The sequence below is a fragment of the Pseudomonas sp. HS-18 genome (assembly GCF_020401845.1).
Taxonomy (GTDB): domain Bacteria; phylum Pseudomonadota; class Gammaproteobacteria; order Pseudomonadales; family Pseudomonadaceae; genus Pseudomonas; species Pseudomonas nitroreducens.
This window is the reverse complement of record NZ_CP084413.1, coordinates 675,268-1,130,881: the sequence shown is the minus strand read 5'-3', so window position 1 is coordinate 1,130,881 and position 455,614 is coordinate 675,268. Positions and strand designations below refer to the sequence as shown.

The following is a 455,614-nucleotide window of genomic DNA, read 5'->3' as shown; positions in this document are numbered from 1 at the left end:
CGGCGATGATCGCCACGCTCAAGCGCTACAAGCCCCAGCGCCAGGGCATCGTCCACGCCTTCGCCGGCAGCCGCGAAGAGGCTCGCGAATACCTCAAGCTGGGTTTCCGCCTGGGCCTGGGCGGCGCGCCAACCTGGCCGCAGGCCAACCGCCTGCGCAAGGTGGTGCCGGAGATTCCGCTGGAGTCCATCGTGCTGGAGACCGACTCGCCGGACATGGAGCCGTCGATGTACCCCGGCGTACGCAACAGCCCGGAACATCTGCCGGAGATCTGCGTGGCACTGGCGGAGTTGAAGGGCATCAGCCCGGAAGAGCTGGCCAGCGCCAGCACGCGCAATGCGATGGAGTTGTTCGGCTGGAGTTGAGCGGTTGCCCTTCGTAGGAGCGAGGGGGACGCCCAGTTCTTGCTCGCGCACCGCGCGACGATGGAGTGACCTGCCGAATCTGATCGCGAGCAAGCTCGCACCTGCAGGCCAATACCGAATTCACCGACAAACCGATGCCCGTGAGATGGGGTGCATCCGTGCGACCCACGGACATCGGTCTGCTGGCGAAAACCCGGTGTGGGGCGGACCGCAGCGTCCGCCCCGGGTCCTGAGGATCAGACGCGGAACGCGCCGATCAGTCGTTTCAGCTCCACCACCTGCCCGGCCAGTTCGCGGCTGGCGCGCTCGGTCTCGCTGGCGCCTTCGGAAGTGCGCTCGCCGGCCTGGTTGATCTCGACGATGTTCTGGTCGATGTCATGGGCCACGGCGGTCTGCTGCTCGGCCGCGGCGGCGATCTGCTGGTTCTGGTCGACGATAGCGCCGACCGCGCTGAGGATATTCTCCAGCGCCTGCTGCACCTGGGCCGACTGGCTGACAGTGCCATCGGCGGTCTGGTGGCTGCTGCCCATGGCCTTCACCGCGGCGCCCACGCCGTTCTGCAGGCGCGCGATCATCTGCTCGATCTCTTCGGTGGACTGCTGGGTGCGCTTGGCCAGGGTCCGTACTTCGTCGGCCACGACGGCGAAGCCCCTGCCCTGCTCGCCAGCGCGCGCGGCCTCGATGGCGGCGTTGAGCGCCAGCAGGTTGGTCTGTTCGGCGATGCCCTTGATCACGTCCAGCACGCGGCTGATGGAAGCGCTGTCGGCGGCCAGCTGGTTGATCACCGCCACCGATTCGTCGATCTCGCCGGCCAGGCGCTGGATGCTGCCCACCTGGGACTCCACCAGGGCACGGCCACTGGTGGTTTCCTGGTTCACGTTGCGCGCGCTGCCCACCGCCACGGCGGCGCTGCGCGCGACCTCCTGGGCGGTCGCGGCCATCTGGTTCATGGCCGTGGCGACCTGTTCGATCTGGTTGCGCTGGCCGGCCACCGCCTGGTTGCTCTCGGCGGACACCGACTCCACGCGCACGGTCTGCCGCTCCACTTCGCTGACGGTGCGGCCGACCTGCTCGATCAGGTCGTGGATCTTCGACACGGTCTGGTTGAAGGCATCGCCCAGCTCGCCCAGTTCGTCGCGGCTCTGGGCCTGGAAGTTGACGGTCATGTCGCCGGACGCGACGCGTTCCATCATCTTGCCCAGGCTCTTCAGCGTGGTGCGGGTGGAAACGTAGAAGCCGCCGTAGAGGTAGACGATGCCGAGGAACACCACCAGCAGCGCCACGACCAGCAGCACCATCTGCCGCTGCTTGCTGGCCAGGCGCCCCTGCAACTCTCCATCGACGAACTGCAGGACGTGGTCATCCAGCCGGTAGGTCTGTTCCATCGCCTTGCTGACCTGGTCGAAGAATTCCGCCCAAGGCATGTCGAGGGTGTCGGCCATCACCACCTTGTCCTCGAACAGCTTGCCCATGCTCTTGATGGTGTCGCGGCTGGCCTGGGCATCGGCGGACAAGGCGCTCTGCGCGGCCGGGCTGGCGCCCAGCGCGTCCTGCAACTTGAGGCCGTACTCGGCGTGGAGCTTCTCCAGGTCCTGCAGCAGGTCATCCAGCTTGCCGCTGGTGGAGGAGTTGAGGAACCCCTGCCCCAGCGCGCCGGCGCCCATGGTGCGGCCCTGGCTGAGGGTCTGGGTGACATGCGGGGTGCCGGCGGTGATCAGCTCGGCGAGCTGGCGCAGGTCGCGGGCGTCGTCCTGGCTCAGGCCGGACTGGGACACCAGCAGCTTGATGAACACCTGCACTTCGCTGAGCAGGCGCCCGGCCATGGCCGACTTGCTTTGCAGCGAACCTTCGGCGTCGACGCCCTTCAGGCTGGCCAGCAGCTCATCGCGCTTGGCGTTGAATTCGGCGATCTGCTCGGCATCCTGGGTAACGGGTTGCAGCGCACCGATGCGCGCCTGCAGGTCCTTGTGCAATTGACCGATGCGCGCGTCGATGCCAGCGGATTTACTCGACTGGCCGAGAATCCCGTTGATCTGCAACAGGTCGTTGTAGGACTCGAGGTGACGGCGCACCTGCAGACCGTCGCCGATCAGCTGCAGGCTCTGCAGTTCGGCGCGGGTGCTGACGAACTGCCCGTAGGAGTCGCGCACGAGGTAGAAGTTGGTGATCAGCATCGGCAGAAAGAACAGCACGCTGATCAGGCTGAACTTCATACCGAAGCTCAGACGGTTCATCAGCGCGATGGCCGGATAGAGCACGGTCCTCACAAAGACGTCTCCTGTTCCCGTTATTGTTATGTCGCTTGTCGGGGATGGTGCGGCGCGCCCCTGGACGGGTCGTCGCCCTGCGCGCTCAGCGGCGCGGCCACTGTCGGGTAGCAGCCGTCGCCTTGCACTTCAGGTTCGATGTGTACCTGATATCGGCGGGGAGTTCTGTAACTTAAGGTTAAAATGCCATCATCGGACCGGCGGTCGCCGGCCCGATCGTCTGCCTCAGAGCAGCAGCGTCCAGATGGCGAAGACGGCGTACCAGAGCACCGCGGAGCGCACCAGCAGCTGCCAGAGCGCGTCGAGGCTGGCGACGCCCTTGGCGCCGAGGCCGCCTTCGTTGAAGTCTTCGGCGACGTAGCCGGCACGGGCCAGCAGACGAGCGGCAGGCACGTCCCAGGCCAGCAGGTCGTGCAGCAGCATGCGCGTCACCGCGACGAAGTTGCCGACCAGGGCGAAGCTCAGCACCAGCGCACGCGAGGGCAGCCAGTCGAAGGCATGCCGCAGCTGCGCGGCACGCTCGCGCAGTTCCGGCTGGCGGCTCTGTTCGGCAGCGATGGCCAGCAGCCGATAAGCCAGCGCAGCCACCGGGCCGAGCAGCGCGTACCAGAAGATCACCGCGAAGAAGGCCTGGTAGGCCTCCCACACCAGCGTGCCCTGCACCACGGCGAGCAGGTCGTCGTCGCCATCGGCCTGCACCTGCACGCCCAGGTCGCGCTCGGCGACGTGATAGGCGGCCTGCGCGTCCTCGCGGCGCCAAGCGTCGCGGAAGGGCCCGATGGCGCGCAGCACGTCGCCGCGCCCCAGGCTCCAGACCACCACCAGCAGTTGCACCGGCAGCGCCAGCAGGCCGTAGGCCACCGGTTCCAGCACGGTCAGCAACAGCGCCAGCAGCAGCAACGGCGGCAGGATCGCCATCAGCAGGCCGAGCCAGGGCTGCGCCACCAGCGACTTGATGCCGCCCACGGTATCCAGCCAGCCCAGCCACCAACCATCACGCTGCACCTTGGCACGCCAGCTGGAAAACTTCTCGACCAGCAGGACCAGCAACAGCACCAGGAAACTCATGTCGACTCCTTCTTCACGCCGGCGCCAATATCGGCCAGGTAGCGCGCCCAGTCGAAGGCCTCGCCGGGGTCGGTCTTGCGCTCGGGGGCGATGTCGCAGTGACCCTGGATGCGCTCAGCGGTGATCGCCGGGTACACCTTGCGCAATTGCCCGGTCAGCTCCGCCAGCACTTCATACTGCCGCTCGCTGTAGGGTTCGGTATCGGTACCCTCCAGCTCGATACCGATGGAGAAATCATTGCAGTTTTCGCGCCCGTCGAAGCGCGACACACCGGCATGCCAGGCGCGCGCGTTGCACGAGACGAACTGGAACAGCGAGCCGTCGCGCTCGATGAGGAAATGCGCGGACACCGTCAGGCTGCAGATGCTGGCGAAGTAGGGATGCTCGTCGGCGTCCAGGCGGTTCTGGAAGAACTCCTGCACCTTGCACGTGCCGAACTGGCCGGGCGGCAGGCTGATGTTGTGGATGACCAGCAGCGAGACTTCCTCGCCCTCGGGGCGGGCGTTGAAGTTCGGCGAGGGACAGCGCTGGGCGTCGAGGCACCAGCCGGATTCGGGGTCGATCTGCATGGAAGCTCCTTGGCAGAGCCCCACTCTAAAGCAGGCGACGGGGGAAATGAACTCGCTGGCGAGCAGCCAGCGGGCTCAGCATCGGCTTAGGATTTCGCGAGCTAGCGCAGAACCAGGCGAAATCGGATGAGGCAGCAGCGTCTACGCGCAGCGGATCGCAAGCAGGTTCTCAGGCGTTCTTCAGGCGTCTGAGGTTGCCGATCACCGACTCCAGCGCGCGGTCGAACAGCAGCGCGTCGTCCAGCAGGCGCACGGCGTTGCGACGGAACTCCACGGCCAGGCTCATGCGGGTCTTTTCCAGCACCTTCATGCCGGTGCGGTTGACGAAGATGTAGCGGCCGCTGGGGCGGATCACCGCGGCCAGCTTGCAGCGCAGCTTGTGCTCTTCGTCTTCCTGGATTTCCACCCAGCTGCCGACGCGCAGTTCATCGACCTTGCGCAGCGACTCGTCATCCTCGGCGAAGACCTCTTCGGGCTCCACGGCGCGGCCCTGCTCCGGCGAGGCGAGGACGATTTCCTCGACCACCGCGACCATGGCCGGCTGCGCGGCCGCCGGGGCCACGGCCGCCGGCGCATCCAGCGGATCGTCCAGCAGCGGCAGCTCGTCGTCCGGGTCGAGCAGCGGAGCTTCCTCGACCTGCTTGTAGCGCTGGAAGGCCTGCACATGCAGCCCTTCCAGGCGGCTGAAGAATTCGCCGGTGGAGAACGGATCGAAGGCGGCGGAGGCCAGGCCTTCGCGCAGCGACTTGAGCAGTTGCGGCACCATTTCCAGCAGGCGCAGGCGGGAGTCCGGGTCCTCGTGGGGTTCCACGCTCCAGATCAGATCGTCCATGGTCGCCAGGGCGGCTTCCCACTCGGCGGAGTGCGTGCCGTGCTTCAGGCAGGTGAGCAGCAGGACCTGGCTCCAGGCCTCCTGCAGCAGGCGCACCACCACTTCGGGCAGGGTGCGGCCGAGCAGGCGCTCGTTGAGCACGCCTTCCACGTCCTGGCGGGCCAGTTCGGCGCGGGCGCGGCCTTCCTCGGCATCGCGGGTGCGCTGTTCCAGCAGGTCGCTGCGACGGCGCTCGTCACCGGTGAAGGCGATGAATTCGTCGAGCAGCTCGGAGAAGATCGCCGGATCGTCGACGAAGTCGTTCAGCAGGCGCATCACCACCTGCTCGATCTTCTGGTACAGGTGGTCGCGCTGGCCGTCGGACTGCTCGGCCCAGCCGAGGGCGGCCGAGGCGATCTCGTTGAGCAGGCGACGCGCCGGGTGGCTGCCGCGGCTGAAGAAGGTCTTGTCGAGCACCGCAACCTTGAGCATCGGGATCTGCATGCGGCCGATCAGGGCCTTGAGCGAATCCGGCAGGGTGCGGTCATCGAGGATGAATTCGAAGAGCATGGACACGAGGTTGATGACGTCCTCGTCCACCTGGCCGACCACGCGGGAACGGCCGCTCTTGCTGCTGACGCGGGTCAGCAGGTGATCCAGGTGCTGGCGCACGTCGATCTCGTCGATGCTCTGCGCCGGCAGGTGCGACTGCAGGTGGGAAAGCAGGCGCATAAGATCATTGCTGGAAATCGGTACCGCGTCGGCCGGCAGGGTGCGGGCCGGGGCGGCACTGCCGCGCACCTGCGAGAGCAGATCGCGCAGGGCGGCGAAGGCAGCCTGGCTGTCGGCGTCCATGTACTGGCCGCCGCTCTGCTCGCCGACGTCGGCGGTGGTTGCGGCCGGGGCCGTGTCCTGGCTGGCGGCGACGGTGCGTTGCGGCGAGCGGCGCAGCGGAACGGATTTGAGCTCCGGCAGCACGCCCAGGGCGATCAGGGTCTGGTTGGCTTCCGCGTAGAGGTGCTCGGCGTCGGCCAGCACATACTTTTCGAACAGCTTGAGGATGATCAGCTTGACCTTGATCTCCACGCCCAGGCCACGGCAGGCCTCGAGGAAGGCGTCGCACAGCTGGCGCGGACCGAGCGGGTTGCTCTTGTCCTCGACCTTCTTGCTGACCAGGGTGTTGAAACGGGTGGTGAGGTGCGTGAGGGCAACGCCGTCGCGGCTCATCACCTTGGCGACCATGGCGTCCAGGGCGACGGCTTCTTCCAGCTCGTCGTTCTGCACCAGGGTCAGATTCTCGTAGGAGACCGTGTCCAGCGCCGGCGCACGGCCGATTTCATACTGGTTCAGGTTGGCGAAGTTCTCGAAGACCTTCTGCAGGAAGCCGCGCTCGATGCCCTTGCGCTTGAGGCGCAGGTCGCGCATGGCTTCGAAGTAGGCGCTCTGCTCGGCGTTGTTGGCGGCGCGATCGGCCATCTCGAACAGGGTGTCGTCGGCGTTGTCGAACAGGGCCTGCATGGCATGACGCAGTTGGACGGCGACCTTGTCGCGGACAGCGACGAGCCCCGCCGGAACGCGTCCAGCGAACGAAGTCTGCGAGGTTTGCGTGGCCGACTTGTTCAGCGGCACTACGTTCGCGTCGTTCTGCATCGCAAGTCTCCTGCCGACAGACCCAAGCTGGCGGCACCAACAGTCATCGAGGCGTCATCCGTAACGTCAATTTAGTGGCGTCAAAAAGTAGAAAGGTTCAACGTCATTATAGGGAAGCTTCTTACACAACCAAGAGACATTTCACGCATTCTTGAAGAAATTCACAGCGAAGTACCCGCCGTCCGTCCGACAAAGCGCACGGCAGTCCAAAAAACTGCCACGCCTCCCCGCCTCGCCTCCCCGCCCGTATAATCGCGCCACTGCGAACAGGAGCTTTCCATGCCCAACCTCACCCTCGCCGAGCTTTCCGGGGAAATCCAGGCCAACGTCCGCGCCGCGCTGGCCGAAGACGTCGGCAGCGGCGACATCACCGCCCAACTGATCCCCGCCGAGCGCGTCGCCAGCGCCCGCATCATCACCCGTGAGAACGCCACGCTCGCCGGCACCGCCTGGGTCGACGAAGTGTTCCGCCAGGTCGATCCGCGCGTGCAGGTGAAATGGCAGGTGCGCGACGGCGAGCAGGTCAGCGCCGACCAGACCCTGTTCACCCTGGAAGGCCCGGCCCGCGCCCTGCTGACCGGCGAGCGCAGCGCGCTGAACTTCCTGCAGCTGCTATCCGGCACCGCCACCCGTGCCCGTCAGTACGCCGACCTGGTGGACGGCACCGGGGTGAAGCTGCTCGACACCCGCAAGACCCTGCCCGGCTTGCGCCTGGCGCAGAAATACGCCATCACCTGCGGCGGCTGCCATAACCACCGCATCGGCCTGTACGACGCCTTCCTCATCAAGGAAAACCACATCGCCGCCTGCGGCGGTATCGCCCAGGCCATCGCCGCCGCCCACCAGATCGCCCCTGGCAAGCCGGTGGAGATCGAGGTAGAAGACCTCGACGAGCTGCGCCAGGCCCTGGACGCCGGCGCCGACATCGTCATGCTCGACGAGCTGAGCCTGGACGACATGCGCACCGCCGTCGCCCTCACCGCCGGCCGCGCCAAGCTGGAAGCCTCGGGCGGCATCACCGAGGCCACCCTGCGCACCATCGCAGAGACCGGCGTGGACTACATCTCCATCGGCACCCTGACCAAGGACGTCAAGGCGCTGGACCTGTCGATGCGGCTGAGCCTGTAGTCGCCCTGACAGGCGCGCCTGCCCTCCCTCGCCTACGCTTCAGCCAAGCGCCTGAATTCCCTTAGGCGCTTTCCTACAGCTGGCGAAAGGAGGCACTGGCGCGATGGCGGGCAAGATTCTGCTGACCGGGGGCTGCGGCTATATCGGCTCCCACATCTGTCTGGAACTGATCGAGCAGGGGTATCACCCCGTCGTGCTCGATAACCTGAGCAACAGCTCGCCCATCCCGCTGCAGCGCATCGAGCAGCTCACCGGCCAGCGCATTCCCTTCGTCAAGGGCGACGTCCGCGACGAAGCCATCCTCGACCGGCTGTTCTGCGAGTACCGCATCGACGCGGCGATCCACCTCGCCGGCGTCAAGTCCGTCGCCGAATCGGTGGCCGATCCCATCGCCTACTACCAGACCAACTTCGCCGGCACCGTCACCCTCTGCCAGGTCATGCAGCACCATGGCGTGAAGCGCTTCATCTATAGCTCCTCGGCGACCGTCTACGGCCTGGCGGCACAGAGCCCGATCCGCGAAGACGCCCCCACCGGCCCGGCCAGCCCCTACGGCCAGTCCAAGCTGATGGCAGAAATCGCCCTGCGCGACATCGCCCAGGCCGACCCGCAGTGGACCATGGCCATCCTGCGCTACTTCAACCCCGTGGGCGCCCACACCAGCGGCCGCATCGGCGAAGACCCCAACGGCATCCCCAACAACCTGATGCCGTACGTGTCGCAGGTCGCCACCGGCAAGCAGCCGTTCATCCGCGTATTCGGCAACGACTACCCCACCCCGGACGGCACCGGCGTGCGCGACTACCTGCACGTCGTCGACCTGGCCAACGCCCACCTCAGCGCTCTGCGCTGGCTCGACGGCGCCAGCGGCGCGAAGACCTTCAACATCGGCACCGGCCGCGGCTACAGCGTGCTGGAAATCATCCGCGCCTATGAAAAGGCCTGCGGCCGCGAACTGCCCTTCCAGTTCCTCCCCCGCCGCGACGGCGACATCGCCAGCTACCACGCCGACCCGAGCCTGGCCGGCCAGGAACTGCACTGGACCGCCACCCGCGACATCGAAGACATGTGCCGCGACGCCTGGAACTGGCAGAGCCAGAACCCTGGCGGCTATGCCTGATTTTCCCCTGATTCGGAAAACAAAAAGCCCCGCTCGAAAGCGGGGCTTTTTGCTGAAGATGGTGCCGGTAAGAGGAATCGAACCCCCGACCTTCTCATTACGAATGAGCTGCTCTACCGACTGAGCTACACCGGCGGCGGGCGTAAACTACCATCCCCCCGACCGCTAGGCAATTGCTCCGCTCGGGCAGGTCATGGGCGAGAGTTCAGTCACATATTGTCTCACCTGCGTTTCCGATAATTCCCACCACTGGAAAAACTCGCCAGAATGGACGGATTCATTTCTCTCTGAGCATTTTCATGAGCGCACTGGACCAGCTTCATACCAAGATTTCCGACGGAAGTGCCGTCGTTGGCATTTACGGTCTTGGCTACGTGGGGCTTCCCCTTGCATTGCGCTTTGCCGAGGTGGGAATTCGGGTGATCGGCTTCGACATCGATGACAGCAAGGTGCAAGCGCTGAATGCCGGACGCAGTTATATCGAGCGTCTGGGGAACGACCTGATCGTCGCCGCCCGGGAAGCCGGCTTCGAGGCCACCGGTGACTTTGCCCGCAGCACCGAAGCGGACGTGCTGATCATCTGCGTCCCCACACCGCTCAATACCCATCACGAGCCCGATCTGAGCTTCGTCATCGATACCACGGAAGCGATCCTGCCGTATTTCCGCGAAGGCCAGTTGCTGAGTCTGGAAAGTACTACCTGGCCAGGCACCACTGAAGAGGAGCTGGCTCCTCGCCTTGAAAGCCACGGCTTCAAGGCTGGCAGCAACTGCGCCCTGGTGTTTTCGCCAGAGCGCGAGGATCCGGGCAACGCCCACTTCGATACGCGGACCATTCCCAAGGTCATCGGCGGCATGACGCCTCGTTGCCTGGAACTGGGTCAGGCCATCTATGGCCACGCCATCAATACGATGGTCCCGGTCAGTAGCCCGCGCGCGGCCGAGATGACCAAGCTGCTGGAAAACATCCACCGCGCAGTGAACATCGGCCTGGTCAACGAGATGAAGATCGTCTCCGACAAGATGGGCATCGACATTCACGAGGTGATCCGTGCGGCAGCGACCAAGCCCTTCGGGTTTGTTCCCTATACGCCAGGACCGGGCCTTGGTGGACACTGCATCCCGATCGATCCCTTCTACCTGACGTGGAAGGCCAAGGAATACGGGGTTAACACCCGCTTCATCGAGCTGGCTGGCGAGATCAACCACTACATGCCGCATTGGGTGGTTCAGAAGGTTGCAGATGCACTGAACAGTCGGAAGAAGGCGGTGAATGGCAGTCGAGTACTGATCCTCGGCCTGGCCTACAAGAAGAACATCGATGACACCCGCGAGTCGCCGGCGGTCGAGATCATGTCCCTGCTGGATCAGCGCGGCGCCGAAGTCCAGTACTCCGACCCGCACGTCCCCCGTTTTCCGAACAAGCGCGACTACAGCTTCGACCTAGAATCGGTCAGCCTGACATCCGCCAGTCTGGACGAGTTCGACTGTGTGGTACTGGCGACCGACCACGATGCCTTTGACTATGCACTGTTGGCAGAACACGCACGCATTCTGGTGGACACGCGCGGTCGGTTCGACAAGCGTCCGAACGTAGTTTGCGCATGACCTCGACAAACAGTGATCGCTGCAAGCCTCGCGTACTGGTAGTGACCCGCAACCTGCCGCCCCTTCTGGGGGGCATGGAGCGCCTCAACTGGCACATGATCGATGAGCTGGGCCGTGACGCCGAAGTGCATGTCGTGGGGCCGGACGAAGCCGGCGGCCAGGCGCCGAAAGCGGCCCACTATCATCCAGCACGCTTGCGCCCGACCTGGCGCTTTCTGATCGAGGCGACACTCTCGGCCGCACGGATCGCTCGCCGATACCGCCCACAGGTCGTACTAGCCGGCAGCGGCCTGACCGCCCCCATCGCATTGCTTGCCGCCAGGCTTTGCGGCGCCCGAGCGGTCACGTATATACACGGGCTGGATATCACCACCCACAACCCGGTCTATCGGGCGATCTGGTTGCCGGCGATCCGACGTATGGATGCAGTCATCGCCAACAGCCGCTCGACGCGCGAGTTTGCCGTCGAAGCAGGAGTTCAGCCAGACCGGCTGTTCCTGGTCTTCCCCGGTGCCAAAACGCCCATCGCCGATTTCCCCAGTGATAGACTGCGGGCTTTACGCGACAGGCTCCAGCTGGGCGAACGACGCATACTCATCTCCGTCGGCCGGCTGACAGCGCGCAAGGGCCTGCTGGAGTTCGTCCGCGAGGCCCTGCCCAGGGTGGTCGCGCGCTACCCCGATACGCTGCTGTTAATCGTGGGAGATGCTCCGAAAGACGCACTGCATGCCCACGCCCATGCGCAGACGCCTGAAAGCATCCAGGCCGCCGCAGAGGGCGCCGGCATTGCCGAGGCGGTACGCTTCATCGGCCCGATCACCGACCTCGAAGAGCTTTGCGTGGCCTATCAAGTCGCGGAAGCCCACTTGTTCCCAGTGCGCAGTATTCCGGGCGACTCGGAAGGCTTTGGCATGGTCGCCATCGAGGCGGCGGTCAACGGCACCCCGACCGTCGCCTTCGCCACCGGCGGTATCGTTGACGCAGTAGCGGATGGTGCGTCTGGCTATCTGGTTCAGCCCCACGATTACGAAAGACTGGCAGACTCGATCGTGCGCGTCCTGGAAACCCCTGGCGAGTTGCGCGACACCTGCCGGCAGCACGGCCAGAAGTTTTCCTGGAGACGCTTCGGCCGCGAAGTGCATCAAGCGCTTTTCCCTACTGACGCCCCTCACGACGCGCCCAGCGTGAAGCGAACACCTTGAAAGCGCTGGCCAGCGGCTATAAACCCGGTCGCCTCGCACGCTCCGCGATCATCACGCTGTTCTGGCAACTGGTCAGGATCGGTCTGCTGGCCCTGTGGATGGTCGTCACCGCTCGACTACTGGGACCTGCTGGTTACGGGGAGTACAGCGGCCTTGCGAGCTTGGCAATTACGCTCGGCGCTTTCACCGGGCTCGGACTCGGGTTGGTCATGTACCAGGGCTCCGTGCATACCCCGGAGAAGTTCAGCCAGTACTGGAGCAATTCGCTGGCCTGCATTGTGGGTAGCGGCACGTTGATCACCATACTCTTTGTGGCCCTGGGGAGTTGGTTGAGCCCTGATTCACACCTTGGAACACTGATCGCCATCGGCATCTCCGAAGCGATGCTATTCCCCGTGGTCACGAATTCCGCGTTCGCGTTTTCCGCCCATGAGCGGATGGGCTGGGCAACCGTGCTGCCTGCGCTGACCGCGCTATTGCGGCTATTGGGCAATCTGGCCTTCTACCTTTTCAGCGAAAGTCGCAGCCTTGATCAATATGTCTGGTTTCACGCCTGCGCCACTCTTTTGGCGGCTCTCGCCGCAGCCACGTTGACACAGCGCTGTCTCCTCCCAACACGGATGCCGTTGCGGCTCGACCGCGCACAACTGCTCGAGGGCATAGGTTTCGCCTTCAGTTGGACTGGCAGCAATGCCCTCACTTCACTGGACAAGACCTTCGCGCTCAGATTCGGAAGCGCCGAAATCGCCGGCCTCTACAGTATTGCCTACCGATTCATCTCCATACTGACCCAACCGGTGGATGCCCTGGTTTCCGCGGCGCTTCCGAGGCTCTTCGCCCTTGGGACCGATCAGAGCAGGCACCCTAGCCTGATCGTTACCCTCGTGGCCGTCATCATTACCTACGGCGTGTTGGCGGGGCTTTTCGTCTGGTCGATTGCCGCCATCATTCCACTGATCCTGGGCGCGGAGTTCACCCCCGCAGTCCAGCTCATCCAGCTGCTGGCTATCGTTATTCCCTTCTATGGATTCAGGGCCATGGTTAGCCAGGTATTGGTTGGCCGGCGCCAGAAAAAGACCAAGAGTCTCATCGAGCTGGCCGCGATAGCGCTCATGGCAATGCTCTCGATGATTCTGATACCCAGGCATGGCGCAGAAGGCGCAGCGTACGCCTACGTCGCGGTGGAAGCGTTCCTTGCCGTCGCTGTCGCCCTTGCCTTTCTGCTCACCCGAGCCGCTACCTCTGGCAATACACACGGCAGGTCCGCTTGATGATGACAACAATGGTCTTGGGCAAGATCCGGCACTTCGCCAACAGATTTCCGCTGGGACGCCGCAACAGCCTGCTGCCCAGAGTGATGCGCAGACTCTTCCGTACTGCCTCCGGGCAGGCGGTAGTCGATGACTTCGATGGCGCGTTTCAAATGCGCCTGGATCTCGCCGAACACATGCAGCGGCGAATATTCTGGACTGGTTATTACAACCGGGAGATCGTCGCACTCCTGGACAAGCTGATCGAGCCGGGCATGGTTGTCCTCGATATCGGCGCCAACATCGGAGAAATCACCCTGGTAGCGGCCAAGCGCACTACGGAGCGCGGACAGGTCATTGCCTTCGAACCGATGAGCGCCATAGCCGACCAGTTGGAAGAGCATGTGCAAAGCAACTCGCTCGAGTGGGTAACGGTAGTCCGGGCGGGACTCTCTGATCATTGCGGAGAAGCCGCCATCTACAATGCCTGTGCGCAATGGGACGATAGCGAGCCTAACCGCGGGCTCGGCAGCCTCTACGCCGACCAGCCCAACGCCAAACCCGTACAGAGCATTGCGTTGCTGACGCTGGATGATTACCTGCAGAAGGCACCGATCAAGCGACTGGATATCATCAAGATCGACATCGAAGGGGCGGAGCTTCCCTGCCTGAAAGGTGCCCTGGACACGCTACGCCGGTTCAGGCCGATGCTCATCATCGAACTGCAAGCGGAAACTTCGAAGAACGCAGGGTACGAGCAAACCGACATCCTCGACCTGCTGGCGGGGCTGGGGTACGAGTTCCAGAGCATCGGCCAGAACGGTCGGCTGGAGAGACTGGCGCGCAACGATCTCCGGGATTTCCAGAACGTCCTCTGCACCCACACGGCTGGAGCTGCCCGGCCTTGAAAGTCTGGATACTGGCGGGGAGGTTCAAGGCAGGAGGCCTTGAACAGGTACTGTCGACGCTGGCCGCCTTTCTAACGGACCAGGGCATCGATACCACGCTGGTAGCCAGAGCCTTCGATCAGTCGCCGCCACAACCGGGACTGCGTCCCTATGCTACCCGGACGCTTCCCGGCAGCAGCCTCGTCGGCTTCGTCGCGGCCCTCGCCAAGACTATCCGCCTGGACCGCCCAACGCATATCATCACAAGCGCAAATGACATCGCCTGCCTGACGGTACTGTTGAGGCTCCTGTTCCTGCGGCGTTCCCGCGTCATCGTCACCCAGCACCTGACGGTTTCACCTGAAGTGTCCCGGGCCAGTGGCATGCGCAAGCTGAAGCTAAAGCTGATTCGCCATGCCATGCGTGCTCTGTATCCCCGAGCCGATCGCGTGATTGCCGTTTCCGATGGCGTCGCGGAGGACTTGGCACAGCAGCTCAACCTTCCCCGAGCCGCCATCGCCACCATCTACAACCCCGTCGTCGATGCGCAAATGGCGCGCCGAATCGAAGCGCCGCTTCCGACAGGCTTTCCCTGGGCATCGCGGACAGCGCCACTGGTCGCCTTCGCTGGCCGGCTGGAGCCGGTCAAGCGCGTGGATCTCCTGCTGGAAGCCTTTGCTCAGGTGCACTCGCAAACCGGGGCACGCTTACTGATTCTCGGCGAGGGTTCCCTTCTGGATGAGCTCAAGCGCCATGCCGCGCGATTGCAGGTGACAGAAGACGTGCTCTTCTTCGGGCACGCCCCGAACATCCTGCCGCTACTCAAGAGCTCCGACGTCCTGGTTCTGCCGTCGGACTACGAAGGCTTTGGCAATGTCCTAGTGGAGGCCATGGCCTGCGGCACCCAGGTCATTGCCACCGACTGCCCAAGCGGACCAGCGGAAATCCTGGAGCACGGCCGCTACGGCCAATTGATTCCAACCAACTCCGCGCCCGCACTGATCGAAGCTTTGAGCAAGACCCTTGGCAAGGAATTCGAAGTGCCCGCCGACACGCTTCGCTGGCGCGCAGGGCACTTCTCGGTCGAGCGTGCCGGGAAGGCCTACTTGGAGATACTCAGGGAAACGCAAAGCTGATGCGGATACTCGTTCTGACCAAGCGGCAGTACACCGGCCGCGACCTGCTGGATGATCGCTTCGGCCGACTCTTCGAGATCCCCGAGAAACTGGCCGCCATGGGACATGAGGTCCGCGGGCTGACCTGCAGTTACCGCCCGCGACCAGAGGGGATCACCCAGCACGGCCGGGTAACCTGGCGCTCCTTCAACGCGACGCTACTGAGAGGCGGTACGCTTCGCCATTTGCGGGAGATTCGCCAGGAGATAAGGGTCTTTCAACCGGATCTGGTCTGGGCCAGCTCGGACATGTGGCACGCCATCGCCTGTCGTCGCGTCTGCCAAGAGATGGGCGTTCCCTATGTTCTGGATCTTTACGATAACTACGAAAGCTTCCTACTCTCGAAAATTCCTGGTGTCCGCCACTGTTTCAAAAAGGCCTGTCGCGAGGCAGATGGGGTCACCTCGATCAGCACGCCGCTCAGTACCTATCTGGAGCGGGATTACGGCGTGTCAGTCAATCGGATATTGACTCTGGGTAACGCCACCAACCCCAACGAGTTCTTTCCCGCTGACCGCCAGACCGCGAGAAAAAAACTGAATCTCGAGGGAAGTGAATTCCTGATCGGAACTGCCGGAGCCCTGGGTCGGAGCCGCGGGACTTCGGTGCTGCTGCGTGCTCTGCCGTTGATCCGTCAGCGCTTTCCGCAGCTACAGCTTGTCCTTGCCGGCCCCCACGATGGCAGCCTGCCGCTCACCTCGACGCAAGGTTTGCGTTATCTGGGAGTACTACCGCCTGACGCCGTTCCGGCCTTCTACAACGCGATGGACGTATCCCTCATCTGTAATCGCCCATCGAGTTTTGGCAGCTATTGCTACCCGCAGAAACTGAACGAAATCCTGGCTTGCGAAACCCGACTGCTGGCGGCCAACGTCGGGGGGCTCGGCGAACAACTCGCCGACCAGCCCAGCCACCTCTTCTCACCCGATGATGAAGTCGACTTGGCCGCCAAACTGTGCGACCTCATTACCCGCCCCTGCCGCCGGCCGATTCAACCGATCTACTGGCAGCAACGGGCCAACGAACTCTCGAGTTTTATCGACAGCCGGCTGAGCGCCGCGCGGGTAATATGACGCAAGGATCAACTATCGGAGCTGTCCTTGTACATCAGCGCGGTGATCTGCTCAGATATCAGCCCCATGAGGAAAATCATGACACCGGCGCTGTAGAGCAATGCACTCATGTTGGTGAAGCGCCCGAAGCTCGCGAAGGTATAGCTGTACCAGGCGGTGGCCAGGAAGACGGCAAGCATCGCGATGGGAGCGAAAAGCTTGAGCGGCGAGTAGAGCGTGCCGATCTTGAAGATGATCAGCAGGAAGCGCAGCCCATCCTTCAGCGGTTTGATGTGGCTTTGGCCGATGCGCTTGGCCGCATGGATCGGCACATAGCAAACTGAGTATCCCGCCCTGAAGAAAGCCATGGTACTGGTCGTGGGATAAGAAAAACCATTGGGCAGCAAGTAAAGGAACTCCCTGAACTTAACAGACCGCACGGCCCGGAATCCGGAGGTCAGATCCTCTACGCGATGGCCCGTCATATAGCTGGCCAGCCCATTGTAAAAACCATTTGCTACTCCACGGCCAAGGCTTGCCTGTGAGCCCTTTTGCCGGGCCCCCACAACCATGTCATGTCCCTTGTCCAAGGCCTCAAGAAGGGCCTTGATATCCTGCGGATCGTGTTGCCCATCCGCGTCCATGAACACAATCACGTCCCCCGTCGCCGCTCGAGCACCTGACTTTATTGCAGCACCATTCCCCCGGGAATACAGGTGAGTAACCACTCGGGCGCCCGCAGCCTCAGCCACGACCGCTGTGTTATCGCTTGACCCGTCATTCACTACAATGACCTCAAATTCAGGATGCAGGGCGATGATCTTGCGGATAGTAGCACCGACTGCGGCGGCTTCATTTTTTGCTGGGAGAACGACACTCACCTTCATTGGGTTACCTTGAACATTTCTGCCGGAGCGATTGGCGGAGGGCCATCATGGGATGCTTGGGGTTTCGCCGAGTGATTCACCGAATCACGCAGCACGTTCCTGAGCCTGTGAAACTCCGAATCGTACACGTCTGCTGAGCGGCGCAATGTTTTTGCAGGCTGCTGCCGGTACAGCAACTCGGCACGATCCAGGAGCTGAAGCGCCTCCCGCGGATGCCCGTCGATGGCCATTTCGGTGACCATCGCCAGTGACGCATCCGTCTCCCTGTAAAGCCCCATCGCCTGGAAGTAAAAGGCCAGCGCCTGATCCGTCTTTCCTTGCGCCAGATACAGCTGGGCATTCATGTAAGGCATGATTCGGATAAACAACGGGACGGACTTGTAGTTTTCGTTCGCCTGAGCCTTGGTCAGCAAGTCTTGCATCCACTGCAGATACTCCCGCTTATCTTTCGCCGAGATGACAAAATCATTGAGCGTACGCAGCCCCTTCACGGCCTGGGCGTCGAATGGCTGCTTTGCCAATTGGTCACCTGCCAAACGGAAGTCCTCGTGACTGGCGGCAGAGGTGTATACCTTCTGCAACAGCAACCGAATAGTAAGCAGCGAACTGTCGGGCAAGTGTTGGGCCGCCTGTTCAATGACTCGATTAGCCTCTTCAATCCGGCCCTGGTTAATCAGATAAGCAGCGACAGTGTTCTGGGCGCGAGGAGAATCAGGACTCGATTGAGCCCAATAGAGTTCCAGACGTTGAGAGTCTGCCCAGAGGCTGGAGCGCTGCCAAGTAAGGAACGACAGAAAAGCCACGATCATACAGGCGATGAAAACCACGACTGTCGGGGCGATCCGTTCAGTAAGCGACACCAGAGCAGCTGCCAGCGGAAGGAACAAGTACAGAGCCGATAGATAATTGCGATGCTCGAAATAAAGCTCCAGACCAATAACAGTCGACTCCATCAGGTGAGCTACCAGGAAAAACAGCACAGCCACTGAAAAGAGTGGCAAGCGCTTGCGAACGAGCAGCGCGCCTAGAAGCAGAAGTAACAGGCCCAAATGAGAGGGCAGCGTGGTGACTGGACTGAGCCAGCCCAACGACTTCGCATAACCATCCTGGAACAGCCCCCGCCCCTCTATCTGCGGTATGAATAGCGAAGACAGATACTCCCACATGATGCGCCCCTCACTAAGCAGGCGTTCAGACTGGTTGAAGGAGCGGGTCAGCCAGGCGGCATTGGTCCAATCGATGTAATACACGAGTGCCGCCACTACGCTCAATGATGGCAGCCAAAGGAACAGAAGTAACCATTGCCAAGCCGGTTTCGGCTCGTTCCTCGGGCGGCAGAACTCGATGACGAGCAGCAGGAGGGGCAATAATGCGCCGTTCTCCTTGCTCAACGTTGCAAGCAGAGTTCCCAGACTCACGGACAGCGTCATAAGGGCGTAGCTGGAGAACGGACGCTTATCGAGTAGAAGGCGCCCCTTCAGATAACCAATCATACCCAGCAGGGAAAAGAAGGTGGTCAGCTGGGCCATCCGCTGCACGATATACAACGTGGTTGAAACAAAATAAGGATGCAAAACCCAGAATGCAGTGGATAGCAGCGCTATCCAGAGTACCTTGCGCTCATCGATTGCATAAAAGCGCAAAAGTAAAAGCGTCGCCCAGAAAAGCGAAAGCCCGCAGGCAACATGAATCAGCAGGTTGGTGAGTTTGAAGTAGGCAGCATGACTCGGCCATGTGTTGTCGTTGAGCAGAAAACTCAACAACGAAATGGGCCGACCGGTGGGCCCCGAAGTACCATTGAAGACAAAGGCCTTGAGCGTTTCCCAGCTCACTACGCCGCCGTAATTCCCCATTTCTTCTAAATTGGGGTAATCATCGAACAGGAAGCCTCCATGCAGGCCCGGTAGATAAACAAGTCCAACCAGGCACATCAGTAAGGCGAGGCAAGCGATGGGTAAAAGTGTTGTTCTAATCATCGAGAATTATGTCAAGCCAAAGAAAACTGCCCGCAAAAGCGGGCAGTTTTTGAAGCTTCCGCTCAAGAATTAGCGGCAGGAGCTCGGGTAGTACTTCGCAGTGGCGGCCGCAGCACTGCCGCTACCTTTGCACTTCCAGCTCAGCGAGCCGTTGTTGGTGACGGGGCTCAGAATAAGGGTCAGGCCTTCTACGCCTTTGGCGACACCAGAGGAAGCCATGGTCGCGGTAATGACACCAGCGGATTGCGCCACTTGGGTCACGTATTTGCCTTTGATGTCAGTGGCAACAGCCAAACCAGCGGACTGGTTGTTGGTAGGGAAATGACCATTGTTGGAGTAGTACTCAGCAACGGAAGTCTTGGCACCGCTAGCCAGAGTCATGGCTTCGGTCATTTGCGAACGCCCCATGTAGTCTTGGTAGGCGGGAAGCGCAATGGCAGCCAGAATGCCGATAATAGCGACCACGATCATAAGTTCGATCAGAGTAAAGCCTTTTTGAGCCTTCATGATTCTCTCCAGGTTTGTAATAGCGGTCGTAGGACCTGCTGCTTCCACAAGCAGAAAGTATGCCAACACAGTGCACAGCATATTCCACGCCATAAGACAGAAATACCGGACAGCATCGCGCGAATATACGCAAGAAGTGACACTTTTTGGCAGTGCACTCGACGCAATTTGGCTCCTCGCAGCATCTGCGTTATAAGGCACTGATCTCCTACCTCGCCGAAAGCCTTCCATGAACGATCAAGTCGTCCTCTCCGGCCTCGCCCGACAACTGGTGCTTTCCGAGCTGCTCGACGAGAAAAGCGCCCAGCAAGCCCAACTGCAGGCCCAGCGCAACAAGCTGTCGCTGGTGACCTACCTGGTTCAGAACAAGCTGGTCAAAAGCCGGCCACTGACTGAACTGGCCGCAGAGCAATTCGGGGTCGCATTCTGCGACCTAGGCAGCCTTGACCGCGAGAGTTTCCCTAAAGAGCTGGTGACGGAAAAACTGATTCGCCAGCATCGGGTTCTGCCGCTTTGGCGTCGGGGCAACAAACTCTTCGTAGGTCTCTCCGATCCGACCAATCATCAGGCCATTACCGATGTGCAGTTCAGTACCGGCCTGACCACCGAGGCCATCCTGGTCGAGGATGACAAGCTCGGCGACGCCATTGAAAAGCTGTTTGAGAGCTCTACCGGAGGACTGGACGATCTGGGTGATATCGACCTGGACGGCCTGGATATCGAGAGTGGCAATACCGAACAAAAGGATGATGCGATTGGAGGGGATGCCGACGACGCTCCCGTGGTGCGCTTCGTCAACAAGATGCTGCTGGACGCCATCAAGGGCGGTTCATCCGACCTGCACTTCGAGCCGTACGAGAAAATCTACCGCGTACGCTTCCGTACCGACGGCATGCTGCATGAGGTCGCTAAACCGCCGATCCAGCTGGCCAGCCGTATTTCAGCACGCCTGAAGGTCATGGCGGGGCTGGATATCTCAGAGCGCCGCAAACCTCAGGACGGCCGCATCAAGATGCGGGTTTCCAAGACCAAGTCCATCGACTTCCGCGTCAACACTCTGCCTACGCTATGGGGAGAGAAGATCGTGATGCGGATTCTCGACTCGTCCAGTGCACAGATGGGGATCGATGCGCTGGGTTATGAAGAGGCACAAAAACAGCTCTATCTGGAAGCCTTGAAGCAACCGCAAGGCATGATTCTGGTGACTGGCCCGACCGGTTCGGGCAAGACGGTTTCACTCTACACCGGCATCAATATTCTCAACACTCCGGATATCAATATCTCCACAGCAGAAGACCCCGTGGAGATCAACCTGGAAGGCATCAACCAGGTGAACGTCAACCCACGCCAGGGCATGGACTTCGCCCAGGCTCTGCGGGCCTTCCTGCGTCAGGATCCGGACGTGATCATGGTGGGCGAGATCCGCGATCTGGAAACTGCCGAGATCGCTATCAAGGCGGCCCAGACTGGCCACATGGTGATGTCCACCCTGCACACCAACAGCGCTGCCGAAACCCTGACGCGCTTGCTGAACATGGGCGTCGCCGCCTTCAACCTGGCCACGTCCACCAACCTCATCATTGCCCAGCGCCTGGCTCGCAAACTCTGCCCGCACTGCAAGAAGGAACACGAGGTTCCGCGGGAAGCCCTGCTCCATGAAGGTTTTCCCGCAGAAAAAATCGGCAGCTTCAAGCTTTATTCGCCGGTGGGATGTGAAAACTGCAAGAACGGCTACAAAGGCCGTGTGGGTATTTATGAAGTAGTTAAAATCACGCCTGCCCTGCAGCGGATTATCATGGAAGAAGGCAACTCAATTCAGATATCCGAACAGGCTCGAAAAGAAGGCTTCAACGATCTACGCACTTCGGGTCTGCTCAAAGCCATGCAAGGCATAACCAGCCTCGAGGAAGTCAACCGCGTGACCAAGGATTAATCCATGGCGGACAAAGCATTGAAGACCAGTGTCTTTACCTGGGAAGGCACTGATCGCAAGGGCGGGAAAATCAAAGGGGAGCTTTCTGGGCCCAATACCGCTCTGGTAAAGGCCCAGTTGCGCAAGCAGGGGATCAACCCGACCAAAGTGCGCAAGAAAGGTATCTCACTGCTGGGCCAGGGTAAGAAGATCAAGCCCCTAGATATCGCGCTCTTCACTCGCCAATTGTCGACCATGATGGGATCCGGTGTACCGCTGCTGCAGTCCTTCGACATCATTAGCGAGGGATTCGACAACCCAAACATGCGTAAGCTGGTGGACGAAATCAAGCAGGAGGTTGCTGCTGGTAATAGCTTGGCGAACTCTCTACGTAAGAAGCCCCAGTATTTTGATGACCTCTACTGCAACTTGGTAGATGCTGGCGAACAATCCGGCGCCTTGGAAACCTTGCTCGATCGTGTCGCGACCTACAAGGAAAAAACTGAGGCCTTGAAGGCCAAGATCAAGAAGGCTATGACATACCCGATCGCGGTCGTCGTGGTCGCGGTAGTAGTTTCCGCAATCCTCCTGATCAAGGTTGTCCCACAGTTCAAGTCAGTGTTCGAAGGCTTTGGTGCAGAGCTGCCAGCCTTCACCCAAATGGTTATCAACTTGTCGGAGGCCATGCAGAAGTGGTGGTTCTTCCTTCTGATAGCGCTATTCGCTTTCGCATTTACCCTGCGAGAGGCACTCAAACGCTCGGAGAAATTCCGTGATTTGGTGGATCGCAGCCTTCTCAAAACCCCGATTGTTGGTGACATCCTCTACAAATCTGCAGTAGCCCGCTATTCACGCACCTTGTCGACCACCTTCGCCGCAGGCGTGCCACTAGTAGAGGCTCTGGATTCAGTTTCGGGGGCAACCGGTAACGTGGTATTCCGCAATGCCGTGACCAAGATCAAGCAGGATGTTTCGTCTGGTACTCAACTGAACTTTTCGATGCGTACTACGGGAGTATTCCCCAGTATGGCCGTACAAATGGCGGCTATTGGTGAAGAGTCTGGCTCACTCGACGCGATGCTGGATAAAGTAGCCAACTACTATGAAGAAGAAGTGGATAATGCGGTAGATAACCTAACCACTCTCATGGAGCCGCTGATCATGGTCGTTCTGGGCGTGCTGGTTGGCGGTCTGATCATCGCTATGTACCTGCCTATTTTCCAACTGGGCTCCGTTGTCTAACCCATGCCTGTTCTCGACTATCTGGCCAGCACCCCGCTGGCCTTTGTTTTATGCGTCACCCTCCTCGGCCTGCTAGTGGGCAGCTTCCTCAACGTGGTGATCCATCGCCTGCCGCGGATGATGCAGCTCGATTGGCAGCAGCAGGCGCGGGAAACATTGGGGCTGCCGGAGGGCGAGAAGCAGCCGACGTACAACCTGATTTTGCCGAACTCCCAGTGCCCTCACTGTGCCCATGAGATCAAGCCGTGGGAGAACATCCCGCTGGTCAGTTGGCTGGCGCTGGGTGGCAAGTGTTCGGCCTGCAGAGCGCCGATCAGCAAGCGTTATCCGCTGGTCGAGCTGGCGTGCGCCGCGCTGTCGGCCTTCATTGCCTGGCATTACGGCTTTGGCTGGCAGGCGGGGGCGATGCTGTTGCTGACCTGGGGTTTGCTGGCAATGAGCATGATCGATGTCGATCATCAGCTGCTACCGGACGATCTGGTGTTGCCGTTGCTGTGGCTCGGTCTCATCGTCAACCACTTCGGCCTCTTCACGAACCTGGGCGACGCGCTCTGGGGCGCGGTGTTCGGGTATCTGAGCCTGTGGTCGGTGTACTGGCTGTTCAAGCTGATCACCGGCAAGGAAGGCATGGGTTACGGCGACTTCAAGCTGCTGGCCATGCTCGGCGCCTGGGGTGGCTGGCAGGTGTTGCCGGTGACCATCCTGCTGTCGTCTCTGGTGGGTGCGGTGCTGGGCGTGATCATGCTGCGCCTGCGCAACGCGGAAACCAGTACGCCCATCCCCTTCGGCCCCTATCTGGCCATCGCCGGCTGGATTGCATTGCTCTGGGGTGATCAAATAACCGCGACCTATCTGCAGTTCGCCGGTTTCCGCTAGCCTTCTCCTGCGCCGAGTTTCGTCGGCGCTTCTGGACGGCCACCGGGCCGGCTGAAGGAGAATGATGAAACCCTGGATTCTGGGCCTCACCGGCGGCATCGGCAGCGGCAAGAGCGCCGCCGCCGAGCATTTCGCCTCGCTGGGCATCCACACGGTCGACGCCGACCACGCCGCGCGCTGGGTGGTGGAACCCGGCCGCCCTGCCCTGGCGAAGATCGTCGAGCGCTTCGGCGACGCCATGCTGCTGCCGGGCGGCCAGCTCAACCGCGCCGCCCTGCGCGAGCGCATCTTCAAGGCCGAGGACGAGCGCCGCTGGCTGGAGCAACTGCTGCACCCGCTCATCGGCCAGGAAATCGCCAGCAACCTGGCGCAGGCGCAATCGCCCTACGCCATCCTGGTCTCGCCGCTGCTGGTGGAGTCCGGCCAGCACCGCATGACCCAGCGCGTACTGGTGGTGGATACCCCCGAACACCTGCAACTGGAGCGCACCATGAGCCGCGACCAGGTGTCGGAAGATCACGTCCGTTCGATTCTCAAGGCCCAGGCCTTGCGCGACGACCGGCTCAAGCACGCGGACGACGTGCTGCTCAACGATGGCGACCTCGGCCACCTGCACCAGCAGGTCGAGCGTCTGCATCAGTTCTATCTCGGCCTGCGTGGAGGACAACCATGAGCCAACCCCTGACCGTGGAATGCCCCACCTGCGGCGCGCCCGTGGAGTGGAGCGCCAAGAGCGAGTACCGCCCCTTCTGCTCGCACCGCTGCAAGCTGATCGACCTGGGCGCCTGGGCGGCGGAAGAGCACGCCATTCCCGGCGACAATCTGGAAGACGAGCTGTTCTCCGGTGATCTGGAAAAGCCGCGCGGGCATTGAGCTCGACAAAAGCCGCCCCTCGAGGTGGCTTTTTTCCAGCTTTTCGTAGGAGCGAGCTTGCTCGCGAAGCGCCCGGTCGAGGCCATCGACGATAAAGCGTTCGCGAGCAAGCTCGCTCCTACAGAAGAGGAAAGGCCCGCAGATGCGGGCCTTTTTCGTTCAGGGACGCATGAAGGTGTAGTCCCGGTCCTCGTCCAGGTTATCGGCGAGGAAGTGCAGTTCGTGCTCGAGGTCCTCCTGCGTGCGCACTTGCGCATTGGCCCGCACCACCGCGCTGAGCAGCGCGCGCACGACCAGTTGCGGGTCCTGCCCGCCGGCTTCGGCTTCGATCAGCAGCTCTGAAAGACGCTGCTCGGCCCAGCTGTGAATGCTCATTGGCAATCTCCTGCGAATGGGGGAGAAAGCTTCCCTGATCGCCCGAGCTTCGCGAACTGACCTGGATCAATCGACGGCGGCGATGCGCCTGGACGATGTACGAACATCAACGCGGCTCATCGTCGTCCTTCCACGGCGCCTGCAGGTAGCGCGTGCGGTTGAAGGTTTCCAGCCAGTCCGGGTAGAAGACCACCAGCCCGGTGACGATGGTGCCGTTGATGAAGGCCTCGGGGAACATGATCAGCCAGAGGTAGCCGATGAAATCCTCGATCCACGGCGGCATCGGGAACAGCCCGTCCATCCACAGCAGGCCGAGGCCCAGCAGCAGGCTGCACACGGCCGCCAGCGCCGCCGGGAAGAAGCCCGAGCAGAAGATGTAGACGAACAGGTTTCGAGGCTGGCGGCGCTCGACGAAGATCGCCGCCAGTTCGGTGATGACCACCGGAATCAGCACCAGCAGGATGCCGTTGACGCCGAGGGCGGCCCAGTCCTGTCGGCCGATGGCGCACAGGCCGAGCTGCGCCACGAGGCCGACCAGAATTGCCAGCGGCCAGTCCAGCAGCAAGGTGACGGCGGTCATGCCGATGAAGTGGAAGGACACGCCAGAGGCGAAGTCCCGCCGCACCAGCCACAGCAGGAACAACCCGAGCATGGTACCGAATACCAGGTGCTGGCGGCGGAAGTCGCTGACCAGTTCCAGCCACGGCGCGCGCCAGATGGCCCAGGCGACGATGGGCAGGTAGATCGCCCAGCCGATCTCCAGGGTTTCGGCCGACAGCAGCTGTGCGGCGATCACGGCGTGCCCCGCTCCAACGCCTGGCGCAGGGCCTGCACCGAGTCGAACTGATGGGTCGAGACGACCTTGCCCTGGTCCAGCCGCATCAATGTCACCGCCTCGGCCTGGCCGGGGAAGCGGCTGGCCACGCGCGGCTCGCGGTCGAGCAGCACGCGGTAGGGGTAGTCGCGCATGGCGGGGATGGCGAACAGCTTGGAGATGGCGGCCGGCATGCGGCTGATGTCGGCGACGAAGGCCGCGTGCCGCGCTTCGAGATAGCCCTGCGGACGATCGGCCAGCGCCGCCTTGACCAGCTTGGAGCCGGCCATGTCGTGGGCGACCAGCAGGACGTTCAGGTCAGCGCCTGCGGTGTAGGGTTTGTCGAACTGGTCCAGCAGCGTCCAGCCGATGGCGGGCGATTCCTGCGCCACCGCCGCGCTTGCCAGCACCATCAACAGCCATCCGCCCAGCAATCGTTTCACGCGTCCCCCTTGCCCGGAACCGACAATGATTGGCAACAGTCTACACCGCCATCGGCGCTCGCCTGCGGCCGCCAGCAACTATGCTTGAGTCATGAACGAGACCGACTATCTGCGCCTGCTGACGCGCCAGGCAGAACAAGCCAATGACTTCCTCTCCAACGCCCGCAAATGGGAGCGAGAGTGCTGGGCCTGCCAGCGGCTGCTGCAGGCGCTGAAGGTGCCGTATCGCCAGGAAGACTTCATCGCGCCCACGCAGCAGCCACCGGATGTGCTGTTCCGCGATGCCGCCTTCGAGGTCTTCTTCGTGCTCGACCAGGGGCGCCGGCTCAACGAGGAATGGAAGGAGGAGCTGCTGCGCCGGCGCATGGCCCAGAGCCTCAACCAGTTGATCCGCCGTGAGCAGCGACCGCGACGGATTCCCTGCGCGGAACTGCAGGCGCGCCTGGCGCCGACGCTGCGCAAGAAAGCGCACAACTACACCGAGCGCGGCATCGACCCGCGCGAGCTGGACCTGCTGGCGTTCGTCAGCCTCAAGCGCGAGACGCCGGACTTCAATACGCCCTTCCCGCCCCCCACCGAATACCTGCGCCAGGGGTGGCGCTCGTTGTCGGTGGTCGGCCCGACCTTCGCCCGCGTGCTCTTCGCCCACAGTGACGCGCCGGACTTCCTGCGCGGCAGCCTGGGCCGCAGCGTCCTCTTCGACATGGGCGTCGGCCTGTAAATAGGCGCCGGCGCAAAGCGGCATTGATCGGCGGCGCATTGAGAGGCCGCCCGAGCCCTACTAGAATGCAGGACATTATAAACGGAGGCCGCCCATGCCCAGTCGCCTGAGCCCCGAAGACCAGCAGAAGGTCGATCAGTACCTCAGCTCCCCCGTCCACCAGGTCCAGCGTGCGCCGTTCAAGCCCTGGCTGATGATGGGTGGCTTGCTCGCTGTGGTCATCGCCCTGGGTTTGCTGAGCCGCCTCCTGGCCTACCTTGCGTGAGCGCCGTGCCGCCACGGGCCGATACAGGATTCCTTAAGCTATGAGAATGCACCATGTCCCATCGTATCGTGATCGTCGGCGGCGGCGCCGGCGGGCTGGAGCTCGCGACCCGTCTCGGCCGCACCCTGGGTAAACAAGGCAAGGCGCGCATTACGCTCGTCGACGCCAACCTCACCCACATCTGGAAACCCCTGCTGCACGAAGTGGCCGCCGGCTCGCTCAACTCTTACGAGGATGAGCTGAACTATGTCGCCCAGGCGAAATGGAACCACTTCGAATTCCAGCTCGGCCGTCTCACCGGCCTGGACCGCGCGAGCCAGCGCATCCAGCTCGCCGCCACGCTCGACGAGCAGGGCGAGGAGCTGGTGCCGGCGCGCGCGCTGGACTACGACACGCTGGTCCTGGCCATCGGCAGCACCACCAATGACTTCGGTACCCAGGGCGCCGCGGACCACTGCATCTTCCTGGATACCCGCGAGCAGGCCGAGCGTTTCCACAAGCTGCTGCTCACTCACTACCTGCGCGCCCACGCCGGGCAGGACAAGGACGACCAGATCAGCGTCGCCATCGTTGGCGCCGGCGCCACCGGGGTCGAGCTGTCCGCCGAGCTGCACCATGCGGCGCAGGAACTGGCGGCCTATGGCCTCACCGGCATCCAGCCGCAGAACATGCGTATCACCCTGATCGAGGCTGGTCCGCGCGTGCTGCCGGCGCTGCCCGAACGCATCAGCCAACCGGTCCATCAGACACTGGAGAAACTCGGCGTGCGCGTGGCGACCGGTTCGGCGGTACAGGAAGTGACGGCCGACGGCCTGCGGACTTCGGCGGGCGAGTTCATTCCGGCGAGCCTGAAGGTCTGGGCGGCGGGCATCCGCGCGCCGAGCCTGCTCAAGGAGATCGACGGCCTGGAGACCAACCGCATCAACCAACTGGTGGTTCGCCCTACGCTGCAGACGACCCGCGATGACAACATCTTCGCCTTCGGCGATTGCGCGGCCTGCCCGATGGGCGATGGTAGCGAACGTACCGTGCCGCCACGCGCGCAGGCCGCGCACCAGCAGGCTTCGCTGCTGGCCAAGGCACTGGTGGCGAAGCTCGATGGCAAGCCACTGCCGGAGTACCGCTACACCGACTACGGTTCGCTGATCTCGCTGTCGCGCTTCAGCGCCGTGGGCAACCTGATGGGTAACCTGATGGGCAGCGTCAAGCTCGAAGGCTGGCTGGCGCGGATGTTCTACGTGTCGCTGTACCGCATGCACCAGATGGCGCTTTACGGGCCGTTCCGTACCGCGCTGCTGATGATCGCGGATCGCATCGGACGCAGCACCGAGCCGCGCTTGAAGCTGCACTGATCGGGTAGCGATCGCGGGCGCAGTCCGCTCCTGCAGGACCCGAAGCACCCTGTAGGAGCGAGCTTGCTCGCGAACCGCCCCAGCTCTGGATCTGCCGGCAAAGAGCGTTCGCGAGCAAGCTCGCTCCTACAAAAGCCACATCGCCAGGAAATACCAGGCACAAAAAAGCCGCCCCGAGGGGCGGCTTTTTCGTTGCAGCAGAGCAGCCTTACAGCGCCGCCAGCATCGACTGGGCCGGAATGGCCTGGAAGTCGATGGACATCATCAGGCTCAGCACGCTGATCGCGATGATGGAGAAGGCGAACAACTGGCGGGCCCAGCGGCGGTCGTCTTCGGCACTGAAGCCTTTCACCGCGATGAACAGCCACCAGGCACTGACAGCCAGCGCCACCACCAGGTAACCGTAGCCAGCAAAGCCGGTCACGGTCAGCAGCAGGGTCGCCAGGCCGAAGGCCACGACGTAGTAGAGGATCTGCTTCTTGGTCGCTTCGATGCCCCGCTCCACCGGCAGCACGGGAATCCCGGCGGCGCGGTAGTCGTTGAGGCGGAAGATCGCGATGGCGTAGCTGTGCGGCATCTGCCAGAGGCAGAAGATCAGCAGCAGCACCGCCGCGCCCATGTCGAAGTGACCGCTCGCGGCGCAGTAGCCCACCACCGGCGGCATGGCTCCGGAGAGACTGCCGACCAGCGTGCCGTAGACCGAGCTGCGCTTGAGCCAGAGGCTGTAGAGCACGACGTAGACGAAGAAGCCGAACGCAGCGAGCAGAGTTGCTTGCACGTTGGTCTTCCACGCCAGCAGGCCGAAGCCCGCCGCACCGAGGACCACGCCGTGGGCCAGGGCGGCCTTCAGCGAGATCTGCCCGGTCACGGTGACACGACTGCGGGTACGCTCCATGAAGCGATCGATGTCGCGGTCGATGCAGTTGTTGAACACACAACCGCTGGCAACGACCAGGGACAGGCCGATCACGGTGGCCAGCAGCAGCATCGGGTCAACGCTGCCGCGAGCGGCGAGGAAGTATCCCCCCGCCACCGCGATCAGGTTTCCGAAGATGATGCCCGGCTTGGCGACCAGGAGATAACGCTTGAGTTTCACGGCATCGGCCCTCAGGGCATCGGCATCATCAGGGTGTCTGCGGTGTAGATGATCCACAGCGACAGACCGACCACCAGCAGGATGATGATGGCGGTGAAGATGAATGCCATGACGTTCCAGCGGCCTTCGGAGCTGAAGTTCATGTGCAGGAAGCAGATCAGGTGCACGACGACCTGAACCAGGCCCAGGATCACCATGGTCAGCAGGGTGGCGTGACGCGAGAAGCCGCCGTCGATAACCATGTAGAACGGGATCGCGGTCAGGATCACCGAGAGCACGAAGCCGATGGCGTACGAACCCAGGCTGCCGTGGCTGGCACCGTGGGAATCGTGGCCGTGGGCGCCGTGGGAGTCGTGATGATGTGCAGCAGCGGACATTACAGAGCCCCCATCAGGTAGACGACGGTGAAGACGCAGATCCAGACGATGTCCAGGAAGTGCCAGAACAGGCTCAGGCACATCATGCGGGTGTTGTTCTGCGCGGTCAGGCCACGGGTGCCGATCTGCGCCATCAGCACCAGCATCCACAGCAGGCCTGCGGATACGTGCAGGCCGTGCATGCCGACCAGGGTGAAGAAGGACGACAGGAAGGCGCTGCGGCTCGGGCCGAAGCCTTCGACGATCAGGTGATGGAACTCGTTGAGTTCCATGCCGATGAACGCGGCACCGCAGAGGAAGGTCACGCCGAGCCAGGCGATGGCCTTGCCCTTGGCACCCTTGTGCGCGGCCAGCATGGCCAGGCCGTAGGTGCAGGAGGAGATCAGCAGGATCGCGGTTTCGACGGCCACGTAGGGCAGTTCGAAGATGTCCTTGCCGCTCGGGCCGCCCGCCGTGTGGTTGACCAGCACGGCGTAGGTGGCGAAGACGCTCGCGAACAGGATGCAGTCGGTCATCAGGTACAGCCAGAAGCCGAATACCGTCATACCGCCGCTGTCGTGAGCATGGTCATGGTCGTGCGCCGCTTCGTGCGTATCGACCAGGTGTTGATCAAGTACTGCCGTCGACATGGTTTATACCTGCTGTGCGGAGGCGAGTTGCTGGAAGTTGGCGTTCTCGATGCGCTCGATCTCATCCGGCTGGACGTAGTAGTCCACGTCGGTGATGTAGCTGCGCACGATGACCGAGGCGATCATGCCGACGAAGCCAACACCCACCAGCCACCAGATGTGCCAGATGGCAGCGAAGCCGAAGAGGAAGGCGAACACGGCGATGGAGAAGCCAGCGGCGGTGTTCTTCGGCATGTGGATCGGCGCGTAGGCCGGCAGCTTGCGGTATGCGGTACCGGTCTGCTTCATGTCGTGGAACGCGTCGATGTCGTTGACCTTCGGCAGTTCGGCGAAGTTGTAGTACGGCGGCGGCGAGGAAGTGGACCATTCCAGGGTACGGCCACCCCACGGGTCGCCAGTCAGGTCGGCCAGTTGCTTGCGGTTCTTGATCGAGACCAGCAGCTGGATCAGTTGGCAGGCGATACCGAAGAAGATCAGCACGGCGCCGAAGAAGGCCACCACCAGGTACGGCTTCCACATCGGGTTGTCGTAGTGGTTCAGGCGACGGGTCATGCCCATGAAGCCGAGGATGTACAGCGGCATGAAGGCCATGTAGAAGCCGACCAGCCAGCACCAGAAGGAGCGCTTGCCCCACTTCTCGTCCAGCTTGAAGCCGAAGGCTTTCGGGAACCAGAAGACGAAGCCGGCCAGGTAACCGAACACCGCACCACCGATGATGGTGTTGTGGAAGTGGGCGATCAGGAACAGGCTGTTGTGCAGCAGGTAGTCAGCGCCCGGGATGGCCAGCAGAACGCCGGTCATGCCACCGATGGTGAAGGTGACGATGAAGCCCAGGGTCCACAGGATCGGGGTGTCGAAGCGCAGGCGGCCACGGTAGATGGTGAACAGCCAGTTGAACAGCTTCACCCCGGTCGGGATGGAGATCAGCATGGTCGCCACGCCGAAGAAGCCGTTGACGTCGCCGCCCGAACCCATGGTGAAGAAGTGGTGCAGCCACACGGTGAAGCCGAGGAAGGTGATCGCGGCGCTCGCCCACACCATCGAGGTGTAGCCGAACATGCGCTTGCCAGCGAAGGTCGCGGTGACTTCGGAGAAGATACCGAAAGCCGGCAGGATCAGGATGTACACCTCAGGATGGCCCCAGGCCCAGAAGAGGTTGATGTACATCATGGCGTTGCCGCCCAGCTCGTTGGTGAAGAAGTGCATGTCGAAGTAACGGTCCAGCGACAGCAGGCCCAGGGCCGCGGTCAGGATCGGGAACGACGCAACGATCAGGATGTTGGCGAAGGTGCAGGTCCAGGTGAAGATCGGCATCTGCATCAGCTTCATGCCGGGGGTACGCATCTTGAACACGGTCACCAGGAAGTTGATACCCGTGAGCAAGGTACCCATACCCGATATCTGTAGTGCCCAGATGTAGTAGTCCACACCCACGCCCGGGCTGTAGGCCAGCTCGGACAGCGGCGGGTAGGCGACCCAGCCGGTACGGGCGAATTCACCCAGGCCCAGGGATACGTTCACCAGCATGGCGCTGACGACCAGCAGCCAGAAGCTCAGGGAGTTCAGGAACGGGAACGCCACGTCGCGCGCGCCGATCTGCAGCGGCACGGCCAGGTTCATCAGGCCGGTCATGAAGGGCATGGCCATGAAGATGATCATGATCACGCCATGGGCGGTGAAGATCTGGTCGTAGTGTTCCGGCGGCAGGTAGCCGTGGTTGGCGCCTTCAGCCAGTGCGAGCTGGCCGCGCATCATGATGGCGTCGGCAAAGCCGCGCAGGAGCATGATCAGGGCGACGATGATGTACATCACGCCGATTTTCTTGTGGTCGATGGACGTCAGCCATTCGGTCCACAGGTAGGTCCACTTGCGGTAGTAGGTGATCGCGCCGAACACACCGAGGCCCAACAGGGCGACGATGGCCAGCGTGATGACGATGATCGGCTCGTGATACGGCACGGCCGACAGTGTCAGTTTCCCGAACATCTGTGCTTACTCCTGGCTCGGATTCATTTGCATGCCCGGCATGTTGCTCATGTCGTGGCCCGCCATGGCGGCCTCTTCATGCGCTTCGCCGTGCTCGCCCTTCTCGGCCTGCTCTTTGGCTTCGTGGGCCTTGGCCATGGCGTGGCCGGCGTGTTCCCACTTGTTCAGCACGTGGGAGAACAGCTCGGGGCTGACGGTGGCGAAGTAGGTCGCCGGGACGTTCTCGGTCGGCTTCACCAGCTCCGGGTACTGATCAAGGTTCAGGGTCTGCTGCGAGGCCTTGACCTTCGCGACCCACTCCTGGAAGCCCTGCTCGGAGGTGGAGATGGCCTTGAACTTCATGCCCGAGAAGCCGCCGCCGCTGTAGTTCGCGGAGATGCCGTCGAACACGCCTTTTTCGTTGGCGATCAGGTGCAGCTTGGTCAGCATCCCGGCCATGGAGTAGATCTGGCTACCCAGCTGCGGGATGAAGAACGAGTTCATCACCGAATCCGAGGTGATCTGGAAGTTCACCGGGGTGTCTTTCGGGAAGGCGATCTCGTTGACGGTGGCGATACCCTGTTCCGGGTAGATGAACAGCCACTTCCAGTCCAGCGAGATGGCCTGGATGGTCACCGGCTTGACCTCGGAGTCCAGCGGACGGTAAGGGTCCAGCTTGTGGGTGCTCTCCCAGGTGATCCAGCCGAGCACGGCGATGATCAGGCAGGGAACCAGCCACACCACCAGCTCGATCCTGGTCGAGTGGGACCAGTCCGGCATGTAGGTGGCCTTGGTGTTCGAAGCCCGGTATTTCCAGGCGAACGCAAAGGTCATCAGGATGACCGGCACCACCACGATCAGCATCAGCAGGGTTGCCGTGATGATCAGGGACTTCTCGTCAGCGCCGACCTGCCCTTTCGGGTCGAACAGCGCCATGTTGCAACCACCGAGCATCAGCATCGGCAGCCACGCCAGTCTCTTCAAAATTCCTGTGTACTGCTCTTTTTTCATCTTGCGGCCTTAGTGGATGAAAATCGCTTCACCGCCCATGAGCCTTCGCCACGCATTGCTCGACGACTCGTTACCCGCGACTTTTCCAAGCCGCCTGCCAGGGCTGTCATGGATTCACGAACGCGGCCGCAAGGATTCCAGGCAAAGGGAGGTCGCCCGGTCTTCGCGATGCGAAACCGATTTCGTCAGCTGATTCGTTCCGTGTTATTCAGCGTGTGGTGTCTGGACTGGCGGCTCGTTGAAGCGCGCGCGTCGCACACCGGATGCACGAGCGGATTGCCCGACTCGTCGTATGACAGGAGCCCACCGATGGCAGCCCCCTATTGTTATGCCGCTGCACCGAAGGGTGAGCACTGGCCTTGATCTACGTCAGTGCGACTCAGCGATTTGGGGGTAGGAAATGGACGGCGGGTATTACAAAGCATTTCAGAAACCCCTTTCAAGGCCCCGGCCTTTCATTTTTAACAAGATATTTTCTCACCCCATGAAACAGTCCCGACTCGAATCGTTCAGAAAACACCCAATTAACACATGAGAGAAAGGGGCTTTCCCTCCCTGCCAAGTCTCGGCTCCGGTCTCCACGAAAATACGTCGGCCCCATGAACCACGGGCGTTTCAGCCCTTCAAGAAAGACCTTCCGCGAGCCGCTAAAGCATCTGGCAAAGACCTTGCCATGACGGCGATCAAGAACCTTCTCAAAAGCTCGAAAATGGCTCCGCGCATCCTGCGACACATCGACGCATCAGGCTTTTTGCAAGGGCTAATATGCGACCAATTGTGACGATCGTTCCGAGTGCAAAGCACGAAACGATCGTCACAAAGGAGTGCGGATGAATGTTCTACGACAGGATCTGGAAGAGGCGATTGTTGCGGAAAAAGAAAAAGCCCGCAGTCTCTATGAGATTGCGGGCTTTTCTTGGCTCTTGCGAGCCTGATATGGTGGGTCGTGTAGGATTCGAACCTACGACCAATTGGTTAAAAGCCAACTGCTCTACCGACTGAGCTAACGACCCTGAATTTGGTCGGGGTAGGGGGATTCGAACTCCCGACATCTTGCTCCCAAAGCAAGCGCGCTACCGGACTGCGCTATACCCCGTTTGAAAGTTGGCTCCGCGACCTGGACTCGAACCAGGGACCCAATGATTAACAGTCATTTGCTCTACCGACTGAGCTATCGCGGAACGACGAACCTTTCAATCTCTTCCACTTCGCTTCCGGCTTCACCGGAATCCCGTATCAGAGGCGCGCCATTTTACGTATATCGAAACGTCTGTCAACACTCTGATCCAAAAAGTTTTTCTGTGCTTTGCAGGGGGCCAGGCTGATTGCTATATCTGCATGGAAAAACTCGAGTGATCCACCGCGAGTGTAAACGGAACGATCACGCACAGGATGGCCATGAGCAACAAGGACACCCCACCGCCCTCCCCCATCGCCAGCCGGGTGATCCAGCCCCGCTTCGGCGAGTTGGTGCAGGCTTGCCGCCAGTTGGCGATGAATCACCTTGCCGAGCTCCTGGGCAATGTCTTCGCCCAGGTGGACGACGCGCTCTTCGAATGCGCCGAGAAAGCCGAGAACAACCAGGTCCAGGCCCTGTTCTTCGACGCCATGCGCGAAGTCCGCCGCGAGCGGCCGAACCTCGAGCGCTTCTACCACCAGCGCATCGCCCAGGGCCTGAGCGACTTCCTCGAAGGCAAACTGCCTCTCACGGAGCCGCTTGAAGAGCTGGACATGGACCAGCTGACCCTGGTCGGCAACGACGAATATGAAGAAACGCTGCTGGTGACCAACATGGTCAACCAGGTGCGCGCGCACTGTGCACAGCAGCTGTTCGCGCTGGATCAGCGCCTGGCACTGCTCAACAACGGCAGCAAGCTGGGCGAGGACCGTAATCCCTTCGGCCCGCAGGCCATTGCCCAGGCGTTCCGCGACACCCTGGCGCGCAGTGTCTTCCCGCTGCGGATCAAGACCATCCTTTATGTGCTGTTCGACCAACAGGTCATGCAGCATCTGCAACCTATATATGAACAGCTGAACAAGCGCCTGGCCGACGGCGGGGTCCTGCCCAACCTGAAATACCGCCCGCAAGGCCAGCGCCCGGCGTCCTCCCACACACCACGCCCGGCGAAGATTGCGGAGAAAAGCACCACGATGCCGGACGACGGGGCACCAGTGCTGCCGCCCTACAGCGCCAGTGACCTGCCGGACATGCCACCCGGCGACCGCAATGCCCTGTTCGGGGGCCTCGCCGTGCTGCTCGCCGAACGCCGTCGGCGCGGCGACAAGGCCACGTTGTTCGGCAACACCCAGAGTATCGTCAGCTTCGGCCCCACCACCGCCACGACGACCTATAGCGCCAATGAGCTGCTGGAAGCATTGAACCGCCTGCAGCGCGAATCGGCCCACGAGCTGGCCCAGCGCCTGCGCCAGCCGCAACCGGTCGATGCCTTGAAAGCCGATCTGCAGCGCCACCTGGAAGCCGGCAGCGCGCAACCGAAGAACACCCGGCTGACCGACCAGGAGGCCGATGTCATCGACCTGGTAGGCATGGTCTTCGACTTCATCCTCGACGACGAGAACCTGCCGGACAGCTGCAAGACCACCCTCTCCCACCTGCATACGCCCTTCCTCAAGGTCGCCCTGCTGGACAAGCAACTGTTCACCCAGCATCACCATCCGGCACGCAAGCTACTCAATGCCATGGCCCAGGCCGGCGTGCTGTATGGCGGCGAGGGCGAGGAGCGCGCTCTGCTGGCGAAGATGCACTGGGTAGTCGAGCGGGTGATCCAGGGCTTCGTCGGCGACCTGTCGCTGTTCGACAGCCTGCTGGGCGACTTCAACGAATACGTCAGCAACCTGCGACAGAAGGTCGAGCTGCGCGAGCGTCGAGCCATGGAGGCCGCCCGCGGCCGCGACCGTCTACTGGCCGCCCGCGAGCAAGCGCTGGACGCCATCGCCAAGGTGACGCAGGACCGCGACTTGCCGGAACTGGTGCGCAACTTCCTGGAAATGAGCTGGTGCGATGCTCTTACCTTCATTGTGCTGCGCAGCGGTGAGCACAGCGACGAATGGAAACGCGCCTGCGAAGTCGGTGAACAACTCGCCTGGAGCGTGACGCCTCTGGATGCCGCTGGCCGCGATCATCTGCAGGCCATCCGCTTGGCCCTCCTGGAAGAGCTGCGCAAGGGTCTGGAAGTGCTGGGGGGTTACCACGAGGACGGCATCCGCCGGCTGCTGCAGGATCTGGTTGCCTGCCAGCACGCGATCCAGGCACAGCAACCGCAGATCGCCGCGCAACTCAAGCAGGAGCTGCCGGAGAGTCCGCTGGGCGCCATGCTTGGCGCCGAGGGCCATACCCTGGTCAAGCCCGATGGCGCGGCGCTCTCCGAACGCGTGCGGGTATTGATCAAGGAGTTGAGCCAGCAGGAGTTCGGCACCTGGTTCGAATTCAGCGACACCACGCCGCCGCGCCGGCTCAAGCTCTCGTGGTTCAGCCCGACCACTCGCAACTACATGTTCGTCGACCACACAGGGCAACGGGTGGCGGTCAAACCGATAGTGCAGTTGGCGCAGGATATGGAGGCGGGCAGGGTCCGCCTGGTACCGCTGGAACAGTCCGCCCCGCTGATGGATCGTGCGCTGAATGCCATCTACCGGGTCCTGCAACGCTTTACTTCCGGGCGCAGCCCGGCACAGACCTGAGGGAGCAGTCGATGAGTGAACGTCGCCAGCATAGCCGGCAGCAGACCGGGCTGACCGTGGAAGTCTTCGACCGCCACACCAGGCGCAGCCTGGGCCGGCTCGCCGACCTGTCCGCCGAAGGGTTCATGCTCTGCGGCGTGGACGTGCCGGAGGCCGACTCGGTCTGGGAGTGTCATCTGGTACCGGCTCCGCCACTGGACGAAATCGGCGAGATCCAGCTCGGCGCCGATTGCCTGTGGAGTCGCGCCGGCACCGACGGCCAATTGGGCTGGGCGGGTTTTCACATCATCGATATCGCCGAGGATCAGGCGGAGCGGATCGAGCAACTGCTGATCCTGCTCGGTGGGGCCCGCGAGACAGGCTGAATACCAACGGGAGCCGGCCATGCGCGCGATCACGGAACGGGCCCGCGCCGGCCGGACAGGAAAAAGCCCGCCAATTGGCGGGCTTTTTCATGGAGCACTGATCAGGAGAAGACGATCTCGTCGTTTTCGACCTTGGCGTGGATCTGCGTACCAGGGTTGAACTTGCCGGCCAGGATCAGTTGCGCCAGCGGGTTCTCGATCCAGCGCTGGATTGCGCGCTTGAGCGGCCGTGCGCCATACACCGGATCGAAACCGACGGCGATCAGCTTGTCCATGGCGTCGTCGCTCAGCTCGAGGCTCAGCTCGCGCTCGGCCAGGCGCTTGCGCAGGCGGCCCATCTGGATCTGGGCGATGCCGGCGATCTGCTCGCGAGCCAACGGTTCGAAGACCACCACTTCGTCGATCCGGTTGATGAATTCCGGACGGAAGTGCGAATTCACCGCATCCATGACTGCTGCATGCTGGGCTTCACGGTCGCCGACCAGTTCCTGGATCTGCGCAGAGCCCAGGTTCGAGGTCATCACCACCACGGTATTGCGGAAGTCCACGGTGCGGCCGTGGCTATCGGTCAGGCGGCCGTCTTCGAGCACCTGCAGCAAGACGTTGAAGACGTCCGGGTGGGCCTTCTCGACTTCGTCCAGCAGCACCACGGAGTACGGCTTGCGTCGCACGGCCTCGGTCAGGTAACCACCTTCTTCATAGCCGACGTAGCCCGGCGGTGCGCCGATCAGACGGGCCACGGAGTGTTTCTCCATGAATTCGGACATGTCGATGCGCACCAGCGCTTCCTCGGTGTCAAAGAGGAATTCGGCCAGCGCCTTGCACAGCTCAGTCTTGCCCACCCCGGTCGGGCCGAGGAAGAGGAACGAGCCGCTGGGGCGATTCGGGTCCGCCAGCCCCGCACGGGAACGGCGCACGGCGTTGGCCACGGCCACCACGGCCTCATGCTGGCCGATGACGCGCTTGTGCAGCTCGTCTTCCATGCGCAGCAGCTTCTCGCGCTCGCCTTCGAGCATCTTGGAGACCGGGATGCCGGTCCACTTGGCGACCACTTCGGCGATTTCCTCGTCGGTCACCTTGTTGCGCAGCAGCTGCTTCTCGGTCTGGCCATGCTGGTCGACCATCTGCAGGCTGCGCTCCAGGTCCGGAATGGTCTGGTACTGGATGCGCGCCATGGTTTCCAGGTCGCCCTTGCGCCGCGCGGTCTCCATTTCCTGCTTGGCCTGCTCGATCTTCTGCTGGATCTGCGCGGAACCCTGGACCTCGGCTTTCTCCGACTTCCAGATTTCCTCGAGGTCGGCGTACTCGCGCTCGAGCTTGGCGATGTCTTCTTCCAGCTTGGCGAGGCGCTTCCTGGTGGCCTCGTCGTCTTCCTTCTTCAGCGCCTCGCGTTCGATCTTCAACTGGATCAGGCGGCGATCCAGGCGATCAAGTTCCTCCGGCTTGGAGTCGATCTCCATGCGGATGCGGCTGGCGGCCTCGTCGATCAGGTCGATGGCCTTGTCCGGCAGCTGGCGGTCGGTGATGTAGCGATGGCTGAGCTTGGCCGCGGCGATGATCGCGCCATCGGTAATGGTCACGCCGTGGTGCACCTCGTAGCGCTCTTTCAGGCCACGCAGGATGGCGATGGTGTCCTCCTCGCTCGGCTCATCCACCAGCACTTTCTGGAAGCGGCGCTCCAGGGCGGCATCCTTCTCGATGTACTGGCGGTATTCGTCCAGGGTGGTAGCACCCACGCAGTGCAACTCGCCACGGGCCAGGGCCGGCTTGAGCATGTTGCCGGCATCCATGGCGCCTTCGGCCTTGCCGGCACCGACCATGGTGTGCAGTTCGTCGATGAACAGGATGATCCGCCCTTCCTGCTTGGACAGTTCGTTGAGCACGGCTTTCAGGCGCTCCTCGAACTCGCCGCGGAACTTGGCGCCGGCGATCAGCGAGCCCATGTCCAGCGCCAGCAGGCGCTTGTCCTTCAGGCCGTCGGGTACTTCGCCGTTGACGATGCGCTGGGCCAGGCCTTCGACGATAGCGGTCTTGCCGACGCCGGGTTCGCCGATCAGCACGGGGTTGTTCTTGGTGCGGCGCTGCAGGACCTGGATGGTCCGGCGGATTTCGTCGTCACGGCCGATCACCGGGTCGAGCTTGCCGTCCTCGGCACGCTTGGTCATGTCGACGGTGTACTTGTCCAGCGCCTGGCGCGAATCCTCGGCGTTCGGGTCGTTGACCGCCTCGCCACCCCGCAGGTTGGCCACAGCATTCTCCAGGGCCTTCTTGGAGACGCCCTGGCTGGTCAGCAGCTTGCCAAGCTTGGTGCTGTCGTCCATGGCGGCGAGCAGCACGAGTTCGCTGGAGATGAACTGGTCGCCCTTCTGCTGGGCCAGGCGGTCGGCCTGGTTGAGCAGGCGCGCCAGGTCCTGCGACAGGTTCACATCGCCGGTGGGGTTCTGGATCTTCGGCAGCGTGTCCATCTCCTTATTGAGAGAGGAGCGTAGCGCCGGAATATCGAAGCCGACCTGCATCAGCAGGGGCTTGATGGAGCCGCCCTGCTGATCGATCAGCGCGGACAGCAGGTGCACCGGCTCGATGGCCGGGTGGTCATGTCCAACGGCCAGGGACTGGGCATCGGAGAGTGCAAGCTGGAGCTTGCTGGTCAAACGGTCGATTCGCATGAGGGTCGTCCTTCCTTTCTATGGCGGGCCGGAGCGATGAGTGCCCCTGGTCACGACTAACCCGCCGGGATGCCAGATAGATAAGGGCTATTTTGGTCGGTTCAAGCCATTTAGCCATGACACCGGTCAGGTCGTGGTATTGGCATGGCGTCCGGCGCAATTTGACGAGAGCGTTCCTAACAGCGAATCTTTTTCTCGAAGCTTACAGAGGGTCCGGTTGTCGCAAACAAGATCCACTCCAAGAGCAGGACACCCTCCAGAGAAACATCCGCCCATACGGGGCTCACCCTAAGAAAGCATATTGAGACCGAAGACTCACGTCACGAGTGCTCCATTGAGGCCGGAATGGTCGGTCGACCTGAGCCCCTGAAGCCTCGATGAAGCGAGAGAGCTTTCGCCTATGTAGACCAGCCATCCTGTCGTGATGTCGGAGGCCATCACCTGGATTCAAAGAAATTTCAGACCTGTATTACTCAAGGGAAGACGGGCACGTATGGCCCTCTTCAGCCCTTTTCGTTGAACAGGAGTCTGAAAAATGTCGATTTACTGCCCTTCCTGTAATTCTGAGCACATTCGTACCCGTAATTTCGCCCGCAAAGTCGGCGGCGCAGCCGGAGCGCTCGGTGGCGCCGCGACCGGTGCCGCCAGCGCGGTCACCGGCGCCCAAAGTGGCGCTGCTATAGGCGCCGTTGCGGGTCCCATTGGCGCCGTACTCGGCGGTGTAGCCGGCGCCATTCTGGGCGGGCTGGCCGGTGGCGCCGTGGGCAGCCTGGCCGGTGCCCGCATGGGCGAAGAAATCGATGCCCAGGTGCTCGACAACTTCGAGTGCCAGGCCTGCGGCCAGGTGTTTTCGGTCAGCGAAAACTAGCCCCTCCCTGTCATACCGCGCTCCCACGCGCCGCCTTTCCTCTCATTTTCCGCACGTCGATGCTCGCTGCTGAAACCGAGCATTGGCGCTCGCCAGTGTCCTCTGGCAAGGAGATCTTTATGGCTCATCTCATCGAACAAATGGCTTATGTCGGTGCCACGCCGTGGCATGGCCTGGGCAATCAACTCACCCAGCAACAACCCATCGAAGTCTGGCAACGTGAGGCCGGCATGGACTGGGAAATTCTCGAAAGTCCGGTTCACTTCAAGTCCGACGCCATCGGCCATCTGGGCACCATCCACTCCTTCCCCGAGCAGAAGGTGCTCTATCGCTCGGACAGCAAAGCGCCGCTATCGGTGGTTTCCCAGCGCTACCACACCGTACAGCCACGCGAGGTGCTGGAATTCTACCGCGATCTCACCGAGGTCTCTGGCTATGAGCTGGAGACTGCTGGCGTGCTCAAGGGCGGACGAAAGTTCTGGGCGCTGGCACGCACGGGGCAAGGCACAGCCCTGAAGGGCAATGACCAGGTGAATGGCTATCTGCTGCTGGCCACCTCCTGCGACGGCACCCTGGCCACCACGGCGACGCCGACCACGGTGCGCGTAGTGTGCAACAACACCCTGACCATCGCCCTGGACGGTACTAGCCGGGCAATCAAGGTGCCGCACAACACCCGCTTCGATCCGCAGTTGGTGAAGAAGCAACTCGGTATCGCCGTCTCGCAGTGGGATGAGTTTATGTATCGCATGCGGACGTTGGCTGAGCGAAAAGTGAAATCCAAGGAGGCGTTGAGCTTCATCACCACCGTACTCGGCGACAGTTTGCCTACCAGTCAGCAAGGCAAGACTGTGCCGAACATTCGCGCCATGCAAAAGGTGGAAAGCCTGTACCAAGGACACGGCCGAGGCAGTCAGCTGGACTCGGCGCGCGGCACCGCCTGGGGACTGCTCAATGCCATCACCGAATTCGTCGATCACGAGCGTCGTGCGCGCAGCAACGAGTACCGCATGGACTCGGCCTGGTTCGGCCGGGGCGCCCAGATCAAGCAACGCGCCCTGGATGCCGCACTGCGCCTCGTCGCCTAACCCGTTCGCCCATCAATCCTCTCGCCCGATCAGCACGAAGCTGATCGGGCGTTTTTATGTCTGCAGGTGAATACGATGAAAGCAACTTCATTGCATGGCAGCCCCCGCCCGGCCCTGCGTCTGGTCAGCACCAAGGATCTGTCTCGTGACGAGTGGCTGTCAGTGCGTAAACACGGTATTGGCAGCTCGGATGCCGCCGCCGCAGTCGGCCTCAATCCCTACCAGTCGCAACTGGAGTTGTGGCTGGAGAAGACCGGCCGCGATGCCCTGCTGCCCAAGAGCGATCCCCACGATGAAGACAGCCCCACCTACTGGGGCAACATCCTAGAACCTATCGTGGCCACCCATTACACCCAACGCACCAGCAATCGAGTACGCCGAATCAATGCCGTGCTGCAGCATCCCGATCCCACACTGAGTTGGATGCTCGCCAATATCGACCGCGAGGTAATCGGCGCCAGCGATGTCCAGATTCTCGAATGCAAGACCGCGGGCCTCAATGGCGCTCGACTGTGGAAGGACGGCGTACCGGTGTATGTGCAACTGCAGGTCATGCACCAGTTGGCAGTGACCGGTAAACGGGCCGCCGATGTGGCTGTACTGCTCGGTGGTCAGCACCTGGAGATCCACCGCATTGAGCGCGACGACGAACTCATTGCGCGGCTGATTGAGTTGGAGCGGGACTTCTGGAGCTACGTACAACGTGACACGCCGCCACCGGCGGATGGCTCCGACTCCGCGGAGCAGGCCTTGCGCTGTCTGTACCCACAGGACAGTGGCAGCACTCTGGACTTCACCCAGAACCCGCTCCTGTCGGGCGCCTTCGATGAACTGCAATCGGTTCGTGCCAACCTGGAAGCCCAGGGCAAACGCGAAGCCGAACTGAAGCAGCAACTGCAGCAGGCCATGGGGGATGCCAGCCGGGCGCAGTTCGCCAACGGCGTGGTCTCCTGGCGCAAAGCCAAGGACAGTGTGGTGCTCGATGTACCGCGGCTGCTCAAGGAAAAGCCCTACCTGTTGGCACGCTATCCCAGCACCAAGACCGGCAGCCGCCGCTTCCTGATCCTCTGATCTCGTTTCCCCCATTGGCCACTCCGGCGCTCCTACGTCGGGGTGGTCTTTTTTATTCTTCCACTGGAGAACCACCATGCTCAAAGGCTTGGCCATTACCCCGCCGGTGCTCGGGCGGATTTCCATCGGCAAGGTCGTCGAAAAGAACGGCAAGCGCCTGCCGGAGAAGGACGACCAATTCACCATTACCTCGCAGGTGCAACTGCGCGATGGGTGGATCAATCATCCCCTGGACGAAGCATTGCGCACAGCCCAGGGCGGCAAGATCCGCTGCATCCCGATTCGACTGATGTTCAACGCACCGGAGCTGAATTTTCGCGCCGAATATTGCCTGTTCGACCGACAGTCAGGGCGCCCGGTATGTGTTGGCAATGGCGAAACCTGCAAGCGTCGTGGCCAGGACGGTATCGAGTCGCTGCCCTGCCCTTCCCCCGATGCCTGTCCGCTGGCCAAGGGTGGAGCTTGCAAGCCCTACGGTCGACTCAATGTGATCATCGGCGATGAGGATGCGCTAGGTAGCTTCGTCTTTCGCACGACCGGCTTCAACAGCATCCGCACCCTGGCGGCGCGACTGCAGTACCTGCAGGCCATCTCCGGTAATCGCCTGGCCTGTCTCGCCCTGGAGCTGCGCCTGCGCGGCAAGTCCACCCGTCAAAGCCATGGTTCGCCGATCTTCTACGTCGACATCACCGTACGTAACGGCGTTGCCCTAGAGCTGGCATTGCAGCAGGCGCGCGAGCTCGATGAACTACGCCAGGCTTCGGGGTTTGATCAGACAGCCCTGGATGCCACCGCTCGCTTGGGCTTTGCCAATGGCGCCTTCGAGGACAGCGAGGACGAAGGCAACGCCATCGTCGATGAGTTCTTCCCTGCACCGTCTACCGATACGCCAGCCCAAGCGTTATCGCAGCCCAAGCACTCGGCGCCCCTGCCAACGACTGGCAAATCCCGCTCCACGCTTGCCAGCTTACTGAAAGAACGTGCCGAAGCGCGCTCGCTCGAGAACCCACCAGCCTGAGACGGCATAAACAGGAGCCCCTTTGGGCTCCTGCCGTCAATCACATCTATTCACTGTCACCGGATGCCGACCTGCATCCGTTCGGAGGCCCCATGACTCTCAATCCCTTTCTCCGCGGTTACGACAAACTGTCCATCCAACTGCTCGTACAGGATCTGCAACCAGGTGGCTCGCTGCAAGCGTTGTCCTACGTGATCCACGCAATGGACCGGAATCACACGCTGGTCCTGAGTGTACAGCCCACACTGGAGCAGGCGCAGCAAATCGTTGAACGGCTGACCTTCGCGACGGGGCATTTCAGCCGCTGCTGGGAAATCAGCACTGCGCATCTGCCAGAAACCGTCGTGGATAACTTGTTCAGCCTCGCCTATGCCGATAAACCACTGCACTTACGTGAACTACACATCGAGTTCTTCGAGATGTCAGGACACAGTGTCGTCGGCTGCAAGCTGAGAAATACCCCCTGGACGGAGGATAACCTGGAACTATTCAGTACCCGCCCCGCCGATTTGCGCCAGCGGCAACTACACTACGGCTTGCCCGTGGAATTCGTCGACATCCTGCACTTGGCTGGCCAAGCCAATGTGCGCTTTCTGTTGCTCGATCCAGATGCGCCGACGCTGGCGGGATTACCGTGCTTCGCGAACATGGCCTAATTCAGCGGGCCTTTCCCTGCTTGCGGCTAAGCCGCCCGCTCAACTGCTCCACGATGCCCATCACCAACTGACGATCCGTTTCGCTTAGTCCACCCAATAGCTGGCTGATTCGGCTCGCCTGATCGGTCACGCGCGAACTCGACTCATTGAGCAGCTCGGCGGCTTCGCAATCGAATACCGAGGCCAGTTCGAGCAAGCGCAGCACCGTCGGAATGACCACCCCACGCTCGATGCGCGATACCGCCTCGCTCCCCACTCCGAGGCGCTCGGCAACCTCCTCCTGGGTCATGCCACAGCGCACCCGCTGCTTGGCAATCGCTCGGCCCACAACTTCAGCCAAATGTTTCTGATCAATCTCGGACATGACGCCTCCCATCTCAACCTTGATGGTTGGCTACCGCCCCATTGACATGAAGGACACAAAGCGATGATTCTCAACCTATTAGGTTGTATCCCTACTCAGAAACCACTTTCCTCTCAGCTCTATCAACAAAAGGACGTGTCCTCATGAAAAGGAATCTACTGGTCGCAGCTTTTTTGACAGCGGTTGCCGTCTCCGCAGCCAGCGCTGGCACTTACGAATGGACTAGCGGTTACGCCCAAGGGGTCCAAGAACACTTGGTCGACGATGGCAATGGCAACGAACTGAATATCTCCTGCCCGGACGATGGTGAAAGTGCCGTCAGCGCCTACGCCTCGATTGCAGGCAAGCAGTACTCGTCCAACGACGACATTGGCTTCGATGTCATCGTCGACGGCACTACCTACAGCAATCCCTTCTTCACCGACTGCCATGCCTGTGGCTCCAATTTCCCTGGATTCTGGGCGGCGCTGCGCAAGGCCAACAACCTGCAGATCAGTGCAGAGGGCAAGACAGTGAAGCTTCCGACCAAGAATCTTTCACAGGTTCTCCAACCTCTGAACAGCAATAAAAACCTCTGTCGTTCCGCTTGGTAGTTCAGCCCGGAGCGACAACTTATATCCTTCAAAGGACTCAATCGATGAAGAAATACTTGACGATCGCATTTGTAGCAGCCGCCATTACAGGTTGTGACTCAAAGCCCCCCGTTGAAGTGGAACTGGGAAGCAACTCCTTTTGGGGAACACCGCAAGTACGAATCACCGCAAAACAAGACAGTGTAACGGTCAAAAAAGTGCAAGTGAATCGAGGTAACTGCACAGCTGCTGCCCAGCAGGTTTTGCCGTCTAAAATACCATTTGGCGAAGTGTTGAAGATTGACGTTTCCTCCTGCAGGAAAGTGGTTGAAGTTTCCATTTTCACCAGTGCAGGTGATTACGACTTTAGTTTTGACCGTTCATAACTTCCTACTCTCTGCAGAAAACTCGAGCAACCGAAGAGCTACTACGCCAGAATCGGGAATTCCTCTTCAGGGTTTCCGTAGCCAACAATACCGGGCTCTTTCGGCCTCTCCCTACTAGATCACGACAGCATATCTCGACGCCCATCCCATCTAACAGCCTGACCCGACAACGGGTCAGGCTTTTTTATGCCCGCAAAAAGCCCATGGAGTTCATTCAATGACAACCAAGTTCAAGGCCGGAGAAACCACCGGCACCTACATTGCGAATGCCCCGCTCACGGAGCACGACATCCTAACAATGGCCAAACAACTGGCCAGCCAACGGCTGCGAAAAGGTCATGCCTTACACCACCCCACAGAGGTGTTCAGCTACCTACAGATTCTCCTGCAGGAGTACGAGCACGAGGTATTCGCCGTACTGCTGCTCGACAACAAACACCGTGTCATCCGATTTCAGGAACTATTTCGCGGCACACTGGATGGCGCCAGCGTCTATCCCCGGGAAGTCGTCAAGCTCGCCCTCGCCCATAACGCCGCAGCGATCATATTGGTACACAATCATCCTTCGGGCGATCCGGCCCCAAGCCAGGCAGACCACGCACTAACCACCAAACTCAAGCAGGCTCTGGAGATGGTCAGCATACGCACGCTTGATCACATCATTGTCGGTAGTGAGGGTTGCGCGTCGCTGGCAGAGCTGGGCTACCTCTGAAGCGTAGGTACGGGGCTGCGCTAACCCGCATATGCAGCTCTAACGGCGCGGGTCGTAGACTCGTTGCAGCGCTGCTGCCCGCTAGACCATTACACACTGGACAAAAAACAGCAGACAGGCAACTCGAGTGCGGGAGGCCACTGGCATGTACGGACAGCCCAAGGGCTGTCCGTACAGCTATAGGCCCCTATTATTTTTTTGCTTTGGCAGCAGCCCTGCATGGCGTCTCGTTGGCCGGAATATGGGGAGTCGGGATGGCCTTGCAATAAGACAGCGCAATGACTATTCAGGGATCAGCGAGGGGGATGTCCATCCTGCTCTTCGCCCGGTGCCAGAATCCGCTCCCAGACCTCGGACTCCCAACGCCCCAGACATCCTCTACGCGCCATCGGTGCCGCCCCCTCGCCGCCATGATCAAGCGCCGCTGTTAGGCTCAAGTGGTAGCCCAAGGAGTGCCGGTTGAATGCCGGTGTAGCTGACTCATACCGAAATTGCGCTGACCATCGCCATCCGGCTTAGTGTCGAGTTTGGCGAAATAGCTCAGACGGTAGAAGACCCCAGCGAACTGTTGCAGGTAGTTCGCGTGCCGCAGCAGTAACGGCGATACCGGCCGCTCCGGGAAATACACACCGCGTCCTGCAACACGCCAATCCATCCCCAGCGCGGCACCCCAGGCTTTACAGATGCGCCCAGCGAGCATTGTCTCGTAAGAGCACACGTCAGACTGCAACTGGCTGTAGTCACCCAAGGAGAAATAAGCATCTCGATTGAGCAATAGCGCGACGTGGTAGTGCGGGAAATCAGCATCCTGCCATTCCCTCACCCAGAGATAGCGAAGCATTGGGTCATAACCTCGCTTCCCAGCGGCCCGCTTGACAGCTTGTGCATGCATCAACTGACTCTTCATCGACTCGATAAAATCGGTCATGGCCCTGAGGGGCAAGCTTTCCCCATCAGGCACCCTGAGATCGATGCGGAACACACTCCAGCGGGGATGTGATTTCAGACAATCCATTAGCAAGGCATGTGTGCGTTGCAGATAATGCGGAATGAGCTCATGCAGTGGCCGCTGAACTGGTAGGCCCTGCCATTCAGGCGAGTCATTAGGTGGCTGTATGAACATGGAAAGCTCCTATGATGAGTTACATAAAAGCTCTCCATGTTGTAAGCGCTTACAGCATCACTTTGATACAACCCAAAACCAGGCTGGTATTTCTATTAGCATCGCCAGGATTAATAATATTAACTAACCAACAGCAAAACAGCGCTCAATACTACGCACCAGCCTGAAGCTGCTCAGGTAGATCAAGGCCACCATGCTTACTTTCAGAAAGCAAATACGCTCCGAACTTAGCAGCGGCAAACTCATCATCGGTCACAAGATCAATACGCACCTGCTGAGAGCCATCGACTGCCACCGGATAGCAGCTCAACCTCCTCCCCCTACCAAGCTCTTGTGGAGATAGGAACACAGGAAATATCTGCTTGAGCGCCTCCACCAATAACACCGAGAGTTTTTCAGCAAACAAACACAATGCCCGCCATTCACTAGAAAATTTTTCAAGGTCAAGCTCCTCAATCGCGAGCTGATGTACATCAGCGTCCGCAATCGGAAAACCTAAAACCCTTAGTAACGCCCATTGAATTTTCACATAGAGAACACGGGTATACCATATAAAACTCCTCGTATCCGAAAATGCATGAGAGAGCGCAGCACAACACTGCGTTAACACGTAGCTCCCGCTTCCAGGAGCATCCAAAAATCCTGGCAATTTATACCGAACAATCTGCCATTCATTACTAGCTCTAGCGCCGGAAAAACTCTCTATAATCGCTAGCAACTCCTCGCCGCTGTGCTGACCACTACCGCTCGAAAACCAACGCAACACTGCCTTTTCCCCTTCCTTCGCCCCTGCATCCAAACATACATGCCAGGTATACGCATGGGACCAACAACTCACAACCGCCGGCCCCAGTAGAAAATACGTTTTCGTCTTATTGGATTTCCCATCAGCAGTAAAATCTGCGCCGGAAGACACCAGCATACCTTTCTGGTGTAGCTGCTGGGTGAGTGCGTAAAACGTGGACGAGCAGATACCAGCCCTCCTGGCTAGCTTAGAGACACTCTGGCCATCCAACACACATACCCTAGGATTCTTAACTTGGCCCCAGAGAAACGCCAGCAGAGATCGTTCTGATATGGATAGAGTACTAAATGGAGGCTCATCAGATATCAGAACTCTAGACAACCAGGGAGCCAAAAGCGTCATTGACCAACGATGCAACAGCTTTTGCTGCATTGTCCTATTGAGTCGATAGATAGCCTTTGGCCGACCCTGAGTCGCCTTTTGCTCTCGCACTAGCACTCCCAGATCAACCAAGATCCTTAGATTTCTACTTACCCCATCCTTGCTAAATCCAGTGTCCTTGGCCAGACGCTGTACTCCACCTACTGTTGTATGTTCAGGCTGCCCCAGTGAATAGAGGCGCACCAACTGAAAGAGAAGGTAACGCGCCCTCAGCGAAAGACGCGCCCCCAACAGAAAACACCTGCACGGAACAACCGCCCAATGGGCTTTATCCTGATTTTCCAAAATATTTATCCTGATTTTCAACCCCCTAACACTAAACCTTTAGAGATACTCTGAAAAGCCCCCAATCGAAAAATCAGACCCAGTAACCATGCGACTTACAGGCCAGTAGCCTCATAAAATTCGGGCTTTTTCAGAATATCCTTAAAGCGGAAGATGACTGCCGTGGAGTTCTGGCCGCAGCTAAAAACACAGAAATTAGCGGCTGATCTGATAGTTTTTTATCAATGGGTCGCTTTCAAAATCGGTAGGCGCTGAAGTCGGATAGAAATTCATAGTTACTTCAGACCTGGACTTGCTCCCTGAAAGACCGGATAGCGTATCATCCGCAACTTAAGGGATAAGCATACAGTTGTGTTTATGACTAACACCAAGCCCCTAGGGGCAGAAATTCTCGAGATTGAGCGCAGACGCCGTTGGAGCGCGGAAAAGAAGCTGGCCATTGCCTTGGAGCACTACAACAACGGGCATCCCACAGCGCACTGAATTATCGATCTCCTCGTGAATGCAGAGGACTTCGGACCACATCAACTTAACGGTGGTGCAGTGCCCGGCTGACGGGGAAAAATCCACCACTACCAGCCCGCTAACGCCACGCACTGTTTAACACCTCCCTAATCCGCTATTTATAGTTCAAAAATAATAATCGCACGCGCCCACTAAGTATAGATCCAACCCAATTAGAAGTTTACTTTATCCTTCTATTCTCTCAGACCAGATAAACACAGAGGAAGAGTTCATGCGCGTAAAAAGGTATTCTGGCGCGCAGAAAACATGGAGCTCATGTTTTTATGTGAAGCTCAACGTGATTAGCTCGAATGACGCTTGCTCAAGCAAGCTCATGGTTTGAAATCAGAGAGCCCGGATGGGACTTTTGAATTTAGCGGAATTTCGCTGCTTTGGACCTTTTGATCTGATAGCAGCCCCGCATAAGGAATCTCGTCGTTATCACACAAGCGTATTCAAATTATTTTTCCATACCTTTCGATGATGACCCCGCCCTGCTCGCTTGCACCATCCTCCTGGTAAGTCGGATTTATAACTTCCGTGAAACTGTATAACTTGCACCCTCTGTAACAAGCCTGAGAAAAGTCAAGATTCCTCGCGAACCATATCCGAGTCTATTCCCTCTTGCATATTCTGCAGGAGACATAGGTTTTGAGGGGAACTCCAACTCCAAAGCCTGATGAGTGCCAAAGCGATATCTCAGTTCGCCAAACTTTGATTCTATTGTGATCTTCGCGCAAACCGCCATCTCTTTTCCACGAAATTGGCAGGAGAACATTATGCGCTCTCCGGGGCTGCAGAGCGCATAATTTATTATACTGTCAAATTACATAGAAACTTGTGTGCTTAATGGCGCTCCCGCCACACATTAACTTAGCGATAACATAAAGAGTAAAAGCGTCTTTTCCTCCAAACACCATGAGATAATATTCCCCTTGGATGGCGCCTTGATTTTATAAGTCGGCGATTTCAGAGACCGAGCGCAACACCCTGTCATTGAGTTACGGATGGACTCTCATGATGCTTGGCTGTCATCGCCGTCATCATTTCGATGGGACACTTGTAATTGAAATGCTGACGCGGGCGGATATTCCACTCGTAGGCAATAGCATCCAGTTGCTCCTGGCTGTGGCCAGACAAGTCCGTGTCTTTGAGCAGGTACTGGCGAATCAGGCCGTTGATGTTTTCGTTACTGCCGCGCTGCCAAGGGCTATGCGGCTCACAGAAGTAAACAGCCACTCCAGTACGCTGGGTGATCTCGGCATGACGCACCATTTCCCGGCCCTGGTCGTAGGTCAACGTTTTACGCGCAGCCCGCGGCATGCGGTTCAACGCGGCAATGAAACCCTCGACAGCCGAGGTGGCGGTTGCGTCGTTCATCTTCACCAGCATCAGATAACCCGTGCTGAGTTCTACCAGTCTTCCCACCGCAGAAGCATTGGCTTTGCCCTTGATCAAGTCACCTTCCCAGTGACCCGGCGTCAGGCGATCCTCCACCTCCGGTGGTCGCACATGAATACTGACCAAGTCGGGGATTTAGTCACGACGGTCAACCTCGCCCGCGCGGGGGCGGCGACTGGTTTTGCCTTGGCGCAGGCAGATGATCAGCGCCTTGCGAAGCTCACCGACGGGCAGCGCGTAAATGGCGTTGTAGATTGTATCGCGACAGACGTACACGTCTTCAAAATTTGGGAATTTCATATCTCGAAGCTTGCCGGCAATTTGCTGAGGAGAAAAGCGCTTTCGCGGCAGATGTACCACCAGGTCGAACAACTCACTGTCCGGCAGCAGCTTGCGCTGAGGACGGCAGGCGGTGCGACGCTGGCGCATGTGCTGTTGAGCTTGGCTCGCCCTGTAATAGTTGGCCTCGGAGCTGTTGCGACGAAGCTCGCGGCTGATGGTCGAGGGACTTCGATCAAGCATTCTGGCGATGGCTCGCTGGCTCAAACCCTGAAGCTGGCCAAGCTAGATCGTGATGCGTTCTTCGATACTGAGTTCTTAGTAGGTCATGGCAACACCGTACCGGATTGGTCAGGTGTTGCACTCAGCTTTTGCCGCCGTCAGGATTTTTCGTTTTCCTACGCGGGCTGTTGACGCTGATAGACCCGCAATACTCCAAGACGGGCAACGGCTGTTTGCCGTATCCACTGGAGACCATGCCTTGCCCCCACCCGCCGCAAAACTGATTCGCCCTGCTTCACCGAAGGAGTCGAACGGTGAGGTTATGCTAACCAGACCAGACTGGCCAGGCGGCCGGTGCAGGCATTGCGGCGGTAAGAATAGAAGTCCTCGGTGTCAGTGAATGTGCAGAAGTCCCCACCGTAGACGGCAGTTACACCCTTCACCGCGAGGCGGATACGCGCCAGTTCATAGATGTCGGCCATGTACTTGCCCGCATTGGCACTGGGCAGGAAGGCGTGCTCGGCTTCGGCGTGGCCCTTCAGGAAGGCTTCACGCACTTCCGGGCCGACTTCAAAGGCCTGCGGGCCGATGGACGGCCCCAGCCAGACCAGCAGCTCAACCGGCGCGAGGCCCATGGCGTCCACGGTTGCCTCCAGAACGCCGCCCGCCAACCCGCGCCAGCCGGCGTGGGCTGCACCGACACGAGTACCCGCGCGGTCGCAGAACAGCGCCGGCAGGCAATCAGCAGTCATGATGGTGCAGGCAATACCACGCGTGGCGCTCCAGCTGGCATCCGCAGTGGAGACAACAGACGGATCCGCCTCGACCACATCGATACCGTGAACCTGGCTCAGCCAGGCAGGCTGGCAGCCCAGCTCGGCGGTCAGGCGGCGGCGGTTCTCGGCCACGGCAACCGGGTCGTCACCGACATGGTCACCGAGGTTGAAACTGTCGAAAGGCTCGAGGCTGACGCCGCCGGCGCGGGTCGTCACGCAGGCGCGGACGTTCGCTGGAATCGGCCAGTCGGGCGTCAGCCACGGGCTCATACGAAGGACTCGTTGTCCTGCCGCAGCAGGCTCAGCAGCCAGGTGAAGTCATCCGGCAGCGGCGACTCCCACTTCATACGCACGTTGGTGGCCGGGTGATCCAACTCCAGGAAGCGCGCATGCAAGGCCTGACGCGGGAAATCGCGCAGGGACTCGATCAGCGACGGGCTGGCCCCCGGCGGAATGCGGAAACGTCCGCCGTAGGTGGGGTCGCCCACCAGCGGATGGCCAATGTGCGTCATATGGACGCGGATCTGGTGGGTACGTCCGGTTTCCAGCTTCACCCGCGTGTGGGTATGCGCACGGAAGCGCTCCAGCACGCGGTAATGGCTGATGGCGACCTTGCCGGTCTCGATCACCGCCATCTTCTGGCGCTGTACACCATGACGGCCGATGGGCGCGTCGACGGTGCCGCCAGCGACGATCACGCCGGTGACGATGGCCTCATAGATGCGGCTGACGCTGCGCGCCTGGAGCTGGGCAACCAGATTGGTGTGCGCTTCCAGGGTCTTGGCCACCACCATCAAGCCGGTGGTGTCCTTGTCCAGGCGGTGCACGATGCCGGCGCGCGGCACATTGGCCAGATGCGGCACGTGGTGCAGCAGCGCATTGAGCAGGGTGCCGTCCTGGTGGCCGGCGGCGGGGTGAACCACCAGGCCGGTCGGCTTGTCGATGACCAGGATATGGTCATCTTCATAGACGATGTCCAGCTCGATGTCCTGGGCGACCCATTCACCCTGGGCCTCCAGCGCGACGTCCAGTTCCAGGCGCGAGCCGGCGTGGACAATGTCGCGCGGACGCAGCACGGCGCCATCGACCTTGAGACGGCCGTCCTTGATCCAGCCAGCCAGGCGGGAACGGGAGTGATCGGAGAAGAGCTGGGCGGCGACCTGGTCGAGACGCTGACCACCGAGGTCGAACGGCACTTCTGCCGCGAGTTGGATGATATCGGACATGACTGGACACGAAGGGCGCGCGGCCTTTTGGTTCGGCTGCGCGCTGTGGTTAAATACGGGGCCTTTGTCCCAGGGGTACCCCTGGGGCGCCAATCATAACAGACGGTTGCGGCCGCGACAGCCGACCGTCCAGGGACGCAAGCCGCCATGCAAGTGAAACACCTGCTGCTGATCGCCACCCTCGCCTTCGTCACCGCCTGCTCCTCCAAGGGCGAGAAGGTGGATGAGAACCTGAGCGAAAGCCAGCTGTACCAGCAGGCACAGGAAGACCTCAACAACAAGAGCTACACCAACGCCGTCGCCAAGCTGAAGGCGCTGGAGTCCCGCTATCCGTTCGGCCGCTATGCCGAGCAGGCCCAGTTGGAGCTGATCTACGCCAACTACAAGAACATGGAGCCCGAGGCCGCCCGCGCCTCCGCCGAGCGCTTCATCCGCCTGCACCCGCAACACCCGAACGTCGACTACGCCTACTACCTCAAGGGCCTGGCTTCCTTCGACCAGGACCGTGGCCTGCTGGCGCGCTTCCTGCCGCTGGACATGACCAAGCGCGACCCGGGTGCGGCCCGCGACTCCTTCAACGAGTTCGCCCAGCTGGTCAGTCGCTACCCCAACAGCCGCTACGCCCCGGACGCCAAGGCGCGCATGATCTACCTGCGCAACCTGCTGGCGGCCTACGAAGTGCACGTTGGCCACTACTACCTCAAGCGCCAGGCCTATGTCGCCGCCGCCAACCGTGGCCGTTACGTGGTCGAGAACTTCCAGGAAACCCCGGCCGTCGGCGATGGCCTGGCGATCATGGTCGAAGCCTACCAGCGCCTGGGCCTCAATGACCTCGCCGATTCCAGCCTGGAAACCCTGAAGGCCAACTATCCGGACAACGCCAGCCTCAAGGATGGCCAGTTCGTGCCGCGCGAAGACGAAGCTGACAACCGCTCCTGGCTGGCCAAGGCCACCCTGGGTCTGATCGAGACCAACGATGCCCCGCCGCACATGGAAACCCAGGCCTCCAAGGACGTGATCAAGCAGTACGAAGACGCCGAGCAACAGATTCCCGCCGAGCTCAAGCCTGAGAACCAGAGCGACGTGGAAGAAGAACAGCACGAGTCCGAAGGCAACGCCGGCAGCAGCGACCGCTCCTGGTTCAGCTACATGACCTTCGGTATCTTCGACTGATACCGACGGGTTCGAGAAAAAGGGAGGCTTCGGCCTCCCTTTTTCGTTTGGGCCAAGCATGGGCGCTTTTCGTCCATGGCCTGGCAGGTGCGCGCACGGGCTCACTGTGCGGCACCGCGTGGCTTGGATAAACTGCCGCTCTTTAAGCACAAGGGATTGCCATGACCCGTCTGCTGTTCTGGATCGCCCTCTTCGCCCTCGGCTGGTGGTTGTGGCGCAAAGCTACCCGACCAGCCCGCCCTGTCGAGAAGCCCAAGGGGGACGACTCGGCCGCGCCCATGGTCCGCTGCGCGCAGTGCGGCGTGCATGTACCGCAGACCCATGCCCTGCAGGACGAGAGCAAGTGGTACTGCAGCCGCGCGCACCTCGAACAGGACCGCACCGACCGTGGTCGCTGAAGGGATTTCCCTCACAGGACAGGGCCTGCGGGTACTGCGCCTGTACCACCTGTACCGCCTGACCATCGGGCTGGTGCTGGTACTGCTGATCTCCAGCAGCCTGGACGATGAGCTCCTGAAACTGTCCCACCCCGAGCTGTTCCACGTCGGCTGCTGGATCTACCTGGTCCTCAACATCCTGATCGCGGTGTTGATGCCGACCCCACGGCATTTGCTGCCGCTGTTCATTCTGGCGGCACTGGACATTCTCCTGCTCAGCGCCCTGTTCTACACGGCAGGCGGCATTCCCAGCGGCATCGGCAACCTGATGGTGGTCGCCGTGGCCATTGCCAACATCCTGCTGCGCGGGCGGGTCGGGCTGCTCATCGCTGCAATCGCCGCGATCGGCCTGATCTACCTGACCTTTTACCTGAGCCTCAGCCAGCCCACCGCCATCAACCACTACGTGCAGGCAGGCGGGTTGGGCGCCCTGAGCTTCGCCTCGGCCCTGCTGATCCAGGCCCTGGCACGGCGCCAGCAGATCGTCGAAAGCATCGCCGAGCAGCGCGCCACCACGGTGGCCAATCTGGAAGAGCTCAATGCACTGATCCTGCAGCGCATGCGCACTGGCATCCTTGTCCTGGGTGATCGTCACCGGGTTCTGCTGGCCAACCAGAGCGCCACCACCCTGCTGGGCGGCCATGACCTGCCCGGCCACTCACTGGCCGAGCACAGCCCGCAACTGGTCGCCAGCCTGCAGCAATGGCAGCAGAACCCTGCCCTGCGCCCGCCCAGCCTGCAGCCCATGGAGTCCGGCCCGACCGTGCAACCGAGCTTCATCCCCCTGCGCCGGGGTAACGAACAGCACATCCTGATGTTCCTCGAGGACATTTCACAGATCGCCCAGCAGGCCCAACAGCTCAAGCTTGCCGCCCTGGGCCGACTCACCGCGGGCATTGCCCATGAAATCCGCAACCCGCTGGGCGCGATCAGCCATGCGGCGCAGCTGCTGCTTGAGTCCGAAGAACTGGACAAGCCCGACCGACGCCTCACGCAGATCATCCAGGACCAGTCGCGGCGCATGAACCTGGTCATCGAGAACGTCCTGCAACTGTCGCGCCGCCGCCAGTCAGAGCCCCAACTGCTCGATCTGAAGTACTGGCTGCACCGCTACGCCGGCGAGATGCGCGAGAGCCTGCGCGAGGGCCAGCAGATCCACGTGGAAACCGGCCAGGGCACCGTGCAGACCCGCATGGATCCGCACCAGTTGACGCAGGTACTGACCAACCTTGTGCAGAATGGGTTACGGTACAGCACTCAGAAGAACGGCACCGGCCAGGTGTGGCTGCGGCTGTTCCGCGACAGCGAAACCGATCTGCCCGTGCTGGAAGTACTCGATGACGGGCCCGGAATCGCTGCCGGGCAGCAGGGGAAACTGTTCGAACCGTTCTTCACCACCGAAAGCAAGGGCACGGGCCTTGGCCTGTACATCTCCCGCGAGCTGTGCGAAAGCAACCAGGCTCGACTGGATTACAAGACGCGTGACGAAGGCGGCACCTGCTTCCGCATCACCTTCGCCCACCCGCGCAAACAAAGCTAAGAAGACGCAATGACCATGAGCCGTCAAAAAGCCCTGATCGTCGACGACGAACCCGACATCCGCGAGCTGCTGGAGATCACCCTCGGCCGCATGAAGCTCGATACCCGCAGCGCCCGCAACGTCAAGGAGGCCCGCGACTTCCTCGCCCGCGAACCCTTCGACTTCTGCCTGACCGATATGCGCCTGCCCGATGGCACCGGCCTGGACCTGGTGCAGTACATCCAGCAGCGCCATCCGCAGATGCCGGTAGCGATGATCACCGCCTTCGGCAGCCTCGACACCGCCGTGCAGGCGCTCAAGGCCGGTGCCTTCGATTTCCTGACCAAGCCTGTGGACCTCGCTCGGCTCCGAGAGCTGGTGAACACAGCCCTGCGCCTGCGCTCCCCGGATGCCGAGGAGGCACCGGTGGACAGCCGCCTGCTCGGCGACTCGCCGCCGATGCGCACCCTGCGCAACCAGGTGGCGAAGCTCGCGCGAAGCCAGGCGCCGGTGTACATCAGCGGCGAGTCCGGCAGCGGCAAGGAGCTGGTGGCCCGGCTGATCCATGAGCAGGGCCCGCGCGAGAGCCAGACCTTCGTGCCGGTCAACTGCGGCGCCATCCCCTCCGAGCTGATGGAAAGCGAATTCTTCGGCCACAAGAAAGGCAGCTTCACCGGTGCGGTGGAAGACAAGCTCGGCCTGTTCCAGGCAGCGAACGGCGGCACCCTGTTCCTCGACGAAGTGGCCGACCTGCCATTGCCGATGCAGGTCAAACTGCTGCGCGTGATCCAGGAAAAAGCCGTGCGCGCCGTGGGCGGCCAGCAGGAGGTCGCAGTGGATGTGCGAATCCTCTGCGCGACCCATAAGGACCTGGCCGCCGAAGTGGCCGCCGGCCGCTTCCGCCAGGACCTCTACTACCGTCTGAATGTCATCGAGCTGCGCGTTCCGCCGCTGCGCGAGCGCCGCGAAGACATCCCACTGCTGACCGACCGCGTGCTCAAGCGCCTGGCCGGGGACAGCGGCCTGGCGGCCGCCTCGCTGAGCGCCGATGCACTGGAGAAGCTCAAGAACTACCGCTTTCCCGGCAACGTGCGGGAACTGGAGAACATGCTGGAGCGCGCCTACACGCTCTGCGAAAACGACGTCATCCAGCCCCACGACCTGCGCCTGGCCGAGACCAGCACCGCGGACAGCGGCGGCGAGGCGAGCCTCGCGCAGATCGACAACCTCGAGGACTACCTCGAGGACATCGAGCGCAAGCTGATCATGCAGGCGTTGGAAGAGACGCGCTGGAACCGTACTGCGGCAGCGCAGCGCCTGGGCCTGACCTTCCGCTCCATGCGCTACCGGCTGAAGAAACTGGGTATCGACTGATCCCCGGCAGGCCTCAGCCGATGGGCGTCGCCACCAGACGCCCTTCCGGTGAGTAGGGTGCCGCCTCGATGATGGGCTGACGCTTCTGCATCAGGTCCACCAGCAACTGGCAGGACGCCGGCGCCAGCACCAGACCGTTGCGGTAATGGCCGGTGTTCAACCATAGCCCCTGATGACCGGGCACCTCGCCAATGAAGGGGATGCCCTGCGGCGCCCCCGGACGCAGCCCCGCCCAGTGGTTCACCGGCTGCATGCCCGCCAGCGCGGGAATCAACTCCTGCGCCGACGCGCGCAGGCTGCTCAGAGCCTCGTTCGATGGAGTCTTGTCGAAACCGGCAAACTCCAGCGTGCTGCCCACCAGGATATGGCCGTCACGGCGAGGTATTGCGTAGCGACCTTTCGCCAGCACCATGCTGGAGAGGAAATCAGGAGCGCAGCGATACAGGATCATCTGTCCCTTTACCGGCTCGACCGGCAACTCCAGGCCCAGCCTGGCCAATAGCTGGCCACTCCAGGCGCCAGCCGCCAGTACTACCGAGCCGGCAGTGAAATCGCCCTGCTCAGTGCGCACGCCTGTCACGCGCTCGCCCTTCTGCAGGAAGCCGGTCACCTCCACCTGTTCCTGTACGCTGACGTTTGGCAGCCGCACCAGCGCCTCGCGCAGGGACTTGGCCAGGCGCGGGTTGCGCACGTTGGCCACGCCGGACATGTACACGGCGCGCTCGAAGCCCTGTCCCAGCACGGGCACCGCCTCATGCACGGCGTCGATGTCCACTTCCGAAAGCAGGCGCCCATGGGCCTTGGCCCACGCCAGGGCTTCGGCCTGGTCGTCCAAGTCCAGCCAGTAGAGACCAGTGACATGCACCTCGGGGTCGAGCCCGGTATCGGCGAGCAGACGCTCGCCCAGTTGCGGATAGAAGTCCTGTGACCAGTGGGCCAGATTGGCGACTGCTGCGCTGTAGCGCCACGGATAGAGCGGCGAAACGATGCCGCCACCGGCCCAGGACGCCTCTCGCCCGGTCTCGCCACGCTCCAGCAGGACCACCTCGGCACCCGCTTGCCCCAGAGTCCAGGCAGTCAGCATCCCGACTACCCCACCGCCCACCACGATCATGTCCGGCATAGCACGCCCCACATCACAGGAAAACCAACGGCCCATCGCCGGCCGCACACTATACCGGGCATGGACCGCTGACGGAGCAAGACGGAAGTCGGTGCGTCATCGGACCGCTCCTACAACATCCATCCAACTCGTCGCCGGGCGCGCCGTGGCTTGCCGCCAATACTTTCCACTCCGAAAGACTCGAAGGATCCGACCATGTCCAGGGAACGGGGCTTTACCCTCGTCGAATTGCTGTTCGCCCTCGCAATCGTCACCATCGCGCTGTCCGTCGCCACGCCCTCCTTCACCGAGCTACTGCGCAACCAACGCGCACGCACGGCAACCCATGAGCTACGCCAGGCCATCGATTTCACCCGGGAAAGCGCCGTCCATAGCGGGCGCCCCATCAGCATCGTGGCCATCGCGGGCAACTGGGCCAATGGCTGGGAGGTCATGGTGGACGCGGACAATACCGGCACTCGCAGCGAGCACAAGCCACTACTCGCCAGCCACGCAACGCTGAATGGCATCCGAGTCCTCGCCGACAGCACCTCCAGCCGCTACCTCCACTTCACGCCACGCGGCAACGGCATCCAGCCCAACGGCGCCTTCCACTCCGGCACGCTGACCATCTGCGGCGAGGGATCGAGCCACTATCGCATCGTGATCAACAAGGCCGGGCGCATTCGCGAAGAGGTGGGAGATACCAGCAATAGCTGCTCCCGCTGACTCGTTTCACAACCACATCGAGACACGGCTCACAGAAGATCAGCGCCGATGACCGGACATCGCCATAACGAGAACGGTCATCCATAGAAAAAAGACATTTCCTACGAGACTAGGCAGCATTGCCACTATCCAAAAAGTGAGGAATGCGCTCATGTCGCGCCGCAAGGGGTCAGCTGGATTCACGCTGATCGAACTATTGATTGTCGTGACCCTGCTGGCTGTCTTCGCGTCCATCGCGTTGCCCAGCTTCCAGTCCTTGATACGCAACAATCGCACGCAAAGCACGGCGAACGAGCTGTTCGCATTGTTGCAGTACGCACGTAGCGAAGCGGTGACACGCAATCTATCCATCACTGCAACGACAGCCAGCGGTAGCTGGGTCATCGCTCAGGGCAGCACTTCCATGCGCTCGATGAGCGTCCCCCCTACACCGATGAGCGTCAGGCCTGCCAGTGCAACGCTAACCTTCTATTCCAACGGCACGGCCTCGGCCAATACTGATGTCTATGTGTGCCAGGACGGCAACGCATCCAATGGTTTTCTCATTTCGGTCAAGGCCAGCGGCATGATCAAGCTGTGGCCGCGGGGCAAAAGTAGTGCCACCGAGGCGCTGGGGAGTTGCGGATCATGAGTCGGCGTCCAATCCATCAATCCGGCTTCAGCATGATCGAGGTGCTGGTCGCCCTGCTGCTCATCTGTATCGGCGTGTTGGGCATGGTCGCCATGCAGGGGCGCACCATTCAGTACAACGTGGACTCCACTCAGCGCAGCAACGCCGCCATGCTGGCCAACGAGTTGCTGGAGACCATGCGCAGCAATCGGGACAAGGTCTACAACGCCGCTAACAGCATCAACGGTAGTTCGCCGTATTTCAAATTGGGTACTACCGCCTACCCGACAGCTCTGGCCGCCAACGAATGCCAGCCCCTGCCACCAAACTCCAATGCCGCCAAGCAGCTCAGTTGCTGGCTGACGCGTGTTCGACAGGTGCTTCCCGACGCAGCCGCGCTGGGTAGCGAGGTACATGTTTGCCAGGCTGGCGACTCCATCGGCACCTGTGGCTCCACTGGCCGAGGCGTGGAAATCCAGCTCGCCTGGCGGGTGAAGGATGGCGAATGCATGGATACCACCAGCGCCTCGGGTACCGATGGGACCATTTGCCACTACCGGATACGGGCGGAGATCTGACATGCGCACTTTCAGCAACGCCCAGACAGGCTTGTCGTTGATCGAGTTGTTGGTGGCATTGGCCATTAGCAGCTTCCTGGTCCTAGGCATCACCCAGCTCTATGTGGACAACAAGAACAGTTTTCTCTTCAATTCAGCGCAGATCGAGAACCAGGAAAACAGCCGCTACACCTTCATGATCCTGGACCAGGAGTTGAGCAAGGTCGGCTACCGTCGCCGCCCGGACCAGTCCTTCGAAACAGCTTTCCCCGCCACGAGTACCGGCGCGCCGTCAGACTGCAGCTTCAGTGCCGGCCAGGCCGTTGCCTTGCCCAGCAGCGGTGGCGGCTTGTGCATCCGCTACCAGCCGCGTGATCGCAATGATCGTGACTGCCTGGGCAACCTGCCGACCAGCAGTGCCGTCCCCAATACGCCTTATACCGACGCCAGTGTGGTGATCATGGAGAAGTTCACCGTCAACGCCGACGGGGACCTGCTGTGCGCCGTGGGAACCAACGATGCGCTGCCCGTACTCAGCGGCCTGTCGGACATCCAGTTCGAATACGGCGTCGGCCCCGCGACGACCGACCGCCTGGTAGACACCTACACGGCGACCCCCGCCTCCCTGCCCATCCGTGCGATTCGCTACTCGGCACTGATGGCCAGCAGCCTCAACGTGCGCAAGGGCGGCGATAGTCTGACGCTGTCGCAATGGAAGACCCGCTACCCATCGTCCACGCCCAACACCAGCACCTCGTTCGACAGCGGCCAGTTGTTCCAGGTCGCCCAGGGCACCATTACGCTCAGGAATCTGCTGCAATGAAAGCATCCCGCCAAGCACAACAGGGCGCGATCCTGTTCGTCTCGCTGATCATCCTGCTGATCGTCTCGCTATTGGCGATATCCAGCGTTCGCCAGTCGACCCTGGAGTCGCGCATCACCGGCAGCGTGATCGAGGAGAAGCGCCTGTTCAACAGCGCCGAGTCCGGCCTGCGCAATACCGAGGCGACCATTGCCACCTCCATGCTGCCGCCCGACCAATGCCCTTCCCCTGCGGTGCTCCCTTGCCTGTGGAACAAGACCCCGGTGTATACCCAGGACTTCAGTGACGGCCTGACATACACCGGCAAAGGGCTGTATCCAGCTGCCACCGACGGTATCACCACCGCGGTCACCCGCTACATGATTTCCGCGCCCACCGGCGGCTCTTCCGGCCAGACCCTGAACCCGGAGTACGGCAACATGATGCTGGGTACCGGCACCTTCATGTACGAAGTGAATAGCCGCGCCACCAGTAATGGACGCGAAGTTCCGGTGCGCTCGGTGATGGCGCGCGTATTCAACAACTGACTCCAGGCCCAGATATGAAGAACCCGACCTGTTTTTCGGCCAACGCGCGTTCGGCCGCCCTGCTCGGCCTGTTGCTCGCTTGCGGCGTAGTACATGCGGACGTCGACATTTCCAACACACCGGTGTTCGTCAACGACTCGGTGCCGCCCTTGAACATGCTGGTGATGGGACGTGATCACAAGCTCTACTACGAGGCTTACAACGATGCTTCCGACCTCAATGGCGACGGTATCCTCGACGTGGGATACAAGGGCTATCTGAGCAAGGCCAATGGCGGCATCGATTACTACGGGTATTTCAACTCGTATGCCTGCTACGACTATTCAGACGGCAAGTTCGTCCCCTCGGTGGCGACCACCAACAAGCAGTGCACCGGCAAGTGGAGTGGCGACTTCCTCAACTATCTGGCCACCTCCCGCATGGACGCACTGCGCAAGGTGCTCTACGGCGGTTTCCGGGTGGAAGACACCACGAGTTCCACCGTACTGCAGGCGTCCTACATCCCGCAGGATGCGCACACCTGGGGTAAGGAGTACCTGAACCAGGCGCACGATGGCTACCTGATCAGCAGCTATACACCGCTCTCCCAACCCGCTCCCGGTTACCGCCACCTGTTCGCCGTGACCTCGCTGACGCAGGACACCGGCATTCCCCAGTTGCGGACCCTGACCAACACGACCTTCCGCATCTGGAACTGGGTTTCCAAAGAGCGTCCGGTAGCGGGCACGGATTGCGTGAACAGCTCAGGCGCTACCGTAACCTGTACCAGCGGAGGGCCCAGCAACTCCTGGGCACTGGTACCCGCCGATCAGCTTTCCAATCTCACCTGGAGCATCTGGAAGGACAGTACCGCCACGTCCACCAACAAATCCCAGATGGACACGCTGTTCAACGCCACCAATAGCGGCAGCAGCACACTTTGTGGCAGCGGCACCCTGCCCTTCAGCAACTTCAATACCGGACAGAACTTCACCAACCCCTGGACCGGCAGGAACAACAACAACTGCACTCAGGATGCATTCCACACCCAGATCACAGGCACGCTGACGCCATCGATGACCGGAACCTACGAATTCTCGGTCGATGGTGATGACGCAGTGGAATTCCAACTCAACGGCACCGTGATCGCCTCCGCCTATGGCGACCACGGTGCCACCGGCGCTGGCGGCAACGGCACCACCGGCTCGATTTACCTGACAGCAGGCCAGGCCTACACCATCAAATATCGTCATGAGGAAAACGGTGGCGATGCCAGCTTCTATCTCTACTGGAAGACTCCGGCATCCGGCACCAGCGCCATGACCGATCGCAACATCAAGGTCGTGGCCTGCCCCTCCGACGCCACGCTGCGCGAAAGCAACTGCACCGCCTACGGCCAGAGCGGCGTCAAACCCACCGGCATCCTTCATGACTACGGTGCCAGCAACAAGATGTACTTTGGCCTGCTCACCGGCTCGTTCCAGAAGAACATCAGCGGTGGCGTGCTACGCAGCAAGATCCAGAGCTTCGTCAAGGAATACAACGCCAGCACCGGCCAGTTCTGTTCCTCGGGCACCAACATCTGCACCAACACCGACGCCGTGACCAACGGTATCGTGGCGACCATCAACAAACTGCGCATCATCGATTTCAACTACAACAGCCAATCGTATGGTTGCGGCTGGATCACCACGCGGCCCATCACCCAGAACGATACCTGCTACATGTGGGGTAACCCGATTGGCGAGATGATGTACGAGACGTTGCGCTACTTCTCCGGCGCCACCGCTCCAACCAGCACCTACGATTACGGCACCGGCAGCAGCAAGGACGCCGATCTCGGCCTACCGCGCGTCGGCACCTGGACGCCGCCCTACCGCTCCTCCGCCAGCGCCACCGATGGCTATCCGCTGTGTTCGGTGCCGGCGATGACCGTCATCAGCGACATCAACCCCTCCTATGACTTCAAACTGCCGGGCAGCAACTTCTCCACCGAGGTCAGCGCACCCAGCAGCGGCCCGTTGTCGGGGCTGAACGTTTCCACCGAAGCGGACGCCATCTGGACCAAGGAGGGTGGCGGCACCCGCAACATCTTCATCGGTGAGTCCAATGGCGTTGCAGACAGTGCGCCCACCCCCAAGGCCGTGAGCAACCTTTCAACCGTCCGCGGCCTGGCACCGGAAGAGCCGAGCAAGCAAGGTACCTACTACTCGGCCGCAGTCGCTCATTACGGCGCTCGCACCGCCATTGGCGGCACCAAGAAAGTCCTGACCTACACCGTGGCGCTCGCCTCTCCGCTGCCCACCATCAAGTTCCCGGTCACCGTCTCGGGCACGACCAGCACCATCACGGTGGTGCCTTTTGCCAAATCGGTAGGCGGCAGCAGCATCGACCCCAACGGCGCCTTCCAGCCCACCGACCAGATCGTCGACTACTACGTCGAAACCTTCGCCAACACCGCACCGGCTTGTAACGGCGGCGCGCCCAGCGTCGTGACCGACTGCGATGCAAACGTCAACGGTGGCCGTCCGTACGCCAAGTTCCGCATCAACTACGAGGATGTGGAACAAGGTGCCGACCATGACATGGATGCCATCTCCGTCTACGAACTGCTGGTCAATGCTCAGGGCAAGCTGGTCATCAACATGACTTCCGAGTATGCGGCCGGCGGCATCGACCAACACATGGGGTATGTCATCTCGGGCACCACCCACGACGGCATCTATCTGGAAGTCAAAGACCAGAGCGGTTTGAACGTCGCTTATAAGCTCGATACGCCCGCCAACCAGATTCCGGGCTACTGCAACGTCAGTGGCACCAAGCCGGCGGCTTGTACTCTGACGGCGCTGAACTCCAGCCGCACCTTCGACATTTCCGGCAATCCGGCGGCGACCTTCCTGCAGAACCCGCTGTGGTATGCGGCGAAATACGGTACCACGGCAGCCAACCCCGACGCCGATGGCGACGGCGTGCCGGACAACTACTTCCTCGTCACCAACGCCCTGACGCTGAAAGACCAGCTCAACAAGGCCTTCAACGATATCTATCAACGCAACAGCTCCGTCTCGGCTCCCACGGTGGATCGCATGCAGGCCGGCGCGTCAGTGTCCGACGACCGTTCCGTCTATCGCACCAACTTCAAGGTTGAAGACTGGTCCGGCGACCTCATCAAGGAAACCGTGAGTCCGGTGGACGGCAACCGCACGGTCAACTGGCACGCCAGCGTACCTTCCAGCCGCACCATCAAGTTCAAGGGAAGTTCAGGGTCGCTGGTTGACCTGACCTATGCCAACCTGGCAGGTCTCTCCTATAACGGCACGTCGCTGCAAAGCACCCTGACGCAGGGCCAGCTCAACTATGTACTGGGTTCGCGCACCGGTGAAGGAACCGATTATCGTCGCCGCGACTCGTTGCTCGGCGATATCGTCAACTCCAGCGTTGCGGTGGTTTCCGGCGCGCAGTACCTGGCCTATCTCGCCGGCGCCATCGATGGCGGTAACGCGAAGTACCAGGCTTTCATTGCGGCCAAGAAGGACCGCGCGAAGCGCATCTATGTGGGCGCCAACGACGGCATGCTCCACGTCTTCGATGACAACGGCAGTGAAGTCTTCGCCTACGTCCCACGCGCCGTCATACCCAACCTGCAGTATCTGAGCAGCCGCGATTACACGGCCTCGCAACACCGCTGGTACGTGGACGGCGCCCTTACCGTACGCGACGTGTACTTTGACGACGACTGGCACACCGTGCTGATCGGCAACCTGGGAGCCGGCGGCAGATCGGTATTCGCTCTGGACATCACCGATCCGGCGAACATCTCGCTGCTCTGGGAGTTCAGCGAAGAAACCGCGGCGACCAAGGACACCACCAACACCACGCTGAGCAACATGGGGTTCAGCATCCCGACGCCGGTGGTTGCCCGGCTGCACAGCGGCCAATGGGGCGTACTGATCCCCAACGGCTATAACAGCGCCAACAACGGTAGCGGCAAGGCGGTCATGTTCGTCCTGAACATCAAGACCGGCGCCGTGCTAAGCACCCTGGTCGCGCAAGGTGCGGCAGGCACCAACGGCCTGTCGAGCATCCGCGGCGCAGACAACAACGGCGACGGCATCATCGACTACGCCTACGCCGGCGACATGCAAGGTAACCTGTGGCGCTTCGACCTGCTCGATACCAGCTCCAGCACGCCGTTCGCCAGCACCAACGTCAACGCCTCCACGTTCAAGGTATCGTTCGGCGGCTCGCCGCTCTACAGCGCCAAGGACGGGACCACCAGTGCCGCGCTGGGCCAGCCGATCACGGCAGCTCCGTCACTGGTACGTCATCCGTCCATGACCGGCTATCTGGTCATGTTCGGCACCGGCCGCTACCTGGGAAGCACGGACAAGGTATCGCCCTTCCAGGTGCAGTCGCTGTATGGCATCTGGGACAAGCAGACGGCTGGCGAGGCCGCCGCCAACACACCATCGCTGAACCGCGGCAATCTGCAGGCGCAAACCTTCACTTCGCAGGTCAACGGTGCCAGCTTCAGCAACCCGGATACCTCGGGCTCGGTCAGCCAGGACATTCGCCTGCTGAGCCAGGAAGCCGTGAACTGGACCACCAAGAGCGGTTGGTACCTGGATTGGCGCGTCGGAACGTCCAGTTCGGCACTGGTGGGTGAACGGGTAGTGGATGAAATGGCCGCCCGTGGCCAGGTACTCTTCGTCAATACCCGCACACCGAACCTGGACGTTTGTCAGGCGGGGGTGGAAGGCTGGTCCTACGGTATCGATCCGTACACCGGCGGCCGCTCCAGCTTCAACGTGTTCGACTTCAACCAGAACTCGAAGATCGACAGTGGTGACGCCTATGTCAACGGAACCAACAGCAGCGTCGTCAGTGGCTACAAGACACCGGCCGGCGGCTCGGCGCTATCGGGCGACCTGCGCTTCACGTCGGATGGAGCCCCCATGAAAGTCAACTTCGGCCCCGAATCCACGGGACGCCAATCCTGGCGCGTGATTCCGCAGAGCAATTGATAAGAGGCAGTATTCATGAGAGTGCAACGTGGCTTCACGCTGATCGAGATGATGATCACCGTGGCGATCATCGCGGTCCTGGCGGCGATCGCCTACCCCAGTTATCAGCAATACGTCCTGCGCGGAAACCGCACCGAGGCACAGGCGCTTCTCAATGACGCGGCCACCCGCCAGGAGCGCTACTTCGCGCAGAACAATGCCTATACCGATGACCTGAGCAAACTCAATATGCGTAACAGCAGCGGAACCGGTACTTCAGCCAGCGTGCAGTCCGATACCGGGCTCTACACCTTGACCCTCAGCACCACCGCTTCCAACAGCGGTGGCTACCTGCTGACCGCAACCCCTCGGCGCGCACCGCAGACTTCAGACAGTCAGTGCACGACCCTCACTCTCAATGCCTTGGGCGTCAAGGGATCTAGCGGATCGGCTGCCGCTGCCGAATGCTGGCGCTAATTTTCACCAGTTGAAAAAAAGCCCGATCAGTTGATCGGGCTTTTTCTTGTCCGGACTTTGGCCCTGGCTCAGAGCGCCTTGACGCGCAACTCCTTGGGCATCGAGAAGGTAATGTTCTCCTCCCGCCCATCCAGCTCCACCTCGGGCTCCGCGCCCCAGTCGCGCAGTTGCTGGATCACGCCGCGTACCAGCACTTCCGGAGCCGAGGCGCCGGCGGTGATGCCGATGCGTTGCACGCCGTCGAACCATTCCCTCTGCATGTCCTCGGCGCCGTCGATCAGGTAACCGGGGGTACCCATGCGCTCGGCCAGCTCACGCAGGCGGTTGGAGTTGGAGCTGTTCGGGCTGCCGACCACCAGCACCAGGTCGCACTGGTCGGCCAGTTCCTTCACCGCGTCCTGGCGGTTCTGGGTGGCGTAGCAGATGTCGTTCTTGCGTGGGCCCTGGATGTGCGGGAATTTCGCGCGCAGGGCATCGATGACCTTGGAGGTGTCGTCCATCGATAGGGTGGTCTGGGTGACGAAATGCAGCGCTTCGGGATTGCGCACTTCCAGCGCGGCGACGTCTTCCTCGTCTTCCACCAGGTAGATGGCGCCACCATTGGAGGCGTCGTACTGGCCCATGGTGCCTTCGACTTCAGGGTGGCCTTCGTGGCCGATCAGGATGCACTCGTGGCCGTCACGGCTGTAGCGCACGACTTCCATGTGCACCTTGGTCACCAGCGGACAGGTCGCGTCGAAGACCTTCAGACCGCGGTTCTCGGCCTCCTTGCGCACGGCCTGGGAAACGCCGTGGGCACTGAAGATGACGATGGTGTCGTCCGGTACCTGGTCCAGCTCCTCGACGAACACCGCGCCGCGGTTGCGCAGGTTCTCCACCACGAACTTGTTGTGCACCACTTCATGGCGCACGTAGATCGGCGGGCCGAAGACGTCGAGGGCGCGGTTGACGATCTCGATCGCCCGGTCGACGCCGGCGCAGAAGCCGCGGGGATTGGCGAGTTTGATTTGCATGGTGGCCTCGGGTGCTACGCAAGCCGGCCCACGAGGGGCCGGTAGGAATACATCGCCTGATGCGAAACGGCCCACTGAATCCGGGCCGGCCGCACGATCAGGCTGATTTCACATCAATGATATCGACTTCGAAGGCGAGCGTTTTGCCAGCCAGCGGATGGTTGAAGTCGATGGTGACGTGTTGCTCGTCGAACTCTTTGACGACGCCCGGCAGCTCGGTCTTGGCGGCATCGTTGAAGATCACCAGCAGGCCTTCGGCCAGTTCCATGCCCTGGAACTGGTCGCGCGGCATCACCTGCACATTGGCCGGGTTCGGCTGGCCGAAGCCCGCTTCCGGTTCGATGGTCAGGGTGCGCTTATCGCCGGCCTTGAGGCCGAACAGCGCCTGCTCGAAGCCCGGCAGCAGGTTGCCGTCACCGACCTTGAAGGTGGCCGGTTGCTTGTCGAAGGTGCTGTCGACGACGTTGCCGTCTTCGAGTTTCAGGGCGAAATGCAGGGTGACTTGGGAATCACCACCAATACGGACATCAACCATTGGCGGTCTCTCCGGAATTTTTCGATTTGAACATGTCCAGCGCCAGCATGATGGCGCCGACGGTGATGGCGCTGTCGGCCAGGTTGAAGGCCGGGAAGCGCCAGCGGTCCTGCCAGTGGACGAGGATGAAGTCCACCACGTGGCCCAGGACCATGCGGTCGTACAGGTTGCCCAGCGCGCCGCCCAGTACCAGGGCCAGGGCGATGGCCAGCCAGGTCTCGCCGCGCTTGAGGCGTTTGAGCCAGACCACCAGCACGACGCTGACCACGATGGCGATCAGGGCAAACAGCCAGCGCTGCCAGCCGGAGCTGTCGGCGAGGAAGCTGAACGCGGCGCCGGTGTTGTAGGCCAGGGTCCAGCTGAACAGGTCGGGGATGACCACGATCTGCTGGTACATGGTCAGCTCAGCCTGGAAGAAGGCCTTGGAGACCTGATCCAGGACGAACACCAGCACGGTGATCCACAGCCAGGGCAGGCGACCGAAGCGATCGGCGTTAGGCATAGTGACGCACCTCGCCCGCGCCTTCGATGTTCTCGACGCAGCGGCCGCACAGTTCCGGGTGAGCGGCATTGCTGCCGACATCCGCGCGGAAGTGCCAGCAACGGCCGCACTTGGCGTGGGAGGACTTCACCACCTGCAGCTTCAGGCCCGGCAGTTCACTCGCTACCGCATCGGCGGGCGCGGCGGACAGCGGCGCGACGGTGGCGGCGGAGGTAATCAGCACGAAGCGCAGCTCGTTGCCCAGCTTCTCCAGGCGCTTGGCCAGGGAGTCTTCGGCGTAGAGGGTGATCTCGGCCTGCAGGTTGCCGCCGATGGTCTTGGCGCTGCGCAGGTTCTCCAGTTCCTTGTTCACGGCGGCCTTGGCAGCCATGACTTCATCCCAGTAGGCGCGATCCAGCTCGGCGTCGGCCGGCAGTTCCGCGAGACCGTCGTACCAGGTGGTCAGCATCACCGACTCGGCGCGCTCGCCCGGCATGAAGCTCCAGATTTCCTCGGCCGTGAAGGCCATGATCGGCGCGATCCAGCGCACCAGGGCCTCGGCGATGTGGAACAGCGCGGTCTGGCAGGAACGGCGGGCAACGCTGTTGGCCTGGGTGGTGTACTGGCGGTCCTTGATGATGTCCAGGTAGAAGCCGCCCAGCTCCTGCACGCAGAAGTTGTGCACCTTGGAGTAGACGTTCCAGAAGCGGTAGTCGCGGTAGGCCTCTTCCAGCTCGCGCTGCAGCTGCAGCGCGCGGTCGATGGCCCAGCGGTCCAGGGCCAGCAGCTGGTCGTTGGGCAGCAGGTCCTTGGCCGGGTCGAAGCCGGACAGGTTGGACAGCAGGAAGCGCGTGGTATTGCGGATACGACGGTAGGCGTCGGCGCTACGCTGGAGGATCTGCTGGGAAACGGCGATCTCACCGGAGTAGTCGGTGGACGCAACCCACAGGCGCAGGATGTCGGCGCCCATGCTGTCGATCACGGTCTGCGGCACCACGGTGTTGCCCAGGGACTTGGACATCTTGCGGCCGGACTCGTCCACGGTGAAGCCGTGGGTCAGCAGTTGGCGGTACGGCGCATGGCCGTCGATCGCGCAGCCGGTCAGCAGCGACGAGTGGAACCAGCCGCGGTGCTGGTCGGAACCTTCCAGGTAGAGATCGGCGGCCGGACCGCTGGCATGGCCCAGCTCGGCGTGGGAGCCGCGCAGCACGTGCCAGTGGGTGGTGCCGGAGTCGAACCAGACGTCCAGGGTGTCGTTGATCTTGTCGTACTGCGCGGCTTCATCGCCCAGCAGTTCGGCGGCGTCGAGCTTGAACCAGGCTTCGATGCCCTCTTTCTCGACGCGCAGGGCCACTTCTTCCATCAGTTCGACGGTGCGCGGGTGCAGCTCGCCGGTGGCCTTGTGCAGGAAGAACGGAATCGGTACGCCCCAGTTGCGCTGGCGCGAGATGCACCAGTCCGGACGGCCGGCGATCATGCCGTGCAGGCGCGCCTGGCCCCAGTTGGGCACGAATTCGGTCTGGGTGATGGCTTCCAGCGCGCGCTCGCGCAGGGTGGCGCCGGTCTGCGGCTGCTTGTCCATGCCGACGAACCACTGCGCGGTGGCGCGGTAGATCAGCGGGGTCTTGTGGCGCCAGCAGTGCATGTAGCTGTGGTTGATGGCCGCGTGCTTGAGCAGCGCGCCAACTTCGTCGAGCTTGGCGACGATATTCGGGTTGGCCTTCCAGATGAACTGGCCGCCGAAGAACGGCAGGTCGGCCACGTACACGCCGTTGCTCTGCACCGGGCTGAGGATGTCGTCGTTGACCATGCCGTACTGCTTGCAGGTACGGAAGTCGTCCTCACCGTAGGCCGGGGCGGAGTGAACCACGCCGGTGCCGGCGCCCAGTTCGACGTACTCGGCCAGGTAGACCGGCGACAGGCGCTCGTAGAACGGATGACGGAAACGGATCAGGTCCAGCGCTTCGCCTTGTGCGGTAGCGATGACCTTGCCTTCCAGGCCATAACGCTGCAGGCAGGACTCGACCAGCTCCTCGGCCAGCACCAGCAGGCGCTCGCCGGTATCGACCAGGGCGTAGGTGAATTCAGGGTGAACGTTCAGCGCCTGGTTGGCCGGAATGGTCCAGGGGGTGGTGGTCCAGATGACGATGGCGGCCGGCTTGGGCAGGCTGGCCAGGCCGAAGGCGGCAGCCAGCTTGCCTTCGTCTTCCACCGGGAAGGCGACGTCGATGGCGTCGGACTTCTTGTCGGCATACTCGACTTCCGCCTCGGCCAGGGCCGAACCGCAGTCGAAGCACCAGTTCACCGGCTTCAGGCCCTTGAACACGAAGCCCTGCTTGACCATCTCGGCGAGGGCGCGGATTTCGCCAGCCTCGTTGGAGAAGTTCATGGTTTTGTAGGGGTTGTCCCAGTCACCCAGCACACCCAGACGGATGAAGTCGGCCTTCTGCCCTTCGATCTGCTCGGCGGCGTATTCACGGCACAGTTCGCGGGTCTTGTCCGCCGGCAGGTTCTTGCCGTGGGTGGTCTCGACCTTGTGCTCGATCGGCAGGCCGTGGCAATCCCAGCCCGGCACATAAGGGGCGTCGTAGCCGGCCAGGGTCTTGGAGCGGACGATGATGTCCTTGAGGATCTTGTTGACCGCGTGACCGATGTGGATGCTGCCGTTGGCGTAGGGCGGGCCATCGTGCAGGATGAATTTCGGGCGACCTTCGCCAATCTTCCGCAGCTTCTGGTACAGGCCAATGTCGTTCCAGAGCTTCAGGGTCTGCGGCTCGCGCTGCGGCAGGCCGGCTTTCATCGGGAAGTCGGTTTCGGGAAGGTTCAGAGTGGCTTTGTAATCGGTCATCTCAGGGCCTGTTCAGGATCTTCAATCAAGCGGTTGGCCCAGCCAGTAGGCTCGGGCGGCGGCGATGTCGGCGAGGATGGCCGCCTTGAGTGCCTCGAGCGAGGCAAAACGCTGCTCATCACGCAGCTTCTGGTGGAACGTGATATCCAGGTGCTGGCCGTACAGATCGCCGGCGAAATCCAGCAGATGCACTTCCAGATGGGGCCGACCGTCGCCATTCACGGACGGCCGGGTGCCGATGTTGGCAACCCCGTTCTGGCGCTGACCAGCCACCATCGTGCTGACCAGGTAAACGCCATTGAGCGGCGCCTTGCGGCGCTTGAGCTGGATGTTCGCGGTGGGCGAACCCAGCGTGCGCCCCAGCTTCTGCCCGTGCAGCACGCGGCCGCTCAGGCGATACGGGCGCCCCAGCAGGCGCTCGACCATGTGCAGGTCGCCGTCGGCCAGGTCCTTGCGGATACGCGAGCTGCTCACACGCATGCCGTCGACTTCCACGGTGGTCGCGGCTTCGACGGTGAAGCCCTGCTCCGCACTGGCGTTGACCAGGAAGGCGAAGTCGCCGGAACGGTCGCAGCCGAAGCGGAAATCATCGCCCACTTCCAGATGGCGAACGCGCAGGCCCTCCACCAGCACCTGGCGAACGAACTCGGCGGCCGACAGCTCGCGCAGACGGCGGTTGAACGCCAGGCAGAGGACAAAGTCGACGCCGTACTGGCGCAGCAGTTCGAGCTTCTCGCGCAGGCGGCTCAGGCGCACCGGCGCGGCATCGGGCGCGAAATATTCGCGCGGCTGCGGCTCGAAGATCACCACGCAGCTGGGCACGCCCAGCTCCAGCGAACGCTCGCGCAGACGCCCCAGGATCGCCTGGTGGCCGAGATGGACGCCGTCGAAATTACCGATGGTGGCGACACAGCCCCCGGACAGGGGCCGCAGGTTGTGAAGGCCTCGAAGCAGCTGCATAGCGCGCGTATTGCTCAGAAAGTGGTCGATTATACCCGCACCCGCCGCCGCGCGACAGGCAAAATGCCGTCGCCGCAAACGGATGCAATGCTTTGCCCGGCGAAGGCTACAGCACCGCGCGGCGGGAGAAGTCCCGCAGGCGGAAGCCGAGAAGCGCCAGCATACCGAAATAGGCGACCACACCGGCCACCACCAGCGCACCCAGGCGCACCAGGCGAATCGGCATGCCGCCCTGATCCCAGGCCGGCATGAAGTGCATCATGCCAATCAGCACCGCGCACATCACCAGTACAGCTACGACTAATTTACCGATGAACTTGCCCCAGCCCGACTGCGGCTCGAACAGTTGCTGCTTGCGCAACTGCCAGAACAGCAGCCCGGCATTCAGGCAGGCCGCCAGGCTGATGGCCAGTGCCAGGCCCGCATGCTTGAGCGGGCCAATGAACACCAGGTTCATCAGTTGGGTGGAAACCAGGGTGAACAGAGCGATTTTCACCGGTGTCTTGATGTTCTGCCGCGCATAAAAGCCCGGCGCCAGCACCTTCACCAGGATGATGCCGAGCAGGCCGACCGCATAAGCGATCAGCGCGTGCTGGGTCATCAGGGCGTCGTGGGCGCTGAACTTGCCGTACTGGAACAGCGCGACGGTCAGCGGCTCGGCGATCACGGCCAGTGCCAGGGAGCACGGCAACACCAGCAGGAAGCACAGGCGCAAGCCCCAGTCCATCAGCCGCGAATACTCGTGACGGTCATCGCTGGCGTAGGTCTTGGCCAGCGACGGCAGCAGGATGGTGCCCAGCGCCACGCCGAGCACGCCGGACGGCAGCTCCATCAGACGATCCGCGTAGTACATCCAGGACACGGAACCGGCAACCAGGAACGAGGCGAAGATAGTGTTGATGATCAGCGAAATCTGGCTGACCGAGACACCGAGGATCGCCGGCCCCATCTGTTTCATCACGCGCCAGACGCCGGAATCGCGCAGGTTGATGCGCGGCAGCACCAGCATGCCGATCTTCTTCAGGTGCGGCAGCTGATAAAGAAGCTGCGCCAGGCCGCCAGCCAGTACCGCCCAGCCCAGCGCCATGATCGGCGGGTCGAAGTACGGCGTCAGGAACAGCGCGAAGAGGATCATGCTGACGTTCAGCAGGGTCGGCACGAAGGCCGGCACCGAGAAGCGGTTCCAGGTATTGAGGATCGCCCCCGCCAGGGAGGCCAGCGAGATCAGCAGGATATAAGGGAAGGTCACCCGCAGCAGGGAGCTGGTGAGTTCGAACTTCTCCGGCGAATCGACGAAGCCGGGCGCCGTCACCCAGATCACCCAGGGCGCAGCGAGCATTCCCAGTGCGGTGACCAGCGCCAGAATCAGCGTCAGCAGACCGGACACATAGGCGATGAAGGTGCGCGTCGCCTCCTCGCCCTGCTGGGTTTTGTACTCCGCCAGGATCGGCACGAAAGCCTGGGAGAAGGCGCCCTCGGCGAATATGCGGCGCAGCAGGTTGGGCAGCTTGAAGGCGACGAAGAAGGCGTCGGTGGCCATGCCGGCGCCGAACATGCGCGCGACGATCGTGTCACGCACGAAGCCGAGCACCCGCGAGATCATGGTCATCGAGCTGACCGCGGCCAGCGATTTGAGTAGGTTCATAGCGTCCAAAACAGGTAGAATGGCCGCCCCTGCCGGGCGCGGCACTGGCTTCGAGCGACTGCTCGAGCGCCAGGCGAAGCGCAGCAGTGTAGGGCCGTGGTGCGAATAAATCACCCCGTCCACCGGCCAGTGTGCGCCCGTCGCACCGCTCGTCGGAGGTTGCCCATACCCTTGACAAGGCCTTGATGCAACGGCATTATTCGCGGCCTTAATTTATTCGCAACATCCCAAGTTTTTTTCGAGGAGCTCGACGGTGGCCAACACACCTTCCGCCAAAAAACGCGCCAAACAGGCTGAGAAGCGTCGCAGCCACAACGCCAGCCTGCGTTCCATGGTTCGTACCTACATCAAGAACGTAGTCAAAGCAGTCGACGCCAAGGACCTGCCGAAGGCCCAGGCCGCTCTGGTTGCTGCCGTACCGGTCATCGACCGCATGGCTGACAAAGGCATCATCCACAAGAACAAGGCCGCTCGCCACAAGAGCCGCCTGAACGCCCACGTGAAGGCCCTGGCCACTGCGTAAGCGTTCCGTTCTTGAAAAACCGGCCCCAGGGCCGGTTTTTTATTGCCTGCGATTTGCTTGCCGGACACTTATCCACAGGGCTGTTTTTCTGCAGGCAAAAAGAAAGGGCGGTCAACCCAAGCCGTTCGCTTAAGGTGTTGAAATTTTGGAGCGCATAGCCTTATCTGAGGCTATGCGCTTCATCATTTCGGGTATGCACCTTGCAGAAGATATCTTCCGATGGCCATGAGGCTTCCCTCAGGCAGGTAGGCAGTGGGCATGAGGAGTCCCCTTCCCGCGCAGCCAAGCAGCGGTCGCCAGCCAGCTATGGCGGGATTCAGGTCAATTTCTGCAAAAGCCCGGTTTGCACAAATTTCGGCGTAACCATAGCAGAAAAGCCCAAGGCGAACAGCGATACGCCAAACCCCTATCGTCTTTCAGGGGCAGGAAGGAATTTTCCAGTCGCTAAATGCAATGCATGCGGAGAGAGCTTCCCCCTCAAGAGCAACAAAGGGGTTTTCGAAGAATTATCCCGGATGCTGGCTGCCCTTGACCCTCCCGCCGTTGCTTCCTGCCCAGTAGCCAATTGCTCCAATCACCAAATCCCTGTTTCCGAAGGTAAGCGGTTCTATTCGGCGTATGGCCTCACGCGGTCTGGAAGCCAGCGCTATCTCTGTAAGGGCTCGGTGGATGGCCGTGCTTGCGGGAAGACCTTCGCAGTAGCTACCAAGTCCACCATCCGCCAGCGCCTGACGCACAAGAACAAGGTGATCTTCGCTGCCCTGGTGAACAAGGTTCCTCTGCGGAGGATCGCCGAGTTCGTTGGCATCAGCGGGCAGACCGTTTACGACAAGATCAACTTCCTCCACCGGCAGTGTGTGGCGTTTTCGAGCAGCCGGGAGGCCCTGATTCGGGAGAAGGATTTCGAGCGCCTGTACCTGAGCGTGGATCGGCAGGAGTACCTGACCAACTGGATTCGCAGGGCGGACAAGCGCAACACGGTGGTTGCTGCCGTCACCACGGCGGACAACGCTTCGGGCTACGTCTTCGCCAGCCACCTAAATTTCGATCCGAGCCTTGATCCTGCTGCGGTCGAAGAGGACGCCAAGCAAGTCGGTGATGATTCACTGCCGTTCCCGTACCGCAAGTACGCGCGACTCTGGATGGAAGCCGACTACATTGCGGCGATGGCCTCCACTGCGCGCTCTCGCAGCTCGGGAAACCTGGAGAAGGACATTGAGATTACCTATGCCAGCTCCGAGCAGCGGCAGGATGTGGAAAGCCCTGACCAGCCCGAGTTGTCGGAGAAACTCCCGGAGCGGGGAATGCAGGTGCATGCCGAATACACCCTGTATGCCCACTTCATGTACCTGCACCACCTGTTCGGTAAAGTAGGCAAGATCCGCTTCTTCCTAGATCAGGACTCAGGGATACGGGCAGCTTGCTTGGCAGCCTTCCAGGATGAAATCCGGAACCGTACCGCTGATGCGTTCTACGTCAGGATCAGCAAAACGACGACCGTTGATGAGAAGCGCAGGCTGAAACATCAATCCGACAAGGCCGTTGCTAAGACCATAGCGGAGCATCCAGGCATCGACCGACATCAGGCGACGCTGATCCTGATGCGACAACGGATTGAAGCTGCACAGGCCATTGGCAAGTGGAAGGATCGTTGGGTGACCCACCCTATCTCTACCATGAACGAGCCGGAGAAGGCGCTCTGCCATCTGACTGATTTCGGGGATTACGCCCCGGATCACGCTGCGGCGTTATACAACAAGGCCAGCCTGCAAGGCGTTGACTCCTTCTTCAATCGGGTACGGCGACGGGTGGCAATGCTTGAGCGAGGCATTAAGTCCCAATCGAATGCTGGCCGGGTCTGGTATGGGTATGCGCCTTACAACCCTGTTCAAGTCCAGAAGCTGCTGGACATCTTCAGGACAGTCCACAACTACGTGCTTCTGGGCTCAAAGGACAAGAAATCGCCCGCAATGAGGCTTGGTTTGGCAAAGGGAACCGTTTCTTTCGAAGACATCATTTACTTCAAAAGAGATGGCCAGGAGTAACTTGCTGATTTTAATGAGAAAAACAAAGAAAAATCCCGGCACTAATGGCCGGGATCTTTCAACACCTTAAGCGAACGGCTTGCGGTCAACCCGCCCTTTTCTTTCTTACTTCTCAGGCCACGGCATGATCGGGATCGCCGTCACCGCATTCTGCGGACTGCCCTCGATCACCCGGTCGCTGTAGACCAGATAGACCAGCGCATTGCGCTTCTTGTCGAAGAAACGCACCACCTGCATGGTCTTGAACACCAGAGAGGTACGCTGCTGGAACACCACCTCGCCGTCCTTGAGCTCACCCGCAAAGCGGATCGGCCCCACCTGGCGACAGGAGATCGATGCCTCGGCACGATCTTCCGCCAGTCCCAGACCACCCTTCACACCGCCAGTCTTGGCTCGCGACAGGTAGCAACTGACACCCTCCACCTTGGGATCATCGAAAGCCTCAACGACGATCTTGTCGTTAGGCCCGACCCATTTGAAAACAGTGGACACCTCACCGACCACATCGGCGCGGGCCAATGCCGGCAGCAACAGCAGTGCAGCGATCAATCCCTTGCGCATGCGAACGCTCCTCAGACCAGAACCAGGTTGTCGCGGTGCACCAGCTCCGGACCATCGACATAACCCAACAGACCTTCGATCGCGTCGGTCGGCTGGCCGATGATCTTTTGCGCCTCGAGCGCACTGTAGTTGGCCAGCCCACGGGCGATCTCGCGCCCCTGCTGATCCACGCAAACCACCATCTCACCGCGCCGGAAACTGCCCTGCACAGCCTTCACACCGACCGGCAGCAGGCTTTTGTGATCCTGCGACAGCGCCTTCACCGCACCATCGTCGAGCACCAGGGTGCCGCGCATCTGCAGGTGGCCGGCCAGCCACTGCTTGCGCGCGGCCTTGCGACTCTGCTCGGGAGTCAGCAGCGTACCGAGACGCTCACCCACACGCAGGCGATCCAGCACGCGCTCGATACGACCACCAACGATGACCGTATGTGCACCGGAACGCGCCGCGAGACGGGCCGCGCGCAACTTGGTCTGCATGCCGCCGCGCCCCAGCGCGCCGCCCGTACCACCAGCCACGGCATCCAGCGCCGCATCATCGGCACGAGCCTCGAAGATCAGCTGGGCATCGGGGTTATTGCGCGGATCGGCATCGAACATGCCATCGCGATCCGTGAGGATCACCAGCAGGTCAGCCTCGACCAGGTTGGCCACCAGCGCCGCCAGGGTGTCGTTGTCGCCGAAGCGGATCTCGTCGGTGACCACGGTGTCGTTCTCGTTGATCACCGGGATCACACCGAGATCCACCAGCGTGCGCAAGGTGTTGCGCCCGTTCAGGTAGCGCTTGCGATCGGACAGGTCATCATGGGTCAGCAGCACCTGAGCGGTCTGCAAGCCATGCACGCCGAAGCTCGACTCCCAGGCCTGCACCAGGCCCATCTGCCCCACCGCGGCGGCCGCCTGCAGCTCGTGCATGTCACTAGGTCGGGCAACCCAACCCAGGCGACTCATGCCCGCCGCCACAGCACCGGAAGACACCAGCACCAGCTCGACGCCCGCGCAATGCAGCGCGACCATCTGCTCGACCCAGACCGCCATGGCGTCGCGATCCAGACCGCGACCATCGGCGGTCAGCAACGCACTGCCAATCTTGACTACCCAGCGCTTGGCGCCAGTGACCTTCTCACGCATAGCCTCAACCTTAACAATCAGGCGGTTCGGTTCATCCCCGCATCCACGGGGAACACTGGAGGACCCGGCAGCCTGGGCCGCCGGGCTACACGCTACAAACAGAGAACTGACCACGCGCCCTATCAGGGCACGTAGAAGATTTCCGGACCGTCGCCGTCGTCTTCGTCATCCTCGAAATCATCGTCATCCGCATCGTCGGCATTCTTCAGGCCGGCGCGACGCAGGGCGCGAGCATCATCCAGCGCCTGCAGACGGGCGCGGGCCTCATCTTCGATGCGCTGATCCAGCGCCGCCAGGGCCTCGCCATAGGCCGGATCTTCTTCGATGCGCAGGGTGCGCTCGTCGAGGTATTTCATGATGTCCTGGCTCAGGGCCTCGGTGCCCTCGCGCTCCAGGGCGGAAATCACGTAGACCGGACCTTCCCAGCCCAGGCGATCCACCACTTCCTGCTTGCGGCGCTCCTGCTCCTCGGGCTCGAGGATCTGGTCCATCTTGTTCAGCACCAGCCAGCGATCGCGCTCGGTCAGCGCCGGGCTGAACTTCTCCAGCTCGTGGACGATGGTTTCCGCGGCATCGGCCGGGTCGCTCTCATCCAGCGGCGCCATGTCGACGATGTGCAGCAGCAGGCGGGTGCGCGCCAGGTGCTTGAGGAAGCGAATACCCAGGCCGGCGCCTTCGGCGGCACCTTCGATCAGGCCGGGGATATCGGCGACCACGAAGCTCTTGAAGCGACCGACACTGACCACACCCAGGTTCGGCACCAGGGTGGTGAAGGGGTAGTCGGCCACCTTCGGCTTGGCGGCGGACACCGCGCGGATGAAGGTGCTCTTGCCGGCGTTCGGCAGCCCCAGCAGACCGACGTCCGCCAGCACTTTCAGCTCCAGCTTGAGGTCGCGCGCCTCGCCCGGCTTGCCCGGCGTGGTCTGGCGCGGTGCACGGTTGGTGCTGGATTTGAAGCGGGTATTACCCAGGCCGTGCCAGCCGCCCTGGGCCACCATGATGCGCTGACCGGCAGTGGTCAGGTCGCCGATGATTTCCTGGGTGTTGGCATCGATGATGGTGGTACCGACCGGCACCGGCAGGACGAGGTCCTCGCCCTTGGCGCCGGTGCAGTCCTTGCTGCCGCCGTTCTCGCCGCGCTGGGCGTCGAAACGGCGGGTGTAGCGGTAGTCCACCAGGGTATTGAGGTTCTCGTCGGCCTCGAGGAACACCGAGCCGCCGTCGCCACCGTCACCGCCGTTGGGACCGCCTTTCTCGATGAACTTCTCGCGGCGGAAGCTCATGAGGCCGTTGCCGCCGTCACCGGCTTTCACGTGGATGGATACTTCGTCGACGAATTTCATTGCGAACGCCTCCCGCCGAGCCGGCGGGTTGAAAATAAGAAAAGGAGCATAGGATACAGCCAAGTCCGCGCAAACGCCCGAACCGACGGCACCTCGCCTGGAAACGCCAGAAACAAAAAAGCCCCGTCGCGAGACAGGGCTTTTTCAGTGAGAGCTCGCTTAGGCAGCGACGACGCTTACATAGCGACGGCCAAAGGCGCCTTTCACTTCGAACTTGATCACGCCGTCGACTTTAGCGAACAGGGTGTGATCCTTGCCCATGCCAACGCCGTAGCCAGCGTGGAACTGGGTGCCGCGCTGACGCACGATGATGTTGCCTGCTTTGACAGCCTGGCTACCGAACAGCTTCACGCCAAGGCGTTTGCTTTCTGAGTCGCGGCCGTTGCGGGTACTACCGCCAGCTTTTTTGTGTGCCATGAGTCAATTCTCCTAAAAGGAATTAGGCCTGGATGCCGGTGATTTTGATTTCAGTGAACCACTGGCGGTGGCCCTGGCGCTTCATGTGGTGCTTGCGGCGGCGGAACTTGATGATGCGCACTTTGTCGTGACGACCGTGGGAAACCACTTCTGCGGTCACTTTCGCGCCTTCTACCACCGGCAGGCCGATCTTGACGTCATCGCCGTTGGCGACCAGCAGAACGCGATCCAGATTGATCGCTTCGCCGGTGGCGACGTCGAGTTTCTCGACCTTGAGGAATTCGCCTTCGGTGACTTTGTATTGCTTGCCACCAGTAACAATTACTGCGTACATCTGGATGTCTCCGTTAGACCTGCTCACCCGACGCTTTATAGAAAGAGGAATCGGTCGGCATGGCTGCATGGGGCCGGAAAGGACGCCCGTGCAATTGCGTAAGGCAGGATATGCCAGGGAAGTTCGGGGCCGCGATTGTACGCAAAGCCCAGGTGCGGATCAAGCCCCATGGGGCCTTGCCTTGACAGCCCAAACAGCGGCACCTAGCATGCCGCGGCAATCTACGAGGAGCGCTGTCTTTAATGCAACCCCAGGCTTTCTATCGCGTGGTGGCGGACGACTTCACCGCCGTCGACGGCATCATCCGTCGCCAACTCACTTCCCGCGTTCCCCTGGTGGAAAAGATCGGCGACTACATCATCTCCGCGGGGGGAAAGCGCCTGCGCCCGCTGCTGGTGCTCCTGTCCGGCAAGGCCCTGGGCTATTCGGGCGACGACCTGAAGCTGCTGGCCGCCACCATCGAATTCCTGCACACCTCCACCCTGCTGCACGACGACGTGGTCGACGCCTCCGGCCTGCGCCGCGGCCGTGCCACCGCCAATGCCCAGTGGGGTAACGCGCCGAGCGTGCTGGTGGGCGACTTCCTTTATGCGCGCTCCTTCGAAATGATGGTCGAGCTGGGCTCCATGCCGGTCATGCGCATCATTTCCCAGGCCACCCGCGTGATCGCCGAAGGCGAAGTGCTGCAGCTGTCCAAGGTCCGTGACGCCAGCACCACCGAAGAAACCTACATGGAAGTCATCCGCGGCAAGACCGCGATGCTCTTCGAGGCCTCCACCCACAGCGCCGCCGCGCTGGCCAACGCCCAGCCGGAACAATCCGAGGCGCTGCGCCTGTTCGGTGACGCCCTGGGGATCGCCTTCCAACTGGTGGACGACCTGCTCGACTACCGTGGCGACGCCGCCAGCCTGGGCAAGAACGTCGGCGACGACCTCGCCGAAGGCAAGCCCACCCTGCCGCTGATCGCCACCATGCGCGATGGCACCCCGGAACAGGCCGCGCTGGTGCGCAAGGCCATCCAGCAGGGCGGCAGCCAGGACCTGGAAGGCATCCGCGCCGCCGTGGAAGCCGCCGGCGCCCTGGACTACACCGCCAACCTGGCACGCGAGTATGCCGCCCGCGCCATCGAGCACCTCAAGGCACTGCCGGACAACGAGTATCGCGCCGCACTGATCGAGCTCGCGGAATTCTCGGTCGCCCGCACGCACTGATCCGCCGTTTCACAAAGGCCCGCCCCGGTTCGCCGCGGCGGGCTTTTTGTTGCCTGCCCGTTGATCGGGAACAATAGATCGTCACCGGCGCGAAATTTTTTCCAATTCAGGCTTGCTATTGAGATAATAAGAATTATTCTCATTAAACGGTCTGCACGGAGGAACATGCCATGACCTACATGATCGACGCCTGGCTGGATCGCCCGCACCCCTATCTGCGCATCCTGCATCGGGACACCCGGGAAGTCTGCGCAGTGCTGGAGGAAGAGGCCCTGGATGAGCTGCGCGAACAGGGCGGCCTGGAGCTGTCCGAGCTCAGCACCAGCGAACCGCTGGTGCTCAAGGAACTGGTGCGCAACCTGTTCCTGTTCTGTTACGCCCGCGCACTGCGCTAGGCAAAAGCCTGTGAGAGCGAGCGTGCTCGCAAAGAGCTCCGCACCAACGTCACCAGGTTCGCGAGCAAGGTCGCTCCTACAAAAACGCGGGTGCACCTGAACGATTGTGGCGGCGCAGGACGCGTCGCCAGTGCTCCGTCGCCCGGGAGGCGGATGCACAAAGGGGCGCCGGAGCGCCCCTTTTCCTGCGGAGCGGCCAGGGATGGCACTCCGCAGTGAACCCTCGTGGGATCAGAGGATTTCCAGCAGCTCGACGTCGAACACCAGCACGCTGTGCGGCGGGATGCTGCCGACGGCCTGGCCGCCATAGGCCAGCTCGCTCGGCACATGCAGGCGCCATTTGCTGCCGGCGTTCATCAGTTGCAGGGCCTCGACCCAGCCGGCAATCACGCCGCCCACCGGGAATTCGGCCGGCTGGCCGCGCTCGTAGGAGCTGTCGAAGACGGTGCCATCGACCAGGGTGCCGTGGTAGTGGGTACGCACGGTGTCTTCGCGGGACGGCTTGGCGCCGTCGCCGCTGACCAGCACTTCGTACTGCAGGCCGGACGGCAGGACAGTGATGCCTTCGCGCTTGGCGTTTTCCACCAGGTACTCGCGGCCAACGGCGGCGGCGGCTTCGGCTTTAGCCTGGGCTTCGGCCTGCATGCGCTCGCGGATTACCTGGAAGCTGGCGGACAGGGCTTCGCCCGGAACACGGCTTTCGGCGCCGGCGTAGGCGTCGGACAGGCCAGCGAGGATGGCGTCGAGGGTCATGCCCGGGACCGGGTTCTCGCGCAGCTGGTCGCCCAGCTGACGGCCGATACCGTAGCTGACGCGGGCTTCGTCGGTGGAAAGATTGAGTTCGCTCATGGCGGCGCTCCGCTGGGGGTTCAAAAAAGGGCCGCCAGCCTAGCACAGATGCACCGCCGCCCCCACCGTGCGAGCCTCGCGTAGCGGGACGGGCCCAGCGCCCGGGACCTAATGCAACGGGATGGTCACGCCCGCGCCGATGTCGCGCTCATCGTCCATGCCGCACATCTCGTCGTGCACCACGGCATGTACCAGATGGAAGGGGACACTGGGTAGCGCCCGGAGCACTTCACGCGCGTGGGCAACGGAGCGCACGCTGATGACGTGCCCGGCCTCGTCCTGAACCGGATAGAAACGGGCTCCCATGCGTGCTTCCAGCACGTAGATATCCCCCTCCAGCGACACCAGGTTGATCTCGTCGATGTCGCCGGCGACGGAGCGGCTGGTCAGTTCCTGCAGATTCATGTGCTGCACCTCCTGCGGATTGATCCACGCGGAAAGTCTTGACCAGCAGGCGCTCACCGCAAGGTGAAAACGCAACCGCCCGTCCGTTTTGCAACGGCCGGGCGGCGTGGATGGCGCAGCAGGGCTTCAGTGGTCGTGGCGCGTGGCCTTGTCCAGGTAGCCCATGGCGAAAGCCGAGAGGACGAAGGTGAGGTGCATGATCACGTACCACATCAGCTTGTTGTCTTCGATGTTCTTGGCGTCCATGAAGATGCGCAGCAGGTGGATCGAGGAGATCGCCACAATGGAAGCCGCCACCTTGTTCTTTAGCGAACTGGCGTCCATCTTGCCCAGCCAGCTGAGCTTTTCCTTGCCTTCGTCGATATCCAGCTGCGACACGAAGTTCTCATAGCCGGAGAACATCACCATCACCAGCAGGCCACCGACCAGCGCCATGTCGATCAACGACAGCAGCACCAGGATCAGGTCCGCCTCGGCGATGCTGAAGATGCTCGGCAGGATGTGGAAGATTTCCTGGAAGAATTTGATGGTCAGCGCCAGCAGGGCCAGCGACAGGCCGATGTAGATCGGCGCCAGCAGCCAGCGCGCGGCATACAGGGAGTTTTCGACGAAGCGTTCCATGGTTCTCGCAGGAATGGTCGTTGGGAAAGGGGCGGCCGCAGTATAGCGGATGACCTTTGCGAGTTATCCCGGCTTTCTATAGATAAATATGTCTGTGGATAAATAGGTAGGCGGCCGCGGTATGAAACCGTAGCGCCCAGGCGCCCCGCGGCTTTCAGTGGATCGTGCAGGGACTGCACAGCTCCTCTCCCGGCCTTGAAAGCCTCAACCCTCGGGGCGGAACTGGAAGTTGCCGACATGGCGCGAGCGCTCGCCGTTCAGGCGGCGCAGTTCGCCTTGCAGGTGCAACTGCCAGATGGGGGGATCGTCCGCCACGATGTAGCCCTGCTGGGCCAGGCAGTCGGAGATCGCCTCGAGCACACCTTCGGCCACGAAAGGCCCGCAGAACGGGCCCTGCGCCTTGATGGCGGTGGGCTGCGCACCGGACATGCCGGCGGCGCACAACAAAGTCCAGAGTCCATTCTCTCCGGCCAGCGGCCTGATCTCGCACTCAATGCGCGTGGTCAGCCCCAGACAGGGGCGGATAAGGCAGAGGTTACGCGGCATGGCGGCACCCTCGCGGTTGTCCTGAGATTGAGACTACACCCAGGTTCTGACACGCGAAAGTGCGGATTTATCCGGCCATCTTGCGGGCAACGGCGTGAAAATGGCGCCGGTGGAATGTCCCGGCCGGCGCCCTGCCCTGGCCGTCCTCAGTCGGCGTCTTTCTTCTTGCGGGCGCGCTCTTTCTCTACGGGGGCTTTGTCCACCGGCACCTTCTCCACCTTCGGCTTGCTGACCAGCTTGGCGGCGACTGCCTCCTTCGCCGGCTTCTCCTTCTCGTCCTCATCCATGCCCAGCTCGGAAATTTCCTTCAGGCGTTCCACGACGCGGGCGTTGACGCTGCCCTTGGGGAAGTGGCCCTTGGCATCCGGCGCCCCCGCGGGCTCGCCGACCAGCAGGCTCAGCGCCTCGTCGGCCTGGCGCACGGCATAGATATGGAACTGACCGTTGCGCACCGCCTGCAGCACACGCTCGTCGAGCATCAGGGTGGCGACGTTGGCGCGCGGGATGATCACGCCTTGTTCGCCCGTCAGGCCGCGGGCCTCGCAGAGGCGGAAGAAGCCTTCGATCTTCTCGTTGACCCCGCCGACCGCCTGTACTTCGCCGAACTGGTTGATCGATCCGGTGATAGCGAAACACTGGCGCAGCGGCGTGCGCGACAGGGCAGAGATCAGCGTGCAGACCTCGCCCAGGGAGGCGCTGTCGCCGTCCACATAGCCGTAGGACTGCTCCAGCGCGATGCTCGCGGAAATCTCCAGGGGGAACTCCTGGGCGTAGCGGCTGCCAAGGTAGCCAGTAAGGATCATCACGCCCTTGGAGTGGATCGGCTGGCCGAGGTTGACCTCGCGCTCGATGTCGACGATGCCGCTGCCGCCCGGATAGACGGTGGCGGAAATGCGCGCCGGCATGCCGAAGGCCGAGTCGCCGACTTCCAGTACGGTCAGGCCGTTGCACTTGCCCACCGCGGCGCCTTCGCTGTCAATCAGGATGATGCCGGCGAGGATGTCGTCGAGAATCCGCGCCGAGACGCGACCAGTGCGGGTTTCCTTGGCTTTCAGGGCACGCTCGATGTGGCCCAGGTCGGTCACTTCCTGGCCGGCCAGCTGGCGGATGAAGTCCGCTTCGCTGACCAGTTGGAACAGGTCGCCGATGCGCGCGGAAAGGCGGCCCTGGTGTTCGGCCAGGCGGGCGCTGTAGGTGGCCAGGCGGGCCACGGCCTCACGGGTGAGCGGCGCCAGGCCCTCCTCCGAAGTGCGGGTCTTGAGCAACTGGGCGAACTGTTCGAGGCTGTCCTCGGCCAGCGGGATGTCCTCGTCGAAATCCACCAGTACGCGGAACATCTCCTGGAAATCCGGATCCAGGTCCTGCAGCGTGTAGTAGATCTGCCGCGAACCGATGATGATCACCTTGATGTGCAGCGGGATCACCTGCGGCGTCAGGCTCATGGCGGTCAGGCGGCCCAGTTCGGCCAGGGGCGACTCCATCTTCAGCTGTCGCGATTGTAGCGCGCGCTTGAGGGCATCCCAGACGAATGGCTCACTGAGCAGCTTCTCCGCCTCCAGCACCAGGAAACCGCCGTTGGCGCGGTGCAGCGCACCGGGGCGCAGCTGGCGGTAGCTGGTGTAGAGCGCGCCCTGGTCAGAGGCGTACTCGATACGGCCGAACAGGTTGTCGTAGGTCGGGTGAGACTCGAACACCACCGGCGCGCCACCGGTGGCATGGTGGGCGATCGCCTGGTTAGGCGCGTACTGCTCTTCCAGGCTCTGCTTGCGCTGCGGGTCGGTACGTTCGGAGTCCACCAGTTGGTCGACCACGGTCTTCAGCAGGTTGAGCTGCATGGCCTGCAGGTAGGCGCTGACCCCGGAGTTGTTGTTGTACTTCTCCACCAGCGGCGCCAGCAGCGGCTGCAGCGCGAGGGTGATGGTCTCCTCGTTGAGCTGGCGCAACTGGTTGCTGGACTCGCGCTTCCACTGCGGCAGGCTGGAGAGCTCCTCGTTGAGGTGTTCCTCCAGGTCGGCGATGTCGGCGTGGAAGCGCTCGCGCTCCTCTTCCGGCAGTTGGGCGAACTCGGCCTCATCCAGCGCCTTGCCGTCCTTCATCGGGGTGAACGCGATGTTGGCGCTGTCGCGGTACAGGGCGACTTCCTTCTCCAGCGCCAGGCGCTCGACGGTATCCAGGGCCTTGTCGTAGCGCTGGTTGAAGGCGCGATCGATGGCGCTCTTCTTCTGCTGGTAGGCCGGGTTCTCGAACACCGAGGGGAAGGTGGACAGCAGGTTGTCGATCAGGTGATCGATATCGGCGCCGAACTCGGCGGCACTGCCCGGTGGCAGCTCGATCACGCGCGGTTCGCGGGAGTCGTCGAAGTTGTTGACGTAGACCCAGTCGGCCGGGGTCGGCAGGCGCTTGCCCTCGGCCTTCAGGTAGCGCTGCACGAAGGAGAAGCGGCCCGTTCCGGGCTCGCCCATGACGAACACGTTGTAACCCGGACGCGGCATCGCCACGCCGAACTGCAGCGCCTCGACCGCGCGCTCCTGTCCGAGCACGCCCAGGAAAGGCTCCAGTTCTTCGGTGGTCTTGAAGGGAAACTGTTCGGGAGTGAAGGGACGGGTCAGTTCATCGGGCGCCAGGCGCAGGCCGGCAGCAACGGAATCGGGCATTGGAGGTCCTTGCTTCGAGCGGCGCGAGGCCGCGGAGATTCGTCCGCATTCTCGCGCCGCCCGCGCGCCACTGGCAAGGCAGTATTGGTGACAGTGTCAGTCCACTGCGTCGGCGCAGCGCAGGCAGTGCTCAGCGGCAGGAAGGGCACGCAGGCGCCGCTCCTCGATAGCCTCGCCGCAGCGCGCGCACTCGCCATAGGTGCCGTCGGCCAGGCGCAGGCGCGCCATGCCCACCAGGCGCATGCCCGCCTCCGCCTCGGCCAGCAGGGCGCGCAGGACATCGTCGTTCTGCCGCTGCTGGGCCTGCTCGGCGAAGTCAGGCGAGTGGCTGCGACCCAGGTCGCGGCGAATGGCTTCGGCACGCTTGGAATACTCGGCCGCCAACTGGTCCAGTGCTGGCCGCGGATCGAAATCGACCATGACTACATCCTCGCAAGGGGAACTGATTCAAGTGTGGTCGGTTCCAAGACTTCCGCCGCTGATGCCGATCAACAGCAAGCCATCCGAGCCCTTCAACCGGCCCCGGCCATACTGACTGCAGCAGCGGTTGCCTTGACACCCGCAAGGCATTGGAGAAAAGCTCTGGCAGGCGCTGTTTCGCTGTCAGCGACTGTTCAATGGTCCCCGACCTCAAAAAGAGAGAAAAACGATGAAAAGGATTCTGCTCGGTACCCTCCTCGCCACCGCCTCCCTGAGCGCTCTCGCCGATGCCCCCGGCAGCGACGGCTGCGGCTGGGGGAACATGCTGTTCAAGGGCCAGCGCGGCACTGCGACCCACGTCCTCGCCGCCACCACCAACGGCACCAGCGGCAACAACACCTTCGGCATGACCACCGGCACCAACGGCTGCCACACCAACGGCGCGCTGACCTATGGCGGCAAGCCGATGATCGTGCTCAGCAGCATGATGGACGAGCTGTCCGAAGACATGGCCAAGGGTGACGGCGAAGCGCTGACCACCTACGCCGTGGTACTGGGCGTGAAGCCCGAGGACCGTGCGCACTTCGCCCAGGTCACCCACGAGCACTTCGCACAGATCTTCAACAAGTCCGACGTCACCGCCGAGGACGTCTACGCCAACACCCAGGCCGTCCTGAAACAGGACAGCACCCTGGCCAAGTACGCCGAACAGGCCTGATGGCCAACACGAGCCCGCCCGCTCCGGGCGGGCTCACCCTTCCCTTCCAGTAGCCCATTCGATGCCCAAACGCCTGTTGCCCTGGATGGCGCTGTGCGCCTGCACCCCACTGCTGGCTTCGCCGGCGATCGACTCACAACGCCTGCAGACGCTGGCTGACGAACCCTACTGGCTGGCCCTGGGTCACTACGAACACGCCAAGCTCGGCGGTTGGCGCAGCTTCGTCGACGACCCGAAGTTCTTCCTCGCCAAGGACGGTGATCGCCATCCGCAATCGGAACTGGCCGCCACCGTGAAGGCCCTCTACGCCCCGGCCAGCCTCGGCGACAAGCATGCCCAGTGCGTCTACCCGGCGCGCACCCGCTGGCTGCGCCAGCAGTTGCAGCTCGATGACCTGCCGGCGGTCGAGTGCGAGGAATTCACCACCTGGTACCACGACATCAACCCGCACAGCGCCGTGCTGGTGTTCCCGGCCGCCTACCTGAACAGCCCCTCCTCGATGTTCGGCCACACCCTGCTGCGCATCGACCAGGCCGATGTCGACTCCGACAACACCGCCCTGCTCAGCTACGCGCTCAACTTCGGCGCCTACATCGAGGGCATGGACAACAGCATCCTCTACGCCTGGAAGGGCCTGATGGGCGGCTACCCCGGCCTGTTCGCCCTGGTGCCCTACCGCGAGAAGCTCTCCGAGTACAGCCGCCTGGAGAACCGCGACCTCTGGGAATACCGCCTGAACCTGACGCCGGAAGAAACCGCGCGCATGGTCGAGCACGTCTGGGAGCTGAAGCAGATCCGCTTCAAGTACTACTTCTTCGACGAGAACTGCTCCTTCCGCCTGCTGGAGCTGCTGGAGATCGCCCGCCCCGGCACCGAACTGACCGACCACTTCCCGCTCACCGCCATCCCCACCGACACCGTGCGCGCGGTGAAGGACGCAGGGTTGATCGACCGGGTGGACTATCGCCCCTCCCGCGAACGCGAGCTGCTGGCCCGCGGCGAACCGCTGAGCCACGACGAGAAAGTGCTGGCCCGCCACATCGCCGACGACGACAGCCAGCTGCAGAGCCCCGAGTTCGCCGCCCTGCCCCCTGAACGCCAGGCCCTGGTGCAGGACACCGCCTTCCGCCTGGTGCGCTACCGCGCCACCGGCCAGGAGCGCGACCAGTCCACCGCCTCGCGCAGCTACAACCTGCTCAAGGCAATCAACCGCAACCCGCCGCCCGCGCTGAACGTTGAACGCCCCGGCCAACCGGAGAACGGCCACGAGTCGCGCACCTGGCAGATCGGCGCCGGCAGCCGCGACGGCGAAGCCTTCGCCCAGTACGGCCTGCGCATGGCCTACCACGATCTCGACGACAACGCCTACGGCTTCCCGCTGGGCGCACAGATCGAGATCGGCCAGCTCAAGCTGCGCCAGTACGAAGGCAACCGCTGGCAACTGCAGCAACTGGACCTGGTCACCATCCGCTCGATGACGCCACGCAATGAGCTGCTGAAACCGCTGTCCTGGCAGGTCGCCGGCGGCTGGGAGCGGGTGATCGGCAAGCACAGCGACAACGACCACGACACCCTGGTCGGCCACCTCAACGGCGGCGCCGGCGGCAGCTGGAAACTGACCGACGATCTGCAGGCCTACGCCCTCGGCACTGCACGCATCGAGAACAACCCGGACTTCGCCGCCACCATCGCCCCGGCCATGGGCTTCGACACCGGCGTGCTGTGGAGCAACCCGCTGGGCAACCTCAGCCTCGAAGGCAAGGGCGACTTCTTCCACAACGGCGAAGTGCGCCGCACCCTGAGCTTCGGCCAGCAGGTGGAACTGGGCCGCAACCTGGGGCTGCGCCTGTCCGCCCAGCGCGAGTTCAGCCACGAGGCCAGCCCGCGCAACGAGGTGATGCTGGAGCTGCGCTGGTACCACTACTGAGGCGCATTGCGCCTCAGCCCCTCAACGACGCCCAATCCAGGCCGAAGCGCGCCAGGTACTTGCGCAGGCGATCGGCATCGTTGGGGTTCTGCTTTTCCTGGCGCGAGATGGCGAACAGCTGACGACCGGCGTCGGACAGGCTGCGTGCCTGCCGGCAGACGCCGATTACCGCTTCCAGTTGCAGGCGGTCGAACAGGTCCAGCGCCTCGGCGCCCTCCCCCAGCAAAGGCTGCAGCAGGCTTTCCGCCTGGGTGGCGCCCCAGGAGCGGCGTAGCCGGCCGATCTCTTCCTCGACCAGCGCCTCGTCGACCCGCCCGCTGTCGGCCAGGGTCGCCATGCGCGTGATGGACGCCGACAGCTCGCGGAAGTTGCCGCTCCACGGCGCCTGCGGCGAATTGGCGAAGGCCAGGTAGCGCATGCGCGCTTCGCGGTTGAAGCGCACCAGCCGGCCCTGCTCGCGAGCATGGCGCTCCAGCTCGAAATCGATGTTCGGCTCGATGTCCTCGCGGCGCCCGGCCAGGCCCGGCAGGTCGAAGGTCCAGAGATTGATGCGGGCGAACAGGTCCTCACGGAACAGCCCTTCGGCGACGCGTTCGCGCAGGTCGCGGTGGGTACCGGCGATCAGCTGGAAATCGCTGCCCACCTCGCGGTCCGAGCCCAGCGGGAAGAAACGCTTCTCCTCGATGGCCTTGAGCAGCATGGCCTGCTCGTCCAGACCCAGCTCACCGATCTCGTCGAGGAACAGCATGCCGCCGTCCGCCGCACGCAACAGCCCTTCGCGGGCGTTCTGCGCGCCGGTAAAGGCGCCTTTGGTATGACCGAACAGCGCCGACATCGCGCCATCACCGCGCAACGTCGCGCAATTCACCTCGACGAAACGCCCCTGGAACTGGTGCCGCGCGCGCTTGAGTTCGTAGATGCGGCGGGCGAGGAAGGACTTGCCGGCGCCGGTCGGGCCGATCAGCAGCATCGGCGCACGGGAGCGCCCGGCAACCCGCTCGATCTGTTCGATGGAGCGGTTGAATTCGGCGTTGCGCGTGGCGATACCGGACTTGAGGAACGCCAGGCTCTCCTCCTGCTCTCGGCGGAAGCGCGTGGCAATGCGGTCGTACCGCGACAGGTCGAGGTCGATCACCGCGACCGTCCCTTCCGGCTGCCGCGCCTCGTCCTTGCGCCGTGACGGCGAGGCCTGCACCAGCCGCGCAGGCAGGTAGCGCGCCTCGGTGAGGAGGAACCAGCAGATCTGCGCGACGTGGGTCCCGGTGGTGATGTGCACCAGGTAGTCCTCGTGCTCGGTATCGAAGGCATAGCCGCCGACGAAATCATGCAGCGCGCCGTAGACCTCCTCGAAGTCCCACGGGTTGCGTAGCGCCATCGGCTGCAGGCGCACCTCGGTTTCCGGAGAGATATGCCGCACGTCGGCGGCGATGTGCTCGGCCAGGCTGACATCCCGCGCATCCAACCCGTGGATCAGTTCCAGGCGGTCGATCAGCAGGTCCTGCTGCTGGCACAGCCCGACCGTGGGCCGCCACTTCTGCCAGCGCGCCGCACCCTTGCCGACGCGGTCCAGGGTTGAACCGAGGAAGCCGATGGCGACCGTTTTCTTGGCTTTCATCTTTTATCCATCAAGATAAACAACGATCTCAGAATATCCATAAATATCCATATCGACCAACCAGAGAAATCAGAAACACATGTGATAAAAATAAATAAATCGTTATTTATCAAAAAGTTATAAAAATACATCGCCCACCAAAAGCAAACCTGGCACGCCCCTCGCTATATCTCCCTCGACCGCATCGCTGATGCAGCCCACGGGCAGGGACTTTCACTCCCGCCGGTGCCCGAGCCCACCCCTGGTGTCGGCTTCGTGCATGCCGCTGCAGCAGTCACGGTCGATGGCGCGGTAGCTCAGCCTGGTAGAGCACTCCCTTTCGAGGGAACCGTCGCAGGTTCGAATCCTGCCCGCGCCGTTCGATAGCTCAGTCCGGTAGAGCAGCCATCGAAGGAATGGCCTGTCGCGGGTTCGACTCCCGCTCGAACACTGCCCTGTTAAGGCAGCTACTCATGAAGGCAACACCCCGCCGGTGGGCGACGGGACAGGCGCAAAGCGGCCAGGAAGGCCGGATATGCCAGGGCCCCGAAGCCACCGCCGGCCCGCCCGGTACGAGGACCGGGCCTGCGACAAGACACGTGCTGGCCGATGGATTCGGCGCAATGGACAGGAAGTCCGCAGTACCTGGCTCTCGCAGGCTCCCTCCTCGCCACCCGACGGGCCGGCGAACACCGGCACCCAAGGGCAAAGAAAAGAAGGAAGAGAACGAGATGAAACTGCTGAAGCGCTTTACCGTGAAGAAGAACGAACGTGGCCTGCTGTACTCCGAAGGCGATTTCCTGGCGATCCTCGAGCCGGGTATCCACCGCCACCTGGACCTGTACAACCGCCTGAGCGTGGAAACCTTCAGCCTGAACACCCCGTTGTTCGAGCACCGCCTGGCCGGCTACCTGCGCCAGTCCGAACCTGCGCTGGTCGAACGCTATTTCACCCGCATGGACCTGGCCGAGAACGAGGCCGGCCTGCGTTTCGAGGACGGCGTGCTGGTGGAGATCCTCGCACCCGGCAGCCGCCAACTGTACTGGAAAGGCCAGACCGAGCAGCGCCTGGAACGCATCGACCTGAGCCAGGAGTACCGCGTCGCACCGTCGCTGCTGCAGCAGATGCAGGGCAACCTGCGCGGCCGCAGCGTGATCGGCGCCGAGGCGCTGCTGGTAACCCTGGTGCCGGCCTACCAGGTCGGCGTGCTGAAGGTCGATGGCGCGGTGATCGAGTTGCTGCCGGCCGGCCAGTATGGTTTCTGGCGTTACAACCGCCAGGTGAGCGTGGAGCTGATCGATACACGCATCCAGGCGCTGGAGGTCAGCGGGCAGGAAATCCTCACCCGTGACAAGGTGAGCCTGCGCCTGAATCTGGCCGCCAACTGGCGTTACAGCGATGTGCTGAAGGCGTTTTCCAGCCTGTCCAAGCCGCTGGAGCACCTCTACCGCGAGCTGCAATTCGGCCTGCGGGCGGCGGTGGGAACACGCACGCTGGATGAACTGCTGGAAAACAAGCAGGTGATCGACGAGTCGGTCGGCGCCTACTTGAAGGAGCGGCTGCAAGGCACCGGCATCGAGGTCAACGGCCTGGGCGTGCGCGACATCATCCTGCCGGGCGAGATGAAGACCCTGCTGGCCCAGGTGGTGGAAGCGGAGAAAGCCGCGCAGGCCAACGTGATCCGTCGCCGCGAAGAAACCTCGGCGACCCGCTCGCTGCTGAACACGGCCAAGGTGATGGAAGACAACCCCACCGCCCTGCGCCTGAAGGAGTTGGAAACCCTGGAACGGGTGGCCGAACGAATCGACCGCATCTCGGTATTCGGCGGCCTGGATCAGGTATTGAATGGACTGGTAACGCTGAAGCAGGCCTGACAAGGGCCTGCTCGGCAACGAAGGAAACGGACATGAAAGAGAAAACCTTCCAACTGCTGGAAGTCGCCAACGGCAAACCGATCAAGCTCTGGACCCAGGGCGTGCCGGTGGAAGAAGACGCCAAGCAGCAACTGATGAACACCGCGAAGATGCCCTTCATCTTCAAGCACATGGCGGTCATGCCGGACGTGCACCTGGGCAAGGGTTCGACCATCGGCAGCGTGATTCCCACCAAAGGCGCCATCATCCCGGCCGCCGTGGGCGTGGACATCGGCTGCGGCATGATCGCCGCGCGCACCTCGCTGATAGCCGCGGACCTGCCGGATAACCTGCACGGCCTGCGCAGCGCCATCGAGAAGGCCGTGCCCCACGGCAAGACCTTCGGCCGCCGCGACCAGGGCGCCTGGGAAGACGTGCCCGAGCACGCCGACGATGCGTGGAAGGCACTGGCCGGGCGCTTCAAGGCGATCACCGACAAGTACCCGAAGCTGGAGAAGACCAACAACCGCAAGCACCTGGGAACCCTGGGCACCGGTAACCACTTCATCGAGGTCTGCCTCGACGAGGCCAACCGCGTCTGGTTCATGCTGCACAGCGGATCGCGCGGTGTGGGTAACGCCATCGGCAACCTGTTCATCGAACTGGCCCAGGCCGATATGCGCCAGCACATCGCCAACCTGCCCGACCGTGACCTGGCTTACTTCGAGGAAGGTAGCCAGCACTTCGACGACTACGTGGAAGCCGTCGGTTGGGCTCAGGACTTCGCCCGGCAGAACCGCGAGCTGATGATGCGCGCGGTGATCGCAGCGGCGCGGCAGGTGATCCGCAAGCCGTTCGAGGCCAGCCTGGAAGCGGTGAACTGCCACCACAACTACGTGCAGAAGGAACGTCACTTCGGTGAAGAGGTACTGGTAACGCGTAAAGGGGCGGTGTCCGCGCAGAAGGGCCAGCTCGGCATCATTCCGGGGTCGATGGGCGCCAAGAGCTTCATCGTCCGCGGCCTGGGTAACGAGGAAGCCTTCTGCTCCTGCAGCCACGGCGCCGGCCGGACCATGAGCCGCACCAAGGCGAAGAAGCTGTTCAGCGTGGAAGACCAGGTGCGTGCCACCGCCCACGTCGAATGCCGCAAGGACAAGGACGTGATCGATGAGATCCCGATGGCCTACAAGGACATCGACGCCGTGATGGACGCCCAGCGCGAGCTGGTGGAAGTGCTGCACACCCTGCGTCAGGTGGTGTGTGTGAAGGGATAAAGCGAGTCGGGCGCAAACCGCCCACCTCGACTGCAAGACAAGGAACAAGGACATGAACAAGGAAGACCGCCATCCACTACCCGACGCCATGCGCGAGCGAGTACTGGAGGAACTGACAAGACTGGAACAGGAGCACGACGTCACCGTGCTCTACGCCTGCGAATCAGGCAGCCGCGCCTGGGGCTTCGCCTCTCCGGACAGCGATTACGACGTACGCTTCGTCTATGTGCAGCAACCGGACTGGTACCTGCGTGTGGACGAGCCGCGCGACGTTCTGGAGCGCCCGCTGACCGACGAGCTGGACCTCAGCGGTTGGGAATTGCGCAAGGCGCTGCGCCTGCTGCGCAAATCCAACCCGACGCTGCTGGAGTGGCTGGACTCACCGCTGGTGTATCGCAGCGAATCGACGGCAGCCGAGGGCCTGCGCCGACTGGCGCAAGACTTCTACTCGCCCGCCGCTGCACGGGCGCACTACCTGTCGATGGCGAAGAAGAACTTCCGTGGCTATCTGCAAGGTGCGGAGGTTCGCTACAAGAAGTACCTCTACGTGTTGCGCCCGCTGCTGGCGGTGCGCTGGATCGACCAGGGCCTCGGCATGCCGCCGATGGTCTTCGAGACGCTGATGGAGGCAACGCTCGACGATGCCGCGCAGCGTGCCGAAGTCGAAGAGCTGCTGGTGCTCAAGCGCCAGACGGTCGAGGCCGAATACGGCCCGGCGCGCCCGGCCCTGCACCGGCTGATCGAGCAAGAGCTGCAGCGCGCGGAAAACCTCGGCGCGCCCCGCGGCGGTTGCCACAACACTGAACACCTGGATCGCTTCCTGCGCGAGCAAGTAAGGAAACACGAAAGATGAAAAGCGACCTGATCGAACTCGACGGCGCCGAAGGCGGCGGGCAGATCCTGCGCAGCGCGCTGAGCCTGTCGATGATCACCGGCAAGGCGCTGCGCATCGTCAATATCCGTGGCCGGCGCTCGCGGCCGGGACTGCTGCGCCAGCACCTGACGGCGGTGCGCGCGGCGGCGGAAATCTGCGGCGCGGCTGTGGAAGGCCACGAATTGGGCTCGCGCAGCCTGACCTTCCGACCCGGCGCGATTCGCGGCGGCGACTACCGCTTCGCCATCGGCAGCGCGGGCAGTGCCGTGCTGGTGCTGCAGACGCTGCTGCCCGCCCTGCTGTTCGCCGATGGCCCGAGCAGCCTGGCGATCAGCGGCGGCACGCACAACCCGCTGGCGCCACCGGCGGACTTCATCCAGCGCAGCTGGCTGCCGCTGCTGCGGCGCATGGGGGCGAAGGTGGACTTCGAACTGCTGCGCCATGGTTTCATGCCGGCGGGCGCTGGTGAACTGGCGGTGCGCGTGATGCCAGGTGAACTGCAACCGCTGCATCTGCCGGATGCGGGGGCCGAACGCTCACGCTCGGCCCGTGCAGTGCTGGCCGCCATCCCCGGCCACGTGGCGGACCGCGAACTGGAGAAGGTGAAGCGGCATCAGGATTGGCACGCCGCTTCCGTTCAGGTCGTCCGCCTGCCGGAGGATCAGGGGCCGGGCAATGCGCTGCTTTTGGAAATCGAGTGCGAGCATCTGAGCCTGGTGTTCTGCGCCTTCGGCCAGTCCGGCGTCAGCGCCGAGCGCGTCGCCAGCCAGGCGCTGCGCCAAGCCGATGACTGGCGCCGCAGCGGCACCAGCGTCGAGGAACATCTCGCCGACCAGCTGCTACTGCCCATGGCATTGGCCGGCGGTGGCAGTTTCACCACGCCGCTGCTGAGCGATCACCTGCTGAGCAATCGCGCGGTGATGGAGGTGTTCCTACCGGTGCGCATCGACTGCGAAGCACGAAAGGCCGGCGGCCAGCACATCCGCATCACGCCGGCTTGACGCTTTCCTGACTAAACGCCGGATAGAGTGCCGCCCAATCATCCAATCCGGTGCGTGTGCCCGCCCCTCTCGGCACACGGGAGTTGCCATGGCACAACGCGCCGCCCTCGTTTTGCTCTGCGTCGGCCTGCTTGCCGGCTGCGAAACCACCCACGAAACCCTTATCGCCCAGGGCTATCCGCCCGCCTACGCCGACGGCTATGACGACGGCTGCGGCAGCGGTCGCCAGGCGGCTGGGGCGATTACTGGTGAGTACCGCAAGAACGTGCCGCGCTACCTGGACGAACCCAAATACGCGCTGGGCTGGAACGACGGCTTCCAGCAATGCCAGGCCATGCGCATGAGCCAGGAACGCCAGCAGTACGAAGAACAGCGCAACAGCGACCGGGACCGCGATTGGGAGCAACAGAAGGACCGCGCGCTCGGCCGAGCCCTGCGGGAAAACTGAGACTGCGGCAACATTCCACAGACGGCATGAACGCCCGTTTGATTTCGGTCAAGCCGGCGGCTGGCGCGCTGACCTCTCCTTGGACTCGGAAAACACCGAAGCCTGAGAAAAGGAGACTCCACATGCAGCCCATCAAACTGACCCTGGGCAGCCTGCTGCTGGCGGTAAGCACGGCGGCAGCCCATGCCGATGCCGACCCCCTGCGCGACCAGGCCAACAGCATCTTCAAACCGATCCCCGAACAGCCCAGCGACAAGCTCGACCCGAACCAGGTCGAGCTGGGCCGGCAGTTGTTCTTCGAGCCGCGGCTGTCCGCCAGCCATGTGATCAGCTGCAACACCTGCCACAACATCGGTACCGGTGGCGCCGACAACGTGCCCACCTCCAAAGGCCATGCCTGGCAAAAGGGCGCACGCAACTCGCCCACCGTATTCAATGCGGTCTTCAACGTCGCGCAGTTCTGGGATGGTCGCGCCAAGGACCTGGAAGAACAGGCCAAGGGCCCGGTGCAGAACCCGGTGGAAATGCACAACTCGCCGAAAAATGTCGAGGCCACGCTACGCAGCATGCCGGAGTACGTCGCCTCCTTCGAAAAAGCCTTCCCTGGCGAGAAGCAGGCGGTCAGCTTCGACAACATGGCCCGCGCGCTGCAGGCCTTCGAGTCGACCCTGATCACCCCGGACTCGCGCTTCGATCTCTATCTCAAGGGCGACGAAACCGCCCTCGACGCGAAGGAGAAGAAAGGCCTGCAGACCTTCATGAGCGCCGGCTGCATCAGCTGCCATAACGGCGTGAACCTGGGCGGTCAGGCGTACTTCCCATTCGGGCTGGTGAAGAAGCCCGACGGCAAGATCCTGCCCACCGGCGACCTGGGTCGCTTCGAGGTGACCAAGACGCAGAATGACCAGTACGTATTCCGCGCTGCGCCGCTGCGTAACATCGCCCTGACCGCGCCGTACTTCCACAGCGGGCAGGTCTGGGACCTGGAGGAAGCTGTAGCGATCATGGGCACCGCTCAGCTCGGCAAGCAGCTCAACGCGGAAGAAATCGGCGACATCGTCGCCTTCCTCAAGACCGCCACCGGCAAACAGCCGAAGGTGGAATACCCACTGCTACCGACAAGCACGGCAACTACCCCGAAGCCAGAGGATTGAGCGCGAGCGTCAAGACCTCCTTGAGACCAACGGCCCCTCACCCTGAAGGAGATGACCGGGGTGAGGGTGATGCATAGGCACGGAGCTCATCTTCGGCCACCATGAGACCGAAAAGAAAAACGGGCCCATAGGGCCCGTTCTTCCTGCTGGTTGAGCGGTCAGACGACGCCCTGGGCCAGCATCGCGTCGGCCACCTTGACGAAGCCGGCGATGTTGGCGCCCTTCACGTAGTTGATCCGGCCATTCTCCTCGCCGTAGGCGACGCAGGCATGGTGGATGTTCTGCATGATGCCGTGCAGGCGCTGGTCCACCTCACCGGCGGTCCAGGCCAGGCGCATGGCGTTCTGGCTCATCTCCAGGCCGCTGGTGGCGACGCCGCCGGCGTTGGAAGCCTTGCCCGGCGCGTAGAGGATGCCGGCCTCGAGGAAGATATCCACAGCCTCCAGGGTGGACGGCATGTTCGCGCCTTCGGCCACGCAGATGCAGCCGTTGGCTAGCAGCGTGCGCGCGTCGTTGGCGTCCAGCTCGTTCTGGGTGGCGCAGGGCAGCGCGATGTCGCAAGCGAGCGACCACGGACGTTCACCGGCAATGAAGCGCAAGCCGGGGCCGGTCATCTCGCTGAGGCGGCCGCGACGGACGTTCTTCAGCTCCATGACTTCTTCCCACTGCTCCAGGGTCAGGCCAGCTTCAAAGAACAGCGTGCCTTCGGAATCGGACAGCGAGATCACCTTGCCGCCCAGCTCCATGACCTTCTGCGCGGCGTACTGGGCCACGTTGCCGGAACCGGAGATGGCCACGCGCTGGCCGTCGAAGCCGCTCTCGCGGGCCTTGAGCATTTCCTGGGCGAAGTACACGCAGCCGTAGCCGGTGGCTTCCGGGCGGATCAGGCTGCCGCCGTAGGACATACCCTTGCCGGTCAACACCGAGGTGAACTCGTTGGACAGGCGCTTGTACTGGCCGAACAGGTAGCCGATCTCGCGGGCGCCGACGCCGATGTCACCGGCCGGTACGTCGAGGTCCGCGCCAACGTGACGGAACAGCTCGCTCATGAACGACTGGCAGAAGCGCATGACTTCGGCGTCGCTCTTGCCCTTCGGATCGAAGTCCGAGCCGCCCTTGCCGCCGCCCATGGGCAGCGAGGTCAGGGAGTTCTTGAAGACCTGCTCGAAGGCCAGGAACTTCAGTACGCCAAGGTTGACCGAAGGGTGGAAGCGCAGGCCGCCCTTGTATGGGCCGATGGCGCTGCTCATCTGGATGCGGAAACCGCGGTTGACCCGCACTCGCCCGGCGTCGTCCACCCACGGCACGCGGAACAGGATCGCGCGTTCGGGCTCGACGATGCGTTCGACGATGCCGGCCTGCAGGTAATGCGGGTTGGCTTCGAGGAAGGGCCAGAGGGAGCGCAGCACCTCTTCCACCGCCTGGTGGAACTCGGGCTGATCGGGGTCGCGCCGCTTGAGGCGCTCGAGGAACGAGTCAACGGATTGCGTCATGTCTACACCGGTACTTTTCTGGTTATGTGATGCTTTTTGCCGGCAGACTCTAACAACCCACGCCGCACTCAGATAGTGCAGCGTGACGCCTTTATGAATCTTTATGGTGCAAAAATATAAATCCCACTTCTGCCGGACCAGCAGAAAACCAGATTTTTGTATACAAAATCAATAAGCATTTGCACTCAAACAACGCAACCCCTCCAGGATGATTCCGATGCACGCACGCCCCTTCGCGCTCCTCGCCGCTCTCACCTGTGCCTTCGCCCTGCCCGCCCAGGCGGCCATGAAACTGGGCAACTTCACCGAGTCCGGCGCCCTGGTGGTAGCGGATACATTCGATAGCGAAGTGATCCACAAGTCGAACTTCAGCACCGACGACCTGCAACGCATGTCGCGGCAGTTGGAGGAGCAGCAGCGCACAATGCAGGACCAGGCGCGGCAAATCGACACACTGCAGCGCCAGTTGGAGGAGCAACGGCGCACCCTGGACGATCTCAAGCGCAATCGCTGAATAAGGCACAGAAATGAAAACGGGGCCCGAAGGCCCCGTTTTCATGGCGAAGTGGCTTACGCCAGCTTCTTGTAGCGCACGCGGTGCGGCTGCGAGGCTGCGTCGCCCAGGCGCTTCTTGCGATCGGCTTCGAACTCGGTGTAGTTGCCTTCGAAGAAGGTCACCTTGCCGTCGTCCTCGTAGGAGAGAATGTGGGTCGCGATGCGGTCCAGGAACCAGCGATCGTGGGAAATCACGATGGCGGCGCCGGGGAAGTCCAGCAGCGCTTCTTCCAGCGCACGCAGGGTTTCCACGTCGAGGTCGTTGGACGGTTCGTCGAGCAGCAACACGTTGCCGCCCTGCTTCAGGGTCAGGGCCAGGTGCAGACGGCCACGCTCACCACCGGAGAGGTCCTTGACGAACTTCTGCTGGTCGCCGCCCTTGAAGTTGAAGCGGCCGACGTAGCTGCGCGACGGGACTTCGTAGTTGCCGATCTTGATCTGCTCGAAGCCGTCGGACACCTGTTCCCATACGGTCTTGTTGCCTTCGAGGATTTCACGGCTCTGGTCGACGCTGGCGATCTGCACGGTCTCGCCGATCTCGATGGTGCCCGAGTCCGGTTGCTCCTTGCCGGTCAGCATGCGGAACAGGGTGGATTTGCCCGCGCCGTTGCCGCCGATCACGCCGACGATGGCACCCTTGGGGATGCTCAGCGACAGGTTGTCGATCAGCACGCGCTCGCCGTAGCCCTTGGTGACGTTGTGCAGTTCGATGACCTTGTCGCCCAGGCGCGGACCGGCCGGGATGTAGATCTCGTTGGTCTCGCTGCGCTTCTGGAATTCCTGCGACTGCAGTTCCTCGAAGCGTTGCAGGCGGGCCTTGGACTTGGCCTGGCGGCCCTTGGCGCCCTGGCGCACCCATTCCAGTTCGGCCTTCATGGCCTTGGCGTGGGAGGCTTCCTGCTTGGCTTCCTGGGCCAGGCGGTTGGCCTTGGATTCCAGCCAGCCGGAGTAGTTGCCTTCGAATGGAATGCCGTGGCCACGGTCCAGTTCGAGGATCCAGCCGGCGACGTTGTCGAGGAAGTAGCGGTCGTGGGTGATCGCCACCACGGTGCCGGGGAAGTCGTGGAGGAAGTGTTCCAGCCAGGCGACAGAGTCGGCGTCCAGGTGGTTGGTCGGTTCGTCCAGCAGCAGCATGTCCGGCGCGGACAGCAGCAGGCGGCATAGCGCCACGCGGCGCTTCTCACCACCGGAGAGGTGTTCGATCTTGGCGTCCCACGGCGGCAGGCGCAGGGCGTCGGCGGCGACTTCCAGCTGGCGCTCCAGGTTGTGGCCGTCGGAAGCCTGGAGAATGGCTTCCAGCTTGGCCTGCTCGGCGGCCAGGGCGTCGAAGTCGGCATCCGGCTCGGCGTAGGCGGCGTAGACCTCGTCCAGGCGAGCCTGGGCGGCCTTGATCTGGCCGACGGCCTCCTCGACGATCTCGCGCACGGTGGCCTGCGGGTCGAGCTTGGGCTCCTGCGGCAGGTAGCCGACATTGATGCCCGGCATCGGGCGGGCTTCGCCTTCGATCTCGGTGTCGACGCCGGCCATGATGCGCAGCAGGGTGGATTTACCCGCGCCGTTCAGGCCGAGCACGCCGATCTTGGCGCCGGGGAAGAACGACAGGGAGATGTCCTTGAGGATTTCACGCTTGGGCGGCACGACCTTGCCGACCCGGTGCATGGTGTAGACGTATTGAGCCATGGATACCTGACTTCTGGGATGAATTGACGATCGGGATGGCCGGAACGGACGACGGCAGCGCCGGCACTTCGCGCCGGAACGGTGGCACCGTGGGCCACCGGAGGGCGCGAACGGCCGATGGACGGCCCTTCGCGCGGGACTCTGCGGGGATGTACTTTATGCCCCGAACTCTGGCCGTACATCACGCGCGCGTGCGGCAAAGCTACCGGAATGAGTCGGGAAGGGCAAACGACGCTCGTCGGCCATACTGGCACTTAGCCGCCTTTCCGGGCATCCTAGCCTGCGCCGAATTCAGCCGTATCGCCCCAGGTCCCTCAGTCCGTGTCTATTTCTCCCCGTACCCTTCCGGACGCATTGGTCAGGCCTGGCCGCGTGGCGACCCGGACAGCCCTGGTGCTGCTGGTGCTGTTCATGCTCGGTCTGCTGGGCTGGCAGTTGCACCAGGAGCTCCGCAGCCAGGAGCGCTTCGAGCGCGAGCGGGTGGTATTGCACGGCGAACAGATGGCCCAGCGGATCTCCCTGACCCTGGAGCTCAAGGCAGTGGCGGCCCAGGCCCTGCTGCAGCAGGAGCTCTCCCGCGACCACGGCGACATCCGTGCCACGCTGATCACCGGACTCAAACACATCTATCCGTCCTTCCACAGCCTGGTGAGGCTGGATGCCGGTGGCGCCCCCCTGAGCGACTCCGCCAGCAGCATCAAGGACACGGCATTCATCGAAGCCCTGCGTCAGCGCAGTGCACAGCAGCCTTATCACTATGCATTCAGCGAGGAGAACGGCGGGCATTTCTATGTCTGGCTGAAGGCCACCGAGCCCGGTGAAGAAGACAGCGTCATCCGCCTCGACGAAAAAATCGCCCGGCGCGGCTGGGCGGCACAGATCCGCCCCGAGCCGCCGGACTGGATACTGGTTGACAGCGTCCAGCAGAAGGTCCTCGGCCGCTCCAGCGGCTACCGTCCCGGCCCGCTGTCCGCCGCCTCGCCGCTGGAGCAGGCGCAGAGCCTGGACGGCCTGGAGATCCAGAACACCGACTGGCAACTGCGCCCGCAGTTCGACGAACGGCAGATGCGCACCACCCTGCTGCCGCGCCTGGGGGGAGAGCTGGCGCTGCTGCTGGTGCTGGCCGGCATCGCCGGCGCCGCCCTGCTGCGCCTGCAACGCGAACAACAGAACCTGCGAGCGCTGACCGTAGAGTCGCAACAGAGCCTGCGCCAGGCCGCACAGGCCCTTGGCGCCATCGACGAGCGGGTGCTGGTGACCCGCGCCGACGGTCGCCTTGCCTACCTCAATCCACAGGCCGAGCAACTGTTCGGCATCGCCGCCGGCAAAGCCGGCGAGCACCACCTGCTGGAACTGCTACCCGGTCTTGGCGGCCTGCTGGCCAGCAGCGACACCTCGGCGGACAACGGCTCCGAGCTGGTTCGCGTCAATGATGCCGGCCAGGCACGCCTGTTCGCCGTCAGCCATCACTCGCTGGACGACAGCCCGCTGGCCGCGGAGCAGACCTGGGTCCTGCGTGGCAACCTGCCCCAGGGCGGACAGGTCTGGGTACTGCGCGACGTCACCGAGGAACAGCAGGCGCTGCACATCCTCGAGGAAACCCGCCGACGCTACCAGGACATCTTCGACGGCGTCGGCGTCGCCCTCTGCGTGCTCGACCTTTCCGCCCTGCGCCAGAGCCTGGTGGATCTCAACCTGCGCCGGCAGAGCGACCTGCGCGACTGGATCGCCTCGCAGCCCGAACGCCTGCCCTGGCTGCTGCGCCAAGTGCGCATCACCGAGATCAACAATGTCGCCAAACGCCTGATGCGCGTCACCAACACCGAACAGGCCTGGCAGGTGTTGATCGGCAGCGCCGGGATGCGCCCGGACGGCGTGCGCAGTAAAGTGCTCGAAGCCGTGCTGCACGGCCAGGGCATGGTCGAACTGGAAGCCTGCATCACCACCCGCCAGGGCGAGCAGCGCCATCTGTGGCTGCAACTGCGCGTTCCGGAGATGATCCAGGACTTCCACGCCGTCACCCTGAGCCTGTCGGACATCACCAGCCGCAAGCAGGTCGAGCTGTCGCTGATCGAGCGCGAAAAGTTCTGGTCCGATGCCGTGCGCGCGGTGCCCGACACCCTGTACATCCACGACATCGCCGCCCGCCGGGTGATCTTCACCAACCACAACCTCGGTTACCAGTTGGGCTACAGCGGCGACGAGCTGCGCGACATGGGCGAGCGCTTCTGGGAAAAAGTGCTGCACCCGGACGATGTCGAGTACTACTGGCGCGTGCGCAACCTGCAGCAGGTGGTGGGCGATGGCCTGCTGCTGGACAGCCAGCTGCGCTGGCGCCACCGCGACGGTTCCTGGCACTGGTTCGACATCCGTGAGCAGGCCCTGACCCGCGACGACACCGGCCGCGTGGCCCGCCTGATCGGCGTGGCCAAGGACATCACCGATACCGTCGAAGCACACAACTCCCTTCGTGAGAGCGGGCGCCGCTACCGCATGCTCGCCGAGAGCATCAGCGACGTCATCCTCTCCACCGACGCCCAGGTGAAGCTCAACTACATCAGCCCATCGATCCAGCAGGTGTTCGGCTACAGCCCGGAATGGGTGCTGGCCAACGGCTTCCAGCAGGTGGCCGCCAACCCGGCGCAGCTGGAGCGCCTGGAGGAGCTGCTGCACCGCGTACAGGGCGCCATCGGCGAGCCCAAGCGCCTGGCCGAATTACGCGAAAGCGCCGAACCGCAGCTGTTCAGCCTCGACTGCCTGCACGCCGACGGCCACAAGATCCCGGTGGAACTTCGCATCGCCCTGATGTGGGACGACCATGGCCGCTTCGAGGGGCTGCTCGGCGTCGCCCGCGACGTCAGCCAGCAGCGCCGCGCCGAGCGCGAGATGCGCATGGCGGCCACGGTATTCGAGCACTCCACCGCGGCGATCATGGTCACCGACCCCGCCGGCTACATCGTGCAGATCAACGACTCCTTCAGCCGCCTTACCGGCTATTCCGCCGAAGAGGTGCTGGACCAGTTGCCGCGCCTGCTCACCGCCGACCGTCAGGAGGCCAACCAGCTCAAGCACGTGCTGGAAAGCCTGCGCAAGAGCGGCAGCTGGGAAGGCGAAATCCTGCAGAAGCGCAAGAGCGGCGAGCTGTACCCGAGCTGGGTCGGCATCACCGCCGTGCACGACGATGAGGGCGATCTGGTCAGCTTCGTCTGCTTCTTCAGCGACATCAGCGAGCGCAAGGCCAGCGAGCGGCGCATCCACCGCCTGGCGTACTACGACGCCCTGACCCACCTGCCCAACCGCACGCTGTTCCAGGACCGCCTGCACACCGCCCTGCTGCAGGCCGAACGGCACCAGCAGTGGGTCGTGCTGATGTTCCTCGACCTGGACCGCTTCAAGCCGATCAACGACTCCCTCGGCCACGCCGCGGGCGACCGCATGCTCAAGGAAGTGGCCGAGCGCCTGAGCCATTGCGTCAGCGACGACGACACCGTGGCGCGCATGGGCGGCGACGAGTTCACCTTGCTGTTGCCCGGCCAGAAGGACCGCGAGAAGGCGCTCCGGCAGGCGATCCAGGTGGCCGAGCAGATTCTTTCCAGCCTTGCCCGCCCCTTCACCCTGGAAGGCCGCGAGTTCTTCGTCACCGCCAGCATCGGCGTGGCGCTCTCGCCGCAGGACGGCGCCGAGCTCAGCCAGTTGATGAAGAACGCCGACACCGCGATGTACCACGCCAAGGAGATGGGCAAGAACAACTTCCAGTTCTACCAGGCCGAGATGAACGCCCGCGCCCTGGAGCGCCTGGAACTGGAAAGCGACCTGCGCCGGGCCATCGAGCAGGAAGAATTCATTCTCCACTACCAGCCACAGTTCACCGGCGACGGCCGCCGCCTGACCGGCGCCGAGGCGCTACTGCGCTGGCAGCATCCCAAGCGCGGGCTGATTCCGCCGACGGAGTTCATCCCGGTGCTGGAAGAGCTGGGCCTGGTTGCCCAGGTCGGCGACTGGCTGCTGGAGCAGGCGTGCCTGCAACTGCGAGCCTGGCACCGCGACAAGGTGCGGGTGCCGAAGATTTCCGTGAACCTCTCGGCCCGGCAGTTCGCCGACGGCCAGTTGGGCGAACGCATCGCCAGCATCCTCGCCGACACCGGCATCGCCCCGGCCTGCCTGGAGCTGGAGCTGACTGAAAGCATCCTGATGAGCGATGTTTCCCAGGCGATGCAGATACTTCAGGGCCTGAAACGTCTGGGCCTGGCGATCGCGGTCGACGATTTCGGCACCGGTTACTCCTCGCTCAATTACCTCAAGCAGTTCCCCATCGACGTACTGAAGATCGACCGCAGCTTCGTCGACGGCCTTCCCCACGGCGAACAGGACGCGCAGATCGCCCGCGCCATCATCGCCATGGCCCACAGCCTGAACCTGATGGTGATCGCCGAGGGCGTGGAGAGCCATGAGCAACTGGAGTTCCTGCGCGAACACGGCTGCGACGAGGTGCAGGGCTTCCTCTTCGGCCGCCCGGTGCCGGCGGACCAGTTCGCCGCGCTGTTCGCCAGCAACGCATTGTTCCTGCTCGGCTGACCGCACGGCGCAGCAGGCGAGCGCCCTTGTAGGATGGCGTATTCATCCTGCACCTTCGACAAGCGGCTATCCACCCCACTCTGCCGCTCGTCTCTCCCGCGATCCTGGCCTTGAACCCCGCTTGTCAGCCACATGACCGCCTTTCATGTGCCAGCACCGGCGCCTTGGGTTAGAATGCGCGCCTTTCCCCAGCACCCGATCCTTAAGAGGACCGCCATGTTCAGCCGTGATTTGACCCTCGCCCGCTACGATGCCGAACTCTTCGCCGCGATGGAGCAGGAAGCCCAGCGCCAGGAAGAGCACATCGAGCTCATCGCCTCCGAGAACTACACCAGCCCGGCGGTGATGGAAGCCCAGGGTTCGGTGCTGACCAACAAGTACGCCGAAGGCTACCCGGGCAAGCGCTACTACGGTGGTTGCGAGTACGTCGACGTCGTCGAGCAGCTGGCCATCGACCGCGCCAAGGAGCTGTTCGGCGCCGACTACGCCAACGTCCAGCCGCACGCCGGTTCCCAGGCCAATGCGGCCGTCTACCTGGCCCTGCTGTCGGCCGGTGACACCATCCTAGGCATGAGCCTGGCCCACGGTGGTCACCTGACCCACGGCGCAAGCGTTTCCTCGTCCGGCAAGCTGTACAACGCCGTGCAGTACGGCATCACCGACGCCGGCCTGATCGACTACGACGAAGTCGAGCGCCTGGCCGTCGAGCACAAGCCGAAGATGATCGTCGCCGGCTTCTCCGCCTACTCCCAGGTGCTGGACTTCGCCCGCTTCCGCGCCATCGCCGACAAGGTCGGTGCCTACCTGTTCGTCGACATGGCCCACGTGGCCGGTCTGGTCGCCGCTGGCGTCTACCCGAACCCGGTGCCGTTCGCCGACGTGGTCACCACCACCACCCACAAGACCCTGCGCGGCCCGCGCGGCGGCCTGATCCTCGCTCGCAAGAACGAAGAGATCGAGAAGAAGCTGAACTCCGCTGTCTTCCCGGGCGCCCAGGGTGGCCCGCTGGAGCACGTGATCGCCGCCAAGGCCGTGTGCTTCAAGGAAGCCCTGCAGCCCGAGTTCAAGGCCTACCAGCAACAGGTCCTGAAGAACGCCCAGACCATGGCCAGCGTGTTCATCGAGCGCGGCTTCGACGTGGTTTCCGGCGGCACCCAGAACCACCTGTTCCTGCTGTCCCTGATCAAGCAGGACATCACCGGTAAGGACGCCGACGCCGCCCTGGGTCGCGCCTTCATCACCGTGAACAAGAACAGCGTGCCGAACGACCCACGTTCCCCGTTCGTCACCTCCGGCCTGCGCATCGGCACCCCCGCTGTCACCACTCGTGGTTTCAAGGAAGCCGAGTGCCGCGAGCTGGCTGGCTGGATCTGCGACATCCTCACCAACATGGGCGACGAGTCCGTGGTGGACGGCGTGCGCGAGAAGGTCAAGGCCATCTGCGCCAAGTTCCCGGTCTACGGCGCCTAAGCCGAACCCGCGAACCGCACGACGAAAAAGCCCAGCAGATGCCGGGCTTTTTCATGTCTGTCGCTCACAGGGCTCAGGCTCGCTCCTACGAAAAATCCACTACGCGCCGGTAACAGTAATAAAGCTTCGTAGGGCGCATAACGCGCCAGCGTTATCCGCCTCCACGCAGCCGGCGAATAACCAGTTCCAGGTTATTCGTCCCACTCAGGGATACGCCCCATAAAGGATGGGCTAGGGCTGCCCACCTGATTTCTGCTCCGGCTGCACCGGCACATCCCGCAAGTCGTTGAGTCGCCGCACCAGCGTCTCCGCCTCCGCCTGGCTGGCAAACCCCTTGAGCATCACCTGGCCGTCCGTCACCACCCGCGTCACCTGGGGTAGCAGTCGCAGCTGCCCGTCGATCACCACCGCCAGGGCCTTGCCCTGCTCATCCTCGGTCAGCCTGGCCAAGCGCAGGCTGGCCCCGGGGGTGAACAGCACCCGCACCGCCGGCTTGCCGTCAGCCACGCTGGCCAGCTCGGCGCGCTGCACATCGTGCTGGGTCAACACCGGATGGGTTTCCAGCAGCACCGCCTTGCCCTGCGGGTCGGCCAGGGTGCGGGTACTGGCCGTGGGCTTCTCGGCCAGGGCGTGGACATCGAAGGTGTGCTGCGGCGCCGACGGCGGTGCACCGGCGCAGGCGCCCAACAATGAGGCGAGGAGGATCGGAATAGAGCGTTTCATCGACTGCGAATCGGACCGAGCGGCCCGGTCGGGCCAGGGTTATGAAGGATCAGACCACCGTCAGCGCACAAGTTGCACTCCCTTGGTCGGCACCCGCGACTAAGCTTGCAGACGAACGGATGCTGGCGGTCCGGTCAGAAATTCTCCGGCTCAGGGCAAGCTGGTATCATGCGCGCCTTTTGCCGGCCACAAGAAAAGGCGCAGGGCCCACTTGGGCATGTACCTTGCTTTTCCCGGCCAGAACGATAACGGCGCGAGAGCGTCACGGGGAGCCAAACATGCTGGAAAAGCTGTTCCAACTCAAGGCACACAACACCAATGTGCGCACCGAGATCCTGGCGGGTATCACTACCTTCCTGACCATGGCCTACATCCTTTTCGTCAACCCGAGCATCCTCGGCGAGACGGGCATGGACAAGGGCGCGATCTTCGTCGCCACCTGCCTCGCCGCCGCCATCGGCTCGGCGGTGATGGGCCTGATCGCCAACTACCCGATCGCCCTGGCTCCCGGCATGGGCCTGAACGCCTTCTTCACCTACACCGTGGTCCTGCACATGGGCCACACCTGGCAAGTGGCGCTCGGTGCGGTGTTCCTCTCCGCGTGCATGTTCTTCATCATTTCGATCTTCCGCATCCGCGAGTGGATCATCAACAGCATCCCGCTGGCCCTGCGCTCGGCCATCGCCGCCGGCATCGGCCTGTTCCTCGCGCTGATCGCGCTGAAGGAATCGGGCATCGTCGTCGCCAACCAGGCCACCCTGGTGGGCATGGGTGATCTCGCCAAGCCCGCACCGCTGCTGGCAATCCTCGGCTTCATCCTGATCGTCGCCCTGGAAGCGCGCCGCGTGACCGGCGCGGTGATGATCGGCATCCTGGTCGTCACCTTCATCTCCATCGCCATCGGCGTCTCCCAGTTCGGCGGCGTGGTATCGATGCCGCCGTCGCTGGCGCCGACCTTCCTCCAGTTGGATATCAAGGGCGCGCTGGACATCGGCCTGTTCAGCGTGATCTTCGCCTTCCTCTTCGTCGACCTGTTCGACAACTCCGGCACCCTGATCGGCGTGGCCAAGCGCGCCGGCCTGATGGGCAAGGACGGGCACATGCCGAAGATGGGCCGCGCGCTGATCGCCGACAGCTCCGCCGCCATGGTCGGCTCGCTGCTGGGCACCTCCACCACCACCAGCTACATCGAGTCGGCGGCGGGCGTTTCCGCCGGTGGCCGCACCGGCCTGACCGCCATCGTGGTCGCCGTGCTGTTCCTGCTGGCGCTGTTCTTCGCTCCGCTGGCGGGCAATGTGCCGGCCTTCGCCACCGCGCCTGCGCTGTTCTTCGTCGCCGTGCTGATGGCCTCCGGCCTGGCCGAGATCGACTGGGACGACCTGACCGTCGCCGCCCCCGTGGTAGTGACCGCCCTGGCCATGCCGCTGACCTTCTCCATTGCCAACGGCATTGCCTTCGGCTTCATCACCTGGACCGCCTGCAAGCTGCTGTCCGGCCGCTTCCGCGAACTGAACCCGGCGCTGGTGATCCTGTCGATTCTCTTCGTGATCAAGCTGGGCTGGTTCAACGCTTGAGTGAAGGGGGCTGCTGCGCGTCGGCCATACTGCGTTGCCAGGTCAATCCGGAATGCTCATTTACAGCCGTAAACTCCGCTTCCGAATCGGCCTGGCGCCTTGTCTGACCTAGCTCGCGAGCCCCGACAGTTTCGAGTTGTCCTTAATGAAAAGCGGCCCAGCGAGTCCGGGCCCCTTGAAGAGCGTTCCCCATGAGCAGTCCGCGTTTCGATCCCTCCCACTACGACAGCCAACTGGCCGATAAGGCCGCACGCCTGCGCGAGCTGCTGGCTCCCTTCGCCGCGCCGGAGCCGGAGGTGTTCGACTCGCCCCGTGAGCATTACCGCCTGCGCGCCGAGTTCCGCCTGTGGCGCGAGGGCGAGGCCCGCCACTACGCGATGTTCGAGCAGGGCGACAAGCACACGCCGATCCTGATCGAGGAATTCCCCATCGCCAGCCAGCGCATCAACGAGCTGATGCCGCGCCTGAAGGCCGCCTGGGCCGAGCCGACGCTGGGCCACAAGCTGTTCCAGGTGGAGTTCCTCACCACCCTGGCGGGCGACGCGCTGATCACCCTCTGCTACCACCGTCCGGTGGACGCCGCCTGGCAGGCCGCCGCCGAGAAGCTGGCCGCCGAACTGGGCGTGAGCATCGTTGGCCGCTCGCGCGGCAAGCGTCTGGTGGTGGGACGTGATTACGTCAGCGAGGAGCTGACCGTTGCCGGCCGCACCTTCCGTTACCGCCAGCCGGAGGGCGCCTTCACCCAGCCCAACGGCGAGGTGTGCCAGAAGATGCTCAACTGGGCGTACGAAGCCCTGGGCCAGCGCGACGACGACCTGCTGGAGCTGTACTGCGGCAACGGCAACTTCACCCTGCCGCTCGCCACCCGCGTGCGCAAGGTGCTGGCCACCGAGATCAGCAAGACATCGGTGCACGCCGCACTGGCCAACCTGGCCGACAACGCCGTGGACAATGTCACCCTGGTGCGCCTCTCCGCCGAGGAGCTGACCCAGGCGCTCAACGAGGTTCGCCCGTTCCGCCGCCTGGCTGACGTCGACCTGAAGTCCTACGAGTTCGGCAGCGTGTTCGTCGACCCGCCGCGTGCCGGCATGGACCCGGACACCTGCGAGCTGACCCGCCGCTTCGACAACATCCTCTATATCTCCTGCAACCCGGAGACCCTGGCGCAGAACATCGCCCAGCTGCACGACACCCACCAGGTCAGCCGCTGCGCCCTGTTCGACCAGTTCCCCTACACGCACCACATGGAAGCCGGCGTGCTGCTGACCCGCCGCTGAGCCCCCGCTACCACGACGGGCCGCCCAACCTAGGGTTGGGCGGCGCCTCCGGGTTCTGCAGCTAGTCTTGCGGAACAACGACAAGAGGCACGCCCATGTCCCGCCTGATCCTTCCCTTGCTGTTCCTGCTGCTGAGCGCCTGTGCCGGCAGCGACCCCGCCGATATCAGCGTCTCCCCCGCCGCCAATGGCCGACAAAGCACCTTCTTCATCCAGGCCGTGCGCGCGCAAGGCCACCGCGAGGATCTGGAGGATCGCTTCGATCTCGCCGTACGCCGCGCGCTGGAAGCCAAGGGCTATGAATTCAAGGAAGGCTCGGGAGAGCTACGGGTGATCTATGCCGTCGGCCTGGACAGCCAGACCGGTATCGTCCAGCGACCGGTGGCGACCAGCGCGGGCGTGATGACCCAGACCCAGTTCACCGATCAGGAACAGGCGCGCCTGGCGCTGAGGATTCTCGACGAGGCTACCGGGCAGGTGCTGTACCAGGCACAAGTGGCGCGCCAGCTGCACGACCCGAAGATCACCCAGCAGGCCGTGGACGAAGGCATCGCCCGCCTGCTGAAGGATTTCCCCGCACAGGCGGGGAACTGAGGATCAGCTGAAGTTCGACGGCGACTTGCGCACGAACTTGATGCTGTACTTGAAGTCGGCCTTGCGCGTGACGCTGATGGCGCGGCGGGTGACGGTGTCGATGGTGATGTTCCAGTTGCCGGTGCTGGGCACCTTGATCTTGGCCGGGAACCGGTCGAAGGCGCCGCCGTGGTACGAATGGCGGCCACCGTTCTTGAAGCTGCGGAAGTTCGCATCGGTCATCAGGCGGATGTTGCAGGTCATGGAACACTCGATGACGACCAGATCGCCTTCGTTGAGGTGTTCACGTTGATGGACGAACTTCATGCTGGCTCCGCTGCTACTACCGCAAAATCAATACGATAGCACGGAGCGGGGTCGGCCCGGCAGCGCCGCTGCTTGCTGGCGACGCCACTCATCCGAACTCACAACCCCTCGAAGTCGGCCTTGCGCTCCTCGGGCTCCGGCTCTTCGCGCACCACCACCTGGCGATTACGCGACTGCCGCTCCAACCAGTAGAGAGCGAAGATCGCCAGCGCCGAAATCACTCCGCGGTAGACCACGCCGGCCAGCTGTGCGTCCCACTCCATGCCCCCTTCGGTCCAGGCGATCAGCAGGCGCGACAATGTCAGGGTCAGTTGCACCAGGATCACCAGGATCAGCGCCGGCCGCACCAGCAGGCGGCGACGCAGGGCAAAGACAAGGAACAGCGCGAGGGCGAACTGATGGCCGCCATAGAACACGCGAGCGTCGCTCACCGACGACGGCTCCATCAGCAACATGCCGCTGAGGTTGGCCATCTCATAGGGACGAATCCAGTAGAGCAATCCCAGGCCACCCCAGACCAGAGCCTGGACCAGCAGGACGAGACGGGCGAAGAGCATCCGATTTCTCCTTGGCCATGCAGCCATTGCCGAGCGTCCAGACCTGCGACCGGGAGTCGCGGACGCACCACCGATCAGCTAAAGACCCCGCACGGCGCGGCAAGTTCGGGCAAGCGCGTCATATGGGGAAACAAACACCGGGTGGGGGCCGGGTACACTGGGGAGTATGCTCAATCGCGTTCGAATTTCGAGGTTCCAACCATGCGCACCCTGCTTCTGCTAACCGCCCTCGTCGCCGGCGCCGCCCAGGCTGCCGAGCCGCTGTCCATCGACGTGCACCGCGATGCCAACTGCGGCTGCTGCAAGGACTGGATCAAGCACCTGGAAAGCAACGGCTTCACCGTCAACGACCACGTCGAGGCGGACATGAGTGCAGTGAAGACCAAACTCGGCGTCCCGCACAGCATGGGCTCGTGCCACACCGGCGTGATCGACGGCAAATTCGTCGAGGGCCACGTGCCGGCAGCCGATGTGCTGAAGCTGCGTGAGCGTGCCGACCTGATCGGTGCCGCCGTGCCGGGCATGCCGATGGGCTCGCCGGGCATGGAAATGGGTGATCGCCACGACGCTTACCAGGTGGTCGGGCTGACCAGGAGCGGTCAGCGCGAAGTGATCGCCGACTACCCGACACACTGACGCCAGGGCTATCCCTCACCCCTGAGCGCTGGCGGAGGTGGGATGGGGCTTCCGGCGCGCGGGGCACTCTCCAGGTTCCCGCGCGGCAATGCTCCGCGAGCAGGATGGGGTGGGGGACTCCAAACAAAAAGGGCGACCATTGGGTCGCCCTTTTTTCATTCACTCGTCATTCGGCTTTGGCCGGCAACAGCCCGTCGGCACGGAACATCGCCTTGATCCCCCGCACGGCCTGACGCAGGCGATCACGGTTCTCGATCAGGGCGAAGCGCACATGGTCATCGCCGTAGTCGCCGAAGCCGATGCCGGGCGATACGGAGACCTTGGCGTCCTTGAGCAGCTTCTTGGCGAACTCCAGCGAGCCCAGGTGCGCATAGGGCTCGGGGATCTTCGCCCAGATGTACATGGAGGCCTTGGGGTTCTCCACCATCCAACCGGCTTCGTGCAGACCTTTCACCAGCACATCGCGGCGCTTCTGGTACTGGTCGGCGATGTCGCGCACGCACTGCTGGTCGCCTTCCAGCGCAGCGATGGCCGCCACCTGCAGCGGGGTGAAGGTGCCGTAGTCGTGGTAGCTCTTGATCCGCGCCAGGGCCGAGACCAGCTCCGGGTTGCCGACCATGAAGCCGATGCGCCAGCCCGCCATGTTGTAGCTCTTGGACAGGGTGAAGAACTCCACCGCGATGTCCTTGGCGCCCGGCACCTGCATGATCGACGGCGCCTTCCAGCCATCGAAAGTGATATCTGCGTAAGCCAGGTCATGCACCACCAGCACGTCGTAGCGCTTGGCGAGGTCCACCACGCGCTCGAAGAAATCCAGCTCCACGCACTGCGCGGTGGGGTTGGAGGGGAAGCCGAGGATCATCATCTTCGGCTTGGGGATCGATTCGCGGATCGCCCGCTCCAGCTCGTTGAAGAAGTCGATCCCCGGCACCAGCGGCACCGAACGCACCTGCGCGCCGGCAATCACCGCGCCGTAGATGTGGATCGGATAGCTGGGGTTGGGCACAAGAATGGTATCGCCGTGGTCCAGGGTGGCGAGCATCAGGTGCGCCAGGCCTTCCTTGGAGCCGATGGTGACGATGGCTTCGGTTTCCGGGTCGATCTCGACCTCGTAGCGGTCGCGGTACCAGTGCGAGATGGCGCGGCGCAGGCGCGGAATGCCACGGGAAGTGGAGTAGCCGTGGGTGTCTTCGCGCTGGGCGACCTGGCAGAGTTTCTCGACGATGTGCGGCGGCGTGGCCCCGTCCGGGTTGCCCATGGACAGGTCGATGATGTCCTCGCCACGGCGGCGGGCGGCCATCTTCAGTTCGGCGGTGATGTTGAAGACGTAGGGGGGCAGGCGATCGATGCGCACAAAGCGACGAGCTGAACGGGGTTCAGTCATGGTGTCCTCTGATTAACGTAGGCGCCCGGAACCGTCCGAGCGACGCCGGCCACTGCGGTGGCCTGGAAAGCGCGGCGCTGTGACCTGCGCTTTCTTGTCGGCGAACATATAGCTCGCTAGGCTGGCTGTCGAGTTTTTCTTTACGCCGCTCAAGAGCGGCATCTGGAGGCCCATGTCCGCGCAACAGTACTGGCAGCTCGACGTCTTCGCCGACCAACCGCTCACCGGCAACGGCCTGGTGGTGTTCCCCGACGCCCGCGGCATACCCGCCCAGACCCTGCTGGCGCTGACCCAGGAACTGCGCCAGTTCGAGTCGATATTCCTGTTCCCCTCGGCCACGCTGGACACCTATTCGGCGCGCATCTTCACCGTCGACGAGGAACTGCCGTTTGCTGGCCACCCGGTCCTGGGAGCCGCTGCTCTGCTTCACCACCTGCACCAGCGCGGAGAGGAAGAACACTGGACGCTGGAGCTGCCGGCGAAAGCCGTGAAGGTTGCCACCCGCCGCCGGGGCACAGGCTTCCACGCCGAGATGAACCAGGGCGCGGCTGATTTCGGCACCGTGCTGGATGACGAGGCGCGCCGCTGGTTCGCCGAAGCCTTCTCGCTGAACGCCGCGGACCTGGCCGACTATCCGGCGGCCGTGGTCAGCACCGGCCTGCCCTACCTGCTGCTGCCGGTGCGCAGCGAAGCAATGGGCCGCGTGCGCCAGCGCACGGATCTGACGGCCGAGCTGGCAAAACTCAACGCCGCCTTCGTCTTCGTACTGGATGTGGATAATCGCGAGGGCCGCACCTGGGACGGCGCCGGGATCATCGAGGACGTTGCCACCGGCAGTGCTGCCGGCCCTGTCGCGGCCTACCTGGTGGAGCTGGGCAAGGCGCGCCGCGGCGAGTTGTTCCAGCTGTCCCAGGGCCGCTTCGTGGGCCGCCCCAGCCGTCTCGACGTGCAGGTCGGCCAGGACGACGAAGTCCGCGTCGGCGGTGATGTCCAGTTGCTTGCCCGCGCCGAACTGCTGCATCGATTCGCCTGACCACTGGATAGATCGGCAGTACAGAGAGACAAACCTGGAACATCATCCCAGGAATCGTCTGATCAATATTGAGGAATCGCCTTCCTCTAAGAGTCCGATCAGGTCCGGATAATCGCGCTGACTATTTCGGAGCGCCTCGCGGCGCACCTTCCAGCAGATTTTCAGGACGCCTTTCATGTTGAATCTTTCCAATTACCGCCGCGTCGCCGTTGTTGGCGGAGGAAGCGCTGGATGGTTCGCCGCGCTCGAGCTCAGGAAACTCTTTCTCGATCAGGTCGAGGTTGTCCTGGTCGAGTCCGAGACACTGGGCATCATCGGTGCAGGCGAGGGCAGCCTGCCCAATTTCAATCGCGCACTCGATCGCTATGAGATCGACCGTGCCGAGTTCATGCGCGAGACCCGTTCGACCTACAAGCTGGGACTGACGCTGGAAGGCTGGCGTACCGGGAAAAAGGACGACATCTTCTTCCACCCTTTCTCGTTCCACAGCGATGGCGTGGACCTGAATGCCTGGATCGAGCCAAACGGCAGTTATCCACTGGCCTCCATCCTCCTCAACCAGGACCTGCAGCTTCATCACTTCCCCGATGCGTGGCGCCTCTACCGTGAAGGGGCCAGTCAGCAGCAGGCCGAAGCTTATCTGCAGGAGCAACTGAAGCTCTATGCCGTGCCACCGATGGCCTTCCATTTCGACGCGCGGAAACTGGCGGAATACTTGCGTGAGGTTGCCCTCAAGCGCGGGGTGAAGAGGGTTAACGCGCGGGTGGAGTCAGTGCGCCTGAACGAGCGTCGGCATGTAACCCACCTGATTCTGGAGAATGGGGAGTTCGAGGTCGACTTCGTCATCGACGCCTCCGGCCTGCACCGCTTGATCATCGACAAGGCCCTGCACTCGCCCTGGGAGTCCTACTCCGATCACCTGCTGCTGAACCAGGCATTGCCTTTCTTCATCCCCGCACAAGGCGCGCACCCTTCGCTGGTCACTCGCGCAATTGCGATGAAGAATGGCTGGATGTGGTGCATCCCGACCCAGGACCGACTTGGCGTCGGCTATGTCTACAGCAACCAGCACACCGACAAGGAAGGCGCCCTGCGCGAAGCCCAGGCGTACTGGGGGACGGAGATCGAGCCAGTCAACCACTTCGCCTTCTCAGCGGGCCACTTCAAGGAGGTATGGATCGGCAACGTCATGGCCGTCGGACTATCCTCCGGCTTTGTCGAGCCCCTGGAAGCCACGTCCATCGGCCAGACACTCGTCCAGCTTGCCCGGTTCAACCAAGTGGTCAGCGCCTGCGATGGCCTCATTCCGCAGCAGCTGATTGATCAATTCAACCGTGACATCACCCGCCACTGGGACGGCATTCGCGATTTCCTTTTCCTCCATTACGACACGCCACGCCAGGATACCGAGTTCTGGCAGGCGGCAAGCAGTGCGACGCCCCCTTCCACCTACGCAGAGCTCAAGCGGACGTTCGCTCTTCGTCCACCTCGCGACGTGGATCTCGAGCCCTATCGCGGCGGTACCTTCAGCCTTTTCGGACCTACCAGCTGGATGTCTGTGGCTGCGCCACTAGGCGTTCTGACCCGAAAGGCAACAGCTGCGGACCTGGTGCCACTGTCGAAGGAGCAACGATGGAACATCGGTGAGTTCCTCGCCAAGGTAGAGCCGCGCATGACCGCGGAAGCTGCCATGTCGATCTAAGGACCAGCCCCGCGATACCGGCTCCTCCAGGATTAGCATGGAGCCGCCGAGCCACTCTGCTGTGCCGTCGCAGAGTGGCAGCGCGAATTATCTTTGCACTTCTTGCGGCGCTCTTATGAGAAATCCACGCCCCACGCTGATTCATGCCGGAACTACCGAGCCGCGCGCGCGCAGAATCCCACGCCACTCAATATCGACAGGGAAATTGCTTCCGGCAGCGCACCGGAGCACGTCTTGATCCGGCTGACAGATCGGAGCCCATGCCATGGCCAATATGTATCTCTCCCAGGCACCTTTTGTGGATAACGCGGCACCTTGCCAAACGACTGGAGACAGCATGCAACCGCTTCGGCACGCCGAACCGGAGCGTCGCACTCCCCGCCGACGAACTAGCTAAACCGGACTAGTTCTCCGTCCACTCGCAAGCAACTTCGGGCAGCACGACACGTACACATTGTCCCGAATTAATTCCTATAAATATCAAGAGCTTTTCATCACTTAAATTCCGGAAAGTCCTACACGCACTGTAAGCGCCCTGCTCTCTTCATTTCCGCGTCGAATACGGATGATTGCGGGGTACCCGGAGTGCCGCACCGCACTCCATCCAGTAGCACTCCAGGAAGCCAATGATGTTGAATTTATCCAACTGCCGCCGAGTCGCCGTAGTGGGCGGAGGAAGCGCCGGGTGGTTCGCCGCACTCGAACTAAGGAAGCTCTTTCTCCACAAAGTGGAAGTCGTCCTGGTTGAGGCAGAATCGCTGGGCATCATTGGTGCCGGCGAAGGCAGCCTGCCTAATTTCAACCGCGCGCTGGAACATTACGGGCTCGACCGTACCGAATTCATGCGCGAAACCCACTCCACGCACAAGTTGGGACTGGCCTTGGAAGGCTGGCGCAGCGGCGCTCCAGATGACGTTTTCCTGCATCAGTTTTCCTACAGCCATGACGGTGTCGACCTGACGTCATGGGTCGAGCCCAACGGCAGCTACCCCCTGGCCTCGATACTGATCAACCAGGGCTACCAGCTACAGCACTACCCGGCCACCTGGAAGATGTGGCAAGAAGGAGCCAGTCAGGCCACCGCGGAGGCCTTTCTCCAGAGTCTCCCCGCCAAGACGCCCATGGCCTACCACTTCGACGCCCGCAAGCTGGCCTCCTATCTGCGAGATATCGCGATCAAGCGAGGGGTACAGCACATCAACGCAACCGTCGAAAGTGTGCGCCTTGACGAAAAAAGGCATGTCACCGCACTGGTATTGCCTGATCGCGAGATCGAAGTCGATTTCGTCTTCGATGCCTCTGGTCTGCATCGACTGATCATCGGCAAGACGCTGAATGCGTCCTGGCAGTCCTATGCAGACCATTTGCTGTTGAACCGGGCCCTCCCCTTCTTTATCCCCTCACAGACGGAACACCCACCGCTGGTCACCCGCGCTATCGCCATGAGACATGGCTGGATGTGGTGTATTCCAACCCTTGAGCGCCTGGGGGTGGGTTACGTGTATTGCGACCGGTATACCGACAGGGAGGCGGCAATAAAAGAAGTCCAGGACTACTGGGGGATGGACATCGAGCCGGCCAACGACTTCGCCTTTGAGCCCGGACACTACGAACAGGTGTGGCTGGGCAATGTCATGGCCGTCGGCCTCTCCTCCGGATTCGTCGAGCCGCTGGAGGCAACCTCAATTGGACAGACACTGGACCAGCTCGCGCGCTTCGGCGAATTGATCGTCGCCTGCGACGGCATCATTCCGCAACAACTGATCGACCAGTTCAATCATGAGATCGGACGCTACTGGGATGGCATTCGAGACTTCCTGTTCCTGCACTATGACACCACGCGCAACGACACCGAGTTCTGGCGTGCGGCGAGCAATGCAGCGGCACCCAGCACATACAAAGAGCTCAAGCGAACCCTTGCCCATCGCCCGCCCCGGCTGATGGATATGGAGCAATACCAGGGTGGCCCGTTCCGTATGTTCGGCGTGCCCAACTGGATGTCGGTGGCAGCTCCGCTGGGCATTTTGTCCCGCGAAGCGACGGCCTTGGATCTGCGCTCCCTGTCGCAGGAAAAGCGACAGCGCCTGGGCAGCTTCCTCACCAAGGTGGAAAGCCGCATGAAGGCAGAGAGCGGCGCCTCCAACTAAGCCGGACGGACGCCACACTCGCCAGCACCAGAACGTTGGACGTTGCCTGTCTTGCAGGGACGTCCAACGTACTGAGCGATCACCTGCCCGCTCACGCCACCCCAGCAATGCCTGAGATCGAGCGCAATGCCTCATTCGCCATTTCTTCTCCAACTGCTAGTCATACTGGCCGTTTCCCGCTTGTGCGGCCTGTTGTTAGGGATGCTGAAACAACCCATCGTGATCGGTGAAATGGCCGCTGGAATAGTGCTGGGGCCGATCGTGTTCGGTGCGCTGTTCCCGGCGCAGCACGCCGAGTTGTTCGAGCCCCATTCGCTTTCGGCGCTGTCCTCCCTGTCACAACTGGGGCTGGTACTGTTCATGTTCGTCGTCGGCGCCGAACTGCGCACGCCCGATGGTGCACGTGCCCAACTCAAGTCAGCCAGCCTGGTGGGTATCCTCAGCGTCCTGGTACCAATGGTTCTCGGCTTTTTCGCGTCCGCCCTGCTCCATTCCTCCCTGGCCCCGACCGGAGTAGGTTTCTGGCCCTTCGCGCTGTTCATGGCGGCAGCCATGTCGATTACCGCCTTTCCTGTCATGGCGCGCATCCTGAAAGAGCGCGGCATGACCCAGACACCCATGGGGCGCCTGTCGATGGCATCGGCGGCTATCGCTGACGTGCTTGCCTGGATCATGCTCGCCGCGGTCGTCGCACTGACCGGAATCGATGGCTCTACCGCCATCGTAAAGACGACACTCGGCCTGGTCGTTCTCGTGGCCGTCATCTTTATCCTGTTCAAGCCATTGTGCGCATGGCTGCTGCGGACCTACGTGAAGGACGGTTGCCCTGGATTGATGATGCTTTCGGTCCTGGCCGGCGGTGCGATAGGCTGCGCCGCTTTGACCCAGTGGCTGGGCGTCCACGCTGTGTTCGGCGCCTTCCTGTTCGGGGCCTGCCTGCCGCGGGATGATCGCCTGCTGAAAACGCTGGTCGAACGCCTGGAGTTTCCTGCGCTGGTCCTGTTGATGCCCGTGTTCTTCGCGATTGCCGGACTCAGCACCACCACCGACGCATTCACCCCGACTCATATCGGAGCCCTGATACTGGTTATCCTGGTTGCAGTCGCCGGCAAGGTACTGGGTGGCGCTGCGGGAGCTCGCGCTGGCGGACTCGCCTGGCGGGACAGCTTTGCAGTTGGCTCGTTGATGAACGCCCGTGGCCTGATGGAACTGATCGTCATGAAAGTTGGGCTCGACGCAGGCCTGATCGGCCCCGAGATGTTCACCATGTTGTTGGTGATGGCGATTCTGACCACTGCCATGACCGCCCCGTTACTCAGCCTGTTCAGTGCATCCGCCCGACTTCCCTGAACACAGAGCCGACTGGAGTGCCGCAGGGCAGATCGGGCTCAGGCGAATCGCGCAGACTTGGCATCGGCCACACGACTGAGCGATATCAGTGCATCCTGAGCTCAGTCCAACGCCTCGCCTGACGATCGGGCTGGCGGCAAACGCCTCCCAAGACAACACTCAACCCACTTATTCGATGGAGATGCCGCCATGCTCTGGCGCAAAGGACGACGCAGCGACAACGTAGTGGATGCCCGCGATGAAACCGGCGGAGGCATGGGCGGTGGCGGAGGCATGCGCATCGGCGGGCGTGGACTGAGTCTGGGCGGCGTGGCTATCGTCGTGGTGATCGGCCTGCTCTCCGGACAGGACCCGATGACCATCCTCGGCTCGCTGCTCGGTCAGATGGATGTTTCCCAGCGACAGGCACCGAGCCGCCCAGTGCAGGGCAAGCCGGCCACCGGCGCCGACCCGCAGGTGGAATTCGTCCAGTCGATCCTCGGCGATACCGAAGACACCTGGGGCGAGATCTTTGCCCGCAGCAACCAGCAGTACGAGCAACCCAAGCTGATCCTGTTCAACGGCGGGGTGAACTCGGCCTGCGGCTTCGCTTCCTCGGCGGTCGGCCCCTTCTACTGCCCCGGCGACCACCGGGTTTACCTCGACCTCGGATTCTTCCGCGAGATGGAGCAGAAGTTCTCCGCCGCCGGCGACTTCGCCCAAGCCTACGTGATCGCCCACGAAGTCGGGCACCACGTGCAGAACCTGCTGGGTATCTCCGCCAAGATCAACGCCGCACGCCAACGCGGCGCGCGCATGGAGGGAGCCAACGGCCTCTCGGTGCGCCAGGAGTTGCAGGCCGACTGCTTTGCCGGCGTCTGGGCCAACCATGCCCAGCAGCGCCTGAACTGGCTGGAGCCGGGCGACGTGGAAGAAGCGCTGAATGCTGCCAATGCCATCGGCGACGACCACCTGCAACGCCAGGCGCGCGGCACAGTGATGCCCGACTCCTTCACCCACGGTTCGTCCGCGCAGCGTGTTCGCTGGTTCAAGCTCGGCTTCGAAAGCGGCTCGCCGGGCAAGTGCGATACCTTCAAGGCGCAGACGCTGTAAGGCACCGAGACGTATCGGCTTGGAGTCTGCGCCTAGAAACTGCGGCTTAACGCGCTCACGAACAGCACTGGATCCACAGGTTTAGGCAGGAAGTCCAGCACGTTCAGGGGCGGCTCCAAGCGCGATTCACCGAGCGGCATCGGCGCGGACAGGACGATGATGGGCAGAAAGCTGCCGCTCCGGTTCAGTTCGCGAATGAACGCAAGTCCGGGGCCATCGGGCTCCAGGCCCAGGCCGCTGACCAGCAGGTCGAGGGCCGACTCATCGCGGAGAATGCGGCGCAATGCCTCCGCTGCACTGCTGGCCGTCACGCAGCGCATTCCAGCGCCCTCCACCAGCCGGCGAAGCCGGGCCAGCGCGGCGCGATCATTGTCCACCACCAGGATCACCGGCTTGCGCGGTGCCACGGAGGCGATATCGCGCAGCGCTTCGAGTTCGTCATCATCGAGTGAATGGCGGTTGATCATGGCGCGATACGACCAGTAGAGGCACGGTGCCATTATCTTAGATGGCAACACGTCTTTATTCCTGCCGGACCAAGGTTGGGGCGATGTATGGGCAAGCCGGGCGGACAAAAAAAGGGCCGCAACGCGTGCGGCCCTGGAAATACGCCGGTCATGCCGGCGTCGTGGGATTTCAGCCGGCCTTCGCCAAGCCTGCCTGGCCCAGGCGCTCGGCGATCTCGCCGAGGATGGCTGGATCATCGATGGTCGAAGGCGGCACGTAGCTTTCGCCGTCGGCGATCTTGCGCAGTACGGCACGGAGGATCTTGCCCGAGCGGGTCTTCGGCAGCCGCTTCACCACCACCGCACGCTGGAAGCAGGCCAGTGCGCCGAGGCGCTCGCGCACCAGCGCCACCAGCTCACGCTGCAGGTGGCCCTCGGTGACCTGTGCGCCGTCCTTGAGCACCACCAGTCCCACCGGTACATGGCCCTTGAGGTCGTCCTGCACGGCGATCACCGCGCACTCGGCGACAGCATCGTGCAGCGCCAGCAACTCCTCCATCTCACCGGTGGACAGGCGGTGACCGGAGACGTTAATCACGTCGTCGGTGCGCCCCATGATGTAGACGAAACCTTCCTCGTCCACGTAGCCACCGTCGCCGGTGTGGTAGTAGCCGGGATAGGTCTTCAGGTAGGCCTGCAGGTAGCGCGGATGATCGTTCCAAAGCGTCTGCGCGCAACCGGGGGGCAACGGCAGGGCGATGACGATGGAGCCCTGTTCGTTCGGTCCCAGCAGTCGGCCTTCGTCGTCCACGACCTTCACGTCGTAGCCGGGCACCGCGCGGTTGGTGGAGCCGGCGCGCAGGTCGTGGTCGCCATGGCCCGTGCAAGGCGCGGTCACCGGCCAGCCGGTCTCGGTCTGCCACCAGTGGTCGTGCACCGGTTTGCCGGTCAGCTCCTCGAGCCAGTGCTGGGTGGTGCTGTCGAGCTTCTCGCCGGCTAGGAACAGGTGCCGCAGCGAGCTCAGGTCATGGCGCTTGAGCAGCTCGCCCTGCGGGTCTTCCTTGCGGATCGCGCGGATCGCCGTGGGCGCGCAGAACAGGCTGTTGACCTTGTGCTCCTCGATCACCCACCAGTAGCTGCCGGCGTCCGGCGTGCGTACCGGTTTGCCCTCGTAGAACACCGTGGTGCAGCCGTTCATCAAGGGGCCGTAGACGATCAGCGAGTGGCCGACCACCCAGCCGACGTCGGAAACGCCCCACCAGACATCCCCCGGCTGCAGACCGAAGATGGTCGGCAGCGCATAGCTCAGCGCCACGGCGTGGCCGCCGTTGTCACGCACGATGCCCTTGGGTTTTCCCGTGGTGCCGGAGGTGTACATGATGTACAGCGGGTCGCCGCTGGCCACTTCCACCGGGTCAGCCGGCTGCGCGTGGACCAGTGTCTCGCGCCAGTCCAGGTCTCGGCCGGCGCGCAGCTCGGCCATCGCCTGCGGACGCTGCAGCACCAGCACGTGCGCCGGTTGATGGGTGGCCAGCTCCAGCGCTTTGTCCACCAGTGGCTTGTATTCGATGACCCGCTCGAACTCCAGCCCGCAGGAGGCGGTGAGCACCAGCTTGGGCCTCGCGTCATCGATACGCAGCGCCAGTTCGTGCGGCGCGAAGCCACCGAATACCACCGAATGCACAGCGCCCAGCCGGGCGCAGGCCAACATCGCCATGGCCGCCTGGGGCACCATCGGCATGTAGATGATCACCCCGTCGCCTTTCTCCACGCCGAGCGCGCGCAAGGCGCCGGCCAGGCGTGCGACCTCATCGCGCAACTCCAGGTAGCTGAAGCGCTGCTGGGTCTGGGTCACAGGGGAGTCGTAGATCAGCGCGGCCTGGTGGCCGCGGCCCAGTTCGATCTGCCGATCGAGGGCGAGGTAGCAGGTGTTCAGGCGGCCATCGGCGAACCAGCGGTGGCTGCCGTCGGGCAGGGCTTGCAGGGTATCCCGCGGCGCGCGGTACCAGGCCACGCGGCCGGCCTGCTCGGCCCAGAAGGCGGAGGGATCCGCGATGGAACGGTCATGGGACTGCCGGTAACTCATCGTCACTGCCTCTTATTGTTGTTATCGAGGTCGAACAACGAGTATGGACGGGGATCGCGGCCCCACCATCAACCTTTGGTCGTAGTTCCGTCGTCGCCCTGGTAGCAGATCCGGCGCCATTGCTTTTCAGGATTTTTCAGCGAAACGGCACGTCGGCGGCCGAGGCTGTCTACCACGGGGCTGAAGGAAGAATCGGGCACGGCGCCACCGCATGTCGGCGACCACAGGTCGCATCTGCTACCGCCATATGACAGGACTACACTGAGGGTCCCTTTTCACCTGACTGCACAGGGGTGAGCACCATGAACATCCTCGTCCGTCCGTCCAGCCTCCGCAAAGACCAGCCGTGGGAAGTCTGCCTCGACCAGCAGGCGGTACGCTTCCGCAGCGAGCTCGAGGCGCGAAGTTTCGTCGCTACCCTCGAGGCGCGCCTGAAGGCGCCGCACCAGTTGCCCGAGTTGGTGCAACGCGCCAGTTGATCAGGCGGCGCGCTCGCTGATCTGCCCGCTCAGCCACCCCAGCACCGCAGCCACCAGGCTGCAGGTGGTGATGACGACCGCCATGGGCAGCGCGGTGCCGTCGTGCAGCGCACCGACCAGCGCCGAGGCGCCGGCCGCTACGGTGAACTGCAGGCTGCCCATCAGCGCCGAGGCGCTGCCCGCGTGGCGGCCCTGGCTGGCCATGGCGCAGGCCGAGGAGTTGGGCATCAGGAAGCCCAGGCTGGCAATGGCGCCGAAGAGCGGAATCAGCAACGGCCACAGGTGCTCGGGCCGGAACAGGGTGATCACCAGCAGTGCGGCCCCGCAACCGAAGTACACCCACACCGCCCGGCGCAGCCAGAATCCCGGCCCGCGATAGCGCAGCAGCCGTGCGTTGACCTGTGCCATCAGGATGAAGCCGGCGGCATTGCTGCCGAAGATCCAGCCATAGTGCTCGGCCGGCACGCCGTAGAGTTGGATGAAGATGAAAGGCGACCCGGCGATGTAGGAGAACATCCCAGCGATGGCCACCCCGCCGGTGAGTGCGTAGGTAATGAAGGAACGGTCGCGGAACAGCGCCCGATACTGCCCCAGCGCGCCCCGCAACGGAGCGCGCGGCCCGGCCGGAATCGTCTCCGGCAGCCACAGCGCGATGGCGCCACCAGCGAGGGCGCTGAACAGCGTGAGCGTCAGGAAGATCGATTGCCAACCGGACAAGCTGAGCAGCAATCCGCCTCCCAATGGCGCCAGGATCGGCGCCAGCCCCATCACCAGCATCAGTTGCGAGAAGGCCTTGGCGGCGGCGACCGGGTCGCACAGGTCACGCACCACCGCCCGCGAGATCACCATCCCCGCGCAGCCGCCCAGTGCCTGGACGAAGCGCGCGCCGATCAGCCATTCCAGATTCGGCGCGACGGCGCAGGCAACGGACGCCAGGGTAAAGATGCTCACCCCCAGCAGCAGCGGGATGCGCCGGCCGACGCGGTCGGCCAGCGGGCCGTAGAGCAATTGGCCGATGGCGAGGCCGGCGAAGTAGGCGGACAGGCTCAACTGCACATGCTCGACGTCGGTACCGAAAGCCTGCGCCAGCGTGGGGAAACTGGGCAGGTAGAAGTCGATGGCCATGGGCCCGAAGGCGCTCAGGGCGCCGAGGATCAGCAGGATGCGGAGGTTCATGGATCACCTGATCACGCCGGGTCGCCGAATGGCGCTGCGCAGCGCGGGCAGTTCGGTGTGGATAACGGGTTGGCGCGCACGGATGGCACAGCGAAGCCATGCATTGTGGCGAGCGCCGGAAAATTAGCAAGCTCCCTAAGCAACTCCCGAAACAAAGGGAGGGACAGGCCCGGCTGGCGCAGCCGGACCTGTCGGCACCTCAGGCCTCGTGCGCCCCCTCTGCGGCGGGCTTGGCCTTGTTCTTGCGGCCGCTGAGTTTGTCGGCAGCCGACTCCACCAGCATGTAGAACATCGGGATGAGGAAGGTGGCCAGCAGGGTCGCGGCCAGCATTCCGCCGATCACCCCGGTACCGATGGAGTGGCGGCTGGCCGAACCGGCCCCGGTGCTGATGGCCAGCGGCACGCAACCGAGGATGAACGCCAGCGAGGTCATGACGATCGGGCGGAAGCGCAGCTTGGCCGCCTCCAGTGCCGCTTCCATCGGGCCCATGCCCTGCTCTTCGCGGCACAGCACGGCGAACTCGATGATCAGGATGGCGTTCTTCGCCGCCAGGCCGATCAGGGTTACCAGGCCGACCTGGAAGTACACGTCGTTGTCCAGACCACGGATCCAGATCGCCAGGATCGCCCCGAATACCGCGAAGGGCACCGCGGTGACCACTGCCAGCGGCAGGGTCCAGCGCTCGTATTGCGCCGCCAGGATGAGGAACACCAGGATCAGGCCGAAGATGAACGCGGTACTGCCCGAGCCCTGGGTCGCCAGCTCCTGGTAGGCCGAGCCGATCCACGCCAGCGAGTAGTCCTCGCCCAGCACCTGGTCCGCCACCTCCTGCATCGCCGCCAGCGCCTGGCCCGAGCTGTAGCCCGGCGCCGGGCCGCCAAGCAGCTTGGCCGCCGGGAACACGTTGAAGCGCGCGTAGGAATCAGGACCAAGGACGCGCTTGACCGAGACCAGCGTCGACAGCGGCACCAGATCGCCGGTGGAGGCACGCACGAAGACCTGGCTCAGGTCCTCCGGCTTACGGCGGAACTCCGGCTCCGACTCCAGGGTGACCTGCCAGGTCCGCCCGTAGAGGGTGAAGTCGTTGACGTAATAGCTGCCGAAGGTGGACTGCATGGCGGTGAACACGTCGTTGATCGCCACGCCCAGCGAACGCGCCTTGGTGCGGTCCAGATCGATGTAGTACTGCGGCACGTTGGCGTTGAAGGTGGTATTGACCCCCGCCAGCTCCGGGCGCTTGGCCGCGGCGGCGAGGAACTTCATGGTCACCTCCTCGAGCTGCTCGGAGGTGCCGCCGCTGCGGTCCTGGATGTAGGCCTCGAAGCCGCCGGTGGTGCTCATGCCAGTGATGGGCGGCGGGTTGAACGACATGACGACGCCGTCTTCCTGCGAAGCCCCCATCTTCATGAATTCATGGGTCAGGTTGCGCGCGTCGGTTTCCGGCGTGGTGCGCTCTTTCCAGTCCTTGAGCGGAACGAAAGAGACCCCGGCGTTGCTGCGGGTGCCGAAGGTCAGGATGTCGAAACCAGCGAAGGTCACCACGTCCTGCACCGCAGGATTCTTCATCAGTTGCTGGGTCACGTCGCCGGTGAGCTTCTCGGTGCGGCTCAGCGAGGCGGCCGGCGGCAGGAAGTAGGCGTTGATCACGTAGCCCTGGTCTTCATCGGGGACGAGCGAGCCCGGTACGCGGCCGAAAAGGACCACCAGCAACGCCACCATTCCGGCGAACAGTACCAGGCCGAGGATGGCGCGCTTGAGGAAGAACTGCACGCCCGCACCGTAACCGTTGGTGGCCCGCTCGAACACCCGGTTGAACCAGCGGAACGGCGCGGCAGGCTCCTTGTGCTCCGGCTTGAGGATCAGCGCGCAGAGCGCGGGCGACAGCGTCAGAGCGACGATGCCGGAAATCACCACGGAAACCGCGATGGTGATCGCGAACTGCTGGTACATCTGTCCGGCCAGACCGCCGAGGAAGCCGACAGGAATGAATACCGCACAGAGCACCAGCACGATGGCGACGATCGGTCCGGTCACTTCCTCCATCGCCTTGATCGCCGCCTCCTTAGGTCCGAGCTTCTCGGTGCGCATGACCCGCTCGACGTTCTCCAGCACCACGATGGCATCGTCCACCACGATGCCGATGGCCAGCACCATGCCGAACAACGACAGCAGGTTGATGGAGAAGCCCAGCAGGTACATGCCGGCGAAGGTGCCGATCAGGGACACGGGAATCGCCAGCACCGGGATCAGTGTGGCGCGGAAGCTCTGCAGGAACACGTAGACGACGATCATCACGAGGATCAGCGCTTCGATGAAGGTGTGGATCACTTCCTCGATGGAGACCTTCACGAAGGTAGTGGTGTCGTAGGGAATCTTGAAGGTGATGCCCTCGGGAAAGCGCTTGGCCAGCGCCGCCATGTGATCACGCACGGCCTGGGCGGTGTCCAGCGCGTTGGCGCCCGGTTGCAGGTAGATGCCGAAGGCAGCGTTCTGCTGACCATTGAGCGAGGTCACCAGGGAGTAGTCCTGCGCCCCCAGCTCCACCCTCGCCACGTCCTTGAGCAACAGGCTGGCGCCGGTCTGGTCGCTGCGCAGGATGACGTTCTCGAACTCCTTGGGGTCGGTGAAACGCCCCTGGGCCGTGGCCATGTAGGTGAAGTCCTGCGGCTCCTTCATCGGCTGCTGGCCGAAGCTGCCGGCGGCGAACTGCGAGTTCTGCTCGCGGATCGCATTCACTACATCCGTGGGCGTCATATTGTACTGCGCCAGCTTGTCCGGCCGCAGCCAGATGCGCATGGAGTAGTCCTTGGAGCCAAACTGGCTGACATCGCCGACGCCGGGGATCCGCTTGAGGTCGTCGATGACGTTGATCAGCGCGTAGTTGCTGATGAAGATCGGGTCGCGGGAGTTGTCCGGCGAATACAGGGTCACCACCTGCAGGATGTCGGAGGACTTCTTCTCCACCTGCACGCCCTGCCGGCGCACTTCCTCGGGCAGCTTGGCCAGCGCGGCCTGCACCTTGTTGTTGACGTCGATGGTGGCCTGGTCGGGATCGGTGCCGACCTCGAAGTACACGGTCAGACTCATGGCGCCGCTGCTGTCGGAGTTCGACAGCTGGTAGATCATGCCTTCCACGCCGTTGATTTCCTGCTCCAGCGGCGCGGCCACGGTTTCGGCGATTACCTGGGAGCTGGCGCCGGGATAGGCCGCGGTCACCGAGACCTGCGGTGGCACGATTTCCGGGTACTGGGCGATGGGCAATGCGCGCATGGCGACAAGGCCGGCGAGCAGGATCACGATGGAAATCACCATCGCGAACACGGGACGTTCAATGAAGAAGCGCGAGATCACGATGAGCGCTCCTTAGGACTGTGCCTGGGCGGGTTGCGGCGCGGGTGCCTGCGGTGCTGCCTCGCTGGCCTTGACCGGCTGGTCGGGCCGCACTTTCGGAATGCCCTCGACGATGACGTGGTCACCGTCATCCACGCCGGCATCGATGATCCAGCGACCGTTCACGGTCTGGTTGGTGGTCACCTGGCGCACACGGGCGAAGCCGTCCTTGTCCACGACATAGACGAAGGTGCCGCGTGGCCCCTGGGCCAGGGCGCGCTCGGGAACGGTCACGGCGGCCTTGCGGGTGATGCCCTTGATCAGCACGCGGACGAACTGGCCGGGAATCAGCTGGTTATCCGGATTGGGCACCACGGCGCGGGCATTTACCGTGCCGGTGCCGGTGTTGACGAAGCTATCGGTGAAGTCGACCACGCCGTCGATGGGGTATTTGCTGCCGTCGCCGAAGCGCAGCTCAGCCGCCAGCTTGCCCCCACTCGGCAGAGTCAGCTTGCCGCTCTGCACCCCGTCGCGCAGGCGCGCGGCCTCGGTGTCCGGGTAGGCGAAGTTGACATAGACCGGATCGAGCTGGGTGAGCTTGGTCAGCAGGCTGGAATTGGGGTCGGCGGCGGCCACCAGGCTGCCTTCGGAGCGCACTTCCTTGCTCGCCATGCCGGAGATCGGCGCGGTCACGGTGGTGTAGTTGAGGTCGATCTGCTTGGCCTGCACGTTGGCGCGGGCGGCTTCGACATCGGCCTTGGCCTGCTCGAAGTTGGAGATGTAGCGATCCAGTTCGCTCTCGCTGGCGAAGCCCTTCTTCTGCAATTCACGGATGCGCCGCAGGTCGCGGTCGGTCTGGCGGTAACGCGCCTGGGCCTGGGCCAGCGAGCCCTGGGCCTGGCCGAGCGCCGCCTGGTATGGGCGTGGATCGATACGGAACAGTACTTGCCCCGCCTTCACCGGCCGACCTTCCTCGTAGGTACGCCGCTGCAGGATGCCGCTGACCTGCGCCCGCACTTCCACCTCGCGATAGCCGGCGGTACGTGCCGAATATTCCAATGTCATCGGCACCGGCGCGCTCTTCGCCACTTCGATGGTCACCGCGGGAGGGGGTGGTGCCGCTGCTGCGGGCTTGTCGTCCGCCCGTACTCCGCTGGCGAACAGGACTGGCAACCCAACGACAACAAGCGCGACGGGCAAACGGCGGGCAAACGGCATGTAACCTCTCCATGGAATTGACTGACGGCGGAACTCAGAAGATCGACGATTGCACGACGTTTACCTACGCCAGTGTCTGTAAAGCACTGTTCGCGCTATAAAATCAGTAAACTGCCCGTCACTCAGTGATCCTAGCCTGTATACCAACAAGCGCCATGAGAAGAACTAAAGAAGATTCGGAACGTACACGCCAGACGATTCTTGACTCGGCTGAGGGCCTTTTTTTCGAGAAAGGCGTCTCCAATACCAGCCTGGAAGAGATCGCTCGCGCCGCCGGAGCTACCCGCGGAGCGGTGTACTGGCATTTCCAGAACAAGGCGCATCTGTTCAACGACATGCTCAACCAGGTTCGCCTGCCACCGGAGCAACTCGCCCAGCGGTTGTCCGGTTGCGATGGCCACGATCCGATCGAGTCGTTGTTCCAGCTCAGCGTGGAGGTCGTCGAGAACCTCGCCCGCGACGAGCAGCGTCGGCGTATCCTCACCATCCTCCTGCAACGCTGCGAGTTCACCGACGAGCTGCGCGACGCGGAAGAGCGCCACAATCATTTCGTTCGCCAGTTCATCGAACTCTGCGAGCAACTGTTCAGCCGCGAGGATTGCCGCACGCGGCTGATGTCGGGCGTGACGCCCAAGATAGCCTCGCGCGCGGTGCACGCCATGATCTTCGGCCTGCTCAGCGATTGGCTGCGCGACCCAGCCCTGTTCGACCCACTGCAGGAAACCCGCGAACTGTTCGACGCCGTGTTCCGTGGCCTGGTGCGCGACTGGCACCCGGCGCTGGCATAAGGGCCGGCAGGACGCCGGCCCGGAAAGGATAAAGACTCAGGCCGCCTCGGCCTCGTAGCCCTCCTCGCGGATCGCCGCGAGGATCGCGCTATCGTCCAGCCGGCTGGCCACCCGAACCTCGCCGGCGCCCAGGTCGACCTGCACGTCCGCCGCAGCGTCCAGCGCCTGTACCGCCTGGGTGATAGCCCTGACGCAGTGACCGCAGCTCATGCCTTTGACAGTGAAGGTATGCATGGAATGTCTCCTCTGATGGGTTGAAGCACTGGATGCAGTCTCGACCTTGCCACGGTGGCAAGGTCAAGCCTTTCTCGTCGACGTCGTCTTGTACTTGTCCTACGTCAGGCTCTAAGCCAAGCTGCGGAAAAAGCTGACACATCGGAGAACGCCCATGCGCCGTTCCCTTCTGCTCGCAACCGCTTTCGTCGCCACCCTGCCCTGGTTCGCCTGCGCCGATGGCATGCCCGACGAACCCGCCGCGCCCGCAACACCCTCGGCTCCGCCAGCGAGCACGCCCGGCTCCTGGCCGGTACCCGACGCCCAGCCGGTGGCCTACGCCGTGCTGATCGTCAGCCGTGAACGGCTGGATACCGGTACCGCCTGCGACATCGACCTCTACGTGCAGGACGAAAAGGTCTCGCGCCTGCAGCCTGAAGGCGAAGTCGCCCTCAACCTGCCACCGGGCGAAGTCTCCCTGCGCCTGCAGACAGCCAACTCCGGCCTCTGCCGCAGCGGCATCCAGCCGCTGCGCGCACAATCCGTCCAACTGCATGCCGGCGAAGTGCGCAAGTTCCGCATCGCCAACAGCGAAAGTGGCCTTTACCTGATGCCGGTCTCCAGCGGCAGTTGATAAAGGGGCAGCTGAAATGCGGCCGCGGATTTGACCTGCGGCAAGATGACAGCGAACGAGGGTTGACCTTACCCTCGTGTCAAGGTTGATGCTATCGGGGAACTTCAGGGAGAAAGCCCCATGAGCAGCGCCAACCCCATCGAACTCGACCTGCCCGTCTCCGGGATGACCTGCGCCAGCTGCGCCGGTCGGGTCGAGCGCGCCCTGCGCAAAGTACCCGGCGTGCAGGAAGCCAGCGTCAATCTCGCCAGCGAACAGGCCCGCGTCCAACTGGCCTCGCCGTCCAGCGATGCAACACTGCCGGCGCTGGTCGCCGCGGTCGAGCAGGCCGGTTATCAGGTGCCGTCCCACGGACTGGAGTTGGCTATCGAGGGCATGACCTGCGCCAGTTGCGTCGGTCGTGTCGAACGTGCGTTGAACAAGGTTCCTGGCGTGCGCTCGGCCAGCGTCAACCTGGCCAGCGAACGCGCCCACGTCGAGTTGCTCGGCGCCGTGGATACCGCCACCCTGATCAGCGCCGTCGACAAGGCCGGCTACAAGGCCCGTCCGATCGAACCCGACCAGCCTGCTGTGGACCCCGCCATAGCCCGCCTGGCGCGCGAGCGCTGGTGGCTGGCCGCGGCCATCCTGTTGTCGCTGCCGCTGGTGCTGCCGATGGTGGGCGACTGGTTCGGCCAGCACTGGATGCTCCCCGCCTGGGCGCAATTCCTCCTCGCCACACCCGTGCAGTTCCTCATCGGCGCGCGCTTTTATGTCTCGGCCTACAAGGCAGTGCGCGCCCGCAGCGGCAACATGGACCTGCTGGTCGCCCTCGGCACCAGCGCCGGCTACGGCCTGAGCCTGTACCTCTGGTACGCCGCCGCTCCGGGGCAGATGCCGCACCTGTACTTCGAAGCCAGCGCCGTGGTGATCACCCTGATCCTGCTCGGCAAGTACCTGGAAAGCCGCGCCAAGCGCCAGACCGCCGCCGCTATCCGAGCACTGGAAGCCCTGCGCCCCGAGCGTGCGACCCGTGTGCGAGACGGCATGGAAGAAGACGTCGCCATCGCCGAGCTGCGCCTGGGCGACGAAGTGCTGGTACGCCCCGGTGAGCGCTTCCCGGTGGACGGCGAAGTCCTCGCCGGCCAGAGCCATGCGGATGAAGCCTTGATCACCGGCGAGAGCCTGCCGGTGCCCAAGGACATCGGCGACCCGGTCACCGGCGGCGCCATCAACGGCGAAGGCGTGCTGCGCGTGAAGACCACCGCACTGGGCGGCGAAACCGTGCTCGCGCGGATCATCCGCCTGGTGGAGGACGCCCAGGCCGCCAAGGCGCCGATCCAGAAGCTGGTGGACAAGGTCAGCAACGTGTTCGTCCCGGTGGTGATCGGCATTGCGCTGGTCACCCTGGTCGGCTGGCTGATCGCCGGCGCCGGCTGGGAACACGCACTGATCAACGCCGTGGCCGTGCTGGTCATCGCCTGCCCCTGTGCCCTCGGCCTTGCCACACCGACCGCGATCATGGCCGGCACCGGCGTGGCGGCCAAGCACGGCATCCTGATCAAGGATGCCGAGGCCCTGGAGGTCGCCCACGCGGTGACTGCCGTGGCCTTCGACAAGACCGGTACTCTCACCTCAGGTCAGCCGCGCATCACCAATCTCGCGGCGCCAGGCGACGAAGCCGAAGCCCTGGCCCTCGCGGGCGCCCTGCAACGCGGCAGCGAGCATCCGCTGGCCAAGGCCGTGCTGGATGAGTGTGCCGAGCGCGGGCTCAACCCCGCTGCTGCCGAGGCTGCCCAGGCGCTCACCGGGCGCGGCATCCAGGGACGAGTGGGAGACCGCCTGCTCGCCCTGGGCAACCGGCGGATGCTCGACGAAGCGCAGTTGCCACCCGGCGCGCAGGCCGACTCCGCCGCGCAATGGGAAGCAGAGGGCCGCACCTTGTCCTGGCTGATCGAGCGCGAGCCGCAAGCCCGCGTGCTTGCCCTGTTCGCCTTCGGCGACAGCCTCAAGGAAGGCGCCAAAACCGCCATCGATGCCCTGCGCGAACGCGGTATCGACAGCCACCTGATCACCGGCGACAACCGTGGCAGCGCCAAGGTCGTCGCCGACGCCCTGGGCCTGGACGATGTGCACGCCGAAGTACTGCCCGGCGACAAGGCTGCCGTGGTCGGCGCGCTGCGCAAGGAAGGGAAAGTCGTGGCGATGGTCGGCGACGGCATCAACGACGCCCCGGCACTGGCCGCGGCGGACGTCGGCATCGCCATGGGCGGCGGCACCGACGTGGCCATGCATGCCGCCGGCATCACCCTGATGCGCGGCGACCCGCGCCTGGTCCCGGCGGCGCTGGACATCTCCCGGCGTACCTACGCGAAGATCCGCCAGAACCTGTTCTGGGCCTTCATCTACAACCTGGTGGGCATCCCGCTGGCCGCCTTCGGCCTGCTCAACCCCATGGTCGCCGGCGCGGCGATGGCCGCCTCCAGCGTCAGCGTGGTGAGCAACGCTCTGCTGCTCAAGCGCTGGAAACCACAGGATCAGAAATGACCTTGCCGCCCCCGAACCATCGGGGGCGGCCGTTCAAGAGGAATCGGCATGAACATCGGCGAAGCGGCGAAGAAGAGCGGCCTGACCGCGAAGATGATCCGCTACTACGAATCCACCGGCCTGCTCGCCCCCGCCGGCCGCAGCGCCAGCGGCTACCGGCACTACAGCGAGCAGGACCTGCACACCCTGGCCTTCATCCGCCGCTCGCGGGACTTTGGCTTCTCCCTGGAGGAGGTCGGCCAACTGCTCGCCCTCTGGCAGGACCGCCAGCGCGCCAGCGCTGACGTCAAGGCCCTGGCCGCCCGGCACATCGATGAGCTGAACCGCAAGATCGCCGAGCTGAGCAGCCTGCGCGATACGTTGCAGGAGCTGAGCGACCACTGCCAGGGCGACCATCGCCCGGACTGCCCGATCCTCAAGGACCTGGAGTCGGGAGCGTGCTGTCACTGACTATGATTTCAAACGAGCCTCGAGTGCCGCAACGGCACTTTTTGCACCTTCGCAATCTCGCTCCATAGCCAATCGCAGGTAACGCAACCGCTCCTCCTGCCCTCTGCGACTTACGGCCTTTGTGCGACGCGCTAGCTCAAAGTAGGCCTCCGCTTCGAATTCCGCTTGGGTCAGTTCGGGGAGTGGGAAGGCAGCACGCTGATTGTGCACACAAAGGCGGTAGGCAGGAGATTGCATCGGATAATACGCAGCGTGGCGCGGTGCCTGCTCAATGGCTTGCTTCAGGCCCCCCTGCATATCCTGCGGCGCCATCTGTTCCTGGCAGATACTCGGGCCAACCAAGGCCGCTGGCAGGAAATTCTGCTTCGCGCTGCGCATCAGTAGATCGCAGACAGCTTCCTGCTTCTCCGACGGCCCCACCGAGGGAATCCTGAGCGTCATCGCCAGCAAGTACTGGCCAGCCGCATTGCCCGCGTCAGCAGAGCGTCGCAATGCAGGCAACGCTTCCCTGGCGAAAGTCACATAGTTGACGAACTGGGTCTGCAAGGCCGGATCCGTCCCTCCCTGCATCGTCAGGAGGTCGTAGTCCTTGATCGAACTCTGCGACAGGGCCAGTAACTCGCGCGCCTGCGCCAGGTCGCTGTCACCTGGTGCGGCATGCGCGGCCAACGGCAGCAATGAGAGGAGCCAAGCCGCCGCGGCGAATTTCGAACGCATATCCAGATATCCCTTCCAGAAGATCAAGTCGCGAGTGTGTACCAGGCGCTCGCCCCCGGCAATTCAACCGCTCCGCTTACGCGCTGGCCACCGCCCGGCGACGCCAGATCGATGCCGGCAGCACCGTCACGGCGAGGCCGATGAAGACCAGCACGCAGGCCATCCAGTCCTGGGCGGTGAGGTCTTCACCCAGGAACAGCCAGCCCGACAACAGCCCGGACACCGGCACGGCCAGCGCAAAGGGCGTGACCTGGCTGGCCGGGTAGCGGCGCAGCAGGAAGCTCCACAGGCCGAAGCCGACGGTAGTGGCGAGAAAGGCGATGTAGAGCAGCGCACCTACCCCGTTCAAGCTGATGTTCACGACGGCGTGCTCGATGGCCTCGGGGCCTTCGAAGATCCACGACAGCACCAGCAGTGGCAGCGGCGGGATCAGGCTCACCCAACTGATCAGGCGCAGCATGTCGCTGGCGCCGGAGCGCTTGGTGGCGATGTTGGAGAAGGCCCAGGCAAGTGCGGCGGCGATCACCAGCAGGAAGGCCACCAGGCTGTCGCCCATGGGACGCTCCAGGCCAATCAGCAGCAGGCCGCCGGCGGCCAGCGCCAGGCCGATCAGAGCGCGCGCGCTGGGACGCTCGCCGAGGAAGGCGGCGGCGATCAGCACGGTGAAGAACACCTGGCTCTGCAGCACCAGCGACGACAGGCCCGCCGGCATACCGATATGCATGCCGACGAACAGCAGGCCGAACTTGACCACGCCGAGCAGCACACCGATCTGCACGATGCGCCAGAACGGTGCCGGCAGCGGACCGCGCAGGAAGATCAGCGGCAACGCCGCCAGGGCGAAGCGCAGGGCGCAGAACAGCAGAGGCGGGAAGTCATGCAGGCCGACCTTGATCACGACGAAGTTGACGCCCCAGATCAAGGTGACCAGCAAGGCGAGGAGAACGTGGCGAAGGGGCATGGCAGAGCGCTCGGGGTGGGATAAAGGAAAACTACCAGCCCACGCCTGAAATGTATGGATACAGTTGCGGCCTTACAGTTTTCCGAGATGATCTTCGTGGGATCTTTCATCCCGCCACGCGCACCGGAACGCCAGAGCTCGCGAGCAAGCCCGCTCCTACAAGGGCTCGATACGTAGTTTCGGCCAGCGCGCCGGCCAGTTCTTGGCGGCGAGGCGTGCGCGGTAGATGTCCGGCTTGCCGCGGAAGTGCTCGGTGGGCCTGACGCGCAGTTCCCAGATGTCATCGATGCCCAGCGGCGCCAGTAGCTGCAGGGACTCGTCGCTCAGCCGAACGGCCACAACGGTGCAGACTTCCGGCCAATGGATCATGGCGTCGGCGCAATCTCGGTAGGGCGAGTCGCCGTTGCGCAGATGCATCCGCGCCTGGTTACGCACGGACCAGGGTACATCCGTGCAGACGCCCAGCAGACGACGCTCCCAGGCGTAATCCGCTTCGGGCTCCAGGCAGTCGGCAGAGAAATACAGCACATCGATATCGCTCAACGGCGTGGGTTCGCCATAGCCATGCAAGGCGTCCCACACCGCGTTGCGCACGAAGCCCGCCGCAATCCAGGCGCCCGCGGGGCCGTGATCCCGCACGACGCGCAGCAGGTGCATGCGTTCAGGTTGCCCGGCGATCAGCGCGAGAAGCTCCCTCTCGCCGGGCGGTGGCATCAGGCCTGCTCCCAAGGCGGGGGCGGTGGCTCGTCGTTCTTCTGCGGGGAATCCTGGGCAGCGCGGCCAGCTTCGCGACGTTCCTGCTCGCGCATGGCGTCGGCGATCTCCCGCAGCACGGAGTCCACATCCGCCTCGTCTTCCGGGTCGTCGAAATGCCCGGTCAACTCGGTATCCGGCAGCAACTTGCCGTCCTCGTAGAGCGCCCACATTTCCTTGGCGTAGTGCGTGTACCTGAGCTCCGGGGCGAAGCGGCCGAAGTAGGCAGCCATGTTGCCCACGTCGCGCTCCAGCATACGGAAGGCGTGGTTGTTGCCGGCGGCATCGACGGCCTGCGGCAGGTCGATGATCACCGGGCCATCCGGGCCGACCAGTACGTTGAACTCCGACAGGTCGCCGTGCACCAGGCCCGCGCAGAGCATCATGACGATCTGGCGGATGAGGAATTCGTGGAAGTCGCGGGCCAGCTCCGGCTCCATCACCACGTCGTTCAGACGCGGCGCGGCGTCACCGTCTTCGTCGGCAACCATCTCCATCAGCAGTACGCCGTCAAGGAAGTCGTAGGGCTTGGGCACCCGCACTCCGGCGTTGGCCAGGCGGAACAGCGCAGCCACCTCGGCGTTCTGCCAGGCGTCTTCCTGCTCCTTGCGACCATACTTGGTGCCCTTGGCCATGGCGCGCGCCTGGCGGCTGTTGCGCACCTTGCGGCCTTCCTGGTACTCGGCGGCCTGGCGGAAGCTGCGCTTGTTCGCTTCCTTGTAGACCTTGGCGCAGCGCAGCTCTTCACCGCAGCGCACTACATAGACCGCTGCTTCCTTGCCGCTCATCAGCGGCCGCAATACTTCGTCGATCAGGCCGTCTTCGATCAACGGCTCTAGGCGTTTCGGGGTCTTCATCGGGCTTCCTGGCGTACCTCTCTGGGGCGCTGCGCTCCTTATACGGCAATCATCGACAACCGCCCAGTACGATCAGGGCTCAGGCGGCGTCAACTCGATACTTTCGGTCACGGCATCTTCCAGGCGCTGCAGTTCCAGCCCCAGCGCTTCATCACTGTCGGCGTAACGCTGGGCAATGTTGGCAAAGCCTTCGGCGACTTCCCCGAAAGCCTCCACCACGCGCGGGTCGAACTGGCTGCCGGCGCCGGCCTTGATGCGCTCGGCGGCTTCGTCCGGGGTCAGCGAGGTGCGATAGGCATGGCGGCAAGTGAATTCGTCATAGCAATCGATCAGCGAGAGCATCCGCGCGCCCAGGGGAATCTGCTCGCCAGCCAGGCCCGCCGGGAAGCCGCTGCCATCCCAGTGCTCGTGGTGGCTGTAGGCGATTTCCTTGGCGAAACGCAGGAAATCCGCCGGGGAGCCCAGCTTGCGCTCGGCCGCCGCCAGGGCATCTCGACCAACGGTGGTGTGGCTTTCGAGAATCAACCGGTCGGCCTCTTCCAACTGGCCGGGGCTGTGCAGGATTCGGTCGGGCACGGCGACCTTGCCGATGTCGTGCAGCTGCGCCGAGCGCACCAGCAACTCGATGTTCTCCACTGACAGCTCGGCGGCGAACTCGCTGTGCAGCGACAGCGCGCTGCCCAGCAGGCGCATGTAGTGCTCGATGCGCACCAGGTGGTTGCTGTGGGGGTTGTCGCGCAGGTCGCAGAGGGTCGCCATGGCTTCCAGGGTGGCGTCCTGGATGGCCTGCAGTTCGCGGGCGCGGCGACGCACCTCGAGTTCCAGGTACTCGCTCTTGTCGCGCAGGAAATCGGAATTGGCTTTCAGATTCAGGTGCGCGCGGATGCGCGCCAGGGTCACCGGCGGGCTGATCGGCTTGGTCAGGTAGTCCACCGCCCCCAGGTCCAGGCCCTTCTGCTCGTCGGCGGGGCTGACCATGCCGGTAAGGAAGATCACCGGGATGTCGCGGGTCAGCGGGTCGGCCTTGAGCTGGCGGCAGACTTCGTAGCCGTCCATCTCCGGCATCATGATGTCGAGCAACACCAGGTCCGGGCGCGGATCGCTCTGCATCAGGCGCAGCGCCTTCGGCCCGCTGGCGGCGACGCGCACCTGGTAGCGGTCCATCAGCAGTTCGCTCATGAGCATCAGATTGTCCGGCTGATCATCCACCACCAGGATCATCTCCTGCTCCGGCCGGTCCAGCATGCTATCCATCGCAACTCCTCGCATCGGTCAGATTCGTGACATGCCATGGGGGATCGGACCACCGCCCTGTCCGCGTGTTCCTGTCCCGCATTTCTCTATCTGCCACTTCATATACGGATATCGCGCTCCCTCGCGAGATTCACCAGACTCTCCAGGGCCCGCTCGAACTCGAAGCGCCGCACGCTCGTGGCGATGCCCTCATAGCCCTCATTGAAGACGCTGCGCAGCAGGCTTGCACGTTCGCCGAGCAACCTCCCTGCGCGCGGGTCGTCGGCGGCCAGCAGGTGCGCCAGGCGCCGGCAGACCTGTTCGACCTCGGCGTCGTTGCCGCTCTCCAGCAGCGCAGGCGCCGCCGCCGCGGCCGGCAGCATGGGCACCGGCAGCGGTTCGTGGCTGATGTTCTGCAGACTCAGGCTGGCCGAGTCGTCGACCCGCCCCATGGGCAGCCGGCACCAGAACAGGCTGCCACGGTTCGGCTCGCTCTCCACGCCGACGCTGCCGCCCATCGCCTCTGCCAGTTTCCTGCAGATCGCCAGGCCCAGGCCGGAGCCGCCGTAACGGCGGGTGATCGAGCTGTCCGCCTGCTGGAAGGATTCGAACAGGCGCTCCTGCTGCGGCTCGGAGATGCCGATGCCGGTATCGCGGAAGGCGAAGTAGAGCTGCAGGCTGTCTTCGTCCTCGTCCTCCAGGCGGACGATCAGCACCACCTCGCCCTGCTCGGTGAATTTCAGTGCGTTGTTGCCGTAGTTCATCAGGATCTGCCGCAGGCGCAACGAATCCCCCACCACCTGGGCGGGCACCCGCGGGTCGATCTCGCAGCGCACCGCCAGGCCCTTGCTCGCGGCGCGGATGTTGAACAGGTCGAACAGCTCGCCGAGCAGACGCTCCAGGTCGAAGGGGATGTGCTCGAACTCCAGCTTGCCCGCTTCCACGCGCGACAGGTCGAGGATGTCGCTGATCAGCTCCAGCAGGTACTGGCCCGAGCCCTGGATCTTGCCCAGGTAGTCCACCTGTTGCGGGTCCAGGGTGGTCTCCTGGAGCAGGTGCGCCAGGCCGATGATGATGTTCAGCGGCGTGCGTATCTCATGGCTCATGTTGGCCAGGAAGTCACTCTTGAGCTGCGCCGCCTCTTCCGCCAGGTCGCGGGCCTCGGCCAGCGCCAGTTCGGTGGCCTTGCGCGCGGTGACGTCGCGGCTGACGCCGACCAGGCCGAGCAGCCGCCCGTGGTCGTCGTGGAAGGCACTGCGCAGGGTATCGAAGAGCACCCGCCGGCCATCCGGATAGACCACCCAGCCTTCGCTGGCATAGGGCTCGCTCTCGTTGAGCGCCTGGCGGTCGCGCTCCTGCCGGCCGGCGCCGGCCGCGCGGCTGAACATCTGCTGGTCGCTGCGCCCGACGATGTCCTCCGGCGCGCGCCCCAGGCAGTCGGCGAAGGCCTGGTTGACCCCCAGGTAACGGCCCTGGGTGTCCTTGAACCAGATCGGGTCGGGGATCGAGTTGATCAGCGCCAGCAGAGTGCTGCGCTGGCGCCGCTCCTCTGCTTCGGCGCGCGCGCGCTCGGCCACCTGGATCGACAGCCGGCGGTTCCACACCAGCACAAAGGTCAGCAGGGCCAGCACGCCCACAACCCAGGGCCAGGCGATCTGCAGCAGGTGCATCCAGTCGAAGACGTCCAGCGACGGCAACCAGCGCGTCTGGATCGCCTCCTGCTCATTGCGGGTGATGTTGTTCAGTGCGCGGTCCAGCAGCGGCACCAGCGGCTCCAGCTCCTTGCGCGTGGCGAAGCGCACCTGGCTATTGCCCAGCCCGCTATCGCCGCGCACTTCCATGTTGGACAGGCCGAGCTGCTCGATCAGGAAGGTCGAGGTGATGAGGTTGCCCACATAGGCATCGGCACGCCCGATGGAGACGGCCTTGAGCGCGCTGGGCGAATCCTCCGCCAGCACGAAGTCGATCCCCGGCACCGCCTTGGCCAGCAGCTCATGGACGGCATAGCCCTGCTCCACCGCGACCCGGCGGCCGGACAGGTCGTCCAGCGTGCGGATGGTGCTGTCGCGCCGGGCGAAGATCAGGCTGCTGGTGGTGACGTAGGGCTGGGTAAAGCTCAGGAAGCGCTGGCGCTCGTCGGTGGCCGCCATGGACGGCAGCAGGTCCACCTCGCCTGCCTTCACCGCGGCCAGCACCTCTTCCCAGGTGTTGTACAGCACCGGCTGGACCGTCATGCCCAGGCGCTCGGAGATCAGCTGCAGGTAGTCGGCGCTGATGCCATGGAACTGGTCGAACTCGTCGATCACCTCGAACGGCGGCCAGCCGGCGCGGAACAGGCCGACACGGATCGGCTCATGGGCCGTGACGAAGGCACGCTCCTCATCGGACAGCGCCAGGCTTGCTGCTCGGGCCTGGGCGCACAGCGCAACGAGCAGCAGAAGGCAGCACAGGCAGAATCGGCGCAAGGGCATGGAGGTCTCTCTGGGAATACCCTGCAAGCGTAGCCCGGCCGGCGACAACGAGTTTGAAAACGCGATGCGGATTGCTGCTCCGCCAGGCCCGACGGAGAATCGCCCCAACGGCCATTGCCCCGGAGACAGCCATGACGACCACCCGACTTGACCCCGAGCGCTGCTGGCAGGCGGTCTGCGAGCGCGATGCGCGTTACGAGGGACGTTTCGTCTTCAGCGTGCGCTCCACCGGCGTCTACTGCCGGCCGAACTGCCCGGCACGCCGGCCATCACGGGAGAACGTGGCCTTCTATAGCGCCGCCGAGGCGGCCGAAGCTGCCGGTTTCCGCCCCTGCAAGCGCTGCTCGCCGCGCGGCCCGAGCCCGCGCGAGCAACTCGATGCGCTGGTTGCTGCGGCCTGCGAGCTGCTCGACAAGGCCGATAAGCCCCCGACCCTGGACGAACTGGCCAGCCGTATCGGTCTCTCCGCCTCGCACCTGGCCCGCGCCTTCAAGGCCCGCACCGGCCTCACGCCCCGAGCCTGGGCGGAATCCCGCCGCGAGCAGCGCCTGGCTGCCGCCCTGCCGCAATCGCGCTCGGTGCTCGACGCCGCGCTGGAGGCCGGCTACTCCGGCACCCGTGCCCTGTACGAAAGCGCCACGCCACTGAGCCCGGCACAACGCCGGCAGAAAGGCGCGGGTGAACGACTGCGCTATGCCATCGCGCCCTGCCCGCTCGGGCTGGTGCTGCTGGCGGCCACCGACAAGGGCGTCTGCGCCCTGCTCTTCGCCGACAACGCCAGCGAGCTGGAACGCCAGTTGGCCGATCGCTTCGCCGCCGCCGAGCGAACCCGCGACGACACGGGGCTGGGCGACTGGCTGCGCGAGGTGATCATCCAGCTGGAAGAGCCCGAACAGGCCGCCCACCTGCCGCTGGACCTGCACGGCAGCGCCTTCCAGCTGCGCGTCTGGCGCGCCCTCACGCGCATTCCCAGCGGCGAGACGCGGCGTTACGGCGAGCTGGCCGAGGAGCTGGGCACGCATCCGCGCGCCATCGCCCGCGCCTGCGCCAGCAACAACGTCGGCCTGCTGGTGCCGTGTCATCGCGTGGTCGGCGGCACCGGCGAAGGCGGCTATCGCTGGGGCTTGCCGCGCAAGCGCGAACTGCTGCGACGCGAGGGCGGCTCAGGCGACGCCGGCGAACTCCGCCACCGAGCCGATCAGGATCAGCACCCAGAGTAGGCCGCCGAGGATCAGGAAGGGCACGTTGTAGCGGGTCAGCGAGGCGTTGCCCTGGCCCAGCGGATCGCCGCTGGCCTCGTTGGCGCGGCGCTGGATGTTCGTCAGCGGAATGAGTGGCACCAGACCGAGGATGAGGAACGGCAGGCTGTAGTGGCTGAGTTCGGGAATCCGGCTGGTGAGCTTGTCGGCGACATTGGAGAGGATCAGCAGCACCACCGCCCAGGTGGCGTCGCTGCCATAACGCCAGGCCCTGCGCTGTTCCTCCGGCAGCGCTTCGTGCACGCGTCGGGCGAGGGAATGGATATAGAAGATCATGAACAGGCTGCGCAGCGGCGGGTTGATCTTGCGCGGCATGTGCGGCTTCTGGATCGACCAGTGCTTGTACATCCAGTAGAGGTTGAACAGTCCCAGCGTCGCCACATACAGCACGACCATCTTGGTAATGGAGATGACGAAGAACCGGCTGGCCTGTTCGGCGCCAGCATGCGTCTCGACCAATGGGGCTTCGGGGGCGCGGTAGGGATTTTCCATTTCCATGGCGAACATTCCTTTGAACTGAAGGCGCCATTGTGGGCCAGGGCTGGCGCCGGGGCCAAGCTGGCGCATGCGCACAGGCTCGCATCCCGTCGCACGGCTCTCGGGGACGGCACCGGGCTGTGCTAACGTTGCCCGCCTCAGCCCCGCCTTCCCATGCCCATGTCCTTCTGGCCAATGATTACCCGCCTCGGCGACAGCTCCCTGCTGGCGCCGGCCGCCGTGCTCGTCTTCTGCTGGCTGCTGTATCGCCGCCAGACCGCAAAGGCCGGGCTTTGGCTGCTGCTGTTCGGATTCTCGACCGCGCTGGTGGTGGGTTCGAAGCTGGCGTTCATGGGCTGGGGAATCGGAATTCCGAACCTGAACTTCACCGGCTTCTCCGGGCACAGCATGCTGGCTGGTGCCGTGCTGCCGACGCTGGCCGCGCAGCTCTTCACCACGCGCCGTGCCGGCCTGGCCGCCGCCGCGCTGGCGGCAGTGATCGCCGTGCTGGTCGGTCTCTCGCGGCTGGCGATCAATGTTCACTCGCCCTCCGAGGTCTACGCCGGCCTGGCGTTGGGCCTGGGCACCAGCGCGGCCTTCCTCGCCGCCACCCGTGCGCAGTTGCCGGCCTTCCATCCGGCCGCCCTGCTGCTGATACTCGCGCTGGCTCTCGGGCAGACCGTCACTGGCGTACGCGCTCCGACGCACCAATTGCTCGAGCGCATCGCCGCGCACCTGGCCGATCGCGATCAGCCGTTCCAGCGCGGGCAATGGGGCGGTCAGCCGGACGTCTGACCCTGTTTGTCGTTCGGTTTTCCGAACGAGGATTCCGGAAAAATCCGGATATCCGAATGACGGGGGACTTTTCGATCACCGCCATTCGAAAAATAACTGTTTAAATTCAAATAGTTAAATAAAAAATACAGCCTTGGCACGGAGCCTGCTCTGCTCCTCCTCGAACATGCGACCGGCCTGGAGTGAGCCTCGCCGGCGCAGGACTGAATAACAAACACAACCAGTCGAGGTAGTCTCCATGCGTTTCGCACCCCGTGCGTTGGGCGTCGCCATTGTCGCGGCCCTGCTCGCCACTCCCGTCGTCGCCGAAGAACTGACCGGTACCCTGAAGAAGATCAAGGACTCCGGCACCATCGTCCTCGGCCACCGTGACGCCTCCATCCCCTTCTCCTACCTCGGCAGCGATCCGCGTCAGCCGGAAGGTTATTCCCACGACCTGCAGATCAAGGTCGTCGAGGCCCTGAAGAAAGAGCTGAATGCTCCCGACCTGAAGGTTCGCTACAACCTGGTGACCTCCCAGACCCGTATCCCGCTGGTGCAGAACGGCACCGTGGACATCGAGTGCGGCTCCACCACCAACAACCTCGAGCGCCAGAAGCAGGTCGACTTCTCCGTCGGCATCTTCGAGGTCGGCACCCGCCTGCTGACCAAGACCAGCTCGGGCATCAACGACTTCCCGGATCTGAAGGGCAAGAACGTGGTGACCACCGCCGGCACCACTTCGGAGCGCCTGCTCAAGCAGATGAACGCCGATCAGAAGATGGGCATGAACATCATCTCGGCCAAGGACCACGGCGAGTCCTTCCTGATGCTCGAATCCGGCCGCGCCGTGGCCTTCATGATGGACGACGCGCTGCTCTATGGTGAAATGGCCAAGGCCAAGAAGCCCGACGACTGGCACGTGGTCGGCAAGCCGCAGTCTTACGAGATCTATGCGTGCATGGTCCGCAAGGGCGACGCACCGTTCAAGCAAGTGGTCGACAAGGCCATCTCCGACACCTTCGCCTCGGGTGAGGTCAACAAGATCTACGACAAGTGGTTCATGCAGCCCATTCCGCCGAAGAACCTGAACCTCAACTTCCCGATGAGTGATGAGCTCAAGAAGCTGATCGCCAATCCGACCGACAAGTCTGCCGAGCAGATGTAACGGTCGCGCCGGGTGCTGCCCACAAGGCGGCACCCGGCGGGGGATCGGGAGCGCACGCCATGCGCTCCCGGCCCACCTTTCCTGATGACGATGCCGGAACACCCGCTACCCGCGGGTGGCGGGCGGCCTTGCGCCCGCGTCCGGCCCCGTGCCGTACAAAGCCACCGTGAAACGCAATCGAGGGGAAACCCGTCATGGATTACAACTGGGACTGGGGCGTGTTCTTCAAGTCCACCGGGATTGGCGACGAGCGCTACCTGGACTGGTACATCACCGGCCTGGGCTGGACCATCGCCGTCTCGCTCGCGGCCTGGGTCATCGCCCTGGCGCTCGGCTCGCTGCTGGGCGTGATGCGCACCCTGCCCAACCGCTGGTTGTCGGGCATCGCCACCGCCTACGTGGAGCTGTTCCGCAACGTGCCGCTGCTGGTGCAGTTGTTCATCTGGTATTTCCTGGTGCCGGACTACCTGCCGCAGCCGATCCAGGACTGGTTCAAGCTGGGCATCGCCCCGGAAACCTCGGCCTTCATCAGCGTCGTCGTGTGCCTGGGCCTGTTCACCGCCGCGCGGGTCTGCGAGCAGGTGCGCACCGGCATCCAGGCGCTGCCCAAGGGCCAGCTCGCCGCCGCCAGTGCCGTGGGCTTCCGCCTGCCGGCGATCTACCGCCACGTGCTGCTGCCGCAGGCCTTCCGGATCATCATTCCGCCGCTGACCTCGGAATTCCTCAACGTCTTCAAGAACTCCTCGGTGGCCTCGCTGATCGGCCTGATGGAGCTGCTGGCGCAGACCAAGCAGACCGCCGAATTCAGCGCCAACCTGTTCGAGGCCTTCACCCTCGCCACCGCGATCTACTTCACCCTGAACATGAGCCTGATGCTGATCATGCGCATGGTCGAGAAGAAGGTCGCCGTGCCGGGCCTGATCTCCGTGGGAGGTAAATGATGGACTTCAGCCAGATCGTCCCCGCCCTCCCCGGCCTCTGGGAAGGCATGCTCACCACCCTGCAGCTGATGGTGCTGGGTGTGCTGGGCGGCGTGGTGCTGGGCACCATTCTCGCGCTGATGCGGCTGTCCAACAGCAAGCTGCTGTCGAACATCGCCGGCTTCTACGTGAACTACTTCCGCTCGATCCCGCTGCTGCTGGTGATCACCTGGTTCTACTTCGCGGTTCCGTTCATCCTGCGCTGGATCACCGGCCAGGACACCCCCGTGGGCGCGTTCACCTCGTGCCTGGTGGCCTTCATGATGTTCGAGGCGGCGTACTACTGCGAGATCGTCCGCGCCGGCATCCAGGCCATTCCGAAGGGCCAGATTGGCGCGTCCTACGCACTGGGCATGACCTACGGCCAGTCCATGCGCCTGATCATCCTCCCGCAGGCGTTCCGCAAGATGACCCCGCTGCTGCTGCAGCAGAGCATCATCCTGTTCCAGGACACCTCGCTGGTGTACTCGGTGGGCCTGATGGACTTCCTCAACGCCGCCCGCTCGCGTGGCGACATCATCGGCCAGCCCCATGAGTTCCTGATCTTCGCCGGTCTCGTCTACTTCGTCATCAGCTTCGCCGCGTCCCTCTGCGTGAAGCGCCTGCAGAAAAGGTTAACCGTATGATCTCCATCGATAACGTCAGCAAGTGGTACGGCGACTTCCAGGTTCTCACCGACTGCAACACCAAGGTCGCCAAGGGTGAAGTGGTGGTGGTCTGCGGGCCGTCCGGCTCGGGCAAGTCGACCCTGATCAAGTGCGTCAATGCGCTGGAACCCTTCCAGAAGGGCGACATCACCGTCGACGGCACCTCCATCGCCAACCCCAAGACCGACCTGCCGAAACTGCGCTCCCGGGTCGGCATGGTGTTCCAGCACTTCGAGCTGTTCCCGCACCTGACCATCACCGAAAACCTCACCATCGCCCAGCGCAAGGTGCTGGGACGGAGCAAGGAAGAGGCGATGGACAAGGGCCTGGCGCTGCTCGACCGCGTCGGCCTCAAGGCCCATGCGCACAAGCACCCCGGCCAGCTCTCCGGCGGCCAGCAGCAGCGCGTGGCGATCGCCCGCGCGCTGGCCATGGACCCGATCGTCATGCTGTTCGACGAGCCGACCTCGGCGCTCGACCCGGAGATGGTCAACGAGGTGCTCGACGTGATGGTCCAGCTCGCCCACGAAGGCATGACCATGATGTGCGTGACCCACGAGATGGGCTTCGCCCGCAAGGTCGCCGACCGGGTGATCTTCATGGACCGCGGGCAGATCGTCGAGGACTGCCCGAAGGAAGAATTCTTCGGCGACCTGCAGAACCGCGCCGAGCGCACCCAGCAGTTCCTCGCCAAGATCCTGCCGCACTGATCCCGCTGTTGTTCTACCCGAGTGCCCTGGCTCGCCTGGGCACTCAACCTCACCGCAAGCACAAGAATAAATAAGGAAGTCCCATGCGCGTGTTCCACTTCAGCAAGCTGCCCCTGGGCGTCGCGATCCTCGCGGCGAGTTCGTCGGTCTTCGCCGTCACCCTCGACGGCGGCGCGGTCGCAGCGCCGGATCAGTACGGCGCGAAAGTCGCCGCCGAGATCCTCAAGAAGGGCGGCAACGCCGTCGACGCCGCGGTCGCCACCGCCTTCACCCTCGCAGTCACCTACCCCGAAGCCGGCAACATCGGCGGCGGTGGTTTCATGACCCTCTACGTCGACGGCAAGCCGTACTTCCTCGACTACCGCGAGATCGCGCCGAAGGCCGCGACCAAGACCATGTACCTGAACGAGAAAGGCGAGGTGATCGAGAACCTCAGCCTGGTCGGCGCCAAGGCCGCCGGCGTGCCGGGTACCGTGATGGGCCTGTGGGAAGCGCACCAGCGCTTCGGCAAGCTGAAGTGGAGCGAGCTGCTGACCCCGGCCATCGGCTACGCGCAGACCGGCTTCAAGGTCGCCGACCAGCAGTACCAGTACCGCCAGGACGCCATCGCGCTGTTCAACGGCAAGACCAATTTCGGCGACTACTTCGGCACCATGAAACCGGGCGAAGTGTTCAAGCAGCCGGAACTGGCCAAGACCCTGGAGCGCATCGCCGACAAGGGCCCGGACGATTTCTACAAGGGCGAGACAGCCAAGCTGCTCATCGCGCAGATGAAGCAGGATGGCGGCCTGATCACTTCCGACGACCTGGTCGACTACAAGGCCAAGTGGCGCGAGCCGATGCGCATCGACTGGCAGGGCAACACCCTCTACACCGCACCGCTGCCCAGCTCCGGCGGCATCGCCCTGGCCCAGCTGATCGGCATCAAGGAACAGCGCGCCGCCGACTTCAAGGGCGTGGAGCTGAACTCCGCGAAGTACATCCACCTGCTCTCGGAGATCGAGAAGCGCGTGTTCGCCGACCGCGCCGACTACCTGGGCGACCCGGCGTTCTCCAAGGTCCCGGTGCAGCAACTCACCGATCCCAAGTACATCGCCAAGCGCGCGAAGGAAGTGAACCCGGACGCCATCTCGGCCACCGAGAAAGTCCGCCCCGGCCTCGAACCGCACCAGACCACGCACTTCTCCATCGTCGACAAGGACGGCAACGCCGTCAGCAACACCTACACCCTCAACTGGGACTTCGGCAGCGGCGTGGTGGTCAAGGGCGCCGGCTTCCTGCTCAACGACGAGATGGATGACTTCAGCTCCAAGCCGGGCGTGGCCAACGCCTTCGGCGTCGTGGGCAGCGACGCCAACGCCATCGAGCCGGGCAAGCGCATGCTCTCCTCCATGAGCCCGAGCATCGTCACCCGCGACGGCCACGTCAGCCTGGTGCTGGGCACGCCCGGCGGTTCGCGGATCTTCACCTCGATCTTCCAGGTGCTGAACAACGTCTACGACTTCCACCTGCCCCTGGAGAAGGCCGTGGCCGCGCAGCGTGTGCATCACCAACTGCTGCCGAAAGACACCATCTATTACGACGCGTACGCACCGCTCACCGGCAAGGTCGCCGATGAGCTCAAGGCCATGGGCTACACCCTGGAAGACCAGGGCTGGAACATGGGTGACATCCAGGCCATCCGTGTGAACGGCAAGGCACTGGAAACCGCCTCCGATCCGCGCGGCCGCGGCGTCGGGATGGTGGTCAAACCCTAAGCCCCGGCAGACGCACCGTGTGGTACCCGAGCCAGTCCATCGCCGCCCCCCGGCGTTGGGCTGGCTCGGCCCCGGCGACTGTGCTGCAATGCGCTTCCAGCCCATTGCCGCCGCCGCTCACCGTGAAGCCACGCCTCGTGCGCAACTACCTGCTGCCCTTCCTGCTGCTCCTGCTCACCCTGGGCTTCGGCTACGGCGGCTACCTGATCAGCGAAGGCGCCGGCACCCGCAGCCTGATCGAGTCCGGCGAGCGCCAGCTGGAACTGCACGCCCGTGGCGTGGAAAGCGAGATCAGCCGCTACACCTACCTGCCCAGCCTGCTGGAACTCGAAGGCAGCGTCAGCCGCCTGCTGGTGGACCCCACGCCGCTGCACCGCGACCGCGTCAATCATTACCTGGAAGGCCTCAACCGCCGCGCCGGCAGCCGCGCCGTCTACCTGCTGGACACCTCCGGCCGCGTGCTGGCCACCAGCAACTGGCAGGACGTCGACAGCTACCTGGGGGAGGACCTGTCCTTCCGCGCCTATTTCCAGGAAGCCGTACAGGGCCGCCCCGGCCGCTTCTACGGCATTGGCAGCACCACCGGCGAACCCGGCTACTACCTCGCCCACGGCCTGATCCACGGCGGCAGGATCGTCGGCGTGGCGGTGGTCAAGGTGAAGATGGAATCCCTGGAAGAGCGCTGGGAGAAGGCTCGACTACAGGCCTTCGTCAGCGACGAGAACGGCATCATCATCCTTTCCAGCGACCCGACCCTGCGCCTGAAGGCCGTGCGCCCGCTCAGCGATGCGGACAAGGAACGCCTGGCCCGCAGCCTGCAGTACTACTGGTGGGCGCTCAATGAATGGCAGCCGCTGGCGCGCCGACCGCTGGGCGAAGGCGTCGAGGAAATCAGCTTCGCGCCGGGCGAGCACGCCGACAGCCACAAGCCGCTCAGCTACCTGATGCAGACGCGCCAGCTCAGCGACACGCCGTGGAACTTCACCCTGCTCACCCCGCTGGCCGACCTGCGCCGCGAGGCGATGATCCACGGCATGCTCGCCGCCGCCGGCTTCGCCCTGTTCGCCTTCCTGCTGATTGCCTGGAACGAGCGGCGCAAGGTCATCGCCACCCGCCTCGCCGCCCGCGAAGCGCTGGAGCAGGCCAACAATGCGCTGGAGCGCCGCATCGCCGAGCGTACCGCCGACCTGCGCGCCAGCAACCAGCACCTGCGCGAACAGATCCGCGAGCGCCGCCAGGCCGAGGACACCTTGCGCAAGGCCCAGGACCGCCTCGTACAGGCCGGCAAGCTGGCGGTGATCGGGCAGATGTCCACCAGCATCGCCCATGAACTCAACCAGCCGCTGGCAGCACTGCGCACTCTGTCGAGCAACAGCGTGCGCTTCCTCGAACGCGGCAAGCTGGACGTCGCCAGCAGCAACCTCGAAGCCATCGCCGAGATGGTCGACCGCATGGGCCGCATCACCGCCAGCCTGCGCGCCTTCGCCCGGCGCGCCGACGACCACGGCCAGGCGACCTTGAGCAAGGCGGTGGACGCCGCCGTGATGGTGCTGCAGGGGCGGCTTTCCGAAGTGCCGGTAACCCTGCACCGCGATTACCCCGATGCGCACCTGGCCATCGACCAGACGCGCCTGGAACAGATACTGGTCAACCTGATCGCCAACGCCCTCGACGCCATGAGCGGCCAGAGCGACCGCCAGCTCTGGCTGGAAGGGCGTATCGAAGGTGACAACCACTACCGCCTCGTGGTGCGCGACAACGGTCCCGGCATTCCGCCGGACGCCCGCGTGCACCTGTTCGAGCCCTTCTTCACCACCAAGCCCGGCGAACTCGGCCTGGGCCTGGGCCTGACCCTTTCCGCCAGCCTCGCCACCGCCGCCGGCGGTTCCCTGGGCGTGGCCTACCCGGAAACCGGCGGCACCGCGTTCGAGCTGCACCTGCCGCTGCTGCCCGCCCTGGAGACACCCGCATGAGCGATCCATCCCTGCGCGTCCTGATCGTCGAGGACGACCCGCACGTACGGCTCGGCTGCCAGCAGGCGCTGGCCCTGGAGGACATCGAGACCGACAGCGTGGGCAGCGCCGAGGAAGCGCTGAAGAAAGTCGGCGCCGACTTCCCCGGCATCGTCGTCAGCGACATTCGCATGCCCGGCATGGACGGCCTGCAATTGCTGGAGAAGCTCAAGGAACGCGACCCCAGCCTGCCGGTGGTGCTGATCACCGGCCATGGCGACATCGCCATGGCGGTCAAGGCCATGCGCGACGGCGCCTACGACTTCATGGAAAAGCCCTTCTCCCCCGAGAAGCTGGTGGACACCGCGCGCCGTGCCCTGGCCCAGCGCGCCCTGACCCGCGAAGTCAGCCAACTGCGCCGCCAGCTCGCCGGCAAGCAGGCCCTGGAAAGCCGGCTGATCGGCCGCTCGCCGGCCATGCAGGCGCTGCGCGAGCTGATCGCCAACGTCGCCGACACCTCCGCCAACGTGCTCATCGAAGGCGAGACCGGCACCGGCAAGGAACTGGTCGCACGCTGCCTGCACGACTCCAGCCGGCGCCAGCCCAAACCCTTTGTCGCGCTCAACTGCGGCGGCCTGCCGGAAAGCCTGATCGACAGCGAAATCTTCGGCCACGAGGCCCACGCCTTCACCGGCGCCGGCAAGCGGCGGATCGGCAAGATCGAGCACGCCGACGGCGGCAGCCTGTTCCTCGACGAGATCGAGAGTATGCCGCTGAACCTGCAGATCAAGCTGCTGCGCGTGCTGCAGGAACAGCAGCTGGAACGCCTGGGCTCCAACGAACTGATCCGCGTGGATTGCCGGGTGATCGCCGCGACTAAGTCCGACCTCGCCGCCATGGGCCGTGAAGGCACTTTCCGCAGCGACCTCTACTACCGCCTCAACGTCATCACCCTGAACCTGCCGCCGTTGCGCGAACGCCGCGAAGACATCCTGATGCTCTTCGAGCACTTCCTGCAGCAATCCTCGCTGCGCTTCGACCGCCCCGCGCCGGCCATCGACAACGCAACCGCCGCCACCCTGATGGCCCACGACTGGCCGGGCAACGTGCGCGAACTGCGCAACGTCGCCGAACGCTTCGCCCTTGGCCTGCCGGTGCTGGCCGGCGGCAACCTCGGCCCGGACGCCGGCGAGCCGCGCTTCGCCGAAGCCGTGGAAGCCTTCGAGAAGAGCCTGCTGTCCACCGCCCTGGAACGCCACGCCGGCAACCTCAGCCAGGCGGCGCATGCATTGGGGATGGCCAAGACCACGCTGTTCGACAAGGTGAAGAAGTACGGCCTCAAGGGCGAGTGATACGGCGCGCGCACCACAATCCCACGCCGGTTCCCGTTGTGCTTCATCGCACACCCGAGCCGGTACCCAAGCGACGCGCAGGCCACTAGTATTGTGGCCTCGGAGCCGTCCATCGGTCGCTTGCAGTCCGCCATGAAAATTCAGCCGCTTCCTCCGCTCAATAGCCTGCTCGCCTTCGAGGCGGCCGCACGCCATCTGAGCTTCACCCTTGCCGCCAAGGAGCTGAACGTCACCCAGGGGGCGATCAGCCGTCAGGTGCGCTTGCTGGAGGACTACCTGGGCAAGACGCTGTTCCAGCGGACCACGCGCACCATCAACCTGACCCCGGCCGGCGTCCAGTACCACGAGACGGTTCGCGACTGTCTGCAGCATCTCGCCCGCGCCACCGGCGAGGTTCGCCAATGGCGCGGCGACCAGCAGGTGACGGTGGCCACCAGCACCGCGATGGCGTCGCTCTGGTTGCTGCCACGGGTGGCGGAGTTCCAGAGCCTGCACGAGGACATCGACCTGCGCATCATCGCCCATGACCACGTGAAGGACTTTTCGCGTCTGGAGAGCGACCTGGCGTTGTACTACTGCAGCACGCCGCCCAAGGGTATGGACGTGACGCCGTTGTTTTCCGAGGAAATCTTCCTGGTCTGCAGCCCGGCCTACCTGGCGAAGCATCCGCAGCTGGCCTCGCTCGACGGACTTTCTTCCTGCACCTGGCTGTGGCTGGAGGACTCGCAACGCGACTGGATCGGCTGGCCCGAATGGTTCGCTCGGGTGGGCCACCCGCCCTTGATCCCGAAGCATCGGATCAACATCAACAGCTACAGCATGCTGATTCAGTCGGCCGTCGCCGGGCAGGGCGTGGCGCTGGCCTGGAACAATCTGGTCGATGCCCCGCTGGCCAGTGGCGCGCTGGTCAGACCTAACGACACGATGTTGCAGACCGACGCGAAGTTCTGCCTGCTCGAAGCCGTGGATGGACGCGGACCACGGCACAGTGTGCGGCTGTTCCGCGACTGGTTGATGACCCAGTTGTCCGTGGCGGATTAAACCCTGAAACGACCGAAGCCGACCGCTTGTGACGGTCGGCTTCGGTGCTGTCAGGTGGCGCGATGGCCAATGCCAGCGGACGTCACACGGCGGGCACCAGCCCCCTGGCCATCCCGCCCAGTACCGGCTCGCGACTCGGCGAGGCACCCTGCTGGGAATACTCCTGGGCGGGCGCACGGTCGTCCCGGGGTGACCGGGGCGCACCGTCGAGCGACTCCTGGCGCAGGCTGCGGATCAGGGTGTAGCTCATCGCGGTCATCAGGAGTGCGATCGGCAGGCCGACGACGATGCTCGCCATCTGGATCGCCTTGAGTCCGCCCGCCAGCAGCAGCCCCGCGGCCACCGCCCCTTCCAGGATGCACCAGAGCAGCCTGATCCAGTTGGGCGGGGTGATGCTGCCCATGGCGTTCAAGGTGCACAGCACCTGGGTGCCGGCATCCGCCGTGGTGACGAAGTGCACCGCCAGCAGCAGGCAGACCAGCACGCAAAGCAGGGCGCCGACGGTCGGCCCCTTCAGCGAACCGAGCAGGGTGAAGGTGGCCGCCGTGGTTTCCTTCTGGGTCGCTTGCAGCACGCTGCCGCCTTCGAATTTCACCGGCTCGCGGACTTGCTCGGCACTGGCGACCGGCGGCTGGAACTGCTGGCGCGCGGTCAGTTCGCTCTTCAACGCCGCGCCGCCGAACACCGACATCCACAGGATGGTCACCATGGTAGGCACCACCAACGCACCGATCACCAGCTCACGAATGGTCCGGCCCTTGGAAATGCGCGCGATGAACAGGCCCACGAACGGTCCCCAGGTCATCCACCAGGGCCAGTAGAAGGCGGTCCACCAATTCTGCCAGCCGCTGTCCTTCTGGGTATCCATCCACAGGCTCAGGCCGACCAGGTTCTGCAGGTAGTCACCGGTGGACTCGAACATCAGGTTGAGGATGTAGCGGGTCGGCCCGATGGCCAGCACGATCAGCATCAGCGCGAACGACAGGTACATGTTGAGTGTCGAGAGCCGCTTCATGCCCCTGGAGAGGCCGGCGAGCAGCGACACGCAGGCGATGATGGTCACCGCCAGGATGATGGCGAGCTGGAAGCCGACACTGATGGGCAGCCCGAATACCTGATGCAGCCCGGTATTGATCTGTGCGACGCCCAGGCCCAGGGATTGCGAGACACCGAAGGCGGTGATGGCCACGCCGAGGATGTCCACCACATGGCCGATCCAGCCGTAGATGCGCTCGCCGATCAGCGGGTAGAGCAGCGAGCGCAGCGCCAGCGGCAAGCCTTTGCGGTAGGCGAAATAGGCCAGGCACAGGCCGATCAGGCTGAAGATCGCCCAGGGATGCAGACCCCAGTGATAGAGGGTGATCCGCATGGCCACGGTCGCCGCTTCGTCGCTCAGGCCCGCCGAGAAGGGATTGCCGGCGTAATGCAGCATCGGCTCGGCCACCGACCAGAAGATCAGGCCGATACCCATGCCAGCGCTGAACAGCATGGCGATCCAGGCGGCGAAGCTGAATTCGGGCTGGTCGTGTTCCGCCCCCAGTTTCAGCGCGCCGAAGCGGCTGATGCTGACGTAGAGCAGCAGGCACAGTGCACCGCTCACCAGCGCCAGGTAATACCACTTGAAGTTGTCGAGGATGAAGGTGGAGGCTGATTCGAACGTCTTCGCCGCCTGTTCGTTCTGGATCGCGCAGAACAGCACGAACAGGATCACGGTGGCGATGGACGTCAGGGTGACACTCGGATTGAGGCCTTTGAGCAGGCCCGACTCTGCACGCATGGTTATCCCCTATTATTTTTGTTCAAGGGTTGAGGATCTCGCGGCGGGTTCGCGGCTCAGGTATCCGCTCCTGGCAGCCATTACGGCACGCCTGCCACAAGATGATCGCCAGCCTGTCGCGGCCGGAGAACGTGACTACACCATGGTGGAGGCAGGTCGTTCGGACAACTCATTTATCCTCATCGACTCATTACCTGAACGCATCAATCGAGAAACCCGGCTTTCTCTGCCAACGCCTCTTGCTTCGCGCTCATCCCTTCGCTTCCGATCAACAAATTAATGATAAAAACTAATAAATAGAGGCGAAAAAATCGTTTGTCCGCCGCGTCATCTCTTGCCGACACTCGCCGCCAGGCCGTGGGAACACCCACCGAGCCCTTCCTTTCCGTGCCAGCAAGAGAAAACAACAATGACGACGACAACCGCCCCTTGCCTGATTGCCACCCATAACCTGGAAACCGTACTGGCGCCCATTCATCAAGCCCACGGCCTGACCAACGAGTACTACACCGAACAACGCCACTTCGAACTGGAGCGCGATCAACTGCTCGGGCGCAACTGGGCCTGCGTGGGTTTTGCCAGCGACCTGCCGAACAACAGCTACGTGAAACCGGTGGACTTCATGGGCCTGCCGTTGCTGCTGATGCGCAACCGCGAAGGCCTGGTGCAGGTGTTCCACAACGTGTGCAGCCACCGCGGCGTAAAGCTGGTGCAGGAAGCCGGTGACGTGCAGGGGGTGATCCGCTGCCCCTACCACTCCTGGACCTACGACCTGAACGGCGGCCTGAAAGGCACGCCGCACATTGGCGGCATCAACCAGCACAAGGACGAGCGCTTCGCCTGCGAGAAGCACGGCCTGAAGGCGCTGCGCAGCGCGATCTGGATGGACATGGTGTTCGTCAACCTGTCCGGCGATGCCCCGGCGCTGGAAGAACAGCTCGCCCCGCTGACCGAGCGCTGGACGCAATTCCTCGGCAACGACGGCCTGTCGCTGCTGCGTCGCGAAGCGAACAGCGGCGCCCTGAACATCAACGTGGCGTGCAACTGGAAGCTGGCGGTGGAGAACTACTGCGAGGCCTATCACCTGCCGTGGGTGCACCCGAGCCTGAACAGCTACTCGCGCCTGGAAGACCACTACAACATCCTGTTCGACCAGTTCGCCGGCCAGGGCAGCCATGCCTACAACCTGTCCGACGTCGCCGGCACCCACCTGCCGATGTTCCCGTCCTGGCCGAAGGACCGTCTGCGCACCGCCGAATACGTGGCGTTCTTCCCCAACGTGCTGCTGGGCATTCAGGCCGACCACGCCTTCGCCATGATGCTGGAGCCGGTCGCACCCGGTAAGACCGTCGAGCACCTGCGGGTGTTCTATGTCGGCGACGAGGCGCTCGACGACAGCTACGAAACCGCGCGCAACGCGGTCCTGGAATCCTGGCGCGTGGTGTTCGCCGAAGACATCGCCTCGGTCGAGGGCATGCAGCAGGGTCGCCATTCCCCTGGCTACAGCGGCGGCGCCTTCTCCCCGGAGATGGACCTGCCCACGCACTACTTCCACCAGTGGGCCGCGCGCCAGTTGCTCGATTACGCGCAGAAAGCCTGAGGGGCTCGCCATGCAGAAGATCCCCCCGCACTGGCTGAACTTCATCGACGGCCAGTGGTGCGACAGTGAGCAGCGCCTGGTCGTCAACAACCCCGGCACCGGCGAGCCGGTGGCCAGCATCGCCCAGGCCGGCGTGGCCGATGCCCAGCGCGCGCTGCAATCGGCGCGGCGCTGCGTCGACAGCGGCGAGTTGACCCGCCCGCGTCCGGCGCAACGGGTCGCCTGGCTGCTGGCAATCGCCGCGCAGATTCGCGCGGTGATCGACGACGGCGCCTGGGTGCTGTGCCAGGAGAACGGCAAGGCCCTGCGCGATGCGCGCGACGAGTTCATCGAGGCGGCGCGCTACTTCGAGTACTACGCCGGCATGGCCGACAAGATCGAGGGCACCTCGATTCCGCTGGGCAACGGCTACATGGACTTCACCGTCTACGAACCGATGGGCGTGTCGTTGCAGATCGTGCCGTGGAACTTCCCGGTGTCGATCTGCGCCCGCTCGCTGGCACCGGCCCTGGCGGCCGGCAACGCGGTAGTGATCAAGTCGCCGGAGTTGTCGCCGCTGGGCCTCTGCGTGCTGCTGCAAGCCATCGAACGCGCCGGTCTGCCGCACGGCGCGGTCAACCTGCTGTGCGGTCGTGGGCGGGAAATCGGCGCATACCTGGCGGGGCATCGCGACGTCGACCAGATCGTCTTCACCGGCTCGGTCCCCACGGGCCAGAGCATCCTCCGTGGCGCCGCCGAGCGGGCCATTCCCAGCGTCATGGAATTGGGCGGCAAATCGGCCGCGCTGGTGTTCGCCGATGCCGACCGCGCGCAACTGCTGAGCAGTGTGCGCAACGGCATCTTCTTCAATGCCGGCCAGGTGTGCTCAGCCATGTCGCGCTTGCTGGTGCAGCGCTCGGTGTACGAGGAGGTCATCGCGGACGTGGTGGCCATGGCCGAAGGCCTGAGCGTCGGCCTGGGCCAGGACAATCCCGACCACACGCCGGTGATCTCGGCGAGTCAGTTGCAGGGCATCCAGGCCCTGTGCCGACGCGCCCAGGAACAGGGGGCGGTGGTCGCCACCGGCGGCGAGGCGCTCAGTGGCCGGCGCGGGCACTACATGGCGCCGACGGTGTTGCGCGACGTGCGCCCGGAGATGGAAATCGCCCAGACCGAGGTGTTCGGCCCGGTGCTCGCGGTCATGCCGTTCGATACCGAGGAGGAAGCCCTCGCCATCGCCAACGGCACCGACTTCGGCCTGGTCGCCGGGGTCTTCACCCAGGACCTGAACCGGGCGTTGCGCTGCGCGCGGCGCCTGCGCGCCGGCCAGGTGTTCGTCAACGAATGGTACGCCGGCGGCATCGAAACGCCTTTCGGCGGCGTCGGGCTCTCCGGTTTCGGCCGGGAGAAAGGCCAGGAAGCGCTCTACAGCTACGTGCGGACCAAGAACCTGGCCGTGCGCATCCAGGGCGAGTGAGGAGATGCCGCGATGAAGAAATGGCTCTGTGTTATCTGTGGCCTGATCTACGACGAGGCCCTGGGCTGGCCGGACGACGGCATCGTCGCCGGCACCCGCTGGGAGGACGTGCCCGAGGATTGGCTGTGCCCCGAGTGCAAGGTCGGCAAGGCCGATTTCGAGATGATCGAGATCAGTGAGCCGGTGAAGGCCGTGGCTGCTTCAGCGGTCATTAGCACGCAGCCGTCGAAGGCCACACCGACCACGCAACCGACCGCTCAGCCCATCGTCATCATCGGCAGCGGGCATGCCGGTTACGGCCTGGCCCAGGCGCTGCGCAAGGCCGATCCGCACCTGGACATCCGCGTGCTGACCGAGGAGTCCGGGCACCTGTACGCCAAGCCGGCGCTGTCCATCGCGCTGGCGCAACAACGCGACGCGGCCGCCCTGGCGACGGAAAGCCCGCTGGCGCTGGAGCGCCGCCTGGGCATCCGCATCTACCCGCACTGCCGGGTCGAGCGCATCGACGCCCAGGCCCGTCGCCTGCACACCAGCCTCGGTGACATCGACTACGGCCAATTGGTGCTGGCCACCGGCGCCTCGCCGCTGCGCCTGCCCATCGAGGGCTGTGCCGAGGCACTGCTGAGCGTCAACAGCCTGCGCGACTACCAGACCTTCCGCGCACGCCTGGACCGCGGCGCGCAGCGCATCGCGATCCTCGGCGACGGATTGATCGGCTGCGAGTTCGCCAATGACCTGGCGAGCAACGGGTATGCCGTGCGGGTGATCGGCCTCGGCGCCTGGCCGATGGAACGCCTGCTGCCCGAAACGGCGGGTCGGCACCTCCAGCAGGCACTCGCCGAACTGGGCGTGCAGTGGCACTTGCGCACGACCTTGCAGCGCATCGAGACCACCGCCAACGGCTATCGATTGAACCTGGCCGATGGCCAGAGCGTCGAGGCCGACCTGGTGCTGTCGGCGGTGGGCCTGCGCCCCAACCTGGAACTGGCACAAACCGCTGGCCTCGACTGCGGCCGCGGAATCAAGGTCGACGCCCATCTGCGCAGTTCGCAGCCGGGCATCTTCGCCCTGGGCGACTGCATCGAAATCGACGGTCAACTGCTGCCTTACCTCGCGCCGATCAACGAGGGCATCCGCGCCCTGGCCAGGACCCTGCTGGGCCAGCCCACACCGGTCAGCTACCCGCTGATGCCGGTGACGGTGAAGACCCCGGCGGCGCCGCTGTGCCTGTTGCCGCCCGCACCGGATTGCCCCGGCGACTGGCACTGCGAGAGCACCGGCGATGGCCTGAGCGCGGCCTTCCACGACAGCGCGGGCGCGCTGCGCGGCTTCGTCCTCCTCGGGCGCCAGGCGCAATTGAACCGAAATGCCTGGCTGCAGAACTGCCAGGCCACCCAACAGCACGTGGCGTGAGAGCCGACCCATGAACAGTTTCGTCAACCTGCCCCACGATGATCAGAGTTGCGGCTGGTACGCCGCCTTGCCCGCTCCCCTGCCCTGCCAACGCCTGAGCGGCGAGCAGAACGCCGACGCGGTGGTGATCGGCGCCGGCTTCGCCGGGCTGGCCGCCGCACGGCGCCTGGCCGAGCTCCAGCCGCAGTCGCGCATCCTGCTGGTGGATGCCCAGCGCGTCGGCTACGGCGCCTCCGGGCGCAACTCCGGCTTCGTCATCGACCTGCCGCACAAGTTCGCCCTGGAACATCCCGATCCCCAACACAAGCAACGCCTGCTGGGCCTCAACCGCGCCGCCATCGCGCAACTGCAAACCCTGATTGGCCGCCACGGCATCGACTGCCAGTGGTCCCACGCCGGCAAGTACCAGGGCGCGGTAGGCGCGCGCGGGCTTGCCTATCTCGAGCATTTCCAGAAGCTGATGAGCGAACTGGGCGAGCCCTATCGCCTGGTGGAACGTGACGAACTGGCCGGCGTGCTGGGCAGCCCGTACTACAGCCGCGCCATCTTCACCCCCGGCTGCTACCTTATGCAGCCGGCGGCACTGGTACGCGGCCTGGGCAGTTCACTGCCGGGCAACGTCGAGTTGCTGGAAGAATCACCCATCCGCCGCCTGGAGCGCGACGCCAGCGGACGCTGGCTACTGCACGGCGACACCGGGCTGATCCGCACGCCGCAGGTATTGCTGGGCACCAGCATCTTCACCCAGGAGTTCGGCTTCCTGCGCAATCGCCTGCTGCCGGTGATGACCTTCGCCAGTTGGACACGCCCGCTGAGCGACGCCGAAATGGCCAGCAGCGGTATCCAGGCCGACTGGGGCCTGACCCCCGCCGACCACGCCGGCACCACGGTACGGATGACCCAGGACCGCCGGCTGATCATCCGCAACACCTACAAGCACGTGCCGCGCTACGGCCGCAGCATTGGCGACGGCACCCGCGAAAAAATCCGCGCGGACCACCGCAAGGCCTTCCTGGCGCGTTACCCGCAACTCGCCCAGGTGCCCTTCACCCACACCTGGGGCGGGGTCTATGCCATCTCGCGCAACTTCACCAACTTCTTCGGCCAACTGGACGACGGGCTCTTCGCCACTGCCTGCGACAACGGCGTCGGCGCCGCCTGGGGCACCATCTCCGGCACGCTGCTGGCCGACCTGGCGGCGGGCGTGCAGTCCACTCAGCTCGACGACATTCGCGCGGTCACCGGCATGCCCTCGCTGAACCCGCCGGAGCCGTTCCTCGGCCTGGGCGTGCGCACGCGCATCCGCTGGGCGGCGTGGAACAGCCGGAGCGAACTATGAGCCAGGCAACCAGCGGGCGCGGGCCGGTGCTATTGGTCGATCACCGCGATCTGGCATTCACCCCGCGCGGCGGCCCTCCCGGTGCCGCCAGCGTGGCCCGCGCCATCAGCAACGAGGTGTCGCCGAACCTGGGCATCGGCTTCGCCCGCTGGGAAGGCGCGGAGGTCGCCTGGAGCCTGCTCTACGACGAAGTGATCTTCGTCATCGAGGGCTGCTTCGAGCTGCGCGCGAACGGCGAGTTGTACCGGGTGCAGCCCGGGCAACTGCTGTGGATTCCCGAGGGCACCGAGCTGGTCTACGGCGGCCATGCACTGTTCGGCTACGTCGTCCACCCCGGCGACTGGAAGCAGCGCCACGGTCTCGACTGAAGAACGCGCGCGTCGATCAACCTGGAGCCCTCCCTTGCTCACACTCACCCGAACCTTCGGTACGCTCTACCTGGCGACCTTGCTGATGCAACTGGGCTCCAGCCTGCTGATGACCTACTTGGCCCTGCACCTGGATGCCGGCGGTGTCGCCGCGCGCTGGGGTGGCGCGCTGATGGCCGCCAATGCGCTGGGAATGGTCCTGGGTGGTCGTGTCGGTTACTGGCTGATTGGCCGCGTCGCCCATGTCCGGGCATTCGTGGCCGGCGCCGGGGTGATCGTCAGCGCCGCGCTCTGCCACCAGCTCAGCGACTGGCTGCCGCTGTGGCTGCTGCTGCGCTTCATCGTCGGCGCGGCGATGATGTGCCAGTTGATGGTCATCGAAAGCTGGCTCAATGGCTGCGCCCCCGGCGAGCGCCGGGGCGGCGCCCTCTCGCTGTACATGGTGGCCAGCTATGTCGGGATGATGCTGGGGCAACTGCTGCTCAGCCTCGGCGACGGGCTCGATGCACGGACCTTGAGTGGCGTGGCCATCGCCTTCGCCATCGGGCTGCTGCCGATGGCCCTGCATCGCGGCGCGCAGCCCAGCGCCCTGCAACAGGCCAGGGTCTCGCCGCTGCTCTACCTGCGGCGCCTGCCGCAGGCGCTCGGCACGGTATTCGCCTCGGGCCTGCTCAATGGCTGCTTCTACGGCCTGACGCCGATCTTCGCCGCGCACCTGGGCTTCACGCCCGCCCAGGTCGGCCAGTTCATGGCGCTGACCATCGCCGCCGGGCTGCTCGCCCAACTGCCGCTGGGCAAACTGTCGGACCGGGTTTCCCGCGTCACCCTGGTACGCCTGATCGCCCTCTTGCTGGTGGTGGTCTTCCTGCCGCTGGCCTTGCTGAAGACGCCCGCGCACAGCGTCGTGCTGCTCGCCGGAGCGCTCATCGGCTTCCTGCAGTTCTGTCTCTACCCGCTGGGCATTGCCCATGCCAACCACAGCCTGGAGCCGCAACTGCGCGTCTCGGTCTCGGGCGTGCTGCTGGCCACCTTCGGCATCGGCGCCACGCTCGGCCCGCTGCTCGCCGGGCTGCTGATGGAGCATGCCGGCCCGCAGGCGCTCTATCTGTTCGGCATCGCCGTGGCCGCGAGCGTCGCCTGCCTGGTCAGGCAGCGGCGCAGCGGCAGCGACTCGGAGATCACCTACAGCCAGTGCGGTGAAAAACGATGGTGGTCCGGGACGCCCGTCGACTTATCTGCTGGCTCGCCCCAAGTCCTTGAGTCAACCTCCCGATTAATGCCCCCTGCCACTCCGGTCGTTAGCATCGGCAGCCACGGTCAATGAAGACCTGTCCCATTGATCTCCCTCGCCGGCTCCCCGAAACTATCACCCTTTGAACCGGCCGCACGAGCGGGAGCCACCATGTCCACCCAAGCCGAAACCCTCTGGAACCAGCTCTGCGCCGACGCCGGCGTCGACCCGCAGCAGCGCATGGCCGCGCGTCGCGCCATCCTCGCCGACAGCAACGCGCTGGACGCCACCGTCTACCGTCCTGACGACAACGACCCTGACGCCGAAGAACTGGACATGGGCGACGCCAAGGTGCTGTTCATCGGCCCCTTCGAGGCGCCCACCGAGTGGGACGCCGCCGAGCGCGAGGGCTTCTTCGACGACGCCGACCCGGCGCTGTTCTTCAGCGTCCGCATCGAGTGCGAAGCCGAGCCGGGCACCTCGGGATTCTTCGTTCCAGAAGTGGGCGACTACCTGGCGGTGATGGACGCCGGCAAGATCCAGATGTACTTCCTCCACGACTGGCGCGAAGACGAGGACGGCTGCACCTGCGTGCTGATCCGCGACGATATCCAGCTCTGACGCGCACCCCCTTCACGCCCGGAAATGAAAAAGCCCGTTCAATCGAACGGGCTTTTTATTGGCGCGCGGAACGCTATCAATTAACCGACAGCTGGTCCTGCTTCATCTTGCTGGTGTCCAGGTGCAGCAGGCCGAACGCGGTGCCGTAGAAGATGTTGCCCTTGGTATCGACCTTGATCGGTGCGTACATGCCGTTGTAGATCGGATCGCTACCCTCGCGGATGGTCAGCACGGTCTTGCCGGTGTCCAGGTCCATGCCGATGTGATGGCGATCGTTCCAGGCGTTGTTGAAGTACCCATCGACAAGGGCCATGTGGCCTTCGCCGGAAATCATCGGCACCACGGAAATCGACGATACGTCGTTGCGTCCCCACAGTTGCTTCCACTCATGGGTCTGGCTGTTCCAGCGGAAGCTCGCTGCACCCAACGGTCCCGGGCGCGTCGCGCCGAGCAGGGTGCTGACGTAGTAGGGGCTCGGATCGAGGGTCTTCTCGTCGGCGCTGCGGATGTTGTTCACCACGAAGGCGTAGTCGCCGTAGACCGCCACCGACTGCTCTGACTGCACCGTGTCGGTACCGGGGATTTCCACCTTGCGCTGGTCGGCGATACGCGGGCTGGCGGTGCCCGGCTTCTGCTTCCAGCCGGCGGGAATCTGGTCGCGCCAGAAGGCGACCATGCTCATGTTCTTCGCGCCGTCGGTGATCACCACCAGCTTGTCTTCATCGGGCCCGAAGCCCATCAGCGTCGGCGTGGCGCCGGTGCCATCGGCCAGCTTGGGCGCCGGCATGCGGATGCCGCGCTCGTACCCGGCCTTCCAGGCGCCGCTGGCTTCGTCGTCGTGGATCTTGCCATCCTTGTCCACCACCAGTCGGTACATGGTGGTGTTCGAGGCGACATAGATGGCGCCTCCGTTCGCTTCCGGGCCAGTGGCGAAACTGTTGAGGAAGAGTTCGTCATCGCCGGCGACGGTGTAGCTGTCGATCACCTCCAGCGTGTCGCGGTTGAGCGTGATGATCTTGCCGCCCAGGGTGTTGACCACGACGAAGCCGTTGTAGCTCATGCTCATGCCGAACAGCATGTCGCCGGGGAAGCGGGTACCGCGCTTGACCTTCTCGTTGTCGAACAGGCCTACCGGAATCGCGCTGACCTTGCCTAGCTTCATCACCGAATCGGCCCGCTTGGGGTCGGCCTGGTCGATGCGGAATATCTGCCGGCCGTTGCAGCCGACGAAGGCATCTTCCCGGGTCAGCAGCGCATAAACAGAGCCGTTGAGCGCCTGGTCCGAGGCAGCGGTGAGCATGCGGTTCGGCTGCGCCTTCATGTAGTCGAGCAGGCCCTTCTCGTCCTTCGCATCGAGGAACTTCTGCACCGCCCTGGACTGCTCGACGCGCTGCTGGGCAGTAACGGGCGTGTAGTTGGGCAGCTTGACCGGAATATCGGCACGCGCCAGCTCGGTGAGCTTGCCGCCCTCCAGGCTGACCTTGCGCAACGCAAAGCCCGACCACCAGAAATACACCGGCTTGCCGTCCACGGTGTCGGAGAAGATCGGCAGGCCCACGCCTTCGCCGGGCAGGAACTGCACCGACTCAGGGGTAACGTCGTACGCACCGCGGGCCACCGGGAAGCCGACGCTGTCGGTGGCGCCATCGTTCCAGTGCGTCTGGTTGTTGTAGGACTGGGCGAGGTACGGATTCTGCGCGGGCCACGCCGGCTCGGCGGCGTGGGCCAGCCCGCCGCACAGGGCGAGCGCAACGGAAAACGGAAGCAGACGAAGGGAAGGCATGCAACGACGGGACATCGACGGACTCCTGCGAATGAGCGGCGCCATGGATCACTTCGGGAGAGCGAGCGCCGACGGACCGAATCACCGTACGGGTGCCGCAAACGGGTAGTGACCACCCGAATCAGGGAGCAGAACGGAAAACGACGCGTCCGGTCGCGCGGAGACATTCGTCCGTCAGACGGCTGCCTTCATAAGGCTCGCGAAGCAGCACGCCTCACACTGCCGGGAGCAATCCCGATGCAGCGCTTGAACGCCCGGCTGAACGCCGCTTCGGACTGGTAACCCAGGCGCTCGGCCAATTCCGCCACCGCGATCTCGCGCTCCTGCAGCCAGCTCAGCGCCACATGCATGCGCCAGCGGGTGACGTACTGCATGGGCGGCATGCCGACCCGCTCGGCAAAGCGTGCGGCAAAGGCGGAGCGCGACATGGCCGCCGCATCCGCCAGCGCCGGCAGGTTCCAGTCCCGCGCCGGCTCGCGGTGGATCAGGCTCAGTGCGCGGCCTAATTGGCGATCCTGCAGGGCGCCGAGCCAGCCGGACTGGGCGGCGGGGTCCTGCTCGATCCAGGCGCGAATGGCCTGGATCACCAGGATGTCAGCCAGGCGGGTGATCACCGTCTCGCCGCCGGGGCGCATGGCCCGAGCCTCGTTCTCCATCAACTGCAGGGTGCTCATCAGCCAGTCGCGCTGGCCGGGGTCACGCACCTGCGCTTCCAGCACGCGCGGCAGCAGGCGCACCAGCTGCAACGCAGCGGGGTGGTCGAAGCGCACCGCGCCACAGATCATCGCGGTCGGCTCGCCACCGCCGCCCTGGCGCAGCACTTCGTAACGGTCACTGGCGTAGGCGCGTGTCAGGTCGAACAACCCCGCCGCAGGCTCACCCGGCGCGCTCACCAACCGGTGGCCCTCACCGTGGGGCACCAGCACCAGGTCGCCCGGCGCCAGACAACGTGGCTCATCTCCCTCGGCTTCCAGCCAGCATTCGCCGACGGTCAGCACATGGAACATCAGGCACTGCGGCATCGCCGGCAGATCCAGCCCCCAGGGCGCAGTGAACTCCGAGCGGCAATAGAAGGTGCCGCTCATGCGCAGGAAATGCAGAGCCTCGCCCAGGGGATCGGTGGAGGCCCAGGCGTCGGTGAGGTCCGGTATGGCGGTAGGAGCGTTCATGGCCGTGAGACTGCTACGGCAGTTGGGCGGCGTCCAGCAGGTCTGGACGAATGAGCATGAAGCGTCGATTTTCAGGCATTAACCGTCCAGCAATTCAGCGAGAGACTGAACCCAGGCCAACGATCCCACGGCGGGCGCCGCGGGACGGCCAAAGCGAGGACACTGCCATGATCACCGTAATGGGAGCCACCGGCCGCACCGGTTCGAGAATCTGCCAGAACCTGCTGGATGCCGGCGTGCCGGTTCTTGCCCTCGGCCGCAACGCCGAACGCCTGGAGGCAATGGCCGCCGCCGGGGCCCGGATTGCCGTGGGCGAGCCGCATGACGCCGCCTTTCTCACCAAGGCCTTCCACGGCGCCGACGCGGTCTACACCCTGCTCGCCTACGGGCCCGACACCGAGGACTACCGCCACCAGCAGGCTGCCCAGGGGGAAGCGATACTCCAGGCCATTCGCTCCAGCGCTGTGCGCCGGGTGGTCTTCCTCAGCAGCGTGGGTGCCGAGGTGGCTTCCGGTACCGGGCCGATCATCAGCATGCACGACCAGGAGCAGCGCCTGCGCCAGTTGCCCCGGCAAGTGAATGTACTGATGCTGCGCTCCGGCGCGCTGTTCGAGAACCTGTACGGCGCGCTGGAAATCGTCCGCGCCTACGACTGCTACAGCGACGCGGTGGCAGCGGATGTGCCAGTCCCGATGGTCGCCACGCAGGATGTCGCCGATGCCGCCAGCCATGCCCTGCTGGACCGCAGTTGGCAGGGGGTGCTGACCCGCGAAGTACTCGGCCAGCGCGATATCAGCTACGCCGAGGCGACCCGCCTGCTGGGGGCAGCCATCGGCCGTCCGGAGCTGCCCTACGTAGCGGTGTCGCCGCAGGAACTGAGCGGCGCCCTGCAGGAGGCCGGCTATTCCCCCAGCGTCGCCGCGTGCTACGCCGAACTGGGCGAGGCGATCAGCAGCGGACGGGTACGGGCGCAGGAAGCACGCTCGCCGGCCAATACGACGGCGACCCGCTTCGAGGACTTCGCCCAGGCCTGGGCCAAAGCTTACCGGGCCTTGCCCTGAGGCGATGCCTTCGGTCAGAGCAACATAATTTCCTACAAATATCTCGGAAGACCCTGATGAATTTGGCGCTGGTCCGCTGTCTAGAGTACTCGCCCATTTGCAAACGGCCGGACCACCGCCATGAACCACGCTCCCGACAGTCTCTGGGTCGATGTGCAGACCTGGTCTCCCTACCACCCGCAACGCATCCTTCACGGCCGCATCAGCCGCGAGGATTACCTGGCCCTGCGCAACGGTCGCGCGCCCTTGGAGGTACGCCTGGGCGACTGCCAGAGCCGTCACTGCCCGACCGGCCCGGTGCAGGACCTGTTCCTCAGCGGCTCGCACATCCTCAATGTCACCCCGGCCGAACGGGTGGCCTGAACGACGAGGGACAGTCGCACCGCTCAATCAGAAGAACCTGACAGAGGCAGCGCGGAGCGAACGCTATGGTTCGCCACCTCTTTTCACCTTCCTTCGAGCGCCGTGGCAATGAACGAACATCTCAAGGTCGAAGTCGTGGTTCGCGCGCACAACCGCGAATCCTCAGTGCTCCAGGGCTGGATCAGCCAAGGCGACTATATCGCCCTGTGTGATGGCCACGCCCCCACCGTGGTGCGGCTGAACGACTGCCAGTCCGACTCGGGGCTGGTGCAGCATACGGAAGACCTGTTCCTGCGCAGCGCCTACATCCTGAGCATCGAGCTGCTCGAGCGTCTGCCGCGCTATCAGTCGGCCATGCCTCGATAGACGTAGGTCATCGGCCGCGGCCCCGGAAGGTAATCCTGGCTCAGTTCGCGTAGCTGGAAGCCGCCGGACTCGATCAGCGCCGGCATGTCGCGATCCAGGTGACAGCCTCCGGCCAGCGGCCTCCAGACCGGCGTCAACCGGTGCTGCCAGGCGCGGACACCGGCATCCGGCGCCAGGCCATGTTCGCAGAAGAGGAACTCGCCGCCGGGCTTGAGAACCCGGCGCATCTCCCGCAGTGCGGCCAGCGCATCGGGGATGCTGCACAGGGTGAACGTGCAGACGATGCTGTCGAAGCTGCCTGCGTCGGCGCGGATCTGCCCGAGTTCCAGCGCCACCATTTCCACCGGAATTTGAATCGCTTCGGCACGGCTGCCGGCGAGCTTCTGCATTTGCGCCGCGGGGTCGACGCCGACGATTGTCGACACTTTCGCCGGATCGTAGAACGACAGGTTCAGCCCGGTGCCCATGCCGATCTCCAGCACGCGGCCGCGGGCGCGGGGCACCAGCAGCGAGCGCTGCTTCATCACATCGCCCATGCCGCAGGCGAAATCGATCAAGCGGGGCAGAGCATGGCGGTCATACAAGGTTCGGATCATGTCGCGTCCTCAGGCTTGGCAGGCTCCAGGCCAGCAGGTTCAGCAAGGTCGCCAGCGACAGAGGCCAGGCACATACCACCGCCACTTCCATCACCAGCTCCGCCAGAGTGTAGGTACTCCAGCCGGCCACGCGGCTTTCATAAAGGCACAGGTCTACCCAGAACCAGCCCGCCAGGGACGCAAGGGATGCAAGGGACGACAATGACGCACGCCAGGTCGGGGCAATCCAGCGGGCCCTGGCCAGCACCGCGATGAGCGGCACCCAGACCAGCAGCAGCGGCAACATCTCGCCCGTCAGGCCGACATCGCGCATATCGGCCGGCAGGGTGTCCCGGTAGGAATTCAGCCCCCATGACGCCTGGCCCCAGCCCAGCAGCAGAAACCCAGTCATGCTGGCCGCTGCCGGGCCTGTTCGTCCTTTCAATATCACGTCCTTCTCCCTGATGCGCCAGGCGACATCCTCTCACGTCCGGCTGGGTTCGCGGCAGAGACAACCGCACGGCAAATATCAGCCTCCCACTAGACGATTGTCGACAATTCATCAGATCTCGATTGACCCATAGGGTTTACAGGGGTAGCTTTCGCCGCACACCCAGAAGATTGTCGACACCATGAGCGATAGCCTGATTCTGCCCACTCCCGCCAGCGACGACAGCGAGACCCTGTCGGAACACGTGTTCCGCAAGATCCAGTCGGCCATCGTCAAGGGCGAGATCGCCCCCGGCAGCAAGATTTCCGAGCCGGAACTGGCGCGTACCTATGGCATCAGCCGTGGGCCGCTGCGGGAGGCGATCCACCGCCTGGAAGGTCAGAAGCTGCTGGTACGCGTACCGCACGTCGGCGCGCGCGTGGTCTCGCTCAGCCATGAGGAGTTGCTGGAGCTCTACGAGATCCGCGAATCCCTCGAAGGCATGGCCTGCCGCCTGGCCGCCGAGCGCATGACGCCGGCCGAGATCGACGAACTGCGCCGGGTGCTCGACACCCACGAGCGCGACGAAGCCTTCCAGGCCGGCCGTGGCTACTACCAGCAGGAAGGCGACTACGACTTCCACTACCGGATCATTCAGGGCAGCGGCAACCGCACCCTCACCCGCATGCTCTGCGGCGAGCTGTACCAACTGGTGCGCATGTACCGCCTGCAGTTCTCGGCGACGCCTAACCGCCCGCGCCAGGCCTTCGCCGAGCACCACCGGATTCTCGATGCCATCGCCGACCGTGACGGCGAACTGGCCGAGTTGCTGATGCGCCGTCACATCGGCGCGTCGAAACGCAATATGGAGCGCCATTACCTGGACGCCCACGCCAAGACAGCCAACGAACGAGGTGAACAATGAGCTACAAGACCGCCGGCCAACGTTTCCGCGAAGCCCTTGCCGAAGAAAAGCCGCTGCAGGTGATCGGCGCGATCAACGCCAACCACGCGCTGCTGGCCAAGCGCGCCGGCTTCAAGGCCATCTACCTCTCCGGTGGCGGCGTGGCGGCGGGTTCCCTCGGCCTGCCGGACCTGGGCATCAACACCCTGGATGACGTACTCACCGACGTGCGCCGTATCACCGACGTCTGCGACCTGCCACTGCTGGTGGACATCGACACCGGCTTCGGCCCCAGCGCCTTCAACATCGAGCGCACCGTGAAGAGCCTGATCAAGGCCGGCGCCGCCGCCGCCCACATCGAGGACCAGGTCGGCGCCAAACGCTGCGGTCACCGTCCAGGCAAGGAAATCGTCTCCACCCAGGAGATGGTCGACCGCGTGAAGTCGGCCGCCAATGCCAAGACCGACCCGAACTTCTTCCTGATCGCCCGCACCGACGCCATCCAGGCCGAAGGCGTGGACGCCGCCATCGAGCGCTGCCAGCGCTACGTCGAGGCCGGCGCCGATGCGATCTTCGCCGAAGCCGCCTACGACCTGCCGACCTACAAGCGCTTCGTCGATGCGCTGAACGTGCCGATCCTGGCCAACATCACCGAGTTCGGCGCCACCCCGCTGTTCACCCGCGACGAGCTGGCCTCGGTCGGCGTGGCCATCCAGCTGTATCCGCTGTCCGCCTTCCGCGCCGCCAACAAGGCCGCTGAAGCCGTGTACACCGCGATCCGCCAGGAAGGCCACCAGCAGAACGTGATCGAGCTGATGCAGACCCGCGCCGAGCTGTACGACCGCATCGGCTACCACGCCTTCGAGCAGAAGCTCGACGCGCTGTTCGCTGCCGGCAAGAAGTGACCTGAGGCGAAAGCGGCGGATAACGCTTCGCGTTATTCGCTCTACGCCAGACCTGATACACCGTAGGGCGCATAACGCCACAGGCGTTATCCGCCGACCAGATTCGAACCGAAATCCCGGCCCGCGCCGGGGGACAAGAACAAGCAACCGGATTTGATGAGGAGACACGCGATGAGCGCTACCGCAGAAACCACCACCGGCTTCAAGCCGAAGAAGTCCGTGGCCCTGAGTGGCACCGCCGCTGGCAACACCGCCCTGTGCACCGTCGGCCGTACCGGCAACGACCTGCACTACCGTGGCTATGACGTACTGGATTTCGCCAACCGCTGCGACTTCGAGGAAATCGCCCACCTGCTGGTCCACGGCAAGCTGCCCAACGTCGCCGAACTGGCCGGCTACAAGGCCAAGCTCAAAGCCCTGCGCGGCTTGCCGGCCGGCGTGAAAGCCGCCCTGGAAACCCTGCCGCCGTCGGCCCACCCGATGGACGTGATGCGCACCGCCGTGTCCGTGCTCGGCTGCCTGTCGCCGGAGAAGGACGACCACAACCACCCCGGCGCCCGCGACATCGCCGACAAGCTGATGGCTTCGCTCGGTTCCGCCCTGCTCTACTGGTACCACTTCAGCCATAACGGCAAGCGTATCGAGGTCGAGACCGATGACGACTCCATCGGCGGCCACTTCCTGCACCTGCTGCACGGGCAGAAACCACGCGAGTCCTGGGTGCGCGCCATGCACACCTCGCTGAACCTGTACGCCGAGCACGAGTTCAACGCCTCCACCTTCACCTCCCGGGTGATCGCCGGCACCGGCTCGGACATCTACTCCTGCATCGCCGGCGCCATCGGCGCGCTGCGCGGTCCGAAACACGGCGGCGCCAACGAGGTGGCCTTCGAGATCCAGAAGCGCTACGACAACCCGGACGAAGCCGAGGCGGACATCCGTGCCCGCGTCGAGCGCAAGGAAGTGGTGATCGGCTTCGGCCACCCGGTCTATACCGTGTCCGACCCGCGCAACAAGGTGATCAAGGAAGTCGCCCACCAGCTGTCGAACGAGCAGTCCAACACCAAGATGTACGACATCGCCGAGCGCCTGGAAACCATCATGTGGGACATCAAGAAGATGTTCCCCAACCTCGATTGGTTCAGCGCCGTGAGCTACCACATGATGGGCGTGCCCACCGCGATGTTCACCCCGCTGTTCGTCATCGCCCGCACCGCCGGCTGGTCCGCCCACGTCATCGAGCAACGCATCGACGGCAAGATCATCCGCCCGAGCGCCAACTACACAGGCCCTGAAGACCTGAAGTTCGTGCCGCTCAAGGACCGCAAATAACCATGACTACTACCGTGAACAGCCAATACCGCAAGCGCCTGCCCGGCACCGCGCTGGATTACTTCGACGCCCGCGAGGCAGTCGAGGCGATCCAGGCCGGCGCCTGGGACAAACTCCCCTACACCTCCCGCGTACTGGCCGAACAACTGGTGCGCCGCTGCGACCCACAGGACCTGACGGCTTCGCTGGAGCAGCTGGTCTACCGCAAGCGCGACCTCGACTTCCCCTGGTACCCGGCGCGCGTGGTCTGCCACGACATCCTCGGCCAGACCGCGCTGGTCGACCTCGCCGGCCTGCGTGACGCCATCGCCGAGAAAGGCGGCGACCCGTCCAAGGTCAACCCGGTGGTGCCGACCCAACTGATCGTCGACCACTCGCTGGCCGTGGAAGCCGCCGGCTTCGACCCGGACGCGTTCGAGAAGAACCGCGCCATCGAGGACCGCCGCAACGAGGATCGCTTCCACTTCATCGACTGGACCAAGACCGCGTTCAAGAACGTCGATGTGATCCCGGCCGGCAACGGCATCATGCACCAGATCAACCTGGAGAAAATGAGCCCGGTGATCCAGGCACGCGGCGGCATCGCGTTCCCCGACACCTGCGTCGGCACCGACTCGCACACCCCGCACGTGGATGCCCTGGGCGTGATCGCCATCGGCGTCGGCGGCCTCGAAGCCGAGACCGTGATGCTCGGCCACCCGTCGATGATGCGCCTGCCCGACATCGTCGGCGTGAAGCTGACCGGCAAGCGCAAGCCGGGTATCACCGCCACCGACATCGTGCTGGCGATTACCGAGTTCCTGCGCAAGGAGCGCGTGGTCGGCGCCTACGTCGAGTTCTTCGGCGAGGGGGCGGACAGCCTGTCCATCGGCGACCGCGCGACCATCTCCAACATGTGCCCGGAATACGGCGCCACCGCCTCGATGTTCTACATCGACGGCCAGACCATCGACTACCTCAAGCTCACCGGCCGCGAGCCCGAGCAGGTGGAATTGGTGGAGAACTACGCGAAGACCCTCGGCCTGTGGAGCACCGCGCTGGAAACCGCCGAGTACGAGCGCGTGCTGGAGTTCGACCTGGGCAGCGTGGTACGCAACATGGCCGGCCCGTCCAACCCGCACCGCCGCCTGCCGACCTCGGCACTGGCCGAGCGCGGCATCGCCGACGAAGCCAAGCTTGCGTCCGGCCGCGTCGAGGAAGCCGAAGGTCTGATGCCCGATGGCGCGGTGATCATCGCCGCCATCACCAGTTGCACCAACACCTCCAACCCGCGCAACGTCATCGCCGCCGGCCTGGTGGCGAAGAAGGCCAACGCGCTGGGCATGGTCCGCAAGCCGTGGGTGAAGACGTCGTTCGCGCCCGGCTCGAAAGTCGCCAAGCTGTACCTGGAAGAAGCCGGCCTGCTGCCGGAATTGGAGAAGCTCGGCTTCGGCATCGTCGCCTATGCCTGCACCACCTGCAACGGCATGTCCGGCGCGCTGGACCCGGCGATCCAGAAAGAGATCATCGACCGCGACCTGTACGCCACCGCCGTGCTCTCGGGCAACCGCAACTTCGACGGTCGTATCCACCCCTACGCCAAACAGGCCTTCCTCGCCTCGCCGCCGCTGGTGGTCGCCTACGCCATCGCCGGCACCGTGCGCTTCGACATCGAGCAGGACCCGCTGGGCACCGACAGTCAAGGCAACCCGGTCACCCTGAAGGACCTCTGGCCGTCCGATGAAGAGATCGACGCCATCGTCGCCGCCAGCGTCAAGCCCGAGCAGTTCAAGCAGGTCTACATCCCGATGTTCGACCTGGGCAGTGTGCAGGAAGCCGAGAGCCCGCTGTACGACTGGCGCCCGATGTCCACCTACATCCGCCGCCCGCCGTACTGGGAAGGCGCACTGGCCGGCGAGCGCACGCTCAAGGGCATGCTGCCGCTGGCGATCCTGCCGGACAACATCACCACCGATCACCTGTCGCCATCCAACGCCATCCTGCTGGACAGCGCGGCCGGCGAATACCTGGCAAAAATGGGCCTGCCGGAGGAGGACTTCAACTCCTACGCCACCCACCGCGGCGACCACCTGACCGCCCAGCGCGCCACCTTCGCCAACCCGCAACTGATCAACGAAATGGCCGTGGTCAACGGTGAAGTGAAGAAAGGTTCGCTGGCCCGCGTAGAGCCCGAAGGCAAGGTGATGCGCATGTGGGAAGCCATCGAAACCTACATGAACCGCAAGCAGAACCTGATCATCGTCGCCGGCGCCGACTACGGCCAGGGCTCATCCCGTGACTGGGCGGCCAAAGGCGTTCGCCTGGCGGGCGTGGAAGTGATAGTCGCCGAAGGCTTCGAGCGCATCCACCGCACCAACCTGGTGGGCATGGGCGTGCTGCCGGTGGAGTTCAAGACAGGCACCACGCGGCTGACCCTGGGACTGGACGGCACCGAGACCTACGACATCAGGGGCGACGTCTCGCCGCGCTGCGACCTGACCCTGGTGGTCAATCGCCGCAACGGCGAAGTCGTCGAAGTCCCGGTCACCTGCCGCCTGGACACCGCCGCCGAAGTGAAGGTGTACAACGCCGGCGGCGTGCTACAGCGCTTCGCCAAGGACTTCCTGGAAGGCGCGGTAGCGTGATGTAACAGCCGACCCGCCTGCACGGCGGGTCGGCACTAATCCTGTAGGAGCGAGCTTGCTCGCGAACCAAAGCCCGCAGCGAGGCCGTTCGCGAGCAAGCTCGCTCCTACGAAAAGCAAACAGGATCGAGTCCCATGCCCCACGTACCCCAAGTGAAGATCCCCGCCACCTACATCCGCGGCGGCACCAGCAAGGGCGTGTTCTTCCGCCTGCAGGACCTGCCCGAGCGTTGCCAGGTGCCCGGCGCGGCCCGCGACCAGCTGTTCATGCGCGTGATCGGCAGCCCCGATCCCTACAGCGCACACATCGACGGCATGGGCGGCGCGACCTCCAGCACCAGCAAGTGCGTGATCCTGTCGAAAAGCACCCAGCCCGACCACGACGTCGACTACCTCTACGGGCAAATCTCCATCGACAAGGCCTTCGTCGACTGGAGCGGCAACTGCGGCAACCTCTCCACCGCCGCCGGATCCTTCGCCATCCACGCCGGCCTGGTCGATCCGACGCGCATCCCGGACAACGGCACCTGCGTGGTGCGCATCTGGCAGGCGAACATCCAGAAGACCATCATCGCCCACGTGCCGATCACCAACGGCCAGGTCCAGGAAACCGGTGACTTCGAACTGGACGGCGTGACCTTCCCCGCCGCCGAGATCATGCTGGAGTTCCTCGACCCGTCCGACGATGGCGACGAAGGCGGCTCAATGTTCCCCACCGGCAACCTGGTGGACGACCTGGAGGTCCCCGGCATCGGCACCTTCAAGGCGACCATGATCACCGCCGGCATCCCGACCATCTTCGTCAACGCCCAGGACATCGGCTACACCGGCGCCGAGCTGCGCGAAGCGATCAATGGCGACCCCGAGCAACTGGCGCGCTTCGAGAAATTCCGCATCGCCGGCGCCCTGCGCATGGGCCTGATCAAGACCGCCGAAGAAGCCGCCACCCGCCAGCACACACCGAAGATCGCCTTCGTCGCGCCAGCCAAGGACTACGTCACCTCCAGCGGCAAGCAAGTGCAGGCCGGCGACATCGACCTGCTGGTGCGCGCGCTGTCCATGGGCAAGCTGCACCACGCCATGATGGGCACCGCCGCCGTGGCCATCGGCACTGCCGCCGCCATCCCCGGCACCCTGGTGAACCTCGCCGCCGGCGGTGGCGAACGCAGCGCCGTGCGCTTCGGCCACCCCTCCGGCACCCTGCGCGTGGGCGCCGAGGCGAAGCAGGTGAACGGCGAGTGGACCGTGACCAAGGCCATCATGAGCCGCAGCTCGCGCATCCTCATGGAAGGCTGGGTGCGGGTGCCGGGGGATTCGTTCTGATATCCGCTCTTAGCAACAGAAAAGGGCCTCTTCCGAGGCCCTTTTCTGTTGTGTCTTCGAAGCACCATACAGCTATGACGAGAACAGCCAGCTAAGCAGCAGGAGCTAGTCTTGCTGCTTGGATTGCTTTTAGGGAAGCCGGGGTTCCCCGATGTGGTCTTCTTTGACAATTCCGATCAGTGAACGTGCCCCGGCTCACCGGCATCATTGATAACCGGGACGTCATCACAAGGCGGCAAGCTGGCAGCGCGCAGACTGGGATCACCGCGCACCTTTTCCACCAGATAGTCGACCACCGCCCTGACCTTCAACGGCAGATAATGCGTGGGCTGGTAGAGCAGCCACGCGCTGCCGTGGCTATGAGTACCGATGAACTCCCAGTCCGGCAGTAAATGCGCAATGCGCTTACGCTCGAGTTCAGCCTGCGCAATGAATAAAGGCAGGTAGGTGATGCAGGCATTCTGCATCACTGCATCCAGTCGTCCTTCCGAGAGATTGATGGAGTACCGGCTAGGCACCTGAACCTTGAGCAACTCCGCGCCCCGCTTGAGTTGCCATCGACTGCCCTGAGACAGATCGCCCTCACTGATGCAAAAGTGCCGCTCCAGCTCCAATGGATGCATGGGTACACCGTGCTCGGCCAGGTAGTCAGGCGACGCACAGAGAATCTGCTTGATTGGAAACAAGCAACGCCCCACCAGGCCAGGTGCCGGATGGTCGGTAACCTGCACCGCCAGATCCAGATTGCTGTCGATCAGGTCGCCATGGTGATCGCCCAACAGCAATTGCACATCGACCTTAGGGTAAAGCCGGAGAAATTCGGGGATCAGTGGGTGGATGACGAAGCGGCCCAACGCCTTCGGCGCACTGATGCGCACCAGCCCTTCAGGCTCGTGGGAGTACTTCGCGCTCATGCCCAACACGGTTTTCGCCGAGCTCACCATGCTGCGGCAGCACTTGTAGATTTCCTCACCACTCTCACTTAGTCGCAGCTTGCGTGTGGTGCGTTGCAACAGCTGCACCGACAGCCCCTTCTCCAGCCGTGACACACCACGGCTCGCCGCAGAGGGCGATATTCCCAAGCGTCTAGCGGCTTCAGAAAAGCTCCCACTCTCCACCACCCTGACAAATATCACCATTTCTTCCAGCAACATCATCGTCGGATTCATGCTCACAGCGAAAATCTCCTTTGAACCTCGACCGGCTTATCATTGCCATTTCGGGGGAATAAACTCACCACAACTCAGAACCCCTACTCTTTATTAACAAGCCTTGTACTGGAAACCTACTCCGAGCCCTCCATAGGCAAGAAAAAAATCGAATCAAACAGGCATCTCAGAACAACACGTAGCGTTAAAAATTAAAGCGAACAGCAAATGACCATGCAAGACAAGAAACAACTCAAAAATACATAAGAAAATTCATATAAACTCGCAATCCCGATCAGCACTTACTAAATACAAGGAGAAATTTTCCGCAAACCAAAACCAACCCCTGCCGATCTTCCTATACCATTCATACAGGGCGGAATAGCCAGAACCAAACGAAATCCAGGAAATCTGACAGAGACACTAAAAACTTTGGAAAAATCCACCGTAGACTTGCACGCACACGGCGCGCCATCAGGAGTATAGCCGCCTGAAGCCCCTCTTTATTTAGAGGAAATAGTTTCAAAGCCGCCCAATAGAGTTCCACAAGGAAAGACCCACTCTTAAAAGAAACACCCCCAACGCAAGATAAAGCATTCCAAACCGAGAAAATAAATTGAATTCCGAACCCTCCTTCAACCATCAGAACAATCTTCATCCTGCCTTGGAGAACAGCTTAATTCTGGCGGATGAACTCAATTATTGGTTGTCGGGACAAAAAATCGGAACACAACTGGATAGCAACATCCACATGGGGAACTCTCATGTTGGCTGAACAGGTTCAGGCGCTACTGTCCCCCCTCGAGTACACCTCGGCTTGCGGTGCAGAAATCGAATACGACCCCGAATATATCGAGCTCCAGGTGGCCGCTGCGGAAAAAGTTGAGCAACAGTTCGGCACCACTATCATCCCGGCACAACAGCCAAACTGGAGTGACGTCGCCCAACGCGCTGGCGACCTACTGCGCAGAACCAAGGATCTGCGCGTACTGGCTTATGTCGCGCGCGCGAGTGCAGAAATCGACGGGCTGCCGGGCTATGCCAATGTGCTGGAGTTGGCGCTGCGCTGGCTCGAGCTCTATTGGAAAGAGCTTTATCCGCGCATTCAGATCGATGGTGAGGAAGATCCTCTTCCACGCATCAACGCGATCTCCTCCTTGATGGAAATAGAAGGTGTTGGCCGTGCCTTGCGCCGCGCACCTCTGGCCCAAGGCGACTTCGGGCGCATCAGCTTGCGCGAAGTCGAGCTCTACCTCGACAAAAACTCATACCTATCAGGAATTCCTGGCGATGCCCAGCTACGCCAGAAACTCATCAGCGGCGACACCCCTGAAATAAACGCGGTCCGACGTATCAATACAACCGCACTCGCATTGACACATCTGATCGAAAGTCATCTTGGCACCTCTTGGACGCCGGATTTCTCAGGGATGACCAAACCATTCGAGCAGATAGTCCGCGCACTGGATGAGTTGAGTGGGACTCATGCTATTTCAGAGTCCCCAGCAACAGCCTCCGAGTATCCCACCGAGCAATCGGCTCCAGCTCCGCAGGCCTCCGGCACGACTCTGGAGCGACGGGAGCAGGCGATGCAACAAATGGAAAGCATATGCCGCTACTTCGAACGCTACGAACCCGGGCATCCAGCCGCGCTGCTCATACGCCGAGCGCAACGGCTGATGCCGCTGAATTTCATGGAGATCATTCAGGATCTGGCTCCAGAGAGCGGCCAGACATTCGAACACATCGTCGGCTGCAATGCGGCCTCGAACAGCGAGTAAAGAATCAAAGGCAAAGGGTGATCGCCGACGGCGAGCACAAAAGACTATCGAATCGGCAGAGGTAGTTATGGCTAGACCAGCTCAACAAAGCGGCCAGAAGTTCGTGGCACGCAACAGGGCTCCGCGAGTGCAGATCGAGTACGACGTCGAAATCTACGGTTCGGAGAAGAAAATCCAGCTGCCTTTCGTTATGGGGGTCATGGCGGATCTGCTGGGCAAGCCCCTGGAAGCGCCCACGGCGCTGGCTGATCGGCGTTTCCTCGAGATCGATATCGACAATTTCGACGAACGAATGAAGTCGCTCAAGCCGCGCGCAGCCTTTCAGGTAGAGAACACCCTGAATGCCGACGGCAGTCGGCTCAGTGTCGACCTCACGTTCCAGAGCATCGACGACTTCGAGCCTGGCGCGCTAGCTCGCAAAGTCGAACCACTCAACCAATTGCTGCAGGCACGCACCGAGCTCTCCAACCTGCTCTCCTACATGGACGGCAAGAGCGGGGTAGAGGAACTACTGGCTAAAGCGCTGGAGAATCCCGCCCTACTCAAGTCCCTCGTGGCGTCGAGCAAACCCGCCGCGGACGCGGACTGATCCCATTGCCTAGCGGAGAACAATGATGAGCGCGGCCAATCAAGTTCAGACAGCCAGTACCGAGCAACAGGTCCTCGACCGGGACATGTTCGCCTCGCTGTTGACCAAGGAGTTCAAACCCAAGACCGACCAAGCGCGCGAGGCAGTCGAACATGCGGTGAAAACTCTGGCAGAGCAGGCACTGGAAAATGCCGTAGTCGTCTCCGGCGACTCCTATCGCTCGATCCAGGCCATCATTGCCGAGATCGACCGCAAGTTGTCCGAGCAAATAAATCAGATCATCCATCACGCCGACTTTCAGGAGCTGGAAAGCGCTTGGCGCGGCCTCCACTATCTGGTGAACAATACCGAAACCGACGAGATGCTGAAGATCCGTTTCATGCCCTTGTCGAAGAAAGAACTCAATCGCGAGCTGAAGCGCCACAAAGGCGCCGGCTTCGATCAGAGCGCGATTTTCAAGAAAATCTACGAAGAAGAGTACGGTCAGTTCGGCGGTGAGCCGCTAGGCTGCCTGGTCGGCGACTACTACTTCGACCACAGCCCACAGGATGTGGAAACACTGCGTGAAATGGCCAAGATTGCCGCAGCCGCGCACTCGCCCTTTATTGCGGCCGTGGCTCCGTCAGTAATGCAGATGGAGTCCTGGCAGGAGCTGGCCAATCCACGCGACCTCACCAAGATATTCCAGAACACCGAATATGCCGCCTGGCGCAGCCTGAGGGAGTCGGAGGATGCACGCTATCTCGGTCTGGCCATGCCGCGCTTCCTGGCCAGGCTTCCCTATGGCGCCGCCACCAGCCCCGTGGATGATTTCGCCTTTGAGGAAGATACCGCCGGTAGTGCCCACGAACGCTACACTTGGTGTAACTCCGCGTATGCAATGGCAGTGAACATCAACCGTTCGTTCAAGCAGTTCGGCTGGTGTACCTCGATTCGCGGCGTGGAGTCCGGTGGCGCGGTGGAAAACCTGTTCTGCCACACCTTCCCCACCGATGATGGTGGCGTCGATTTGAAGTGCCCAACGGAAATCGCCATCAGTGATCGTCGTGAGGCAGAACTCGCCAAGAACGGCCTGATGCCTTTGGTGCATCGCAAGAATTCTGACTTCGCGGCGTTCATTGGTGCTCAATCCCTGCAACAACCGGCGGCTTACTACAACGCCGATGCCACGGCCAATGCCAACCTTGCTGCACGTTTGCCATACATGTTTGCGTGCTGCCGCTTTGCGCATTACCTCAAGTGCATTGTTCGAGACAAGATCGGCTCATTCCGCGAGCGCGATGAAATGGAGAGATGGCTCAACAGCTGGATCCTGAGCTACGTCGATGGTGACCCACTCAATTCTTCCCAGGAAACTAAGGCGAAGAAACCTCTGGCAGCTGCCGAAGTGCAAGTCGAAGAAATTGAGGACAACCCAGGTTATTACACTGCCAAGTTCTTCCTACGCCCGCACTATCAACTGGAAGGATTGACCGTATCCTTGCGCTTGGTCTCGAAGCTTCCGTCGTTGAAGCAAGATGAAGGCTAACCGAAAAAACTGAAAAAACGCAAAAATAGAAAACTCAAAAAAGACTAACAGGGACTTTCAACAAGTCTCCATGGATGGCTTTACTCTTACGATATTAAAAATCAATTTCGCCCCGCACCAGGAGTGTGTCGAGCGAAATCAAGAAGACGGTTATCCACGCCCAACTAATGGAGTTCGTGGGATGTTGACCGCAGCGTAGAAGCAGCACATTTAAAGACTAAACAGGAGTTTATCATGTCTGTAGATATGTATCTGAAGGTTGATGGCGCTGTTGGCGAGTCCAAGGATGCCAACCACAAGGAGTGGAGCGATCTCATATCGTTGGATTGGGGAGCGTCCCAGCCCGGTAGCATGACCACCGGAGGCGGCGGTGGTATCGGCAAAGTCAGTTTCAATGACCTCAACGTCGTGGCACGCCTCGACAAAGCCGCACCAGCCATCATGAAGTACTGCGCCAGCGGAAAGCATATTGGCACGGTCGAAATTTCCGTCTGCAAGGCCGGCGGCACGCAGATGGAGTACTCCAAGTTCACCCTCGAAGATGTATTGGTGACATCGGTTAGTTATACCGCTGCGCAAGACGGTGACGCTCTGCTGGTGAACTATTCGTTCCAGGCAGGAAAAGTCAAGCAGCAGTACTGGGAGCAGACCGCCCAAGGTGGAAAAGGGGCCGAAAACCTGGTCGCCTGGAACATAAAAGAAAATCGGGAGGCGTAATAGCCAGGCTGGTCACTTGAAGCTTATTTGACATGCAAAAAGTTCCGGGTGACCGGCCAAATCTATCGCCATCCAGTACTTTAAAGAGCAATCAGTCCATGCATTTTCAATTCGCCAACATCAACAGTCTGGAAAATCTCCTGGCGGAACAGCAAGAGCGCGTGCGTCGGGCTCCTACTGCAGCCACCGAGCGCTTTCGTTTATTCCAGGTGATGTCACTACTTGGCGACTGGAACAGTGCCGACCGGCAATTACGGCATGCGCTGGACTATGACGCCTCACTGCTACCGATGATTCGCAGCTACCAGCTTATCGTCGAGGCGGAACTACAGCGCGCCCGGAACTGGAAAGGCGAACAACCGGTGAAGTTGGATAACCCTTCCCATGAGGAATGGGCGCAGCGCCTGGCAGCGGATAGCGCGCTCATCGATGCCCCTGAACGTCTGGCGCAAAGCCTCGCCGAAGCGCCCGCATTACGAGGCGAAATTGACATTGCCGTGGAAGGCAAGCAGCAACTACGCACCGAAGCCTTCCAGTGGATAGCCGACGGTGATTGTCGACTCGGTCCAATGCTGGAACTGATTGGTCAGCATGGCTACTACCGAATGCCATTGACCGACATGCGTGAGGTCGAGATTTCCGCGCCTCAAAGTGGCTGTGATCGACTTTGGGCACGCGTCGCCATTACCCGCAACAGCGGCGATCGGTTGCGCGCAACGATCCCGGTGCGTTACGCCGGCGACTATGGAACACAATCCACTGCCCTCTTATTGGGCCGAGCAACCAGCTGGTTCGCCCTGGGGGACGAAACGCTGCAGCTCTTCGGAGGGGAAGGACAGCGCATGTGGATTACCGAATCCGGCGAGTACGCATTGCTCGACGTTCGGGCCATCCGGTTGTTCGGAAACGCCAAATGATCCTCCTGGGCCCCCGCGACATCAGCCAGGTCGATACCGGCGTGAATGCTCCAGCACGCGAGCGGTTAAGGCCTGCTCTGCTGGATCGCCTGACTGACGAGGCTCCGGAACAGCGCTGGGAAGCGGCGGGACAATTTCTGGCCAACGAGCGCCTGTACCGAGACTCGGTGCTACGTGATCTGCGCTGGTTGTTCAATACCAGCAGCACCGCGCCGCTGCCCAGCGGCAATCGAATGCGGGCTCTGCAGAGCTCCGTGCTCAACTATGGCATTCAACCGATGGCGGGCCGGCGCATGTCGGAGATCGAGTGGCACAGCCTGGAGCACGAAATCCGCCGGGCGATCAGCCTTTTTGAACCACGAATCATCGCCAACAGCCTGGAAGTACGCTGTGTGCACGGCAATGACGCTCTAGCCCATCACAACCGCCTGGCCCTGCAGATTCGCGGATTGCTCTGGTCGGCCCCCTATCCACTGGAATTCCTCCTGCGCAGTGAAATAGACCTCGAAAGCGGGCAGGTTAACTTGCTGCCCGAGGGCTCGTGATGGACAAGCTGCTGGAGCTCTACAACCTCGAGCTGAACTATCTACGCGAGTTGGGTGCTGAGTTCGCCCGTAACTATCCCAAGGTTGCGGGTCGCCTGGGACTTCAGGACAACGAGGTCACTGACCCCTACGTCGAGCGCCTGCTGGAAGGCTTCAGTTTCCTTTCAGCGCGTATCCAACTGAAGATTCAAGCGCAGTTTCCGCGCTTCACCCAGCAGTTGCTGGATGCAGTCTGTCCGAATTACATGGCACCCCTGCCCGCCATGACGGTGGTGCAGTTCGAACCCAACTACACCGAAGGTAGCCTGCTTTCCGGCTTCCGCTTGCCCGCCGGCACCGCCTTGCGCTCACACTTGATCCGCAACGAGCAGACTGCGTGCGAATTTCGCACCGGCCATGATTGCAACCTGTGGCCACTACGCATTATCGAAACCGAGCTCAGCGCCGGTATGCCCGATCTGCCCCTCGCCGTACCGACACAACAGCGCGTGCAAGCCTCTTTGCGCATCCGTCTGCAAGCCTGCGGAGGCGCGAGGTTCGCCAATCTGCCACTGGACCGTCTGGAGTTCTTCGTTGGCGGCGATCTCGTGCAATCCACGCGGCTACTGGAGCTGCTCCTGGCCGGCAATAGCAGCGTGGTATGCCTCGACCCCCATCAACCAACGCTTGCTGGCCATACGCTCACCGGTACGCCCCTGCGTCATGAAGGCTTCGCCCCCGAGCAGGCCCTGTTGCCCTACGGACCACGAGCATTCCAGGGGCATCGACTGTTGCACGAGTACTTCGCCCTGCCCGCACGTTTCCACTTCTTCAGCATTGGCGGCCTGGCCAAGATTCTGCCGAAGGTCAGCGGTGACGTGCTGGATATCATTGTGCTACTGGATCGCCATACTCCGCAGTTGGAAGCTCTGGTCGACCGCAATAGCCTCAAACTGTTCTGTACTCCCGCCATCAACCTGTTTCCCAAGCGCGCTGATCGCGTACCGGTCTCACCGGGCAGCCACGAGTATCACGTCGTGCTGGATCGCACCCGGCATCTGGATTACGAGGTTTACGCCATCGAGCGAGTGCAAGGGCACCTCAGCTCCAACGGGGAGCCCCAGGAATTCCGCCCGTTGTTCTGCTCCTACAGCAGCGACACCGCCGGAAACTTCGGCGCGTACTTCACTCAGCGCCGTGAACCTCGCCTGCTGTCCAGCACGGCACAACGCCATGGCAAACGCACCAACTACCACGGCAGCGAAGTGTTCCTGTCATTAGTGGACCAGCGGCAGGCGCCATTCGCCGATGACCTGCAGCAACTCAGCGTCGACACACTCTGCAGCAACCGCGATCTGCCCCTGCTGATGGCGCAGAACGTCGAGAGCGACTTTTCGCTGAAGGTCTCCGCGCCAGTGAAGACCACACGCATGCTCGTTGGCCCATCCCGCCCTTATCCAGCACTGGCGGAAGAAGACTCTGCCTGGCGGCTGATCAATCACCTGGGAATGAACTACCTGCACCTGACCGACTGCGACAACGAGCAGGGGGCCGCCGCTCTACGTGAGCTGCTGTCGATCTACGGCGAATTGGGCGACCCGCTCGTGGCTCGGCAGACTCAGGGGTTACGCAGCTCGGCACTGTCGCCCATTTACAGGCGCCTGCCGCAAAGCGGTCCAATCGTTTACGGCCGTGGTCTGCAGGTGCAGCTGACCGTCGATGAGGCCGCTTTCTCCGGTGCCAGCCCGTTCGTTTTCGGCGCCCTGCTCGAACAATTCCTTGCCCGCCACGTCGGTATCAACAGCTTCATCGAACTAGCCTTGTGCAGCCTGCAGCGAGGCGACATCGCCACCTGGCAACCACGTATCGGCAGGAGGCCGACGGTATGAGCCAGCCAGCGAGCAACACCCTGCATGAGCGCAGCGCTCGCCTCTGGCGAGAGCTCGAGGCCGCACCGCAGAAGCATGACCTGTTTCAACTGCTACGCCGGGTCGATGCCCTGAGCGACGAAGCCCCGTTAGGCAGCGCTGCCCGCCCGCGAGAAGAACCTCTACGCATCGGCCAGGAACCGAGCCTGGCGTTCGCTCCGGGCGAGATCGTCGACGCCCATGCCGATGGCGAACGTCCGCGCCTATCGATCCTCAGCTTCGGCCTGTTCGGTCCGAATGGGCCGCTGCCACTGCACCTCACCGAGTATGCCCGCGAACGCAAGTACCACCACAAGGACGCGACCTTCACCGCCTTCGCCGACCTATTCCATCATCGGCTGACTTTGTTGTTCTACCGTTCCTGGGCTCAAGCACAGGCGGTGGTCGGGCTCGACCGCGGGGAAAACAGCTTCGCGCATTATCTGGCGTGCCTGTTGCAGCTTGGCGGCAAGCCCCTGCACAAGCGTGACTCGTTGGCAGGCCACGCCAAGCTCGCGGTGGCCGGACACCTGCTGCGGCAGACGCGCAATGCAGAAGGGCTCGTACAGATCCTGCGGGGATATTTCGGGATTCCGGTCGCTCTGCGGGAAAACGTCGAAGTCTGGTCCAGATTGGACGAACACAGCCAGATGCGTATCGGCCGCCACGCCAGCCAACTGGGTGCTGGCCAGTTGCTAGGGCGCGGAGCACGTGATGCGCAAACCCGATTTCGGATCATCCTGGGACCTCTGCCCTGGGCGCGTTACCGCGACTTTCTTCCTGGCGCTATCGCCAGTCGCCAGCTACGCGACTGGGTCCGGCAATACGTAGGGTTCGAATACGACTGGGATCTGCAAGTGCTCCTCCAGCGGGACGCGATCCCCAGTGTACGCCTGGCCGGCCAAAGCCAGATTGGCTACGGCTCCTGGCTGGGCCAAAGGCCCAGCTCCGAAGACGCCGCCGACCTGCTCTACGACCCCGAACGCTATTGGCGTGCTCAGGACACTACTGCCCATTATCCGGAGAGCCCTCAATGAGCGACATCAGTCGTCTTTCCCTATTCGGCCGCCTGAGCCCACTACTGTATCGCTCGCTGGAAGGTGCTACGGCCTTCTGCAAGCTAAGGGGCAACCCCTATGTGGAGTTGTCACACTGGTTGCAGCAAGTGCTGGAAGAGCCCGGTAGCGATCTGCGCTGCGCTATCACCCACTTCGACCTCGACGAAGGGCGTCTGCGTCTAGACCTGCAGCACGCGCTGGATGCCCTGCCCCGAGGCGCCAGTTCGGTTTCCGACTTTGCCGAAATGATCGACCTGAGCGTCGAGCGAAGCTGGGTCTATTGCAGTCTGCTCTTCGAGGCTCCGCGTGTGCGCAGCAGCCACCTGCTGCTCGCCTGCCTTCGCCAGAGTAGCCTGCGTTCGGTGCTGCTGGGCATCTCCGGGCAATTCGGCAAGATCCTTCCGGACCTGCTTATCCAGTCACATGACTCGATCTTCGCCAACTCGCCAGAGCAGCCGGCCCCGGATGATCTGCCGCAAGTGCCGTCCGGCACCGAGGCTGGAAGTGCCCTGCAACGTTTTGCCGTCGACCTGACCGAGCGTGCTCGACGCGGCGAACTGGACCCTGTTTACGGACGTGATGAAGAAGTCCGGCAGATGATCGACATCCTCATGCGCCGGCGACAGAACAATCCCTTGCTCACAGGGGAGGCCGGTGTCGGCAAGACGGCCATCGTCGAAGGCCTGGCCATACGACTGGCCCGGGGGGACGCACCGAAAAAACTTCAAGGGGTGCGCCTGCAGGTACTCGACCCGGTATTGCTGCAGGCCGGGGCCGGTGTAAAAGGCGAATTTGAGCAACGCCTGAAGCAGGTAATCGACGAAGTAGAGAACAGTTCCACCCCGATCATTCTGTTCATCGACGAGGTACACACCCTTGTCGGTGCCGGTGGCACTGCAGGCACCGGCGATGCCGCCAATATGCTCAAGCCGGCGCTGGCCCGTGGGCGCTTGCGCACCATCGGCGCGACAACCTGGAGCGAGTACAAGAAGTACATCGAGAAGGATCCAGCACTGTCGCGTCGCTTCCAGGCCATCCAGGTCGCGGAGCCCGAAGAAGACTCTGCCATCGAAATGTTGCGCAGCCTGGTCCCGGCGCTGGAAAGTCACCACGGCGTACTGATTGAGGACGCCGCGCTGCAGGCTGCCGTACGTCTATCGCACCGCTATATCCCGGCCCGGCAATTGCCGGATAAAGCAGTCAGCCTTCTGGATACCGCCTGCGCGCGGATTGCCATGACCCTGGCCAGCGATCCGGTAGAGTTGGAGCACTGCCTGCGCCAGCTCGAACTCTTGGAGATGGAGCGGCAGATTGCCGAACGTGAAGCGAACTTGTGCCTGGGCGACACTCAGCGCCCCTCGCAGATCTCCGAGCGACTCGCTGAACTGCGCCTGAAAGCCGACGTCCTGCAACAGCGCTGCGCAGAGGAGCGGCTCCGCGTACAGCGAATTCTCCAATTGCGCGAAGTTCTGAGCACGTCCGATATCGAGCCAGGCGAGCGCGCCGATCGACAATTCGAGTTGACCAGCCTGCAAGCCGCAGAGCACCGCAACGAGCCAGTCCTGCTGCGTTCCCAGGTCGACCCACAGACAGTAGCTACGGTGATCTCCGACTGGACCGGCATCCCCCTGGGCAACATGGTCCAGGACGAAGCCGAAGCCGTCCTGACCCTGTCGGACACTCTGCGCCGACGCATCATCGGCCAGGACGCCGGCCTCGAAGCCATCAGCCGGCGCGTACGCACCGCACGCGCACGTCTGGACGATCCGAACAAACCGATCGGCGTATTCCTCCTCTGCGGTCCTTCCGGCGTCGGCAAGACCGAGACGGCATTGGCGCTGGCCGAGTCCTTGTATGGTGGCGAGCAGAACCTGATCACCCTGAACATGAGTGAGTTTCAGGAATCCCATACAGTCTCCACGCTGAAGGGTTCGCCACCCGGCTACGTCGGCTACGGCGAGGGCGGCGTGCTGACCGAGGCGGTGCGCCGGCGCCCGTACAGCGTGGTGCTGCTCGATGAAATCGAGAAAGCCCATAACGACGTTCACGAGCTGTTCCTGCAGGTCTTCGACAAAGGCTGGATGGAAGACGGCGAAGGTCGGTATATCGACTTCAAGAGCACCATCATCCTGCTCACCACCAACGTCGGCAGCGAGCGCATCGTCGGCCTCTGCGAAGACCCCGAGCTGACACCCGCCACCGAGGCACTGGCCAATGCCATCTACCCGGACCTGCGCAAGGTCTTCCCTGCTGAGTTGCTTGGCCGCCTGGTTCTGGTGCCTTACCTGCCGCTCGACGGCGCGAGCCTTGGGCGGATCATCCGCCTGCAACTGGCGCGCATCGGCAAGCGCCTGCAACAGCAGCACGGCCTGGAGTTCGACTACACCGAAGCCTGCATCGAGCTGATCGCCCAGCGCTGCACGCGCCTCGAAGCAGGGGGCCGGATGATCGAGGCAATCCTCAGCCATGACGTGCTGCCTGAACTCAGCCAGCTCGTGCTGACCAGCAAAGCGGACGAAAGACAGCGAACCATCCACCTCACCGCCGAGGCCGGAAATTTTCATTTCGGCCTCGGAATACCGAAGCAGCCTTACGCCATGGAATCCGATGAATTGATTCCATCAGAGGTATCGATATGAACCGTATCGTCACGCTTCAAGGCACATTCAGCGACAGCGATGTGCGTTTCCGCTCTCTGCGCGGCAAGGAGTCGCTGTCCGCGCTCTATGAGTTCGAACTGGAAGTCCTGAGCGCCAACTACAGCCTGGACATCAAGCAGACCCTAGGCAAGCCGTTGAGCCTCTCCATCGCCCTGGACAAAGGCACCCCACGTCAACTCGCCGGACAGGTCAGCCGCATGGAGCTGATCGGGCGCGAAAGCAACACCTCTCGCGACTACGTCTATCGCCTCAGCGTACGTCCCTGGCTGTGGTTCCTGACCTGTACCTCGGACTGCAAGATCTTCCAGAAGAAGAGCGTGGTGGAGATCCTCGACGAGGTCTTCAGCGACTACGACTATCCCGTGGAGAAGCGCCTGACCTCGACCTACCGTCAGTGGGAGTATTGCGTCCAGTATCAGGAGACCGACTTCAACTTCGTCAGCCGCCTGATGGAACAAGAAGGCATCTACTACTTCTTCGAACACAACGAAGCCGGTGAAACCCTGGTGCTGGCCGACGACATCAGCACCCTGACACCAATGCCCGGATATGCCGAGCTGGCGTACCTGCCGCCCGATCGTCTGGTTAACACCAGCGAAGTCGGCGTCACCCACTGGCAGGTCAGCGAGGAGGTACGCCCGGGCAGCTACATGGTCGGCGACTACGACTTTTCCAAGCCCAAGGCCGACATGCGCCAGCTGCAGATCAATCCGCAGCAGCACAGCAACGACCAGTTCGAGATGTACGACTGGATGGGCGGCTTCATCGACCAGGCGCATGCCGAAAGCTACTCGCGCATTCGCCTCGAAGAGGCCCAGGCCCTGCGCGAGCAGACCCGCGCGCAGAGCCAACTGCCCGCCATCATGCCCGGCTTCACCTTTACCCTGGATGGCCACCCGCGCAACAGCGAAAACCGCGACTACCTGGTGGTGAGTGCCGACTACGACTTCCATGAAGCGGGTTATGCCTCCGGCAGCGAGGAGGCGCGCTACGACACCCGTTTCATCGTTCAGCCCACCACGCAACCCTACCGGGCGCCACGCCTCACACCCCTGCCGCTTACCCATGGCCCGCAGACTGCCAGGGTGGTAGGCCCGGCCGGCGAAGAAATCTGGACCGACCAGTACGGCCGGGTAAAGGTGCAGTTCCACTGGGACCGCTATGGCCAGAGCAACGAGAACAGCTCGTGCTGGGTGCGGGTGTCCAGCAGTTGGGCCGGCTCGAACTTCGGTGGCTTGCAGATCCCCCGTATCGGCCAGGAAGTCGTGGTGAACTTCATCAACGGCATGCCCGATCGTCCGCTGATCGTCGGCTGCGTCTACAACGCCGACCAGATGCCGCCCTTCAACCTGCCCGCGGCCAGCACCCAGAGCGGCATCGTCACCCGTTCCCTGCAGCAGGGCACGACGGAGAACGCCAGCATGCTGCGTTTCGACGACAAGCGCGGCGCCGAGCAGGTCAGGCTGCACGCCGAACGCAACCTCGACACCTCCGTGGAGAACGACGAGACCCATAAGGTCAACAAGCACCGCACCAAGCACGTCCAAGGCAACGAAGCCAGCACCATCGGCGGCCACCAGCATCGCGAGGTGCACGGCAACATCAACACCCGCTCCCACCAGTGCATCAACATGGAAGCGCTGAAGAAGCTGTGCATGGAAGCCTGCGAAGAGATGAACCAGACCAGCCCCAGCCTAAACGAGCTGCTCGGCCAACTATTCAGCATGGTCGGCGCGCACATAAGCCTGACCGGCGCAAGCATCGCACTGACCGGCGCGGAGCTCGAGTGCACCGGGCTCCACGCCGGAGCAACGCTGATGAGGCTGCACGGCACCGGCTGCCATATCGGCAATCACGGCGCCAAGATCCAAAACATCGGCGCCGGCATCAACACCTATGGCGCACTGATCAGCATTGCCGGCTTCGCGCTCAACAACTACTCGACCCAGGTGAAAACCTGCAAATACAAGGTGACTTGCTAAGGGGCCCACGTCATGAAACTGATCAAGCCACTGCGCATGAGCCTGCTGCATCAGGTCTATCGCCGAGATCGCCGCTATCACATGGGTATCGCCGCGCTGGCCCTGGTGCCTCTGCGGGGCCAGGCCTGCCTGCTCACCGAGATGGAACTGTGGAAGCTGGCAGAGGAGCAACTACCAGGTGTCACGCTTGACGCAGCGATTCCCAAAGCATGCCCGGAGTTCCTCGTCAGCGGCAATGCCTACGGACATTACTGTGCGTCGGGAAAGGCGGTGTGCGAGGTGGCAGTCAGTGTCGGCGGGCTCGAAAAGCGCCTTCGCGTCACTGGCAATCGGTACTGGAGCGGTAATGCTCCCACGGCAGCACAACCCTTCGAGGAGCTGTCACTCGACTGGGCGCAGACATACGGAGGTGCAGAGTTTGCTGAGAATCCGTTGGGCAAGGGTATCGCGCGCGCGGACGAAACCCAGCCTCTGCCCAATCTGGAGCCACTCGATCAGTGTCTGCGCACGCCTGACGAGCCGGGCGTGCCAATCAACCTGGGTATGGTCGACAGCAACTGGCCTCAGCGTTACCGGCTGGCCGACGACTACGACCAGCGCTGGCTGGAGGAGGACTACCCAGGATTCTCGCGAAACATCGACTGGCACTACTTCAACGGCGCGCAACCGGACCAATGGTTCGAAGGGCTCAACGAGTTCCCGGGCGGAGCACACTATCGGCTTCAGAACCTGCATCCAGAACATGCCGACCTGAGTGGTCATCTGCCGGCGGTGCGGGCTCGATGCTTCCTGCGTCGCAACATGCTGGACAACCGGAATACCGAGGAAGTGCCATTACGCCTGACCACCGTCTGGTTCATTCCCCACTGCGAACGGGCGATCCTGATCTTCAATGGAAGCGTTCCCTGTAGCAGCTTCGACGGCAATGATATCGCCTGCCTGCTACTGGCCGCCGATGATCTCGAAGCGCCGCGCGACATGGAGTATTTCCACGGAGTACTCGAACGACGCCTGGAGCCACAGTACAGCGTCGAAAACGCCCTGAACGATGCAGAGCTCATCCCTGCCCCACTGATTGGCTCGGGCCTCGAGGCATTCGCCCCGCAAAACTTACCCAGCAATGCGCTGATGGAGCGCCTGAACCTACGTGCCGCAGCCGAGCGCGAAAAGCTCATCGCCCACTTGGCAACGCTCCCAAAGACCGCCGCTACGCCAGTCGTGCAGCTACCCGAGCCCGTCGTACTGACGGCTACCGCACCTCCTGCGCCGGAGAACATCTCGACTTTCATCAAGGCCCACGAACAAATCCGCAAGGACGCCGAAACCAGGCTACAGACGGCGATAGACGACCTTCGTGTTCGAGAGGCCAAAGCAAAGGCACTCAACCCTCCGCAAATCGACGAAAGTGCCAAGCCCAACCCACGAAAACCCAGACAAGTGGTGGAGAAGCTACGTCAAGAGTTGCGCGATGAGCGCGCCAGCCAACGCATTCCAGCCGAACAGCGTCAGCAGATGGAGGCCGTCCTCGACAGCGGAGGCGCACAGCTGCAGAGCACTCTCACCCTCGCAGGCCATTTGCTGGACGCCCAGCCACAGCTCGACGCATTGACGTCGCAGAACCTGCGCCAGCTGATTCAAGACTACCTGCGACAAGGGTTGCCGCTGGCGGCGCTGGAGCTGGCCGGCGCCAATCTCGCCGGTATGGATCTACGCGGAGCCGACCTCTCCGGTGCGGACCTGGACTCGGCCAACCTGACCGCTTGCAACCTGGCGGCAGCCAATCTGCAAGGTACCTTGTTGACGCGAGCCAACCTGACGCATGCCAACCTCGAGGAGTGCAAGCTCGCCGATGCCAACCTGGGCCTGGCACAAGCCCGCCAAGCCTCGTTGCGCGGCGCGGACCTTAGCCGCGTTTGCCTGGAGCAGAGCAATCTGAGCGATTGCGATCTGAGCAAGACGACGCTGCGCGATGTGCGCTTGAAGGACGCCAAGCTCATCAACCTCAATCTTACCCAGGCCAAGGTCGAGAATCTTTTCCTGGAGGGGGCTGAGCTTGAGCAACTGTGCCTGCACCAGGCACAGATAGACAACCTGGCGTTCTATGGTTGCACGCTGCGCGATGTCGATTTCAGCCAGGCCCATATTCGAGGGCTGACGCTCATCGAGACCGATGCCAGCCACGGCATCAGTTTTCAGGCGGCGCAGATCAGGAAGTCCAGTTTCATCGGTGCCAGCAACCTTTCATTTGCGGATTTTTCGGCCTGCGAGATGGAGGAAGTCTGCCTGCGCAATACAAGGCTGGAAGGCGCCGACTTCACCTTCAGCCATTTGCGCCAGACCGATCTCAGCGATACCGACTTGCGTAGCAGCCGGCTGGACCATGCCGATCTGGATGGCAACCTGTTGATTCGCAGCGACCTTCGCGGCGCCAGCATACGCAACGCCAGTCTGGTATCGAGCATCCTCCAGGGCGCCTTGCTGGCAGAGGCCGATCTGTCCAACAGCAACCTGTTCCGCGCCGATTTTGGCGAAGTATTGCTGGACAGCACTACCCGGCTCGAGGGCTGCTATCAGGAGCGGATCAAATGGTTGCCCCGCCGCCTCCCGGACTTCGCTGAGGGGCAAGCATGAGCATCGCCGAATTCCGCCGGCGCCTGGAACACGGCGAAGAGCTTAGAAATCTGGACTGCAGCGGTCTACGCGAGGAGAACGCATCCTGGGCGGGACAAATGTTCGACAACGTCGCGCTGGAGAGTGCCTGGCTACCCGGTGCCAATCTGGCCGACTGTGTATTCATCAACTGCCAGTTGAGCCACGCCGAGCTGAGCGGCAGCGACCTCTCCCGCGCACACTTCATCGAGTGCTCGCTGAGCGCCGCCAGCCTTCGACGCACCCGTCTGGACGGTACCAGTTTTCTTAACTGCAACCTCAGCGAATGCCGCTTCGACGCTACTCACACGACCGAAAGCCGCTTTGTCGGAGGCACGCTGGAGAAAGCCAGCTTCGTCGCGGCCCAGATAGAGCAGACACTGTTCGACGCGCCACTGGCGCAAGCTGACTTCTCTGCGACCCAGATGCAGAGCACAGTCTTCCACGAGTTGGACCTCAAGCAGTTCAGGCTGGCCGGAGCACGCCTGCACAAGGCGGTATTCCTTGCCTGCGATCTACAGGGACAGGTACTGCGGAATCTGGACATCGAAGGTTGCCAGTTCGTCGACTGCCAGATGCAGAACATCGACTTGCAGAATGCCCAGTTGCGCCAATGCAACTTCAGCAACGCCACTCTGCAAGGTGCTCGACTGGATAGTGTCCAAGCTCCCCTGGCAATTTTCCTGCGAGCCGACCTGAGCGGGGCCTCGTGCACGCAAGCGGAGCTTTCCAGCTCACTGTGGGTGGAAGCGCAGCTCACCCAGGTCAATTTCGAAGACAGCAAACTCAATCAGGCAATTTTCCAACGCGCCCGAATCCACTCGAGCAGTTTCCGCCGTTGTCAATTGCATTACGCCGACTTCACCTACGCCAACCTGCAGAGCACCGATTTTCGCGACGCGCACTTTCAGCACAGCCAGTTCCACGCCGCCCAACTCGAGGACGTGCACTGGGGTAATCAGGCCGGAGTGTTGTTCGAGGATCCAGAACTCACCGCAGCCGAACGCTGGTCAGCCGAGAGCAAGCAGCAGAGCCGGGCTTTCCGTCAGGCATTACAACAGGTCCTTCCGGAGCAAGGAGACACACCATGAATACCTCGCGAACTCTTCTGAAAAAGCCGCTACCGCCTACTTACGAGCCTACCGGCCGGATCATCGAAACTGCCGGTGAACGTGGTTTTCTGGTCGCCCGTGGTCAATTACGGCAGATCTGTACCCAGGCATTCGGTTGCCTCGTGCGGCCCAACGCTGGTGATCGGGTGCTGCTCGCCGATGTCGACGGCGACACCTTCATCCTCAGCGTGCTCGAACGCCCTGGCACCGAGCGCCCCACATTGCGCCTGCCCTACGGCCTGGATATCGAAAGCGGCGCAAAAGTGCGCATCACCGGCACAGCAGTCGAGCTGGCACCGGAAACCCTGCGCCTGCGCGCTAGAGAACTGGATTGCCAGGCCGCCACCCTGACCTACAGCTGCGGTGAAGCCCGTGGTTTCATCGGCATCGGAAAGCTGGTCGGACGGACCCTCGAACTGCTCGCCGACAAGTGGGTACAGATCAGCAAGCAGAGTTTCCGCATCAGCGAACAGCTGGAATGCGTTCGCGCTGGCGAGTTGGACTGCGAAGCGACACAGAGCCTGCGCCTGCATGGCAAAAACACGCTGATCAGCGCCGACCAGTTGAGCAAGCTGGACGCACGTCAGATCCACATCGGATGAGGAGATCGCCATGTTCGCTAACTCTCAAGTAGGCGGTACCGATGTCGCCAGCCCGGACGTCTGCCTCACGCCACCACTGCCAGCAGCCATCGCCTACACCAACTCCGCAGCGGGCAATAGAGCGATTCCCAATGTTCAGAACGTACTGCTCTGCGGCGGCCCGGCGCACAACATGGGCACCGTCGTCCCCCAGACCAGCGGCGATGGTCCCGGTGTCGTCGGTGGTGTCGGCTCCGGCACCGTGATGTCGTCATCGCGCCATGTCACCGGCGCCAATACCGTCATCCTGCAAGGCATGCCGGTCACCCGAATGACCAGCACCTCCAAACAGAACTCCGGCAATGCCAGCGGTTCGCGCACCGAGCCAAGCCAGAGCAAGGTTGTGGTGCTTTCCGCGTGATCCCGCGACCCAGCAACTGCCATTGAGCCCGGCGCAGACGAAGTAACCGAACGATGAAACTCACCGTCACCGAATACGCCGGCGAGCCTCTAGCTCAGAGCCTATCGGCGCAGTTCCATGCCCCAGGCGGGATTGTCGGTCGCAGCACCGGGTGCCACCTCGTGTTGAGCGATCCCGACCGGCGCATTTCGCGTTTGCAGGCGGTAGTCAGTCATCGCCACGACTGCTGGTATCTGCGCAACACCAGCCCAACGACAGTGATCGAGGTCAATCAGCAACGCCTTGAGCTCAACCAGGAGTGCCAATTGCTGGGTGGCGAGCACCTGCGGATCGGCCCCTACCTACTACGCAGCGAGGCCAACAACGACATGCCGTTCCCTGATCGCCCCCATGCCGTGGAACCCACAAGTCTTAACCATCTCTTATCACCGCCCTCATCCGACGCGGCCAGTGAAACCAAAGAGCCTGACAGGACGAATCCATTTGCCGATCTGCTCGACACTGTCTCGTTACCGCCATCTCCTCAGGTAGATGTGTCGCCTTTCGATCTACGGAATCCAAGTGCTGCGAGCCTGGAGCGGCCGTGGGCCGCGCCGTCGCTCTTCGGTCAGATGCCAGAGCACGACAACTCTCTGCTCAGCACCCAGGCGTCGGTCTTTCCTGGCGAGCCACCTTCCGTCGTGCCGGATCCTCTTCGCGATTCTTCGCTCGATCCGTTGGCGCTGTTCGAACAGCCAGCACACCCCGTCGACTTGCTGGAGAACCTTGGGCCGTCCGTCCTCGCCAATTACGCGCAGACACCGACCGTGACATTCGAATCCCCGCGCGAGGTGTTCAACCAGGGCACGACCATGGACAGGGCCGATATCGGTCGGATCTCTCTGCGACTGGGCCAGGTTCCCGAGCCTAAGCCTATTAAACCGGACACCTCCCCCCCGCTGACAGAGCTCATAGATGCTCCGGCCAGCTACCCGCCAAGCGACGCGATAATGCCGGGATTCACCGACCTGCTGGACAACCCCGGAGCACTCCCTCTCGCCGAGCCACTGGAGCCCATCCCTTCTGCGCCGGTAAACGAGCTGCAGGTAAAGGCAATCACCCGCAGTGACATCGGCGAACTGTTCCATCGGGCTCAGACGGGACAGCTCTACACCTCCGGACCCGGCCGAGCCAGAGCGGCGACAATGCCGCCGGCATCACGCAGACCCCTCGACGAGCCAACAACCAGGACGCGCAGCACTCCTGCAGATCCGTCCGGGAGACTGCGGTTGCCCACGCATAGCGAACCCGCCCAGGCAGATCCGCAGGACGACGCCGGCAAGACCGAGTTCAGCGTGGTTGGCAGTAGGTCCCTGGTCGCACCGCAGCTGGCCCCACTCCAGGAGCCAAAGACTTCTCCAGACGACTCGTCCCCCGAAATGGCGCCGGCCCGGCAGGACGAGATGCAGTTGGAAGGTGCGCGCGCCATCGCAAGCTTCATGAAAGCTGCTGGCATAGAACAGGCCAAACCCTCGGCCATGCCACTGGAAGAGCGCATGGCGCAGCTGGGTCGACTGCTCAAACTGTTTACCGACGGCACCGTACGCCTGATGTCCTCCCGCACGCTGATCAAGCACGAAGTCCACGCAGAGCTCACTCGGGTCATGGAGTCGGCGAACAACCCATTCAAGATTCTGCCCTCGGGGCAAGCCGTACTGATTCAGATGTTCGGCCAGCACCTGCCCGGTTTCCTTCCACCTGAACAGGCAATCGATGAAGCGCTGGCCAATCTGCAGCACCACCAGTTGGGCGTTCTGGCGGGGACCCGCACAGCCTTGTTCGAGTTGATCAGTGAACTCAATCCAGAACGCAGCGAAATAAACAACGGTCCGCGCGGCCTGCTCGACCGGCTGCTTCCCTCTCGCATGGAGGCTCGCCGCTGGCGGCATTACCACGAACACTACCAGGCAGTGCTGGCCCAGTTGGAAAACGAAGATTTCTACCGCCTGTTTGGTGAAACCTTCCGCCGCGCCTATGAGGATGAGATTGATCGTTGCTCAACGGCCAACAGCCGCCAAACGGAGATATCGGTGTGAACCTCAGCCGTAGAGTCCTTTGCCCTGCAGTTTCCGGAAAAAGGCGATCCTCAAAGGGCCCCAAACTGTTTAGTTGCTGCTTGCTGGCCGGTTTGTCCACTGTCATCTCCGGCTGCTCGCTGTGGAGGAGTGACCAGCCCAGCCCTCCGTCTGCAGAGATGCTTAAGGACTTCCACTACACACTTTCGCTCAAGGCCGACGAGGACATCAATCGCGATGGATCCGGCCGGGCAATGCCCGTGCTGCTCAACATCTTCGAGCTGCGCAGCCCGGGAAACTTCGAGATGACCGACTACTTCGATCTGCGTAACAACGCTCAGATGCGCCTGGGCCAGGACCTGCTGCGTAGCGATCAACTGATGGTCTGGCCGGGTACCAGTGACCAGCGCAAGTACTCCAGCTCCTCGCCACCTGCATTGCTTGGAGTGGTCGCCGGATACCAGCAACTGGAGGGGCGCACATGGCGCGTCCTGATCCCCATTTCCTCCGCTGTGCCGGCCAAATCCGTCGAGAGCGACGACACGGCCACGGACAAGGCGCAATCGCCGGACCACGACATCAGTATTGACGTGGTGATCAGCCAGGACGGACTGCACGTCCTGACGCCCACCCAGCAGGAATGACTAAGGACAGACGCATGAGCAGATCCGATTCGTTATCCAGCGCTCAGGCTCATACCCTGGGCCCACTGTGGACCGAGGGCATGTACTTGCGCCCACAACACTTCCAGCAGTGGGAACGCTACATGGAGCACTATCTGGAGCGCCGTTGCCGCGGTCTCGGAGGAGCGTTCTGGGGCTTCCTCGAGCTGGAGCTGGATTCGCAGATGCTCGAGCTGGGCAAGGTGGCGCTCCATCGCGCCCGCGGGGTGATGCCCGACGGTACACCGTTCACCTTCAGCACCCCCGGCGACTGCCCGCAAGCGTTGGACTTCCCTCCTACCGCAAAGGGGGCCGAGGTAGTGCTCGGGTTGCCACTGCGACGCCCCGGCAGCGAAGAGGTGCTGTTCGAGGACATCGAAGGTTCGCCCGCTCGCTACTGCGCAGCGGAAGCCGAGATGGCTGACTCCAATGCGATTGCCCTGGGGCCGGCACAACTGCAACTGGCCCGCCCAAGATTTCGCCTGGCGCTGCGGGAGGATCTGAGCGACGCCTACCAGGCCATTGGCGTGGTGCGCGTAGCCGAGCGAGGTGCTGACCAGCGTCTGCGGCTGGATGAGAACTACATTCCACCGCTGCTGGATTGCATGGCACACAACACACTCAGCGGATTCGTCAAGGAAGTTCACAGCCTGCTTCAACAGCGCTCCCATGCTCTTGGCCAACGCCTCTCGCAGCCTGGGCGAGGCGGCGTGGGCGAAGTTGCCGACTTCATGCTGCTGGAGCTGGCGAACCGCTCCCTGGCCAGCACCTGGATGGCCCAACAGGAACTGCAACGTCACCCCGGCGAGCTATTCCACGACTGGCTGAAGCTGGCCTTCGACCTGGCCACGTTCACCGCTGCCAACCGCCAGCCGCCGCTATGGCCTCGCTATGTCCACGACGATCTTCAGCAGAGTTTCGAGCCGTTGATGAAGAACCTGCGCCAGGCCCTATCCACCGTACTGGAGCAAAGTGCCATCTCCATCGCCCTGCAGGATCGCGGACACGGTGTGCGGGTGGGTGCTATTCCCAGCCCGGACCTGCTGCGCGAGGCAGGCTTCATCCTCGCCGTACACGCCGAGCTGCCTGGTGAAGTGGTCCGCACGCGCTTCCCGGCGCAGGTCAAGCTCGGCACCGTGGATCGCATCCGCGACCTAGTGCAACTGCAATTGCCCGGCATCGGTGTTCACGCCCTGCCGTTGGTGCCCCGCCAGATTCCCTACAACGCCGGCTATCTCTACTTCGAGATCGAGAAGCGAGGCGAGATGTGGCAGCAGTTGCAGCGAACCGGCGTATTGGCCCTGCACCTCGCGGGGGAATTCCCCGGTCTTGAAATAGAACTCTGGGCCGTGCGCGGCTGATATCCAGGAGTAGTCCCATGCATTGCAATAGCACGGACAAGAGAGGCAGCGCATGGAGCTGAGCCTCTCGCGAAACCCATTCGGCAATCCAAACGAGCCCCGCATTACTGCCAGCCCCGAGCCACAGCATGGCAGCCAGGCCGCGCTGCAAGCCGAACTCAACCAGGGCACGGCAGGTAATGTCCTGCTCGCCGCCGCCAATCCGCTGCTCAACCTGGCGCCGCAGATCCGCACCCTGACGCAACACAAGGACCCCGATGCACTGCATCGGCATCTGGTAGAGGAAATTCGCCGTTTCGAACGCCAGGCGCAATTACTCAGGATTCCCAACGAGACGATCATCGCCGCGCGTTATTGCCTGTGCACGGTGCTCGACGAAGCGGCTGCGCTGACTCCCTGGGGAGGAGGTACCTGGGCCACCCGTAGCCTGCTGGTGACTTTCCACAATGAAGCCTGGGGCGGTGAAAAATTCTTCGTGCTGCTGTCGCGACTGGCAGCTTCGCCGCAACAGCACAGCAACCTGCTGGAGCTGCAGTACTACTGCCTGAGCCTGGGTTTTGAAGGCCAGTACCGCATCATGGAGAACGGCCGGAGTGCGCTCGAGCTACTCAAGCAACGGCTGCTGGCAATACTCAGCGGCAAAGGAGGAGCAGGCGACCTGCTATCGCCCCACTGGCGCAGTGAGGTGGAGAACACTGGCAGCCTTCGCCAATCTATTCCGTTCTGGGTCTACGCCTCGCTAGGCGTGTTACTTCTCGCACTGTTCTTCAGCGGCCTGCTGCTGGCACTACAGGGCCCGGTCGATCGCCTGGCGCTAGCCATCGGCGGAGTGCGTCTGGCGAAGCTGGACTTCAATATGCCCAGTGTCACTCCGCTGGCCGACTTTCTCGCTCCGGAAATTTCCCAGCACCTTTTGTCGGTGCGCGAGGAGAACGACCGCAGCGTCATCGTGATCCGAGGCAACGGCGTCTTTGCCTCGGGCGCCAGTCAGGTAAAACCCTCCTATCTGTCGGTGATCAAGCGCATCGGCATGGCCCTGCAGAGCCGCAAGGGGCGCGTGGAGGTGCTCGGTTACACCGACAACCAGCCGATCCGCATCAACCTCGGTCTCCGCTCCAACCTCGAACTTTCCGCCACTCGCGCCTCGGCTGTACGCGATCTGCTGAGCGAAGACCTCGGGGCGAACCGCGTCGGCTTCAAAGGCATGGGTGAAGACCATCCCCTCACCAGCAACGACACCGCCGAAGGCCGAGCGCTCAATCGTCGAGTCGAAATTGTTCTGTACAAGCCGGGAATATCCCAGGAGAGAACCCGATGAGCCGGTGGTTCCGTTGGTTGTGGAGCCCACTGACGTGGGCCCTGCTGGGGCTGATCGCCCTGTCCTTGCTGATCTGGCTGGTAGGTCCGGAAGTGGCTATCGGCCGTCATCGACCACTGTACAGCGAGACTTCGCGGATCGTCCTGATCAGCCTGCTGTTCGCGCTGTACCTCCTGCTCTTCGGATGGCGACGTCTCCGTACGGCGTACACCAATAGCCAACTGCTCGAACATCTGCGCAGACGCAACAAGAACGGCAGCCTCGCTGATGCACAGCTGGCGGAGCGCTTCGACGCCGCCATCGAAACCCTCAAGCAGGCACGCTTTGACAAGGGTGGCTTGAGCGGTTCGCTGCAGCGCCTGTCGCGTCAGTATCTCTACCAGTTGCCTTGGTACATTTTCGTCGGTGCACCCGGCTCCGGTAAAACCACCGCACTGCTCAACTCCGACCTTGAGTTTCCGCTTGCCGGCAGCCTCGGCAAGGCTGCCGTCGAAGGCGTCGGAGGCACCCGTCAATGCGACTGGTGGTTCACCAATGAAGCGGTGCTGATCGATACCGCCGGCCGCTACAGCACCCAGGACAGCGACCAGGCCGTCGACAGCGCCGAGTGGAACAGCTTCCTCGGCTTGCTGAAGAAGTACCGGCCACGGCAACCCATCAATGGTGTCATCCTCACCTTGTCGGTCGCCGACCTGCTCGACAGCAGTGCCCAGGAACAGGCACGCCACGCCCGCGAGCTGCGCAAGCGCTTGCAGGAGTTGAACCGGCAACTGGGGATTACCTTCCCTGTCTACGTGCTGGTCACCAAGCTTGACCTGTTGGCAGGCTTCAACCAGTACTTCGCATCGCTCAGCCGCCAGGAGCGCAGCCAGGTCTGGGGCTTCACCCTGCCCTTGGCGGAGCAAAGCGGCAGAAACCCGGACCTCGCCGGCCAGCTGACCCGGGAGTACGGCCTGCTGTACCACCAGTTGCGCCTCGCCACACCGGCGCGACTGGCAGAAAGCCGTATCCTCGAAGACAACGCCAGGGCCTATTTGCTTCCGCAGGAGTTTGCTGTCCTCGAAGAACCCCTACGGCGCTTCCTGCTGGAAGTGTTCAACACCTCGAAGTTCGAATTCCCGGTCTTGCTGCGCGGCCTGTATTTCAGCAGCGGTACCCAGGAAGGCACGGTGTTCGACCGGGTGATGGGCGCGATCAAGCGCAATCTCGGTCTGCCGGACATCCCGCAAACCTCGCAAAGCAATGAAGGAGGGGGGCGTGGGTTCTTCCTCAAGGATCTGATGCAGAGCGTGATCTTTCGCGAGACCAGCCTGGCTGGCCGCAACCTGGTCTGGGATCGCCGTCGCCGCTGGCTCCGGAGTGGGGCTGGCATAGCGTTGGTCCTGTTGCTGGCCCTGGGTGGTTGGGCGCTCTGGAACGCCTATGAGCTGAACCGCAACTACCTCGTCGAAGTCAGCGAAAAACTGCCGCAACTGCAGCTGAACGGCCAGACCATCCAGAGCGAGGCAGGAGATATTCTGCAGGTACTCCCCTGGCTCGACAGCCTGGACGTACTGCCAAGCAGCGCGCGCTTCGATGTTCTCGACCCGCCTTGGCGCTATCGCCTGGGGCTATACCAGGGGCGAATCGTTCAGCAGAGCGCCAATCTGCTCTACCAGCACGGCCTGCGCGATATGCTGTTGCCGCAGGTCGCCAACTATATCCAGCAGCGCCTGCGGCGTGACGCTCTGAACAACAACTACACCTATGAAGCGCTGAAGGCTTACCTGATGCTCTACGAGCCAACGCATTACGACGGTGCGTTCCTGCGCGACTGGCTGTACATCAACCTCAAACATGAATTGCCCGACGGCTTCACCGAAGCCGAAGGCGAGCGCCTTGAACATCACCTGCAAAGCCTGCTGGAGCACGGCCCAGTGCGCTCGCCCTACCCGATCGACGACGACCTGGTCGCGCGCACCCGACTGGAGCTGGCGCGCCTGCCCCTGGTGCAGCGCGCCTACCAGCGCGTGCGCTATCAGTTGCTGCTGGACGAACCCGCCAACGCCTTCACCATTGCCTCGGCAGCAGGACCAGAGGCAGTCCAGTCGTTGCGCCGCAAAAGCGGCTTGCCATTGACTGACGGCATTCCCACGCTGTTCACCTATGTCGGTTATCACCAGTTGTTCATGCCGAATGCCCTGACGCTGCTGGTACAGTTGCAGAGCGATGATGCCTGGGTGCTGAACCTGCCGCTGCAGGCGAACGAACTACTGCCTGGCAACCAGGCAGGCCTGTTCCGCCAGGTCCAGGTGCTCTACCTCAATGAGTACGTGCAGGTTTGGGACAGCTACCTGAACGATCTCACTCTGGTACCGCTCGGCTCGCTGATTCAGGCAGCACAAGTCTCGCGTGCACTGTCAGCAGCAGACTCACCGCTGGAGCGTTTCATCCGCGCGGCAGCGCAGGAAACCACCTTGCTGCGGCCGCTGGACAAGCACACCAAAACCCTCGTCGCGCGAGCTGACAGCAGCCTTGCCAGTACCCGCTCGCGCCTGCAACGACTGGTTGGCACACTCGACCCGGACGACAAGCCAAAGGCCCAGGCCAAACCGGAAGCCCCCGAGCACATCGTCGACGACCACTTCCTGCCTCTGCGCCTGATGACCCAGCAAACGGCGCCAGGACAAGTCGGACCGCTGCAGAACCTGCAGCAGTTACTCAATGAACTGTACGTCTACTTGACCGCGACCGAGTCAGCCTTGCGAACCGGCAATCCACCGCCAGCCTCCGACATCCTCAGCAAGCTGCAGGCTGACGCCGGACGTTCGCCGCTCAACATTGGCGAGATGCTCGGCTCCTTGTCCGAGGTCACCCAGAAGCAAACCAAAGCAGTCGAGCGCAACAAGCTGCAACGCGACATGGGTGGGTCGATAGGAGTGTTCTGTCGGCGCGCAGTGCAAGGGCGCTATCCCTTCCGAGCCAACGCAGCACAGGAGGTAGCGGTCGGCGACTTCTCCCGCCTGTTCGCTCCCAATGGTCTGTTCGACAGTTTCTTCCAGAGCAACCTCGCCAGCAAAGTGAACATGGCCACTTCGCCGTGGAGCTTCAACCCAGGGTTCTCCGGGCAGGCTGGCGACCTGCGCGCCTTCGAGCGCGCGAGCATGCTGCGCTCGGTATTTTTTGCCAGCGGCAACAATCTGTCGATCGACCTGCGCGTGCGCGTTCTAAGCATGGACCCGGAAATATCACGGCTGAGTTTCGATGCTGGCGGAAGGACCCTGGAATACATGCACGGCCCACAACTCCCGCTAAGCGTGAGTTGGCCAACCCCACAAGGAAACGACCACGTACAGCTCAGCATCGATACTCGCGATGGCCATAGCGCGAACCTGACCAGACAAGGTCTGTGGGCACTGCACCGGCTATTCGATGTGGCCCGCATAACCCCCGGCAGTTCGCCCGACGTATTCGTCGCACACTACACTCTCGACGGCCACGATCTGGCCCTGGAAGTACGCACCAGCAGTATTGACAATCCGTTCAAGCTTGCCGCCTTGCGTGACTTCCGTTGCCCGGGCCTGAGCGCCACTCTATGAACGATCTACGGCAGCCCCCTGGCTGGTATGGCAAGTTGCCCGGCACGGGAGACTTCGCTTCCCGTCGCCTGAGCCCGGAAGTGGTCCGCTGGTGGGCCAACTGGTTGCAACGCAGCCTGCAATCTCAGAACGAGCGCTACGCTGGCTGGCAACAACGCTACGTACGAGCACCGCTGTGGAACTTCATAGTCCCAGGCTCGACGGAGCTCCCCGGATTGCAGTTGGGCTGCATTGCCCCGAGTTGCGACCGGGTCGGGCGCTACTACCCGCTGTGTCTGCTGCTGCCAATAGACACCACGGGCATTATCGAGCCCGAGGTGCTGTGCAGCGCAACCCAGGAGCTGACCTATCTGGGCTACCGCATCCTCGAGGGCATTCGTCGAAGCTTCTCGCCGGAAGCCCTTGACCAGGTCCTGGCCGAGGCCTGCCCTCTCGATCCCCTGCCTTATCCTCCCTTCTGGCCCGAACTCGCCCTTTACGCGAACAGCGCCGAGACGAGCAGCTACTGGTGGACCAACCCTGCTTCCGGCGGCCCGATGCGTCGCCATGTCCACCATGGGCCGCTAAACAACCTGCTGTTCAATCACCTGTTCGACGGCCGTTACGGCGAAAGCTGATCCATGCATGCCTCAGGCTCGCGACTCCACGGGCAGGCCCTGCCAGTCGGCTATCGGCTGGACGGCTTCGACATCCTCGGGACTATCGGTTACGGTGGCTTCGGCAACGTCTATGCCGCTGTCGAACTCGCCTCGCGCCGGACGGTGGCGATCAAGGAATACCTGCCCCGCCAGCACGTAGTACGCGGCGGCCATGGGCAGCTCTGCCCGCAAACGGCGGCCGCCGGGGAGTGCTTCCGGATAGGTTTGCAGCATTTCCTGGACGATGCGCGCGTTCTCGCTGACCTGCGGCACCCAGCACTGTTACCTGTCGAACGCGTGTGGCAACAAAACGGCACCGCCTACTTCAGCATGCCCTGCTACGCCGGAGTGACCCTGCAACAGCTTGCCGAAGACCCCAGGCGTCAGCTGGACGCTACGTGGCTAGAACCTACCCTGGGTCGCCTACTGGGAGCCCTGGAGTCGCTCCACCGCCGGGGCTACCAGCACCGGGACATTTCCCCGGACAACATCATCCTCGATGCCAAGGGTCTGCCAGTGCTGCTCGACTTTAGCGGCGCTCGGCAGCACAGGGAAAGGACCACCGGCCCTGGCGCACTACCGACCAAGCCTGGCTACTCCCCACTCGAGCAGTATGTCGGGGAGGGCCATGACCACGGAGCCTGGAGCGATCTGTATGCCCTGGGTGCAGTCATGTATTGCCTGATCGCCCGCAGGACACCTCCGTCGTCACTGGCGCGCAGTGTGCAGGACACATTGGTCCCTCTCAGTTCAATGGGGCTGGCGGCGTACTCGGCTCGCACTCTTGCCGCGATAGATCGGGTGCTGTCCCTGCACCGGCAGGATCGTCCGCAATCGGTGGCCGAGTTCGCCGCCGATCTGGCCTTGAAACGGCGGGGCGATATTTACCTGCCTGGCACTGCCAGCCAGCGCTCCGCAGGGTCCGTAGGCTCTTCCCCGTTGCAACTCGACATCGGACATGAGCGACACCTCTGGACGCTTCCAGCCGCCACATTGCTGGCGGCGCTTGCCCTGTTCTGCTGCCTGGGCCTGGCCCTCGACGCCACGAAGCCACACCGCTCGCTTGTCATTAAAAATCGCCTGGCCGATCAGGCGAAAGCACTTCCTGTTCTGCAGGCTGCACAAGAACTGAAATGACTACGCGACGAAATCGCCCTGGAGTTGTTCCAGCAATACCTGGATACGCGCCAGGCGCACGGTGGGATCGCTCATCTCCAGCAGCACCTGCTTCTGGTCTCGCTCGAAAGGCAGCAGATAGGCGAGCTGGCAGGCCAGTTCCTGCTGGCCATTGACCTCGCCGCCCATCTCCAGCGCCGACACCATGGGGTGCATGGACAGCGCTTCGAGCAGCGCGGCGAGATCGTCGTGTTCCTTGGTCAGCGGCTGGTTCGGCTGCTCGTCCAGCCACTCCACCTCAGCCACCGTCAGCTGGTCCGTCTGCACGTTGGCGGAGAGCACGCGGAAGCGCCGGCCCCCCTCAACACGGATGCCCAGCAAGCCGTTGGACTGCTGCTTCCAGTCCTTGATATGCGCTTCGCAGCCGACCAGGCTGTAGCGCTCCGGTGCATCGCCGACTTCCTCGCCCTCGACGATGGCCACCACGCCGAATCCGCCGTTCTGCTTCATGCAGCGGCCGATCATGTCCAGGTAGCGCGCCTCGAAGATCTGCAGGTCGAGGCGGCACCCGGGGAACAGCACGGTATTGAGGGGGAAGAGCGGAAAACTCATGGGTACTCCCATTTTCGATCAGAGCCTGTTAACGATCGTGCGATCTAGAGCCGTAGTAGGCGGCAAGCGCCTGAAGAGCGGAGTTTACTGCTGTAAATGAGCATCTGAGGGCGTTTGCCAACGCCCTACAGCCGACGCGCAGCAGATCGTCAACAGGCTCTCAGGCGATCAGCGCTACCGCCAACGGTAGCAGCACAGCGGTGGCCACGCCCATCAGGCTCATCGCCAGGGCGGCGAAGGCGCCGCATTCCTCGCCCTCCTGCAAGGCGCGGGAGGTGCCCACGGCATGGGCGGTCATGCCCAGCGCCATGCCTTGCGCAGCCGGATGGTGGACGCCGAAGCGGCGCAGCAGTTCCGGGCCGAGGATGGCGCCGAGCACGCCGGTAATCAGCACGAACACCGCCGCCAGCGCCGCCACGCCGCCGATCTGGCTGGCCACCAGCATGGCGATGGGCGAGGTCACCGACTTGGGCGCCAGGCTCATCAGCAATTCGTGGTCGACGCCGAACAGCCAGCCCAGGCCGATGCCCAGCGCGGTGGCGAACAGGCCGCCGACCAGCAGGGTAATCAGCGTCGGCCAGAACAGTTGGCGGATGCGCTTGAGGTTGAGGAACAGCGGCACGGCGAGGGCGACGGTCGCGGGGCCGAGGAGGATGGTCAGCACCTTGGCACTGTTGCTGTACTCGCTGTAGTCGATGCCGCACGCCAGCAGCACCGCGATAACGATCAGCATCGACACCAGCACCGGCTGCAGGAATACCCAGCGTGTACGCTCATAGGCGGCCAGCGCCAACTGATAAGCGCCCAGGGTGACGCCAACGCAGAACAGCGGATGGTGGATAACGGAGTCCACCGCGCCTTGCCAGTCGAACATCAGGCGTTCTCCTTCTGCTTGCGCTGGCGGTCGATGAGCTTCTGCATCAGCCAGCCGGCGAACACGAAGGACACCAGCAGCGACAACGCCAGTGCGCCGGCGATCGCCCAGAAGTCCGCGGCGATCTGCTTCGCGTAGGCCATAACACCGACCGCCGCCGGCACCAGCAACAGCGGCAGGTAGCGCAGCAGCGAGGCAGCCGCCTCGTTGACCGGCTTGCTCACCTCGCCGTTCCACACCAGGAAGGCGAACAGCAGCACCAGCCCAATGATCGGGCCGGGGATCATGTGCAGGATGAGAGCATTCAGGCCCGTGCCGAGCAGTTGGAACAGCACCAGCCAGGTCAGGCCGCGTAGCAACATCAGAAAGATCTCCAGCGCAATATGCCGACATTATGCCCGCCCAGCGCCCGCTATGGCGCGGCATTCGCCCAAAGCATGAATGCTTGACCGCTCCTGGGCGCCATGCTGATCTACAGGCGGATTTCACGTAGGCCGTACTAGAAGAACAACGCATTCCCCGGAGGAAACATGGCATTCGTACCCGTAAGCGCACTGAAGGACTACATCGGCAAGGACCTGGGCCATTCGCAGTGGATCACCATCGATCAACAGCGCATCAACCAGTTCGCCGAGTGCACCGAGGACCACCAGTTCATCCACGTCGACCCGGAAAAGGCGAAGAAGACGCCCTTCGGCGGCACCATCGCCCATGGCTTCCTGTCGCTGTCGCTGATCCCGAAACTCTGCGAGGGCCTGCTGGTCCTGCCGGAAAACCCAAAGATGGTGGTCAACTACGGCCTGGACAGCGTGCGTTTCATCCAGCCGGTACCGGTGGATTCGCGCGTGCGCCTGCAGGTGACCATCACCGACATCACCGAGAAGAACCCCGGCCAGTGGTTGATCAAGGCGCGCTGCACCCTGGAGATCGAAGGCCTGCCCAAGCCGGCCTACATCGCCGAATCCCTGAGCCTGTGCTTCGTCTGACGGCCCGCTCGCAGCGATGAGAAAAAAGCCCGCGACCGCGGGCTTTTTTGCGTCACACTGCCAGTGCGCCCCTCCGCCGATTCGAGCCTCCCGATGCCACGCCACCTACTTCCCCTGAGCCTCGTCCTGTTCCTCGCTGCCTGCGGCGAGGGCGAACCACTGACGCCACCGGACGCCCGCCTGCCCGACGGCGCGCGCTACCGCGGCGAGCTGGTGAACGGTCAACTGCAGGGGCCGGGGCGGCTCGATTACAGCAACGGCGCCTGGTACGAGGGCGGCTTCGACAAGGGCCTGCAGAGCGGCCAGGGCAAATGGAACGACGGCAACGGTACAAGCTACGAAGGTGAGTTCCGCAACGGAATATTCGAAGGGCGCGGCCGCCTGCAATATGCCGACGGCAGCGTCTACGAAGGCCAGTTCAAGCGCGGCGAGTTCGACGGCGAAGGCCGCCTTGCGCAGGGCGGCACTACCTACAGCGGCGGTTTCCGCAAGGGTCGCTACGAAGGCCTGGGCAGCCTCGAACAGCCCGACGGCACCCGCCACCAGGGTGCCTTCGCCAAGGGCGAGGCCAACGGCGAAGGCGCCCGTCGGGACAGCCTGGGCAACCAGTACAGCGGCACCTTCAGGAACGGCGTGCTGGAGGGCAAGGGCATCTTCCGCGACGACGCGGGCGACCAGTACAGCGGCGAGTTCCGCAACGACCAGTTCGAGGGGACCGGGCGCTTCCAGAATGCCGACGGCGATGTCTGGTTCGGCCGCTTCAAGGCTGGCGCGATGAGCGGGCCGGGCGAGTTCATCGGCACCGACGGCAGCCGCTACCAGGGCGAGTTCCGCTTCTGGCGCTTCGACGGCAAGGGCACGCTGACGCGCTCCGATGGCCAGGTCTACAGCGGCGGCTTCGCCCGCGGCGAATACTCGGGCGAAGGCACCCTCACCCGCAGCGACGGCAGTCTGCAGAAAGGCGTCTGGAATGCTGGGCAACTGCGCCAGGATGCCACCGGCAAGCGGCTGCCCAATCCACTGGAAGTCGGCTTGCTGGAACAGGGCGCGTTGCTGGAGAAGGAACTGGCCGCCATCCCGCCATCCACTCCGGCGATCGAACTCTATGGCGTCAGCCTCGGCGGCGACGGCAAGCAGAGCGTGTTCCTGCGCGAGGCCGACTACGTCGCCAACCTGCTCGGCGAACGCTTCGGCGCGCGCGGCGTGGTACGTCTGGTGAACCATCGCGACCACCTTGCCGACCGCCCCATGGCCACCCGAGAAACCCTGGCCCGCACCCTGCGCACCATCGCCGAACGCAGCGGCCCGGAAGACCTGGTGTTCATCTACCTGACCAGCCATGGCTCCCATGACCACCAGCTGGTGCTGGACATGCCGGGGCTCAAGCTCGACGACCTGCCGGCCAGCGAACTGGCCAGCCTGCTCGCCCCGCTCAAGGACCGCGACAAGGTGCTGGTGATTTCCGCCTGCTACAGCGGTGGCTTCATCCCCGCGCTCAAGGACGACAAGACCCTGATCATGACCGCCGCACGCAGCGACCGGGTGTCCTTCGGCTGCTCCGAGGAGGCCGACTTCACCTACTTCGGCGATGCGCTCTTTGCCAAGGCCCTCCGGCAGACCGACGACCTCAAGCAAGCCTTCACGCTGGCCAGCGCTACCGTGGCCAAGCGCGAGAAGGAGGAAGAGTTCGAACCATCGGAGCCGCAACTCTGGGCGCCGAAGGCGGTCATTACTCGCTGGCAGGCCCTGCGCGCGCAGCAGTCGCACGGAGAGCTGGCGCTCGGCAATACCGATGCGCAGGCAAAACGACAGGGTGGCAACTAAGCTGGAAAGTGTGTCAGAGGGGAAACACAGATGTACTCGAAACCGACGAATATCCTGCTAGCGGGCGCCACCGGCCTGACCGGTGAACATCTGCTCGACCGCATGCTCAACGAGCCCACGGTCAAGCGCGTCATCGCTCCGGCCCGAAGGAAGCTGGCGGAGCACCCACGCCTGGAAAACCCCATCGGCCCGCTGGCCGAGCTCATCCCGCACCTGGTCCAGCCGGTGGACACGGTGTTCTGCTGCCTGGGCACCACGCTCAAGGAAGCCGGCTCCGAGGAGGCCTTCCGCAGTGTCGACTTCGACCTGCCGCTGGCCCTAGGCGAGCGTGGCCTGGCACTCGGCGCGCGGCACTATATCGTGGTCAGCGCACTGGGCGCGGACAGCAAGTCGTCGATCTTCTACAGCCGGGTCAAGGGCGAGTTGGAGGATGCCCTGCGCCAGCAAGGCTGGCCGCAGCTGACCATCGCACGGCCATCGCTGCTACTGGGTCAGCGTGAGGAAATCCGCCTCGCCGAACTGCTCGCCGCGCCCTTCTCGCGCATCCTGCCGGGCAAGCTGCACGGCATCGAAGCCATCGCCCTGGCCCGCGCGCTCTGGCGCCTGGCGCTGGAAACCGGCAAGGGTAGCCGCGTCGTCGAATCGGACGAGTTGCGCAAGCTGGGCAAGTGACCTTCCTGGCCGGTAGGGCAATGGTCTTCTTCTGGAAAAACGATGCCCAGGCCTTCCCCTCACCCCAACCCTCTCCCAATGGGAGAGGGAGCAGTCCTCCGCGACAAGTAACGGCCACAGTTCTCCTGATGTTTCAGGGAGCGATGCGCTGCCCGGACAGCACCGATCAGTCCCCTCTCCCTTTGGGAGAGGGTTAGGGTGAGGGCCGGCCACCGCACCAAACCCCGTTCGCGAGCAAGCTCGCTCCTACAGGATCGGGCTCAGTTCCCGCCCCATACCTGCAGGCCAACCCCCAGTTCCGCGGCGATCGACAGAGGCAGCAGCAAGGTGTCGAGCAGCGCGCTGCCGGGCAGGTCGAGGCCGGGATAGGCCGGCGCGTCGGTGCCGAAATGATCCTTCGGGCAGCAGCCGCCATTCAGCGAATACCAGTCCAGCCGGGTGCCGGCGTAGATCAGCGGATCGCCGGGGCGGCTGTCGTTGAGGGTCTTCACTGTGGCGCAACCGCCCAGTTGCAGCAGCAGCAGGGCGGCGAGGAGCTTATTCGTCACTGACAAGATGGTGTTCGCCCCAGCGCGGCAGCATGTCCTGGGGGATGCCCAGTTGATTGAGGATGCGCGCGACGACGAAGTCGATCAGGTCGTCCACCGTCTGCGGCTGGTGATAGAAGCCCGGAGCGGCCGGCAGGATCACCGCGCCCATATTGGACAGCTTGAGCATGTTCTCCAGGTGGATGCTGGAGAACGGTGCCTCACGCGGCACCAGGATCAGCTGGCGGCGCTCCTTCAGTGCCACGTCGGCGGCGCGTTCGATCAGGTTGTTGCAGGCGCCGGTGGCGATGGCCGAGAGCGTCCCCGTCGAGCAGGGCACCACCACCATCGCGCTGGGCGCGCCGGAGCCGGAAGCCACCGGGGCCATCCAGTCTTCCTTGCCGTAGACGCGAATCTGCCCCGGCGCGGCGCCGGTGTACTCGCTGAGAAAGGCCTGTATCGCCTGCGGCTTGCTCGGCAGGGTCACGTCGGTCTCGGTGGCCACCACCAGTTGCGCGGCCTTGGAGATGAGGAAGTGCACCTCGCGGTCTTCCTGCACCAGGCAGTCGAGCAGGCGCAGGCCGTACTGGGCACCGGAGGCACCGGTCATGGCAAGAGTGACGCGTTCGGCTCCCCCCATGCTCAGCCCTCCAGCGCCTGGGCCAGCTTGCCGTGCAGGCCGCCGAAACCGCCGTTGCTCATGACCACCACCTGGGTGCCCGGCGTGGCGATGGCCTTCACGCCCTCGATGATGGCCTCCAGCGAATCGCACACTTGGGTGGGCACGGTGGAGCCGGCGACGGTGCCGGCCAGGTCCCAGCCGAGGTTCGGCGGGGCGTACCAGAACACGTTGTCGGCCTGCACCACGGACTCCGGCAGGCCGTCGCGGTGGGCGCCGAGCTTCATGGAATTGGAGCGCGGCTCGACCACGGCAATGACCTTGGCATCACCGACGCGCTTGCGCAGGCCATCGAGGGTGGTGGCGATGGCAGTCGGGTGGTGGGCGAAGTCGTCGTAGATAGTCACGCCGTTGACCTCGGCGACCTTCTCCATGCGCCGCTTGACGCTCTTGAAGGCCGACAGCGCAGCACAGCCCAGCTCCGGCACCACACCGACATGACGGGCCGCCGCGAGGCAGGCCAGCGCGTTGGCGACGTTGTGCTGGCCGGTCAGTTCCCAGTCCACGGTGCCCTGGGGTTTGCCGTCGAACAGGACTTCGAAGTGCGAGCCGTCTTCGCTGAGCAGGCGCGCCTGCCACTGGCCGCCTTCGCCGGTGGTCTGCACCGGCGTCCAGCAACCCATGTCGATCACCCGCTTGAGCGCGGTTTCGGAGGTGGGGTGGATGACCAGGCCTTCACCGGGAATGGTCCGCACCAGGTGGTGGAACTGCCGCTCGATGGCGGCGAGGTCGGGGAAGATGTCCGCGTGGTCGAATTCCAGGTTGTTCAGGATCGCCGTGCGCGGGTGGTAGTGGACGAACTTCGAGCGCTTGTCGAAGAAGGCGCTGTCGTACTCGTCGGCCTCGACCACGAAGAACGGCGTGCCGCCCAGGCGCGCGGAGACGCCGAAGTTCTGCGGCACACCGCCGATCAGGAAGCCCGGGCTCATGCCCGCATGTTCCAGCACCCAGGCCAGCATGCTGCTGGTGGTGGTCTTGCCGTGAGTGCCGGCGGCGGCCAGGACCCAGCGGCCCTGCAGCACGTGGTCGGCCAGCCACTGCGGGCCGGAGACGTAGGGCAGGCCCTTGTTCAGCACGTATTCTACGGCGGGGTTGCCGCGCGACAGCGCGTTGCCGACCACCACCAGGTCCGGAGCCGGCTCCAGGTGCGCGGGGTCGTAGCCCTGCATCAGCTCGATGCCCTGGGCTTGCAGCTGGGTGCTCATGGGCGGGTAGACGTTGGCGTCGGAACCGGTCACGCGGTGGCCCAGCTCCTTGGCCAGGACGGCCAGCGAGCCCATGAAGGTGCCGCAGATGCCGAGGATGTGGATATGCATGCAGACTCCTGCAATCAAGCCTTTCCAGGCGCTTCGAATGGGCGGCAGAGTAGCACAGCGCGCCCCCGCGCGGCCCGCCGCCGGGGCATCAGACGACGAGGTGGGGAGGCGGTTCCCGGTGAGCAGCGAAAGCCGTCACAGGCGAGGACCGCAGGATGGGTGGAGCGAAGCGATACCCATGCTGTTTCGGCCGCGCTGCCTTGATGGGTATCGCTGCGCTTCACGCCATCCTACGAAAGAGTTCTCCGGTTCAGGCCGTGGCGATTGAGCTTGCGGTACAGCGTGTTACGGCTGATGCCCAGCTGCTGCGCGGCGCGGCTGACGTGCCAGCGCTGCGCTTCCAGCACTGCCAGCAGTGCGTCGCGCTCGGCGGCGCCGAGGGTGTCGCCGCCCTCCTCGCTCACCGGTACCGCAACAAGAACGGGAGCCGAAGTACGTCGCAGGTCCGCCGGCAAGTCGGTCATATGGATGCGTCCGCCCTCGCACAGCGCACAGAGCGTGCGCAGCACGTTGCGCAGCTGGCGCACGTTGCCCGGCCAGGGGAAATCGAGCAGGTGTCGGCGCACGTCGTCGTCCAGTCGCACCGAGCGGCCCTTGCTCTCCTCGGCCAGCAGGTGATCGAGCAACGCACCACGGTCTTCGCGCTCGCGCAGCGGCGGCAATGCGACGACCAAACCATTGAGGCGATAGTAGAGGTCTTCACGGAACTGCCCGGCGGCCACCAGCGCTTCCAGGTCACGGTGGCTGGCGCTGATCAGGCGGATGTCGACGTCCTGTGGCTCGCCGCCGATGGGCACTACCTGGCGCTCCTCCAGCACGCGCAGCAGGCGCGTCTGCAACGCCAGCGGCATGTCACCGATCTCGTCGAGGAACAGCGTGCCGCCGTCGGCCTGCTGCAACTTGCCGCGCATGCCTTCCTTGCGCGCGCCGGTGAAGCTGCCGCCGCGGTAGCCGAACAGCTCGCTCTCGATCAGGGTCTCGGGGATCGCCGCGCAGTTCAGCGCGACGAAAGCCTTGCCGGCACGTTCGCCACCCAGGTGCACGGCGCGGGCGAAAGCTTCCTTGCCGGTGCCGGTCTCGCCCTGCAGTAACAGCGGCACGTCGTGGGCGTAGACCTTCAGCGCCCGGCGGAAATCATGGGCCAGTTGCGGATCGTCGATGCACAGCCCTTTCGCCAGCGGCGCACGCGGCAGCACCGGCGCGGCGGCGATGGGGCGCCGGCCGCGCAGCAGCGCATAGAGAGTGCGCCCGGCGTGGGTGCGCAACGGCCAACTGGCATTGGGCTGCGGGTCGGCGCGGCTGAACAGGTCGTCCAGCCGGCAATCGAAGAACTGTTCCAGCGAGCGGCCGATCAGGCTGTCCCGGCGGCTGCCGAGCAGGTTGATCGCGCTCTGGTTCGCCGCGCGGATTCGCCCGTCAGCGCCGAAAGCCAGCAGGCCTTCGCTGAACAGGCCGAGGCCGTCCGGCTGCAGGTGGAAGCGCAGCAGCCACTGGTCCTCGAAATGCCGCAGGAAGTAGCAGCTCTCGATGGCCTTGGCCGACAGGTTGACCAGCGCCATGGTGTGGAACTGGCTCTGCCGCGACACGTCGCGGCGCGCGGAGGAAACGTCGAGAACCGCCAGCAGCTCGCCCTGCGGGTCGAACACCGGGCTGGCCGAGCAGGTCAGCCCGGTGTGGCGGCTGCGGAAATGTTCGTCCTGGTGAATGGTCAGCGCCTGACGCTCTACCAGGCAGGTCCCGATACCGTTGGTGCCCTCGCGCGCTTCGCTCCAGTCGGCGCCGAGCCACAGCCCGGCCTGCTCGAACGTGCGGCGCTCGGCGGCTTCGCTCACGCAATTGAGAATGACGCCACGGGAATCGGTGAGCAGCACCGCATGGCCGGCGCCGGAGAGCTGCTGGTGCAGGCTGTTCATCTCGCCGCTGGCGATTTCCAGCACCTGGCGATGGTGCTCGCGGACTTCGAGCATGCGCGCATGTTCCAGCACCGTCGGCGCCATGGGTTGCGCCGGGTCGAGGTGGTACTGCTCCAGGCAGCGCATCCAGGAGCGGGCGATGGACGGGTCCGCACCGGGCGCTCCGGCGCGGGCCTTGCCCTCGGCCACGGTCATGACCTGGCGGGCGTGGCGGCTCAAATCGTTGGCGCGCATTCTTGTTGTTCTCCGCTTGGGGGACGGGGAGGCAGCCCCGGATTCCAGCGACTGTTTGTCAGACAATTCGGCGGAACGCAGAACAGCATCCCCCACGCGTCAAACCAATGCAACGCCTGTCCGACCGTCAGGTCACGACTGTCACGAATACGGGACAAAGTGTCACCCAGCCGTGTGCCAGGGGCGTTACAGGGCGATTTCCGGCGCCCGGCTCTATTCGCCGCAACCCAAGCGGCGCGGGGCTTTCACTGGCATGGCCCGGCCCTTGCTCTACGCTTGATCAACGTCCTCCCCAACAAGCACAAGACCCAGGAGATCCGACCATGCGTTATGCCCATCCCGGTAGCGAAGGCGCCATCGTTTCGTTCAAGGCGCGCTACGGCAACTACATCGGCGGCGAATTCGTCCCGCCGGTGAAGGGTCAGTACTTCACCAACACCTCGCCGGTGAATGGCCAGCCCATCGCCGAATTCCCCCGCTCCACCGCCGAGGATATCGACAAGGCGCTGGACGCCGCCCATGCCGCCGCCGACGCCTGGGGCCGCACCTCGGTGCAGGACCGCTCGCTGGTGCTGCTGAAGATCGCCGACCGCATCGAACAGAACCTGGAACTGCTGGCTGTCACCGAGACCTGGGACAACGGCAAGCCGGTCCGCGAAACCCTCAACGCCGACATCCCGCTGGCCGCCGACCACTTCCGCTACTTCGCCGGTTGCATCCGTGCGCAGGAAGGCAGCGCCGCCGAGATCAACGACACCACCGTGGCCTACCACATCCACGAACCGCTGGGCGTGGTCGGGCAGATCATCCCGTGGAACTTCCCGCTGCTGATGGCCGCCTGGAAGCTCGCCCCGGCCCTGGCTGCCGGCAACTGCATCGTGCTCAAGCCGGCCGAGCAGACCCCGCTGGGCATCTGCGTGCTGATGGAGCTGATCGGCGACCTGCTGCCCAAGGGCGTGCTCAACGTCGTCCAGGGCTTCGGCAAGGAGGCCGGTGAAGCGCTGGCCACCAGCAAGCGCATCGCCAAGATCGCCTTCACCGGCTCGACCCCGGTGGGCTCGCACATCCTCAAGTGCGCCGCCGAGAACATCATTCCGTCCACCGTGGAGCTGGGCGGCAAGAGCCCGAACATCTACTTCGAAGACATCATGCAGGCCGAGCCGACCTTCATCGAGAAGGCTGCCGAGGGCCTGGTGCTGGCCTTCTTCAACCAGGGCGAGGTGTGCACCTGCCCGTCCCGCGCGCTGGTGCAGGAGTCCATCTACCCGCAGTTCATGGACGTGGTGATGAAGAAGGTGAAGGCCATCAAGCGCGGCGACCCGCTGGACACCGACACCATGGTCGGCGCCCAGGCCTCGCAGCAGCAGTACGAGAAGATCCTCTCCTACCTCGACATCGCCCAGCAGGAAGGCGCGCAGATCCTCACTGGCGGCAAGGTCGAGAAGCTCGAAGGCAGTCTCTCCACCGGCTATTACATCCAGCCGACGCTGCTCAAGGGCAGCAACCAGATGCGCGTGTTCCAGGAGGAAATCTTCGGGCCGGTGGTAGGCGTCACCACCTTCAAGGACGAGGCCGAAGCGCTGGCGATTGCCAACGACACCGAGTACGGCCTGGGCGCCGGCGTGTGGACCCGCGACATCAACCGCGCGTACCGCATGGGCCGTGGCATCAAGGCTGGCCGTGTGTGGACCAACTGCTACCACCTGTACCCGGCGCACGCCGCCTTCGGTGGCTACAAGAAATCCGGCGTGGGCCGCGAGACCCACAAGATGATGCTCGACCACTATCAGCAGACCAAGAACCTGCTGGTCAGCTACGACATCAACCCGCTGGGCTTCTTCTGATTGCGCGCTGCTGATTGACCCCGCCCGGCTCGCCGGGCGGTCTCCCCCGAATCGATCTTTGCGCGGCTTTCGAGCCGCGCTTTTTTATTCCTGAGGGAAATCTGTGGCTGATCATCGCAGACGGTGCCCGCTCCAGAGCAGGATGCTGAACCTGCAAGAACAACGATCTCCTTCTGGTTAGTCCGAGTGAACACCTCCCCCTCACCCCAACCCTCTCCCTCAGGGAGAGGGGGCAGCTCGAGTCGACTGACGCTATGGTTTCATCCTGCTCCGAACGGTCCCCTCTCCCCCTGGGAGAGGGTAATCCCGAGCGCAGATTTCACCTCTAGAGCGGGGAATATCAGCCCACATCACTCCGCCACTGCCGAGGACTCACGCCGAACCAGCGGCGAAAGGCGCGGGAGAAGGCACTGGTCTCGGAATAACCCAGCAACGGCGCCAACTCGGAAATCGGTCGCTGCGGCTGACGAAGGTAATGCAGTGCCAATTCGCGGCGGGTGTTTTCCACCAGTTGGCTGAAGCTCAGCCCAGCCTCGCGCAGGCGGCGCTGCAGGCCGGCGCTGGTGAGTTCCAGTTGCTCGGCGATCAGTTCCAGCGAAGGCTCGCCATCGGCCAGCGCCAGGCGAATCTGCGTGCCGGCGTCCTCGACCAGGTTGGGCGCGCCACTTTGTTCGCCCAGACGACGAATCACGTCCTGCACCAGGAACAACAAGTTGGCATCGCGCTCGGGCATCTGCTGGCCGTAAAGATCGCGCTTGGGAATCAGCATCGAGTTGCAGCCGCGCTGGAACAGCACCGGCGCGTCGAACACCCGGCCATGTTCCTGCCAGCCTTCGGGCCGTGCATGCTCGAAGCTCACCGCGCGGGGCGCCCACTCGGGGCCGAGCGCATGGCGCATCAGGTTCAGCGCCATGCCCAGGGTCAGCTCGGCGTCCTGGCGGCGGTCGAGAATCGCGCCGTGGCGGACCTGGTAGTCGAAGCGGTAGCACTCGCCGCAATCCACCAGGCGGATCAGCGTGTCGTGCTGGTGATAGGGAAAAGCGGCGGCGAAGTTCTTCAGCGCGTCTTCCAGCGTCTCGGAACACAGCCCGACGTAGCCCAGCAGGCCCAGTTCGCGCGGGCGGAACTGCTCGCCGTAGCGCAGCCCGAAGTTGTCACAGCCCGACTGTCGCGCGGCTTCTTCCAGCACCTGGCAATAGTTGGTCAGCGCCAGGCTCAGGGTGGGATGCAGCAGGCGTTCCGGGTCAATGCCGGCGCGGCCGAAGACGCGGTCGATATCACCGCCCTGGTCGCCGATGAAGCGGCCCAGGCCGCTGGCGGCGGCGGACAGCACGCCGATATTGCTGGCCAGGGGCAGGCTAAGGCCGGACGGAGAAAACAGAGGCTGGCTCATGTCGGTTACCGATCTTGTTTTGAGACGCGCAAGGCACATGTCTCCCGGAAAGTAGGGAACGAATAAACAAAGCAATTCCCGTGCCTCGCCATGCATTACCGATCAGCCGGACACGGCGCCACGCCTGGCCTGCAGCTGCCACCGCAGAGGGCAGATGCGAGGAATTGGGCACCAGAAACGGGCACCGGGCGCCGTGTGGGGCAATGGGTAACAGCCAGTTGACCCTGCGCGGCGAAAGCCGATTCCAGCGGTCAAGTCTTGCGCGGCAGTGCGCCACTACCATCGAGGCTCAGGTATCCGTCCACGCCCCTGCGGCCCGCCATCTGCGGCCTACCCCTTGCGGAGAGAGGAACAACAATGAGCGCATCACAACTCAAACCAACGCTGGGCACCCTGCACCTCTGGGGGCTCGCCGTGGGCCTGGTGATCTCCGGCGAATACTTCGGCTGGAGCTACGGCTGGGCCGCCGCCGGCACCCTGGGCTTCCTCGTCACCACGCTGATGGTCGCGGTGATGTACACCTGCTTCATCTTCAGCTACACCGAGCTGACCACCGCCATCCCCCACGCTGGCGGGCCGTTCGCCTACAGCCTGCGGGCGTTCGGCAAGACTGGCGGAATGATCGCCGGCATCGCCACCCTGATCGAATTCGTCTTCGCTCCGCCGGCCATCGCCATGGCCATCGGTGCCTACCTCAACGTGCAGTTCCCCGGCCTCGATCCGAAGTGGGCGGCGACCGGCGCCTACGTGATCTTCATGACCCTGAACATCCTCGGCGTGAGCATCGCCGCCACCTTCGAACTGGTGGTGACAGTGCTGGCAGTGGCCGAGCTGCTGGTGTTCATGGGCGTGGTGGCGCCGGGCTTCAGCTTCAGCAACTTCGTGCTCAACGGCTGGGCCGGCTCGGACGTGTTCGGCGCCCCGGCCATGGCCGGCATCTTCGCGGCGATTCCCTTCGCGATCTGGTTCTTCCTCGCCATCGAGGGTGCGGCCATGGCTGCCGAAGAGGCGAAAGACCCGAAACGCACCATCCCGCGCGCCTACATCGCCGGCATCCTGACCCTGGTGACGCTGGCCATCGGCGTGATGATCTTCGCCGGCGGCGTGGGCGACTGGCGCGCGCTGTCGAACATCAACGACCCGCTGCCGCAGGCGATGAAGGCCGTGGTCGGCAACAACTCCACCTGGATGCACATGCTGGTGTGGATCGGCCTGTTCGGCCTGGTGGCGAGCTTCCACGGCATCATCCTCGGTTACTCGCGGCAGTTCTTCGCCCTGGCTCGCGCGGGCTTCCTGCCACGTAGTCTGGCCAAACTCTCGCGCTTCCAGACCCCGCACCGCGCCATCCTCGCTGGCGGCGTCGTGGGTATCGCAGCGATCTTCAGCGACAGCCTGATCAGCCTGCAGGGCATGACCCTGACCGCGGCGATGATCACCATGAGCGTGTTCGGCGCCATCGTCATGTACATCATGAGCATGTTCAGCCTGTTCAAGCTGCGCCGCAGCGAGCCGGACCTGGAGCGCAGCTTCCGCGCGCCGGGCTACCCGGTGGTCCCGGCCATCGCCCTGGTGCTGGCGCTGGTCTGCCTGGCCGCGATGCTATGGTTCAATAGCGTCATCGCCTCAGTGTTCCTGGTGCTGATGATCGGCGGCTGCTCCTGCTGCAGCATCGTCATCAGCCTCAACCGCGGCACCGAAGCATCCTTCGCCAGCCAGGGCTGAGAGAGGTCAGCATGTCCGGATTCGCCCACAGCATCGGTGGCCAGACCTGGCGCTTCGACAGCCTGCGCGAGGTGATGGCCAAGGCCAGCCCGGCGCGCTCCGGCGACCGCCTCGCCGGGGTCGCCGCCGGCAGCGACGCCGAGCGCGTGGCCGCGCAGATGGCGCTGGCCGATATCCCGCTCAAGCACTTCCTCGACGAGGCGCTGATCCCCTACGAGAGCGACGAAGTCACCCGGCTGATCATCGACAGCCATGATCGCGAAGCCTTCGCGCCGGTCAGCCACCTCACGGTGGGCGGCCTGCGCGACTGGCTGCTCGGCGATGCCGCCGACGAAACCAGCCTGCGCGCCCTGGCGCCGGGGCTGACGCCGGAAATGGCAGCCGCGGTATCGAAGATCATGCGCGTGCAGGATCTGGTGCTGGTGGCGCAAAAAATCCGCGTGGTCACCCGTTTCCGCAACACCATGGGGCTGCGCGGGCGCATGTCGACGCGGCTGCAACCCAACCACCCCACGGATGACCCGGCGGGCATCGCCGCCAGCGTGCTCGACGGCCTGCTCTACGGCAATGGCGATGCCATGCTCGGCATCAACCCGGCCACCGACAGCCTGCAGTCGATCTGCACGCTGCTGGAGATGCTCGACGCGATCATCCAGCGCTACGAGATTCCCACCCAGTCCTGCGTGCTCACCCACGTCACCAGTTCCATCGAGGCGATCAACCGTGGCGCGCCGCTGGACCTGGTGTTCCAGTCCATCGCCGGTACCGAAGCGGCCAACGCCAGCTTCGGCGTGAGCCTGTCGATCCTCCAGGAAGGCTACGAGGCCGGGCTGTCGCAGAAGCGCGGCACCCTGGGCGACAACCTGATGTACTTCGAGACCGGCCAGGGCAGCGCGCTGTCGGCCAACGCCCACCACGGCGTCGACCAGCAGACCTGCGAGACCCGCGCCTACGCGGTGGCGCGGCACTTCAAGCCGTTCCTGGTGAACACCGTGGTCGGCTTCATCGGCCCGGAATACCTGTACAACGGCAAGCAGATCATCCGCGCCGGGTTGGAGGATCACTTCTGCGCCAAGCTGCTCGGCGTGCCCATGGGTTGCGACATCTGCTACACCAACCACGCCGAGGCCGACCAGGACGACATGGATATGCTCCTGACCCTGCTGGGCGTGGCCGGCATCAACTTCATCATGGGCATCCCCGGCTCCGACGACGTGATGCTCAACTACCAGACCACCTCCTTCCACGACGCACTCTACGCGCGCCAGACGCTGGGCCTGCGGCCGGCGCCGGAGTTCGAGGCGTGGCTTGCGCGCATGGAAATCCTCCGCCAGCAGGACGGCCGCGTGCACATGGCCAGCCAGCTTCCCGGCGCCTTCCGCCATGCGCTCGCGCAACTGTCCTGAGGACATCGCTTGAGGAGTCTTCGATGAGCGACAGCTTCACCCCCAATCCCTGGCAGGAGCTGCGCCGGCTGACCTCCGCGCGCATCGCCCTGGGCCGCGCCGGCACCAGCCTGCCGACCAGTGCGCAGCTGGATTTCCAGTTCGCCCATGCCCAGGCGCGCGACGCCGTGCACCTGCCGTTCGACCGCGACGGGCTCGCCGCGCAACTGTCTGAACGCGGTCGCGAGACGTTGCTGCTGCACAGCGCCGCCGCCGACCGCGACACCTATCTGCAACGCCCCGATCTCGGCCGCCGCCTGAACGAAGATTCGGCAGCGATCCTGCGCCGCCATGCCGAGCGCCATCCACAAGGCTACGACCTCGCCGTGGTGATCGCCGACGGGCTTTCCTCGCTGGCCGTGCAGCGCCACAGCCTGCCCTTCCTCGAACGCATGGAAGAACAGGCGCGCAACGAAGGCTGGAGCCTGTCGCCGGTCGCCCTGGTGCAACAGGGCCGGGTCGCCGTCGCCGATGAAGTGGCCGAGTTGCTGCGGGCGAAGATGGTGGTGATCCTGATCGGCGAGCGCCCCGGCCTGTCATCACCGGACAGCCTCGGCCTGTACTTCACCTGGGCGCCGAAGGTCGGCCTGAACGACGCCTACCGCAACTGCATCTCCAACGTGCGCCTGGAGGGTTTGAGCTACGGCCTGGCCACGCACCGCCTGCTCTACCTGATGCGCGAGGCGTGCCGCCGGCAGCTGTCGGGAGTGAACCTGAAGGACGAGGCGCAGCTACCCGCGCTGGAAGGAGACGACGGGCCGTCACGGGGTAATTTCCTGCTCGGTGGCTGAGCAGGAAGGCCCTGCCGTGAACGCGACCACATGCCGCGCAGGTGATCGCCGTCTTTAAGAATCGTCTTAAATCGCCCCTCCCGCTCATCGCGATAAAAACCTCGCCATCAAGGACCGTGCACTGGCACGGAAGGCTGCGCCGCCCGGCGCACCCCAGTCGATGGCGAGAACATGGATTCACCCCCTAGCGCTACCTTCACCCGGCTTGCGAGCCAACGCGGCATCACCCTGGTCGAGACCCTGGTGACCATCGCGATCCTGGCGATCCTGCTGGGTATCGCAGTGCCCTCCTTCGACCTGCTGATCAACCGCAACCGCGCCCAGAGCGGCGGCAAGCAACTGATCGGCCTGCTGCAATATGCCCGCGCGCAGGCGCAGATCAGCCACCAGGAAATCAGTGTCACACCGCAGGCATCCGGTGACTGGGCTTCGATGCTAGTGGTGTCCCAGCGGCGTGGCGGCGACCTGGCTGGCAGCCAGGCCATCGAACTGCGCCGCACCCAGCTGGACGACTCGGCCAAGGTGCAGGTCCAGACCAGCACCAGCGCCGCAAGGGTAGTCTTCGACGGCAACGGTATCGCCGAATCCGGCCTCGACTACCCGCTGGTCTTCACCCTCGTGTCCGGCAGCTACAGCAGCCAGGTCTGCCTGCAACGCAGCGGAGCGGCATGGGTATGCGAATGAGGCCGATGCCCAGCGAGCGGGGCTTCTACCTGATCGAGGTCATGGTCGCGGTGATGCTCACCAGCGTTGGGCTGCTGGGCATGCTGGCCCTGCAGGCGCGCAGCATCAGCTACGCACACGACAGCCAGCAGCGGCAGAACGCGATCCTTCTGGCGGCCGATCTCGCCCGCAGCATGCAGGCCAACCGCGAGGGGCTGGTCCGTGAGGGCAAGCTCAGGGACGATGCGGCATTCCTGGTGGCCAAGGGCAGCGCGTTCCCCAGCCTGGGCAGCGGTGCGTCCTGCGTCACCAGCGGGCTCGGCGCGAGCGACAGGATCCGTCGCGAGCTGGCCTGCTGGACGGCGCAGGTGCAGCGCCGACTCGTCACCGACGACGAACTGCTCAAGGACTCCACCTTCATCTGCGCCACCCGCGACGGTAAATCCTGCGCCAGCGGTTCGAAACAGCCCCTGCTGCTGATCCAGCTGGCCTGGCACAGCCGCAACTGCCGCAACGGCAGCCCGACCGTTGCCGAGGACGCCGACTCCGCCTGCCTGAGCGCGGACGCTGACGGTGGCGTCGAGCGCTATCGACTGAGTTTCCAACCATGAACGCCAGCACACAGAAAGGCCTGTCACTGATCGAGCTCATGGTCGCGCTGGCGCTCGGCACCCTGGTGCTGTTCACCGTGCTGCAGATCTACCTGTCGGGCAGCGACCACGCTGCCTTCAACAATGCCCAGCAACAGAACCAAAGCCGCGCGCGCTTCCTCCTCGACCTGCTGCAGAACGAGGCCGGGCATGCCGGTTACGTCGCCTGGCAACGCCATGCCGTGGCCCAGGACGCCACGCAATTCGACTTCATCCTCGACCGCGACGGCCCCTTCCCTTCGCTGACCGACAGCCGTACCGGCTGCAGCTTTGGCGCTGGCAAGGTCAGTTCCGTCGACGCCAACGGCAAGGGCCTGTGTCTGCGCTACCAGCGTTCGCAGCGGGTCGACGCACAGTTCCAGCAGGACTGCAGTGGCGGCGCCCTCTACAGCGATACCGACAGCGGCACGCCGCTGGTACTGGTAAGCCACCTGTACTTCTCGAACGGCGAGCTGCGCTGCAAGACCAACAACAGCGCTTCCGCCGGCGAGGCGGTGCTCGCCACGGGCATCCACGACCTGCGTTTCCTCGCCGCCTCGGTCAACCAGGTCCGCGTCGGCCTGGTGCTGACTTCGACCCGCCCGCTGCTGCCGGAGAACTGCACCTATCCCGACCCGCTCGGCGACCAGCAGAAGGACACCGGTACGCGCGGGCTGTGCGGCGCCTTCGCGCAGACGCTCTACCTGAGGAACCAGCCATGACCCGGCAACGCGGCCAGACCCTGCTGATCGCCCTGATCCTGCTGCTCGGCTTGAGCATCCTGACCCTGGGCAATCTGCGCAACGGCCTGCTACTGGACAACAGCCTCGCCGACGCCCGCGACTATCAGGCGGCGCTGGGCGGCGCCACCTCGGCCATCAACGAGGCGCTGTACCGCAGTCGACATAGCCCGAGCATGGCGGTGGGCACCGTCGACGACTGCATCGATACCGCGCAGGACCAGCAGCAGGTGCTGCTCTGCGACCGTCTCTGGCTGAACCCTTCCGACCCGGCCAGCAGCGCCCTCATCACGAAAGCGCGCACCTACCGCGGCAACGACCTCGCCAGTCCGGGCGAGCTGGACGAACTCAGCCGCGCGCCACGCTGGTATGTGGCCGCCCAGTGCGAAAGCCGCTCCTCCAGCGCCATGGCCGACTGCCTGGCCGGCAGCGGCACCCTGCTGCTGCAGGTGAACGCCCTTGCCACCGGCATCACCGACCAGGCCCAGGTACGCCTGCAGGAGTACGCCCGTGTGCAACGCTGAAACCCTCCTGCGTGGCGCACTGCTGGGAGCCGCTGTGCTCGCCGGCGGCAACGCTGCGGCCGCCACGCCGAGCCAGGCGCCGCTGTTCCTGGTCGAGGGCGTCTCGCCGAACCTGATCGTCACCCTCGACGACTCCGGCAGCATGACCAGCGCCTACACGCCCGACGGCATGAGTTCCTACACCATCGCCAACCGCTCCGCGTCGTACAACCCGATGTACTACAACCCGGCGATCACCTACGAAGCGCCGTGGAAGGTCACCTTCAGCGGTGGGCGCCTCATCAGCGAGCGCTACACCACCCAGTTCGACAAGGCGTACTACGACGGCTTCCTCACCCTCCAGACCGGGACGTTGGACCTGAACAGGTACACCGGCAACGGCTACGGGCAGAACTCGATCCAGACTGTCAACACCACCGACAGCTACAAGCAATACGCCCACTACTACCAGTTCGACGCCGCCTGTCCGCATGCCCGCAACGTTGCCACCAATGCGCTCAGCGCCGTACAGAACTGCGCAACCGACTACTCGTACACCAATGCAAACGCCTGCACCAAGAGCTGCTTCGCGCCTCGCTGGGTCACGACGGCAGAGGAAAAACAGAACTACGCCAACTGGTTTTCCTTCTACCGTACTCGCCAGCTCGCGACGCGCACCGCCGCCAACCTGGCATTGTTCGAGCTGCCCGATCATATCCGCGTGACCTGGCAGGGGCTGAACAGCTGCTACAACACCAACTTCAACCTGTCCTCCACAACCTGCGGCAACCAGACCCTGGCGGCCTTCGCCGACCAGCACAAGGCTGACTTCTTCACCTTCACCAGCCGCCTGGTCGCCAGTGGCGGTACCCCGCTGGGCGCCGCGCAGAACCGGGTCAACAGCTACCTCTCCAGCACGTCCGCGTACAACCCCTATGCTCGCGCGCCGGGCGCCACGCGCGACGTGAAGACCGAGTACGCCTGCCGCCCCACCTACCACCTGCTGATGACCGATGGCTTCGGTGACGGCTCCGGTGGCAACAATGCCGACGGCACCACGCGCACCCTGCCCGACGGAAAGGCCTTCGCCGCCAGCGCGCCTTTCTACGACAAGTGGTCCAATACCCTGGCCGACAACATCTTCCTCGGTTGGGCGACCGATGCGCGCGCCGATCTGGAGAACAAGGTCCCGCCGCGCTACCGCGACGGCAACGACTACTGGAATCCGAAGAACGATCCGGCCACCTGGCAGCACGTCACCACCTACACCGTGGGATTGGGCCTCGGCCCGACACTGAAGTACCTGCAGTGGGGAGGTGACACCTACTCGGGTTCCTACCCGCAACTGCTCGACGGCAGCAAGAGCTGGCCCAACCCCAGCGGCAGCACGGTGCTGGACGGCATGACGGTAACCGCCAACGAAGGCAAGGTGGCGGCGCTCTGGCATGGTGCGCTGAACGCCCGTGGCGAGTTCTTCAGCGCCGACTCCACCAGCGAACTGGTACAGGCCTTCCAGGCCATCGTCAGCAGCATTTCCACCAACCAGCTGGCGGTCGCCGCGGCAGGCGCCAGCTCGACCTCGCTGAGCACCGACACCTACCTCTACCGCGCCAGCTACCAGCCCAACGACTGGAGCGGCGACATCCTGCAATACCGCCTCGATGCCGACGGCAACGCCCAGGCCAATACCGCGCTGTCCTTCCGCAACCAGCTCGACCAGCGCTCGCCTGGGAGCCGCAACCTCTACTTCAACTCACGCCCCGACCGTCCAAGTGGGAGCCTCCAGGCCTTCGCCTGGGACAACCTCGCGACCTCACAGCAGGACCTGCTCGACAAGGCGCCCGGCACCCAGACTCGCGACCATCTCGGCCAGCGTCGCCTTGCCTGGCTGCGTGGCGACCGCAGTGACGAAGACGCCACGTTCCGTGCGCGCAACCATCTGCTCGGCGACATCATCTACTCCTCGCCGGTCGTAGTCGGTGCCCCCTCCAGCGTCACCTACTACCTGGAGAAAGCCGCCCGCACCACGGGCTACGAAACCTTCCGCCAGGACCACGCGGACCGCGAACGGCGCATTTACGTCGGTGCCAACGACGGCATGCTGCATGCCTTCGACGAAACGGGCCGAGAACGCTGGGCCTTCATCCCTGCCGCCGTGGTCGACAAGCTCAACTACCTGCCGGCGAAAAACTACGCGGGGCGCTCGGAGGAGGAGAACACCAACAACCTGCACCGCTTCTTCGTCGACGGCACTGCCGTCACCCAGGATGTCTATTTCGACGGTGCCTGGCGCACTGTCCTGGTGATGGCGCCGGGACGCGGCGGGCGCGGGCTGTTCGCCCTGGACATCACCGATCCGGACTCGCCCGCGCTGCTCTGGGAGCACACCGCCCGCGCAACCAGCCGCGACGGCAAGACCATCGACTTCGGCTACCTGCTGGAGCGCCCGGTCATCACCTCCTTCGATGGCGAGCCCTACATCCTCACTGGCAATGGCTACGACGCGGGCAAGGGCTATTCGCTGTCGATCCGCCTGGCCGACGGCCGGATCGATGCCGCCAGCCACGCCACCGGCGGCGACGGTGACGTCGCCAGCACGGTCGCCTGGACCCAGGCCGCCAGCCCCGGGGAACTCGCCCAGCGCTATTACGGCAGCCTTCAGGGCAACCTGTATCGCCAAGGCGGCATCGATGCCAAGGCAAGCCTGCTGGCCAGCCTCGCCAGCGCACGGGGCCAGGCCGTGAGCGCGGCACCGGAAGTCACCCAGCATCCGCGCGGCGGGCAACTGGTGCTGGCCGGCACGGGCAAGTACTTCGAAGGCAGCGACAAGGAAGGCCCGGCCACCGCGCAATCGCTCTATGGGTTCTGGGACCAGACCGACTACCTCGCCCACGTCGATGGCGCCGGCGATCCCGCCACCCTGACCAGACTGGACGACCTGCAGAAGCAGACGCTCACCGAGGAAACCGTCAGCCACAGCGGCGGCAGCACCCTGGTCCGGCAACTGAGCAGCGCCAGCGTGAGCTGGGACAGCAGCGGCAAGCGTGGCGTCGGCATCCGAGGCTGGTACTTCGATCTGGCCGACAGCGAGATGATCCTCGACCAGCCCTTCATGCTCGGCGACGTTCTTTTCGTCACCGTCAGCAAGCCCAACGCCGACCCCTGCAGTGCCGGGATCACCTACTGGCTGCTCGCCGTCAACCCGAAGACCGGAGGGGCGCTGAACTTCAACGTCTTCGACCTGGCAGGAGACGGCTCCTTCAGTGAACGCGCCAGCGGCATCCAGATCGAAGGCCCGGTGACACGCATCGGCGGCAACCTCTATACCCCCGACGGCAGCCGCCTGCCCGTGCAGCCCTTCGACCCGGTCAACCAGGGCCGCTTCAACTGGCAGATCCTGAATTTCAACCTGCCCACGGGGTACCCCTGATGTCCATCCGTATGCCCGCGAGCCAGGTGCAAGGCTTCACGCTGATCGAGCTGATGGTAGTGGTCTGCATCCTCGCGCTGCTGGCCGGCATCGCCATCCCCAGCTATCGCCAGTACGTCCTGCGCGCCAATCGCAGCGAGGCCCAGACACTGCTGCGCGACGCCGCGGCGCAGCAGGAGCGCTACCTGGCGCAATACAGCAAGTACACCGATGCCGCGACCCGGCTGGCCTTCGGTTACCCGCTGGTCGATGGCAAACGCCTGTCGCCGCACCAGCTTTATGAACTGCAGGCCGAGTTCATCGGCGGCAACACCCGCAGCTACCGCCTGACCGCCCTGCGCCGGGGCGCCCAGGCCGGCGACAGCGAATGCGGCGACTTCACCCTCGACCACCAGGGCCAGCGCGGCACCAGCGCCGGCAGCGTGGATAGCTGCTGGCGCTGATCAAACGCTCGCTTGGATTGCGCTTTCCACAAATTCTGGTGCAGCATCGGACCAATGGCTATTCGCTGGCATAGCCCCTGCATTGCCATACCAGCCCACCCACCTCCCGCCGAGGCCCGCTTATGCGCATCGTGCAAGCCACGCTCGACCACCTCGATCTGCTCGCTCCGTTGTTCGTCAAATATCGCGAGTTCTACGGGATGCTCCCCTACCCCGAGTCCTCGCGGAAATTCCTCGAGAAGCGCCTGCGCCGCAAGGAGTCGGTGATCTACCTGGCCCTGCCGGACGACGACGACAACAAGCTGCTGGGCTTCTGCCAGCTCTACCCGAGCTTCTCCTCGCTCTCGCTCAAGCGCGTGTGGATCCTCAACGACATCTACGTCGCCGAAGAAGCCCGCCGCCAACTGGTCGCCGACCACCTGCTGCAGACCGCCCGACAGATGGCCCGCGAGACCCAGGCCGTGCGCATGCGCGTGTCCACCAGCGTCAACAACGAAGTGGCGCAGAAGGTCTACGAGTCCATCGGCTTCCGCGAGGACAGCGAGTTCAAGAACTACATCCTGCCGATCAGCGACGACCTCAACTGAGGCACGCAACGGCCCGCTGGCGGCGGCGGGCCGGGCACACTAAAGTGCCATCATCGGAATTGCCGCGGCCTCCGCATGAAGGGATCCCATGCGTATTTCCCTGCTCGTCCTGCGCACCGCCTGCTTCTGCCTGGGCCTTGCGGGCGCCATCGCCCAGGCCCAGACGTTGCGTGTCGCCACCCTGGAATGGGCGCCCTACGTCGGTAGCGACCTGCCGGGCAACGGGCTGGCCAGCCGCATCCTCAACGAAGCCCTGGCGCTCAATGGCGACAAGGCCGAACTGGTGTTCCTGCCCTGGCAGCGGGCGCTCAACGAAACCCGCGAGGGCCGCTTCGACGCGCTGATGCCGGCGTACCTGTCGCCCGACCGCCGCCAGGATTTCTACACCTCGATGCCGCTGCTGGACTCCCAGCTCGGCTTCTTCCGCCGTCGCGACCGCGCCCTGCCGATCAACCCCCGCGACCTCGATACCCTGCGCCCCTACCGCATCGGCGTGGTGCGCGGCTACGTCAACCAGGAGCGCTTCGACAGCGCCGACTTCCTCAACAAGGACGTGGTCAGCAGCGACTGGCAGAACCTGGAAAAACTCCTGCGCGGGCGCATCGACCTGGCCGTGGTGGACCGTTACACCGGCTACCAGTTGCTCAGCCAGAACGCCCCGGCGCTGCGCGAGCAGCTGGAGTTCGTCGACCCGCCGCTGGAGGTCAAGCCGCTCTACGTGCTGGTGCCGAAGAAGCGCGCCGAAGGCGAAGCCCTCGCCGCCAGCCTCGACCGCGGCCTGCGCACTCTGCGCCGCAGCGGCCGACTGCAGCAGCTGATTGCCGAGGCACGCCTGGAAACCGCGATGAATACCCGTGAAGTCGCCGCACACCCGCTGGCCGAACAATTGCCAGCCGCCGGCGAGCAGCACGGTGCGGCATCGGCACCCAAGGTGGCGCCCGCCCTGTTGAGCTGGCAGGCGAGCCTGCTCTGACGCAGCGTCCAGCGCTTCTGCGGTTTTTGTCACAAGGCGTTGCCGCGCTTGCAGCGACAGGATTTTCACGCAGAAGCTGTAATATCCTCCCGCGGCTCTCCGTCGCAGGATTCGACGGAGAGCGCCCCCGGCAGTCAGGTCGCGCCTTATAATGGTCGGCCCGGCCGTTCACCTCGTTGTCAAACAGGCTTCTCATGGAATTCAACCCGATCGACCTGATTCTCCACCTCGACAGCTACCTGTCGCTGGCGGTAGCCAACTATGGCACATGGATCTACGCCATCCTCTTCCTGGTGATCTTCTGCGAGACCGGCCTGGTGGTGACGCCCTTCCTGCCGGGCGACTCGCTGCTCTTCATCGCCGGTGCCATCTGCGCCGCCGGCGGCATGGACCCCTGGCTGCTCGGCGGCCTGCTGCTGCTCGCGGCGATCAGCGGCGACAGTACCAACTACGTGATCGGCCGAACCCTGGGCAAGCGCCTGTTCAGCAACCCGAACTCGAAGGTCTTCCGCCGCGACTACCTGGACCAGACCCACGCCTTCTACGAGCGCCACGGCGGCAAGACCGTGACCCTGGCGCGCTTCCTGCCCATCGTGCGCACCTTCGCGCCCTTCGTCGCCGGCATGGCCTACATGCCCTACGCGCGCTTCCTGTTCTTCAGCGTGGCCGGCAGCATCGCCTGGGTCGGCGGCCTGGTGACCCTGGGCTACTTCTTCGGCAACGTGCCCTTCATCAAGCAGAACCTCTCGGTGATGATCATCGCCATCATCGCCTTCTCCCTGGTACCCATGCTGATCGGCTTCATCCGCCACAAGATGCGCCCATCGGCCAAGGCCCAGCCAGGCGAGCACTGATCCGCCCATGTGGTCGTTCAGCGCCTGGCGCCGCCGGCGCTTCCTCGCCCGCTATCCGCTCGACGCCCAGCTCTGGGAGCAGGTGCGGCGGCAGCTGCCGATCCTCGACGGCCTGAGCGAAGAGGAACTGCGCCGGCTCGGCGAGCGGGCGCTGCTGTTCCTGCGCGACAAGCGCCTCTCGCCGCTGCCCGGCATCGAACTGGACGACTACCGCCGCCTGCTGCTCGCCACCCAGGCCGAGCTGCCGCTGCTGCACCTGCCGGACCTGAACTGGTACAGCGGCTTCCATGAGCTGGTGCTCTACCCCGACGACTTCGTCAGCCCGCAGAAACACCGCGACCCCGCTGGCGTCATGCACGAATTCGACGACGAGCGCGCCGGCGAAACCTCCCTGCAAGGCCCGGTGATCCTTGCCTGGCCCGGCGTGGAGAGCGGCGGTGGCTGGGACGCCTACAACCTGGTGATCCACGAGCTGGCGCACAAGCTCGATATGCTCAACGGCGACGCCAACGGCCTGCCGCCACTGCACCGCGACATGCGCGTCACCGACTGGGCTGCCGCCATGCAGGCCGCCTACGACGACATGAACCGCAAGCTCGACCGCGATCCGCAGGCGCACACCGCCATCGACCCTTACGCGGCCGAGAATCCTGCCGAGTTCTTCGCCGTCACCAGCGAGTACTTCTTTACCGCTCCGGACCTCCTTCAGGCGGCCTATCCCAAAGTCTATGAGCAGCTTTCGCTGTTCTACCGGCAAGATCCGCTCTCGCGCCTGCACCGGCTGCAAGCCGAGCACCCCGAATATCAGGAAACTCGGGCGCACTAGGCGATGTCTGTGGCTTGGACACGGCAATCTGCCTATAATCCGCCGCACTTTTTCGGCCCGACCACTATCTGGAGTCGTCCATGAGCTACAGCAGCATCCCGGCTGGCAAAGACCTGCCGAACGACATTTACGTCGCCATCGAGATCCCGGCCAACCACGCGCCGATCAAGTACGAGATCGACAAGGACACCGACTGCCTGTTCGTCGACCGTTTCATGGCCACCCCGATGTTCTACCCGGCCAACTACGGCTTCATCCCGAACACCCTGGCCGACGACGGTGACCCGCTGGACGTGCTGGTCGTGACCCCGTATCCGGTCGCTCCGGGCTCCGTGATCCGCGCCCGTCCGGTTGGCGTGCTGAACATGAGCGACGAAGCCGGCGGCGACGCCAAGCTGATCGCCGTACCGCACGACAAGCTGACCGTCCTGTACAAGGACGTGAAGGAATACACCGACCTGCCGGCCCTGCTGCTGGAGCAGATCAAGCACTTCTTCGAGAACTACAAGGATCTCGAGAAGGGCAAGTGGGTGAAGGTCGAAGGCTGGGGCGACGCCGCCCAGGCCCACGACTACATCACCAAGGCCGTCGCCGCCTTCCAGGCCAAGTGATGGTCGCGGGGTAGCCCCCGCCGCGAAGAAGCCCCGCCACTGCGGGGCTTTTTTGTGACCGGGATTAGGCTTTTCGTCCCGACTTTGCTACCATGCGCGCCCCGCACGCAGTCCCCTGCGTTGCCACAGAATCAAGGCGGCCCGCCCTACCAGAAGTAAGGTTGGACCACCCCCTGAAAGCCGGCCACAAGCCGGCTTTTTTAATGCCTGCGAAAAAGCCTCAGCCCATGTCAGACCGCTCGCCAGCCAATGCGCCGCTGTCACCAGGCAGGCATAAGATCAAGCTATCCCCTCGCCGGTTGCACCGACATGACACGCCTCTCGCCACTTTACGTTGCCTTGCTCATGGCAGCGCCACTGCTGACATGCAACCCGGCCTGGGCGCAGGCGCAAGACTGGAAACTGGCGAGGAACGAAGATGGCGTGCAGGTTTACCTTCGCGACGTGCCCGGCTCCCGCTACAAGAGTTTCCGCGGGGTGACCCTGGTGAAATCCGACGTCGCCACCCTCGGCCACCTGCAGGAGAACCTGCGCGTCTCCTGCGCCTGGCTCTACGCCTGCGCGCAGATGCGCCTGCTCAAGTACAGTGACGAGGCGATCTGGGTCTACCTCGACACCAAGCTCCCGTGGCCCGCCGCCCCGCGGGACCTGGTGCTGAAGGTGAGCACCGAGGAAACCGCGGACGGCGGCATGATCCGCCACCTGCAGGCTGCGCCGGACTATCTTCCTCCGGTGAAGGACCGCATACGCGTACCCAATGTTTCCGGCACCTGGCAGATGGTCCCCAAGGGCCCGAAGCTCACCGAAGTCACCTACGAAATGCGCGGCGAACCCGGCGGCAGCGTGCCGTCCTGGCTGGCGAACCAGTTCGTGGTCGATGCTCCATTCGAGTCGCTGCGCATGCTCAGGGTGGTGGCGGAGCATCAGGGCGTCCGCGACGGCGGCTATTAGAAACCGGTCCGAAAGCGCCGCCGGCAACGGTTGTGCAGTCGCCGGCGGCCTGACCGAAGATTTGCCCGCAAAGCCCGTCTCTGCTAGTGTCGCGAGGTTTCCGAATACCCCCGCCGAGATGTCCGCATGGCCCGCAAGAAAGCTTCCCTCGACTTCGAACAGTCCCTCGCCGAGCTGCAAACGCTGGTGGAGCGCCTGGAAAGCGGCGAGTTGTCGCTGGAGGACTCGCTGGGGGCCTTCGAGCAGGGCATCCGCCTGACGCGCGACTGCCAGGCGGCGCTGACCCAGGCGGAGCAGAAGGTGCAGATCCTGCTGGAACGCGATGGCGAACTGAGCGAAGCGCCCTTCGATCCGGAAGGCGAAGACGCATGATCGCCGGGTACCAGGCGCGCTGTACGGCGCGTGTCGACGCTGCGCTGGAAAAACTCTTCGTCGCCCCCCGTGAAGAACTCACCCGCATCTACGCCGCCATGCGCTACAGCGTGGTCAACGGTGGCAAGCGCGTGCGCCCGCTGTTGGCCTACGCGGCCTGCGAAGCACTGGGCGGCGACGCCGAGCGGGCGGACGGCGCTGCTTGCGCAGTGGAGCTGATCCACGCCTATTCCCTGGTGCACGACGATCTGCCGGCGATGGACGACGACGACCTGCGTCGCGGCCAGCCGACCACCCACATTGCCTACGACGAGGCCTGCGCGATTCTCGCCGGTGACGGCCTGCAGGCACTGGCATTCGAGGTGATCGGTAACGCACAGCTCAATCCGCAGGATGCCCAGACCCGCTTGGACATGCTGACGATCCTCGCCCGCGCCGCCGGTTCGGCCGGGATGGTTGGCGGGCAGGCGATCGACCTGGAGTCCGTGGGCCGCAAGATCGACCAGGCCGCACTGGAAACCATGCACCGGCACAAGACCGGCGCGCTGATCGAGGCCAGCGTGCAGCTCGGCGCCCTCGCCAGCGGCCGCGCCAACACCGATGCGCTGCAAGCCCTGCGCCGCTACGCCGAGGCGGTGGGCCTGGCGTTCCAGGTGCAGGACGACATCCTCGACGTGGAAAGCGACACCGCCACCCTCGGCAAGACCCAGGGCAAGGACCAGGCCCACCACAAGCCGACCTACCCCGCGCTGCTCGGCCTCGACGAAGCGAAGGCCTACGCCCTCGCCCTGCGCGACCAGGCGCTGGCGGCGCTGGAAGGCTTTGGCGATAGCGCCGAACCGCTGCGCGCCCTCGCCCGCTATATCGTCGAACGCCGCAACTGATTCCCCGGCACGCGCATTGCGTGTGCAAATCCCCTGATTCATCCATTGCGATGACCGCTCGCCGGTGCTTCACTGCATTACAGGGATTTCGTATACCATATCCGACAACAGCCACCTGACCGGACTGCATCGTGCCGCTACGCAACGCCCCCAACCTGGGTATCGTCCCCTCCGCCTCGGAGACCATCGCCAAGCACCTGCGCGAGGCGATCATTTCCGGCCAGATGGCAGAGCACGAGCCGATCCGCCAGGACGATATCGCGCAGATCTTCAACGTCAGCAAGATTCCCGTGCGCGAGGCGCTCAAGCGCCTGGAGGCCGAGGGGCTGGTGGAGTTCCAGCGCAACAAGGGGGCGCTGGTGACGAAGATATCCGAGCCGGAACTGGCGCAGATGTTCGAGGTACGGGTCGTTCTCGAAGCCCAGGCGATCCGCCTGGCGGTGCCGAACATGACCGCCGAGACCTTCGAGCGCGCCGAGCGCATCTGTGCCGAGTTCGTCGGCGAGGACGATGTCGGCCGCTGGGCGGAACTGAACTGGGAGCTGCATGCCTGTCTCTATGAACCGGCACAGCGGCCCTACCTGGTTGGCCTGATCCGCTCCATCCATGACAAGCTCGAACGCTACCTGCGCATGCAGATGAGCCTGTCCTCCGGCAAGGATCGCGCGGATCACGAGCACCACGACATCCTCGACGCCTGCCGCGCCGGCGATGGCGAGCTGGCCGCGCGCCTGCTGGAAGAACACATCAACGGTGTCTGCCGCACGCTCTACGAGCACCTGCCGAATCGGCCGACACCGAGCTGATCGAAAAGACCCGCTGTGCCGATTTCATCATCGGCCCGGCGGAAAACCCTCAAGCTCCCATCCCCGCTCCGCGCCACCCTAGGGTCAACCACAAGACCACCTCAGGGGGCAGCATGAAACGCATCCAGGTTCTCGATTCCCACACCGGCGGCGAACCCACGCGCCTGGTGCTCGACGGCTTTCCCGAACTGGGCAAGGGCAGCATGGCCGAACGCCGTGCGCTGCTGGCCAGGGAGCACGACAGCTGGCGCGCCGCGACCGTGCTGGAGCCGCGCGGCAGCGATGTGCTGGTCGGCGCACTGCTCTGCGAGCCGGTGGACCCGAGCGCCTGCGCCGGGGTGATCTTCTTCAACAACACCGGTTACCTGGGCATGTGCGGCCACGGCACCATCGGCCTGGTCGTCTCGCTGGCGCACCTGGGGCGTATCGGCCCCGGCACGCACAAGATCGAGACGCCGGTGGGCACCGTCGAAGCAACCCTGCACGACGACCGCTCGGTGAGCGTGCGCAACGTCCCTTCCTATCGCTACCGCAAGCAAGTGCCGGTGCAAGTGCCCGGCCATGGCCTGGTGCACGGCGACATCGCCTGGGGCGGCAACTGGTTCTTCCTGATCGCCGATCACGGCCTGCGCGTCGCCGGCGACAACCTGGACGAACTGACTGCCTACACCGTCGCCGTGCAGAAGGCGCTGGAAGACCAGGGCATCCGCGGCGAAGACGGTGGCCTGATCGATCACATCGAGCTGTTCGCCGACGATCCCGATGCGGACAGCCGCAACTACGTGCTCTGCCCCGGCAAGGCCTACGACCGCTCGCCCTGCGGCACCGGCACCAGCGCCAAGCTGGCGTGCCTGGCCGCTGACGGCAAGCTCGCCGCCGGCGACGCCTGGCGCCAGGCCAGCGTGATCGGCAGCCAGTTCGAGGGCCGCTTCGAGTGGGTCGGTGAGCCTGCCGAGGGGCGCATCATCCCGACCATCCGCGGGCGCGCCAACATCAGCGCGGAAGCCACCCTGCTGCTGGAAGAAGACGACCCGTTCGCCTGGGGCATCCGTTCGTGAGCGATGCGGACATCATCGTCATCGGCGCCGGCATCGTCGGCGCCGCCTGCGCCCACGCCCTCGCCCGCCGCGGCCTGGACGTGCTGGTGCTGGATGCGCGCCTGCCCGGCGCCACCGCCGTCGGCATGGGCCACCTGCTGGTGCTCGACGACAATGCCGCCGAACTGGCGCTGAGCAACTACTCGCTGCAGCGCTGGCGCGAGTGGGGCCACGACATGCCCGCCGAATGCGCGTACCGCAGCAACGGCACGATGTGGCTGGCGGCCAATGACGAAGAGATGGCCGAAGCCGAACGCAAGTTCGCCGTGCTGCGCGAGCACGGCATCGCCGCAAGACTGCTGAACAGCGCGGAGCTGCAGCAGGAAGAACCCGAGCTGCGCAGCGACCTGCACGGCGGGCTGGAGATCACCGGTGACGGCATTCTCTACGCGCCGCGCGCCGCCGCGTGGCTGCTGGAGTCGGCGCTGAAACCGATCCGCCAGCGCCAGGCCAAGGTGGTGGAAATCGACGAACCCCGCGTGCGCCTGGACGACGGCCAGTGGCTGAGCGCCAAGGCCATCGTCCTGGCCAATGGCATCCAGGCCACGCAGCTCTGCGCCGACCTGCCCATCGAGCCGAAAAAAGGTCATCTGCTGATCACCGACCGCTACCCCGGCAAGGTGCGCCGCACGCTGGTGGAGCTGGGCTACGTGACCAGCGCGCACAACGCCAGTGGCCCATCGGTGGCCTGCAACATCCAGCCGCGCCCGACCGGCCAGTTGTTCATCGGCGCCTCGCGGCAGTTCGGCACCACCGACCCGCAGGTGGAAGGCTGGATGCTGGCGAAGATGCTGCGCCGCGCTGTGGACTACATGCCCGGCCTGGCCAACCTCAACGTGATCCGCAGCTGGGCCGGCTTCCGCGCCGCCAGCCCGGACGGCATGCCGCTGGTGGGCGAACATCCGCAGCGCCCCGGCCTGTGGCTCGCTGTCGGCCACGAAGGCCTGGGCGTAACCACAGCGCCGGGCACCGCCGACCTGCTCGCCGCGCAGCTGTGCGGCGAACCGTTGCCGCTGCCGACCGAACCCTATTCCCCGCGCCGCTTCCTCGGAGCCACCACCCATGCCTGACCTGACTCTTGACGGCCGCCCACTGCGTGTCGTCGCCGGCACCACGGTGGCCGCCGCGCTTGCCCTGGGCGGCGACGGCACCACACGCACCTCGGTCAGCGGCCAGCGCCGTGCGCCGCTATGCGGCATGGGCATCTGCCAGGAGTGCCGGGTCATCATCGACGGCCAGCGCCGCCTGGCCTGCCAGACCCTGTGCCGCGAGGGCATGCAGGTGGAGACGCGCCCATGAGCGAGTCCGTCGATATCCTCATCATCGGTGCCGGGCCGGCGGGCCTGTCCGCCGCTCTCGCCGCCGCCCCCAGCGGCGCGAGCACCGTCATCCTCGACGACAACCCGCTGCCTGGCGGGCAGATCTGGCGCGACGGGCCCAATGCGCACCTGCCGCGCGCCGCTCTGCAGCTGCGCGAAAAAGTCGCCGCCTGCGCCAACATCAGGATTCACAGCGCCACCCGCGTGGTGGCCCTGGCCGGCGAACGCGGCCTGCTGCTGGAAGACTTCCAACGTGGCTGGCGGCTGGATTACCGCAAGCTGATCCTCTGCACCGGTGCCCGCGAACTGCTGCTGCCCTTCCCCGGCTGGACGCTGCCCGGCGTCACCGGTGCAGGCGGACTGCAGGCACTGGTGAAAGGCGGCGTACCGGTGGACGGCCAGCGCGTAGTGATCGCCGGCAGCGGCCCGCTGCTGCTCGCCAGCGCCGCGACCGCCCGCGCCAACGGCGCGAAGATCCAGCGCATCGCCGAACAGGCCTCGTGGTCTGCGTTGGCCAGCTTCGCCCTGAAGCTGCCACGCTGGCCGAACAAGCTGCTGCAGTCGTTCGGCCTGTACGACCCGGCCTACCGTGCCGACAGCCATATCGTCGCCGCACTGGGGACAGATCACCTGGAAGGCGTGCGAATCAGCCAGGGTGGCAAGCTGAAGGAAATCGAATGCGACCGGCTGGCCTGCGGCTTCGGCCTTATCCCCAATGTGCAGCTCGGTCAGGCGCTGGGCTGCGCGGTGGACGACGGTGCGATCCACGTCGACGCCTGGCAGGCGAGCAGTCGCGACGGCATCTACGCCGCGGGCGAATGCACCGGCTTCGGCGGCTCGGAGAAGGCCCTGGTGGAGGGCAGCATCGCCGGCCACGCCGCCGCGGGTGAACACGACCGAGCCCGCGAGCTCTGGTCGCAGCGCCAGCGTTGGCAGGGCTTCGCCGCCGCACTGAAGAAGGACTTTGCCCTCGACCCGCGCCTGAACCAGCTCGCCCAACCGGACACCCTGGTCTGCCGCTGCGAAGACGTGCCCTACTCGGCACTGGCGGGCAAACCGGACTGGACCGCCGCCAAGCTCGCCAGCCGCTGCGGCATGGGCGCCTGCCAAGGCCGTGTGTGCGGTGCGGCAGCCAAACAGCTGTTCGGCTGGCAACCGCCGGCGCCGCGTCCTCCCTTCAGCCCGACGCGGGTGGAAACCTTGCTGCAGCTCGCCGAAGACTGAGCTCCAACCGGATCACTCGTAGGGCGGATAAAGCGGCACGCTTTATCCGCCACGCCCACCTGCGTACGTGGCGGCCGGCGGATAACGCCCGAGGCGTTATTCGCCCTACGAGTTGACAGCGTCCCGCCATCTCGCCACCTTGCAGCGTACCTTCCGCCATGTTCCGACAGCCGACTCGCCTCCCGATGCACGACCTGATTCCCCAGGGCGCCCGCGACCTGGATAGCCTGCTGCAGACCCTTGCGCAGATTTCCCCGCTGCTCGATGCCATGCCCGGCGTGGTGTTCTTCATCAAGGACACCGCGGCGCGCTACGTGCTGGTCAACCAGACCCTGGCGCGGCGCTGCGGTGTGAAGGATGCCCGCGAGCTGCTCGGGCGCACCGCCGAGGAGGTCTTCCCGTCGCGCTTCGGCCCGATCTACACCGAGCAGGATCGCCGCGTACTGGAAACCGGCGGCCAGCTCAGCGATCAGCTGGAGCTGCACCTCTACCCCGGCCGGCTGCCAGGCTGGTGCCTGACCCACAAGCTGGCGCTGCGCGATGCGCAAGGCGCCGTGATCGGCATGGCGGGAATTTCCAGCGACCTGCAGGCGGCGCAATCCACGCATCCCGCTTACCAGCGCCTGGCGGCAGTGGACGCCTATATCCGCGAACACTTCGACAAGCCGATCAACCTTGCCGAGCTGACCGAGCTGGCCGGCCTCTCCGTCGCCCAGCTGGAGCGCCACTGCAAGCGCATCTTCCAGCTCACGCCACGGCAGATGATCCACAAGGCGCGCCTGGGTGCCGCCACGCGCCTGCTCGGCGAGGACCTGCCGATCACCGAGATCGCCCTGCGTTGCGGCTACACAGACCACAGCGCCTTCAGCCGGCAGTTCCGCGCACTGACCGGGCTGTCGCCGACGCAATATCGCGAGTCGCAGGTCGCGCCCAACTGACGAAACCTGTAGTGCCCCATGCGCGCCATCGCTGGCATGGGCTGAGGGGCTCCTCCTCTACAAGTGCCCCCTCACCCTAACCCTCTCCCGCAAGCAGGAGAGGGGACCGTTCTGAGCAGCATGAGACCCCAGCGTCAGCCGGCACGATCTGCCCCCTCTCCCTCAGGAGCGGGGCGCGTAGCCAGGGCTGGGGAGAGGGGAAAGCAGGCACGAACTTTCCCGCAGAAGACAGTTGCTCCCACAACGAACATCAACGCGCACAGCTTCCCGAGTGCTCCCATACGGGGCAGCGAAACACGCTCCTGCTTCATTTGGTAACAGCGCTCGGAACGCACCTACAGCCAATTCGAAGCACCCTGTAGCCCTGATCCCACCAATAACAGGCCTCGCGACTGATCGGTCATGCCCGGGCCATTTCTGGCACATGCCTTGCTCTAAGAAATATCGTATACGAAATCCATAATACAAAATCGCTGCACAACACTGACTCAGAGAGGCCCCCATGAAATTCTCCCGAATTGCGCTAGCCCTCACCGCTGTGTTTCTCGTCGGCCAGGCCCAGGCCGACAAGCTCGACGACATCATTGAATCCGGCAAGCTGCGCTGCGCCGTCACCCTGGACTTCCCGCCGATGGGTTCGCGCGATGCGCAGAACAACCCGGTCGGCTTCGACGTGGACTACTGCAACGACCTGGCGAAAGTCCTCGGTGTTACCGCCGAAGTCGTCGAGACGCCCTTCCCGGATCGTATCCCCGCGCTGGTATCCGGCCGCGCCGACGTGATCGTCGCTTCCACCTCCGACACCCTGGAGCGCGCCAAGACGGTCGCCATGACCATCCCCTACTTCGCCTTCCAGATGGTGGTGCTGACCCGCGAGGACACCGGCATCACCCAGTACGAGGACATCAAGGACCGCCCGGTGGGCAACACCAGCGGTACCTATGAAGCCATCGCTCTGGAGAAGGACGTGAAGAAATGGGGCGGCAAGGGCTCCTTCCGCGCCTACCAGAGCCAGAACGACACCATCCTCGCCGTCGCTCAGGGTCACATCGACGCCACCGTGGTGACCAACACCGTCGCCGCCTCCACCCTGAAATCCGGCAAGTACAAGGGCCTGAAGGTCGTCGGCAACGCGCCCTACGTGATCGACTACGTGTCGCTGGCCGCCGCGCGCAACGAGTACGGCCTGATCCACTACCTCAACCTCTTCGTCAACCAGCAGGTCCGCACCGGCCGTTACGCCGAGCTGTACGAGAAGTGGGTCGGCGGCACCCCGGTCGACCTCACCGTTCCCCACGTGTACTACTGACGGCGGGCGCAACATGTCTTCGATTCAGGCTTCAAGGGTGCGGGACTTACGCCTAACAGGGCGGGTCCTGATGGGGGGTAGCGCCGAAGGGGCGCTACTCCATGCCGACACCGGGCTGAGCTTCTGGGGAGGCGTCGAGCCTTTCACGGGCGAGGTCATCGACCGCCACCATCCGCTCTCCGGCAGCTTCCTGCCCGGGCGGGTGCTGGCGATTCCCAGCGGACGCGGCTCCTGTACCGGCAGCAGCGTGATGCTGGAAATACTGCTCAACGGCCATGCGCCGGCAGCCCTGCTGCTGGCCGAGCCGGACGAGATCCTCACCCTCGGCGTGCTGGTGGCGCAGGCGTTGTTCGGCCGCTCCATACCGGTGCTGTGCCTGGGCCACGAGGCTTTCGAGCAGTTGTCCACGGGCGGCTGGGCCCGTATCGAAGACGGACAGGTAACACTCACCGCCGAGCGCCCTGCCGATAGCTGGCAGGGCGTGATGGCCAGCGATGCCGGCCCCTTGCCGGAAGGCCTGGCGCTCACCGCCGGCGACCATGAACTGCTCGATGGCCTGCACGGCAAGGCCGCCCAGGCCGCCATGCAGATCGTCCTGCGCATGGCCGCGCTGCAAGGCGCGAAAGACCTGCTCGACGTCGCCCAGGCGCACATCGACGGCTGCATCTATACCGGCCCCGCCAGCCTGCGCTTCGCCCGCCAACTGGCGGACTGGGGCGGCAAGGTGAAGGTGCCGACCACCCTGAACTCCATCTCCGTGGATCACCGCCGCTGGCGCGAGCTGGGCGTCGACAAGGCCTTCGGCGAGCCCGCCGCCGCGCTGGGCGATGCCTACATGGAGATGGGCGCGCAGATGAGCTACACCTGCGCGCCCTACCTGCTGGACAGCAAGCCGAGCCTCGGCGAACAGGTCGTGTGGGCCGAGTCCAACGCCGTGGTCTACGCCAACAGCGTGCTCGGCGCGCGCACCCTGAAATACCCGGATTACCTCGACATCTGCATCGCCCTCACCGGCCGTGCGCCGAACGTCGGCAGCCACCGCGACGAGGGTCGGCTGGCGACCCTGCGGATCGACGTCGAGCTGCCGGCCGACCACGACGAATCGATCTTCCCGCTGCTCGGCTATCACATCGGCGAGCTGTGCGGCACGCGCATCCCGGTGGTCGACGGCCTGCAGCCGCTGGCGCCGGACAGCGATGCGCTGAAAGCCTTCGGCGCAGCCTTCGCCACTACCTCCGCCGCACCGATGTTCCACATCGCCGGCGTTACGCCGGAAGCGCCGGACGTCACCACCGCACTGGGCGGCAAAGCCCCGCTGCAACACCTGCGCGTCACGCCGGCGGATCTGATCGCCTCCTGGCGCGAGCTGGACCACGCGGCAGAACCCAGCGTGCAACTGGTGTCGCTGGGCAACCCACACTTCTCCGCCAGCGAGTGTGCCGAGCTGGCCAGGCTGGTCGCCGGGCGCCGCAAGCATCCGGGCGTCGCGCTGGTCGTCGCCCTCGGCCGCGTCGTGCAGGAAAAGGCCCGCGCCGCCGGCGACGTGAAGGTGCTGGAAGACTTCGGCGCGCAACTGCTCAACGACACCTGCTGGTGCATGATCGGCGAGCCGGTGATTCCGCCGTCCTGCACCACGCTGATCACCAATTCGGCGAAATACGCCCACTACGGTCCGGGCCTGGCCGGGCGCCAGGTGCATTTCGGCAGCCTTGCCGCCTGCGTCGAGGCAGCCTGCAGCGGGCGCGGTGACGGTGGCGTCCCGAGCTGGCTGAGCGAGGGGGTGCGCTGATGTTCAACTACAGCTTCCACTGGCGCTCCGCCTTCAAGGCCCTGCCGGACATGCTCGGCGGCGCCTGGGTAACCCTCGAAACCGCCGCGTTGTCGATGATCCTCGGCGTGCTCATCGCGCTGCTGCTGACCGTCATGCGGCAGATGAAGAACCCACTGATCAAGGGCTTCGCCGACACCTGGGTATCGATCGCGCGCAACACCCCGTCGCTGTTCCAGATCTACATCCTGTACTTCGGCCTGGGCTCCTTCGGCCTGCACGTCAGCTCCTGGGTGGCGCTGCTGGCGGGGATCACCTTCAACAACGCCGGCTACCTCGCGGAGAACTTCCGCGGCGGCCTCAAGGCCGTGCCGGACACCCAGATGCGCGCCGCACGCTCGCTGGGCATGAGCGCCTTCCAGGCGTACCGGATGATCATCGTTCCGCAGCTGCTGCGCATCGTCTATTACCCGCTGACGAACCAGATGGTCTGGGCGGTGCTGATGACGTCGCTGGGCGTGGTGGTGGGCCTGAACAACGACCTCACCGGCGTGACCCAGGACTTCAACGTGCGCACCTTCCGCACCTTCGAGTACTTCGCCCTGGCCGCGGTGCTCTATTACCTCATCGCCAAGGTCATCGTGGTGGTCGCCCGCCTGCTGAGCTGGCGACTGTTCCGCTACTAGGAGAAGCACGCATGTTTTCCACGAGCTTCACCGTCAATGACCTGATGTTCCTGCTGCAAGGGGCCTGGGTCACCGTCAAGCTGACCGTCGGCGCCATGCTCATCGGCACCCTCGCTGGCGTCGTGCTGGGCTGGCTGCGCGCCACCCTGCCGCGCGCCACGATGCCGGTCGGCTGGTTCCTCGACATCTTCCGCAGCGTGCCGCTGCTGATCCAGTTCGTGCTGTTCAACTCGCTGAAAAGCATCGTCGGCCTGAACTGGAGCGCCTTCACCGTCGGCTGCCTGGTGCTGGGCGTGTACGCGGCGGCGTTCTGCACCGAGATCATCCGCAGCGGCATCCTCGCCGTCGGCCCGAACATCCGCCGCGCCAGCCGCTCGCTGGGCCTCAGCTACTGGCAGGACCTGCGCTACATCGTGCTGCCGCTGGCCGCGCGGGTGGCCTTCCCCGGCTGGCTGAACCTGGTGCTGGGGGTGATGAAGGACACCGCGCTGGTCATGTGGATCGGCATCGTCGAACTGCTCCGCGCCTCGCAGACCATCGTGACGCGCATCCAGGAACCCCTGCTGGTGCTGTGCATCGCCGGGGTCATCTATTACCTCATGAGTTGGGTCGTGGCGCGCCTCGGCGCCCGGCTGGAACAAAGGTGGCAGGAAAATGATTGAAATCGACAACGTGCACAAAGCCTACGGCGATCTGGAAGTGGTCAAGGGCGTCAGCCTGACCGTGAAGAAAGGCGAGGTGGTCTCGATCATCGGCGGCTCGGGTTCGGGCAAGTCCACCCTGCTGATGTGCATCAACGGCCTGGAGCCGATCCAGCGCGGCAAGATCCGCGTCGACGGCATCGAGGTCCACGCCAAGACCACCGACCTGAACAAGCTGCGGCAGAAGATCGGCATCGTCTTCCAGCAGTGGAACGCCTTCCCGCATCTGACCGTGCTGGAGAACGTCATGCTCGCCCCGCGCAAGGTGCTCGGCCTGTCCAAGGAAGAGGCCGAGGCGATGGCGGTGAAGCAGCTCAAGCACGTCGGCCTGGGCGACAAGCTCAAGGTGTTCCCGCAGAAGCTCTCGGGCGGGCAGCAGCAGCGCATGGCGATCGCCCGCGCGCTGGCCATGTCGCCCGACTACATGCTGTTCGACGAAGCCACCTCGGCACTCGACCCGCAACTGGTGGGCGAGGTGCTCGACACCATGCGCCTGCTCGCCGAAGAGGGCATGACCATGGTGCTGGTGACCCATGAGATCCGCTTCGCCCGCGATGTGTCCGACCGCGTGGCGTTCTTCCGCGAGGGGCTGGTACATGAGATCGGCACGCCGGAGCAGGTGATCGGCAATCCGCAGCGGGCGGAGACGGCGGAGTTCCTCCGTTCGGTGAACTGACAAGAGCCCCTCACCCTGACCCTGGCTGCGCGCCCCGCTCCTCAAGCGGGAGAGGGGACTGATCGGTGCAGGATGAAACCACAGCATCAGCCGGCACGGCCTGCCCCCTCTCCCTCTGGGAGAGGGCTGGGGTGAGGGAGGCCGGGCTCCACAACGTAGGGAGAAAGACAATGCGTTCGAGCAAGATCATCCACGTCGTCAGCTGCCACGCCGAAGGCGAGGTCGGCGACGTCATCGTCGGCGGCGTCGCCCCGCCGCCGGGCGATACCGTGTGGGCACAGTCGCGCTTCATCGCCAGCGACAACACCCTGCGCAACTTCGTCCTCAACGAACCGCGCGGCGGCGTGTTCCGTCACGTGAACCTGCTGGTCCCGCCGAAGGACCCGCGGGCGCAGATGGCCTGGATCATCATGGAGCCGGCGGACGTGCCGCCCATGTCCGGCTCCAACTCGCTGTGCGTCAGCACCGTGCTGCTGGACAGCGGCATCCTGCCGATGCAGGAACCGCAGACGCGCCTGACCCTGGAAGCGCCGGGCGGCCTGATCGAAGCCGTGGCCGACTGCAAGGACGGCAAGGTGCAGCGCGTGGAAGTGCGCAACCTGCCCTCCTTCGCCGACCAGCTCGATGCCTGGATCGAAGTGGAAGGCCTCGGTTCGCTGCAGGTGGATACCGCCTACGGCGGCGACAGCTTCGTACTGGCCGACGCGCACGCGCTGGGCTTCACCCTGCACGCCTCGGAGGCCGCCGACCTGGTTGCCACCGGCCTGAAGATCACCCAGGCGGCAAACCAGCAACTGGGCTTCAAGCACCCGGAAAACCACGACTGGGCGCACATCTCCTTCTGCCAGCTGACCGCGCCGGTGGAGCGCATCGACGGCGTGCTGCACGGCCGTAACGCCGTGGTCATCCGCCCCGGCAAGATCGACCGCTCACCCTGCGGCACTGGCTGCTCGGCACGCATGGCGGTGCTGCATGCCAAGGGCCAGTTGAAGGACGGCGAGCGCTTCGTCGGCCATTCGATCATCGATTCCAAGTTCCACTGCCGCATCGACGGCCTCACCAGCGTCGGCGGCAAACCGGCGATCCACCCGTGCATTTCCGGCCGCGCCTGGATCACCGGCACCCACCAGCACCTGCTCGACCCGAGCGATCCCTGGCCCGAAGGCTATCGGCTCTCGGATACCTGGCCCAACGGTTACTGATTTCCCCTTTCAACCCTGATTCGCCGCGTAGCGGCACCCGACGACGAAATGCTGCGGGATTTCCTTCAGACGTTTCGTATACGAAATACGACAATTGGAGAGCAACATGAGCAAGAAGGTCAATTGGAGTGGCGTGTTCCCCGCGGTGACCACTCAGTTCAACGATGATTTCTCGGTCAACCTGGAAGCCACCCACAAGGTGATCTCCAACCTGGTGCGCGACGGCGTCTCGGGCCTGGTGGTGTGCGGCAGCGTGGGCGAGAACACCTCGCTGACCATCGAGGAGAAGATGGCCGTCACCGAAGTCGCCAAGGACGCCTCCGGCGGCCGCGTACCGGTGATCTGCGGCATCGCCGAGTTCACCAGCCACGGTGCCTCGCAGGTGGCCAAGGCGGTGCAGAAGGTCGGCGTCGACGGCATCATGGTGATGCCCGCGCTGGTCTACTCCTCCAAGCCCCATGAAACCGCCGCGCACTTCCGCAGCGTGGCCACCAGCACCGACCTGCCGGTGATGGTCTACAACAACCCGCCGATCTACAAGAACGACGTCACCCCGGACATCCTCATCTCCCTGGCCGACTGCGAGAACATCGTCTGCTTCAAGGACAGCTCCGGAGACACCCGCCGCTTCATCGACGTGCGCAACGAAGTGGGCAACCGCTTCATCCTGTTCGCCGGGCTCGACGACGTGGTGCTGGAAAGCATCGCGGTGGGCGCCGAAGGCTGGATTTCCGGCATGTCCAACGTCTTCCCGCAGGAAGGCGAAACGATCTTCCGCCTGTGCAAGGCCGGTCGTTACGAAGAGGCCATGCCGATCTACGAATGGCTGATGCCGATCCTCCACCTCGACGCCCGCCCGGATCTGGTGCAGTGCATCAAGCTCTGCGAAGAAATCGCCGGCCGCGGCACCGCCCTCACCCGCCCGCCGCGCCTGGCGCTGCAAGGCGCGGACCGCGAGCACGTGGAGACAATCATGGCCAAGGCACTGGCGAATCGGCCGAAGTTGCCGGATGTCGGACTCTGAGTGGAGATTGAACCACCCTCACCCTAACCCTCTCCCAAGGGGAGAGGGGACCGTGCGTACCCGCTAGAACTCCCGTGTTCGCCGGTACGCTCACGGTTTCCGAGCACCGTGCCAGCCGGCCAACTCCAGCGTCACCGGTCGCACGATCTGCCCCCTCTCCCTTCGGGAGAGGGCTGGGGTGAGGGGCTTTCGTTCCTCGCCTGCACTTTTCCACCAGAGAGCCCGCCCATGACCGCCCAGAACTTCATCGCCGGCCAACGCATCGGCACCGGCAGCATCCGCCTGCAGAGCCTTGACGCCAGCACCGGCGAAGCACTACCGCGCGAATTCCTCCAGGCCACCGAGGCCGAAGTCGACGCCGCCGCCCGCGCCGCCGAAGCCGCCTTCCCGGCCTACAACGCGCTGCCGGCGGAGCGCCGCGCGCAGTTCCTCGACGCCATCGCCAGCGAACTGGAAGCCCTCGGCGACGACTTCATCGCCATCATCTGCCGCGAGACGGCCCTGCCCGCCGCGCGCATCCAGGGCGAACGGGGCCGCACCGCCAACCAGATGCGCCTGTTCGCCAAGGTGTTGCGTCGGGGCGACTTCCTCGGCGCGCGCATCGACCGCGCCCTGCCGGAGCGCAAGCCGCTGCCACGCCCGGACCTGCGCCAGTACCGCACCGGCGTCGGCCCGGTGGCCGTGTTCGGCGCCAGCAACTTCCCGCTGGCCTTCTCCACCGCCGGTGGCGACACCGCTGCCGCGCTGGCTGCTGGCTGCCCTGTCGTGGTGAAAGCCCACAGCGGCCACATGGCCACTGCCGAATGGGTCGGCGAGGCGATCACCCGCGCAGCCGAATCCACCGGCATGCCGGCCGGCGTATTCAACATGATCTACGGCGCCGGCGTCGGCGAGCCGCTGGTCAAGCACCCGGCGATCCAGGCGGTCGGCTTCACCGGCTCGCTCAAGGGCGGCCGCGCACTGTGCGACCTGGCCGCCGCGCGCCCGCAGCCGATCCCGGTATTCGCCGAGATGAGTAGCATCAACCCGGTCCTCGTGCTGCCCGCCGCCCTGGAAGCGCGCGGCGAGAAAATCGCCCGCGAACTGGTGGACTCAGTAGTCATGGGCTGCGGCCAGTTCTGCACTAATCCCGGCCTGGTGATCGGCATCGCCTCGCCGGCGTTCAGCCTGTTCACCGCCAACCTGATCGCCGAGATCGGCCAGCGCCCAGCGCAGACCATGCTCAACGCCGGCACTCTGAAAAGCTACGAGAAGGGCATCGCCAAGCTGCTCACCCACCCCGGCCTGCGCCACCTCGCCGGGCACCCGCAGGAGGGCCGGCAGGCGTTCCCGCAACTGTTCCAGGCCAAGGCCAGCCTGCTGCTGGAAGGTGAAGAGCTGCTGCAGGAAGAAGTCTTCGGCCCGACCACCCTCGTTGTCGAAGTGGCTGACGAGGCCGAACTGCGCCTCGCGCTGGACGGCCTGCACGGCCAGCTCACCGCCACGCTGATCGCCGAGCCGGGCGACCTCACACACTTCGCCGCCCTGGTGCCGGTGCTGGAGCGCAAGGCCGGGCGCCTGCTGATCAATGGCTACCCGACCGGTGTGGAAGTCTGCGACGCGATGGTCCATGGCGGGCCATATCCGGCGACCTCCGACGCGCGCGGCACATCAGTCGGCAGCCTTGCCATCGACCGCTTCCTGCGCCCGGTGTGCTACCAGAACTACCCGGATGCGCTGCTGCCAGACGCATTGAAGGACGCCAACCCGCTGGGCATCGCGCGGCTGGTGGATGGCGAGACGACACGCAACGCCGTGACTCGCTGAGGGTTCGTCGGCGCGGGAGTGAACTGTCGGCCAGTCCCGCACCGATGCTCAGCCCCGGCCTTGCGCCGGGGCTTTTTTATGCGCGCCTACAGGGAAGTGCCGTTACTCCAGCAGCTTGCGCAAGTCGGCATACAGCGAATCGCTGATCTCTACGCCCTCTTTCAGGCTGCGTTCGCGCGCTGCAAAGCGCCGCTGCGACGGCAGGCGCGCGCCCATGTCGACGATGGACTCGAACAGCGTCTCGGCCCGCGCCAGGTGCTGCGGCGCTTCGGCGCCGAGGAAGCGCGCCGGGTCGATGGCGATCAGCAATTCGCCGTGGTACGGCGAGGACTTCGTCCCTTCGTCGAACACCGTGGACTCGGCACTGGTCAGGTCGCCGATCAGCGGGCCGGCGATCAGCTCGACCATGGTCGCCAGCGCCGAGCCCTTGTGCCCGCCAAAGGTGAGCATGGCGCCGTCGAGCACGGCGCTTGCGTCAGTGCTGGGGTTGCCCTGCGCATCGATCCCCCAGCCCAGCGGAATCGACTTGCCCTCGCGCTCGTGCAGCTGGATTTCCCCCCGAGCCACGACCGTGGTGGCGAAGTCGAAGACATAGGGGTTCTGCCCGGCGCGCGGCCAGCCGAAGGCGATGGGATTGGTGCCGAACAATGGCCTCTTCCCGCCGGCCGGCGCCACGTAAGCCTGGGCCGGCGTAACGGCCAGGGCCACGAGGCCGTGGGCGACGATCCGCTCGATCTCCACCCACAGCGCCGAAAAGTGCACGCAGTGGTTCACCGCCATCGCGGCGATACCCTGGCTGCGCGCCTTCTCCACCAGTTTCGGCAGCCCCAGATCGAAGGCGCACTGCGAGAAGCCACCCTTGGCGTCCACCCGCACCAGCGCCGGGGCCGGTTCCGACAGCTCCGGCACGGCATCGAGCGAGACCTTGCCGGCGCGCGCCGTATGGATGCAACCGAGCAGGCGCCAAACACCGTGGGACGTACAGCCATCACGCTCGCCGGCCAGCACAGTCTCGGTCACGCCCTGCACATGGGGCTCGCTGAAGCCATGGCGACGCAGGATCGCCTCGGACAATTCGCGCAGTTCTTCCAGACTCAGTCGGGTCACGCCATGCTCCTCGATTGCTACAAAAGGCTGCGGCAAACCGCCGCCGGTCGGTCATCGTGCCTACAGTGGCGCCTGGCGCCGGGGCTGGCTTGCCTGCAATCGGCAGGGGCGACGACGATTTCGGCACAGCCGGCGGCCGAATCCCGACCATCCGGTCGTCCTAAGGATTGGCCCCACGTTGCTTGGGCCAATCCGGAGCTTCGGGTAAACTTCCGCATCTTTGCCTCTCATAACGATCAGCCTGATGCCCACGACGTTCCACGAGATTCCCCGCGAGCGCCCCGCCACGCCTCTGCTCGACCGCGCCAGCACGCCGGTCGAGCTGCGCCGGCTGGGGGAAGCGGAGCTGCTGACCCTCGCTGACGAACTGCGCCAGTACCTGCTGTACAGCGTCGGCCAGACCGGCGGCCATTTCGGCGCTGGCCTGGGCGTCATCGAGCTGACGGTCGCCCTGCACTACGTCTTCGACACCCCGGACGACCGCCTGGTGTGGGACGTCGGCCACCAGGCCTACCCGCACAAGATCCTCACCGGTCGCCGCGAGCGCATGGGCAGCCTGCGCCAGAAGGACGGCCTGGCCGCCTTCCCGCGCCGCTCGGAGAGCGAGTACGACACCTTCGGCGTCGGCCACTCCAGCACCTCCATCAGCGCCGCCTTAGGCATGGCCATCGCCGCGCGCATGCAGGGCTCCAACCGCAAGTCGGTGGCGGTAATCGGTGACGGCGCGCTGACCGCCGGCATGGCCTTCGAGGCGCTCAACCACGCGTCGGAAGTGAAGGCCGACATGCTGGTGATCCTCAACGACAACGACATGTCGATCTCCAACAATGTCGGCGGCCTGTCCAACTACCTGGCCAAGATCCTCTCCAGCCGCACCTACAGCAGCATGCGCGAAGGCAGCAAGAAGGTGCTCTCGCGCCTGCCCGGCGCCTGGGAGATCGCCCGCCGCACCGAGGAATACGCCAAGGGCATGCTGGTCCCCGGCACGCTCTTCGAGGAGCTGGGCTGGAACTACATCGGCCCCATCGACGGCCACGACCTGCCGACCCTGATCGCCACCCTGCGCAACATGCGCGACCTCAAGGGCCCGCAGTTCCTCCACGTGGTGACCAAGAAGGGCAAGGGCTTCGGCCCGGCCGAGATCGACCCGATCGGCTACCACGCCATCACCAAGCTCGAACCCGAGGGCGCCCCCGCCCACGCCGTGCCGAAGAAGGCCGGCGGGCCGAAGTACTCCAGCGTGTTCGGCCAGTGGCTGTGCGACATGGCTGCCCAGGACCCGCGCCTGGTCGGCATCACCCCGGCGATGAAGGAAGGCTCCGACCTGGTGGCCTTCGCCGACAAGTTCCCGGATCGCTACTTCGACGTCGCCATCGCCGAACAGCACGCCGTGACCCTGGCGGCCGGCATGGCCTGCGACGGCGCCAAGCCGGTGGTGGCGATCTACTCCACCTTCCTGCAGCGCGGCTACGACCAGCTGATCCACGACGTCGCGGTGCAGAACCTCGACGTGCTGTTCGCCATCGACCGTGCCGGCCTGGTGGGCGAAGACGGCCCGACCCACGCCGGCAGCTTCGACCTCTCCTACCTGCGCTGCATCCCCGGCATGCTGGTGATGACCCCCAGCGACGAGAACGAACTGCGCAAGCTGCTCACCACCGGCCATCACTTCGAAGGCCCGGCGGCGGTACGCTACCCGCGCGGCACCGGCCCGAATGCCGCCATCGAAGCCGAGCTGGCTCCGGTGGAAATCGGCAAGGGCGTGGTGCGCCGTGAAGGCAAGGCCGGCAAGGTCGCCTTCCTGGTATTCGGCGTGCAACTGGCCGAGGCACTGAAAGTCGCCGAGCAGTTCGACGCCACGGTCGCCGACATGCGCTTCGTCAAGCCGCTGGACGAGGAACTGGTGCGCCAGCTGGCCGCCAGCCACGAGCTGCTGGTGACCATCGAGGAGAACTCGGTGATGGGCGGCGCCGGCGCCGCCGTCAGCGAATTCCTCGCCCGCGAGAATATCCAGCAGCCGATCCTGCACCTGGGCCTGCCGGACTACTATGTCGAGCATGCCAAGCCTGCGCAGATGCTGGCGGAGTGCGGTCTGGACGCCGCCGGCATCGAAGCCGCGGTACGTGCGCGCCTGCACGTCCTCGGCGACCGCTGAGCACATCCCTCGTCCTGAGTATTGCCAGCCACGGGCGCACCTACTAAGGTGCGCCCGTTTTCGTTCGAGGTAACGGGAAGCAGGTGAAAGACCTGCGCTGCCCCCGCAACGGTAACCGACACGTTCCCGAACCGGATCCTGATCTCGCGAGCTAGAGCAGAACAAGGCGAAAGCAGAAGTGGAAGCGGAGTTTGCTACAGCAAATGAGCATTTCGCTTCTGCTTTCAACGCCGTTATGCCGACGCGCAGCAGATCAGGGCCGGTTCGATTCGTAGCATCGCCATGGCCACTGCAGATTGTGGGAAGGCGGCGATGTGACGTCGGCAGCCCGGAGACCGCCCTCGACACGCCCCGACAGGTGTTGCGGAGGGCCGCACCGTCAAGTGCGGCCTGCCGCCCTTGCCACGCCCTCCTCGAAAGTCATCCGCCCGCTTTTGAGGACGCTCCATGAAACTGACCCGACTCGCCCTGGCCACCAGCCTGCTGCCCGGCCTGGCCTTCGCCGCCGACGACATCTACCGGCTCTCCGACCAGGTGATCACCTCCGCGCGCCAGGCCCAGCCGCGCGCCGAAGCCACCTCGGCCAACAGCGTGTTCACCCGCGCCGACATCGAGCGCCTGCAGGTACGCAGCGTCCCTGACCTGCTCGCCCGTGTGCCCGGCGTGCAGATGGGTAGCTCCGGTGGCGTGGTCTCCTACTCCGTGCGCGGCACCAGCACCGCGCAGACCCTGGTGCTGGTGGACGGCCAGCGCATCGCCTCGGCCAGCAGCGGCATTGCCCGCCTGGACTACCTGAGCATCGACAGCATCGAGCGCGTCGAAGTGACCCGTGGCCCGCGTTCCGCGCTGTACGGCGCCGACGCCATCGGCGGCGTCATCCAGATCTTCACCCGCCGCGGCGAAGCCGGCCTGCACCCGGAAGTGCGCCTGGCCGCCGGCAGCCACGGCACCTTCGAGCGCAGCCTGAGCCTCTCCGGCGGCGACGAGCAGACCCGCTACAATCTCGGCGGCAGCCTGGACGAAAGCCAGGGCTGGGACCGCACCAGCGACAACGTCGGCGCCGACAACGACCACGACGCCCAGCGCAACAAGGCCGTGCACCTGAACCTGGACCATCGCTTCAGCGAGGACTGGAAGGCCGGCCTGAACCTCAACGACCAGCGCGGCAAAAACGAATACGACGACGCCTACAACTTCGAGCCGGGCTCGCCCCGCGACGAATTCCGCGTCAGCAGCTACAGCGCCTACCTCGACGGCCAGATCACCAGCATGTGGAACAGCCGCCTGGAACTGGGCCGCAGCTTCGACCGCAACAAGGCCGTGGGCGCGGCCGACAGCTGGAACAACGGCACGCTGGAAACCACCCGCCACTCGGCGAGCTGGATCAACCGCCTGCAACTGGACGAGGCCAATCAGCTGGCCCTGGGCGCCGACTGGTACGAGGACAAGGTCGACGGCAGCACCGACTTCGCCGAGGACCAGCGCAGCAACCGCGCCTTCTTCGCCCAGCACAGCTTCAAGGGCGACGACTTCGGCACCGAGCTGGGCATCCGCCACGACAACAACCAGGCCTACGGCAGCCAGAACAGCTGGAACGCCGCCTTCAACCTGCCGGTCGGCGACAACCAGACCTGGATCGCCAGCTACGGCGAAGGCTTCCGCGCACCGACTTTCAGCGACCTCTACTACCCCGGCGCGAGCAACCCGGACCTGAAGGCCGAGACCTCGAAGACCTACGAGCTGCAATGGCGCGGCGACTTTTCCGGCACGCACCTGGAAGCCGCGCTGTACCGCACCGAGGTCGACGACCTGATCGCCTGGGACAGCACCAGCAACCAGCCGGAGAACATCAACAAGGCACGCATCAATGGCTTCGAGGCCAGCGTTGCCCGCGAAGTACTGGGCTGGCAGGCCGCTCTCGGCCTGAGCCTGATCGACCCGCGCGACCGCGACACCGGCCACACCCTGCCCTACCGCGCGCGCCGCACCCTGAGCCTGGACCTGGATCGCCAGTTCGGCACCTTTGGCGTCGGCAGCACCTGGCGCGCGGTCAGCCAGCGCTACGACGACGCGGCCAACACCCGCGAACTCTCCGGCTACGGCGTTCTCGACCTGCGCACCAGCTGGCTGGCCAGCAACGAAGTCCGCTTCGACCTGAAGCTGGATAACGTCCTGGACCGCGACTACACCCTCGGCGACTACCTGCGCCCGACCAGCCCGAGCGACTACATGGGCGAGGCCCGCCCCTACCGCGAACCAGGCCGTACCGCACTGCTGGCGGTAACCTGGACGCCGGAGCTGTAAGAAAAGCGGCCTGGCGGCCCCTCACCCTAACCCTCTCCCGGAGGGAGAGGGAACTGACCTGGCGTCCGGCGAACGCCGTGCCCCCGGGCAACGCCGAACGGCCCCCTCTCCCGTTGGGAGAGGGCTGGGGTGAGGGGAGGAGCCCCAGCACCGATGCCAATCAGGCCACCATAGGAGCGGATTCATCCGCGATGCCCAATCGCGCACGGGCAGACATCCACGGCGGCCCGGTGCAGGAGCCCGCTCGCAAGCAGCGGATTAAACCAGTACCCCCGCCATCCGCCCCAGTTCCGCGCAATCCTGCGCATGCCAGTCGGTCAGCTCGGGCCAGGGATTCTCAGCAAGATTCACCAGCGCACTGTGTGCCCCAGCCGCACGCGCGCAGTCGAGGTCGAAGCGGTAGTCGCCGACCATCAGCATGGTCTGCGGCGCCACGTCCCAGCGTGCGGCCAGACGCAGCAGGCCATCCGGGCTCGGCTTGGGGTCGGCCTCGCCACGCCCGAGAACATCCTCGGTCAGGAAGCAATCGCCAACGCCGATGGCCGCCAGCGTGATCAGCGCCAGCTCGTGGGCATTGCGCGTCAGGATGCCCAGGCGGTAGCCCGCAGCATGCAGCGCACGCACCAGATCCACCGCGCCCGGCGCCGCTTTGGACGCCACCGCCAGCTCGCGCTCGTGCTCCAGCAGCCAGGCGTGCTTGGCCGCCGCCTCATCTTCCGGCAGCGCGGCCAGGTGGGTGAGGATGTCGTGCTCCTGGGGAATCCCCAGGGCCCGCTTGATCGCCGGGAAGTCGTGCACGGCCAGGGTCAGGGTGCCGTCCATGTCGAACACCCAGTGGCGAATCTCTCCCAGCGGCAGGGCGAGCGTCATGCCCAGTCCTCGCGGCGACGGATCAGGCCTTCCTGGGTCGAGGAAGCGACCAGTTGGCCTTCACGGTTGAAGATACTGCCGCGCACGAAGCCGCGGCCATTGCCGGCCCAGGGGCTGTCGATGGCGTAGAGCAGCCACTCGTCCGCGCGCAGGTCGCGGTGGAACCACACGGAATGGTCGATGGTGGCGACCTGCATGTCCTTCTGCCACACCGAGCGGCCATGGGGCAGCAGCGAGGTGGTGAGGAAGCCGAAGTCCGAGGCGTAGGCGAGGATGTACTTGTGCAGCGCCGGGATGTCCGGCAGCTTGCCGTCGGCGCGCAGCCAGAGGTACTTGATCGGCTCGCCGACCTCCGGGTCGTACGGGTCGTTCTCGGTCACCGGGCGGATTTCGATGGGCTTGGGGTAGAGCAGCTTGTCGCGAATGCGCTCGGGGAACTGCGCGGCGCTGCGCTTCTTGAGTTCCTGATCGGTCGGCAGGTTCTCCGGGCCGACCACGTCGGGCATGCTGATCTGGTGCTCGAAGCCTTCCTCGTCGGTCTGGAACGAGGTGCTCAGGGCGAAGATCGGCTGGCCCTTCTGGATCGCGGTGACGCGGCGGGTGCTGAAGGTGCCGCCGTCGCGCACGCGGTCGACCTGGTAGACGACCGGCTTGCTGGCGTCGCCCGGACGCAGGAAGTAGCCGTGCATCGAGTGCACGTGGCGCTCCGGGTCGACGGTCTGGCTGGCCGCCGACAGCGCCTGGCCGAGTACCTGCCCGCCGTAGAGCTGGCGGAACCCGAGGTCCTGGCTCGTGCCGCGGAACAGGTTCTCTTCGATCTGTTCCAGGCTCAGCAGAGCCACCAGGTTGTCCAGGATCTGGGTCATGCGCGTTGTTTCCTCAATTGCGGTCTTGCTGAAGTGGGAGTCGGCGTGGCGACGGATAGGCGGGAAGGCTGGTGAGCCGTTCATCCCAGACCGCGCGGCCAATGGTGAAATGATAGAGGCTGACCGGGCAGTCCGGCCCCCCTTCCAGCAGTTGGTGTACTGCCGGATCGAAATAGCAGCCGATGCCGGTGCCCGACAGGCCCGCCGCTTCGGCTTCCAGGTAGAGCAGTTGGCCGATCTGCCCGGCTTCCCAGTACAGGCGCGGATAAGTCCAGGCGCCCTCGGTCAGCGCGGCGTCGAGGTCGGCGAGCATGGCAAAGGCGACGCAACCGTCGCTGGCGATGTCCTGCCCACAGGACAGGAACGCCGACAGCCCGCGTGCATCACCGGACAACAGGCGGTACAGCGGCACACCGCTCTCCTCGACCGGCTGCCACAGGTAGTCCTCGCGCAACCCTCCCGCCTCGCGACCACTGCGGCCCAGCCAGTACAGGCCCGGCTCCAGGCCCTGGACGCGGTGGACGAACAGCAGCAGGTCGACACGCGCCGGCTCGCCGGTGCAGGCGAACGGCACGGGCGAGCGCTCCGGCATCAACCGCTGCAGCCAGGCATACAGCAGTTCGGCGCGAATGCCGCTGCGGCCATCCATGGACTGCGCGCTGCGCCGACGATGCAGGATCGGGCGCAACGGCAGGCCGGGGTTATCCACAGCGGGATCGGCATTCGCGGCGATCCATTGGCCGGCGGGCAACGCGGGCGCGCGGCACAAATGGTGCACGCGCTCCAGCTCCGGCCAGCGGCGATAGTCGCGGGACAGGCGATTGGGCGTGCCGTCCAGCGGCAACTCGGCAAGGCCCTTGAGCAGGGAGTCGGGCAATGGGAATTCGGCCGGCTGCGCCGGGCCGATCCATAGCAGTGCGTCGGCGAACTCATGCTCGCTGAAGCCTTCGCGGTCGAGACCGATCAGCGCATCCAGCCGTGATTCGACAATGCCGCGCAACAGGCGCACCTCCCAACCCTGGATCGCCGCGGCGATGCCCAGACAGGCCAGCGCGTGGCCCAGGTCATGATTGCAGTAGCGGTAGGCGCGCTCGCCGTACTTCCAGGCCTCGCGCCAGGGAATGCTCGCCAGCGCCAGCAGGAAACCACCCGCCGGCAGCGCATCGTTCAAGGGTTCGGCCAGCGGCGCGGGCAGCTCGGCGCGCACTTCCAGCACGTGTTCGTCGGCGCTGTAGTGCACCAGCAGCGCAGCGTTATCCACAGCGCCGGGGGGCAGCAGCAGATAGGCTTCGGTCGGGTGCAGATTGCCGCTGGACGGGTTGACCCGCAGCGCCCAGCGGTTGCCGCCGGCCTCCTTCCACGCCGAGATCGCCAGGCTGTCGTAGAGCAGCTGCGAAACGCTGGCGAGGCTCAGTGGCGCCGGTGGGCCGATGGGGCCGGCGAAGGCGTCGTCATACCCCGGCGACTCTTCCTGCGGCCGGTGCAGCAGTTCGACACAGCGCGCCCCCGCGTAGCGGCGGAAGGCGGCCGGCTGGGTCGCCCAGTCGAGCTGGCCGGGGCCGGGGGCGAAGCGCTCCGGACGATGGCTGCTCAGTTCGTGGTAGGCGCGCACGCCGTCTTCCGGCTTCATGGGCGGCGAATCCGGTACAACACATGGGGGCGCAAGGCGTGGCCTTCCGGCAGGCGCGGGTGCTCGAAGTCGCCGGCTTCATCGCGAATCATCCCCAGGCGCTGCATCAAGCCCTGGGACGGCAGGTTGGCCGGCACGGTGAAGGCCACCACTTCCTCCAGCTGCAACTGCTCGAAAGCGAAATCCAGCGCGGCGCGGGCCGCTTCCAAGGCATAGCCCTGGCGCCAGTGGGCGACGTTGAAGCGCCAGCCGATCTCCACTGCGGGCGTGAAGGCCGCCTCGAAGGACACCCGCGCCAGCCCGAGCACGCCGAGGAACGCGCCATCCTCGCGGCGCTCGACTATCCACTGGCCGAAGCCATGCTCGTCGAAATGCTGGAGGATGCGCGCGGCCAGCAGGTCGCTCTCCTCGCGGCTCATGCAGGCGGGGAAGTGGCGCATCACCTGTGCGTCGGCGTTCAACGCGGCGAAGGGCGCAAGGTCCTCGGTGCGCCAGGGCCGCAGCAGCAGGCGCTCGGTAGTCAGGCTCGGGATATCCATGGTCGGCATCACGCGTCGGCAAAGGTGACCATGATACCCGCCCACGGACCTGTAGGCGGCAATCCGTCAGACCAGGCGCAATCGATTCAGCAACGAGCGCCATCATCTGGTATTTTTCTCCTACCTTCGCTGTCGGTCACTGCCTTGACCGTGCTCTCGCAGACAGCCGCGCTGCCACGGCGCACCTCAAGAAGACCAAGGAAACCCCATGACGACCTCCACCACCGGACTGCAACGCAGTACGGCCCTGGTGCTTTTCGCCCTTGCCGTCGGCGGCTTCGCCATCGGCACCACCGAATTCGCCACCATGAGCCTGCTGCCCTATTTCGCCCCGGCGCTGGGCATCGATGCCCCCACCGCCGGCCACGTGATCAGCGCCTACGCCCTGGGCGTGGTGGTCGGCGCGCCACTGCTGGCGGTGCTCGGCGCGCGCCTGCCGCGTCGTACCCTGCTGGTGCTGCTGATGGCGCTGTTCGCCGTCGGCAACGGCCTCAGCGCCCTGGCGCCGACCTACCACTGGATGCTGCTGTTCCGCTTCATCAGCGGCCTGCCCCACGGCGCCTACTTCGGCATTGCCGCGCTGGTCGCTGCCTCCGTGGTGCCGCCGCACCGGCGCACGGTGGCGGTCGGGCGGATGTTCCTCGGCCTCACCGTCGCCACCATCATCGGCGTGCCGCTGGCCAACTGGCTGAGCCAGGCCGTGGGCTGGCGCTGGAGCTTCGCCCTGGTCGCGGCACTGGGCGTGCTGACCATGATCTGCGTGCGCCTGCTCGCGCCCTACTCGCCCGCCGAACCGGACTCCAGCCCGCTGCGCGAGCTGGGCGCGCTGAAGCGCGGCCAGGTCTGGCTGACCCTGGGTATCGGCGCCATCGGCTTCGGCGGCCTGTTCGCGGTGTACACCTACCTGGCCGACATCCTTGGCGCCGTCACCCACGTCTCGCCGAGCATCGTGCCGCTGGTGATGGCGGTGTTCGGCATCGGTATGACCCTGGGCAACCTGTTCATCCCGGTACTCGCCGACCGCGCCGTGATGCCCACCGCCGGTGGCCTGCTGGTGTGGAGTGCGGTGGTGCTGGCGATCTTCCCGTTCACCGCCGGGAACATCTGGACCATCTCGATCTGCGTGTTCTTCGTCGGCTTCGGCGGCGCCCTGGGCACCGTGCTACAGACCCGCCTGATGGACGTCGCCGAAGACGCCCAGGGCCTGGCCGCGGCGCTGAACCATTCGGCGTTCAACTTCGCCAACGCCCTGGGCCCATACCTCGGCGGCCTGGCCCTGGCGGCCGGCTACGGCTGGACCTCGCCGGGCTGGGTCGGCAGCCTGCTGGCCATCGGCGGCTTCGTGCTGTGGTCGGTCTCGGTGGTCACCAGCCGAAGCGCGCAACGCAACACCGCCCTCTCCAACGAAGGCTGATCCAGAAGGGCCGGCGCCATGCCGGCCCTTTCGTCCGTGCACAAGCTCGGCGTACCCTTGTCGCCATGCCGCTGCCCCTGGTCTACCACGACGACTACAGTCCGCCCTTCCCGGACAATCACCGCTTCCCCATGGAGAAGTTCCGCCTGCTGCGCGACCACTTGGTGGACAGCGCCCTGGTGAGCGACGCCGAGCTGCTGCGTCCGGAACTCTGCCCTGTGGATATCCTCGCCCTGGCCCACGACCGCGATTACATCGAGCGCTATTGCAGCGGCGAGATGAGCCGCGAAGAACTGCGCCGCCTCGGCCTGCCCTGGAGCGAAGCGCTGGCCCGGCGCACCGTGCGTGCGGTCGGCGGCTCGCTGCTGGCGGCCGACCTGGCGCTCGAACATGGCCTGGCCTGCCATCTGGCCGGCGGCACGCACCACGCGCACCATGACCACGCCTCGGGCTTCTGCATCTTCAACGATCTTGCCGTGATCAGCCTCTACCTGCTGGAAAGCGGCAAGGCCAACCGCGTGCTGATCTTCGACTGCGATGTGCACCAGGGCGATGGCACTGCACGCATCCTGGAGAACGTGCCGGACGCGGTGACCGTGTCACTGCACTGCGAGAAGAACTTCCCCGCGCGCAAGGCGCAGAGCGACTGGGACATTCCCCTGCCGCTGCACCTGGGCGATGCGGACTACCTGAAGGTGGTAGAGGAGGCGCTGGACTATCTGCTGCCGCTGTACCAGCCGGACATCGTGCTCTACGACGCCGGCGTGGACGTGCACAAGGACGATGCCCTGGGCTATCTGCAGCTCACCGATGCGGGATTGGCAGCGCGGGACGAGCATGTCATCCGCCGCTGCCTGGCCAGCGATATTCCGGTGGTCGGCGTGATCGGCGGGGGCTACGACAAGGACCGCCACGCGCTGGCCCGACGCCATGGCATCCTGCACCACAGCGCGGCGCGGGTAGCGCGCGAGCTTCAGTTGGCCCGGTAGCGCGAGTTGTTGGTGTCCATGCGCGAGGGCAGGCGCTGCTGCTCCCAACGCGCCAGCTCTTGGGCCGAAAAGCCCAGCAACGCACCGGCACGCAAACGGCAATCCTCACCGTAGTGCTTCTCGCAGAAGCGCATCACCTGTTCGGGTACATGGTGCTGCAGCAGCTCCTGGGCGCGCAGCGGCCCCGCGAACTGCAGGTAGCGCGGCAACAGGCGGCTCCAGTTGGTGAACACGTAGAGGTTGTGCAATGCGACCTGTATCGACAGCAACTCGAGCACACGCTGCTCGAACTTCACTTTCGAACCCTGCAGGTTTTTATTCAGGCGCACCACCATATGGGCCACCGCCTCGTTGAGCAGAGTGCGAATTTCCTCGCTGGGGAGCGCGCGAATAACGATGTCGAGGCCATTCACGCGCACGCGGGTGTCACTGCCCTCCACCCAAAGGTGAGCCTCATGAGAGCGAAGGTAATCACGAACTTTCATCGAGCATCGGACCAAGGTTGCAAGAGGCCCGCATGCTGACGGATTCACAAAAGCGCCAACATCGGCGGAATCTCGATCCGCTGTCAGAATTATCGTAACCCCTACCCTCTGGGGATCAGGGCGCGCTGTACGATACTGACCACCTCCTTGGAATATGCCGCGGCCAACGTTTTCCACCATGGCTGTGGAACGGCCTGTGGATAACCTGCGGGAAAGCACTCGACGCCCTCGCCTGCGCAGGCCCCGGGAAAACTGGGCAAAAAATGAGCAACCGGCGCGCAGTGCTGCTGCGCTAGAATTGCGCCTTTTCCCGCACTCTCCGCCTGGCCTTCTGCATGACCGATTCCCGCCCGCTCGCCTCCCGTACCGCCATCGTCATCGGCGGCGGCCCCACTGGCCTGATGGCGGCCGAAGTCCTGGCCGGCGCCGGGGTGAAGGTGGAACTGTTCGATGCCATGCCCTCGGTCGGACGCAAATTCCTGCTGGCCGGCGTCGGCGGTATGAACATCACCCATTCCGAGCCCCGCGAGCCGTTCCTGTCGCGCTACGGAAAGCGTGCGCAAACCCTGGCGCCGCTGATCGACGCCTTCGACAACAAGGCGCTGTGCGCGTGGATCCATGGCCTGGGCATCGAGACCTTCGTCGGCACCTCCGGCCGCGTATTCCCCACCGACATGAAGGCCGCACCACTGCTGCGGGCCTGGCTCAAGCGCCTGCGCGAAGCCGGCGTGGTCATCCACACCCGCCACCGCTGGCTGGGCTGGAACGTCAACGGCGCGCTGCTGATCGAAGGGCCGGAAGGCCAACGCAGCGTGACGGCCGATGCCACCGTACTCGCCCTCGGCGGCGGCAGCTGGCAGCGCCTGGGCTCGGACGGTGCCTGGGTACCGCTGCTGGCCGAGCGCGCTGTGGATATCTCGCCGCTGCGCCCGGCCAACTGCGGTTTCGAGGTGTCTGGCTGGAGCGAATTCTTCCGCGACAAGTTCGCTGGCGCACCGGTCAAGCCGGTGGCCCTCTCGCTGCCCGGCGGCACGCCGCGCCAGGGCGAGTTCGTGGTCACCGCCGGCGGCATCGAGGGCAGCCTGGTCTATGCCCTGTCTTCCGCTATCCGCGAGCGCATCGAGCAGTCCGGCAGAGCCACGGTGCACCTGGACCTGCTGCCCAGCCGCAGCCTGGAGCAGGTCGCCAAGGCCGTGGCGCAGCCGCGCGGCTCCAAGTCCATGGCCAACCATCTGCGCGGCCGCCTGGGGCTGGACGGCGTGCGTGCCGGGCTGTTGCGCGAGTTGTCCACAGCCGCCGACTATGCCGCCCCGCAGCGCCTCGCCGCCCTGATCAAGGCGCTGCCGCTGACCGTGGTGCGCACCCGCCCGCTGGACGAAGCCATCAGCAGCGCCGGTGGCGTGACCTTTGAGGCGCTGGACGACTGCCTGATGCTCAAGGCGCTGCCGGGCGTGTTCTGTGCCGGCGAAATGCTCGACTGGGAAGCGCCCACCGGCGGCTACCTGCTTACCGCCTGCTTTGCCAGCGGCCGCGCGGCCGGGCTTGGCGCACTGCACTGGCTCGAAGCACAAGGCTGAGCGCTGCACTTTATGGAACCATGGTGCTAGATTCTCGACTCCTACCCAGGAGTCGCCTGCATGCCGCTGACCTTCCGCCGCGCCCGCCCCGATGATGTCGACGCCGCCATCCCGCTGATCTACAGCTCCGGCCCCGACGCCTTCGACTATGCCTTCGCCCGCCCCGGCCGCAATAGCGCGCAGGACTTCCTGCGCTACGCCTTCGTCCAGGGCGGCGGGCAGTTCGGCTGGCGCCAGCACTGGGTCGGCGAACAGGACGGTAAAGTCGTTACCGCCGGCACGGTGTTCGGCGGCGAGGTGACGCTGGGCTACATGCTTGCGGCCACGCGGCAGATTCTCGGCTATTTCGACCTGGCCGCGCCCGGCGTCATCCGCCGCGGCCTGCAACTGGAAAGGATCATCTGCCCGCCGCCGCGCAGGACGCTGTACCTCGCGCACCTGGGCGTCACGCCGGACCTTCGTGGCGAGGGGCTGGGCAGCCAGCTGATCGAGCACTTCCTGCAGATCGGCCGCAGCAATGGCCTGCCCATGGCGGCGCTGGACGTCTCGGTAGCCAATCCCAAGGCACAGGCGCTCTATGAACGTTTCGGCTTCGAGGTGCAGGTGGAGCGCGTCTCGACGCTGCCGGGCGTCTCCAGCCATCGCTACATGCAGCGCAAGCTCTGAGTTAGACTCGCAGCCAGCCGCCCGCCAGAGGCGGCCCGGCCCATAGAAAACACCGTCGAGAAGCCTGCTCACGCATGAACCAGGAAGGTTGCCCATGAGCACTGCCAGCGTTGAACTGAAAGTCTTCGTCCCCGCCCGCGATTTCGCACTCTCCCAGCAGTTCTACAAGGACCTGGGCTTCAACTCGCCGTGGAGCTCCGAGGAGCTCGCCTACTTCCACCACGGCGACCACTGCGCCTTCCTGCTGCAGAACTACTACGTCAAGGAATTCGCCGAGAACCTGATGCTGCACCTGCTGGTGGAGGACGCCGACGCCTGGTACGCCAAGGTGCGCGACGCCGGCCTCGCCGAGCGCTACGGCGTGCGCCTTGGCGCGCCGGAAGACCAGCTGTGGAAGATGCGCGACTTCACCCTGCACGACCCGAGCGGCGTGCTCTGGCGGATCGGGCACAACCTCGATTGAGTGCCGGATTCACACCATCCCCTCTCCCTGAAGGGAGAGGGCTGGGGAGAGGGGCGAAGCCCGGCCGAAACACCCGAATGACCGAGAGTATCCATTCGCGAGCAAGCTCGCTCCAACAGTGATGCCCCTACTTCAGGTACCAGCCCCAGGGCTGGTCGGAGATGTACTCGGTCACCTGCTTCACCTCCAGGTAGTTCTCCAGCCCCCACACGCCCAGCTCGCGGCCGATACCGCTGTGCTTCATGCCACCCCAGGGCGCCTGGGTGAAGGTGGGTTGCGAGCAGTTGACCCAGACGATCCCCGCACGCAGCCCGTCCGCCACCCGCGCGGCGCGCTGCGGATCGCCGGACATCACCGCGCCGGCCAGGCCGAAGCGGCTGTCGTTGGCCAGGCGCAGGGCCTCGGCCTCGGTCTTGAAGCGCTTCACGCAGAGCACCGGGCCGAAGATTTCCTCGCGCCAGATCAGCGCGTCCTCGGCCGGTTCGTCGAAGATCGCAGGCTCCATGAACCAGCCCTGCTCCAGCCCCGCGGGACGCTTGCCGCCGGTGAGCAGGCGGGCACCGCCGGCGCGGCCCTTGTCGACGAAACTGAGCACCTTCTCGTGCTGCCCCTGGCTGACCAGCGGGCCGAGCAGCACGCCCGGCTCCATGCCGTTGCCGATGCTGATGGCGCGGGTCGCTTCCACCAGACGCTCGATCAGGCGCGGAGCGATGCCCTCCTGCACCAGCAGGCGCGAGGTGGCGCTGCATACCTGGCCCTGGTTCCAGAAGATGCCGAACAGGATCCACTCCACCGCCGCCTCGACATCGCTGTCATCGAAGACGATGAAGGCCGACTTGCCGCCCAGCTCCAGGCTGACGTTCTTGATGTCCTGGGCCGCCGCCGACATGATCCGCGAGCCGGTCGGCACGCTGCCGGTGAAGGCCAGCTTGTCCACGCCCGGATGCTGGCTCAGCGGCCCGCCGGCCTCCGCACCCAGCCCCGGCAGCACATTCAGCACGCCGGCCGGCAAGCCGATGGCGTCCGCCGCGGCGGCCAATTCCAGGGCGCTCAGCGGCGTCAGCTCGGACGGCTTGAGCACACAGGTGGCGCCCGCCGCCAACGCCGGCGCGACCTTCCATGCCGCCATCAGCAGCGGGTAGTTCCAGGGGATGATCTGCCCGGCCACGCCCACCGGTTCCTGGCGGATGCGGCAGCGAAAGCGTTCGTCGGGCAGCGCCAGAATCTGGTCCTGGCGCTCGTCCAGCTCCCGCGCCAGCTCGGCGTAGTAGCGGAAGCAGCCGATGGCGTCGGCCACATCCCACTGCGCCTCGGGCAGCGGCTTGCCGTTGTCGCGCACTTCCAGTTCGGCCAACGAGTCCTGGTTGCGTTCCAGCTCGCCGGCCAGCGCTTCCAGCCATTCGGCGCGCTCGCTGCCGCGGCTCTGCCCCCAGCCACGATTGAACGCTGTACGCGCCGCGCGCACCGCGTGGTCGACGTCTTCCTCGGTGGCCGCCGGCACTTCACGCAGCGGCTGGCCGGTGGCGGGGTCGTAGCTGGTGAAGCGGCCGCCAAGGTCCGGCCTGACCCACTGCCCGTTGATGTAGAGCTGGTCGCGCATCCTCGAGTCTCCTTGAAGTCGGCCCTCAGGCGGCCTGAACGCCGGTGCGGCGGTTCTGCAGGTAGCGGGAGGTGAACAGCAGCGCCAGCGAGGCGCAGATGATCACCGTGGAGATGGCGTTGATCTCCGGCGTGATGCCGCGGCGGATCGACGAGAAGATGTAGATCGGCAGCGTGGTTTCCGAGCCGGCGACGAAGAAGGCGATGATGAAGTCGTCGAAGCTGAAGGTGAACGCCAGCAGGAAGCCGGCGAGGATTGCCGGGGCGATCTGCGGCAAGGTCACGCGCCAGAAGGTGTCCAGCGGCGGCGCGTAGAGATCGGCGGAGGCTTCCAGCAGCGACTTGTCCATCGCCTCGACGCGGGTGCGGACGATCACCATCACCAGCGCCATGGTGAACAGCGAGTGCGCTGCCACCACGGTGCCGAAGCCCATGTTGAGTTTCGGCAGGCCGATATCCAGTAGCGCCAGCAGCGGATTCACCACGTCGAACAGGGTGATGAAGGCAATCAGCGTGGCGATGCCGATGACGATGCCCGGCACGATGATCGCGCAGTAGGTCAGCGCGTCGAACAGCAGGCGCACGCGCTTGCCGACCCGCTGCAGGCCGAACACCGCGAGGGTGCCAAACAGCGTGGCGATCAGCGCCGAGCAGAAGGCGATCAGCGCGCTGTTGCCCAGGGCTTCCATGATGAACGGGTTGCCGAAGGCGCGGCCGAACCACTGCACCGAGCAGCACTGGAAGCTCAGCCCGCTGCGCCCGGCGTTGAAGGCGAAGAGCATGATCAGCGCGATGGGCGCATAGAGGAACAGGTAGACCGAGGTGGAGTAACTGCGCAGCCACATGTCAGAGCACCCCGTCGTTGCGTGAGCCGCCGTAGCGCGCCACGAGTTTCAGATAAACGCCGATGATCACCAGCATCATCGCCACCAGGGTCATTGCCACCGCGCTGCCGAACGGCCAGTTGCGCGATTGCAGGAACAGGTCGACCAGCGCGTTGCCGACAAAGAACACCTTGCCGCCGCCGAGAATCGCCGGGATCAGGAACTCGCCCATGAGCAGGATGAACACCAGCATCACCCCGGTGATCACCCCCGGCGCGGAGAGCGGCAGGGTCACCCGGCGGAAGGTCTCGAAGGCGCTGGCGCCGAGGTCGCCGGAGGCTTCCAGCAGGCGTTTGTCGAGCTTCTCCAGGGTCACGTAGATGGGGAACACCATCAGCGGCAGGTAGCCGTAGACGATGCCGATCAGCACCGCGTAGGGCGTGTTGATCAGCCGCACGTCGGCAATGCCGAAGCTCTCCAGCAGCGCGGGAATGCCGCGACCGCTGAGGATGAAGATCCAGGCATAGGTGCGGATCAGGAAGCTGGTCCAGAACGGCACGATGACCAGCGTGAGCAGCAGCGACTTGTTGCGTCGCACCTTCACCGCCAGGAAGTAAGCCAGCGGGTAGGCCGCCAGCAGGCAGGCCAGGGTGCCCAGCGGCGCCAGGGTCAGGGTGTTCCAGAAGGCCTGGGCGCGGGAACCGAGGTTCAGGTAGTTCTCCAGCGTCAGCCCGCCGCCATAACCACCCACGGCGCTGCGTTCGCCGAAGCTGAAGACCAGGATGATCACCAGCGGCATCAGCAGCAGTAGCAGGAACCACAGGGTGGACGGCAGGAGCAGCAGGAGCGTGACGCGCCGGCCGAGGCTTTTCGCGCGCGAAACCGCGGGCGTCGCCTGGGTCTGCGGCAACGGGGCGCTGACAGCGATGTTCATGTTCGATTCCCTACGCATGGAGTTACGCAGTTCCCCTGTAGGAGCGAGGGGGGCGCCTAGCCCTTGCTCGCGAAAGAATTCACCGGCAGCTCGGGAGCTGGGCGATTCGCGAGCAAGCTCGCTCCTACAGGGAGACCTTCCTCAGGCGGCCTTGAACCGCGCCATCAGTTCGGCGCGCACCGGGCTGGTAAGGGTCGCCGCGGCGCCGAACTCCAGCGGCGACAGACGCTCGGCCGCCGGGTACATGATCGGGTCGTCGAGCATTTCCTTGGAGAGCAGCGCGTCGACGCGCTTGTCGCCGCTCGGGTAGCCGTGGGAGAGCACCTCCAGCTTGTTGTGCGGCGGGTCGAGCAGATAGTTGATGAAGGCGTAGGCGGCATCCTTGTGCTCGGCACTCTTGGGGATGGCGAAGAAGTCGCTCCAGATCTCGCCGCCCTCCTTGCCCAGCACGAAGGTCATGTCCGGGTTGTCGCGGTGCAGTTGGGAAGCATCGCCGGTCCAGGCCATGGCCATCCAGGCATCGCCGTTGCGCAGCGAGGGCTGGATGTCGGAGTTGATCGCGAACAGGTGCGGCTTGGCCTGGATCAGCAGCTTCTCGGCCTCGGCCAGCTCCTTCGGGTCCAGCGAGTTGAAGCTGTAGCCGTAGTACTTGAGCGCGTTGCCGATAGCGGTGAGCTGGTAGTCGTGGACGATGGTGCGGCCCGAGGCGCTGGTCAGGGTGAGGTCCCAGAACTGTTTCCAGGAATCCGGGCTGCCCTTCACGCGGCTGGCGTCGTAGACGATGCCGGTGGTACCCCAGTTCTTCGGCACCGCGTAGACCTTGCCGTCCACCGTGCCCTGGGCCATGAAGCGTTCCTCGAAGGCCTTGGGGTCGAAGTTGGGGATGCGCGAGAGGTCCAGCGGCTCGATCAGCCCGAGCTGCACGTAGGTACTGATGGTGTAGTTGGTCGGCACGAAGACGTCCCAGCCGCTGCCGCCGGCCTGCAGCTTGGCGAGCATCTCCTCGTTGGAGCCGAACACGTTCATCTGTACGCGGGCGCCAGTGGCCTTGGCGAAGGCGTCGAAGTTCTCCTGGCTGTGGTAGTTCGGCCAGGTGGCCAGGGCCAGACGGTCGCCGATATTGCTGCCCTCGGTCGCGTAGGCCTTGCCGGTCAGCAGACCGGGAGTGTTGGCGGCGACCACCGCCATCGCCAGGCCGAGGCCGGTCTTGCCGAGGAAATCGCGCCGCGTGATGGAGCCGTTTTCCCAGCTGCGCATCGTCTTGATGAAGTTCTTCTTGTCCATCGTCACTCCCCGCCTGTCTGCTGATTTTTCTGGTTAGGGTTGGATCGTTTTCAGAGCGCCATGGCCAGGCCGCTGGCCTGGTTCCAGCCGACCTGCACCGGCGCGCCGTGCTCGAAGGCTTCCGCCTCGCCGCCGGCCTTGCGCGGCACGCGCACGCAAACAATGCCGAAGGCGTCGGTGCGCACGCGGTATTCGGTGAGGTTGCCCAGGTAGATGCGGTCTTCGACGCGGCCCTTCAGGCGCACTTCGCGCTGCAGCTCCGAATCGGCGGCGGCGATGCCGACCAGTTCGGGGCGCACGGCGATGCAGCCTTCGGCCTGGGGCGAGAGCGAGGGACCGGTGGGTGTCGGCGGGCTGCTCAGTTCCAGCCCGGCCGGCGTGCCCAGCACCACACGGCCGGAATCGAGGCGGCGGACGGTGCCGGCGAACAGGTTGGACTCACCGATAAAGTCCGCCACGTAGCGGCTCGCCGGGGTCTCGTAGAGTGCTTCGGGGGTGGCGGTCTGGATGATCAGGCCGTCCTTCATGATGCTGATGCTGTCGCTCATCGACAGCGCCTCTTCCTGGTCGTGGGTGACCAGCACGAAGGTGATGCCGACCTCGCGCTGCAGGCGCAGCAGTTCCGACTGCATCTCCTTGCGCAGCTTGCGGTCCAGCGCCGCCAGCGGCTCGTCGAGCAGCAGCACGGTGGGCTTGTTCACCAGCGCGCGGGCCAGCGCCACGCGCTGCTGCTGGCCGCCGGAAAGCTCGTGGGGCTTGCGTGTGCCGAAGCCGGACAGGCGCACCATCTCCAGCGCCTCGTCAGCCATGCGACGCTGCTGCGCGCGGTCCGGGCGCGGCGTGCGATAGCGCAGGCCGTAGGCGATGTTCTCGGCCACCGTCAGGTGCGGGAACAGCGCGTAGTGCTGGAACACCATGTTCACTGCACGCTGGTGCGCCGGCACCCCTGCCACTGCCTGGCCGGCCAGCAGGACCTCGCCTTCGCTGGGCTGCTCGAAGCCGGCGATCATCCGCAGGGTGGTGGTCTTGCCGCAGCCGGAGCTGCCGAGGAAGGAATGGAAAGCGCCGCGCTTGACCTTGAAGCTCAGCCCGTTGACCGCCGGCACGCTGCCATAGCGCTTGACCACGTTACGGAACTCGATATCGACATCCTGACCGCTTTCCATCACCGCGCTCCCACCTTGTTCTTGTTGGTGGTCACGCTAGCAATGGGGCTTTCGGGGTGTATATATCCCTCGGGGGATAGATGGCGGGATTGGTTCTCTCGGCGCGCGATCGCGGGACAGGAATCCCCTGCAGGACCGAGGGGGCGCCCGGCCCTTGCTCGCGAATCGCCCAGCGCCGGAGTTATCGGGGAGCCCGTTCGCGAGCAAGCTCGCTCCTACAAAAGAGCTACCCGGTTCAGCCGACTGCGCGCATCCCACCCGCCACATCGCGTCCGGCCAACTCGCGGATGAACAGCCCGAGCAGCTCCGACTGGCTGCCGATGCCGAGCTTGGCGTAGATGTTCTTGCGGTGGATCTTCACCGTGCCTGGGCTGATATCCAGCTGCTCCGCTACCGAGGCGCTGGAGTGCCCGCGCAGCAGCAGCTGGACGATCTCCTGCTCGCGGGGCGTGAGCAGCTGGGCGCCGAACTGGTCGAAGGCCTCGCGGATCTGGTAGTCCAGGTCCTGCGCCGGACGCGGCTGCGCGCGGCGCAGTTCCCAGGCTTCGCGCACCACCTGCTCGACCACCGGCCGCGCACATTCGAGCAGCTGCATCTCGTCGCGGCTGTAGGCGGGGCTCGATGTCTTGCGCATCAGCGAGAGCACAGCGGTGGCGCCGTCGGCCAGGTCGACGAAGAAGGCGATCTCCTCGGTCAGGCCGGTCTGCTGGTAGTAGGTCTGGTAGTACTCGCCCACGTAGAAGTGGTCCGGCGCGAACTGCCGCAGGCGCCACAGCCCCGGCGCCTGGTGGCGGGTGCAGGCGAGGTAGAAGGGATCGAGCAGGTAGGGGCCGACCTGGTAGTCCTCGACGTAGACGTGGCGAATGTCGGCCGGGAAGGTGTCGAACAGGTCCAGTGGGCGGTGGTTGCCTTCGTAGACGAAGAGCACGAAGTTATCCACCGCACAGACCTGCTGCAGCCACTGGCTGAGGCCGAGCAGGCGCGGACGACCGGCGGCCAGCGGGAGCAGATGGGCGACTCCGCCGGTCCAGGCTTTGAGTTCCTTGTGGCGCATGGGCTGTCGTTCTTGTTGTGTGCGCGATGGGCACACTATAGGCGTTCGGGATTCCACACGGAAATGCAGCTTTTGCGCCACACCCCACAAGACCCCGCCACGCCTGGGGAAAGCCCCGACTCAGCCCTCGGCGGCGCACCGCGATGAAGCAGGCGCGCGCCTTAACGGCTCAGGGGCGGCGACCGCCCTTGCCGGCCGGCTTTCCAGAAGAGAGTTTTCCAGAAGACGGCTTGCCACCTGCCGGTTTGCCGCCAAGGCCGAACCCCGGCGCCTTGCGCACCGCCTTGACCTGCGGCTTGTCGTCCAGCAGCGAGCCCAGGTGGACCTTGCCCGGTTTGCCTTCGGGCACCTTGGATTGCTTGGGCTTCTTCGGCTTTTTGGTTATCTGGCCGCCGGGGGCGGTGACGGGCACCCGGTGTTCCGCCTCGAAGCCATCTTCTTCCTGGCGCTGCAAAGTCTGGCCGATCAGCGTCTCGATGGCCGCCAGCTGCTGCACTTCGTCGGCGCAGACCAGCGAGATCGCCTGCCCGCTGGCGCCGGCGCGACCGGTACGGCCGATGCGGTGCACGTAGTCTTCGGGGACGATGGGCAGGTCGAAGTTGACCACCAGCGGCATTTCCTCGATATCCAGGCCGCGGGCAGCAACGTCGGTGGCAATCAGGAAGTCCACTTCGCCGGCCTTGAACCGCGCCAGCGCGCGCAGGCGCGATGGCTGCGGCTTGTCGCCGTGGATCGAGTCGGCGCGGATGCCTGCTTTCTGCAACAGGCCAACCAGCTCATCGACGCCCTTGCGGGTCTTGGCGAACACCAAGGCCTGGCGCCAACCCTGCTCCCGCATCAGGTGCAGGAACAGCTCGGCCTTGCGTTTCTTGTCCACGGTGAGCAGGTGCTGCTTCACCGTTTTCGCCGCCGTATTGCGCGGCGCCACGTCGATGGTCAGCGGGTCGCGCAGCAACTCGCGGGCCATCTGGCGGATGGCATCGGAGAAGGTCGCGGAGAACAGCAGAGTCTGCCGACGCCGGGGCAGCGCGGCGAAGACTTCGTCCAGCTCGCGGGCGAAGCCCAGGTCGAGCATGCGGTCGGCTTCGTCGAGCACCAGCGCCTGCAGCTGGGTGAACTTCAGGGCGTTCTGCCGATACAGATCGAGCAGGCGACCGGGCGTGGCCACCAGCACGTCGACACCCTTGCGCAGCTTCATCATCTGCGGGTTGATGCTGACCCCGCCGTATGCCACGGCGGTACGCAGCGGCACGTGCTGGCCGTAGGCGCGGAAGCTCTCGTGGACCTGCTCGGCCAGCTCGCGGGTCGGCACCAGCACCAGTGCGCGAATGGAATTGGCCGCCACCTGCGGGCCTTCCTGCAACAGTTTCTGCAACAGCGGCAAGGCGAAACCGGCGGTCTTGCCGGTACCGGTCTGCGCGGCGGCGAGCAGATCACGCCCCTTGAGCACGGCCGGGATGGCCTGGGCCTGCACCGCCGTCGGGTTCTGGTAGCCGAGCCCGTCGAGGGCGCGCAGGAGAGGATCGATCAGGCCGAGGGTGGCGAAGGTCATGGAGCGCTCGCAGAAACGAATCAGAATGGGCGGCATTGTAGCCGCAAGGGTCAGGAACGCAGCAGCAGTGCGCCTTCGATGGGCACGTAGCGGCTGGCCGCGCGGATCAGTGCCTGGGCGGTGAGGCCCGGCACGCCGTAGGCGGTGGCATCGGTGCCGCCGGCGCGGACGCGGTCCAGGAGCAGGTCGAAGTCACCGTCGCCGGAAGCCAGCACGACTTCGTCCACATTCGGCGCGGCGTCGAGGATGTCGATGGTGATGCCCACGTCCCAGTCGCCCTTGGCCGAGCCGTCGGCGCGCTGGATGTAGGGCTTGAGCTTCACGGTGAAGCCGAGCTTGCGCAGGATCTGCTGGAACTGCTGCTGCTTCGCGTCACCCCGGTCGATGGCATAGGCGTAGGCCTGGACGATGTTGCCCTGGGCGCTCAGCTCGGCCCATAGGGCGGCGTAGTTGAAGTGGCAGCCGTAGGCCTGACGCACGGTGTAGTAGAGGTTCTGCACGTCGGCGAACAGGGCGATGGTCTTCAACGGTGACTCCGGGACTCGAACAGCGGGGGCGCATTATCGGCACAGCGGCGCGCCCCCGCCAGTCCCGGCGGGCGGGCGGCTCAGCTGAACATGTCGCCGTCGTCGCCGCCGAAGAAGCCGGAGTCGTCGCCCAAGCTGCCACCGTCGTCGTAGTTGGCGTCACTGAAGTTGCTGTCGGCATAGCGGTCGCCGCCGCCAAAGGAGTCGTCCGTCCGCGAGTCGTCGAAGCTCGAAGGTTCCGGCTGCACCGGCTGTTCCTGGATCACTTCGACGATTTCCTGCGGCTGGTTGTGGTGGAACATGCTGGTCAGCAGGTCCGCCACCATCACCCCGCCGGCCACGCCCGCGGCGGTCTGCAGCGCACCGCGCATGAAGCCACCGCCCTGCGGTGCGGCTTGCGCCGGCTGTGCGGGGCGGAAGTCGTTGGGATTGCCGGCCGCAGGATTGTTGGCGTACGCCGCATTGCCGCCGGGCTGCGAGAAACGCGTCTGGCCCCAGCCGTCCGGGCGCTGCTGCGGTTGCGCCGGGCGCTGCTCCTGGCTCTGACCGCCGCCGAACAGCCCGGCGAGGAAGCCGCCGCTGCTCGGGCGCTGCTCCTGAGCCCTGGCCTGCTGCGCTTCGAGTTCCTTGACGCGCTGGTCCAGGCGTTTGATCGCCGCTTCCTGGATCAGCATCGCCTGGGCCATGTAGTAGGGCGCGGCCGGCTGCTGCACCAGGTGCCTGTTGATCTGTGCCTCGGCGTCGGCGTCACGGGGCGCGGTCTGCGACTCGGCGTCACGCAGGCGGGTGAACAGACCATCGATCAGGGATTGCTCTTCGGAATTCATGACAGGCCTCGAGTGAGCGGGTGAATCAAAACGGATCGCTGAAGCGAAACATTGGATCGGGTCGGAAAAAAACAAGTTCCGGTCACAGAATTCTTGCGCCTTCTATCTGAGGGTTTGCTTAAGTTAGAGTCGAAGCCCTCGGACAGTATCGGGTTACTGATGAATCCCCTTTCCATCCTCCGCGACACCTGGTTCTTCTTCTCCCGTCATCTGGGCACCCTGGTGCCGCTGTGCCTGCCGTGGATCGTCATCGAGACACTGGTGCAGCAGCAAATCAACGTCGCCGCCGGCTCGCAGAACATCGCGCCCTGGGGCATGGCTGCGGGCCTGGTGTTCTACCCGATCTACACCGCCAGCCTGATCCTCTACATGATCGACGCGGGCGAAGGTATCGAGCGCAGCGTGCGCGAACTGTGGAGCGCAGCGTTGCGCCTGTGGCCGGCTTTCGCCCTGCTCTCGGCGATCACCTCGCTGCTGATCGTGATCGGCCTGTACCTGATGGTGCTGCCGGGCATCTTCGTGATGATCAAGCTGGCCTTCGCCGAATTCCTCCTGGTGCAGCGCGGCCGCGCGCCCATCGACGCGATGCGCGAGAGCTTCAGCCTGACCACCGGGCATTTCTTCCTGCTGCTGATCACCTCCCTGGCCATCCTCGCGCCGGTGTGGATCGCCGAAGGCTGGATCACCGAGGCCGGCCAGGACGCGCCGGTACTCAGCGTCGCGCTGCACTCGCTGAGCGGGTTCTTCCAGCTGCTGCTGACGGTGGCCGCCTACCGCATCTTCATCCTGCTTGGCCGCGAGGCCGCCTGAGCGGCAGCAAGTCGCAACAAATCCCCCGGCACGTCGAGCGCCGGGGTTCTACGCTGGAGTCTCCTTTCCCCGAGTATGGAGACTCGCCGTGAGCGACTTCCCGCCCAGCTGCCTCTCGCACATTTCCATCGGCACCAACGACTACCCGCGCGCCAAGGCGTTTTACGACGCCGTGCTGCCCACCCTGGGCTGCCAACAGATCATGGAGCACCCCGGCGCGGTGGCCTATGGCCGCGCCTTCCCGGAGTTCTGGCTGCAGACGCCCATCGACGGGCGCCCCGCCAGCGTCGGCAACGGCACGCACTTCGGCTTCATGGCCAATTCCCGCGAGGAAGTGGACGCGTTCTATCGCGCCGCGATAGCCGCCGGCGCCACCGACGAGGGCGCCCCCGGCCCGCGCCCGCTCTATGGCGATCCGTACTACGGCTGCTTCATCCGCGACCTGGACGGGCACAAGATCGAGGCGTCGTTCTGGGACATGGCGCTGGCAGGCGGTGGTTTCGACACGCACTCGCATTGATCTGAACCGATCTTCGTCAAGGGCATTTCCGGCTGGCCGCTGTGTTCATCGTTCTGCCCAATGGTCCCCTCTCCCGCTTGCGGGGGAGGGTTAGGGAGGGGACGGGCTCACGCCCGGCGATGCAGTTCCACGGGGAGTGCCCTCTCCCCAACCCTGGCTGCGCGCTCCGCTCCGAAGGGAGAGGGAGCAAGAGCCCCCGGACATTCAGTTTCCCGGCCTGAGCCCCGACATCTTCGGTACCAGCAGCTTCTCGAACAGCCGCGGGAAGAAGCGCGCCAGCAGCCTCGCCCGCCAGTTGACGTTGGACAGCACCAGCAACCGCCGGCGGCGCAATGCGCCCTGGTAGATTGCCTCGGCCACGTCGCGCGGCGAGGCGACCTCCGCGCCCAGCACCAGCGCCGGCTGCCGGATCACCGAGCCGTCGCCCACCAGCGCGTTCTTGCGCAGGTCGGTGGCAGTGAAGCCGGGGCATGCCAGGGTGATTGCCACACCGGTGCCGTCCAGCTCCATGCGCAACGTGTCGAACAGGCCGTGCAGCGCATGCTTGCTGGCGTTGTAGGCGCTGCGGTAGAGCAGCGGCGCGAAGCCGGTCAACGAACTGAGCACGACGATCTGCCCACGCCGCGCCAGCAGGCTGGGCAAGGCCGCCTGGGTGCAGTGCAGCGCGCCATAGAAATTCACCGCCATCACCCGGCGGAAGACTGCCAGCTCGGTCTCGATGAACAGGCTGCGGTGGGTGATGCCGGCGTTGTTCACCAGCACGTCGATACCGCCGAAGCGCTCGACCGCCAGTGCCACCGAGCGCTGCACCGCCTCGGCATCGGCGATGTCGCAGCGCAGGCCAAGGGCCTCGACGTTCAGGTGTTCGCGCAGGTGCTGCACCAGGCTGTCCAGCGCCGCCTGGTCAAGGTCGAGGATCACCGGATGGGCCCCGGCCCGGGCGAAGCGCAGCACCAGGGCGCGGCCGATGCCGGAGCAGCCGCCGCTGACCAGCACAACCTTGCGTCGGTAGACGGGATGGGAGAAGAGCTTGCTCGACATGGCAGCCTCCCGGAGCGCGCGGGTGCGAAACAGCATCCTGCGAACTACGTCTCACAAGGTTTCAGGATTATTCCCACACTAAACACAGAGATGAAATACGAAGTCACAGCCACTATCCTCTGGTCCCAACAAGCATAGCCCCTGGTCACCCATGAGCCTCTCGCTTCGCCGTCGCGCCCTGTTCCTGCTGTTCATCGTCCTGCTGCTCGCCCTCTCCGCCGCCGCCTGGCTGCTGGCCTGGCACCCCGCCGAGCGCGAAAGCGTCGCCGCCCAGTGCCGCGCGCCCGCGCCGCAACTGCAGCCGGGCCAGGCACTGAAGGTGATGACCTGGAACGTCCAGTACCTGGCCGGCAAGCGCTACATCTTCTGGGACGACCTGCCCGACACCACCGGCCCGGACGACAGCCCCAGCCCCGAAGACATCGCCTACAGCCTCGACGAGGTGGTACGGGTGATCCGCGACGAGGCTCCGGACATCGTCCTGCTGCAGGAAGTGGACGACGGCGCCGCCGCCACCGGCAAGCAGGACCAGCAGGCGCTGATCGGCGACCGCCTGGCCGACCTTTATCCCTGCTCCAGCGCCGCCTTCGACTGGAAGGCACGCTTCGATCCCAATCCCCATGTGTTCGGTAGCGCCGGGCGCAAGCTGGTGACCTTCAGCCGCTTCCAGATCGCCAGCAGCGAGCGCATCGCCCTGCCGCAGCGTTCATCCATCCCGCTGCTGCATCTGTTCGCCCCGCAACCGGCGCTGTTGCAGAGCGACCTGCCGATCCGCGGTGGCGGCCAGCTCAGCGTGATCAACACGCGCCTGGAACGCCCCAACGGCGACGACACCCCGCAGCGCCAGGTGGAAGCCGTCGAGGCCCAGCTGAACTCCCTGCAGGCCGCGGGCCGCCCCTGGCTGCTGGGTGGCGATCTCGGCCTGCTGCCGCTTGGCCAGTATCCCTACCTGCCGGAAGTGCTGCGCGCGCCCTATCGCGCCAACAGTGAACTGAACCTGCTGGCAGCGCGCTTCCCGGTGATCCCGGCGGTGGAAGAGTCCAGTGGCGCCGACCAGGAGAACTGGTACACGCATTTCCCCAACGATCCGCGCGTGCACAAACCCGACCGCACCCTCGACTACCTGTTCCACAGCCCCAGCCTGAACCGTCTGGAGGCCGGCGTACGCGCCCACGACACCCTGCGCATCTCCAATCACCTGCCGCTTTCCGCACGTTTCCTGCTGCCCCACTGAGCGCTTCGGCACAACGCCGCCGGAGGAAGCTGGACAAGTGCGAGGCGGCGGTCGCATGCTCGGCCCGCTTCGAACAAAAACGATAACGAGCACCCAGGCCATCCATGCATTTGCGCCGTCTCGCCGGGCTGATCCTCGCCCTCCTCTGCCTCAACGCCCTGGCCGTCGACCGACCCACGCTGGCCGACCGCCTGCCGCGCCCACTGCCGGCGCTGACGGTGGGCTACTACGAATTCCCGCCCTATACCTATACCGCCCCGGATGGCAGCACCCGCGGCAGCGGTGCCGAAATGGTCCGGCGCATCCTGCTCAAGGCCGGCTACCGCGCCGACTTCCGCCCACTGCCCAGCGCCCGCCTGTACCTGGGCCTGCAGGACGGCAGCGTGCAGCTCTGGGCCGGCGCACCCGGCAAGCAGGAACTGGCGGGCAGCACGCTGGAGTGCGAGCGCGTGCTGGGCCACGTCGAGCTGAACCTCTACCGCCTGCCCTCGCGGCCCTCGCCCGAAGTGCCCGAGGGCCTGACCGGCAGCCGGGTCATCCTCATCAGCGGCTACAGCTACTGGCGGCCGATCACCGACCTGCTCGCCGACCCGGCGCTGAAGCTGGAGCTGCACCGCACCAGCACCCACACCGCAGCGCTGCAGATGCTCGAACGCGGTCGCGGCGACTACCTGATCGACTACCAGACGCCGGTAGAGCAGGCGCGCCAGGAGCTCAACATGGCGCCACTGGCCTTCGACAACCTGTACAGCGTGCCGACCAAGCTGATCGTCTCGCGCCACGCGCCCGACGCCGAAGGGCTGCGCGCACAGCTGGACCATGCCTACGACGAATTGCAGGCGGCAGGTTACGAGATGAAGTTGCCCTGACCGGGAAGACCGCTATCGCGTAGGTCCGCAGACACAAGCGGACTCCGTCCGCGATCGGCTCCGCTTCGCACAGAAACATCGCGGATGAATCCGCTCCTACCCGACAGTCCTGTACTCGGATCAGCCCTCACCCTCTCCCAGAGGGAGAGGGGACCGTTCGGTGCAGGATGAAACCTTGGTGCCCGCCGGCACGGGCGGCTCCCTCTCCCTCTGGGAGAGGGCTGCGGTGAGGGAAGGCACTGGCACGGACTTACCTGAAGAAGACAGTTGCTCCTACAAGAGCAGGAGCCCTTGCGCGAATTTCAGGTTTTGCGCGGCTTGGCCCGCGCCGTCGGCTCGGCGATCAGCGGGTCGTCCGGCCAGTAGTAAACTTTATCACCTTGCTGTCTGAACATTGACAACAAAAAATCCCAATGAGCACTAGGCCTAGAGAGCAAAAACTGTCAATCCAAATCTAGTCAATCCATGTTGCAGTGATTGACAATAAATATGTTAATTAAGGCAAGGATTGACAGCTGCATCGGACGCCTATTCTGCGATAGGCTGTCAATCATTGACACTCTATAAGATAAATCAATTCCTAATTGGCACCACTTTTGTGCTTTTCAACTGCTGCTCAAGGATTCTCACCCTTTCCACCAGCTGTATGTTCTGGGTTAGCACTCGGAAGAGATGAAATTTTACTGCTTCCAATTCGCTAGAGGTCTGCTCAATTTTTTGCTTAGCTCTACGAATCTGGGTTTGACTTGTGATGGATGTGCTCGTCATCCCTTTTCTATATGACTCAATAAGCGCGATCAGTGGCGCATGGCTTGGCCTTGCCTTTTTGAGATAACCTCTATCAAATCCAGCCTCAACACTCACTATACCGGCTGTTATTTTGGATCTATCAATATCAACATGTGCAGCGACAACGGGCTTACCCGTCTTAAGACGCTCAAATGCCTCTTCGCACCGGGCCACGCCGTCCATCAAATGATCAGGCCTACTCATATAACCTCCTTAGCTTGGATGTGCCGCTCTCGGTAAGATACGAGATCGTCAAGATCTTTCTTAACGACCTGATACTCACCTGAGTTAAGGTCGTAAACCTCTAGGTCTGCTTTTGCCTCACCAATTGCTTGGTCAAGCCTGTCCGGCTTGATCAGACTGCCTGGACAGCTTAGGCAGGTTATGTAGTTCCCCAGCATGAAAGCCTCACAGGGGCCAGTTTTCATGCAGGCACCTAAGAATGTTTTCCGATAAGAAATATGCCCCTGCTCAACCCGCTTGAGCGTCTCCTCTCGAACGTCCTCAATGAGCACTTCGCCATCGTCTAATCGTTGCCTCTGCTTTTCGACGTATGACCCAACCCCGCCAAAAAGCCTCGTATCAGACCCAAGCACTTCGGTCAGCAAGTCGTATGCAACACTGATCGGCACACCTGTCTGAAAATCGTATGCCATATGGTTATTGGGGAGTACATACTCACCTGTTTTTGGATCGTAGTATCCAAAAACAGTTTTCAACTGGTCAAAGTTATTCGCGTAGTAACGTGACATCTGGATGGTCAAGTGCTTGAATTGTTTCTTGAGGCTTGGCAGTGAAATAAAACCACTACTGCTACCATAGAAGGCTAGAGAACGTCGGAATTGGTGACTGGTAAATGGCCACGGCGCTCCGACTTTGAAACTGGCCTCGGTATCAAAAGACCTTTCAGGAGCCGAAGCCTCCAGTTCGACTAGATCGCTTGGAGAAATTTTGGTGGCTTTTGCCAGCGACTCCAATCTCATATTACCGAGGCCCTGACTCGCCAGTTCCTTGTGATCCCTCCTGATAAGGACTGTGGGACTAATGAGTAAGGGCGCAACATCCAGAGATACGTCATAGAAACGAGAGAGAGACCGACATACTGCTCTTGCTACATCAATAGCCTTTACGACTTCAGAAGCTGCCAGCCAGGATGCTTCGGCCTTATAGCCCGTGAATTTTGTTGTGGTCGATATCAAGTCAACTAGAACTGCCTTATTTCGGACAATCCCATCCGTATCCACCAGCGCAGGAGTTATCTCTGCTTGAGAAATACAATTGTAAGGCAAACGTAAAACTTCCTGATCACGCATACCTGTATAGCAGTGGATAACGGTTTTGACCAAATACTGGATATTTGACAAAATCCTACCCAAACCTCGCCTTTCCTCACAGGCAAAATCACCTACAAAAAAGTCTTGTAGACCATACTCTTCAACAGTAGCTGCGAAGTTCGTTAGCCCATGCTCCTCAAGCCTCTGCCTTGTCGCCTTCAAGCGAGAGTACCCGCCGTATTCCTTATCGATAAACCGGACAATAAATGGCTCCAGGCGATCCATATACTTATGTACATGATCCACCTGATCAGCCAGGTAATTAATGGTGTTAAGATAAATTGAGGTAGGAATAACAGGATGCTGCTTGAATTCGAATCTCCCATATTCTAGTTCCAACCCCTGAACTCGATAACCGAGACGGTCCTCCCCCACACCCACAAGCTGGACCAGAAGAGCGCGTAAAATTTTCTTCCTTGCGACCCCTAACTGGTTGTCCCTCATAAACGCAGCTAAATAGACAGGCGTGGTTAGCATCTGCCTCAAGCTAAGCAAACCTATAAGCGGTTTGCTTTCTTGAGCAGCGCAATATTTAGCCAACGACATGAGGATGTAGTGACTATTGCGAAGTGTGGCAACGCTTAGTGCTCCCATGCGCCCAGCTGACGAAAAGTAAACGAGGCAGAACACCAGAAATTTCGCCTCATTTTTAAGGTTATCGAACCTACCATCAGGGCTTTCCAAACCCCGACTAAAATCCATAACCGGCACTGTCTTGGCGCTGAGCCGCAGGGGATTGAAATCCCAGCGATCTTGACCATAAATCGCTGTAGCGACACCGCTCGATGATCTGCACAATACAAAATCTGGAGCAGGCGCTAGACCACCATAGTTGCTTGGTAGCGGCTCGAAAACTGGCGTTGCCTCACCCGAATATAGAGCACTGTAGAATTCCGCACTCAAAACACAACCCCCACCTGCTCGTAGCGTTGCAATCGCTTTTCCCAAAAGTGCGTAAGCTCACCCAGCTCATGTACCCTGTACTTTACTGACTCAACCAATCGATTGGCGTTTTCTGAGCGCTTAGCTATCGCATCTAGGATGAACTCAATACGCACCGAAAGCTCCTGAAACATCTGCTCTGCGTGCCCTATATCTGGCGAGCCAAGCCTAACAGCGTTAACCACAAACTGTAGACTTAGAAGTTTGTGGATGTCTTCTTCATCGGCATGACAGAGATAGTTGGCACAGAAGAGGCATCCGTACTGGGAACGACAATCGGGCGTTATTGGCACAGACTCAAGGATTTTCACAGGCCTCTCAAAATCATCACAGTGGCCTGATGCAATTTTTTTTGAGTCTCCATCAGCACGAGATTTGACCATCTCGGCTGCTTTCCGGACAGAGTTCCAGAAGTCCCCATACTCCGTTTTCATCCTATCCAGTCTCGTCTCTGAATAGCTTGCAGCATTCGTTTTCTGACTGTGATTCATCACCTCAGCAACGATAGATGGGGACACGCGCAGCTCATGTAAAATCAAGCTCTTGAGCTTTCTAGCTAGCGAACCTGGAATATTCTTACAGTCAGCCGGGAGGAAAACTCCTTGAAGCCGTTTGAAAAATGTACTGGAAAAAGCCTCATTTAGCTTTGAGAACTGTCCAGTATAAAATCCTGTGCGTTTCATTTTGAAAAATAGGTACTGACATTCGGCGCCGTTTAAAATCCACTCCCGAAGCTTAAGGTACTCTCGTAGTAGCGGCAAACCTGTCCTACGACCAACTGCATAGCGTGTAATGCGCCCACCAGCTCTGAATTTGACCGAGGTAAGCTCTTTTTTAACTACTGATTTCTCTACCTCAACAGCTTCAAGATAGTCAAATTCAATAAACTCACTCGGATTAGCAGCAGTGATCAGCACGAACAGACACGCATAAGCACTGGCAGCCATCGACGCCAATCTAATCCGTTGCTGATGGCGCTTATCGCTATTCGCGGCGTCGATATTCTGCTGCGCTTCTTCTAGGGCGCGAATTGAGACGCTTCGATTGTACCCTGTAAGCTCCTGGTACTCCTCAACGGAGGAAATCCTTAATTCGCCTGCGTTGTACACAGGCGAAGAGCCCTCCTCCAAAGTTAAAGGTGTCAGCCATCCCACCATGCTGGGGAACACGGCAACCTCATTATTGGCAACGGTAATGCGAAATGGGAAATTTTCTTCTTTCAAAACAAAATCAGTTAGCTTCCTAGCAATATCGATGCAGGTTGAAACGTATTGCTGAACCAAGTCCTCACTTGGAGGAGTAGCTGGGTTACGCGCAATTCTGAAAGCAGGCGCGAGGCTGGTGACGTGAGCGGCATCACCTGGGAATTTAAGTTCTATAAGTGTCTGCAACGTCTGCTGACGGTGACCACAGGTCGTAGGCGATAGTTTTCTATCTACAAGGATTAGATGCTTAAGGTGATCAGACAGCGCAACATAAGCGCTCCCTGCTTGCTCTAGGCTTTCATGCCACTGGCTATGACCATTCTGATCGCACCAATCCATTACAACTTTAATCTTTTTCAAAAATGCAAGGATGCTTTTGTGGCGCAACCCGCCTGAGTAGATACCATCAATGATATCTCTGATCAGTTCTCTACGCCCAGGCACCAGACTGGAAAGATCTACAGCTATCGGATACGCAGCCAAAACATGATCCGATTCAAAATTTCGACGCGAGTAAGCAATACTCCCAATATCAAACGGAGCTTTACGTGCATCCTCATGGAGTTGAATCCGTACCCGCTCAGGGTATAGAAATTCTCTGCCAAGATCCTTGACATCAAAAACATCAGTATCACGAAGAGTGAGTACGTGGCTAAGCACTCAATTCCTCCAAGCTCAAGTCACTGTAACTACCAAAGCTAATAAGCCAGTCTTCGTAGCGCTCTTGGGCGACCATTTTTTCTGAATACATCAAGAAAAGCTTCAAATAGTTCTCGGTAGTTTCTCGATTCTTGTGGTGCAACCGATGTTGAATAATCGAAATTTCTTCACCATATTGCAGCCGCCCCTTTTTCAATAAGGGTAGTAGCTTTTGATACAACTGAAAAGCGAATGTCGCTCGCAGCCAGTGATAACTAAAGCTAGTTGGAAAATTGCTTCCGACAGTTCGCAGCAATTTTTGTTTCAGGTTCTCAGTTACCTGCCCCGTAGGCCGAGATTTGACGAACTCATACCGAGGATCATCTTCAGCCATATAGTAGCAATTACCTTGATCAGACAAGAAAACGTAGACATCTTGCTCATCAAAGGTTATGCCGGGCTCAAGATCTCGCATTTTCTCAAGAAATGCCTTCCTACGCCTTAACGCTAATGGAGAACTGGCCCAGACCTTAAGGTCATCGGCCAACTGACGCGGAAAATAGACTCTCTGCTCCTTGTCGAACTTCGTGTCGATTCCTGTCCCCGGCCCAGCCTTGATTAGGTAAGTCCCGTCGGGCCTCAGATTTTCATCTGAGAAGCTATCCAGGTGGCGTAGCCTGAGGGTGAGCACGGTTTGCTTCCTGGCACCTGTCATAAGGGCTGTAAGGACGATCAGCCGCTCTTGGGCAGACCAACTCGGGAGGTATATAGATTCCAGCAGTTGGCTCAATTGAGTATTTGTAAGAGGCCGAAGATCCTCACCATCATCCCGCACGTAACCGATGGGGACTGGACTTGCAGGAGCCGTGGGACGTGTTTGGCTTCTTTTCTCAACATCGAGACTGATGTTCCCCCGCGCCCCTTGAACCATGAGCTTTAGCTTCTTTACGGTATCCACCCTATTGATATCAATTGGGTGCCAAAAGCGAGCTACGAACTTATAGAAATCATACACAATCCCAGTGTATTGATTGACTACCTGGCCTCCTTTGCCTCCTTTTTCGAGAAGATGCCTGTAATACCTGTAAGTAGGCCGCAGGGACGGTCGCTTGCCTGAGAAGTCGGTCCAGTCGATATTCTCTGACTCACAGAACAATAGGTAGTCTAAGAGCTTACTGGCTTTACGCCTCACATCGTCAGTAGGCCTTGTTCTTGCCACTTTGTTAGCCACTAGGCTGAGCAGATAAGAATTCGCCTCCTGCCAGGGCAGTCCATCAGCATGGAAAAGCATGGGGAAGTTGTATATATCACCTCTCCCGTCCTCTGAGCCGGGCTCATTCAGCTGGTAGACAGTCATCTTTGGGTCAGAAAGCGCAATACTGCTCTCAACCCCACCCTCTGGGCATTCAGAGACGTATAACTCGGCAAATGCATCAGCAAGTCGGGGAATGACCACAAGCCTACTCCCCTGAACCAACTCTTCGGATTGCGCCATCATTTTGCCCTCAGATGAAATGGCGTCAATCCTACACGTTAGAAGATAGAAATCAACGCTTGTCGTCCTTACCTGTCAATATTTTAGCGTTAAGAGATTCAACCCAAGGATCAAGCTTATTGAATAGCTTCGGGTAGCGCCCCTTGAGGTCCTTCTTCACTTCGGCATAGGTACTGCGCCAGAAGTTGGCCAGGTCCTGGGTCACCTGTACCGGCCGCTGCGCCGGAGAGAGCAGGTGCAACTTGACCGCCACCCGGCCCTGGGCGATGCGCGGCGTATCGGCGAGGCCGAACAGCTCCTGCAGGCGCACAGCGAGGACCGGCGGGAACTCGCTGTAGTCCAGGCGGATGTTCGAGCCGGACGGCACCTGCAACGTGCGCGGCGCCAGTTCGTCCAGGCGTTGCGGCAATGGCCAGGGCAGCTGCGCATGGAGAATTCCGCTCAAGTCCAGGTTGCCGAAATGCGAGAGCCGCGAAACCTTGCCCAGGTAAGGCAGCAGCCAGTTCTCCAGCGAGCCCAGCAAGGCGGCGTCGCTGACGTCCGGCCACTCGCTCTCGCCCTTGCCCTCCAGGTCCAGCCGCCGCAACAGCGCGATGCGTGCCTGCCACTGGCGCAGCTCCGGCGTCCAGGGTAACAACTCCAGGCCCTTGCGGCGCACCAGCCCGAGCAGCGCGCGGCTGCGGGCTTCGGCGTCCAGATTGGGCAGCGCCTCGGTGGACAGCACCAGCTCGCCGACCTTGCGCTGTCGCTCGGCGCACAATACGCCTTCGCGCTCGTCCCAGTCCAGTTCGTCGTGGACGCTGACCTGCTCGGCGAGAATCGACTCGAACAGCGCCGGCTCCAGCGCCGCCGCCAGGTAGATGCGCTCCTCGCGCTGGCCCTGGCGGCTGCCGAGGTCGGCGATCACCAGCCAGGCTTCCTTCATCAGCGCATCCGGCTCGCCGAACAGCGCGGCGCGACCGTTGGCCAGGCGGTATTCGCCGCCACCGGCGCGGCGCTGGCGGGCGATACGGTCCGGGTAGGCAAAGGCCAGCAGGCCGCCGAGCCAGCGCGGATGATCCGGATCGCTCACCGGTTCGCGTGCCGGGCCACGCAGGTAGCCCTTGAACTGCCGCGCCAGCTGGCGAACGCGCTGCACCGCGCCGCGGCTGGCGCGCGGGCCATTCTGCTCGCCGGCCAGCAGGGCGATGCGGTGATGCAGGTCGGCGTCGTTACCGCGCAGGATGTCGCGCTCGCCCAGCAGGGCGGCCAGATCACAGGCCAATTGTCCCAGCCCCAACGCGTGGCCGCGCAGCAGCAGGTGGGCGATTCGCGGGTGCGCCGGCACCTCGGCCATGGCCTGGCCGTGGGGCGTGAGACTGCCGCCGCCGGCGCGGGAGGCCAGCGCGCCGAGACGCTCCAGCAGGTCCTGGGCCTGTGCATAAGCGGCGGCGGGCGGCAGGTCGAGCCAGGCCAGCTCCTGCGGGGCCACGCCCCAGCGCGCCAGTTGCAGCGCGAGGCCGGCGAGGTCGGCCTGGAGAATTTCCGCCGCGCCATAGGCCGGCAGTTGATCGTGCTGCGCCTCGGACCACAGGCAGTAGCAGGCGCCGGGTTCCAGGCGCCCGGCACGGCCGGCGCGCTGGGTGGCGGAGGCGCGGGAGATGCGCTGGGTATCCAGGCGGGTCATGCCGCTGCCCGGATCGAAGCGCGGCACCCGCGCCAGCCCGGCATCCACCACGACGCGCACGCCATCGATGGTCAGGCTGGTCTCGGCAATATTCGTGGCCAGCACCACCTTGCGCTTACCCGCCGGCGCGGGCTCAATGGCAGCGCGCTGGGCGTCCAGATCAAGCTCGCCGTGCAGCGGGCAGATGAGTACTTCAGGCCGACCAGCCAGTGTGTCGCCCAGCTGTTCGGCGACGCGGCGAATCTCCGCCTGGCCGGGCAGGAACACCAGCAGGCTGCCGGGTTCATCCGCCAGCGCCTGCTGCACGGTCTGCACCACGCGCGGCTCGATGAATTCGCCGGCCTGCCAGGGGCGGCCCCAGCGGATGCCCACCGGGAACATGCGGCCCTCGCTGCGTACCACCGGGGCATCGTCCAGCAACGTGGAGAGGCGCTCGCCCTCCAGGGTCGCGGACATCACCAGCACCTTGAGCGGCGGCTCGTCGCGCAGCAGCGCGCGGCCGTTGAGGGTCAGCGCCAGGGCCAGATCAGCGTCAAGGGAGCGCTCGTGGAATTCGTCGAAGATCACCAGGCCCACGCCTTCCAGCGCCGGGTCATCCTGGAGGCGGCGCGCGAGGATGCCTTCGGTAACCACCTCGATGCGCGTCTTCGGGCCGACCCTGCTATCCAGGCGGATGCGGTAACCAACGGTCTCGCCGACTGTCTCGCCCAGCTCACTGGACAGGCGCTCGGCGGCAGCGCGGGCAGCCAGGCGGCGTGGTTCCAGCATCAGGATCGACTGCCCGGCCAGCCACGCCTCGCCCAGCAGCGCCAGCGGCACGCGGGTGGTCTTGCCGGCGCCGGGCGGCGCTTCCAGTACCACCTCATGGCGCTCGGCCAGGGCCTGGCGCAGGACGGGAAGGACGCTGTCGATGGGAAGGGCGTTCATGCCGGCTCCTGGAATTTCATGGGGCAGTAACCCCGATTGCGCGGGGGCCGGCGATTATAGCGGGCGAACCACGATGCCAACTCGGCAGTCATAGAAGCAACGAGAACGCCGCATAGTGCGAATCTGCCAGCAGCGACAGCGAGCTCGTTGATATAGTTGTCCGCATCATCCTCCCGGAGGTCTTCCATGCGTCTTGCCACCCGTGTGTCCTGCGCCGTTCTGAGCGCCGCCCTGTTCAGCCAGCTGACCGCCTGCGGCACCCTGTTCTACCCCGATCGCCGCGGCCAGATCGACGGCCGTATCGACCCCGCCATCGTCGCCTTCGACGCCATCGGACTGTTGTTCTACGTCATCCCGGGCCTGATTGCCTTCGGCGTAGACTTCGCCACCGGCGCGATCTACCTGCCCGATGCGAAGTACTCGGTCGCGCCGGAAAAGCTCAAGGATGCCGTGGGTGAAGACGGCACCGTGGACAAGGCTAAACTCAAGGCGATCCTCGAGCGTGAAACCGGCCGCAGCCTGCCCCTGGACGACCCGCGTCTGATCCAGCGCAGCGGCAGCCTCCAACAACTCGCCAGCCTGGGCCTGCGCCCGGAGGCCTGATATGCACGGCGCTCTCGCTTCACACCTTCAGCAACTCCTGGCGTACCACCAGTGGGCCTACGAACGCATCCTGGAGGCCATAGCGCCCCTGGATGAAGAGACCTACCGCGCGCCGCGCGGGCTGTTCTTCGGCAGCCTTCACGGCACCCTCAACCACCTCGCGGTGGTCGATCGCATCTGGTTCGCCCGAGTGCAGCGAGAGCCCTGGCAGTTCGAACGCCTCGACGCCGAGGCGGCGCCTGATCGCGCCGGCCTCGCCGACTTCCTCAATGACGGTGTCGGCGCCTGGCGCCTATGGCTGAGCAAGCAGAGCGATGCCACCCTCGGCACCCAGCTGGACTACCGCAACATGGCCGGGCAGGAACACCGCCAGAGCCTGGCGAACATCGTCCAGCACCTGGTCAACCACGGCACCCACCATCGCGGGCAAATGAGCGCCGCGCTCACTGCGCTGGACCAGAAGGCGCCGCTGCTGGACTACATCTACTTCCTGCCCAACCGCCTGGACACCTGATGCTCAAGCACGCCAGCCACTCCCACCTCATGCGGCTGGCGACCTTCGCGTCGCTCGGCGTCGCCACCACCCTGATCGTCGCCAAGGCCATCGCCTGGTGGCTCAGTGGCTCGGTCAGCCTGCTGGCCGGTCTCACCGATTCGCTGCTCGACGGCGCCGCTTCCTTCCTCAACCTGCTGGCGGTGCACTACGCCATCCGCCCCGCGGACGACGACCATCGCTACGGCCACGGCAAGGCGGAATCACTGTCCGGGCTGGCGCAAGCGCTGTTCATCGCGGTCAGCGCCGTACTGGTAGGCACCCAGGCCATCGACCGGCTGCAACATCCCGAGCCGGTGGAAGCCGTCGGCTGGGGCATTGCGGTGATGATCCTGTCGCTGGTACTCACCGCCGGCCTGCTGACGGTACAGGGCTACGTGGTGAAGATCACCGGTTCCAATGCCATCCGCGCCGACTCCCTGCACTACCGCTCGGACCTGTTGCTCAACAGCAGCATCCTGGTCGCCCTGGTGCTGGCGAACTTCGGCTGGCAACAGATGGACGCCCTCTTCGGCCTGGGCATCGCCCTGTACATCCTCTGGAGCTCCTTCCAGATCGCCCGCGAATCCATCGCGGTGCTGATGGACGAGGAACTACCGCCCGACGTCAGCACGCGCATGCTCGAACTGGTGCGCGAAGTACCCGGCGTGCTCGGCGCCCATGACCTGCGCACGCGGATTTCCGGCACGCACTGGTTCGTTCAGCTGCACCTGGAGCTGCCCGGCGAGCTGTCGCTGTCCAAGGCGCATCACCTGTGCGACGAGGCGGTGCTGGCGATCCACAAGGAATTCCCGCGGGCCGAGGTGCTGGTGCACGCCGACCCGCAGGAAGTGGTGGGCAAAGAGACGATCAGCTAGAGAGCATCAGTTGACGCTGTAGCCGCGCCCGCTCAGGCAGGCGCCCAGGGCGCGGCGGTAGTTGTCGGCGACGTACGCCGGCGGCGCGTAGCTGGCCGATGCCGGATCGAAGCCACTTTGTTGCACGGCCCAGCCATGGCATTCGTAGCGGTCACGGGCCTGCTGGTCCGGCCCCTGGTTGTACAGCGGATAGGCGATCACGTCATAGCCGGTCTGTGCCACGGCCACCGGTTGCTGCTGGGGCGGTGCCACGACTTCGTAGTCCTGCGAACTGGCCTGCCACAGGTAGTAGGTGCCGGCAGCCAGGAAGTAGCCGATGCTGCCGACCCACACCTGCTCGGCATAGGAGGGCAGGTAGCGCACGCGCACGCCGTAGGGCGGCGTCACTACCACGTAACGAGATCCGTAGGGACGGTACCAGTAGCCGTCGTTGAAGTAGTAGTCATTGCCACGATAAGGCACGCGGTAGTGCCCGCTCGGCATGGCATTCACCACATAGCCCGGCCGCCAGTAGGACGGATGTGGCCCCCAGTTGCCGTGGGACGGCGGCCGCCCCTGCCAGTTGCCGGATGGTGGGCGCACTTCATGGGAACCGAACTTGCCCGCGTTGCCATTGTTGGCCGGCGGACGGTTCTGCCATTGACTATCGCCATAGCCCGGCGGGCGACCCTGACCGCCCTGCCACTGATTGCCATTCTGGCCCGGAGGGCGGCCGTGCCACTGGCCATTGTCATGGCCGTTACCGGCGCCGTTTGGCGGATGCCCTTGCCATTGGCCGTTGTTATTACCGCCATTGCCCGGAGGGCGGCCCTGCCACGGGCCATTGTTTCCACCGCTGGGCGGGCGCCCCTGCCAGCCACCGCCGGAACCGTTCGGGACTTCGTGGGAACCGAACTTGCCACCGCCAGCGTTGCCCGAACCGCCGGAAGGACGTCCCTGGCCACCGCCCTGGCTCGGCGGCTGGCCCTGGCCGCCCTGCATATCCGCGCCGCCAAAACCGGCAGCCGTGGCGGTCTGCACGGCCAGCGCCAGCGAAAGCACAGCGAAGGAGGCGAACCGCCCAATGCCCGACTTCATGAATTCCTCACTTCGGCGACGGCCGAAAACAGTGATGTGACAATGCCATAGACCACGGCGCAACGCCCGCATTGCAAGGTGTTGGGTAAAGTCAGGGTAAAGATGGGGGGGCAGATCGCGGGCAAGAAAAAAGGGAGGCTCGTCAGCCTCCCTTTGTGGAATCTCGTCCTGCTCGTCGCTGTTGGCGCCGGCTCACCTCGCTCCGCCTTCTGGGCAGTGCGCAGCCCGGTGGCCGGCGCGATCCTGTGGGGTCGGCGGGCCGCGAAGCGCCTGATTGGGCGGATCGCAGGGGGACGTGATGTCCGGGCTGTGAATCTGGAAGAAATAGTACGGCGACAGAGCGGATAAATGATTGCTAAGATTGCTCATAAAGGCACCACATGAGCAACAAACAGCCAAAAATTACGCCAAAAGCGCAATTCAATTAAACTCCGAGGCTTTCATGGACAAGCTGGACCGCTACGACCTGCGAATTCTTGCCGAACTGCAACGCGACGCGCGCATCTCCAATCAGGAGCTGGCCGAACGCATCGGCCTGTCGCCCTCCCCCTGCTCGCGGCGGGTCAAGCAGCTCGAAGACGATGGCTACATCGTCCGCCAGGTCGCCCTGCTGGACAGCAAGAAGCTCGGCCTGAGCCTCACCGCCTTCGTGCTGATCGGCATGGACCGGCACACCCCGGAACGCTTCGAGCATTTCCAGCAGATCATCGGCAAGTGCCCCGAGGTGCTGGAATGCAGCCTGGTGACCGGGATGGACGCGGACTACCAGCTCAAGGTGATGGTGCCGGACATGGAGCACTACCAGCACTTCCTGCTCGGCACCGTCACGCGCATCGAAGGCGTTACCAGCGTGCGGTCGAGCTTCGTGCTGCGCAACGTTCTGGCCAGCACCGAGTTGCCGCTGGACCACCTGCGCGTCTGATCAGTTTTTGCAGGAGCGGCCAGACCTGCGACACAGCACCGCACCCTGCCTCCCGCCGAACGAAATCGATACCGGAAATTTCCCCGCCAGCCGGGCTGCGGCGGGAATTTTCGCGGCATTGCGTGCGTCGCTCAGGAGGAACTGCTCAATTTATGAACGGCTCTGAACGACAAAGCGCCGCATGCGTATAATGCGCGCCTTCTCCACCACCACCCTCAGTCCCGGCGCCCCACGAGACACATCCGTACCGGGCAGGAGCAGCAATGAACGAAAGTTTCGAAGACTGGATGATGTATGGCCTGGTAACCGGCCTGATCCTGTTCATGGCCTTCATCGTCTGGGACCTTGCCAAGAAGTCCAAGGCCGGCCGCATGGGCACCATGGTGTTGTTCTTCGCACTGGGCCTGGGCGTGCTCGGCTTCTTGATCAAGTCGGTGGTCGTCGCCGGACTCGAAGGCGGATTCTGACCCCCGCCTCGCCCCGGCCCCTCAGAGTTCGGGGCTGACTTCCCGCCATTCCCCCGGCTGCAGCCCATCCAGCTGCCACGGCCCGATGCGCACGCGCACCAGGCGCAGCGTGGGCAGGCCGACTGCCGCCGTCATCCGCCGGACCTGGCGATTGCGCCCCTCGCGGATCACCAGCTCCAGCCAGGCCGTAGGCACCGACTTGCGGAAGCGCACCGGCGGGTCGCGCTCCCACAACTGCGGTTCTTCCAGCCGCCGGGCCTCGGCCGGCAAAGTCGGGCCGTCGTTGAGCTGCACGCCCTTGCGCAGCAGGGCGAGCTGTTCGTCGCTCGGCTCGCCTTCCACCTGCACCCAATACGTCTTCGGCAGCTTGTGCCTGGGATCGGCAATCCGCGCCTGCAGGCGGCCGTCGTTGGTCAGCAGCAACAGGCCTTCGCTGTCGCGGTCCAGCCGCCCGGCCGGATAGACGCCCGGCATATCGACAAAATCCTTCAGCGTTGCGCGGCCATCGCTGTCGTTGAACTGCGTCAGCACGTCGAACGGCTTGTTCAGCAGGATCAGCCTGGGTTGTGCCGGCGGCGCCTTGGCCACCCGGCGAGACGTGGGACGGACGGCAGGACGGCGATTGGCGGGACGCGGAGGACGGGGCATGGCGAAAAGACTGGTAACCGAGGTTGGGGGTACGGCGAATGCCCGGCATGCTAGGTTGTGCCGAGTCCTCCTCGCAAGAGCACGCACGAGCATGCCCATGAGCCACCCCACCTGGCTGATCACCTTGCAGAACCTCAGCGGGCGCCTCGGCGCCCGCTATCGCGGCCCGCAGACGGCGCACTTCGACGGTACCCGCTTTCACAATCTTGACCGCCAACCGCACAACGGCCTGCGCGCCTTCCTCAAGTGGCAGCGCGAACGCGGCCGCCAGCAGGAATGGATTGCCCAGCCCGGCCCCGACGTCCGCACGGAGACGCCGGCCCGCGTGGAAGGCGACGAACTGCGCGTGACCTACATCAACCACGCGACCCTGCTGATCCAGCACCGCGGCCTGAACATCCTCACCGACCCGCTCTGGTGCGAGCGCACCAGCCCGTTCAGCTTCGTCGGCCCCAAGCGCGTGCACCCGCCGGGCCTGGCGCTGGACGAGTTGCCGCCGATCAACCTGATCCTGGTCAGCCACAACCACTACGACCACCTGGATATCCACAGCCTGCGCGAGCTGGCCCGGCGCTTCCCGTCAGCGAAAGTGGTGACCGGCCTGGGCAACGGCGAGTTGATCCGCGCCTGCGGCTTCACTGACATCGTCGAACTGGACTGGTGGCAGAGCCTGCCGATGCCCGAGGGCATGCTGCTCACCGGCGTGCCGGCGCAACACTGGTCGGCGCGCTCGCGGCGCGACACCAACCGCACGCTGTGGATGGGTTTCGTGCTGGAGTCGCCGGACGGCCCGCTGTTGTTCCCTGGCGATACCGGGCTGGGCGAGGAATTTCGGCTGATGCACGAGCGCTTCGGTCCGATGCGCTTTGCCGCCCTGCCCATCGGCGCCTATGAGCCGCGCTGGTTCATGCGTCACCACCACATGAACCCGGACGACGCCGTACAGGCGCACCAGCATCTCGACTCGCAATGCAGCATGGCGATCCACTTCGGCACCTTCCGCCTGAGCGACGAAGGACAGTTCACGCCGCTCAGCGATCTGGCCGTGGCGCTCCAGCAGCGCGGTGTGCCAGCGGGGCGTTTCCGGGCTCCGAAGCCGGGGGAGCAATGGCGGATACCTCCGCTTCGTTAGAGCTCGGCGTGCCCGGCGGACGCTGCCACTCCGGCGGCGCCCACAGGTGCTTGAGGCGCAGCCGCAACGGGCCCGGCCGGGCCAGGTCACGGAACATGTCGACCCACTCGTGCAGGTTCAGCCACAACGGGTTGTAGCTCTCCACCTGGCGCACGATGCCGTACTCCGGCGTTTCGCGTTCCTCGACGAAGGTGCCGAACAGTCGGTCGTAGATGATGAGCACGCCACCGTAGTTGCGGTCGATGTACTGCGGATTGCGCCCATGGTGGGCACGGTGGTGGGAAGGGGTGTTGAACAGCCACTCGATGGCTCCGGGCAACTTGCCGACCCCCTGGGTGTGCAGGAAGTACTGATAGGCCAGGCTCACCGAAAGCATGAACAGAACCCACTCCGGGGCGAATCCCAGCCAGACCAATGGCAAATAGAACAGCCAGTTTCCGGCGAAGCCATAGAACAGGCTCTGGCGCATGGCCGTCGTGAAATTCATGTGCCGCGAGGAGTGATGCACCACGTGGGCGGCCCAGAACCAGCGAATACGGTGGCTGGCCCAGTGAAAGAGGAAAAAGCAGAACTCCAGCAGGAAGAACAGCAGGACAAAAGCCAGCGGAGTCATCTCGAACTGCAGCAGGCGATGTGCGAAAAGCAGCCGATAGACCGGCAACACCAGGATCGCCACCAGCACGGCATCCACCACCAGATAGAGGCATCCCAGCCCCAGGCTGGCCAGCGAGTCACCGAGCCGAAAGACCCCGCGCCGACGTAGCGCCAGCCACTCGACGAGTAATGTGGCGATGAACAGCGGCGTCAGGATCAGCAGCAAGTCGCGCAGTGGATCGATAGCGGCGACCCAGGACGTCAAACCAGTGGGCAGATCAGGCATGGCGAGGCTCCTGCAAGGTATGTCCTGCGTAGAGCTTGTCGAAAGTTGGGCTGACCGGATTGACCAGCCCCGCTAACTTCTTGACCTATCGCGTCAATCGGCAGACCTGCCCATGGCCCAACAGCACATCGCCAGCAGCTACGCCCGGCTGCTCTACGAGTTCCTCGCCACCCGCGGGGTCGACGCACAGGCTTTGCTCGGCCCCTTGCCGGCCCCCGCGAGCGGCTTGATTCCCCTGGCCCAATGGCAGGTATTGCTGCAGCGCGCGGATTCCCGGCTGGGCGAGCCCGCCATCGGCCTGCGCATCGCCGAAGGGATCGGACCGCAGCACTTCGGTGTGGTGGGCTATGCCGGGCGCACGTGCGCGACACTCGCCGATGCCCTGCAGCGCCTGGAGCGTTACCAGGGGCTGGTCTATGACGTGAATCCGGTCAGAGTGCGCGCAGAAGGCAACCTCCTGCTGCTGGAATGGGGCACCGAGCGCGGCAGGCCGGGCCAACTGGTCGACGAGACCGGCGTGGCTGCCCTGGTTCAGCTAGCCCGTCGCATCTGCGATCAAGCTCTGCTGCCGTCCGAGGTGCATTTCGTCAACCCGTCGCCAGCGGACATCGGCGCCTATCTGGACTTTTTCGGCTGCCCGGTGCGCTTCGGCCAACCCGCGACACGCCTGAGCCTGCCTTTGGCCTATCTACAACTGCCACTGCAACAAGCCGATCCGGCGCTTCTGGAGTTGCTCGACGAACAGGCCGAAGGCTTTCTCCGCCAACGAGGACACTCCGCGCTCCTGCACAGCTGCCAACAGGCACTGGCCCGCCTGCTGCCCGAGGGACGCGGCAACATCGCCGACCTGGCCGGGCAATTGAACCGATCGCCACGCACCCTGCAACGTCATCTGCAGGCCGAGGGCAGCAGCTTCCAGCAACTCCTGGACGACACCCGCCGCCAGTTGGCTGAGCGTTATCTCAGCGATGCTGCTCTCCCACTTGGCGAGATTGCCGCACGACTTGGTTTCTCCGAACAGAGTGCGTTCAGCCGCGCGTTCCGCCACTGGTACGGAACAGCTCCCCTGGCCTGGCGGCGGCACCTGACCAGGAGTCCGCACGCCGCGCCTCTGGACCGGTGAAGGCGCCGGCCCGCCTCGGCCTAGTTCTCGCGCACTCGCTTGCTGCAACAATTGCGGTAGCGCTTGCCGCTGTTGCACGGGCACGGCTTGTCGCCGCGGCCGCCCAGCTCCAGCCAGCTTTCCAGCCGTTGGCGCATGGACTCGCGGACTTCCCGGCGCTCATCATCCATCTGCGGTTTGCCCAACTCGCGGCTGAGCCAGAGGTAGTCCTCCAGCAGCTCGTCACGCTCCAGCGCATGCAGTTGCTCGGCAAGAGGCACGCCCTCGTAACGGCGCTTCGGGTCGGGCAGGAAGGCGATGGGCTCGCCGCCTGGCAGCACGTTCCACAGTCGGCCCTGAGCGTCGCGCCAGCAGGCGCTGAAGCGGGCACGCAGGGCCAGGCCCGGCCACTCCTCCAGGCACCAGCCATCCACCCGCTCACCGCCCAGGCCCTCCACCGCCTTGCCCACGGAGAACCAGGGTTCGCCGGCGATGCTGTCAGGCAAGGGAAGCGGCGCGGCGACTTCAGGCGTGCCGTTTTCCACCAGGCGGCGGGAGAAGCGGCGCAAGGGGTTGGTCAGGTGCGAGGGGGCGCGGAAGGGCATGCAATCACCAGCGGAGGAGGTCGGCGAAGGTCCGACCGGAGGAGCGCGCCACGGTTCCCCGTGGCGCGGGAGGCGAGCATTCTAGGCCCGCCCCAGGCTGCGTCAACGCGAGCGGTTCAGTAGCTGCGCGTGGAGATGGGCTTGGCTTCGGCGCCCAACTCGCGCAGCAGATCGTCAAGCAATGACGACGCGCCGAAACGCAGATGCTCCGGGGTGACCCAGCCAGCGCCGAAACGTTCCTCCACCAGCGCCCGGTAGCCCTGCGCATCGGCCAGCGTGCGCAGCCCGCCGGATACCTTGAGCCCCACCTTGCCGCCCTCCTCCTCGATGGTTTCGAGCATCACCCGCACCGCCTCGGGCGTGGCATTCACCGCCGCCTTGCCGGTGCTGGTCTTGAGGAAGTCGGCGCCGCCGGCGATGGCTTCCCGGCAGGCCGCGCGGATCAATTCGGGGGCGGCCAGCTCGCCGGTTTCCAGGATCACCTTGAGACGGTGGTAAGGCCCGCACAGCGTCTTGCAGGTACGGATCAGCTCCACTGCGCCGGTTGGCTCGCCGGCCTTGAGCTTGCGCCAGGGGTAGACCAGGTCGATCTCGTCCGCGCCTTCGGCAAGGGTCTTGCGCACCTCCTCCACCACGTCCGCCAGCGGGGCGTTGCCCGCGGGAAAGTTGCACACGCTGGCGACCTTCACCGAGCGCCCGCCCAGGGTATTGAGTGTTCGCCGGGCGATATGCACCAGTCTCGGCCAGACGCACACCGCGGCCACATCGCCGTAGGGCGTCAGCGCACGGCGACAGAGTTCGACGGTGCTTTGCAGGTCGTCGCGATCATTCAGGGAGGTCAGGTCCAGCAGGGCGAGCGCGCGGCCCGCCGGGGTCTTGCGAGGATCGGTCATCGGCAACGCTCTCCATCGGCTTTCTTCATGCAGCCAGGGCGACCACCATCACCCTGCTGGTCGCCCCGTGCCCTGTCGCAGATCAGCGGAACGGCGGCTCGTCGAAGCTGCGCAGCTTGCGCGAGTGCAGCGAGTTGAGCTGGGTGCGCAGCAGATCGACGGCGGCGATGCCGATGGACAGGTGCTGGCTCACCGCGCGCTGGTAGAACGCCGTAGCGGCGCCGGGCAGCTTGATCTCGCTGTGCAGCGGCTTGTCCGAGACGCACAGCAGCGTGCCGTAGGGCACCCGCAGGCGGTAGCCCTGGGCGGCGATGGTGCCGCTCTCCATGTCCACCGCAATCGCCCGCGCCAGGTTGATCAGCGGGCGTTCCTGGGCCCAGTGCAGCTCCCAGTTGCGATCGTCGTAGGTGAGCACGGTGCCGGTACGCAGGCGGCGCTTGAGCTGGTCGCCGCGCTCTCCGGTCACCACCGCGGCGGCTTCCTGCAACGCCAGTTGCACCTCGGCCAGCGCCGGGATCGGGATATGCGGCGGCAGCACACGGTCGAGAATGCCGTCGCGGCGCATGTAGGCGTGGGCCAGCACATAGTCGCCGATGGTCTGCGACTGTCGCAGGCCGCCGCAGTGGCCGACCATCAGCCAGCAGTGCGGGCGCAGCACGGCGAGGTGATCGGTGATGTTCTTCGCGTTGGACGGGCCGACGCCGATATTCACCAGCGTCACGCCGTCGCCATCCTCGGCGATCAGGTGATAGGCCGGCATCTGGAAGCGGTGCCATTCGACACTGGCGACGATGGCGTTGGCCTCACCTTCGTCGGTACCGCGCTCGATGACCACATTGCCCGGCAGGACCATGCGCACGAAGCGCGGATCGTCGCGCAGGCGCTCCAGGCCCAGGTGGATGAACTGGTCGACGTAGCGGTGGTAGTTGGTCAGCAGGATCCACGGCTGCACATGGCGCCAGTCGCTGCCGGTGTAATGCACCATGCGGCGCAGGGAAAAGTCAGTGCGCGCCGCGTCGAACAGCGCCAGCGGCATCGGGTCGGCGTTCTCCCATTCGTACAGGCCGTCCGCCACGCCATCGGAAGTGGCCGACAGGTCGGTGCTGGGGAACACCCGCGCCAACTCGGCGGCGGTCACGCCCGAACCACCCAGTTCATCGCCGCCTTCCACCACGTAGGGGTAAGGGATGTTCTGCTGGCTGACACCGACTTCCACCCGTACGGTGAAGTCTTCCATCAGCGGACGCAGTTGCTCGAGCAGGTATTTGCGGAAGGCCTTGGGCTGGGTGATGGTCACCGCGTAGGTCCCGGGCACCTGGACCTTGGCGTAGGCGCGGGTGGTGGATGGCACTTCGCCCTGGCACAGGTAGGTCACCCGCAGCAGCGGGTAGCGGAATTGTTCGCGCTGCTGCGCGTCGGGGACTTCGCGGTCCTTCAGGTAACGCTTGAGCGCCTGGTTCAGGGCGCCGGTGGCGCGCTCATGAAGCACGGCCAGTTGATCGACGGCCTCTTCGGCGGTCTGTGCGACGAAGAACTCGTCGCCAGTCGTAAGACTCATGGTGGGCATCCTGTCTGAACGATCAGCTCCATCTTGCCTGCTTCCGTTGCGGAAAGGGATGACAGATTCAACAGAGACGATCAGTGACAGGACCAGGCCAGCTGCCCATGGAGGGCAACTGGCAACGTTGCATCACGCCAGGTGCGGTGTCGCCCGCGCCACCAGCGCTTCCACATCCACGCCGCGCGGCAGGGTGCCGTAGACGCGGCCGCCGTCGTCCAGGCGGCTGGCGATGAAGGCGTCGGAGACCACCGAGTTACCCGCTTCCAGCAGCAGCTTGGCCTGCAGGGCGACGGCGACGTTCTCGGTGAGCTGGCGGGCGCGGTACTGGATGTCCTGGGTATCGGCGAAGGACGCCTTGAGGTTGCCGATGAACGAGGCCAGGCGCGCGTCACCATGGCCGTCTCCCAGCTCGGCGAACAGCGCGTCGAGCACGCCGGGCTCCTTGGACAGGGCGCGCAGCACGTCCAGGCACTGCACGTTGCCCGAGCCTTCCCAGGTGGAGTTGACCGGTGCTTCGCGGTACAGGCGCGGGAGGATGGTGTCCTCGACGTAGCCGGCGCCGCCCAGGCATTCGGCGGCCTCGTTGATCATCGCGGGGGCGCGCTTGCAGATCCAGTACTTGCCCACGGCGGTGACCAGGCGGGCGAACTTGTCTTCCTGTTCGTCGTGCTGGTGGTCCAGGGCGCGGCCCATGCGCAGGGTCAGCGCCAGCGCGGCTTCGCTTTCCAGGGCGAGGTCGGCCAGCACGTTCTGCATCAGCGGTTGCTCGGCCAGCACGCGGCCGCCGACCTGGCGGTAGGCGCAGTGGTGCGCGGCCTGGGTCAGCGCCTGGCGCATCAGCGAGCTGGAACCGATCATGCAGTCGAAGCGGGTCATGGCGACCATCTCGATGATGGTCGGCACGCCGCGGCCTTCCTCGCCGACCATCCAGGCCAGCGCGCCGCGGTATTCCACTTCGCTGGAGGCGTTGGACCAGTTGCCCAGCTTGTTCTTCAGGCGCTGGATGTAGAACTCGTTGCGGCTGCCGTCCGGGCGGTGGCGCGGCAGCAGGAAGCAGGTCAGGCCCTTGTCGGTGTAGGCCAGGGTGAGGAAGGCGTCGCACATCGGCGCCGAGCAGAACCACTTGTGGCCGACCAGCTCGTAGGCCTGCCCCGGGCCGGGAATGCCCACCGGGTAGGCGCGGGTGGTATTGGCGCGCACGTCGGTACCGCCCTGTTTCTCGGTCATGGCCATGCCGATGGTGGCGCCGGCCTTCTGCTCGATGGGCAGGTTGCGCGGGTCGTATTGGGTGGAAAGGATCTTCGGCAGCCACTTCTCGGCGATGTCCGGCTGCAGGCGGATGGCCGGCACGCTGGCGAAGGTCATGGTCAGCGGGCAGCCGGTGCCGGCTTCGGCCTGGCTGTGCAGGTAACTGAGGCCGGCGCGGGCAACCTGGGCGCCGGCACGCGGGTCGGTCCAGGGCATGGACGGGATGCCGGCCTCGATGGAGGCGCGCATCAGCTCGTGGTAGGCCGGGTGGAACTCGATCAGGTCGACGCGATGGCCGTAGCGGTCATGGGACTTGAACACCGGCTTGTTCTCGTTGGCCAGGAAGCCCGCCGCCATCAGCGGACCACCGGCCAGCGCGCCATAGGCGTCGAGTTTCTGCTCGGCGAAGCCACCGCCGTAGCGACGCACCCACTCCTGCAGCGGTACGTCGACGCGATAGAGGTTGGCGCCATCCAGCGGCGGCACCTGGTTGGTCACTTCGTGGGTTTCGGCGTACTGGTGCGGGATCATGACTGGTCCTCCATCACAGGCGTGGGCCTGGCAGGTTTGGCAAAGCAGCAGGGAACGCACCGACGGCGCGCAGGCAGAAGTTCACGAGGGCGTCGCTGACGTCCTCCAGGGAAACCTTGGATTCACCGGCATCCCGCGCGGCGCGGGCCGGTGGCGAGAGCGGACCGATCAACGCTTCGGCGATGGCGCCGACCAGGCAGGCGGCAGTGATCTGCACCGGCTGGGGCTGGAATTCGCCGGTGGCGATGCCCTGCTCCAGCAGGGTGATGAACAGGGCAGCGTAGGCGTCGCGGTAGACCAGGCGCTGCTCGTCGACCTCCGGGTCGACCGGTTCGGCGATCAGCGCAAAGGCCAGCTGACGACTGCCCCAGGCACGCGCGGCGAATTGGTGGAGGCCGCGGCTCAGGCGCTCGGCGGCGCTGCCCGAATCCTTCAGCAGCACGCCCAAGGCATCGACCTCGCGCTGGCTGGCGCGGGCGAAGACTTCGGCGGCCAGTTCGCCCTTGCCGCTGAAATGCCGATAGAGGCTGCCGGTAGCGATGCCAGCGTCATCGGCCAGGCTCTGCATGGTCAGCGCGGCGAAGCCGCCGTCGGCAACCCGCGCCAGCGCCAACTCGAGGATGCGCTGGCGCTGTTCGCCGTCCTTTTGCAGCCGTGCCTCGGTTTGCCGGTAGGCCATGGTCTGAACCCTGATTCATTGCATTGAAAGCAGTGAATCATGGTTCAGACTTTGGCTGAAAGGGACATTCCCGCCACGGGAAGGGCGATTCTGGCCAAACCGCCACCGCCCGTAGCGACTATTACCAGAGCGGCATCTGATAGCTGACGATGACCCGCGTTTCGTCGATGTCGTTGCCGAAATCGCTGCGGAAGGCGCCGTTGCGCACCTTGAAACCAAGGTTCTTGAACGGGCCGTTCTGCACCACATAGCCGATGTCGGTGTCGCGCTCCCATTCCTTGCCGCGCCCCGAGCCGTTGAGCAGGTCGATGTGGTCGCCCTGCAGGTAGCGCGTCATGAAGGTCAGGCCGGGCAGGCCGAGGCCGGCGAAGTCATAGTCGTAGCGCGCCTGCCAGGAGCGCTCGTCCTTGTTGGCAAAGTCGCCGATCTGCACGAAGTTGGTCAGGTACGGGTCGGTGCCGGACAGGTAGGCGAAGCCGGTGTCGCCGGACATGCGCTGGTAGCCCACGCCGAAGCCGCTGCCACCGATGCGGTAGGTGAACAAGGCGTTGAGCGCGCGGTTGTCGACGTTGCTGCCGCCATCGTCGGTGGAACGCGCCCAGCGGATGTCGGACTTCAGCGACTGGCCCTCGGCGATGGGCAGCGTGTGGACCACGCTCAGGTAGTGCTGGCGGTAGAAGTTTTCCAGGCCACCATAGTGGTAGCTGGTGCTGAGGTTGTCGGTCCAGCGGTAGGTGCCGCCGGCGAGGTTGAAGCGGTCGCTGCTGGTATGGCTGCCGAGCACGATGTTGCGCTTGTTGCCACGGGTCATCGACAGGTCTTCGTCGTTGGTCGAGTCACGCTGTTTCACCTGGCGCAGTTGGCCCAGTTGCGCGGTGAGGCCGTCGATCTCGTTGATCTCGGCGAGGCCGCCCTGGAAGGTCTGCGGGTGCAGGCGGGTGTCGTTGTATTGCACCACCGGCATCTTCGGCAGCAGCGTGCCGACCTTCAGGGTGCTTTTCGACGCGCGCAGCTTGGCAGTCACGCCCAGGTCGCTGTAGTCGTCCGCGGCGCGCTTGTCGCTGGCCGAGTATGGCAGCAGGCCGGAACCGGTGCGGTCGGGGCTGGAGTCCAGTTTGATCCCGAGCAGGCCGAGCGCATCGACGCCCACGCCGACCGTGCCCTCGGTGTAGCCCGACTCGAAGCGCAGCAGGAAACCCTGTGCCCACTCCTCGGATTTCGACTGTGCGGCGCCGCTCTGACGGTAGTCGCGGTTGAAGTAGAAATTGCGCAGTTCCAGGCTGGCCTTGCTGTCCGCGATGAAGTCCGCGTGGGCGAACAGGGGCAGGCAGGCGAAGCTCGAAACGAGCGCCCGTACGGGAAGATTTTTCATTGTTGTTGTCTCTTCGTCAGGTGAGGTGAAGGCGGCGCCGCTGCCTGAAGTTCCGTGCCAGAGCCCCTTCCCCAGCCCCATCGTCCAGGGAGAGGGAGGCCCCACACATGGCCCCAGGAAACGCTTGCTCCCGCGCCGCCCGATGGAAATCACTGGATAAGCAAACCCTCCAGTCGCTCGCGGATCAGCTCGCGCGCCTGCTCGACGATGCCGCGCAGCAGTTCCTCGCAGCTCGGTTCGTCATCGATCAGGCCCTGGACCATGCCCGCCGACCAGATGCCCAGGTCGGTGTCGCCCTGTTCGTAGACCGTGCGCCCGCGCAGGCCGCTGACCAGCGTGGCGATGTCGGCATAGGTGGCGTTGCCGCGCGCCTCGATGGCCAGCACTTCCTGGCTGATAGCGTTGCGCGCGACCCGCGCGCTGTTGCGCAGCGAACGCATGATCACGTCCGTGGAGCGCTCGTCGGCGGCGCGGATGGCCGCCTTGACCTGCGGGTGGATCGGGCATTCGCGGGTGCTGAGGAAGCGCGTGCCCATGTTGATCGCATCGGCCCCCAGCGCCAGCGCCGCCACCAGCCCGCGCCCGTCGGCGAAACCACCGGAAGCGATGATCGGCACACGCAGCCGGTTGGCCGCCGCCGGCAGCAATACCAGGCCGGGAATGTCATCCTCGCCCGGATGGCCGGCGCATTCGAAGCCGTCGATGGACACCGCGTCGACCCCCAGTTGCTCGGCCTTGAGCGCATGGCGCACCGCCGTGCATTTGTGGATCACCTTGATGCCATGCTGGCGGAACTCGGCGATGTGCTCGCCGGGATTGTTCCCGGCGGTTTCGACGACGCGAATGCCACTCTCGATGATCACCGCGCGGTACTCGGCGTAGGGGATCGGTTTCTGTGTCGGCAACAGCGTCAGGTTGACGCCGAAGGGCTTGCCGGTGAGCTCGCGGCAGCGCGCGATCTCGTCGGCCAGCGCCTGCGGCGTCGGCTGGGTCAGCGCCGAGAGCGTCGCCAGGCCACCGGCGTTGGCCACCGCCGCCGCCATCTCGGCGCGCCCCACCCACTGCATGCCGCCCTGCATGATCGGGTGTTCGACGCCGAAGGTTTCGGTGAATCGGGTCTTGAACATGCGCCTGTCCTCCGAAGGGTCAGATCGGGTCCCAGGAGAACACGTCCGGGCTGCGCGCCAGGTCCATGAAGCTCCCGCGCAGCGCCGGCATGCCGTACTCGGCGATGCTCTGCGGGGTCCAGCCGTTGTCGCTGTGCACGCTGCGCAGCGGGCGGCTCTGGCTCATCAGGAAGATCTCGTGGTTGCGTGCGGCGAACACCTGGCCGTTGACCGCGCTGGCGGCATCGGAGGCGAGGTACACGGCCAGCGGCGCGTTCTTGTCCGGGGTCATGCGCTGCAGGTTTTCCACCCGCGCTTTCTGCTCCGGGGTCTCGGCCGGAATGGAGTCGGTCATGCGGCTCCAGGCGAAGGGCGCGATGCAGTTGGAGCGCACGTTGTAGCGCTGCATGTCGAGGGCGATGGATTTGCTCAGGGCGACGATGCCCAGCTTGGCCGCCGAGTAGTTGGCCTGGCCGAAGTTGCCGATCAGCCCCGAGGTGCTGGTCATGTGCACGAAGGCGCCGCTGTTCTGCGCGCGGAAATGCTCGGCGGCGGCGCGGCTGACGAAGAAGCTGCCGTTGAGGTGCACGTTGATCACCGACAGCCAGTCCTCGGCGCTCATCTTGTGGAAGATGGTGTCGCGCAGGATGCCGGCATTGTTGACCACGATGTCGACGCGGCCGAAGGCGTCGATGGCGCTGGCGACGATGCGCCGGGCGCTGTCCCAGTCCGACACGCTGTCGGTGTTGATCGCGCCGTCGCCGCCGCGCTGGCGGATCAGCCCGAGGGTTTCCTCGGCCGGGGAAGCCGAGCCGCCCTCGCCCTGCAGGGACACGCCGATATCGTTGATCAGTACCCGCGCGCCGCTGTCGGCCAGGGCCAGGGCAATCTCGCGGCCGATGCCGCCACCGGCGCCGGTGACGATCGCTACCTTGCCTTCGTTGAGTCGTTGGGTCATTGCTCGTTCCTTACATCAATTCGTGTTTGAGGTTCGTTGTGCGCACGATCAGCTCGGCAGGCCGAGCACGGTCTTGGCCAGGATGTTGCGCTGGATCTCGTTGGTACCGCCGTAGATGGTGGTGGGCCGCGACTGGATGAAGATGCCCGCCGGGTGCAGTTCGGGGTCGTCGCTGAAGGGGTTGAGCAGCGCCGAATCCGCGCCGGCGATCTCCAGCCCGAGCTCGCTGATGCGCTGGTACAGCTCGGACTGGTGGATCTTCAGCAGGGAAACATCCGGGCCCAGTTCCTCGCCGCGCCGCAGGCGTTCGGCGAAGCGCTCGTAGAGCGCCTTGTGGCAGTCCAGGTCCATGCTCAGCGCGGCGAAGCGCTGGGCGAACACCGGGTCGTCCCACAGGCCCTGGTGACGGGCCAGGCGCACCAGGCGCTCGAGGGCGAAGGTGGCCTGCTTGGGCGAGCCGAGGAAGATGCGCTCGAAGCCGAGCAGCGCCTTGGCCATGCCCCAGCCGTGGTTGACCGCGCCGACGAGGTTTTCCTCCGGCACGCGCACGTCGTTGAAGAACACCTCGCAGAACTCGCCCTGCAGTTCGAGGTTGAGGATCGGCCGTACCTCGACGCCGGGGCTGTCCATCGGCACGAGCAGGAAGCTGATGCCCTGCTGCGCCTTGGCACTGCGCTCGGTGCGCGCCAGCACGAAGATCCAGTTGGCCTCGGTGCCCATGGTGGTCCAGGTCTTCTGGCCGTTGATCACCCACTCGCCGTCGCGCAGCACCGCTTCGGTACGCAGGCTGGCGAGGTCGGAGCCGGCATTGGGCTCGCTGTAGCCCTGGCACCAGATGTCCTCGCCGCTCAAGATGCGCGGCAGGAAGCGCTCACGCTGGGCGTCGGTGCCGTAGCGGATCAGCAGCGGGCCGAGCATGGTGATGCCGCTGTCGGGCAGTCGCGCGCAGCCGTAGTTTTCCATCTCCTCGATCATGATCAACTGCTTGCCGGCGGACAGGCCCATGCCGCCGTGTTGCACCGGCCAGCCGGGGCACAGCCAGCCCTGCTGCGACAGTGCCTGGTACCACTCCCAGGTGTCGTCGCGACCCAGGCGGTGGGCCGGGTTGCGGATGCGTTGCGGGTAGTTGGCGGCGACCCACTCGCGCACCAGCCGACGGAATTCGCCGTCGTCGAGGGCGTTGTAATCGGTCATGTCACGGTTCTCCTGATTACTGGCCCCGGAAATCCGGGGAACGTTTTTCGAGGAAGGCCGCTTTGCCTTCAGCGTGGTCGGCACTGAGGAACAGCTGGCTCTGGAAATCGCCTTCGCGTTCGAGCAGCAGCTCCAGGCCATCGGCCAGCAGCGCCTTGGTCAGCGACAGTGCCAGCGGCGCCTGCTGCTCGACCTTCGCGGCCAGTGCCAGCGCCGCATCCAGCGCGGCACCCGGTGCACAGAGCTGGTCCACCAGGCCGATGCGCAATGCTTCCTCGGCCTCGATCACCTGGCCGAACATCAGCACTTGCCGCGCCCGACCGTTGCCGATGCGCGCAGGCAAGGTGTGCAACTGGCCAAGATCGGCGATCAGTCCGACCTTGCCGAAGCCCGCCGCGAAGCGCGCCGTGCCGCCGCAAACCAGGCTGTCGCAGGCCAGCGCCACCGAAAGCCCGGCGCCCACCGCCCAGCCTTCGACGGCGGCGATGATGGGCTTGCCCATGCGCAGCATCTGGCGGATCAGGTCGGCGTTCTTCTGCATGCGCATGCGGCCGGCGTTGAGGTCGGTGACGTGCATGTCGCTGAGGTCGCCGCCAGCGCTGAAGACTTCCGCCGAACCGGTGAGCACCACGCTGCGCACGGAGGGATCGGCGTCCGCTTCACGCAGTGCGTCGAGCAACTCGGCGCGCAATGCGGGGGACAGCGCATTGCGCCGCGCCGGATTGTTGAAACGCAGCAGGCGCACCGAACCATGAGTTTCCTGCAGCAGCATCTCGCTCATCACGCCACCTCCGCATGCAGCAGGGCGATGTAGCGCGCCCGATGGAAGGCCAGCGAGCCCTGGCTGTTGAGCAGCACCATGGCGCGGCGCAGGAACAGGCCGATGTCGGCCTCGTCGGTGTAGCCGATGCCGCCGTGCAACTGGATCGCCTGGCGGGTGACCAGCATGGCCGCTTCGGCGGCACGCACCTTGGCGGTGGACACCAGGCGCTGTACCAGGGCAGTCGGCGCACCGTCATCCAGGGCGCTGGCCGCTTCGCCGACGATGGCGCGGGCCAGCTCGATCTGCAGCTTCAGGTCGACCATGCGGTGCTGCAGCGACTGGAAGCTGCCGATCTCGCGGCCGAACTGGCGGCGCACGCCGAGGTAGTCGCGAGTCTGTTCGAAGGCGGCATCCATCAGCCCGACCAGATAGGCTGAGCAGGCCAGCGCCGCTTCGTCGAGGGCGGCGGGCGTGGACTCGACGAGTTGTGCCGGCGTGCCGTCGAAGCGCAGGCGCGCCAGGTGGCCGCCGTCCTGGGTCGCTTCCTGATGCAGGCTGAGCCCTTCGGCGTTGCGCTGCACCAGAGCAAGGCCGGCGTTGCAGGCGACCAGCCAGGCATCGGCCGCAGCACCGAGCGCTACGTGGGCAATCTCGCCGCGCAACTGGCCGTCGCGCAGCACCGGCAATGCCGCATCTGCTTCATAACCGATGCCGGCCGGGAGGATCAGCCGCTCGCCGGCCAGCAGCGCGTCACGCTCGTCCGCCGGCAGTAGCGGAGCGACCAGGCTCGCCTCGATCAGCGGCTCGGGCAGCAGGCCACGGCCCAGCTCTTCCAGCAGCGCCGCGTACTCGGCCATGCCCAGCCCGCTGCCGCCCCGTTCTTCCGCCAGGCGCAGGCCCGGCCAGCCCATGGCGCAGACTTCGCCCCAGGCGTCGCGGTCGACGCCCGTCTGCTGGAAGCGCAGACGGCGCACCCGGCCCAAGTCGCCGCCGCGCGGGACCAGGGAGGCGGCGCTGTCACGGATCAGCCGCAGGCGCTCTTCGCGCTCCTCGGCCATCGCGGTGTGGTCGGTCATTTCATCATTCCCGTGTCGGTTGAACAGCTCCGGCCGCCGCGGGCCGGTACTTGAAACTGCCGGTGGCGCTGGCGATCAGCTCGCCGGCTTCATCGAAAATTTCCGCCGCGCAGAAGCACAGCGTGCGGGTGCGCTTGAGCACCCGGCCGACGGCGTTGATCTCGCCGCGGGTGCTGCCCATGAAGTGGGTGGCCATGTCGATGGTGACCATCGAGCAACCCGGCATCTGCGCACGGATCGCGCCGGCCATGGCAGCGTCGAGCACGCTCATCAGCACGCCGCCGTGGAAGCTGTCGATGTAGTTCATCAGCTCCGGGCGGTGGCGCAGGCGTACCCGCACCACTTCGCCATCGACCCAGCGCTCCAGGCCGAGGAACTCCTGGAAGGTGTATCGATCGCGGGGGAACATGTCCGGCCCGGGCGCATGGGCGGCGCAGGTGAGATCGGTCATCGCAGGCTTTCCTCCGTGACGGGTTGGCCCAGCGGGCGGGCAGCGCTGTGCGCAGGCGCAGGCGCACGTGCGGGTGTAGCGGGCTGCGCCGTGCGCCCTTCGCGATTCGGGTCATACAGGCGGTTGGGGATCAGCAGCGCCGGGATCAGGCCGGTGATCACGTAGGTGATGCCCATCACCAGGAAGCCCGCGCCGATGGACACATGGGAGGCCAGCAGGCCGATGGCCGCCGGGGCCACCGCCGCGCCGATGCGGCCGAGGTTGTAGGAGGTGCCGACGGCGGCGCCGCGTACCTGGGTGGAGAAGCTCTCGGTCATGTAGGTGGCCAGCACGCCCACCGGTACGCCGTAGATGAAGCCGAACAGCGCGAGGATCCAGACGATGTTGTCCGGGGTGTGCCAGAACACGATCACCGGCATGAAGATCGCGGTGCCGATGGCGCCGGCGGCGAAGGTGGCGCGGCGGCCGAAGCGGTCCGAGGCGATCCCGGCCAGTACCTTGCCGAGGATCATCGCGGTGTAGGTTCCGACCATGTAGCCGGTCATGGACTTGAAGTTCATGCCCAGCTCGCTTTCCAGGTACGAGGGCATCCAGTTGTTGGTGCCGTAGTAGCCGAACAGCAGGAAGCACGAGGTGAGGCTCCACAGCAGGAACATGCGCCGGGTGGACGGATCGACCAGCAGTTGGCGCATGCCGCCGCTGGGCGCGCTCTGCTGGCGGTTGCTGGCGGCCTGCTGCAGCCGTTGCGCGCGGGCTGCCAGCCAGGACGGCGACTCCGGCACCCAGGGCCGCAGCGCCAGGCAGATCAGCGCCGCGCCGATCGCGGTGAAGAACAGCGCGCGCCAGCCGTAGTCGGGGATGATCTGCCCCGCGAGCACCGTCGCCACCAGGTAGCCGACCGTCCAACCAGCCTGCATGGTCGCCAGGATGGTGGTGCGGTACTTCGCGGTGACGAACTCGGACATCAGGATGTTGCAGGCGACGAACAGCGAGCCCAGGCCCAGCGAGGAGACGAAGCGGATCAGCGCAAAGGCCCAGAAGTTGTGCGCCAGCCCGAGCAGCGCGGTGCCCACGGAGAACACCAGGATGGTCCACGTCACCACCCGCACTCGGCCAAAGCGGTCGCACGCCCAGCCGCCGTAGATGCCGCCGATGGCCATGCCGGCCAGGGTGATGCTGCCCAGCGAACCGGCCTCGAAGTTGGAGAGGCCGAACTCGGCCTTCAGGCTGTTCAGGCTGTAGGCGAGGAACATCAGGTCCGCGCCATCGGCGAGCAGACCCAGGAAGCAGAAGAGGAAGGCGATCACCAGGGTCCGCCGCGGCATCGCGGTGGCCTGGGCCAAGCTGTCGGGTGCGTTCATTGTTGTTGTTCTCGCAGGTTGGTTGAGGTCGTCGCGCTATGCCCGCCCGGCGTGTTCTCCCATCTCCGGGGTCAGGCGCACGCGGCCGTTGTCCAGCACCACCACGTCGCGCTCGACGACGCGGGTGCGGAAGGAGCCGTCATTCCAGATTTCGGTACGCAGGGTTTCGCCGGGGAAAACCGGTGCGGAGAAGCGCACCTGCAGGTGGGCGAAACGCTCCGCGCGGTAGTCGGCCAAGCCGCGCAGCAGCGCGTGGAAGGCCACCCCCAGGGTGCACAGGCCGTGCAGGATCGGCCTGGGGAAACCACCGCGCGCCGCCGCTGCGGGGCTGGCGTGGATCGGGTTATCGTCGCCGTTCAGGCGGTAGTGCAGCGCCTGCTCGGGGCGAGTCGGCAGGTCGATGACCAGGTCCGGCGCCTGCTCGGGCAGGCGGTGCGGCAGGCTCAGCGACTGGCTGGCGCCACCGAAGCCGCCGTCACCGCGCAGGAAGGTGGTGCCGCGGGCAATCGCCAGCACCTCGCCGCTCTGCGCATCGCTGACGACCTTCTCGCTATAGAGCAGCGCGCCCTTGCCGGCGCCCTTGTCGACCAGCCCGGTGACGCGGGTGCGGCCGATCACTTCGCCTTCCACCGGCAGCGGCTTGAGCCATTCGATGCTCTGCTCGCCGTGGACCAGGCGCAGGGCATCGACGCCTGTGTCCGGGTTGCCCAGCCAGAAGCCGGGGTGACCGAGCACCACCGCCATGCAGGGCAGCGCTTGCAGCTCACGATTGGCGTCGACGAAGGTCAGCTGGTGCTCGTCCATCGGGTCCGCGCCGAGGCCGACCGACAGCGCATAGAAGGCGCTGTCGTGGCGGCTGAAACGCTGGCGTACTTCCGGGATCGGGTAATTCAGCAGGTGCTCAGGATTCAGCGCCATGGGCCACCTCCTGCACTTCCAGCACCGCGTCGGCGGCCCAGGCGCCCTGCCCTTCGGGCATGGCGAAGACCGGGTTGAGGTCCACCGAACGCAGGCGCGGGCCGGCCTCTGCAGCGAATTGCGAGAGCTGCGAGAGAACGCGCGACAGGGCCTTGATATCGGTCACCGGGCGACCACGGGCGCCCAGCAGCAGCGGCGCGCCCTTGATGCTGCGGATCATCTGCTCGGCTTCGCCGACACCGAACGGGCAGCGGCGGAACACTACGTCCTTGAGCACCTCGACGAAGATGCCGCCAAGGCCGAACACCGCCACCGGACCGAACTGCGGGTCGCGCTGGATGCCCATGAAGCACTCGACGCCGCCCTGCAGCTGGCGCGCCACCAGCACGCCATCGAGGCGGGCGTGCGGCGCATGCTCGGCGGCGCGTTCGAGCAGCAATGCATACCCTTCGCGTACGGCCTGGGCGCTGCCGACGTTGAGCAGCACGCCGCCGATTTCCGACTTGTGCAGGATGTCCGCCGAGGCGATTTTCAGCACCACCGGGAAGCCGATCTGTTCGGCAAACGCGGCGGCTTCCGCAGCGCTTTTCAGCACACGTTCGGGCGCCGATTCGATGCCGGCGCGCGCCAGCAATTGCTTGGCTTCGGCCTCACCGGGCGTGCTGGCCGGCAGCTCGACGCCACCGGGCACAGGAATGCTGCGCAGCGGCCGGGCGAACGCTTCGCCCAACTGGCCCATGGCCTGGATGGCGCGCACGGCGCGGGTCGGGTCCTCGAACAGGGCGAAGCCGGCCTTCTGGTAAGGCGCCAGCTCCTCGCCCTCGCCCATCACCGAGACCACGAACAGGCGGTCCGGATGGTCGGCCTTGATCCGCGCGAATTGCTCGGCCAGGCGCGGGCCGATGGAGGCGGCGGTGCCGGCCTGGGTGAAGAAGGCGATCAGCGAACGATAGCCGCCGTCCACCACCATGGACTCGGTGAAATCGTGCACCAGGCTCAGGTCGTTGAGCGCCTGGGCCGTGCAGTCCACCGGGTTCAGCGGCGAGGCATAGTGCAGGCGCTGTTTCAGTCGCGCCTGAGCCTCTTCCGGCATCGGCGGCATGGGCAGCCCAACGTCCTCGGCAGCGTCGCTGACAATGATCCCGGCGCCACCGCTGACGGTGATCATCCCCAGGCTGTTGTTCACCGGGTAGATGCGCTGGGTGGCGAGGTAGGCGATGTCCACCAGCTCTTCGGTGGTGCGCGCGCGGACCACCGCGTAGTCGGCCAGCACCGCATCGAGCACCTTGTCGTCGCCAGCCAGGGAGGCGGTGTGTGACATGGCCGCGCGGCCACCCAGCTCGCTGCGCCCGACCTTGTGCAGGATCACCGGCTTGCCGGCGCGATGGGCCGCTTCGAGGGCGGCGAGGAAGCTGTCGACATTGCGGATGGATTCGGCGTAGGCCATCACCACGTCGACCTCCGGCGATTCCACCAGCCAGCCGATGGCGTCGCCCAGGGTGACGTCGGCTTCGTTGCCGGTGGCGACGCAGATCGGCGTACCCAGCCCGCGCTGCCGCGACAGACCCAGCAGGTGTGCGCCGTAGGCGCCGGACTGGGTGGCGATGCCGACGCGCCCGGCCAGCGGGATGCCGCGCTCCAGGCTGGTGGAGAAGAAGGCGTAGTAGCCCAGGTTGGCGTTGAACACGCCCAGGGCGTTCGGCCCCAGCAGGCGCATGTTCGCCGCGCGGGCGGCCTCGACGATGGCGTCCTGCATGGCCACGCCTTCCTCGCCGACTTCGCTGAAGCCGGAGGAGAACACGATGGCGCTGCGCGCGCCCTTGCGGCCCAGTGCCTGGACGGTCTCCAGCACCTGCGGCGCCGGCACCGCGATGATCGCCACGTCCGGCGCCTCAGGCAGTGCGTCGACACTGGCGTAGGCCGGCAGGCCCTGGATTTCGGTGCGATTGGGGTTGACCGGCAGGATGCGGCCGGTGAAGCCGTTGCGCAGCATGTAGGCGATGGGGCGGCCACCGATGCGGTGCGGGTCGCTGGAAGCGCCGACCACGGCGACCGAGCGTGGCTGGATCAGCGGGGTAAGGCTGGCGAAGCCTGTGCGTTGCAAGTGACTCACTGACATGACGTTCCACCTGAACAGATGACGGGTGCCGGACTAGGTCGTCCCGGCGCGAGGGCGAACGCGTCCACGGCGGGCCGCCCGCTTATCGCAGGTGGCCACCGGGAGGGCGTCCTGCCCGGATTTCAGAGCACGTTCTGGGTGCCGAGCAGCGCGGTGACCTGGCTGGACAAGGTGCCGCCGTTGCCGTGCAGCAGGGCGATATCGGCCTTCTTCAACTGGCGTTCACCGGCCTGTCGGCGCAACTGCGTAACCGCCTCGATGATCAGGAACATGCCGTACATGCCCGGATGCACACAGGACAGCCCGCCGCCGTTGGTGTTCACCGCCAGCTCGCCGCCAGGAGCGATGCGTCCGCCCTGGACGAAGCGACCGCCCTCGCCCTTCGGGCAGAAGCCGAGGTCTTCGAGGAACAGGATCGTATTGATGGTGAAGGCGTCGTAGACCATCACCAGGTCGATGTCCGCGTGCTTCACACCGGCCATCTGCATGGCGCGCGGGCCACTCTCGGAAGCGGCAGTGACGGTGAGGTCGGGCATGGCAACGATGGAGCGGTGCCACTGTGCGCCGGCCGCGCCGAGGAAGTAGATCGGCGCCCTGGGCAGGTCCCGCGCGCGGTCGGCGCGCACCATCACACAGGCGCCACCGCCGTCGGTGACCAGGCAGCAGTCGGCCTTGCTCAGCGGGTCGCTGACCATCCGCGCAGCGAGCACCTCATCGATGCTCAGCGGGCCACGGGCGAAGGCCTCGGGATTGAGGTTGGCCCAGCCCCGTGCGGCCACGGCCACTTCGGCCAGGTGCTCGCGGGTGGTGCCGTATTGATGCATGTGCCGGCTGGCAGCCAGCGCGTAGGCGGTGATCGGGTGGCGCGGCTGGTAGGGCGTTTCGTGCCACTGCGGCTCGCTCATCGATACCAGCTTGCCGCCGGCGGTGCGCTGGTTGGAGCCATAGCAGATCAGCGCCGCGTCACACAGGCCGGCCTCCAGGGCCAGGGTTGCCTGCAGAAGATGCAGCTCGAAGCTGGAGCCGCCGACATTGGTGCCATCGACGAACTTCGGCTTGATGCCCAGGTATTCGCAGACCGAGAGGGTCGGGAAGGCGTGGGAGCTGGTGGCCGAGAACACCGCGTCGATGTCCGAGAGCGCAAGCCCTGCATCGGCGATGGCTTTCATCGAGGCCTGGCCGAGCAGCTCCATGGCGCTGTAGCCATGGGCTTCGCCGATACCGGCGCTGCCGATGCCGACGATGGCGGTCTTGCCGCGCAGGACCTGGCTCATGGCTGCACCTCCGCCAGGGGCTCGAAGACGACGACAGGGCCGCTGTCCTGCTGGGCGATGCGCGCTTTCACGCGAGTACCGATGGGCAGGCTGAGATGGCCTTCGATGCGCGACATCATGCGCACGCCTTCATCCAGGTCGACCAGGGCGATGTTGTAGTCACCGCTGCGGGCGCGGTTGACGGTCAAGGCATAAAGAGTGCCCAGGCCACTGGCGGGGACCCATTCCAGGTCCGTTTCGCCGCTGCCGGGCACCTGGGTGCGCGGGTAGAACACATGCCGGCCGGTGGAGGCGCTGCGCTGCAACATGAAGCGGCCCTGGGCGAGAAACGCGAGGTACTGCGCCTCGGGCCCTGGCATGCTGCGGTCGGGGAAATCCACCATTGAGGTTTCTCCTTTGTTCTTGTTCTGCCTTTGTTGCAAAGTGCGTTACCGCCCATGCCAAGCCAGCTTCCAGGAAGCCGTTGCAGGCGTCGCAGGGTCAGAATACATTCACAATACTGAATGTCAATCAGAATACAGAATATGATAACTGAAAAGACCGTCGAAGAAGCCAGCAGCAAACGCACCAGCAGCGCCAAGGATGTCGGCGCAGTGGTGAACGCCATCCAGATCCTTCGCCACCTGGCCAATGCCGAAGGCCCCGAGGGCGCGACCGCCATCGCCCGCGCCACGGGAGTCAGCCCGAGCACCACCTTCAACATCCTGCGCACCCTGACCAACGAGCAACTGACCTCATTCGACAACGACACCAAGACCTACCGCCTGGGGCTGGGTCTGTCGGAACTGGCAGTGAGCTTCATCGGCCGCAGCTACGCCGACCTTATCCAGCCGGAACTGGAACGCCTGAGCACCAGCCACAACATCCTGATCACCCTCTGGCAGGTCACCGACGACGCCCACATCCGCGTGATCGCCGTCTCCGCGCCAACCGTGGCGCACGTCAACGTCGCCGTCGGCTCGCGCCTGCCGGAACTGGTCGGCGCCGCAGGCCGCTGCATCGCCGGCCTGCGCAACCTGCCGGACGACGAACTGCGCCGCCGCCTGACCCGTGTGCGCTGGGAGAACCCGCCAAGCTTCGAGGAATACCGCAGCGATGCCGCCGCCACCCTGGAGCGCGGCTGGGCCATCGACCAGGACCACCTCTACCGCGGCGTCAGCATGGTCGCCAGCGCGATCATCGACCACGACCGCCAGCCACGCTTCATCATTTCCGGCATCGGCATCAGCGCCCAGCATGAGCGCGAGAAGCTCGAGCAGATCGGCGCCAGCCTGCACGAGACAGCCCGCTTCATCAGCCGCTCGCTATTCCCCCAGGGGAATTCCAGCCAGTCGGAATGACGGAAATTTCATTCAGCATGAGAAATGACATTCATATAAATGTCTTTTTTCAGCTGAATGCATGACCCGAAGCCAACAGACGATCAGCAAAATCCGTCTTCGGGCAGGGCATTGCCGCCCGCGACCCTGCGCCGGGGTCGCTCGGTTCCCGATGCGACTGATGGCAGCGATATTCGCAGGCAGGCCCCCACAGCCGCGAATATCGCCGGTATCATGGCAAGTCCTGGTGGAGTCCTGGCGGTACCATCAAGCGGGGGACGTCGCTCCCCCCGCGTAGCGGAATCCTGGTGATTCAGGCAGCGCCCGCCGTCAGGGTCCCGAAATCACCATGCGGATGCTCGTCCGCCATGCCCTGGCAGACGAATGGCCGCAGGCAATCCCATTGAATGAGGCAACCATGGAACAGAAAGACATCGACTGGGGCGCGCTCGGATTCGATTACATCAAGACCGACTTCCGCTACATCTCCCACTGGCGCGATGGCCTCTGGGACGACGGCAAGCTGACCGAAGACAACACCCTGCACATCAGCGAAGGCTCCTCGGCCCTGCATTACGGCCAGCAGTGCTTCGAAGGCCTGAAGGCCTACCGCTGCAAGGACGGCTCGATCAACCTGTTCCGCCCGGACCAGAACGCCGCACGCATGGCCCGCAGTTGCGCCCGCGTACTGATGCCGCAGGTTTCCGAACAGCAGTTCATCGACGCCTGCCGCCAGGTGGTCCGCGCCAACGAGCGCTTCATTCCCCCGTACGGCTCCGGCGGCGCGCTGTACCTGCGCCCGTTCGTGATCGGCGTGGGCGACAACATCGGCGTGCGCCCGGCTCCGGAATTCATCTTCTCGGTGTTCTGCATCCCGGTCGGCGCCTACTTCAAGGGCGGCATGAGGCCCCATGACTTCGTGATCTCCACCTACGACCGCGCCGCGCCCAACGGCACCGGCGCCGCCAAGGTCGGTGGCAACTACGCCGCCAGCCTGATGCCGGGCGCCCAGGCCAAGAAAGACGGCTTCGCCGACTGCATCTACCTCGACCCGGCCACCCACAGCCGCATTGAGGAAGTGGGCTCGGCCAACTTCTTCGCCATCACCCACGACAACGAGTTCGTCACCCCGCGCTCCAGCTCGGTGCTGCCGGGCATCACCCGTCTGTCGCTGATGCAACTGGCCGAACAGCGCCTGGGCCTGAAAGTGGTCGAAGGCGACGTGCAGATCGACGACCTGGCGCGCTTCAAGGAAGCCGGCGCCTGCGGTACCGCCGCGGTGATCACCCCGATCGGCGGCATCCAGTACAAGGACAACCTGCACGTGTTCTTCAGCCGCGAAGACGTCGGCCCGGTGACCCGCCGCCTCTACGAAGAGCTGACCGGCATCCAGAAGGGTGACGTGGAAGGTCCGGAAGGCTGGGTCGTCAAGGTCTGAACCTGACAGCTCGCTGAAACAGAAACGCCGCGATGCCGAGAGGCATCGCGGCGTTTTTCATTCGGTTGTGCGCAAGAGTCATCGCTCCACGGACCGTTCGCGAGCAAGCTCGCTCCTACAAGCCCGCTCCGGCGCGCTCTTCGCAGCGAACCGAAAGGCACGAGGCTACCGCAGACGAAGCCCGCCCCCGCACAGGCTCGAACCTCAGGCCGGGCTGGGCAGCGCCGGCTGGCACAGCAGCCAGTCATGCAGCAAAGCCTGCAGCTCCTCGAACTTCACCGGCTTGGCCATGTAGTCGCTCATTCCAGCGGCCAGGCAGCGCTCGCGGTCGCCGCTATGGCTGTGGGCGGTAATCGCCAGCACGGGAAGATCGGCGCAACCCGGCAGGGTGCGAATCGCCCGGCAGGTGGCGAAGCCGTCCATCACCGGCATCTGGCAATCCAGCAACACCGTATCGATCGCCTCCCGACGCAGGAGCTCGATGGCCTCGGCGCCATTGTCGGCCGTGCGCACGCGATAACCGAGCTTGAGCAGCATGCCGCGAATTACCAGTTGATTGATGGCGTTGTCTTCCACCACCAGCACGGTGCACTGGTCGGGGCTGCGCAGCACCTGGCCGCCGGCACGGCGTGGCGGCGGCGCGATGCTCTGCACCGGCTGGCCGACCTGCAACTCCAGGCTGAAGCGGCTGCCCTGCCCCGGCACGGATTCATGCACCAACTCACCGCCCAGCAGCGCCACCAATTTGCGGCACAGCGCCAGGCCAATCCCCAGGCCGCCGTACTCGCGGGTGAGCGAGCCGTCGATCTGGAAGAAGCGCTGGTACAGCACGCCGTCCGGCGGCGTGGAGAAGCCAATTCCGCTGTCCTGCACCTCGATGCGCAGCGCCAGCCCTTCACTGTTCGGCACACCGGCTACGCGCAGATTCACCCCACCCTGGTGCGTGAACTTGATGGCGTTGTCGATCAGGTAGCCCAGCGCCTGGGCCAGCTTGCCGGCGTCGCCTTCGAGGGTGTCGGGCAGGCTCTCATCCAGTTGCAGCACGAAGCGCAGCCCGCGCTCCTCGGCGCGCGGCGCGTACTGCGCGCGCAGGCCATCGCACAGGCCGCGCAGGCTGAAAGGCTCGCGGCGCGGGTAGAGCTTGCCGGCCTGCAACTCGATCAGCGCAAGAATGTCGTTGACCATGCGCATCATGTCGCGCGCCGAGCCGGTGGCGGTCTTGTGGTACTGGGTCAGCTCGATGTCCATGGGCACCGTCTGCATCAGTTCCAGCGAACCGATCACCCCGCTCATGGGCGTGCGCAATTCATGGGTGACGGTGGCGAGGAACTCGTCCTTCAGGCGGTTGCTGCTGGCCAGCTCCAGGTTCAGCTGCTCCAGCTTGCGGCTGGTTTCCTGGAGGATACGCGTGCGCTCTTCCTTCATGGCGTTGATGCGGTCGGCCAGCGCCAGGGACAGCAGGCCGACCTCCAGCGCCGAGCCGATCTGGCTGGCGTACATAGTCAGGAATACATTGGGCAGCAAGCCCAACACCATCAACGTGTTGATCACCCCGCCGAGCAGGAAGGCGCTCCAGGCGAAGATGAAGTAACGCGCCACACGCATGCCGCGCAACCAGGCGACGATGCCGGCGGTGAAGATCACCACGGTAAACGCCAGCGCCAGGTAGGTGGCCAGGCGCAGGGCAATGGCGTAGCTGACGGTGAGCGCCAGCACCATCACCAGTGCGCCGACGCCCATCAAGACGCGCAGGATGCGGTCGATCCACAGGCTGTGCTCGCGGGTATGCAGGAAGCTGCGGGCGAACTGACAGCCGAACAGCCCGGCCGAACCGATCAGGAACGGCGTGGAAGCATTGGCCCACCAGGGATTGTTCGGCCAGAAGTATTCGATGCCGGCGCCGTTGACCGAGATCTGATAGAAGCCGAACGAGGCGATATAGAGGATGTAATAGAGGTAGCTGGTGTCGCGCACGCTGAGGAAGATGAACAGGTTGTAGATCAGCATCACCAGCAGCACGCCATAAATGATGCCCAGCACGTAGATGCGCTGCGGTTGTTCTTCCAGATAGGCCTTGGGCGACCACAGCGTCAGCGGCGCCTGGATCGAGCCCTGACTCTCCAGACGCAGGTAGGCGCGCAGCGGCTTGCCCGGCTCCAGCTTGAGATCGAACAGGTAGTTGTTCTGGCGGATCGGCCGGCTGTCGAACGGCAAGGTATCGCCAGTGCGCTGGGCGAGCTTGAAGCCGCCATTGCCATCGGGCAGGTAGAGATCGAGCTTGTCCAGCGGCGGGTAAGCCAGCTCCAGCAGCCAGTTGGCCGGGTCGCGCGAGGCCTGCGGCTGGTAGTCCAGGTCCAGGCGCAGCCAGAACACCGAGCGCGAATAGCCGGCATTGAGCACGTCGCGCTCATGGGGGCGGAAGCTGGCGGCCAGCGCCGGCGAGCTGATCTCGGCGATATCGGCGGTGCCGCGCACGTCCTCGAAGACATCCATCGCCCGCCCGAGCAGCAGTTGCCCCACGTGCTCGTCGAAGCTGATGGCGCTCGCCACTGGCGAGAGGATGAGAAGGATCAGGAAGATCAGCCAGTGCCGCATGGTGCCCCGCAGTGCCACCGACAGCCGCGCCGGAGATCCCCATCTCCCGCTTTGGCGCGCCGTGGAGGCGTTGTGTTGGAATCGGCGAACTCTAGCACAGGCCTTGTGCCCCGTGGCATTCGACCATCCGGACAGGGCGCGGCCGGGCGATGCGCAATGGACCGTTCGGTCAGCTCAGCAGCGCATTTTGGTGATAAGCTCCCGCGCCATGAAAACACCTGCCTCCCGTCCCGTAGTGCTCTGCCTGTCCGGCCACGACCCCAGTGGCGGCGCCGGTCTGCAGGCCGATATCGAAGCCCTGATCGCCCAAGGCTGCCACGCGGCGCCCACCGTCACCGCGCTGACCGTTCAGGATACCGTCAACGTTTCCGACTTCCGCGTGCTCGACCGCGAGTGGGTGCTGGCCCAGGCCAACGCGGTGATCGCCGACCTGCCGGTGGCGGCGGTCAAGCTGGGCATGCTCGGCTCGGTGCAGATGGTCGACACCGTCGTCGAGATCATGCAATCGCTGCCCGGCATCCCGCTGGTCTGCGACCCGGTGCTGCGCGCCGGCGGCGGCGGCTCGCTGGGCAAGGACGACGTCGGCTACGCCATGCGCGAGCGCCTGCTGCCGATTGCCGCAGTCGCCACGCCGAACCTGCCGGAAGCGCGCATTCTCGCCGAGCTGCCCGAAGGCACCGCGGACCAATGCGCCGACAAGCTGTTGCCTTATATCCAGACCCTGCTGATCACCGGCGGCCACGGCGACGAGTCCGAAGTGCACAATCGCCTGTACACCCGCGACGGCCAGCGCCACACCTTCACCTGCCAGCGCCTGCCCGGCAGCTACCACGGCTCGGGCTGCACCCTGGCGAGTACCCTCGCCGGCCGCCTGGCCTTGGGCGAGGAACTGGTCAGCGCGGTGCGCAGCGCCCTGGACTACACCTGGCGCACCCTGCGTGACGCGGAAGCACCCGGCCACGGCCAGTACGTGCCGCGCCGCCTGCCACTGGACTATTGCAACTGATTCACGGATCAACCGTACGAAGATCGAGGCACCGATGAAACTGCGCGGACTCTACGCCATCACCGACAGCCAGCTGCTCGACGGCGGCCGCCTGCTGCCCTACGTCGAAGCCGCCCTGAAAGGCGGCGCCAAGCTGCTGCAGTACCGCGACAAGTCCGACGACGCCTCGCGCCGCCTGCGTGAAGCCGAGGCGCTGCGCGATCTCTGCGCGCGCTACGGCGCTACGCTGCTGATCAACGACGACGCCGAACTGGCCGCGCGCTTGGGTGTCAGCGTGCACCTGGGCCAGACCGATGGCTCGCTGGCCGCGGCCCGCGCTCTGCTCGGCCGCAATGCCGTCATCGGCGGCACCTGCCACGCCAGCCTCGACCTGGCCGAGAAGGCCATTGCCGAAGGCGCCAGCTACGTCGCCTTCGGTCGCTTCTTCACGTCCCAGACCAAACCGGGCGCGTCCGCCGCCAGCCTCGAATTGCTGGAACAGGCCAAGGCGCGCTTCAACGTGCCGCTGGTGGCCATCGGCGGCGTGACCCTGGAAAACGCGCCGGAGCTGATCGCCCGCGGCGCCGACATGATCGCCGTGATCCACGCGCTGTTCGCCGCCGACTCCCCGGCCGAAGTCGAACAACGCGCGCGCGCCTTCAGCCAACTCTTCGAAACCCGCTGAGCGCCCACGCGCCCGGCCCTTCACAGCTTCGCGAGGTACACCATGTCCCGTTCCGAAACGCTTTTCGCCAATGCCCAGAAACACATCCCCGGTGGCGTGAACTCGCCGGTGCGCGCGTTCAAGAGCGTCGGCGGCACCCCGCTGTTCTTCAAGCATGCGGAAGGCGCCTACGTGGTGGACGAGGATGACAAGCGCTACGTCGACTACGTCGGCTCCTGGGGCCCGATGATCCTCGGCCACAGCCACCCGGACGTGCTCGACGCCGTGCGCAAGCAACTCGACCACGGCCTGTCCTACGGCGCACCGACCGCGCTGGAAGTGGAAATGGCCGATCTGGTCTGCTCGCTGGTCCCGTCCATGGACATGGTGCGCATGGTCAGCTCCGGCACCGAAGCCACCATGAGCGCCATCCGCCTTGCCCGCGGCTACACCGGCCGCGACAGCATCATCAAGTTCGAAGGCTGCTACCACGGCCACTCCGACAGCCTGCTGGTGAAAGCCGGCTCCGGCGCCCTGACCTTCGGCGTACCGAACTCCCCCGGCGTACCGGCGGCCTTCGCCAAGCACACCCTGACCCTGCCCTTCAACGACATTGCCGCCGTCGAGAAGACCCTGGGCGAAGTCGGCAAGGAAGTGGCGTGCATCATCGTCGAGCCGGTCGCCGGCAACATGAACTGCGTGCCGCCGGCCCCCGGCTTCCTCGAAGGCCTGCGCCGCCTGTGCGACCAGCACGGCGTGGTGCTGATCTTCGACGAAGTGATGACCGGCTTCCGCGTCGCCCTGGGCGGCGCCCAGGCGCACTACGGCATCACCCCGGACCTGTCGACCTTCGGCAAGATCATCGGTGGCGGCATGCCGGTAGGCGCCTTCGGCGGCAAGCGCGAGATCATGGAGCAGATCTCCCCGCTGGGCCCGGTCTACCAGGCCGGCACCCTGTCGGGTAACCCGCTGGCCATGGCCGCCGGCCTGACCACCCTGCGCCTGATCAGCCGCCCCGGCTTCCACGACGAGCTGACCACCTACACCACCCGCATGCTGCAGGGCCTGCAGGAGCGTGCCGACGCTGCCGGCATCCCCTTAGTGACCACCCAGGCGGGTGCCGCAATGTTCGGCCTGTACTTCACCGGCGCCGACGACATCGTCACCTTCGACGATGTGATGACCAGCGACGCGGAACGCTTCAAGCGCTTCTTCCACCTGATGCTGGACGCTGGCGTGTACCTGGCTCCGAGTGCCTTCGAGGCTGGCTTCACCTCCATCGCCCACGGTGAAACCGAGCTGAAGCTGACCCTGGACGCTGCCGAGCGCGCTTTCGCCGCCCTCAAGTAAGCCCTCCCGCGAAGGCGCCCAGGCGGGCGCCTTCCGCTCTGGACCGAGGCTTTCACAGCGTTACGCCGGCGCTACGCCAACCCTGCCGCCGCTGGCATTTCCAGTAAAAAAACAGAAAAGAAGGTAAAGACTTTGTAAGGAAGCGCCCGCTTATTTCATAATGTGAAGGCTGGCGCATTTCGCTGGCCGGGTTTTGCCCGCCCCGATTCTGGAGGCCGTTTCTCCCCATGTACCGTTCCGGTCGCACCCTGCTGGGTTGCCTGTTGCTTGCACTGCCCCTGTTCACTCAGGCGGGCGGCAACTCGCTGCTGATTCCAGCCACCGGACGCTGCACCCTCAACACCGTGCCCGAACAGCTGCAACAGGCCCTGGCCAGCTGCCAGCAGGCCGCCAATGCCGGCGACGCACAGGCACAGTTCGAGCTGGGGGAGTTCTTCTACACCGGCGAACGCGCCCCGCGCGACTTCCAGGCCGCCCTGCACTGGTATGAGAAGGCTTCGCTGCAGGGCCACGCCGACGCACAACTGCGCCTGGGCACCATGTTCTTCCGCGGCGAAGGCGTGAAGGCCAACAACGTACAGGCCTACATCGTGCTGAAGATGGCTGCGGTCAACGGCGCCGAAGACGCCATGGACAGCGCCGACCTGGTCGCCGAGCAGATGAACAAGGACGAACTGGACATCGCCACCAAGGTGCTCGGGCAGATCTTCCGCAATTACCTGATCGAACTGCAGACCGCCGGCAACTCGCCGTTCTCGCCGCTGCCCTGACCCAGACGCCACTCCCTGCAGGAGCGAGCTTGCTCGCGAACAGGACTATTGGGCTGACTTCGGCGTTGGGCAGTTCGCGAGCGAACTCCTACGAAGGACAAAATGCGCTGATGAATCAGCTGTCCTTGCCCGGCATCGGCATGGGGAACGGCATCACGTTGCCGGTGATCTTGGCATCGCTGATCTTCGCGGTGCCCAGACGCTCGACTTCATCGATACGGATGATCGAATGCAGCGGCACGAAGCTGCGGATGACGCCGTCGAACTGCGCCTTGAGCTTTTCCTCGCTGGGGTCCACCACCACCTGGGTGCGCTCGCCGAAGACGAACTCCTCGATCTCCAGGAAACCCCACAGATCGCTCTGGTAGATCTGCTTGGCGTACATCTCGTACACCTGGCCCTGGTTGAGGAAGACCACCTTGTAGATCGGGTTCTCGCGCTTGCTCATGAACGAAGGATGACAGCTTTGCAAAAAGGGCACGCAGCATAACACAGGCAACCATCCCCCACGCGCCGCCGCTGGTAGACACAAGCGGCGAGGCATATAATGCGCGGTCATTTTTTAACCAGACCAAGACAGGTTCCATGGCCAAGAAGCTTTTCATCCAGACCCACGGCTGCCAGATGAACGAGTACGACAGCTCGCGCATGGCCGATCTGCTGGGTGAACACCAGGCCCTGGAAATCACCGAAAAGGCCGAAGAAGCCGACGTCATTCTGCTCAATACCTGCTCGATCCGCGAGAAGGCGCAGGAGAAGGTGTTTTCCGAACTGGGCGCCTGGCGCGTGCTCAAACAGCAGAACCCGGACCTGGTGATCGGCGTCGGCGGCTGCGTGGCCAGCCAGGAAGGCGCGGCGATCCGCGAGCGTGCGCCGTACGTGGACGTGGTGTTCGGCCCACAGACCCTGCATCGCCTGCCGGAGATGATCGACGCTGCCCGCGCTACCCGCAAACCCCAGGTAGACGTGTCCTTCCCGGAGATCGAGAAGTTCGACCGCCTGCCCGAGCCACAGGTCAACGGCCCTACCGCCTTCGTCTCGGTCATGGAAGGCTGCAGCAAGTACTGCACCTTCTGCGTGGTGCCCTACACCCGCGGCGAGGAAGTCAGCCGCCCGTTCGATGACGTACTCGCCGAGGTCATCCACCTGGCCGAGAACGGTGTGAAGGAAGTCACTTTGCTGGGCCAGAACGTCAACGGCTACCGCGGCCAGACCCACGACGGCCGCCTGGCCGACTTCGCCGAACTGATCCGCGTGGTCGCCGAAGTCGATGGCATCGAGCGCATCCGCTACACCACTTCGCATCCGCTGGAGTTCTCCGACTCGCTGATCGCCGCCCACGCCGAGGTGCCGGAACTGGTGAAGTTCGTCCACCTGCCGGTGCAGGCCGGTTCGGACCGCATCCTGGCGGCGATGAAGCGCAACCACACCGCGCTGGAATACAAGTCGCGCATCCGCAAGCTGAAGGCGGCGGTGCCGGATATCTGCATCAGTTCGGATTTCATCATCGGCTTCCCCGGCGAGACCGAGAAGGACTTCGAGCAGACCCTGAAGCTGGTGGAGGACGTCGGTTTCGACTTCTCCTTCTCCTTCATCTACAGCTCGCGTCCGGGCACCCCGGCTGCCGACCTGGTGGACGATACCCCCGACGAAGTGAAGAAGCAGCGCCTGCTGATCCTCAACAGCCGCCTGAACCAGCAAGGCTTCGAGATCAGCCGACGGATGGTCGGGACCATCCAACGCATCCTCGTCACCGACTACGCCAAGCGCGACCCGGGCCAGCTCCAGGGCCGCACCGAGAACAACCGCGTGGTCAACTTCCGCTGCGACAATCCGCGCCTGATCGGCCAGTTCGTCGACGTGGAAATCTACGAGGCACTGCCCAATTCCCTGCGCGCGACCCTGGTGGAAGCACGTCACTGAACCTCGACCGTTGAATCCCCCGTTGGCGACTGAACTTTCGTACTCGCTCGCCGGGGGTTATTCTTCGACCATCTCCCTTTGCAGCACGGCGACCTAGACAGCCCTTGAACGCCCCCCTGGACATCCATCGTTTCATGCTCGAGCCCTTCGAGGCCCGCAGCTTCGCCAACCTGTGCGGCCAGTTCGACGAACACCTGCACCAGATCGAGAAGCGCCTCGGCATCGAGATCCGCAACCGCGGCAACCAGTTCGAACTGGTCGGCGACCCCGAGCGCACCCAGGCAGCCGAAAACCTCCTGCAACGCCTCTACCGCGAAGTGCAGAACGGCACCGAGATGACGCCCGACCTGGTTCACCTGTTCCTGCAGGAATCCGGCCTGGAAGAACTCTCCGTGGAGCCCGTGGTCCCGCTGGTGACGCTCAAGACCCGCCAGGCACACATTCGCCCTCGCGGCGCGAACCAGCAGCGCTACGTCAAGGCTATCCTCGACCACGACATCAACTTCGGCATCGGTCCGGCCGGCACCGGCAAGACCTACCTCGCCGTCGCCTGCGCCGTGGACGCCCTGGAGCGCGAGCAGATCCGCCGCATCCTGCTGGTGCGCCCGGCGGTGGAAGCCGGCGAGAAGCTCGGCTTCCTGCCCGGCGACCTGTCGCAGAAGATCGACCCCTACCTGCGCCCGCTGTATGACGCGCTCTACGAGATGCTCGGTTTCGAGACCGTGGCCAAGCTGATCGAACGCCAGGTCATCGAGGTCGCGCCGCTCGCCTACATGCGCGGCCGCACGCTGAGCAACAGCTTCATCATCCTCGACGAAAGCCAGAACACCACGATGGAACAGATGAAGATGTTCCTCACCCGGATCGGCTTCGGCTCCACCGCGGTGATCACCGGCGACGTCACCCAGGTCGACCTGCCCAAAGGCACCCGCTCGGGCCTCAAGCACGTGATGGAAGTGCTGCGCGACGTCCCCGGCATCAGCTTCACCCACTTCAAGTCCAAGGACGTCGTGCGCCACCCACTGGTGCAGCGCATCGTCGATGCCTACGACGCCTATGAGAACCGCCTGACCGGCGTAGAAGGCCAGGGCAACAAGAATGCTTGAACTGGACCTGCAGGTCGCCTCCGACGCGGCCGGCCTGCCAAGCGAAGCCGAGTTCAGAACCTGGTGCGAACTGGCCCTGCGCCAGCGCCAGAATGATTCTGAACTCACCATCCGCCTGGTGGACGAAGCCGAAGGGCGCGAACTGAACAAGACCTGGCGGCACAAGGACTACGCCACCAACGTACTGTCCTTCCCCGCCGATGTTCCCGATGAGCTTCTGGATATCCCGCTGCTGGGCGACCTGGTGATCTGCGCCCCCGTGGTTATCCGCGAGGCCGCCGAACAGGGCAAGTCCGTGCAGGCCCACTGGGCCCACCTCGTCATCCACGGCTGCCTCCATCTGCTCGGCTACGATCACATCGACGATGTGGAAGCAGAGGAAATGGAAGGCCTGGAACGGGAATTGCTGGCTGAACTGGGTCACCCGGCCCCCTATGCGGCCGATGAAGAATAAAAGCCACTGAGCAGGAATGATGAGCGAAGACCGATCGAGCAATGGGCACAAGTCGTGGTTGGACAAGATCACCCAGGCTTTTGCCCATGAGCCGAGAAACCGCCAGGAGCTGCTGGAGCTGCTGCGCGAAGCCCACGACAACAAGCTGCTCGACAGCGAAGCGTTGTCCATCGTCGAAGGCGCAATCCAGGTAGCGGACCTCCAAGTCCGCGACATCATGGTGCCGCGCTCGCAGATGATCAGCATCAAGGCCACCCAGACCCCGCGCGAGTTCCTGCCGGCGATCATCGACGCGGCGCACTCGCGCTACCCCGTGGTGGGCGAGAGCCTGGACGACGTCATGGGTGTGCTGCTGGCCAAGGACCTGCTGCCGCTGATCCTTCACGACAACGCCCACTCCTTCAATATCAAGGACCTGCTGCGGCCGGCCACCTTCGTGCCGGAGTCCAAGCGCCTGAACGTGCTGCTGCGCGAATTCCGTGCGAACCACAACCACATGGCCATCGTCATCGACGAGTACGGCGGCGTGGCGGGACTGGTGACCATCGAGGACGTGCTGGAGCAGATCGTCGGCGATATCGAGGACGAGCACGACGTCGAGGAAGACAGCTACATCAAGCCATTGCCCAGCGGCGATTTCATCGTCAAGGCACTGACCCCGGTAGAAGCCTTCAACGATTTCTTCGGCGCGGAATTCTCTGACGAAGAATTCGACACCGTCGGCGGCGTCGTGATGAGCGCCTTCGGCCACCTGCCCAAGCGCAACGAAACCACCGAACTGGGCGGCTTCCGTTTCCGCGTGCTCAACGCGGACAGCCGCCGCCTGCACCTGCTGCGTCTGACCCCGCTGCAGGATTAAGAGGCAGACACCTGTAGGAGCGAGCTTGCTCCCGAACCAACTCCGCTGCGAGGGCAGCTCGCGAGCAAGCTCGCTCCTACAATAAGTTCCGACCTTTCCTGCAACACACCGCCGCACTCAGCTCATGGCTTTTGGCCCTCATCCCCATAGCCTACCGTTCGTCTCTCCATTACTCTTGCGCATCGCTTAACCGCAACAAGGATTTCCGATGCGCTGGATCACCCGCCCCGGCCTGCCAGGCCACCTGCTCGCCCTGGCCGCCGGCGCGCTCACTCCGCTGTTCCTGGCACCATTCGGCTACTGGCCGCTGGCGGTGCTGTCGCTGGCCCTGTTCTACCTCGGCCTGCGCGGCACCACCGCCGGCTCGGCGCTGTGGCGCGGCTGGTGGTACGGCTTCGGCGCCTTCATCGCCGGGACGAGCTGGATCTACTTCAGCATCCACAACTTCGGTGGCGCCTCCGGACCGTTGGCCGGCTTCCTGGTAGCGGGCTTCAGTGCCGGTGTCGCGTTCTTCTTCGCCCTCCCCGCCTGGGTCTGGGCGCGCTTCTTCCGCCGCAACAATGCCCCGGTGAGCGACGCACTGGCCTTCGCCGCGCTGTGGATGGTGCTGGAGCTGTTCCGCAGTTGGTTCCTCACCGGCTTCCCCTGGCTCTACGCCGGCTACAGCCAGCTGGAAGGACCGCTGGCCGGCCTCGCCCCGCTGGGCGGCGTGTGGCTGGTGTCCTTCGCCATCGCCCTGACCGGCGCGCTGATCATCAACATCCCGGCCCTGACCCGGCGCCCGGCGCGCCTGGCCGCCGGCCTAGTCCTGCTGATGGCCCCCTGGGCCGTCGGCCTGGCTTACAAGGGCCACGCCTGGACCGTCCCAGCCGACGCACCGCTGAAGGTCGCCGCACTGCAGGGCAACATCGCCCAGGAAATGAAGTGGGATCCCAAGGCCATCACCCACCAGCTCGAGCTTTACCGCGACCTGACCGCCGAGCAGAACGGCGTCGACCTGATCGTCTGGCCGGAAACCGCCGTGCCCGTGCTCAAGGACCAGGCCACCGGCTACCTGGAAATGATCAACGGCGTCGCCACCGCCAAGAAGGCCGCGCTTATCACCGGCGTGCCGGTGCGCGAGAAGACCGCGGACGGCATCCGTTACTACAACGGCATTACCGTGGTCGGCGAAGGCAGCGGCAACTACCTCAAGCAGAAGCTGGTGCCCTTCGGCGAATACGTTCCGCTGCAGGACGTGCTGCGCGGGCTGATCGCCTTCTTCGACCTGCCCATGTCCGACTTCGCGCGCGGCCCGGCCGACCAGCCGCTGCTCAAGGCCAAGGGTTATTCCGTGGCGCCGTACATCTGCTACGAAGTGGTCTACCCGGAGTTCGCCGCCGAGCTCGCGGCACACAGCCAGCTGTTGCTGACCATCAGCAACGATGCCTGGTTCGGCACCTCCATCGGCCCACTGCAGCACCTGCAGATGGCGCAGATGCGCGCGCTGGAGGCCGGCCGCTGGATGGTGCGCGGCACCAACAACGGCGTGACCGCGCTGATCGACCCGTTCGGCAGACTGGCGGTGCAGATCCCGCAATTCCAGCAAGGCGTCCTGCAGGGCGAAGTCGTGCCGATGCAGGGCCTGACCCCCTACCTGAAGTGGCGCGTCTGGCCGTTGGCGACTCTCAGCGCCGTACTGCTGGTCTGGGCGCTGGTGCGCCGTCGCACACACCCGGAAGAGCGTCGGCTGTTCGGCTGACTCAAGCGAAAAGGGCCTCATTGCGAGGCCCTTTTTCATGGCGAAGGCTAGCGGTAGAACAACCGATACCCGACCAGCCCGATCGCCTCGTTCAGCAGTTGCCCGCTCTGCCAGATCGCCCGCCCCTCCGGCAACCAGCCACCCATGGGCACGGCATCGTCCGTCCCGATATACCCCGAAGGCGCCGGCACCACTTCCAGCCCGGCCTTCTCGAAGCTCCAGATCGAACGTGGCATATGAATGGCGCTGGTGACCAGGATTACCCGCCGGATACCCGCCTCGCGCAGCATCTCGGCGCTGAACCGCGCATTCTCCCAGGTCGTGCGGCTGCGACCCTCTTCCCAGCGCACCGGCACGCCGTAATCGTCCAGCAGGCTTTGCGCCATGATCCGCGCCTCGGAAGGTGGCGTGCCGTAGTGCAGGCCGCCGGAGGTCAGTACCGGCAGGCCGCTGGCCTTGGCCAGGCGGGCCGCGTAGCGAATACGCTCGCGGGCCATCAGGCCGGGCTGGTCTTCGTCCCAGGCGCGGTCGCCGCGTACCCGCCCGGCGCCCAGCACCACAATGGCGTCGGCACGCTGCGCCAGCCCTGGCCATTGCGCCTGCCTCAGCGCTTGCTGCGGCTCCAACTGGCGAGCCCCCCAGTCCACGGTCACCGGCAGGCTCATCACCAGCAGGCCCAGGAAGCCGGAAAGGAAACAGAGCATGGAGAAGCGCGGAAAGCGGCGGCGTAGCACGAAGCCCAGGAGCAACAACAGAAGCAGCAGTCCCGGCGGCATGAAGAGCTGTTTGAGGATGAAGCGGATCGGCATTGGCGACTCCTTGTCGAGGCACCAAGCCTAACGGATCGATAGGGTATCAGCGCGCTTTCGCGTTGCGGAACAACTGCGAGCCGCAGGACGTACAAGGCAACACACCCTGGCTGCGGCTCCAGGCGACCGGCGAGCCACACAGCGCGCATTGCAGCTGCTGCGGGCGCGGCACCAGGCGCGGACGACTCGGAGGCACAGCGTGGCGCACAGGGCGCGGCGCGCGGGCCGGGGAATGCTCCAGCAGCGCCAGCTCTTCCGCTGCGGCATGCCAACCGCGCAGCCAATTCACATCCTGATCCAGATAGGCCCGGATCAACTCCATCTCGGCACTGCTCAAGCCGCGCAACTCCAGCTCCATCGGGCATTCGTCACGTAGCCGCTCAGCGGTATCGGCCTCATCCAGGGCCAGTGCGAGCCGTTGCAACAACCGTTCATACAGACCGGAACCCGAAGCACTTGCACGATGCAGCTCAGCCATCAGTCACCTCAAGACAGGCGGAAACCTCCCGCCTTCAGGCAAAGCTTAGCGGCCTACCCCGCGCCAGACCGAGCGTGCGACAAACGGCGCGGGCTACCGGCTCGGGTGGGGGTCATGTATGCTACGAGGCTTTCTGTAGCCGCCTGACCCGTGTTTTCTCGGGGGTCGGCGAAGCGGAGGGCCACTCGACCTCCCCGGCTGCACATTTCTTTTCCGTACAGGTTCAAATCGCGCCATGCACGAGCAATATCAGCCCCTCGAGATCGAATCCCAGGCCCAGAAATTCTGGAACGAACACAATTCCTTCCGCGTCGACGAAGTCGCCGGCAAGGAGAAGTTCTACTGCCTGTCGATGTTCCCGTATCCGAGCGGCAAGCTACACATGGGGCATGTGCGCAACTACACCATCGGTGACGTGATCAGCCGCTACCACCGCATGCAGGGCAAGAACGTCCTGCAGCCGATGGGCTGGGACGCCTTCGGCATGCCGGCGGAAAACGCCGCGATGAAGAACAACGTCGCGCCGGCGGCCTGGACCTACGACAACATCGCCTACATGAAGTCCCAGCTCAACAGCCTGGGCCTGGCCATCGACTGGTCCCGCGAAGTCACCACCTGCAAGCCGGACTACTACCGCTGGGAACAGTGGTTGTTCACCCGCCTGTTCGAGAAGGGCGTGATCTACCGCAAGAACGGCACCGTGAACTGGGACCCGGCGGACCAGACCGTACTGGCCAACGAGCAGGTCATCGACGGCCGTGGCTGGCGTTCGGGCGCGCTGATCGAGAAGCGCGAAATCCCGATGTACTACTTCAAGATCACCGCCTACGCCGAAGAGCTGCTCTCCAGTCTCGACGACCTGCCGGGCTGGCCGGAACAGGTCAAGACCATGCAGCGCAACTGGATCGGCAAGTCCCGCGGCATGGAGATCGCCTTCCCCTATGACCAGGCCTCCATCGGCGAAGCCGGCCAACTGAAGGTCTTCACCACCCGTCCGGACACCCTGATGGGTGCTACGTACGTCGCCGTGGCCGCCGAGCACCCGCTGGCCACCCTGGCTGCCCAGCGTGATCCGTCGCTGCAGGCGTTCATCGACGAGTGCAAGCGCGGCGGCGTCGCCGAAGCCGATATCGCCACCCAGGAGAAGAAAGGCGTCGCCACTTCCCTGTTCGTCGAGCATCCGCTGACCGGCGACAAGCTGCCGGTATGGATCGCCAACTACGTCCTGATGACCTACGGCGAAGGCGCCGTGATGGCCGTTCCGGGCCACGACGAGCGCGACTTCGAATTCTCCAACAAGTACGGCCTGCCCATCGTCCAGGTCATCGCACAGGCCTCCGGCGACAACGACTTCGAGGCCGGCACCTGGAAAGAGTGGTACGGCCTGAAGGACGAGAGCGTCATCACCGTCAATTCCGGCAAGTACGACGGCCTGAGCTACCAAGCCGCCTTCGATGCCATCGGCGCCGACCTCGCCGCCAAGGGCCTCGGCCAGCAGCGTACCCAGTTCCGCCTGCGCGACTGGGGCATCAGTCGCCAGCGCTACTGGGGCTGCCCGATCCCGATCATCCATTGCGACAGCTGCGGCGACGTGCCGGTCCCGGCCGACCAACTGCCGGTCGTCCTGCCCGAGGACGTGGTGCCGGATGGCGCCGGTTCGCCGCTGGCCAAACTGCCGTCGTTCTACGAGTGCAGCTGCCCGAAATGCGGCCAGCCGGCCAAGCGCGAAACCGACACCATGGACACCTTCGTCGAGTCCTCCTGGTACTTCGCCCGCTACGCCTGCCCGCAGTTCGAAGACGGCATGCTGGACAAGAAGGCCGCCAACTACTGGCTGCCGGTCGACCAGTACATCGGCGGTATCGAGCACGCCATTCTCCACCTGCTCTACGCGCGCTTCTTCCACAAGCTGATGCGCGACGAAGGCCTGATCGACTCCGACGAGCCGTTCAAGAACCTGCTGACCCAGGGCATGGTGGTCGCCGAGACCTACTACCGCGTCGCCGCCAACGGTGGCAAGGAGTGGTTCAACCCGGCAGACGTGGAAGTCGAGCGTGACGCCAAGGCCAAGGTCATCGGCGCGCGCCTGAAGACCGACGGCCTGCCGGTGGAAATCGGCGGTACCGAGAAGATGTCCAAGTCCAAGAACAACGGCGTGGACCCCCAGGCCATGATCGACGCCTACGGCGCCGACACGTGCCGCCTGTTCATGATGTTCGCCTCGCCGCCGGACATGAGCTGCGAATGGTCCGACTCCGGCATCGAAGGCGCCAACCGCTTCCTGCGCCGCGTCTGGCGCCTGGCCCAGGCCCACGTCAACGCAGGCCCGGCCGGCGCCGTGGACAAATCCGCCCTGGACGATGCGCAGAAGGCCATTCACCGCGCCATCCACCTGGCCATCCGCCAGGCCAGCCAGGACGTCGGCCAGCACCACAAGTTCAACACTGCCATCGCCGCCGTGATGACCCTGATGAACGTGCTGGAAAAGGCCCCGGCCGAATCCGCCGCCGACCGTGCCCTGCTGCAGGAAGGCCTGGAAACCGTCACCCTGCTGCTGGCCCCGATCACCCCGCACATCTGCCATGTGATCTGGGAAGAACTGGGCAAGCAAGGCGCCGTGATCGACGCCAGCTGGCCGCAGGTCGACGAAGCCGCGCTGGTGCAGGACAGCCTGCAACTGGTGGTACAGGTCAACGGCAAGCTGCGCGGCCACATTGAAATGCCCGCCAGCGCCAGCCGCGAGGAGGTCGAGGCGGCCGCCCGCGCCAACGAAAACGTGCTGCGCTTCACCGACGGCCTGACCATTCGCAAGGTCATCGTGGTGCCCGGCAAGCTGGTCAATATCGTCGCCAACTAAAAGCAACGCTGGAAAAGACCCATTCGCCCGTGGCACCTTCGCCACGGGCATATCGGATCAACAGGAGTGAGGAAGCTTGATGAAACGTATCCTGACCAGCCTCGCGCTGATCGGCCTGGCCAGCGTGCTGAGCGCCTGCGGTTTCCAACTGCGCGGCCTGGGCGATACGAACTTTGCGCTCAAGGAAATCGACGTGAGTGCGCGCAACGCCTATGGCGAGACCGTCACGCAGCTCAAGCAGGTGCTTGAAGGCAGCGGCGTGAAAGTCGTCTCACGCGCGCCCTACCACCTGATCCTGGCCCGCGAGGACGTAACCCAGCGCAGCGTCAGTTACACCAGTTCCGCCCGTAGCGCGGAAAACGAACTGACCAACACCCTGAGCTACGAGATTCGTGGCACCGACAACCTGCTGCTGCTCGCCAACCAGGTCCAGGTCCGCAAGGTCTACGTGCAGGATGAGAACAACCTGATCGGCTCCGACCAGGAAGCCCAGCAGATTCGTGCCGAAATGCGTCGTGATCTGGTCCAGCAGATGGTCACCCGCCTGCAGCTGATCACCCCGGCGCAGCTCGACGACCTGCAGGCCAAGGCGGAAGCCAAGGCCAAGGCCGAAGCGGACGCGATGAAGGCTGCGGACGAGGCTGCCAAGTCTCAGCCGCAGCAATCGCCGATCGAATTCCCGAAAGCGCAGTAAGCGACAAGGGGCCGGCCAACCGGCCCCTTTCTCATTATGAAGCTCAATCCTGGACAACTCGCCAAGCACCTGCAAGGCAACCTCGCGCCTGTCTACGTGGTCAGCGGCGACGAGCCCCTGCTCTGCCAGGAAGCCTGCGATGCCATCCGCGCCGCCTGTCGCCAGCGTGATTTCGGCGAGCGCCAGGTGTTCAACGCCGAAGCCAACTTCGACTGGGGCCAGCTGATCGAAGCCGGCGCCAGCCTCTCGCTGTTCGCCGAAAAGCGCCTGATCGAGCTGCGCCTGCCCTCCGGCAAGCCCGGCGACAAGGGCGCGGCCATTCTCCAGGAATACCTGCAGCGGCCGCCGGAAGACACCGTCCTGCTGGTCAGCCTGCCCAAGCTCGACGGCAACACGCAGAAGACCAAATGGGCCAAGGCACTGATCGACGGCGATGCTGCCCAGTTCATCCAGGTCTGGCCCATCGACGCGCACCAGTTGCCGCAGTGGATTCGCCAGCGCCTGTCCCAGGCTGGCCTCGCTGCCAGCCAGGAAGCGGTCGACCTGATCGCCGCGCGCGTGGAAGGCAATCTGCTGGCTGCCGCGCAGGAAATCGAAAAGCTCAAGCTGCTCGCCGAAGGCCAGCAGATCGACGTCGATACCGTCCAGGCCGCCGTGGCCGACAGTGCGCGCTTCGATGTCTTCGGCCTGATCGATGCCGCCCTGAACGGCGAAGCCGCCCATTGCCTGCGCATGCTCGAAGGCCTGCGCGGCGAAGGCGTGGAGCCGCCGGTGATCCTCTGGGCGCTGGCGCGGGAAGTTCGCGTGCTGGCCAGCCTCGCCCAGCAGTTCGGCCAGGGCGTGCCGCTGGACAAGGCCTTCAGCCAGTGTCGCCCGCCGATCTGGGATAAGCGCCGCCCGCTGATGAGCAAGGCCCTGCAACGGCACACCACGCAACGCTGGAACCAGATGCTGCAGGACGCTCAGCTGATCGATGCACAGATCAAGGGCCAGGCTCCCGGCAACGTCTGGAACAGCCTCGCCCGCCTCGCCCTGCTGGTGGCCGGCCAGCGCATCAGCCTGCCTTCGGCCTGATTACCGCGTTTCATGCCCCGCCCGCGGGAGTGGCTGAGAGAAGCCCGCCCCCAAGTAACGCAGCCTCCGAGGCTCTCAGTAGGAGCGCGCCTGCCCTTTCTCCTGCCCAGCGCCCGGAGCTTCAGGACCGCGACGGCACTGCCCGGTGCGCCTGTCCTTCCGCGCGGTCCAGCGCCACACCACGCGTATCGCGGCCGGTGCTGATCAACACGCAGATGAGGATCGCCACCGTCCCGGCCACGATGGCCATCGCCGTGCCATAGCTGTAGCTCTTGGCAATTTCCGCCTGCAGCGGCGCGTTCACCGAAGCGATCAGGTTGCCCAACTGGTAGACGAACCCCGGCAACACCGCACGGGTTCCCACCGGCGCCAGCTCGTTGAGATAAGCCGGAATCACACCCCAGGCGCCCTGGACCATGAACTGCATGAGGAAGGCACCGACGCCCAGCGCCACCGCGCCATGGCTGAAGGCCCACAGCGGCAGCACCGGCAACGCCAGCAGCGAAGCGCAGATGATCGCCTTCTTCCGCCCGATGCGCTCGGACAGGCTGCCGAAAAGAATGCCGCCCAGGATCGCCGCGATGTTGTAGGCCACCGCGATCAGGCTTACCGTGTGCGTATCGAACCCGTGCTGCAGCTTCAGGAAGGTCGGGTACAGGTCCTGCGTGCCATGGCTGAAGAAGTTGAAGCAGGCCATCAGCAGCACGGCATACAGGCACAACTTCCACTGACTGCGCAGCACCGGCCATAGCGGTGTCGACTCCTTGCGTTCGCGTGCCGCCTGCCAGATCGGCGATTCCGGGACCTTGAACCAGATGAACGCCACCAGCACCACCGGCAGGCAACCGACGATGAACATCCCGCGCCAACCCAGCACTTCGAAGAACAGGCCGTAGATGATCGAGGCGATCAGGTAGCCCGCGGGATAACCGGCCTGGAACAGCCCGGACACCATTCCGCGCGAACGTTCGGGAATGGTCTCCATCGCCAGCGACGAGGCCACGCCCCAGATTCCGCCCATGGCCACACCGTAGACCACCCGCAGGATCAGGAAGGTCGCCAGGTTCGGCGAGAACGCCGAGGCCAGCTCCAGCAGCGAGTAGATCAGGATGTTGATCATCAGCACCGGCCGACGCCCGTAGCGCTCGGCCGCGCGACCGAACAGCAGCGCGCCGATGGGTCGCACGGCCAGGGTCAGCAGGATCGCCAGCGATACCTGGGGCAGATCGACGTGGAAGGTCTGGGCGATATCGGTGAGGACGAAGACCAGAAGGAAGAAGTCGAAGGCATCCAGCGTCCAGGCGAGCACCGAAGCGATCACCACATTGCGCTGGGTCGGGGACCATTGCTGCATGACGTATCTCCAGCCGGCGGCGCCGCGGTCCCTGCACGCCAGAGCGATAGTTAGCCAGCTATTAAGCTAGCCGAGCTCCAGTACGCGCCACAGCCGTCCGACTGAAAAGGTCTGTTACAAATTTTGCGACAAAGCGCCGCAGTCACCTCGCAACCTGCAGGACCTGACTTACCCCAACGACCTCACTCCCACTCGCGCACCTGGCGCACCTCCACACACCCCAACCGCCCCGGCGGAATCTTCGCGGCGATACGCTCGGCCTCCTCCATGCTCTGGGCCTCGATCAGGTAGAAACCGCCCAGTTGCTCCCGCGTCTCGGCGAATGGCCCGTCCGTCACTGCCAGCCTCTCACCCTGGCCGCGCAGCGTGCGCCCCGTGGCGGTGGGCAGGAGCGCGTTGGCGGCAATGTAGTTGCCGCTGCGGCGCAGTTGCTCGCTGTAGGTCATGCACTCATCGACGATGCCGCGCAGTTCGGCCTCCGGCAGCCCTGCCGCCTTGTGTTCGTCGAAATAGATCATGCAGAGAAACTTCATCGCTCTGGTCCTCGTAGCTGTCCGATGCGCCAGGAAGGTGCGCCGCAGCCAGCGTAGTCCCGAATGACCTTCCGCGGCCTTGGCCCGAGCGCCGGCTGACCAAAGGCATTGGACAGGCGTGCCAGATAGGCGGAACATTCGCGCGCCGGCAACGGCGCCGGCCTCAACGAGGAAAGTCCCATGGCGAAGAAATCCAAACGGCCGAACAAGGCCAAGTCCCTGATCGCACAGCCCCTGTTCCGCAGCCGCCAGGAACAGCCGGCCAAAGGCAAAGGCAGCTACCGCCGCGAAGCCTCCCGTAACTGGGAGGCTTCTTCGCTTCTGGCGGCCTGAAACAGCAGAAAACCTGAACCACCCCTGCCCTTTCGCTTTCAACCGGACAGCCACGCACCTGGAGGTCCGACCATGAAAACGCCCCTGATAGCCGCCATCCTCGCTCTTCCCTTCAGCCTCTCCGCCCACGCGTTCTGCTCCGACCAGGAAGCCGAAGCCAAAGGCAAGCAAGTCGCCGCCAAGGTCACCGAAGTCACCCGCAGCGATCCCCAGCGCGCGCAGAAACTCAACGAAAAACTCGCGGAAATGAAGAAGTCCCGTTCCAGCGAACAGCGCCCGGACGACTGTGCCGCCTACGACGACATGCTCAAGGAACTCGACCAGAGCGCCCCGAAGGTCGACAAGGAAACCGGCGCCAGCCCCAAGCAATAACCAGGATCACGCTGGCAGGAATGCCTTGACGGTTCACCCGCGGGCTCGGCCGCCCGGTGGCGGGAATTTTCCACCGCGGCGGCCGTCGAACCTTGCGTATCCGTCGCCTCTGCCCAGCGCAGACGCGTCACAATGGCCATGTTAAGGTGGCCCCTCGCCTGCCAGTACCCGAGGAGAGCAATGCGCAAGCCTGTTTCACCCGTTGTCGGCCAACGCTGCCTGCTCGTCGCCGCCCTGTCCCTGGCCAGCTTCGGCCTGCTGACCTCCTGCACCGAGCCACCGCCCAAAGCCGCCGCCACCGAGCGCGCGCAACCCACGCAGAGCTTCGCCCAATGGCGCGACGGCTTCCGCGCACAGGCACTCGCCGCAGGCATCAGCGCGTCAACCTTCGACAGCGCATTCGAAGGCATCGAGCCGGATGAATCGGTTGTCACTGCCGACCGCAGCCAACCCGAGTTCAGCCGTCCCGTCTGGCAATACCTGGAAAGCGCGGTGTCATCCGCGCGAGTACACAACGGACAGGACCGCCTGCAAGAGAACGCCGAGGTACTGCAGCGCATCGACGCAACCTACGGCGTAGAGCGGGAGGCCGTCGTGGCGATCTGGGGCATGGAAAGCAACTTCGGCCAGCTGATGGGCAGCAAGAACGTCATCCGCTCCCTCGCCACCCTGGCCTACGAGGGCCGTCGCCCGGACTTCGGCCGCGACCAGTTGATCGCCGCGCTGCAGATCCTCCAGCACGGCGACGTGCCCGCCAGCAACATGATCGGCTCCTGGGCCGGCGCCATGGGGCAGACGCAGTTCATCCCGACCACGTACAACCGCTACGCCGTGGACTTCGATGGCGACGGTCGCCGCGATATCTGGGGCTCGTCCCCCGACGCCCTGGCCTCCACCGCCAACTACCTGAAGAGTTCCGGCTGGCAGCAAGGCCAGAGCTGGGGTTTCGAAGTGCGCCTGCCGCAGGGCTTCGACTATGCCCAGGCCGACATGGACATCCGCAAACCGATGAACGAGTGGCTGCGCCAGGGCATCAGGGTAGCCAGCGGGAACCTGCCGAGCGACCCGCAAGCCAGTGTTTCACTGCTGTTGCCCGCCGGCTATCGCGGCCCGGCCTTCCTGGTGACGGATAACTTCCGCGCCATCCTCAAGTACAACAATTCGACCTCCTACGCGCTCGCTGTGGGCCTCCTGGCCGACAGTTTCAGGGGCGGCGGACAACTGGCGGGGAGCTGGCCGCTGGAGGACACGCCGCTGAGCCGCTCGGAGCGTATCGAACTGCAGCAACTGCTGGTGCAGCGCGGCTACCAGCCGGGAACTGCCGACGGCATCATTGGCGCCAATACCCGCAAGGCAATCCGGGCCTACCAGCAGTCGATCGGCTCGCCGGCGGACGGCTATCCGACCCCGGCGCTACTCGGACAGCTCCGGCAAAAGAGCTGAACGAAAAAGGCGCCCAAGGGCGCCTTTTTCCAAGCAGAACCGACGGCTCAGCCGATCTTGGTGCCGTGCGCCTGCTGGTCGGCATGGTACGAGGAACGTACCAGCGGGCCGGAAGCGACATTCTTGAAGCCCATCTTCTCGCCTTCCTCGGCGAACCAGGCAAAGGTGTCCGGGTGGACGAAGCGCTGCACCGGCAGGTGGTTGCGCGAGGGTTGCAGGTACTGGCCGAGGGTCAGCATGTCGATGTCGTGCTCGCGCATGCGGTGCATGACTTCGATGACTTCCTCGTCGGTCTCGCCCAGGCCGAGCATCAGGCCGGACTTGGTCGGTACGTGCGGCACCATCTGCTTGAACTTCTGCAGCAGGTCCAGCGACCACTCGAAGTCGGAGCCCGGACGGGACGACTTGTACAGGCGCGGGACGGTTTCCAGGTTGTGGTTGAACACGTCCGGCGGCTCGTTGGCGGTGATTTCCAGGGCGATGTCCATGCGGCCGCGATAGTCCGGCACCAGGGTTTCCAGCTGGACGCCAGGGGACAGCTTGCGGATCTCGCGCAGACAGTCAGCGAAGTGCTGAGCGCCGCCGTCACGCAGGTCGTCGCGGTCCACCGAGGTGATCACCACGTACTTCAGGCGCAGGTCGGCGATGGCGATGGCGAGGTTGGTCGGCTCGTCGACATCCAGCGGCTTCGGACGTCCATGGCCGACGTCGCAGAACGGGCAGCGACGGGTGCAGATGTCGCCCATGATCATGAACGTCGCGGTGCCACCGGAGAAGCACTCGCCCAGGTTCGGGCAGGAGGCTTCCTCGCAGACACTGTGCAGCTTGTGCTTGCGCAGCAGTTGCTTGATGCGGTCGACCTCGGGGGAAACGGGGATGCGCACGCGAATCCAGTCGGGCTTCTTCGGCAGTTCGTCGGTGGGGATGATCTTCACCGGAATGCGCGCGACCTTTTCTGCGCCGCGCAGCTTGACGCCAACTTCCACCTTGCCGGGCTTGGCAGCCGGGGCGGCCTGACCGGAGTTCTCCACAACAGTGCTCATCTAGGTTAGATCCCGCCCGTTAGGGTCTTCTGTGCCGCGTAGCCAAGGCGTTCGACGAGTTCGCCACGCAGGCGCTCGCGCACATCGGCCAATGCGATGGGGCCAGCCAGCTGACTGAGCTGGGTCATGGCCATGCCTGCGTAACCGCAGGGATTGATGCGTCGAAAGGGTTCCAGGTCCATGTCCACGTTCAAGGCCAGACCATGGAAGGAGCGGCCATTGCGGATGCGCAGGCCGAGGGATGCGATCTTCGCGCCGTCCACATAGACGCCCGGAGCATCGGGTTTGGACACAGCGGTAACACCGTAGCTGTCCAGCAGGCCGATAAGGCTCTGTTCGATGCGCGAGACGAGGTCGCGCACACCGATGCCGGAGCGGCGCACGTCGAGCATCAGGTAGGCGACCAACTGGCCGGGGCCGTGGTAGGTCACCTGACCGCCGCGGTCGACCTGGACGACCGGGATGTCGCCGGGAAACAGCACGTGTTCGGCCTTGCCGGCCTGCCCCTGGGTGAATACGCGCTCGTGCTCGAGCAGCCAGACTTCATCGGGCGTGACAGGTTCGCGCTCGGCGGTGAAGCGCTGCATGGCGTGCCAGGTCGGCTCGTAAGGCAGGATGCCCAGCTCACGAAAGCCCAGCGTTTCGCCCATCAGAGCACCATGTGGACGCGGCCGGTGGCGCGCAGGTCTTTATGGATGTTCTGCAGTTGGTCGACGCCGGTGGCAGTGATCAGCACCTGCACGGACAGGAAGCGGCCGTTGCGGCTGTCACGGGTGACCAGGGTGGTGATGTCGAGATCCGGCGCGTGGCGCTGGATGACTTCGACGACCAGGTCCGGGAAGCCTTCCCCGGCATCACCGATGACCTTGATCGGATAGCGTTCGCAAGGGAACTCGATCTTCGGTGCAGGCTGTTCTGGGGTGTCAGCGGTATCAGGGGTATCAGTCATGGCTGTCGCGGGCGGATGGCCCGCCTCCGCATGAGCGTCCGGGTGGGGCGCTCCGGGTGGATCGGACGGCAACTGCCGGACCACGGGGGGACCAGGCAGTCGCAGGCGGGCATTTTACCCGAGTTTGCGACTGCGCGGGCGGGTCAATCCCGGCCTTGTATACAAAAGTGCAAGGCCGGGACAGGCGGTCAGTTGAACAGACCGAAGAAGAACAGGCGGATGCTGTCCCAGATACGGCGGAAGAAACCGCCTTCTTCCACGGCGTTCAGGGCGACCAGATCAGAGGTGCGGACGACCTTGTCACCCAACTTGACCTCGACCTTGCCGATCACCTGGCCCTGCTGGATCGGCGCCATCAGGTTCGGTTCGACAACCATGTTGGCCTGCAGCTGCTTGAGCTGGCCGCGCGGTACGGTCATGGTCAGGTCTTCGGACAGGCCGGCCTTCACTTCGTGGTCGGAGCCTTTCCAGACCATGGCCTTGGTCAGCTCGGCGCCCTTCTTGTAGAAGGTCTGCGATTCGAAGAAGCGGAAGCCGTAGGTCAGCAGCTTCTGGGTCTCGGCGGCGCGGGCCTGTTCGCTGTTGGTGCCGAACACCACGGCGATCATGCGCTGGCCGTCGCGCACGGCGGAAGCCACCAGGCAATAGCCGGCTTCGTCGGTGTGGCCGGTCTTCAGGCCGTCGACGGTCTTGTCACGCCACAGCAGCAGGTTGCGGTTGGGCTGCTTGATGTTGTTCCAGAAGAACTCTTTCTGCGCGTAGATGGCGTAGTGGGTCGGCTCGCCGTAGATGATGGCGCGGGCCAGTACAGCCATGTCCTTGGCGGACGAGTAATGGTCCGGGTTGGGCAGGCCGGTGGCGTCCATGAAGTGGGAATTGGTCATGCCCAGCTTCTGCGCGGTGGTGTTCATCATGTCGGCGAAGGCGTCTTCGCTGCCGGCGATGTGCTCGGCCAGGGCGACCGAGGCGTCGTTGCCGGACTGGATGATGATGCCGTGCAGCAGGTCGCTCACCGAGACCTGGGAGCCGACCTTGATGAACATGCGCGAACCGCCGGTGCGCCAGGCATGTTCGCTGACGGTGACCAGGTCGGATTCGGCGATGCGGCCGCCTTCGATTTCCTTGGTGGCGATATAGGCGGTCATCAGCTTGGTCAGGCTGGCGGGCGGCAGGCGCTCGTCGCCGGCGTTCTCGACCAGGATGTTGCCGCTGGCGCCGTCCATCAGCACCCAGGCCTTGGCCGCGAGTTGCGGGGCGGCGGGAACGACTTCAGCTGCCCAGCTGGCCACGGGGGCGCTGAACAGCACGAGCAAGGACAGGCGTTTGGCGAAGTTGAAGATGTTCATCCGTCTCTCTGGGGGTTCACTAATGGTCAAACAATCCCCCGCGGGGGATCTCGTGAGGCGGCCTCTATGTGCCGCTATCGCACGTACGGTGGAATCTCAGTCCAGGCGCACGAGCTTGGGTTGGCCAAGGTTGGCCACGCGGATGCTGTCCTGCATCCGGCTTGCTTCATCCTGCGTTCCGATCGGCCCCAGGCGCACCCGGTACAAGGTCTGCTGGTTGACCACGACCGAGCTGATAAAGGATTTCGCCCCCGTCAGGCCGCCGACTTTCTCCTTGAGCAGCTCCGCAGCGTCCGGGTTGGCGAAGGCACCCACCTGGAGATACAGGCCATCGGCTGGTAATGAAGCGTTTTTTTTTGAGTCGATCTGGACCGGCGCCACCGGTACGGCGTGTTGCGCCGGCGGCGGGGTGTAGGTCTCGATGGGCTGGGCCATGGCGACCGCTTGTGGCTGCGCGGCGGCGGGCTGCGAGGCCATCTTCGGCAAGGCCATGATCATCGGCGGCTGCTTGCCCTGGGAAGCCCACCAGCGGTCGGGGTCGATACCCTCGACCTTGACATGCGCGGTGCCGGTTTCGGCGTAGCCGAGTTTCTTGGCGGCGGCGAAGGACAGGTCGATCACCCGGTCGGAGTAGAACGGGCCGCGGTCGTTGACGCGGACGATGACGCTCTTGCCGTTGTCCAGGTTGGTGACGCGCACGTAGCTGGGCAGCGGCAGGGTCTTGTGCGCGGCGGTCATGCCGTACAGGTCGTACTGCTCGCCATTGGCGGTGGCCTGGCCATGGAACTTGGTGCCATACCAGGACGCCGTGCCGGTCACGCTATAGGCACTGGCGTTATTGAGCGGGTAGTAGGTCTTGCCCAGCACGGTGTAGGGGTTGTTCTTGAACGGCCCGTTGTGCGGCATCGGCACGGCGTCCGGGATGCGCGAGACGTCGACGTCCCACCAGGGCGCGCCGTCGCGGTGCGGACGGTTGTAGTCATAGGGGCCGGAAATGCCGTTGTTCACCTGCGGCTGCGGTTGAGGCGCGCGGTTGCCGGTGCAACTGGCGAGGAACACAGTGCTCAGGCCAACGCAGGCGGCCAACGACCAGAGGCCGGGACTTGCGATTCGCTTGCTCAATGGACACCTCGTGCCTTGGCGATCTCGCCGGCCAGCTGATGGACCGCCATGGCGTACATGGCGCTGCGGTTGTAACGGGTGATCACATAGAAGTTCGGCAGGCCGACCCAGTACTCGGTGCCCTGCGCGCCTTCCAGGCGCATGGCGGTGACCATCAGGTCATCGCGGATCACGTCATGGGTACGCCAGCCCTGAGAGCGTAGCTGGCCGAGGTTCATTTGCGGCTCGAGCCCCTGGGTGAGCGCGTCCTCGGCAGTGGAGGTACCGATTTCCGCCTGCGATACCACCGGCTCGCCGGTGTGCCAGCCGTGCTGCTTGAAGTAGTTGGCGACGCTGCCGATGGCATCGGTGGGGTCGCTCCAGATATTGATGTGGCCGTCGCCGTCGAAGTCCACGGCATAGGCACGGAAGCTGCTCGGCATGAATTGCGGCAGGCCCATTGCGCCGGCGTAGGAGCCGGTCAGGCTGAGCGGGTCGACCTGCTGTTCGCGGGCCAGCAGCAGGAACTGCTTGAGCTCCTTGCGGAAGAACTCGGCACGCGGCGGGTAGTCGAAGCCCAGGGTGGACAGCGCGTCCATCACCTTGAAGTTGCCGGTGTTGCGGCCGAAGAAGGTCTCGACGCCAATGATGGCGACGATGTACTGGGCCGGTACGCCGTATTCCTGCTCCGCGCGGGCCAGGGCTTCGGCATTCTGGTTCCAGAAGTCCACGCCGCGGTTGATGCGCGCGTCGGTGACGAAGATCGGACGGTATTCCTTCCAGGTCTTCACCCGTTCGGCAGGGCGGGAGATGGCGTCGAGGATGGACTGCTTGCGTTCCACATCGTGGAAGAGGCCCATGAGCTGCTCGCCGGCGAAGCCGTAGTCACGGGTCATCTCGCTGACGAACTCGGCGACCTGGGGCGAACCATCGTAGTCGCCCGCGGCAGCAACGCCGGACACGCCGATCGCCCCCGCGATTCCGACCCAATGTACCCCCCTGGCAGCCCAGGCGCGCAGTACTTGCATTCCGTTCTTCACTCTTGTCATCAAACCTGGGTGATCCACTTCCGATGGGTATGGATCGACATCAAAACGCCGAACCCTGACATCAGGGTCACCAGCGAAGTTCCGCCGTAACTAATGAAGGGCAGCGGTACCCCCACCACTGGCAACAACCCGCTGACCATACCAATGTTGACGAACACATACACGAAGAAGGTCATGGTGATACTGCCGGCGAGCAACTTGCCGAACAGCGTCTGCGCCTGCGCCGTGATCACCAGCCCCCGGTAGATCACCAGCAGGTACAGCACCAGCAGGAGGCACACCCCGACCAGGCCGAACTCTTCGCCGAGCACGGCAATGATAAAGTCCGTATGGCTTTCGGGCAAAAAATCCAGATGGGATTGCGTACCCAGCAGCCAGCCCTTGCCGAAGACGCCACCCGAACCGATGGCTGCCTTGGACTGGATGATGTTCCAGCCGGTGCCCAGCGGGTCGCTTTCCGGGTCGAGGAAGGTCAGCACGCGCTGTTTCTGGTAGTCGTGCATGACGAAGTACCACATGCCCACCGCGACCGGCACCGCTGCCGAGACGGCGGTGATGATCCAGCGCCAGCGCAGGCCGCCGACGAACAGCACGAAGGAACCGGAGGCCAGCACCAGCATGGCGGTACCCAGGTCCGGCTGCTTGAGGATCAGCACGAAGGGCACGACGATCAGCGCCAGGCCGATCACACTGTGCTTGAAGCCCGGCGGCAGGGCGCGCTTGGACAGGTACCAGGCGATGGTCATGGGCATCAGCAGCTTCATGAATTCCGCCGGCTGGAAGCGGATCACCCCGGGAATGTTGATCCAGCGGGTCGCGCCCATGGCGTTGTGGCCCATCACGTCCACCACCACCAGCAGGGCCACGCCGATCAGGTAGCCCAGCGGCACCCAGCGAGCGAGGAAGCGCGGCTCGATCTGTGCCAGCACGAACATCGCGCCCAGGCCCAGGCCGAAGGAAGACGCCTGCTTGATCAGCAGGTCCCAGCTCTTGCCGCTGGCAGAGTAGAGGACGAACAGGCCGACCGAGCCGAGGGTCACCAGCAACAGCAGCAGCAGGCCGTCGATATGCAGGCGCTGCAGCAGACTGGAGCGCCGCTTCATCACATCTTCGCTGGACAGCGTGCGGTCGAAGTTTCCGTTCTTGGTCATGGTTTGGGCGCCTCCGCCGTGGCCTGAGGTGCGTATTCGGGTTTGAGCTTGCCGGTCTCGTCCAGCAGCCAGGCATCGGTCACGGCCTTGAGCACCGGGGCGGCGACGCCGGAGCCGGACTCGCCGTTCTCCACCATCACCGCCACGGCGATCTGCGGATTGTCCGCCGGGGCGAAGCCGACGAACAACGCGTGGTCACGATGGCGCTCCAGCAGCTTGGAGCGGTTGTACTTCTCACCCTGCTTGATCGCCACGACCTGCGCGGTACCGGACTTGCCGGCAATGCGGTAGACGGACGTGGCGCCGACCTTGTGGGCGGTACCACGGGCGCCGTGGACCACCTGCTGCATGCCGTAGTCCACCAGGTTCCAGTTGTTCGGATCCTTGAGCTGGATGTCCGGCATCGGGTCTTCGTCCACCGGCGGCTTGCCGTCGATGGTCTTGGCCAGGTGCGGGCGAATCCACTTGCCCTTGTTCGCCAGCAGCGCGGTCATCTGCGCCAGTTGCAGCGGGGTGGACTGCATGTAGCCTTGGCCGATGCCCAGAATCAGGGTTTCCCCCGGGAACCAGGCCTGCCGGCGCAGGGCACGCTTCCACTGGCGGGACGGCATCAGGCCGTCAGCTTCGCCATACATGTCCAGGGCCACGCGCTGGCCGAAGCCGAACCGGCTCATGTAGTCGTGCAGCCGATCGATCCCCAGCTTGTGGGCAAGATCGTAGAAGTAGGTGTCGTTGGACCGCATGATCGCGGTTTCCAGGGTGACCCAGCCGTCGCCGGTGCGGTTCCAGTTGCGGTACTTGTGGTCGTAGTTGGGCAATTGGTAGAAGCCGGGGTCGAACACACGGCTGGTGGGCGTCACCACACCCGCGTCGAGCCCCGCAATGGCCACCGCCGGTTTCACCGTCGAGCCCGGCGGGTACAGGCCGCGCAGCACGCGGTTGTACAGAGGGCGATCTTCGGAGTCACGCAACGCCGCGTAATCCTTGAAACTGATGCCGGTGACGAACAGGTTGGGGTCGTAGGCCGGCTGGCTGACCATCGCCAACACCTCGCCAGTGGACGGCTGGATCGCCACGATGGCGCCGCGGCGGCCGGCCAGTGCGGTTTCCGCGGCAGCCTGCAGCTTGCTGTCGATGCTCAGCACGATGTCACGGCCGGAGACCGGCTCGGTACGTTTGAGCACGCGCAGGACGCGACCGCGGGCGTTGGTCTCGACTTCCTCGTAGCCAACCGTGCCGTGCAGCGCATCCTCGTAGAATTTTTCCACGCCGGTCTTGCCGATGTGGTGGGTGCCCGAATAGGCCACCGGGTCGAGCTTCTTCAGTTCCGCCTCGTTGATCCGCCCGACATAGCCGACCGAGTGGGCGAAGTGCTCGCCCAGCGGGTAATGGCGGACGAATTGCGCGGCCACGTCGACGCCGTTCAGGCGGTACTGGTTCACCGCGATGCGGGCGATCTGCTCCTCGGACAGCTCGAACATGATCGGCACCGGCTCGAACGGCCGCCGCCCCTGCTTCATGCGCTTCTCGAAGATGGCCTTGTCTTCCTCGGTCAATCCGAGGATTTCGACGAGGTTCTTCAACGTATCCTGCAGGTTCTCCGTACGTTCACGGGTAATCGTCAGGCTGAAGCTGGGACGGTTGTCGGCGATGATCACCCCGTTGCGGTCGAAGATCAGCCCACGATTGGGCGGAATCGGCTGCACGTGGACGCGGTTGTTCTCCGACAGCGTCGAGTGGTAGTCGTACTGCGTCACCTGCAGGTGATACATACGCGCCACCAGCACAAGGGCGAGCAGGAAGATCGCCACCCCGCCGACGATGACGCGGGCGCGGACCAGGCGGGCGTCCTTCTCGTGGTCCTTGAGCTGTATCGGCTGCGGCATCGAAAACGGCTACGACTACTTGTGGTAGGGGTGCCCGGACAGCACTGTCCAGGCGCGGTAGATCTGCTCGCCGACCAGGATGCGCACCAGCGGGTGCGGCAGGGTCAGCGGTGACAGCGACCAGCGCTGCTCGCTGCGCGCGCAGACCTCCGGCGCCAAGCCTTCCGGCCCGCCGACCATGAGGTTGACGGTGCGCGCGTCCAGGCGCCAGCGGTCGAGTTCCTGCGCCAGCTGGGGGGTGCTCCAGGGCTTGCCTTCGACTTCCAGGGTGACGATGCGTTCCCCGGGCTGGACCTTGCTCAGCATGGCCTCGCCTTCCTGGCGGATCAGCCGTGCCACGTCGGCATTCTTGCCGCGCGTGTTCAACGGGATTTCCACCAGTTCCAGGGACAGCTCCGAGGGCAGGCGCTTGACGTACTCCGCCCAGCCCTCTTCCACCCAGCGCGGCATGCGCGAGCCAACCGCGATCAGACGCAGGCGCACGGCACGCTTACTCGGCGCTGTGGGACGCGCGGCTCTGCTCGGCGCCCTGCCACAGACGCTCCAGGTCGTAGAACTGGCGGGTGGCCGGCTGCATGACATGGACCACGACGTTGGCGAGGTCGATCAGGACCCACTCGCCACCTTCCTGGCCTTCGCTGCCGATCGGGCGCACGCCCTGTTCCTTGACCTTTTCCAGCACGTTGTCGGCCAGCGACTTGACCTGACGGCTGGAGGCGCCGGTGGCGATGACCATGACGTCGGTGATGCTGGTCTTCTCGCGCACGTCGATGACGGTGATGTCCTGCGCCTTGAGATCTTCCAGGGCGGCGATGGTCAGTTCGACCAGTTGTTCGGTTTGCATGTATGACTCTCTGACTTGTTCAGTGGGGCGCCTGGTACAGGCCGTGCGCCTCGATATAGTTCAATACCGCATCCGGCACCAGGTAGCGCACCGAGCGCCCCTGCGACAGGAGTTGGCGGATCTGCGTGGCGGAAACTGCAAGCGGCGTCTGCCAGACGAAGGTGATCTGCCCGGCGGGGCCGATCATCGCCTTCGGGTCGGCAACACTGCGCGCCGCCAGCAGGTCGCGCAGGTCTTCCGGCGGCTCGCTGTCGGCATCCGGGCGCTGCAGCACGACGATATGACTGTGCTCCAGCAACTCTTCCCAGCGATGCCAGGTCGGCAGGCCGCAGAATGCGTCCCAGCCGACCAGCAGGAACAACTGGTCCTGCTCATCCAGCTCCCCACGCAGCGACTCCAGGGTGTCGATGGTGTAGGAGGGTTTGTCACGCTTCAGCTCGCGGTCATCGACCACCAGCGGGTCTACGCCGGCAACCGCCAGCTCGACCATCGCCAGCCGCTGCGCAGGTAGCACCTGGGGGGTGTCGCGATGCGGCGGGCGGAAGTTGGGGATCAGGCGCAGCTCGTCGAATTCGAGCTGCTCCGCCATCTCCAGCGCACTGCGCAGGTGGCCGATGTGCACCGGATCGAAGGTGCCGCCGAACAGACCGACACGCCGGGAACGCGCCTTGTTCATCAGGTCCGCACGTGCCCGTCGCCGAACACCACGTACTTCTCGCTGGTCAGCCCTTCCAGGCCGACCGGACCGCGGGCGTGCAGCTTGTCGGTGGAAATGCCGATCTCCGCGCCCAGGCCGTACTCGAAGCCATCGGCAAAGCGGGTCGAGGCGTTGACCATGACCGAGGCCGAGTCCACTTCGGTGAGGAAGCGGCGGGCATCGGTGAAGTTCTCGGTGATGATCGCGTCGGTGTGTTGCGAGCCGTAGGTGTTGATGTGCTCGATGGCCGCATCGAGGTTGTCGACGATGCGGATCGACAGGATCGGCGCGTTGTACTCGGTGCGCCAGTCTTCCTCGGTGGCTTCCAGCACGTCGGCGCCCAGCAGCGCGCGGGTGGCGGCGTCGCCACGCAGTTCAACGCCCTTGTCGCGGTAGATGGCGGCCAGCGGCGGCAGCACGCGGTCGGCAATGCCGGCGTGCACCAGCAGCGTCTCCATGGTGTTGCACGGCGCATAGCGCTGGGTCTTGGCGTTGTCGGCGACGCGGATGGCCTTGTCCAGATCGGCGGCGACGTCGATGTAGACGTGGCAGATGCCGTCCAGGTGCTTGATCACCGGCACCTTGGCATCGCGGCTGATGCGCTCGATCAGGCCCTTGCCGCCGCGCGGAACGATGACGTCCACGTACTCGGGCATGGTGATCAGCGCGCCCACGGCGGCGCGGTCGGTGGTTTCCACCACCTGTACGACGCTGGCCGGCAGGCCGGCCTTGGCCAGGCCCGTCTGGATGCACGCGGCAATCGCCTGGTTGGAATGGATCGCCTCGGAGCCGCCGCGCAGGATGGTGGCGTTGCCCGACTTCAGGCACAGGCTGGCGGCGTCGATGGTCACGTTCGGACGGGACTCGTAGATGATCCCCACCACGCCCAACGGCACGCGCATCTTGCCCAGCTGAATACCGGACGGCACATAGCGCATGTCGCGGATCTCGCCGATCGGGTCCGGCAGCGTGGCGACCTGGCGCAGGCCCTCGATCATGTCATCGATGCGTGCCGGAGTCAGGGCCAGGCGGTCCAACATGGCTGGCTCCAGACCATTGGCACGGCCATTGGCCAGATCCTGCTCGTTGGCTTCGGTCAGTTGGGCGCGGGCGGCATCCAGGGCATCGGCAGCGGCCAGCAGGGCTTGGTTCTTCTGCGCGGTCGTGGCGCGCGCGACGACGCGCGACGCTTCACGGGCGGCGCGGCCCAGGCGGCTCATATAGTCGAGAACGGACTCGGTCATGATCAAACGCGTCTGCGTGAGGGAAATGCGCAAGTATAGCGGGAGCGCCCCCTCAGCGGCCAGCCACAGCAGCCGGCCGGTCAGCGGCGCACCGCACGTAACGCCAACCCCCTCCCACGCCACGCCCCATCGGCCAAACGGTGACATCCGCCCATCCCCCGCCCGCTTCTGCCGCCCGAAGGTTGGGTAACCAAATTCGTATCGGCTGGTTACCTTGCAAGCATGGCTCATTGCCCCCGTTGCGATCGCATAGCCAGGGAGGCACGCCAGGGAAGAACAACAAGAGGCGGCCCACCGCCGGAGAACTGCCATGCGCTATCGCACCGATTACAGCGCCCAGGCCCTGACCGCCGCCCCGGCGGTGCTGGAACTGGACGGTTGGCAACTGCACTACCAGGCCTTTTCCTCCAGGGAAGATGACACCCGCCCGCCGGTCCTGCTGCTGGGCGGTGCCTTCCAGAGCTTCCGCTCCTTCGCCAGCGAGGTTTCCGAGCTGCTCGCCGGGCACCCGGTGATCCTCCTCGACCTGCCCAGCCAGGGCGGCAACCTGCAACTGGCGCCCCAGCTGAGCCTGGAAGACCTGGCCGACCTCATCGCCGCTTTCGCCGAAACCCTGCAATTGCCGCCCCTGATGCCGATCGGGTTGTCGTACGGCTCGGCGCTGGCAGCGCTGTTCGCCGCCCGCCACCCGGCGCGCTGTGGTCGCCTGCTGCTGGCCGGCATCACCGCCTTCGGCCGACCCGGCGCCCGCGCCCTGCTGGTCGAAGCCCTGGCGCGCCTGGAACTGGGCGAGCAGGAGCCCTTCGCCCATGGCGTGCTGACCGGCCTGATCAACCCATTGCGCCTGGGCGATACCGGTGTATCCCCGGTGTTCCGCAAGGCCCTGTTGCGCCAGCTGCAGCGCCTGACACCAGCGGAAATCGAACGCTACCGGCAGAACAGCCAGCGCCTGCTGGCCTTCGGCGGCTTCGAACGTCACCCGCAATGCCCAACCCTGGTGCTGGCCGGCGAGTACGACCATTTCACCCAGCCGTGGGAACACGCCGAGTTCGCCCACGCGTGCGCCGATGCCGAGTTTGCGTTGATCCACGACGCCGACCACCTGGCCCAGTTCGAACGCCGCGATGCCTGTGCGCGGCTCTACAACCCGTTCCTGCTCGGCGAGCCTCTGCCACGCAGCGCCGCCGGCAGCACGCGCTTCCAGCGCCAGCAACTGCTGCACCTGGAGCGCCGCTTCGAAGCGCGCCTGGCGCCGGCCGATCGGCGCGCCGTACTGCGCAACGGCGAGGGCGGCGAATGGCGCTGCGAGCTGGCGGAGCTGGGCTATTTCGGTGGCCTGATCCGCGTCGAGCTGCCGGCGGATCGCCCTGCGCGCGGCTGGAAGCTCGCCGCCGCCGGGCTGCCGGAACTGGATATCCTGCCGCTGCGCTACAGCGGCGACGGCCTGGCGTTCATCTTCGCCCACGGCGACCCGCAGGCCAGCGCAGCGCTGGCGGCGATGGTGGTGCCGATGCAGCAGGGGGCGTGTGCGGCTTGATGGTTTGAATGTGGCGATTTCGGAGGCCGGGCTCTTCCCTCTCCCAGAAGGGTGAGGGGACTGGAACGGCATCATGCGAAACGTCAGCTGCGCAGGCCTGCACCGAATGACTCCTTCTCCCCCTGGAAGAGGGCTGGGGTGAGGGGGAAGCGCGGGCACAAGCGTCCTGCATTGATATTGTTCGCGAGCAAGCTCGCCCCTGCATGCCCCCCGAATAAGCCGCGGCTGCTCTTCGTAGGACCGAGGGGGACGCCTAGTTCTTGCTCGCGAACCGCCCAGCCCCGAACAGTCCCGAACCTAAAGCCGCGCCTCGATCACCCGCACCAGACTCGGCATCCGCCCTTTCGGCAAGCCCAGCCCCACACCGTCCACCTGCGGATCGAGCACGCCCACCCGGCCAAACCCGCAACCAACGAACGCCTGCTCGATTTCCGCCGCGCTGCGGTAATGCAGCGGATAGCCACCCCGCGTCAGCTTGCCGATCAGCCCGACGCCCCAGCGAATCTGCCGGTAGCGCGGGTGTTCGCGCAGGTCGGGATAGAGTTCGGTCAGGTAGGTCGCCTCGGGGAAACGCCGCAGGGCCACGGCCAATCGACGCCAGAAGCCCTCGATCACCGGGCGCTGGAAGTAATTCACCAGCCCCTCGGTAATCACCACCACGGGGCGCTCAGGGTCCAGTCCGGAGAGCAACGCGGCGAGGCTCTGCTCGCCGTCTTCAGCAAGGATATCCACAGCACGCACGCGATGTTTGCCGTCCAGCCAGCCCTGCTCCTGCAGCAACGCCGACTTGCGCGCGGCCATGGGCGGCAGGTCGGCTTCCAGGTAGGTCAGCTGGGGATAGCGCTGACGGAAACGCCGGCCCCGGGGCGACAAACCACAGGCTATCTCGACCACCTGGGAAACGCCGCGCGACTCGATGGCCTGGGTCAGCCGGGCATCGATCAGCAGGTGACGTTGTAACAGGAAGTCTTCGATATTCAGTCCGAAGCCGACCCGCGCGCCCCAGTTGATCGGCGCCACGCAACCGTGCACCCAGCGGCCGAACGCCGTGGCGAAGGCCGGATCGGCAAGCTGGTGGCGATACCAGACGTAACCGGTGTAGTGCGCGCTGGGGGTAATGTGGGCGCTGTCGGCCCGGATCCGTTCAGCCATGCTTAAGAATCTTGTTGTTATGATTCCCCAGCCTAAGACCGGCCCGAGAACCGCGACAATCCGATGCCCGCCGAACCCAACCTAAGTTTGCCCTGGCCAGGGGCCAATCCCCTGCCGGACGCCTTCTTCAATCGCGATGCCCTCACCGTCGCCCGCGAACTGCTGGGCAAGGTGATCCGCCATCGGGTCGGCGACCTGTGGCTCTCCGCGCGGATCATCGAGACCGAGGCCTATTACCTGGCCGAGAAAGGCAGCCACGCATCGCTCGGTTACACCGAGAAGCGCAAGGCGCTGTTCCTCGATGGCGGGCACATCTACATGTATTACGCGCGTGGCGGCGACTCGCTGAACTTCAGCGCCGGCGGCGCCGGCAATGCGGTACTGATCAAGTCCGGGCACCCCTGGATGGATCGCATCTCCGGTGACGAATCACTGGCCGCCATGCGTCGGCTCAACCCCGCCGCCGACGGCAGCGAGCGCCCGCTGGGCAAGCTGTGCAACGGCCAGACCCTGCTCTGCCGCTCCATGGGCCTGAAAGTGCCGGAGTGGGACGCCCAGCGCTTCGACCCGCAGCGCCTGTTCGTCGACGACCTTGGCGAAACGCCCGCGCACGTTATCCAGGCCGCGCGCCTGGGCATTCCCCATGGCCGCGACGAACACCTGCAGTACCGCTTCGTCGATGCCGCCTTCGCGCCCTTCTGCACGCGCAACCCACTGCGCCGCGGCCAGGTCGAAGGCCATGACTACCACCTGCTCGGAACCCAGGACGCCACCTTCCGATGATCGATCTCGCCGCCTTCAACACCTGGATGGCCACCCATCCGCAATGGCTCGCCCTGGTCCTGTTCCTGGTCGCCTTCCTCGAATGCGCCGCCATCATCGGCATCATCCTGCCCGGCGTGGTGATGCTCTTCGCCATCGCCGTGCTGGCCGGCAGCGGCGCCCTGGGGCTGGGGGAAACCCTGGCATTGGCGTTCCTCGGCGGCCTGCTCGGTGACCTGTCGTCCTACTGGATCGGCCGCCACTTCCACCAGGACATCCGCCGCCTGCCAGTACTGCGCCACCATCCGGAATGGATGGCCAGCGCGGAAGGGTTCTTCCACCGCTATGGCGTGGCGAGCCTGCTGGTGGGCCGCTTCATCGGCGCGCTGCGGCCGTTCCTGCCGATGGTTGCGGGCATGCTGGACATGCCGTTCGGCCGCTTCGTCAGCGTTTCCATCATCGCCGCCGCCGGCTGGTCCATCGCCTACCTGGTGCCTGGCTGGGCCACCGGTGCGGCCATGCGCCTGCCGCTGCCCGAAGGCTTCTGGCCGGAGGCCGGTGTGGTTGCCGCGTGCATCGCAGTGGTGTTCGCCCTGGTGATCCACGCCGAGCTGCGCAAGGAGCGCAATGCTCCGCTGATCGGCGCCGTCGGCTGCTTCGTATTGTTGTTCGCCATGCTGATCGGCTGGCCGCACCTGGACGCCCTGGACAAGGGCCTGATGGCGCTGGTGCAGGAACACCGCCACGCGTGGCTGGACCATGTGATGGTGGCCGTCACCCGCGTCGGCGACTTCCGCACCCAGTTCATCGCCGGTGCGCTGCTGGCGGCGCTGCTGGCCGCCCTGCGACTTTGGCGCCATGCCTTCTTCGCGGCTGGCACCATGGTCGGCACCGCGCTGCTCAACACCGCGCTCAAGCATCTCTTCGGCCGCGCCCGGCCCGAGGTGATCGCCGATCCGCTGTCCGCCTTCAGCATGCCCAGCGGCCACAGTTCGGCGTCCTTCGCCTTCTTCCTGGTACTCGGGGTGCTGGCCAGCCGGGAGAAATCCCCGCGGGTGCGCCTGACCTGGATGCTGCTGGCGGTGATTCCGGCGGCGAGCATTGCGCTGTCCCGCGTCTATCTGGGCGCCCACTGGCCCAGCGACATCATCGCCGGCGCCCTGCTCGGCGCGGCGGTGTGCGCCGCCAGCCTGTGGATAAGCCAGCGCCGCAGCGAGCTGCCGGCCCTGGCGCAGCGCATCTGGTGGAGCCTGCTGCCGACCGCCATGGTGCTGCTGGCGGTAGCCAGCGCCTGGGGGCTGTCGTCGGCCATTCACCGCTACACACCGCTCTGACCCGGCTTCAGGCCCAGGGGCGCTCGCGCATCAGTTCGGCGCAGCGCAACTGGACGAACTCGCGCAGCTGGGTCACCGCCCGGCTGAGCTGCGCGCGGTGGGTGCAGAACAGGTTCATCGGCGTGGCTTCGCCCAGGTAATCCGCCAGCGCCACCTCCAGCCGGCCGGCACGCACATCGGCCGCCACGTCCAGCCAGGACTTGTAGACCAGCCCCTGCCCCGCCACGGCCCAGCGCCGCACCACGTCGGCGTCGTCACAGAGACGATCGCCGCGCACCGTCACCTCGTGTTGCTTGCGGCTGTCGCTGAAACGCCAGCGCTCGTGGGCTCGGCCGCCCAGCATGTACAGCAGGCAGTTGTGCTTTTGCAGCTCGTCCGGGTGCTGCGGCTTGCCGTGGCGAGCGAAGTACTCGGGCGCGGCGCAGAGCACCCGACGGTTGTCCGGCGCCAGCGGAAGCGCGACAAGGTTCGAGTCCCCCGGCAACCCCAGGCGGAAAGCCACGTCCACCGGTTGCCGGTAGAGATCGGCCTGACGGTCACTGATCAGCAGGCGCAGGTTCATGCGCGGGTGCAGTGCCTGGAATTCGTCCAGCCAGGGCAACAGCACGTTGCGGCCGAAATCCGAGGGCGCCGATACCTGGAAGTTGCCGGCGATCTCGCTCTTGCCGCCCGCCAGCAACTGACGACCGTCATCCAGGCTTTGCAACGCAGCGCGGGCGTGGGCCAGGTACAGCTCACCCTCGCCGGTCAGGCGCAGGCTGCGGGTCGAGCGGGCGAACAGGCGCACGTCCAGCTCGCTTTCCAGGCGTTTGAGCGCGGCGCTGGCCACGGCTGGCGACAGCTCCAGCTCTCGGGCGGCAGCAGAGAGACTGCCGCGCTCAGCGGTGCGGACGAATATCTGCAGGTCGTCGAAGCGCAGCATTTTCAAAAATCCTTTGAAAGAGACTCTCTACTTACGCGGTTTTTCTTCCCGACGAAAGAGAGCAGCATGCCCTCACCTTCCCCGCCCAACTGGAGATACCCGGATGAGCCTGACCCTGATCGCCATCATTCGCGCCAAGCCCGGCCGCGCCGACAGTCTGCAGGAGCGCCTGCACGGCATGCTCGCGCCGTCCCGCGCCGAGGCCGGCTGCCTGCAGTACGACCTGCACCGCGATATCAAGGACGCCGAGCTGATCTACATGATCGAGCAGTGGCGCGACGAGGATGCCCTGGCCGAGCACGAGGCCAGCCCACACTTCCAGGCCTTCGTGAAGGCCGCCGAACCTGACCTGGCGGAACTCGATATCCGCCTGATGAACCGCATCGACTGACCGTTCAAAGCGAATAGGAATTCCCATGAAAGCCATCGGTTACACCCAGAGCCTGCCCAGCAGCGACGCCAACTCGCTGCTCGACATCCAGCTGCCCGAACCCACGCCCGGCCCGCGCGACCTGCTGGTGGAGGTGCGCGCCGTCTCCGTCAACCCGGTGGACACCAAGGTGCGCCAGCGCGCACAGCCCGCCGACGGCCAGTACAAGGTGCTCGGCTGGGACGCCAGCGGCGTGGTCCGCGCCGTGGGCAGCGAGGTCAGCCTGTTCAAACCGGGCGACAAGGTCTGGTATGCCGGCGACCTGACCCGCCCCGGCAGCAATGCCGAGCTGCAACTGGTCGACGAGCGCATCGTCGGCGCCATGCCGCAGAGCCTGGACTTCGCCCACGCCGCCGCCCTGCCACTGACCACCATCACCGCCTGGGAACTGCTGTTCGACCGCCTGCAGGTGGCCGAGGGCAGCGCCAGCAAAGGCCAGAGCCTGTTGATCGTCGGCGCGGCCGGCGGCGTCGGTTCGATCCTTACCCAGTTGGCGCGCCAGCTCACCGGCATGACCGTGATCGGCACCGCCTCGCGCCCGGAAACCCAGGAATGGGTGCGCAACCTCGGCGCGCACCACGTGATCGACCACCGCAAGCCGCTGAGCGAAGAACTCAAGCGCATCGGCATCGGCGAAGTCACCCACGTGGCCAGCCTGAACCAGACCGAGCAGCACCTGCCCGAAATCGTCGCCAGCCTGCGCCCGCAGGGCCGCCTGGCGCTGATCGACGACCCGGAGAACCTCGACGTGCGGCTGCTCAAGCAGAAGAGCCTGTCGCTGCACTGGGAGTTCATGTACACCCGCTCGATGTTCCAGACCGACGACATGATCGAACAGCACAAGTTGCTGCAGCGAGTGGCCGGGCTGATCGACAGCGGCGTGCTGAAAACCACCCTGGGCGAGCACTTCGGCAAGATCGACGCCGCCAACCTGCGCCGGGCCCACGCACTGCTGGAGAGCAACACGGCCAAGGGCAAGATCGTACTGGAGGGGTTCTGACCTCAGGCCCCGAGGGGCGTGGACGCAGGGCGGATAACCCGTTCGGGGTTTTCCGCCCTGCGGTCTGCTCCTTGTCGCCGGATACGGAGGTTCGCGAGCAAGAACTAGGCGTCCCCTTCGATCCTACAAAGAGCGCACTGGTGCTTCCGGTTACCTGTAGGAGCGAGCTTGCTCGCGAACCCGGCCGACTCAGTCGTCGGCCTTGGCACCCGCGAGCAACCGGCAAAGCTTCCCGGTGGCATCGAGCATCGCGAAGCTCGGCTTCTCCAGGTTGCGATCCGGCACTACCCAGAGCTGCTTGAGCCGCGTAGCGCTGAGTTGCCGCATGCCGGTCCAACTGCTCAGTTGCTCGTCGCTGGCCGCCAGGATCACTTGCGGATCACGGGCCAGTACGGCCTCCTGCCCCACCTGTGGCGCCGGCAGGTCAAGATCGGCGAACAGGTTGCGGCCACCGCAGACTTCCAGCGCCTCGCTGATGATCTGTCGACCGCCGACGGTGTAGAGCGGGCGGTCCCACACCTGGTAGAACACCCTGAGTGGCTGCTCGCGCCGGTATTGCGCACGCAACTGCGCCATTTGCACATCGAAGGCTTGCGCCAACGCGCGGCCCTTCTCCGCTTGCCCCAGGCGCTCGCCCAATTCGCGGAATTGCCGGGAGATATCGTCCAGACGGTGCGGATCGGCTACGTAGAGCGGAATACCCACGGCCTTCAGGCGCCGCAACTGCGCATCAGGCACCGCGCCAGGCCAGACCAGCAACAGGTCGGGCTGCAAGGCGAGAATCTGTTCGAGATTGACCTGACCGTAACGTCCGACGGACGGCAGGCCTTTCAGGGGCTCGGGACGTGGCCCGCCGTCGAGCAGGCCGGCCAGCCGGTCGGCGGCGCCCAGTTCGAGGACCATGTCGGTGAGCGAGGGCGCCAGGCTGATCACCCGCTCTGCCGCCGCCACCGGCAAACCGGCGATCAGCAGGAGCAGGCACAGGAAGCGGCGCATCAGGCCAGTTGGCGCGGCAGGCGATACAGCCAGAGGATGACCAGGCTGGCGAAGCCCAGCAGCAGGACCGGCACACCATGCAGGTCGACCAGCACCGCCAGGGCGCCGATCCAGGCCGGGATACTGCCCACCAGCGCACCACGGCGCTGCGCGGCACCCAGTGCCTGCCAGGCCGCAGGCTCGTCCGCGCCAGCGCGAGCCTTACCGGTAGCGATCAGTGCGTGCTTGTAGCGACGGAACAACGGCAGGGTGAGGAACATCGACACCAGGCCGACGACGAACACCGGCGTGGCCAGCTTGTCCGAGAACGGCGCATCGCCCACCAGCGCCAGCATCAGGTGCTGCGGTGCCAGTGCGAGCGCCAGCAGCAGCCACCAGATCAGATTCAGCCGGCGCCGGGCAGCGGCGCGATTCACGACGCGGAGACCTCGGCCTCGGCTTCGCCCTGATGCATATTGCCCAGCATATGGCCCAGCTTGCCTGCCTTGGTCTGCAGGTAGCGCTTGTTGTGCGGGTTCAGGCCCTTGTGCAGCGGCACCCGCTCGGCGACGGTCAGGCCATAGCCTTCCAGCGCCTTGACCTTGCGCGGATTGTTGGTCATCAGCTTCAGCGAGCAGACGCCCAGGTGCTTGAGCATCGGCAGGCACATGGCGTAGTCGCGCTGGTCGGCGCCGAAGCCCAGGGCCAGGTTGGCCTCCACGGTATCGGCGCCCTCATCCTGCAGAGCATAAGCGCGGATCTTGTTGATCAGGCCGATGCCACGGCCTTCCTGACGCAGGTACAGCAGCACGCCGCGGCCTTCCTTGGCGATGGCCGACAGTGCGCCCTCGAGCTGGAAACCGCAGTCGCAGCGCAGGCTGAACAGCGCATCGCCGGTGAGGCATTCGGAATGCAGACGCCCCAGCACCGGCTGGCCGTCATCGAGCTTGCCCATGGTCAGGGCGACGTGTTCCTTGCCGGTTTCCTCGTCGAGGAAGCCATGCATGGTGAATTCGCCGAAGGGGGTGGGCAGCTTGGAGGCGGCGACGAAAACGACAGACACCGGAAACTCCTGAAAGATTTATCTAAGGAAGGAGGACCGGCATTGTAGCAGCAGCGCCAGCCGCACCGTCATTGCGAATTCTGCAAGATAAGCATCGATGCGGTTGATAGAAGCCCTGCCGTCAGTGCTTGGCCTGGATGTACATCATGCCCTGTTCCTCCCGCCAGCCGACGCGGTTGAGGAAGCTCATACCCAGGAGAATCTCGGTGGGGTAATCGCCTTCGACCACCGCCGCCTCGACGCCCAGCAACTCGATACCGCCCAGCTTCACGCTGTTGAGCATCACCCGCCAGCTCCTGACGGTGCCGCTGGCCGTGGAGACCATCATCGGCGTACCGCTGGCGCGGTAATCGATCCCCAGGCGCCGGGCCTCGCCTTCGTTCATGGCGATAGAGGTGGCGCCGGTATCCACCAGGAACTGCGCGTTCTGGTTGTTGATGGTGCCCGCCACCCAATAGTGGCCGCCGGTGCCGCGGGCGATACTCATCTCGGTGCGGGCGGAGGGCGCGGCATAGCCGCCGCTGTTGTACTCGCGGCTCAGCTCATAGGTCTGCTCGACCCCGCCGATACGCAGTACCGCCTTGTGGCTGTCGGCGCTGACCACCTGTACGCCTTCCGGGCCGCTCTGGCCGACTTTCACCAGCTTGCGCTGGCCGTCGATATTGAGCACCGCAGCACCGGGGAACAGACCGACCACCTGCACCTGCGGGGCTGCCACGGCAGCGATGGAACACAGGGACAGGCAGATCAGGGCGGACAGGCGCATTCGATCACTCCTTGGGCGGCAGCAGTGGTTTCAGCGGGGCGTAGGGCCAGTGCCAGCGAGCAAAGATGCGCTCCAGCTCGCCGCTGCGGTAAAGCGCCTGCATGCGCGAATCGTAGAGCTTCGCCAGCGCCCGCCCGCGGTCGTTGTTGGCGAAGCCAAGATACAGCGGAATCGAGCCGACATCGGTGATGTGGTAGACGCTGGCGTCGACACCCTTGGCCTCGATCATCTCTTCCAGCTCGGGGCGGGCATCGATGAAGTAGTCGATGCGGTGGCCATCGAGCATCGGCAGCGCCGAGCTGCGCCGCTGCAATTCATTGCGCTGCTTCAGGTGATCGAGATAGCGGTCGAAGGCGTAGCCGCGCATCCAGGCCAGGCGGTAGCTATCCAGCGTGGCGAGCGTCGGTTGGGGAGAAGTGTTCAGGCCCAGCGCACCGATGGGGTCGACGTCATAAGGCCAGTGCGGATAGATGATGTTGTCGATTTCGTGGCGGTAGGAACCTACCCAGGCATCCGCCTCGGCGCGCTGCACCAGCCCGACCGAGCGGACGTAGGGCTCGCTGCGCAGTTTCAGGCGTACGCCTTCTGGCTCGTAGATGGCCCGCAACAGGTCCCAGGCCAGGCCACGACCGTCAGCCTGGGTGTAGTTGACCCAGACCTCGCTGACCACCTGGATTTCCCCGGGAACACCCGCAAGCGTCCGGGCGGGCTTGTCAGCAGCCGCGGCCGCGGGCACGGCCATCGCCGGCAGCCAGCACAGGCACAGGAGCAGGCACAGCAGTCGGCGCATCGAACGTCCTCAGATCAGCCAGTGGGCCCAACCCCATGTCAGGCCTTGCATCACCAGCCAGGCGAAAACGCCGGCCAGCACATCGTCCAGCATGATGCCGACACCGCCATGGACGTTGCGGTCGATCCAGCTGATCGGCCAGGGCTTGGCGATGTCGATGATGCGGAACACCGCGAAGCCGACCAGCAGCCACCACCAGCCTTCCGGCACCAGCCAGAGGGTGATCCACATGCCGACCATCTCGTCCCAGACGATGCCTTCGTGATCGTGCACGCGCAGGTCGTCGGCGACCTTGCCGCACAGCCAGAAGCCGAACAGCATGGTGACGCCCAGCATCAGCCAGTAACCCCAGTCCGGCAGCATCTGCCAGAGTGGTATGAAGGGTAGCGCAACCAGCGAACCCCAGGTGCCCGGCGCCTTCGGCAGGGTGCCCGAGCCGAAGCCGAAGGCCAGGAAATGCCAGGGATTGCGCCATACCGAATGGGGCACGGGTTGGGCCGGGGCCTGGTTGGGGTGTTCTGTCACGGTCACTCCATGAAATGCAGGTAGCCGCCCTGACGCGGCGTGATATCGGCACCGTTGCCGTCGAGCACGCACACGCCCGAACCGGCTTCCACCCTACCGACCACGCACAGCAGCGGCCAGTTCGCCGAAAGCGCCGACAGGTGCTCAGGCGGCAGCGTGAAGGCCAGGACATAGTCGTCGCCAGCGCCCAGTTTGAGCTGCAATGCCCGCTCGGCGCCCAGCAGGGCTTCCAGCGCGGGGCTGGGCGGCAGCTTTTCAGCCTCGACGACCAGCGCTACGCCCGAAGCACGGGCGATATGCCCGCAGTCGGCCAGCAGCCCATCGGAAATATCCAGCGCCGCCGACGCCTTGCCACGCAACGCCTGGCCGAAGTCCAGCTGCGGTTGCGGCGACCAGTAGCGCGCCAGCAGCGGCTCGGCGACGGACGGCTCGGCGGTCATCTCGCCGAGCACCAGCGGCAATGCTCCGCCCGCCTCGCCCAGCGGGCCGCCGACACAGAGCAGGTCACCGGGACGCGCACCGGAGCGGGTCAGCGCCTGCCCGGCGGGCACGCCGCCGAACACGGTGACGGTCATCGCCAGCGGCCCGCGGGTGGTATCGCCGCCGATCAGTGCCAGCGAGCACTCCTGCGCCTTCTGGTTCAAACCACGGGCAAAGCCCTCCAGCCAGGCCGGATCGGCCTCGGGCAGGGTCAGGGCGAGGGTGAAGCCGATGGGCGAAGCGCCCATGGCCGCCAGGTCGCTGGCAGACACCGCCAGGGCACGCTGGCCGAGCAGGAAGGGATCGCAGACGGTGGGAAAATGCACACCGACCACGAGCGTGTCGGTGGAAATCGCCAGCTGTTCGCCGGCCCGGGGCGCCAGGAGCGCGCAGTCGTCGCCGATCCCCAGAGCCACTGCCTCGCCGCCGGCCGCACAGGCGGCCGAGGCGAAGTAGCGACGGATCAGCTCGAACTCACCCATGCTCAGAACCTGTTCAGGATCTGTAGCGAGAGGCCGTCAGCGGAGCGAAGAGCAGCGCAGGAACCGGAGTTTATGAGCCATAGATGAGGCTTCCGAGCAGCGCATGAGCTCCGATCACGGTCTCGCAGTAGGATCATGGGCAGGCTCTCAGCGCTTGGCGCCCCGAAGTTCGGCGGCGCGCAGGCGCGGAGCGAGCTTGTCCAGCACGCCGTTGACGAACTTGTGTCCGTCCGTGGCGCCGAAGGTCTTGGCCAGCTCGATGCCTTCGTTGATGACGACCTTGTACGGCACGTCCAGGCGATTGCGCAGCTCGTAGGTGGCCAGGCGCAGGATGGCCAGCTCCACCGGGTCGATCTCTTCCAGCGCACGGTCCAGGCAGGGCGTGAATTCCTCGTCCAGATCGGTCTTCAGGCGCGGCACGCCGTGCAGGATCTCGTGGAAGTAGGCGCCGTCGACATCGCTGAAATCGTTGTCGGTACGGAAGGTCGCCTCGATCTCGTTGAGCGGCTGGCCTGCCATCTGCCAGGAATACAGGGCCTGCACCGCGAGGCTGCGGGCCTTGCGACGCATGGCGATCTTGTTCGGCTTGGCGGGCTTGGCCGGGGTGTTGCCGTCCTGGGTGCTCACTTGGCCTCCAGCTGCGACAGCAGGCTCACCATTTCCAGGGCGGACAGGGCTGCCTCGGCGCCTTTGTTGCCGGCCTTGGTGCCGGAGCGCTCGATGGCTTGTTCGATGGAGTCGACAGTCAGGACGCCGAAGGCGACCGGCACGCCGAACTGCAGGGAAACCTGCGCCAGGCCCTTGGTGCACTCACCGGCAACGTATTCAAAGTGCGGGGTACCGCCACGGATCACCGCACCGAGGGCGATGATGGCGTCGAACTCGCCGCGCTGGGCGACTTTCTGCGTCACCAGCGGGATTTCGAAGGCGCCCGGAGCACGGATCACGGTGATGTCGCTCTGGGCAACGCCGTGGCGCACCAGCGCGTCAATGGCGCCTTCCACCAGGCTTTCCACCACGAAGCTGTTGAAGCGGCCAACCACCAGGGCGAAGCGGCCTTTGGGGGCGATGAAGGTACCTTCGATGGTCTTCAGGGTCATGGACAAGTCTCACTGTTAAAGAGCCGGAGCGTCAGCGTGACGCTCCGCAAATAGGGTAGAAGAACGGCACCGCCGTGCCAGGGCACGGCGGCGAGGTTCATTCGGGTAGTCCTGAGCGCGTCGCGAGCGCAGGTCCGGCAAGGCGGAAGTCGCCGAAAAAGCGCAGTTTACTGAAGTAAATGAGCATTTTGAGGCGGCTTCCAACGCGGCCTGACCAAGCGCAGCAGCGATCAGGGCTGCCCGTCAGCGGGCAGATATTCTACTACTTCCAGGTCGAAGCCGGATATCGCATTGAAGCGCATCGGTGCCGACATCAGGCGCATCTTGCGCACGCCCAGGTCGCGCAGGATCTGCGAACCGGCACCCACGGTGCTGTAGGTGGTGGTCGGCTTCTGCGCGGGCGCCGGGGTATTGGTGATCTCGCGGACGTGCGCCAGCAGGTCATCGCCGCCAACCTGGTGGCCCAGCAGCAGGACCACGCCGGTGCCGGCCTCGGCTACCTTGGCCATGGCCGCACGCAGGCTCCAGCGACCCGCCTGGTTGACCATCAGCAGGTCGCGCAGCGGGTCGGGGTTGTGCACGCGTACCAGGGTCGGCTCTTCCGCGCAGACCTTGCCCAGGGTCAGCGCCAGGTGCACGTCGCCTTCCACGGAGTCGCGGTAGGTGATCAGGTTGAACTGGCCCAGCTCGGTATCCAGCGGCTGCTCGGCGAGGCGCTCGACGGTGCGCTCGTGGATCAGGCGGTAGTGGATCAGGTCGGCGATGGTGCCGATCTTGATGCCGTGCTGCTGGGCGAACTCTTCCAGTTCCGGGCGACGGGCCATGGTGCCGTCGTCGTTCATGATCTCGCAGATCACCCCGGACGGCTCGAAGCCGGCCATGCGCGCCAGGTCGCAGGCGGCTTCGGTGTGGCCGGCGCGAGCCAGCACGCCACCGGGCTGGGACATCAGCGGGAAGATGTGGCCGGGGCTGACGATGTCGGCAGCGACGGCGTTCTTCGCCGCGGCAGCCTGCACGGTGCGGGCGCGGTCGGCGGCGGAGATGCCGGTGGTGACGCCTTCGGCGGCCTCGATGGAGACGGTGAACTTGGTGCCGAAGCCGGAACCGTTGCGCTGCACCATCAGCGGGAGCCCCAAGCGCTCGCAGCGCTCGCGGGTCATCGGCATGCAGATCAGGCCGCGGGCAAAGCGGGCCATGAAGTTGATGTCTTCGGTGCGGACACACTCGGAGGCGATGATCAGGTCGCCCTCGTTCTCGCGGTCCTCGTCATCCATGAGGATGACCATCTTGCCCTGACGCATGTCGTCGAGCAGTTCTTCAATGCTGTTGAGTGCCATACGGGGACGAGCCTTTTCAGTGTTTCAGGAAGCCGTTGTCGGCCAGGAATGCTTCGGTGATGCCGCCGGCGCCGGCGCTGGGTTCAGCCGCCTTGTCGCCGAGCAGCAGGCGCTCCAGGTAGCGCGCCAGCAGGTCCACTTCGAGGTTGACCAGGCGGCCACCGCGGTAGTCGGCCATGATCGTCTCCTGCACGGTGTGCGGGACGATGGTCAGTTCGAACTCGGCGCCGTTGACCGCGTTCACCGTCAGGCTGGTGCCGTCCACGGTGATCGAGCCCTTGAGCGCGATGTACTTGGCCAGCTCGCGCGGTGCGCGCACGGTGAACTGGATGGCGCGGGCGTTTTCCTCGCGCTTGACGATCTCGCCGACGCCGTCGACGTGGCCGCTGACCAGGTGGCCGCCCAGGCGGGTGGTCGGGGTCAGGGCCTTTTCCAGGTTCACCCGGCTGCCGATCTTGAGCTGCGCGAACGCGGTGCGCGCCAGGGTCTCGCGGCTGACGTCGGCCCAGAAGCCGTCGCCGGGCAGCTCGACCGCAGTCAGGCAGATGCCGTTGACGGCGATGCTGTCGCCCAGCTTGACGTCGCCGAGGTCGAGCTTGCCGGTCTTCACGTACAGGCGCACGTCACCGCCTTTCGGGGTGATGGATGCGATGGTTCCGATGGATTCGATTATGCCGGTGAACATGTTGCCTCCCACACGGAGAAGGCAGCCGGCCGACAGGCCCGCGAAGCCAACAGGGAAAGGTATTGCATGAGGCGAACTCCTGTTTTTCGTTAGAAAACAGGGCGTATCGGATCGAAGGGACTTCTCGGACGCGCGCAGGCACGCCCCGATGGCTATCCCGTTCTCTCTTCATCCGGACTATGACCGTCGGCCCCGGAATCACACCGGGTCTGCTGACCCTGGCCATCCGGCGAACCGGTCTGGACAGGCGCTCGCGGGCTAGACGCATTGCGCGTCATTACCGCCGGTGGGGACTTGCACCCCGCCCTGAGAACGTCAATCGCGGTCGTTACAGCGTCGACCGCGTGTGGCGTTTTACCACAGGCCGGCGCAAGTCGGAAGCTTCCTATTGATCACTGCGCGTCCGCCGACTGGCCGGCGAGGGCTACGCCGGCGCGCCATCACAGCGGTCTGGCGGTGACCAGCCAGTCGTCACCCACGGCGCGGATGTCGACGATCTTCAGCTCGCGGGATTCGCTCATGCGCTCCAGCGGCAGCTCCAGCAGCGGCCGCGCGGAGGAACCGAGCAGCTTGGGCGCCATGAAGATGCTGTATTCGTCCACCAGTCCGAGGCGGGCAAAGGCGCCGGCCAGGCGCGGGCCGGCTTCCACCAGCACTTCGTTGACCCCACGGCGGCCGAGTTCGCTCAGCAGTGCCAGCAGGTCGACCTGGCCGTCGAGGCCGGCAAGGTTGAGCAGTTCGTGGCCGACCACCGCGTAGTTCGGGTCGTCCTGGGTGCTCACCACCAGCGCCGGACCGGCCTGGAAGAAAGTAGCGGTCAGCGGCACCCGCAGGCGCCCGTCGATCAGCACGCGCAGCGGCTGGCGCTGCGAGGCCAGCTCGGTCTGCTCGGCGTCCAGGCCCAACTCATCCGGGCGTACGGTCAGACGGGCGTCGTCGGTCAGCACGGTATCGGCGCCGGAGAGCACTACGCTGGCCTGCGCGCGCAGGCGCTGCACGGCGCGGCGCGCGGCCGGGCCGGTGATCCACTGGCTCTCGCCGCTGGCCATGGCGGTGCGGCCGTCCAGGCTCATCGCCAGCTTCACGCGGACGAAGGGCAGGCCGGTCTCCATGCGCTTGAGGAAGCCCTGGTTGAGGGCGCGGGCTTCGTTTTCCAGCACGCCGGAGCGCACCTCGATACCGGCTTCGGCAAGGCGCCGCATGCCGCTGCCCGCGACCTGCGGGTTCGGGTCCTGCATGGCCGCGACCACGCGGGCGAGGCCGGCGCCGATCAAGGCGTCGGCGCAGGGCGGCGTACGACCGAAGTGGCTGCAGGGTTCCAGGGTGACGTAGGCGGTGGCGCCACGGGCCTTGTCGCCGGCCTGGCGCAGGGCGTGGACCTCGGCGTGAGGCTCGCCGGCGCGCACATGCCAGCCTTCGCCGACGATTTCGCCATCGCGGACGATGACGCAGCCGACGCGAGGGTTGGGATGGGTCGTGTACCAGCCCTTGCGGGCCAGCTCGATGGCGCGGGCCATCCAGGCTTCATCCGGGCAGTTCACGGAATCGACGCCGCTCATTCTTTCGCCGGCTCCCGGGCCAGGCGCTCGATTTCCTCGCGGAACTCGTTGAGGTCCTGGAAGCGGCGGTAGACCGAGGCGAAGCGGATGTAGGCGACTTCATCGAGCTTCTGCAGCTCGGCCATCACCAGCTCGCCCAGCACCCGCGACTTGATCTCGCGCTCGCCGGTGGCGCGCAGCTTGTGCTTGATGTGCGCCAGCGCCTCTTCCAGCCGCTCGATGCTCACCGGGCGCTTCTCCAGCGCGCGCTGCATGCCGGCGCGCAGCTTGTCCTCGTCGAAAGGTTGGCGGCTGCCGTCCTGTTTGATCAGGCGCGGCATGACCAGCTCGGCGGTCTCGAAGGTGGTGAAACGCTCGCCGCAGGCCAGGCACTCGCGGCGCCGGCGGACCTGGTCGCCCTCGGCGACCAGGCGCGAATCGATGACTTTGGTGTCGTGAGCGCCGCAGAAAGGACAATGCATGGCGAGTCTTGGGCAGTCTTGTCGGAGGAAGAGGTAAGGGGCCATGGTAGCGCATCGCCTGGCCGAAGAAACCCTGCTCCCCGCAGACAAGCCGCAGGCATTACGCTATATAAGCGCCCGCCTGGAATCTGCCGCGATGGAGCCCGCCATGTACACCCGCCTGCTCTGCTTGTCCCTCACCGCCCTGCTGGCCGCCTGCGCCAGCGAAAAACCCGTGCCCGCCGCTGCGCCGGCGCCCGCACCGAAGAACTCGGCGCCTGCCGCACTGGAACCGGTGCCGGCGCACATGCGTGCCCTCTCCGGCCAGCTCAGCAGCTCCCAGGGCTACCTGCCGGCGGGTAGTGAAGTGGAAGTCGCGCTGCTGGTGATCGACGAGCGCGACCGTCCGCAACAACTGCTTTCCAGCGAGAAGCTCATCGCCAACGGCCAGGCGCTGCCCTTCCGGCTGATCTTCAATCCGCAGTCCTTCCCGGCCAATGCCCGCGTGGAACTGCATGGCCGCGTCTCGCAGTCCGGCCAACTGGCCTGGCGCCTGCCGCCGGTGCGCATCACCCAACCGGAAACCCGCGCTCTGGGCGAACTGCGGCTGGAGCGCGCACCGTGACGCCACCGTTTTCCCTGCAACAGGCCCTGGGCGAACTGCTCGGCGACGCACGCCTGTGCGCAGAACGCCTGCCGGGTACCGACATCGACCTGTGGCTGATCGATGCGAACAACATGGACCGCGAGTTCAGCCCCGACGAGACCCGGCGCATCCTCGAAGAGCCGCCCTACTGGTGCTTCTGCTGGGCCAGCGGCCTGGTGCTGGCACACTGGTTGGCCGACAAACCCGAATGGGTGCGCGGCAAGCGCGTGCTGGACTTCGGCGCGGGCTCGGGCATCGCCGCCATCGCCGCCGCCAAGGCCGGTGCCGCCGAGGTAGTGGCCTGCGACCTCGACCCGCTGGCGCTGGACGCCTGCCGCGCCAACGCCGAGCTCAATGGCGTGGAGCTGACCTACTCGGCGGACTTCTTCCAGGAAGAGGACCGCTTTGATCTGATCATCGTCGCCGACGTGCTCTACGACCGCGCCAACCTGCCGCTGCTGGACGAGTTCCTCAGCCGCGGCCGCGAAGCCCTGGTGGCGGATTCGCGGGTCCGCGACTTCAGCCATCCGCTGTACCAGCGCCTGGGCATACTCGACGGTTGCACCTGGCCGGACCTGGCCGAGCCGGCCGAATTCCGCCATGTAAGCCTGTATCACGCACGCCGCGGGTGACATCGGCACGCTGGGGCCTTCCCGGCCGTATCACCGTCCCATATTGCTCCTGATGGGAATTACGCTGCCCGACCGGGCGGGTTGTTTCCGTCAGGCAGCGCCCCCACTTATAGTGGCAACCACCTTCATCGCCCCACTCGATTCGAGATTTCCCATGAGCGATACGCCCTACATCTTCGACGCCAGCATCGCCAACTTCGATCAGGTCGTCATCGAGAACTCCTTCCACAAGCCGGTGCTGGTCGACTTCTGGGCCGACTGGTGCGCCCCGTGCAAGGCGCTGATGCCGCTGCTGGCGCAGATCACCGAGTCGTACCAGGGCGAGCTGCTGCTGGCCAAGGTCAACTGCGACGTCGAGCAGGACATCGTGATGCGCTTCGGCATCCGCAGCCTGCCCACCGTGGTGCTGTTCAAGGACGGCCAGCCGGTGGACGGCTTCGCCGGTGCGCAGCCGGAATCGGCGATCCGCCAGATGCTGGAGCAGCACGTCCAGCCGCCCGCCCCGGCCGCCGGCAACCCGCTGGAGCTGGCGCAGGCAGCCTTCAACGAAGGTCGTTTCGCCGAGGCCGAAGCGCAGCTCAAAGTCCTGTTGGGCGAAGACAACAGCAACGCTGCGGCGCTGATCCTCTACGCCCGCTGCCTCGCCGAGCGCGGTGAGTTGGGTGAAGCCGAAACCGTGCTCGACGCGGTGAAGAGCGACGACCACAAGCAGGCGCTGGCCGCCGCCAAGGCCCAGCTGACCTTTTTGCGCCAGGCTGCCGACCTGCCCGACGCCGCTACCCTGAAGACCCGCCTGGCCGCTGACGCCAACGACGACGAAGCCACCTACCAGCTGGCCGTGCAGCAACTGGCGCGCCAGCAGTACGAGGCGGCACTGGATGCCCTGCTCAAGCTCTTCGCGCGCAACCGCGGCTACGGCGAGGACCTGCCGCGCAAGACGCTGGTCCAGGTGTTCGACCTGCTGGGCAACGATCACCCGCTGGTGATCGCCTACCGCCGCAAGCTGGCGAATCTGCTGTATTGATGAAAAGGGCGCCGCGAGGCGCCTTTTCTTTCTGTAGTCTCCCGGCTACTCATCTGCCCAGGTGAAGACCTGCACGCCATCGCGCACCTCGATCTTCACCTGCGGGCTGTGCCGCAGGCGCACTAGCAATCCCTTCGCCGCTCCCGTGCTGCCCGCCAGCGCTTCCAGCTCATCCATCAACTCCGGCCCTTCCGTGCTGCCGCTGCGGCGCAACAGGTCCTGCGCGGCCAGCCATAGCTTGTCCGCCGGGCCAGCAGCGGCTGGCTGAGCGGTAGCCGGCGCGGACGGCACAACGGCCGCGACCGGCAGGCTCTGCGCCAGCCGGGTCCAGTCGGCGTCATCCATCTCCACAGTCAGGTCCACCGGCCAGTCGCCGATGGTGCCCTTGATTCTCAGCATCGCCCTTCTCCTCACGCGGTTTCGCGCATGCTCCCACGGCATCGGCGCCACGCCAAACGCACGCTAAGCTGGCCTTAATTTTTCATCTGTTATAACGTAACAAAATCATTCATCAGACCGGAGTCTCCCATGCGCCCCCTGCTCCTCGCTGTCGCCCTGCTGCCCCTCGCGGCCCAAGCCCACGACGAACATGAACACGGCAGCCTCGGCAAGCACGAGCATGGCGTCGCCCAGCTCAACGTTGCCCTCGACGGCAAGACCTTGGAACTGCAGGTGGACAGCCCGGCGATGAACTTCGTCGGCTTCGAGCATGCCGCCACCAGCGACGCCGACAAGGCCACGGTCGCCACCGTGCAGGCCCAGCTCAAGCAACCGCTGCAACTGCTTGCCCTGCCCGCCTCGGCCAAGTGCAGCGTGCAGTCGGTGGAGCTTTCCAGCCCGCTGTTCGGCGATGCGCCCAAGGCAGAAGAGCATGACCATGACGACGGCGACCATGACGAACACGAAGGCCACCACCACGCCGATATCGACGCCCACTACCAGCTGACCTGCGCCCAACCGCAGGACCTGGCCACTCTCGACTTCGCGCCGCTGTTCAAGCGCTTCCCGGCGACCCAGAAGATTCAGGTACAACTGATCGGCCCGAGCGGCCAGCAAGGTGCAGAATTGACCGCCGCCAACCCGACCCTGAACTTCTGATCACGACGCGCTGAAATGACCGCATTGCTCGCACTCGACAACCTCGGCTTCGCCTGGCCCGGCCAGGCGGAGCTGCTGGACATTCCCGCCTTCACCCTGGCCCGCGGCGAAACCCTGTTCCTCAAGGGGCCCTCCGGCAGCGGCAAGACCACCCTGCTCGGCCTGCTCGGCGGTGTGCAGCGCCCGCAGCGCGGCAGCGTGAAGCTGCTGGGCGAGGACATCGCGCAGATGAAGTCGGCGCGCCGCGATCATTTCCGCGTCGACCACACCGGCTACATCTTCCAGCAGTTCAACCTGCTGCCATTTCTCTCGGTCCGCGAGAACGTCGAACTGCCCTGTCATTTCTCCCACAGCCGCGCCGAACGGGCCACCTTGCGCCATGGCAGCGTGACCAAGGCTGCCGAGGCACTGCTCAAGCACCTGGGGCTGGGCGAGGCGACGCTGATCGAGCGCCGCGCCGACAGCCTGTCCATCGGCCAGCAGCAGCGCGTCGCCGCTGCCCGAGCGCTGATCGGCCAGCCGGAACTGGTGATCGCCGACGAGCCCACCTCGGCACTGGACGCCGACGCCCGCGAAGCCTTCCTCCAGTTGCTGTTCGCCGAATGCCGCGAGGCCGGCGCCAGCCTGCTGTTCGTCAGCCATGACCAGAGCCTGGCGCCGCTGTTCGACCGCAGCGTCTCGCTCGCCGACCTCAACCGCGCCGCCCGCGCCCCGGGAATCTGAGCATGTACCTGTTGCGCCTGGCGCTCGCCAGCCTCTCCAACCGCCGCTTCACCGCGCTGCTGACCATCTTCGCCATCGCCCTCTCCGCCTGCCTGCTGCTGGCGGTGGAGCGCGTACGCACCGAGGCCAAGGCCAGCTTCGCCAGCACCATCTCCGGCACCGACCTGATCGTCGGCGCGCGCTCGGGCTCGGTGAACCTGCTGCTCTACTCGGTGTTCCGCATCGGCAATGCCACCAACAACATCCGTTGGGAAAGCTACGAAACCGTCACCCACAGCCCCCTGGTGAAGTGGGCGATCCCGATTTCCCTGGGCGACTCGCACCGCGGCTACCGCGTCATGGGGACCGACACCGGCTATTTCGAGCACTACCGCTTCGGCCGCGGGCAGATGCTGGAACTGTCCGAAGGCCGGCCGTTCGGCCAGGACCTGTTCGATGTGGTGCTCGGTGCCGAAGTGGCCCAAGCGTTGCACTACAAGCTGGGTGACAAGATCGTCCTGGCCCACGGCGTCAGCACCATCAGCCTGGTGCAGCACGACGACAAGCCGTTCACCGTGGTCGGCATCCTCAAGCGCACCGGCACTCCGGTGGACCGCACCCTGCACATTTCCCTGCAGGGCATGGAAGCGTTGCACGTCGACTGGAAGAACGGCGTACCGGCCCGTGGCGCCGGGCGTATCAGCGAGGACCAGGCGCGGACGATGGACCTGCAGCCCAAGGCCATCACCGCTTTCCTGCTGGGCCTCAAGAGCAAGGTCGCCACCTTCACCCTGCAGCGGCAGATCAACGAATACGACGGCGAGCCGCTGATGGCGATTCTCCCCGGCGTGGCGTTGCAGGAACTCTGGGGGTTGATGGGCACGGCGGAGAAGGCACTGTTCGTGGTCTCGCTGTTCGTCGTACTGACAGGCCTGATCGGCATGCTCACGGCCATTCTCACCAGCCTCAACGAGCGCCGCCGGGAAATGGCCATCCTGCGCTCGGTGGGCGCACGCCCCTGGCACATCTTCAGCCTGCTGGTGGCCGAAGCCTTTGCCCTGGCGCTGGCCGGCGTAACGCTGGGCGTCGGGCTGCTGTATGCCGGCGTCGCCGGCAGCCAGGCCTACGTGCAGGCGAACTACGGCATCTTCCTGCCACTGGCGCTGCCCAGCGCCTATGAATGGTCGCTGCTGGGCGGCATACTTCTGGCCGCGCTGCTGATCGGCTGTGTGCCGGCGTGGCGTGCCTATCGGCAATCGCTGGCCGATGGCCTGTCGATCCGCCTCTGAGCCAGCCCCTTACAGAGAAGTCCCATGCGCCGTCTGCTGTTCCTGCTGCTGATGCTCACCAGCGCCGCCGTCTGGGCGGCGCCGCGCGAGCTGACCTGGCCCGAGCTGATCCCCGAGGGCGCGCCGCCGCCTCCACCGCCCGTGCCGCTGCATGACATGTCCAAGCTCTCCGACGTGCTCAACGCCGAGAGCGGCCCGGCGGTGAAGCAACAGACACCCGACGCCCCGGTGGTCAAGGCGCTGGATGGCCAGCAGGTGAAGATGCCGGGCTACATCGTGCCGCTGGAAGTCGAGGAAGACGGCCAGACCGTCCGCGACTTCCTGCTGGTGCCCTACTACGGCGCGTGCATCCACGTGCCACCGCCGCCGTCCAACCAGATCGTCTATGTTCGAGGCGGCAAGGGTGTAAAAGTCGACGAGCTTTACCAGCCGTTCTGGATCATCGGCACGCTGAGCGTGAAAGCGGTGGAGAGCGACCTCGCCGAGGCCGGCTACCAGATGCAGGCCAGCAGCATCGAACCCTACGAATACACCGGGCAGTGACGACCATGCGGCATCTTGCCGCACGCCTTTGCCATGGGAAGCTTGGGGTCTTTATTGAGCCAAATCAAAAGAGCGCTTTTAGCGCTCTCTACTATTCTGAGCACCAACACTTATACCAAAGAGATATTGGAGCTCATCATGCGTAAGTCCTGGCTCACCGCCTCGCTTCTCTCACTCGCCGTCGCAGCACCGATCGCAGCCCAGGCCGCCGACATCCGTGGCCACCAGGCTGGCGACTTCCTCGTCCGCGGCGGTATCGCCACCGTTGCGCCGGACGATAGCAGCAGCGCCCTCAAGTTCGATGGCGTAAAAGCCAGCGGCACCAAGGCCACCGTCGATAGCGACACCCAGTTGGGTCTGACCTTCGCCTACCTGCTCACCGACAAGATCGGCGTGGAGCTGGTCGCCGCTACTCCGTTCAAGCATCAGGTCGATGTAAAAGGCCTGGGCGGCGGTCTCGATGGCAAGCTCGCCGACATCAAGCAGCTGCCGCCGACCGTGCTCCTGCAGTACTACCCCATGGGTGGTACCAACTCGGCCTTCCAGCCTTACGGCGGACTCGGCGTCAACTACACCACCTTCTTCGACGAAGACCTCACCGGTGCTCGCAAGGACCAGGGCTTCAGCAACCTGAAGCTGCAGGACTCCTGGGGCCTGGCCGCTGAACTGGGCATGGACTACATGCTCAACGAGCACGCCTTCGTCAACGCCGCAGTCTGGTATATGGACATCGACACCAAGGCCAGTGTCGACGGCCCGTCCGCACTGGGCATCCAGAAAACCAAGGTCGATGTCGACGTCGACCCCTGGGTTTACATGGTCGGTTTCGGCTACCGTTTCTAACGGAGCAAACATGAAAAGGCGCCCAAGGGCGCCTTTTTCATTTTCAGGGAACCGGTATGTATCTCGAACTCAAAGCACTGCACGTCAGCCTCGCCATCATCAGCACCGCCCTTTTCCTGTTGCGACTGGGACTGAGCTGGTGGGGCAAACGGCCCTCGGGCTGGCAGCGCGGCCTGCCTCACCTGATCGACACCCTGCTGCTGCTCAGCGCCCTGGGCCTGGTGCACCTGGCGATGCCCTGGCCGCTGCCGGTCTGGCTGCAGGTGAAGATCGGCCTGCTGGTGCTCTATATCCTGCTCGCAGCCTTCGCCCTGCGCAGTACCTCGCGGGCACCCAAGGCAGTCTTCAGCGTGCTCGCCCTGAATTCGCTGGCAGGCGTTTTCTTCCTGGCAATCAACAAACCCTGGTGGTGATCAGCTGGGCCAGGCCTTCGGCCAGCGGCGTCGGCTCATCCAGGCGATAGCGCGCCAGCAGGCGGCGGTTGTCGGCGCGGGAATGGCGGATATCGCCGTGGCGCGCCGGCTGGTAGGTGACCGGCGGCAGGCCGCCGGTGAGTTTGCCAATCTCGGCCAGCAGCTGGTTCAGGCTGGTGGACTGGTCCAGGCCGACGTTGATCGCAGACTCGGCCACCTCGTCCGCCAGTAGCGCGGTCATCAGCAGCTTCACCAGATCACCGACGTAGATGAAATCGCGGGTCTGCTCGCCGTCGCCGAACACGGTGATCGGCAAGCCCTGCTCGGCGCGCTGGGCAAAGATGCTGATCACCCCGGAATACGGCGAAGACGGATCCTGGCGCGGACCGTAGACGTTGAAGAAGCGGAAGATCGCCGGCTCCAGCGCGTGCTCGCGGCGATAAAAGTCCAGGTAGTACTCGCTGGCCAGCTTGTCCGAGGCGTAGGGCGTCAGTGGCGCCTTGACCACGTCCTCGTCGATGGCGCTGCCTTCGCCGTTCTGTCCGTAGACCGCCGCGCTGGAAGCAAACAGCACCCGATGGATGCCTTCCTGGCGCATGGCCTCGCAGAGGTTCAGGGTGCCGATGAAGTTGGCGCGGTGGGTGCCCACCGGGTCTTCCACCGAGGCCTGCACCGAAGCGATCGCCGCCAGGTGCACGACGCCCTGACAACCGCTCACCGCACCGCGCAGCGCGGCTTCATCGGCGACATCACCGACGATCAACTCGACGCGCGGATCGAGGTTCGCGCGCTTGCCGGTGGACAGGTCATCCAGCACGCGCACGGCAAACCCTTGCGCCAGCAAGGCATCCGCCAGATGGGAACCGATGAACCCCGCGCCGCCGGTGATGAGGATGGGCTGCGCGGAAGGAATGAGGCGATCAGACATGGCGGTAGTAACGGTCCAGCAGGGCGGGCAGGCCGGCGCGCCAGGCGCGCGGCTTGATACCGAAGGTGTGGAGGATCTTCTTGCAGGCGAGCACCGCGTGCTGCGGTTCGTCACCGGCATCGGGGCGCGCGGCATGGGCCTGCGGGCTCGGTTCCTGGACGGCCAGCGCACGGAAGGCGCGCGCCTCGCCGAGCACCACCTGGCCCAGGGACAGGGTGGTGGTCGCTTCCAGGCCGCCGTAATGGTAGGTGCCCCAGAGCGGCGCCTGGCAGTCGAGCTGTTTGAGTACCGAGAGGATCACCCGGGCGGCATCGTCCACCGGGGTCGGGTTGCCGCGCCGATCGTCGGCGAGGAACAGCACCTGCTCCTTTTCCGCCCGTTCGAGGAAGCGGCCGAGCACGCCATTGGCGCTGTCATCGAGCAGCCAGCCGAAACGCAGCAGCACGTGGCGCGGGCAGGTCGCCCGCACCCACTGTTCCATGCGCCACAGCGCCTGGCCACGCGGGCCGAGCGGCAGCGGCTCGTCCTTCTCGCTATAGGCAGTGGCGCGGGCGCCATCGAATATGCGGTAGCTGGAGGGCTGGATCAGCAGGATTTCGTGGTGCTGGCAGAGTTCGGCCAGACGCTCCACCGCGCGCTCCTGGCTGGCCAGGCGGGCGGCCTCGACAGCCTCGGCCTGGAACCAGTCGAAGTAGTAGGCAAGGTTGATCACCGCGTCGGGACGGGTCTCGTCCAGCAGCACGGTGAGGCTGGCGGCGTCCCATCCCTGGTCGGGCGGTCGGGGGGCGAGGAAGCCGATGTCTTCCTCGGCGCCCAGGCGGATCAGCGCCTGTCCAAGGGCATTACCGCCACCCAACAGCATCAGGCGCATGCGCATATTCTGGGGGTCACTCGAATACGTGGGTTACCAGCGGCGCGCGGGGCGCCGTGGATGATGCCCGCATTTTTCCTGCCCCCCGGCACAGCGTCAAGCTTGGCCGACCCACTGCAGCCCTGGCCGTGCGCGATAGTGACGTCCTAGGAGCGTCGCCGGAACAGCGGGCGCGGCTCGATGACCGAGCGCCCGTAGAGTACGCTGAGCCCTGCGAGCCCCTTCAAGGCGTCTTCCACGGACTTGTCCTCGCGCACGGCAAAGGTGTCGAAACCGCACTGGCGCAGGTGCGCCAGCTGGTCGCGCAACACATCGCCCACCGCGCGCAACTCGCCGCGCCAGCCCAGGCGGCTGCGCAGCAGGTAGGCCAGGCTGTAGCCGCGGCCGTCGCGGAAGCTGGGGAAATCGATGGCGATCAGCGCCGGCTCCTTCAGCCGCCAGATCAACTCCTCGGGGTCTTCGTCCGGCGCCAGCCAGACGCCGTAACCGTCACCGGACTCCAGCGCCAGCCAGCTCTTCAACGGCAGGATCAGTCGGCCTTCGGACAGTTCCTCCGGCACCTCGCGCAGCAAGGTCCAGGGATCATTCGGCGCCAGCTCGGCCACACCATCGCGCAGGCGAATCAGGTTCTTCATGCCGGTTCCTCCGCCTGGCGGTAGACCCGCGCCTTGAAAGGCTCCAGGCCGATGCGCTCGACCGTCTCGACGAAGCGCTCGCCAGCGCCGCGCTGCTCCACGTAGGTCTGCACCAGCGCCTCGATCACATCCGGCACCTCGGCGGCACTGAACGATGGGCCGATCACCTTGCCCAGCGCACTCTTCACGCCCTGCGCGCCCCCCAGGGTGATCTGGTACCACTCGCTGCCGTTCTTATCCACGCCAAGGATGCCGATGTTGCCGATGTGGTGGTGGCCGCAGGCGTTCATGCAGCCGGAGATGTTCAGGCTGAGGTCGCCCAGGTCGTGCAGGTAGTCCAGGTCCTCGAAGCGTTGCTGGATGCCCTGGGCGATGGGGATCGACTTGGCGTTGGCCAACGCGCAGAAATCGCCACCGGGGCAGGCGATGATGTCGGTCAGCAGGCCCTGGTTCGGTGTACCCAGCCCAGCGGCACAAGCCTCCTGCCACAGGGCGTGGAGATCGGCCTTGCGAACGTCCGGCAGCACCAGGTTCTGTTCGTGGGCGACACGGATTTCGCCGAAGCCGTAGCGCTCGGCCCAGTCGGCTACCCGCTCCATCTGTTCAGCAGTGGCATCGCCTGGCGGCGCCTCGGCACCCGGCTTGGTGGACAGCACTACGCTGGCGTACCCCGCCACGCGGTGCGGGCGCACGTTACGCGAGACCCAACGAGCGAACGCCGCGTCGGCAGCCAGCGCAGAGCCGTAAGCAAGCTCGTCGGAAGGCGCGTAGAACGGCGGATCGAATGCCGCTGCGACGCGTTGGTACTCATCGAGCGTCAACTGCGCCTCGCCATCGCGCAGGTGCTGCCACTCTTCTTCCACTTCGCGGGAAAACGCCTCGATACCCAGCGCCTTCACCAGGATCTTGATCCGCGCCTTGTATTTGTTGTCGCGCCGGCCGTGGCGGTTGTACACGCGCAGGATGGCCTCGACGTAGGACAGCAGGTGCCACCAGGGCAGGTCGTCGCGGATCACCTGGCCCAGCATCGGCGTGCGCCCCAGCCCGCCTCCCACCAGCACCTTCAGCCGCAGCTCGCCATCTTCAGCGCGGCGCAGGTAGAGGCCGATGTCGTGCATCATCACCGCCGCGCGGTCTTCCTCGGCAGCGCAGAGGGCGATCTTGAACTTGCGCGGCAGGAAGAGGAATTCGGGGTTCACCGTGGACCACTGGCGAAGGATTTCCGCCAGTGGGCGCGGGTCGAGGAACTCGTCGGCGGCGACCCCGGCGAAGGCCTCGGTGGTGATATTGCGCACGCAGTTGCCGGAGGTCTGGATGGCGTGCATCTCGACCTCGGCGAGGCGTTCGAGTATGTCCGGCACGCGCTCCAGTTCCACCCAGTTGAACTGGATGTTCTGCCGCGTGGTGAAGTGGCCGTAGCCGCGGTCGTGCTCGCGGGCGATCCAGGCCAGGGTGCGCATCTGCTCGCTGGACAGGGTGCCGTAGGGAATCGCCACCCGCAGCATGTAGGCGTGCTTCTGCAGGTACAGGCCGTTCTGCAGGCGCAGCGGCAGGAATTCCTCTTCGCTCAGCTCATCGCTCAGGCGCCGCTGCACCTGGTCGCGGAACTGCGCCACCCGTTCACGCACCAGGGCGCGGTCGTAATCGTCGTATCGGTACATCGCCAGGCCACCTTCGGATCGTTGCGTGGCAGCCTGCTTCTGTCGTCGGGCGCGCCACATTGCGGTTGACCGAACTATGGCCGGCGGCTGTTGTGCAAAACAGCGGCAGATAACACGGGAAAAACCGGATCAGATGCGGGAGAGGCCTCCCCCGGCGGGCCTGCGACCGGTTGCCGCAACAGGCCCGATCAGCCGTCTCATGGCGCGTGGCACCAACCCTGCAACGGCGCGGTGCGGAGCGAATTTCACCATCTGATATGGTTTTTTCCGGCGAACCTGAATCTGTTTCGGGTGCAGACCGGTTCGTACAGTCGCGGCGCCTCTTCTGCCTGATGGGCCACGATAATGAGCGAAAGAATCCCCGCGAAGGTCATCGAGATCGACGCACCGCAACGCTTCACCCCGCCGCCGAAACCACTGTCGGCGGTCACCCCGACGGTCTACACCAAGCGCTTCGCCGGACGTTTCCGCGATCTCCGCCGCCTAGGCGGTGCGCTGTTGTTCCTGCTTTTCTTCGGCACCCTGTGGCTGCAGTGGAACGGCCGCCAGGCGGTGCTCTGGGACCTGCCCGAGCGCAAGTTCTACATCTTCGGCGCGACCTTCTGGCCGCAGGACTTCATCCTGCTCTCGGCTATCCTGATCATCGCCGCCTTCGGCCTGTTCTTCATCACCGTGTTCGCCGGCCGCGTCTGGTGCGGCTACACCTGTCCGCAGAGCGTGTGGACCTGGATCTTCATGTGGGCCGAGCAGGTCACCGAAGGCGACCGCAACCAGCGCATGAAGCGGGACGCGGGCCCGGTCAGCACGGAGAAAGTCCTGCGCAAAAGCGCCAAGCACGGCCTCTGGCTGCTGGTCAGCCTGGCCACGGCGATCACCTTCATCGGCTACTTCACGCCGGTGCGCCCGCTGGTGATGGATCTGCTCACTTTCAAACTCGACCTGGAAAGCACCTTCTGGGTGGCCTTCTTCGCCGCCGCCACCTACGCCAACGCCGGCTGGCTGCGCGAACAGGTGTGCATCCACATGTGCCCGTACTCGCGCTTCCAGAGCGTGATGTTCGACAAGGACACCCTGATCATTTCCTACGACGCGGCGCGCGGCGAGTCCCGTGGCGCGCGCAAGAAGGACGCCGATCCCAAGGCCCTCGGCCTGGGCGACTGCATCGACTGCCACCAGTGCGTACAGGTCTGCCCCACTGGCATCGACATCCGCGACGGCCTGCAGATAGCCTGCATCGGCTGCGCCGCCTGCATCGACGCCTGCGACTCGGTGATGGACAAGATGGGCTATGACCGCGGCCTGGTGCGCTACACCTCCGAGCGCGCGCTGGAGGGCGGCAAGACCCACCTGCTGCGCCCGCGCCTGATCGGCTACGCGGCGGTGCTGCTGGTGATGATCGGCGCATTCATCTGGGCGCTGGAAGCCCGGCCGCTGATCAACCTCGACGTCGCCCGCGACCGTGGCCTGTTCCGCGAGAACGCCGCCGGCGAGATTGAGAACATCTACAACCTCAAGCTGATCAACAAGACCCAGCAACCGCAGCACTACCAGCTGAGCCTCGCCGATGGAGCCGGCTACCGCCTGCAAGGCGTGCCGGAACTGATGCTGCAGCCGGGCGAGATCCGCGACTTCGCCGTCTCGGTCGCCAGCGAAGCGCAGAGCAGCGCCGGTGGTTCGCTGCCGCTGCACTTCAGGATCAGCGACGGCCATGAAGCCATCGACGCCGCCAGTACCTTCGTCTCGCCGAGGCGCTGAGCATGACACGGGAGCTTGGCGTGACCTCGGCGCAACGCCTACAGTGGGCGGATTCCACCACCGCCCAGGGCGCCCCGCAGGACAAGATGAAGCGCTACGAGAAATTCGCCGACGAGATCGCCGGCCTGATCCGCAGCGGCGTACTCGCCCCCGGCCAGAAAGTCCCCTCGGTGCGGCACGCCAGCCGCACCTACGGGGTCAGCGCTTCGACGGTGTTCCAGGCGTATTACCTGCTGGAGGACCGAGGCCTGATCGTCGCCCGCGCGCGCTCCGGCTACTTCGTCCGCGAGCACGTGCAGCGCGCCCTGGCCGAGCCGGAAATCGCCCGCCACGACGCGCAGACCACCGAGGTGGACGTCAGCGAACTGGTGTTCTCGGTGCTCAGCTCGATCAAGGACCCGGACACCGTGCCGTTCGGCTCGGCCTTCCCGGCGCCGGAGTTGTTCCCCCTGCCGCGCCTGGCGCGCTCCATGGCACACGCTGTGCGCGACATGGACCCGCGTTCGGTGGTGGCTGACCTCGCCCCCGGCAGCCACGCCCTGCGCCGGCAGATCGCCCTGCGTTACATGGTCGGCGGCATGCCGCTGCCGGTGGAGGAACTGGTGGTCACCAACGGCGCGCTGGAAGCGCTCAACCTGTGCCTGCAGGTGGTGACCCAACCCGGCGACCTCGTGGCCATCGAAGCCCCGGCCTTCTACGCCAGCCTGCAGGTGCTGGAACGGCTGAAACTGAAAGCGGTTGAGATCCCCGTGCACCCGCGCGAAGGCATCGACCTCGACGTGCTCGCCGACAGCCTGGCGCGCCTGCCGATCAAGGCCTGCTGGTTCATGAGCAACTTCCAGAACCCGCTGGGCGCCAGCATGAGCGAGGAGAAGAAACGCGCCCTCGCCGCCCTGCTGACCCGGCACCAGGTGCCGCTGATCGAGGACGACGTCTACGCCGAGTTGTACTTCGCCGCCCAGGCACCCAAGCCGGTGAAGGCCTTCGACACCGAGGGCCTGTTCATGCATTGCAGCTCCTTTTCCAAGAGCCTGGCGCCCGGTTACCGCGTGGGCTGGGTGGCCGGCGGGCGCTACGCCGAGCAGATCGAGCGGCTCAAGCTGATGACCAGCCTGTCGGCCTCCGTGCCAGCGCAGGCTGCCATCGCCGACTACCTGCAACACGGCGGCTACGACCGCCACTTGCGCAAGCTCCGCCACGCGCTGGAAAGCCAGCAGCACGCGATGCTCGCCGCCGTGGCCCGGCACTTCCCCGCCGCCACCCGCGTCACCCGCCCCAGCGGCGGCTACTTCCTCTGGCTGGAACTGCCCGAGCAGATCGACGCGCTCAAGCTGTTCCAGCTCGCCCACGCCCAGGGCATCAGCCTCGCACCCGGGCCGATCTTCTCGGCGACGCGGCGCTTCGGCCACTGCCTGCGCCTGAACTACGGGCATCCATGGACCGCCACCAGCGAACAGGCGATGGAGACCCTGGGACGGATCATCCACTCGCTGCAGGGCTGAAGGTTCGGACTGCAGGACTGATCCGCACATTCGGAAACGATCTGTATCTGTGCGTCAAGTTGTCGCAGGAATACCCTGTCAGGCGGGAAAACCAGACAAGGGACGCTGCCATGGACGCGGAAGGCCTGATGATCTTGCTCACGGTGGGCGCCGCGTTCGGCGTGCACCTCGGGGTGCGTTGGTACCTGCAGCGCGGGATGCTGCCACGCGGAGAACACTGGCTGGCCTGAATTTTCTGGGATTGCCCGGCGGACGTTGCTATACAGACAGCGCCCACTGACCCTCCACGGACGGCACAATGAATCTCTGGCAGCGCGACCTCAGCCATTCCCCCTATGCCGAACGGGTCCGCGCCGAACAGTTCGACGTGCTGCGGCGCAACTCGCCCTTCTCCATCATTGCCGCCTACCTGGTCGCCGGCCTCACCACCTGGGTGCTCAACGGCGCGCTGCCGCTGGAGTCGCTGCTGGCCTGGTTCGCCGCGCAGACCCTGCTGGGCGGCGCCCGCCTGTGGCTGCTGCGGCGCTACGATCAGCTGCGCGACAGCGGCGCCGGCCCCCGGCGCAGCTGGCTGATCCAGGTGATGATCACCACCGGCCTCTCGGGCCTGCTCTGGGGCCTGCCCGCCGCGTACTGGATGACCGTGCTGCCACCCTCGATGCAGATGTACGTGGTGGTCGTCCTGCTGGGCCTGGGCACCGGCGTGATGAATGCCTACAGCATCGTCCTGCCGCTGTTCTACCTGTTCATCGTACCGGCCTTCACCCTGCCTTTCGCCGCCCTGCTGGTGCTGCTGCCGGACGCCCTGAGCAAGACGCTCGGCGCGGCAGCGCTGGTCTACGCCGTCACCATCTTTGCCTTCGCCTACCGCTTCCACGCCACCCTCGTGGACTCGCTGCTGCTGCGCTTCGAGAACAGCGAGCTGCTGCGCAAGCTCAGCATCGAGAAAGAGGCCGCCGAACGCAGCGACCAGGCCAAGACCCGCTTCCTCGCCAGCGCCAGCCACGACCTGCGCCAGCCGACCTACGCGCTGGGCCTGTACCTGGGCGCACTGAAGAAACAGCCGCTGAACGAGGCCAGCGAAAGCCTCGTCGACCACATTTCCCGCGCGCTCGCCGCGCAGGGCTCGCTGTTCGACGCGCTGCTGAACATCTCGCGCCTGGACGCCGGCATCGTCCAGCCCAGCCTGCAGGTTTTCTCCCTCGCCGAACTGCTCGAACGCATCCTGCAGGAATGCAGCGTGCAAGCCGCGGACAAGGGCCTGAACCTGCGCGTACGCCCCGGCGCACCGTTCGTGAAGTCGGACCCGGCGCTGTTCGAACGCATCCTGCGCAACCTGGTGGAAAACGCCATCCGCTACACCGACCACGGCGGCGTGCTGATCGGCTGGCGCCGCCGTGGCCGCCAGGTGCGCGTGGAAGTCTGGGACAGCGGCCCGGGTATTCCCGAGCGCGAGCAGCAGAAGGTGTTCTGGGAATTCCACCAGCTCAACAACCCCGAGCGTGACCGCAGCAAAGGCCTTGGCCTGGGGCTGGCCATCGTCCAGCGCACCGCCAGGTTGCTCGACCATCCGCTGGCGCTGCACTCGCGCGAAGGCCACGGCAGCGCCTTCATGATCAGCCTGCCCCGCGCCACCGCCGTGCAGCCGCGCCAAGCGGAAATCCAGCCGCCGCGCACGGTGGTGGGCAGCGACAAGCTGATCTACGTGATCGAGGACGATGCGGAGAACCGCGAAGGCCTGCGCCTGCTGTTCCAGAGCTGGGAATACCGGCATGTCATCGTCGCCGACGTCGCCGACCTGCTGGCCGACCCGACCGCTGCCGCGCAGAAGCCGGACCTGATCATCAGTGACTACCGCCTGCGCGACCACCAGACCGGCATCGACGCCATCGCCCGCCTGCACGGGCACTACGAAGACGACTGGATCGCCGCCGTGCTGGTCACCGGCGACACCGACCCACAGCTGCTCGCCCAGGCTTCCGCCCATGGCTGGCCGCTGCTGCACAAGCCGCTGGCAGCGGAGCAGCTGAAGGCGATGATCGATGAGCAGTTCAGCAGTGAACTGGAGCCTCTGGACGATCCCCTGTAGGAACGAAGGGGACGCCTGGCTCCTGCTCACCAACAGACCTTTGCGATGAAGCCAGCGTCAGGCCGTTCGCGAGCAAGCTCGCTCCGACGAAGAGCGACTACGGGCGATACAGGTGCGCATGCCCTGCGCTATAGAGCGATGAGTCGGCGAAGCCTTCCGCCCCCAGCACCCTGCCCACCAGGATCAGCGCCGTGCGCTTGAAATCCTTTGCCGCGGCCTTTGCCAGAATATCGCCCAGCGTACCGGTGACCTGGTCCTGGTCCGGCCAGCTGGCGCGGTGGATCACCGCAATGGGGCAATCGGCGCCATAGTGCGGCAGCAGCTCAGCGATGATGTTCGGCAACTGCCCCACACCGAGATGGATCGCCAGGGTCGCGCGGTGCTGCGCCAGTTCGGCAAGGGACTCGCCTTCGGGCATGCGTGTCTTGTGGGCGTAACGGGTGAGGATCAGCGTCTGCGAGATGTCCGGCAGGGTCAGCTCGCAGCCGAGTATCGCCGCACAGGCAGAAGTGGCCGTGACGCCGGGAACGATCTCGTAGGGAATGCCCAGTTCACGCAGGTGGCGAATCTGCTCGCCGATGGCGCCGTACAGTGAAGGGTCGCCGGAGTGCACGCGGGCAACGTCCTTGCCTTCGCCGTGGGCCTGCGCCAGCAGTGCAACGATCTCGTCCAGGTTCAGCTCGGCGGTATTCACCACGCGCTCGGCGCTGTGTCCTTCCAAAACCGCTGGCGGTACCAGCGAGCCGGCGTAGAGGATCACCGGGCAGGAACGGATCAACCGCTGGCCCTTGACCGTGATGAGTTCGGGGTCGCCCGGGCCGGCGCCGATGAAATGGACCGTCATGGCTGCTCCTGTTCGGATTCGACGGGGATGAAGGCCAGCGCGCAAGTGGCCTGGTCGCTGCGGCGCTTGCCCACCAGCAGTCGCGCCGGCGCACCGGCCTGGGCTTCGGCCTGCAGCAGTGCCGCGGCTTCGGCCACGCTGGCAGCGCCGATGGCTGTGCGGACCGTTTCGGATGTCCGGTCCAGGCGCGGTTCGCACGCGGTCAGTTGTTGCGGCGTGAACAGCGCCAGCGGCAGGTCGAGGGCGGCGGCCAGTGCTGTCAGTCCTTCCTCGTCGGCCTTCAGCGTGGCGCTGGCCAGCGCGGTGAGGTTCGACTCATCGAGACCGGCCTCGGCCAGCGTCTGCGCCAGCAAGGCGCGCAGTTCATCGAGCGTGCAGCCGCGGCGGCAACCGAGGCCGGCAACCAGCGTCATCAGCAATCTCCCCAAAACAAAACCCCGCAGACGGCCAGGCCGTCTGCGGGGTCGAGCATAACGCCTGGATCAGACCGACGGTGCGAAGCGACGGAACAACCAGGCGGCGCCAAGGCCCAGGGCCGCCCAGAACACCGCGTTGGTAATCAGCGAGGCGACGATGAACTCGTGGGCGATGCTTTCCGGCGCGAGGCTGGAATGCACTTCCGGCTGCGGCGCGCCGATCACATGCGGTACCACCAGCAGGGCGATACCGATGCCACGCAGCGCCCAGTTGCGGCCGAACACCAGCAGCGCAAGGCCGCCAGCGGAGGCCGCGGCGGTGCCGATCCACCAGGTCTGGCGCAGGGTCAGGTCGGCGGCGGCGGTGCCGGGCACCTCCGGCGGCAGGCCAAGGGACGGCGCCAGGGTGAACACGGCGAAACCGGCCAGGCCCCAGAGCAGGCCTTCGGAGGTCTTGCCAGGCGCACGCAAGGTGAACAGGCCAGCCAGCATAAGGGCGAAGCCCACCGCGACCACCAGGTTGCCGCCCGTGGTGGAGAGGATGCGCTGCCAGCCGTCTTCCGGCTCCCAGGCTTGCGCGTCGTGCTCGTGGGCAGCCACTGCACCAGCAGCGTGTTCATGGGCGTGCTCGTGGTTTTCTTCGACCAGCGCGGCAGCCGGTTCGGCTTTCTCGTAGGTTTCCGCCTTGAGGATCAGCGGGGACACCCAAAGCAGCTGGGCCACGGTGAGTACCAGCGCCGCGATCAGACCGGCGAAACCGGCGGTCTGGGCGATACGTTTGATCATTGCAATTCTCCAGGCGAGACGAGGCCTCGAACACTGTGAGCGAGCGTGCTGGAGCGCCTCGAATCCGTCGCGCCAGGCGCGACGGCAGGCATTAATGGCAGGGGAAGCCCGCACTGTGACGAGTATCGTGGGCGGCGTTGTGCACCGCATCGATGTGCGAGAAGCCAGCGAAGTACACCAGCAGCGCACCGAGCAGGCTGGCGCCAACGGCCAGGCTGATGCGCTTGGAAAGGGGGATGGAAGTGCTCGACGCGTGCGTCAGGGTGCTGCTGGACATGAACGTTCCCTCTGAAGATCAAAGTAAGAGAACGCAGAGGTTGAACGCATTCGAACGCGCCGGAACGGTCGCGCCACGGCCTGCGCCCGCCCACCGCGGGTTTGCCAAAAAACGAAAGTTTCCAGGCCGGTCTCCGGGCTTGCGATGTCAGCCAGTGGCCAAGCGGGTCAACCTTCCCATGCCGGAGCACAGTGGCTACTGATGACCCTACGATCGCTTACCGTTGCGGGGGCAGCGCCGGACTGGTCCTTGCGGACGCACCGGCTTCCCGTTTCACCTCGCGCGCGTGGCGCGAGACACCTGAAACCGCGCTAGCTGACCACGAAGCCCCGCAAGCGTCAACCGATCCCCGGCGATTGACCGCCCCGCCATCGCTGCGTAGCCTTCCTCCCTTCGAGGTTCTCCGGCACTGGCCGGAGCTAAGAGGGAACGTGGAAATCTTCGGATGCGCCACGGCTGCCCCCGCAACTGTGAACAGCCTGTCTCTTCACGCGCCACTGCCGATTCGGGCGGGAAGGCGAAGAGATACCAGAGGGCTGTGAGCCAGGAGACCTGCCTCGTAACTGGTTTTCGATTTGCTGCGCGTCGACCATGCTGCGTTGGAGGATCGCCGTGGACTGCTCTTTGACTACAGTCAACTCCGCGTCCCCGGCGATCCTCCGCCTTGCCTGGCCCTGGCTCGCGAGATCTGGAACCGGTTCGTTATCAACAGACAACCGGGCGGGGTGATCCGGTGGCGACCTTCGTTGCGCGGCGAACCCGCGCGCGCGCCCTTCATCCGCCTTCAACTTCCGCTTGCGAGGCGCGCATGAAAACCCTGGCCAAACTCCCCGTCACCATCGTCACCGGCTTCCTTGGCGCCGGGAAGACCACCCTGCTCCGCCACATGCTGGATAACGCCGAAGGTCGCCGCATCGCGGTGATCGTCAACGAATTCGGCGAGCTGGGCATCGACGGCGAAATCCTCAAGCAGTGCTCCATCGGTTGCAGCGAAGAAGAAGCGGTCGGCCGCGTCTTCGAGCTGGCCAACGGCTGCCTGTGCTGCACCGTGCAGGAAGAATTCTTCCCGGTGATGCGCGAGCTGGTGGCACGCCGTGGCGACCTCGACCAGATCCTCATCGAGACCTCCGGCCTGGCCCTGCCCAAGCCGCTGGTGCAAGCCTTCCAGTGGCCGGAAATCCGCAACGCCTGCACCGTTGACGCGGTGATCACCGTGGTCGACAGCCCGGCCGTGGCCGCCGGCACCTTCGCAGCCCATCCCGAGCAGGTGGACGAGCAGCGCAAGCAGGACCCGAACCTGGACCACGAATCGCCGCTGCACGAACTCTTCGAAGATCAGCTGGCCAGCGCCGACCTGGTGGTGCTGAACAAGGCCGACCTGCTGGACGCGGACGCGCTCGCCCGTGTGCGCGCCGAAGTCGCCGAGGAGCTGCCGCCAGCGGTGAAGATCGTCGAAGCCAACTCCGGCCAGCTGCCGCTCTCCGTCCTGCTCGGGCTGAATGCCGAGGCCGAGCTGCACATCGACAGCCGCCCGACGCATCATGACCACGAGGGCCATGAAGATCATGACCACGACGAGTTCGACTCCTTCCACGTCGATCTGCCGGAAGTGGAAGAGCGCGCCCTGCTCGATGCACTGAACGCACTGGTCGAACGTCACGCCGTGCTGCGCATCAAGGGCTTCGTCGCCATCCCCGGCAAGCCCATGCGCCTGCTGGTGCAAGGCGTCGGCAAGCGCTTCGACAAGCACTTCGACCGCGCCTGGCGCAGCGATGAAACCCGTAGCACGCGCCTGGTGGTGATCGGCCAGGAGCTGGACCAGGCGACCATCGCCAACGAGCTGCGGACCGCCCTCTCTTGATCATGTAGAAGCGAGCTTGCTCGCGAACAAACCTCCGCAGCGGGGCATGGTTCACGAGCAAGGACTAGGCGTCCCCCTCGGTCCTACAAAAGCAATCTATCGAGCAAGCCCATGCACCTGCTGCGCACCCAACCCGGCGGCTTCGTCCCCGACGACGGCATCGCCGACCTGGCCCAGACGCCCGCCGAGCTGGTGATTCTCTGCAGCGGCGATTCGCACCTGGCGCTGCTCGCCGAGGCCGCCCGCGAGCTGCCGGAGGATTACCCGAGCCTGCGCCTGGCCAACCCCATGCAACTGCAGAACCACGCCTCGGTGGACCTCTACGTCGACGTGGTGCTGCAGCACGCGAAGGTCATCCTGATCTCGGTACACGGCGGCGTCGGCTACTGGCGCTACGGCATGGAGCAACTGGCGGCCTTGGCCGAACGCGGCGTCACGCTGATCGCGGTACCCGGCGACGACAAGCCCGACCCCGAATTGGCCGCGCTCTGCAGCGTTGCGCCGCAGGACGCCGAGCGCCTCTGGCAGTACCTGCGCCAGGGCGGCCTGGACAATGCCCGGCAGTTCTTCGCCTGCCTCGCCACGCGCCATCTGCAACGCGACTACCCGTGGAGCGAGCCGCAGACGCTGCCGCGCGTCGCGCTGTATCACCCGCAGACCGGCAGTTGCGACCTCGCCCGCTGGCAGGCCGACTGGTACCCGGAGTGCCCGGTGGCCGCCTTGCTGTTCTATCGCACGCACCTGCAGGCGGCGAATACCGGCTTCATCGATACCTTCTGCGAGCACCTGCAGGCCCACGGCATCAATCCGCTACCCATCGCCGTCGCCAGCCTCAAGGAAGCTGCGTGCCTGGAAGCGGTGGAAAACCTGCTCGATAGCGCCGACGCCGAACTGATCATCAATACCACGGGCTTCGCCCAGTCGAACCCGGAAGCGCCGCACGACCGGCCGTTCCGCCGCGACGTGCCGGTGCTGCAAGCCATCTGCTCACTGGACAACCTCGACCTCTGGCGCGCCAACCCGCAGGGTCTAGGCCCGCGCGACCTGGCCATGCACATCGCTCTGCCGGAGCTGGATGGCCGCCTCATCACCCGGCCGATCAGCTTCAAGGGCCTGGCCTGGCGCAGCGAGCGCAGCCAGAGCGACGTGGTCTGCTACCTGCCGCACCGGCCGGGCATGGATTTCGTCGCCGAACTGGCGCGGCGCTGGATGCTTCTGGCGCGCAAGGCAAACGCTGACAAGCGCGTGGCGCTTGTCCTGGCCAACTATCCAACCCGCGACGGGCGCATCGGCAATGGCGTGGGCCTCGACACGCCCGCCGCCGCTCTGAACATTCTGCGTGCGCTGGAGGGCCAGGGTTATCCGATCGCCGGCCTGCCCGATTCCGGCACGGCGCTGATCCAGCAACTGCTCGGCGGCGTCAGCAACGACCTGGACAGCCTCGACCTGCGTCCCTGCGCGCAGAGCCTGGCACTGGACGACTACCTCGCCTGCTTCGCGCGCCTGCCCGAGGCCAACCAGCAAGCCGTGCGCGAGCGCTGGGGCGAGCCGCAGCAGGACCCGATGTTCCGCAGCGGCCGGATGATGGTCGCCGGCCTGCGCTTGGGGCTGGGCTTCGTCGGCATCCAGCCGGCGCGCGGCTACCAGCTCGACGCAGCAGCGATCTACCACGATCCGTCACTGGTGCCGCCCCACGGCTACCTCGCCTTCTACTTCTGGCTGCGCGACGTGTTCGGCGCCGACGCGCTGGTCCACGTCGGCAAGCACGGCAACCTCGAATGGCTGCCCGGCAAGGGCGTCGGGCTCTCGGAGGAGTGCTGGCCGGACGCGATCCTCGGCCCGCTGCCCAATCTCTATCCGTTCATCGTCAACGACCCCGGCGAAGGCGCGCAGGCCAAGCGCCGCGCCCAGGCGGTGATCATCGACCACCTGATGCCGCCGCTGACCCGAGCGGAAAACTACGGCCCCCTGCGCGACCTCGAACGCCTGGCCGACGAGTACTACGACGCCTCCCTGCTCGACCCGCGCCGCGCCAGCGAACTGCGTGGCGACATCCTCACGCTGGTACGCGACACCGCGCTGGACCGCGAGCTGGGCTTGCAGTTGAGCGACGACCCGGAAAGCTGGTTGCCGCAGTTGGACGCCTACCTGTGCGACCTCAAGGAATCACAGATTCGCGATGGCCTGCATGTGTTCGGCGAATCGCCGGTGGGCGAACTGCGCCGTGACACACTGCTGTCGCTGGTGCGCATTCCACGGGGCGACGGACGCGGCGGCAACGCCAGCCTGCTGCGGGCGCTGAGCGAAGACCTGAAGCTTGGCCGCGATCCGCTGGACGAAGCTTTCGCCGAGCCGTGGGAAGGTCCGCGCCCTGATGTGCTGACCGCCGTCAGCGACGAACCCTGGCGCAGCAACGGCGACACCCGCGAGCGCCTGGAGCTGTTCGCCCTGCGCCTGATCGATGGTTCCGCCAGCGCTCCCGGAAGCTCGAGCACGGCGGTCCTCGCGCAACTGCACCAGCAGATCGCGCCAACCCTCGACGCCTGCGGCGCCAGCGAGATCGGCCATCTGCTCGCCGGCCTTGCCGGCCGCTTCGTCCCGCCCGGCCCCAGCGGCGCGCCCAGCCGTGGGCGGGTCGACGTGCTGCCCACCGGGCGCAACTTCTTCACCGTGGACGTGCGCAACCTGCCCACGCCCACCGCCTTCCGCCTCGGCTTCCAGTCGGCCAGCCGCCTGCTCGAACGCCACCTGCAGGACCACGGCGACCACCTGCGCCAGCTCGGCCTGTCGGTGTGGGGCACGGCGACCATGCGCACCGGCGGCGACGATATCGCCCAGGCGCTCGCGCTGCTCGGCGTGCGCCCGGTGTGGCAGGCCGGCAGCCAGCGCGTGGAGGATTTCGAGATCCTGCCGATCAGCCTGCTCGACCGCCCACGGGTGGACGTGACGCTGCGGGTATCCGGCTTCTTCCGCGATGCCTTCGCCAACCTGATCCGCCTGTTCGACGCCGCCGTGCAGGCGGTCGCCGCGCTGGACGAGCCGGACGACCTGAACCCGCTGGCCGCCCGTGTGCGTGCCGATCAGGCACGCCTGCTGAGCGAGGGCCTGGAAAGCGACGAAGCCCGCCGCCAGGCCGGCTGGCGCATCTTCGGTGCGCAACCCGGCGCGTACGGTGCCGGCGTGCAGGGCGTGATCGAGTCGCGCCAGTGGGACAGCCGCGCCGACCTCGCCGAGGCCTACCTGAATTGGGGCGGCTACGCCTACGGAGCCGGCGACGACGGCACCCCGGCACGCGAGCGCTTCGCCCAGCGCCTGTCCGGCCTGCAGGCGGTGCTGCACAATCAGGACAACCGCGAGCACGACATCCTCGATTCCAACGATTACTACCAGTTCCAGGGCGGCATGCTCGCCGCCGCCGAGGTCATCCAGGGGCAATCACTTTCCAGCTACCACGGCGACCACAGCCAGCCGGACAACCCGCGCATCCGTACCCTCAAGGAAGAACTCGGCCGCGTGGTGCGTTCCCGGGCGGTGAACCCGAAATGGATCGCCGGGATGAAGCGCCACGGCTACAAGGGCGCCTTCGAACTGGCCGCGACGGTGGACTACCTGTTCGCCTTCGACGCCACCAGCGAACTGGTCGACGACCACCAGTACCGCCTGCTGGCCGACGCCTACCTGCTGGACGACGACACCCGCGAGTTCATCCGCCAGCACAACCCCGAAGCCCTGCGCGACATCGCCGAGCGCCTGGTGGAGGCACAGCAGCGCGGGTTGTGGGAAGAGCCGGGGGAGTACCGCGAGACGCTGGAGAATCTGCTGGTGGATAGTGAAGAGCAGTGAGGGATTCCCAGCTGGCGTAGGGACGGACTCCGTCCGCGATAGGATTGCCGCGCGCCGGATACCATCGCGGACGAAGTCCCCTCCTACACAAGTGCGGAGTGGCGCATTGACCTGTAGGAGCGAGCTTGCTCGCGAACCCGCCCAGCTTCGAAGCGGCCGGGAAACTCGTTCGCGAGCAAGCTCGCTCCTGCAGGAAAGCCTCAACCGCGACGCAGGCGCTGCGCCGCGTTCAGCAACAACGCCTCGGTGCCGCTCCAGCCCAGGCAGCCATCAGTGATCGACACGCCGTAACGCAGCTCGCCGGACAGCGGCTGGCAGCCGTCGAACAGGTGACTCTCCAGCATCACACCACGCAGCGAGCCGTCGCCGGCCAGGCGCTGGTCAAGCACGCTGTCCAGCACCGCCGGCTGGCGCAGCGGGTCCTTGCCGCTGTTGGCGTGGCTGCAATCGACCATGATGCGCGGATCGAGGCCGAGCTTTTCCAGCCCCTGGCGGATCTGCTGCACGCTGGCCGCATCGAAGTTCGGCCCGGCGTGGCCGCCGCGCAGGACCAGATGGGTGTCCGGGTTGCCCTGGGTCTGTACCAGCGAAGGCCGGCCCAGCGCATCGATGCCGAAGTGCTGGTGCGGGTGCGCGGCCGAACGCATGGCGTCGGTGGCGATGCCGATGCTGCCGTCGGTGCCGTTCTTGAAGCCCACCGGCAGATCGAGACCACTGACCATCTCGCGGTGCACCTGCGATTCGCTGGTGCGCGCGCCAATGGCGGCCCAGCCCAGCAGGTCGTCGAAGTAGCCGGCCACCAGCGGTTGCAGCAGTTCGGTGGCGACCGGCAGGCCGCGTTCGAGCATGCCCAGCATCAGCCGGCGCGACAGTTCCAGGCCGCCGGCCATGTCGCCGCTGCCGTCCAGCTGCGGGTCGTAGACCAGGCCTTTCCAGCCGATGGTGGTGCGCGGTTTCTCGACGTAGGCGCGCATCACCAGCAGCAACTGGTCGCTCACTTGCGGGGCGAGTTCGGCGAGGCGGTCGGCGTATTCGAGGGCGGAGACAGGGTCGTGCAGCGAGCACGGGCCGATCACTACCAGCAGGCGTGGGTCGCGGCCATCGAGTACGGCGCGGATCGCGTCGCGGCCTTCGCGGACACGGTGGGCCATGGCGGCGGACAGCGGCAGGTGCTGGCGCAGTTCGGCGGGGCTCGGCAGCGGCTGTTCGCGGCGGCGAGCGGAGGGCAGCGGCAGGTCGAGGACTTCGGCGGTGGCTGCGTGTGCTTGGCGGATCAGGGTGGAGGTGGAAGCGTTCATCTGACTGGCATCCTTGGCCGGCGCGGTGGTCGTTCCGCGCTCGGCGCTCTATCTAAGTGTTCGTGGCAAGGCTCGTTGGGTGGCACGCAGCGCGCTGCTAAATCGCCAGTCGGAGTTGCGGTAATAGCGGTAGTCGGTGGTGTAGGCGGTCATGTCTCGATCCTCTGTCTGAGCGTTTTCGCTCGTTTCAATGCGTTGGGCCTTGTGGGCTTTGAAAAACAAAAACCCCGGTCGGGTTGCCGACCGGGGTTTTGGGAAACTGTCTGGTTGGCGACCCTGCTTGCTAGGGCGCCTGTGGGGTATCAGGCGCGCCTTTGGCTAAACCAATACCCATAGAAGAAATAACCGGCAGCAGCGGCCAGGACCTGCGCGCGAGCAACCACGGAGCCAATGGCACCGAGGCGGGCGAGGGACTGGACGGGCAAGCTGGACGGCATAATGTTCTCCGTGGAAGTAGCGCCAAGTTACTGCATCGCGGCGTGCCGATCAATGACTTGGCTCTATCGTTCTGATGGACATTGGTCGCACCTCCTACGCCCGGTTCGCTACCATGCACGGACGAAATCCGCAGGAATCCCCCATGAGCGCCCTTCCCCACTTCCCCCTGGCCGCCGTCGTCGGCGCCGATGAGCTGAAGCTGGCCCTGTGCCTGGCAGCCATCGACCCCGCCATCGGTGGCGTGCTGATCGAAGGGCCACGCGGGATGGCCAAGTCCACCCTGGCGCGCGGCGTCGCCGATCTGCTGGACGGCGGGCGCTTCGTCACCCTGCCGCTGGGCGCCAGCGAGGAACGCATTGTCGGCACCCTCGACCTGGACGCGGCGCTGGGCGAAGGTCGCGCGCAGTTCTCCCCTGGCGTGCTGGCCCACGCCCACGGCGGCGTGCTCTATGTGGATGAAGTGAACCTGCTGCCCGACCACCTCGTCGACCTGCTGCTCGACGTGGCCGCCAGCGGGGTCAACCTGATCGAGCGCGACGGCCTGTCCCATAGTCACCCGGCGCGCTTCGTGCTGATCGGCACCATGAACCCCGAGGAAGGCGAGTTGCGCCCGCAACTGCTGGATCGCTTCGGCCTCAAGGTACAACTGCACGGCACCCCGGCGCCGACCGAGCGCGCCGAGATCGTTCGCCGCCGGCTGGCCTTCGATGCCGATCCGCAGGCCTTCCTCATTCAGTGGCAAGGCGCACAGCAAGCGCTGCAACAGCGCTGTGTCGATGCCCGGCAAGGCCTTGCCGCGATTGCGCTGGATGATGCTGCATTGAACGAGATCGCCGAGCGCTGCCACTCCGCTGGCGTCGATGGCCTGCGCGCCGATCTGGTCTGGTTGCGCGCAGCCCGTGCCCACGCCGCCTGGCGCGGCGCCAACGCCATCGAGGCGCAGGACATCGAGGCGGTGGAACACTTCGCCCTCGCCCATCGTCGCCGCCCTGCACCAGCGCAATCGGCAACGCCGCAGCAACCTTCGTCCAGGCAGGCGCAAGCAACGTCCAACGCCTCCAACGGCGAAGGCCAATGGGGTGAACTCCCCGCCCAGAACGTCACGATGGGCGAGCGCCGACAGTTGCCGGGCTGGCCAAAAAAGCCCTGAGCATCCGCCCGCGCCAGGCCCCAGGCGCGGATGCCAACCCCCGACCCGGCCAACTTGCGGGCGGCCGCGGCGGCGCCCGTCAGCCGGGCGCGCACGGCCGCATCGACTGGCCCGCGACCCTGCGCAATGGCCGCCCGCAACGCCGCGCCGACCTGGTGCTGCGCGCCCGCAGCCGCAAGCCCAGCGAACTCTGGCTGGTGATAGTCGACGCCTCAGCCAGCACCCGTCGCCACGGCGCCCTCGCCCAGGCCAAGGGGTTGCTCGCCGACACCTTCGAACAGGCCTATCGCCAACGCGCGCGTCTCGCCGTGCTGCATGCCACCGGCGCACAGCCGCGCTGGTTGTGGCAGGGCCAGAAGGCATCGAGTCAGCTTCAGGTGTGGCTGGAGCAACTTGGAGCCGGCGGCGGCACCCCGCTGATCGAAGCGCTTGAGCAAGCCCGCGAATGGCTGGACAAGCGCCAGAGACAGAAGCCGGGTGAACATCAGCGCCTGTTGGTGCTGACCGATGGCCGATTGCGCGACTGGCCGGCGCTGCAGCCGATGAGCTGTCCGACTGTGCTGGTGGATATCGAGGGTGGCGCGGTGCGACTTGGTCGCGCAGAAATACTGGCGCAGGAGCTGGGCGCGGAGTATCGGCCTATTGGTGAACTCCCTGCGTGAGCTACCGAGAGCCCCTCACCCCAGCCCTCTTCCAGAGGGAGAGGGCTAGGGTGAGGGTCGTCCCCTGGCACCGATTTTCCGCTGATCTCAAGGTTCCCCATTGCGCCCATGCAACAGGAACCCCGGCCGCTCGCTCAGCCGCTCGTAGTAGGCGGCAACTGCGGGCAGTTCCGGGCGCTGCATGGGCGTCAGGTACCAGCGGTTCACCGACAGGCCAAGGACGACGTCGGCAAGGCTGAAGCAGGCGCCGGTGACGAAGGCACCGGTGCGCTCCAGTTGCCGGTCCAGCAGGGACATGCAATGGTTCCACTGCGCCTCGCTCAGGGCGATGGCGGATTCGTCGGTATGGCTGGGGCTGTTGCGCACACGGGCCATGAATACATAGCGCCAGGCATTGTTCAGTTCGGTGGCCTGCCACCCCATCCATTGCTCCACCAGCGCGCGCTCGCGGGGCGAGTTGGGCAGCAGTTCATCGAGCGGATACTGGCTGGCGAGATAGCTGCAGATGGCGTTGGACTCCCAGAGCACGAAGTCGCCGTCGACAAGCACCGGCACCATGGCATTGGGGTTGAGTGCGATGAACTCAGCCGAAGCCGTGGAGCGAAAGCCCGAGCCCCAGTCCTCCCGTTCGTACGGCAGGTTCAGTTCGGCGCAGGTCCAGAGCACCTTGCGCACATTGATCGATGAAGCGCGGCCGAGAATTCGCAGCATGGTGTCACTCCCTGTGAAAACCGAGGCCCAGCATAGAGGTGCGCCGGCCACCGGAGAAGCTTCATGACGGTTCTGCAGGAGCGAGCCTGCTCGCGAACCATGACGACGCTGTGAACGCTCCTCGTTCGATGCGTTCCCTCATTCCGCCAGCAGGCGTTCCAGCGCCGCCCACAGCGACTCAACGCTGTCGAACTCCCGCGCCACGAGCGGCAACGCCGGGCGCGCCAGAATCAGTACCGGCACGCCCCGCTCGCGAGCGACTTGCAGCTTCGGCTCGGTGGCCTGGCTGCCGCTGTTCTTGCTGATCAGCACGTCGGTACCCAACCGCGCGAATAGCTCGCGCTCGCCCTCCAGGGTGAACGGCCCGCGGGCGCCCAGTACTTCGGCGCGCGGATTACCTGGGAGGTTTTGCAGACAGCGCACCGTCCAGTGCTGGTGGGCGGGAATTTCATCGAGGTGCTCCAGCGGCTCACGCCCCAGGGTGAACAGCGGACGGCGAAAATCCTTCAGTGCGCTGATCAACCCAGGCCAATCGGCGACCTCGCGCCAATCATCGCCAGCACCCGACTGCCAGCCGGGCCGCCGCAGCGCCCAGCACGGCACACCGGCCAGCCCCGCAGCACGGGCGGCGTTGGCGCTGATCTGCGCAGCATAGGGATGGGTCGCATCGAGCAGGAGGTCGAAGCCCTGTTCGCGGATGAATCCGGCCAGGCCTTCGGCGCCACCGTAGCCACCCACGCGCACTTCGCAGGTGAGGTCGTCCGGCACCTTGCCGAGGCCGGCCAGGCTGTAGAGATGCTGCGGGCCCAGCCGTCGCGCGATAGCCAGCGCCTCACCGATTCCGCCCAGCAGCAGCACCCGTTTCATCGCACCTCCAGCGCCTCGCCCACCAGGTTGCCCTGGCGGTCGATGGCGAAGACTTCCAGCGTTACTTCAAGGGGCACGATACGCCGGGCGAAGGCCAGCGCGCGGGCGCACACCGCATCGCCCAGGGCGATGCCCTCGGCACGGCACAGCGCCAGCGCCTGCTGGCTGGTGTTGGCCTCGCGCATGCGTTGCTGCAGGTCTGCCGAAGCCCAGATCCCGGCGCCCCACTCGGCCAGTTGCGGCAGGTCGATGCTGGAGTGGCGGCTGTGCAGGTCCATGTGGCCGGCGGCGAGCTTGCTGATCTTGCCGAAGCCGCCGCAGACGCTGAAGCGCTCCACCGGCACCTTGCGCAGGTGCTTGAGCGCGGCGCCGGCGAAGTCGCCCATCTCGATCAGCGCGGTGTCGTCGAAACCGTAGCGGCGGCGCATGGCGTCCTCGCTGGCGTTGCCGGTGCAGGCGGCAAGATGGCGGAAGCCGTTGGCGCGGGCGACGTCGATACCCTGCTGGATCGAGGCGATGTAGGCCGAGCAGGAGAACGGCCGGACGATGCCGGTGGTGCCGAGAATCGACAAGCCGCCGAGAATGCCCAGGCGCGGGTTCATGGTCTTCTGCGCCAGCTCGGCGCCGCCCTCGATATGGATCGTCACCTCGAAGCCGCCGGCATAGCCACACTCGGCCGCCAGCGCGGCGAGGTTGTCACGCATCATCTGACGCGGCACCGGGTTGATCGCCGGCTCGCCCACCGGCAGTACCAGCCCGGGTTTGGTCACCGTGCCGACACCGTCCCCGGCATGAAAACGCACACCCGGCTCATCGCTCAGCACGACACGGGCAAATACCAGCGCGCCATGGGTCACGTCCGGGTCGTCGCCGGCGTCCTTCAGCGTGCCGGCTTCGGCACCTTCAGCAGTAAGCCGGCAGAACTCCAGGCGCAGGGTCGCGCAACGCGCCTTGGGCAGGGCGATCTGCGCGGCATCCAGCGCTTCACCGGTGAGCAGCAGGCGTGCTGCCGCGAGGCTGGTGGCCGTAGCACAACTGCCGGTGGTGTAGCCGCTGCGCAGCGGGCGTGGCTGCTCCGGGGTTTCTTCGCGCATGCTCACTCGGCCAGCGGCTTCCAGACTTCCAGCAAAGTGATCGGCAGCGCCGCGCGCCAGGTGTCGAAGCCACCCAGCGGCTGGGCCTGGGACACCGACAGGCGGGTCAGCTCGCCACCGATGCGCGCGCGCCAGCTCAGCAGCATGGATTCGCTCTGCAGGGTGACGGCATTGGCCACCAGGCGGCCGCCGGGTTTGAGCTGCTCCCAGCACTGGTCGAATACGCCGGGCAGGGTCACGCCGCCGCCGATGAAGATCGCATCCGGACGCTCCAGCCCCTGCAGTGCTTCCGGCGCGGCGCCGCAGACCAGTTGCAGCGCCGGTACGCCGAGGGCATCGCGATTGAAGCGGATGTGCTCCTGGCGCCCTTCGTTGGCTTCGATGGCCAGCGTGCGGCAGCTCGGATGTGCGCGCATCCATTCGATGCCGATGGAGCCGCAACCGGCGCCGACATCCCAGAGCAACTCGCCCGGTTTCGGCGCCAGCCGCGCCAGGGTCACGGCGCGTACATCGCGCTTGGTCAACTGACCGTCGTGGCGATAGTCATCGTCGCGCAGGCCGACAGTGAGCGGCAGGCGCTGCGCGTGTTCACCGGCGATGCACTGCACCGCCAGCAGATTCAGCGCAGCCGCCTGCGCCAGCGACCAGTCATTCGCCAGACCATCGATGCGTCGTTCGTGGTCGCCGCCCAGGTGCTCCAGCACGCTGAGCCGGCTCGCAGCAAACCCCCGCTCGCGCAACAGCGCAGCAACGGCCGCAGGACTGTCGCCGTCATTGCTGAGGATCAACAGCTTCACACCGTCGTGAATCTGCGCATTGAGCGCCGCCAATGGCCGCGCCACCAGCGACAGCAACGTGCAGTCCTGCAATGCCCAGCCCATCCGTGCGGCAGCCAGCGAGGCGGAGGACGGAGCGCAAAGCACGCGCATTTCCTCGGCCGGAACCTGGCGGGCCAGGCTTGCGCCGACGCCGAACCACATCGGGTCGCCGCTGGCCAGCACGCAGGTCGGCTCGCCGCGCCGGCGCAGCACCGGCTCCAGGCTGAACGGGCTCGGCCAGGCCTGGCGGTTGGCGCGCAGGCAGTGCGGCAGCAGCTCCAGCTGGCGCGGCGCGCCGATCACTTCGCTGGCGGCGAGCAGGGCACGGCGCGCGGCCTTGCCGAGGCCGGCGTAACCGTCCTCGCCGATGCCGACGATGGTCAGCCAGGGCGTCATGAAAATTCCTCGAGAGTGCGACGATCGATCCGACGGGCAGGCTTTTCCTGCCTTCGGGCAAAGCAGGCATAATACCCGCTTCGTCGGTGCTCGTAGGACGCTTCGCCCCTATCGGTGAGGTTTCCGGGAGCCGAAGAGGGAACACGGTTAAGCCGTGGCTGCCCCCGCAACTGTAAGCAGCGAGTCCGCGCAATGCGGCGCCACGGGACAACGTTCCGTGCCGCCGGCCAGGCCACTGGGCAACCGGGAAGGCCGCGCTGGATGAGGACCTGCCAGCCAGGAGACCTGCCGACGAAACCAGTCGCGTGTGCAGACATCGAGCGGGGTGTATCGGTGTCGTGAAGTCCCCTGTGGGGATTCGCAGGTCACCGCGACCCAGCCCTGGTGACCTCAGTGCAAGACACATCCGCTCTGCCCGTCCGCCCGCATGCCTGCCCCGGCCTGCTGCGCATCGTGGCCTCCCGCGATGGCGGCATCTGCCGCATCAAGCTGCCCTGTGGGCAGCTCGACGCCCACGCTGCGCGAGCCATTGCCCAGGCCGCCGAGCGCCATGCCGATGGCGTGCTGGAAGCGACCAACCGCGCCAATCTGCAGATTCGCGGCGTGCATGCTGGCGCTGAAAATGCGCTGAGCCATGAATTGTTGAGCGCCGGTCTCGGCCCGCGTGAATTGGCGTCGGATGATGTGCGCAATCTGCTGGTCAGCCCGGCGCTCGGCCTCGACGCCGCCACGGCTTTCGACGCTGCTCCGCTGGCCCGCCAACTGCTCGACCTGCTGGAGCGCACCCCGCGCTTCCATGGCCTGTCGCCCAAGTTCGGCATCCAGCTCGACGGGGGCGAAGCCCTGGCAATGCTGGAGCACCCCAACGATCTCTGGCTGTCGGCGATGTCTGACGACGCAGCACCGTTGTTCGCCTTCGGCCTGGCCGGTTGTCCGCCACGCAACGAGACGGATCGCCCCGCCCTTGCCGCCGTCAGTGCCGAGCAGGTGCCGCTGCTGGTGGAAACCTTGCTGCAGCTGTTCCTCGACCTCGCCGGCGACGGCCAGACGCGCATGCGCCACCTGCGCGAAATGCTCGGCGACGAAGTGCTGCTGGAGCGCCTGCAGCAACGCCTGCCCTTTGCGCTGCAACTCGGACCCGCTGTGGATAACTGGCGGCGCCCTGCAGCGCAGGCTTTCGGCCATCTCGGGATTCAGCCTCAGCGCCAGCCAGAAAGCACCATGGTCGGCGCGGGATTCGTCCTCGGCCGCCTCGACAGCGCCACACTGTTCGGCCTCGCCGATCTCGCCGAGCGCTTCAGTGGCGGGCAGCTGCGGCTGACACCCTGGCAAAGCCTGATCCTGCCGGAGGTGGCCCAGGTGGATGCCGCCGTTGCACTCGGCGCACTGGGCGGCCTCGGCCTGGTGATCGACGCTGCGCAGCCGCTGTCGCGCATCGTCGCGTGCAGTGGCTCCAGCGGCTGTGCGCGCGGGCTGGCCGATACCAAGGCCGATGCCTTGCGCCTCGCCGAACGCCTGCGCCACGCGCCACCAGCCGGCGTGCATCTGTGCGGCTGCCCACGCTCCTGCGCCGCCGCCCACGTCGCCCCCTACACCCTGCTGGCCGTCGCCGACGGCCGCTATGACCTGTTCCGTCGCGCCGATGGCGTGGCCGGCTTCGGCCAGCCGCTGGCGCGCAACCTTTCCCTCGATGCCGCCGGCGACCTGCTGGCCGCACCTGGAGACTCCATCGATGCTTGATTACATTCGCGACGGCCAGGCGATCTATCGCCAATCCTTCGCCACCATCCGCGCCGAAGCCGACCTCACCGGCATCCCGGCCGACCTGGAGAAACTGGCCGTGCGCGTGATCCACGCCTGCGGCATGGTCGACGTGGTGCAGGACCTGCGCTTCTCCGCAGGCGCCGGTGCCATCGGCCGCGCGGCGCTGGCCGCGGGCGCGCCGATCCTCTGCGATGCGCGGATGGTCGCCGAGGGCATCACCCGCGCGCGCCTGTCGGCACACAACGAGGTGATCTGCACCCTCAACGATCCGAACGTCCCGACGCTCGCCCGCGAGCTGGGCAACACCCGCTCGGCGGTGGCCCTGGAGCACTGGCGCGAGCACCTCGAAGGCGCCGTGGTGGTGATCGGCAACGCGCCGACCGCCCTCTTCTACCTGCTGGAAATGCTCGACGCCGGCGCACCGAAACCGGCACTGATCCTCGGCTTCCCGGTGGGCTTCGTCGGCGCCATGGAGTCCAAGGATGCACTGGCCGCCGACAGCCGTGGCGTACCCTACGTGATCGTCCGCGGTCGTCGTGGCGGCAGCGCGATGGCGGCCGCGGCGGTGAACGCACTCGCCACGGAGGTGGAGTGATGGCCGGCCGCCTGATCGGCCTGGGCGTCGGCCCGGGCGACCCGGAACTGCTGACCCTCAAGGCGCTGCGCCTGCTGCGCGCGTCCCCGGTGATCGGCTACTTCGTGGCCAAGGCCAAGCACCACGCAGGCCAGGGCGGCAATGCCTTCGCCATCATCGAGGAGCACCTGCTGGAAACTCAGCAGCGTCTGCCGCTGGTGTACCCGGTGACCACCGAAAAGCTCGAACCGCCGCTGACCTACGAAGGCGTGATCAGCGACTTCTACGACACCGCTGCCGCCCAGGTGGCCGAGCATCTGGACGCCGGCCGTGACGTCGCGGTGATCTGCGAGGGCGATCCCTTTTTCTACGGCTCGTACATGTACCTGCACGACCGCCTTTCGGATCGGTATGACACCGAAGTCGTACCCGGCGTCTGCTCGATGCTCGGCAGTGCGGCCGTGCTCGGCGTGCCACTGGTGTACCGCAACCAGAGCCTCTCGGTGCTCTCCGGCGTGTTGCCGGAAGACGAACTCAAGCGGCGCCTGGCCGACGCGGACGCGGCCGTGGTGATGAAGCTCGGCCGCAATTTCGACAAGGTCCGCCGCGTGCTGCGCGAGCTGGGCCGCGACGGCGGCGCGCACTACGTCGAACGCGCGACCATGCGCGAGCAGCGCATCGTCGCGCTGGATGCCGTGGACCCGATGGCGTCGCCCTACTTCTCGATGATCGTCATCCCCGGCCAGCGGTGGAACGGCTGATGCGCACCGCTATCGTCATTCTCGGCCAGGGCGCACTGGCCACTGCCCGGCGCCTGCAGAAGGTTTATCCACAGGCGCGCGTGATGGGCCTGAAGGACCGAGTTGAAGGCGCCGACGAGTCCTACGCGAACTTCGGCGATACCCTGCGCCAGCTCTACCGCGACGACACCCCGATCATCGCCCTGTGCGCTGCCGGCATCGTCATCCGTACCCTTGCCCCGCTGCTCGTGGAGAAGGGCGCCGAACCGCCGGTGCTGTCCGTCGCTGAAGACGGCAGCGCCGTGGTGCCGCTGCTCGGCGGGCTCGGCGGGGTGAATCGCATCGCCCGCGAAATCGCCACCGCACTGGAAGTGGCGCCAGCCATCACCACCAGCGGCGAGCTGCGATTCGGCGCCTGCCTGCTCGATCCGCCGCAGGGCTACGCGCTGGCGGACATCGAACAGGGCAAACGCTTCGTCTCCGACCTGCTGGGCGGCGACACGCTGCGCATCGAAGGCGACGCTCCCTGGCTGGACAAGCTGGACCTGCCGCTGGCCGAAGACGCCGCGCATACCTTGCGCATCGATGCGGGCGCCGCTGGCATCGCACACAACGAACTGCGCATCCACCCGCGCGTCGTGCTGGCTCATGTCACGCTGGTGGATTCGCATCTGCCTGAGCGCATCCACCAGGGCCTGGCGCAAGCCGGATTGGCAAAGGCATCGCTGGCGGCGGTCATCGCCCCGCGCTGCCGCATGGCCGATCCGGCCCTGGCAGAGGCCGCCAGCGAGCTGGGCGTGCCGCTGCGCTTCATCGGCAACGACAGCGAGCTGCCGCCGCCCGTGCTGCACGGCGACTCCTTCCACCTGCACCGCGCCGCGACGCCGGTCGAAGCCCACGGCATCGGCCAGCCACGCGGCAAGCTCAGCGTGATCGGCCTCGGCCCCGGCGCCAGCGACTTCATGATCCCCGCCGTGCGCCGCGCCCTGGACGAAGCCCAGGACCTGCTCGGCTACGAAACCTACGTGAAGATGGCCGAGCCGCTGCGCGAGGACCAGGTGCGCCACTGCACCGACAACCGCGAGGAAATGCAGCGCGCCCGCCACGCTTTCGAGCTGGCCGCCAGCGGGCGCCGGGTTGTCGTCATTTCCTCTGGCGACCCCGGCGTATTCGCCATGGCCGCCGCCGTGATGGAAGCCCTGCACGAGAGCGAAGACCCGCACTGGCATGGCGTGGAGCTGGAGGTGCTGCCGGGCGTATCCGCCGCTCTGGCCGCCGCCGCCAAGGCCGGGGCGCCGCTGGGGCACGATTTCTGTCTGATTTCCCTGTCGGACAACCTCAAGCCCTGGGAAACCATCGAGAAGCGCCTCGACCATGCCGGCGCCGCCGACCTGGCCATGGCCTTCTACAATCCGATCTCCAAGGCGCGACCGTGGCAGTTGGGGCGCGCGCTGGACATCGTCCGCCGCCACCGCACGCCGGAAACCCTGGTGGTGCTCGGCCGCGATATCGGTCGCCCGGCGGAAGCCCTGCGCGTCGTCACCCTGGGCGAGCTCGAGCCGGAGATGGTGGACATGCGCACCCTGGTGATCATCGGCTCGTCGCTGACCCGACGCTTCTCCCGTGCCGGCGGTGGTGACTGGGTGTACACGCCGCGCTGGTATCGCTGAGGAAAGGCACGAGGCCTATTTGTAGGAGCGAGCTTGCTCGCGAACAGATTTCCCGGCAGCTCCGGTGCCGAGCAGTTCGCGAGCAAGCTCGCTCCTACAGGAAACACCGGAGCCTCAGACATATCTTGCAAATGGCCATCGCCTTGTTGAAAATGCGATAAATTATCATTTGCAGTTTTGCGCGCCCATGTCTTCCACCTACGACGTCCAGTCGCTCTACAGCGACCATCACGGCTGGCTGCACAACTGGTTGCGCGGCCGGCTGGGCAATGCCGCCGATGCCGCTGACCTGGCGCAGGACACCTTCGTGCGCGTGCTGTTGCGGCCCGAGCGCAGTGAGCTGCGCACTCCGCGCGCCTTCCTTCGGACCGTGGCCCGAGGCCTGGTGATCGATCACTGGCGCCGCGAGGAACTGGCGCGCGCCTACCTCGAATCAGTCGCGCACCTGCCCGAGGCACAAGTCCCCTCGGCGGAGGCCCAGCACAGCATCCTGCAACTGCTGGAAAACATCGCCCGCCTGCTCGATGGGCTCAAGCCCAAGGTGCGCAGCGCCTTCCTGCTGGCCCAGTGCGAAGGCATGCCGCATGCGCAGATCGCCGAGGAACTGGGCGTTTCCGTGCGCTCGGTGGAGCGCTACGTCGCCGAGGCGCTGTTCCACTGCTACCAACTGCGGTACGCCGAATGAATGGCGCCACACCCGATCCACGGGTGGTGAAGCAGGCGATCCAGTGGACCCTGCGGCTGAACGGAAATGCCGATGCCGAACTGCGCAACGCCTGCGAACACTGGCGCCAGGCCAATCCCGAACACGAAACCGCTTGGCTGCGTGTGCAGGCGCTGAACAGTGAACTGGCGGCCAGCTACCAGGCAGTGCCCGGTGCTCGGGTGGCGCTGGAAACCCTGGAAAGCTCCACTCAGCGACTGCAGCGGCGCCAGGCGCTCAAGCTGCTGTCGACCTTCGCCGTCGGCGCCTCCGCGCTGTGGCTGGCCCGCGAGGTCGCGCCCTGGCAACGCTGGATGGCGGACTTCAGCACAACCGTCGGCGAGCGCCAGCGCTTCACCCTGGCCGATGGCAGCGTGCTGCAACTGAACACCGACAGCGCGGTGAATGTGCGCTTCGATACGAACCAGCGCCTGCTGCTTCTGGAGCGTGGCGAGATCCTGCTGAGCACGGCCAAGGACGCCTCACGCCCACTGCGGTTGAGCAACCGGGATGGTCTGTTCGAGGCGCTGGGTACGCGGTTTGTCCTGCGCCAGGACGAGCGCAGCACACGCCTGAGCGTCGAGGCAGGCTCGGTGGCCATCGCTCCGCGCGTGCGCGGTCAGACCACTGCCATCGCCGGGCCCGGACAGACCTTCGAGATCAACGGCGACAGCGCCCTCCTGGCCGAACGCAGCAACATGGACAGCGCCGCCTGGGCCGATGGGCTGATCGTTACCCGCGACATGCGCCTGGCCGACTTCCTCGCCGAGATCGGCCGCTATCGCCATGGCCACCTGCACTGCGACGAAAGCGTGGCCGACTTGCGGCTCTCCGGCGTATTCCGCCTGGACGATACCAATCAACTGCTGGCCCTGCTGCCGCAGACGCTGCCGGTGCGGGTGGAGAAGCGCACGGACTGGTGGGTGACGGTGAGTGCGCGGGGCTGAATGAGAAGATCGGCGCTCGGCCCAACACTCTCTCCCCCGCCCTCTCCCTGAAGGGAGAGGGAGTTATCCGTGCGAACGGAAAGAACTGCGCCCACCGGCGAGCAAAGGCGTATCACCCCACTCCAATCAGTCCCCTCTCCCTTCAGGAAGAGGGGACCTTGCCCGAGCCTCAAACCAAGCCACCGATAAGGTCGCCGCAAAATAATATTTCTTCGCAATCGAGAATTATTTTTGTCGGGTTTCGCCGCCTCGGTCGGCAAGGAGGAATAACCCGATCATTCCCCTGTCCACGGAAGCCCCTCCATGCGAGCCGTCCACGCCCCGACCTCCTCCCCCGCCCTGCCCCGCGCCAGCCGCCTGGCCCATGCCGTGCGTGGCGCGCTGCTGTGCGCCAGTCTCGGCGCCAGCCTGCCGCTGACCGCCTTCGCCGCGGACGGCGCCGCCATCACCAGCAGCCGCGCCTATGCCATCCCGGCCGGCCCGCTGGGCGAGGTACTGAACGCCTTCGCCCGCGAAGCGCGGATCACCCTGTCGGCAACCCCGGAGCAGACACGCGGGCTGAATTCGGCGGGGCTGAACGGCACCTACTCGGTGGACCAGGGCCTCGGGCGCCTGCTGGCGGACACTCCGCTGGAGGCCGTGGACCAGGGCAACGGCAACTACGTGCTGCGCCCGGCCGCACCGACCGACGTGCTGGCCATGCCGTCCAGCGACGTATTCGCCCTGGGCAACGCACTGGGCGAGGAAGACGGCTACCTGGCGACCCACAGCCAGATCGCTACCAAGACCTCCAAGTCCCTGCTGGAAACCAGCCAGAGCGTCTCGGTGATCACCCGCGAGCAGATCGACGACACCGCGTCGAAGACCGTGCAGCAGGCGATCCGCTACACCCCCGGTATCTTCACCGGCCAGGTCGGCGCCTCGAACCGCTACGACTACATCGTCATGCGCGGCTTCGCCGACAACAGCGTCGACAACATCTACCTCGACGGCCTGAAGGCCATGGGCGACAGCGGCACCTTCAGCTCGATGCAGATCGACCCGTACTTCCTTGAGCGCATCGATGTGCTCAAGGGCCCGTCCTCGGTGCTTTACGGCCGCAGTCTTCCGGGCGGGCTGGTGGCGCTGACCAGCAAGAAGCCGCTGTACGAGGATTACCACCAGATCACCGGCACCGTCGGCAACATGGGCCAGAAGGAAATGGGCTTCGACTTCAGCGGCCCGCTGGATGAGGAGAAGCGCATCGCCTACCGCCTGGTCGGCCTGGGCAAGGGTTCGGACACCCAGTTCGACCACGTCAAGGAAGAGCGCTATGCCATCGCCCCGACCCTGGCCATCGACTTCACCGACGCCACCACGCTGACCCTGCAGGGCTACCTGCAGCACGACCCGAACGGCGGCTACCACGGCGGCGTGCCGGCGGATGGCGCGCTGTTCCACCACAATGGCCAGAAGATCTCCCGCGAATTCTTCGACGGCGAGCCGAGCAAGGACGACTTCGACCGCACGCAGCGCATGTTCGGCTACCAGCTGGAGCACCGCTTCGACGACGTCTGGACCGCGCGGCAGAACTTCCGCTACCTGGACTCCGACGTCGACCTCTCCCAGGTCTATGCGTACGGCTGGACAGCGCCTGACGAGAACACCCTGAACCGCTACTTCTCCGGCGCCAGCGAGCACCTGCAGGCGTACATCATCGATAACATGGCCCAGGCCGAGTTCAACACCGGCGCCGCCAAGCACACCCTGCTGATGGGCCTGGACTACCAGAAGCGTCGCACCACCGTGGACTGGCGCTCGGGCTCGGCGCAACCGCTGGACGCCTTCCACCCGCACTACGGCAACGACGCCATCAGCTACTACCCCGACGACAACCATACCCGTCGCCTCGAGCAGACCGGCGTCTACCTGCAGGACCTGATCGACATCGACAACTGGCGCTTCTCGCTGGGCATGCGGGAGGACTGGGTGACCGTCGAGGACAAGAATCGCAGCACCGGCAGCAAGGCCGACGACGACTGGAAGAAGTTCACCGGCCGCCTCGGCGCGCTGTACCTGTTCGACAACGGTATCGCGCCGTACATCAGCTACTCCGAGTCGTTCAACCCCAACGCCTACTCCGACCAGTCCGGTACACCGCTGGAACCGACCGAGGGCAAGCAGTGGGAAGCCGGCCTGAAGTTCCAGCCCGAGGGCAGCCGCAGCCTGTACACCGCATCGGTCTTCCACATCACCCAGGAGAACGTCGCGTCGAAGGAGCCGCAGGACAACTTCTACACCTCCGTGGGCGAAGTGCGTTCCCAGGGCTTCGAGCTGGAAGCCCACACCCAGGTCACCGACAACCTCAAGCTGCTCGGCAGCTACACCTACACCGACATCACCTACACCAAGTCGCTGGACGGCAACCAGGGCCACACCCCGAACCAGGCGCCCAAGCACATGGCCTCGCTGTGGGCCGACTACGGCTTCAACGCCGGCCCGCTGGATGGCCTGAGCCTCGGCGGCGGCGCCCGCTACGTCGGCGAGACCTGGGCGGACAAGGAAAACACCCTGCGCGTGCCGGACTACACCCTGCTGGATGCGCGCATCGGCTACGACCTTTCCCGCGTCGGCCTGAAGGGCCTGGATGTCAGCCTCAACGCCAACAACCTGCTGGACAAGGATTACGTCGCGTCCTGCTACAGCCTGGACTTCTGCTACTTCGGCGAGAAGCGCAACGTCACCGCGACGGTGAACTACCAGTTCTGATCGCCTGCCGCCCGGTTCGCCGGGCGGTTTCCCCAGAACCTCCGCATTGCCTGCGCACGCGGATGTTTTTTGTAGGGATTCAGGACTCACACGCCCCGTGGCGCGGCCGTCGCCACGGGGCTTTTTGCTTTCTAGAACTCTGCCGCGTGGCGGTAGCGCGTCTCCAACTCCAGGGCGACGCGATAGGCTTGCGCCTCGCTCTCGCTGTGGAAGATGCCGACCAGCAGGCCTTCCTGGTACACATCCCAGCAACGCCCTCCATGGGCGCGGAACTCGCGGGATTTATGGTCGTCGTCACGCTCGGTCACTGTAATGCTCATGTCTTTTCTTCTCCGGTTTTGCCGTACATCAAGGCAGCTCCAGAATCATTCAGTTAGCTAGCTAATTAAATAGTCGCCACCGAGAAAGACTTTTACGAACATTCGCCAAAACGAGCGTCCCAGAAACGCAAAAGCGCAGCTCGAAGGCTGCGCTCTTGGGAGACGAATCGTTCGGATCAGAACGGAATATCGTCGTCGAAGCTGTCGTAGTCCGGAGCCGGTTGCGGCGCGGGCTGGGACTGCTGCTGCGGCGCAGGACGCTGGGCCTGCTGCGGACGCTGCTGCGGCTCGCGGGGAGCGCGCGGAGCATCGTCACCACCGGCGCCCGGACGGCCGCCGAGCAGCTGCATGTTGCCGTTGATGTCGACCACGATCTCGGTGGTGTACTTGTCCTGACCGTCCTGGCCCTGCCACTTGCGAGTGCGCAGGCTGCCTTCGACGTAGATCTGCGAGCCCTTGCGCACGTACTCGGCGACGATCTCCGCCAGGCGACCGAAGAACACCACGCGGTGCCACTCGGTACGCTCCTGCTGCTGGCCGGTCTGCTTGTCCTTCCAGCTCTCGCTGGTGGCCAGGGTGACGTTGGTCACCGCGTTGCCGTTGGGCATGTAACGGGTTTCCGGATCGCCACCGACGTTACCTACCAGAATGACTTTGTTAACCCCACGGGCCATGACGCTCTCCTAAAGGCTTCAGCACGTCGCCTGCTCGGCACCGGCGAGGCGCTCGAGGGACGTGCGATCCACTTGTTGGGAATCCACTTTGACATAAGCGGCCGCTTCTTCAGCGACCACCATCACATCGCTCACACCGGGCAATGCCTTGAAACGCTCAGCCAACGAAGCATCGCGCAGGGCCTCGTCGGACAAAGGCAGGCGAATACTCGTTACATAAGGCGGTTCGCGCATGGTAACAGCAATCGCCAGCCAGAGGGCAGCCAGCACCGCGCAGCCGATGAACACCCCGTCGAGCCCGCCGTGCTGGTACATCCAGCCGCCGAGGATGCCGCCCACGGCGGCGCCGAGGAACTGGCTGGTGGAGTACACGCCCATCGCCGTGCCCTTGCCACCGGCCGGCGACACCTTGCTCACCAGCGAGGGCAGCGAGGCCTCCAGCAGGTTGAACGCGGTGAAGTAGACGATGATGCCGAACACCAGTTCCTTGAGGCTGTTGCCGAACTCCCAGAAGAACAGTTCGCAGAGCATCAGGGTTGCCACGGCGCCGGCCAGTACGCGCTTCATCTGGCGCTTCTTCTCGGCGTAGATGATGAACGGCACCATGCCGAAGAAGCCCACCAGCAGCGCGGTCAGGTAGACCCACCAGTGTTCTTCCTTGGGCAGTCCGGCGCGCTCGACCAGTGCCAGCGGCAGCGCGACGAAGCTGGCCATGAGGATCGCGTGCAGCACCAGGATGCCGGCGTCCAGGCGCAGCAGTTCGCCGTTCTTCAGGGTCGGCAGCAGCGACTGCTTGGCCACGCTCGACTCGCGATGCTGCATGCGGTGGTCAGGCGTTGGCACGAAGAACAGGATGATCAGCATGCCCACCAGGGCCATGCCGGCGGTGAACCAGAACAGCCCGTGCAGGCCGAACCAGTGGGTCAGCACGGGGCCGGCAACCATCGCCACGGCGAAGGACACGCCGATGCTCATGCCGATCATGGCCATGGCCTTGGTGCGGTGCTGCTCGCGGGTGAGGTCGGAAAGCATCGCCATCACCGCCGCGGAAATCGCCCCGGCACCCTGCAGGACGCGGCCGGCGATGATGCCCCAGATGGAATCGGCGTTGGCCGCCAGCGCGGCGCCGGCGGCGAACACCAGCAGGCCGACGATGATGATCGGCCGGCGGCCGATGCGGTCGGACAAGGTGCCCAGCGGGATCTGCAGGATCGCCTGGGTCAGGCCGTAGGCGCCGATGGCCAGGCCGATCAGTGCCGGGGTGGCGCCGGCCAGGTCCTGGCCATAGGTGGCGAGCACCGGCAGGACCATGAACATGCCGAGCATGCGGAACGCGAAGACCAGGGACAGGCCGGCGGCCGCGCGGGTTTCGGTGCCACTCATGCGCTCAGTGTGGGAATCGTGCATAGGCCCCTCATGGAAAGACGAAAAACGGGAGTGCGCTGAATTGCCCCCGTGGCGCCGCGCCACCCAGGCCTTGCAGGGCCGGTTGTCGCCAACGCCGAAAAATAGCCGCGCATTCTAGCAGCCCCGGAGTCCAAGCGAACACACGCGCCACTTTGCCGCGTGCCGACCCCGCCCCGTATACTCATTTGTTTTCGCCCGCCAAGCGAGGCCGTAGTGGACAAGATCCTCATCCGTGGGGCACGTACCCACAACCTGAAGAACATCGACCTGACCCTGCCGCGCGACAAGTTGATCGTGATCACCGGCCTGTCCGGTTCCGGCAAGTCTTCCCTGGCTTTCGACACGCTCTACGCCGAGGGCCAGCGCCGTTACGTGGAATCCCTGTCTGCCTATGCCCGGCAGTTCCTCTCGATGATGGAAAAGCCCGACGTCGACACCATCGAAGGCCTGTCGCCGGCGATCTCCATCGAGCAGAAGTCCACCTCCCACAACCCGCGCTCCACCGTCGGCACCATCACCGAGATCTACGACTACCTGCGCCTGCTCTATGCGCGCGTGGGTATTCCGCGCTGCCCGGACCATGACATTCCGCTGGAAGCGCAGACCGTCAGCCAGATGGTCGACCAGGTACTGGCGCTGCCCGAAGGCCGCAAGCTGATGTTGCTGGCACCGGTGATCCGCGAACGCAAGGGCGAGCACCTGGCGGTGTTCGACGAGATGCGTGCCCAGGGTTTCGTCCGCGCCCGCGTCGACGGCAAGCTCTACGAGCTGGACGAAGTGCCGAAGCTGGACAAGAAGCTCAAGCACTCCATCGACATCGTGGTCGACCGCTTCAAGGTACGCGGTGATTTGCAGCAGCGCCTGGCCGAGTCCTTCGAGACGGCGATCAACCTGGCCGATGGCATCGCGCTAGTCGCACCGATGGATGATGAAGAAGGCGAAGAGATGATCTTCTCCGCCCGCTTCGCCTGCCCGATCTGCGGCCACTCCATCAGCGAGCTGGAACCCAAGCTGTTCTCCTTCAACAACCCGGCCGGCGCCTGCCCGACCTGCGATGGCCTGGGCGTGAAGCAGTTCTTCGACGCGCGGCGTGTGGTCAATGGTGAACTGACCCTGGCCGAAGGCGCGATCCGCGGCTGGGACCGGCGCAACGTCTACTACTTCCAGATGCTCGGTTCCCTGGCCGGGCACTTCGGTTTCAGCCTGGAAGAGCCCTTCCAGGATCTCGACCCGGACCACCAGAAGTTCATCCTCAATGGTTCGGGCCGCGAGAACGTCGAATTCCGCTACCTCAACGACCGCGGCGACATCGTCAAGCGCGCGCACCCATTCGAAGGCATCCTGCCGAACCTGGAACGTCGCTACCGCGAGACCGAGTCGGCCACCGTGCGCGAGGAACTGGCCAAGTTCCTCAGCACCCAGCCCTGCCCGGACTGCCACGGCACTCGCCTGCGCCGCGAAGCACGCCACGTGTGGGTCGGCGACAAGACGCTGCCAGCGATCACCTCGATGCCGGTGGGCACCGCCTGTGAATACGCAGAGAGCCTGACCCTGACCGGTCGCCGTGGCGAGATTGCCTCGAAGATTCTCAAGGAGATCCGCGAGCGCCTGCAGTTCCTGGTCAACGTCGGCCTCGACTACCTGACCCTGGACCGCAGCGCCGACACCCTCTCCGGCGGCGAGGCCCAGCGCATCCGCCTGGCCAGCCAGATCGGCGCCGGCCTGGTGGGCGTCATGTACATCCTCGACGAACCTTCCATCGGCCTGCACCAGCGCGACAACGAGCGCCTGCTGGGCACCCTCACCCACCTGCGCAACCTGGGCAACACGGTGATCGTGGTCGAGCACGACGAGGACGCCATCCGCCTCGCCGACTATGTCGTGGACATCGGCCCGGGTGCCGGCGTACACGGCGGGCAGATCGTCGCCGAGGGCACACCGCAGCAGGTCATGGACCATCCGGACTCCGTCACCGGCGCCTATCTGTCCGGCCGCACCAAGATCGTCGTGCCCGCAGAACGCACCCCGCGCAACAAGAAGCAGTTGCTCAAGCTCAAGGGCGCGCGCGGCAACAACCTGCAGAACGTCAACCTGGAAATCCCGGTCGGCCTGTTCACCTGCATCACCGGCGTTTCCGGCTCGGGCAAGTCGACGCTGATCAACAACACCCTGTTCCCGATCACCGCCACCGCGCTCAACGGCGCCACCACCCTGGAAGTGGCGCCCTACGACTCGTTCGACGGTCTGCAGCACCTGGACAAGGTGGTGGACATCGACCAGAGCCCGATCGGCCGCACCCCGCGCTCCAACCCGGCGACCTACACCGGGCTGTTCACGCCGATCCGCGAGCTGTTCGCCGGCGTGCCGGAAGCCCGCTCGCGCGGCTATGGGCCGGGGCGTTTCTCGTTCAACGTCAAAGGGGGCCGCTGCGAGGCCTGCCAGGGCGACGGCGTGATCAAGGTGGAGATGCACTTCCTGCCCGATATCTACGTCCCCTGCGACGTCTGCAAGGGCAAGCGCTACAACCGCGAGACGCTGGAAGTCCGCTACAAGGGCAAGAGCATCACCGAGGTGCTGGACATGACCATCGAGGACGCCCGCGCGTTCTTCGACGCCGTCCCCGCCATCGCCCGCAAGCTGCAGACGCTGATGGACGTCGGCCTGTCGTACATCAAGCTGGGGCAGAGTGCGACCACCTTGTCCGGCGGCGAGGCACAGCGGGTCAAGCTGTCCCGCGAGCTGTCTAAACGCGATACCGGCAAGACGCTGTACATACTCGACGAGCCGACCACCGGCCTGCACTTCGCGGATATCCAGCAACTGCTGGACGTGCTGCATCGCCTGCGCGACCACGGCAACACCGTGGTGGTGATCGAGCACAACCTGGACGTGATCAAGACCGCCGACTGGCTGGTCGACCTCGGCCCCGAGGGCGGCTCCAAGGGCGGCCAGATCATCGCCACCGGCACGCCGGAGCAGGTTGCGGAGCTGGCGGTCTCGCACACCGGGCACTTCCTCAAGCCGCTGCTGGAGCGTGATCGGGCCTGATCCGCACCGACATGAAAAAAGCCCCTGTCGCCAATCGGCGCAGGGGCTTTTTCTTGGGCCATTGCGGGCGCGGATGTTACCCGCGCGCCTGAATCAGAGCTGCGACTGCAGGTAGTTCTCCAGGCCCATCTTGGCGATCAGGCCGAGTTGCTGCTCCAGCCAGTAGGCGTGATCTTCCTCGGTATCGGTCAACTGCACGCGCAGGATATCGCGGGTGACGAAGTCCTTGTGCTTCTCGCACAGTGCAATGCCCTTAGCCAGCGCAGCGCGCACATGGCGCTCCAGCTTCAGGTCGGCTTCCAGCATTTCCGGCACAGTCTTGCCCGGGTGAATGTCGTCCGGGCGCATGCGCGGGGTGCCTTCGAGCAGGAGGATGCGACGCAGCAACGCATCGGCGTGCTGAGTTTCCTCTTCCATCTCGTGGTTGAGGCGCTCGTAGAGCTTGCTGAAGCCCCAATCCTCGTACATGCGCGAGTGGATGAAATACTGGTCGCGAGCGGCCAGCTCACCGGTCAGCAGCGTGTTGAGATAATCGATAACCTCGGCGTGGCCTTGCATCAGCCTTCTCCCTGGGACGTGACAGCGAATTAAACGGCGCTATGGTCGCGACTGGCCATGACCGGGGTCAAGTCCGCGATGCCCCACAAACGCAACCGCCCTCCGAAGAGGGCGGCTGGTAGAACGGTTTCAGCTTAGTCGAGCTTCAGGCCCAGCGCCTTGGCGACGCCTTCGCCGTAGGCCGGGTCGATCTTGAAGAACAGCGCGAGCTGACGACGCTGGATCGCTTCCGGTACGCCTGCCATGTCCCCGGCAATGTTCTCGTACAGGCGCTGCCGCTGTGCTTCGTCAAACAGACGGAACAGTGCGGCCGGCTGACTGTAGTAATCGTCGTCCACACGGTGGTTCCAGTGGTCGGCGCTGCCTTCCAGGGTCAGCGGCGGCTCGGAGTAATCCGGTTGCTCCTGCCATTGGCTGAAGCTGTTCGGCTCGTAGGTGACGGTCATGTCACCGTTATTGCCGTCCACCCGCATGGCGCCGTCGCGGTGATAGATGCGCGGGTTGTTACGCGCAGCGTTCACCGGGATCTGGTGGTGGTTCACGCCCAGGCGATAGCGGTGTGCATCGCCGTAGGAGAACAGGCGACCCTGGAGCATCTTGTCCGGCGAGAAACCGATGCCAGGAACGATGTTTGCCGGAGAGAATGCCGACTGCTCGACTTCGGCGAAGTAGTTCGCCGGGTTGCGGTTGAGCTCGAAGTAACCCACCTCGATCAGCGGGTAGTCGCCGTGCGGCCAGACCTTGGTCAGGTCGAACGGGTTGTAGCGGTAGGTCGCCGCGTCCTTCTCCGGCATCACCTGTACGTACATTTTCCAGCGCGGGAAGTCGCCGCGCTCGATGGCGTCATACAGGTCGCGCTGGGAGCTCTCGCGGTCGGCGCCGACCAGTTTCGCCGCTTCCTCATTGCTCAGGTTCTCGATGCCCTGCTGGGTCTTGAAGTGGAACTTGACCCAGAAACGTTCGTTGCTGGCATTGATGAAGCTGAACGTGTGGCTACCAAAGCCATGGACGTGACGGTAGCTGCGCGGCAGGCCACGGTCGCTGAAGTCGATGGTCAACTGGTGCAGGGCTTCGGGCAGGTGCGAGAAGAAGTCCCACTTCAGCGTGGCGTTGCGCAGGTTGGTGCGCGGATCGCGCTTCACCACGTGGTTCAGGTCGGGGAATTTCAGCGGATCGCGGAAGTAGAAGACCGGGGTGTTGTTGCCGACCAGGTCCCAGTTGCCTTCCTCGGTGTAGAACTTCAGGGCGAAGCCACGGATATCGCGCTCGGCGTCTGCTGCGCCACGCTCGCCCGCTACGGTGGAAAAGCGCAGGAACAGGGGAGTCTGCTTGCCGACCTGGGAGAACAGCTTGGCGCGGGTATAGCGGGTGATGTCCTGGGTGACGGTGAAGGTACCGTAGGCCGCAGAACCCTTGGCATGCATGCGACGCTCAGGGATTACTTCGCGGTCGAAGTGCGCCAGTTTTTCCAGGAACCAGACATCCTGCAGCAGCATCGGGCCCCGCGGGCCGGCGGTCTGGACGTTCTGGTTATCGGCGACCGGCGCTCCAGCTGCAGTCGTCAGACGGGTGTTGTCACTCATCGTTACTCTCCTCAACGGCGGGGTGCCTGTATGCCGGCAAACTGCGGAGGCAGAAGGCTCGGCCCGACATCCCAATCGGACAATTAAGCGCCTCCAACGGCATTGCGGCTGTTGATCCAGCTCAGCAAGCAGTAGAAGTCGACGGCGTTAAGGATCGGTGACAAGGGACTTGATAAGCCAATTTATTGATTAGAGCCTATCAATAGATAAAAACTTTTCTCCAGGCAATAAAAAACCGGGCACAAGGCCCGGTTTCTTATAAGGCGTAAACCTTACTCTGCAGCTTCTACTGCTTGGCCGCCAACAGCGCGGTCAATCAGTTCGACGTATGCCATGGGGGCATTGTCGCCGGCGCGGAAGCCGCACTTCAGGATGCGCAGGTAGCCGCCCGGACGGTTGGCGTAGCGCTTGCCCAGTTCGTTGAACAGCTTGCCTACGGCTTCTTTCGAACGGGTACGGTCGAAAGCGAGACGACGGTTGGCAACGCTATCCACTTTAGCCAGGGTGATCAGCGGCTCGGCAACGCGACGCAGTTCCTTGGCCTTGGGCAGGGTGGTTTTGATCAGTTCGTGTTCGAAGAGCGACACAGCCATGTTCTGGAACATAGCCTTGCGGTGCGCGCTGGTGCGGCTCAGGTGACGACCACTTTTACGATGGCGCATGGTTCAATTCCTTTCCAAACTTTACGTTCGGTAGCTACGACGATCAGGCAGTAGCCTTGTCGTCTTTCTTGAGACTTGCCGGCGGCCAGTTATCGAGGCGCATACCGAGGGACAGACCGCGAGAGGCCAGAACGTCCTTGATTTCGGTCAGGGACTTCTTGCCCAGGTTCGGCGTTTTGAGCAGCTCTACTTCGGTGCGCTGAATCAGGTCACCGATGTAGTAGATGTTCTCTGCCTTCAGGCAGTTGGCCGAACGGACGGTCAGCTCAAGGTCATCGACCGGACGCAGCAGGATCGGATCGATCTCGTCTTCCTGCTCTTCAACGACGGGCTCGCTGTCGCCTTTGAGGTCCACGAACGCTGCCAGCTGCTGTTGCAGGATGGTAGCGGCGCGACGGATAGCCTCTTCAGGGTCCAGGGTGCCGTTGGTTTCCAGATCGAGGACCAGCTTGTCCAGGTTGGTACGCTGTTCGACACGGGCGTTCTCGACCACGTAGGCAACACGACGTACGGGGCTGAACGAGGCATCGAGCTGAAGACGGCCAATGCTGCGGCTTTCGTCTTCATCGCTGGTGCGGGCATCAGCCGGCTCGTAGCCACGGCCACGAGCGACTTTCAGCTTCATGTTCAGCGCGCCGTTATCGGCCAGGTGGGCGATAACATGGTCACCGTTGACGATCTCGACATCATGATCCAGCTGAATATCGGCAGCGGTCACCACACCCGAGCCCTTTTTCGCCAGGGTCAGCGTCACTTCGTCACGGCCGTGCAGCTTGATGGCCAGGCCTTTCAGGTTGAGCAGGATCTCGATGACATCTTCCTGCACACCTTCGATGGCGGAGTACTCGTGGAGTACGCCGTCGATCTCGGCCTCGACTACCGCACAGCCAGGCATGGAGGACAACAGGATGCGACGCAGCGCGTTGCCCAGGGTATGGCCGAAACCACGCTCGAGAGGCTCGAGAGTGATCTTGGCGCGGGTTTGGCTGACCACCTGCACATCGATGTGGCGGGGGGTCAGGAACTCATTTACCGAACTCTGCATGGATGCACCTATTTTCTAGCCCTTACTTGGAGTAGAGCTCGACAATCAGGTTTTCGTTGATGTCGGCGGACAGATCGGCACGAGCCGGGACACTTTTGAAGGTGCCGGCTTTCTTGTCGGTGTCCACTTCGACCCACTCAACGCGACCGCGCTGGGCGCACAGGTCCAGAGCTTGGGCGATACGCAGCTGGTTCTTCGATTTCTCGCGAACAGCAACGACATCACCGGCTTTGACCTGGTAGGACGGCACGTTTACGGTCTGACCGTTGACGCTGATGGTCTTGTGGGACACCAGCTGACGGGATTCGGAGCGAGTGGAACCGAAGCCCATACGGTAGACGACGTTGTCCAGACGGCACTCAAGCAGCTGCAGCAGGTTTTCACCCGTGGAGCCCTTGCGGCGGGACGCTTCCTGATAGTAGCCACGGAATTGACGTTCCAGAACGCCGTAGATGCGGCGAACTTTTTGTTTCTCGCGCAGCTGCAGACCGTAGTCGGACAGACGACCACGACGCTGGCCATGCTGGCCGGGAACTTGTTCTGCCTTGCACTTCGAGTCGAGGGCACGAACGCCGCTCTTCAGGAAGAGATCAGTGCCTTCGCGGCGGGACAGTTTGCACTTGGGACCAATGTAACGAGCCATTTCTCACTGTCTCCTATTACACGCGACGCTTTTTCGGCGGACGGCAGCCGTTATGCGGGATCGGGGTTACGTCGGTGATGCTGGCGATCTTGTAACCGCAGGCATTCAGCGCACGAACAGCCGACTCGCGACCCGGGCCCGGGCCTTTGACGTTGACGTCAAGGTTCTTCAGACCGTATTCCAGAGCAGCCTGGCCGGCACGCTCGGCCGCTACCTGGGCAGCGAACGGAGTGCTCTTACGCGAGCCACGGAAACCCGAACCACCGGAAGTGGCCCAGGACAGGGCGTTGCCCTGACGATCAGTGATGGTAACGATGGTGTTGTTGAAGGACGCGTGGATGTGCGCGATCCCATCAACCACCGTCTTTTTGACTTTCTTGCGAGGACGAGCAGCAGGTTTTGCCATGACTATATTCCTAAGCGATTACTTGCGGATCGGCTTACGCGGGCCCTTACGGGTGCGCGCGTTGGTCTTGGTACGCTGACCGCGAACCGGCAGACCACGACGATGACGCAGACCGCGGTAGCAACCGAGGTCCATCAGACGCTTGATATTCATGTTGATTTCGCGACGCAGGTCACCTTCAGTGGTCAGCTTGGCCACTTCGGTACGCAGCGAATCGATCTGCTCTTCGCTCAGCTCTTTGATCTTTACAGCCGGGCTGATGCCGGTGGCTGCACAGATGCTCTGTGCGGTAGTGCGACCAACACCATAGATGTAGGTCAGCGAGATAACAGTGTGCTTGTTATCCGGAATGTTTACGCCTGCAATACGGGCCATTCAGAAAAACTCCAATTGACAGCTACCCGGCGCCCAGGGAGCCAAGAAAGGGCGCGGATATTAGCGCTGTAAAAACAAATAATCAACCCGGCAGCACACTAGCTGCCGGGCTATCACGCGTAAATCACACTCAGCCTTGGCGCTGTTTGTGACGCGGCTCCGCGCTGCAGATCACACGAACGACGCCTTCGCGACGGACGATCTTGCAGTTGCGGCACAGCTTCTTAACCGATGCACGAACTTTCATCAGTGACTCCTCGAACCTTACGGGTCAGCGCAGCAGACCGCTGCCATAGCCCTTCAGGTTGGCTTTCTTCATGAGGGATTCGTACTGGTGAGAAACGAGGTGAGATTGTACTTGGGCCATAAAGTCCATCACAACCACGACCACGATCAGCAACGAGGTCCCGCCAAGGTAGAACGGAACGTGGGCAGCTACGACCAGGAACTGGGGCAGCAGGCACACAGCCGTCATGTACAGGGCACCGAACATGGTCAAACGGGTCAGCACGCCATCGATGTAGCGAGCAGACTGTTCACCCGGACGAATACCCGGAATAAATGCACCGGACTTCTTGAGGTTTTCCGCCACGTCCTTCGGGTTGAACATCAGCGCTGTGTAGAAGAAGCAGAAGAAGACGATCCCTGCACTAAACAGCAGAATGTTCAGCGGCTGACCAGGCGCGATCGCTTGCGCGACGTCCTGCAGCCAACCCAGGCCTTCCGACTGACCGAACCAGGCACCCAGGGATGCCGGGAACAGCAGGATGCTGCTGGCGAAAATCGCAGGGATTACACCCGCCATGTTCACTTTCAGCGGCAAATGGCTGGTCTGGGCGGCAAACACCTTGCGACCTTGCTGGCGCTTGGCGTAATGCACGGCGATACGACGCTGACCCCGCTCGATGAACACCACGAACGCGATGATGGCCACGGCCAGCAGGCCGATGGCGATCAGGGCGAAGATGTTGATGTCACCTTGACGCGCGGACTCGAAGGACTGACCGATTGCTCGGGGCAGACCTGCGACGATACCGGAGAAGATCAACATGGAGATGCCGTTGCCGACACCCCGCTCGGTGATCTGCTCACCCAGCCACATCATGAAGAGTGCACCCGCCACGAAGGTGGTGACCGACACGAAGTAGAAGCCGAAGTCGTTGGAGAAGGCCACGCCCTGGCTACCCAGACCAATGGACATGCCAATGGCCTGGACGAGTGCCAGGACGAGAGTCGCGTAGCGGGTGTACTGGCTGATCTTGCGACGCCCAGACTCACCCTCTTTCTTCAACTGCTCCAGCTGCGGGCTGATAGCGGTCATGAGCTGCATGATGATCGACGCCGAGATGTACGGCATGATCCCCAGTGCAAAAATACTCATGCGCTCCAGCGCGCCGCCGGAAAACATGTTGAAGAGGCTAAGAATGGTCCCCTCGTTCTGCCGGAACAGTGCCGCCAAGCGATCGGGGTTGATGCCCGGGACTGGGATGTGCGCGCCGATCCGATAGACGATGATCGCCAGGAACAGGAAACGCAGACGTGCCCAGAGCTCGGACAAACCACCACCGTTGCTCAGCGCAGAGAGAGCACCTTGCTTAGCCATTTAGTCCTCGATTTTGCCGCCAGCTGCTTCGATAGCCGCACGAGCGCCCTTGGTGGCGCCGATGCCTTTCAGAGTGACCGCGCGAGTAACGTCGCCCGACAGCATGACTTTCACACGCTGTACGTTCTGGTTAATCACGTTGGCATCCTTCAGGGCCTGCACGGTAACGACATCACCCTCGACCTTGGCCAGTTCGGAAGTGCGCACTTCTGCGCGATCCATGGCTTTCAGCGAGTTGAAGCCGAACTTCGGCAGACGACGGTGCAGCGGTTGCTGACCACCCTCGAAGCCCGGAGCGATGGAGCCACCGGAGCGGGAGGTTTGACCTTTGTGACCACGGCCACCGGTCTTGCCCAGACCGCTACCGATGCCACGGCCCGGACGGTGCTTTTCGCGACGGGCACCCGGCGCGGAACGCAGATCGTTCAGTTGCATGGATTAACCCTCCACACGCAGCAGGTAGTAAGCCTTGTTAATCATGCCGCGGTTTTCAGGAGTGTCCTGAACTTCGACAGTGTGATTAATGCGACGCAGGCCGAGGCCTTTGACGCAAGCCTTGTGATTGGCCAGACGGCCGTTCAGGCTCTTGATCAGGGTAACTTTGACAGTTGCCATGGTTAGAGAATCTCCTCGACGCTCTTGCCACGCTTGGCCGCTACCGACTCAGGGGACTGCATGTTCTTCAGGCCCTTGAAGGTTGCGTAGACCACGTTCACCGGATTGGTGGAGCCGTAGCACTTCGCCAGAACGTTCTGCACACCAGCCACTTCCAGGACAGCACGCATGGCGCCGCCGGCGATGATGCCGGTACCTTCGGAAGCCGGCTGCATGTACACCTTGGAGGCGCCATGGGCGGACTTGGTCGGGTACTGCAGGGTGGTGCCGTTCAGATCAACCTGGATCATGTTGCGGCGAGCAGCTTCCATTGCCTTCTGGATAGCGGCCGGCACTTCACGCGCCTTGCCACGACCGAAGCCAACACGGCCCTTGCCATCGCCAACCACGGTCAGCGCGGTGAAGGCGAAGATACGGCCACCTTTTACGGTTTTGGCGACGCGGTTCACTTGAACCAGCTTCTCGATGTAGCCTTCGTCGCGCTTTTGATCGTTGTTTGCCATAACTTAGAACTCCAGACCGCCTTCACGAGCGGCATCAGCCAGGGCCTTGATACGACCGTGGTACTTGAAGCCAGAACGGTCGAACGCCACCTGAGTGACGCCGGCAGCCTTGGCGCGTTCCGCGACCAGTTGACCAACTTTCTTGGCTGCGTCGACGTTGCCGGTGGCAGCTTCGCGCAGTTCCTTGTCCAGGGTCGAGGCGCTGGCCAGGACCTTGCCGCCGTCGGCTGCAATGACCTGGGCGTAGATGTGCTGGGAGGAGCGGTACACGCAGAGGCGTACGGCTTCCAGTTCGCGCATCTTCAGGCGAGCCTTGCGAGCGCGGCGCAGACGGGTTTCTTTCTTGACGCTCATTTGCTATGCCCTACTTCTTCTTGGCTTCTTTACGAAGGACGACTTCGTCGGCGTAACGCACGCCCTTGCCTTTGTACGGCTCCGGCGGACGGAAGTCGCGGATTTCCGCGGCAACCTGGCCAACCAGCTGCTTGTCGATACCCTTGATCAGGATGTCGGTCTGGCTGGGGGTTTCCGCGACGATGCCGGCAGGCAGTTCGTAATCAACCGGGTGGGAGAAGCCGAGAGCCAGGGACAGCACTTGGCCTTTGGCCTGCGCTTTGTAACCAACACCAACCAGCTGGAGCTTGCGCTCGAAGCCTTGGCTGACGCCGATCACCATGTTGTTGACCAGAGCGCGGGTGGTACCGGCCATGGCACGGGTCTGCTGGTCGCCGTTACGCGCAGCGAAACGCAGCTCACCGTTGTCCTGAATGACTTCGACGGACGGATGTACTTTCAGCTCCAGAGCACCTTTGGCGCCCTTGATCGAAAGTTCCTGACCAGCCAGCTTGATTTCAACGCCGGCAGGCAGAATGACGGGGTTCTTAGCAACGCGAGACATGCTGATTCCCCTTAGAACACAGTGCAGAGCACTTCGCCACCGACGCCAGCGGCACGGGCAGCACGGTCAGTCATCACACCTTTGTTGGTGGAGACGATCGAAACGCCCAGGCCGCCGCGAACTTTCGGCAGCTGGTCTACGGATTTGTACTGGCGCAGGCCAGGACGGCTGATTCGCTTCACTTCCTCGATGACAGGCTTGCCTTCGAAGTACTTCAGCTCGATCGACAGCAGAGGCTTGGCCTCGGCGGTGACTTGGAAATCCGCAATGTAACCTTCGTCCTTGAGGACTTTGGCGACTGCCGCTTTCAGCTTGGAAGACGGCATGCTCACGACGGTCTTCTCAGCCATCTGGGCATTACGGATGCGAGTTAGCATGTCTGCTAACGGGTCCTGCATACTCATGGGCTTAATGCTCCTGATACAAAAGATAAGCCTTCAACTTCATAACTCGCCCTCAAAACACCGGACGATCTAAACCCGGGCTCAGGGGAGCCGGGTATTCTAGAGATCGCTCAAAAACGAATCAAGCCCCACGAGGGGGCTTGCTTCGCAAAGCGATCAACGGAGCCGTTGCCGACTCCGTCTAGCACTTACCAGCTGGCTTTCACCAGGCCCGGTACGTCACCGCGCATTGCTGCTTCACGCAGCTTGTTACGGCTCAAGCCGAACTTGCGGTAGTAACCGTGCGGACGACCGGTCAGACGGCAACGGTTACGCAGGCGGCTGGCGCTCGCGTCACGCGGTTGCTTCTGCAGGGCGACCTGGGCATTCCAACGATCTTCCGCAGTGGTGCTCGGATTAACGATGATCGCTTTCAGCTCGGCACGCTTTTTAGCGTACTTGGCTACCGTGCGCTGACGCTTCAGCTCACGGTTCTTCATGCTCTCTTTAGCCATGGTCCTACTCCAATCAGTTGCGGAACGGGAATTTGAAGGCGCGCAGCAGGGCACGACCTTCATCATCCGAACGCGCGGTAGTGGTCAGAGTGATATCCATACCGCGGAGGGCATCGATCTTGTCGTAATCGATTTCCGGGAAGATGATCTGCTCTTTGACGCCCATGCTGTAGTTGCCACGGCCGTCGAAGGACTTGGCATTCAGACCGCGGAAGTCACGCACGCGCGGCAGAGAGATCGACAGCAGACGGTCCAGGAACTCGTACATGCGATCGCCACGCAGGGTGACTTTCACACCGATCGGCCAGCCTTCACGAATCTTGAAGCCAGCGATGGACTTACGAGCGTAAGTCACGACCGGCTTCTGACCCGCGATCTTTTCCAGATCGGCTACGGCGCTCTCGATGACTTTCTTGTCGCCGACAGCTTCGCCAAGACCCATGTTCAGGGTGATTTTGGTAACGCGCGGAACTTCCATCACGTTCGCCAGCTGAAGCTCTTGCTTCAGCTTGGGAGCGATTTCCTTCCGATAAATTTCTTTCAATCGTGCCATGGTGATCTACCTAGCTCCCTCAAGCCTGAACCGGTTTCTGGGTCGACTTGAAGACACGAATCTTCTTACCGTCTTCGACTTTGAAACCAACGCGGTCAGCCTTGTTGGTTTCAGCGTTGAAGATGGCGACGTTGGAGACGTGCAGAGGCGCCTCCTTCTCGACGATCCCGCCTTGCTGGTTGAGCATGGGGTTGGGCTTGGTGTGGCGCTTGACCAGGTTCACACCGCCAACGACCAGACGGTCGTCAGCCAGAACCTTGAGCACCTTGCCACGCTTGCCCTTGTCCTTGCCGGCAATGACGATGACTTCGTCGTCACGACGAATTTTTTGCATGACGGCTACTCCTTACAGCACTTCAGGGGCAAGCGAGACGATCTTCATGAACTTCTCGGTACGAAGTTCACGAGTCACCGGCCCGAAGATACGGGTGCCGATCGGCTCCTGCTTGTTATTCAGCAGGACGGCGGCGTTGCCGTCGAAGCGAATGATGGAACCGTCGGTACGACGTACGCCGTGCTTGGTGCGAACGACCACGGCAGTCATTACCTGGCCCTTCTTCACCTTGCCACGCGGAATCGCTTCCTTGACGGTGACCTTGATGATGTCGCCAATGCCGGCGTAACGGCGGTGCGAACCGCCGAGTACCTTGATGCACATTACGCGACGCGCGCCGCTGTTATCAGCGACTTCGAGCATGGATTGAGTCTGAATCATCTTCTATCTCCGACCCTTAGACTTCAACCGCGCGCTCGACGACATCAACCAGGGTCCAGGCCTTGGTCTTGGCCAGCGGACGAGTTTCGCGAATGGTGACCAGGTCACCAATGCGGCACTGATTGGTTTCGTCGTGGGCGTGCAGTTTGGTCGAACGCTTCACGTATTTGCCGTAGATCGGGTGCTTGACGCGACGCTCGATCAGAACGGTAACGGTCTTGTCCATCTTGTCGCTGACGACGCGGCCAGTCAGCGTACGGACGGTTTTCTGAGCTTCAGCCATGATTACTTACCTGCTTGCTGGTTGAGCACAGTTTTCACGCGAGCGATATCGCGCTTAACCTGCGAGAGCAGGTGAGACTGCCCCAACTGGCCAGTTGCTTTCTGCATGCGCAGATTGAACTGGTCGCGCAGCAGGCCGAGCAGTTGCTCGTTCAGCTGCTCAACGGATTTTTCACGAAGTTCATTCGCTTTCATCACATCACCGTCCGCTTAACAAAGGAGGTGGCGAGCGGCAGCTTTGCAGCAGCCAGGGCGAATGCCTCACGCGCCAGCTCTTCGGATACACCCTCGATCTCGTACAGGACCTTGCCCGGTTGAATCTGGGCTACCCAGTACTCGACGCCACCCTTACCTTTACCCATACGTACTTCCAGGGGCTTCTTGGTAACAGGCTTGTCGGGGAATACGCGGATCCAGATCTTGCCGCCACGTTTTACGTGACGGGTCAGCGCACGACGTGCGGACTCGATCTGACGCGCGGTGAGACGGCCACGGCTGGTTGCCTTGAGGGCGAACTCGCCGAAGCTGACTTTAGAACCGCGATGAGCCAGGCCACGGTTGTGACCGGTCATTTGCTTGCGGAACTTCGTACGCTTGGGTTGCAGCATTTGCGTACTCCTTACTTAGCAGCTTTTTTACGAGGAGCGGGCGCTTGGGGCTTCAGCTCTTCCTGGCGGCCACCAATGACCTCGCCTTTGAAGATCCAAACCTTCACACCGATCACACCGTAGGTGGTGTGCGCTTCGTAGGTTGCGTAGTCGATGTCGGCACGCAGGGTGTGCAGGGGCACACGACCTTCGCGATACCACTCGGTACGAGCGATTTCAGCGCCGCCCAGACGACCGCTTACCTGGATCTTGATGCCTTTGGCACCAATGCGCATGGCGTTCTGTACGGCGCGCTTCATGGCGCGACGGAACATAACGCGACGCTCCAGCTGCTGAGCTACGCTTTGCGCAACCAGCATACCGTCGAGTTCCGGCTTGCGGATCTCTTCGATGTTGATGTGCACCGGCACACCCATTTGCTTGGTCAGGTCCTGACGCAGCTTCTCAACATCTTCACCTTTCTTGCCGATCACGATGCCGGGACGAGCGGTGTGGATGGTGATGCGTGCGGTTTGAGCCGGACGATGGATATCGATACGGCTTACGGACGCGCTTTTTAGTTTGTCTTGGAGATACTCACGTACCTTCAGGTCGGCGAACAGATAATCGGCGTAAGTGCGCTTATCTGCGTACCAAACGGAGGTGTGCTCCTTGACGATACCCAGGCGGATGCCATTGGGATGTACTTTCTGACCCATCTGATCGACTCCGTTACTTGTCCGCAACCTTGACAGTGATATGGCAAGACCGCTTGACGATGCGATCAGCACGGCCTTTGGCACGCGGCATGATGCGCTTGAGCGAACGACCTTCGTTGACGAAGACGGTGGAGACTTTGAGATCGTCCACATCGGCGCCTTCGTTGTGCTCGGCGTTGGCAACGGCCGACTCCAGCACTTTCTTCATGATCTCGGCGGCTTTCTTGTTGCTGAAAGCCAGGAGGTTGAGCGCATCGCCCACCTTCTTCCCGCGGATCTGGTCGGCGACCAAGCGGGCTTTCTGGGCGGAGATACGAGCGCCCGAGAGCTTAGCGGCTACTTCCATCTTCCTTACCCCTTAACGCTTGGCTTTCTTGTCCGCAGCGTGCCCACGATAAGTGCGGGTAGCAGCGAACTCGCCGAGTTTGTGACCGACCATGTCTTCGTTGACCAGGACCGGCACGTGTTGACGGCCGTTGTGGACAGCGATGGTCAGACCAACCATGTGCGGCAGAATCATCGAACGGCGCGACCAGGTCTTGATCGGCTTGCGGTCGTTCTTTTCCACCGCCACTTCGATCTTCTTCAGCAGGTGAAGATCGATAAAAGGACCTTTTTTCAGAGAACGTGGCACTGTCGTATCCCTCTATTTACTTGCGGCGACGGACGATCATGTTGTCGGTACGCTTGTTCGCGCGAGTCTTCTTACCCTTGGTCTGAAGACCCCACGGCGATACCGGATGACGACCAGCAGAGGTACGACCTTCACCACCACCATGCGGGTGGTCGACCGGGTTCATGGCAACACCACGAACGGTCGGGCGAACGCCACGCCAGCGTTTGGCACCGGCTTTACCCAGCGAACGCAGGCTGTGCTCGGAGTTCGAGACTTCGCCCAGGGTCGCACGGCAGTCAGCCAGGACTTTGCGCATTTCACCGGAACGCAGACGCACGGTTACGTAGGCACCTTCACGGGCAACCAGCTGAGCCGAAGCGCCAGCGGAGCGAGCGATCTGAGCGCCTTTGCCAGGCTTCAGTTCGATACCGTGGATGGTGCTACCCACCGGGATGTTGCGCAGCGGCATGTTGTTGCCGGCCTTGATCGGAGCGCCGATACCGGAGATCAGTTGATCGCCAGCCACCACGCCTTTGGGGGCGATGATGTAACGACGCTCGCCGTCCGCGTATTTCAGCAGAGCGATGTGAGCAGTACGGTTCGGATCGTATTCGACGCGTTCAACGATGGCAGGAATGCCATCCTTGTTGCGACGGAAGTCGACCAGACGATAGTGCTGCTTGTGGCCACCACCGATATGACGGGTGGTGATACGACCGTTGTTGTTACGGCCGCCCGACTTGGACTTCTTCTCGAGCAGGGGAGCGAACGGAGCACCTTTGTGCAGGTCCTGGTTCACTACCTTGACGACGAAACGACGACCAGCGGAAGTCGGTTTGCATTTAACGATTGCCATGATGCACCCCTTTACTCAGCGCCAGCTGCGAAATCGAGATCCTGGCCCGGCTGGAGAGCGATGTACGCTTTTTTCCAGTCGTTACGCTTGCCCAGGCCGCGAACGGTACGCTTGGTCTTGCCCTGAACGTTCAGGGTGGTGACGCGACGTACTTTCACGCCGAACAGGCTTTCTACGGCCTTCTTGATTTCCAGCTTGGTTGCATCAGTGGCAACCTTGAAAACGAATTGGCTGTTGCCGTCCGCCAGGCCGGTGGCCTTCTCGGAGATATGCGGGCCCAGCAGCACTTTGAATACGCGTTCCTGGTTCATGCCAGCAGCTCCTCGAACTTCTTCACGGCAGACACGGTGACCAGCACCTTGTCGTAGGCGATGAGGCTGACCGGATCGGAAGCCTGAACGTCACGTACATCGACGTGGGCCAGGTTGCGAGCTGCCAGGTACAGGTTCTCATCGACGCCTTCGGTGACGATCAGTACATCTTTCAGGCCCAGGCCTTCCAGCTTGCTGACCAGACCTTTGGTCTTCGGTGCGTCGACAGCGAAGTCGGCAACGACAACCAGACGATCCAGACGAACCAGCTCAGAGAGGATGGAGCGCAGAGCAGCGCGGTACATCTTCTTGTTGAGCTTCTGGGAGTGATCCTGGGGCTTGGCTGCGAAAGTCGCGCCGCCGCCACGCCAGATGGGGCTACGGATGGTGCCAGCACGAGCACGACCAGTGCCCTTCTGACGCCACGGCTTCTTGCCGCCACCGGAGACTTCGGAACGAGTCTTCTGAGCCTTGGTGCCCTGACGACCGCCAGCCATGTAGGCGACGACTGCCTGGTGAACCAGGGTCTCGTTGAATTCGCTACCAAAAGTACGCTCGGAAACCTCGATCGCCTGAGCGCCATTTACATTCAGTTGCATCTCAGCTTCCTCTCTTAACCGCGAGCCTTGGCTGCCGGACGCACCAGCACATCACCACCGGTAGCGCCGGGAACGGCACCTTTGACCAGCAGCAGATTGCGCTCTGCATCGACACGCACGACCTCAAGGGATTGAACGGTTACACGCTCAGCACCCATGTGGCCCGACATTTTTTTGCCCTTGAACACTCGACCAGGAGTCTGGCACTGGCCGATGGAACCCGGGACGCGGTGGGAAACGGAGTTACCGTGGGTGTTATCTTGACCACGGAAGTTCCAGCGCTTGATGGTACCGGCAAAGCCTTTACCCTTGGACTCGCCGGTAACGTCTACCAGCTGGCCTGCCTGGAACAGATCGACAGAGATGGAATCTCCTGCCTTGAACTCCTCTTCGCCCAGACGGAATTCCCACACGCCGCGACCGGCGGCGACATTCGCCTTGGCAAAGTGACCGGCTTGCGCCTTGGTCACGCGAGAAGCACGGCGCTCGCCAGCAGTGACCTGCACAGCGCGATAGCCATCGCTTTCTTCGTTTTTGAACTGGGTGACGCGATTCGGCTCGACCTCAATGACCGTGACCGGAATGGAGACACCATCTTCGGTGAAGATGCGGGTCATGCCGCACTTACGACCGACAACACCAATTGTCATCTTTAGAACCTCTTTAGTGTACGGGGCTTTCACCCGCTATGGCCGCCCATTTCAGAGCGTTACACGACCAATGCCGAAGGCATTAGCCGAGGCTGATCTGTACTTCGACGCCAGCAGCAAGGTCGAGCTTCATCAGCGCGTCGACGGTTTTGTCGGTCGGCTGAACGATGTCGAGAACACGCTTGTGGGTACGAATTTCGTACTGGTCACGAGCGTCCTTGTTGACGTGCGGGGAAATCAGCACGGTGTAACGTTCCTTGCGGGTCGGCAGAGGAATCGGACCACGCACCTGAGCGCCAGTACGTTTCGCGGTTTCCACGATTTCCTGGGTAGATTGGTCGATCAGGCGATGATCAAAAGCCTTCAACCGAATACGGATTTGTTGATTTTGCATTTGACCTCAGACTCCAAGTTGCCATTCCCAACGGACGGACTCCGCCCGTTAAAAGGAGGCGCAATTGTACGGATGCGCCTGGGGGGTGTCAATATTTAACCAACTCAACGAAAAAGGGACCCCGAAGGGTCCCTTTTTCTGCAGCGGATCAGCGATTACTCGATGATCTTGGCAACCACGCCGGCGCCAACGGTACGGCCGCCTTCGCGAATCGCGAAGCGCAGGCCATCTTCCATGGCGATCGGAGCGATCAGGGTGACAACCATTTTCACGTTGTCGCCCGGCATTACCATCTCAACACCTTCCGGCAGTTCGCAGTTGCCGGTTACGTCGGTGGTACGGAAGTAGAACTGCGGACGGTAGCCCTTGAAGAACGGGGTGTGACGACCACCTTCTTCCTTGGACAGCACGTACACTTCGCATTCGAACTTGGTGTGCGGCTTGATGGTGCCCGGCTTGGCCAGAACCTGACCACGCTCTACGTCTTCACGCTTGGTGCCGCGCAGCAGGACGCCGACGTTCTCACCAGCACGACCTTCGTCGAGCAGCTTGCGGAACATTTCAACGCCGGTGCAGGTGGTCTTGGTGGTCGCCTTGATGCCGACGATTTCCACTTCTTCCTGGACCTTGACGATGCCACGCTCAACACGGCCAGTTACCACGGTGCCACGACCGGAGATCGAGAACACGTCTTCGATCGGCATCAGGAACGGCTGGTCGATTGCACGAACCGGCTCAGGGATGTAGGAGTCCAGGGTTTCTACCAGCTTGCGCACGGCGGAAACGCCCATCTCGTTGTCGTCCTGGCCGTTCAGAGCCATCAGAGCGGAACCGATCACGATCGGAGTGTCGTCGCCCGGGAAGTCGTAGGTGTTCAGCAGATCGCGAACTTCCATTTCGACCAGTTCCAGCAGCTCGGCGTCGTCAACCATGTCGGCCTTGTTCAGGAACACGACGATGTAAGGAACGCCTACCTGACGGGACAGCAGGATGTGCTCGCGGGTCTGCGGCATGGGGCCGTCAGCAGCCGAGCAAACCAGGATCGCGCCGTCCATCTGGGCAGCACCGGTGATCATGTTCTTCACGTAGTCGGCGTGGCCCGGGCAGTCTACGTGAGCGTAGTGGCGTACCGGCGAGTCGTATTCAACGTGAGAGGTGTTGATGGTGATACCACGAGCCTTCTCTTCCGGCGCGTTGTCGATCTGGTCGAAAGCGCGAGCGGAACCGCCCCAGGTCTCGGAGCAGACCTTGGTCAGAGCAGCGGTCAGAGTGGTTTTGCCGTGGTCAACGTGACCGATGGTGCCGACGTTGACGTGCGGTTTGTTACGTTCAAATTTTTCTTTAGCCACGAGAGTAACCTCTTACTAAAAGAGCTGAATCAAGCTTGTTTTTTGGCCAGAGCTTCGACGACGTTCGCCGGAGCTTCAGCATACTTGGAGAATTCCATGGAGTAGCTAGCGCGACCCTGGGACATGGAACGCACGTCGGTTGCATAACCGAACATCTCGCCCAGCGGAACCTCGGCACGGATCACCTTACCGGAAACCGAGTCTTCCATCCCCTGAATCAGACCACGACGACGGTTCAGGTCACCCATCACGTCACCCATGTAGTCCTCAGGAGTCACCACTTCCACCTTCATGATCGGCTCCAGAACCTTGCCGCCGCCCTTCTGGGCCAGCTGCTTGGTCGCCATGGAAGCAGCGATCTTGAACGCCATCTCGTTGGAGTCGACGTCGTGGTAGGAACCATCGAAGACGGTCGCCTTCAGGCCGATCAGCGGATAGCCGGCGACAACGCCGTTCTTCATCTGCTCTTCGATGCCTTTCTGGATGGCCGGGATGTATTCCTTCGGAACCACACCGCCCACGACTTCGTTGGTGAAGACCAGGCCTTCAGTGATGTTGCCCTTCTCGTCCACATCGGGAGCGGAGAAGCGGATCCAGCAGTGACCGAACTGGCCACGGCCGCCGGACTGGCGAACGAACTTGCCTTCGATCTCGATGTTGTCCTTCGAGATGGTTTCGCGGTAGGAAACCTGCGGCTTGCCGATGTTCGCTTCCACGCCGAATTCACGCTTCATGCGGTCGACGAGGATGTCCAGGTGCAACTCACCCATACCGGAGATGATGGTCTGGCCGGTTTCTTCGTCGGTCTTGACGCGGAACGACGGGTCTTCCTGAGCCAGCTTGCCGAGGGCGATGCCCATCTTCTCCTGGTCAGCCTTGGTCTTCGGCTCAACAGCTACCGAGATCACAGGCTCCGGGAAGTCCATACGCTCAAGGATGATCGGCTTCTCGATGTCGCACAGGGTGTCACCGGTGGTGACGTCCTTCATGCCGATCAGAGCAGCGATGTCGCCAGCGCGTACTTCTTTGATCTCGTCACGCTGGTTGGCGTGCATCTGCACCATACGACCAACGCGCTCTTTCTTGCCTTTCACGGAGTTGATAACCGAGTTACCGGACTCCAGAACGCCCGAGTAGACGCGAACGAAGGTCAGAGTACCTACGAACGGGTCGGTGGCGATCTTGAATGCCAGAGCCGAGAACGGAGCATTGTCGTCAGCCGGGCGCTCGTCTTTCGGAGCGTCGTCGCCGTCGTCAATGTGATCCGGGTGAATACCCTGGATCGCCGGAATCTCGGTCGGAGCAGGCAGGAAGTCGATGACGGCATCGAGAACCAGGGGCACGCCCTTGTTCTTGAACGAGGAGCCGCAGACAGCCGGTACGATTTCGCAAGCGATGGTACGCAGACGCAGGCCAGCCTTGATCTCTTCGATCGACAGCTCACCCTCTTCCAGGTACTTGTTCATCAGCTCTTCGTTGGCTTCGGCAGCAGCCTCGACCATGTTGTTGCGCCACTCGGTGGCCAGCTCGACCATATCGGCGGGAATTTCTTCCTCGCGATAGGAAGTGCCTTTGTCGTCTTCGTTCCAGTAGATGGCCTTCATCTTCAGCAGGTCAACCTGACCCTGGAAGTCATCTTCTGCACCGATGGCCAGCTGAACCGGAACCGGGGTGTGACCCAGGCGGTTCTTGATCTGACCGACGACGCGCAGGAAGTTGGCGCCGGCGCGGTCCATCTTGTTCACGTAAACGATACGCGGAACGCCGTACTTGTTGGCTTGACGCCATACGGTTTCGGACTGCGGCTCAACGCCGGAGGTGCCGCAGAACACAACGACGGCGCCGTCCAGTACGCGCAGGGAGCGCTCAACTTCAATGGTGAAGTCTACGTGGCCGGGGGTGTCGATGACGTTTACGCGGTACTTGTCGTACTGGCCGCGCGAACCTTCCCAGAAGGTCGTGATCGCAGCGGAGGTGATGGTGATACCACGCTCCTGCTCCTGCACCATCCAGTCGGTGGTAGCAGCGCCGTCGTGCACCTCACCCATCTTGTGGCTGAGACCTGTGTAGAACAGGATCCGCTCGGTAGTGGTGGTCTTGCCCGCGTCAACGTGGGCACAGATACCAATGTTCCGGTAGCGGTTGATTGCTGTGTTACGAGCCATAAAGCCCTCGCAGAAGTGTTGATGCCGTAATTAGAAGCGGTAGTGCGAGAACGCTTTGTTGGCCTCGGCCATACGGTGCACGTCTTCACGCTTCTTGACGGCAGCGCCTTTGCCTTCAGCGGCATCCAGCAGCTCGCCAGCCAGGCGCAGAGCCATGGACTTCTCGCCACGCTTGCGGGCGAAGTCCACCAGCCAACGCATAGCCAGTGCATTACGACGGGACGGACGTACTTCAACCGGAACCTGGTAGGTAGCACCGCCGACACGGCGGGACTTCACTTCGACCAGCGGAGCGATGGCGTCGAGTGCTTTTTCGAAGATTTCCAGGGGGTCGCCTTTACCGCGCTCTTTGACCTTGTCCAGAGCACCGTAAACGATACGCTCGGCAACGGCTTTCTTGCCGCTTTCCATCACGTGGTTCATGAACTTGGCCAGAATCTGGCTTCCGTATTTCGGATCGGCCAGGATCTCACGTTTGGCCGCTACACGACGTCTTGGCATTGATAAGCCCTCAAACGGTCTTCAGGTAATCCGGGACTCGATGCCCGACCTTACTCTTATCGACTCAGCAAATAGGAAAACAAAATTACTTCGGACGCTTCGCGCCGTACTTCGAGCGACCCTGCTTACGGTCTTTGACACCGGAGGTGTCCAGCGAACCGCGCACGGTGTGGTAGCGAACACCCGGAAGGTCTTTTACACGACCGCCACGGATCAGCACTACGCTGTGCTCTTGCAGGTTGTGACCTTCACCGCCGATGTACGAGGAAACCTCGAAACCGTTGGTCAGACGAACACGGCACACTTTACGCAGTGCGGAGTTCGGCTTCTTCGGGGTGGTGGTGTAGACGCGGGTGCATACGCCGCGACGCTGAGGGCAGTTCTGCAGGGCAGGAACGCCGCTCTTGTCTACCAGGCGCTTGCGCGGCTTGCGCACCAGCTGGTTGATAGTTGCCATCTATAGCTCCACTGATTGTCTTACGACACTTAAAAACGAAAATGGGCAGAGCAAGCGCCCTGCCAATTTTCGGGGTACAAGATACTAAAGAGCTTACGGATTCCAGTCAAGACAAAGCCCCGGTTGTCAAGACAACCGGGGCTTTGTTTGAGGCTTAGTTACCGCTCAGATTGAGCGCTTCGGCCAATGCTGCTTCAGCCTCGCTCGCGCTCACGCGCTGCGGTTTGCCGAGTTCGCGCTGACGCTTGCGCTCGCTGTGGTAAGCCAGACCGGTACCTGCCGGGATCAGTCGACCCACGACCACGTTTTCCTTCAGGCCGCGCAGGAAGTCGCGCTTGCCGGTGACCGCCGCCTCGGTGAGGACGCGGGTGGTCTCCTGGAAGGATGCCGCCGAGATGAACGACTCGGTGGACAGCGAGGCCTTGGTGATACCCAACAGAACGCGCTCGTACTTGGCCGGGAACTTGTCCTGGGTACCCAGTACTTCGTTCTCTTCCAGCACGTGGACCAGTTCGACCTGGTCGCCCTTGATGAAGGACGAATCGCCCGACTCGGCCACTTCGACCTTGCGCAGCATCTGGCGCAGGATGGTCTCGATGTGCTTGTCGTTGATCTTCACGCCCTGCAGACGGTAAACGTCCTGGATCTCGTTGACGATGTACTTGGCCAGCGAGCTCACACCCAGCAGACGGAGGATGTCGTGCGGGTTGCTCGGGCCGTCGGAGATCACTTCACCACGGCTGACTTGCTCACCTTCGAACACGTTCAGGTGACGCCACTTCGGAATCAGCTCCTCGTACGGATCGCTACCGTCGGTGGGAGTGATGACCAGACGGCGCTTGCCCTTGGTTTCCTTGCCGAAGGAGATGGTGCCGCTGATTTCCGCCAGGATCGAAGGCTCTTTCGGACGACGAGCTTCGAACAGGTCGGCAACGCGCGGCAGACCACCGGTGATGTCGCGGGTCTTCGAGGTTTCCTGCGGGATACGCGCGATAACGTCACCGATACGCACTTTCGCGCCATCGTTGAGGTTGACCAGGGCGTTCGCCGGCAGGAAGTACTGAGCCGGTACGTCGGTACCCGGCAGCAGCAGATCCTTGCCTGCGGCGTCGATCAGCTTCACGGCCGGACGGATGTCCTTGCCGGCAGCCGGACGATCCTTCGGATCCATCACTTCGATGTTGGTCAGACCGGTCAGTTCGTCGGTCTGGCGCTTGATGGTGATGCCCTCTTCCATGCCCACGAAGGCCACGGTGCCGTCCATCTCGGTGACGATCGGGTGGGTGTGCGGGTCCCACTTGGCGACGATGGCGCCCGGGTCGACCTTGTCACCTTCCTTCACGGAAATTACCGCACCGTACGGCAGCTTGTAGCGCTCGCGCTCACGACCGAAGTCGTCGGCTACCGCCAGTTCACCGGAACGGGAAACCGCTACCAGGGCGCCGTCGGCACGCTCTACGTGCTTCAGGTTGTGCAGGCGAATGGTGCCGCCGTTCTTGACCTGAACGTTGTCCACGGCAGAAGTACGGCTGGCCGCACCACCGATGTGGAAGGTACGCATGGTCAGCTGGGTACCCGGCTCACCGATCGACTGGGCAGCGATAACGCCGACAGCCTCGCCGATGTTCACGCGGTGACCACGGGCCAGATCGCGGCCGTAGCACATGGCGCAAATGCCGTGACGGGTTTCGCAGGTGATCGGCGAACGCACAACGACTTCGTCGACGCTCATCTGCTCGAGGAAATCAACCCACTTCTCGTCGATCAGGGTGCCAGCTTCAACGATGACGTCGTCGCTGCCCGGCTTGAACACGTCGCGCGCAATCACACGACCGAGTACACGCTCACCCAGCGGTTCAACCACGTCGCCGCCTTCGATGTGCGGGGACATGACCAGGCCATGCTCGGTGCCGCAATCGATCTCGGTCACCACCAGATCCTGGGCCACGTCGACGAGACGACGGGTCAGGTAACCGGAGTTCGCGGTCTTCAGTGCGGTATCCGCCAGACCTTTACGAGCACCGTGAGTGGAGATGAAGTACTGGAGTACGTTCAGGCCTTCACGGAAGTTCGCGGTGATCGGGGTCTCGATGATGGAGCCGTCCGGCTTGGCCATCAGGCCACGCATACCGGCCAGCTGACGGATCTGGGCCGCAGAACCCCGCGCACCGGAGTCCGCCATCATGTACATGGAGTTGAAGGACTCCTGGTCGACCTGCTTGCCCTCGCGATCGGTCACCTTCTCTTTCGAGAGGTTGGCCATCATCGCCTTGGACACTTCGTCGTTGGCCTTGGACCAGAGGTCGATCACCTTGTTGTACTTCTCGCCCTGGGTTACCAGGCCGGAGGCGTACTGGCTCTCGATCTCCTTCACTTCCTCGGTGGCGGCATCGATGATGCGGGCCTTCTCGTCCGGGATGACGAAGTCGTTCACGCCGATCGACACACCGGAGATGGTCGAGTAGGCGAAGCCGGTGTACATCAGCTGGTCAGCGAAGATGACGGTGTCCTTCAGACCGACCACGCGGTAGCAGTGGTTGATCAGCTTGGAGATCGCCTTCTTCTTCATCGACTGGTTGACCACGTCGAAGGGCAGGCCGGCCGGGACAACCTGGAACAGCAGCGCACGGCCGACGGTGGAGTCGACGATACGGGTGTTCGCGGTCAGGGAGCCGTCTTCGTTCTTGATCTTCTCGTTGATGCGCACTTTTACGCGGGCGTGCAGGGACACCTGGCCGCTGCGGTACGCGCGGTCAACTTCCTGCAGGTCTGCGAAAGCCATGCCCTCGCCCTTCGCGTTGATCGCTTCACGGGTCATGTAGTACAGACCCATGACCACGTCCTGCGACGGAACGATGATCGGCTCGCCGTTGGCGGGCGACAGAATGTTGTTGGTGGACATCATCAGCGCGCGCGCTTCCAGCTGAGCCTCGAGGGTCAGCGGAACGTGCACGGCCATCTGGTCACCGTCGAAGTCGGCGTTGTACGCGGCGCAGACCAGCGGGTGCAGCTGGATGGCTTTACCTTCGATCAGTACCGGCTCGAACGCCTGGATGCCCAGACGGTGCAGGGTCGGCGCACGGTTCAGCAGTACGGGGTGTTCGCGGATGACTTCGGCGAGAACGTCCCACACTTCCGGCAGCTCGCGCTCGACCATCTTCTTGGCGGCCTTGATGGTGGTGGCCATGCCACGACCTTCCAGCTTGCCGAAGATGAACGGCTTGAACAGCTCCAGGGCCATTTTCTTCGGCAGACCGCACTGGTGCAGACGCAGGGTCGGACCTACGGTAATGACCGAACGGCCGGAGTAGTCCACGCGCTTGCCGAGCAGGTTCTGACGGAAACGACCTTGCTTGCCCTTGATCATGTCGGCCAGGGACTTCAGCGGGCGCTTGTTCGAGCCGGTGATGGCACGGCCGCGACGACCGTTGTCCAACAGGGCGTCGACGGCTTCCTGCAGCATGCGCTTTTCGTTGCGCACGATGATGTCGGGAGCGGCCAGGTCGAGCAGGCGCTTCAGACGGTTGTTACGGTTGATCACGCGGCGATACAGATCGTTCAGATCCGAGGTCGCGAAGCGGCCGCCATCCAGCGGAACCAGCGGACGCAGGTCCGGCGGCAGCACCGGCAGGACGGTCAGCACCATCCACTCGGGATGGTTGCCGGAGCCCTGGAAGGCTTCCATCAGCTTCAGGCGCTTGGACAGCTTCTTGATCTTGGTTTCCGAGTTGGTCTGCGGAATCTCTTCGCGCAGGCGGCCAATCTCGTGCTCCAGGTCGATAGCATTGAGCAGCTCGCGAACGGCTTCCGCACCCATGCGGGCGTCGAAGTCGTCACCGAACTCTTCGAGGGCTTCGAAGTACTGCTCGTCGTTCAGCAGCTGGCCCTTCTCGAGGGTGGTCATGCCCGGATCGATCACCACGTAGCTCTCGAAATAGAGCACGCGCTCGATGTCACGCAGGGTCATGTCCAGCAGCAGGCCGATACGGGACGGCAGGGACTTCAGGAACCAGATGTGGGCGACCGGCGAAGCCAGCTCGATGTGGCCCATGCGCTCACGGCGCACTTTGGCCAGCGCGACTTCGACGCCGCACTTCTCGCAGATCACACCGCGATGCTTGAGGCGCTTGTACTTACCGCACAGGCACTCGTAGTCCTTCACCGGGCCAAAGATCTTGGCGCAGAACAGGCCATCGCGCTCCGGCTTGAAGGTGCGGTAGTTGATGGTCTCCGGCTTCTTGACTTCACCGAAGGACCAGGAACGGATCATCTCGGGCGAGGCCAGACCAATACGGATGGCATCGAACTCTTCGATCTGACCCTGGTTTTTCAACAGATTAAGCAAGTCTTTCAAGGCCTTTCCTCCTCACGGACCCGGTGCGACCGGCCTTGACCAGCCGCACCGTCTGATGTCACGTGTTATTCGGTTTCCAGTTCGATATCGATGCCGAGCGAGCGGATCTCTTTGATCAACACATTGAAGGACTCGGGCATGCCGGCCTCCATGCGGTGATCCCCGTCCACGATGTTCTTGTACATCTTGGTACGGCCGTTCACGTCGTCCGACTTCACGGTCAGCATTTCCTGCAGGGTGTAGGCGGCACCGTAGGCTTCCAGCGCCCAGACCTCCATCTCCCCGAAACGCTGGCCACCGAACTGCGCCTTACCACCCAGCGGCTGCTGGGTAACCAGGCTGTAGGAGCCGGTGGAACGTGCGTGCATCTTGTCATCGACCAGGTGGTTCAGCTTGAGCATGTACATGTAACCCACAGTGGTCGTACGCTCGAACTGGTTGCCGGTGCGGCCGTCATACAGACGCATCTGACCGCTCTCCGGCAGATCAGCCAGCTTCAGCATGGCCTTGATCTCGCGCTCCTTGGCACCGTCGAACACCGGGGTAGCCATGGGCACGCCGCCCTTGAGGTTGTTGGCCAGAGCGAGGATCTCGTTATCGTTCAGCTCGTCCAGGCTCTCCTGGCGGCCGCCGATCTCGTTGTAGATCTCGTTCAGGAAGACACGCAGCTCGGCGATCTTGCGCTGCTCTTCGAGCATGCGGTTGATCTTCTCGCCCAGGCCCTTGGCCGCGAGGCCCAGGTGGGTTTCGAGGATCTGACCGACGTTCATACGCGACGGTACGCCCAGCGGGTTCAGAACGATATCCACCGGAGTACCGTTGGCATCGTGCGGCATGTCTTCGACCGGCATGATCACCGAGACCACACCCTTGTTACCGTGGCGGCCCGCCATCTTGTCGCCCGGCTGGATGCGGCGCTTGATGGCGAGGTAGACCTTGACGATCTTCAGTACGCCCGGCGCCAGGTCGTCGCCCTGCTGCAGCTTGCGCTTCTTGTCTTCGAACTTGTCGTCGAGCATCTGGCGACGGTCGCTGATGTAGGCCTGGGCCTTCTCCAGCTGCTCGTTCAGAGCGTCTTCCGCCATGCGCAGCTTGAACCACTGGCCGCGCTCGAGGCCGTCCAGGTACTCGTCGGTGATCTCTGCGCCTTTCTTCAGGGCAGGACCGCCATCGGCCTTGGCACCGACCAGAGCGGAACGCAGACGCTCGAAGGTTGCACCTTCGACGATGCGGAACTCTTCGTTCAGGTCCTTGCGGATCTCGTCCAGCTGCATCTTCTCGATGGACAGGGCACGGCTGTCGCGCTCCACGCCATCACGGGTGAAGACCTGTACGTCGATGACGGTGCCCTTGGTGCCGGTCGGCACACGCAGGGAGGTGTCCTTCACGTCGGACGCCTTCTCACCGAAGATCGCGCGCAGCAGCTTCTCTTCCGGAGTCAGCTGGGTCTCGCCTTTCGGGGTGACCTTGCCGACCAGGATGTCGCCGGCCTGTACTTCGGCGCCGACGTAGACGATGCCTGCTTCGTCCAGCTTGTTCAGCGCAGCCTCACCCACGTTCGGGATGTCCGCGGTGATTTCCTCTGGGCCGAGCTTGGTGTCACGGGCAACGCAGGTCAGTTCCTGGATGTGGATCGTGGTGAAACGATCTTCCTGGACCACGCGCTCGGACAGGCAGATGGAGTCTTCGAAGTTGAAGCCGTTCCAGGGCATGAACGCAACGCGCATGTTCTGACCCAGAGCCAGTTCACCCATGTCGGTGGACGGACCGTCGGCCAGGATGTCGCTGCGCGAAACCTGATCACCCTTCTGCACCAGCGGACGCTGGTTGATGCAGGTGTTCTGGTTGGAACGGGTGTACTTGGTCAGGTTGTAGATGTCGACGCCGGCTTCGCCAGTCTCGACTTCATCATCGTTCACGCGGACCACGATACGGCTGGCGTCGACCGAGTCGATCACGCCGCCACGACGAGCCACCACGCAGACGCCGGAGTCACGGGCAACGTTGCGCTCCATGCCGGTACCGACCAGCGGCTTGTCGGCGCGCAGGGTCGGTACAGCCTGACGCTGCATGTTCGAACCCATGAGTGCACGGTTGGCGTCGTCGTGCTCGAGGAACGGAATCAGCGAGGCAGCGACGGAAACGACCTGCTTCGGCGATACGTCCATGAGGGTGACGTCTTCCGGTGCCTTCACGGTGAATTCGTTCAGGTGACGGACGGCTACCAGTTCGTCGATCAACTGACCCTTTTCGTTCAGGGTCGCCGAGGCCTGGGCGATCACATGATCGGCCTCTTCGATCGCGGACAGGAAGACGATGTCGTCGCTGACCAGACCTTCCTTCACCACGCGGTACGGGCTTTCCAGGAAGCCGTACTTGTTGGTGCGAGCGTAGGTGGCCAGGGAGTTGATCAGACCGATGTTCGGACCTTCAGGGGTTTCGATCGGGCACACGCGGCCGTAGTGGGTCGGGTGTACGTCACGAACCTCGAAGCCCGCGCGCTCACGGGTCAGACCACCCGGGCCGAGTGCGGAGACACGGCGTTTGTGAGTGATCTCGGAGAGCGGGTTGTTCTGGTCCATGAACTGCGACAGCTGGCTGGAACCGAAGAACTCCTTGATCGCGGCAGCCACCGGCTTGGCGTTGATCAGGTCCTGCGGCATCAGGCCTTCGCTTTCGGCCATCGACAGACGTTCCTTGACCGCGCGCTCGACACGCACCAGGCCAACGCGGAACTGGTTCTCGGCCATCTCGCCGACGCAACGAACGCGACGGTTACCCAGGTGGTCGATGTCGTCGACGATGCCTTTACCGTTACGGATGGCAACCAGGGTCTTGAGGACCTCGACGATGTCTTCCTTGCTGAGGACACCCGCGCCTTCGATCTCGGTACGACCGATGCGGCGGTTGAACTTCATACGGCCGACTGCCGACAGGTCGTAACGCTCGGCGCTGAAGAACAGGTTGCCGAACAGGGTTTCGGCGGCTTCCTTGGTCGGCGGCTCACCGGGACGCATCATGCGATAGATCTCGACCAGCGCTTCCAGTTGGTTGCTGGTGGAGTCGATCTTCAGCGTGTCGGAGATGAACGGACCACAGTCGATATCGTTGGTGTACAGAGTTTCCAGGCGCGCAACCTGGGCCTTGGCGATCTTCGCCAGGGCATCGACGGTCAGCTCGGTGTTGCACTCGGCGATGATCTCGCCGGTAGCCGGGTGCACGACAGCCTTGGCCACGGTACGGCCAATCAAGTAGTCGAACGGCACTTCCAGCTGGGTGATGCCAGCCTTCTCGAGCTGGTTGATGTGGCGCGCAGTGATACGACGGCCCGCCTCGACGATGACCTTGCCGCTGGCATCCTTGATGTCGAAGCTGGCGATCTCGCCACGCAGACGCGACGGCACCAATTCCAGGTTCAGGGTCTCGCCCTTGATCTGGTAGACGTTGGTGTCATAGAACGCGTTGAGGATTTCCTCGGTGCTGTAGTTCAGCGCGCGCAGCAGGACGGAAGCCGGCAGTTTGCGGCGACGGTCGATACGAACGAACACGCAGTCCTTCGGATCGAACTCGAAGTCGAGCCACGAACCGCGGTAAGGAATGATACGAGCGGAGTACAGCAGCTTGCCGGAGCTGTGGGTCTTGCCACGGTCGTGGTCGAAGAACACACCCGGGGAACGGTGCAGCTGGGAAACGATGACGCGCTCGGTACCGTTGATGATGAAGGTACCGTTCTCGGTCATCAGGGGGATTTCCCCCATGTAGACTTCTTGTTCCTTGATGTCCTTGATCGCTTTGTTCGACGATTCTTTGTCGAAAATGATCAGGCGCACTTTCACACGCAGCGGGACCGCGAAGGTCACACCGCGCAGCACGCATTCCTTGACATCGAATGCCGGCTCACCGAGGCGGTAGCCGACGTATTCCAGGGCAGCATTGCCGGAATAGCTGATAATCGGGAAGACGGACTTGAAGGCCGCATGCAGGCCGATGTCTCGAACCTGGTCCTTGCTCGCACCGGCCTGCAGGAATTCGCGATAGGAATCCAGCTGGATGGCCAGCAAATACGGCACATCCATGACGTCCGGCAACTTGCTAAAGTCCTTGCGGATACGTTTTTTCTCAGTGTATGAGTAAGCCATCAGCGTTCCCCAGCTTGGTCACCTGCTTGATTGGCCTCTCCCGCGCGGGGAGCAGCCCAAAATCGTGCAAACCCTTGGTTTGCGCCGCCAGTCGTGGCGGGATTTTCACGTCATGGAGGGGCACTCACGGCACCCCACCCATAACGGAAAAAGGCCGGTGGCATTTGCCACCAGCCATCAGCCTGTCGCTTAACGCTCGGGCTGTCGACGCAAGGTACGAACTTACTTGAGCTCGACCTTGGCGCCTGCTTCTTCCAGGGCTTTCTTGGCAGCTTCGGCTTCTTCTTTCGAAGCGCCTTCCTTGACCACGCCCGGGGCGCCGTCAACGACAGCCTTGGCTTCTTTCAGGCCCAGGCCGGTCAGTTCACGAACGACCTTGATCACGTTCACTTTCTTGTCGCCAGCTTCGGCCAGGACGATGGTGAACTCGGTCTGCTCTTCAGCAGCGGCAGCAGCCGGGCCGGCAGCAGCAACGGTAGCGGCAGCAGCGGTAACGCCGAACTTCTCTTCCATCGCCTTGATCAGTTCAACGATCTGCATGACGGACATTTCGGATACGGCGGAGATGATGTCTTCGTTGGTCAGAGCCATGACTCTAATTCCTGTATTGGGTGACGGCCTAAGGCCATCGAATTAAACAAAAAAGGTTGAAAGCAGCTGTCGAGCCTTAGGCTGCGGTCGCTTCTTTCTGATCGCGAATTGCCGCCAGAGTACGAGCCAGCTTGCTGGTAGCGCCTTGGATCACGCTCATCAGCTGTGCAACAGCTTCGTTGTAGGTCGGCAGGGTCGCCAGCACGTCGATCTGATTGGCTGCGAGGAACTGACCCTCGAACGCGGCCGCCTTGATCTCGAACTTGTCCTGACCCTTGGCAAACTCCTTGAAGATACGAGCGGCAGCGCCCGGATGTTCGTTGGAGAAAGCAATCAGGGTCGGGCCCTTGAACGTGTCGTTGAGCACTTCAAACTGAGTGCCTTCAACGGCGCGCTTGAGCAGGGTGTTACGTACGACTTTCACGTACACACCAGCTGCGCGGGCCTCTTTACGGAGTCCGGTCATAGCGCCGACAGTCACGCCGCGTGCATCAACCACGACAGCGGACAGACCGGCTTTGGCAGCCTCGTTGACTTCAGCGACGATGGCCTTCTTGTCTTCGAGTTTAATTGCCACGGGTTTACTCCTGGATGTTACCGATTCGCCCAGCCAGAGCCGGGCGGCGTTTTGGTGTCTGATTCGGTAAACGAATCGGGAGCACCATCTGCGTAGGCTTGAGAGGATCGCCTCCCGGGTTTAAGGCTTGCGCCGCCTACGGTCTTGGATAGCCCCCGCCAGGCAGGGACCCCAATACCTGCGAACAGTGGGCGAACCCACTGCTCGACTTAGTTCATCAGCCTTCCAGCGAAGCCTGATCGATCTGCAGACCTGGGCCCATGGTGGTGCTCAGGGTTACGCGCTGAACGTACACGCCCTTCGAGGAGGACGGCTTCAGACGCTTCAGATCGCTCAGCAGCGCTTCCACGTTCTGCTTCAGCTTGACCGGCTCGAAGTCGATCTTGCCAACGGAAGCGTGGATGATGCCGTTCTTGTCGGTACGGAAACGTACCTGACCGGCTTTGGCGTTCTTGACAGCGGTGGCGACGTCCGGGGTCACGGTGCCGACTTTCGGGTTCGGCATCAGACCGCGCGGGCCGAGAACCTGGCCCAGCTGGCCAACAACACGCATCGCGTCCGGGGAGGCGATGACGACGTCGTAGTTCAGGTCGCCGGCTTTCATTTCGGCAGCCAGTTCGTCCATGCCAACCTTGTCTGCACCAGCAGCCAGGGCAGCTTCAACACCAGGACCCTGGGTGAAGACGGCAACGCGTACGGATTTGCCGGTGCCGTTCGGCAGAACAGTGGCACCACGCACGACCTGGTCGGATTTACGCGGATCAACGCCCAGATTGATGGCGATGTCCACGGACTCCTTGAACTTGATGGTCGACAGTTCGGCCAGCAGCTTGGCGGCATCTTCGAAGCCGTATTGCTTGCCCGCTTCAACCTTCTCGGCGATAGCCTTTTGACGCTTGGTCAGCTTAGCCATTACACACCCTCCACGTTCAGGCCCATGCTGCGCGCGGAGCCAGCAATGGTGCGTACGGCAGCGTCCAGGTCAGCAGCGGTCAGGTCAGCCTGCTTGGCCTTGGCGATCTCTTCCAGCTGGGCACGGGTAACAGTGCCGACTTTCTGAGAGTTCGGACGAGCGGAACCGCTGGTGATGCCAGCTGCTTTTTTCAGCAGGACGGCAGCCGGGGTGCTCTTGGTTTCGAAGGTGAAGCTACGGTCGCTGTATACAGTGATGATCACAGGAGTCGGCAGACCCGGCTCTTGGCCTTGAGTCTTGGCGTTGAACGCCTTGCAGAATTCCATGATGTTCACGCCATGCTGACCCAGAGCGGGGCCTACGGGCGGCGACGGGTTGGCCTGGCCGGCCTTAACTTGCAGCTTGATGTAAGCCGTGATTTTCTTAGCCATTTGCTACTCCAAATGCGGGTCAAGCGCCCTGACGGGCTCCCCGGTTGCTATCGCGTTTATCCCAATGACGACAAAACCCCGCAGCCTAGGGCTGCGGGGTGTGGGATTCATTGTGCCAGTTAGACTTTCTCTACCTGACTGAACTCCAGCTCTACCGGAGTAGAGCGACCGAAAATGAGCACGGCGACCTGGATGCGGCTCTTTTCGTAGTTAACTTCTTCGACGACACCATTGAAGTCGGCGAACGGACCATCGATCACACGAACAGTCTCGCCCGGCTCGAACAGGGTCTTCGGCTTGGGCTTGTCGCCGCTATCGGCAACGCGGCGCAGAATGGCATCAGCTTCTTTATCAGTGATAGGCGCCGGCTTGTCGGCAGTACCACCAATGAAGCCCATGACGCGAGGAGTGTCCTTGACCAAGTGCCAGGTACCCTCGTTCATCTCCATCTGCACCAGGACATAACCCGGGAAGAATTTGCGCTCACTCTTGCGCTTCTGGCCGTTCCGCATCTCTACCACTTCTTCGGTAGGGACCAGAATCTCACCAAACCCGTCTTCCATGCCGGCCAGTTTGACCCGCTCGATCAGCGAGCGCATGACATGCTTCTCGTAACCCGAGTAGGCATGCACAACGTACCAACGCTTAGCCACGGAACACCCTTAACCTACGATCATGGAAACCAGCCAACCCAGCAGGGAGTCGAGCCCCCAAAGCACCAGCGCCATTACCAGCACTACTGCCACTACGATCAGCGTGGTCTGAGTTGTCTCTTGACGAGACGGCCATACAACCTTGCGAATCTCGGCGCGAGCCTCTTTAGCCAAAGTAAAGAACGCACGCCCCTTGACGGTCTGCAGCGCAATGAAACCTGCAACAGCCGCCATCACGAGGATACCGAGAACGCGATAGAAGATCGGTTGCGTGGAGTAATACTGGTTGGCAACCACAGCCACCACCACCAGCACCGCAACCACAAGCCACTTCAAGAGATCAAGACGCGACTCTTTGGCTTCTACCTTCGCATTCATCTGCTAGGAATCCCGTTTAAAGAAGTGCCAGATCTTGAGGAATCTGGCAGGCCAGGAGGGAATCGAACCCCCAACCTGCGGTTTTGGAGACCGCCGCTCTGCCAATTGAGCTACTGGCCTAGAACAAAGTCAGGCCGACCATTATGCCGGCCTGATAGGGAAAGATCAATCGATTATTCGATGATCTTGGCAACCACGCCGGCGCCAACGGTACGACCGCCTTCGCGAATCGCGAAGCGCAGGCCATCTTCCATGGCGATCGGAGCGATCAGGGTGACAACCATTTTCACGTTGTCGCCCGGCATTACCATCTCAACGCCTTCCGGCAGTTCGCAGTTGCCGGTTACGTCGGTGGTACGGAAGTAGAACTGCGGACGGTAGCCCTTGAAGAACGGGGTGTGACGACCACCTTCTTCCTTGGACAGCACGTACACTTCGCATTCGAACTTGGTGTGCGGCTTGATGGTGCCCGGCTTGGCCAGAACCTGACCACGCTCTACGTCTTCACGCTTGGTGCCGCGCAGCAGGACGCCGACGTTCTCACCAGCACGACCTTCGTCGAGCAGCTTGCGGAACATTTCAACGCCGGTGCAGGTGGTCTTGGTGGTCGCCTTGATGCCGACGATTTCCACTTCTTCCTGGACCTTGACGATGCCACGCTCAACACGGCCAGTTACCACGGTGCCACGACCGGAGATCGAGAACACGTCTTCGATCGGCATCAGGAACGGCTGGTCGATTGCACGAACCGGCTCAGGGATGTAGGAGTCCAGGGTTTCTACCAGCTTGCGCACGGCGGAAACGCCCATCTCGTTGTCGTCCTGGCCGTTCAGAGCCATCAGAGCGGAACCGATCACGATCGGAGTGTCGTCGCCCGGGAAGTCGTAGGTGTTCAGCAGATCGCGAACTTCCATTTCGACCAGTTCCAGCAGCTCGGCGTCGTCAACCATGTCGGCCTTGTTCAGGAACACGACGATGTAAGGAACGCCTACCTGACGGGACAGCAGGATGTGCTCGCGGGTCTGCGGCATGGGGCCGTCAGCAGCCGAGCAAACCAGGATCGCGCCGTCCATCTGGGCAGCACCGGTGATCATGTTCTTCACGTAGTCGGCGTGGCCCGGGCAGTCTACGTGAGCGTAGTGGCGTACCGGCGAGTCGTATTCAACGTGAGAGGTGTTGATGGTGATACCACGAGCCTTCTCTTCCGGCGCGTTGTCGATCTGGTCGAAAGCGCGAGCGGAACCGCCCCAGGTCTCGGAGCAGACCTTGGTCAGAGCAGCGGTCAGAGTGGTTTTGCCGTGGTCAACGTGACCGATGGTGCCGACATTTACGTGCGGCTTGTTACGCTCAAATTTTTCTTTAGCCATCTTGACCGCCTCCCGTAAGGAATTGAGAAAGTCACGTCACCATTAAAACAAAGGCAGATATTTTCATATCTGCCTTTGCGAGATGGAGCTCATGAGCGGATTTGAACCGCTGACCTCACCCTTACCAAGGGTGTGCTCTACCAGCTGAGCTACATGAGCAAGACATCAGCAACAAACTTGGAGCGGGTAGCGGGAATCGAACCCGCATCATCAGCTTGGAAGGCTGAGGTTCTACCACTGAACTATACCCGCGGAGCTTGCAGCTCACGCTTGAAACTGGTGGAGGGGGAAGGATTCGAACCTTCGAAGTCTGAGACGTCAGATTTACAGTCTGATCCCTTTGGCCGCTCGGGAACCCCTCCGAGTGAGGCGGCATTCTACAGCCTGCCACCACGTTGTCAACTGTTTTTCTTTAAAAAACTTGAGCTTAGCTCTTCGACAACGGCTTCCAGTGCTCAACCTTTTCAGGTCACCCCTGTGAAGCGGGCGCCATTCTATTCAAACTATTGAGCGCTTGCAACGTTTTTGCACGGCATTGTTTGTTTCTGCAGTTCGGGGAAATCCGGCGCCAGTTGACGCACCAGGGAGTCGTCAACCAGGCGCCCGCTTTCCGGTGTGATCTGCGCCCAGTAATCATGCTGCGAACGAGCCAGCTCACGCACCAAAGCGTCGTAGCCAGCGGTCTTCAGCCGCTCCACCACGCTGTCGGCGGAGTCCTTGCGCTGAAAGATGCCAAGAGAGATCCCGTCAGTCAGATCCCCTTCCGTAATGATGTAGCTGTCAATCTTTCGAGCCTGCAACTCCCGCAGCTGCCAGAGTGATGCCTGGCGCGACGCCAACGGTGGCAGATAAACCCAGAAGTCGACACCAGCAGCAGCGTCCACTGTTTGCACGGAAGCCTGCACATCCAGACTCAACAGACGCTGCACCAATTGCCGGGCGCGATCGTCGACCGGGAAGCTGCCCAGGTAGACGCAAGCAGATGCGGGAGCGGTCGCCACCTTTTCTTCAGCCTGGCGACGTTGAGGTGTTTCTGCAGACTCGCTGAGCAGCCGAATATTCTTCTGCTCACTGTGAAACAGGCTGAGCGGGGCAATCTCCTTGGGGCGGAGAGGCGCCTGCTGTTGATGCCAGACGTAGTAGAAGACGTTGAGGGCAAGCAGGAAAAGAAAGAACCAGCGCATCAATCAGACTCACTCGATCGGACAGGCTAGTGCCAGCCCGAGAAATACCAGGTCCGGAAGCACAACCGCGCGAGCAGACTCATCCTTGACGAGCTCAGCATCTCCGCCGGTCAGGTAAACAGCACTGTCATCACCCAGCAGCTTGTTGGCAAGCTCGATCTGCTCCCGTACGAACCCGCGCAACATCAGCACGCAACCGCGCTCCACCGCCTCGGAAGTTTCCTGCCCCGGCAGTAGATTCTGTAGCGCCTCATGGGCCGCCTCGTCGTCATAACGAATCCGCCGAGTGTGAGTACGCAACTGGCTTCGCATCAGCGGCATGCCGGGTGCGATATAGCCTCCCAGATGCTTGCCCGCGGCATCGACCAGATCCGAGGTCACAGCAGTTCCAAGGTCGAGCACCAGGCATCCGCGCCCCGCCAGACAGTGACCAGCCACCAGGGCCAGCCAGCGGTCCATTCCCAGGCGCTGGTACTCCCGGTAGCCGTTGACCACACCGCTGAGCTCGATTGCCGGAGCAGCAATCTGCACCGCAATAGGGAAAGCACTCTCCAGGCTCACACGAAGCGCGTCGGTTTCCTGCTCACTGCGAACACTGACCATGCGGCAATAGCGGATATCCACCGCCTCACTGCCCTGCAGCTGCGCGAGCAAGGCTTGATCCGAGTCCGCCACGCCACCGGCGACAGTCACCAGGTCATGCCTTCTGACCACTCGCCACTTGATCAGGCTATTTCCACAATCCAACTCAAGAATCATCCGACAACCTCAGACTCAACTCGCCTCCGCTGTAGCTGTGCTCCTTGCCATCGACCAGAAGGCGAAGCGCGCCCCGCTCATCGATGCCAAGCGCGCGCCCAACGATATTATTGGCAGCAGTGGACAGCGTGACCTGCCGCCCCTGCCATAGATGAAGGGACTCCCACTCTTCGCGACTGGCAGCGAAGCCATACTCACGATGACGGGATAGAACATCCGCAAGCTGAGACTCCAGCGCCTGCAGCAACTCGTTACGGTCAACCAGCCTACCCAGCGCCTCGCGCATCGAAGTCCAGGGCTGATCGATCGCCTCTGCCTTGCGCATGTTCACATTGATGCCGACGCCAATCGCAACACTACAGATGTCAGCAGGATCTCCCGTGAGCTCAAGCAGGATGCCGGCAATCTTTTTGCCACCCACCAGAACGTCATTGGGCCACTTGAGGCCTACATCTTTCACGCCCAGAGACTGGATCGCTCTTGCCACCGCAAGGCCGACCACCAGACTCAACCCCTCCAACTCCTGCGCACCACCACGTACAGTGATACCCAGGGTGTAATAAAGGTTGGCACCAAAGGGACTTTCCCACTGCCGCCCTCGCCTGCCACGCCCAGCGGTCTGCCGCTCACCCAGGATGGCAAACGGCGCCGCAGCGCCGGCAGAAAGGCGCCGCAGCACTTCGGCATTGGTGGAGTCGATCGAAAACAGGACATCGAGAGGCCACAGGCCGAAGTCGGCCCTGGGCGAGATAATGCTCAGCGGCTCTTCCAGGCGGTAACCACGGCCGCGCACTCGCTGCACGACCATACCGTAGTCACGCTCAAAGCCTTCAAGGCGCTTCCAGACGGCGCTGCGACTTACTCCGAGGAGAGCACCCAGCTCTTCTCCGGAATGAAAGCGGCCATCGCTCAGCAATTTCAGCAAGGTCTGCATATCACCCCCGCAACAGTCAGGCACGCATCATATAGAGGCATGCCTGAATTGCCTACGCAGCAATGGCCCGACTTTCCCGCGCGCAAAAGCAAAACCCCCGGCCAGCTTCAGCTGACCAGGGGTCTTGGTATAGGAGCTTGACGATGACCTACTCTCACATGGAGAAACTCCACACTACCATCGGCGATGCGTCGTTTCACTACTGAGTTCGGGATGGGATCAG

420 protein-coding genes, 9 tRNA genes, 1 rRNA gene, 5 pseudogenes and 5 riboswitches (2 of these 440 running past the window's edge) are annotated in these 455,614 nt (G+C 64.2%); of the genes and pseudogenes, 214 read left to right on the top strand and 221 right to left on the bottom strand.

All coding sequences use genetic code 11. The features are described from left to right. A protein-coding gene (locus LDJ84_RS05335) for a TatD family hydrolase (RefSeq protein WP_226046043.1) crosses the window boundary here: on the top strand, positions 1–365 show its end. 415 nt of this gene lie to the left of the window's left edge; 365 of the gene's 780 nt are visible here — the last part of the coding sequence; the start codon falls outside the window, past its left edge; the stop codon is at positions 363–365. Positions 366–601: 236 nt separating this feature from the next. On the opposite strand, the gene LDJ84_RS30860 is transcribed toward LDJ84_RS05335, so the two are convergent. The 5 genes and pseudogenes from LDJ84_RS30860 to LDJ84_RS05315 form a co-directional block, all read right to left on the bottom strand. Further along, positions 602–1,306, bottom strand: coding sequence for a methyl-accepting chemotaxis protein (locus LDJ84_RS30860; RefSeq protein WP_413247455.1), 705 nt, complete (start codon positions 1,304–1,306; stop codon positions 602–604). 153 nt (positions 1,307–1,459) lie between these two features. Continuing rightward, a pseudogene (locus LDJ84_RS30855) lies at positions 1,460–1,663 on the bottom strand (HAMP domain-containing protein); the annotation flags it as partial. A gap of 1,194 nt (positions 1,664–2,857) precedes the next feature. Continuing rightward, positions 2,858–3,700, bottom strand: coding sequence for a regulatory signaling modulator protein AmpE (gene ampE, locus LDJ84_RS05325; protein WP_226046041.1), 843 nt, complete (start codon positions 3,698–3,700; stop codon positions 2,858–2,860). Next, positions 3,697–4,269, bottom strand: coding sequence for a 1,6-anhydro-N-acetylmuramyl-L-alanine amidase AmpD (gene ampD / locus LDJ84_RS05320; protein ID WP_226046040.1), 573 nt, complete (start codon positions 4,267–4,269; stop codon positions 3,697–3,699). The genes ampE and ampD overlap by 4 nt, the downstream gene beginning before the upstream one ends. A gap of 169 nt (positions 4,270–4,438) precedes the next feature. Then, positions 4,439–6,730, bottom strand: coding sequence for a DUF1631 domain-containing protein (locus LDJ84_RS05315; protein ID WP_226046039.1), 2,292 nt, complete (start codon positions 6,728–6,730; stop codon positions 4,439–4,441). Positions 6,731–7,009: 279 nt separating this feature from the next. On the opposite strand from LDJ84_RS05315, the gene nadC reads away from it, so the two are divergent. Both nadC and galE read left to right on the top strand, forming a co-directional pair. Beyond that, the gene (nadC, locus tag LDJ84_RS05310; protein ID WP_226046038.1) at positions 7,010–7,858 is read left to right on the top strand and encodes a carboxylating nicotinate-nucleotide diphosphorylase; all 849 of its coding nucleotides are present in this window, start codon (positions 7,010–7,012) and stop codon (positions 7,856–7,858) included. Positions 7,859–7,961: 103 nt separating this feature from the next. Then, positions 7,962–8,978 (top strand): UDP-glucose 4-epimerase GalE, encoded by a 1,017-nt coding sequence (galE, locus tag LDJ84_RS05305; protein ID WP_226046037.1) that lies wholly within the window; start codon positions 7,962–7,964, stop codon positions 8,976–8,978. Positions 8,979–9,037: 59 nt separating this feature from the next. Here the strand turns inward: galE and LDJ84_RS05300 are convergent. Beyond that, positions 9,038–9,113, bottom strand: a tRNA-Thr gene (locus LDJ84_RS05300). A 164-nt stretch (positions 9,114–9,277) separates the two neighbouring features. On the opposite strand from LDJ84_RS05300, the gene LDJ84_RS05295 reads away from it, so the two are divergent. The 6 genes from LDJ84_RS05295 to LDJ84_RS05270 are packed head-to-tail and all read left to right on the top strand — an operon-like array spanning position 9,278 to position 16,172. After that, complete coding sequence (locus LDJ84_RS05295; RefSeq protein WP_226046036.1) at positions 9,278–10,585, top strand: nucleotide sugar dehydrogenase; 1,308 nt, start codon at positions 9,278–9,280, stop codon at positions 10,583–10,585. After that, the gene (locus LDJ84_RS05290; protein ID WP_226046035.1) at positions 10,582–11,787 is read left to right on the top strand and encodes a glycosyltransferase family 4 protein; all 1,206 of its coding nucleotides are present in this window, start codon (positions 10,582–10,584) and stop codon (positions 11,785–11,787) included. Before LDJ84_RS05295 ends, LDJ84_RS05290 begins: the two co-directional genes overlap by 4 nt. Continuing rightward, positions 11,784–13,058, top strand: a complete 1,275-nt coding sequence (locus LDJ84_RS05285) for a lipopolysaccharide biosynthesis protein (RefSeq protein WP_226046034.1) — start codon at positions 11,784–11,786, stop codon at positions 13,056–13,058. The genes LDJ84_RS05290 and LDJ84_RS05285 overlap by 4 nt, the downstream gene beginning before the upstream one ends. After that, positions 13,058–13,945: an FkbM family methyltransferase gene (locus tag LDJ84_RS05280; RefSeq protein ID WP_226046033.1), complete on the top strand. Its 888-nt coding sequence runs from the start codon at positions 13,058–13,060 to the stop codon at positions 13,943–13,945. Before LDJ84_RS05285 ends, LDJ84_RS05280 begins: the two co-directional genes overlap by 1 nt. Next, the gene (locus LDJ84_RS05275) at positions 13,942–15,060 is read left to right on the top strand and encodes a glycosyltransferase (RefSeq protein WP_226046032.1); all 1,119 of its coding nucleotides are present in this window, start codon (positions 13,942–13,944) and stop codon (positions 15,058–15,060) included. Before LDJ84_RS05280 ends, LDJ84_RS05275 begins: the two co-directional genes overlap by 4 nt. Beyond that, positions 15,060–16,172 (top strand): glycosyltransferase family 4 protein, encoded by a 1,113-nt coding sequence (locus tag LDJ84_RS05270; protein ID WP_226046031.1) that lies wholly within the window; start codon positions 15,060–15,062, stop codon positions 16,170–16,172. Before LDJ84_RS05275 ends, LDJ84_RS05270 begins: the two co-directional genes overlap by 1 nt. Before the next feature lie 8 nt (positions 16,173–16,180). Here the strand turns inward: LDJ84_RS05270 and LDJ84_RS05265 are convergent, their stop codons facing one another. The 3 genes from LDJ84_RS05265 to LDJ84_RS05255 form a co-directional block, all read right to left on the bottom strand. Next, the gene (locus LDJ84_RS05265; protein ID WP_226046030.1) at positions 16,181–17,038 is read right to left on the bottom strand and encodes a glycosyltransferase family 2 protein; all 858 of its coding nucleotides are present in this window, start codon (positions 17,036–17,038) and stop codon (positions 16,181–16,183) included. After that, entirely contained in the window at positions 17,035–19,014 is a 1,980-nt protein-coding gene (locus LDJ84_RS05260) for a tetratricopeptide repeat protein (protein ID WP_226046029.1), read from the bottom strand. The genes LDJ84_RS05265 and LDJ84_RS05260 overlap by 4 nt, the downstream gene beginning before the upstream one ends. A 69-nt stretch (positions 19,015–19,083) precedes the next feature. Continuing rightward, a complete protein-coding gene (locus LDJ84_RS05255) occupies positions 19,084–19,521 on the bottom strand; it encodes a pilin (RefSeq protein WP_226046028.1) in 438 nt (145 codons plus the stop codon). A 229-nt stretch (positions 19,522–19,750) separates the two neighbouring features. On the opposite strand from LDJ84_RS05255, the gene pilB reads away from it, so the two are divergent. From pilB to yacG, 5 genes are all read left to right on the top strand, one after another. Further along, entirely contained in the window at positions 19,751–21,454 is a 1,704-nt protein-coding gene (gene pilB, locus LDJ84_RS05250; RefSeq protein WP_226046027.1) for a type IV-A pilus assembly ATPase PilB, read from the top strand. A 3-nt stretch (positions 21,455–21,457) separates the two neighbouring features. Continuing rightward, positions 21,458–22,675, top strand: coding sequence for a type II secretion system F family protein (locus LDJ84_RS05245; protein WP_226046026.1), 1,218 nt, complete (start codon positions 21,458–21,460; stop codon positions 22,673–22,675). 3 nt (positions 22,676–22,678) lie between these two features. Next, positions 22,679–23,551 (top strand): prepilin peptidase, encoded by an 873-nt coding sequence (locus LDJ84_RS05240; protein WP_226046025.1) that lies wholly within the window; start codon positions 22,679–22,681, stop codon positions 23,549–23,551. Positions 23,552–23,612: 61 nt separating this feature from the next. Further along, positions 23,613–24,224, top strand: a complete 612-nt coding sequence (gene coaE, locus LDJ84_RS05235) for a dephospho-CoA kinase (protein ID WP_226046024.1) — start codon at positions 23,613–23,615, stop codon at positions 24,222–24,224. After that, positions 24,221–24,424, top strand: a complete 204-nt coding sequence (gene yacG, locus LDJ84_RS05230) for a DNA gyrase inhibitor YacG (protein WP_226046023.1) — start codon at positions 24,221–24,223, stop codon at positions 24,422–24,424. The genes coaE and yacG overlap by 4 nt, the downstream gene beginning before the upstream one ends. Positions 24,425–24,583: 159 nt before the next feature. Here yacG and LDJ84_RS05225 read toward each other — a convergent pair whose 3' ends face one another. From LDJ84_RS05225 to LDJ84_RS05215, 3 genes are all read right to left on the bottom strand, one after another. Next, positions 24,584–24,799, bottom strand: coding sequence for a hypothetical protein (locus LDJ84_RS05225; protein WP_226046022.1), 216 nt, complete (start codon positions 24,797–24,799; stop codon positions 24,584–24,586). 106 nt (positions 24,800–24,905) lie between these two features. After that, on the bottom strand, positions 24,906–25,595 hold the full coding sequence (locus tag LDJ84_RS05220) for an energy-coupling factor ABC transporter permease (RefSeq protein WP_226046021.1): 690 nt from the start codon (positions 25,593–25,595) through the stop codon (positions 24,906–24,908). Then, positions 25,592–26,026 carry an FAD/FMN-containing dehydrogenase gene (locus tag LDJ84_RS05215; RefSeq protein ID WP_226046557.1) on the bottom strand — a complete coding sequence of 145 codons (435 nt, stop codon included), beginning with the start codon at positions 26,024–26,026 and terminating at the stop codon, positions 25,592–25,594. The genes LDJ84_RS05220 and LDJ84_RS05215 overlap by 4 nt, the downstream gene beginning before the upstream one ends. A gap of 121 nt (positions 26,027–26,147) precedes the next feature. Between LDJ84_RS05215 and LDJ84_RS05210 the strand changes: the two genes are divergently transcribed. From LDJ84_RS05210 to LDJ84_RS05200, 3 genes are all read left to right on the top strand, one after another. Next, on the top strand, positions 26,148–26,777 hold the full coding sequence (locus tag LDJ84_RS05210; protein WP_226046020.1) for a DUF1780 domain-containing protein: 630 nt from the start codon (positions 26,148–26,150) through the stop codon (positions 26,775–26,777). Between the two features lie 94 nt (positions 26,778–26,871). Next, the gene (locus tag LDJ84_RS05205; protein ID WP_065084249.1) at positions 26,872–27,042 is read left to right on the top strand and encodes a DUF3094 domain-containing protein; all 171 of its coding nucleotides are present in this window, start codon (positions 26,872–26,874) and stop codon (positions 27,040–27,042) included. A gap of 53 nt (positions 27,043–27,095) precedes the next feature. Beyond that, entirely contained in the window at positions 27,096–28,394 is a 1,299-nt protein-coding gene (locus LDJ84_RS05200; RefSeq protein WP_226046019.1) for an NAD(P)/FAD-dependent oxidoreductase, read from the top strand. Positions 28,395–28,602: 208 nt separating this feature from the next. Here the strand turns inward: LDJ84_RS05200 and cyoE are convergent, their stop codons facing one another. From cyoE to LDJ84_RS05160, 8 genes are all read right to left on the bottom strand, one after another. Then, complete coding sequence (gene cyoE / locus LDJ84_RS05195) at positions 28,603–29,490, bottom strand: heme o synthase (protein ID WP_081517366.1); 888 nt, start codon at positions 29,488–29,490, stop codon at positions 28,603–28,605. 11 nt (positions 29,491–29,501) lie between these two features. Continuing rightward, a complete protein-coding gene (gene cyoD, locus LDJ84_RS05190) occupies positions 29,502–29,867 on the bottom strand; it encodes a cytochrome o ubiquinol oxidase subunit IV (RefSeq protein ID WP_226046018.1) in 366 nt (121 codons plus the stop codon). After that, the gene (gene cyoC, locus LDJ84_RS05185) at positions 29,867–30,496 is read right to left on the bottom strand and encodes a cytochrome o ubiquinol oxidase subunit III (protein WP_024765644.1); all 630 of its coding nucleotides are present in this window, start codon (positions 30,494–30,496) and stop codon (positions 29,867–29,869) included. The genes cyoD and cyoC overlap by 1 nt, the downstream gene beginning before the upstream one ends. 3 nt (positions 30,497–30,499) lie before the next feature. Next, positions 30,500–32,482: a cytochrome o ubiquinol oxidase subunit I gene (gene cyoB / locus LDJ84_RS05180; protein ID WP_226046017.1), complete on the bottom strand. Its 1,983-nt coding sequence runs from the start codon at positions 32,480–32,482 to the stop codon at positions 30,500–30,502. A gap of 6 nt (positions 32,483–32,488) precedes the next feature. Next, on the bottom strand, positions 32,489–33,472 hold the full coding sequence (cyoA, locus tag LDJ84_RS05175) for a ubiquinol oxidase subunit II (protein WP_226046016.1): 984 nt from the start codon (positions 33,470–33,472) through the stop codon (positions 32,489–32,491). 937 nt (positions 33,473–34,409) lie between these two features. Further along, positions 34,410–34,485, bottom strand: a tRNA-Lys gene (locus LDJ84_RS05170). 6 nt (positions 34,486–34,491) lie between these two features. Then, a tRNA-Pro gene (locus tag LDJ84_RS05165) sits at positions 34,492–34,568 on the bottom strand. Between the two features lie 9 nt (positions 34,569–34,577). Further along, positions 34,578–34,653 (bottom strand) — tRNA-Asn (locus LDJ84_RS05160). Positions 34,654–34,870: 217 nt separating this feature from the next. Between LDJ84_RS05160 and LDJ84_RS05155 the strand changes: the two genes are divergently transcribed. Both LDJ84_RS05155 and LDJ84_RS05150 read left to right on the top strand, forming a co-directional pair. Beyond that, positions 34,871–37,174, top strand: a complete 2,304-nt coding sequence (locus LDJ84_RS05155) for a DUF1631 domain-containing protein (protein WP_226046015.1) — start codon at positions 34,871–34,873, stop codon at positions 37,172–37,174. 11 nt (positions 37,175–37,185) lie between these two features. Next, positions 37,186–37,539, top strand: a complete 354-nt coding sequence (locus tag LDJ84_RS05150; protein WP_017521597.1) for a PilZ domain-containing protein — start codon at positions 37,186–37,188, stop codon at positions 37,537–37,539. 101 nt (positions 37,540–37,640) lie between these two features. Here LDJ84_RS05150 and clpB read toward each other — a convergent pair whose 3' ends face one another. Beyond that, positions 37,641–40,205 (bottom strand): ATP-dependent chaperone ClpB, encoded by a 2,565-nt coding sequence (gene clpB / locus LDJ84_RS05145; protein WP_226046014.1) that lies wholly within the window; start codon positions 40,203–40,205, stop codon positions 37,641–37,643. 535 nt (positions 40,206–40,740) lie between these two features. Between clpB and LDJ84_RS05140 the strand changes: the two genes are divergently transcribed. From LDJ84_RS05140 to LDJ84_RS05120, 5 genes are all read left to right on the top strand, one after another. Beyond that, positions 40,741–41,073 carry a hypothetical protein gene (locus tag LDJ84_RS05140; protein ID WP_226046013.1) on the top strand — a complete coding sequence of 111 codons (333 nt, stop codon included), beginning with the start codon at positions 40,741–40,743 and terminating at the stop codon, positions 41,071–41,073. 119 nt (positions 41,074–41,192) lie between these two features. Next, positions 41,193–42,161 carry a DUF932 domain-containing protein gene (locus LDJ84_RS05135; protein ID WP_226046012.1) on the top strand — a complete coding sequence of 323 codons (969 nt, stop codon included), beginning with the start codon at positions 41,193–41,195 and terminating at the stop codon, positions 42,159–42,161. A gap of 75 nt (positions 42,162–42,236) precedes the next feature. Next, positions 42,237–43,232, top strand: coding sequence for a YqaJ viral recombinase family protein (locus LDJ84_RS05130; protein ID WP_226046011.1), 996 nt, complete (start codon positions 42,237–42,239; stop codon positions 43,230–43,232). Positions 43,233–43,308: 76 nt separating this feature from the next. Then, the gene (locus tag LDJ84_RS05125) at positions 43,309–44,250 is read left to right on the top strand and encodes a hydrolase or metal-binding protein (RefSeq protein ID WP_226046010.1); all 942 of its coding nucleotides are present in this window, start codon (positions 43,309–43,311) and stop codon (positions 44,248–44,250) included. 92 nt (positions 44,251–44,342) lie between these two features. Next, a complete protein-coding gene (locus LDJ84_RS05120; RefSeq protein ID WP_226046009.1) occupies positions 44,343–44,906 on the top strand; it encodes a hypothetical protein in 564 nt (187 codons plus the stop codon). 1 nt (position 44,907) lies between these two features. On the opposite strand, the gene LDJ84_RS05115 is transcribed toward LDJ84_RS05120, so the two are convergent. After that, positions 44,908–45,270 (bottom strand): helix-turn-helix domain-containing protein, encoded by a 363-nt coding sequence (locus tag LDJ84_RS05115; protein ID WP_226046008.1) that lies wholly within the window; start codon positions 45,268–45,270, stop codon positions 44,908–44,910. A 143-nt stretch (positions 45,271–45,413) separates the two neighbouring features. Between LDJ84_RS05115 and LDJ84_RS05110 the strand changes: the two genes are divergently transcribed. From LDJ84_RS05110 to radC, 3 genes are all read left to right on the top strand, one after another. Further along, positions 45,414–45,863: a hypothetical protein gene (locus LDJ84_RS05110; RefSeq protein WP_226046007.1), complete on the top strand. Its 450-nt coding sequence runs from the start codon at positions 45,414–45,416 to the stop codon at positions 45,861–45,863. 44 nt (positions 45,864–45,907) lie between these two features. Further along, the gene (locus tag LDJ84_RS05105; RefSeq protein ID WP_226046006.1) at positions 45,908–46,228 is read left to right on the top strand and encodes a hypothetical protein; all 321 of its coding nucleotides are present in this window, start codon (positions 45,908–45,910) and stop codon (positions 46,226–46,228) included. 217 nt (positions 46,229–46,445) lie between these two features. Beyond that, positions 46,446–46,940 (top strand): RadC family protein, encoded by a 495-nt coding sequence (gene radC, locus LDJ84_RS05100; RefSeq protein ID WP_226046005.1) that lies wholly within the window; start codon positions 46,446–46,448, stop codon positions 46,938–46,940. A 433-nt stretch (positions 46,941–47,373) separates the two neighbouring features. On the opposite strand, the gene LDJ84_RS05095 is transcribed toward radC, so the two are convergent. The 5 genes and pseudogenes from LDJ84_RS05095 to rluD form a co-directional block, all read right to left on the bottom strand. Then, positions 47,374–48,063 (bottom strand): inovirus Gp2 family protein, encoded by a 690-nt coding sequence (locus tag LDJ84_RS05095; protein WP_226046004.1) that lies wholly within the window; start codon positions 48,061–48,063, stop codon positions 47,374–47,376. Between the two features lie 151 nt (positions 48,064–48,214). Beyond that, the gene (locus tag LDJ84_RS05090) at positions 48,215–48,985 is read right to left on the bottom strand and encodes a hypothetical protein (protein WP_226046003.1); all 771 of its coding nucleotides are present in this window, start codon (positions 48,983–48,985) and stop codon (positions 48,215–48,217) included. Positions 48,986–51,031: 2,046 nt separating this feature from the next. Beyond that, positions 51,032–52,027 (bottom strand): annotated as a pseudogene (locus tag LDJ84_RS05085) (IS30 family transposase). Positions 52,028–52,260: 233 nt separating this feature from the next. Next, positions 52,261–52,986, bottom strand: a complete 726-nt coding sequence (pgeF, locus tag LDJ84_RS05080; protein WP_065084233.1) for a peptidoglycan editing factor PgeF — start codon at positions 52,984–52,986, stop codon at positions 52,261–52,263. After that, positions 52,983–53,942: a 23S rRNA pseudouridine(1911/1915/1917) synthase RluD gene (gene rluD, locus LDJ84_RS05075; RefSeq protein WP_226046002.1), complete on the bottom strand. Its 960-nt coding sequence runs from the start codon at positions 53,940–53,942 to the stop codon at positions 52,983–52,985. Before rluD ends, pgeF begins: the two co-directional genes overlap by 4 nt. Before the next feature lie 147 nt (positions 53,943–54,089). On the opposite strand from rluD, the gene LDJ84_RS05070 reads away from it, so the two are divergent. From LDJ84_RS05070 to LDJ84_RS05055, 4 genes are all read left to right on the top strand, one after another. Further along, entirely contained in the window at positions 54,090–55,115 is a 1,026-nt protein-coding gene (locus tag LDJ84_RS05070) for an outer membrane protein assembly factor BamD (protein WP_226046001.1), read from the top strand. Between the two features lie 155 nt (positions 55,116–55,270). Continuing rightward, positions 55,271–55,513 (top strand): PP0621 family protein, encoded by a 243-nt coding sequence (locus LDJ84_RS05065; RefSeq protein WP_226046556.1) that lies wholly within the window; start codon positions 55,271–55,273, stop codon positions 55,511–55,513. Continuing rightward, positions 55,503–57,092 carry a sensor histidine kinase gene (locus tag LDJ84_RS05060; protein WP_226046000.1) on the top strand — a complete coding sequence of 530 codons (1,590 nt, stop codon included), beginning with the start codon at positions 55,503–55,505 and terminating at the stop codon, positions 57,090–57,092. Before LDJ84_RS05065 ends, LDJ84_RS05060 begins: the two co-directional genes overlap by 11 nt. A 15-nt stretch (positions 57,093–57,107) precedes the next feature. Then, complete coding sequence (locus tag LDJ84_RS05055; protein ID WP_026079329.1) at positions 57,108–58,445, top strand: sigma-54-dependent transcriptional regulator; 1,338 nt, start codon at positions 57,108–57,110, stop codon at positions 58,443–58,445. Between the two features lie 13 nt (positions 58,446–58,458). Here LDJ84_RS05055 and thiO read toward each other — a convergent pair whose 3' ends face one another. Then, the gene (gene thiO / locus LDJ84_RS05050) at positions 58,459–59,568 is read right to left on the bottom strand and encodes a glycine oxidase ThiO (protein WP_226045999.1); all 1,110 of its coding nucleotides are present in this window, start codon (positions 59,566–59,568) and stop codon (positions 58,459–58,461) included. A gap of 195 nt (positions 59,569–59,763) precedes the next feature. Here thiO and LDJ84_RS05045 point away from each other — a divergent pair, with 195 nt between their 5' ends. The 7 genes from LDJ84_RS05045 (at position 59,764) to LDJ84_RS05015 (ending at position 68,252) form a co-directional block, all read left to right on the top strand. Then, positions 59,764–60,276, top strand: a complete 513-nt coding sequence (locus tag LDJ84_RS05045) for a GspH/FimT family pseudopilin (RefSeq protein WP_226045998.1) — start codon at positions 59,764–59,766, stop codon at positions 60,274–60,276. A gap of 151 nt (positions 60,277–60,427) precedes the next feature. Continuing rightward, positions 60,428–60,907: a GspH/FimT family pseudopilin gene (locus LDJ84_RS05040; protein WP_226045997.1), complete on the top strand. Its 480-nt coding sequence runs from the start codon at positions 60,428–60,430 to the stop codon at positions 60,905–60,907. Then, positions 60,904–61,464 carry a type IV pilus modification protein PilV gene (gene pilV / locus LDJ84_RS05035; protein ID WP_226045996.1) on the top strand — a complete coding sequence of 187 codons (561 nt, stop codon included), beginning with the start codon at positions 60,904–60,906 and terminating at the stop codon, positions 61,462–61,464. Before LDJ84_RS05040 ends, pilV (LDJ84_RS05035) begins: the two co-directional genes overlap by 4 nt. 1 nt (position 61,465) lies before the next feature. Further along, positions 61,466–62,266, top strand: a complete 801-nt coding sequence (locus LDJ84_RS05030) for a prepilin-type N-terminal cleavage/methylation domain-containing protein (RefSeq protein WP_226045995.1) — start codon at positions 61,466–61,468, stop codon at positions 62,264–62,266. Then, the gene (locus LDJ84_RS05025) at positions 62,263–62,793 is read left to right on the top strand and encodes a PilX N-terminal domain-containing pilus assembly protein (RefSeq protein ID WP_226045994.1); all 531 of its coding nucleotides are present in this window, start codon (positions 62,263–62,265) and stop codon (positions 62,791–62,793) included. Before LDJ84_RS05030 ends, LDJ84_RS05025 begins: the two co-directional genes overlap by 4 nt. Before the next feature lie 14 nt (positions 62,794–62,807). Beyond that, positions 62,808–67,796 carry a PilC/PilY family type IV pilus protein gene (locus LDJ84_RS05020; RefSeq protein ID WP_226045993.1) on the top strand — a complete coding sequence of 1,663 codons (4,989 nt, stop codon included), beginning with the start codon at positions 62,808–62,810 and terminating at the stop codon, positions 67,794–67,796. 15 nt (positions 67,797–67,811) lie between these two features. Beyond that, positions 67,812–68,252 (top strand): type IV pilin protein, encoded by a 441-nt coding sequence (locus tag LDJ84_RS05015; RefSeq protein WP_226045992.1) that lies wholly within the window; start codon positions 67,812–67,814, stop codon positions 68,250–68,252. Between the two features lie 68 nt (positions 68,253–68,320). On the opposite strand, the gene ispH is transcribed toward LDJ84_RS05015, so the two are convergent. From ispH to murJ, 6 genes are all read right to left on the bottom strand, one after another. Next, a complete protein-coding gene (gene ispH, locus LDJ84_RS05010) occupies positions 68,321–69,265 on the bottom strand; it encodes a 4-hydroxy-3-methylbut-2-enyl diphosphate reductase (protein ID WP_065084220.1) in 945 nt (314 codons plus the stop codon). A 97-nt stretch (positions 69,266–69,362) separates the two neighbouring features. Then, positions 69,363–69,800 (bottom strand): FKBP-type peptidyl-prolyl cis-trans isomerase, encoded by a 438-nt coding sequence (gene fkpB, locus LDJ84_RS05005; protein ID WP_226045991.1) that lies wholly within the window; start codon positions 69,798–69,800, stop codon positions 69,363–69,365. Continuing rightward, positions 69,793–70,302 carry a signal peptidase II gene (gene lspA / locus LDJ84_RS05000; RefSeq protein WP_226045990.1) on the bottom strand — a complete coding sequence of 170 codons (510 nt, stop codon included), beginning with the start codon at positions 70,300–70,302 and terminating at the stop codon, positions 69,793–69,795. Before lspA ends, fkpB begins: the two co-directional genes overlap by 8 nt. Further along, the gene (gene ileS, locus LDJ84_RS04995; protein ID WP_226045989.1) at positions 70,295–73,129 is read right to left on the bottom strand and encodes an isoleucine--tRNA ligase; all 2,835 of its coding nucleotides are present in this window, start codon (positions 73,127–73,129) and stop codon (positions 70,295–70,297) included. The genes lspA and ileS overlap by 8 nt, the downstream gene beginning before the upstream one ends. A gap of 21 nt (positions 73,130–73,150) precedes the next feature. Continuing rightward, the gene (gene ribF, locus LDJ84_RS04990) at positions 73,151–74,089 is read right to left on the bottom strand and encodes a bifunctional riboflavin kinase/FAD synthetase (RefSeq protein WP_205339098.1); all 939 of its coding nucleotides are present in this window, start codon (positions 74,087–74,089) and stop codon (positions 73,151–73,153) included. 106 nt (positions 74,090–74,195) lie between these two features. Further along, on the bottom strand, positions 74,196–75,734 hold the full coding sequence (gene murJ, locus LDJ84_RS04985; protein ID WP_226045988.1) for a murein biosynthesis integral membrane protein MurJ: 1,539 nt from the start codon (positions 75,732–75,734) through the stop codon (positions 74,196–74,198). A gap of 253 nt (positions 75,735–75,987) precedes the next feature. Here murJ and rpsT point away from each other — a divergent pair, with 253 nt between their 5' ends. After that, the gene (rpsT, locus tag LDJ84_RS04980; RefSeq protein WP_009617555.1) at positions 75,988–76,257 is read left to right on the top strand and encodes a 30S ribosomal protein S20; all 270 of its coding nucleotides are present in this window, start codon (positions 75,988–75,990) and stop codon (positions 76,255–76,257) included. A 200-nt stretch (positions 76,258–76,457) separates the two neighbouring features. Then, positions 76,458–78,302, top strand: a complete 1,845-nt coding sequence (locus LDJ84_RS04975) for a hypothetical protein (protein WP_226045987.1) — start codon at positions 76,458–76,460, stop codon at positions 78,300–78,302. A 105-nt stretch (positions 78,303–78,407) separates the two neighbouring features. On the opposite strand, the gene LDJ84_RS04970 is transcribed toward LDJ84_RS04975, so the two are convergent. The 5 genes from LDJ84_RS04970 to rplU all read right to left on the bottom strand — a co-directional run bounded on the left by LDJ84_RS04970 (position 78,408) and on the right by rplU (position 82,087). Continuing rightward, positions 78,408–78,863 carry a CreA family protein gene (locus LDJ84_RS04970; RefSeq protein ID WP_226045986.1) on the bottom strand — a complete coding sequence of 152 codons (456 nt, stop codon included), beginning with the start codon at positions 78,861–78,863 and terminating at the stop codon, positions 78,408–78,410. 11 nt (positions 78,864–78,874) lie between these two features. Beyond that, the gene (proB, locus tag LDJ84_RS04965) at positions 78,875–79,993 is read right to left on the bottom strand and encodes a glutamate 5-kinase (RefSeq protein ID WP_226045985.1); all 1,119 of its coding nucleotides are present in this window, start codon (positions 79,991–79,993) and stop codon (positions 78,875–78,877) included. Positions 79,994–80,115: 122 nt separating this feature from the next. Further along, complete coding sequence (gene cgtA, locus LDJ84_RS04960) at positions 80,116–81,336, bottom strand: Obg family GTPase CgtA (protein WP_226045984.1); 1,221 nt, start codon at positions 81,334–81,336, stop codon at positions 80,116–80,118. A 159-nt stretch (positions 81,337–81,495) separates the two neighbouring features. After that, a complete protein-coding gene (gene rpmA, locus LDJ84_RS04955) occupies positions 81,496–81,753 on the bottom strand; it encodes a 50S ribosomal protein L27 (protein WP_017521622.1) in 258 nt (85 codons plus the stop codon). A gap of 22 nt (positions 81,754–81,775) precedes the next feature. Further along, complete coding sequence (gene rplU, locus LDJ84_RS04950) at positions 81,776–82,087, bottom strand: 50S ribosomal protein L21 (protein ID WP_017521623.1); 312 nt, start codon at positions 82,085–82,087, stop codon at positions 81,776–81,778. A gap of 242 nt (positions 82,088–82,329) precedes the next feature. Between rplU and LDJ84_RS04945 the strand changes: the two genes are divergently transcribed. Together LDJ84_RS04945 and LDJ84_RS04940 are read left to right on the top strand one after the other, a co-directional pair. After that, entirely contained in the window at positions 82,330–83,298 is a 969-nt protein-coding gene (locus tag LDJ84_RS04945) for a polyprenyl synthetase family protein (protein WP_024763078.1), read from the top strand. Between the two features lie 170 nt (positions 83,299–83,468). Then, positions 83,469–83,693, top strand: a complete 225-nt coding sequence (locus LDJ84_RS04940) for a hypothetical protein (protein WP_226045983.1) — start codon at positions 83,469–83,471, stop codon at positions 83,691–83,693. Positions 83,694–83,924: 231 nt separating this feature from the next. On the opposite strand, the gene LDJ84_RS04935 is transcribed toward LDJ84_RS04940, so the two are convergent. The 6 genes from LDJ84_RS04935 to LDJ84_RS04910 all read right to left on the bottom strand — a co-directional run bounded on the left by LDJ84_RS04935 (position 83,925) and on the right by LDJ84_RS04910 (position 89,188). Continuing rightward, positions 83,925–84,542: an FKBP-type peptidyl-prolyl cis-trans isomerase gene (locus tag LDJ84_RS04935; RefSeq protein ID WP_024763076.1), complete on the bottom strand. Its 618-nt coding sequence runs from the start codon at positions 84,540–84,542 to the stop codon at positions 83,925–83,927. A 108-nt stretch (positions 84,543–84,650) separates the two neighbouring features. After that, the gene (locus LDJ84_RS04930) at positions 84,651–84,947 is read right to left on the bottom strand and encodes a DUF6482 family protein (RefSeq protein WP_024763075.1); all 297 of its coding nucleotides are present in this window, start codon (positions 84,945–84,947) and stop codon (positions 84,651–84,653) included. A 126-nt stretch (positions 84,948–85,073) separates the two neighbouring features. Further along, on the bottom strand, positions 85,074–85,568 hold the full coding sequence (locus tag LDJ84_RS04925; RefSeq protein WP_017521628.1) for a TIGR00645 family protein: 495 nt from the start codon (positions 85,566–85,568) through the stop codon (positions 85,074–85,076). Between the two features lie 204 nt (positions 85,569–85,772). Continuing rightward, positions 85,773–86,114 (bottom strand): hypothetical protein, encoded by a 342-nt coding sequence (locus LDJ84_RS04920; RefSeq protein ID WP_024763074.1) that lies wholly within the window; start codon positions 86,112–86,114, stop codon positions 85,773–85,775. A gap of 146 nt (positions 86,115–86,260) precedes the next feature. Then, entirely contained in the window at positions 86,261–88,768 is a 2,508-nt protein-coding gene (locus LDJ84_RS04915; protein ID WP_196912432.1) for a Lon protease family protein, read from the bottom strand. 96 nt (positions 88,769–88,864) lie between these two features. Beyond that, positions 88,865–89,188, bottom strand: a complete 324-nt coding sequence (locus LDJ84_RS04910; RefSeq protein WP_024763072.1) for a TraR/DksA family transcriptional regulator — start codon at positions 89,186–89,188, stop codon at positions 88,865–88,867. A 229-nt stretch (positions 89,189–89,417) separates the two neighbouring features. Between LDJ84_RS04910 and LDJ84_RS04905 the strand changes: the two genes are divergently transcribed. Beyond that, positions 89,418–89,906, top strand: a complete 489-nt coding sequence (locus LDJ84_RS04905) for a DUF3015 domain-containing protein (RefSeq protein WP_038803701.1) — start codon at positions 89,418–89,420, stop codon at positions 89,904–89,906. Positions 89,907–89,967: 61 nt separating this feature from the next. Continuing rightward, a complete protein-coding gene (locus tag LDJ84_RS04900) occupies positions 89,968–91,833 on the top strand; it encodes a DUF4105 domain-containing protein (protein ID WP_226045982.1) in 1,866 nt (621 codons plus the stop codon). 13 nt (positions 91,834–91,846) lie between these two features. On the opposite strand, the gene rtcR is transcribed toward LDJ84_RS04900, so the two are convergent. Beyond that, positions 91,847–93,448: an RNA repair transcriptional activator RtcR gene (gene rtcR, locus LDJ84_RS04895; protein ID WP_226045981.1), complete on the bottom strand. Its 1,602-nt coding sequence runs from the start codon at positions 93,446–93,448 to the stop codon at positions 91,847–91,849. Between the two features lie 285 nt (positions 93,449–93,733). Here rtcR and LDJ84_RS04890 point away from each other — a divergent pair. The 7 genes from LDJ84_RS04890 to LDJ84_RS04860 all read left to right on the top strand — a co-directional run bounded on the left by LDJ84_RS04890 (position 93,734) and on the right by LDJ84_RS04860 (position 100,031). Continuing rightward, positions 93,734–93,806, top strand: a tRNA-OTHER gene (locus LDJ84_RS04890). Positions 93,807–94,158: 352 nt separating this feature from the next. Then, positions 94,159–95,301, top strand: coding sequence for a slipin family protein (locus tag LDJ84_RS04885; protein WP_084358177.1), 1,143 nt, complete (start codon positions 94,159–94,161; stop codon positions 95,299–95,301). Between the two features lie 32 nt (positions 95,302–95,333). After that, positions 95,334–96,554, top strand: coding sequence for an RtcB family protein (locus LDJ84_RS04880; RefSeq protein ID WP_084358175.1), 1,221 nt, complete (start codon positions 95,334–95,336; stop codon positions 96,552–96,554). A gap of 52 nt (positions 96,555–96,606) precedes the next feature. Continuing rightward, the gene (locus tag LDJ84_RS04875) at positions 96,607–97,407 is read left to right on the top strand and encodes a nucleotidyltransferase domain-containing protein (protein ID WP_226045980.1); all 801 of its coding nucleotides are present in this window, start codon (positions 96,607–96,609) and stop codon (positions 97,405–97,407) included. Continuing rightward, positions 97,404–98,429, top strand: a complete 1,026-nt coding sequence (gene rtcA, locus LDJ84_RS04870; protein ID WP_196912429.1) for an RNA 3'-terminal phosphate cyclase — start codon at positions 97,404–97,406, stop codon at positions 98,427–98,429. The genes LDJ84_RS04875 and rtcA overlap by 4 nt, the downstream gene beginning before the upstream one ends. A gap of 88 nt (positions 98,430–98,517) precedes the next feature. Further along, on the top strand, positions 98,518–98,877 hold the full coding sequence (locus LDJ84_RS04865; protein ID WP_196912428.1) for a hypothetical protein: 360 nt from the start codon (positions 98,518–98,520) through the stop codon (positions 98,875–98,877). Positions 98,878–98,999: 122 nt separating this feature from the next. After that, the gene (locus tag LDJ84_RS04860; protein ID WP_084358167.1) at positions 99,000–100,031 is read left to right on the top strand and encodes a cytochrome-c peroxidase; all 1,032 of its coding nucleotides are present in this window, start codon (positions 99,000–99,002) and stop codon (positions 100,029–100,031) included. A 158-nt stretch (positions 100,032–100,189) separates the two neighbouring features. Here LDJ84_RS04860 and gdhA read toward each other — a convergent pair whose 3' ends face one another. Next, a complete protein-coding gene (gene gdhA, locus LDJ84_RS04855; protein WP_024763064.1) occupies positions 100,190–101,524 on the bottom strand; it encodes an NADP-specific glutamate dehydrogenase in 1,335 nt (444 codons plus the stop codon). Between the two features lie 217 nt (positions 101,525–101,741). Here gdhA and LDJ84_RS04850 point away from each other — a divergent pair, with 217 nt between their 5' ends. Continuing rightward, the gene (locus tag LDJ84_RS04850) at positions 101,742–102,038 is read left to right on the top strand and encodes a hypothetical protein (RefSeq protein ID WP_226045979.1); all 297 of its coding nucleotides are present in this window, start codon (positions 101,742–101,744) and stop codon (positions 102,036–102,038) included. A gap of 56 nt (positions 102,039–102,094) precedes the next feature. On the opposite strand, the gene ettA is transcribed toward LDJ84_RS04850, so the two are convergent. Continuing rightward, positions 102,095–103,759 (bottom strand): energy-dependent translational throttle protein EttA, encoded by a 1,665-nt coding sequence (gene ettA, locus LDJ84_RS04845; protein WP_024763062.1) that lies wholly within the window; start codon positions 103,757–103,759, stop codon positions 102,095–102,097. 411 nt (positions 103,760–104,170) lie between these two features. Between ettA and LDJ84_RS04840 the strand changes: the two genes are divergently transcribed. Together LDJ84_RS04840 and glyA are read left to right on the top strand one after the other, a co-directional pair. After that, complete coding sequence (locus LDJ84_RS04840; protein ID WP_226046555.1) at positions 104,171–108,334, top strand: GGDEF and EAL domain-containing protein; 4,164 nt, start codon at positions 104,171–104,173, stop codon at positions 108,332–108,334. Between the two features lie 216 nt (positions 108,335–108,550). Next, the gene (glyA, locus tag LDJ84_RS04835) at positions 108,551–109,804 is read left to right on the top strand and encodes a serine hydroxymethyltransferase (RefSeq protein ID WP_024763060.1); all 1,254 of its coding nucleotides are present in this window, start codon (positions 108,551–108,553) and stop codon (positions 109,802–109,804) included. A 231-nt stretch (positions 109,805–110,035) separates the two neighbouring features. Here glyA and LDJ84_RS04830 read toward each other — a convergent pair whose 3' ends face one another. Continuing rightward, positions 110,036–110,527 carry a SecDF P1 head subdomain-containing protein gene (locus LDJ84_RS04830; protein WP_226045978.1) on the bottom strand — a complete coding sequence of 164 codons (492 nt, stop codon included), beginning with the start codon at positions 110,525–110,527 and terminating at the stop codon, positions 110,036–110,038. A 278-nt stretch (positions 110,528–110,805) separates the two neighbouring features. On the opposite strand from LDJ84_RS04830, the gene LDJ84_RS04825 reads away from it, so the two are divergent. The 3 genes from LDJ84_RS04825 to LDJ84_RS04815 all read left to right on the top strand — a co-directional run bounded on the left by LDJ84_RS04825 (position 110,806) and on the right by LDJ84_RS04815 (position 113,971). Beyond that, positions 110,806–112,101: an NCS2 family permease gene (locus tag LDJ84_RS04825; RefSeq protein WP_017521650.1), complete on the top strand. Its 1,296-nt coding sequence runs from the start codon at positions 110,806–110,808 to the stop codon at positions 112,099–112,101. A 191-nt stretch (positions 112,102–112,292) separates the two neighbouring features. Then, on the top strand, positions 112,293–113,378 hold the full coding sequence (gene trmA / locus LDJ84_RS04820) for a tRNA (uridine(54)-C5)-methyltransferase TrmA (RefSeq protein ID WP_024763058.1): 1,086 nt from the start codon (positions 112,293–112,295) through the stop codon (positions 113,376–113,378). Between the two features lie 95 nt (positions 113,379–113,473). After that, positions 113,474–113,971 carry a DUF4136 domain-containing protein gene (locus LDJ84_RS04815; protein WP_065084202.1) on the top strand — a complete coding sequence of 166 codons (498 nt, stop codon included), beginning with the start codon at positions 113,474–113,476 and terminating at the stop codon, positions 113,969–113,971. Positions 113,972–113,974: 3 nt separating this feature from the next. Here the strand turns inward: LDJ84_RS04815 and LDJ84_RS04810 are convergent, their stop codons facing one another. Beyond that, the gene (locus LDJ84_RS04810; protein WP_024763056.1) at positions 113,975–114,277 is read right to left on the bottom strand and encodes a DUF1883 domain-containing protein; all 303 of its coding nucleotides are present in this window, start codon (positions 114,275–114,277) and stop codon (positions 113,975–113,977) included. Between the two features lie 98 nt (positions 114,278–114,375). Then, the gene (locus LDJ84_RS04805; protein WP_024763055.1) at positions 114,376–114,834 is read right to left on the bottom strand and encodes a DUF4345 family protein; all 459 of its coding nucleotides are present in this window, start codon (positions 114,832–114,834) and stop codon (positions 114,376–114,378) included. Positions 114,835–115,018: 184 nt separating this feature from the next. Between LDJ84_RS04805 and LDJ84_RS04800 the strand changes: the two are divergent. Further along, positions 115,019–115,470 (top strand): annotated as a pseudogene (locus tag LDJ84_RS04800) (DUF411 domain-containing protein). Between the two features lie 166 nt (positions 115,471–115,636). Here LDJ84_RS04800 and alaC read toward each other — a convergent pair. Then, positions 115,637–116,854, bottom strand: a complete 1,218-nt coding sequence (gene alaC / locus LDJ84_RS04795) for an alanine transaminase (protein WP_226045977.1) — start codon at positions 116,852–116,854, stop codon at positions 115,637–115,639. A gap of 172 nt (positions 116,855–117,026) precedes the next feature. Here alaC and LDJ84_RS04790 point away from each other — a divergent pair, with 172 nt between their 5' ends. From LDJ84_RS04790 to LDJ84_RS04770, 5 genes are all read left to right on the top strand, one after another. After that, entirely contained in the window at positions 117,027–117,887 is an 861-nt protein-coding gene (locus LDJ84_RS04790; RefSeq protein WP_226045976.1) for a PhzF family phenazine biosynthesis protein, read from the top strand. 175 nt (positions 117,888–118,062) lie between these two features. Beyond that, the gene (locus LDJ84_RS04785) at positions 118,063–119,589 is read left to right on the top strand and encodes a tryptophan halogenase family protein (RefSeq protein ID WP_226045975.1); all 1,527 of its coding nucleotides are present in this window, start codon (positions 118,063–118,065) and stop codon (positions 119,587–119,589) included. A gap of 629 nt (positions 119,590–120,218) precedes the next feature. Further along, positions 120,219–121,736 carry a tryptophan halogenase family protein gene (locus LDJ84_RS04780; RefSeq protein ID WP_226045974.1) on the top strand — a complete coding sequence of 506 codons (1,518 nt, stop codon included), beginning with the start codon at positions 120,219–120,221 and terminating at the stop codon, positions 121,734–121,736. Positions 121,737–121,937: 201 nt separating this feature from the next. Further along, a complete protein-coding gene (locus tag LDJ84_RS04775; RefSeq protein WP_263987025.1) occupies positions 121,938–123,086 on the top strand; it encodes a cation:proton antiporter in 1,149 nt (382 codons plus the stop codon). A 189-nt stretch (positions 123,087–123,275) separates the two neighbouring features. Then, entirely contained in the window at positions 123,276–124,178 is a 903-nt protein-coding gene (locus tag LDJ84_RS04770; RefSeq protein ID WP_226045972.1) for a neutral zinc metallopeptidase, read from the top strand. Between the two features lie 32 nt (positions 124,179–124,210). Here the strand turns inward: LDJ84_RS04770 and LDJ84_RS04765 are convergent, their stop codons facing one another. Both LDJ84_RS04765 and LDJ84_RS04760 read right to left on the bottom strand, forming a co-directional pair. Then, positions 124,211–124,645, bottom strand: a complete 435-nt coding sequence (locus LDJ84_RS04765) for a response regulator (RefSeq protein ID WP_037006697.1) — start codon at positions 124,643–124,645, stop codon at positions 124,211–124,213. Positions 124,646–124,814: 169 nt separating this feature from the next. Next, positions 124,815–126,710 carry a propionyl-CoA synthetase gene (locus LDJ84_RS04760; protein ID WP_226045971.1) on the bottom strand — a complete coding sequence of 632 codons (1,896 nt, stop codon included), beginning with the start codon at positions 126,708–126,710 and terminating at the stop codon, positions 124,815–124,817. A gap of 302 nt (positions 126,711–127,012) precedes the next feature. Here LDJ84_RS04760 and LDJ84_RS04755 point away from each other — a divergent pair, with 302 nt between their 5' ends. Further along, entirely contained in the window at positions 127,013–127,189 is a 177-nt protein-coding gene (locus LDJ84_RS04755) for a hypothetical protein (protein ID WP_089285816.1), read from the top strand. Here LDJ84_RS04755 and LDJ84_RS04750 read toward each other — a convergent pair whose 3' ends face one another. The 3 genes from LDJ84_RS04750 to LDJ84_RS04740 all read right to left on the bottom strand — a co-directional run bounded on the left by LDJ84_RS04750 (position 127,190) and on the right by LDJ84_RS04740 (position 132,914). Then, positions 127,190–128,365 carry a multidrug effflux MFS transporter gene (locus LDJ84_RS04750; RefSeq protein ID WP_084358147.1) on the bottom strand — a complete coding sequence of 392 codons (1,176 nt, stop codon included), beginning with the start codon at positions 128,363–128,365 and terminating at the stop codon, positions 127,190–127,192. A 199-nt stretch (positions 128,366–128,564) separates the two neighbouring features. Next, a complete protein-coding gene (locus tag LDJ84_RS04745; protein WP_038803698.1) occupies positions 128,565–131,717 on the bottom strand; it encodes an efflux RND transporter permease subunit in 3,153 nt (1,050 codons plus the stop codon). Between the two features lie 12 nt (positions 131,718–131,729). Continuing rightward, a complete protein-coding gene (locus tag LDJ84_RS04740) occupies positions 131,730–132,914 on the bottom strand; it encodes an efflux RND transporter periplasmic adaptor subunit (RefSeq protein WP_226045970.1) in 1,185 nt (394 codons plus the stop codon). 155 nt (positions 132,915–133,069) lie between these two features. Here LDJ84_RS04740 and LDJ84_RS04735 point away from each other — a divergent pair, with 155 nt between their 5' ends. Then, complete coding sequence (locus LDJ84_RS04735) at positions 133,070–133,702, top strand: TetR family transcriptional regulator (protein ID WP_226045969.1); 633 nt, start codon at positions 133,070–133,072, stop codon at positions 133,700–133,702. 36 nt (positions 133,703–133,738) lie between these two features. Here LDJ84_RS04735 and LDJ84_RS04730 read toward each other — a convergent pair whose 3' ends face one another. After that, positions 133,739–133,936 (bottom strand): heavy-metal-associated domain-containing protein, encoded by a 198-nt coding sequence (locus LDJ84_RS04730; RefSeq protein WP_024763044.1) that lies wholly within the window; start codon positions 133,934–133,936, stop codon positions 133,739–133,741. A gap of 154 nt (positions 133,937–134,090) precedes the next feature. Here LDJ84_RS04730 and LDJ84_RS04725 point away from each other — a divergent pair, with 154 nt between their 5' ends. The 3 genes from LDJ84_RS04725 to cueR all read left to right on the top strand — a co-directional run bounded on the left by LDJ84_RS04725 (position 134,091) and on the right by cueR (position 137,525). After that, positions 134,091–134,549: a hypothetical protein gene (locus tag LDJ84_RS04725; protein ID WP_024763043.1), complete on the top strand. Its 459-nt coding sequence runs from the start codon at positions 134,091–134,093 to the stop codon at positions 134,547–134,549. A gap of 120 nt (positions 134,550–134,669) precedes the next feature. Continuing rightward, complete coding sequence (locus LDJ84_RS04720) at positions 134,670–137,075, top strand: heavy metal translocating P-type ATPase (RefSeq protein WP_226045968.1); 2,406 nt, start codon at positions 134,670–134,672, stop codon at positions 137,073–137,075. Positions 137,076–137,123: 48 nt separating this feature from the next. Next, complete coding sequence (cueR, locus tag LDJ84_RS04715) at positions 137,124–137,525, top strand: Cu(I)-responsive transcriptional regulator (protein WP_024763041.1); 402 nt, start codon at positions 137,124–137,126, stop codon at positions 137,523–137,525. Here the strand turns inward: cueR and LDJ84_RS04710 are convergent, their stop codons facing one another. The 6 genes and pseudogenes from LDJ84_RS04710 to LDJ84_RS04685 all read right to left on the bottom strand — a co-directional run bounded on the left by LDJ84_RS04710 (position 137,526) and on the right by LDJ84_RS04685 (position 144,517). After that, complete coding sequence (locus tag LDJ84_RS04710) at positions 137,526–138,242, bottom strand: hypothetical protein (RefSeq protein ID WP_226045967.1); 717 nt, start codon at positions 138,240–138,242, stop codon at positions 137,526–137,528. It lies immediately after the preceding gene. Between the two features lie 63 nt (positions 138,243–138,305). Continuing rightward, a pseudogene (locus tag LDJ84_RS04705) lies at positions 138,306–139,203 on the bottom strand (EamA family transporter). A gap of 156 nt (positions 139,204–139,359) precedes the next feature. After that, complete coding sequence (locus tag LDJ84_RS04700) at positions 139,360–139,917, bottom strand: nucleotidyltransferase family protein (protein WP_226045966.1); 558 nt, start codon at positions 139,915–139,917, stop codon at positions 139,360–139,362. Continuing rightward, entirely contained in the window at positions 139,917–140,813 is an 897-nt protein-coding gene (locus LDJ84_RS04695; RefSeq protein ID WP_054908379.1) for a PA4780 family RIO1-like protein kinase, read from the bottom strand. The genes LDJ84_RS04700 and LDJ84_RS04695 overlap by 1 nt, the downstream gene beginning before the upstream one ends. 72 nt (positions 140,814–140,885) lie before the next feature. Next, the gene (locus tag LDJ84_RS04690; RefSeq protein ID WP_024763036.1) at positions 140,886–142,067 is read right to left on the bottom strand and encodes a two-component system response regulator; all 1,182 of its coding nucleotides are present in this window, start codon (positions 142,065–142,067) and stop codon (positions 140,886–140,888) included. A 98-nt stretch (positions 142,068–142,165) separates the two neighbouring features. Further along, the gene (locus LDJ84_RS04685) at positions 142,166–144,517 is read right to left on the bottom strand and encodes an ATP-binding protein (RefSeq protein WP_226045965.1); all 2,352 of its coding nucleotides are present in this window, start codon (positions 144,515–144,517) and stop codon (positions 142,166–142,168) included. Positions 144,518–144,648: 131 nt separating this feature from the next. Here LDJ84_RS04685 and ada point away from each other — a divergent pair, with 131 nt between their 5' ends. Next, complete coding sequence (gene ada, locus LDJ84_RS04680) at positions 144,649–145,737, top strand: bifunctional DNA-binding transcriptional regulator/O6-methylguanine-DNA methyltransferase Ada (RefSeq protein ID WP_024763034.1); 1,089 nt, start codon at positions 144,649–144,651, stop codon at positions 145,735–145,737. On the opposite strand, the gene LDJ84_RS04675 is transcribed toward ada, so the two are convergent. Then, complete coding sequence (locus LDJ84_RS04675; protein ID WP_169888649.1) at positions 145,681–146,274, bottom strand: hypothetical protein; 594 nt, start codon at positions 146,272–146,274, stop codon at positions 145,681–145,683. The genes ada and LDJ84_RS04675 overlap by 57 nt on opposite strands. A gap of 174 nt (positions 146,275–146,448) precedes the next feature. Between LDJ84_RS04675 and LDJ84_RS04670 the strand changes: the two genes are divergently transcribed. The 9 genes from LDJ84_RS04670 to LDJ84_RS04630 all read left to right on the top strand — a co-directional run bounded on the left by LDJ84_RS04670 (position 146,449) and on the right by LDJ84_RS04630 (position 156,634). Beyond that, entirely contained in the window at positions 146,449–147,048 is a 600-nt protein-coding gene (locus tag LDJ84_RS04670) for a phosphatase PAP2 family protein (RefSeq protein ID WP_226045964.1), read from the top strand. A gap of 238 nt (positions 147,049–147,286) precedes the next feature. Further along, positions 147,287–148,195, top strand: coding sequence for a glutamate/aspartate ABC transporter substrate-binding protein (locus tag LDJ84_RS04665; RefSeq protein ID WP_024763031.1), 909 nt, complete (start codon positions 147,287–147,289; stop codon positions 148,193–148,195). Positions 148,196–148,389: 194 nt separating this feature from the next. Beyond that, on the top strand, positions 148,390–149,136 hold the full coding sequence (locus tag LDJ84_RS04660) for an amino acid ABC transporter permease (protein ID WP_017521678.1): 747 nt from the start codon (positions 148,390–148,392) through the stop codon (positions 149,134–149,136). Then, the gene (locus LDJ84_RS04655; RefSeq protein ID WP_024763030.1) at positions 149,133–149,801 is read left to right on the top strand and encodes an amino acid ABC transporter permease; all 669 of its coding nucleotides are present in this window, start codon (positions 149,133–149,135) and stop codon (positions 149,799–149,801) included. Before LDJ84_RS04660 ends, LDJ84_RS04655 begins: the two co-directional genes overlap by 4 nt. Continuing rightward, the gene (locus LDJ84_RS04650; protein WP_037013779.1) at positions 149,798–150,532 is read left to right on the top strand and encodes an amino acid ABC transporter ATP-binding protein; all 735 of its coding nucleotides are present in this window, start codon (positions 149,798–149,800) and stop codon (positions 150,530–150,532) included. The genes LDJ84_RS04655 and LDJ84_RS04650 overlap by 4 nt, the downstream gene beginning before the upstream one ends. An 83-nt stretch (positions 150,533–150,615) precedes the next feature. Further along, positions 150,616–152,289: a gamma-glutamyltransferase gene (gene ggt / locus LDJ84_RS04645; RefSeq protein WP_226045963.1), complete on the top strand. Its 1,674-nt coding sequence runs from the start codon at positions 150,616–150,618 to the stop codon at positions 152,287–152,289. An 83-nt stretch (positions 152,290–152,372) separates the two neighbouring features. After that, positions 152,373–154,262 (top strand): sensor histidine kinase, encoded by a 1,890-nt coding sequence (locus LDJ84_RS04640; RefSeq protein ID WP_413247454.1) that lies wholly within the window; start codon positions 152,373–152,375, stop codon positions 154,260–154,262. Then, positions 154,259–155,593 (top strand): sigma-54-dependent transcriptional regulator, encoded by a 1,335-nt coding sequence (locus LDJ84_RS04635; protein ID WP_024763026.1) that lies wholly within the window; start codon positions 154,259–154,261, stop codon positions 155,591–155,593. Before LDJ84_RS04640 ends, LDJ84_RS04635 begins: the two co-directional genes overlap by 4 nt. A gap of 132 nt (positions 155,594–155,725) precedes the next feature. Further along, positions 155,726–156,634 (top strand): LysR substrate-binding domain-containing protein, encoded by a 909-nt coding sequence (locus LDJ84_RS04630; RefSeq protein WP_024763025.1) that lies wholly within the window; start codon positions 155,726–155,728, stop codon positions 156,632–156,634. Positions 156,635–156,716: 82 nt separating this feature from the next. Here the strand turns inward: LDJ84_RS04630 and LDJ84_RS04625 are convergent, their stop codons facing one another. Next, the gene (locus LDJ84_RS04625; protein WP_024763024.1) at positions 156,717–158,411 is read right to left on the bottom strand and encodes a BCCT family transporter; all 1,695 of its coding nucleotides are present in this window, start codon (positions 158,409–158,411) and stop codon (positions 156,717–156,719) included. A gap of 409 nt (positions 158,412–158,820) precedes the next feature. Between LDJ84_RS04625 and LDJ84_RS04620 the strand changes: the two genes are divergently transcribed. From LDJ84_RS04620 to LDJ84_RS04585, 8 genes and pseudogenes are all read left to right on the top strand, one after another. Then, positions 158,821–160,011, top strand: coding sequence for an aromatic ring-hydroxylating oxygenase subunit alpha (locus LDJ84_RS04620; protein ID WP_052239112.1), 1,191 nt, complete (start codon positions 158,821–158,823; stop codon positions 160,009–160,011). 10 nt (positions 160,012–160,021) lie between these two features. Further along, the gene (locus LDJ84_RS04615; RefSeq protein ID WP_226045962.1) at positions 160,022–161,467 is read left to right on the top strand and encodes an aldehyde dehydrogenase family protein; all 1,446 of its coding nucleotides are present in this window, start codon (positions 160,022–160,024) and stop codon (positions 161,465–161,467) included. Positions 161,468–161,479: 12 nt separating this feature from the next. Continuing rightward, a pseudogene (locus LDJ84_RS04610) lies at positions 161,480–161,641 on the top strand (rubredoxin); the annotation flags it as partial. Then, on the top strand, positions 161,630–162,880 hold the full coding sequence (locus LDJ84_RS04605) for an FAD-dependent oxidoreductase (protein ID WP_226046552.1): 1,251 nt from the start codon (positions 161,630–161,632) through the stop codon (positions 162,878–162,880). The pseudogene LDJ84_RS04610 and the gene LDJ84_RS04605, both read left to right, overlap by 12 nt. Positions 162,881–162,890: 10 nt before the next feature. Further along, complete coding sequence (locus LDJ84_RS04600; protein ID WP_226045961.1) at positions 162,891–164,219, top strand: NAD(P)/FAD-dependent oxidoreductase; 1,329 nt, start codon at positions 162,891–162,893, stop codon at positions 164,217–164,219. After that, positions 164,216–164,587 (top strand): ethanolamine utilization protein EutQ, encoded by a 372-nt coding sequence (locus tag LDJ84_RS04595; RefSeq protein WP_226045960.1) that lies wholly within the window; start codon positions 164,216–164,218, stop codon positions 164,585–164,587. The genes LDJ84_RS04600 and LDJ84_RS04595 overlap by 4 nt, the downstream gene beginning before the upstream one ends. A gap of 34 nt (positions 164,588–164,621) precedes the next feature. Next, on the top strand, positions 164,622–165,911 hold the full coding sequence (locus tag LDJ84_RS04590; protein WP_152619061.1) for an MFS transporter: 1,290 nt from the start codon (positions 164,622–164,624) through the stop codon (positions 165,909–165,911). 78 nt (positions 165,912–165,989) lie between these two features. After that, positions 165,990–166,439: a hypothetical protein gene (locus LDJ84_RS04585; protein WP_226045959.1), complete on the top strand. Its 450-nt coding sequence runs from the start codon at positions 165,990–165,992 to the stop codon at positions 166,437–166,439. A gap of 76 nt (positions 166,440–166,515) precedes the next feature. Here LDJ84_RS04585 and LDJ84_RS04580 read toward each other — a convergent pair whose 3' ends face one another. Beyond that, entirely contained in the window at positions 166,516–168,237 is a 1,722-nt protein-coding gene (locus tag LDJ84_RS04580) for a hypothetical protein (RefSeq protein ID WP_200890646.1), read from the bottom strand. A 173-nt stretch (positions 168,238–168,410) separates the two neighbouring features. Further along, positions 168,411–169,391, bottom strand: a complete 981-nt coding sequence (locus LDJ84_RS04575; RefSeq protein WP_024763018.1) for an AraC family transcriptional regulator — start codon at positions 169,389–169,391, stop codon at positions 168,411–168,413. A 167-nt stretch (positions 169,392–169,558) separates the two neighbouring features. On the opposite strand from LDJ84_RS04575, the gene LDJ84_RS04570 reads away from it, so the two are divergent. The 3 genes from LDJ84_RS04570 (at position 169,559) to LDJ84_RS04560 (ending at position 171,181) form a co-directional block, all read left to right on the top strand. Next, the gene (locus LDJ84_RS04570) at positions 169,559–170,452 is read left to right on the top strand and encodes an NAD(P)H-binding protein (protein ID WP_024763017.1); all 894 of its coding nucleotides are present in this window, start codon (positions 169,559–169,561) and stop codon (positions 170,450–170,452) included. A gap of 120 nt (positions 170,453–170,572) precedes the next feature. Then, positions 170,573–170,815 carry a hypothetical protein gene (locus LDJ84_RS04565; protein WP_024763016.1) on the top strand — a complete coding sequence of 81 codons (243 nt, stop codon included), beginning with the start codon at positions 170,573–170,575 and terminating at the stop codon, positions 170,813–170,815. A 108-nt stretch (positions 170,816–170,923) separates the two neighbouring features. Continuing rightward, complete coding sequence (locus LDJ84_RS04560) at positions 170,924–171,181, top strand: hypothetical protein (protein WP_024763015.1); 258 nt, start codon at positions 170,924–170,926, stop codon at positions 171,179–171,181. Here LDJ84_RS04560 and LDJ84_RS04555 read toward each other — a convergent pair. Continuing rightward, positions 171,160–171,777, bottom strand: coding sequence for a class I SAM-dependent methyltransferase (locus LDJ84_RS04555; protein ID WP_065084476.1), 618 nt, complete (start codon positions 171,775–171,777; stop codon positions 171,160–171,162). The two genes, LDJ84_RS04560 and LDJ84_RS04555, sit on opposite strands and share 22 nt — an antisense overlap. After that, on the bottom strand, positions 171,758–172,168 hold the full coding sequence (locus LDJ84_RS04550; RefSeq protein ID WP_024763013.1) for a hypothetical protein: 411 nt from the start codon (positions 172,166–172,168) through the stop codon (positions 171,758–171,760). The genes LDJ84_RS04555 and LDJ84_RS04550 overlap by 20 nt, the downstream gene beginning before the upstream one ends. 220 nt (positions 172,169–172,388) lie before the next feature. Here LDJ84_RS04550 and LDJ84_RS04545 point away from each other — a divergent pair, with 220 nt between their 5' ends. From LDJ84_RS04545 to prpF, 5 genes are all read left to right on the top strand, one after another. After that, positions 172,389–173,111, top strand: a complete 723-nt coding sequence (locus LDJ84_RS04545) for a GntR family transcriptional regulator (RefSeq protein ID WP_024763012.1) — start codon at positions 172,389–172,391, stop codon at positions 173,109–173,111. Beyond that, entirely contained in the window at positions 173,108–173,995 is an 888-nt protein-coding gene (prpB, locus tag LDJ84_RS04540) for a methylisocitrate lyase (RefSeq protein ID WP_024763011.1), read from the top strand. The genes LDJ84_RS04545 and prpB overlap by 4 nt, the downstream gene beginning before the upstream one ends. 171 nt (positions 173,996–174,166) lie before the next feature. Then, positions 174,167–175,327, top strand: coding sequence for a 2-methylcitrate synthase (prpC, locus tag LDJ84_RS04535; RefSeq protein ID WP_024763010.1), 1,161 nt, complete (start codon positions 174,167–174,169; stop codon positions 175,325–175,327). A gap of 14 nt (positions 175,328–175,341) precedes the next feature. Further along, the gene (gene acnD / locus LDJ84_RS04530; protein WP_176707226.1) at positions 175,342–177,951 is read left to right on the top strand and encodes a Fe/S-dependent 2-methylisocitrate dehydratase AcnD; all 2,610 of its coding nucleotides are present in this window, start codon (positions 175,342–175,344) and stop codon (positions 177,949–177,951) included. 134 nt (positions 177,952–178,085) lie between these two features. After that, positions 178,086–179,273, top strand: a complete 1,188-nt coding sequence (gene prpF / locus LDJ84_RS04525) for a 2-methylaconitate cis-trans isomerase PrpF (RefSeq protein WP_065084473.1) — start codon at positions 178,086–178,088, stop codon at positions 179,271–179,273. Between the two features lie 176 nt (positions 179,274–179,449). Here the strand turns inward: prpF and LDJ84_RS04520 are convergent, their stop codons facing one another. Next, positions 179,450–180,442, bottom strand: a complete 993-nt coding sequence (locus LDJ84_RS04520) for a LysR family transcriptional regulator (RefSeq protein WP_231387620.1) — start codon at positions 180,440–180,442, stop codon at positions 179,450–179,452. Between the two features lie 743 nt (positions 180,443–181,185). Here LDJ84_RS04520 and tssA point away from each other — a divergent pair. The 21 genes from tssA to LDJ84_RS04415 all read left to right on the top strand — a co-directional run bounded on the left by tssA (position 181,186) and on the right by LDJ84_RS04415 (position 209,595). Next, positions 181,186–182,202 carry a type VI secretion system protein TssA gene (tssA, locus tag LDJ84_RS04515; RefSeq protein WP_024763006.1) on the top strand — a complete coding sequence of 339 codons (1,017 nt, stop codon included), beginning with the start codon at positions 181,186–181,188 and terminating at the stop codon, positions 182,200–182,202. A 67-nt stretch (positions 182,203–182,269) separates the two neighbouring features. After that, on the top strand, positions 182,270–182,791 hold the full coding sequence (gene tssB, locus LDJ84_RS04510) for a type VI secretion system contractile sheath small subunit (RefSeq protein ID WP_037006684.1): 522 nt from the start codon (positions 182,270–182,272) through the stop codon (positions 182,789–182,791). 85 nt (positions 182,792–182,876) lie between these two features. Then, the gene (gene tssC, locus LDJ84_RS04505; RefSeq protein ID WP_226046551.1) at positions 182,877–184,319 is read left to right on the top strand and encodes a type VI secretion system contractile sheath large subunit; all 1,443 of its coding nucleotides are present in this window, start codon (positions 182,877–182,879) and stop codon (positions 184,317–184,319) included. Positions 184,320–184,553: 234 nt separating this feature from the next. Then, complete coding sequence (locus tag LDJ84_RS04500; RefSeq protein WP_024763004.1) at positions 184,554–185,036, top strand: Hcp family type VI secretion system effector; 483 nt, start codon at positions 184,554–184,556, stop codon at positions 185,034–185,036. A 98-nt stretch (positions 185,037–185,134) separates the two neighbouring features. Further along, the gene (locus tag LDJ84_RS04495) at positions 185,135–185,953 is read left to right on the top strand and encodes a type VI secretion system accessory protein TagJ (RefSeq protein ID WP_226045958.1); all 819 of its coding nucleotides are present in this window, start codon (positions 185,135–185,137) and stop codon (positions 185,951–185,953) included. After that, positions 185,950–186,498 (top strand): type VI secretion system baseplate subunit TssE, encoded by a 549-nt coding sequence (gene tssE / locus LDJ84_RS04490; RefSeq protein WP_024763002.1) that lies wholly within the window; start codon positions 185,950–185,952, stop codon positions 186,496–186,498. The genes LDJ84_RS04495 and tssE overlap by 4 nt, the downstream gene beginning before the upstream one ends. After that, positions 186,498–188,366 (top strand): type VI secretion system baseplate subunit TssF, encoded by a 1,869-nt coding sequence (gene tssF, locus LDJ84_RS04485; protein WP_024763001.1) that lies wholly within the window; start codon positions 186,498–186,500, stop codon positions 188,364–188,366. Before tssE ends, tssF begins: the two co-directional genes overlap by 1 nt. Further along, positions 188,363–189,421 carry a type VI secretion system baseplate subunit TssG gene (gene tssG, locus LDJ84_RS04480; protein WP_024763000.1) on the top strand — a complete coding sequence of 353 codons (1,059 nt, stop codon included), beginning with the start codon at positions 188,363–188,365 and terminating at the stop codon, positions 189,419–189,421. Before tssF ends, tssG begins: the two co-directional genes overlap by 4 nt. Beyond that, positions 189,418–192,081: a type VI secretion system ATPase TssH gene (gene tssH / locus LDJ84_RS04475; RefSeq protein ID WP_226045957.1), complete on the top strand. Its 2,664-nt coding sequence runs from the start codon at positions 189,418–189,420 to the stop codon at positions 192,079–192,081. The genes tssG and tssH overlap by 4 nt, the downstream gene beginning before the upstream one ends. Continuing rightward, complete coding sequence (locus tag LDJ84_RS04470; RefSeq protein WP_164488231.1) at positions 192,078–194,084, top strand: type VI secretion system Vgr family protein; 2,007 nt, start codon at positions 192,078–192,080, stop codon at positions 194,082–194,084. The genes tssH and LDJ84_RS04470 overlap by 4 nt, the downstream gene beginning before the upstream one ends. A gap of 12 nt (positions 194,085–194,096) precedes the next feature. Then, on the top strand, positions 194,097–196,715 hold the full coding sequence (locus tag LDJ84_RS04465; protein WP_024764705.1) for a DUF2169 domain-containing protein: 2,619 nt from the start codon (positions 194,097–194,099) through the stop codon (positions 196,713–196,715). Continuing rightward, the gene (locus LDJ84_RS04460) at positions 196,712–197,824 is read left to right on the top strand and encodes a pentapeptide repeat-containing protein (RefSeq protein ID WP_024764704.1); all 1,113 of its coding nucleotides are present in this window, start codon (positions 196,712–196,714) and stop codon (positions 197,822–197,824) included. Before LDJ84_RS04465 ends, LDJ84_RS04460 begins: the two co-directional genes overlap by 4 nt. Beyond that, positions 197,821–198,447 (top strand): DUF3540 domain-containing protein, encoded by a 627-nt coding sequence (locus tag LDJ84_RS04455; protein WP_081754018.1) that lies wholly within the window; start codon positions 197,821–197,823, stop codon positions 198,445–198,447. Before LDJ84_RS04460 ends, LDJ84_RS04455 begins: the two co-directional genes overlap by 4 nt. 10 nt (positions 198,448–198,457) lie before the next feature. Beyond that, positions 198,458–198,847: a PAAR-like domain-containing protein gene (locus LDJ84_RS04450; protein ID WP_024764702.1), complete on the top strand. Its 390-nt coding sequence runs from the start codon at positions 198,458–198,460 to the stop codon at positions 198,845–198,847. Positions 198,848–198,900: 53 nt separating this feature from the next. After that, positions 198,901–200,922 carry a type VI secretion system-associated FHA domain protein TagH gene (gene tagH, locus LDJ84_RS04445; protein WP_082032826.1) on the top strand — a complete coding sequence of 674 codons (2,022 nt, stop codon included), beginning with the start codon at positions 198,901–198,903 and terminating at the stop codon, positions 200,920–200,922. Then, positions 200,919–201,545, top strand: a complete 627-nt coding sequence (tssJ, locus tag LDJ84_RS04440) for a type VI secretion system lipoprotein TssJ (protein ID WP_226045956.1) — start codon at positions 200,919–200,921, stop codon at positions 201,543–201,545. Before tagH ends, tssJ begins: the two co-directional genes overlap by 4 nt. 14 nt (positions 201,546–201,559) lie before the next feature. Beyond that, entirely contained in the window at positions 201,560–202,924 is a 1,365-nt protein-coding gene (gene tssK / locus LDJ84_RS04435; protein ID WP_051445641.1) for a type VI secretion system baseplate subunit TssK, read from the top strand. 52 nt (positions 202,925–202,976) lie between these two features. Next, complete coding sequence (icmH, locus tag LDJ84_RS04430) at positions 202,977–204,242, top strand: type IVB secretion system protein IcmH/DotU (protein WP_024764697.1); 1,266 nt, start codon at positions 202,977–202,979, stop codon at positions 204,240–204,242. Next, the gene (gene tssM / locus LDJ84_RS04425) at positions 204,239–207,820 is read left to right on the top strand and encodes a type VI secretion system membrane subunit TssM (RefSeq protein WP_024764696.1); all 3,582 of its coding nucleotides are present in this window, start codon (positions 204,239–204,241) and stop codon (positions 207,818–207,820) included. The genes icmH and tssM overlap by 4 nt, the downstream gene beginning before the upstream one ends. Beyond that, positions 207,817–208,437, top strand: coding sequence for a type VI secretion system-associated protein TagF (tagF, locus tag LDJ84_RS04420; protein WP_081754014.1), 621 nt, complete (start codon positions 207,817–207,819; stop codon positions 208,435–208,437). Before tssM ends, tagF begins: the two co-directional genes overlap by 4 nt. A gap of 3 nt (positions 208,438–208,440) precedes the next feature. Next, positions 208,441–209,595 (top strand): serine/threonine protein kinase, encoded by a 1,155-nt coding sequence (locus LDJ84_RS04415; RefSeq protein WP_024764694.1) that lies wholly within the window; start codon positions 208,441–208,443, stop codon positions 209,593–209,595. Here the strand turns inward: LDJ84_RS04415 and LDJ84_RS04410 are convergent, their stop codons facing one another. The 3 genes from LDJ84_RS04410 to LDJ84_RS04400 all read right to left on the bottom strand — a co-directional run bounded on the left by LDJ84_RS04410 (position 209,596) and on the right by LDJ84_RS04400 (position 211,422). Continuing rightward, positions 209,596–210,186 (bottom strand): LON peptidase substrate-binding domain-containing protein, encoded by a 591-nt coding sequence (locus LDJ84_RS04410; protein WP_037017820.1) that lies wholly within the window; start codon positions 210,184–210,186, stop codon positions 209,596–209,598. Positions 210,187–210,346: 160 nt separating this feature from the next. Then, positions 210,347–211,060, bottom strand: a complete 714-nt coding sequence (locus LDJ84_RS04405; RefSeq protein ID WP_081754013.1) for an LrgB family protein — start codon at positions 211,058–211,060, stop codon at positions 210,347–210,349. Next, on the bottom strand, positions 211,060–211,422 hold the full coding sequence (locus LDJ84_RS04400) for a CidA/LrgA family protein (RefSeq protein WP_024764691.1): 363 nt from the start codon (positions 211,420–211,422) through the stop codon (positions 211,060–211,062). The genes LDJ84_RS04405 and LDJ84_RS04400 overlap by 1 nt, the downstream gene beginning before the upstream one ends. Before the next feature lie 168 nt (positions 211,423–211,590). Here LDJ84_RS04400 and LDJ84_RS04395 point away from each other — a divergent pair, with 168 nt between their 5' ends. The 3 genes from LDJ84_RS04395 to LDJ84_RS04385 all read left to right on the top strand — a co-directional run bounded on the left by LDJ84_RS04395 (position 211,591) and on the right by LDJ84_RS04385 (position 214,542). Then, complete coding sequence (locus tag LDJ84_RS04395; RefSeq protein ID WP_017521697.1) at positions 211,591–212,046, top strand: MaoC family dehydratase; 456 nt, start codon at positions 211,591–211,593, stop codon at positions 212,044–212,046. A 93-nt stretch (positions 212,047–212,139) separates the two neighbouring features. Further along, a complete protein-coding gene (locus LDJ84_RS04390) occupies positions 212,140–213,870 on the top strand; it encodes a C13 family peptidase (protein ID WP_226045955.1) in 1,731 nt (576 codons plus the stop codon). Between the two features lie 30 nt (positions 213,871–213,900). Beyond that, the gene (locus LDJ84_RS04385; RefSeq protein ID WP_024764689.1) at positions 213,901–214,542 is read left to right on the top strand and encodes an oxidoreductase; all 642 of its coding nucleotides are present in this window, start codon (positions 213,901–213,903) and stop codon (positions 214,540–214,542) included. A gap of 260 nt (positions 214,543–214,802) precedes the next feature. Here LDJ84_RS04385 and LDJ84_RS04380 read toward each other — a convergent pair whose 3' ends face one another. The 4 genes from LDJ84_RS04380 to LDJ84_RS04365 form a co-directional block, all read right to left on the bottom strand. Continuing rightward, positions 214,803–215,090, bottom strand: coding sequence for a YceK/YidQ family lipoprotein (locus LDJ84_RS04380; protein ID WP_024764688.1), 288 nt, complete (start codon positions 215,088–215,090; stop codon positions 214,803–214,805). Beyond that, on the bottom strand, positions 215,080–215,709 hold the full coding sequence (ubiX, locus tag LDJ84_RS04375) for a flavin prenyltransferase UbiX (RefSeq protein ID WP_024764687.1): 630 nt from the start codon (positions 215,707–215,709) through the stop codon (positions 215,080–215,082). The genes LDJ84_RS04380 and ubiX overlap by 11 nt, the downstream gene beginning before the upstream one ends. A gap of 2 nt (positions 215,710–215,711) precedes the next feature. Next, positions 215,712–217,064 carry a UDP-N-acetylmuramate:L-alanyl-gamma-D-glutamyl-meso-diaminopimelate ligase gene (mpl, locus tag LDJ84_RS04370; RefSeq protein ID WP_226045954.1) on the bottom strand — a complete coding sequence of 451 codons (1,353 nt, stop codon included), beginning with the start codon at positions 217,062–217,064 and terminating at the stop codon, positions 215,712–215,714. 230 nt (positions 217,065–217,294) lie between these two features. Then, on the bottom strand, positions 217,295–219,211 hold the full coding sequence (locus LDJ84_RS04365; RefSeq protein WP_226045953.1) for a sigma-54-dependent Fis family transcriptional regulator: 1,917 nt from the start codon (positions 219,209–219,211) through the stop codon (positions 217,295–217,297). Positions 219,212–219,534: 323 nt separating this feature from the next. On the opposite strand from LDJ84_RS04365, the gene LDJ84_RS04360 reads away from it, so the two are divergent. Next, positions 219,535–221,055, top strand: coding sequence for an aldehyde dehydrogenase family protein (locus LDJ84_RS04360; RefSeq protein ID WP_226045952.1), 1,521 nt, complete (start codon positions 219,535–219,537; stop codon positions 221,053–221,055). Positions 221,056–221,395: 340 nt separating this feature from the next. Here the strand turns inward: LDJ84_RS04360 and LDJ84_RS04355 are convergent, their stop codons facing one another. Then, entirely contained in the window at positions 221,396–222,448 is a 1,053-nt protein-coding gene (locus LDJ84_RS04355) for an AraC family transcriptional regulator (protein ID WP_084358111.1), read from the bottom strand. Between the two features lie 357 nt (positions 222,449–222,805). Here LDJ84_RS04355 and eat point away from each other — a divergent pair, with 357 nt between their 5' ends. The 31 genes from eat (at position 222,806) to LDJ84_RS04195 (ending at position 253,428) form a co-directional block, all read left to right on the top strand. Beyond that, positions 222,806–224,170: an ethanolamine permease gene (eat, locus tag LDJ84_RS04350; protein ID WP_084358109.1), complete on the top strand. Its 1,365-nt coding sequence runs from the start codon at positions 222,806–222,808 to the stop codon at positions 224,168–224,170. Between the two features lie 11 nt (positions 224,171–224,181). Then, entirely contained in the window at positions 224,182–225,576 is a 1,395-nt protein-coding gene (locus LDJ84_RS04345; protein WP_169888607.1) for an ethanolamine ammonia-lyase subunit EutB, read from the top strand. 23 nt (positions 225,577–225,599) lie between these two features. Continuing rightward, the gene (eutC, locus tag LDJ84_RS04340; RefSeq protein WP_038803598.1) at positions 225,600–226,406 is read left to right on the top strand and encodes an ethanolamine ammonia-lyase subunit EutC; all 807 of its coding nucleotides are present in this window, start codon (positions 225,600–225,602) and stop codon (positions 226,404–226,406) included. A 171-nt stretch (positions 226,407–226,577) separates the two neighbouring features. Further along, positions 226,578–227,090 carry a GspH/FimT family pseudopilin gene (locus tag LDJ84_RS04335; protein ID WP_196912659.1) on the top strand — a complete coding sequence of 171 codons (513 nt, stop codon included), beginning with the start codon at positions 226,578–226,580 and terminating at the stop codon, positions 227,088–227,090. Beyond that, positions 227,087–227,680 carry a type IV pilus modification protein PilV gene (gene pilV / locus LDJ84_RS04330; protein ID WP_160297874.1) on the top strand — a complete coding sequence of 198 codons (594 nt, stop codon included), beginning with the start codon at positions 227,087–227,089 and terminating at the stop codon, positions 227,678–227,680. The genes LDJ84_RS04335 and pilV (LDJ84_RS04330) overlap by 4 nt, the downstream gene beginning before the upstream one ends. After that, on the top strand, positions 227,677–228,420 hold the full coding sequence (locus LDJ84_RS04325) for a PilW family protein (RefSeq protein ID WP_065086593.1): 744 nt from the start codon (positions 227,677–227,679) through the stop codon (positions 228,418–228,420). The genes pilV (LDJ84_RS04330) and LDJ84_RS04325 overlap by 4 nt, the downstream gene beginning before the upstream one ends. Next, on the top strand, positions 228,417–228,962 hold the full coding sequence (locus LDJ84_RS04320; RefSeq protein WP_024764677.1) for a hypothetical protein: 546 nt from the start codon (positions 228,417–228,419) through the stop codon (positions 228,960–228,962). Before LDJ84_RS04325 ends, LDJ84_RS04320 begins: the two co-directional genes overlap by 4 nt. Beyond that, the gene (locus LDJ84_RS04315; RefSeq protein WP_226045951.1) at positions 228,949–232,371 is read left to right on the top strand and encodes a pilus assembly protein; all 3,423 of its coding nucleotides are present in this window, start codon (positions 228,949–228,951) and stop codon (positions 232,369–232,371) included. The genes LDJ84_RS04320 and LDJ84_RS04315 overlap by 14 nt, the downstream gene beginning before the upstream one ends. Next, positions 232,371–232,814, top strand: a complete 444-nt coding sequence (locus LDJ84_RS04305; RefSeq protein WP_304362958.1) for a type IV pilin protein — start codon at positions 232,371–232,373, stop codon at positions 232,812–232,814. The genes LDJ84_RS04315 and LDJ84_RS04305 overlap by 1 nt, the downstream gene beginning before the upstream one ends. A 122-nt stretch (positions 232,815–232,936) precedes the next feature. Then, positions 232,937–233,401 carry a GNAT family N-acetyltransferase gene (locus LDJ84_RS04300; protein WP_024764674.1) on the top strand — a complete coding sequence of 155 codons (465 nt, stop codon included), beginning with the start codon at positions 232,937–232,939 and terminating at the stop codon, positions 233,399–233,401. Between the two features lie 88 nt (positions 233,402–233,489). Next, on the top strand, positions 233,490–234,374 hold the full coding sequence (locus tag LDJ84_RS04295) for a substrate-binding periplasmic protein (protein ID WP_065086596.1): 885 nt from the start codon (positions 233,490–233,492) through the stop codon (positions 234,372–234,374). Between the two features lie 194 nt (positions 234,375–234,568). Then, positions 234,569–235,228, top strand: coding sequence for a DedA family protein (locus LDJ84_RS04290; RefSeq protein WP_024764672.1), 660 nt, complete (start codon positions 234,569–234,571; stop codon positions 235,226–235,228). Positions 235,229–235,235: 7 nt separating this feature from the next. Beyond that, positions 235,236–236,054, top strand: coding sequence for a zinc-dependent peptidase (locus LDJ84_RS04285; RefSeq protein ID WP_226045950.1), 819 nt, complete (start codon positions 235,236–235,238; stop codon positions 236,052–236,054). Between the two features lie 80 nt (positions 236,055–236,134). Then, a complete protein-coding gene (gene ppa, locus LDJ84_RS04280) occupies positions 236,135–236,665 on the top strand; it encodes an inorganic diphosphatase (protein WP_017521720.1) in 531 nt (176 codons plus the stop codon). Between the two features lie 345 nt (positions 236,666–237,010). Next, on the top strand, positions 237,011–237,616 hold the full coding sequence (locus LDJ84_RS04275) for an START domain-containing protein (protein WP_024764670.1): 606 nt from the start codon (positions 237,011–237,013) through the stop codon (positions 237,614–237,616). A gap of 126 nt (positions 237,617–237,742) precedes the next feature. Beyond that, positions 237,743–237,988: an exodeoxyribonuclease VII small subunit gene (locus LDJ84_RS04270; RefSeq protein WP_024764669.1), complete on the top strand. Its 246-nt coding sequence runs from the start codon at positions 237,743–237,745 to the stop codon at positions 237,986–237,988. Then, complete coding sequence (ispA, locus tag LDJ84_RS04265) at positions 237,985–238,872, top strand: (2E,6E)-farnesyl diphosphate synthase (RefSeq protein ID WP_024764668.1); 888 nt, start codon at positions 237,985–237,987, stop codon at positions 238,870–238,872. The genes LDJ84_RS04270 and ispA overlap by 4 nt, the downstream gene beginning before the upstream one ends. A gap of 131 nt (positions 238,873–239,003) precedes the next feature. Then, on the top strand, positions 239,004–239,678 hold the full coding sequence (locus tag LDJ84_RS04260; RefSeq protein WP_024764667.1) for a GntR family transcriptional regulator: 675 nt from the start codon (positions 239,004–239,006) through the stop codon (positions 239,676–239,678). Between the two features lie 113 nt (positions 239,679–239,791). Further along, positions 239,792–240,736, top strand: coding sequence for a 4-hydroxyproline epimerase (locus LDJ84_RS04255; protein WP_226045949.1), 945 nt, complete (start codon positions 239,792–239,794; stop codon positions 240,734–240,736). Continuing rightward, positions 240,733–241,845, top strand: a complete 1,113-nt coding sequence (locus LDJ84_RS04250) for an NAD(P)/FAD-dependent oxidoreductase (RefSeq protein ID WP_226045948.1) — start codon at positions 240,733–240,735, stop codon at positions 241,843–241,845. Before LDJ84_RS04255 ends, LDJ84_RS04250 begins: the two co-directional genes overlap by 4 nt. After that, complete coding sequence (locus LDJ84_RS04245; RefSeq protein WP_024764664.1) at positions 241,838–242,074, top strand: (2Fe-2S)-binding protein; 237 nt, start codon at positions 241,838–241,840, stop codon at positions 242,072–242,074. Before LDJ84_RS04250 ends, LDJ84_RS04245 begins: the two co-directional genes overlap by 8 nt. After that, positions 242,071–243,318, top strand: a complete 1,248-nt coding sequence (locus tag LDJ84_RS04240) for an FAD/NAD(P)-binding oxidoreductase (protein ID WP_226045947.1) — start codon at positions 242,071–242,073, stop codon at positions 243,316–243,318. The genes LDJ84_RS04245 and LDJ84_RS04240 overlap by 4 nt, the downstream gene beginning before the upstream one ends. A 158-nt stretch (positions 243,319–243,476) precedes the next feature. Next, a complete protein-coding gene (locus LDJ84_RS04235; RefSeq protein WP_084358087.1) occupies positions 243,477–244,256 on the top strand; it encodes an AraC family transcriptional regulator in 780 nt (259 codons plus the stop codon). 502 nt (positions 244,257–244,758) lie between these two features. Beyond that, on the top strand, positions 244,759–245,565 hold the full coding sequence (locus LDJ84_RS04230; RefSeq protein WP_024764662.1) for a transporter substrate-binding domain-containing protein: 807 nt from the start codon (positions 244,759–244,761) through the stop codon (positions 245,563–245,565). Between the two features lie 70 nt (positions 245,566–245,635). After that, a complete protein-coding gene (locus tag LDJ84_RS04225; RefSeq protein ID WP_226045946.1) occupies positions 245,636–247,354 on the top strand; it encodes an aconitase X in 1,719 nt (572 codons plus the stop codon). Beyond that, positions 247,354–248,019, top strand: a complete 666-nt coding sequence (locus LDJ84_RS04220; protein ID WP_226045945.1) for an amino acid ABC transporter permease — start codon at positions 247,354–247,356, stop codon at positions 248,017–248,019. The genes LDJ84_RS04225 and LDJ84_RS04220 overlap by 1 nt, the downstream gene beginning before the upstream one ends. 11 nt (positions 248,020–248,030) lie before the next feature. Continuing rightward, positions 248,031–248,681 (top strand): amino acid ABC transporter permease, encoded by a 651-nt coding sequence (locus LDJ84_RS04215; RefSeq protein WP_024764660.1) that lies wholly within the window; start codon positions 248,031–248,033, stop codon positions 248,679–248,681. After that, entirely contained in the window at positions 248,674–249,396 is a 723-nt protein-coding gene (locus LDJ84_RS04210) for an amino acid ABC transporter ATP-binding protein (RefSeq protein WP_024764659.1), read from the top strand. The genes LDJ84_RS04215 and LDJ84_RS04210 overlap by 8 nt, the downstream gene beginning before the upstream one ends. A gap of 170 nt (positions 249,397–249,566) precedes the next feature. Next, positions 249,567–250,598 (top strand): trans-3-hydroxy-L-proline dehydratase, encoded by a 1,032-nt coding sequence (locus tag LDJ84_RS04205; protein ID WP_065086605.1) that lies wholly within the window; start codon positions 249,567–249,569, stop codon positions 250,596–250,598. 106 nt (positions 250,599–250,704) lie between these two features. Beyond that, entirely contained in the window at positions 250,705–251,622 is a 918-nt protein-coding gene (locus LDJ84_RS04200; RefSeq protein WP_024764657.1) for a dihydrodipicolinate synthase family protein, read from the top strand. A 228-nt stretch (positions 251,623–251,850) separates the two neighbouring features. Continuing rightward, positions 251,851–253,428, top strand: coding sequence for an aldehyde dehydrogenase (NADP(+)) (locus LDJ84_RS04195; RefSeq protein WP_226045944.1), 1,578 nt, complete (start codon positions 251,851–251,853; stop codon positions 253,426–253,428). A gap of 102 nt (positions 253,429–253,530) precedes the next feature. On the opposite strand, the gene LDJ84_RS04190 is transcribed toward LDJ84_RS04195, so the two are convergent. Continuing rightward, positions 253,531–254,535 carry an Ldh family oxidoreductase gene (locus LDJ84_RS04190; RefSeq protein WP_024764655.1) on the bottom strand — a complete coding sequence of 335 codons (1,005 nt, stop codon included), beginning with the start codon at positions 254,533–254,535 and terminating at the stop codon, positions 253,531–253,533. Between the two features lie 244 nt (positions 254,536–254,779). Here LDJ84_RS04190 and dxs point away from each other — a divergent pair, with 244 nt between their 5' ends. After that, the gene (gene dxs / locus LDJ84_RS04185) at positions 254,780–256,690 is read left to right on the top strand and encodes a 1-deoxy-D-xylulose-5-phosphate synthase (RefSeq protein WP_024764654.1); all 1,911 of its coding nucleotides are present in this window, start codon (positions 254,780–254,782) and stop codon (positions 256,688–256,690) included. A gap of 29 nt (positions 256,691–256,719) precedes the next feature. Beyond that, a riboswitch (cobalamin riboswitch) is annotated at positions 256,720–257,049 on the top strand. An 88-nt stretch (positions 257,050–257,137) separates the two neighbouring features. Beyond that, positions 257,138–258,994, top strand: a complete 1,857-nt coding sequence (locus tag LDJ84_RS04180) for a TonB-dependent receptor domain-containing protein (RefSeq protein WP_226045943.1) — start codon at positions 257,138–257,140, stop codon at positions 258,992–258,994. 258 nt (positions 258,995–259,252) lie between these two features. Here the strand turns inward: LDJ84_RS04180 and LDJ84_RS04175 are convergent, their stop codons facing one another. From LDJ84_RS04175 to LDJ84_RS04160, 4 genes are read right to left on the bottom strand one after another with little or no spacing between them, the layout of a single operon-like run. After that, the gene (locus LDJ84_RS04175) at positions 259,253–259,852 is read right to left on the bottom strand and encodes an HAD family hydrolase (RefSeq protein WP_170859279.1); all 600 of its coding nucleotides are present in this window, start codon (positions 259,850–259,852) and stop codon (positions 259,253–259,255) included. Between the two features lie 8 nt (positions 259,853–259,860). Next, complete coding sequence (gene tesB, locus LDJ84_RS04170) at positions 259,861–260,730, bottom strand: acyl-CoA thioesterase II (RefSeq protein ID WP_037010855.1); 870 nt, start codon at positions 260,728–260,730, stop codon at positions 259,861–259,863. 13 nt (positions 260,731–260,743) lie between these two features. After that, positions 260,744–262,360 (bottom strand): nitroreductase family protein, encoded by a 1,617-nt coding sequence (locus LDJ84_RS04165; RefSeq protein ID WP_226045942.1) that lies wholly within the window; start codon positions 262,358–262,360, stop codon positions 260,744–260,746. After that, entirely contained in the window at positions 262,357–262,899 is a 543-nt protein-coding gene (locus tag LDJ84_RS04160; RefSeq protein WP_170859207.1) for a GNAT family N-acetyltransferase, read from the bottom strand. The genes LDJ84_RS04165 and LDJ84_RS04160 overlap by 4 nt, the downstream gene beginning before the upstream one ends. A gap of 208 nt (positions 262,900–263,107) precedes the next feature. Here LDJ84_RS04160 and LDJ84_RS04155 point away from each other — a divergent pair, with 208 nt between their 5' ends. Beyond that, the gene (locus LDJ84_RS04155) at positions 263,108–264,313 is read left to right on the top strand and encodes an MFS transporter (protein WP_226045941.1); all 1,206 of its coding nucleotides are present in this window, start codon (positions 263,108–263,110) and stop codon (positions 264,311–264,313) included. A gap of 65 nt (positions 264,314–264,378) precedes the next feature. Beyond that, on the top strand, positions 264,379–265,302 hold the full coding sequence (locus LDJ84_RS04150; protein WP_226045940.1) for a histone deacetylase: 924 nt from the start codon (positions 264,379–264,381) through the stop codon (positions 265,300–265,302). On the opposite strand, the gene LDJ84_RS04145 is transcribed toward LDJ84_RS04150, so the two are convergent. After that, positions 265,287–265,742: a hypothetical protein gene (locus LDJ84_RS04145; RefSeq protein WP_226045939.1), complete on the bottom strand. Its 456-nt coding sequence runs from the start codon at positions 265,740–265,742 to the stop codon at positions 265,287–265,289. The genes LDJ84_RS04150 and LDJ84_RS04145 overlap by 16 nt on opposite strands. A 380-nt stretch (positions 265,743–266,122) precedes the next feature. On the opposite strand from LDJ84_RS04145, the gene LDJ84_RS04140 reads away from it, so the two are divergent. The 3 genes from LDJ84_RS04140 (at position 266,123) to LDJ84_RS04130 (ending at position 268,493) form a co-directional block, all read left to right on the top strand. Continuing rightward, positions 266,123–267,364 carry a TIGR03862 family flavoprotein gene (locus LDJ84_RS04140; protein WP_226045938.1) on the top strand — a complete coding sequence of 414 codons (1,242 nt, stop codon included), beginning with the start codon at positions 266,123–266,125 and terminating at the stop codon, positions 267,362–267,364. A gap of 60 nt (positions 267,365–267,424) precedes the next feature. After that, positions 267,425–268,030 carry a GNAT family N-acetyltransferase gene (locus LDJ84_RS04135; RefSeq protein WP_226045937.1) on the top strand — a complete coding sequence of 202 codons (606 nt, stop codon included), beginning with the start codon at positions 267,425–267,427 and terminating at the stop codon, positions 268,028–268,030. Between the two features lie 94 nt (positions 268,031–268,124). Then, the gene (locus LDJ84_RS04130; RefSeq protein WP_226045936.1) at positions 268,125–268,493 is read left to right on the top strand and encodes a VOC family protein; all 369 of its coding nucleotides are present in this window, start codon (positions 268,125–268,127) and stop codon (positions 268,491–268,493) included. A gap of 127 nt (positions 268,494–268,620) precedes the next feature. On the opposite strand, the gene LDJ84_RS04125 is transcribed toward LDJ84_RS04130, so the two are convergent. From LDJ84_RS04125 to LDJ84_RS04085, 9 genes are all read right to left on the bottom strand, one after another. Next, positions 268,621–270,093 (bottom strand): aldehyde dehydrogenase family protein, encoded by a 1,473-nt coding sequence (locus LDJ84_RS04125; protein WP_226045935.1) that lies wholly within the window; start codon positions 270,091–270,093, stop codon positions 268,621–268,623. Between the two features lie 25 nt (positions 270,094–270,118). Next, a complete protein-coding gene (locus LDJ84_RS04120; protein WP_024764643.1) occupies positions 270,119–270,937 on the bottom strand; it encodes an ABC transporter permease in 819 nt (272 codons plus the stop codon). 1 nt (position 270,938) lies between these two features. Then, positions 270,939–271,850 carry an ABC transporter permease gene (locus LDJ84_RS04115; RefSeq protein WP_024764642.1) on the bottom strand — a complete coding sequence of 304 codons (912 nt, stop codon included), beginning with the start codon at positions 271,848–271,850 and terminating at the stop codon, positions 270,939–270,941. A 141-nt stretch (positions 271,851–271,991) separates the two neighbouring features. Then, entirely contained in the window at positions 271,992–273,134 is a 1,143-nt protein-coding gene (locus tag LDJ84_RS04110) for an ABC transporter substrate-binding protein (protein WP_226045934.1), read from the bottom strand. A gap of 50 nt (positions 273,135–273,184) precedes the next feature. Beyond that, positions 273,185–274,300, bottom strand: a complete 1,116-nt coding sequence (locus tag LDJ84_RS04105; RefSeq protein WP_065086614.1) for an ABC transporter ATP-binding protein — start codon at positions 274,298–274,300, stop codon at positions 273,185–273,187. A gap of 235 nt (positions 274,301–274,535) precedes the next feature. Continuing rightward, positions 274,536–275,354, bottom strand: a complete 819-nt coding sequence (locus LDJ84_RS04100; RefSeq protein WP_226045933.1) for a helix-turn-helix transcriptional regulator — start codon at positions 275,352–275,354, stop codon at positions 274,536–274,538. A 169-nt stretch (positions 275,355–275,523) separates the two neighbouring features. Then, entirely contained in the window at positions 275,524–276,906 is a 1,383-nt protein-coding gene (locus LDJ84_RS04095; RefSeq protein WP_226045932.1) for a DEAD/DEAH box helicase, read from the bottom strand. Between the two features lie 50 nt (positions 276,907–276,956). Further along, positions 276,957–277,433, bottom strand: coding sequence for an NYN domain-containing protein (locus tag LDJ84_RS04090; RefSeq protein WP_024764639.1), 477 nt, complete (start codon positions 277,431–277,433; stop codon positions 276,957–276,959). 80 nt (positions 277,434–277,513) lie between these two features. After that, on the bottom strand, positions 277,514–278,260 hold the full coding sequence (locus tag LDJ84_RS04085) for a DUF2076 domain-containing protein (RefSeq protein ID WP_169888556.1): 747 nt from the start codon (positions 278,258–278,260) through the stop codon (positions 277,514–277,516). Between the two features lie 159 nt (positions 278,261–278,419). On the opposite strand from LDJ84_RS04085, the gene LDJ84_RS04080 reads away from it, so the two are divergent. Further along, entirely contained in the window at positions 278,420–279,070 is a 651-nt protein-coding gene (locus LDJ84_RS04080; RefSeq protein WP_038803593.1) for a YciC family protein, read from the top strand. Between the two features lie 88 nt (positions 279,071–279,158). Further along, a complete protein-coding gene (locus LDJ84_RS04075) occupies positions 279,159–279,590 on the top strand; it encodes a VOC family protein (protein ID WP_065086617.1) in 432 nt (143 codons plus the stop codon). Positions 279,591–279,794: 204 nt separating this feature from the next. On the opposite strand, the gene LDJ84_RS04070 is transcribed toward LDJ84_RS04075, so the two are convergent. Continuing rightward, complete coding sequence (locus LDJ84_RS04070; protein WP_226045931.1) at positions 279,795–280,631, bottom strand: SDR family oxidoreductase; 837 nt, start codon at positions 280,629–280,631, stop codon at positions 279,795–279,797. Positions 280,632–280,782: 151 nt separating this feature from the next. Here LDJ84_RS04070 and LDJ84_RS04065 point away from each other — a divergent pair, with 151 nt between their 5' ends. Together LDJ84_RS04065 and LDJ84_RS04060 are read left to right on the top strand one after the other, a co-directional pair. Continuing rightward, positions 280,783–281,865, top strand: a complete 1,083-nt coding sequence (locus tag LDJ84_RS04065; RefSeq protein WP_065086618.1) for an endonuclease/exonuclease/phosphatase family protein — start codon at positions 280,783–280,785, stop codon at positions 281,863–281,865. Positions 281,866–281,969: 104 nt separating this feature from the next. After that, complete coding sequence (locus tag LDJ84_RS04060; RefSeq protein WP_226045930.1) at positions 281,970–282,734, top strand: substrate-binding periplasmic protein; 765 nt, start codon at positions 281,970–281,972, stop codon at positions 282,732–282,734. 573 nt (positions 282,735–283,307) lie between these two features. Here the strand turns inward: LDJ84_RS04060 and LDJ84_RS04055 are convergent. From LDJ84_RS04055 to hrpB, 5 genes are read right to left on the bottom strand one after another with little or no spacing between them, the layout of a single operon-like run. Further along, complete coding sequence (locus LDJ84_RS04055) at positions 283,308–283,727, bottom strand: hypothetical protein (RefSeq protein WP_082450447.1); 420 nt, start codon at positions 283,725–283,727, stop codon at positions 283,308–283,310. Further along, positions 283,724–285,760 carry a hypothetical protein gene (locus LDJ84_RS04050; RefSeq protein ID WP_054906806.1) on the bottom strand — a complete coding sequence of 679 codons (2,037 nt, stop codon included), beginning with the start codon at positions 285,758–285,760 and terminating at the stop codon, positions 283,724–283,726. The genes LDJ84_RS04055 and LDJ84_RS04050 overlap by 4 nt, the downstream gene beginning before the upstream one ends. Beyond that, complete coding sequence (locus LDJ84_RS04045) at positions 285,757–287,664, bottom strand: hypothetical protein (protein WP_064979866.1); 1,908 nt, start codon at positions 287,662–287,664, stop codon at positions 285,757–285,759. Before LDJ84_RS04045 ends, LDJ84_RS04050 begins: the two co-directional genes overlap by 4 nt. Next, positions 287,657–289,138: a site-specific integrase gene (locus LDJ84_RS04040; RefSeq protein ID WP_054906852.1), complete on the bottom strand. Its 1,482-nt coding sequence runs from the start codon at positions 289,136–289,138 to the stop codon at positions 287,657–287,659. Before LDJ84_RS04040 ends, LDJ84_RS04045 begins: the two co-directional genes overlap by 8 nt. A gap of 52 nt (positions 289,139–289,190) precedes the next feature. Further along, positions 289,191–291,731 (bottom strand): ATP-dependent helicase HrpB, encoded by a 2,541-nt coding sequence (gene hrpB, locus LDJ84_RS04035; protein WP_226045929.1) that lies wholly within the window; start codon positions 291,729–291,731, stop codon positions 289,191–289,193. Positions 291,732–291,917: 186 nt separating this feature from the next. Here hrpB and LDJ84_RS04030 point away from each other — a divergent pair, with 186 nt between their 5' ends. Genes LDJ84_RS04030 through LDJ84_RS04020 form a run of 3 tightly spaced genes read left to right on the top strand, consistent with a single transcriptional unit; the run spans position 291,918 to position 293,744 of the window. Continuing rightward, positions 291,918–292,334: a polyribonucleotide nucleotidyltransferase gene (locus LDJ84_RS04030; protein ID WP_024763942.1), complete on the top strand. Its 417-nt coding sequence runs from the start codon at positions 291,918–291,920 to the stop codon at positions 292,332–292,334. A 1-nt stretch (position 292,335) separates the two neighbouring features. Further along, a complete protein-coding gene (locus LDJ84_RS04025) occupies positions 292,336–292,848 on the top strand; it encodes a DinB family protein (protein ID WP_193452669.1) in 513 nt (170 codons plus the stop codon). Further along, positions 292,848–293,744 (top strand): cation diffusion facilitator family transporter, encoded by an 897-nt coding sequence (locus LDJ84_RS04020; RefSeq protein WP_024763944.1) that lies wholly within the window; start codon positions 292,848–292,850, stop codon positions 293,742–293,744. Before LDJ84_RS04025 ends, LDJ84_RS04020 begins: the two co-directional genes overlap by 1 nt. Before the next feature lie 6 nt (positions 293,745–293,750). On the opposite strand, the gene LDJ84_RS04015 is transcribed toward LDJ84_RS04020, so the two are convergent. After that, complete coding sequence (locus tag LDJ84_RS04015) at positions 293,751–294,821, bottom strand: DUF6515 family protein (protein WP_226045928.1); 1,071 nt, start codon at positions 294,819–294,821, stop codon at positions 293,751–293,753. 442 nt (positions 294,822–295,263) lie between these two features. Here LDJ84_RS04015 and LDJ84_RS04010 point away from each other — a divergent pair, with 442 nt between their 5' ends. Next, positions 295,264–295,743 (top strand): Lrp/AsnC family transcriptional regulator, encoded by a 480-nt coding sequence (locus LDJ84_RS04010; RefSeq protein ID WP_024763946.1) that lies wholly within the window; start codon positions 295,264–295,266, stop codon positions 295,741–295,743. Between the two features lie 263 nt (positions 295,744–296,006). Beyond that, on the top strand, positions 296,007–296,210 hold the full coding sequence (locus LDJ84_RS04005; RefSeq protein WP_015475469.1) for a DUF2788 domain-containing protein: 204 nt from the start codon (positions 296,007–296,009) through the stop codon (positions 296,208–296,210). 21 nt (positions 296,211–296,231) lie between these two features. On the opposite strand, the gene LDJ84_RS04000 is transcribed toward LDJ84_RS04005, so the two are convergent. Beyond that, positions 296,232–296,798, bottom strand: coding sequence for a pseudouridine synthase (locus tag LDJ84_RS04000; RefSeq protein WP_037006932.1), 567 nt, complete (start codon positions 296,796–296,798; stop codon positions 296,232–296,234). Positions 296,799–296,949: 151 nt separating this feature from the next. On the opposite strand from LDJ84_RS04000, the gene LDJ84_RS03995 reads away from it, so the two are divergent. Next, the gene (locus tag LDJ84_RS03995; RefSeq protein ID WP_226045927.1) at positions 296,950–297,990 is read left to right on the top strand and encodes an MBL fold metallo-hydrolase; all 1,041 of its coding nucleotides are present in this window, start codon (positions 296,950–296,952) and stop codon (positions 297,988–297,990) included. Here LDJ84_RS03995 and LDJ84_RS03990 read toward each other — a convergent pair. Then, complete coding sequence (locus LDJ84_RS03990; RefSeq protein ID WP_226045926.1) at positions 297,890–298,870, bottom strand: sterol desaturase family protein; 981 nt, start codon at positions 298,868–298,870, stop codon at positions 297,890–297,892. The two genes, LDJ84_RS03995 and LDJ84_RS03990, sit on opposite strands and share 101 nt — an antisense overlap. Before the next feature lie 112 nt (positions 298,871–298,982). On the opposite strand from LDJ84_RS03990, the gene LDJ84_RS03985 reads away from it, so the two are divergent. Beyond that, positions 298,983–299,993, top strand: a complete 1,011-nt coding sequence (locus LDJ84_RS03985) for an AraC family transcriptional regulator (protein WP_037010384.1) — start codon at positions 298,983–298,985, stop codon at positions 299,991–299,993. 20 nt (positions 299,994–300,013) lie between these two features. On the opposite strand, the gene LDJ84_RS03980 is transcribed toward LDJ84_RS03985, so the two are convergent. The 17 genes from LDJ84_RS03980 to LDJ84_RS03900 form a co-directional block, all read right to left on the bottom strand. Continuing rightward, positions 300,014–300,577 carry an SEC-C metal-binding protein gene (locus LDJ84_RS03980; protein WP_024763950.1) on the bottom strand — a complete coding sequence of 188 codons (564 nt, stop codon included), beginning with the start codon at positions 300,575–300,577 and terminating at the stop codon, positions 300,014–300,016. 116 nt (positions 300,578–300,693) lie between these two features. Next, positions 300,694–301,470: a deoxyribose-phosphate aldolase gene (gene deoC / locus LDJ84_RS03975; protein ID WP_024763951.1), complete on the bottom strand. Its 777-nt coding sequence runs from the start codon at positions 301,468–301,470 to the stop codon at positions 300,694–300,696. Positions 301,471–301,552: 82 nt separating this feature from the next. Further along, on the bottom strand, positions 301,553–303,037 hold the full coding sequence (gene amn / locus LDJ84_RS03970) for an AMP nucleosidase (RefSeq protein ID WP_376784772.1): 1,485 nt from the start codon (positions 303,035–303,037) through the stop codon (positions 301,553–301,555). 123 nt (positions 303,038–303,160) lie between these two features. Next, positions 303,161–304,810 (bottom strand): acyl-CoA dehydrogenase family protein, encoded by a 1,650-nt coding sequence (locus tag LDJ84_RS03965; RefSeq protein ID WP_226045925.1) that lies wholly within the window; start codon positions 304,808–304,810, stop codon positions 303,161–303,163. A 13-nt stretch (positions 304,811–304,823) separates the two neighbouring features. Beyond that, entirely contained in the window at positions 304,824–305,489 is a 666-nt protein-coding gene (locus tag LDJ84_RS03960) for a TetR/AcrR family transcriptional regulator (RefSeq protein ID WP_226045924.1), read from the bottom strand. Between the two features lie 121 nt (positions 305,490–305,610). Continuing rightward, entirely contained in the window at positions 305,611–306,861 is a 1,251-nt protein-coding gene (locus tag LDJ84_RS03955) for an OprD family porin (protein WP_024763954.1), read from the bottom strand. Positions 306,862–307,010: 149 nt separating this feature from the next. Beyond that, positions 307,011–307,988: an NADH:ubiquinone reductase gene (locus tag LDJ84_RS03950; RefSeq protein ID WP_024763955.1), complete on the bottom strand. Its 978-nt coding sequence runs from the start codon at positions 307,986–307,988 to the stop codon at positions 307,011–307,013. 19 nt (positions 307,989–308,007) lie between these two features. Beyond that, positions 308,008–308,925 (bottom strand): SDR family NAD(P)-dependent oxidoreductase, encoded by a 918-nt coding sequence (locus LDJ84_RS03945; protein WP_084358045.1) that lies wholly within the window; start codon positions 308,923–308,925, stop codon positions 308,008–308,010. Positions 308,926–308,973: 48 nt separating this feature from the next. Beyond that, complete coding sequence (locus LDJ84_RS03940) at positions 308,974–310,119, bottom strand: acyl-CoA dehydrogenase family protein (RefSeq protein ID WP_226045923.1); 1,146 nt, start codon at positions 310,117–310,119, stop codon at positions 308,974–308,976. A gap of 16 nt (positions 310,120–310,135) precedes the next feature. Beyond that, positions 310,136–310,891 (bottom strand): enoyl-CoA hydratase/isomerase family protein, encoded by a 756-nt coding sequence (locus LDJ84_RS03935; RefSeq protein ID WP_164488292.1) that lies wholly within the window; start codon positions 310,889–310,891, stop codon positions 310,136–310,138. Positions 310,892–310,899: 8 nt separating this feature from the next. Continuing rightward, positions 310,900–311,958, bottom strand: coding sequence for an acyl-CoA dehydrogenase family protein (locus LDJ84_RS03930; protein WP_196913587.1), 1,059 nt, complete (start codon positions 311,956–311,958; stop codon positions 310,900–310,902). A gap of 4 nt (positions 311,959–311,962) precedes the next feature. Further along, entirely contained in the window at positions 311,963–312,367 is a 405-nt protein-coding gene (locus LDJ84_RS03925) for a PaaI family thioesterase (RefSeq protein WP_037006947.1), read from the bottom strand. Between the two features lie 38 nt (positions 312,368–312,405). Further along, positions 312,406–313,770 (bottom strand): MFS transporter, encoded by a 1,365-nt coding sequence (locus LDJ84_RS03920; protein WP_226045922.1) that lies wholly within the window; start codon positions 313,768–313,770, stop codon positions 312,406–312,408. Between the two features lie 36 nt (positions 313,771–313,806). Continuing rightward, positions 313,807–314,688, bottom strand: a complete 882-nt coding sequence (locus LDJ84_RS03915; RefSeq protein ID WP_226045921.1) for a MaoC/PaaZ C-terminal domain-containing protein — start codon at positions 314,686–314,688, stop codon at positions 313,807–313,809. After that, positions 314,672–316,807, bottom strand: a complete 2,136-nt coding sequence (locus LDJ84_RS03910; RefSeq protein ID WP_170859188.1) for an acetate--CoA ligase family protein — start codon at positions 316,805–316,807, stop codon at positions 314,672–314,674. Before LDJ84_RS03910 ends, LDJ84_RS03915 begins: the two co-directional genes overlap by 17 nt. Before the next feature lie 122 nt (positions 316,808–316,929). Continuing rightward, positions 316,930–318,081: a thiolase gene (locus LDJ84_RS03905; RefSeq protein WP_024763964.1), complete on the bottom strand. Its 1,152-nt coding sequence runs from the start codon at positions 318,079–318,081 to the stop codon at positions 316,930–316,932. Then, positions 318,078–318,464 carry a Zn-ribbon domain-containing OB-fold protein gene (locus LDJ84_RS03900; protein ID WP_084358038.1) on the bottom strand — a complete coding sequence of 129 codons (387 nt, stop codon included), beginning with the start codon at positions 318,462–318,464 and terminating at the stop codon, positions 318,078–318,080. The genes LDJ84_RS03905 and LDJ84_RS03900 overlap by 4 nt, the downstream gene beginning before the upstream one ends. 141 nt (positions 318,465–318,605) lie before the next feature. On the opposite strand from LDJ84_RS03900, the gene LDJ84_RS03895 reads away from it, so the two are divergent. Together LDJ84_RS03895 and LDJ84_RS03890 are read left to right on the top strand one after the other, a co-directional pair. Beyond that, positions 318,606–319,421: an IclR family transcriptional regulator gene (locus LDJ84_RS03895; RefSeq protein WP_084358036.1), complete on the top strand. Its 816-nt coding sequence runs from the start codon at positions 318,606–318,608 to the stop codon at positions 319,419–319,421. A gap of 397 nt (positions 319,422–319,818) precedes the next feature. Continuing rightward, complete coding sequence (locus LDJ84_RS03890) at positions 319,819–320,838, top strand: branched-chain amino acid aminotransferase (RefSeq protein ID WP_226045920.1); 1,020 nt, start codon at positions 319,819–319,821, stop codon at positions 320,836–320,838. A gap of 204 nt (positions 320,839–321,042) precedes the next feature. Here LDJ84_RS03890 and LDJ84_RS03885 read toward each other — a convergent pair whose 3' ends face one another. After that, positions 321,043–323,433 (bottom strand): hybrid sensor histidine kinase/response regulator, encoded by a 2,391-nt coding sequence (locus tag LDJ84_RS03885; protein ID WP_226045919.1) that lies wholly within the window; start codon positions 323,431–323,433, stop codon positions 321,043–321,045. A gap of 208 nt (positions 323,434–323,641) precedes the next feature. Here LDJ84_RS03885 and LDJ84_RS03880 point away from each other — a divergent pair, with 208 nt between their 5' ends. The 4 genes from LDJ84_RS03880 (at position 323,642) to LDJ84_RS03865 (ending at position 327,202) form a co-directional block, all read left to right on the top strand. Continuing rightward, a complete protein-coding gene (locus LDJ84_RS03880) occupies positions 323,642–324,439 on the top strand; it encodes a hydroxymethylpyrimidine/phosphomethylpyrimidine kinase (protein ID WP_024763968.1) in 798 nt (265 codons plus the stop codon). 34 nt (positions 324,440–324,473) lie between these two features. Beyond that, positions 324,474–325,103 (top strand): thiamine phosphate synthase, encoded by a 630-nt coding sequence (gene thiE, locus LDJ84_RS03875; protein WP_054906782.1) that lies wholly within the window; start codon positions 324,474–324,476, stop codon positions 325,101–325,103. A gap of 42 nt (positions 325,104–325,145) precedes the next feature. Next, positions 325,146–326,432 (top strand): glutamate-1-semialdehyde 2,1-aminomutase, encoded by a 1,287-nt coding sequence (gene hemL, locus LDJ84_RS03870; RefSeq protein WP_226045918.1) that lies wholly within the window; start codon positions 325,146–325,148, stop codon positions 326,430–326,432. A gap of 227 nt (positions 326,433–326,659) precedes the next feature. Then, positions 326,660–327,202: a tetratricopeptide repeat protein gene (locus LDJ84_RS03865; RefSeq protein WP_017521798.1), complete on the top strand. Its 543-nt coding sequence runs from the start codon at positions 326,660–326,662 to the stop codon at positions 327,200–327,202. A 115-nt stretch (positions 327,203–327,317) separates the two neighbouring features. On the opposite strand, the gene LDJ84_RS03860 is transcribed toward LDJ84_RS03865, so the two are convergent. Continuing rightward, positions 327,318–327,650, bottom strand: a complete 333-nt coding sequence (locus LDJ84_RS03860; RefSeq protein WP_024763971.1) for a DUF1820 family protein — start codon at positions 327,648–327,650, stop codon at positions 327,318–327,320. A gap of 137 nt (positions 327,651–327,787) precedes the next feature. On the opposite strand from LDJ84_RS03860, the gene miaB reads away from it, so the two are divergent. The 5 genes from miaB (at position 327,788) to lnt (ending at position 333,285) form a co-directional block, all read left to right on the top strand. Continuing rightward, positions 327,788–329,125 (top strand): tRNA (N6-isopentenyl adenosine(37)-C2)-methylthiotransferase MiaB, encoded by a 1,338-nt coding sequence (miaB, locus tag LDJ84_RS03855; protein ID WP_065084333.1) that lies wholly within the window; start codon positions 327,788–327,790, stop codon positions 329,123–329,125. A gap of 104 nt (positions 329,126–329,229) precedes the next feature. Next, on the top strand, positions 329,230–330,231 hold the full coding sequence (locus tag LDJ84_RS03850; protein ID WP_024763973.1) for a PhoH family protein: 1,002 nt from the start codon (positions 329,230–329,232) through the stop codon (positions 330,229–330,231). Further along, positions 330,224–330,685, top strand: coding sequence for an rRNA maturation RNase YbeY (gene ybeY, locus LDJ84_RS03845; RefSeq protein ID WP_226045917.1), 462 nt, complete (start codon positions 330,224–330,226; stop codon positions 330,683–330,685). The genes LDJ84_RS03850 and ybeY overlap by 8 nt, the downstream gene beginning before the upstream one ends. A gap of 19 nt (positions 330,686–330,704) precedes the next feature. Continuing rightward, positions 330,705–331,544, top strand: a complete 840-nt coding sequence (locus LDJ84_RS03840; protein WP_024763975.1) for an HlyC/CorC family transporter — start codon at positions 330,705–330,707, stop codon at positions 331,542–331,544. 208 nt (positions 331,545–331,752) lie between these two features. Continuing rightward, positions 331,753–333,285, top strand: a complete 1,533-nt coding sequence (gene lnt, locus LDJ84_RS03835; RefSeq protein WP_226045916.1) for an apolipoprotein N-acyltransferase — start codon at positions 331,753–331,755, stop codon at positions 333,283–333,285. Between the two features lie 47 nt (positions 333,286–333,332). On the opposite strand, the gene LDJ84_RS03830 is transcribed toward lnt, so the two are convergent. Further along, positions 333,333–334,094, bottom strand: coding sequence for a YdcF family protein (locus tag LDJ84_RS03830; RefSeq protein WP_024763977.1), 762 nt, complete (start codon positions 334,092–334,094; stop codon positions 333,333–333,335). A gap of 46 nt (positions 334,095–334,140) precedes the next feature. After that, entirely contained in the window at positions 334,141–334,572 is a 432-nt protein-coding gene (locus tag LDJ84_RS03825) for a hypothetical protein (RefSeq protein ID WP_024763978.1), read from the bottom strand. Between the two features lie 235 nt (positions 334,573–334,807). Between LDJ84_RS03825 and leuS the strand changes: the two genes are divergently transcribed. The 3 genes from leuS to holA all read left to right on the top strand — a co-directional run bounded on the left by leuS (position 334,808) and on the right by holA (position 339,197). Continuing rightward, positions 334,808–337,429 carry a leucine--tRNA ligase gene (leuS, locus tag LDJ84_RS03820; protein WP_024763979.1) on the top strand — a complete coding sequence of 874 codons (2,622 nt, stop codon included), beginning with the start codon at positions 334,808–334,810 and terminating at the stop codon, positions 337,427–337,429. Positions 337,430–337,508: 79 nt separating this feature from the next. Beyond that, positions 337,509–338,123: an LPS assembly lipoprotein LptE gene (lptE, locus tag LDJ84_RS03815; protein WP_024763980.1), complete on the top strand. Its 615-nt coding sequence runs from the start codon at positions 337,509–337,511 to the stop codon at positions 338,121–338,123. 36 nt (positions 338,124–338,159) lie between these two features. Then, positions 338,160–339,197 (top strand): DNA polymerase III subunit delta, encoded by a 1,038-nt coding sequence (gene holA, locus LDJ84_RS03810; protein ID WP_024763981.1) that lies wholly within the window; start codon positions 338,160–338,162, stop codon positions 339,195–339,197. A 121-nt stretch (positions 339,198–339,318) separates the two neighbouring features. Here holA and LDJ84_RS03805 read toward each other — a convergent pair whose 3' ends face one another. Both LDJ84_RS03805 and LDJ84_RS03800 read right to left on the bottom strand, forming a co-directional pair. Then, complete coding sequence (locus LDJ84_RS03805) at positions 339,319–340,551, bottom strand: MFS transporter (protein ID WP_024763982.1); 1,233 nt, start codon at positions 340,549–340,551, stop codon at positions 339,319–339,321. Between the two features lie 182 nt (positions 340,552–340,733). After that, on the bottom strand, positions 340,734–341,084 hold the full coding sequence (locus tag LDJ84_RS03800) for a YciI family protein (protein ID WP_024763983.1): 351 nt from the start codon (positions 341,082–341,084) through the stop codon (positions 340,734–340,736). 180 nt (positions 341,085–341,264) lie between these two features. Between LDJ84_RS03800 and arfA the strand changes: the two genes are divergently transcribed. From arfA to LDJ84_RS03785, 3 genes are all read left to right on the top strand, one after another. Continuing rightward, positions 341,265–341,417: an alternative ribosome rescue factor ArfA gene (arfA, locus tag LDJ84_RS03795; protein ID WP_037006939.1), complete on the top strand. Its 153-nt coding sequence runs from the start codon at positions 341,265–341,267 to the stop codon at positions 341,415–341,417. Positions 341,418–341,489: 72 nt separating this feature from the next. After that, entirely contained in the window at positions 341,490–341,789 is a 300-nt protein-coding gene (locus tag LDJ84_RS03790; RefSeq protein WP_024763984.1) for a hypothetical protein, read from the top strand. Between the two features lie 180 nt (positions 341,790–341,969). Next, positions 341,970–343,232, top strand: a complete 1,263-nt coding sequence (locus LDJ84_RS03785; protein ID WP_024763985.1) for a lytic murein transglycosylase — start codon at positions 341,970–341,972, stop codon at positions 343,230–343,232. A 47-nt stretch (positions 343,233–343,279) separates the two neighbouring features. Here the strand turns inward: LDJ84_RS03785 and lipA are convergent, their stop codons facing one another. The 12 genes from lipA to LDJ84_RS03725 form a co-directional block, all read right to left on the bottom strand. Next, a complete protein-coding gene (gene lipA / locus LDJ84_RS03780; RefSeq protein WP_024763986.1) occupies positions 343,280–344,275 on the bottom strand; it encodes a lipoyl synthase in 996 nt (331 codons plus the stop codon). A 5-nt stretch (positions 344,276–344,280) separates the two neighbouring features. Then, complete coding sequence (lipB, locus tag LDJ84_RS03775; protein WP_024763987.1) at positions 344,281–344,925, bottom strand: lipoyl(octanoyl) transferase LipB; 645 nt, start codon at positions 344,923–344,925, stop codon at positions 344,281–344,283. Further along, positions 344,925–345,224 carry a DUF493 domain-containing protein gene (locus tag LDJ84_RS03770; RefSeq protein WP_024763988.1) on the bottom strand — a complete coding sequence of 100 codons (300 nt, stop codon included), beginning with the start codon at positions 345,222–345,224 and terminating at the stop codon, positions 344,925–344,927. The genes lipB and LDJ84_RS03770 overlap by 1 nt, the downstream gene beginning before the upstream one ends. A 188-nt stretch (positions 345,225–345,412) precedes the next feature. Beyond that, positions 345,413–346,570 (bottom strand): D-alanyl-D-alanine carboxypeptidase family protein, encoded by a 1,158-nt coding sequence (locus LDJ84_RS03765; RefSeq protein ID WP_024763989.1) that lies wholly within the window; start codon positions 346,568–346,570, stop codon positions 345,413–345,415. Positions 346,571–346,666: 96 nt separating this feature from the next. After that, positions 346,667–347,692 carry a septal ring lytic transglycosylase RlpA family protein gene (locus LDJ84_RS03760; RefSeq protein ID WP_024763990.1) on the bottom strand — a complete coding sequence of 342 codons (1,026 nt, stop codon included), beginning with the start codon at positions 347,690–347,692 and terminating at the stop codon, positions 346,667–346,669. Further along, positions 347,689–348,711, bottom strand: coding sequence for a lytic murein transglycosylase B (mltB, locus tag LDJ84_RS03755; RefSeq protein ID WP_089285821.1), 1,023 nt, complete (start codon positions 348,709–348,711; stop codon positions 347,689–347,691). Before mltB ends, LDJ84_RS03760 begins: the two co-directional genes overlap by 4 nt. Positions 348,712–348,719: 8 nt before the next feature. Continuing rightward, complete coding sequence (gene rodA / locus LDJ84_RS03750) at positions 348,720–349,823, bottom strand: rod shape-determining protein RodA (protein ID WP_024763992.1); 1,104 nt, start codon at positions 349,821–349,823, stop codon at positions 348,720–348,722. A gap of 44 nt (positions 349,824–349,867) precedes the next feature. Then, a complete protein-coding gene (gene mrdA / locus LDJ84_RS03745; protein WP_024763993.1) occupies positions 349,868–351,757 on the bottom strand; it encodes a penicillin-binding protein 2 in 1,890 nt (629 codons plus the stop codon). A 15-nt stretch (positions 351,758–351,772) separates the two neighbouring features. Continuing rightward, positions 351,773–352,240: a 23S rRNA (pseudouridine(1915)-N(3))-methyltransferase RlmH gene (gene rlmH, locus LDJ84_RS03740; protein ID WP_015475414.1), complete on the bottom strand. Its 468-nt coding sequence runs from the start codon at positions 352,238–352,240 to the stop codon at positions 351,773–351,775. A 7-nt stretch (positions 352,241–352,247) separates the two neighbouring features. Continuing rightward, a complete protein-coding gene (rsfS, locus tag LDJ84_RS03735; RefSeq protein ID WP_024763994.1) occupies positions 352,248–352,601 on the bottom strand; it encodes a ribosome silencing factor in 354 nt (117 codons plus the stop codon). Between the two features lie 19 nt (positions 352,602–352,620). After that, positions 352,621–353,277: a nicotinate-nucleotide adenylyltransferase gene (nadD, locus tag LDJ84_RS03730; RefSeq protein ID WP_024763995.1), complete on the bottom strand. Its 657-nt coding sequence runs from the start codon at positions 353,275–353,277 to the stop codon at positions 352,621–352,623. Continuing rightward, positions 353,277–354,542: a glutamate-5-semialdehyde dehydrogenase gene (locus tag LDJ84_RS03725; RefSeq protein WP_024763996.1), complete on the bottom strand. Its 1,266-nt coding sequence runs from the start codon at positions 354,540–354,542 to the stop codon at positions 353,277–353,279. Before LDJ84_RS03725 ends, nadD begins: the two co-directional genes overlap by 1 nt. A gap of 310 nt (positions 354,543–354,852) precedes the next feature. On the opposite strand from LDJ84_RS03725, the gene LDJ84_RS03720 reads away from it, so the two are divergent. Continuing rightward, on the top strand, positions 354,853–356,079 hold the full coding sequence (locus tag LDJ84_RS03720) for an alpha/beta fold hydrolase (RefSeq protein WP_037011430.1): 1,227 nt from the start codon (positions 354,853–354,855) through the stop codon (positions 356,077–356,079). 297 nt (positions 356,080–356,376) lie between these two features. On the opposite strand, the gene LDJ84_RS03715 is transcribed toward LDJ84_RS03720, so the two are convergent. Then, on the bottom strand, positions 356,377–357,231 hold the full coding sequence (locus LDJ84_RS03715; RefSeq protein ID WP_024763998.1) for a class I SAM-dependent methyltransferase: 855 nt from the start codon (positions 357,229–357,231) through the stop codon (positions 356,377–356,379). A gap of 63 nt (positions 357,232–357,294) precedes the next feature. Here LDJ84_RS03715 and LDJ84_RS03710 point away from each other — a divergent pair, with 63 nt between their 5' ends. Further along, a complete protein-coding gene (locus tag LDJ84_RS03710) occupies positions 357,295–358,014 on the top strand; it encodes a DNA-3-methyladenine glycosylase (protein WP_065084343.1) in 720 nt (239 codons plus the stop codon). After that, positions 358,011–359,327 (top strand): bifunctional DedA family/phosphatase PAP2 family protein, encoded by a 1,317-nt coding sequence (locus LDJ84_RS03705; RefSeq protein WP_226045915.1) that lies wholly within the window; start codon positions 358,011–358,013, stop codon positions 359,325–359,327. Before LDJ84_RS03710 ends, LDJ84_RS03705 begins: the two co-directional genes overlap by 4 nt. Positions 359,328–359,334: 7 nt before the next feature. Here LDJ84_RS03705 and LDJ84_RS03700 read toward each other — a convergent pair whose 3' ends face one another. Continuing rightward, positions 359,335–360,249, bottom strand: coding sequence for a LysR family transcriptional regulator (locus LDJ84_RS03700; protein WP_226045914.1), 915 nt, complete (start codon positions 360,247–360,249; stop codon positions 359,335–359,337). A 103-nt stretch (positions 360,250–360,352) separates the two neighbouring features. Between LDJ84_RS03700 and LDJ84_RS03695 the strand changes: the two genes are divergently transcribed. Together LDJ84_RS03695 and LDJ84_RS03690 are read left to right on the top strand one after the other, a co-directional pair. Continuing rightward, positions 360,353–360,640, top strand: a complete 288-nt coding sequence (locus tag LDJ84_RS03695) for a putative quinol monooxygenase (protein WP_024764000.1) — start codon at positions 360,353–360,355, stop codon at positions 360,638–360,640. 25 nt (positions 360,641–360,665) lie between these two features. Beyond that, positions 360,666–361,679, top strand: a complete 1,014-nt coding sequence (locus LDJ84_RS03690) for a zinc-binding alcohol dehydrogenase family protein (RefSeq protein ID WP_037013100.1) — start codon at positions 360,666–360,668, stop codon at positions 361,677–361,679. A gap of 189 nt (positions 361,680–361,868) precedes the next feature. Here the strand turns inward: LDJ84_RS03690 and LDJ84_RS03685 are convergent, their stop codons facing one another. The 13 genes from LDJ84_RS03685 to nrdR form a co-directional block, all read right to left on the bottom strand. Then, positions 361,869–362,675: a cobalamin-binding protein gene (locus tag LDJ84_RS03685; RefSeq protein ID WP_065084346.1), complete on the bottom strand. Its 807-nt coding sequence runs from the start codon at positions 362,673–362,675 to the stop codon at positions 361,869–361,871. After that, positions 362,675–363,091: an MFS transporter gene (locus LDJ84_RS03680; protein ID WP_226045913.1), complete on the bottom strand. Its 417-nt coding sequence runs from the start codon at positions 363,089–363,091 to the stop codon at positions 362,675–362,677. The genes LDJ84_RS03685 and LDJ84_RS03680 overlap by 1 nt, the downstream gene beginning before the upstream one ends. Next, the gene (ribA, locus tag LDJ84_RS03675) at positions 363,088–363,717 is read right to left on the bottom strand and encodes a GTP cyclohydrolase II (protein ID WP_024764004.1); all 630 of its coding nucleotides are present in this window, start codon (positions 363,715–363,717) and stop codon (positions 363,088–363,090) included. Before ribA ends, LDJ84_RS03680 begins: the two co-directional genes overlap by 4 nt. 121 nt (positions 363,718–363,838) lie before the next feature. Then, positions 363,839–364,483: a TIGR02281 family clan AA aspartic protease gene (locus LDJ84_RS03670; RefSeq protein ID WP_024764005.1), complete on the bottom strand. Its 645-nt coding sequence runs from the start codon at positions 364,481–364,483 to the stop codon at positions 363,839–363,841. A 4-nt stretch (positions 364,484–364,487) separates the two neighbouring features. Then, positions 364,488–365,273 (bottom strand): substrate-binding periplasmic protein, encoded by a 786-nt coding sequence (locus LDJ84_RS03665; RefSeq protein ID WP_226045912.1) that lies wholly within the window; start codon positions 365,271–365,273, stop codon positions 364,488–364,490. 9 nt (positions 365,274–365,282) lie between these two features. Further along, entirely contained in the window at positions 365,283–365,798 is a 516-nt protein-coding gene (locus tag LDJ84_RS03660) for a phosphatidylglycerophosphatase A (protein WP_024764007.1), read from the bottom strand. Positions 365,799–365,800: 2 nt separating this feature from the next. Then, positions 365,801–366,760 (bottom strand): thiamine-phosphate kinase, encoded by a 960-nt coding sequence (gene thiL, locus LDJ84_RS03655; RefSeq protein WP_193452646.1) that lies wholly within the window; start codon positions 366,758–366,760, stop codon positions 365,801–365,803. 147 nt (positions 366,761–366,907) lie between these two features. Further along, positions 366,908–367,387: a transcription antitermination factor NusB gene (nusB, locus tag LDJ84_RS03650; protein WP_024764009.1), complete on the bottom strand. Its 480-nt coding sequence runs from the start codon at positions 367,385–367,387 to the stop codon at positions 366,908–366,910. Next, positions 367,384–367,860, bottom strand: a complete 477-nt coding sequence (gene ribE, locus LDJ84_RS03645; protein WP_065084350.1) for a 6,7-dimethyl-8-ribityllumazine synthase — start codon at positions 367,858–367,860, stop codon at positions 367,384–367,386. Before ribE ends, nusB begins: the two co-directional genes overlap by 4 nt. A 230-nt stretch (positions 367,861–368,090) precedes the next feature. Continuing rightward, entirely contained in the window at positions 368,091–369,197 is a 1,107-nt protein-coding gene (gene ribBA, locus LDJ84_RS03640; RefSeq protein WP_065084351.1) for a bifunctional 3,4-dihydroxy-2-butanone-4-phosphate synthase/GTP cyclohydrolase II, read from the bottom strand. A 16-nt stretch (positions 369,198–369,213) separates the two neighbouring features. Then, on the bottom strand, positions 369,214–369,882 hold the full coding sequence (locus tag LDJ84_RS03635; protein ID WP_024764011.1) for a riboflavin synthase: 669 nt from the start codon (positions 369,880–369,882) through the stop codon (positions 369,214–369,216). 155 nt (positions 369,883–370,037) lie between these two features. Further along, positions 370,038–370,200, bottom strand: a riboswitch (FMN riboswitch). A 122-nt stretch (positions 370,201–370,322) separates the two neighbouring features. Then, complete coding sequence (gene ribD / locus LDJ84_RS03630; RefSeq protein WP_226045911.1) at positions 370,323–371,441, bottom strand: bifunctional diaminohydroxyphosphoribosylaminopyrimidine deaminase/5-amino-6-(5-phosphoribosylamino)uracil reductase RibD; 1,119 nt, start codon at positions 371,439–371,441, stop codon at positions 370,323–370,325. Beyond that, positions 371,438–371,902 (bottom strand): transcriptional regulator NrdR, encoded by a 465-nt coding sequence (gene nrdR, locus LDJ84_RS03625; RefSeq protein WP_024764012.1) that lies wholly within the window; start codon positions 371,900–371,902, stop codon positions 371,438–371,440. Before nrdR ends, ribD begins: the two co-directional genes overlap by 4 nt. A gap of 136 nt (positions 371,903–372,038) precedes the next feature. Here nrdR and LDJ84_RS03620 point away from each other — a divergent pair, with 136 nt between their 5' ends. The 3 genes from LDJ84_RS03620 to trxA all read left to right on the top strand — a co-directional run bounded on the left by LDJ84_RS03620 (position 372,039) and on the right by trxA (position 374,183). Further along, a complete protein-coding gene (locus LDJ84_RS03620; RefSeq protein WP_024764013.1) occupies positions 372,039–372,506 on the top strand; it encodes a YbaY family lipoprotein in 468 nt (155 codons plus the stop codon). Then, the gene (locus tag LDJ84_RS03615; protein WP_170859985.1) at positions 372,503–373,159 is read left to right on the top strand and encodes a class I SAM-dependent methyltransferase; all 657 of its coding nucleotides are present in this window, start codon (positions 372,503–372,505) and stop codon (positions 373,157–373,159) included. The genes LDJ84_RS03620 and LDJ84_RS03615 overlap by 4 nt, the downstream gene beginning before the upstream one ends. 154 nt (positions 373,160–373,313) lie before the next feature. Continuing rightward, positions 373,314–374,183: a thioredoxin gene (gene trxA / locus LDJ84_RS03610; RefSeq protein WP_024764015.1), complete on the top strand. Its 870-nt coding sequence runs from the start codon at positions 373,314–373,316 to the stop codon at positions 374,181–374,183. A gap of 45 nt (positions 374,184–374,228) precedes the next feature. Here trxA and LDJ84_RS03605 read toward each other — a convergent pair whose 3' ends face one another. Then, complete coding sequence (locus LDJ84_RS03605) at positions 374,229–374,582, bottom strand: hypothetical protein (RefSeq protein ID WP_226045910.1); 354 nt, start codon at positions 374,580–374,582, stop codon at positions 374,229–374,231. 129 nt (positions 374,583–374,711) lie between these two features. Here LDJ84_RS03605 and LDJ84_RS03600 point away from each other — a divergent pair, with 129 nt between their 5' ends. The 6 genes from LDJ84_RS03600 (at position 374,712) to LDJ84_RS03575 (ending at position 379,071) form a co-directional block, all read left to right on the top strand. Continuing rightward, positions 374,712–375,281 carry a DUF2796 domain-containing protein gene (locus LDJ84_RS03600; RefSeq protein ID WP_024764017.1) on the top strand — a complete coding sequence of 190 codons (570 nt, stop codon included), beginning with the start codon at positions 374,712–374,714 and terminating at the stop codon, positions 375,279–375,281. Positions 375,282–375,296: 15 nt separating this feature from the next. Further along, positions 375,297–376,004 (top strand): ABC transporter ATP-binding protein, encoded by a 708-nt coding sequence (locus LDJ84_RS03595; RefSeq protein ID WP_024764018.1) that lies wholly within the window; start codon positions 375,297–375,299, stop codon positions 376,002–376,004. 2 nt (positions 376,005–376,006) lie between these two features. Continuing rightward, on the top strand, positions 376,007–377,272 hold the full coding sequence (locus tag LDJ84_RS03590) for an ABC transporter permease (protein ID WP_024764019.1): 1,266 nt from the start codon (positions 376,007–376,009) through the stop codon (positions 377,270–377,272). A 24-nt stretch (positions 377,273–377,296) separates the two neighbouring features. Beyond that, positions 377,297–377,815: a DUF3299 domain-containing protein gene (locus LDJ84_RS03585; protein WP_024764020.1), complete on the top strand. Its 519-nt coding sequence runs from the start codon at positions 377,297–377,299 to the stop codon at positions 377,813–377,815. Positions 377,816–377,953: 138 nt separating this feature from the next. Beyond that, entirely contained in the window at positions 377,954–378,658 is a 705-nt protein-coding gene (locus LDJ84_RS03580) for an OmpW family outer membrane protein (protein WP_024764021.1), read from the top strand. Between the two features lie 56 nt (positions 378,659–378,714). Continuing rightward, positions 378,715–379,071: a SirB2 family protein gene (locus LDJ84_RS03575; RefSeq protein ID WP_226045909.1), complete on the top strand. Its 357-nt coding sequence runs from the start codon at positions 378,715–378,717 to the stop codon at positions 379,069–379,071. On the opposite strand, the gene LDJ84_RS03570 is transcribed toward LDJ84_RS03575, so the two are convergent. From LDJ84_RS03570 to LDJ84_RS03555, 4 genes are all read right to left on the bottom strand, one after another. Continuing rightward, a complete protein-coding gene (locus LDJ84_RS03570) occupies positions 379,052–379,999 on the bottom strand; it encodes an NAD-dependent epimerase/dehydratase family protein (RefSeq protein WP_084357998.1) in 948 nt (315 codons plus the stop codon). The two genes, LDJ84_RS03575 and LDJ84_RS03570, sit on opposite strands and share 20 nt — an antisense overlap. Then, entirely contained in the window at positions 379,992–380,876 is an 885-nt protein-coding gene (locus tag LDJ84_RS03565) for a sugar nucleotide-binding protein (RefSeq protein ID WP_024764024.1), read from the bottom strand. Before LDJ84_RS03565 ends, LDJ84_RS03570 begins: the two co-directional genes overlap by 8 nt. Before the next feature lie 140 nt (positions 380,877–381,016). After that, the gene (locus LDJ84_RS03560) at positions 381,017–381,505 is read right to left on the bottom strand and encodes a DUF934 domain-containing protein (protein ID WP_024764025.1); all 489 of its coding nucleotides are present in this window, start codon (positions 381,503–381,505) and stop codon (positions 381,017–381,019) included. Next, the gene (locus LDJ84_RS03555) at positions 381,502–383,166 is read right to left on the bottom strand and encodes a nitrite/sulfite reductase (RefSeq protein ID WP_226045908.1); all 1,665 of its coding nucleotides are present in this window, start codon (positions 383,164–383,166) and stop codon (positions 381,502–381,504) included. The genes LDJ84_RS03560 and LDJ84_RS03555 overlap by 4 nt, the downstream gene beginning before the upstream one ends. A gap of 345 nt (positions 383,167–383,511) precedes the next feature. Here LDJ84_RS03555 and ccoG point away from each other — a divergent pair, with 345 nt between their 5' ends. From ccoG to LDJ84_RS03540, 3 genes are all read left to right on the top strand, one after another. Continuing rightward, positions 383,512–384,921: a cytochrome c oxidase accessory protein CcoG gene (ccoG, locus tag LDJ84_RS03550; protein ID WP_084357996.1), complete on the top strand. Its 1,410-nt coding sequence runs from the start codon at positions 383,512–383,514 to the stop codon at positions 384,919–384,921. Between the two features lie 86 nt (positions 384,922–385,007). After that, entirely contained in the window at positions 385,008–386,423 is a 1,416-nt protein-coding gene (gene mapR, locus LDJ84_RS03545; protein WP_024764028.1) for a GntR family transcriptional regulator MpaR, read from the top strand. A 298-nt stretch (positions 386,424–386,721) separates the two neighbouring features. After that, positions 386,722–388,512, top strand: coding sequence for a hybrid sensor histidine kinase/response regulator (locus tag LDJ84_RS03540; protein ID WP_226045907.1), 1,791 nt, complete (start codon positions 386,722–386,724; stop codon positions 388,510–388,512). Positions 388,513–388,609: 97 nt separating this feature from the next. Here the strand turns inward: LDJ84_RS03540 and cobM are convergent, their stop codons facing one another. From cobM to LDJ84_RS03520, 4 genes are all read right to left on the bottom strand, one after another. Then, positions 388,610–389,356, bottom strand: a complete 747-nt coding sequence (gene cobM, locus LDJ84_RS03535; protein ID WP_037017171.1) for a precorrin-4 C(11)-methyltransferase — start codon at positions 389,354–389,356, stop codon at positions 388,610–388,612. Further along, positions 389,353–389,769 carry a cobalamin biosynthesis protein gene (locus LDJ84_RS03530; protein ID WP_226045906.1) on the bottom strand — a complete coding sequence of 139 codons (417 nt, stop codon included), beginning with the start codon at positions 389,767–389,769 and terminating at the stop codon, positions 389,353–389,355. The genes cobM and LDJ84_RS03530 overlap by 4 nt, the downstream gene beginning before the upstream one ends. A 69-nt stretch (positions 389,770–389,838) precedes the next feature. Beyond that, positions 389,839–390,558, bottom strand: a complete 720-nt coding sequence (locus LDJ84_RS03525; RefSeq protein ID WP_084357992.1) for a CbtA family protein — start codon at positions 390,556–390,558, stop codon at positions 389,839–389,841. Positions 390,559–390,649: 91 nt separating this feature from the next. After that, entirely contained in the window at positions 390,650–390,835 is a 186-nt protein-coding gene (locus LDJ84_RS03520; protein WP_024764032.1) for a CbtB domain-containing protein, read from the bottom strand. 106 nt (positions 390,836–390,941) lie between these two features. Beyond that, a riboswitch (cobalamin riboswitch) is annotated at positions 390,942–391,154 on the bottom strand. Positions 391,155–391,214: 60 nt separating this feature from the next. After that, positions 391,215–391,410: riboswitch (cobalamin riboswitch) on the top strand. Between the two features lie 233 nt (positions 391,411–391,643). Here LDJ84_RS03520 and cobW point away from each other — a divergent pair. Continuing rightward, entirely contained in the window at positions 391,644–392,696 is a 1,053-nt protein-coding gene (gene cobW, locus LDJ84_RS03515; RefSeq protein ID WP_226045905.1) for a cobalamin biosynthesis protein CobW, read from the top strand. Positions 392,697–392,807: 111 nt separating this feature from the next. Further along, complete coding sequence (gene cobN, locus LDJ84_RS03510) at positions 392,808–396,539, top strand: cobaltochelatase subunit CobN (protein WP_226045904.1); 3,732 nt, start codon at positions 392,808–392,810, stop codon at positions 396,537–396,539. A gap of 200 nt (positions 396,540–396,739) precedes the next feature. On the opposite strand, the gene LDJ84_RS03505 is transcribed toward cobN, so the two are convergent. After that, the gene (locus LDJ84_RS03505; RefSeq protein WP_226045903.1) at positions 396,740–397,837 is read right to left on the bottom strand and encodes a 3-deoxy-7-phosphoheptulonate synthase; all 1,098 of its coding nucleotides are present in this window, start codon (positions 397,835–397,837) and stop codon (positions 396,740–396,742) included. Between the two features lie 580 nt (positions 397,838–398,417). Between LDJ84_RS03505 and LDJ84_RS03500 the strand changes: the two genes are divergently transcribed. After that, positions 398,418–399,425 (top strand): ATP-binding protein, encoded by a 1,008-nt coding sequence (locus LDJ84_RS03500; RefSeq protein ID WP_226045902.1) that lies wholly within the window; start codon positions 398,418–398,420, stop codon positions 399,423–399,425. Continuing rightward, a complete protein-coding gene (locus LDJ84_RS03495; RefSeq protein WP_413247453.1) occupies positions 399,422–400,087 on the top strand; it encodes a vWA domain-containing protein in 666 nt (221 codons plus the stop codon). Before LDJ84_RS03500 ends, LDJ84_RS03495 begins: the two co-directional genes overlap by 4 nt. An 87-nt stretch (positions 400,088–400,174) precedes the next feature. Here the strand turns inward: LDJ84_RS03495 and LDJ84_RS03490 are convergent, their stop codons facing one another. The 4 genes from LDJ84_RS03490 to LDJ84_RS03475 form a co-directional block, all read right to left on the bottom strand. Continuing rightward, positions 400,175–400,798 (bottom strand): glutathione S-transferase family protein, encoded by a 624-nt coding sequence (locus tag LDJ84_RS03490; protein WP_024767461.1) that lies wholly within the window; start codon positions 400,796–400,798, stop codon positions 400,175–400,177. A 138-nt stretch (positions 400,799–400,936) separates the two neighbouring features. Next, positions 400,937–401,665, bottom strand: coding sequence for a cobalt-precorrin-6A reductase (locus LDJ84_RS03485; protein WP_226045901.1), 729 nt, complete (start codon positions 401,663–401,665; stop codon positions 400,937–400,939). Next, complete coding sequence (locus tag LDJ84_RS03480) at positions 401,662–402,759, bottom strand: cobalt-precorrin-5B (C(1))-methyltransferase (RefSeq protein WP_226045900.1); 1,098 nt, start codon at positions 402,757–402,759, stop codon at positions 401,662–401,664. Before LDJ84_RS03480 ends, LDJ84_RS03485 begins: the two co-directional genes overlap by 4 nt. A 2-nt stretch (positions 402,760–402,761) precedes the next feature. Further along, the gene (locus LDJ84_RS03475) at positions 402,762–403,973 is read right to left on the bottom strand and encodes a bifunctional cobalt-precorrin-7 (C(5))-methyltransferase/cobalt-precorrin-6B (C(15))-methyltransferase (protein ID WP_038803585.1); all 1,212 of its coding nucleotides are present in this window, start codon (positions 403,971–403,973) and stop codon (positions 402,762–402,764) included. Between the two features lie 67 nt (positions 403,974–404,040). Beyond that, positions 404,041–404,281: riboswitch (cobalamin riboswitch) on the top strand. 85 nt (positions 404,282–404,366) lie between these two features. Between LDJ84_RS03475 and cobG the strand changes: the two genes are divergently transcribed. From cobG to LDJ84_RS03440, 7 genes are all read left to right on the top strand, one after another. Continuing rightward, positions 404,367–405,713 (top strand): precorrin-3B synthase, encoded by a 1,347-nt coding sequence (gene cobG / locus LDJ84_RS03470; protein ID WP_065083716.1) that lies wholly within the window; start codon positions 404,367–404,369, stop codon positions 405,711–405,713. Beyond that, positions 405,706–406,332 carry a precorrin-8X methylmutase gene (locus LDJ84_RS03465; protein ID WP_037011525.1) on the top strand — a complete coding sequence of 209 codons (627 nt, stop codon included), beginning with the start codon at positions 405,706–405,708 and terminating at the stop codon, positions 406,330–406,332. The genes cobG and LDJ84_RS03465 overlap by 8 nt, the downstream gene beginning before the upstream one ends. Then, positions 406,332–407,072 (top strand): precorrin-2 C(20)-methyltransferase, encoded by a 741-nt coding sequence (locus LDJ84_RS03460; protein WP_226045899.1) that lies wholly within the window; start codon positions 406,332–406,334, stop codon positions 407,070–407,072. Before LDJ84_RS03465 ends, LDJ84_RS03460 begins: the two co-directional genes overlap by 1 nt. After that, on the top strand, positions 407,072–408,721 hold the full coding sequence (cobJ, locus tag LDJ84_RS03455; RefSeq protein ID WP_226045898.1) for a precorrin-3B C(17)-methyltransferase: 1,650 nt from the start codon (positions 407,072–407,074) through the stop codon (positions 408,719–408,721). The genes LDJ84_RS03460 and cobJ overlap by 1 nt, the downstream gene beginning before the upstream one ends. A gap of 187 nt (positions 408,722–408,908) precedes the next feature. Beyond that, entirely contained in the window at positions 408,909–409,406 is a 498-nt protein-coding gene (locus tag LDJ84_RS03450; protein ID WP_226045897.1) for a sigma-70 family RNA polymerase sigma factor, read from the top strand. Further along, a complete protein-coding gene (locus LDJ84_RS03445) occupies positions 409,403–410,371 on the top strand; it encodes a FecR domain-containing protein (RefSeq protein ID WP_226045896.1) in 969 nt (322 codons plus the stop codon). Before LDJ84_RS03450 ends, LDJ84_RS03445 begins: the two co-directional genes overlap by 4 nt. Before the next feature lie 303 nt (positions 410,372–410,674). After that, positions 410,675–413,119, top strand: a complete 2,445-nt coding sequence (locus tag LDJ84_RS03440; RefSeq protein WP_226045895.1) for a TonB-dependent siderophore receptor — start codon at positions 410,675–410,677, stop codon at positions 413,117–413,119. A gap of 131 nt (positions 413,120–413,250) precedes the next feature. On the opposite strand, the gene LDJ84_RS03435 is transcribed toward LDJ84_RS03440, so the two are convergent. The 3 genes from LDJ84_RS03435 to LDJ84_RS03425 form a co-directional block, all read right to left on the bottom strand. Further along, entirely contained in the window at positions 413,251–413,439 is a 189-nt protein-coding gene (locus LDJ84_RS03435) for a hypothetical protein (RefSeq protein ID WP_024767074.1), read from the bottom strand. Positions 413,440–413,615: 176 nt separating this feature from the next. Further along, positions 413,616–414,113, bottom strand: a complete 498-nt coding sequence (gene ssb / locus LDJ84_RS03430) for a single-stranded DNA-binding protein (protein ID WP_017521888.1) — start codon at positions 414,111–414,113, stop codon at positions 413,616–413,618. Positions 414,114–414,131: 18 nt separating this feature from the next. Next, entirely contained in the window at positions 414,132–415,520 is a 1,389-nt protein-coding gene (locus LDJ84_RS03425) for an MFS transporter (RefSeq protein ID WP_024767075.1), read from the bottom strand. A 213-nt stretch (positions 415,521–415,733) separates the two neighbouring features. Between LDJ84_RS03425 and uvrA the strand changes: the two genes are divergently transcribed. Then, a complete protein-coding gene (uvrA, locus tag LDJ84_RS03420) occupies positions 415,734–418,568 on the top strand; it encodes an excinuclease ABC subunit UvrA (RefSeq protein WP_054906705.1) in 2,835 nt (944 codons plus the stop codon). A gap of 93 nt (positions 418,569–418,661) precedes the next feature. On the opposite strand, the gene bfr is transcribed toward uvrA, so the two are convergent. From bfr to rrf, 51 genes are all read right to left on the bottom strand, one after another. Continuing rightward, positions 418,662–419,126 (bottom strand): bacterioferritin, encoded by a 465-nt coding sequence (bfr, locus tag LDJ84_RS03415; RefSeq protein ID WP_024767076.1) that lies wholly within the window; start codon positions 419,124–419,126, stop codon positions 418,662–418,664. Between the two features lie 134 nt (positions 419,127–419,260). Beyond that, complete coding sequence (gene katA / locus LDJ84_RS03410) at positions 419,261–420,709, bottom strand: catalase KatA (protein WP_024767077.1); 1,449 nt, start codon at positions 420,707–420,709, stop codon at positions 419,261–419,263. A gap of 272 nt (positions 420,710–420,981) precedes the next feature. Next, the gene (rplQ, locus tag LDJ84_RS03405) at positions 420,982–421,371 is read right to left on the bottom strand and encodes a 50S ribosomal protein L17 (RefSeq protein WP_015475338.1); all 390 of its coding nucleotides are present in this window, start codon (positions 421,369–421,371) and stop codon (positions 420,982–420,984) included. A gap of 43 nt (positions 421,372–421,414) precedes the next feature. Further along, positions 421,415–422,416 (bottom strand): DNA-directed RNA polymerase subunit alpha, encoded by a 1,002-nt coding sequence (locus LDJ84_RS03400; protein ID WP_024767078.1) that lies wholly within the window; start codon positions 422,414–422,416, stop codon positions 421,415–421,417. 22 nt (positions 422,417–422,438) lie between these two features. After that, positions 422,439–423,059, bottom strand: a complete 621-nt coding sequence (gene rpsD, locus LDJ84_RS03395) for a 30S ribosomal protein S4 (RefSeq protein WP_017521893.1) — start codon at positions 423,057–423,059, stop codon at positions 422,439–422,441. Positions 423,060–423,075: 16 nt separating this feature from the next. After that, complete coding sequence (rpsK, locus tag LDJ84_RS03390; protein WP_003093689.1) at positions 423,076–423,465, bottom strand: 30S ribosomal protein S11; 390 nt, start codon at positions 423,463–423,465, stop codon at positions 423,076–423,078. A gap of 18 nt (positions 423,466–423,483) precedes the next feature. Then, positions 423,484–423,840 carry a 30S ribosomal protein S13 gene (rpsM, locus tag LDJ84_RS03385; RefSeq protein ID WP_024767079.1) on the bottom strand — a complete coding sequence of 119 codons (357 nt, stop codon included), beginning with the start codon at positions 423,838–423,840 and terminating at the stop codon, positions 423,484–423,486. Between the two features lie 130 nt (positions 423,841–423,970). Further along, positions 423,971–424,087: a 50S ribosomal protein L36 gene (rpmJ, locus tag LDJ84_RS03380; RefSeq protein WP_014854209.1), complete on the bottom strand. Its 117-nt coding sequence runs from the start codon at positions 424,085–424,087 to the stop codon at positions 423,971–423,973. A gap of 24 nt (positions 424,088–424,111) precedes the next feature. After that, complete coding sequence (secY, locus tag LDJ84_RS03375) at positions 424,112–425,443, bottom strand: preprotein translocase subunit SecY (RefSeq protein WP_024767080.1); 1,332 nt, start codon at positions 425,441–425,443, stop codon at positions 424,112–424,114. Continuing rightward, on the bottom strand, positions 425,444–425,878 hold the full coding sequence (gene rplO, locus LDJ84_RS03370) for a 50S ribosomal protein L15 (RefSeq protein ID WP_017521896.1): 435 nt from the start codon (positions 425,876–425,878) through the stop codon (positions 425,444–425,446). 3 nt (positions 425,879–425,881) lie between these two features. After that, positions 425,882–426,058, bottom strand: a complete 177-nt coding sequence (gene rpmD / locus LDJ84_RS03365) for a 50S ribosomal protein L30 (protein WP_009617174.1) — start codon at positions 426,056–426,058, stop codon at positions 425,882–425,884. Positions 426,059–426,060: 2 nt separating this feature from the next. Beyond that, complete coding sequence (gene rpsE / locus LDJ84_RS03360; RefSeq protein ID WP_009617173.1) at positions 426,061–426,561, bottom strand: 30S ribosomal protein S5; 501 nt, start codon at positions 426,559–426,561, stop codon at positions 426,061–426,063. Positions 426,562–426,564: 3 nt separating this feature from the next. Beyond that, complete coding sequence (gene rplR / locus LDJ84_RS03355; protein ID WP_017521897.1) at positions 426,565–426,915, bottom strand: 50S ribosomal protein L18; 351 nt, start codon at positions 426,913–426,915, stop codon at positions 426,565–426,567. A gap of 10 nt (positions 426,916–426,925) precedes the next feature. Beyond that, on the bottom strand, positions 426,926–427,459 hold the full coding sequence (gene rplF / locus LDJ84_RS03350; protein ID WP_015475332.1) for a 50S ribosomal protein L6: 534 nt from the start codon (positions 427,457–427,459) through the stop codon (positions 426,926–426,928). A gap of 11 nt (positions 427,460–427,470) precedes the next feature. Then, complete coding sequence (gene rpsH / locus LDJ84_RS03345) at positions 427,471–427,863, bottom strand: 30S ribosomal protein S8 (RefSeq protein WP_015475331.1); 393 nt, start codon at positions 427,861–427,863, stop codon at positions 427,471–427,473. A 188-nt stretch (positions 427,864–428,051) separates the two neighbouring features. Further along, positions 428,052–428,357: a 30S ribosomal protein S14 gene (gene rpsN / locus LDJ84_RS03340; protein ID WP_024767384.1), complete on the bottom strand. Its 306-nt coding sequence runs from the start codon at positions 428,355–428,357 to the stop codon at positions 428,052–428,054. Between the two features lie 13 nt (positions 428,358–428,370). Further along, complete coding sequence (gene rplE, locus LDJ84_RS03335) at positions 428,371–428,910, bottom strand: 50S ribosomal protein L5 (RefSeq protein WP_017521899.1); 540 nt, start codon at positions 428,908–428,910, stop codon at positions 428,371–428,373. A 19-nt stretch (positions 428,911–428,929) separates the two neighbouring features. Continuing rightward, on the bottom strand, positions 428,930–429,244 hold the full coding sequence (rplX, locus tag LDJ84_RS03330) for a 50S ribosomal protein L24 (protein WP_024767385.1): 315 nt from the start codon (positions 429,242–429,244) through the stop codon (positions 428,930–428,932). Positions 429,245–429,256: 12 nt separating this feature from the next. After that, complete coding sequence (rplN, locus tag LDJ84_RS03325; protein ID WP_017521901.1) at positions 429,257–429,625, bottom strand: 50S ribosomal protein L14; 369 nt, start codon at positions 429,623–429,625, stop codon at positions 429,257–429,259. 16 nt (positions 429,626–429,641) lie between these two features. Next, a complete protein-coding gene (gene rpsQ / locus LDJ84_RS03320; protein ID WP_024767386.1) occupies positions 429,642–429,908 on the bottom strand; it encodes a 30S ribosomal protein S17 in 267 nt (88 codons plus the stop codon). A 2-nt stretch (positions 429,909–429,910) separates the two neighbouring features. Further along, on the bottom strand, positions 429,911–430,102 hold the full coding sequence (rpmC, locus tag LDJ84_RS03315) for a 50S ribosomal protein L29 (RefSeq protein WP_003093720.1): 192 nt from the start codon (positions 430,100–430,102) through the stop codon (positions 429,911–429,913). Next, positions 430,102–430,515: a 50S ribosomal protein L16 gene (gene rplP / locus LDJ84_RS03310; RefSeq protein ID WP_009617163.1), complete on the bottom strand. Its 414-nt coding sequence runs from the start codon at positions 430,513–430,515 to the stop codon at positions 430,102–430,104. The genes rpmC and rplP overlap by 1 nt, the downstream gene beginning before the upstream one ends. A gap of 11 nt (positions 430,516–430,526) precedes the next feature. Beyond that, positions 430,527–431,213: a 30S ribosomal protein S3 gene (gene rpsC / locus LDJ84_RS03305; protein ID WP_024767387.1), complete on the bottom strand. Its 687-nt coding sequence runs from the start codon at positions 431,211–431,213 to the stop codon at positions 430,527–430,529. A 13-nt stretch (positions 431,214–431,226) separates the two neighbouring features. Further along, a complete protein-coding gene (gene rplV / locus LDJ84_RS03300) occupies positions 431,227–431,559 on the bottom strand; it encodes a 50S ribosomal protein L22 (protein ID WP_015475325.1) in 333 nt (110 codons plus the stop codon). 12 nt (positions 431,560–431,571) lie between these two features. Then, positions 431,572–431,847, bottom strand: a complete 276-nt coding sequence (gene rpsS, locus LDJ84_RS03295; RefSeq protein ID WP_015475324.1) for a 30S ribosomal protein S19 — start codon at positions 431,845–431,847, stop codon at positions 431,572–431,574. Positions 431,848–431,863: 16 nt separating this feature from the next. Next, complete coding sequence (rplB, locus tag LDJ84_RS03290) at positions 431,864–432,685, bottom strand: 50S ribosomal protein L2 (protein ID WP_024767388.1); 822 nt, start codon at positions 432,683–432,685, stop codon at positions 431,864–431,866. An 11-nt stretch (positions 432,686–432,696) separates the two neighbouring features. Then, positions 432,697–432,996, bottom strand: coding sequence for a 50S ribosomal protein L23 (gene rplW / locus LDJ84_RS03285; protein ID WP_015475322.1), 300 nt, complete (start codon positions 432,994–432,996; stop codon positions 432,697–432,699). Then, entirely contained in the window at positions 432,993–433,595 is a 603-nt protein-coding gene (gene rplD / locus LDJ84_RS03280; protein WP_017521904.1) for a 50S ribosomal protein L4, read from the bottom strand. Before rplD ends, rplW begins: the two co-directional genes overlap by 4 nt. Before the next feature lie 14 nt (positions 433,596–433,609). Beyond that, positions 433,610–434,245, bottom strand: coding sequence for a 50S ribosomal protein L3 (gene rplC, locus LDJ84_RS03275; protein ID WP_024767389.1), 636 nt, complete (start codon positions 434,243–434,245; stop codon positions 433,610–433,612). Positions 434,246–434,327: 82 nt separating this feature from the next. After that, a complete protein-coding gene (gene rpsJ / locus LDJ84_RS03270; protein ID WP_003243886.1) occupies positions 434,328–434,639 on the bottom strand; it encodes a 30S ribosomal protein S10 in 312 nt (103 codons plus the stop codon). 155 nt (positions 434,640–434,794) lie between these two features. Continuing rightward, positions 434,795–435,988: an elongation factor Tu gene (tuf, locus tag LDJ84_RS03265; protein ID WP_065327628.1), complete on the bottom strand. Its 1,194-nt coding sequence runs from the start codon at positions 435,986–435,988 to the stop codon at positions 434,795–434,797. Between the two features lie 29 nt (positions 435,989–436,017). Further along, complete coding sequence (gene fusA / locus LDJ84_RS03260) at positions 436,018–438,153, bottom strand: elongation factor G (protein WP_024767126.1); 2,136 nt, start codon at positions 438,151–438,153, stop codon at positions 436,018–436,020. Between the two features lie 30 nt (positions 438,154–438,183). Next, positions 438,184–438,654 (bottom strand): 30S ribosomal protein S7, encoded by a 471-nt coding sequence (rpsG, locus tag LDJ84_RS03255; protein WP_024767125.1) that lies wholly within the window; start codon positions 438,652–438,654, stop codon positions 438,184–438,186. Between the two features lie 85 nt (positions 438,655–438,739). Next, the gene (rpsL, locus tag LDJ84_RS03250; protein ID WP_015475317.1) at positions 438,740–439,111 is read right to left on the bottom strand and encodes a 30S ribosomal protein S12; all 372 of its coding nucleotides are present in this window, start codon (positions 439,109–439,111) and stop codon (positions 438,740–438,742) included. A gap of 154 nt (positions 439,112–439,265) precedes the next feature. After that, positions 439,266–443,465, bottom strand: a complete 4,200-nt coding sequence (gene rpoC, locus LDJ84_RS03245) for a DNA-directed RNA polymerase subunit beta' (protein ID WP_045217354.1) — start codon at positions 443,463–443,465, stop codon at positions 439,266–439,268. 65 nt (positions 443,466–443,530) lie between these two features. Continuing rightward, the gene (gene rpoB, locus LDJ84_RS03240) at positions 443,531–447,604 is read right to left on the bottom strand and encodes a DNA-directed RNA polymerase subunit beta (protein WP_024767123.1); all 4,074 of its coding nucleotides are present in this window, start codon (positions 447,602–447,604) and stop codon (positions 443,531–443,533) included. Positions 447,605–447,826: 222 nt separating this feature from the next. Continuing rightward, positions 447,827–448,195, bottom strand: coding sequence for a 50S ribosomal protein L7/L12 (gene rplL / locus LDJ84_RS03235; protein ID WP_017516430.1), 369 nt, complete (start codon positions 448,193–448,195; stop codon positions 447,827–447,829). Between the two features lie 76 nt (positions 448,196–448,271). Next, positions 448,272–448,772, bottom strand: coding sequence for a 50S ribosomal protein L10 (gene rplJ, locus LDJ84_RS03230; RefSeq protein WP_017516429.1), 501 nt, complete (start codon positions 448,770–448,772; stop codon positions 448,272–448,274). A 217-nt stretch (positions 448,773–448,989) separates the two neighbouring features. Continuing rightward, positions 448,990–449,685 (bottom strand): 50S ribosomal protein L1, encoded by a 696-nt coding sequence (gene rplA, locus LDJ84_RS03225; protein ID WP_017516428.1) that lies wholly within the window; start codon positions 449,683–449,685, stop codon positions 448,990–448,992. After that, on the bottom strand, positions 449,685–450,116 hold the full coding sequence (gene rplK / locus LDJ84_RS03220) for a 50S ribosomal protein L11 (RefSeq protein WP_024767122.1): 432 nt from the start codon (positions 450,114–450,116) through the stop codon (positions 449,685–449,687). The genes rplA and rplK overlap by 1 nt, the downstream gene beginning before the upstream one ends. 119 nt (positions 450,117–450,235) lie before the next feature. Beyond that, entirely contained in the window at positions 450,236–450,769 is a 534-nt protein-coding gene (gene nusG, locus LDJ84_RS03215; protein ID WP_015475310.1) for a transcription termination/antitermination protein NusG, read from the bottom strand. 9 nt (positions 450,770–450,778) lie between these two features. Further along, positions 450,779–451,147, bottom strand: a complete 369-nt coding sequence (gene secE, locus LDJ84_RS03210; protein ID WP_024767121.1) for a preprotein translocase subunit SecE — start codon at positions 451,145–451,147, stop codon at positions 450,779–450,781. A 44-nt stretch (positions 451,148–451,191) separates the two neighbouring features. Further along, positions 451,192–451,267 (bottom strand) — tRNA-Trp (locus LDJ84_RS03205). 53 nt (positions 451,268–451,320) lie between these two features. Next, positions 451,321–452,514, bottom strand: coding sequence for an elongation factor Tu (gene tuf, locus LDJ84_RS03200; RefSeq protein ID WP_065327628.1), 1,194 nt, complete (start codon positions 452,512–452,514; stop codon positions 451,321–451,323). Positions 452,515–452,597: 83 nt separating this feature from the next. Beyond that, positions 452,598–452,673: transfer RNA gene (locus LDJ84_RS03195), tRNA-Thr, on the bottom strand. 19 nt (positions 452,674–452,692) lie between these two features. Then, positions 452,693–452,766, bottom strand: a tRNA-Gly gene (locus LDJ84_RS03190). 25 nt (positions 452,767–452,791) lie between these two features. After that, positions 452,792–452,876 (bottom strand) — tRNA-Tyr (locus LDJ84_RS03185). 141 nt (positions 452,877–453,017) lie between these two features. Next, entirely contained in the window at positions 453,018–453,698 is a 681-nt protein-coding gene (locus LDJ84_RS03180; RefSeq protein ID WP_065327629.1) for an SPOR domain-containing protein, read from the bottom strand. A 9-nt stretch (positions 453,699–453,707) separates the two neighbouring features. Further along, positions 453,708–454,457 (bottom strand): pantothenate kinase, encoded by a 750-nt coding sequence (locus tag LDJ84_RS03175; protein ID WP_024767489.1) that lies wholly within the window; start codon positions 454,455–454,457, stop codon positions 453,708–453,710. Further along, positions 454,447–455,391 (bottom strand): bifunctional biotin--[acetyl-CoA-carboxylase] ligase/biotin operon repressor BirA, encoded by a 945-nt coding sequence (gene birA / locus LDJ84_RS03170; RefSeq protein ID WP_024767488.1) that lies wholly within the window; start codon positions 455,389–455,391, stop codon positions 454,447–454,449. Before birA ends, LDJ84_RS03175 begins: the two co-directional genes overlap by 11 nt. A 135-nt stretch (positions 455,392–455,526) precedes the next feature. Then, a 5S ribosomal RNA gene (gene rrf, locus LDJ84_RS03165) occupies positions 455,527–455,614 on the bottom strand (it continues 28 nt past the right edge of the window).

Excerpts from the sequence above, each read along its gene's own strand:
- LDJ84_RS30860 (WP_413247455.1), bottom strand. The coding sequence starts at position 1,306 with ATGGCCGCGACCGCCCAGGAGGTCGCGCGCAGCGCCGCCGTGGCGGTG.
- ampE (WP_226046041.1), bottom strand. The coding sequence starts at position 3,700 with ATGAGTTTCCTGGTGCTGTTGCTGGTCCTGCTGGTCGAGAAGTTTTCC.
- ampD (WP_226046040.1), bottom strand. The coding sequence starts at position 4,269 with ATGCAGATCGACCCCGAATCCGGCTGGTGCCTCGACGCCCAGCGCTGT.
- LDJ84_RS05315 (WP_226046039.1), bottom strand. The coding sequence starts at position 6,730 with ATGCAGAACGACGCGAACGTAGTGCCGCTGAACAAGTCGGCCACGCAA.
- nadC (WP_226046038.1), top strand. The coding sequence starts at position 7,010 with ATGCCCAACCTCACCCTCGCCGAGCTTTCCGGGGAAATCCAGGCCAAC.
- galE (WP_226046037.1), top strand. The coding sequence starts at position 7,962 with ATGGCGGGCAAGATTCTGCTGACCGGGGGCTGCGGCTATATCGGCTCC.
- LDJ84_RS05295 (WP_226046036.1), top strand. The coding sequence starts at position 9,278 with ATGAGCGCACTGGACCAGCTTCATACCAAGATTTCCGACGGAAGTGCC.
- LDJ84_RS05290 (WP_226046035.1), top strand. The coding sequence starts at position 10,582 with ATGACCTCGACAAACAGTGATCGCTGCAAGCCTCGCGTACTGGTAGTG.
- LDJ84_RS05280 (WP_226046033.1), top strand. The coding sequence starts at position 13,058 with ATGATGACAACAATGGTCTTGGGCAAGATCCGGCACTTCGCCAACAGA.
- LDJ84_RS05270 (WP_226046031.1), top strand. The coding sequence starts at position 15,060 with ATGCGGATACTCGTTCTGACCAAGCGGCAGTACACCGGCCGCGACCTG.
- LDJ84_RS05265 (WP_226046030.1), bottom strand. The coding sequence starts at position 17,038 with ATGAAGGTGAGTGTCGTTCTCCCAGCAAAAAATGAAGCCGCCGCAGTC.
- LDJ84_RS05260 (WP_226046029.1), bottom strand. The coding sequence starts at position 19,014 with ATGATTAGAACAACACTTTTACCCATCGCTTGCCTCGCCTTACTGATG.
- LDJ84_RS05255 (WP_226046028.1), bottom strand. The coding sequence starts at position 19,521 with ATGAAGGCTCAAAAAGGCTTTACTCTGATCGAACTTATGATCGTGGTC.
- pilB (WP_226046027.1), top strand. The coding sequence starts at position 19,751 with ATGAACGATCAAGTCGTCCTCTCCGGCCTCGCCCGACAACTGGTGCTT.
- LDJ84_RS05245 (WP_226046026.1), top strand. The coding sequence starts at position 21,458 with ATGGCGGACAAAGCATTGAAGACCAGTGTCTTTACCTGGGAAGGCACT.
- LDJ84_RS05240 (WP_226046025.1), top strand. The coding sequence starts at position 22,679 with ATGCCTGTTCTCGACTATCTGGCCAGCACCCCGCTGGCCTTTGTTTTA.
- coaE (WP_226046024.1), top strand. The coding sequence starts at position 23,613 with ATGATGAAACCCTGGATTCTGGGCCTCACCGGCGGCATCGGCAGCGGC.
- yacG (WP_226046023.1), top strand. The coding sequence starts at position 24,221 with ATGAGCCAACCCCTGACCGTGGAATGCCCCACCTGCGGCGCGCCCGTG.
- LDJ84_RS05225 (WP_226046022.1), bottom strand. The coding sequence starts at position 24,799 with ATGAGCATTCACAGCTGGGCCGAGCAGCGTCTTTCAGAGCTGCTGATC.
- LDJ84_RS05215 (WP_226046557.1), bottom strand. The coding sequence starts at position 26,026 with ATGGTGCTGGCAAGCGCGGCGGTGGCGCAGGAATCGCCCGCCATCGGC.
- LDJ84_RS05210 (WP_226046020.1), top strand. The coding sequence starts at position 26,148 with ATGAACGAGACCGACTATCTGCGCCTGCTGACGCGCCAGGCAGAACAA.
- LDJ84_RS05205 (WP_065084249.1), top strand. The coding sequence starts at position 26,872 with ATGCCCAGTCGCCTGAGCCCCGAAGACCAGCAGAAGGTCGATCAGTAC.
- LDJ84_RS05200 (WP_226046019.1), top strand. The coding sequence starts at position 27,096 with ATGTCCCATCGTATCGTGATCGTCGGCGGCGGCGCCGGCGGGCTGGAG.
- cyoD (WP_226046018.1), bottom strand. The coding sequence starts at position 29,867 with ATGTCCGCTGCTGCACATCATCACGACTCCCACGGCGCCCACGGCCAC.
- cyoC (WP_024765644.1), bottom strand. The coding sequence starts at position 30,496 with ATGTCGACGGCAGTACTTGATCAACACCTGGTCGATACGCACGAAGCG.
- cyoB (WP_226046017.1), bottom strand. The coding sequence starts at position 32,482 with ATGTTCGGGAAACTGACACTGTCGGCCGTGCCGTATCACGAGCCGATC.
- cyoA (WP_226046016.1), bottom strand. The coding sequence starts at position 33,472 with ATGAAAAAAGAGCAGTACACAGGAATTTTGAAGAGACTGGCGTGGCTG.
- LDJ84_RS05155 (WP_226046015.1), top strand. The coding sequence starts at position 34,871 with ATGAGCAACAAGGACACCCCACCGCCCTCCCCCATCGCCAGCCGGGTG.
- LDJ84_RS05150 (WP_017521597.1), top strand. The coding sequence starts at position 37,186 with ATGAGTGAACGTCGCCAGCATAGCCGGCAGCAGACCGGGCTGACCGTG.
- clpB (WP_226046014.1), bottom strand. The coding sequence starts at position 40,205 with ATGCGAATCGACCGTTTGACCAGCAAGCTCCAGCTTGCACTCTCCGAT.
- LDJ84_RS05140 (WP_226046013.1), top strand. The coding sequence starts at position 40,741 with ATGTCGATTTACTGCCCTTCCTGTAATTCTGAGCACATTCGTACCCGT.
- LDJ84_RS05135 (WP_226046012.1), top strand. The coding sequence starts at position 41,193 with ATGGCTCATCTCATCGAACAAATGGCTTATGTCGGTGCCACGCCGTGG.
- LDJ84_RS05130 (WP_226046011.1), top strand. The coding sequence starts at position 42,237 with ATGAAAGCAACTTCATTGCATGGCAGCCCCCGCCCGGCCCTGCGTCTG.
- LDJ84_RS05125 (WP_226046010.1), top strand. The coding sequence starts at position 43,309 with ATGCTCAAAGGCTTGGCCATTACCCCGCCGGTGCTCGGGCGGATTTCC.
- LDJ84_RS05120 (WP_226046009.1), top strand. The coding sequence starts at position 44,343 with ATGACTCTCAATCCCTTTCTCCGCGGTTACGACAAACTGTCCATCCAA.
- LDJ84_RS05115 (WP_226046008.1), bottom strand. The coding sequence starts at position 45,270 with ATGTCCGAGATTGATCAGAAACATTTGGCTGAAGTTGTGGGCCGAGCG.
- LDJ84_RS05110 (WP_226046007.1), top strand. The coding sequence starts at position 45,414 with ATGAAAAGGAATCTACTGGTCGCAGCTTTTTTGACAGCGGTTGCCGTC.
- LDJ84_RS05105 (WP_226046006.1), top strand. The coding sequence starts at position 45,908 with ATGAAGAAATACTTGACGATCGCATTTGTAGCAGCCGCCATTACAGGT.
- radC (WP_226046005.1), top strand. The coding sequence starts at position 46,446 with ATGACAACCAAGTTCAAGGCCGGAGAAACCACCGGCACCTACATTGCG.
- LDJ84_RS05095 (WP_226046004.1), bottom strand. The coding sequence starts at position 48,063 with ATGTTCATACAGCCACCTAATGACTCGCCTGAATGGCAGGGCCTACCA.
- LDJ84_RS05090 (WP_226046003.1), bottom strand. The coding sequence starts at position 48,985 with ATGCTGGTGTCTTCCGGCGCAGATTTTACTGCTGATGGGAAATCCAAT.
- pgeF (WP_065084233.1), bottom strand. The coding sequence starts at position 52,986 with ATGAGCCCGTGGCTGACGCCCGACTGGCCGATTCCAGCGAACGTCCGC.
- rluD (WP_226046002.1), bottom strand. The coding sequence starts at position 53,942 with ATGTCCGATATCATCCAACTCGCGGCAGAAGTGCCGTTCGACCTCGGT.
- LDJ84_RS05070 (WP_226046001.1), top strand. The coding sequence starts at position 54,090 with ATGCAAGTGAAACACCTGCTGCTGATCGCCACCCTCGCCTTCGTCACC.
- LDJ84_RS05055 (WP_026079329.1), top strand. The coding sequence starts at position 57,108 with ATGAGCCGTCAAAAAGCCCTGATCGTCGACGACGAACCCGACATCCGC.
- thiO (WP_226045999.1), bottom strand. The coding sequence starts at position 59,568 with ATGCCGGACATGATCGTGGTGGGCGGTGGGGTAGTCGGGATGCTGACT.
- LDJ84_RS05045 (WP_226045998.1), top strand. The coding sequence starts at position 59,764 with ATGTCCAGGGAACGGGGCTTTACCCTCGTCGAATTGCTGTTCGCCCTC.
- LDJ84_RS05040 (WP_226045997.1), top strand. The coding sequence starts at position 60,428 with ATGTCGCGCCGCAAGGGGTCAGCTGGATTCACGCTGATCGAACTATTG.
- pilV (WP_226045996.1), top strand. The coding sequence starts at position 60,904 with ATGAGTCGGCGTCCAATCCATCAATCCGGCTTCAGCATGATCGAGGTG.
- LDJ84_RS05030 (WP_226045995.1), top strand. The coding sequence starts at position 61,466 with ATGCGCACTTTCAGCAACGCCCAGACAGGCTTGTCGTTGATCGAGTTG.
- LDJ84_RS05025 (WP_226045994.1), top strand. The coding sequence starts at position 62,263 with ATGAAAGCATCCCGCCAAGCACAACAGGGCGCGATCCTGTTCGTCTCG.
- LDJ84_RS05020 (WP_226045993.1), top strand. The coding sequence starts at position 62,808 with ATGAAGAACCCGACCTGTTTTTCGGCCAACGCGCGTTCGGCCGCCCTG.
- LDJ84_RS05015 (WP_226045992.1), top strand. The coding sequence starts at position 67,812 with ATGAGAGTGCAACGTGGCTTCACGCTGATCGAGATGATGATCACCGTG.
- ispH (WP_065084220.1), bottom strand. The coding sequence starts at position 69,265 with ATGCAAATCAAACTCGCCAATCCCCGCGGCTTCTGCGCCGGCGTCGAC.
- fkpB (WP_226045991.1), bottom strand. The coding sequence starts at position 69,800 with ATGGTTGATGTCCGTATTGGTGGTGATTCCCAAGTCACCCTGCATTTC.
- lspA (WP_226045990.1), bottom strand. The coding sequence starts at position 70,302 with ATGCCTAACGCCGATCGCTTCGGTCGCCTGCCCTGGCTGTGGATCACC.
- ileS (WP_226045989.1), bottom strand. The coding sequence starts at position 73,129 with ATGACCGATTACAAAGCCACTCTGAACCTTCCCGAAACCGACTTCCCG.
- ribF (WP_205339098.1), bottom strand. The coding sequence starts at position 74,089 with ATGCAGCTGCTTCGAGGCCTTCACAACCTGCGGCCCCTGTCCGGGGGC.
- murJ (WP_226045988.1), bottom strand. The coding sequence starts at position 75,734 with ATGAACCTACTCAAATCGCTGGCCGCGGTCAGCTCGATGACCATGATC.
- LDJ84_RS04970 (WP_226045986.1), bottom strand. The coding sequence starts at position 78,863 with ATGCGCAAGGGATTGATCGCTGCACTGCTGTTGCTGCCGGCATTGGCC.
- proB (WP_226045985.1), bottom strand. The coding sequence starts at position 79,993 with ATGCGTGAGAAGGTCACTGGCGCCAAGCGCTGGGTAGTCAAGATTGGC.
- cgtA (WP_226045984.1), bottom strand. The coding sequence starts at position 81,336 with ATGAAATTCGTCGACGAAGTATCCATCCACGTGAAAGCCGGTGACGGC.
- rpmA (WP_017521622.1), bottom strand. The coding sequence starts at position 81,753 with ATGGCACACAAAAAAGCTGGCGGTAGTACCCGCAACGGCCGCGACTCA.
- rplU (WP_017521623.1), bottom strand. The coding sequence starts at position 82,087 with ATGTACGCAGTAATTGTTACTGGTGGCAAGCAATACAAAGTCACCGAA.
- LDJ84_RS04945 (WP_024763078.1), top strand. The coding sequence starts at position 82,330 with ATGCAACCCCAGGCTTTCTATCGCGTGGTGGCGGACGACTTCACCGCC.
- LDJ84_RS04940 (WP_226045983.1), top strand. The coding sequence starts at position 83,469 with ATGACCTACATGATCGACGCCTGGCTGGATCGCCCGCACCCCTATCTG.
- LDJ84_RS04935 (WP_024763076.1), bottom strand. The coding sequence starts at position 84,542 with ATGAGCGAACTCAATCTTTCCACCGACGAAGCCCGCGTCAGCTACGGT.
- LDJ84_RS04930 (WP_024763075.1), bottom strand. The coding sequence starts at position 84,947 with ATGAATCTGCAGGAACTGACCAGCCGCTCCGTCGCCGGCGACATCGAC.
- LDJ84_RS04925 (WP_017521628.1), bottom strand. The coding sequence starts at position 85,568 with ATGGAACGCTTCGTCGAAAACTCCCTGTATGCCGCGCGCTGGCTGCTG.
- LDJ84_RS04920 (WP_024763074.1), bottom strand. The coding sequence starts at position 86,114 with ATGCCGCGTAACCTCTGCCTTATCCGCCCCTGTCTGGGGCTGACCACG.
- LDJ84_RS04915 (WP_196912432.1), bottom strand. The coding sequence starts at position 88,768 with ATGCCCGATTCCGTTGCTGCCGGCCTGCGCCTGGCGCCCGATGAACTG.
- LDJ84_RS04910 (WP_024763072.1), bottom strand. The coding sequence starts at position 89,188 with ATGGTCGATTTCGATCCGCGGCCAGCACTGGACCAGTTGGCGGCCGAG.
- LDJ84_RS04905 (WP_038803701.1), top strand. The coding sequence starts at position 89,418 with ATGAAAAGGATTCTGCTCGGTACCCTCCTCGCCACCGCCTCCCTGAGC.
- LDJ84_RS04900 (WP_226045982.1), top strand. The coding sequence starts at position 89,968 with ATGCCCAAACGCCTGTTGCCCTGGATGGCGCTGTGCGCCTGCACCCCA.
- rtcR (WP_226045981.1), bottom strand. The coding sequence starts at position 93,448 with ATGAAAGCCAAGAAAACGGTCGCCATCGGCTTCCTCGGTTCAACCCTG.
- LDJ84_RS04885 (WP_084358177.1), top strand. The coding sequence starts at position 94,159 with ATGAAACTGCTGAAGCGCTTTACCGTGAAGAAGAACGAACGTGGCCTG.
- LDJ84_RS04880 (WP_084358175.1), top strand. The coding sequence starts at position 95,334 with ATGAAAGAGAAAACCTTCCAACTGCTGGAAGTCGCCAACGGCAAACCG.
- LDJ84_RS04875 (WP_226045980.1), top strand. The coding sequence starts at position 96,607 with ATGAACAAGGAAGACCGCCATCCACTACCCGACGCCATGCGCGAGCGA.
- rtcA (WP_196912429.1), top strand. The coding sequence starts at position 97,404 with ATGAAAAGCGACCTGATCGAACTCGACGGCGCCGAAGGCGGCGGGCAG.
- LDJ84_RS04865 (WP_196912428.1), top strand. The coding sequence starts at position 98,518 with ATGGCACAACGCGCCGCCCTCGTTTTGCTCTGCGTCGGCCTGCTTGCC.
- LDJ84_RS04860 (WP_084358167.1), top strand. The coding sequence starts at position 99,000 with ATGCAGCCCATCAAACTGACCCTGGGCAGCCTGCTGCTGGCGGTAAGC.
- gdhA (WP_024763064.1), bottom strand. The coding sequence starts at position 101,524 with ATGACGCAATCCGTTGACTCGTTCCTCGAGCGCCTCAAGCGGCGCGAC.
- LDJ84_RS04850 (WP_226045979.1), top strand. The coding sequence starts at position 101,742 with ATGCACGCACGCCCCTTCGCGCTCCTCGCCGCTCTCACCTGTGCCTTC.
- ettA (WP_024763062.1), bottom strand. The coding sequence starts at position 103,759 with ATGGCTCAATACGTCTACACCATGCACCGGGTCGGCAAGGTCGTGCCG.
- LDJ84_RS04840 (WP_226046555.1), top strand. The coding sequence starts at position 104,171 with ATGCTCGGTCTGCTGGGCTGGCAGTTGCACCAGGAGCTCCGCAGCCAG.
- glyA (WP_024763060.1), top strand. The coding sequence starts at position 108,551 with ATGTTCAGCCGTGATTTGACCCTCGCCCGCTACGATGCCGAACTCTTC.
- LDJ84_RS04830 (WP_226045978.1), bottom strand. The coding sequence starts at position 110,527 with ATGAAACGCTCTATTCCGATCCTCCTCGCCTCATTGTTGGGCGCCTGC.
- LDJ84_RS04825 (WP_017521650.1), top strand. The coding sequence starts at position 110,806 with ATGCTGGAAAAGCTGTTCCAACTCAAGGCACACAACACCAATGTGCGC.
- trmA (WP_024763058.1), top strand. The coding sequence starts at position 112,293 with ATGAGCAGTCCGCGTTTCGATCCCTCCCACTACGACAGCCAACTGGCC.
- LDJ84_RS04815 (WP_065084202.1), top strand. The coding sequence starts at position 113,474 with ATGTCCCGCCTGATCCTTCCCTTGCTGTTCCTGCTGCTGAGCGCCTGT.
- LDJ84_RS04810 (WP_024763056.1), bottom strand. The coding sequence starts at position 114,277 with ATGAAGTTCGTCCATCAACGTGAACACCTCAACGAAGGCGATCTGGTC.
- LDJ84_RS04805 (WP_024763055.1), bottom strand. The coding sequence starts at position 114,834 with ATGCTCTTCGCCCGTCTCGTCCTGCTGGTCCAGGCTCTGGTCTGGGGT.
- alaC (WP_226045977.1), bottom strand. The coding sequence starts at position 116,854 with ATGACTGAACCCCGTTCAGCTCGTCGCTTTGTGCGCATCGATCGCCTG.
- LDJ84_RS04790 (WP_226045976.1), top strand. The coding sequence starts at position 117,027 with ATGTCCGCGCAACAGTACTGGCAGCTCGACGTCTTCGCCGACCAACCG.
- LDJ84_RS04785 (WP_226045975.1), top strand. The coding sequence starts at position 118,063 with ATGTTGAATCTTTCCAATTACCGCCGCGTCGCCGTTGTTGGCGGAGGA.
- LDJ84_RS04780 (WP_226045974.1), top strand. The coding sequence starts at position 120,219 with ATGTTGAATTTATCCAACTGCCGCCGAGTCGCCGTAGTGGGCGGAGGA.
- LDJ84_RS04775 (WP_263987025.1), top strand. The coding sequence starts at position 121,938 with ATGCTGAAACAACCCATCGTGATCGGTGAAATGGCCGCTGGAATAGTG.
- LDJ84_RS04770 (WP_226045972.1), top strand. The coding sequence starts at position 123,276 with ATGCTCTGGCGCAAAGGACGACGCAGCGACAACGTAGTGGATGCCCGC.
- LDJ84_RS04765 (WP_037006697.1), bottom strand. The coding sequence starts at position 124,645 with ATGATCAACCGCCATTCACTCGATGATGACGAACTCGAAGCGCTGCGC.
- LDJ84_RS04760 (WP_226045971.1), bottom strand. The coding sequence starts at position 126,710 with ATGAGTTACCGGCAGTCCCATGACCGTTCCATCGCGGATCCCTCCGCC.
- LDJ84_RS04755 (WP_089285816.1), top strand. The coding sequence starts at position 127,013 with ATGAACATCCTCGTCCGTCCGTCCAGCCTCCGCAAAGACCAGCCGTGG.
- LDJ84_RS04750 (WP_084358147.1), bottom strand. The coding sequence starts at position 128,365 with ATGAACCTCCGCATCCTGCTGATCCTCGGCGCCCTGAGCGCCTTCGGG.
- LDJ84_RS04740 (WP_226045970.1), bottom strand. The coding sequence starts at position 132,914 with ATGCCGTTTGCCCGCCGTTTGCCCGTCGCGCTTGTTGTCGTTGGGTTG.
- LDJ84_RS04735 (WP_226045969.1), top strand. The coding sequence starts at position 133,070 with ATGAGAAGAACTAAAGAAGATTCGGAACGTACACGCCAGACGATTCTT.
- LDJ84_RS04730 (WP_024763044.1), bottom strand. The coding sequence starts at position 133,936 with ATGCATACCTTCACTGTCAAAGGCATGAGCTGCGGTCACTGCGTCAGG.
- LDJ84_RS04725 (WP_024763043.1), top strand. The coding sequence starts at position 134,091 with ATGCGCCGTTCCCTTCTGCTCGCAACCGCTTTCGTCGCCACCCTGCCC.
- LDJ84_RS04720 (WP_226045968.1), top strand. The coding sequence starts at position 134,670 with ATGAGCAGCGCCAACCCCATCGAACTCGACCTGCCCGTCTCCGGGATG.
- cueR (WP_024763041.1), top strand. The coding sequence starts at position 137,124 with ATGAACATCGGCGAAGCGGCGAAGAAGAGCGGCCTGACCGCGAAGATG.
- LDJ84_RS04710 (WP_226045967.1), bottom strand. The coding sequence starts at position 138,242 with ATGCGTTCGAAATTCGCCGCGGCGGCTTGGCTCCTCTCATTGCTGCCG.
- LDJ84_RS04700 (WP_226045966.1), bottom strand. The coding sequence starts at position 139,917 with ATGCCACCGCCCGGCGAGAGGGAGCTTCTCGCGCTGATCGCCGGGCAA.
- LDJ84_RS04695 (WP_054908379.1), bottom strand. The coding sequence starts at position 140,813 with ATGAAGACCCCGAAACGCCTAGAGCCGTTGATCGAAGACGGCCTGATC.
- LDJ84_RS04690 (WP_024763036.1), bottom strand. The coding sequence starts at position 142,067 with ATGGATAGCATGCTGGACCGGCCGGAGCAGGAGATGATCCTGGTGGTG.
- LDJ84_RS04685 (WP_226045965.1), bottom strand. The coding sequence starts at position 144,517 with ATGCCCTTGCGCCGATTCTGCCTGTGCTGCCTTCTGCTGCTCGTTGCG.
- ada (WP_024763034.1), top strand. The coding sequence starts at position 144,649 with ATGACGACCACCCGACTTGACCCCGAGCGCTGCTGGCAGGCGGTCTGC.
- LDJ84_RS04675 (WP_169888649.1), bottom strand. The coding sequence starts at position 146,274 with ATGGAAATGGAAAATCCCTACCGCGCCCCCGAAGCCCCATTGGTCGAG.
- LDJ84_RS04670 (WP_226045964.1), top strand. The coding sequence starts at position 146,449 with ATGATTACCCGCCTCGGCGACAGCTCCCTGCTGGCGCCGGCCGCCGTG.
- LDJ84_RS04665 (WP_024763031.1), top strand. The coding sequence starts at position 147,287 with ATGCGTTTCGCACCCCGTGCGTTGGGCGTCGCCATTGTCGCGGCCCTG.
- LDJ84_RS04660 (WP_017521678.1), top strand. The coding sequence starts at position 148,390 with ATGGATTACAACTGGGACTGGGGCGTGTTCTTCAAGTCCACCGGGATT.
- LDJ84_RS04655 (WP_024763030.1), top strand. The coding sequence starts at position 149,133 with ATGATGGACTTCAGCCAGATCGTCCCCGCCCTCCCCGGCCTCTGGGAA.
- LDJ84_RS04650 (WP_037013779.1), top strand. The coding sequence starts at position 149,798 with ATGATCTCCATCGATAACGTCAGCAAGTGGTACGGCGACTTCCAGGTT.
- ggt (WP_226045963.1), top strand. The coding sequence starts at position 150,616 with ATGCGCGTGTTCCACTTCAGCAAGCTGCCCCTGGGCGTCGCGATCCTC.
- LDJ84_RS04635 (WP_024763026.1), top strand. The coding sequence starts at position 154,259 with ATGAGCGATCCATCCCTGCGCGTCCTGATCGTCGAGGACGACCCGCAC.
- LDJ84_RS04630 (WP_024763025.1), top strand. The coding sequence starts at position 155,726 with ATGAAAATTCAGCCGCTTCCTCCGCTCAATAGCCTGCTCGCCTTCGAG.
- LDJ84_RS04625 (WP_024763024.1), bottom strand. The coding sequence starts at position 158,411 with ATGCGTGCAGAGTCGGGCCTGCTCAAAGGCCTCAATCCGAGTGTCACC.
- LDJ84_RS04620 (WP_052239112.1), top strand. The coding sequence starts at position 158,821 with ATGACGACGACAACCGCCCCTTGCCTGATTGCCACCCATAACCTGGAA.
- LDJ84_RS04615 (WP_226045962.1), top strand. The coding sequence starts at position 160,022 with ATGCAGAAGATCCCCCCGCACTGGCTGAACTTCATCGACGGCCAGTGG.
- LDJ84_RS04605 (WP_226046552.1), top strand. The coding sequence starts at position 161,630 with ATGATCGAGATCAGTGAGCCGGTGAAGGCCGTGGCTGCTTCAGCGGTC.
- LDJ84_RS04600 (WP_226045961.1), top strand. The coding sequence starts at position 162,891 with ATGAACAGTTTCGTCAACCTGCCCCACGATGATCAGAGTTGCGGCTGG.
- LDJ84_RS04595 (WP_226045960.1), top strand. The coding sequence starts at position 164,216 with ATGAGCCAGGCAACCAGCGGGCGCGGGCCGGTGCTATTGGTCGATCAC.
- LDJ84_RS04585 (WP_226045959.1), top strand. The coding sequence starts at position 165,990 with ATGTCCACCCAAGCCGAAACCCTCTGGAACCAGCTCTGCGCCGACGCC.
- LDJ84_RS04580 (WP_200890646.1), bottom strand. The coding sequence starts at position 168,237 with ATGTCCCGTCGTTGCATGCCTTCCCTTCGTCTGCTTCCGTTTTCCGTT.
- LDJ84_RS04575 (WP_024763018.1), bottom strand. The coding sequence starts at position 169,391 with ATGAACGCTCCTACCGCCATACCGGACCTCACCGACGCCTGGGCCTCC.
- LDJ84_RS04570 (WP_024763017.1), top strand. The coding sequence starts at position 169,559 with ATGATCACCGTAATGGGAGCCACCGGCCGCACCGGTTCGAGAATCTGC.
- LDJ84_RS04565 (WP_024763016.1), top strand. The coding sequence starts at position 170,573 with ATGAACCACGCTCCCGACAGTCTCTGGGTCGATGTGCAGACCTGGTCT.
- LDJ84_RS04560 (WP_024763015.1), top strand. The coding sequence starts at position 170,924 with ATGAACGAACATCTCAAGGTCGAAGTCGTGGTTCGCGCGCACAACCGC.
- LDJ84_RS04555 (WP_065084476.1), bottom strand. The coding sequence starts at position 171,777 with ATGATCCGAACCTTGTATGACCGCCATGCTCTGCCCCGCTTGATCGAT.
- LDJ84_RS04550 (WP_024763013.1), bottom strand. The coding sequence starts at position 172,168 with ATGACTGGGTTTCTGCTGCTGGGCTGGGGCCAGGCGTCATGGGGGCTG.
- LDJ84_RS04545 (WP_024763012.1), top strand. The coding sequence starts at position 172,389 with ATGAGCGATAGCCTGATTCTGCCCACTCCCGCCAGCGACGACAGCGAG.
- prpB (WP_024763011.1), top strand. The coding sequence starts at position 173,108 with ATGAGCTACAAGACCGCCGGCCAACGTTTCCGCGAAGCCCTTGCCGAA.
- prpC (WP_024763010.1), top strand. The coding sequence starts at position 174,167 with ATGAGCGCTACCGCAGAAACCACCACCGGCTTCAAGCCGAAGAAGTCC.
- prpF (WP_065084473.1), top strand. The coding sequence starts at position 178,086 with ATGCCCCACGTACCCCAAGTGAAGATCCCCGCCACCTACATCCGCGGC.
- LDJ84_RS04520 (WP_231387620.1), bottom strand. The coding sequence starts at position 180,442 with ATGAATCCGACGATGATGTTGCTGGAAGAAATGGTGATATTTGTCAGG.
- tssA (WP_024763006.1), top strand. The coding sequence starts at position 181,186 with ATGTTGGCTGAACAGGTTCAGGCGCTACTGTCCCCCCTCGAGTACACC.
- tssB (WP_037006684.1), top strand. The coding sequence starts at position 182,270 with ATGGCTAGACCAGCTCAACAAAGCGGCCAGAAGTTCGTGGCACGCAAC.
- tssC (WP_226046551.1), top strand. The coding sequence starts at position 182,877 with ATGTTCGCCTCGCTGTTGACCAAGGAGTTCAAACCCAAGACCGACCAA.
- LDJ84_RS04500 (WP_024763004.1), top strand. The coding sequence starts at position 184,554 with ATGTCTGTAGATATGTATCTGAAGGTTGATGGCGCTGTTGGCGAGTCC.
- LDJ84_RS04495 (WP_226045958.1), top strand. The coding sequence starts at position 185,135 with ATGCATTTTCAATTCGCCAACATCAACAGTCTGGAAAATCTCCTGGCG.
- tssE (WP_024763002.1), top strand. The coding sequence starts at position 185,950 with ATGATCCTCCTGGGCCCCCGCGACATCAGCCAGGTCGATACCGGCGTG.
- tssF (WP_024763001.1), top strand. The coding sequence starts at position 186,498 with ATGGACAAGCTGCTGGAGCTCTACAACCTCGAGCTGAACTATCTACGC.
- tssG (WP_024763000.1), top strand. The coding sequence starts at position 188,363 with ATGAGCCAGCCAGCGAGCAACACCCTGCATGAGCGCAGCGCTCGCCTC.
- tssH (WP_226045957.1), top strand. The coding sequence starts at position 189,418 with ATGAGCGACATCAGTCGTCTTTCCCTATTCGGCCGCCTGAGCCCACTA.
- LDJ84_RS04470 (WP_164488231.1), top strand. The coding sequence starts at position 192,078 with ATGAACCGTATCGTCACGCTTCAAGGCACATTCAGCGACAGCGATGTG.
- LDJ84_RS04465 (WP_024764705.1), top strand. The coding sequence starts at position 194,097 with ATGAAACTGATCAAGCCACTGCGCATGAGCCTGCTGCATCAGGTCTAT.
- LDJ84_RS04460 (WP_024764704.1), top strand. The coding sequence starts at position 196,712 with ATGAGCATCGCCGAATTCCGCCGGCGCCTGGAACACGGCGAAGAGCTT.
- LDJ84_RS04455 (WP_081754018.1), top strand. The coding sequence starts at position 197,821 with ATGAATACCTCGCGAACTCTTCTGAAAAAGCCGCTACCGCCTACTTAC.
- LDJ84_RS04450 (WP_024764702.1), top strand. The coding sequence starts at position 198,458 with ATGTTCGCTAACTCTCAAGTAGGCGGTACCGATGTCGCCAGCCCGGAC.
- tagH (WP_082032826.1), top strand. The coding sequence starts at position 198,901 with ATGAAACTCACCGTCACCGAATACGCCGGCGAGCCTCTAGCTCAGAGC.
- tssK (WP_051445641.1), top strand. The coding sequence starts at position 201,560 with ATGAGCAGATCCGATTCGTTATCCAGCGCTCAGGCTCATACCCTGGGC.
- icmH (WP_024764697.1), top strand. The coding sequence starts at position 202,977 with ATGGAGCTGAGCCTCTCGCGAAACCCATTCGGCAATCCAAACGAGCCC.
- tssM (WP_024764696.1), top strand. The coding sequence starts at position 204,239 with ATGAGCCGGTGGTTCCGTTGGTTGTGGAGCCCACTGACGTGGGCCCTG.
- tagF (WP_081754014.1), top strand. The coding sequence starts at position 207,817 with ATGAACGATCTACGGCAGCCCCCTGGCTGGTATGGCAAGTTGCCCGGC.
- LDJ84_RS04415 (WP_024764694.1), top strand. The coding sequence starts at position 208,441 with ATGCATGCCTCAGGCTCGCGACTCCACGGGCAGGCCCTGCCAGTCGGC.
- LDJ84_RS04410 (WP_037017820.1), bottom strand. The coding sequence starts at position 210,186 with ATGAGTTTTCCGCTCTTCCCCCTCAATACCGTGCTGTTCCCCGGGTGC.
- LDJ84_RS04405 (WP_081754013.1), bottom strand. The coding sequence starts at position 211,060 with ATGTTCGACTGGCAAGGCGCGGTGGACTCCGTTATCCACCATCCGCTG.
- LDJ84_RS04400 (WP_024764691.1), bottom strand. The coding sequence starts at position 211,422 with ATGTTGCTACGCGGCCTGACCTGGCTGGTGCTGTTCCAACTGCTCGGC.
- LDJ84_RS04395 (WP_017521697.1), top strand. The coding sequence starts at position 211,591 with ATGGCATTCGTACCCGTAAGCGCACTGAAGGACTACATCGGCAAGGAC.
- LDJ84_RS04390 (WP_226045955.1), top strand. The coding sequence starts at position 212,140 with ATGCCACGCCACCTACTTCCCCTGAGCCTCGTCCTGTTCCTCGCTGCC.
- LDJ84_RS04385 (WP_024764689.1), top strand. The coding sequence starts at position 213,901 with ATGTACTCGAAACCGACGAATATCCTGCTAGCGGGCGCCACCGGCCTG.
- ubiX (WP_024764687.1), bottom strand. The coding sequence starts at position 215,709 with ATGGGGGGAGCCGAACGCGTCACTCTTGCCATGACCGGTGCCTCCGGT.
- mpl (WP_226045954.1), bottom strand. The coding sequence starts at position 217,064 with ATGCATATCCACATCCTCGGCATCTGCGGCACCTTCATGGGCTCGCTG.
- LDJ84_RS04365 (WP_226045953.1), bottom strand. The coding sequence starts at position 219,211 with ATGCGCGCCAACGATTTGAGCCGCCACGCCCGCCAGGTCATGACCGTG.
- LDJ84_RS04360 (WP_226045952.1), top strand. The coding sequence starts at position 219,535 with ATGCGTTATGCCCATCCCGGTAGCGAAGGCGCCATCGTTTCGTTCAAG.
- LDJ84_RS04355 (WP_084358111.1), bottom strand. The coding sequence starts at position 222,448 with ATGAGCCAGCCTCTGTTTTCTCCGTCCGGCCTTAGCCTGCCCCTGGCC.
- eat (WP_084358109.1), top strand. The coding sequence starts at position 222,806 with ATGAGCGCATCACAACTCAAACCAACGCTGGGCACCCTGCACCTCTGG.
- LDJ84_RS04345 (WP_169888607.1), top strand. The coding sequence starts at position 224,182 with ATGTCCGGATTCGCCCACAGCATCGGTGGCCAGACCTGGCGCTTCGAC.
- eutC (WP_038803598.1), top strand. The coding sequence starts at position 225,600 with ATGAGCGACAGCTTCACCCCCAATCCCTGGCAGGAGCTGCGCCGGCTG.
- LDJ84_RS04335 (WP_196912659.1), top strand. The coding sequence starts at position 226,578 with ATGGATTCACCCCCTAGCGCTACCTTCACCCGGCTTGCGAGCCAACGC.
- pilV (WP_160297874.1), top strand. The coding sequence starts at position 227,087 with ATGAGGCCGATGCCCAGCGAGCGGGGCTTCTACCTGATCGAGGTCATG.
- LDJ84_RS04325 (WP_065086593.1), top strand. The coding sequence starts at position 227,677 with ATGAACGCCAGCACACAGAAAGGCCTGTCACTGATCGAGCTCATGGTC.
- LDJ84_RS04320 (WP_024764677.1), top strand. The coding sequence starts at position 228,417 with ATGACCCGGCAACGCGGCCAGACCCTGCTGATCGCCCTGATCCTGCTG.
- LDJ84_RS04305 (WP_304362958.1), top strand. The coding sequence starts at position 232,371 with ATGTCCATCCGTATGCCCGCGAGCCAGGTGCAAGGCTTCACGCTGATC.
- LDJ84_RS04300 (WP_024764674.1), top strand. The coding sequence starts at position 232,937 with ATGCGCATCGTGCAAGCCACGCTCGACCACCTCGATCTGCTCGCTCCG.
- LDJ84_RS04295 (WP_065086596.1), top strand. The coding sequence starts at position 233,490 with ATGCGTATTTCCCTGCTCGTCCTGCGCACCGCCTGCTTCTGCCTGGGC.
- LDJ84_RS04290 (WP_024764672.1), top strand. The coding sequence starts at position 234,569 with ATGGAATTCAACCCGATCGACCTGATTCTCCACCTCGACAGCTACCTG.
- LDJ84_RS04285 (WP_226045950.1), top strand. The coding sequence starts at position 235,236 with ATGTGGTCGTTCAGCGCCTGGCGCCGCCGGCGCTTCCTCGCCCGCTAT.
- ppa (WP_017521720.1), top strand. The coding sequence starts at position 236,135 with ATGAGCTACAGCAGCATCCCGGCTGGCAAAGACCTGCCGAACGACATT.
- LDJ84_RS04275 (WP_024764670.1), top strand. The coding sequence starts at position 237,011 with ATGGCAGCGCCACTGCTGACATGCAACCCGGCCTGGGCGCAGGCGCAA.
- LDJ84_RS04270 (WP_024764669.1), top strand. The coding sequence starts at position 237,743 with ATGGCCCGCAAGAAAGCTTCCCTCGACTTCGAACAGTCCCTCGCCGAG.
- ispA (WP_024764668.1), top strand. The coding sequence starts at position 237,985 with ATGATCGCCGGGTACCAGGCGCGCTGTACGGCGCGTGTCGACGCTGCG.
- LDJ84_RS04255 (WP_226045949.1), top strand. The coding sequence starts at position 239,792 with ATGAAACGCATCCAGGTTCTCGATTCCCACACCGGCGGCGAACCCACG.
- LDJ84_RS04245 (WP_024764664.1), top strand. The coding sequence starts at position 241,838 with ATGCCTGACCTGACTCTTGACGGCCGCCCACTGCGTGTCGTCGCCGGC.
- LDJ84_RS04240 (WP_226045947.1), top strand. The coding sequence starts at position 242,071 with ATGAGCGAGTCCGTCGATATCCTCATCATCGGTGCCGGGCCGGCGGGC.
- LDJ84_RS04235 (WP_084358087.1), top strand. The coding sequence starts at position 243,477 with ATGTTCCGACAGCCGACTCGCCTCCCGATGCACGACCTGATTCCCCAG.
- LDJ84_RS04230 (WP_024764662.1), top strand. The coding sequence starts at position 244,759 with ATGAAATTCTCCCGAATTGCGCTAGCCCTCACCGCTGTGTTTCTCGTC.
- LDJ84_RS04225 (WP_226045946.1), top strand. The coding sequence starts at position 245,636 with ATGGGGGGTAGCGCCGAAGGGGCGCTACTCCATGCCGACACCGGGCTG.
- LDJ84_RS04220 (WP_226045945.1), top strand. The coding sequence starts at position 247,354 with ATGTTCAACTACAGCTTCCACTGGCGCTCCGCCTTCAAGGCCCTGCCG.
- LDJ84_RS04215 (WP_024764660.1), top strand. The coding sequence starts at position 248,031 with ATGTTTTCCACGAGCTTCACCGTCAATGACCTGATGTTCCTGCTGCAA.
- LDJ84_RS04210 (WP_024764659.1), top strand. The coding sequence starts at position 248,674 with ATGATTGAAATCGACAACGTGCACAAAGCCTACGGCGATCTGGAAGTG.
- LDJ84_RS04205 (WP_065086605.1), top strand. The coding sequence starts at position 249,567 with ATGCGTTCGAGCAAGATCATCCACGTCGTCAGCTGCCACGCCGAAGGC.
- LDJ84_RS04200 (WP_024764657.1), top strand. The coding sequence starts at position 250,705 with ATGAGCAAGAAGGTCAATTGGAGTGGCGTGTTCCCCGCGGTGACCACT.
- LDJ84_RS04195 (WP_226045944.1), top strand. The coding sequence starts at position 251,851 with ATGACCGCCCAGAACTTCATCGCCGGCCAACGCATCGGCACCGGCAGC.
- dxs (WP_024764654.1), top strand. The coding sequence starts at position 254,780 with ATGCCCACGACGTTCCACGAGATTCCCCGCGAGCGCCCCGCCACGCCT.
- LDJ84_RS04180 (WP_226045943.1), top strand. The coding sequence starts at position 257,138 with ATGAAACTGACCCGACTCGCCCTGGCCACCAGCCTGCTGCCCGGCCTG.
- tesB (WP_037010855.1), bottom strand. The coding sequence starts at position 260,730 with ATGACCCAGATCCTGGACAACCTGGTGGCTCTGCTGAGCCTGGAACAG.
- LDJ84_RS04165 (WP_226045942.1), bottom strand. The coding sequence starts at position 262,360 with ATGAAGCCGGAAGACGGCGTGCGCGCCTACCACGAACTGAGCAGCCAT.
- LDJ84_RS04160 (WP_170859207.1), bottom strand. The coding sequence starts at position 262,899 with ATGGATATCCCGAGCCTGACTACCGAGCGCCTGCTGCTGCGGCCCTGG.
- LDJ84_RS04155 (WP_226045941.1), top strand. The coding sequence starts at position 263,108 with ATGACGACCTCCACCACCGGACTGCAACGCAGTACGGCCCTGGTGCTT.
- LDJ84_RS04150 (WP_226045940.1), top strand. The coding sequence starts at position 264,379 with ATGCCGCTGCCCCTGGTCTACCACGACGACTACAGTCCGCCCTTCCCG.
- LDJ84_RS04140 (WP_226045938.1), top strand. The coding sequence starts at position 266,123 with ATGACCGATTCCCGCCCGCTCGCCTCCCGTACCGCCATCGTCATCGGC.
- LDJ84_RS04135 (WP_226045937.1), top strand. The coding sequence starts at position 267,425 with ATGCCGCTGACCTTCCGCCGCGCCCGCCCCGATGATGTCGACGCCGCC.
- LDJ84_RS04130 (WP_226045936.1), top strand. The coding sequence starts at position 268,125 with ATGAGCACTGCCAGCGTTGAACTGAAAGTCTTCGTCCCCGCCCGCGAT.
- LDJ84_RS04125 (WP_226045935.1), bottom strand. The coding sequence starts at position 270,093 with ATGCGCGACCAGCTCTACATCAACGGGCAGTGGGTCAGGCCGGACCTT.
- LDJ84_RS04120 (WP_024764643.1), bottom strand. The coding sequence starts at position 270,937 with ATGTGGCTGCGCAGTTACTCCACCTCGGTCTACCTGTTCCTCTATGCG.
- LDJ84_RS04115 (WP_024764642.1), bottom strand. The coding sequence starts at position 271,850 with ATGAACATCGCTGTCAGCGCCCCGTTGCCGCAGACCCAGGCGACGCCC.
- LDJ84_RS04110 (WP_226045934.1), bottom strand. The coding sequence starts at position 273,134 with ATGGACAAGAAGAACTTCATCAAGACGATGCGCAGCTGGGAAAACGGC.
- LDJ84_RS04105 (WP_065086614.1), bottom strand. The coding sequence starts at position 274,300 with ATGGAAAGCGGTCAGGATGTCGATATCGAGTTCCGTAACGTGGTCAAG.
- LDJ84_RS04100 (WP_226045933.1), bottom strand. The coding sequence starts at position 275,354 with ATGCGCCACAAGGAACTCAAAGCCTGGACCGGCGGAGTCGCCCATCTG.
- LDJ84_RS04095 (WP_226045932.1), bottom strand. The coding sequence starts at position 276,906 with ATGACCTTCGCCACCCTCGGCCTGATCGATCCTCTCCTGCGCGCCCTC.
- LDJ84_RS04085 (WP_169888556.1), bottom strand. The coding sequence starts at position 278,260 with ATGAATTCCGAAGAGCAATCCCTGATCGATGGTCTGTTCACCCGCCTG.
- LDJ84_RS04080 (WP_038803593.1), top strand. The coding sequence starts at position 278,420 with ATGAATCCCCTTTCCATCCTCCGCGACACCTGGTTCTTCTTCTCCCGT.
- LDJ84_RS04070 (WP_226045931.1), bottom strand. The coding sequence starts at position 280,631 with ATGTCGAGCAAGCTCTTCTCCCATCCCGTCTACCGACGCAAGGTTGTG.
- LDJ84_RS04065 (WP_065086618.1), top strand. The coding sequence starts at position 280,783 with ATGAGCCTCTCGCTTCGCCGTCGCGCCCTGTTCCTGCTGTTCATCGTC.
- LDJ84_RS04060 (WP_226045930.1), top strand. The coding sequence starts at position 281,970 with ATGCATTTGCGCCGTCTCGCCGGGCTGATCCTCGCCCTCCTCTGCCTC.
- LDJ84_RS04055 (WP_082450447.1), bottom strand. The coding sequence starts at position 283,727 with ATGAGTAGGCCTGATCATTTGATGGACGGCGTGGCCCGGTGCGAAGAG.
- LDJ84_RS04040 (WP_054906852.1), bottom strand. The coding sequence starts at position 289,138 with ATGGCGCAATCCGAAGAGTTGGTTCAGGGGAGTAGGCTTGTGGTCATT.
- hrpB (WP_226045929.1), bottom strand. The coding sequence starts at position 291,731 with ATGAACGCCCTTCCCATCGACAGCGTCCTTCCCGTCCTGCGCCAGGCC.
- LDJ84_RS04030 (WP_024763942.1), top strand. The coding sequence starts at position 291,918 with ATGCGTCTTGCCACCCGTGTGTCCTGCGCCGTTCTGAGCGCCGCCCTG.
- LDJ84_RS04025 (WP_193452669.1), top strand. The coding sequence starts at position 292,336 with ATGCACGGCGCTCTCGCTTCACACCTTCAGCAACTCCTGGCGTACCAC.
- LDJ84_RS04020 (WP_024763944.1), top strand. The coding sequence starts at position 292,848 with ATGCTCAAGCACGCCAGCCACTCCCACCTCATGCGGCTGGCGACCTTC.
- LDJ84_RS04015 (WP_226045928.1), bottom strand. The coding sequence starts at position 294,821 with ATGAAGTCGGGCATTGGGCGGTTCGCCTCCTTCGCTGTGCTTTCGCTG.
- LDJ84_RS04010 (WP_024763946.1), top strand. The coding sequence starts at position 295,264 with ATGGACAAGCTGGACCGCTACGACCTGCGAATTCTTGCCGAACTGCAA.
- LDJ84_RS04005 (WP_015475469.1), top strand. The coding sequence starts at position 296,007 with ATGAACGAAAGTTTCGAAGACTGGATGATGTATGGCCTGGTAACCGGC.
- LDJ84_RS03995 (WP_226045927.1), top strand. The coding sequence starts at position 296,950 with ATGCCCATGAGCCACCCCACCTGGCTGATCACCTTGCAGAACCTCAGC.
- LDJ84_RS03990 (WP_226045926.1), bottom strand. The coding sequence starts at position 298,870 with ATGCCTGATCTGCCCACTGGTTTGACGTCCTGGGTCGCCGCTATCGAT.
- LDJ84_RS03985 (WP_037010384.1), top strand. The coding sequence starts at position 298,983 with ATGGCCCAACAGCACATCGCCAGCAGCTACGCCCGGCTGCTCTACGAG.
- LDJ84_RS03980 (WP_024763950.1), bottom strand. The coding sequence starts at position 300,577 with ATGCCCTTCCGCGCCCCCTCGCACCTGACCAACCCCTTGCGCCGCTTC.
- deoC (WP_024763951.1), bottom strand. The coding sequence starts at position 301,470 with ATGACCGATCCTCGCAAGACCCCGGCGGGCCGCGCGCTCGCCCTGCTG.
- amn (WP_376784772.1), bottom strand. The coding sequence starts at position 303,037 with ATGCCCACCATGAGTCTTACGACTGGCGACGAGTTCTTCGTCGCACAG.
- LDJ84_RS03965 (WP_226045925.1), bottom strand. The coding sequence starts at position 304,810 with ATGATCCCGCACCAGTACGCCGAAACCCACGAAGTGACCAACCAGGTG.
- LDJ84_RS03960 (WP_226045924.1), bottom strand. The coding sequence starts at position 305,489 with ATGGCCTACCGGCAAACCGAGGCACGGCTGCAAAAGGACGGCGAACAG.
- LDJ84_RS03955 (WP_024763954.1), bottom strand. The coding sequence starts at position 306,861 with ATGAAAAATCTTCCCGTACGGGCGCTCGTTTCGAGCTTCGCCTGCCTG.
- LDJ84_RS03950 (WP_024763955.1), bottom strand. The coding sequence starts at position 307,988 with ATGTTCAAGACCCGATTCACCGAAACCTTCGGCGTCGAACACCCGATC.
- LDJ84_RS03945 (WP_084358045.1), bottom strand. The coding sequence starts at position 308,925 with ATGACCCAACGACTCAACGAAGGCAAGGTAGCGATCGTCACCGGCGCC.
- LDJ84_RS03940 (WP_226045923.1), bottom strand. The coding sequence starts at position 310,119 with ATGACCGATTACAACGCCCTCGACGACGGCGAATTCCGTCGGCTGGTG.
- LDJ84_RS03935 (WP_164488292.1), bottom strand. The coding sequence starts at position 310,891 with ATGCTGCTGCAGGAAACTCATGGTTCGGTGCGCCTGCTGCGTTTCAAC.
- LDJ84_RS03930 (WP_196913587.1), bottom strand. The coding sequence starts at position 311,958 with ATGACCGACCACACCGCGATGGCCGAGGAGCGCGAAGAGCGCCTGCGG.
- LDJ84_RS03925 (WP_037006947.1), bottom strand. The coding sequence starts at position 312,367 with ATGTTCCCCCGCGATCGATACACCTTCCAGGAGTTCCTCGGCCTGGAG.
- LDJ84_RS03920 (WP_226045922.1), bottom strand. The coding sequence starts at position 313,770 with ATGAACGCACCCGACAGCTTGGCCCAGGCCACCGCGATGCCGCGGCGG.
- LDJ84_RS03915 (WP_226045921.1), bottom strand. The coding sequence starts at position 314,688 with ATGGCGCTGAATCCTGAGCACCTGCTGAATTACCCGATCCCGGAAGTA.
- LDJ84_RS03910 (WP_170859188.1), bottom strand. The coding sequence starts at position 316,807 with ATGTCAGTGAGTCACTTGCAACGCACAGGCTTCGCCAGCCTTACCCCG.
- LDJ84_RS03905 (WP_024763964.1), bottom strand. The coding sequence starts at position 318,081 with ATGAGCCAGGTCCTGCGCGGCAAGACCGCCATCGTCGGCATCGGCAGC.
- LDJ84_RS03900 (WP_084358038.1), bottom strand. The coding sequence starts at position 318,464 with ATGGTGGATTTCCCCGACCGCAGCATGCCAGGGCCCGAGGCGCAGTAC.
- LDJ84_RS03895 (WP_084358036.1), top strand. The coding sequence starts at position 318,606 with ATGATAACTGAAAAGACCGTCGAAGAAGCCAGCAGCAAACGCACCAGC.
- LDJ84_RS03890 (WP_226045920.1), top strand. The coding sequence starts at position 319,819 with ATGGAACAGAAAGACATCGACTGGGGCGCGCTCGGATTCGATTACATC.
- LDJ84_RS03885 (WP_226045919.1), bottom strand. The coding sequence starts at position 323,433 with ATGCGGCACTGGCTGATCTTCCTGATCCTTCTCATCCTCTCGCCAGTG.
- LDJ84_RS03880 (WP_024763968.1), top strand. The coding sequence starts at position 323,642 with ATGAAAACACCTGCCTCCCGTCCCGTAGTGCTCTGCCTGTCCGGCCAC.
- thiE (WP_054906782.1), top strand. The coding sequence starts at position 324,474 with ATGAAACTGCGCGGACTCTACGCCATCACCGACAGCCAGCTGCTCGAC.
- hemL (WP_226045918.1), top strand. The coding sequence starts at position 325,146 with ATGTCCCGTTCCGAAACGCTTTTCGCCAATGCCCAGAAACACATCCCC.
- LDJ84_RS03865 (WP_017521798.1), top strand. The coding sequence starts at position 326,660 with ATGTACCGTTCCGGTCGCACCCTGCTGGGTTGCCTGTTGCTTGCACTG.
- LDJ84_RS03860 (WP_024763971.1), bottom strand. The coding sequence starts at position 327,650 with ATGAGCAAGCGCGAGAACCCGATCTACAAGGTGGTCTTCCTCAACCAG.
- miaB (WP_065084333.1), top strand. The coding sequence starts at position 327,788 with ATGGCCAAGAAGCTTTTCATCCAGACCCACGGCTGCCAGATGAACGAG.
- ybeY (WP_226045917.1), top strand. The coding sequence starts at position 330,224 with ATGCTTGAACTGGACCTGCAGGTCGCCTCCGACGCGGCCGGCCTGCCA.
- LDJ84_RS03840 (WP_024763975.1), top strand. The coding sequence starts at position 330,705 with ATGAGCGAAGACCGATCGAGCAATGGGCACAAGTCGTGGTTGGACAAG.
- lnt (WP_226045916.1), top strand. The coding sequence starts at position 331,753 with ATGCGCTGGATCACCCGCCCCGGCCTGCCAGGCCACCTGCTCGCCCTG.
- LDJ84_RS03830 (WP_024763977.1), bottom strand. The coding sequence starts at position 334,094 with ATGCCGATCCGCTTCATCCTCAAACAGCTCTTCATGCCGCCGGGACTG.
- LDJ84_RS03825 (WP_024763978.1), bottom strand. The coding sequence starts at position 334,572 with ATGGCTGAGCTGCATCGTGCAAGTGCTTCGGGTTCCGGTCTGTATGAA.
- leuS (WP_024763979.1), top strand. The coding sequence starts at position 334,808 with ATGCACGAGCAATATCAGCCCCTCGAGATCGAATCCCAGGCCCAGAAA.
- lptE (WP_024763980.1), top strand. The coding sequence starts at position 337,509 with ATGAAACGTATCCTGACCAGCCTCGCGCTGATCGGCCTGGCCAGCGTG.
- holA (WP_024763981.1), top strand. The coding sequence starts at position 338,160 with ATGAAGCTCAATCCTGGACAACTCGCCAAGCACCTGCAAGGCAACCTC.
- LDJ84_RS03805 (WP_024763982.1), bottom strand. The coding sequence starts at position 340,551 with ATGCAGCAATGGTCCCCGACCCAGCGCAATGTGGTGATCGCTTCGGTG.
- LDJ84_RS03800 (WP_024763983.1), bottom strand. The coding sequence starts at position 341,084 with ATGAAGTTTCTCTGCATGATCTATTTCGACGAACACAAGGCGGCAGGG.
- arfA (WP_037006939.1), top strand. The coding sequence starts at position 341,265 with ATGGCGAAGAAATCCAAACGGCCGAACAAGGCCAAGTCCCTGATCGCA.
- LDJ84_RS03790 (WP_024763984.1), top strand. The coding sequence starts at position 341,490 with ATGAAAACGCCCCTGATAGCCGCCATCCTCGCTCTTCCCTTCAGCCTC.
- LDJ84_RS03785 (WP_024763985.1), top strand. The coding sequence starts at position 341,970 with ATGCGCAAGCCTGTTTCACCCGTTGTCGGCCAACGCTGCCTGCTCGTC.
- lipA (WP_024763986.1), bottom strand. The coding sequence starts at position 344,275 with ATGAGCACTGTTGTGGAGAACTCCGGTCAGGCCGCCCCGGCTGCCAAG.
- lipB (WP_024763987.1), bottom strand. The coding sequence starts at position 344,925 with ATGGGCGAAACGCTGGGCTTTCGTGAGCTGGGCATCCTGCCTTACGAG.
- LDJ84_RS03770 (WP_024763988.1), bottom strand. The coding sequence starts at position 345,224 with ATGACTGATACCCCTGATACCGCTGACACCCCAGAACAGCCTGCACCG.
- LDJ84_RS03765 (WP_024763989.1), bottom strand. The coding sequence starts at position 346,570 with ATGAACATCTTCAACTTCGCCAAACGCCTGTCCTTGCTCGTGCTGTTC.
- rodA (WP_024763992.1), bottom strand. The coding sequence starts at position 349,823 with ATGAAGCGGCGCTCCAGTCTGCTGCAGCGCCTGCATATCGACGGCCTG.
- mrdA (WP_024763993.1), bottom strand. The coding sequence starts at position 351,757 with ATGCCGCAGCCGATACAGCTCAAGGACCACGAGAAGGACGCCCGCCTG.
- rsfS (WP_024763994.1), bottom strand. The coding sequence starts at position 352,601 with ATGCAAACCGAACAACTGGTCGAACTGACCATCGCCGCCCTGGAAGAT.
- nadD (WP_024763995.1), bottom strand. The coding sequence starts at position 353,277 with ATGAACAAGGCGCGTTCCCGGCGTGTCGGTCTGTTCGGCGGCACCTTC.
- LDJ84_RS03725 (WP_024763996.1), bottom strand. The coding sequence starts at position 354,542 with ATGACCGAGTCCGTTCTCGACTATATGAGCCGCCTGGGCCGCGCCGCC.
- LDJ84_RS03720 (WP_037011430.1), top strand. The coding sequence starts at position 354,853 with ATGCGCTATCGCACCGATTACAGCGCCCAGGCCCTGACCGCCGCCCCG.
- LDJ84_RS03715 (WP_024763998.1), bottom strand. The coding sequence starts at position 357,231 with ATGGCTGAACGGATCCGGGCCGACAGCGCCCACATTACCCCCAGCGCG.
- LDJ84_RS03710 (WP_065084343.1), top strand. The coding sequence starts at position 357,295 with ATGCCCGCCGAACCCAACCTAAGTTTGCCCTGGCCAGGGGCCAATCCC.
- LDJ84_RS03705 (WP_226045915.1), top strand. The coding sequence starts at position 358,011 with ATGATCGATCTCGCCGCCTTCAACACCTGGATGGCCACCCATCCGCAA.
- LDJ84_RS03700 (WP_226045914.1), bottom strand. The coding sequence starts at position 360,249 with ATGCTGCGCTTCGACGACCTGCAGATATTCGTCCGCACCGCTGAGCGC.
- LDJ84_RS03695 (WP_024764000.1), top strand. The coding sequence starts at position 360,353 with ATGAGCCTGACCCTGATCGCCATCATTCGCGCCAAGCCCGGCCGCGCC.
- LDJ84_RS03690 (WP_037013100.1), top strand. The coding sequence starts at position 360,666 with ATGAAAGCCATCGGTTACACCCAGAGCCTGCCCAGCAGCGACGCCAAC.
- LDJ84_RS03685 (WP_065084346.1), bottom strand. The coding sequence starts at position 362,675 with ATGCGCCGCTTCCTGTGCCTGCTCCTGCTGATCGCCGGTTTGCCGGTG.
- LDJ84_RS03670 (WP_024764005.1), bottom strand. The coding sequence starts at position 364,483 with ATGCGCCTGTCCGCCCTGATCTGCCTGTCCCTGTGTTCCATCGCTGCC.
- LDJ84_RS03665 (WP_226045912.1), bottom strand. The coding sequence starts at position 365,273 with ATGCGCCGACTGCTGTGCCTGCTCCTGTGCCTGTGCTGGCTGCCGGCG.
- thiL (WP_193452646.1), bottom strand. The coding sequence starts at position 366,760 with ATGGGTGAGTTCGAGCTGATCCGTCGCTACTTCGCCTCGGCCGCCTGT.
- ribE (WP_065084350.1), bottom strand. The coding sequence starts at position 367,860 with ATGACCCTGAAGACCATCGAAGGTACCTTCATCGCCCCCAAAGGCCGC.
- ribBA (WP_065084351.1), bottom strand. The coding sequence starts at position 369,197 with ATGGCACTCAACAGCATTGAAGAACTGCTCGACGACATGCGTCAGGGC.
- LDJ84_RS03635 (WP_024764011.1), bottom strand. The coding sequence starts at position 369,882 with ATGTTCACCGGCATAATCGAATCCATCGGAACCATCGCATCCATCACC.
- ribD (WP_226045911.1), bottom strand. The coding sequence starts at position 371,441 with ATGAGCGGCGTCGATTCCGTGAACTGCCCGGATGAAGCCTGGATGGCC.
- nrdR (WP_024764012.1), bottom strand. The coding sequence starts at position 371,902 with ATGCATTGTCCTTTCTGCGGCGCTCACGACACCAAAGTCATCGATTCG.
- LDJ84_RS03620 (WP_024764013.1), top strand. The coding sequence starts at position 372,039 with ATGGAGCCCGCCATGTACACCCGCCTGCTCTGCTTGTCCCTCACCGCC.
- trxA (WP_024764015.1), top strand. The coding sequence starts at position 373,314 with ATGAGCGATACGCCCTACATCTTCGACGCCAGCATCGCCAACTTCGAT.
- LDJ84_RS03605 (WP_226045910.1), bottom strand. The coding sequence starts at position 374,582 with ATGCTGAGAATCAAGGGCACCATCGGCGACTGGCCGGTGGACCTGACT.
- LDJ84_RS03600 (WP_024764017.1), top strand. The coding sequence starts at position 374,712 with ATGCGCCCCCTGCTCCTCGCTGTCGCCCTGCTGCCCCTCGCGGCCCAA.
- LDJ84_RS03595 (WP_024764018.1), top strand. The coding sequence starts at position 375,297 with ATGACCGCATTGCTCGCACTCGACAACCTCGGCTTCGCCTGGCCCGGC.
- LDJ84_RS03590 (WP_024764019.1), top strand. The coding sequence starts at position 376,007 with ATGTACCTGTTGCGCCTGGCGCTCGCCAGCCTCTCCAACCGCCGCTTC.
- LDJ84_RS03585 (WP_024764020.1), top strand. The coding sequence starts at position 377,297 with ATGCGCCGTCTGCTGTTCCTGCTGCTGATGCTCACCAGCGCCGCCGTC.
- LDJ84_RS03580 (WP_024764021.1), top strand. The coding sequence starts at position 377,954 with ATGCGTAAGTCCTGGCTCACCGCCTCGCTTCTCTCACTCGCCGTCGCA.
- LDJ84_RS03575 (WP_226045909.1), top strand. The coding sequence starts at position 378,715 with ATGTATCTCGAACTCAAAGCACTGCACGTCAGCCTCGCCATCATCAGC.
- LDJ84_RS03570 (WP_084357998.1), bottom strand. The coding sequence starts at position 379,999 with ATGTCTGATCGCCTCATTCCTTCCGCGCAGCCCATCCTCATCACCGGC.
- LDJ84_RS03565 (WP_024764024.1), bottom strand. The coding sequence starts at position 380,876 with ATGCGCATGCGCCTGATGCTGTTGGGTGGCGGTAATGCCCTTGGACAG.
- LDJ84_RS03560 (WP_024764025.1), bottom strand. The coding sequence starts at position 381,505 with ATGAAGAACCTGATTCGCCTGCGCGATGGTGTGGCCGAGCTGGCGCCG.
- LDJ84_RS03555 (WP_226045908.1), bottom strand. The coding sequence starts at position 383,166 with ATGTACCGATACGACGATTACGACCGCGCCCTGGTGCGTGAACGGGTG.
- ccoG (WP_084357996.1), top strand. The coding sequence starts at position 383,512 with ATGAGCGAAAGAATCCCCGCGAAGGTCATCGAGATCGACGCACCGCAA.
- mapR (WP_024764028.1), top strand. The coding sequence starts at position 385,008 with ATGAAGCGCTACGAGAAATTCGCCGACGAGATCGCCGGCCTGATCCGC.
- LDJ84_RS03540 (WP_226045907.1), top strand. The coding sequence starts at position 386,722 with ATGAATCTCTGGCAGCGCGACCTCAGCCATTCCCCCTATGCCGAACGG.
- cobM (WP_037017171.1), bottom strand. The coding sequence starts at position 389,356 with ATGACGGTCCATTTCATCGGCGCCGGCCCGGGCGACCCCGAACTCATC.
- LDJ84_RS03530 (WP_226045906.1), bottom strand. The coding sequence starts at position 389,769 with ATGACGCTGGTTGCCGGCCTCGGTTGCCGCCGCGGCTGCACGCTCGAT.
- LDJ84_RS03525 (WP_084357992.1), bottom strand. The coding sequence starts at position 390,558 with ATGATCAAACGTATCGCCCAGACCGCCGGTTTCGCCGGTCTGATCGCG.
- LDJ84_RS03520 (WP_024764032.1), bottom strand. The coding sequence starts at position 390,835 with ATGTCCAGCAGCACCCTGACGCACGCGTCGAGCACTTCCATCCCCCTT.
- cobW (WP_226045905.1), top strand. The coding sequence starts at position 391,644 with ATGAAAACCCTGGCCAAACTCCCCGTCACCATCGTCACCGGCTTCCTT.
- cobN (WP_226045904.1), top strand. The coding sequence starts at position 392,808 with ATGCACCTGCTGCGCACCCAACCCGGCGGCTTCGTCCCCGACGACGGC.
- LDJ84_RS03505 (WP_226045903.1), bottom strand. The coding sequence starts at position 397,837 with ATGAACGCTTCCACCTCCACCCTGATCCGCCAAGCACACGCAGCCACC.
- LDJ84_RS03500 (WP_226045902.1), top strand. The coding sequence starts at position 398,418 with ATGAGCGCCCTTCCCCACTTCCCCCTGGCCGCCGTCGTCGGCGCCGAT.
- LDJ84_RS03490 (WP_024767461.1), bottom strand. The coding sequence starts at position 400,798 with ATGCTGCGAATTCTCGGCCGCGCTTCATCGATCAATGTGCGCAAGGTG.
- LDJ84_RS03485 (WP_226045901.1), bottom strand. The coding sequence starts at position 401,665 with ATGAAACGGGTGCTGCTGCTGGGCGGAATCGGTGAGGCGCTGGCTATC.
- LDJ84_RS03480 (WP_226045900.1), bottom strand. The coding sequence starts at position 402,759 with ATGCGCGAAGAAACCCCGGAGCAGCCACGCCCGCTGCGCAGCGGCTAC.
- LDJ84_RS03475 (WP_038803585.1), bottom strand. The coding sequence starts at position 403,973 with ATGACGCCCTGGCTGACCATCGTCGGCATCGGCGAGGACGGTTACGCC.
- LDJ84_RS03465 (WP_037011525.1), top strand. The coding sequence starts at position 405,706 with ATGCTTGATTACATTCGCGACGGCCAGGCGATCTATCGCCAATCCTTC.
- LDJ84_RS03460 (WP_226045899.1), top strand. The coding sequence starts at position 406,332 with ATGGCCGGCCGCCTGATCGGCCTGGGCGTCGGCCCGGGCGACCCGGAA.
- cobJ (WP_226045898.1), top strand. The coding sequence starts at position 407,072 with ATGCGCACCGCTATCGTCATTCTCGGCCAGGGCGCACTGGCCACTGCC.
- LDJ84_RS03450 (WP_226045897.1), top strand. The coding sequence starts at position 408,909 with ATGTCTTCCACCTACGACGTCCAGTCGCTCTACAGCGACCATCACGGC.
- LDJ84_RS03445 (WP_226045896.1), top strand. The coding sequence starts at position 409,403 with ATGAATGGCGCCACACCCGATCCACGGGTGGTGAAGCAGGCGATCCAG.
- LDJ84_RS03440 (WP_226045895.1), top strand. The coding sequence starts at position 410,675 with ATGCGAGCCGTCCACGCCCCGACCTCCTCCCCCGCCCTGCCCCGCGCC.
- LDJ84_RS03435 (WP_024767074.1), bottom strand. The coding sequence starts at position 413,439 with ATGAGCATTACAGTGACCGAGCGTGACGACGACCATAAATCCCGCGAG.
- ssb (WP_017521888.1), bottom strand. The coding sequence starts at position 414,113 with ATGGCCCGTGGGGTTAACAAAGTCATTCTGGTAGGTAACGTCGGTGGC.
- LDJ84_RS03425 (WP_024767075.1), bottom strand. The coding sequence starts at position 415,520 with ATGCACGATTCCCACACTGAGCGCATGAGTGGCACCGAAACCCGCGCG.
- bfr (WP_024767076.1), bottom strand. The coding sequence starts at position 419,126 with ATGCAAGGCCACGCCGAGGTTATCGATTATCTCAACACGCTGCTGACC.
- katA (WP_024767077.1), bottom strand. The coding sequence starts at position 420,709 with ATGAGTGACAACACCCGTCTGACGACTGCAGCTGGAGCGCCGGTCGCC.
- rplQ (WP_015475338.1), bottom strand. The coding sequence starts at position 421,371 with ATGCGCCATCGTAAAAGTGGTCGTCACCTGAGCCGCACCAGCGCGCAC.
- LDJ84_RS03400 (WP_024767078.1), bottom strand. The coding sequence starts at position 422,416 with ATGCAGAGTTCGGTAAATGAGTTCCTGACCCCCCGCCACATCGATGTG.
- rpsD (WP_017521893.1), bottom strand. The coding sequence starts at position 423,059 with ATGGCTCGTTACATTGGTCCCAAGTGCAAACTGTCCCGCCGCGAAGGC.
- rpsK (WP_003093689.1), bottom strand. The coding sequence starts at position 423,465 with ATGGCAAAACCTGCTGCTCGTCCTCGCAAGAAAGTCAAAAAGACGGTG.
- rpsM (WP_024767079.1), bottom strand. The coding sequence starts at position 423,840 with ATGGCCCGTATTGCAGGCGTAAACATTCCGGATAACAAGCACACTGTT.
- rpmJ (WP_014854209.1), bottom strand. The coding sequence starts at position 424,087 with ATGAAAGTTCGTGCATCGGTTAAGAAGCTGTGCCGCAACTGCAAGATC.
- secY (WP_024767080.1), bottom strand. The coding sequence starts at position 425,443 with ATGGCTAAGCAAGGTGCTCTCTCTGCGCTGAGCAACGGTGGTGGTTTG.
- rplO (WP_017521896.1), bottom strand. The coding sequence starts at position 425,878 with ATGCAACTGAACGATCTGCGTTCCGCGCCGGGTGCCCGTCGCGAAAAG.
- rpmD (WP_009617174.1), bottom strand. The coding sequence starts at position 426,058 with ATGGCAACTGTCAAAGTTACCCTGATCAAGAGCCTGAACGGCCGTCTG.
- rpsE (WP_009617173.1), bottom strand. The coding sequence starts at position 426,561 with ATGGCAAACAACGATCAAAAGCGCGACGAAGGCTACATCGAGAAGCTG.
- rplR (WP_017521897.1), bottom strand. The coding sequence starts at position 426,915 with ATGAGCGTCAAGAAAGAAACCCGTCTGCGCCGCGCTCGCAAGGCTCGC.
- rplF (WP_015475332.1), bottom strand. The coding sequence starts at position 427,459 with ATGTCTCGCGTTGCTAAGAACCCCGTCATTCTGCCTGCCGGCGTTGAA.
- rpsH (WP_015475331.1), bottom strand. The coding sequence starts at position 427,863 with ATGAGTATGCAGGACCCGTTAGCAGACATGCTAACTCGCATCCGTAAT.
- rpsN (WP_024767384.1), bottom strand. The coding sequence starts at position 428,357 with ATGGCTAAAGAGAGCATGAAGAACCGTGAGCTGAAGCGTCAGCGCACG.
- rplE (WP_017521899.1), bottom strand. The coding sequence starts at position 428,910 with ATGGCACGATTGAAAGAAATTTATCGGAAGGAAATCGCTCCCAAGCTG.
- rplX (WP_024767385.1), bottom strand. The coding sequence starts at position 429,244 with ATGCAAAAAATTCGTCGTGACGACGAAGTCATCGTCATTGCCGGCAAG.
- rplN (WP_017521901.1), bottom strand. The coding sequence starts at position 429,625 with ATGATTCAGACTCAATCCATGCTCGAAGTCGCTGATAACAGCGGCGCG.
- rpsQ (WP_024767386.1), bottom strand. The coding sequence starts at position 429,908 with ATGGCTGAAGCTCAGAAAACCGTCCGTACGCTGACTGGCCGCGTCGTC.
- rpmC (WP_003093720.1), bottom strand. The coding sequence starts at position 430,102 with ATGAAAGCGAATGAACTTCGTGAAAAATCCGTTGAGCAGCTGAACGAG.
- rplP (WP_009617163.1), bottom strand. The coding sequence starts at position 430,515 with ATGCTGCAACCCAAGCGTACGAAGTTCCGCAAGCAAATGACCGGTCAC.
- rpsC (WP_024767387.1), bottom strand. The coding sequence starts at position 431,213 with ATGGGTCAGAAAGTACATCCCAATGGCATCCGCCTGGGTATCGTCAAG.
- rplV (WP_015475325.1), bottom strand. The coding sequence starts at position 431,559 with ATGGAAGTAGCCGCTAAGCTCTCGGGCGCTCGTATCTCCGCCCAGAAA.
- rplB (WP_024767388.1), bottom strand. The coding sequence starts at position 432,685 with ATGGCAATCGTTAAATGCAAACCGACTTCCGCTGGTCGTCGTTTCGTC.
- rplW (WP_015475322.1), bottom strand. The coding sequence starts at position 432,996 with ATGAACCAGGAACGCGTATTCAAAGTGCTGCTGGGCCCGCATATCTCC.
- rplD (WP_017521904.1), bottom strand. The coding sequence starts at position 433,595 with ATGCAACTGAATGTAAATGGCGCTCAGGCGATCGAGGTTTCCGAGCGT.
- rplC (WP_024767389.1), bottom strand. The coding sequence starts at position 434,245 with ATGACAATTGGTGTTGTCGGTCGTAAGTGCGGCATGACCCGCATCTTC.
- rpsJ (WP_003243886.1), bottom strand. The coding sequence starts at position 434,639 with ATGCAAAATCAACAAATCCGTATTCGGTTGAAGGCTTTTGATCATCGC.
- fusA (WP_024767126.1), bottom strand. The coding sequence starts at position 438,153 with ATGGCTCGTAACACAGCAATCAACCGCTACCGGAACATTGGTATCTGT.
- rpsG (WP_024767125.1), bottom strand. The coding sequence starts at position 438,654 with ATGCCAAGACGTCGTGTAGCGGCCAAACGTGAGATCCTGGCCGATCCG.
- rpsL (WP_015475317.1), bottom strand. The coding sequence starts at position 439,111 with ATGGCAACTATCAACCAGCTGGTGCGCAAGCCGCGCAAGCGCCTGGTA.
- rpoB (WP_024767123.1), bottom strand. The coding sequence starts at position 447,604 with ATGGCTTACTCATACACTGAGAAAAAACGTATCCGCAAGGACTTTAGC.
- rplL (WP_017516430.1), bottom strand. The coding sequence starts at position 448,195 with ATGGCTCTGACCAACGAAGACATCATCTCCGCCGTATCCGAAATGTCC.
- rplA (WP_017516428.1), bottom strand. The coding sequence starts at position 449,685 with ATGGCTAAGCTGACCAAGCGTCAAAAGGCTATCGCCGAGAAGGTTGAA.
- rplK (WP_024767122.1), bottom strand. The coding sequence starts at position 450,116 with ATGGCTAAGAAAATCACGGCTTACATCAAGCTGCAAGTTAAGGCCGGC.
- secE (WP_024767121.1), bottom strand. The coding sequence starts at position 451,147 with ATGAATGCGAAGGTAGAAGCCAAAGAGTCGCGTCTTGATCTCTTGAAG.
- tuf (WP_065327628.1), bottom strand. The coding sequence starts at position 452,514 with ATGGCTAAAGAAAAATTTGAGCGTAACAAGCCGCACGTAAATGTCGGC.
- LDJ84_RS03180 (WP_065327629.1), bottom strand. The coding sequence starts at position 453,698 with ATGCGCTGGTTCTTTCTTTTCCTGCTTGCCCTCAACGTCTTCTACTAC.
- LDJ84_RS03175 (WP_024767489.1), bottom strand. The coding sequence starts at position 454,457 with ATGATTCTTGAGTTGGATTGTGGAAATAGCCTGATCAAGTGGCGAGTG.
- birA (WP_024767488.1), bottom strand. The coding sequence starts at position 455,391 with ATGCAGACCTTGCTGAAATTGCTGAGCGATGGCCGCTTTCATTCCGGA.